The following is a 461,373-nucleotide window of genomic DNA, read 5'->3' on the forward strand; positions in this document are numbered from 1 at the left end:
GAAAGTTACCCGCCGCTTTAGTGGCGGAAGCTTTAGGCGTTTGATCTTGATCTTGATCCTAGAAAAGCGACCGCCAGCGCCCCCTAAAACTTCCACCCCACCACCAAACTAACCCTTCCATCCGCCAACTTCCCATCGTCGAGCGCCTCCGACAACTCCGCCCCATAACTGGAGGTATCGGTGTATTGCAACTCCGCCTGCACCGGCCCGAACTCCCGCGTCAGCGCCAGCAGGTAATCGTTGTAGCTGTCGCCTGCGGCGTCTTCGAGGTCGTAATGACCGATCTGAGCCTTGAGGCCGAAGCCGCTCTCGCCGAGCGGCCATTCGCCGCCCGCGTTCCAGTAGTAACCCTTGCCGCCCAGGCCGAAGATGTCCGGCGAATACGCCAGGCCGACGTGGTAATACTCGGCGAAACTCAGAGTGCCTTCGAGCTCGGTGTAGTCGTAGTCATAGCCCGAACGCGCGCCCGGGTAGGCGGCGCGGGTCAGGGCCAAGTCCAGTTCCAGGCCGGGCCGCAATTCACCGGCCCAGCCCAGGTAGCCGTCGAGTTCGTAGTCGATGCCGTCGTCCTCTTCGCCGGCGGCGGTGAAGTCGATGCTCGAAGCCCACAAGCCCGCATAAAAGCCGCTGCGATGTTCCAGCTCGATCTCGGCCTGCAATGCCGGGTCTTCCTGGGTCTGGGACACGCCGCGCCAGATGTAGTCGCTGAGCGCGCTCACGCCGCCATGCACGGCCCAGGCCGGCGGTTCGGCGGCCGTGGCGTCTTGTGCGGCGGCGGGCAGCGGCGACAGCACGGCCAGCCCCAAGGCCAACAGGATCGCGCTCGGTGCGCAGCGACAAAGGTGCGGGCGGTCGGACATGCGGCTCTCTCCAGGCGGGCTGCCGGGGACGATAGCGCAGTCGGGCGGCCCTCACCCGAACCCGCTGCGCCCTCCGCCCAACCCCACCCCGGCCAGAACGCATAGCGCCTTGGCGTTCGCGAGCGCGCGAACCCATGCCTCGCAAGCCTCGCTCGCTCCCCCAGAGGGGCTAAAGCCATCCGAGGCGGGCCGGCGATCGGGGCGTTCGCGTGAAGGCCGGCGCAAAGGGCTGTCTTACATTGACACCGCCCGAGCGCCCTCCGAACATCCCCGCCATCGCACCTGTTTTGGAGAACACCGTGATCCTGCGCCTTGCCCCGCTCGCCTGCGCCCTGATGCTCGTCGCCTGCGGCGGCAAACAACCCGATCAGGCCGCGTCCGCCGCGCCCGCCGGCGCCGAGGAGAAGGTGCTCAACGTCTACAACTGGTCCGACTACGTCGCCGACGACACCATCAAGAACTTCGAGACGGCGACCGGCATCAAGGTCAACTACGACGTCTACGATGCCAACGAAACGCTGGAGAGCAAGCTCACCGCGGGCGCGTCGGGCTACGACGTGGTGTTTCCGTCGGCGCGTCCGTTCGCCCAGCGCCAGGTCAAGAGCGGGCTGTATGCGGCGCTCGACAAGAGCAAGCTGAGCCACTGGAAGCACCTCGACCCGCAGTTGCTGCAGAACCTGGACGGCATCGACCCGGGCAACGCGCACCTGGTGCCGTACATGTGGGGCACGACCGGGCTCGGCGTCAACGTCGACAAGGTCCAGGCCGCGCTCGGCGCCGGCGCCGCACTCGATACGTGGTCGCTGTTGTTCGATCCGGCCAACGCCGCCAAGCTCGCCAAGTGCGGCATCACCGTGCTCGACGACGACCAGGAAGCCTTCGGCGCGGCGCTGATCTGGCGCGGGCGCGACCCGAATGCCGGCACCGCCGACGAGATCGAGGTGGTCAAGCAGGTCTACGGGGCGATCCGGCCCTACGTACGCACCTTCAACAACGCCGAGTACAAGGACGCCTTCGCCAACGGCGACGCCTGCCTGGTGATGGGCTATTCGGGCGACATCGCCCAGGCCAGCACCGACGCTTTCGATGCCGCCGCCAAGGCCGGCAAGCCGGCGCCGAACCTGCGCTTCGTGCTGCCCAAGGAAGGCGCGATCCGCTGGGTCGACGTGATCGCAGTACCGAAGGACAGCAAACACTCGGGCAACGCCCACGCCTTCATCGATTACCTGCTCGACCCGAAGGTCGCCGCGGCGATCAGCAACCACGTCGCCTATGCCAGCGCCAACAAGGACGCACTGCCCCTGGTCGACCCGGCCATCGCCCAGGACCCCGGCGTGTATCCGCCGGCCGAGGTGCGCGCCAAACTCATCGATCCCAAATCCTTGCCCGAAGACGTACAGCGCCAGCGCGTACGCGCCTGGACCCGCATCAAGAGCGGGCACTAAACGCATGAGCGTCCCCGCCCGCAGCGCCGCGCTCGAGCCCTGGCGCGACCCGTCCGCACAGCCGTTCGTGCGCATCGAGGGCGTGACCAAGACCTACGGCAAGGTCTACGCCTGCGACGACATCTCGCTGGACGTATACCGCGGCGAGTTCTTCGCCCTGCTCGGCGGCTCGGGTTCGGGCAAGAGCAGCCTGCTGCGCGTGCTCGCCGGCTTCGAGACGCCGGACCGCGGCCGCGTGCTGATCGACGGCGTCGACGTCACCGACCTGCCGCCGTACCAGCGGCCGGTCAATATGATGTTTCAGAGCTATGCACTGTTCCCACACATGAGCGTGGCCCAGAACATCGCCTTCGGCCTCAAGCAGAGCCTGCCCGGCGAGGCCCGCCTCGGCGCCGGCGAGATCCGCGACCGGGTGCAGGCGATGCTGGAACTGGTACGCATGCCGCAGCTCGGCAACCGCAAGCCCGACCAACTCTCCGGCGGCCAGCGCCAGCGCGTCGCCCTGGCCCGCGCGCTCGCCAAGCAACCCAAGCTGCTGCTGCTCGACGAACCGCTGGGCGCGCTCGACAAAAAGCTGCGCGAACACACTCAGTTCGAACTGGTCAGCATCCAGGAACGGGTCGGCACCACCTTCATCATGGTCACCCACGACCAGGAAGAGGCGATGACGATGTCGTCGCGGATCGCGGTCATGGACACCGGCCGCATCGTCCAGGTGTCGACGCCGGCGGTGTTGTACGAATACCCGGCGACCCGCTTCGTCGCCGAGTTCATCGGCGGCATCAATCTGCTCGACGGACGTGTGCTCGGCCACGACGACGGCGGCCTGCTACGCGTGCATTGCGACGGGGTCGGCGGCGAACTGCTCGTACGCCACCCCGATCCGCTACCCGAAGGCACCGCGGTCGGCATCGCCGTGCGCCCGGAGAAGATCGACGTCCACGAAACCCGCCCCGAAGGCCTGGACAACGCCGTGGTCGGCAAGGTCCGCGACATCGCCTACCTCGGCGACGTCTCGATCTATCACGTCCAGACCGAGGCCGGCGCGACCTTGCGCGTGCAGGAAACCCACGTCGCGCGCAGCTCCGAGCCGCATTACGACTGGGACGACAGCCTGTGGCTGTCGTGGGACGCGACCAGCGCGGTGGTGCTGACATCGTGAGCGCCGAAGTCATGAACGCCGAACTCGTGAGTTGCCCGCCCATGCGTACCGGAGCAGTCTGCGCTTCGGTGCCGGGGGCTGACTTGTGAGTGGGATGGAACAAAAGCGGGACTCGGGGGCCTGGGGTTTCTGGGCGGATGTCGTTCAGAACCTCTTCGGTTGGTTCCGCGCCGTCGGCGACGAGTTCCGCAGCCGCCGCGGCCGCCTGCTGGTAACCGCGGTGCCGATGCTGTGGATGGCGCTGTTCTTCCTGGTGCCGTTCCTGATCGTGCTCAAGATCAGTTTCGCCCAGGGCCTGTTCGGCCAGGTGCCGCCGTACACGCCGCTGATCGAGACCGGCGCCGACGGCGCCACCTCGCTGCGCCTGCACGCGTCCAACTACACCGCGTTGCTGTCGGACCCGCTGTATATCGCCGCCTATCTGAAGTCGCTGCTGTTCGCCTCGGTGTCGACCCTGTTCTGCCTGCTGTTGGGCTATCCGATCGCCTACGGCATCGCCCGCGCGCCGCGGGTGCTGCGCTTGTTGCTGTTGGTGTTGGTGATCCTGCCGTTCTGGACCAGCTCGCTGCTGCGCACCTATGCCCTGATCGGCTTGCTGCGCGCCAACGGCCTGATCAGCCAGGCGCTGGCCTGGACCGGCCTGATCGAGCCCGGCGAGGCAGTGCTGCACACCGACCTGGCGGTCTATATCGGCATCACCTACAACTACCTGCCCTTCATGATCCTGCCGCTCGCCGCAACCCTGGTCCGGCTCGACTTCACCCTGCTCGAAGCCGCCGCCGACCTCGGCGCGAAACCCTGGCAGGCCTTCGCGCGTGTGACCCTGCCGCTGTCGATCCCCGGCATCATCGCCGGCACCTTATTGGTATTCATCCCGGCGGTCGGCGAGTTCGTGATCCCCGACGTGCTCGGCGGCCCCGACGCGCTGACCATCGGCCGCGTGCTGTGGACCGAGTTCTTCACCAACCGCGACTGGCCGCTGTCGGCGGCGATCGCCATCGCCATGCTGTTGCTGATCGTGCTGCCGACCCTGCTGTTCGAGTACGTCGAGAATCGCCGAGTGGCGCGCGAGGCCCGCTCGTGAGGCGGCGCCCGTTCACCCTGTACACGATGATGGCGCTGGGCTACGCCTTCCTGTACCTGCCGATCGTCTCGGTGATCGTGTTCTCCTTCAGCGGCTCCGAGCGCGCCACCACCTGGGGCGGGTTCTCGCTGCAGTGGTACGGCGCGCTGATGCGCAACGAGCAGATCCTGGAAGCGGTGCAGCGCAGCCTGACCATCGCCGCGATTTCGGCCACCGCCGCGGTCGCGCTCGGCACCGCAAGCGGCCTGGCACTGTCGCGCTTCGGCCGTTTCCCGGGCCGCGGCATCCTCAGCCTGATGAACTCGGCGCCGATGGTGATGCCCGACGTCATGCTAGGCCTGTCTTCGCTGTTGTTGTTCGTCGGCGTGCAGCAGCTGTTCGGCTGGCCCGAACGCGGCATGACCACGATCACCCTCGCCCACATCACCCTGACCGCCTGCTACGTCACCGTGGTGGTGCGCTCGCGCATGACCTCGATGGACGCGAGCCTGGAAGAAGCGGCGATGGACCTGGGCGCGAAGCCGTGGCGAGTGTTCTTCGTCATCACCCTGCCCCTGATCGCGCCGGCCCTGCTCGCTGGCTGGCTGCTCGCCTTCACCCTGTCGCTGGACGACCTGGTCATCGCCAGCTTCACCTCCGGCCCGGGCTCGACCACCCTGCCGATGCTGGTCTATTCCAAGGTCAAGATCGGCGTGACTCCGGAGATCAACGCACTCACCACGATCATCGTGCTGTTGGTGGCGATCGGGGTCAGCGTGGCGGGTGTGTTGATGCACCGGCGCGAACGCAAGCTGGCGCGTTCGCGCGATTGAGGCGCTTGAGCGCCGCGCCGCCCTCGGCGAGGTCGTGTGCCGTTGCCGTTGCCGTTGCCGTTGCCGTTGCCGTTGCCGTTGCCGTTGCCGTTGCCGTGATTTTGATCTGCTGCCGCTTTACCGGTCAAATGGAGACCCGGAGGGCGCCGCACAGGACGTGCGGCGTTTTTCGATAGGACAAGGATGTCCTATCGAAAAATCCCGGCGTCGGCATCGCACTCGTGGCCTGTGCCCTTGCAAGGAAAGCCCTTTTCTTTGGTTAGCTTTCTTTTGGGCCAGCAAAAGAAAGTAACCCGGCCGCGTCAGCGGACGGAAGCTCTGCTCTTGCTTGAAGAACGAGACTCCGCGAATCCTTCCCTTGTAGGAGCGACGTAAGTCGCGACCACGACGCCTCAATCTCGAGTCACTGCGGGCTAGAGCCCAGGGTAGGAGCGGCGCAAGCCGCGACCGCACTGTGGCTGTCTTGCTGCGCCTCGCCCAAGCAGGATCAAGATCAAACGCCGAAAGCTTCCGCCACTAAAGCGGCGGGTTACTTTCTTTTGTCATAAGCAACAAAAGAAAGGTAACCAAAGAAAAATGCTTTTCTTTGAATCACAGGCCCGCACGAGCGATGCCGACGCAGGGATTTTTCATACGGGACATCCCTGTCCCGATGAAAAACGGCGCGCATCCCTGCGCGCCGCCCTACGGGTCTTCGATTGCCTTCGCCAGGGCGAAACGACGCACAGCCAGAGCGGAAACAGAGCAGACGCGCCAAGGACAAACAGCCCAACGAGGCCCCACGAACAGAATCTCATCCACTTGAGGCTCACGGTCGCCGCTCGCGCCGCGCCTACCCTTCTGCCTGCGGCCACGCAGGTTCACACGCATGCCATCGCGCGGACATGCGCGCCTGTTCTCATTTCCGTGGGGAAAGGAACGCCCGCGACACTTCAGCATTGCCTGCCGCCGCCGTCCGGCACGACGCGCGGCCTTGGCCGTCCATCTGCACTCGCTCTCTGGCCGTTCGGCTGCGCACGACGTCTCCTGCCTCCCCCGGATGCCGCACATCCGTGCCGGACTCATCTCATCATTCAATGGAGACACACAAATGGACTACGCAATGCGCGCCGGCGGCGCGAAACTTCTGCTGTTGGCGGCCGCGCTCGGCCTGGGCCTGATCGCCGCCCCGCAAGCCCGCGCCGAAGGCACCTGCAAGACGGTGACCTTCTTCCCGGGCGTGGTGCAGGTCTACGGTACCGTGCGCGCCAACGCCGGCACCGCCGATTCGCAGTTCTGCACGACCTCGTTCGCCTGCCCGCAGAGCACCCGCAAGGTCGAAGTGTTCGGCGGCGCGGTGGCCTCGTCCCCTGAGGCCGTGGTCGCAGTCGACAACACCGCCCTGCTCAGCTCCGGCGACGAAATCTCGGCCAACTGTCTCACCACGCCGGTCGGCAGCCACAACGGCGTCACCGCCGGCACCTGCAACAGCAAGGCCGAAACCACCGCGAACCAGGGCACGGCGGAGCGTTCGCAGTGCTCGGTGTTCATCGATGCGCCGGCCGGCGCTTCGGTCGGCGCCAACGCGACCTGCTTCTGCGGCACCTAAACCGCTCACTGCGAAAGCAAAAAGCTCCCCGGTTGCCCGGGGAGCTTTTTTAATGCCTGAAGATACGACGACGGTGGCGCGCGGCGAGGAGCCGGCGTTGCGCCCGGTACACCGGCTCTTACCGTTCCTTCGGTAGCGGCGACGGAATCCCTCCGTCGCCGCCCGCGTCCCTGCGGTGGCGCCCGCAGGCGCCTACCGTTCGTTGAATCAGTTGATGCAGGAGGTGATGGCCGAATTGATCTGGCTGCGGAACAGCGCGTTGCCGCTCAGGTAGGAATAACCGGTCGGCAGCGTCGGCGCGTTGGTGGTGTCGTAGAACAGCTTGAACAGGTTGCGCAGCGGGGTCACCTTGGCGGCGGCGTTGGCGCCGTAGTACGCGTTGAGGTAGGTGACGGCGACGATCGGATAGGCGCCGGAGATCGGAGCCGACGGGCTGACCAGCTTCAGGCAGTTCTTCTGCGCGGCGGTGGCCGAACCCGGAGCAGCGGCGGTAGTGGCGCCATTGAGCACCTGACCCTGCAGCAGGCTGGACGGCGCCAGGCTCAGCGAAGCCGGCATCGCACTCGGGCTGAAGGTGTTGACGGTCGCGTACATCACGCCCTGGGCGATGACTTCGGCGACGTCGCCGTAGCCGAAGGCGTCGACGGTGCTGTTGACCTTGGCCACCACGCCGCTGTTGCCGCTGGACGGAGCGAGCGCGGCATAGGCCGGCCACACGCCGCTCTGCTTGACCGCCGTTTCGAAGCTCTGGTTCGGCTTGAAGAAGTTGGTCGGGTCGTTCGGGTTGGTGGTGCTGCCCGGGACGCCGTAACGGCCGTTGCACTGCGCGGCCAGGTAGCTGGTGAAGGCGAACGAGGTGCCGCTGCCGTCCTGACGGTAGACGATGGTGATCGGGTGCGAACCGCTCAGGCCCAGGCCCAGCAGCGGATCGGTCCAGTCGGTGATCTGCGCCGAATAGATGCGGCAGACCTTCTCGGTGTTCAGGGCCAGCGCGGTGACGTTGGTGTCTTCGAACGGCAGCGCGATGGCGCCGGCGAGCGTCGGGATCTGCACGATCGCGGTGCGGGTCGCGGCGACGTTGGTGTTGAAGGTGGTGTAGTCGGCGGTGCTGATCGGCGAGTCGGTGCCGATGAAGTCCGGGCTCGGGCCGTTCGAAGCGAAGCCGGTCGGAGCCGGGGTCGACGCGTCGCCGCAAGCGCCGTTGGCGGCCAGGCCGTCGTTGTTGAGCACCTTCTTGCCGGTGCCGCTGCCGGTCTGGCAATAGGAGGCGGCATCGGCCGGATACAGCGCGCGGAACTTGGCGAACACCGGGGTCAGGGTCGCCGAAGGGCCCGGGTTGGTGTTGCCGAGAGCGGCCGACGTGACCGCCGGGGAAGCGATCGAGGCGTCGCGGGACAGACGGAACTTCGGCGAAGCGCTGTTGTACAGGTCGCCGACGTAGGCCGGTGCCGGGAAGGTGGCGCCGCCACCGTAGAGATCGGCGGCGTTGGCGGAACCGGCGGCGATCAACAGCACGGTGGCAGTGGCGAGACTGCTGTAAAGCTTGTTGCGATGCACGTGACTTCTCCTTGAAGGGTTTTCGGGCGAACGCCCGAGGGATCAATCCGATCGATGCGATGCGTCCATCACGAACTGCTTGACGCAGGCACAGACTGCGCGCGACGTATTCCATCGCCGCGACTGCGCGCATAAGAATTTGTGACATCGGAAAAAGCTTGCTGCGCATCGATCGCGGCGCGCCGAAGCGGAATTTCTTCGCAAGTGCTAAGTATTTGTGTCCGTGCCCGCGGCTTGCGTTACGCAGATGACAGCGCAGATGCGCACTGCGTCGAAGTACTCGCCTGGCTTACCGGCGCATGCGCAGCGGCGCCGCGGATTGACATGTCTTCAGCGCTTGAGATTCGCGTATCGCTCGATGCTGCGAAGGTGTCGACGGCGCGGTATCGGTTGCGACTGCGACGAGGTTTGTCGTCATGGCGCATTGCTGCGCGGCAACACGCGACGACTCTACGACGAAGGTCTTAGGGTGCGCGGGCGAACGCGATATCGCCGTCGATGACTGAGGCCGAGTTCCTTCGCATGGGCATGATCGGCGCGAGCCGCGACCGCGTCAGCTCGTAGTCGATTACGGAGATCACTGATTGATAGCCGCGCTGCTGCTGCTGTTGCTGTTGCTGTTGCTGTTGCTATTGCTATTGCCGTTGCCGTTGCCGTTGCCGTTGCCGTTGCTTTGCGCAGTTTCGCACTGGCGAAGGCAATGGAAGACCCGGAGGGCGGCGCGCAGGGATGCGCGCCGTTTTTCATCGGGACAGGGATGTCCCGTATGAAAAATCCCGGCGGAAGCACCGTTCGTGCGGGCCTGTGATTCAAAGCAAAGCATTTTTCTTTGGTTACCTTTCTTTTGTTGCTTATGACAAAAGAAAGTGACCCGCCGCTTTAGTGGCGGAAGCTTTTGGCGTTTGACCTAGATTTTGATCTTGCGGAGCGAAACGCCGCAAACCCGTTACAGCGCCGTCGCGGCTGGCGCCGCTCCTGCCACGCGACAGCTCGCCGCTTCGGCGAATGACTTCGGCGATCTTGCTTCTACGCGTCCCTTGGTCGCGGCTTGCGCCGCTCCTACCCCTCGCGAAAGCACGTCGCTTCGATAGGCGACATCGGCGCCGGTGCCTCTACGCGTCCCTTGGCCGCGACTTACGTCAGATAGGCCATCGACGACCTGCTTGCGCACGGCCCGCATCCGTGCGGGCCGCCCTCAACCGGCAAAGCGATCAAGGCGAGTTGACGCAGCGCGTATCGTCCGCGGCGCAGGATCCGAACCCGATCACCTGCACCGAGATCACCGCGGGAATGTCCCGCGTCGCCAGCGTCGGGCGTTGTTCGGCCATGCCTTCGGCCGCGGCGTCCACACCCGAGGCCGCCGACGAGGCGGCAGCCAAGGCACCGGTGTCGACACCGCGGGCGACCGGGATGCCGAGCGAATCGCCGTCGACCTGGATGTTGTCGGCGTTGGCGATGGTCTGCGCGGCGAGGATCAGGTTGCCGCTGATGCGGATGCCGGCATCGCCCGCATCGATGGTGCCGCGCGGCGCGACCAGGACCGCGTCGCCGGCCTTGGCGCCGGCCACCGTCTGCAAGGTGGCGATGCCGGCGCCGCTGACCAGGCCTTTGGCGTCGATCCGGCAGTTGTGGTCGATATCGCACGAGTAACGCACCGGCGGCTTGTCGGACGAGGTCTTGGCGCCCTTGCCGGCGTTGATGTCGCCGTTCGAGCTCCAGATCAGCATCTCGCCGCCGCGCTGGGTGAAGATGCGGCTTTGCGCGAGCAACACGCTGCCGTCGGTGAAGATGTCGATGTCGCCGATGTCGAGGGTCAGGATGCCCTGCTGGTTCGGCCCCACCCGCACCACGCCCTGCGCGTCGATCACGGTCGGCGGCGCGCTCGCGCTGCCGACGCGGATGTCGCCGCCGGGGCCCAGGATGCGGATGTCGCCGCCCTGTTGGGTCTGGATGGTCGAGCCGCGCATGTCGAGCTGACCGGTCGCGACCGGCGCCTGCGCACCGTTCTGCCCGCCTTCGAGCTGATTGGCGGTGTAGCCAAGCGAGGCCGGGAACAAGGTGTTGATCGCGCGATAGCCGGCGGCGTACTTGCCGAACTGGGCGCTCGCCGGGTCCTTGTTGTCCTTGCCGGCGCGCTTGAGCAGGTCGAGGAAGACCCGGTCGACCAGGCGTTGCTTCACCGCCGCGGCCTGCTGCTGGAACGCGAGCCAGGCCTGTTGTGCGTTCAAGGGCGCGGACGGCGCGTCGTCGCCGCTGCGCTGGCGTTGGTCGTCCTGGATCTGTTGCATGAAAGCGACCAACCAGTCCGTGTAGGCGCCGGCATCGGCGCTGGCCGGATCCAGGTAATGCCCCGCGAAGGCGATCGTGTCGATGCCCGGCGCGACGCCGAAGCGCACCACGACGTCGGCGCCCTCGAACGGCAGGCCGGCGTTGTTGCGGTTGCCGGTGCTGCGGATACCGCCGCCGTTGGCGTCGTAGCTGCCGTTATCGAAGGCCTCGTTGGCCGAGGTGATGCGGCCGAGATTGCGTCCGGCCTGCACTTCGAAGCTGCCCGGGCCGGCCAGTTCCAGCCACGAGGACGCGCTGCGATACGCGCCGGTGCGGTGGCGCGGATTCAAGGGACGGTTGAACAGGTCGCGGCCCGCGACGATACGGGTGGTGTCTGAGCCGCGGAAGTTCTGGCCACGGAAATCCAGGTCGACGATGTCGCGGCCGGCCTGGATCGCGGCCGGCTTGGGCAGCTCGATGCGCAGCGGATTGAGGCTGGCGCCGTCGCGCTGCAGGCCGCCGAGAATATCGCCGCCGGCGTACAGACGCACCGGCTCGGCATCGTCGCGATGCAGGTTGCCGAGCTGGGTGCGGTCGACGCCGAAGCTCAGGTTGCCGAAGCCGATCGGCCCGAGGCCTTCGCCGGCGATCTTGGTGATCTGGTTCAGCGGCGACGGCATCCAGGCCGGATCGAAGTCCAGCATGCGCAGCGTCATCGCACCGAGGAAAAGATCCGAGTACAGGCGCAGATCGCCGCCGGCGATCAGGTCGAGCTGGCCGCGCGCCGACGGGAACAGTTGCTCGCCGCTGTGCAGGACGACGTCGCCGGCTGCCGCGGTCAGGCTGACGCGCGCCGGCAACACGCGGGCGAAGAACGGCGTCTGCGATACGTCGTAGGGCGACTGCGGCCGGGCCTCGATGCGGTTGCCGCCGTAGGCGAACAAGGCATCGCCGAGCAACAGGCTGTCGAAGTCGAGCCGGCCGGCGATCGAGAACACTGCCAGCGAAGCGTCGCTGCCGAAGGACTGCGAATCGACGCCGCCGCTGACGCCGGGACGCAGGTAGGACGGATTGAGCACGCGGCCGATGTCGACGTCCTGCGCGCCGACCACGTTCCAGCTCGCGTCTTGCATCGCCAGGATCGGCGCCACCGGCGAGGACATCATCGTCGTGTCGGCGGTGACGCTGTCGATGTAGACCGGCATGCGCAGGTCGAAGGCCGAGCCGATGCGCCCGCCGGCGCTCATGCGGCCTTCGCCGCGGGCGACGAAGTAGTCGCCGCCGAGTACATCGCGGCCGGCGTCGACGCGCAAGTCGCCGCCGCCGAAGTTACGCGTGCCGCCGCTGCCGTCGGCGGCCCACGTGGTCGGCAGGGACACCGACAACTCGCGCACGTCGCGGCCGGCCGATACCGCGACATTGCCGCCGACGCTGAGCACGCCCTGGGCGAAGCCGCCGAAGTTGATCGACGAAGCCAAGGTGGTGCGGTTGTCCGGCGCCAGGGTGTTGCCGGCCTGCAGCCACGGCCACCAGTACTGGCCGAGGTAGTTGCCGGCGATGCCGCTGCGGCTGCCGCGTTCGTCGTCGAAGATCCGGCGGTTACCGACGATGTCGCGCCCGGCCTGCAGGACGATGTCGCCGGCGGCTTCGGGATTGACCTGACCGGTGACGATCAGGCCGGTCGCGGCGATGCTCGCGCCGCTGCCGGCGGCGTCGATGCGCCAGGTCGGCGCCGCACTGGTGCCCTCGCCCGGTCGGCCGGCTGCGTAGATGCTGGCCGGCGCGGCGCGGTCGGCGAAGCGGATGTCCTGCGCCGCGACCAGGTCGATGCGGCCGGTGCCGGTGCGCAGCACGTTCGGCACCGCCAATTCGCGCGCACTGCCCTGGCCATGCGTGGTATGCCCGTCGAAAACGATGCTGCCGCTCGCGGCGCTTGCGTTTAGCGCATTCGGCGCGGCGCTGGCGAAATCGGCGCCGGCGACGAAGCGGTAGGAACTGCTGTCGCCGCCGGCGAGCATGCGACGCGCGAACGGAATCGTATTGTCCTTGTCCGCTTGCAGATTGGGCGTGCGATCGCTCGGCGGCGCGCTCGGAATCATCGGCCCGACCTGCGGCAGCCAGGCCAGCTGGCTGGCGTCGATCGCCGGCAAGGAACTGCCGTTGATCACGATATCCGCGATGTAGTTGCGATAGGCCGCCAGGTAGTCGAGATAACCGACCGGCCCGCCTTGCGGCACCGGTGCCTCGGGTTGGTCGGTGCCGCCGAGGCTGCTGATGAAGAACAATGCATCGAGCAGGCTGGTGTTGGTGCCGAAGGCCTCGCTGAGTTGGGCGTCGTTGGCGGTCAGGAACTCCAGCATCTGGTCGTACTGGCCGTAGTACTGACCGATCTGGTCCGGATCGCCTTCGCTGGCGGGTTGCAGGGCGCGGGTGAAATCGCCCAAGTCGTAGATGAAGGAGGTTTCCTGCGGGTCGCGGCCGAGGATTTGCTCGCGCGCGCTCTGGTAACGCTGCAGGCTCTGGGCATGGCTGCCGGTCAACCCGGTCGAGCCGCTGTCGAGCTTGAAGAAACCGTCGGAGATGCTGCCATCGACCTCGACGTCGCCGAGCGCACGCAAGGTCAACACCGGCGCGGCGCCGTCGTGGCGAAAGTCGAAACGGCCGAGTTCGCCGGAGTTGAGGTTCCAGTTGGTCAGCACCTTGATCGCGCCGCCGTTGTGGGCGGCGTCGGGGTTGCGCAACTCGATGCCGGGCCGGGCGCGGAAGTTGGCGACGCCGGCGAAGCGGTCGCCGAAATCGAAACCGGGGCGCTGGACGAAGCCCATCAGGGTGCCGGCCTCGTGCGTCTGCGCATCGCCGTTGCGATAACCGTAGAAACTGCGGTGGGCGTCGTTGGCCGCGGCCGGAGTGAAGTAATGGCGGGCGAGGTACTCGGCGGTCTGTTCGGGCGTCTGTGGCGCGGCCAGCGGGTTGCCGGCCGCATCGGTCCAGGCGCCATCGAGCAGGCGCCCCTGCGCGTCGTACCAGCCGGCCGGGTCGATGATGCCGTCGAAATGCAGGCGTTCCTCGCTGCTGGCGTCGGCGGTGCTCCAGACCGCATAGGCTTCCAATGCCACTTCGCGCGCACCGCGGATGACGCCGCCGTCTTCGATGGCGACGTTGACGTCGCCGTCGCTCAGCAGGGGCGCGCGCAGATCGACGCGCCCGCCCGAGAGGCCGCCGGCGCTGCCGCCGGAGACATCGAGCACGGCACCGCGGCCGACGCGGATCGTGCCGGCCTCATCCGGGTTCACGTTCTGGTAGCCGAATTCGGCGTTGAGGCTGCCGTCGCCGCGGCCGCTGGTGCCGATGCGGATCTCGCCGCCGCGGCGCTTGGCGTCGCTGCCGGTCGCGATCAGTTGTCCGTCGACCTCGACGCCGTGGCGCCCCCACAGTTCGATGCGGCCGCCCAACTCGCCCGACGCGTCGATGCGGCCGTCGATGCGGACCCGGCCATGCTCGGCGTCGCGGCCCGCGCTGTGTTCGCCGCCATCGGCGATCAGGCTGACTTCGCGCGCCTTCAGGCTGTGGCCTTCGGACAGACTCAGCGCGCCGCTGCGCGTGCGCACCGCGATGCGCTGGTCGATGCCGCTGGCCGCCAGGCGCGCGGCCAGCGAGTCGAGATCGAGCGCCTGCCCGGCATCGAGTTCGAGGCTGCCGCCGCGCCCCTTCGGGGTGCCGCCGCGCAACACGCCCTGCAGATCGATCGCGCCTTCGCCGGCGCTGGCACGCAGGCGGCCGGCATCGCCGCCGGCCGGCGCCGAGAAATCCAGGGCGCTGCCGGGGGCCAGATGCACCGAGCCGTGCTGCGAATGCAGCTCGATCTGCCCGGCCGGCGGCAACAGCGTGCTGTCGTACAAGGTCTTGGCCTGCGCCGACACGTCGATGACCGCGCCCGCAGCGAGGCGCACGTCGCCGCCGTCGGCGCGCAGCGCGACGCGGCCGGAATTCGCCTGCACCAGGGCATCGCCGACGATGCTGCGACCGGCCAGTTCGATCGCCCCTCCCTGCGGGCGTTCGCCGGGCGCGATGCCTGCGCCGCGTTGCAGGCTCAGATCGCCGCCGGTGGCGATGCGCCCCTCGGCATTGGCCTCGGCGCGAATCACCGGCGCGCGCAGGCTCACCGCCGCCGCTCCGGCGTCCAGCGAACCCTTGCCGCGCACGCCGATCGCGCCGGCGGCATCGACCTGCACCTCGGCGAAACCGCCGAGGCTCTTGTCGCCGCCGCCGAACACCACGTCGCGGCCGGACAGGGACAAGCGGCCGCTGCCGCCGTTCTTGGCCGCCACCGGCGCGGCGAGATCATTCGCCAAAGTCAGGGTGTCGGCGCGCAAGCGCACGTCGCCGCCGTCGCCGACGAAGTGGGCCGCGCTCAGGACCAATTCGCGGCCGACGTCGATCGAAACGTCGCCGTGGAATTCCATGCGCCCATAGCTGCGCAGACCGATGCGTTCGGCGGCGTCGAACAGGGTCAGGGTGTTACGGCCGACCACGAAACCGTCGAGGCCGCTGGCATCGCCGTCGGCGAACGCGATCAGGCCGCTGTTGGCCTGCACATCGCGGCCACCGAGCAAGGCCGAGGGGTCGACCCGGGTATTGCCGGACGCGTCCAGGGTCAGCGAGGCGCCGCCGTCGACGCGCGCGCCGGCACCGACCGTCAGCAGGCCATGAGACCGTTCCAGTGCCGGCAGGTTACGGCGGCGCACATCGAGCGGCCCGGCATTGGAGACGCGCAGCAAGGCGCCATCGCCACTGACGCCGGGGCGGCCTTCGCCGGCGACCTCGCCGATCAGCAAGGGCTTGTCGCTATGCCCGGGCAACACGCCATCGGCTTGAATCGTCGCGCCGGCGCCGATGCGGACGCCGGTGCGGGCCGAATCGCTGCCGTCGCCGCCGCGCGCCACCAGCACGATCTCGGCGCCCTTCAGCGCCGAAGCGGCATCGTTGTCGAGCACGACGCTGTCGGCGCGCGCATCGATCAGCAGGCCCTCGTCGCGCTGGCTGCGGGTGCCGCCGATCAACAGGCTGCCGGCGCCGAGGCGGTTCAGGCCCTGGACGTCGAGTTGCACATAACCCTCGCGCGCGGCTTGGTCCTGGCCGCGGATCTGGATCGCCTGCGCAGCGATGTCGATCTGCGCCGCCGCGCCGCCCGGGGCTGCCGCGGCCTGCAGGCTGGCGCCGAGTTCGAGCGAGCGCGTGGCGCTGAGCACCAACTGGCCGCCGTCGTGCGGCAACTGCGGCGCGACCGCGCCGTTGCGTGCCGCGCGCTCGGAGAAGTACTTGTCGGCACGGGTGAGCGCGTACTGCGAATAGCCGCCCCAGGTCGCCGCCGACTGCACTTCGAAGCTGCTGCTGCGGGCGTCGCGCGCGCCGGTCAGGGTGTCGACGTAATGACCGGCGACGACGTGGGTGCCGTCGTTGGCGGTCAGGTTGCGGCTGCCCAGGCTGTCGAGCGCGCCACTGCGCTGGACCACGCGGAACGCGCCCGGCAAGGTCGCGTACTTGCCCGGCAGCAAGGTGTAGACGCCGTCGGCCAGGCCCGGCACGCCGGACAAATACACCGCGCGTCCGATCGCGCCGCTGCCGTCGCCGGCGCTGAAGCCGGGATCGGCGGCGGCGAGCGGCGATTGCACGCCCGGCACGATCGCGTAAACCTCGCGCGCATCCGAGTACAGCGGCACCTGCCGCGCACCACCGTCGGCATAACTGGTGCCGTAGCGCGACAACACGTCGCGGCTGCCGCCGGTGCCCGGCACCCACTCCACCGCCTGCAAGTCACCGCCGCCGGACAGGTCGACCGTGGCGCCCTCGCGCAAGGCCAGCGACGTCGCATCCAGCAACACCTGTTTCTGCGGCGGCGCGGACACATCGGTCGCCAGCGCGTCGGCCTTCCACTGCACGCCGTCGACCGTGCTGCCGTAAGGCACCACACGGCCTTCCAGCGACACCGAGGTCAGGCTGCCGGCGCTCAGTTCGACCTGCGCGGTCGGAGTCAGCTTGAGCCCTTTGAACAAGGCCTGGGTATCGGCGTCGTTCGGGTCGGCGGCGCCGAGCACGATGCGCCCGCCGGGGGCGCGCACGGTGCCGCCCTGTTCGATGCGGCTGGCGTCGAACAGCAGCTCGCCGCCGGCCGACAGCGGCGCGGTCGAAGCCGCGCCGTTGCCGGCGATCTTGATCTCGGTCTCGACGCGGCGGCCGCCGATCCGATCCAGCGCGCCCAGCGCGCGCACCACGAAGCGCTCGCCGGTCGAGGGGTACAACTGCGCGGCGCGGAAGAACAAGTCGCCGCCGCTGAGCAATTCGCCCGCCACCGTGCGCAATCCATCGGCGCCGTTGACGGTGCGGAAATCGTTCGGCGTGTGGAAGCGGATATCGCCGCGGCTGTCGAACTGCGCGCTGGCGAAATTGTCGATGCGCACGCGCCCGCCGAAATCGATGAAGCCGGCCTGCACCGACAGGACCGCGTCGCCCGGCGCGACCGGGTCGGGCAAGGCCGCTGCGAGCGCGGCGCCGTTCACCAGGCCGTTGAACGCGACATAGGCCGCACTGAGGTTCACCTGCGCGGCGCTGCCGGCTGCGGCCTTGGGGTCGGCGCGAAAACCATAGCCGCTGGCGTTCATCGCCAGGGCACGGTCGAGCTTGAGATCGACGTTGCCTTCGAATACCACCGGCACGTAGCTGCGCTGACCGGGTTGACCGATGCTCAGAGTGTCGATGCCGCTGCCGTCAAGGCGGTCGGCGGCGAACACCATCCGGCCCGAAGGCCTGGCGAGGCCGGCTTCGATCGCGGCGCCGGCACGCGCGCCCTCGGGCAACAGCGAACCGCTGCCGCGCAGGACGATCTCGCGGGTGGCGAGGCGGTCGGTGCCGCCGCCCGCGGCCAGGCGTTGGCCGTCCAGCGGTTGCAGTTCCAGTTGGCCGCCGCGCGCCTGCTCACCGCCGCCGTGGGCCTGGATGTCGCCGTCGAAATACAGGCCGAGCGCACCGATGCGCAAGCGGCCGGCGTCGCTCCACACCGGTGTGTCGACATACGGGTCGGCGCCCGGCACGGCGACATCGCCGCGCACATCGAAGCGCTCGGCGGCGCCGGACAGCTCGAGGCGTGCGCCCTGCTCGACCACGACATAGCCGCCGTTGTTGCTGAGGGTGATGCCGCCGCCGTCGAGCAGTCTGCCGGTGCGCGGCAGGCTGCCATCGGTACGCGGGGTTTGCGCGCCATCGATCAGCGCCGTGCCCGACACGTCGAGCACCGCCTCGGCGCCGAGCCAGACCGATTTGTCGGTGGCCCAGTAACCGCGACCGCTGTTCGCCAGCGACGGCGACAGACCCGAGGCGGTATCGCCCGACACCGCGATGCGACCGCCGTGGGCGACGACCTGACCGAACACGCTGACTTGGCCGCGCGAGCCCAAGCGCACGTCCGCGCCGGGGTCGAGCGACAACTGGGCGCCGCGCTCCAGGCGCATCTCGTCGGGCAATTGCGACAAGGGCAAGGCGTAGCTGGTATAGCCGACCGCGCCGCCGGCTTCGATCGAGAAATCGGTCGGCGCGCGGCGGTAGTCGTCGAGCCGGCCGAAGCGGCCGAATCCGCCCAAGCCACCGGCATAGAGATCGGCGCCGCTCGCCAGCGAGCGCAAAGCCCCGGCGTCGGGCAGGAACTGACGCTGCGAGACCCGCACCTGGGTGTCGGCGACGATCACCGCATCGAGTTCCGAGCGCAAGTCGTAGGCGCCGAATTCTCCATCGGCGAAGAAGTCCGCGGCCAAGTGCAGGCTGCGCGGGTCGGCCGGCGCATCGCCGCCGATGCGGATGTCGCGCGCGGCCAGGCGCAAGGTTCCGCCGCCGCCCAGGTTGTGCGCGACCAACGAGCCGGCCTCGAAGCTCAAGCGGCCGGCGCCGTCGGCGGCGGGTTGGAAGGCGGCCGGGAAGAAGGCGTTGAGGGTGTCGGAATCGCGTCGGCGATAGGTCTGCAGGCTGATGTCGCCGCCGCGTCCGAGGGCGACGCCGTCCTTCTCGGCAAGGCGGCCGTTGCCGAGAATGCGGCCGCCGCTGGAGACGTCGAGCACGGCGCCGCGATCGATCAGGATCGAACCGCTGGCATCGAAGCGGCCGCGTTCGTCGCCGCCGAGCAACTGCTCGGTGATCAGCGAGATCTTGCCGCCGTCGATGTAGGCGCCGCCGCGTTCGGGCTCGCCGCGGCGGCCGTGGTCGTTGACCCATTCGCCACGTGCCAGCAGGCGCGCATCGGCGCCGAGCACGATGTCGCCGCGCTGCGCCGGCGGATCGAAGGCCGAGCGGCCGCCGGCTTCCAGGGCGATTTCGCCGGATACGGTTTCGATCGTGCCGTCCACCTCCACCCGTCGCCCGGCCAGCGCGACGCGGCCGCCGGCCTGGGCCTGCAATTGCACGCCTTCGCCGACTTCGATCAGGGCTTGGCTGTCGTTGATGGCGATGTCGGCGAAGCCGGCGCGCTTGAACTGCTCGGCCGACAAGGCGGTGCTGCGCACGCCGCGCGCGTCGGGCGCCGCGACGGCCAGGCTGGCGAACGGCGTCGTCATGCCGAAGCCGTCGCCGACGTCGGCGACCGCGCCGTTCTGCCAGCGCCAGGCGGTGAATTCGCGGACGCCGTCGCTGCTGAGTTTGAAAGCGCCGCCGCGCGCGCTGTCGTCGCCGTCGAGTTGATAGCGGCCCGACTCGGCGCCGGCATGGACCTCGCCGGCCAGGATCAGAGCGGAATCGATCGGCTGGGTGGCGCTGTCGGCGCGCAGATGGATGCTCAGCTGGCCGGCGTCGCCGCCTTCGAGATAGTCGGATTCGTAACGGCGATCGCGCGCGAACAACGGCGACGAGAACACCTCCTTGACGCCCCAACGCTGGTGGTCGAGGGTGTGGCTGCCGGCGAAACCGACATAGGCCAGGTTCGGGTCGGCTTCGGCCAGGCGATAGGTGCGGCCGTCGGCACCGAGCAGACGCCGGGTCTCGATCATGCCGCCGAGGTAGTGCACGTAGCCGGCATCGAGATCCAGCGTCGAGCCCGAGCGCGCGATGAACTCGCGGCCGCTGATGTTGATGCTGCCGCCGTCGACCAGCATCTGCTCGACCGTGCGCGGACGCTGGTCGGCATAACCGGAAGCGTTGAGCAGAGGGCTGCCGACCCAGGCTCGGCCGTCGTCGGTGATGCCGCGTTCGCGCACGTCGATCTGCACTTCCTGCTTGAACAAACCGCCGCCGCGCAGCAGCGGCGAGTCGGCCAGTTCGTTTTCGCCGATGCGCTTGATCGTGACCAGATGGTCCGACATCGGCCGCTGTACGTCGGCCAGGCCGGCCACGCTGATGGTCGCTCCTCGCTCGATCAGGATGCGCGACGGCGCGCGCGGCGCTTGGATGGCGCCGCGGCGCAGGACGTCCAGGCCGACCACGTCGAGTTTCGCGCCCGGCATCAGCACCAACGAATTTTCCTGGAAGCGCATCTGCGCGCCGGCCAGGGTCGCGCTCGGCGGGCGGAAGGCCTGGTCGGCGCTGTGCGCGGAAGTGGTGGTCTCGCCGTCGCGTTCGGGCAGGATCGCGGTCACCGACTGCGAGCCGAACGTCAGCGAGCCGCCCGGGTTGTCGGCGAGTTGCGAGGTGCTGTCCATGGCCGAGGTCTGGCCGTGGTTGATCGCCAGGATCGACAGCGTGCCCGGACGGCTGATGCTGGTGGTGGTGGCGACGTAACCGTCCTGGCGGATGTCGTGCCCGGTCAGGGTGACGTCGCCGCGCGTGGAGGCGACGATGCCGCTGTTGTCGAGGCGGCCGTAGCCGCTGGCCTGCGGATCCAGGCTCACCGCGGCGCCGATCAGGCCGTAGTTCAGCGACAGGCGATTGTCGGCGCCGGCCGCGCCGGTCGGCGCACGCGCGCCGAGCACGGCAGCGAGTTGGGCCTGGCCGTCCTGGGCCAGCACGCTGCCGGCATTGGCGACGTTCGGCGCAGCGATCAGCGAATAACCGCCCGACGCGGTCTGGATGGTCGCGCCCGCCTCGATGCGGATGTCGCCCGGGCGCGCCGGCGGAGGGGCGCTGGAACCGGATTGGACGTCGGCCAAGCCCGAGGTCAACACCGTCGCGTCGAGCGTGCCGGCGTTGGCGCGGCGCACGCCCTCGGCGATGAACACGCGGTTGCTCTTGGCGACGTCGTTGTCGAACAGGTTCAACGACGAGGCGATCAACGAGCGCGTATTGACTTGGGCGCCGGCGCCGAACAACACGCCATTGCGATTGAGCAGATAGACGCTGCCTTCGGCGCGGATGCGGCCGAAGATCTGGCTCGGGCGACCGCTCGGGTCGTCGACGCGGTTGAGCGCGATCCAGTCGTTGCCGTTGGCCTGGTTGCCGGCGCGCTGGTCGAAATGCACCGTCGTGCGTTTGCCTACGTTGAAGCTTTCCCAGCTCAGGATCGCCTTCTTCTGGGTCTGTTCGATGGTGACGGTGACGTCGCCGGCGTCGTTGCGCTGGGTCGGCGCCTTGGCCCCGAGCCACAGCTTGGATTGGCCCAGGCGCGGATCGTTGGCGAGGATCGCCCCGGGTTCGATCTTGACGCCCGCGGCGATCTTGAGCCCGTCCTGGACCAGGCCGTTGGGCACCTCGTTACCGGTCTGCGCCGCCGCCCGCGCCGCGGCCTGGGCGGCATCGAGCACGCCGCGCACCTGCGAGGCGCGGGTGAACGCCGCCAGCGACTTCTGCGCGGTCTGTTGCGCACGCACCGATTGCAGCCCCTGCTGCTGCACCGAACGCGCCGCCTGCGCCGCCGGATCGATGCCGCGCCGCGCGAACGGATTCGGGTCGGCCTGCGCCGGCGCGCCGATCAAGGCCGCGGAGATCGCGGCGCTGAGCGCCAGCAGGCGCAAGGGACTGCGGACACAACGGCGGACGGCGGGCTTGCGGGTCATGACGGATTCCTTTTCGTTCGACGCGACGGTGTAACGGTGGGCGCGCCGGTCGAAGCGATGCGCTGGAGAGAGGAGGTTTGCCCGCTTTCCGAAAGGAAGCGGCGGCTGCGTAGCGGACGCGGGGGATTTGCTTTGGCGGCGGGAGCAAATCCCCCCCTGCCCCCCTTTTGCAAAGGGGGGAACAGCCGAGCTTGCGAGGTACCGAACAACGGAACCCGCGATGCACGAAGCGGCCGAGATCGCGACGTACGAAGCAGCTGAGTGGAAATCGCAAGAAGTCGCTTGCCCTCTTTGCAAAAGGGGGCGGCGGCCGCGTAGCGGACGCGGGGGATTTGCTTTGGCGGCGCGAGCAAATCCCCCCTACCCTCTTTTTCAAAGGGGGGAATGGCCGAGCTTGCGAGGTACCGAACAGCGGAACCCCCGATGCACGAAGCGGCCGAGATCGCGACGTACGAAGCAGCTGAGTGGAAATCGCGAGAAGCCGCTTGCCCCCTTTGCAAAAGGGGGCGGCGGCCGCGTAGCGGACGCGGGGGATTTGCTCTTGCTTCGACGCTGGTCGGGTCCGCACTCATGACGAGGTCAGCGCACCGGGCCGAGGCCGGGCGACGGGAATTGTTGCGGGGGACGCTGCGGGACGATCGATTTGCCGTATTGATTGCCGAGGCGTTGCCGGGTCGCGGCCGGCGTCGCCAGGCCCTTGCCGATCGGGGCCAAGGCGTCGCCGGGGTGATCGGTGTTGACGACCGGCGCGACCTTCGCCACTTCGGCCTGCATGGCCTGGTTGAGACAGGACCAGCGGCCGGCTTCGTCGTGGCCGATGCGCACCTGCACGCACGGCGGCGGCGGCGCCGACGCCGGCAGACGGCGCGGTTGCGCCACGGCGCTGGCCGCGGCGCCCAGCGCGAACACGACGACGAGGGCGCGCCGGCGCATCGCTCAGGAACCGGCCGTGCGCGTGCCGGCTTCGCCGTTGCGGCACCGCGCGGCTTGCTCGCCCTGTTCGGCGAGTTTGTCTTCGAGGGCGCGAACCCGGTTCTCGTGCTTGACCCGGTCGAGGCCGAGCGGTTCGAAGCCGCGGTCGCGGACGAAATCGATGAACTGCGGATCGCGGTACAAACCGGCGATTTCCTGCCCGGTCGCGTACAAGGCCTCGCTGTCTGCCGCGCAGCGCACGGCCTGCGCTTCGGCCGCTTCCAGCCTGGTCGCGAGCGCGGCGCGTTCGCCGTCCTTCTGCTGTGCGAGCTGGGCCGCCTGCTGCTGCGCGGCCTGCCATTTCTGTGCGTTCGCCCGCGCCTGTTCGGACGCGCTGCTGGCTTGACCGAGCTGGCGTTGCAGCGCCGCCACGCGGGCGCCGTCGTCGCGCACCGCGCTCTTGCCGGCCTGGGCCTTGAGGGCGTCGCGTTCGCGTTCGGCAGCGGCGGTCGCCGCCTGCTGCGCCGCCAAGGCGGCTTCGGCGCTGCGCAGGCGCGCGCCGGTCTCGCGCAGCGCTTCGCGCAGGCGGGTTTCGTTCGCGGTTTGCGCATGCGCTCCGGAGGCGGCGAACCACAAAGCCGCCAGCAAGGGGGCGCTGCGCAGGGCGCAGGCGGAGATTCGCAGGCTCATGCTCAAAACTCCGTGCCCAGATCGAGCTGGACCACATCGACCGAATACGGCGCGCCGGTGACTTCGTTGGCGCTGAGCCAACGCAGGCCGAGCCAGGTATTGCGCGCCAGTCCGAGGGCGCCGCCGACGATGAAACCGCGCGCGTTGGTGCCGCCGAGATGGAAGTCCGAGTCGGTGAACGCATCCGGCACGGCGTCGGACTCCAGGCGTTTGTAGCCGATGCTGGCGTTCCAGTCCCAGGCCTTGGCGATCTTCGGCTGGCCGACCAGCAGGTTGACGTAGTAGCCGCTGTCGCCGCCGTCGTGCTGCAGCGGCTCCAGGTTCGGCTTGAAGTTGTTGAGCGGGCCGAGCGCGCGGATGCGCTTGCCGTCGTACTTGAGGTTCTTGACCACGTCGGCCTCGATCACCACCTTGACCGGGTCGAAGCTGGCGATCTCCAGCGCCGCATGCAGGTTGGCCACGCCGAACTCGCTGGCATAGCCGAAGTACTGCAGCTGCGGGCCGTCCGGCGCACCCGAGGCCGGCACGATGTCGCGGATCGCGAACATGGTGTTGCCGAACTGCTGGAATTGCGGGCGCGACAGGTCGGTATCGCAGACGTCCTTGCTCGACGGCGCCAGGCAAGGCGTGGAGCGTTCGCCGTTGATCTTGTCGAACAGGAAATAGCCGAGGCCGAACTTCAGCGAGACGTCGTCGTTGAACTTCCAGTCGGCGCCGGCCTGCACGCCGTACAGCCATTTGTCGCGGCTGCTGGCCTTGTCGACGCGCTGGGTCGAACCGAAATCGAAATCGGTATTGAAGATCGGGAACGCGCCGACATTGACGTAGGGGCGGAAGTCCGGATCGAGGTCGAACTCGGTCCTGACCGCCACGCCGTCGAAACTCAGGTCGTGGTCGAACAGCAGGTCGCTGCTCCAGAACGGGTTCGGCGCGCGGCCGATGTCGGCGGTCAACCAGTCGCTCGGTTTCAGGCGCAGGTAGGCGCGGTCGAGCCACAGCGAATACTTGGACAGATTGCCGCCGGCGCCGAGGGTCTGGTTGGTCGAGACCGGGCTGCGGTCGCTGCCGGTCGCCAGACGCAGGTCGGCCTCGATCCAGTCGGCGATCTGGGCGTGCACGCCGAGGCGCGCGCGCAGGCGCATGCGACCGCGATTCTTGGTGGTGTTGACGGTCGGCACAGGATTGCTGAGCGGATCGGTGACGTCGTAGCCGGAGCCGGCGTTGAGCGCGGCGAAATTGGGGAACTCCTGATAGTTCTCGCCGTCGTTGAGCACATCCTCGGCGCGCGCGCGCAGATCGCCGTAGACGCTGATACGCTGCGTCCATTCCGGCAAAGCGTTCGGCGCCGCCCAACCTTCGGCCTTGGCCTGCTGCACGACTTCCGCGCGCAACTCGTCCTTGATCTGCTGGCGCACCAGCTCGGGCACGTAGGGCACCACGACCGCACCGGGCTGGGTCTGGTAGGCCGGCGCACGCGCCGTCGCCGCCGCGGACGCGCTGGTCTCGCGGATCAGGTCGTCGGCCTGGCCGCGGGTCAACACGCCCTTGGCGACCAACAGATCGATCAGTTTCAGCGTCATCTCGGGGCTGATCTTCGAGGCGTCCGGCGGCGGGTTCTGCGCCAGCGCCGGGCCGGCGCACGAGCAGGCCAGCGCCAGCGTCAGCGCGCCCAGGCGGAAGCGCTGCGGAGCGCGGGATCGTACGGTGGGTGCTGCGGTCATGGACGAATTCCTGTGGAGTCGAAAGCGTTCGCTCGGATCGGCGGCGGGCGCTGGCGCGGCGCTAGCCCGGCGCGACCGCACCGATGCGCAAGTTGATGGGTTGCGGCATCTCGGCCGGCGGCGGCTGCGGCAAGGCCCGGCCTTGCAGTGCCTGGACGATGGCGGCGTCGAGTTCGGGCTTGCCGGTGGAGCCGATCACCTGCGAGCGGCGGATGGTGCCGTCGGCATCGAGCCACATCGCCACCGTCGCCGAGTAGCGGCCTTTGCGGGTCTTGTCGTCGCGCTGCAGGTATTGCTGCACGCTGCGCTGTACCAGCGACGCATAACCCGCATAAGGGTTGCCGCCACCGCCCTTGCCGCCGATGCGGGTGCCGCCACCGTTGCCCGGCTGCAGGCCGAATTCGTTCGCTCCCGGCCCGGCTTCGGCGGTCAGCGGATCGCCGGGCGGTTCCGGCGAATCTTCCTTCGGCGTATCCAGCGCCTCGAACGGCGTGTTCTCGACCATCTCGGGTTCTTCCGGCACCTGTTCCTGCTGCGGCGGAGGGGGCGGCGGTGGCGGAGGCGGCAGGATCACCTGGGTCACCCGCGGCGGCATGCGCTTGTTGACCGGCGCGCCGTCCTGCATCAGCGACCAGGCCAGCCACGCGATCACCGCGACCACGCCGAGCGCGCCGACCAGGCCGAGCGCCCGCGACAGTCGCGAAGTTTGCGGATAGGAATTCGGCGCGCTCACGTCGATCGTCCCCGCGCGCTCAGCCGGCGGCCTGACGCTGCGACGCCAGCCCGATCGAGGAGATGCCGAGCTTGCTGCACAGGTCCAGCACCGCCATGACTTTTTCGTACTGCACGGCGCGGTCGCCGCGCAGGATCACCGGCAACTCGGCGTCGTTCGCCAGCGCGTTGCGCAATTGCTGTTCGAGCTCGCTCATGCTGACCGGCACCGCGTCGATGCTGACCTGGCCGGCGTTGTCGATGGCGATGACCTTGGTCTTGGGTTCCGACAACGGTTGGCTGGCGCTGGCCTTGGGCAGATCGACCTTGATGCCCTGCACCGCCGCGGTGGTCATGATGATGAAGATCACCAACAGCACGTAAGCCAGATCGAGCATCGGCGTGATGTTGATGTCGTCGTACGGTTTTTTGCCCTGCACCTTCACGGCAGCGACTCCGTCGACACGCTGCGCGACAGATGCGCCGGCAGCGGGGCGTCGCCTGCGTAGTCCTCGGCGATGCGCTTTTCGAGTTCGTCGACGAACACCTGCATGTCCGCGCCGATCGCCTCGGTGCGGCTCAGCAGATAGTTGTAGCCGAACAGCGCCGGGATCGCGACGGCCAGGCCGGCCACGGTCGCCAGCAGGGCCGCGGCGATGCCGGGCGCGATCGCGTTGATGTTGACGTCGCCGGCGGCGGCGACCGCGGCGAAGGTGATCATCACGCCGACCACGGTGCCGAGCAGGCCCAGGAACGGGCCGCCGGAGATGGCGATGGTCAACAACACCATCAGCTTGTTGAGGCGCTGGCCTTCGCGTACCGCGGCAGCGTCGAGCGCCGAGCGGATCGCGGCGATCGACTGCGGCCGCACCACCGAGCGCCCGCCGGCGGCGGCGACGCGGTTGCGCAGCTCGTCCAGGCCGATCGCCAGCAAGCGCGCGAGATTGGAATGACGGCCGTTGAGCGGGCCGTCGCCCTCGCCGGCCTGCAGCCAGGACGGATCGTGCAGCGGATACTCGCCGGCCTGCTTGCGGAAGGCCTGCAGGAAGCGTTCGTTCGCCTTGGACGTGGCGTTGACGAACAGGCCCTTGCCGATCATCACCCACCAGCTGATCGCGGCCATGAAGCCGAGGATCACGATGACGATCCAGGCATCGACGGTCAGCGCGCTGAACAGGATGCCGAAATAGTTATGGCCGCCGTCGCCGGAATGCTGTTCGACCGGCTGGAAAGTCAGCAAGCGCGCATCCAGGCCCTGGCTGCGGGCCGCCGCTTCGATCAGGCCGACCGGTCGCGCGACCTTGGACAATTCAAGTTCGTCGATCAGGCCGATGAAGCCGGGACGCGCCGAGGCACCCGCGGGTTCGCCGCCGATCAGCAGGCCACGGCTCACCGCCGGCACAGCCGCCGCGACTTCGCCGGCCGGCCTGCCGTTGACGTAGACCGCAAGCTTGCCCTCGCCGGCCCGCACCGCCACGTGCGCCCAGCCGTCGCCGTTCAATGCGGCGCCCGCCGAGGTACGCGCGCCATCGGCGGTTTCGGCGTAGACCACACCGGCATCCAGCAACAAAGTCAAGGCGCCGGGCAAGGAGGCGATGACGCCGTCGGCGTTGGCCGTCGCCGGTTTGATCCACATCGACAGGGTCAAGGGCTGGGCCGCGGCGAAGTTCAGGGACGACGACGCCGGCACTGTCACCGGCGCCTGTCCGTTCAACTGCAGGCCGGCGCCGATCAAGGCCGCTTCGGCCAGAGTCAGCGGCGCCTGGGCGTTGTTGGCGTAGGCGGTCTGGTCGCCGCCGGCCGCGCCCTGGTTGGCGAAGTGGTAGACCGCGATGCTGTCGGCGTCGTAGCTGCCATGCGCGTCGCTGCCCGGCGTGGCCTCGGTGTTGCCGAAATAGACGTACAGCGACGACACCGCATTGGCTTCGAGGTTCGGCAGATCGACCCAGGCCAACGCGACCTGGTCGACCAGGCCGTCGTACTTCTCGAAGTGATACTTGAGCGGCGTGCGGTCGTCGGCGGCGATGAAGCGCACGTCGCTGCCGTCTTCCTTGGCATCGGCAAAATTGAAATTGCCCGCATGCAGGCGCACCAGCACCTGGCTACGCCCGCCCGGCGCGGTCATCGCCGCACCGGCCGAGGTGGAATTGAGATCGACCTTGGCCCGATAGTTCCAATGACCGTCCCACCACGACGCCGCCATCGCCGGCAACGAAGACAGCAGCAACACGGCAGCAAGCAACACCCTCAATCGATTCACGACACACCCCCAGAAGTAGTAGTTCGGTCCGGCGCTTACAGCGGCCTGCCCATCGCGGGCCCGTTCGGTTGCCATCTCGCGTCCGCGGGCCCGGCGCCATCCCGGCCGGGCCCGCGCGCTTTCGTCTAGAATTCGCCCCACACCCGGAAACCCACTTCGACGCTGTCGCGGTCGTCCTTGCCGCCGCCCGGGTTCGACAAGGGCCGCGCCACGTCGATGGAGCCGTTGAGATGGCCGAACGCCTTCAGCGAAGCGCCGACGCCGGCGCTGATCAGGGTTTCGCTGCGGGTCTGTTCGGGCAGCGGATCGTTGATGCGCGCATAGCCGGCGTCGACGAAGGCGCGCAGGCGCAGTTCCTCGAAGCCCGAGCCGAGCGCATCGGCGAACGACGGCGTGCGCGCTTCCAACTGCGCGACCGCGCCGAGGTCGCCGAGCGACTCGGATTCGTAATAGCCGCGCACGCTGTCGAGGCCGCCGATGCTGAATTGCTCGTTGCTGATCAGCGGTTCGGCGGCGAACTGGCCCTGCAGGCGCAGCATCAGCTGGGCATCGCCGGCGAACTTCCAGGTGCGCGAACCGGAACCGCGCAGGTAAAAGAAATTCGGCTGCGCCTGATAGCGCTTGGCGTCGAAGGCGGCGCGGTCGTCGCCGACGCCGCGCAGGTTGAACACCGCCGAGAACGCCAGGTCGCTCAGCGAACGCTCTTTCACCCAATCGGCGTTGTAGTTGAGGCTGAGCGGGTAGTACTCGATCGGCACCGAACCGCGGTCGGCGCCCTGGACCAGATTTTCCTTGAAGTCCTTGTAGTCCAGGCCGAGGCTCAGCGAATGGAAGAAACCTTCGCCGGGCTCGAACGCGCGCATCAGGCGCAACCCGACCAGGGTGCCGTTGCCGATCACGTTGAGATCGCCGACCACGGCGATGTCGCTCTTGCTGCGCACCGCGTAGCCGAGCAAGGACCAGGGCGAGGGACCGAAGCGCGCCAGGTAGGAAGCCGAGACCACCTCGGCGTCTTCGCGGCGTTGCGGCGCGACCTGGCCCGACAGGCTGATGCTGTGGCCGCGTTGCCACAGATTGTCGTAACGCAGGCTCGCCGACAGGCGTTGTTCGGTCGTGCCCGAGCTGTTGCGGTTGTTGAGTTCGAGCGAGCCGTGCAGCGGCAAGGTGTCTTCGACGTTGAGATCGACGTCGACCGTGTTCGGCGTCGCGCCGGCCTTGACCTCGGGCGTGACGCGACGGTCCGGCCATTGGTTCAAGGCGACGATGTCGCGCTGCACGTCCTTGAAGTTGGGCACGGCGCCTTCGGCGAGCGACGGCGCCGCGCGCTCGATATCGTCGGGCGAGAAGTAGTCCGCGCCGTTGACGCGCAAGCGCCCGACCTTCTGTTCGTTGACCTGCAGGGTGACCAGGCCGGTCGAAGCGTCCTGCTCGGGAATGACGACGCTGACGGTCGGATAGCCGCTCTTGTCGTACAGCGCCTGCAAGGCGGCGCGCGCGGCTTCCACGTCCTGTTCGCTGCGCTGCGGGCCGAGATAGGGGTATACCGCTTTCTCGATGTCGAGATTGCGCAGGGTCGAGTTGCCGATCACCTGATAGGCCATGACGTCGAAGTGAGCGACGCCGGCATCGGCTTTGGTCTGAGCCTGAGTGTCATGCGCTTGAAAGTCCTGCGCATGAAGACTCGTCGACCCGAGCAGACTCAGACCGACGGTCGCGATAAGACGTAGATGCATCGACCCGCAACCATCCCTGTAGCGCCGTTCCGTAGGTCGGTCGGCAGACCGCGCAAAGGTAGGCGTGCTGTGTGACGGTGTTTGAACCGATGCATGACAAGGCACACGATCGTCGTCACGTCGCCATCGCACTTCGGTGCGTTCGATCACAAAGACGCCGCGATGACATCGGCGTGTCGCTGCGAGCCGGTCGTCATCTCATACGAAGATGAGTCGTCTCATACAGGTAAGAAAATACGCAGCTTCGAGTGGTGCCTGCCGCTCTGTCGACGGCGCGCGGTCTGCATCGCAACAGAGCCCTAGCTTTGAAGTCTCTCGATCCCCGCCTTCGCGGGACGACGGTCGATCGCGTCGCTCATCCGCCGATGCGCATCCACCGCTGCGAATTGCATTTCGACGCATTGCCGCACCAGTACCCGGCGAGGATTCGTTGCAAGGCCGCAACACGATCGCGCTCGTCGCAGCGATCGCAGATATGACAATCGAGTAGCGCCGCGTCCGCGCTTGCGCGCGCATTCGGTCGATGATCGGCGGCGGCAGCGACGATCGAGACCATCGTCATGGCGGTATTGCGCGAACCACCGAGCGGGTTCGCCGTCGCGGCATCGCAGGATCGATCCCGACGCGCCGCCTGCGCACTGCCGCGCAGACGGCGGTGTTTGCCTATCGAGGCGCGCGTATCAGGTCGACCCGATACGGAGCGCGCACCCGAGAGGCGACGGCGGGGCCGGGTCGGCGCCCGCCGGCATGGCGCGACTCAGTTCGTCGTCGCCGTCTTGCTCTGCGCTTCCTGCGCCAAGGCCGAAAGCCGGTCGAGGTTCTGCATCGAAGTCAGATGGGTATAGATGAGCCCTAGCGCGCCGGAACGCAGCAACTCCGGGATCAGCGCGTCGCCGAGCTTGAACAGACGCTCTTCCGACACGACGTAGACGCCGCCGAGTTCGCGCTGCGGCTCGCCTTCGCCGCCGAAACGAATCACCCGCTGCTCCAGCAGGTCGAGTTCCTTGAGCTTGGCGGTGAACGCCGCAGTGCGCCTGAACTCGTCGTGGTAACTCGACATGAAGCCCATCGCCCGGGCGAGGTTTTCGCTGTCCTCGCCGTTCTCCTGGAACAGCGGCTCGCCCTCTTCTTCCGACAGGCCGTCGTAGCCCATGTCGATGCAGACCGTCATCGTGTTGTTGGCGCGGTCTTCGGTGAGGATGAAGGGATACTGGCGCAGGAACGCCGGTACGTAGCCGCGCTTCCAGCGCGCGTCTTCGCCGACGTAGAGGTTCTCTTCGTTGCGCAGGCCGACCATGATCGCCGGCAGGAAATCGCCGCTTTCGAGCTTGGCGAACACGATGGCGTATTCGCAGGCGGCCTGCAGGAACTCGACCGTGGTCAATGGCACCGAGTTGAGACCCGAGGCGAAGCGGGCGTTGTGCGAGGACGAACGCAGACGCAGGCGGCGATGGGTGTGGCGGTTCAGCGGCACGACTTTGTCGTAGATCAGCATGGAAGTCCCGAATCTGTGGTGTGCCCGCCGACCCGGCGGGTGCGGCGACGATGCCGCATCGCCATGACAGTTACAACGGGGCCGGCCGCGCTCGGCGGCGCCTCCCGGCCACCGGCCGGCCCCTTCGCCCCAGGCCGCCCGGCGCCGGCCGAAAGCAACTTTCAGGTGCACCGATGCCTGTCAAAGCTGTCATCACGTCCGATCCCATATCGTGATTGCCGGCACATACAAGCCATACGTGCCGGGTGCAGAGAGGGGAAGCGCTTTGTTCAAGGTGTCATTGCGGGAACACGCTCTGTTGAGCGTTCTAGTGGGGTTGCAACGCGGGGTGCAACCGGAAACCAGTCACATGAAGCATGCATTGATCGAGGATGGGCTGGCCCTGAGCCACGACGGCCGCCTGATCCTGTCGAATGCCGGCATGACCTTGTTGCAGGCGCTGCAGCACATGGTCTGGGCCGAGGTCGAATCCCTGCAGCAGGTCCTGGCCAACAAGGTCGCCGCGCCGAGCGACGACGTGCTGCGCATGTCGCGTCGTCCGGTCCCGCCGCCCATCGAGTGATGGCGGGCGGCCGCTCTGCGGGCACGGCCCGGCTCGACCAGCGCCGCTCAGCCAGCACGACCCCAGGCCTGCACGCTGGCGATGCCGGCCGCGGTCATCGCGAACGAGCCCAGCATGTGCAACGCAGCCACGCCGAAGGCCCAGCCGAACTGCTGTCGCCCCAGCAAGTGCACGACTTCGGCCGAGAAGGTCGAAAACGTGGTCAGCCCGCCGAGTAGGCCGGTGATGACGAACAAGCGCCACTCCGGCGCGATCGCGGGGTGTTGCGAGAACCAGGCCACGGCCAGACCGATGCCGTAGCCGCCGATCAGGTTCGCCGCCAGGGTGCCCAAGGGCAGGCTGGCATGGCTCGGATTGAGCCACAGGCCCAGGCCCCAGCGCGCCCAGGCGCCGATCGCGGCGCCGAGGCCGATTGCGAAGAACGAAGCCAACACCGTTGCCATCTCCCGTTATGCGCCGGCGTGTAGCCGCCTGCCCGCCTGCCGTCTGAATCTGAGCGTCCGACCCGTCGCGGCCGGCCTGAGCGGCCGCCGTGTTCGGGTATGTCCTCGCCGGCCGCCCTCGCCTCAGCCGCCTTCGCCTTCGCCGTGCCCGTCGCCCTCGCCGCGCGCCTGCGCACGCAGCGCGCGCAGACGCGCGAGTTTCTCGCCCAGCTTGATCTCCAGGCCGCGCGCGACCGGCTCGTAATACACCCGTTCGCCCATCGCCTCGGGAAAGCCGGTCTGGTCGAGGGCGATGCCGCCGTCCGCGTCGTGGTCGTACTGATAGCCCTTGGCGTAACCCAGGCGTTCCATGAGCTTGGTCGGCGCATTGCGCAGGTGCATCGGCACGTCTTGCGTGCCGTACTGGCCGACATCGCTCTTGGCCGCGTTGAAGGCCGCATAGGCCGCATTCGATTTGGCCGTGCTCGCCAGGTAGATCACCACCTGGGCCAGGGCCAGGTCGCCTTCGGGGCTGCCGAGCCGGTCGTAAGTGTCCCAGGCGTCGACCGCCATCTGCTGGGCGCGCGGATCGGCCAGGCCGATGTCCTCGACCGCCATGCGCACGATCCGGCGCGCCAGGTAATGCGGGTCGCAGCCGCCGTCGAGCATGCGCGCGAACCAGTACAGCGCCGCATCCGGGTTGGAGCTGCGCACGGATTTGTGCAGCGCCGAGATCTGGTCATAGAACTGGTCGCCGCCCTTGTCGAAGCGGCGCGTGCGGTCGGCCAGCACCTGGGCCAGGGTGGCCTCGGTGATCAGGCCGTCTTCGTCCTGCGACAGTTCGGCGGCGATCTCCAGCAGGGTCAGGGCGCGGCGCACGTCGCCGTCGGCGGCGGTGGCGATCTGCAACAGCAGTTCGTCGCCGACCTGGATCGACTGCCCGCCCAGGCCGCGCTCCTCGTCCTCGAGCGCGCGGCGCAGGGTCTGGCGAATGTCCTCGGGCGAGACCGATTCCATCACGTGCACGCGGCAGCGCGACAGCAAGGCCGAGTTGAGCTCGAACGACGGGTTTTCGGTGGTGGCGCCGACGAACAGGATGGTGCCGCGCTCGATGTGCGGCAGGAACGCATCCTGCTGGTTCTTGTTGAAGCGATGCACCTCGTCGACGAACAGCACGGTGCGGCGGCCGTCGGCGAACCGGTGGGCGGCCTCGGCCAGCACCTGGCGCACTTCCGGCAGGCCCGACAGCACCGCCGAGATCGCCTTGAACTCGGCATCGGCGTAGCGCGCCAGCAGCAGCGCCAGGGTGGTCTTGCCGCAGCCCGGCGGCCCCCACAGGATCATCGAGTGCACCCGCCCGGACTCGACCGCGCGACGCAGCGCCGAACCCGGCGCGAGCAGGCGGCGCTGGCCGACCATCTCGTCGAGCGCGCGCGGACGCATGCGTTCGGCGAGCGGGCGCAGGCCGTCGCGATCCACGCTCAACAGGTCGCGATCGTTAGCGGAGGAAGAGGCGTTGCGGCGGGCCACGGGGCGAACGGGTTCCGGTGTAGGGCGGTCCGACACGATAGCAAGATCGTGGCGAAGGCGAGCCGGGCTGGCGTGCAAGCCCTTGATCCAGCGGGATTTCGCAAACCGCCCGGTAAGCCGGAACCGAAACCGGAAGCGAACGTAGCGGCAGCCGCGACGGCGAGTGAGTAGGATCCGCGACCGGGCCTGCGCTGGCAGCCGCTCACAGCCCTGCCCCGGCGACGTTCTTGTTCACGAACCCGGTACGCCGGAACTCCATCCACCTACACAGCGAGCATCGCGATGGCGGATTTCAACGCGTTTTTCCCGCAACTGCTGAAGTTCGAGGGCGGCTACGTCGACGACCCGGCCGATCCGGGCGGCGCGACCAACAAGGGCATCACCCTGGCGACCTTCCAGGCGCATGCACAGGCACTGCTCGGCATCGCGCCCACCCTCGACAACCTCAAGGCACTGAGCAACGGCCAGGCGGCGATCCTCTACAAGACCTTGTACTGGGACCCGCTCCAATGCGACGCGATCGGCCTGCAGTGCCTGGCCGAGGACTTGTTCGATTTCCAGGTCAACGCCGGCTTCCATGCGGTGCTGCTGTTGCAGACCCTGCTCGGCCCGCCGGTGACGGCCGACGGCCGGTTCGGCCCGGACACGGCCGCGGCGTTGCAGGCCGCCGATCAGGCGGCGCTGTACCCGCGCTATCGCCAGGGCCGCATCGACTACTACCGCAACCTCGCCGCCGCGCATCCGGTGTTGCAGCGCTTCCTGGCCGGTTGGCTGGCGCGCGCGGAGTGGTTCCCGGAGCAGGCGCCGGCATCGAGCTGAGGCCGCTCGAACCACTGCGCTAAGGACCGATCGCGCCATTCCTGTCGATGCATCGCGACAGCACAATGAGCGATCTATCGGCATCAAGCACCCGACGCTGCCAGGCAGCGTCGCCGCACATCAATGAGCAAAGCCCTGCTTCGGATCCGCCCGGCACGCTCGGACGACCGCGCCGCCGTACTCGCCCTTCTCGAGGAAACCTTCGTCGACACCTGGCGCCCGCAACTCACTGCGCAGGCGATCGCCGCTTATCGCAACGGCGGCGGTACCGAACGCTTCGTCGACACGCACCTGGGCCGCTTCGTGGTCGCCGAACTCGATGGACGCCTGGCCGGCTTCGCCCACCGCGCCGGCGGTTTCGTCGGGGCTCTGCACGTGACCGCCCCGGCACGCCGGCGTGGCCAGGCAGCTGATGGCCACGCTGGAGACGGCGATGCGCGCAGACGGCCTCGTGACCGCGAGCCTGGAAACCGACACCTTCAATACCGGCAGCCAGGCCTTGTACCTGGCCTTGGGCTATCGCGAGACGGCGCGTTATCCCGACGAGGAATGGAACAGCGGCCTGACCACGATCCGTTACGAAAAGACGCTGTAGCTGCGCTACGCCGTGCACGACACGGCAAGTTAGGCTCGACGCATTCGCTCTATTCGCAGCGGCAAAAAACGCGAGCCCCGCAGGGCTCGCGTTGGCGGCCGCCGACTGCGACCATCGGGACGACCCGCATCGAGATCGGATCAACCCGTCCGGGCGCTTACCACTGTGCCCACGACGAGGCCGGGACATGCTGCTCGGCGTGCGCGATCACCGCCGCCACCGAAGTCAGGTGCCCCACCGCCACCAGCCGACGCGCGGTATGCCACTCGGTGCCGACGATCTCGGTCGAGAAATCGTCGTCGCCGAGCATCGACATCAGCCCGAGTTCGTAGGGCGCGCCCTGGCGGCGGCTGGCGTAGACGAGCGTCGGCTCGTGCGAATAGAACGCCATGCAGGTGCCCTGGCTCGGCTGCTCGACCATGTCGGGGCGATCGCACAAGGCGATGGCGTGGCCGCTCTGGTAGTAATTCTCGTTCCAGGGCCATTGCTTGATGTCGTGGCTGAGGCCGGGCGTGGTCGACGGCTGGAAGCGCTGGAACTGCGAACCGTTGAGGCTGTAATAGGCGTAACGCAGGAAATTGACGTCGACGAACGCGACCGGCAGCTCCGACAAGGCCTTGACCGGGTTCTGCGCGCCCGAGAAATCCTTGCGGATCGACATGTCCAGCATCATGGCTTCGCGCGGCATGGCGAAGCCGTCGCCGAGGGTGACGCCGAACGCCATGTCGTAGGGCGCGACCTGCGCCGGACGGCCCCGACAGGTACCGGACAGCGTCGGCTCGTCGTAGAGCAAGGGGTCGATGCCGAGCAGGATGCCGTGGCTGGCCGGCGTGCCGAGCTGGGCGCCGCTCCAGTTCGGGATCGAACCGGTCAGCAGCGAGGTGCGGCCGGTGCAGTCGCCGCCCTGGGTGGGGTTGTACTCGTTGCCCTCCCTGCTGCGCGTGGTCATCTGGAAATCGGCGCCGACGTTGTCGTGCGGCACCGCCAGGCGACCGGCGATCCAAAGGCCGGTAATCATCGGCGAACGGGTCTGGAACGGCGCGACTTTTTCGTTGAGCCGGATGCGGATGATGCCGTTGTCTTTCTCGAAGGTCTGGTCTTGGGCGGCCGCCATCGTCGGCAGCAACAAGGCGATCAATAACGATAGACGCTTCATGCGGTCGTACTCCAGTCGGGTCGCTGGCGGAGGAAACACGCGCATGCGGCCAGCTTCGCTCCTGCGCCGGCCTCGCCTCGGTCCGGGCGAAGCGCGGCGAGCATGCCACCGCGATCGCGTCGGGGCATGCGGCGCCTTGGTTCGTGCTGTGACGCCTGGCAGCGTGCAACGCGGCGCGGCCGCAGATCGGTACGGCCCGGCCCGGCGAATAGCGCGACGTATCGCGACGATGCGCTGCGACGCGGCTCACAAACACAGCGCTGCAGTACGCCGGCATTTGATCGAGGTCGCGCTTTGCGATATCGGCGCTCGCAAAGGTACACACAAACGAAAAACGCGAGCCCCGTCGGGACTCGCGTTTCGGTGATTGCGCAGCGCATTGTTACCCGGCGCGGCCTCGCCGCGCGGTGTGGCTCAACCTTCGCCGATCACGTCCACGCCCTTGGCCGGCGCGTACTTGAACGTGGTCGCCGGGAAGCTCGGGTTGCGCTTCCAGCCGCTGAAGCTGATCTCGGTCTTCTGGCCCAGCGCGTCGACGATTTCCATTTTCGCCAGGCCGCTGGCGTTGAAGCCGAGCTTGGCGCTGCGGAAGCTGGCGTCGTTGTCGGTCTTGGGCTGCAGCGACAGCCAGTTGAGGCCGCCGTTGCTGCCGTTGTCCTTGACCACGAACATCGCATCCAGGCGGGTCGGGTCGATCAGCGCGGCCAGCGGGCTGTTCTGTTCCTCGGCGCCCTGCGGACGCACCGTGACCTGCTTGAGGTCGGGCTCAAAGACCCAGACCTTCTTGCCGTCGGCGACGATCAACTGCGGATACGGTTTGACGTATTCCCAACGGAACAGGCGCGGCGCCGACAGCGCCACCTGGCCCTGCGAGGTTTCCTTGAGCTTGCCGTTGGCGTCGTAGACCTGCTGGGCGAACTGGCCGTCGAGGCCCTTGAGGCCGCGGGTGAAGGCGCCCAGGTCGTCGCGCGCGCCGGCGAAGGCGCTGGCCGAGAACAGTACGGCGGCGATCGCGCCGGCCGCGGCGAATTTGATGGTACGAATCATCGGAATACTCCAGAACGCTTGCGCAGAGTCTGACAACAAAAAACTGAACGGGCGCGCGCCAAAGCCGGCCCGGCGCACAATCGGTTCAGTTTAAGGCTTGCGCTACTTCGGCGGCGGCGGCGCCAACACGCTGCGGTCGCCGTTGTGCTCGGGCGGGGTGACGATGCCGGCCGCTTCCATCGCCTCGATCAGGCGCGCGGCGCGGTTGTAGCCGATCTTGAGCCGGCGCTGCACGCCCGAGATCGAGGCGCGACGGGTCTCGGTGACGATGCGCACGGCCTCGTCGTAGAGCGGGTCGGATTCGTCGCCGCCGGCATTAGCGGTTTCCGGCAGGCCGGTCGCGCCGACCACGGTGCCGTCGCCCATCGTCTGCACTTCGTCGAGCACGCCTTCGATGTAGTCCGGGCGGCCGCCGACCTGCTTGAGGTGTTCGACCACGCGATGCACTTCCTCGTCGGAGACGAACGCGCCGTGGACGCGCTCGGGCATGGCGGTGCCGGGCGGCAGGTACAGCATGTCGCCGTGACCGAGCAGGGTCTCGGCGCCGGATTGATCCAGGATCGTGCGCGAGTCGATCTTGCTCGATACCTGGAAGGCGATGCGGGTCGGGATGTTGGCCTTGATCAGGCCGGTGATGACGTCGACCGAGGGACGCTGGGTGGCGAGAATCAGGTGGATGCCGGCGGCGCGCGCTTTCTGCGCCAGGCGGGCGATGAGCTCTTCGACCTTCTTGCCGACGATCATCATCATGTCGGCGAATTCGTCGATGAAGATGACGATGAACGGCAAGGTCTCGAGCTGGCGCGGCGCTTCGTCCAGCTCGGGGTTGGGCTTGAACAGCGGGTCCATCATCGGCTGGCCCGCTTCCTCGGCGTCGCGGACCTTCTTGTTGAAGCCGGCCAGGTTGCGCACGCCGACCATCGACATCAGCTTGTAGCGGCGCTCCATCTCGGCCACGCACCAGCGCAGGCCGTTGGCGGCTTCCTTCATGTCGGTGACGACCGGCGCCAGCAGGTGCGGAATGCCCTCGTAGACCGAGAGTTCGAGCATCTTCGGGTCGATCATCAGCATCCGCAGTTCCTTCGCGGAGGCTTTGTAGAGCAGGCTCAGCACCATCGCGTTGACCGCCACCGACTTGCCCGAACCGGTGGTGCCGGCGACGAGCAAGTGCGGCATGCGCGCCAGGTCGGCCACGGTCGGGCGACCGGCGATGTCCTTGCCCAGCGCCAGGGTCAGCGGGCTGCCGGACTTGTCGTATTCCTTCGAGCGCAGCAGCTCGGACAGGTAGATCATCTCGCGGCTGGTGTTCGGCGTTTCCAGGCCGATCACCGACTTGCCGGGGATCACGTCGACCACGCGCACCGACTTGACCGACAGGCCGCGGGCGATGTCCTTGTCGAGCGAGCTGATCTGGCTGACCTTGACGCCGGGCGCCGGCTGCACCTCGAAGCGGGTGATGACCGGCCCCGGGTAGGCGCCCATGACCTGGGCGTCGATGCGGAAATCCTTGAGCTTGAATTCGATCTGCCGCGACAGGGTTTCCAGGGTCTCTTCGCTGTAGCCCTTGGGCTGCGGCTTGGGATCGTCGAGCAGGGCCAGCGGCGGCAGGCCGCTGCCGTCGCCGGTGTTGAACAGCGGGATCTGGGTTTCACGCTTGGCGCGTTCGCTCTTCTCCACCACCGGTGCCGGCGGCGGCTCGATCCGCACCTTCTCGCGCTTGGAGCGCAGCTCGGTGTCGACCTTGCGCACTTCCTCGCGCTCTTCGCGCATGACCTGGGCCTGGCGCCACTCGGTCGCCTGCTGGCTGCCCCGGCGGAACAGCTTGCTCAGGGTCGGGCCCATGGCCATCGTCCACTGGCCCAGCTTGTCCATGACCGCGAACCAGGAGATGCCGGTGGCCAGGGTCACCGAAATCAGCAACAGCGCGAGCAGGAACAGATTGCCGCCGACCGGACCGAAGCCCGAATACAGCGAACGCCCGACCAACTGGCCGAGGATGCCGCCGCTGCCGGCGGAGAAATATTCGGCCGGGCCGAAACGCAGTTGCAGCAGGCCGGTCGCCGAGACCAGGAAACCGACGATGCCGATCAGGCGCAGCGCCGGACCGAGGTCGGCTTCGCCGTCGCCGTCGGTGTCCATGCCGAACAGCGCGATCCAGGCGATCGCGCCGAGCATGATCGGCAGCAGGAAGGCGACATAGCCGCACAGGTACAGCAGCACATCGGCGATCCAGGCGCCGACGCGGCCGCCGACGTTGTGCAGCGGCGCGGTGATCGAGCCCGAATGCGACCAACCCGGATCGGCCGGCGAAAACGTCACCAGGCTCGCCAGCAGATACAGCAGCAGCGGCGCGATCACGATCAGGACGATGTCGCGCATCAGCCGCTGACGTCGCGGCGACGGCGGGCGCTTTTCGGTCTCGGCCGCTTTGGCCTTCTTGCGACTGGCTGTGGGAGCTTGCGCCACCGTGATGTGCTGCCTTAGGTTGATACTGTTAGTTGTTGAATATACAGCCGAATCGAGCGAAGTGGAAAGAAAGCGGCTGGGCGCCCACCCAGGGCCGACCCGCGCTTTCCTGCCGACGCCCACCGCGGCATCGTCGTCCGGCCGGGAATCGCGCCCCGGCCAACGAAACCGCCGCAAGAAAAACGGGGCGGCGGCGAGACGCTGGCGCCGAGATCGGCCACCGCCCCACCTTACCGCCCCGCTCCGCCGGCGCAAACCGGTCCCGGGCGAGCGGCGGCGATGTCTCGCCTCCCCGCGCCCGGCCGGTCAGGCCGTCCCTCAGTCAGTCGCTTACAGCTTCATGCCCTGCAGGGCCGGATGGATCAGCTGGCCCGCTTCGACGTTGATGCCGCGCACCAGCGCCGGGTTGTTGCGCCATTCGGCGCCGGCGGCCAGCTTGTTGACCCAGGGCAGGATCGCCGCGCAGATCGCCTGCGAGGAGGTCTGCGGCACGGCGCCCGGCATGTTGGTCACGCAGAAGTGGGTCACGCCCTCTTCGACGTAGGTCGGTTCCTTCCAGGTGGTCGGACGCGAGGTCTCGAAGCAGCCGCCCTGGTCGATCGAGATGTCGACCACCACGCTGCCGTCTTCCATGCCCTTGAGCATGTCGCGGGTCAGCACGTGCGGCGCGCGCGCGCCGGTCACCAGCACCGCACCGATCACCAGGTCGGCCGAGGCCACTTCGCGCGCGACCACGTCGACATAGGGGAACAGCGCGGTGACGTTGTTGCCCAGGCGCATCATCTGGTCCATGCGGTCCTGGCGCATTTCGAACACGGTCACGTTGGAGCCGCCGGCCGCGGCCAGCGCCGCCGACGCGCCGCCGGCCTGGCCGGCACCGAACACGACGACCTTGCCGCGCTCGGTCGACGGCAGGCCGCCGAGCAGCTTGCCCTTGCCGCTCATGGGCTGGTGCAGCAGGTGGGTACCGACCTGGACGCCGATCTTGCCGGCGATGATCGACATCGGCGCCAGCAGCGGCAGGTCGCCGTTGGGCAGCTCGACGGTCTCGAAGGCGATGCCGGTCAGGCCGATGTCGAGCAACTGCTTGGTCAACACCGGCTCGGCGGCCAGGTGCAGGTAGCAGAACAACAGGTGATCCTTGCGCAGGTGCTGCAGGTCGCCGGCGATCGGCTCCTTGACCTTGACGATCAGCTCGCCCTTTTCGTACAGCGCCGCCGCGTCCGGGGCGATCTTCACGCCCAGACGGGTGTAATCGGAGTCCTTGAACCCGCTCTTGATGCCCGCGTCCTGTTCCAGCCAGACCTCGTGGCCGCGCTTGACCAGATCGCCCGCCGCGGCGGGAACGAGCGCGACGCGCCCTTCGAGGGTCTTGGTTTCCTTCGGTACGCCGATACGCATTGCTGTCTCCAGTGCGGCCCAGAAAAAACGCCGCATGCGCGGCGCCCCAAGCCTGATTGTCTAAGTTGTCGTGTGGTGTCGGAACGGTTGCGGTGAAAGGTGGTGCTGAGGCGAGTGTTGGTGAAACCAATTTCGTGAAGCGCCGATTCGGTGCCGCGGCCAAGGCGAAGCGGCTGCGCTGCGCGACTTGGCGCGCCTGCTAGCCGCGCCTGCATAGATACCCCGCAGGCGAGCGCCGCGTTAGCCGGCAACGGGCGGTTCGCGGGACGCAACGTTGCGTCCGCACGACACGCCTTGTTTTGCCGGGACGCCGCCTCCAAGCTATGCCCTGCTCCTGAAACTTCAACACGCCGGCGTATGGCCGGAATGTCGAGTTTCATTCTGCGCAGAGCGCGCTCCCAACTGCCGCGATTATATACATGACCCCTTCCAAGCACTCCCGTGTCGTCATTCTCGGTTCCGGCCCGGCCGGCTGGACTGCCGCCGTCTACGCCGCTCGCGCGAACCTGAAGCCGCTGGTGATCACGGGCCTGCAAATGGGCGGTCAGCTCATGACCACGACCGAAGTCGACAACTGGCCCGGCGACGCGCACGGCCTGATGGGCCCGGATCTGATGACGCGCATGCAGGCGCACGCTGAACGCTTCGATACCGAAGTCGTGTTCGATCACATCCACACCGCCGATCTGTCCAAGCGTCCGTTCCGCCTCAAGGGCGACAACGGCGACTACACCGCCGATGCGCTGATCATCGCCACCGGCGCGACCGCGAAGTACCTCGGCCTGCCGTCGGAAGACGCCTTCAAGGGCCGCGGCGTTTCGGCCTGCGCGACCTGCGACGGCTTCTTCTACAAGGACCAGGACGTGGCGGTGATCGGCGGCGGCAACACCGCGGTCGAGGAAGCGCTGTATCTGTCCAACATCGCGCGCAAGGTCTATCTGGTGCATCGCCGCGACACCCTGCGCGCCGAGAAGATCATGCAGGACAAGCTGCAGGCCAAGATCCAGGCCGGCAAGATCGAACCGGTGTGGCACCACACCGTCGACGAAGTGCTCGGCAACGACGTCGGCGTGACCGGCCTGCGGGTGAAGTCGGTGCAGGACGGCTCGACCCGCGACCTGACCATCCATGGCCTCTTCATCGCCATCGGCCACACCCCGAACACGACCCTGTTCGAAGGCCAGCTCGAGATGAAGAACGGCTATCTGACCATCCAGACCGGCCTCGACGGCAATGCCACCCAGACCTCGGTGCCGGGCGTGTTCGCCGCCGGCGACGTCGCCGACCAGGTCTATCGCCAGGCCATCACCTCGGCCGGTTTCGGCTGCATGGCCGCCCTCGACGCCGAGAAGTTCCTCGACAAGGACGCCTGATGCCGGGGCGTCGCGGATCGATGCGAATCGGCCGCGAACCCGGCGCCCGCCTGCGGGCGTCGCCCGACGACGCCCATGCAAGGCCCCCGCGCCCGCGGCTACGCTCGGAGCGCGGGCCCCTCGATAGCGACTCGCGCCGCCCGTGACCGCAAGCACCGACGCCCTGTCGATCCGACTGCTCGCCTCGCTGTCCGAGGTCGCGTCCGCGCAATGGGATGCGCTGCACGACGGCCGCAATCCCTTCGTCGCCCACGCCTTCCTGCTCGGCCTCGAACAGCAGGGCTGCCTGCGCGAAGAATGGGGCTGGGCCCCGCATCACCTGAGCGTGTGGGACGGCGAGGAACTGATCGCGGCGATGCCGGCTTACCTCAAGCAGAACTCGCACGGCGAGTTCGTGTTCGATCACGCCTGGGCTCACGCCTACGCCCAGCACGGCCGCGACTACTTCCCGAAATGGCTGGCCGCGGTGCCCTACTCACCGGTGACCGGGCCGCGCCTGCTCGCGCGCGAGGACGCACAGCGGCCGTTGTTGCTGTCGGCGATGGCGCAGTTGTGCGAGCGCCAGGGCCTGTCGTCGGCGCACGTGAACTTCCACGAGGCCGACGAAGACGCCGCGTTCGAGCAGGAAGCCTGCGGCGGCGACTGGCTGCAACGCATCGACGTGCAATACCACTGGCGTAACGACGCCGATGCGCAGGGCCGGCGCTGGCAGGATTTCGACCAGTTCCTGGCCGCGTTCGACCACAAGCACCGCAAGAACATCCGCCAGGAACGCGCCAAGGTCGCGCGCGCCGGGGTCAGCTTCCGCATCGTCGAAGGCCGCGACGCCAGCGACGCCGACCTGGCGACGATGCACCGCTTCTACCTGACCACCTTCGCCGAGTACGGCAACCACCCGGCGCTGACCCTGGACTTCCTGCGCCACCTGGCGCGGACCATGCCGCAGTCGCTGGTGATCTTCCTGGCCGAACGCGAGGGCGAGGCGATCGCCGGCGCGCTGTGCCTGCGCGGTGGCGACACCTTGTACGGCCGCTACTGGGGCGCCGAGGTCGGCCTGCCCGGGCTGCATTTCGAGACCTGTTACTACCAGGGCATCGACTACTGCCTGCGCGAGGGCCTGACCCGTTTCGAGCCCGGCGCCCAGGGCGAGCACAAGCTCGCGCGCGGCTTCCTGCCCAGCTTCGTGCGCAGCCGCCACTGGATCGCCGACCCCGGCTTCCGCGGCGCCCTGCGGCCCTGGTGCCGCGACGAGGCGGCTTCGGTGCGGCAGTACGCCCGCACCCTGGCCCTGCACACGCCGTTCAAGGCGCTCGAAGCGCAGACTCAGGCCACTGCCACGGAGCCGGGCCCATGAGCCAGCTGCCGATCCTGCTCTCGCCCGACCCCGATGCGCCGTTCCCGTCGCCCGAACACGCCCTGCGCCAACCCGACGGCCTGCTCGCGATGGGCGGCGACCTCAGCCCGGGCCGGCTGCTCAATGCCTACCGCCATGGCGTGTTCCCGTGGCCGTCGGAAGGCTATCCGCTGCTGTGGTGGTGCCCGGACCCGCGCACCGTGTTCCGCACCGACGGCGTGCGGTTGCCGTCGAAATTCCGCCGCAGCCTGCGCCACTGCGACTGGACGGTGCGCGCCGACACCGCCTTCGCCGAGGTCGTCGCTGCCTGCGCGCGGGCGCCGCGCCCGCACCAGGACGGCACCTGGATCACCGAGGACATGCTCGCCGCCTACCAGCGCCTGCACGAGCTCGGCCACGCCCATTCGGTCGAGGTCTACGACGGCGAACGCCTGGCCGGCGGCATCTACGGGGTCGCGATCGGACGCATGTTCTTCGGCGAAAGCATGTTCAGCGCCCGCTCCGGCGGCTCCAAGGTCGCGCTCGCGGCGCTGGCCCATCGCCTGCACGAATGGGGCTGGCCGCTGCTCGACGGCCAGGTCGAGAACCCGCACCTGCTCAGCCTCGGCGCCGGATCGATGCCGCGCGCGGCCTTCCTGGCCGAGGTCGCCGCGCTCACCGCCATCGCCGAACCGGCCGAGCCCTGGACCGAGCGCTTCGGCGACTGGCCGGCCTCGCGCCTGGCGGAGCGCTAGCGCGAGCGGTCTTGCTGCCGGCTCCAGTCCCAGCGGGCGGCGCGATTAACGGATTTTTGCTACCAGGCCGCTGGCGTGGCAGAATGTGCGGCTTCGCGGGCGCGCGACGCCCGCTTTTCGCGACTCCCTAGGAAACACATGGCAAAAGATGACGTGATCGAATTCGAGGGCACGGTGGCGGAAACTCTTCCGAACACCATGTTCCGCGTGCGTCTCGAAAACGGGCACGAGATCATTGCCCATATCTCGGGTCGCATGCGCAAGAACTACATTCGCATCCTGACCGGCGACAAGGTCAAGGTCGAAATGACGCCCTACGATCTCACCAAGGGTCGCATCACCTACCGCATGAAGTAATCGCGGTAAGTTATTGAAAAAAGGCGGCATTGGCCGCCTTTTTCATGCCTCGGGTTTGCCGGCGAGGCCTCGCTGAGACCCTGCTTGCTCGCGCGGCCTGGGCGGCCTGCGCCGCCCGCCTCCATGGCGAGCGCCCTGGCCCAGACCGGCAAGCCTGCGCTCGGGACCTAGAACGGCGGTGCCGGGCAGCCGTAGCGCGCCAGACATTGCGTGACCCTGTACTCGCAGTAGCCCGGGTCGCTGCCGACCTCGATGCACTTGTTGTAGGTGCGCCAGCAGCCATCGCAGGGATCGGCCGCGGTCGCGGTCAGCGATGCGGCGCTGGCGAACGCGAAGGCGGCCATCGCGGCCAGCGAAAAACGACGCAGTTGCATGAGTGAGCTCCTTTCCTTGGCGGGGTGGGACGACGGTGGTCTTGGGCGCCGGCTCGCAGCCTCGCGGGCCATAGCTATCGCTGCCGCTGCGACCGGCGTGAAACAGAACGGGTAGCGCAGCGACTACTCCAGCGGACAGCCGGCCTGGATCAGGCAACGGCTGAATTCGGCTTCGCACTCGGCATCGGGATCGAGTTGGCAAGCCTGATAAGCGTTGCGGCACACCTGGCACGGACCCGGCCAGATGCCCGCCACGGCCCAGGCCGAAAAACCGAAGGCGAAAGCGGCGACGGCCGCGAGAGAGAACTTGCGAAGCTTCATGCGGGTACTCCTTCCTTGAGTCGACGAAGATTCGTCGGCGCTCGCCGTCCATGGGCGCTTGCTGCGAATCACCAGCGAAACCCGCTAGCGAACTTCGATGGCGGACGACGATGCGACGAGGCGCGTGTGGTGCAACCTGCCGATGTTGCCTGGCGACGCTAGCATCGGGTCCACTGTGCGTTCGAGCTGCACTGCGGCAATTGTGCGATGCGGCCTCACAGATCGCGACACGAGCACTGAGAGGCAACGCAGCGCCTGCCGGCTGCGTCGGCCCATCGAAAAGGAATCACGAACACACCTGGATGCACGAAGCGGCGAAAACGTTTATGCCAAACGTCATGCCGTGACGAAGGTCACAGCGACTTCTTCCAGATTCGCGCGCGGCGCCACGCGACTAACTTTGCCTCAGCTCAATCCGAGCTCGCTCAATTAGGACGCCCCCATGTTGCCGCTATCAAGGACCGCTCTGGCCACCCTGCTCTGCCTTTCCGCGACCGTCGCGTTCGCGGATCCGATCGACGCCTGCGTCGATCTCGGCGCCGAGGCCCAGTTGTCGCGTGTCGGAGAGAAGGCCGTCCTGGTCAAGGATGCCGACAATTACTACCGTTTGAACGTACGCAAGGGTTGCTACGACCTGAGCTTCACGCCGAAGCTCGTGGTCAGCGCGGAGAAGACCAAGGGCCGCGTCTGCCCGAGCGGCACCCGAGTCAAGACCCAGCGCGATTTCTGCGACATCGAGTCGGTCGAGAAGATCGACGAGACCGCCTACCAGAGCTATCGCCGCGTGCGCTGAGCGGCGCCGACACGTAGAAACGAAAAGGCGGCCCGAAGGCCGCCTTTTTTATGCCCTCACCGCTTGCGCGATCAGACCGTGACCGGCAGCAGGCGCTCCGGCTCGGCATGGGCGTCGACGATCAGCTCGTCGTCGCGCACGTCGATGGTGACCCGGCCGCCGCCGACTAATTTGCCGAACAACAGCTCGTCGGCGAGCGGGCGCTTGATCTTGTCCTGGATCACGCGCGCCATCGGACGTGCGCCCATTTGCGGGTCGAAACCGTGCTGGGCCAGCCAGTCGCGTGCGGTCGGCGTCGCGGTCAAGGTCACGTTCTTCTCGTGCAACTGCGCTTCCAGCTCGATCAGGAACTTGTCGACCACGCGCAGGATGTGATCGAAGCCCAGCGCCTGGAACTGCACCACCGCATCGAGGCGGTTGCGGAATTCCGGGCTGAAGCCCTTGCGGATCACTTCCATCGCATCGGTCGAATGGTCCTGCTTGGTGAAGCCGATCGAGCGCCGCGAGGCCTGGGCCGCGCCGGCGTTGGTCGTCATCACCAGCACCACGTTCTTGAAGTTGGCCTCGCGACCGTTGGTGTCGGTCAGGGTGCCGCGGTCCATGACCTGCAACAGGATGTTGAAGATGTCCGGATGCGCCTTCTCGACTTCGTCGAGCAGCAGCACGCAGTGCGGGGTCTTGACGATCTTCTCGGTCAGCAGGCCGCCCTGGTCGAAACCGACGTAGCCCGGAGGCGCGCCGATCAGGCGGCTGACCGAATGCGGCTCCATGTACTCGGACATGTCGAAGCGGACCAGCTCGATGCCGAGCTGCAGGGCGAGCTGCTTGGTGACCTCGGTCTTGCCGACGCCGGTCGGGCCGGCGAACAGGAAGTTGCCGATCGGCTTGTCCGGGTTGCCGAGCCCCGAGCGCGCCAGCTTGATCGCCGAGGCCAGGGTCTCGATCGCCGCGTCCTGGCCGAAGATGACCATCTTGAGGTTGCGTTCGAGGTTGCGCAGCACGTCCTTGTCGCTGGCCGAGACCTGCTTGGTCGGGATGCGCGCCATCTTGGCCACGATCATCTCGATCTCTTCGATGTCGATCAGCTGCTTGCGCACGCTCTCCGGCAACAGACGCTGGCGCGCACCGGCCTCGTCGATGACGTCGATGGCCTTGTCCGGCAGCAGGCGGTCGCCGATGTGCTTGACCGACAGGTCGACCGCCGCCTGCAAGGCTTCGTCGGCGTAGGTCACGCCGTGATGAGATTCGTATTTGGGCTTGAGGCCCTGCAGGATCTCGTAGGTCTCGCCGACGGTCGGCTCGACGATATCGATCTTCTGGAAGCGCCGCGCCAGCGCGCGGTCTTTCTCGAAGATGCCGCGGTATTCCTGGAACGTGGTCGAACCGATGCAGCGCAGTTCGCCCGAGGACAGGGCCGGCTTGATCAGGTTGCTGGCGTCCATGGTGCCGCCGCTGGCCGAACCGGCGCCGATGATAGTGTGGATTTCATCGACGAACAGGATCGCCTCGGGCTGCTTCTTGAGCTGGGCCAGCACCGCCTTGAGGCGCTTCTCGAAATCGCCGCGGTACTTGGTGCCGGCGACCAGGGCGCCGAGGTCGAGGGCGAAGATGGTGGCGTTGCGCAGCACTTCGGGCACGTCGCCGTCGACGATGCGCTTGGCCAGGCCTTCGGCGATCGCGGTCTTGCCGACGCCGGCCTCGCCGACGTAGAGCGGGTTGTTCTTGCGCCGGCGGCACAGCACCTGGATGGTGCGCTCGACCTCGTCGCCGCGACCGACCAGCGGGTCGATCTTGCCCTCGCGGGCCAGTTGGTTGAGGTTGCTGGCGAACTCGGCCAGGGCGTCGGACTTGCCTTCGCTCTCGGGGCCTTCGGCCGGCTTGGATTCGCTTTCCTCGTGGTGGCCGTGGCTGTCTTCGGCGTTGTGCTTGACGATGCCGTGCGACAGGTAATTGACCACGTCGAGGCGGGCCACGTCCTGCTGATTGAGGAAGTAGACCGCATGCGAATCCTTCTCGCCGAAGATGGCGACCAGCACGTTGGCGCCGGTGACCTCCTTCTTGCCGGAGGACTGCACGTGATAGACAGCGCGCTGTAGCACACGCTGGAAACCCAAAGTGGGCTGGGTATCGCGGTCGACGTCGTCGGGCAGCACCTGGACCGAGGTCGCGATGGCCTGTTCGAGGTCGCTGCGCAGACGCGCGAAGTCGGCGTTGGTCGCCTTGAGGACGGCCTCGGCGGACGGGTTGTCGAGTAGTGCGAGCAGCAGGTGTTCGACCGTCATGTACTCGTGGCGCGCCTCGCGGGCGCGCTTGTAGCACTGGCCGATGCTGTATTCGAGATCCTTGCTGAACATGGGGCGGAGCCTCCAGAACGTATGCACGCTACGTGGGGGCGCTCGCCGGCTTTTCCATGCCCCGCCCCAACGGGTGCGACAACTACCTTTTAGGCCTTTTCCATCGTGCACAGCAAGGGGTGTTGGTGAAGTCTTGAAAATTCGTTCACCTGCGCAACCTTGGACTCGGCGACTTCGCGTGTGAAGACGCCGCATACGCCGCGGCCGCGGGTATGGACATGGAGCATGATCTGGGTGGCTTTTTCGACGTTCATCGGGAAAAAGCGCATCAGGACCTCGACCACGAAGTCCATCGGGGTGTAGTCGTCGTTTAGCAGGAGTACGGAATACAGCGGCGGCCGCGCGACTTCGGGCTTGCCGGTTTCCACCAATACGCCATGACTGTGTTCTTGTTCGGTCTGTTTTGCCATTGCGCGATTATAAACCCCTGCCCCGTCCCGCCGTGGATGCGGCCGCCGTGCGACATGGACGCATGCCCGGCCGCATTGCAAAATGCCGCAGCGCCGCCATCTTGGTCGGAGCCGCCGGTCAAGGTTGCGCCGGCGCCGCGAAATTCAAGGACCCTCATGCGTCTGCCCCGTTACCTGCCTGCCCTGCTGTTCTCGCTGCTGCCCGTCCTGGCGACGGCCGCGCCGACGACGAAGGCGGACGCCGCCTCGCTCAAGAGCGCCCCGGCCAAGGCCGAGCCGGCCGCAGCCAAGGCCGAAGCCGCCGCCAAGACCGCCGATCCGCGCATCGGCAAGCAGCTCGACGCCCTGGGCTACAAGTACGAGGTCGACAAGGACGGCGACTACACCCTGACTTTCGGCCTCGACGAGGACCGCAGCCAGATGGCCTACGTGATCTCGCACACCGAGCGCTACGGCAAGCTGCAGGTCCGCGAGGTCTGGTCGCCGGGCTATCGCACCTCGGACAAGGACTTCCCGGCCGAGGTCGCCAACCGCCTGCTCGAGGACAGCCAGCTCAGCAAGATGGGCGGCTGGGTCAAACAGGACTCGGTGGCCGTGTTCGTGGTCAAACTGGACGCCGACGCGAGCCAGGAAGACCTCGACGATGCGATCGACTATGTGGTCCGCGCGGCCGACGAGATGGAATCGCAACTCACCCCCGGCCAGGACGAATTCTGACGTGAGCTACCGCGAAGGCCGTTTCTGGCAACCCGATGTGACCGTCGCCACCGTCGTGGTCGACGGCGGCCGCCTGCTGATGGTCGAGGAATCGGTCGGCGGGCGCCTGGTGATCAACCAGCCGGCCGGGCACCTGGAGCCGGACGAGAGCCTGATCGACGCCGCCCTGCGCGAGACCCGCGAGGAGACCGGCTGGGACGTACGCCTCACCGCCTTCGTCGGCGCTTACCAGTGGAAGGCGCCGCTGCAGGAGGACGGCGCCGGCGGCCGCCACTACCTGCGCTTCGCCTTCGCCGCCGAACCGGTCCGCCACGACCCGGGCCGGCGCCTCGACGAAGGCATCGTCCAGGCCCTGTGGATGAGCCCGGCCGAGTTGCAGGCGCGCGCGCCCGAGCACCGCAGCCCGCTGGTCTGGCGGGTGGTCGCCGATTACCTCGGTGGACGCCGCCATTCGCTGGATCTGCTGCAGCAAATGGTCTCGCCCGACCCGGTCTGATCCTCATGGCCGTATCGGTACGCACCATCGTGGGTATGTCGGGCGGGGTCGATTCCTCGGTCGCCGCCCTGCGCCTGCGCGACGCCGGCGAGCCGATCGCCGGCCTCTTCATGCAGAACTGGGCCGACGACGGCAGCGGCGACTGCCGCGCCGAGGACGACCGCCGCGACGCGGTCGCGGTGTCCGGCCGGCTCGGCCTGCCGATCCATTTCCGCGATTTCTCCGGCGAGTACTGGGCCGGGGTGTTCGAGCACTTCCTCGCCGAATACGCCGCCGGCCGCACCCCGAACCCGGACGTGCTGTGCAACCGCGAAATCAAGTTCAAGCATTTCCTCGACGCCGCGCGCGAGCTCGGCGCGGAGTTCATCGCGACCGGCCATTACGCCCGCGTCGACAAGGCCGGGGCCGAATTCCGTCTGCTGCGGGCGCTCGACCGCAGCAAGGACCAGAGCTATTTCCTGCACCAGCTCGGCCAGGCGCAGTTGTCGGCCACGCGCTTCCCGCTCGGCGACCTGCTCAAGCGCGACGTGCGCGAGATGGCGCGCGCGGCGCAACTGCCGACCGCGGCCAAGAAGGACTCGACCGGCATCTGTTTCATCGGCGAACGCGATTTCCGCGAGTTCCTGTCGCGCTACCTGCCGGCGCGCGAAGGCGAGATCCGCACCCCGGCCGGCCAGGTCGTCGGCCGCCATCCGGGCGTGTTCTATTTCACCCTCGGCCAGCGCGAAGGCCTCAACATCGGCGGCGTGCGCGGCTTCGAGCCGGCGCCGTGGTACGTGGTCGGCAAGGACGTCGCGACCAACGTGCTGTACGTCGACCAGGGCAGCGACAGCCCCTGGCTGCATTCGCAGACCCTGTGGTCGGAAACCGCCCATTGGATCGCCGGCCAGCCGCCGGCCGCCCGCTTCGTCTGCAGCGCTCAGACCCGTTACCGCCAAGCCGACCAGGACTGCGAGGTCTCGGTGCGCGAGGACGGCAGCGTGGAAGTCCGTTTCGCCCAATCCCAGCGCGCGGTCACGCCCGGCCAATCGCTGGTGCTGTACGACGGCGAGGTCTGCCTGGGTGGCGCGGTGATCGCCGCCACCGATGCGCCCGATTGCGCCGCCCCCCTGCCCCCCAAGGAACCCACTACGTAATGGCCGACCTCTCCGAACGCGTACTCGCACTCGCCGGCCTGGCCCAGGCCTTGGGCCAGGTGCGGCGCATCGCCGACACCGGCCAGGCCAACGCCTCCGTGCTCGACACCGCCCTGGACTCGGTGTTCCGCATCGACGCCTCGACCCCGGCAGCCGTCTACGGCGGCCTGGCGAACCTGCGCCCGGGTCTGGTGCTGCTGCAGGACTATTTCGTCAACCGCGCCAACGACGAGCACCTGCCGCGCCTGGCCCTGGCCGTGCTGCAACTGGAGCGTCGCTTCGTCCGCGACGCCGCCATGACCGAGAAGGTCCTGCGCGGCATCCACGGCCAAGCCACCGCCGCCGGCCGCCTCGGCAGCAGCCATCCCGACGTGATCGCCGCCCTCGGCAGCCTGTACGCCGAGACCTTGAGCCACCTGCGCCCACGGGTGCTGGTCCAGGGCAACCCGCACTACCTCGGCCAGCCCGGCGTGGTCGCCGAAGTCCGCGCCGCCCTGCTGGCCGCGGTGCGCTCGGCGGTGCTGTGGCGCCAGCTCGGCGGCAGCTATTGGGATTTCCTGCTGCGCCGCCGCGCCATGGTCGACGCGATCGAGGCGCGTTTGGGCTGAAGGTCGCCAGGGGTCCTGGCGAAGCTGTCCCTGCAGGCGCGGCGCGAGCCGCGACCTCGTTCCGGTTGCCGCGTCGTACGGGTGGCTGGCGTCGCTGCGCCGGTCGCGGCTTGCGCCGCTCCTACCCCTGGCGATGCGGCTTGCTTGCGGTGAAACCCGCCCTTGTAGGAGCGGCGTAAGCCGCGACCTCGTTCCGGTTGCCGCGTCATGCGGGTGGCTGGCGTCGCTGCGCCTGTCGCGGCTCACGCCGCTCACACCCCTGGTGGCGCGGCTTGCTTGCGGTGAAACCTGCCCTTGTAGGAGCGGCGTAAGCCGCGACCTCGTTCCGATTGCCGCGTCGTGCGGGTGATGACGTCGCTCCGCTTGTCGCGGCTTGCGCCGCTCCTACCCCTGGCGGCGCGGCTTGCTTGCGGTGAAACCCGCCCTTGTAGGAGCGGCGCGAGCCGCGATCTCGTTCCGGTTGCCGCGTCGTACGGGTGGCTGGCGTCGCTGCGCCGGTCGCGGCTTGCGCCGCTCCTACCCCTGGCGATGCGGCTTGCTTGCGGTGAAACCCGCCCTTGTAGGAGCGGCGTAAGCCGCGACCTCGTTCCGGTTGCCGCGTCATGCGGGTGGCTGGCGTCGCTGCGCCTGTCGCGGCTCACGCCGCCCCTACCCCTGGCGGCGCGGCTTGCTTACGGTAAAACCTGCCCTTGTAGGAGCGGCGCGAGCCGCGACCTCGTTCCGGTTGCCGCGTCGTGCGGGTGGCTGGCGTCGCTGCGCCGGTCGCGGCTCACGCCGCTCCTACCCCTGGCGGCGCAGCTTGCTTGCGGTGAAACCCGCCCTTGTAGGAGCGGCGTAAGCCGCGACCTCATTCCGATTGCCGCGTCGTGCGGGTGCTTGCGTCGCTTCGCTTGTCGCGGCTTACGCCGCTCCTACAGGGGGCGGATGCGGCGCATGCGGTTCGAACCGCGCCGGCCGCGCCCAACAAAAAACCCCGGCTTGAGCCGGGGTTTTTCGTTTCTCGGTTTAGCGCCGGCCGATCAGGCCGCGGCCACCGTGTCGGCGACCGTCTTGTAGTCTTCGATCTGATCGAAGTTCATGTAGCGGTAGATCTTGTCGCCGTCGGCCTTGAGCACGCCGACGTCCGCCATGTACTCCTCGCGGGTCGGGATGCGGCCCAGGCGCGAGCAGATCGCCGCCAGTTCCGCCGAACCCAGGTAGACATTGGTGTTGCGGCCGAGACGGTTCGGGAAGTTGCGGGTGCTGGTCGAGAACACGGTCGCGCCTTCGCGGGCCTGCGCCTGGTTGCCCATGCACAGCGAGCAGCCCGGCATTTCCATGCGCGCGCCGGCGGTGCCGAAGGTGCCGTAATGGCCTTCCTTGGTCAGCTCGGACGCGTCCATCTTGGTCGGCGGCGCGACCCACAGGCGGGTCGGGATGTCGCGCTTGCCTTCGAGCAGCTTCGCCGCCGCCCGGAAATGACCAATATTCGTCATGCACGAACCGATGAAGACTTCGTCGATGACCGCACCGGCCACGTCCGACAACGTTTTGACGTCGTCGGGATCGTTCGGGCACGCCACGATCGGCTCGACGATCTGGTTCAGATCGATCTCGATCACCGCGGCGTAATCGGCATCGGCATCGCCTTCCAGCAGCTGCGGGTTGGCCAGCCAGCCTTCCATCGCCTTGATGCGGCGTGCAAGCGAACGCGGATCGGCGTAGCCCTCGGCGATCATCCACTTCAGCAAGGTGATGTTGCTGGTGAGGTATTCGATGATCGGTTCCTTGTCGAGCTTGACCGTGCAGCCGGCGGCCGAACGTTCGGCCGAGGCGTCGGACAGCTCGAACGCCTGCTCGACCTTGAGCTGCGGCAGGCCTTCGATTTCGAGGATGCGGCCGGAGAAGATGTTCTTCTTGCCCTGCTTGGCGACGGTCAGCAGGCCGGACTTGATCGCGGCCAGCGGAATCGCGTTGACCAGGTCGCGCAGGGTCACGCCGGGCTGCATTTCGCCCTTGAAGCGCACCAGCACCGATTCCGGCATGTCCAGCGGCATGACGCCGGTGGCCGCGGCGAACGCGACCAGGCCGGAGCCGGCCGGGAACGAGATGCCGACCGGGAAGCGGGTGTGCGAGTCGCCGCCGGTGCCGACGGTGTCGGGCATCAGCATGCGGTTGAGCCAGCTGTGGATCACGCCGTCGCCCGGGCGCAGCGAGATGCCGCCGCGGTTGGAGATGAACTCCGGCAGGGTGTGGTGGGTCTTGACGTCGACCGGCTTCGGATAGGCCGCGGTGTGGCAGAACGACTGCATCACCAGGTCGGCCGAGAAGCCGAGGCAGGCCAGGTCCTTGAGCTCGTCGCGGGTCATCGGGCCGGTGGTGTCCTGCGAACCCACCGAGGTCATCTTCGGCTCGCAATAGGTGCCCGGACGCACGCCCTCGCCTTCCGGCAGACCGCAGGCGCGGCCGACCATCTTCTGCGCCAGCGAATAGCCCTTGCCGGTGTCGGCCGGGTTCTGCGGCAGGCGGAACAGGGTCGAGGCCGGCAGGCCCAGCGCTTCGCGCGCCTTGGCGGTGAGGCCGCGGCCGACGATCAGGGGGATGCGGCCGCCGGCGCGCACTTCATCGAGCAGCACGTCGGACTTGAGCGCGAACTCGGCGATGACCTGGCCGTCCTTGATCGCCTTGCCGTCGTAGGGACGCAGCTCGACCACGTCGCCCATGTTCATCTGCGACACGTCGAGTTCGATCGGCAACGCGCCGGCGTCTTCCATGGTGTTGTAGAAGATCGGCGCGATCTTCGAACCCAGGCACACGCCGCCGAAGCGCTTGTTCGGGATGAAGGGGATGTCTTCGCCGGTGAACCACAGCACCGAGTTGGTCGCCGACTTGCGGCTCGAACCGGTACCGACCACATCGCCGACGTAGGCGACCAGATGGCCCTTGTCCTTCAACGATTCGATGAAGGCGATCGGGCCGCGCTTGCCGTCTTCTTCCGGCACGATGCCGTCGCGGGCGTTCTTCAGCATCGCCAGGGCGTGCATCGGGATGTCCGGGCGCGTGGTCGCGTCGGGCGCCGGCGACAGGTCGTCGGTATTGGTCTCGCCGGTCACCTTGAACACGGTGATGGTCAGGCTTTCCGGCACTTCCGGACGGCTGGTGAACCATTCCGCGTCGGCCCAGCTCTGCAGCACCGACTTGGCGTTGGCGTTGCCGGCCTCGGCCTTGTCCTGGACGTCGTGGAAGGCGTCGAACATCAGCAGGGTCTTCTTCAGCGCTTCGGCGGCGATGATGCCGACCTGGGCGTCGTCGAGCAGTTCGACCAGCGGATGGATGTTGTAGCCGCCGAGCATGGTGCCGAGCAGTTCGGTCGCGCGTTCGCGGCTGATCAGCGCGTTCTTCTCGGTGCCGAAGGCGACCGCGGCAAGGTACGAGGCCTTGACCTTGGCGGCGTCGTCGACGCCGGCCGGCACGCGTTGGGTGATCAGGTCGAGCAGGAACTCTCCCTCGCCCGCCGGCGGCGCTTTCAGCAGCTCGATGACCTCGGCGGTCTGCTGGGCGGTCAGGGGCAGCGGCGGAATGCCCAGCGCGGCGCGCTCGGCAACGTGTTGGCGATAGCTGGAGAGCATGGAGATTCCCGTCGGAGTGAAGCGGTAAAGACGTGGCACTGGCTGCGTGGGTCCGCCGCCGCGACCGGCGCGTTCGGACTTACGTGGCGAGTTGCTGTGGCGAGTTGCTGGGAGGCAAGGCCGCGGGCGCCCGCGAAGGACACGGCCTCGACCGCGTATTTTGCCTTCAAAGGGCTTTCGCGGCAACGCGGAGGGGGTGCCGGCCCCTCGCCGCGCAAGGCTTTGCGCGATCCGTCCATACGCTTGGGGTGGAACGCTGTAGCGCGCTTGCGACCATGGTCTGCACGCTTCCTGAACCCGATAAAGCGATAATCGGCGCCATCGCCAGCCACCGCGCCATCTCCCCAGGCGCGCCAGCCTCCGTGCCGCCCCGGCGGCACGCCAGCAGCATCAAAGGAGCTCCACCGACATGCCCGACTCCTATTCGACCCGCCGCAAGCTTTCCGTCAACGGCCGCGACTACACCTATTTCAGCCTGCCGGCCTTGGGCGAGCGCTACGACATCAGCCGCCTGCCCTACTCGATGAAGATCCTGCTCGAAAACCTGCTGCGCCACGAAGACGGCGGCGCTACGGTCGGCAAAGACCACATCGAGGCCGTCGCGCAATGGGACGCCACCCGCGAGCCCGACACCGAAATCGCCTTCATGCCGGCGCGCGTGGTCCTGCAGGATTTCACCGGCGTGCCCTGCGTGGTCGACCTGGCGGCGATGCGCGACGCGGTCGGCCGGCTCGGCGGCAACGCCCGCCAGATCAATCCGTTGATCCCCTCCGAGCTGGTCATCGACCACTCGGTCCAGGTCGACGTGTTCGGCAGCCCCGAGGCGCTGGACCTGAACGGAAAGATCGAGTTCCAGCGCAACATGGAGCGCTACAGCTTCCTGCGCTGGGGCCAGAAGTCGTTCGAGAACTTCAAGGTGGTGCCGCCGAATACCGGCATCGTCCACCAGGTCAACCTGGAGAACCTGGCCCGCGTGGTCATGGGCCGCGAGGTCCAGGGCCTGGACGGCGCCAGCGAGTTGCAGGCTTTCCCCGACACCGTGTTCGGCACCGACAGCCACACCACCATGATCAACGGCATCGGCGTGCTCGGTTGGGGCGTCGGCGGCATCGAAGCCGAGGCGGCGATGCTCGGCCAGCCCTCCTCGATGCTGATTCCGCAGGTGGTCGGCTTCAAGCTGACCGGCCAGTTGCCGGAAGGCGCGACCGCGACCGACCTGGTCCTGACCGTGACCCAGATGCTGCGCAAGCACGGCGTGGTCGGCAAATTCGTCGAGTTCTTCGGCGACGGCCTGCAACACCTGCCGCTGGCCGACCGCGCGACCATCGCCAACATGGCGCCCGAATACGGCGCGACCTGCGGCATCTTCCCGATCGACGCCGAAGCGGTGACCTACCTGCGCCTGTCCGGCCGCTCGGAAGAGCAGATCGCCCTGGTCGAAGCCTATGCCAAGGCCCAGGGCCTGTGGCACGAACCCGGCCAGCCGCACGCGACCTATTCGGCCACGCTCGAACTCGACCTCGGCGAGGTGCGTCCGTCGATGGCCGGCCCGAAGCGTCCGCAGGACCGCGTCTTGCTCGAGAACGTGCACACGAACTTCAGCGAGAACCTCGGGCCGCTGATCGCCAACCGTAAGCCCAAGGTCGGCTGCGCGGTCGACGAGCTCAAGAGCGAAGGCGGCGCCCAGCCGCAGGCCGATCACCTCGCCGCCAAGCCGGTGTCGAAGATCCGCATCCACGACCAGGACGCCGACCTGTGCGACGGCTCGGTGGTGATCGCCGCGATCACCTCCTGCACCAACACCTCCAATCCGGCGGTCATGCTCGGCGCCGGCCTGCTCGCGCGCAACGCCGCGCGCCTGGGCCTGAAGTCCAAGCCCTGGGTCAAGACCTCGCTCGGGCCGGGCTCGCTGGTGGTCACCGATTACCTGCGCAAGGCCGGCGTGCTCGCCGACCTGGAAAAGCTTGGCTTCTACGTGGTCGGCTACGGCTGCACGACCTGCATCGGCAACTCCGGCCCGCTGCCCGACGAAGTCTCCAAGGGCATCGCCGAGAACGAACTGGTGGTGGCCTCGGTGCTGTCGGGCAACCGCAACTTCGAAGGCCGCGTGCATCCGGAAGTGAAGGCCAACTACCTGGCCTCGCCGCCGCTGGTCGTGGCCTATGCGATCGCCGGCACGGTCAACATCGACCTGACCAAGGAGCCGATCGGCAAGGGCGCCGACGACCAGGACGTGTACCTGCGCGATATCTGGCCGAGCAACAAGGAAATCGGCGACATGATCGCCGCCACCGTCGGCCCGGAACTGTTCGCGCAGAACTACGCCGACGTGTTCAAGGGCGACACGCGCTGGAACCAGATCGCCTCGCCCGACGGCGAATCCTTCCAGTGGGACGAGAGCTCGACCTACATCAAGAACCCGCCCTATTTCGACGGCATGACCATGCAGGTCGGCGGCATCGACGATGTCCGCGGCGCGCGCGTGATGGGCCTGTTCGGCGACTCGATCACCACCGACCACATCTCGCCCGCCGGCAACATCAAGAAAGACTCGCCCGCCGGCCGCTTCCTGATCTCGCGCGGCGTGCAGCCGGCCGACTTCAACAGCTACGGCTCGCGTCGCGGCAACGACGACGTGATGGTGCGCGGCACCTTCGCCAACATCCGCATCAAGAACCTGATGTTCGGCGGCGAGGAAGGCGGCAACACCCTGTACTTCGGCAAGGACGGCGGTGACGGCCGGCCTTCACAGGGCGAGAAGCTGGCGATCTACGACGCGGCGATGAAGTACAAGGCCGACGGCGTGCCGCTGGTGGTGTTCGCCGGCAAGGAATACGGCACCGGCTCCTCGCGCGACTGGGCCGCCAAGGGCACCAACCTGCTCGGCGTAAAGGCGGTCGTCGCCGAGAGCTTCGAGCGCATCCACCGCTCCAACCTGGTCGGCATGGGCGTGCTGCCATTGCAGTTCAAGGACGGCGAGAACGCGCAGAGCCACGGCCTGGACGGTTCGGAAGTGATCGACGTGATCGGTCTCGACGACGGCGCGGCCAAGACCGCCACCCTGGTCGCCAAGAAGGCCGACGGCAGCCACAAGACGATCGAGGTCAAGGTGCTGCTGCTGACGCCGAAGGAAGTCGAGTACTTTCGCCACGGCGGCATCCTGCATTACGTGCTGCGCCAGTTGGCGGCACGCAAGGCGGCTTGACCGGCGCCGGTACGAACGAAGAACGCCCGGCCTTGCGGCCACCGGCACCTGCGAGAGCGGCTTCGGCCGCTCTCGTCGTATCCGGGATCTTGCTTGCGCTTGCCGGGGCATCGCCCCGGCGCCGCGGAACGCTCGCGGACTACAGCTTCGCGGTCCAGCGCGCCGAGGTCATGCGCCAATCGCCGTCTTCCTCGCGCCAGCCGGTCTCCACGTCGTACAGCCGCGCCGCCTCGGGCAGGGGCTGGCCGGAACCGCCGGTCAAGGCCGCGGTGAAACGTACGGTCGCGTGGTCGGGCTGCATGGCGATGTCGAGCGGGCCGACCGTCACGCCGAGTTGCCGATAACGCAGGAAGCTGCCGACTGCGAGCCGGCGCGCGCCTTCGCGGTCCAGCCCCTCGGGGCCGACGAAATCCGCCGCCAGCCACTCCTGCAGAGCCGGCGCGTCGCGTTGCTCGATCGCGGCCTGGAATTGCGTCACCGAGTCGCGCAGGCGCTGCTCGGGCGGGTCGCGGCCGCAGGCTGTCGATAACAGCGTCAGGACCGCCGCCAGCACGAACCGGCGCCATGGCGGCCCGAGGCTCGGTTTTCGCACGGCGATCCCATTCTCGCGGCTGTTCGCACTATTCACCGGAAGCCTCCCTTTACCGCAGCCGCCTTGCCGCAGTCCTTACGCCGGCGGCGGTGGCCGCTTCGTACGACCGTTCGCGCGCCCCCTCGGAGCGCCATCCTGACAGGTCGGCAAGGCCCCGGACAATGTCCGCACCGCCCTTCGCAGCATCGCCTTGCCAGTCAGTAGAGCCTATGCTCCAATCGAGAAAATACCGTACGGCAGCGCACACAGCGGGCCGGCGGCCAGAATCGACGAGCGATTAGAGAGGGGATCGCGATGAGTTTCGAACGACCATGGCTTGCTCAGTATCCTGAAGGCGTGCCGGCACAGATCGACGTGGACGAGTTCCCGTCCATCGTATCGGTGCTGGAAAACGCCATCGAAAATTATCGCGACCGTCCCGCCTTTTCCAATTTCGGCAAGGTACTGACCTACGGCGACATCGACCGCCTCAGCGCGCAGTTCGCCGCGTATCTGCTCGGCGAACTCAAGCTCAAGAAGGGCGATCGCGTCGCGATCATGATGCCCAACTGCCTGCAGTATCCGATCGCGACCTTCGGCGTGTTGCGCGCCGGCCTGACCGTGGTCAACACCAATCCGATGTACACCGCGCGCGAGCTCAAGCATCAGCTCGACGACTCCGGCGCGGCGGTGATCTTCGTGCTCGACAACTTCGGCAAGACCGTGCAGGAAGTGGTCGGCCAGACCCAGGTCAAGCAGGTCATCAGCACCGGCCTGGGCGACATGATCGGCGGGCTCAAGGGCCCGGTGATGAACTTCGTGCTGAAGTACGTCAAGAAGATGGTGCCGGACTACGACATCCCCGGCGCGGTGCGTTTCCGCGACACCCTCACTCTCGGGCAGATGCACAAGCTGCCGGAGATCGAGATCTCCCCCGACGACATCGCCTTCCTGCAGTACACCGGCGGCACCACCGGCGTGGCCAAGGGCGCGATGCTGACCCATCGCAACCTGGTAGCGAACATGCAGCAGGCCTCGGCCTGGGTCGGCGCCAACGCCAAGCCCGGTCACGAGATCATCATCACCGCGCTGCCGCTGTACCACATCTTCGCGTTGACGGCGAACGGACTGGTCTTCATGAAGTTCGGCGGCCTCAACCACATGATCACCAATCCGCGCGACATGCCGGCCTTCGTCAAGGAACTGAAGAAAACGCCGTTCACCGCGATCACCGGCGTCAACACCTTGTTCAACGGCCTGCTCAACACGCCGGGGTTCGACGAGGTCGATTTCTCGCATCTGCACCTGACCCTCGGCGGCGGCATGGCCGTGCAGCGCGCGGTCGCCGATCGCTGGAAGCAAGTCACCGGCATCACCCTGGTCGAAGCCTACGGCCTCACCGAGACCTCGCCGGCGGCCTGCATCAATCCGATGGACCTGGCCGAGTACAACGGCTCGATCGGCCTGCCGATCTCCTCGACGGACGCCTGCGTCAAGGACGAGAACAACAACAAACTCGGCATCGGCGAAGTCGGCGAGCTGTGCATCAAGGGCCCGCAGGTCATGAAGGGCTATTGGCAGCGCCCCGAGGAAACCGCCAACGTCATCGACGACGACGGCTGGCTGCACACCGGCGACATGGCGCGCATGGACGAGCAGGGCTTCTTCTACATCGTCGACCGCAAGAAGGACATGATCCTGGTGTCGGGCTTCAACGTGTATCCGAACGAGATCGAGGACGTGATCGCGATGATGCCGGGCGTGCTCGAAGTGGCCGCGGTCGGCGTGCCCGACGACAAGTCCGGCGAAGCGGTCAAGGTGGTGATCGTGAAGAAGGACCCAGCGCTGACCGCCGAGGACGTCAAGGCGCATGCCCGGATCAACCTGACCGGCTACAAGCACCCCAAGTTCGTCGAGTTCCGCACCGAACTGCCCAAGACCAACGTCGGCAAGATCCTGCGCCGCGAACTGCGCGACGCGCCCAAGTAAGCCCCGCGGCACGAACCGGCGCCCCCTGGCGCCGCCCCCGAAAGGCCCCTCCCCGAGGGGCCTTTTTCGTGTCCGCCCGCGGCCGGCCCGCGCCCGGATTCGCGTTTGGGTTCGTCCCCGGTTTTGTGCCGGAAATGAATGCGCCAGGACGAAGGCCGAACCTTGTCTGAACGATGCCTGGGCGAGGTGTAGCATCGAAACGCGGGTATCCCGACCCGCCACCCGTCCTTTAGGAGTCCGCCATGTCCATGTCCGCCCGTCTGCCAATCGCGAATGTCCCCGCCCTGTTCCGCCATGTCGCCGACCCGGCCAGCGGTACCGACTGGGGCTATATGCACGCCCAGCCCGCCAACCACGTCCATGGACAGGACGCGCCCTACTCGCCTTGCTTCTCCGAGCACCTGCTGCACGACATGAAGCGCGCGCAGGAACGCATTCGCCGCGAACTGGCTTCCGATTGCGATCCGCGCGCCGGCATCCGCCACTTCGTGCTCGCCTCCGACGCCGACGTGTTCAACCTGGGCGGCGACCTGGCGCTGTTCTCGCGCATGATCCGCAGCGGCAACCGCCAGCGTCTGCTCGAGTACGCATGCCTGTGCATCGAAGTCGCCTTCAATCTTTATCAGCTGCACGAAGACCGGGTCCACAGCATCGCGGTGATCCAGGGCGATGCGCTCGGCGGCGGCTTCGAGGCCGCGCTGTGCTGCCACACCATCATCGCCGAGGCCGGCACCGGCATGGGCTTCCCGGAGGTGCTGTTCGACCTGTTCCCTGGCATGGGCGCCTACACCTTCCTGACCCGCCGGGTCACCCCGGTCCAGGCCGAACGCATGATGCTCAACGCCCGCGTCTATCCGGTCGAAGAACTGCTGCGCATGGGCGTGGTCGACCAGGTCGTGCCGCGCGGTTACGGCTTGCAGGCGGCGTCCGAATTGATCAAACGCAACCAGCGCATGGGCAATGCCCTGCGGGCGATGAACACGGTTCGCCAGGCCTGCCGTCCGGTCAGTCTGGACGAGCTGCTGTCGGTGACCACCGAATGGGTCGATGCGGCGATGCGCCTCAACGATCGCGGGCTCAAGACCATGGAACGCCTGGTGCGTGCGCAGCAGCGCCGGGCCGGCGCGACCGCGCCGGCGCTGGCGCTGGCCTGATGTCTTGCAGGGGGGGGCCTGCCACGCGCCTCGCGTGGCAGGATGCTGTCAAGAAACGTCGGGGACGTCCTTGCCGCGGTTGCCGCGACTGAGGCGCGCCACTTCCTGACGGCTGACGTCGGCCACGGCCGACAATTGTGTCGCGAGGTCCACGACCAGTTTCGGACACTCGCGAACGAGTACGTCGTCGCTTGCGCGCATGACCTGCGAGCAGCGCTCCGCAATCGAGTGCGCGCCGAGATTTTCCGCCACGCCCTTGTAGGCGTGAGCGATCTCGCGGAACTCGTCCCAACGCGCCACCACCGCCGCCGCTTCCAGGTCGGTCTGGCAGGACTGCGCGTCTTTCAGACACTGTTCGACGAAGTCGCGCAGGAACTGATCGCCCAGACCCATTTCGGCCAGTTCGGCCAACACCGCCGGGTTGGTCAGCGGACGGCTGACGTCGCTGATCGCGCGCACCGCCGGCATGCGCTGCGAATCGACCACGTCGGCGATGGTTTCGAGCAAGCGCCCGACCACGATCGGCTTGGTCAGGAACGCCATCGCCCCGGCTTCGCTGGCCGCTTCGGAGGCCTGCAAGGTCGCATCGGCGCTGAGGATGATGGTCGGCGTGCGGCGGCCGTTGCCGGCCTGCATGAAACGCAGTTGCCGGATCACGTCCAGGCCGCTGAGGCCGGGCATGTGCATGTCGAGCACGGCCAGGTCGAACTGGCCGAGTTCGAGCTGGTCCAGGGCCTGTTCGCCGTCGTTGGCGGCCTGCACGCGGTGACCGGCGCGCTCCAGGATGCGGGTCAGCACCGTGCGGTTGGCCGACTGGTCGTCGGCGATCAGCACCCGCAGGCTGCGCACCCGGGTCTTGTGGCGCAGGAACGGGTCCTCGAACGAGATAACCTTGCCGCTGCCCTCCTGCTGCGCATCGGGCTGGGTCAGGGCCGCCTCTTCCAGGCGCAGCGGCAGTTCGACCCAGAAATGGCTGCCGCCGCCGGGATTGGCTTCCAGGCCGATCTCGCCGCCGAGCAACTGGGTCAGCGTCTTGGCGATCGTGGTGCCCAGGCCGGTACCGCCGAAGCGGCGGGTCGGGCCGTTGTCGACCTGCTCGAAGGCCTGGAAAATGCGGTCGACGTCCTCGCTCGGCACGCCGATGCCGGTGTCGCGTACCGAGAAGCGCAAGCGCACCTGACGCTCGACCCCGGGCGTACCGGGACCGGTGGCGCCGCCGACCAGGCGGGTGACCAGCGACACCCCGCCCTTCTCGGTGAACTTGATCGCGTTGTGCAGCAGGTTCAACAACACCTGGGTGAGCAGCGCGCTGTCGCCGTTGAGGCGCACCGGCACGTCGTGCTCGATGTCGACCTTGAGCGTCAGCCCCTTCGCCGCGGCCAGCGGTTGCAGCATCTTCTGCAGCCGCTTCATCACTTCCTGCAGGTTGAAATCGATGTCGCGGCGCTGCAGCTTGCCGGCCTCGATCGCCGAAATGTCGAGCACGTCGTTGACCAGCAACAGCAGCGACTGCGCCGAGGCGTGGATGACGTCGGCGTATTCGCGCTGGTCCGGCGCCAGGCGCGTGCCGTGCATGAGTTCGGCCATGCCGATGATGCCGTTGAGCGGCGTGCGCAGCTCGTGGCTCATGTTGGCCAGGAAGCGGCTCTTGGCCTCGTTGGCGCGGCGGGCGTCCTCGGTCGCCTTCTGCAGGCTGCGCAGCAACGAGGACAGGTAGGCCGGGATCGCCACCAGGCCCAGCCACAGGCCGGCCGACAGATAGGGCTGGCCGCGCCAGTAGTCGTTCTTGAGGATCACCGCCAGGAACGAGGCGCCGGCCAGGGACGCGGCGGTGTACAGGTAGGTGGTGCCGTAGCGCAGGCCGTTGCCGATGGTCACCCACAGCACGATCACGTACAGCGGCGCCAGCGAGGGCGCGTCCAGCGACATCAGCATCGCCAGGGTCGAATAGTCGGCGAGCATGCCGATCCAGCGGCGCAGGTGCGAGACCCCGGGCCAGCGCACGATCGCCGCCATCAGGCCCAGGCCGACCACCGATTCGGCCGACATCACCCACAGCATGGTCTGGGTGGCCACGCTGGCCTGGTCGAAGGCCTGCAGGCCCAGCAGGTAGGCGACGATCAGGCAGGCGATGACCAGCCGCACCAACGCCTGCCCATGCTCGCTGTCCGGGCGGTTCGAAAGGCGCTCCTTGACCACGCGCAGGGTGGAAGCCATCGGCTACTCCAAGCCGGGACGGGGGAAGCTGGCCGAATAACGATCGCAGATTTCGTCGAGCCGGGCCCGGCTGCGGATCAGGGCGTCCACGCAACGTGGATCGAACAAACGACCGCGCTGAGCGTACATATACCCCAATGCCTCCTCCACGTCCCAGGCTTTTTTGTAGGGACGCGGCGAAATCAGGGCGTCGAACACGTCTGCGACCGCCACGATCCGGGCTTCCAGGGGAATATCGTCCCCGACCAGCCCGTCCGGGTAGCCGCTGCCATCGTAGCGCTCGTGGTGGCGCAAGGCGATCAGGGCCCCGGCCTGGATGAACCGGTTCTGGCTGCCGCTGAGCAGTTCGTAGCCGATCTTGGGGTGGCGGCGCATGACCGCCGTCTCCTCCTCGGTCAGCGGGCCGGGCTTCATCAGCACCGCGTCGGGGATGGCGATCTTGCCGATGTCGTGCAGCGGCGCGGCCATCTCGATGACCCGGATCTCGTCCTCGAACATGCCCAACTGCTCGGCGATCAGGCCGGCGATGTGCGACATCCGCTCCAGGTAGGCGCTGGTGCCGGCATCGCGGTATTCGATGGCGCGGGCCAGTCGCGACAAGGTCTCGCGCTCGCGCTCCTCGACCTCGTGCATGCTCGACAGCAACCGCTGTTCGAGCGACAGGGCCCGCTGTTTGACGTTCTCGGACTGCTGGCGCAACTGCAGCAGGTTGCGGCAACGCGCACGCAGCTCGCGCGGGCGCACCGGCTTGACCAGGAAATCGATCACCCCGGCTTCGAGCGCGGCCTGACGCACCGGTTCGTCGCCGACCACCGTCACCAGGATGATCGGGATGTCCCGGTGCATCGGCAGGCGGCGGAAACGGCGCGCGAACTCCAGTCCGTCGATGCCCGGCATGCGATAGTCGAGCAGCAACAGATCGGGCTGGTGCGTTTCGCACCACGCCAACGCGGCCTCGGGCTCGCCGAAATCGTGCACCGACAACTCGGACGCGATGTCCTCGATGATGTGGCGCAACATGGTCCGCGCGGACGTTTGGTCATCGACGATAACGACGTTCACACCGGCTTCCGTAATGGGGTCACCCCCTGTGGTGACCGATCTGGGAGCATACCCCGCCAGGATGCCCGTGACAGCCGCCGAAGGTCCCTAGACGATCCGACTTCGCCCGGGCCAAGCTTGCGAATGAGCGCTGTACGTCACGGTTCAACGCGGGGCGACTGAAGAAACGGCCAACCCGCGTTGGCCGTCCATTGTGCTTACCTGCGTTTGGCTTCGACCGGCACTACCGGCCTGACGCGGGGTCGAGCGGGCCGCAGCGGCCGACGCAATCGCCCGGGAACCGGCTCAGAGGCCGGTTTCGGGACGCATGTAGGGGAACAACAGCACATCGCGGATCGACGAGGAGCCGGTCAGCATCATCACCAGGCGGTCGATGCCGATGCCCAGACCGCCGGTCGGCGGCAGGCCGACTTCGAGCGCGCGGATGTAGTCGGCGTCGTAGTGCATGGCCTCGTCGTCGCCGCCCTCCTTCTGGTCGACCTGGGCCTGGAAACGCGCGGCCTGGTCTTCCGGGTCGTTGAGCTCGGAGAAACCGTTCGCCAGTTCCTTGCCGCCGATGAACAACTCGAACCGGTCGGTGAGTTCCGGATCGAGGTCGTTGGCGCGCGCGAGCGGGCTCACTTCGACCGGGTGATCGGTGATGAAGGTCGGCTGGATCAACGTGTGCTCGACGGTCTTCTCGAAGATCTCCAGCAACAGCTTGCCCCAGCCGTAGCCCGGCTTGACCGCGACCTTGAGGCGCGCGCCGTGGGCGCGCATGGCGTCGAGGTCGCGCAGTTCTTCGCGCTTGATCTCGGGGTTGTGTTCGAGCACCGCATCGATCATCGACCAGCGGCGGAACTTCGGCCCCAGGTCGATCGGGTTGCCGTCCCATTCGACCTGGGTGGTGTTGAGCACGTCGGTCGCGGCGTGGCGGATCACCGCCTCGGTCAGGTCCATGATCTCGGTGTAGGTGGCGTAGGCCTCGTACAACTCGAGCATGGTGAACTCGGGGTTGTGCCGGGTCGACACGCCCTCGTTGCGGAAGTTGCGGTTGATCTCGTAGACGCGCTCCAGGCCGCCGACGACCAGGCGCTTGAGGTACAGCTCCGGCGCCACGCGCAGGTACAACTGCAGGTCGAGCGCGTTGTGATGGGTGGTGAACGGCTTGGCCGCGGCGCCGCCGGGGATGTAATGCATCATCGGCGTTTCCACTTCGAGGAAGCGCCGCGTATCCAGCCAGGCGCGCATCGAGCGGATGATCTTGGAGCGCTTGACGAACACCTCGCGCGCGTCCGGCGACACGATCAGGTCGACATAGCGCTGGCGGTAGCGCTGCTCGACGTCGGCCAGGCCGTGGAACTTGTCCGGCAACGGACGCAAGGCCTTGGTCAGCAGGCGCAGGGTCTCGGCCTTGACCGACAGCTCGCCGGTCTTGGTGCGGGTGATCGGACCTTCGGCGGCGACGATGTCGCCGACGTCCCAACCCTTGAACTTGTCGTAGGTTTCGCCGAGCGCGTTGGCCTGCAGGAACAGTTGGATGCGCCCGGACTCGTCCTGGATCTGGACGAAGCTGGCCTTGCCCATGACCCGCTTGAGCAGGATGCGACCGGCGACCGCGACCCGGCGCGCCTCGCTGTCCAGCGCTTCCTGGGTCCAATGCTCGGCGTCGATGTACTGCGCCTGCAGGTCGCCGACGAAATCGCCGCGGCGGAAATCGTTCGGGAACGCGATGCCCTCGCCGCGCATGGCCGTGAGTTTGGCGCGACGCTCCGCGATCAGATGGTTCTCGTCGATGGGCGGCAGGCTGGTGTCGTCGGTCATGGTCTGGGTTTCAGGTAGGGCTTGGGAAAGCTGGAGGGATGCAGATTACTGAAGTCGCGGCGCGGGCGCTTGAGTGGCGGTCGGCGGCAGGCGTGGAGACGGCGTGGCGGATGCGGACGGTCTTGGCGGGCGATCTTGGCGGGCGAGCAAGGCAATGGAGGGACGGCAGCAGTCGGCGTGTGTACGGCAACGCATTTCTGCTCCCTCCCCCTTCAGCCCGTCATCCCCGCGAAGGCGGGGATCCAGAGCTTCACCGATGCGCACTCTGAAGTCGTTGGATCCCCGCCTTCGCGGGGATGACGACCGGACAGACGCGACGGCTACAGGACCCGATTCCCGATTCCCGACCCTCAGACCGCGTCGATGCGTTTCGAACCCACTTCCAGGCCCGACTTGAGGCTGGCCTCGACGAATTCGTCGAGATCGCCGTCGAGCACTTTCTGGGTGTCGCTGCGTTCGATGCCGGTGCGCAGGTCCTTGATGCGGCTCTGGTCGAGCACGTAGTTGCGGATCTGGCTGCCCCAGCCGATGTCGGACTTGGTCGCCTCGACCGCGTCGCGCACGGCGTTGCGCTTCTGGATTTCCAGCTCGTACAACTTCGCCGCCAGCATCTTCATGGCGCGGTCGCGGTTGGCGTGCTGGCTGCGCTCGGTCTGGCAGGCCACCACGATCCCGCTCGGGACGTGGGTGATGCGCACCGCCGATTCCGTCTTGTTGACGTGCTGGCCGCCGGCGCCCGAGGAGCGGTAGACGTCGGTCTTGAGGTCGGCCGGGTTGATCTCGATGTCGATCTTGTCGTCGACTTCCGGCGACACGAACACCGAGGTGAAGCTGGTGTGGCGGCGGTTGTCGGAGTCGAACGGCGACTTGCGCACCAGGCGGTGCACGCCGGTCTCGGTCTTCAGCCAGCCGTAGGCGAAATCGCCTTCGACGCGGAAGGTCGCCGACTTGATGCCGGCCACGTCGCCGCCGCTGACTTCCATCAGCTCGGCCTTCCAGCCGCGCGATTCGGCCCAGCGCAGGTACATGCGCAACAGGATTTCGGCCCAGTCCTGGGCCTCGGTGCCGCCGGCGCCGGCCTGGATGTCGACGAAGGCCGAAGCCGCGTCCATCGGGCCGGAGAACATGCGCCGGAACTCGAGTTCCTCGACCTGCTTGGCGTAGCGCTCGACGTCCTCGACCACGGCCAGCGCGGTCGACTCGTCGTCTTCCATTTCGGCCAGTTCGAGCAGTTCGTCGGCGCCGACCAGGCCGTCGGTGAGGCGGCGGATGCCGTCGACCACCTTTTCCAGGCTGGCGCGCTCACGGCCCAGGCCCTGGGCCTGTTCGGCGTTGTTCCAGATATCGGGGCTTTCGAGCTCCCGGTTTACTTCTTCGAGACGTTCGACTTTGCTGTCGTAGTCAAAGATACCCCCTGAGCGAATCCAGCCGGCCCCGGAGGTCGGCGATGCGCTGGCGGACGGGATTGAGCTCGATCATGTCCGATGGTCTTGAATGCGGATGAGAACCGCCGATTCTAGCAGCCCGAGGGGCCGGGACGCCCGCCCGGCTCAGCGCCTCGGGGTAGGAGCGGCGCAAGCCGCGACCGCGCCCCACCCCGGCTCCGGCGAACCGGACCAGGCCGGCGCCCCGTTCGGACGCGCCGCCCTGCCCCGCGACCTCATCGGCCCGGCTTACTTCGGCCCGCCTTACTTCACCTCGAACTCGCCCACCATCACCACTTCGGCGCGATCCTTCAGGCGCAGAGTCACCTTCTGCTCGGTCGGCTGGGCGCCGCCGAAGCCGGTGCTGAGCCACAAGTGCAGGGTCGTCGCCCCGGTCACCAGTTGCTGGCGGTCGCCGTAGAAGTTGGCCTCGACCTTGTACTTGCCGGGCTTGGCGTCGCGCAGGATGAATTCCTCGGGGCCGTAGCCGCCGGTGAAGTCGTTGGAGATGCGCCCGCCCTGATAGGTCAGCTTGTGGCCGTAGTAGCACTTCTCGCCGTTCGGGTCGGTCACCCACAGGTCCATGTCGCTGTTGTCGCTGTCCCAGCTCAACACCACGCGCAGGTCCAGCGGCAGGTTGCGCAGCAGGCGCCGGTCGATGCGCGAGGTATCCAGCCCTTGCGGGTGGGCCGCGACGATGGCGTTGAGCTCGGCCATGGCGATTTCCTCCACGCCCGGGAAGCGCCCGTCCCAATCGCGCAGGGCGATCTCGTACAAGGCCTCCACCGCCTGCGGGTACTGGGCGTTGGCGGCATAGGCCAGGCCCAGGTCGCGGAAGCTCTGCGGCTCTTCCTCGGCCAGGCCGCGCACGCGCTCGAACACCGGCACCGCCAGCGCGGGCTGTTCGGCCTGCATCAGGCGATAGCCGAGCACCCGCAGGATGTGGCGGTTCTCCAGGTCCATCTCGGCCAGGTTGGAGAGCACGCGCAGGGCCAGGTCGCGCTGGCCTTTCTCGATCAGGACGTCGGCGACGTCGAGATAGAACGCCGTGCTGGTCGCGTGCGAATCGCGCTCGTCGAGGTAGATCGCGTACACGCGGTCGGCACCGGCCTGGCGCAGGCGTCGTGCGTACGGCGAGTCGGGCTGCCACGGCTGCAGGACGATGCGGGCGCCGGCGCCGGCTTCTGCGTCCTGCCCGGCTTTGTCCGAGGCGGCATCGACGCGCGAGCCGGTCACCGTGATCGTCTCGAGTCTCGCCTCTGCCTCCATCGGCATAGGCGCGACTGCGGCGACCGGGGCCGCAGGCGCCGGCGCATAAGCCAGCGAACGCTGCACGTTGCCATGCGCCCCCGCCTGGGCACGACGTAGCTTGGCCTCATCGGCCGCTTGCGGCGGCGCGCCCTTCGGCCAACTGTGCTGCCACCATTCGATGCGCTGCGCGTACAGCGCGGCGACCCGGTCCAGGCTCTGCCGGCGGGTACGCTCGCGCTCGCCGCTGCCTTCGGCCTTGAGCCGGCGAAATTCGTCGAGGCGGTCCGGCGGGGTGATGTCGTAACGCACGTAGTCGGCCAGATCGTCGAGCACGATCAGCGAGGTCTCGGCGGTGACGATGCCGAAGCGCTGGCCGAGGCGCGCGATCGCGGCGCGGTTGAGTTCGGGGTCGGCCTGCATCGCGCCGATCGAGTACTGCGCCCACAGCGAAGCCGGGAAGACGCTGGCCGGCGCATCGGCATCGATAGGCACGACGAGCTCGCGCACCCGGCCGCCGTCGCGCACCTTCAGGCTCAGCTTGGCCGGGCGATCGCGCAGCTTGCCGGCGATGCGCAACAGGCCGCCGTCGGCGAACGGCGAATCGGCGACCAGCTCGGCCGTACCGAGGCCGTCGACGCCGAGCAATTGCGGCCCTTCGTTGAGCAGGACATCGGCGGCGCGATCGAGTTCGCCGGCGCGCTGCCACGCCACCAGACGGCCGCCGTGCGCCTGCGCCAGGGCACGCAGGCCGTCCTGGTCGGAGGCCGCACCGGCCGAGTTCAAGGCATACAGGCGCTGGCCGGCGAGCAAGGCCGGGAAGCGACGCTGGCCGTAGTTGAACAAGCCGTCGCTGACCAACAGGTATTCCTCGATGCCGGCCTGCGGCTGCCAACCGCCCGGGTCGGTGGCGCCGTCGTAGACCGTGCTTTCGAGTTCGCGCTTGAGCGCCGACCAATCGCCGCTCTTGACCGCGAAAGCCTGCGCGGGCGCGGCGCGGTCGCGCAGCCGGACCAGGCTGACCCGGACCTCGCCGGCGGCGCGGAAATAACGATCCAGCAGTGCGAGTTCGCTGGCGCGCTCGCGCTTGCGGCCCGAGGCCGAGCTGTCCCACAGCAAGCCGATGGATTTCGGCAGCGCGCGCGGCTGGCGCGCACCGGCCAGCGGCACTTCGGCGAGGAAGAAACGTTCGCCGTCCAAGTCCTGGGTGTAGGCGCGCGGCGCGGTGGCGGCCTGCACCCGCAGGCTCAGGGCGTCGCCGAGCGGTCGGCTGCGCAGCGCCAACCGGTAGCGGCCGGCGCTCAAGGCGATCTCGGCCTGTTGGTTCAGACCGACCACGCGCGGCTTCTGCGCCGAGACCAGGTCGAGGCTGAAACTGCGCGCCTGCGCGGCGAACGCCAGCGGCAGCTCGTAACGCCAGTCGCCGCCCTCGCGAGCGAGCGACTCGACCAACTCCAGCCGCACCCGCCGCGTGCCCTGGGCCGGGATCGGGTAGACCCGCAATTTGAACTGGTTGCCGGCGGTCTTCTCCAACAGCGCCGGGTCGACGCCGCGGCGCTCGATCGCCTCGAACACCTGCCGGCCCTTGTCCTTCGGCACCGGCACCGCGGCGCGCAGCTTGCCGTCGATGTCGAGGGCGAAGCCGGCGACCTGCTGGCCGTCGCGCAAGGGAAACTGCAACTGCCCTTCGAGCACGCGCCGGTTCGGGTTGCGGAACACCAGCTCGACCGAGGTACGCGCCAGCCCGCCGACGATCTCGCCGTCGACGCGGGCCGATTCGAGCACGATGGGCGTTTCGGCGCCGCGTACTTCGAGCAAGGGCGGCGCGGTGACATCCCTGCGGATCTGCGCGCTGGCGACGGTGGCGAGGGCGAGCAACAGGCAACACACGGAACGAACGACTGCGAAGGACGGTTTCACCGGTCACCTCTTCCTTAAGAACGGGGTCTGCAACCTCTAACGCAGCGACTGCGCGAACGGGGTTGAAGGGCGTCGCTTCCATGCACGCGGCGCGGCGGTGGCGCGAGCGGCACAGCCTGCGGGGCGTTGGGGTGGGATGCAAGTTGGGCTTGTTGCGGGAGCCGAAGAGCAAATCCCCCCTGCCCCCCTTTTCCAAAGGGGGGAACAGCAAGCATCACCGGGGTTGGGTGCTCGTGCTCGTGCTCGTGCTCGTGCTCGTGCTCGTGCTCATGCTCATGCTCATGCTCATGCTCGTGCCGGTGCCGGTGCCGGTGCCGGTGCCGGTGCCGGTGCTGGTGCTGGTGCTGGTGCTGGTGTCGGTGTCGTTGCCGGTGCTGGTGTCGGTGCTCGCACACGCCAACCGTCGCCCCCTTTGGAAAAGGGGGCGAGCGCCCGGCGACGGCCGATGAAACCCGATCACTGCAGCGCGGGGGATTTGCTCTGCGCAACGAAAGCCGAAAACACCCCGAGCCCCCTCAAGGCCGATACAAGGACCGCAGGCTCAAGGCGCGCTGCAGGCTGTCCAGGCCAACCTTCGACTTCAACGCGATCTCCACGGTTTCGCCCGGCAGCAGAGTCAGGGCGTTGTCGGCCAACTCGACGTCGTGATCGCCGAAATCGATCCAGACCGCGCGCGCCAGCTTGCTCGCCTTCAATTGCAAACGGTATCCGTCGCCGTCGCGGCGCAGTTCGCCGTGCAGCTCGGGGTCCTGCCAGGCCAAGCGCCTGGATTCGCCGAAGTAGACGGCGCGACGCGACACCGTCTTGCCGTCGACGATCAGGTCGAACACCGCCGCGGTGCGCAAGGGATCGGCGTCGCCGAGCAGTTCGGCGTCGCTCCAGGCGCCGGCCGCGGTCGAGGCCAACGCCGCCAGGGTCGCGGGCTTGCGTTCGTCGCGATGGACGCGGCCGTCGAAGTCTATGACCCGCAAACGCCATTCGCCCTGCAGGGGCGTGGTGCGATCCGACAGCAGGCTCAGCTCGGTGCGTCCGCCGGTCGGGCGGCGCAAGGGCGCGATGGCGACGTCGGCGAAGAAGCGCTTGGCGTGGAAATGCAGCGGCTTCCAGCGCCCGTAGTAATCCAGGCTCGACCAGGACGCGCCCGGCCAGACGTCGTTCAACTGCCAGTACAGCGAACCCATCGTGCGCGGACGCGAGGCGCGGTGGTGCAAGGCGGCCAGCTCGATGCCTTCGGCCTGTACCTGCTGGCTCAGATAGACGAAATCGGCGAAGTCGCGCGGCTCGCCGTATTCGCGGCGGATGTACAGCAGCAAGCGCGAGTTGCCGTCGCCGGCCAGGAACTTCTGATGCGCGCGGATCACCGGCGCATTGATGCCCTGCTCTTCGGGGCGGGCGAAATTGGCGATGGTGCGCAGCGACGGCCAGCCCTGCAGGCCGTACTCGGACATGAAGCGCGGGGTCTCGTCGAGATAGGCCGTGGCCGGCAAGGCCGGGCCACCCCACACATCCCAGTAATGCTTGTCGCCGTTGTTGGAGTCGTTGGCCTTGTCGGCCAGGTCGTTGCTCGGCGAACTCGACCAGTACGGCACGCCCGCGCCCTCTTCGGCGACGACCCGACGCAGGTCCTTGCCGAACAAGGCCACATAGCCCTCCCACACCGTCTGCGCGAACTTCGGATCGGCCGCGGCCAGCTTGGTCCGATGGCCCCAGTCCTTCCAGGCGGTTTCTTCTTCGTTGTTGCCGCACCACAGCACGATGCTGGGGTGGTTGCGCAAGCGGCGCACGTTGTCGCGCGCCTCGGCCACGACGTTGGCGCGGAAAGCGGGATCATAGCCGGGCGGCATGCCGCCGCCGAACATGAAGTCCTGCCAGACCATCAGCCCGAGTTCGTCGGCCAGCTCGAAGAAGTCGTCGGACTCGTAATAACCGCCGCCCCAGTTGCGCAACATGTTCATGTTAGCGTCGCGCGCGGATTGCAGGTCGCGGCGCAGGCGCTCGCGGGTCACCCGCGCCGGGAACGCGTCGAACGGAATCGCGTTGGCGCCCTTGGCGAACACCGGGATGCCGTTGACGACGAAGGCGAAGCCCTGGCCGCCGGCATCGCGCTCGCGGCGCAGTTCGATGCTGCGCAAGCCGGTTCGACGCTGGGCCGCCGCCTGCACGCCATCGGCGTCGCGCACGCGGGCCTTGAAGGTATACAAGGCTTGCTCGCCGTAACCGACCGGGTACCACAGGCGCGGCTGCGGGATCGTCAGCGGCACCGACACGATGTTGCGGCCGCTGCGCAATTCGGTCTCGTGACGCAAGCTCTCGCCCTTGCTTTGCGGACCGGCGTAGTCGATCTCGACCGTGACCTGGCCGGCGCGGTCGCTGTCGATCTCCAGCTCGACCGTGGCCTCGGCCGCGTCCTGGGCGATGCGGCGCGGCTGCACGTGCAGGTCGGCCAGGCGCAGGCGGTCCCAGCTTTCCAGCCGCACCGCACGCCAGATGCCGGCGCTGACGTAGCGCGGGCCCCAGTCCCAGCCGTAGTGATAGCCGGGCTTGCGCACGAAGTTGGCGGTCATCGCATCGCGCGGCTCGTCGCCGTAGGGCGACGGGTAGTTACCGGCGATCTTGTGCGGCATCGCCTGCACCTGCGGCAGCATTCGCCGGATCGGCGAATCGAACACCACCCGCAGCTCATTGCCGCGTTCGCGCAGATGGCCCTGTGCCGGCACGCGCCAGGTGCGGAAACTGTTGTCGGCCTTGAGCAGTTCGACGCCGTTGAGCTGCACGGTCGCGAAGGTGTCCAGGCCCTCGAACACCAGCTCGGTGTGCGCGCGCTTCAAGGTCGCGCGATCGACGTCGAAGCTGGTTCGGTATTCCCACTGCGCCAGGCCGATCCATTGCAGGCTGCGCTCGCGCGCGCCGACGTAGGGGTCGGCGATCAGGCCGGCGGCGAACAGATCGGTATGCACATGCCCCGGCACCTGCGCCTTGCGCCAATCGGTGGCCGCGGCATGCGCGGCGGCTTCGGGGTCGCCCGGCACCAGCCGGAACTGCCAATCGCCGTGCAAGGGCTGGGAGCTCGCCTCGGCCGCCCGGGCCCAGTCCGCGCTCAGGGCCGCGGCCAGCATCAGGCCGATCGCGGCAGCCGTGCGCAGTGCCGAAACGAAGGTGTTCTTGGACCGGAGTGTCGCCATGCTTGCCCCAAGGGAGTCGCTTGCCGTGGTTGCGCGGCCGCAGCAGCGGCGGCCGGCCATGAAATTCGAAACCGGATCGTGCCCGAGGCCCGGGAGAAAAACGGGAGCGCCCATCCAGGCGCCCCCTGCCCGAGAATCGGGAAAAAACCCTGCGTCCCGCCTGGAGAGCGCGGAATCGCCGGGCCACCACCGCTTACTGGAGAGCGTTTGCCGCGGCCGGTCGCGAACGGCCGGCCGCGGGTATTGCATCGATGCGTGGATACCGACCGCATCGATCGGACCTGCATCGGTCAAGCCTGCATCAATCGAACTTGTAAACGAACTCGGCCGAGATTTCGCGGCCCACGCGCGAGAACACGCGTTCGTTGGCGTAGATGAAGAACATCTTGTAGGGGTCCTTGTACTCGGCTTCGTCGAACAGGTTGTCGATGTACAGGTTGACCCGGGCCTGTTCGGTCAGCTGGTAGCCGGCGGTCAGGTTGAAGTAGATCGGCGCCTTCAGCTTGCCGACCATCCGGCATTCCGTCGAGGTTTGCCCCGGCATGACCGGTGCGCAACGGTTGTAGTTGTCGCCGTTGGTGTGGCCGATGCGATTGGCGAACAGGGTGGCGTTCCACGGCCCGCGCGACCAGCTGGCGCTGGCGCGGGCGAAGGTGCGCACATCGTTGTCGCGGTTTTCCTGCATCGGCGCGCCCGGGTCGCGCTGCTCGTTGTTCTTCAACTGATTGGTGTAGTTGAGCGCGAAGCTGAAGTCGCCCCAGGCCGTCGCCGGCAGCTTGTAACGGGCCGACACGTCGACGCCCGCGACCTCGCGGTAAGCGATGTTGATCGGGCCGCTGCGCACCGAGGTCACCTGGCCCAAGGGATAGTTGGGGTCGGCGACGCCGAAGGCGTTGGTGCCCGGGCTGCTGCGGCTCACGCGCGAGAGGATGCTCGAACACGTCGACGAGCCCGGCGCGACCTGCATCCGGTCCGACGACCTGCGCGGAACGCCGTTGATGCACTGGCTTTCCAGGTCGAGGATGTCGGCGATGTCGAAATCGCGAACCTGGTTGTCGATGGTCATGCGCCAATAGTCGGCACTGAACGACAGATTGTCGGTCGCATCCCAGACCAGGCCCGCACTCCAGGACTTGCCGGTCTCGCTGTCCAGCTTGAGGTTGCCGGTGCGGCTGGTGGCGTGACGGTAATACACCGACGCCGAGCCGCAGTTCGGGCCCTGGTTGCGCTTGATGCACGAAGCGACGTCGGCGCTTTCCTGGGTGCCGGTGCCGCTGGTGGCGAACAGGTAATGCATGTCCGGCGCGCGGAAGGTGGTGTTGTAGGCGCCGCGCAGCAGCAGGCTTTCGATCGGGCGCCATTCCAGACCGGCGTTCCAGGTGAAGTTGCCCTCCTTGCGGCTGTCGTCGTCGTAGCGATCGAAACGGCCGGCGGTGGTCAGGTCCAGCGATTCCAACAGCGGCAACTTGAACTCGACGCCGATCGCATAACGCTTGCGGTCGCCGCCGCCCTGGTTGGTGCCGCCGGGCTGGTCGTACTGCTTGTTGGGGCCGAAGGTCAGCGGATCGGGACTCAGGCGGTAGCCTTGCGAGCCCGCTTCCAACACTGCGGCGAAACCGACCGGGCCGGCCGGCAGATCGAACAGATCGCCGTTGACCGCGAACTGGGCCTGGTTCATCCACGACTTGGCGCTGGAATGGCCGTGGGTGGTCAGCCTTTGGAAGGTCGCCATGTCCATCGGGTTCCAGAACCGGTTCTGGTTCAACTGATAGGCCGGCAAGCCGCCGTTCGTGCCCAGTTGCGGTCCGAGGAAATACTCGTCGACCGCGCTCTGCACCACCGAGGGGAAGCTGAAGTCGACCTCGTACTCGGTGCGGCCGACGGTGGCGTCCCAGTTGAGCTTTTCGCCGAAGCGGCCGCGCAGACCGCCGGCGAGGTCCCAGGAGCGTTCGTTGGTGTAGAACAGGAACGGATCTCGGCCGCCGGCCTCGGGCACGGTGAAGGCGCGACGCGCCTGGTAGCTGCGGCCGGTGCCCTGGTCGTAGAAGGCGCCGCCACGGTTTAACTCGAAGCGCAGCGCCTCGTCCTGGCGCGATTCGCCTTCGCTGTCCCACAGCGAGGCGCTGACCCAGGCCTGCATGCCGTTGTCGAAGTCGTAGCTGAAGTTGCCGAAGGCCGAGACGTTGTTGGACCCGTTGCGCAGGCTCCACAAGGCATTGCCCTTGCTCTGGGTGCAGCTGTAGCCGGGGAACTCGGGCGCGTTGCCCTCGTTGCCGATGAAGTTGTGCAGCGGCAGGTCCTGGAAACGGTCGCAGGCGCCGGTCGGCGGCGTCACGCGCCGCTTGCTGGCGCTGTCGATCAGTTCCACGCCCCAGACCCACGGCCAGGGGTCGTTGACCAGGGGCTTGACCGTGTTGGCCGGCTCGAGATCGGAGTCGACGAATTCGCGGTCGCCGGCGAACAAAGTCTCGCGGCCGCTCCACTGCACGCCGTAGGTCGCGCTCCACTTGTCGCCGGTGCGGCCGCCGGTCCACGACAGGTCGAAGGAATCGCCGCCGCCGCGGGTGGTGGTGCCGCCCTTGATGCGCACTTCGTCGCCATTGAAGTTCTTCTTCATGATGACGTTGATCACGCCCGCCATCGCGTCGGACCCGTAGATCGCCGAGCCGCCGCTGGCCAGCACTTCGATGCGCTCGACCGCGGCCATGGGGATATTGTTGAAATTGGCGAAGTTGCCGCGGCCCTCATAAGGCAGCGGGTAATCGGCGACGCGGCGCCCGTCGATCAGCAGCAGGGTGCGGCCCGGCCCGAGATTGCGCATATTGAGCGGGCTGGCGTTCGGCGTCGGGCCCTTGTTGACGTCGGCCTGCACCGAGCCGGTGACCTCGGTCAGGGTGCTCAGCGCCTCGTACACGGTCGAGAAGCCTTCGCGCTTGATCTGGTCGGCGCTGATCACCGTGACCGGCGCCGGGCCTTCGACTTCGGCGCGCTTGATGCGTGAACCGGTGACGGTGATCTTGTCCATCGACTTGACCTCGCCGGCCGCGGCCGCCGGGTCCTGCGCGGTCGCTTCCTGCGCTGCAGCGGCGAACGGCAGATACAAGGCGACGAGCATCGCCGCAGTCAAAACATTCCTGTGTGCGCGGTGGCGTTCCGTCGGCGTGCGGCTCGGATGCTGGCGCTCGTTGCGGTGCTGATTGTGGTTCACCTGCTACCCCTCCCAATCGCGGCCGAACCCTCGGCCAAGGTTACGTTCGTGCTCTGTGTCGAGCTGCTGTGGCGTTCTTGTAGCGTTCTCTATTTGGATCGATCTAAAAAAACGGCAAAAAAAATCCGACCGTACTTCGTCGAACTGCCGAGGCGAACGGCGCGGTACGCATCAATGCACCGCACCCTTCGCATCGAGATCCTGCAGCGCCTGCCCCGGCGCGGCCCAACGCAAGCGCAGGCTCTGCCCGCCTCCACGCTGGTACCAGGCCAGGCGCAGACGATGCCAGCCGCGGCGCAGCGGCAGCGAACCTTCCAGGGTCTGGTCGTAACTGTCGTTGCGGATCACCCGCTCTCCGTCGACGTACAAGGCCGAACGGTCGTCGCCCTGCAAGGCGAAGCGATACACGCCGTCGGCGGGCACTTCGATCAGGCCTTCGTACTGCAGACCGTAGCGGCTCTGCCGCGCATACGGCGCCAGGTCCAGCGAGGTCGCGACGCCCTGCTCGACCGGCGCGGCCGCGGCTTCGAACTCGTCGAGGGTCGAAAACTGGCCTTCGTACAAGCGATAGCTAAGCCCTACGCTCTTGCGCTTGGGCGGCGCCACCGCCGCGCGATAGCTGCGGTACTGCACCTGCGCGCTGTGCACGCCGCTGCGGCGGCCGTTGCCGAGCACGGTGACGGTGCGCAAGCTGCGCACCTGGTCGAGCGGCACGCGCAGTTCGATCGGGCCTGCGTACACGGGCGAGGCATCGCTCGGCTCGCTGCCGTCGACGGTGTAGTGGATGGTCGCGCCCGGCACCGATGCGGTCAGCTCGAACACCTGCACGAATTCGTCGGGCCCGCCCGGGCCCTGCACCTGCATCGCGTCGTTCAAGCCGGCCGGCGCCGAGATGCGGTAGCCGACCTGTTCGCGGTCCAGGCGCGGAAACTGCCCGCGCAAGCGCTGTTGGAAATCGGCGAAATCGCGGTCGCCCTGCGGCGTCCAGGCGACTTCGGCCAGGGCGAGCATGCGCGGGAACACCATGTACTCGACCATCGCCTCGGTCTTGAGGTACTCGCTCCAGACGTTGCCCTGCACGCCGAGCACGTGCCTGGCCTGCGCAGCATCGAGCTCCTTCGGCACCGGGTCGTAAGCGTAGACCTTGTCCAGGCTCAACTCGCCGCCGAGGTTCCACTGTTCGTGGCGCGCCGGCCCCTGGCCGTAGTCGAAATAGCAGCACTGGGTCGGGGTCATGATGACGTCGTGCCCCTGGCGCGCCGCGGCGATGCCGCCGGCTTCGCCGCGCCAGGACATCACCGTCGCGTCCGGCGCCAGGCCGCCTTCGAGGATCTCGTCCCAGCCGATGATGCGCTTGCCGCGCGAATGCAGGAATTTCTCCATGCGCTGGATGAAGTAGCTCTGCAACTCGTGCTCGTCCTTCAGGCCTTCGCGGCGGATCACCGCCTGCGCGACTTCGCTGCTCTGCCAACGCGTCTTCGGCGCTTCGTCGCCGCCGATATGCAGGTAGGGTGCCGGGAACAGCGCCACCACTTCGTCGAGCACGTTCTCGAGGAACTTGAAGGTCTCTTCCTTCGGGCAATAAATGTCGTCGTACACGCCCCAGTTGCTGCCGACCTCGAACGGCCCCGGCGTGCAGGCCAGTTCCGGGTATGCGGCCAGCGCAGCCAACGAGTGGCCCGGCATCTCGATTTCCGGGATCACCATGATGTGGCGGGCCTTGGCGTAGGCCACGACCTCGCGCACTTCGTCCTGGGTGTAGAAACCGCCGTAGGGCTTGCCGTCGCCGACGTAGGGATCGATATTGCGGCCGAGCACGGTTTCCTTGCGCTGCGCGCCGATCTTGGTCAGCTTCGGATAGCGCTTGATTTCTATGCGCCAGCCCTGGTCCTCGGTCAGGTGCCAGTGAAACGTATTGAGCTTGTACTGCGCCATCAGGTCGACATAGCGCTTGATGAAGGCGACCGGATACATATGCCGACCGACGTCGAGGTGCATGCCGCGATAAACGAAGCGCGGCTGGTCCTCGATACTCAACGCGGGCAAGCGCAATGCCTGCGCGCTGCGCGTTGCCGGCAACAACTGGCGCAGCGATTGATAGCCGTAGAACAGACCCGCCGGCGGGCCGGACAGACGGATGCCGCGCGCGGTGATTTCCAGGGTGTAACGCTCTTTCGAACGCGCATCGGCATGGGCGGCGACCGGCTCGGCGACCAACTGCACATAACGACTGGGGTCGGCCTCGCCCTTGTGCGTGCGCGGCGCGCCGCTGCGCAACGGCAGGGTCAGGCCCTGGGTCGCGATCAGTTCGTCGCGCAGCAATTGGGCAATGGCGCGCGCTTCGGCGTTGTTGGCATAGAGCGTGGTCGTAGCATCGAGAACGAACTCGCCCTCGCCGCGCAGCAGCTTCGCCGGCAGCGGCACCAGTTCCGGCGCGGCCAACGCCGTGCCGGCAGTGGCGGCGAGCTTGCTCGCGCCGGCCAGCGGAACCTCGTCGGCGTGCGCCAACGGCGCCAGGCCGATCGCCGCGCCGACCAGGCTCAGCATCGCCACGCGCAGTTTCGAACGCCCCATCTTCGCCAATGCGTCTTTCATCGAATCGGTTTCCTCGAACTGCTTCGAATCAACTGCCGCTTTGAGTTCCGTGACCCCGGCCGAGGCTGGGATCGCGAATCTGCACTGCCATGCCGCCCTGAATTTCGTCATCCCCGCGAAGGCGGGGATCCAGAGACTTCAGAGCTATAACGCGGTAAGGCCCTGGATCCCCGCCTTCGCTGGGACGACGGTCTGGAAACGGACGAACCCAGGCCGGACTTCAGCGCCTCGACTTCACCGTCATGGCCTCGCCGCCATGACTTCATTACCGAAACTTCAGCGCATCGACCGCATCACTTCGGCGACGCGCAGGCCGACTTCGGCAGCGCCTCCGCCTTGGTGCCCCAGCCGCTCACCGGCGGGGTTTTGTCGAGTGCGAAACGCAAAGTGCCGCCGTTGCGCAACTTCGCCCAGTCCAGCCAGACCTGGTCCTGCGGCTTGCCGTCGAAGCTGGCCGACTGCACGTACTGCAGGCCGCGGCCATCCGCGCCGGGCGCTTCGATGGTCAGGGTCTTGCCCTGCCCCAGGTCGAGCTCGACCTTTTCGAAACGCGGCGTGTGCAGTAGCAATTCGCCGGTGCCGGGCACCGCTGGGTACAGGCCGATCGCGCTGAACAGATACCAGGCCGACATCGTGCCGAGGTCGTCGTTGCCGGTCACGCCGTTCGGCGCGTTGGTGAACAAGGCCTGCGCCGAGCGCAACACCGCCGTGGTCTTCCACGGCTGGCCGATCAGCGTGTACATCCAGGGGCTGTGCAGATCCGGCTCGTTGTTCGGGTTGTAGCGGTATTGGTTGTAATAGCTGTACGGCCCGACCACCCATTGCTTGCGCGCCGCATTGAGCGGGTCGGCGACGAGTTGGTCGTAGGCGAAGAACGCATCCAGGCGCTTGCCGGTCTGCTCGTTGCCGCCCATCGCCGCGACCAGGCCGGGCATGTCCTGCTGCACCAGCCACTGGTACTGCCAGGCCGTGCCTTCGTGGAAGCCGTGGTGCGAACGCGGACTGTAGCCGCCGTCGGCCTCGACGTAGAACTGGCCGTCGTCCAGGCGCGGACGCGGGAAACCGCGGAAACCCAGCTCCGGATCGGCCGCCTCGGCGTCCCAGACCTTGCGCCAGTTGCGGCCGCGTTCGCGCAAGGTCGCCGCGTCGGCGCTCTGGCCGAGCGCGTCGGCCATCTGCGACAAGGAACAATCGGCCAGCGCGTATTCCAGGGTCGAGGAACCGCCGTGGTGCGGATCGACGTCCATGCTCTTGGCCGGAAAGGCGCGGTCGTACTGGACGAAACCACGCTCCAGATAGCTCGGATTGCCGGCGCGGCCGTTGCTGCGCACCAGCGCCGGCGGCGTGCCGTAGGCGTTCTCGCGCAAGGCCTTATAGGCCTGCTGCTCGCGGCCTTCGAGTGCGCCGAAACGCCACAGATCGACCATGAACGGCGTCGCCGGGTCGCCGGTCATGACGTTGCTGTCGTAGTTGGCGTAGCCCCAGCGCGGCAGCCATCCGTTCTGCTCGTGGATCTTGAGCATGGAATTGGCGATGTCGCGCGCCCGCTGCGGACGCAGCATGGCCAGCAGTTGGTTCTGCGAGCGATAGGTGTCCCACAGCGAGAAGTACTCGTAATAGGTCCAACCTTCGGCCTTGTGGATTTCGGTGTCGTAGCCGCGGTAGCGGCCGTCGCTGTCGCTGCCGGTCAACGGCTGCAGCAGCGAGTGGTAGAGAGCGGTATAGAACACGACGCGGTCGTCGGCGCTGCCGCCGCTGACCCGCACCGAGTCCAGTTCCTTGCGCCAGCCGTCCTGCGCCTGCTTGCGCATCGCATCGAAGCTCAGCAGCTTGCCGTTCTTCATGCCTTCGTCGCGCAGGTTGCGGCGCGCGCCCTCGGCATCGACGTGCGAGATCGCGCTGATCGCAGTGACCGCACGGCCGTTCTTGGTATCGAAGGTGAACCAGGCGCCGTGCGGGCGCGTGTCGCCCTGCATGCTGGCGCGGCCGCCGGCGTGGCCGCCGGTTTCGTCCCAGGTGCCGAAGCTGGCGAAGGGACGGTCGAACTCCATGCGGTACCAGGTCGTGTACTGCTGGCCGCCGCAGAAGCTCTTGGTGACGATCTTGCCTTCGACGACGCGGTCGCCGATCACCTGCACGCTGCTGCCGACGACGAGATGACGTTCGTTGGCCTGGCCGGTGTTGACCAGGATCGTGCCCTGACTGGCGCCGGCCGGAAAGGTGTAACGCTCGGCCGCGGCGCGCGTCAGCGCGGTCGCTTCGGCGTCGATGGGGCCGGCGGCTTCGCCGGTCAGGCGCACCTTGTAATAGCCGGCCTGGCCGACTTCGCCGTCGTGGGTATAACTGGATGCATAGGCCTTCTGATCGAAGGACTTGAACTGCTTGGTATCGAAACGCTTGCCCGGGCCGATCTCGCCGGTGGTCGGCAGCACCGACAGCTGACCGCCCTGCTCCCAGCAGCCCGCGCCGGAAATGAAGGAGTGGCCGAAGCCGCGGATCTTCGGGTCGTCGTAACGCCAACCGCTGTAGTGATCGCCGATCGGGCTGATCTGGATCAGGCCGAACGGCGCGCTCGCGCCCGGAAAGGTGTTGCCGTCGTCCTTGCTGCCGATGAAGGTGTTGACCTCGCTCGCCGGATCGCGGCTGGGCGTGGCGGCATTGGCATTCGACACGCCCGCCAGCGCCAGGGTCAGTGCCGCGGCGATCGGCCAGGCCTTGCCGTCGAAAACCGAAACCAAACCGCGCCTGCGCCGTACCGGATTGCGAGTCATCGTTGCCTTGCCCTGCCTGTGATGTGGGAGATTCCGTTGCGGCGGCGCGGTTGCGCCGCCGCAACGGGTTGGCCTGCCTTAGTTGAAGTCCAGCACGTACTCGATGGCGACCTCGCGGCCGACCGGGCTGAAGATGCGGTCGGCGATGAAGGCGAAGTCCTTCTTGTACGGGTCCTTGTCTTCGTTGACTTCGTCGAAGATGTTGCTGACGTAGAAGTTGACCTTGGCCTTCTCGGTGATCTGATAGCCGGCGCTGAGGTTCCAGGTGACCGCCGGCCCGACGCGGCCGTAGTACTTCTTGGTCGCCTGGCCGTAGGTCGGGCTGGCCGAGTCGTTGTCGACGCAGTTGTCCGAGTTGGGCACGTAGCCGTCGGAGAACGGCAGGCAGCCGTTGAAGCGCACGCTCGGCACGCTGCCGACGCGGTCGGCGTAGACGGTCGCGTTCCACTTCTCGCGCTGCCAGTTGACGCTGCCGCGGAACTTGCTGCGCGGCTCGTCGTTGCGCTTGTCCTGCATCTCTTCGCTGGCGTCGGTGCGGGTTTCGAGCTTGAGCAGGTTGGTGTAGTTCAGGCCCAGGCTGAAATCGCCCCAACGCTCGGTGGTGAAGCGGTACTTCAGCGACGCATCCACGCCTTCGACGTTGCGCGCGGCGCGGTTGACCGGGCCGGTGCGGATATCGGTGACCTGGCCCAGCAGCGGGCCGGCGCCGTCCGGATCGGCGGCGCGGGTGACGCGGCCGATCTGCAGCTTGCAGCGGTCGGCGCTCGGGGCGCTGACGCGCGGCTCGCCGGTCGGGGTCTTGCCGGTCAGGCAGTAGGCCTCGTCGAGCAGCACGTCGTTGGCGCCGACGTCGTCGATTTCGTCTTCCAGTTCGATGCGCCAGTAGTCGGTCGACACCGACAGGCCGTCGGTGATGTCCCAGACGAAGCCGGCGGTCCAGGAATTACCGGTTTCGTAATTCAGGTTCGGCGTGCCCTGACGCGCGATGTTCGCGTCCTCGACCTTGAAGCCGGCGTCCCAGGTGCAGTTGCCCTGCTGGCCCGCGCGCAGGCAATTGAGGTAATCGGTCTGGTCGGCCACCGAGGTGCTCGGCGTGGCGTAGACGAAGTGCATGTCCGGCGCACGGAAGCTGGTGGCATAGGTGCCGCGCACCAACAGATTGCTGAAGGGGCGCCATTCCAGGCCGGCGTTGTAGGTCGACGCGGCGTCGCCGGAGACGGCGTCGTACTTGTCGTAACGGCCGGCCAGCGATGCGGTCAGCGACTCCAGCAGCGGAATCTTGAACTCGACGCCGGCGGCGTAGTGATTGCGCGTGCCCGAACCCAGATCGAGATTGGCGGTCTGGTCGTACTTGCGGTTCTCGCCGATGGTGTTCGGATCCGGCGCAAGGCTATAGCCCTGCTTGGCCGCTTCGAGCTGTGCGGCGAAGCCGATCGGGCCGGCCCAACCTTCGAACAGGTCGCCGCTGACGATGAAGTTGGCCGAGGTCAGCCAGGATTCGGCGCGGTTCTTGCCGCGCGTGGTGATCGAGGCGTAGTCCTGCGGCGAGATCGGGTTCCACAACCGGTTCTGGTCGATGCGATCGCGATTGGCGCCGAGGAAGTAGCGGTCGGCCTCGGCCAGCAGCACGGTCGGGAATTTCTCGTCGACGGTGTATTCGGCGCGGCCGATGCTGAAGTCCCAGTCGAAACGATCGCCGAACTGGCCGCGCAGGCCGGCCGACAGATCCCAGGACAACTCGTCGGAACGGGTGTAGCCGCCCTTGGCGCCGCCGATTTCCTGCGGAGTGAAGCGCTTGACCAGGTCGAGATCGGCGTTGAGGCCGACGTCGCGGTAGGTGCCGCCCGAGCTCCATGCCGGCATGAAGGTCATGTTGGTGCCGCGCGAGCTCCACACGCCGGCGGTGACCCAAGCCTGCATGCCGTTGGCGAAGTCGTAGTTGCCGTACACGTAACCGGAGCGATCGTCGCTGCCGTTGCGCAGGGTCCAGTGCTGGTAGGCCGTGTTCTGGCCGCACTGCCAGCCGGTGTTGCTGATGGTGTTGCTGTTGCGGTTATAGGTACGGCGGTTCTGCAGGAAGAACTCGGAACCGTACTGATCGCAGGCGCCGGCCGGCGGCATCATGCGCTGGCCGGTACCGGCGTTGAACATGCGGATGCCGACCGACGGCAGCACGCCGACCTTGCGGTCCTGCGGATTGAGCGAGGTCGCCGGCGCATCGAATTCCGAATCCATGAACTCGCGCTCGCTTGCCGGCAGCGCTTCGCGATGGAACCACTGCAGCGCGTAGGTCACGTTCCAGTTGTCGCCGCTGCGGCCGCCGGCCCAGGACAGGTCCATCGAATCGCGGCCGCCTCGGGTCGAGGTGCCGCCGCGGATCTTGACCTGGTCGCCCTGGAATTCCTTCTTGAGGATCACGTTGATCACGCCCGCGACCGCATCGGAGCCGTAGATCGCCGAGGCGCCGCTGGCGAGCACTTCGATACGCTCGACGATCGCGGTCGGGATGTTGTTGAAGTTGGCGAAGTTGCTCTTGCCCTGGTACGGCAGCGGGTAATCGACGACGCGACGGCCGTTGATCAGCAGCAGGCTGCGGCCCGGGCCCATGTTGCGCAGGTTGAGCGGGCTGGCGTTGACCGTGTGCTGGCCCCAGGCGATGTCCGACTCGACCGTGCCCATGGCTTCGGTCAGCGTGGTCAGCGCGTCGTAGACGGTGTTGAAACCTTCCTTCTCGATCTGCGCGGCGGTGATGGTGAAGACCGGCGCCGGTCCTTCGATCTCGCTGCGCTTGATGCGCGAGCCGGTGACGGTGACCTTGTCGATTTCGGTTGGCTTGTTCGCCCGGCTGCTCTCGTCGGCGCCCGCGCTGGCCTGGCCGGCCGGCGTCTCGGCGGACTGCGCCTGCGCCATGGCAGGCGCGAACAGGATCGACAACAAAGCACCGGTCAGTGCGCTGCGTCGCAGGGTGGAATGGCTCATCTTCGCGGTGCTCCCCAAGAAAAAGTGGACTGCAATGGCGACCGCTCCCTGGTCTCAAACGGCTTTTCTCTCGATCTAAGTAAACTGCCCGGATGGCCCCGAAAGACCGCCCCGGCAGACCCAACCCCCAAATTGGATCGATCTAAATTAACCACAACCTGGGACTGCGTTGCATGACGCGGCGCAGCAATGAGGGTGTGCTAGGGAGACCGCGTACACAGTCGCCGCGACGAGTCGGTAGCCGATACGCCGGTAAGTGATTGTTTTGCCGAGTCTGGCGACAGCCGTGAAGGTGGCACGGCCTCGGCCCGCCCGAATCGAATTTTGCGTGGCGGCATGCCGATGGCATCGCCGCCTGCGCGCGATGCGCGAACCGGGTCGGCCTGCCGGGCCCAGGCCCCTGCCCCTTGTCGGCGATGTCTCGCTCTTGGGTAGGAGCGGCGTAAGCCGCGACCCGAGCTCCGGCTTGCGACGCTGCCCACGGTTCGCGGTCGCGGCTTGTGCCGCTCCTCCGAGGTCCACCGCGTTGCCGTTGCCGTTGCCGTTGCCGTTGCCGTGATGAGCTTGGCGTAGTACCGAACAGAAGCTCCTGCACTTGCTGCTGACTTTGTTGAAGCAAGATCAAACGCCAAGAGCTTCCGCCACTAAAGCGGCGGGTTACTTTCTTTTGTCATAAGCAACAAAAGAAAGTAACCAAAGAAAAATGCTTTTGTTTTGAATCACAGGCCCGCACGTTCGATGCCAACGCAGGGATTTTTCATACGGGACATCCCTGTCCCGATGAAAAACGGCACGCATCCCTGCGTGCCGCCCTCCGGGTCTTTGAATTGCCTTCGCGAGTGCGGGACGACGCACAGCCACAACAAAAGCGAAAGCGAGTCAGGGCCAGGGCCCAGGCTAAGCAGAGCGTAAGAAGGTGCCTGCCGTTGCCGTTGCCGTTGCCGTTGCCGTGAAAGCTTGGCGCAGTACCGAGCTCGCGATAACACCTGGAGACCCGGAGGGCGGCGCACAGGACGTGCGCCGTTTTTCGATAGGACAGGGATGTCCTATCGAAAAATCCCGGCGTCGGCATCGCACTCGTGGCCTGTGCCCTTGCAAGGAAAGCCCTTTTCTTTGGTTAGCTTTCTTTTGGGCCAGCAAAAGAAAGTAACCCGGCCGCGTGAGCGGACGGAAGCTCTAGATTTTGACCTTGACCTAGATCTTGATCTTGCTTCAACGCTTCGCGGCGGCAAGCGACGCAGGCGTGGGTAGCGTGTCGCGGCTTACGCCGCTCCTACACAAGGCTATGTCTAGTAGCGCCGAGAAATTGAGCGCGCGCGGTCGCGGCTTGTGACCGAAGGAAATCCAGAAGGACGCCGCTCCTACCCTGAGAGCGCCGCCACAGCATGCGCTCGCCGTCGCCCCCAAGCGATTACGCACGCAAAGCCTGCACCAGTGCACGCACCCGCTGCTCGTCGCTCTGCTCCCAATCCGCCGACAACCCCGCCAGCGCCTCGTTGCGATAGCGCATCGCCGAGCGTTTCGGCATCTTGGCCGAGGCGTGCAGCTCGCCGACCCCGGCGCGCTGCGCGAGCGCGACGATGTTCTGCACGGTGACGCCGGCACCGGCCATCAAGCTGATGCGCCCGGCTGCCTGCTCCACCAGCGCCGCGATACGGTCGGCGCCGTTCCAGGCGTCGGCAGCACCGCCCGAGGTCAGGATCCGCTCGCAACCCAGAGCGATCGCCGCTTCCAACGCCAGGCCCTGGTCGCGCGCCGCATCGAAGGCGCGATGGAAAGTCACGCCGAGCGATCCGGCCGCGGCGATCAGCTCGCGGCAGATCGCGGCATCGACCTCGCCGTCGGCGTCGAGTGCGCCGATCACTACCCCGTCGCAGCCGAGCCGTACGCAGGCCTCGACGTCGGCGCGCATCGCCGCAAGCTCGGGTTCGTCGTAGAGAAAGTCGCCGCCGCGCGGGCGGATCAACACGTACAAGGGAATGCGCAGGCGCTCGCGGGCAACCGCCAAGGTGCCGTAGGACGGCGTGGTGCCGCCCTCGCCCAGGTTCTCGCACAGCTCGACCCGGTCGGCGCCGCCGGCTTGCGCGGCGAGTGCCGAGCCCAGCGAGTTCGCCGAGATTTCCAGGATGCGCCGGCTCATCGCGCCGCTCACGTCTGTTCGGTCGTGTAGACCGAGCGCGAGTCGAGCAAGGCATCGCGTTTGCCGGCATCGCAAACCGCATAGACGAAACCGCGGTGCAGCGCGTGCGCGCCGACTTCGCCGTGCTTGTTGATCGCCAGGAAACAGACCTGCAAGGTCTTGCTCGCCTGCGGGCGCTTGCGCACCAAGCGGTCGATCGCTTCGCGGCAGGCCTCGTCCGGGCTGCGGCCCTGGCGCATCAACTCGACCACCAGGAAGCTCGCCGCATTACGCAGCATTTCCTCGCCGACGCCGGACGCGGTCGCGGCGCCGACTTCGTTGTCGACGTAGAGCCCCGCACCGACGATCGGGCTGTCGCCGACCCGGCCGTGCAGCTTCCAGGCCATGCCGCTGGTGGTGCAGGCGCCGGCGAGCTTGCCGCTGGCGTCGATGGCGAGGATGCCGAGGGTGTCGTGGTTGCTGCTGTCGCCGGGCTTGGCCGTGTCGAGACGCTCGGCGTTGATCTTCGGTTCGTACTTGGAGGTCTTGCGCCATTCCTGCCAGGCCGCGCGGGCCTTGTCGGTCAGCAGGGCTTGCTTCGGGAAGCCCTGCTCGAGCGCGAACTGCTGCGCGCCGGCGCCGACCAGCAACACGTGCGGCGTGCGCTCCATGACCCGGCGCGCCACGCTGACCGGATGGGCGATGTCTTCGAGTGCGGCGACCGCGCCGCAACGGCCGTCGCCGTCCATGATGCTGGCGTCCAGGGTCAGCACGCCATCGCGGTCGGGGTTGCCGCAGCGGCCGACGGTGCTGTTGCACAGATCCGCTTCGGCCCAGCGTGCGCCGGCCTCGACCGCATCGAGCGCCGAGCCGCCGGCAGCGAGCACCGGCCAGGCGGCCTGGTTGGCGCCGACGCCGAAGTCCCAGGTCGACACCACCCGGGCGCCTGCCACTGTCTTGGGCGCCGCACCGGTCTTGTCGGCGGCGGACGCTAGCGTGGCCAGCGACGGCAAGGCGACGCTGGAAGCGGCCAACAAGGAGCTTTGCAGGAAATTTCGGCGTGAGGTCATTTCGGTTTCGATGCGGGTGCGCGTGGCGCGGATCGCCGACACGCTAGCCGCCGTTGCCGGGCTGCGCAACCGTGTCGCCCCGCCCGGACGCATCTAAACCCGATTACGCATTGCGTAAATTTCGCGCAATGATCCAGCCGCGACGGTCGCCACGATGCTGTGCGGACCGAACCGCTGACGCGGCCGGCCCGCTCGCACGCGGCGCTTTCGGGCCCGACGCAGGCGCTCAGACGTTGCGCGTATGCGGCTGGCTCGGCGCCTGCTCGCCGCCGTGCGGCGTCTGTTGGCGATTCAACGCTTCGTGCTGGTTGATGTTCTGGATCAACTGTTGGCCCAGCAAGCCGCTCGGCAAGGCGCCCTCGACCTTGGCGTACTTCGCGGTGGGATCGCCGAGTTTGCCCTCGACCAGGAAATGGCCCTTGCCGCCGTCCGTCTCCGCCACGATGTGGTCGACCTTCGACAATCCGCCTTTCTGGGCGAGGCCGGCCAGATCGGCGACCTCGCGATGGTGCAGCGCTTCGCGCACCGTGCCGATGCCGTGCAGCTTGAGCAAATGCTTGCCCCCGTCCATGGCTTCGAACATGGAACGCGCCATGTCGAGGTCGGGATCGTCGCCGGGTGCGTAATTGCGCAGACCGCTGTGCTGCTGGGGCTTGAACTCGAACTTCGGCCCCTGCAGTTCCAGGTTCTGCTTCGGCGCCACCAACGACACCACGCCGGTGCTTTGCAGGCTCTGCAAAGGCTCGCCGTCGACCACCAGATTGGTCACCGAAGGGCCGCCCTTGCCGTTGTGGAAGTTCTCGGGGTTGAAGCCGTAGCTCTTGAGCGTGCCCGGGCTCGGCCAGGCCGGGTTCGCGGTGACGCAATCGACGCCGATGGCGTGCGAGACCAGCAAGGCCTGGCCGCCGCCCTTGGAGTGGCCGGTCACCCCGACCAGGCTTGGGCCGAGCGCGGCGCTGACTTCCTTGCCGAGCACCATCGACTGCTCGTGTTGCTCGCTCTTCATGCCGAGCGCCTGGCGGAAATTCGCCGACCAGTCGCCGAGTTTCGCAGTGCCGCGATAATCGAGCACATAGCCTTCCGATTCGGCCGCGGTGCCGGGCTTGCGATACAAAGTCGCGTGCATGCCGCTGGGGTTGTTGTGGAATTTCTCCGGATCCAGATTGAGCTTCTTCAGCGTTTCGTCGTCGACACGCTCCCATTCGCCGGTCTTGCCGGTGCTCTTGGGCTGGTAACCGTCCTGCATGATCGCCGCGGCGCTGGTCGGATCGAGTTTGGGCCGTTGCGGTATGGGTTCGGGCTGCAACGGCGGAGGCTGCGCATTGCGTTGGAAGCGGCTGAAGAAATTGCTGAGAAACCCGGGCGAGGAACCGGAGCCGGTCGGATCGGGAGTCGACATGGAAGGTCTCCTGGGAAGGGGCACGGTCGTCTGTTTGCGCATGCCGTGGGGCACGCCAGGCGCGATGCCCGGGCTTGCCGAGCACCTGCAGTGCTACGAAAAGTAACCGGCGCAGCGGTCATCCAGGCGGACCGAGGTCACACTCGCGGCCGAACGCAGCGCAACGGGCTCCAGACGCAAGCGACGATCTCGACGGCGGAAGCGAAGATGCGCGTGGGCGACGCGGTTCTTCAGGCCAGACCGACTCGGCCGGGGTTCGCCCTCGTCCCGGGCGCTTCGACGACGGCTTCGGCCAGCGCCGCACCGACCAGGATCACCCCGGGCCGGCCGAGGCCCATGCCGATGCGCTCGGCATCGCCAGCCAATCGCTCCAATGTCGTCAACAAGCGGGTTTCGCCGTCCTGGCTCGCGCCCTGCACGATCGCCGCCGGTGTCCGCGCGGGCAGATGCCGCAGCAAGCCGTTCGCGACGTTCGCAATCCGGCTCATGCCCATGTAGATCGCCAGGGTGGTGCCGGTGGCCGCGAGCGCGGCCCAGTCCGGTTCGCCGTGGTCGTGGGTATGCGCGGTGACGAAGGTGATGCCGTGGCAGTGATCGCGATGGGTCAGCGACACGCCCAGGCTCGCCGCGGCGGCGAAACCGGCGCTGATGCCGTTGACGATGCGCACCTCGATGCCGGCGCGTCGCAGGAAATCGATCTCTTCGCCGGCGCGGCCGAACAACAGCGCATCGCCGCCCTTGACCCGCACCACCCGCTGCCCTTGCAGTGCATAACGGCGCATCAAGCGGCAGATGAAAGCTTGCGGCGTCGAGCGGCAACCGCCGCGCTTGCCGACGCGGATCACCCGCGCCAGCGGCGCCAGTTCGACGATGCGCGGGTCGACCAATTCGTCGAGCAGCACCACCTCGGCGGCGGCGAGCGCTTTCGCCGCCTTGATCGTCAGCAGCTCCAGGTCGCCGGGGCCGGCCGACAGCAACACCACTTCGCTCGGCGCGCGCCGGAACGAGTCGGAAACGATGCGATCCATGATGACTCCGTAGTGATGGCCCGGGGATTCGTGATCACGCTTGCGCTGCGAGGCGGCACAGTTGGTTCAATTGCGGCCCGCAGGAGCCGCAGACGGTGCCGCAGCCCAGGCGCTGTTTGAGCTCGGCGACGCCGGCGCCGCGCGCGATCTCGGCCCGGATGCTCGACTCGCGGATCTGCAGGCAGTTGCACACCACCGCATCGCGCGCGCCGCCACCGCCGGACTGCGCGAACACCGCCAGGCGCGAGCCGCTCCAAGGCCGCCCGGACAGGGCCGAATCGAGCAAGTGCTCGCCGGCGCCGTGGCGCTGCGCATCGGTCAACAGCAGGCCGTCGATGCGGTTGTCGTCGCAATCGGCGCGCCACGACACCCGCTTCAACAGGCCGCGGCGCGCGTCGCGGTACTCCAAGGTGTCGCGGCCGGCATGCAACTGCAGCGCCTCTCCTAGAGCATCCAACCACTCGCTCGACGGAGCGCTCTCGCAGGCGGCGCGCAGCACCAGCCAGGCGGAATCGTCGACGCCCTCGCCATCGCGCCCGTCGACCCGGCCATCGGCGCTCAGGGTGATCGCAGCGAAACCGCAATCCTTGAGCAGCGGCTGCACCGCCGCCTGCAGGCTCAAGGCATCGCCGCGCCGCGCCGCGAGCAGATGCCAGGCGAATTCGGCTTTCTCTATCCGCACCGCTGCATGCTTGAGCTCCGGCTGCAGCGAACGCGCATCCACCGCCGGCTGACTGACCTCGTTGATGCCGCCGCTGGACAGGAACTGCCCGCTCCAGTGCATCGCCGCGAACACCGTGCCGGAGGCGACCTCGTCGGAGAGCTCCAGCGGCAACACCAGTTCGCCGCGCTTGCTGATCACTTTGACCAGATCGCCGTGCGCGAGCCCGCGCCGCGCCGCATCCTGCGGCTGCATGCGCAGGCCCGGTTCGGGGCTGTGCGCGAACGAGCCCGGCACTCTTCCGCTGCGCGACATGCCGTGCCATTGATCGCGCAGGCGGCCGGTCAATAGGCGCAGCGGAAAACGCGCCGAGGTCGCTTCGGCCACCGGCCGATACGGCGTGGGGTGAAAGCGTGCGCGGCCATCGGCGGTAGCGAACACGCCGTCGCCGTAGCGCCGCGCCTGCCCCTGTGCGGCGCCGGCCGGGAACGGCCATTGCTGCGGCCCCTGGCTGTCCAGGCGTGCGTAGTCGAGCCCGCCGATGTCGTGGTCGCGACCGACGGTGAGGCGGCGATGCTCGTCGAAGATCTGCGCAGGCCCATCGAACGCGAACAACGGTGCGACGCCGGGCGGCCCGAGGCGCGCTTCCAGGCGACGCGCCACTTCGTTGGCGATCCACCAGTCCGGCCTGGCCTGGCCGGGCGCCGGCACCGCCGCACGCACCCGCGAGATACGCCGTTCTGAGTTGGTCACCGAGCCGTCTTTTTCGCCCCAGCTCGTCGCCGGCAGCAGCACGTCGGCATAGGGCACGGTGTCGGTGTTGCGGAACGCTTCCTGCACGATCACGTACTCGGCCTGGTGCAGCGCTTCGCGCACCTGGCCGATGTCGGGCATGGAATGCACGGGATTGGTGCAGGCGATCCACACCGCCTTGACCCGGCCGCTGCGCAAGGCCTCGAACAAGGCCACCGCCGCCAGACCGGGCTTGGCCGACAGACTGTGCCCGGGCAGCCCCCACAGGTGTTCGAGTTCGGCGCGGTCGGCGGCGTTGCCGATCTCGCGATGCGCGGCGAGCATGGTCGCCATGCCGCCGACTTCGCGTCCGCCCATCGCATTGGGCTGGCCGGTCAGGGAGAACGGCCCCGCGCCGGGTTTGCCGATCTGGCCGGTGGCCAGATGCAGATGGATCAGGGCCAGATTCTTGTCGGTGCCGTGCGCGGACTGATTGAGGCCCATGCAGTACAGCGACAACGCCGCGGCGTCGCGGCCGAACCAGTCCGCGGCCTGGATCAGGTCGGCGACCGGGATGCCGCACAACTCCGCGGCCATGCGCGGAGTGTAGTCGCGCAGCAGTTGCTTGAGTTCGGCATAGCCGACGGTGTGTTCGGCGATGAACGCCGCATCGACCCGCCCTTCCCAGATCAAGTGGTGCAGCATGCCGTTGAACAGCGCCACATCGGTGCCGGGCTGGATCTGCAGATGCAGGTCGGCCATCGCCGCGGTGTCGGTGCGGCGCGGGTCGATCACGATCCAGCGCACCTCGGGATCGCGCTCGCGTGCGGCTTCCAGGCGCCGGAACAACACCGGGTGCGCATAGGCCATGTTGCTGCCGGCGAACAGCACGGTCTTGGCGAGTTCCAGGTCTTCGTAACAGGTCGGCGGGCCGTCGGCGCCGAGCGCCAGCTTGTAACCGGCGACCGCGCTCGACATGCACAGACGCGAGTTGGTGTCGATGTTGTTGGTGCCGAGCAGGCCCTTGGCGAGCTTGTTGAAGACGTAGTAATCCTCGGTCAACAACTGCCCGGAGATATAGAACGCCACCGCGTCCGGGCCGTGCTGCTGGACGATGCCGGCCAGGCGGTCGGCCACCGTATCCAGCGCCAGCGCCCAATCCACCGGGCGGCGCGGCTCCTGCCGCAGGTGGCGCAGCTCCGGCGCCAACAGCCGCCCGCTCAGGCTGCTCGCGGTCTGCGCCAGGCTGCGGCCCTTGGTGCACAGCCGGCCTTGGTTGGCCGGATGCTCGGGGTCGCCTTCGATGCCGACGATGCGGCTGCCGTCGGGGCCGTGTTCGGCATCGATCAACACCCCGCAGCCCACCCCGCAGTAACAGCAGATCGAACGCGTGCGCGTGCGCCGCGGCTCAGGCGCCGATGCCGGCGCCGTGTCGATCTCCTCGCGCAGCGCCAGATCTTCCATCAAGCCTCGCTCCGCGCGACGCCGTCGAGCGACAGCCACACCTCGTCGCCGTCGATGCGCACCGGAAACTTGCGCGCGCACCCCACGTCGGGCGCGCAGGCTTCGCCGCTGGCCAGGGCGATATTCCAACCGTGCAGCGGACAGGTGACGCTGTCGCCGGCGACGATGCCCTGCGACAGCGGCCCGCCCTTGTGCGGGCAGCGGTCGACCATCGCGAACACGCGGTCGCCGGCGGTGCGGAACAAGGCGATGTTGTCGGCTCCAGCCATTTCCAACACGCGCGCGCCCAATACCGGGATGTCGTCGAGCCGGCAGACCCGCAGCCAGGAGGCAGTCGATTGCATGGCTCAGGCCTCCGCGTCGACGAGTGTGGCGGGAATGCGCAGCGGCTGGAACTCGCGCGGGCGCGCCCCGGCGATGCGCGCGGCCCAGGGGTCCGGCAAGCCTTCCAGCGCGTACAGCAGGCGCTCGAACAAGGCCTTGCGGTTAGCGGCGTCCTCGACCACGCGCTGGACGATGTAGTCCATGCCGACGCGGGCGATGTAGTGCACGGTGCGGTCGAGGTAATAGGCCTCTTCGCGGTACAACTGCAGGAAGGCGCCGGTGTATTCGCGCACCTCTTCGCTGGTCTTGACCTTGACCAGGAAGCGCGCGACCTCGGTCTTGATGCCGCCGTTGCCGCCGATGTGGATTTCCCAGCCCGAGTCCACGGCGATAATGCCGACGTCCTTGATTCCGGATTCGGCGCAGTTGCGCGGGCAGCCCGACACCGCCAGCTTGACCTTGTGCGGGCTCCACATGTTGGCCAGCATGGTCTCCAGGTCGATGCCCATCTGCGTGCTGTTCTGGGTGCCGAAGCGGCAGAACTCGCTGCCGACGCAGGTCTTCACCGTGCGGATCGACTTGCCGTAGGCGTGGCCGGAGTTCATGCCGAGGTCTTTCCACACATCGACCAGGTCTTCTTTCTTGATGCCCAGCAGGTCGATGCGCTGGCCGCCGGTGACCTTCAACATCGGCACCGCGTATTTGTCGGCGACGTCGGCGATGCGGCGCAGTTCGCCGGCATTGGTCACCCCGCCCTTCATCTGCGGGATCACCGAGAAGGTGCCGTCCTTCTGGATATTGGCGTGGGCGCGTTCGTTGATGAAGCGCGACTGCGGGTCGTCGACCGCTTCGCGCGGCCAGGTCGACAGCAGGTAATAGTTGATCGCCGGCCGGCAGGTCGCACAGCCGTTCGGCGTGCGCCATTCCAGGAAGGCGTAGGCCGCGGCATGGGTGTACAGGCGATGCTCGCGAATCGCCTTGCGCACGTCGCCGTGGCTGTGGTCGGTGCAGGCGCACACCGCCTTGGTCTTCGGCGTTTCCTGGAAGTTCGAGCCCAGGCAGTTCATCAGGATCTGCTCGACCAGGCTCGTGCAGGAGCCGCAGGAACTCGCCGCCTTGGTCTGCTTCTTGACCTCGTCGACGGTGAACAAACCCTGCTCGTTGATCGCCTTGACGATGCTGCCCTTGCACACGCCGTTGCAGCCGCAGACTTCGTCGCGGTCGGTCATCGCGCCGGCGCGATTCTGCCCGGCGGTGCCGGAATCGCCGAGCGCTTTCTCGCCGAACATCAGCTGGTCGCGGCGGTCGTCGATGCGGCTGCCGTCCTTGAGCAGCTTGAAGTACCAACCGCCGTCGTTGGTATCGCCGTACAGACAGGCGCCGATCAAACGGTCGTCCTTGATCACCAGCTTCTTGTAGACCCCGCCGGCCGGGTCGGACAGGACGATCTCCTCGCTGCCGTCGCCGCCCATGAAATTACCGGCCGAGAACAGGTCGATGCCGGTGACCTTGAGCTTGGTCGAGGACACCGAGCCGCTGTAGATGCCGATGCCATAGTTGGCCAGGTGATTGGCGCAGACCTTGGCCTGCTCGAACAAGGGCGCGACCAGACCGTAAGCGATGCCGCGATGGCTGACGCATTCGCCCACGGCGTACACGCGCGGGTCGAAGGTCTGCAGCGAGTCGTTGACGACGATGCCGCGCGCACAGTGGATGCCCGAAGCCTGGGCCAGCTGGATGTTCGGGCGGATGCCGACCGCCATCACCACCAGGTCGGCGGGCTCTTCGCTGCCGTCGGAGAAGCGCACCGCGGTCACTTCGCCCTGCTCGTTGCCCACTAATTCGTGGGTCGAGGTGTTGAGGCGGAACTTCAGACCGCGCTCGGTCAGCGACTTCTCCAGCAATTGCCCGGCGACCGGGTCGAGCTGGCGCTCCAGCAGCCAGCCGGCCAGATGCACCACCGTCACCTCCATACCGCGCTGCTTGAGGCCGTTGGCGGCTTCCAGCCCGAGCAGACCGCCGCCGATGACCACCGCATGCCGCTTCACCTTGGCGGTATCGATCATCGCCTGGGTGTCGTGGATGTCGCGGTAACCGATCACGCCTTTGAGGTCCTTGCCCGGCACCGGCAGCACGATCGGCAGCGAGCCGGTGGCGATAAGCAGGCGGTCGTACTCGGCCTCGGTGCCGTCGGCGGCGATGACCCGACGCCGCACCCGATCGATGCGGCTGACTTCCTTGCCCAGATGCAGACGGATGCCGTGCTCGGCGTACCACGCCAGCGAATTCAGCACGATGTCGTCGAAGGCCTGCTCGCCGGCCAGCACCGGCGACAACAGGATGCGGTTGTAGTTCGGGTGCGGCTCGGCGCCGAACACGGTGATCTCGTACATGTCCGGGACCAGCTTCAACAGCTCTTCGAGCGTGCGTGCGCCCGCCATGCCGTTGCCGACCACCACCAATCTGGGTTTCTTCATGAGTTCGCTCCGGGGCTGGTTCAGACGCGTGCGGCGCTGAGCGCCGCCCAACGGTGGCGCCACTGATGGCGCAGGCTCGCCAACAAGCCCCAAGCCAGCGCCGCGCAAGCGGCGAACAGCCACAGACCCAGCGCATAACTGCCGGTGTGCTGCTTCAGCACGCCCATGCCGGCGGCGAGCAGGAAACCACCGATGCCGCCGGCCATGCCGATCAAGCCGGTCATCAGGCCGATGTCGGCGCCGAAGCGTTGCGGCACGAGTTGGAAGACCGCGCCGTTGCCGGCCCCGAGACACAGCAGGGTCAGCACGAACAAGGCCACGGTCGCGACCGGGCCGCCGATGCCGAGCGCGGCAACCGCGACGAGCGTCGCCACCGCGAGATACACCGCAAGCAAGGTGCGGGTACCGCCGATGCGGTCGGCGATCGCACCGCCAAGCGGCCGCATCACCGAGCCGGCGAGCACGCAGGCCGCGGTCGCCCAACCGGCGATCTTCGGCTCGAAGCCGAACTGGTCGTGGAAATAACCCGGCAGGGCGCTGGCGAAACCGGCGAAACCGCCGAAGGTGATCGCGTAGAACAGCATGAACCACCACGAGTCGCGGTTGCCGATCAGCACCCGGCCGTAATCGGCCCAGTGCTTGCTCGGCGTGTCGACCGGCGCGTCCTTGGCGCACACCGCGAACACCGCCAGCACCAGCACCAGCGGAATGCAGGCCAGGCCGAATACGTTCTGATAGCCGAACGCGGCCGCCAACGCCGGTGCGAACAAGGCCGCGAGCACCGTGCCCGAGTTGCCGGCGCCGGCGATGCCCATCGCCGTGCCCTGATGCTCGGGCGGGTACCAACGCGAGGCCAGCGGCAAGGCGACCGCGAACGAGGCCCCGGCGACGCCGAGCATCAAACCGAGCAACAAGGCCTGGGCGAAACTGTCGACGCCGAGCCACCACGCCGCCAACAGGGCCGCGATCACCACCGCCTGCGCCATCAAGCCGGCGCGCTTGGCGCCGACGCGGTCGGCGAACATCCCCAGGAACAAGCGCAGCACCGCACCGCACAGAATCGGCGCGGCCACCATCAAGGCCCGCTGTTGGGTGTCCAGATGCAGCGCCTGGGCGATCTGCACCTGCATCGGCCCGAGCAGGTACCAGACCATGAAGCTCAAATCGAAATACAGAAAAGCCGACAACAGCGTGGGCGTATGCCCGGCCCGCCAGAAGGATCGATCCATCCGCGCAATCTCCGAACGGGGCCGCGGCGGACGCCCGATCCAGGCGTCCCGCAGCGGCCGTGAGGGGGAGAAACGAAAACGGCGCCTTCCCGGTTCGCACCGGAAAGACGCCGTTGTCTTCGACAGGCCGGACCGCCGTTGGCCCGTCTGCCGGAATCAGGTTGTCGCGGATGCGCCGTTGCACCCGTCTACTAGGCTACGCAATAGCCGTGCCAACTATGCGCATCGAAGCGAACGAGCTGGGTTCGTCACGATTTCAATCACTTGGGTGAGCGACGCGGATGCGCGCTCGGTGCCTGGGGAGCGTCGCGCTCCAAAATCGAGCGGGCTTGCACCATGTTTGTGCAACGCAGCATCAGGATGTGCCGGCTCAGCTGCTCTGTGGCTGTAGCTCTGGCCGTAGTTCTGGCTGTGGTTCTAGCTGTAGCTCTGGCCGTAGGTCTCGCTGTGGCTCTGGCTGTGGCTCTCGCTTTACCCGTCAAGTGGAGACCCGGAGGGCGGCGCACAGGACGTGCGCCGTTTTTCGATAGGACAGGGATGTCCTATCGAAAAATCCCGGCGACAGCATCGCACTCGTGGCCTGTGCCCTTGCAAGGAAAGCCCTTTTCTTTGGTTAGCTTTCTTTTGGGCCAGCAAAAGAAAGTAACCCGGCCGCGTCAGCGGACGGAAGCTCTGCTCTTGCCTGTGGCTTCTTGATCAACAAGATCAAACACCTAAAGCTTCCGCCACTAAAGCGGCGGGTTACTTTCTTTTGTCATAAGCAACAAAAGAAAGGTAACCAAAGAAAAATGCTTTTCTTTGAATCAAGAGCCCGCACGAGCGGTGCATCCGCGGGGATTTTTCATACGGGACATCCCTGTCCCGATGAAAAACGGCCCGCATCCATGCGGGCCGCCCTCCGGGTCTCCGATTGCCTTCGCTAGTGCTCGGCGACGCACAGCAACAGCAACAGCACAGGCACAGGCACAGGCACAGGCACAGGCAACAGCAACGGCAACGGCAACGGCAAAGGCAAAGGCAAAGGCAATGCCAGCAGCAGCGGGACTCGGGGTAAAAGCACCCTCCTCCCGACTAGCGCGTCGACTACACAACAAGCGCCTCAAGCCGCTGCGACTTCCTCGCATACCGACCGCGCCGCACGCTCCAGCGCTTTCAGACAATTGTCGTGCAGCATGGAGACGTGTTGCTCGCTCATGGTTTCGCTGTGCACGATCAAGGTCACCTGAGTGCCTACGCCCAGCCCCGAGAAAACGGTGCTGTGTATGACCTTCGTGCTGGGCGCTTCCGCTTGCGGCCTTGCCTGTTCGATGCTCGGCGCTGCCGGAACGACCGTATTACGACCGACGATTTGGATACTCATGCGAACCTTCCGCTGACGGATCATCTGTAGCTCGATTGACTAGTCGCGATTCCGTTCGCAGGCCCTGGAGAAACCGTGTCGCCGATAGCAAGCCGAAGCCTGTGCAAGCGATACCTCCAATGGCTGGCACACTTCCTTATGCCCTTGCCCGACTTCGCAGGCTTCGTGGCCATGCTAGGTCTCAAACCCAGCTTGCAAAATAAAACGTGATGTAGTACGCAATTCGCTTATGAAAATATCAACTCTAGTAAAGTCGGCACACTCAAAGCAGTGCGTCCTTGTGAACTTCGGCACACATAGATATGCCAAGCAAACCATTTACTTGTGCTCGCTAAGGGAATGTAGCTGCGCTGCGGCATTGAGCCGAAGACTGCGCATCGGTCATGCGTGATCGCTCGACAGCGGCTCGCCTCCGCGCGTCTGTGTCGCGGTTGGAATCAACCGCAAGCAGCCGTCGAACAGACGACGAAGCCGCGCCGAATGCGATCGGCGCGGCTTCAGCGTGATCCAGCGAAAGTTCGATCACGACAGCCAGAACAGATCGTTTACTCAGCCGACGACACTGGCAGGAAACGAGAACGCGTCCCTCGCCTCACCCGGTCCGGGTATAGCGCATCACCCAGTTGGTCTCCCAGCTCGCACCGCCGTCGGGCGAAAACGCCTGCTCCCACTGCATACGGCTGTCGCTGAGGTGGGTGAACACACCGCGCACTCGTACCGGCTTGCCATCGTGGAGGTCCTCGGAGAAGAACGTACCGACACGGCCTTCGAATCGTCCGATGCCCGGCGTGTCGATCTTTACCGGGTTGCGGCCGTCCAGCCACCAATCGGCCCAGGTCTGGCTGTTGGCGTCGAACGCGCGCAGGCCCATGCCGCGATACACGCCGCCGGCGCGATAAGACACGCTGTCGTTGATATTGGCCACACCTCCGAGCAGGGACTGGCAACGGGTGCTGCCGTCGAATTCCTCCCAGTCGTTATTGCCCGCCAGCCGCTTCTTGAGGCGGCGATGTTTGACGTCCCAACTGCCGAGAAAGAAATCGAAGTCGCGCTCGGCACCGGCGCGGCCTGCATCCTCCTTCGTGGCTTTATCGGCGCCGACAGCGGTGCCGAGCAACATCAAGCCGGGAACCGCCGCGAGCGACCATTGCAGCAGCCGTCGGCGATCGATCGAGTCGGTCATAGGCGTTGTCATCGGGTTCGTGAAGAAACCTGGCTACGGGATCGCGCCGGCTCAGTCGGCGGCGGCAGTCTTGGCATCGACGCGAATGAAATCGGTGACCCAGTTGAGCTCCCAGGTCTTGCCGTCGTCGGTCGAGAACGCCTGCTCCCAACGCGGCGCGTCCGGGCTGGGTTGCGACCAGGTCACCCGCACCAGCACCGGTTTGCCTTGCATCGTGTCCTTGGCGAAGAAACGCCCGAGGCCCCGCTCGAAGCGCCCCTTGTTCGGTGGGCTCAGGTCGTCGCCGGGATTGCGCCCGTCGAGCCACCACACCGTCCATTGCCCGGTCTTCGCGTCGTAGGCGCGCAGGCTGACACCGCGATAGGCACCACCGGGCATATTGAAGACGTTGTCGCCGGTGTTGCCCCACCCGTCCATCAACGGGCGCTGGCTGAAACTGCCGTCGAACTCGATCCATTCGCTGCTGCCGACGAAGCGTTGCTTGAGCCGCCGGTGCTTGGTCTTCCAATGGCCGTTCAAGAAATCGAAATCGCGCAGGCCGGACAGATCGGCCGGCTTCGTCGTCTTGGGTGTGTCCTGCGTCGCCATCGCCACCGGGGCCATGACCATTGCCGCCGCCAATAGCGCGGCGCCGAGCGCGTAGCCGATCTGCTTCATCCGACCGTCCTCCTGTGCCTGCCGGAAAAGTAGCGGCGCCGCGAAGGACGAAACAGGGCCATTAAGGCGGGAGCTGCGAGGCCAGTCGGGGGCTCGCCCGCCATCCCGACGCGTGGCGAAGATGCGACCTCTGCGCCTGCGTAACGAAAGGCGGTAAGGGTCACCCTTTCAAACCGTGCGATGCTGGATCGTGCAAGCTTCAACCGATGTCATCCGGGGTGGGAGCAAGGCATGCAGACGAGTCCGGCGGCGCTCTTGGTCGGCGAATCCTTCTCGCCGTGGACGCAGAAGGCGCGCTGGGCGCTGGAGCACTGCGGCCTGCCTTTCGGCTATCGCGAGTACACCCCCACCCTCAGCGAACCTTGGCTGCGCTGGCGGATGCGGCAATGGTCCGGTGCGGTCTCGGTGCCGGTGCTGCTGACCGATGCGCAGGTCGTACGCGGGTCCTGGGACATCGCCCGCCATGCCGATGCCCAGGCCGGCGACGGCCGCCTCGGCGATTTCGCCGCGATCGCGGCCTGGAATGAACTCAGCGAGGCCGCGCTCGCCGAAATCCGCACCCGCGTCGTGCGCGGCGTGCTCGCCAGCCCTCCTGCCCTCGACGAAGCCCTGGCCGGCCTGCTGCCTGCGCCCTTGCGCCCGCCGCTGCGCTTCGTCGCCCGCGATGCCGCGCGCCGGCTCGACAGGAAATACCAGCACCTGCTCGTCCCCGGCGCCTTGCGTCGCGCACTCGAACGACTGCGCGAGGGCCTGGATCGCTCCGGCAGCGGTTATCTGTTCGAGCGCTTCGGCTACGCCGACATCGCGATGGCGGTCGTGCTCGAAGGCATCGCCCCCATCGCCCGTACCGAGCCGCCGCTCGGCCCGGCCCACCGCCGCTGCTGGAGCGACCCGCAACTCGCGCAGGAATTCAGCGATCTGCTGGATTGGCGGGCGTCTCTGGCGCGTTCGCGGACGACGTCCTACTCGCAGTTGTCCGCGGCTGCCGATTGACCGCGCCAGCGCCGAGCTGAACATCCAAATCCGGCCATCGTCCTGTCCGGGCCACGCCTGCGAACGCCGGATACGACGGGAGCCCCCCGTTCACCCCTTCGCGCCCAGGGATGCCAAAATGGCCCACCCACGACTTTCCAGCGGCTGCCCCGGCCTCGCGCCCGGCGGCGCCTGCAGCACGAAAGACCCCGAACCCGACTCGCGCTACGCCTGAGCCCGCAACAGGCGCGACGCCATGGAACACCGATGATCAACAACGACGTACTGCGCAGCATCCGCTACATGCTCGACCTCAGCGACCTCAAGGTCGTCGAGATCGCCAAGCTGGCCGACCCGAACCTGGCCCTGGAAAAGGCCGACGTCCTGGCGTTCCTCAAGAAGGAGGACGAGGAAGGCTATGCCGAGTGCAGCAACCTGGTGCTCGCGCATTTTCTCGACGGCCTGGTGTTCCACTACCGCGGCCGCGACGAAAGCCAGCCGCAGCGCCCGGTGGAAAAACGCGTCACCAACAACGTGGTGTTGAAGAAACTGCGGGTCGCCTTCGAACTGAAAGACGTCGACATGCACCAGGCCTTCCAGGATGCCGGCTTCCCGATTTCCAAGCCCGAGCTGACGGCCTTGTTCCGCCAGGCCGACCACAAGAATTTCCGCCTCTGCGGCGATCAGCTGCTGCGCAATTTCCTCAAGGGCCTGACCCTGCGCGTGCGCGGCGGCGGCTGAGGCCGAGCAGCGGCGCGGCCATCGGCCGCGCCTTTTGCGAGCAAGGCATGAGCAAAAACTGCACGGCCGTCGTCATTGTTCGAGGTTTCGAACTTTCGCAGGGTGAGGAGCGACGCGAGTCGCGACCGCGCGATTGGCGGCCGCGGCGTTTCTTGTCGCAGGACGATCAAGCAACTTCGATGGCAAACGCCGTCCGCTGACGCGGCCGAGTTATTTTCTGTCGCCGAAGCGGCGGAAGCTTTTGGCGATTGATCTGGATCTCGTCGCTTGGGCGAGACAGCGCGAGACCGAAACGACGCGGTCGCGGCTTGCGCCGCCCCTACCCTGCGAGAGCGCGCCGCTTCGACGGATCACCACGGCCTCGCCATCTCGGCGCATTCTGCGGTCGCGGCTCACCTCGCTCCTGCAGGGAGCCGATTCGCCGCGTTCGATCATTCCCAGACCGTTCCGTCGAACAGCAGGCTGCGGCGGCTGTCGGCGGCCGGCACCGCGACCTGCAATCGCTGCGCCGCCTCGCGATAAGTGTCGAGGCGGTGGATGTTGCCGAGCCGGGTCGCGTCTTCGTCCGGCTGCGCCGGCGCCAGCCAACCCCAGCGGCGGAATTGCTGCAGAAACCAGCTCCCGTCCGATAGCCAGGGAAAGTTGACCCGGCCGTCGTCGTGGAAACGCAGGCCGCTGTCGCTGGCGTCGATGGCGCCGCCCGGCAGCAGACAGGCTTCGATCGACGCGGCGGGCAAACCGATCACCTCCGGCTGCACCAGCCAGGACACCGCCTGCCGTCGGTGCTCGGCATCGTCCAGCCAACGGCAGGCGTCGAGCAAAGTGGCGGTCAACGCCAACGCGAGCTCCGGCTGCAAGGCGGCGAACTCGCGCCGGCAGGCCAGTACTTTCTCCGGGTGCCCCGGCCACAGTTGGCCGCTGCGGATCGCCAGCCGGCCGACGCCGAGCGCTTCGGCCTGGGTCGCCCAGGGCTCTCCGGCGCAATACCCATCGAGTTCGCCGTCGGCAAGCGCGGCCGGCATCTGCGGCGGCGGCAGGGTCAGGCTGCGGATGTCACGCAGCGGGTCTATGCCTTGTGCGGCAAGCCAGTAGTACAGCCACATTGCGTGGGTGCCGGTCGGAAAAGTCTGGGCGAACACCGGCCGCCTCGGCAGCTCGGCCAACAACTCGCGCAGCGGCCGGCCTGCAGCGAGGCCCTGCGCCAACCGCGGCGACAAAGTGATGGCCTGGCCGTTCTGGTTGAGGGTCAGCAGGATCGCCAGATCGGCCTGCGGCCCGGCGATGCCGGCATCGATGCCGTAGACCAGGCCGGCGAGCGTATGCGCGGCATCGAGTTCGCCGGACAGCAGTTTGTCGCGGATCGCCGCCCACGAGGCCTGCCGCTTCAGCACCAGGCGCAGGCCGTGGCGCCGGTCCAGCCCCAGCCGCACCGCCGCGATCAGCGGCGCGCAATCGATCAGGGGCATGTAGCCCAGGGTCAGCGTCGGCACATCGTCGTCGATAGTCATGCGGCCCTCATCCGATCAGGTCGGCCATGGCGATGATCCGGCGGGCCACGTCGACCAGCTTGGCGCCCTGCCGCATCGCCTGCTGGCGCAACGCGGCGTAGGCCTCGCTCTCGCTCATGCCGCGCTTCTCCATCAGCAGGCCCTTGGCGCGGTCGATCAGCTTGCGGTCGAGCAACTGCTGCTGGACGTCGTCGAGCCGGCGCCGGATATGCAGTTGCTGCTCGAAACGCGCCAACGCCACCTGGATGATCGAGGCCAGCCTTTCCGGGGCCAGCCCGTCGACCACGTAGGCGGTGACCCCGGCGCCGACCGCGGCGCGGATCAGCTGGTGGTCGCCGTCGGCGGAGAACATCACCACCGGCCGCGGTGCGTGCTGGTGCAGCATCGCCAGTTGCTCCAGCGAATCGCGCGAGGGCGAGTCGACGTCGACGATCACCACGTCCGGCTGCTGCGTCTCCACCGCCCGCAGCAAGGCGCCGGTGGCGGCCACTTCGTCCAGCACCTCGTGCCCGGCCGCCAGCAGCGCGTTGCGCAGCTGGCCGATCGGCTTGTCGGTGTCGGTGACCAAGAGGACGCGTAGCATTGCAGCCCTGGCTGGCGGAGTTCGACCCCATGTTGCCATGCAACATGAGCGGCCGCGAGCCATCCCAACCGCCCTCAGGAACCCGCATGGCGCTGTTTCCCCTGTTCGCCAACCTGTCCGGCCGCGAGGTCCTGGTGATCGGCGGCGGCGAGGTCGCCACCCGCAAGATCGACGCCCTGCTGCAGGCCGGGGCGCGGGTCGAGGTGCACGCCCATGCGCTCAACGAAACCCTCCAGCAATGGCTGGACGAGGGCCGGCTGAGGCGCCGCGAGGGGACCTTCGACCCGGACTGGATCGACCAGGCCTGGCTGCTGATCGCGGCCACCGACGACCACGCCTTCAATCAGCGCCTCGCCGACGAGGCCGGGCGCCGCAAGCGCCTGGCCAACATCGTCGACGACGCCACCCTGTCGAGCTTCCAGATCCCGGCCCTGGTCGACCGCGCGCCCTTGCAGGTCGCGATCTCCTCCGGCGGTGCCGCACCGATGCTGGCCCGGCGTCTGCGCGAGCGTCTGGAGTCGCAGCTCGATCCCTCGCTCGGCGAACTCGCCGCCCTGTTCGAACGCCACCGCGACACGATCCGGCAGGCGCTGCCGCAACTCGCGCAACGGCGGCGTTGGTTCGATCAGGTGCTCGACGGCCCGGTGCCGGGCCTGCTCGAACGCGGCGAGAGCGAACAGGCAGAACAGGCGTTCCGGAAGGCCCTGCAACATAGCGACGCGGTTTCGCGCAGCGGCATGGTGCTGCTGGTCGGCACCGGCGGCGGCGACGCCGGGCAACTGACCCTGCGCGCGCTGCGTGCGCTCAATCAGGCCGACGTGCTGTTGTACGGCCCCGACGTCGCCGCGCCGGTGTTGGTGCTGGCACGGCGCGACGCCCCGCGCCGGCCGCTGCCGGCCGATGCGGAGCAGCAATGGCAGTTATTGCTCCGCCACGTCGAAGCCGGCGATTGCGTGGTCTGCCTGCAACCCGGCGATGCCTACCGCACTGCGCCCGGCGATGCCCTGGCTAAGCGGCTCGCCGAACAGGGCGTCGCGCATGAAGTGATCGCGGGCCTGTCGTCGTAAGCACAAGCACCGGCATGGCACGCATCGAACGCATGACGCGGGGCTGAGCAAGCGCATCGGGCGACTGCACGCAGTCGCGGTGCTCGCGCGGATCAAGGCCCGCCTCGGGCAAGCGCTCGATCCGGGCCCGGTGCCGGTCAGGCCGCGAACTGCCGGCCATGAATGACCTACGCGCGTTCGCCGTGCTGCAGGGCCTGCTCGGTGATGCGGACGTGAGCATCGGTTACATGCACGCCGAAGGTCTGCATGTCCGCGAGGCACTCATCGACATCGACACCCGCCATGGACTCGCCCTGCCGCATCTCCACGCTCATGAAATGCGACCAAGGGGCAAACTGCGCAGGCAGGTTGGCGCCGGACACATCGCTGGTGAAGCCGAAGACGCGGCCGGGTCCTCGAAACAAATGTACTTGCATGGTGGTACCTACGATCTTGAAGGTTACTGTCCGCGAGAAGCGGGCGAAGCGGCCGGACTGGCGTTCAGACCGACTCTCGGTAGACCACATTGAGCTGGATCGCGTCCCCGCCCCGGTAGTCGTCCGGCTCGAGCTTGAATGCCGCCACGACGTACTTCGGCGGTGGCACTCCCTCCCAGCCGTTGAAATGGATGGCGTTCAAGGGCTCCGCCCTGCCTTCCATTCGCAGCACCAGCTTCAAGTGCTTTTCGCTCAGCACTCGATAGCTGACGACCTCGAAATTTCCGGAAAAAATCGGCTCGGGGAAACCTTGGCCCCAGGGGCCGCCATCGCGCAGCGATTCGGCGTGCACGCGATCGAATTCGCCTGTTTCGAGCTCGCCGTCGCTGAGCACGTCGGCCTGCAACAGTTCCGGGGTCAGGATGCGACGCGCGCAGGCCTCGAAGGCCTCGCGGAAGGCGTCGAACGCATCCAGGCGCAGCGACAAGCCGGCCGCCATCGCATGGCCGCCGAAGCGTTCGATCAAGTCGGGATGTTGCGCGGCGACGTCGGCCAGGGCGTCGCGGATATGGAAGCCGGGAATGGAGCGCGCCGAACCGCGCAACTGCTCGCTGCCCGGCTCGGCCGGCGCGAAGGCGATCACCGGCCGATGCAGGCGCTCCTTCATCTTAGAGGCGACCAGCCCGACCACGCCGGGGTGCCAATCGTCGTCGAACAGGCACAGCGCCATCGGCATCGCCGCGGCGTCGATGGCGACGCGGGCGAAGGCGAGCTCGGCCTCGTCGGTCATCTGCTGCTGCACGGCGCGGCGTTCGGCGTTGATCTCGTTGAGCGTGGAGGCGATGTCGCGCGCCTGCGCGGCGTTCTCGGTCAGCAGGCATTCGATGCCGAGCGCCATATCTTCGAGGCGGCCGGCGGCATTGAGGCGCGGCGCCAGGGCGTAGCCGATGTCGGACGCGGTGAGCCGCCGGTAATCGCGCTGCGCCACTTCGATCAACGCGCGCAGGCCGGCGCAGCCCTGCCCCGCGCGCAAACGGCGCAGGCCGGCGGCGACCAGGGCGCGGTTATTGGCGTCGAGCGGCACCAGGTCGGCGACCGTGCCGACCGCGACCAGATCGAGCAACACGCTCAGGTCGGGGCCGTTGCCGTCGCCGAAGGCGCCGGCGTCGCGCAGGCGGCGGCGCAGCGCCAGCAACACGTAGAACATCACCCCGACGCCGGCCAGCATCTTGCTGGGGAAGGCGTCGCCGGGTTGGTTCGGGTCGACGATCGCATCGGCGAGCGGCAGATGTTCGCCGGGCAGATGGTGATCGGTCACCAGCACCTGCCAGCCGCGCCCGCGCGCGGCGGCGATGCCGGCATGGCAGGCAATGCCGTGATCGACCGTGACCAACAGCTCGGGTTGCAGCGCGGCGAGTTCGTCGACCAGGGCCGGCGACAGGCCGTAGCCGTGCACGATGCGGTTCGGCACCGCGTGCGACACGCGTTTGGCGCCGAGCATGCGCAGGCCGCGCACGCCGACCGCGCAGGCGGTGGCGCCGTCGCAGTCGAAATCGCCGACCACGACGATGTGGCGATTGGCGGCGATGGCATCGGCGAGCAAGGCGGTCGCCGCATCCAGGCCGAGCATGCCGTCGGGCGGAAGCAACTGGGTCAGCCGCGGTTGCGCCTGTTCGACGCAAGTCGCGCCGCGCGCGGCGTAGACCCGGCGCAGCAAGGGCGGAATCGCATCCGGCCACGAGCCCGCTTCAGCCGGTTCGCGGCGGCGCAAGCGTGCGACGGGTTTCATCGTGCCGTTCAATCCTGCAGGGAACGCAGCGGCTTGCGCCAGAAGCGCCAGCGCTGCGAGCGCGCGAATTCGAAACGTTCGCCGTCGGCGAAGGCCAGGCTGACGCGGTCGAGTGCACCGGCATCCAGCGCGAGTCCGATCGGCTCGAACCAGTCGCGTTGCAAAGGGGTAACGTCGCGGGCGCCGCGCAGATCGAACAGCCGCGCGCCCTCGCCCGCGCTCCAGGCCGGCGGCAGCTCGCCGGCGACGATGCCGGCCTGGGCGCCGAACGCGGTCAGGGCCTCGTCGTCGCTGCGCACTTCGCCGTATTCGCTGCGGACGTGATCGGGCAGCACGCCGCCGCCCCAGAACCACAGCGAATTAATCGGCGCCAGCCCGGCGGCGATGCGCTGAGCGTTATGCGGATGGTTGTGCAGCACCACCTGCGCCTCGCTGAGCAAGGCGCGCCAACGGCGGCCCTCGGGGCCGTCGCCTTCGACACCCGGCAGGTGCTGGAACATGTCTTCGCCGAGCGCCTGCTCGGGCGAGGCGAAACGCGGCAGACGCGCTTCGCGCGACAGCGCCAGATACCAGCGCGTCGGCGTCGGCGCATCGATCGGAAAGCCGGCATCGCCGAACAACGGCTTCAAGGCCGGCAGCAGCGCGGCGCTGTCGCGTTCGCTCAGCGACAAGGCCTCGCCATAAGCCAACAAGCGCGCGCCGTTGATGTCCGGGCGTACATAGGCCGGATCGGCGCGCAGCCAGGCGCCGAGCATGGCGTCGCCGACGTCGCGCTGGCGCGTCACCGCCGCGACCGGCCAGCCGCGCGGCAGGATGTCGAACACGCGCGCAGCCTGGCCGCCGGCCTCGACGCTGCGATCGGCGCGCCCGAGCCGGCGCCCGAAGGCCTCGCTCAGGCGCTGGCCGCCGAAACGGGCCCGTTCGGGCAGCAGCAGGGTGACGCTGTTCATGCGCGGCGATTCATGCACGACGAGCGCGGATGCCGGTCACGGTCAGCCTTCGTAGCTGACGCCGACGATCTCGTACTCGTGGGTACCGCCCGGCGCTTCGATGACGACGCTGTCGCCTTCGTTCTTGCCGATCAGGGCGCGCGCGACCGGCGAGGAAATCGCGATCAGGCCGAGTTTGATGTCGGCTTCGAGGTCGCCGACGATCTGGTACTTGCGCTCTTCGTCGGTGTCGACGTTGGCCAGCTCGACGGTGGCGCCGAACACTACCTTGGAGCCGGCGTTGAGCTGGCTGATGTCGATGACCTGGGCATGCGACAGCTCGGCTTCGAGCTGCTTGATGCGGCCTTCGATGAAACCCTGCTGTTCGCGCGCGGCGTGGTACTCGGCGTTCTCCTTGAGATCGCCGTGGGCGCGCGCTTCCGAAATCGCGTTGATGACCGCCGGCCGCTTGACCGACTTCAGTTCTTCCAGCTCGGCGCGCAGACGCTGCGCACCCTTCACCGTCATTGGTGCTCTCATTCCAGCTTCCTCATACCGGGCTGTCCCGGCCGATCGAGTTGATTGTTGACCCATTGTGCCGGGAACGCGCGCGCTTGACACCCTTGTGACGGGGCGCCGGGTTCCGGAGCGGCAGCAAGCGGGAGAGGGCGTCCCCTGCCCCGCTCGAAGCGGGAAAGGGGCAAGCGGGCCCGGCCAGCGCCGGGCCCGCTCGTTCGGATGGTCCGTGGCCCCTCAGGCCGTGGCGGCGCCGATCTGCGCGTGCAGTTCCTGCAGCGACCAGACCGGACCGGTGCCGCGGTAGTCCAGCGAGTTCACCAGCGCGCGCGCCCCCGACACCGTGGTCGAGTAGGTCACGCGTTGCTGCAAAGCCTCGCGGCGGATCGAGAACGAGTCCGAGATCGCCTGGCGGCCTTCGGTGGTGTTGATGATGTAGACGATCTCGCCGTTCTTGATCAGGTCGACGATGTGCGGACGCCCCTCGGTGACCTTGTTGACCAGTTCGCAGGCGACCCCGTTCTCGCTGAGGAAGCTCTGGGTGCCGCTGGTCGCGACCAGCGTATAGCCGCGACGCACCAGTTCCTGCGCCACCGGCAGCACGCGCAGCTTGTCCGGGTCGCGCACCGAGATGAAGGCCTTGCCGACCGGCGGCGCCTTGATGCCGCCGGCTTCCTGCGCGCGCGCCATCGCCGCGCCGAAGTTCTTGCCGACGCCCATCACCTCGCCGGTCGAGCGCATCTCCGGTCCGAGGATCGGGTCGACGCCCTGGAACTTGGCGAACGGGAAGATCGCTTCCTTGACCGAGTAGTAGTCGGGGACAATTTCTTCGAGCGCGCCCTGCGAAGCCAGGGTCTGGCCGACCATGCAGCGCGCGGCGATCTTCGCCAGCGCCATGCCGGTGGCCTTGGACACGAACGGCACCGTGCGCGAAGCGCGCGGGTTGACCTCGATCAGGAAGATCGTGTCGTTGCCTTCGGCATCGGTCTGGATCGCGAACTGGGTGTTCATCAGGCCGACGACCTTGAGCGCCTTGGCCAGGGCCACGACCTGCTGGCGCAGGCGTTCCTGGGTGCCCGCCGACAGCGAATACGGCGGCAGCGAGCACGAGGAATCGCCCGAATGCACGCCGGCTTCCTCGATGTGCTCCATCACGCCGCCGATCAGCACGTGGCCTTCGCGGTCGGCGATGATGTCGACGTCCACCTCGACGGCATTGTCGAGGAAGCGGTCGAGCAACACCGGCGAATCGTTCGAAACCTTGACCGCGTCGCGGATGTAACGGGTCAGGTCGGCGTCGGAGTAGACGATTTCCATGGCCCGGCCGCCGAGCACGTAGCTCGGGCGCACCACCATCGGGTAACCGATCTGGCCGGCCAGCAGCAGCGCTTCGTCGGGGTTGCGCGCGGTGCGGTTGATCGGCTGGGCCAGGCCCAGCTCCTGCACCAGTTGCTGGAAGCGTTCACGGTCCTCGGCCAGGTCGATGCTGTCCGGGCTGGTGCCGATGATCGGCACGCCGTTGGCTTCGAGCGCGCGCGCGAGCTTGAGCGGGGTCTGGCCGCCGTACTGCACGATCACGCCCTTGGGCTTTTCGAGGTCGGCGATCTCGAGCACGTCTTCCAGGGTCAGCGGCTCGAAGTAGAGACGGTCGGAAGTGTCGTAGTCGGTCGAGACCGTCTCCGGGTTGCAGTTGACCATGATGGTTTCGTAGCCGTCCTCGCGCAGGGCGAGCGCGGCATGCACGCAGCAGTAGTCGAACTCGATGCCCTGGCCGATGCGGTTCGGGCCGCCTCCGAGCACGATGATCTTGTCGCGGTTGCTCGGCGCGGCTTCGCACTCGTCCTCGTAGGTCGAGTACATGTAGGCGGTGCTGGTGGCGAACTCGGCGGCGCAGGAGTCGACGCGCTTGTACACCGGGCGCACGCCGATGGCGCGGCGCAGGGTGCGCACCGCGGTCTCGTCGGTGCCGGTCAGCTGGGCGATGCGCGCATCCGAGAAGCCCATGCGCTTGATCGCGCGCATGCGGGTCTTGTCCAGCGCGCCCAGGCCGCCTTCGGCGATTTCGCGTTCGCTGGCGATCAGCTCTTCGATCTGGTCGAGGAACCACGGGTCGACGAACGACAGTGCGTGCACGTCCTCGACGCTCATGCCGGCGCGGAAGGCGTCGCCGATGTGGAACATGCGCTCCGGGCCCGGCTCCTTCAATTCGCGGCGCAGCTTGGTCAGGTCGGCTTCGCTGCTCAGGTCCAGGCCGGTCGGGTCGAGGCCGACCTTGCCGGTTTCCAGGCCGCGCAGCGCCTTGTGCAGCGACTCCTGGAAGGTGCGGCCCATCGCCATGACTTCGCCGACCGACTTCATCTGCGTGGTCAGGCGGGCATCGGCTTGCGGGAACTTCTCGAAGGCGAAGCGCGGGATCTTGGTGACGACGTAATCGATGCTCGGCTCGAACGAAGCCGGGGTGGCGCCGCCGGTGATCTCGTTGCGCAACTCGTCCAGGGTGTAGCCGATGGCGAGCTTGGCGGCGATCTTGGCGATCGGGAAACCGGTGGCCTTGGACGCCAGCGCCGAGGAGCGCGACACGCGCGGGTTCATTTCGATGACGACGACGCGGCCGTCGTGGGCGTTGATGCCGAACTGGACGTTGGAGCCGCCGGTGTCGACGCCGATCTTGCGCAGCACCGCGATCGAGGCATCGCGCAGGCGCTGATATTCCTTGTCGGTCAGGGTCTGCGCCGGCGCGACCGTGATCGAGTCGCCGGTGTGCACGCCCATCGCGTCGAAGTTTTCGATCGAGCAGACGATGATGCAGTTGTCCGCGGTGTCGCGGACCACTTCCATCTCGAATTCCTTCCAGCCCAGCACCGACTCTTCGACCAGGATTTCGTGCACCGGCGAGAGTTCCAGGCCGCGCTTGGCGATCTCCTCGAACTCTTCCTTGTTGTAGGCGATGCCGCCGCCGGTGCCGCCGAGGGTGAAGCTGGGGCGGATGATGGTCGGGTAGCCGACGCGGGTCTGGATGTCGACGGCCTGCTCGAAGGTGCGCGCGACTTCCGCCTTCGGGCATTCCAGGCCGATCTCGCTCATCGCGATGCGAAACAGCTCGCGGTCTTCGGCCATGCGGATGGCGTCGCGCTTGGCGCCGATCAGCTCGACGTTGTACTTCTCCAGCACGCCGTTGTCGGCCAGGTCGAGCGCGCAGTTCAGCGCGGTCTGGCCGCCCATGGTCGGCAGCAGCGCGTCGGGCTTTTCCTTGGCGATGATCTTCTCGACCGTCTGCCAGTTGATCGGCTCGATGTACACGGCGTCGGCCATGTTCGGGTCGGTCATGATCGTGGCCGGATTCGAGTTGACCAGCACGACGCGGTAGCCCTCGTCGCGCAGCGCCTTGCACGCCTGCGCGCCGGAGTAGTCGAATTCGCAGGCCTGTCCGATCACGATCGGGCCGGCGCCGATGATCAGGACGGTTTTGATGTCGGTACGCTTGGGCATGTCGTCCTCAGTAAAGTCGGTCCTGCCACGCGTCGGGCGCGCGCCAGGTGATCTGCTCGGGCGATCGTGCATCGATCGCCCCATGGTCGACCGCGGCGCGAACTTCGCGCTGCATCGCGGTCCAGGTCGGGGCGGCGGCGCCGAGGCGCGCGCCGATCCGGTTGTTGTGGGCATCCATCGCCCGGCTCGGGTTGCCTTGGCCGCCCCGCTCCATCACCGCGGTCACCCAGTCGACGCAGCGCGGCGATAAGGTGTAGGCGACGATCGCGCTGGCGAGGCTATGGCGGTACGCATCGGCCGGGCCGTTGCGTCCGCCGGGCAGCGCCGCGGCGAACCACTGCGCGTACACCGCGATCATCACGAAGGCGGGATACGCGGCGAGCGCGGCCAGCACCGCCAACGCGCGCAGACGCCAGCGGCGTCGGCGCGGCGGCTGGGCCGGCGCTGCGCTCATCAGGCCTTGGCCTGCTCGAGCATGGAGACGAAGCGGTCGAACAAGGGCGACACGTCGTGCGGACCCGGGCTGGCTTCCGGATGGCCCTGGAAGCTGAAGGCCGGCGCGTCGGTCAGGGCGATGCCCTGGTTGCTGCCGTCGAACAGCGAGCGGTGGGTCACGCGCACGTTGGCCGGCAGCGAGGCCTCGTCGACGGCGAAGCCGTGGTTCTGCGAGGTGATCATCACCCGGCCCGAATCGAGGTCCTGGACCGGATGGTTGGCGCCGTGGTGGCCGAACTTCATCTTCAGGGTCTTCGCGCCCGAAGCCAGGCCGAGCAGCTGGTGGCCCAGGCAGATGCCGAAGGTCGGGATCTTCCTGGCGACGAATTCCTTGATCGCGGCGATCGCGTAGTCGCAGGGCTCCGGGTCGCCGGGGCCGTTGGACAGGAACACGCCGTCCGGGTTCAGCGCCAGCACCTCGGCGGCCGGGGTCTGCGCCGGCACCACGGTGACGCGGCAGCCGCGCTCGGCGAGCATGCGCAGGATGTTGAGCTTGACGCCGAAGTCGTAAGCGACGACATGGAAGCGCGGCTCGACGTTGACGAAGGCGTTGCGGTCCAGGTCGAGCTGGCCGTCGGTCCACTCGTAGCGTTCGCGCGTGCAGACTTCCTTGGCCAGGTCCATGCCCTTCAGGCCGGGGAACTTGCGCGCGGCTTCGAGCGCCTTGGCCACATCGATCTCGCCCGCCATCAGCGCGCCGTTCTGGGCGCCGGTGTCGCGCAGCAAGCGGGTCAGCTTGCGCGTGTCGATGTCGGAAATGGCGACCACGCCGCGCTCGCTGAGCCACTGCGGCAGCGCGACCTGGCTGCGCCAGTTGCTGGGGCGACGCGGCACATCGCGGACGATCAGGCCCGAGGCCCAGACCTGGCGCGCTTCGTCGTCCTGGTCGGTGCAGCCGGTGTTGCCGACGTGCGGATAGGTCAAGGTGACCAACTGGCGGGCGTACGAGGGATCGGTGAGGATTTCCTGGTAGCCGGTGATCGCGGTATTGAATACGACTTCGCCGACGCTGAGGCCGGGCGCGCCTACGGAAACGCCCTCGAATACGGTACCGTCTTCGAGGGCGAGGATTGCGGGTTGAGTCACGGGGGTCGCCTTGGCTGCCGAAGGATCTGATCCCGTGCGCGACATCGGCAAAACCGACTTGCAGCAAAGCGCGGACGCGGTGCGGGACCGGTCCGGCGTTCGGGATTCAGGCGAGCCGGAATTCTAGCGGCGATGGGCTCCGGAAGCCAGCTAAAATTTGCCCGAATTGCAGCGGCCCGGGCCGTTCAGGCTACGCCGCCGCGAGACATTCGCCGCGGATTTATCGCGATTGCGGCGCTTCGAACCCTCTGCAACTGCCTGAACGAAGCCTGGGCGCCCCGCTCCGCGGGCCCCGGCGCGGCCATTCCGGGCCGGGCGCGACGGCCCCGAGCCCCGCGCCACGCCGGTTCAGGCCCGGGCGACAGCTCGAAAGCCGATCACAGATTCGGAAACATCAGCTCGGCCAGCCCGTAGCGCCCCGGCGCCTGGTGGGCGACGCGCAGCGCGGCTTCGAGCGCACCGCGGGCGAAGATGTCGCGATTGGTGGCGCGGTGGATCAGCTCCAGGCGCTCGCCGGCCGCGGCGAACTGGACCGTGTGCTCGCCGACGATGTCGCCGGCGCGCAGGCTGGCGTAATGCGGCTCTTCGCCGCGGCCGATCGCCGCGGCGGCCCCCAGGTGCAAGGCGGTGCCGGAAGGCGCATCGAGCTTGCGGGTGTGATGGGCCTCGACCACGTCGCAGTCCCAGCCTGGCAAGGCCGCGGCGGCGCGACGCACCAGCTCGGTCAGCACCGCCACGCCGAGGCTGTAGTTCGCCGCCCAGACCACGGCGATGCCGTTGGCGGCGTCGTTGATCGCCGCGTTCTGCACCGAGCTGAGCCCGGTGGTGCCCGAGACCAGGGCCTTGCCGCGCGCGGCGCACAAGGCCAGCACCGGGTCGAAGCCCTGCGGCAGGCTGAAATCGATGGCGACGTCGAACTCCGGCGCCCCCGACAACTCGCCGACGGCGAAATGCGGCACCCCGTCGATGACCCGCTGCGGCGGCTGCGAACGCGAGTACGCGGCGACCACGCTCAAGTCCGCGCGCTCGGCGGCCAGACGCAGCAGGGCCTGGCCCATGCGCCCGGAGGCGCCGTGGATCAGGAGACGGACCGGGGATTTGCTGTGTTCGCTCATGCGCGCAGGCTAGCGGCTGTGCGCCCCCGGCGACAAGCGAAACCGTTCGATCGAATCGCCTCGCGGAACTCGTCGCGGCATTCCTGCCGCGACGACTCCTTTGCCAGTACGGCCGCGTTCGGCCGGCGACCAGGGTTACTGGTAAACCACCTGGGCCTTGAGGTTCGGCAGCACCTTCTTCGCGAACGCCTGGTAGGCCTGGTTGTATTCGCTGCTGCACACCGGCCCCACCGTTGCGTCCTCGATCACCCGGCTCGCCTCGAGCACATTGCCCTTGAGCGTATAGGTCGCGACATAACGCGACCCGCCCGACTCCAGGCTGAGGTTCGCAGGCACCGCAATGACCTTCATCGTCGCCGGAAACTCGATCCGGTAGATCTCTTCCGAACGACCGCCGGTGCACGTCCCTTCGGCCTCGTCGCTGAGCTCTTCGGCGCCGCTGCCGACCAACGAGGCGACGGGCATCGGATTGAACAGGACCGGGCGGAGCGGGAACGCGCCGGGAACCGGCAGCGCTTGCTTGACCTCGAAGGTCGCACTGTAACGATGCGCGTTGCGCAGCGGCTTGGGGTCGTCCTGGGTGAACACCCCTTCGGCGCTGAGGCCGCCGCGTTCGAATACTTTCTTGATCAGTTCCTTGGCGTCCTCGGCGCTTAGATCCTTCAAGCCGGCCCGGGTCGCGATCGCCGGCTGGCCGACCAGTTCGACCTCCACCTTGCCTTTCATCGATCCGTCTTCGAGCACGCTGATCTGGGTGCTGACGCGCTGGCGATTGCCCAGGGCCTTGTAGCCGGGCGTCTTGGCCGCCAACTCGGGCCGGTCGATGCGCAACACCGGCTTGCCGGCGATCGAGGGCGGCAGTTCGCCGAACGGAATGCCCTTGGCCGTAGCGTCGACGTACAGGTCCAGGCCCGGCAGATAGTTCAGGACGTGGTTGACGCTGGACGCGACCGGCACGCTCGGCAGCTTGTAGACGTTGCCGGCGTTGATCAGCGCCTGGGTCGCCTCGATGCCCTTGGCCGCCAACAGCGCCTGCAGCAGGGTCGCATGGTCCTTGCAGTCGCCGATGCGGTTGTCGATCACGAACTCCTGATCGCGCGGCACCACCGCGCCCAGGCCGATGCAATTGCCGGCGTAGCTGATGTTGGTCGACACCCATTCGTACAAGGCCTGGGCGACGTCGCGCTGCGAACTCTTGCCGGCGGCGATCTCGTCGGCGAGCTTGCGCACCCGCGCCGTCGGCACCGCCTTGGGCAGCGCGCGTTCGCCGTAGGCCTTGGCGATGTCGCCGTAACTGCGGAAGGTCGAATAGGCGTAGCCGGTGGACTGCTCGATATCGTAGATCGTGCGGTTCTTGTCCTTGCTTTCGACGGGGTTGAGGTTCTGGAAAGACCATTCGACGATCTGGCGATCGCCGACGGTCTCGTCGCGCACCTGCTTGAGCGCACCGAAGCTGCGCTTCTGGGTCCACATGCCGGCGGGCGCGTCGATCTTGATGCGCATATCGCCCTGGTAGTTGTCGCTGTTGAAGCCGGTGATGTCGGAGAAATGGCCTTCGAACATCGGCTTCTTGCCGGTCAGTTTGTAGCTCAGCACGACCGTATCGCCGACCGCCAGGTCCGGATACACCAGGCTGGTGGTGGCGATGTCGGAGAACGCCGGGCCGCCGCCCTCGCGGCCGTCGTTGGTCTCGACCTGGAAGTTCGACTTCGGCACATCGATCCGGCGGCCATCGGCCTTGCGCGTGTAGGCCTCGAGGATGTCCAGCGTCTGGATGCTGGCGCTGTAGCTGACCGATTCGTGCTTGACGTATTCAAGCGCGCTCTCCTGCAGCACTTTGATCGCCGATTCGCGCTGTTCGATATAGGCGCCGTCCGGCTGGACCGTATAGGTCAGGTGCAGGCGCTCGTTGCGCAGGGGCTCGTCCTTGGCCGATTTGGCGCTGGCGGCCTTCGCGGCGGCGGCCGGCGCCTTGGCCTGCTCGGCGGACGGTGAGGTCTGCGCCGCGGCGATGCCGGCGCCCAGCACGAAACAGATCGCGGCCGACAGCCGCAGCGTAATCATTCGCATCCCTTCTACCCCTGATTCCGTATGAGAGGCGGTTGCCTGCGGCATCCCGCCGCGCCGATCAGCGCGGCAACGTTCTACCACATCGGTCGGCGTTTTGTTGCGCGACGCAGCGCAGCCGATTGCGGAGGAGCACGCGCTCGACCCGACCTGATCTTTCTCCGCTTGGATGTGCCGCGTTGGCTATGCGCGGGCAGATGCAAACGACGCTGCGACGGAAGCCCCGCGGTCGCGGCTCGTGCCCGAAGGAAATCCTTGCGGGACGCCGCTCCTGCCCCGAAAGCGACGAATGCAAAGGGTAGGAGCGGCGCGAGCCGCGACCGCGAACTGCAAGACGATCGGTAATCGCCACGGAGGCCGCCGAGAAAAGCCGCTTCCACATCGACCGCGCGAATAACCACTTCACGCCGCCCACGAAAAAGGGGCCGAAGCCCCTCTTTCCTATGCGTTCGAGACGGCGCCCGTCAGGACGTCATGCGGTCCCAGAACCCTTTGACCCCGTCGAGAAAGGTGGAGGACCGTGGCGAGTGCTTTCGCGCCCCCTCACCCACGAACGTAGCCTCGAACTTCTCCAGCAGCTCGCGCTGCTCGGGGGTCAGATTGACCGGCGTCTCGACCACGGCGCGACAGTACAGATCGCCCGGCTTGCGGCTGCGCACCGACTTGACGCCCTTGTCGCGCAGACGGAACAGCTTGCCGCTCTGGGTTTCGCCCGGAATGCGCAGCTCCACTTCGCCACCGAGCGTCGGCACCCGGATGGTGTCGCCTAGCGCCGCCTGCGAGATACGGATCGGCACCTCGCAATGCAGGTCGTCGCCGTCGCGCTGGAAGATCTCGTGCTCGCGCACGCGCACTTCCACGTACAGGTCGCCCGGCGGCGAACCGGTCGGGCCGGCCTCGCCTTCGCCGGTCAGGCGGATGCGGTCGCCGTTGTCGACGCCGGCCGGAATCTTCACCGACAGGGTCTTGGTGCGTTCGACCCGGCCTTGCCCGTGGCAGTCGCCGCAGGGGTTGGCGATGCTCTGGCCGCGGCCGTTGCAATGCGGGCAGGTCTGCTGCATCGAGAAGATGCCGCGCTGGAAACGCACCTGGCCGCGGCCGCCGCAGGTCGTGCAGCTCTCGACCTTGCCTTCGGCCGAACCGCTGCCTTCGCAGGTGTCGCAGGCGTCGAGGGTCGGGATTTCGATTTGTTTCTCGATGCCGCCGACCGCCTCTTCCAGCGACAGCTCCATCACGTAGCCGATGTCGGCGCCGCGACGCGGCGCGCGCGAACCGCCGCCTCCGCCGCCACCGAAGATGTTGCCGAAAATGTCGCCGAAGATATCGCCCATGTCGGCGTAGCCGGGGCCGCCGGCTCCGCCGCCCATGCCGTGTTCGAACGCGGCATGGCCGTGTTGGTCGTAGGCGCGGCGCTTGTTGGCGTCGGCCAGGACCTCGTAGGCCTCTTTGCACTCCTTGAACGCGGCCTCGGCGGCCGCGTCGCCCGGGTTACGGTCCGGATGGTGTTTCATCGCGCAGCGGCGATAGGCCTTCTTCAGGTCGTCGTCGCTGGCGTTGCGCGCAACGCCCAGCACTTCGTAATAGTCGCGTTTGCTCATAAGGCCGGGATTCGTGATTCGAGAGTCGGGATTCGTTACAGCGAGGACTTACCAGGTCGGAAAGGACATCGGGAACCGGCAGAGACTGGCTCTTCCGATTCCCGAATCCCGTATCCCGAATCCCGGGTTACTTCTTGTCTTCGTCCTTCACTTCGGTGAATTCCGCGTCGACCACGTCCTCGGCCTTGGCCGAACCGGTTTCGGCGGCGCCGCCGGCGTCCGGCTGCGCGGCCTGGGCCGCGGCGAACAGCGATTGCGCGGCTTCTTCCAGCGCCTTCGACTTGGCCTCGATCTGGCCCTTGTCGTCGCCCTTCATCGCCGTTTCGAGGTCGGCGATGGCCGCCTCGGCGCGGCCGATCTGGTCGCCCGGCAACTTCTCGCCGTGCTCCTTGATCGTGCTGCGGGCCATGTGGATCAGACCGTCGGCGTGGTTGCGCGCCTGCACCAGCTCGTGGAACTTCTGGTCTTCCTCGCGGTTGGCTTCGGCGTCGGCGACCATCTTGGCGATCTCTTCCTCGGACAGACCCGAGCCGGCCTTGATCTCGACCTTCTGCTCCTTGTTGGTCTTCTTGTCCTTGGCGCTGACGTGCAGGATGCCGTTGGCGTCGATGTCGAACGACACCTCGACCTGCGGCATGCCGCGCGGCGAGGGTTCGATGCCGGACAGGTCGAAGCGGGCCAGCGACTTGTTGAAGCGGGCCTGTTCGCGCTCGCCCTGCAGCACGTGCACGGTCACCGCGGACTGGTTGTCCTCGGCGGTCGAGAAGGTCTGCGAGGCCTTGGTCGGCACCGTGGTGTTCTTCTCGATGATCTTGGTGAACACGCCGCCCAGGGTCTCGATGCCGAGCGACAGCGGGGTCACGTCGAGCAGCAGCACGTCCTTGACGTCGCCGGCCAGCACGCCGCCCTGAATGGCCGCACCGACAGCAACCGCCTCATCCGGGTTGACGTCCTTGCGCGGTTCCTTGCCGAAGAACTCGGCCACCGCCTGGCTGACCTTGGGCATGCGGGTCTGACCGCCGACCAGGATCACTTCGCTGACGTCGCTGGCGCGCAGGCCGGCGTCGTTGAGGGCGATGCGGCAGGGTTCGATGGTCTTCTTGACCAGGTCCTCGACCAGCGACTCCAGCTTGGCGCGGGTCAGCTTGATGTTGAGGTGCTTCGGACCCGAGGCGTCGGCGGTCACGTACGGCAGGTTGACTTCGGTCTGCTGCGAGGACGACAGCTCGATCTTGGCGCGCTCGGCCGCATCCTTCAGGCGCTGCAGCGCCAGCGGATCCTTGCGCAGGTCGATGCCCTGGTCCTTCTGGAACTCTTCGACCAAGTAGTCGATGACGCGCTTGTCGAAGTCTTCGCCGCCGAGGAAGGTGTCGCCGTTGGTCGACAGCACTTCGACCTGCATCTCGCCGTCGACCGAGGCGATCTCGATGATCGACACGTCGAAGGTGCCGCCGCCGAGGTCGTAGACCGCGACCTTACGGTCGCCGCCCTTCTTGTCCATGCCGTAGGCCAACGCCGCCGCGGTCGGCTCGTTGATGATGCGCTTGACTTCCAGGCCGGCGATCTTGCCGGCGTCCTTGGTCGCCTGGCGCTGGCTGTCGTTGAAGTAGGCCGGCACGGTGATGACCGCTTCGGTGACCGGCTCGCCCAGGTAGGCTTCGGCGGTCTTCTTCATCTTGCCCAGCACTTCGGCCGAGATCTGCTGCGGCGCCATCTTCTTGCCGTCCTGGGTCGCGACCCAGGCGTCGCCGTTGTCGTGCGGGACGATCGCGTACGGCACCAGGCCGAGATCTTTCTGCACTTCGGCGTCGGTCATCTTGCGGCCGATCAGGCGCTTGACCGCGTAGAAGGTGTTCTTGGGATTGGTGACCGCCTGGCGCTTGGCCGAAGCGCCGACCAGGACTTCGCCGTCCTTGGTGAACGCGACGATCGACGGCGTGGTGCGGTCGCCCTCGGAATTTTCGATGACCTTGGCCTTGCCGCCTTCCATGATCGCGACGCAGGAATTGGTGGTGCCCAGGTCGATGCCGATGATCTTGCCCATACGTAGTGCTCCCTCTCGAATGCTTGAATAGTTGGGGCGGTCCGCGCTGTGCGCCGTGCCGCCGATGTCCGTTATCTGGGGCTAGGTGCCGGGCAGTTCAAGCGCCCGTGCCCCGCCCTCGTGACGTCCGTCCCGGCCCTTCCCGGTACGTCCGCTCGCGGCTCGCGCCGCCCCCCGCTTCGGTTTCGCAACCGCGGCAAGCCGCGGCCGGGACCGTCCCGGGATGGTTCAGGCGTCCTGGGCGACCACCACCAGCGCCGGACGCAGCAGGCGCTCGTTGAGCAGCCAGCCCTTCTGGTACACCTGGACCACGTGGTTCGGCGCCACGCCCGGCGCCGGCACCATGCTCATGGCCTGGTGATGCTCGGGATTGAATGGCTGACCGGCCGGGTCGACCGCGACCAGGCCGTTGTCGCCGGCGACCTTGAGCAGCTGGCGCAGGGTCAGTTCCATGCCCTGGCGCAAGGCGCTGGCGTCGTCGCCGGCCACGGCCAGGCCGGCCTCGAGGCTGTCGATCACCGGCAGCAAGTCGCCGAGCAGGCGTTCGTTGGCGAACTTGCGCGCCATCTCGACGTCGCGCGACACGCGCTTGCGCTGGTTGTCGAGTTCGGCGCGTTCGCGCAGCGTGTCCTCGCGCAGCTTGCTGAGCTCGGCGCGCAGCGCCTCGACTTCGGATGCCTCGGAGGCGCCCGGGACCTCGTCCTGGGCCGCCGGGTTGAGTTCGGAATAAGGGTCGTGTTGGTTCATGCTGGGTCCTGGCGGTTTTTCCGCGACAGGCCAGCTATGGGGCCGCGATGGTGCGGTTCAAGTGCCCGGATCTGCATCGATCGCCCGGCATCGGCGTCGAGCGGCGGGTTTCGGGAGGCGATTGCGCACCCCGGCGGCGCCGGCTTTTGGGTAGGAGCGGCGCAAGCCGCGATCAACCGAAGTGATCAACCCCGGCTCGGCCCGAAGCCGATGGTCTCCAAAAGATTGGCCCCACCGGAGAGATGGCGGTGGCGGCTCGCGCCGCTCCTACCCTGGGCTCCGGCTAACTGGAATGGGCGGGACGGTTGGACCGGCTTCGGAGGCGGGATCGCCCCTGGTTTCAGTCCACTTCGGTTGGTCGCGGCTCACGCCGCTCCTACCAAGGGCGAACATGAGCACAGCCCCCAAGGGACCGCGTTTGGGGCTGCCCCGTCAGTCCCCAAGGGACCGCGTTTGGGGCTGCCCCGTCAGTCCCCTTCGGTGACCGCAAACGCATCCCCCAGCGCATCCGCGGCCGCCTGCACCACCGGGATCACCCGGTCGTAGGCCATGCGGGTCGGGCCGATCACCCCCAGCACGCCGAGCACGCGGCCGCCGGCGGTGTACGGCGCGGTCACCAGCGACACGCCCTCCAACGGCGCCAGGCCGGTCTCCTCGCCGATGAAGATGCGCACCCCGGGGGCGCGCACGGTGCGTTCGAGCAGTTGCAGGATCTCGCGCTTGCGGGCGAAGGCCTCGAACAGCTCGCGCAGGCGGTCCAGGTCGGCCAGCTCCTGCACGCCCATCAGCCGGGTCTGCCCGGCCAGGACCATGTCGTCGTTGTCCGGGGTCAACACCTGCTCGGCCAGCTCGACCGACTGCGCGAGCAAGGTCTGCATCTCCGACTGGGCGTTGCGCAGATCCATCAGCAAGGTGGCGCGGATCTCGGCCACCGGCCGCCCGGCAAAGTGTGCGTTGAGGTAGTTGCCGACCCGTTCGAGCTCGCCGGCGTCGTAGGGGCGGCGGGTCTGAATGATGCGGTTCTGCACGTCCTGGTCGGCGAACACCAGGATCGCCAGCACCCGCTGGGCGTCCAGCGGCACGAAATCGATGCGCCGGAACGCGAACTGCTCGCGCTTGGGCACGCTGACCACACCGACGAAGTGGGTCATCGCCGACAACAGCTCCGAAGCGCTGCCCAGCAAGGCTTGGGTGCCCGAGCCCGACGGCAGCTCGCTGCGCAGGCGCGCGACCTCGCCTTCCGGCAACGGCCGCACCTGCAGCAGCGAGTCGACGAACAGGCGGTAGCCCTGCACGGTCGGGATGCGCCCGGCCGAGGCGTGCGGCGCGCTGAGCAGGCCGACGTCTTCCAGGTCGGCCAGGATGTTGCGGATCGTCGCCGCGCTGACGTCGAGGCCGGCATGCTTGGCCAGGGTCTGCGATCCGACCGGTTCGCCGCTGTGGATGTAGCGGCCGATCAGCGTGCGCAGCAGTTGCCGCGCGCGCGGGTCGAGGCTCGGATCGGGCGGTCGGCGATTCATGCTGTGGATATAGGCACAGACGCGGGCCGGCGCAAGCGCCATCGTCCGATTCGACGATGGCGGTCCGCATCGGTCGCCCCGCCCTGCGCGCTGCGTCCGCATCGGTAAGAATCCTCGTGCACACTGCCGGCGGCGTACGCGTCCGCTCGTCTCAGCCTGTTCGTCTCACCCTGTGATCCGCATCCGCCCTACCCTCCGGCCCGCTTGCCGCCCATTCCCAGTCTCTCGCCGCCAAGGCACAATCGCCGCCGCATGCTCGCTCACCTCTCGCTCAAGCAATTCGCCGTCGTCAGCGCCGCCGAACTCAGCTTCGGTCCCGGCCTCACCGTGATCTCCGGCGAAACCGGTGCCGGTAAGTCGCTGCTGGTCGACGCCCTCGGTCTGCTGTCCGGCCTGCGCGCCGACAGCGGCGTGGTCCGCCATGGCGCCGACCGCGCCGAACTGGTCGCCGACTTCACCCTCGACGATGCGCCGCTGGCCGCGGCCTGGCTGCGCGACAACGAACTCGACGAAACCGGCGACGGCGAGGCTGCGATCTGCCAGATCCGCCGGGTGATCCGCGCCGACGGCGGTTCGCGCGCCTGGATCAACGGCCGCCCGGTCACCCTGAGCCAGCTCGGCGAGCTCGCCGGGCGCCTGGTCGAGATCCACGGCCAGCACGAACACCAGGCGCTGATGTCGCGCGCCAGCCAGCTCGGCCTGCTCGATGCCTACGGCCGCCACGACGCGCCGTTGGCCGTGGTCGAAGCCGCCGCGCAACAGTGGAGCGCGCTGCTGCGCGAACGCGACACGCTGTCGGCGCAGGGCGACGTCTCCGACCGCATCGCCTGGCTGGAGCATCAGCACGCCGAGCTCGAACGCGAAGTCCTCGAAGCCGAGGCCTTGGCCAAGCTGCTCAGCGACCATCGCCGCCATGCCCATGCCGCCGGCCTCATCGCCGCCTGCGAATCGGCCTTCGCCCGCCTCGGCGGCGACGAAGGCCCGTCGCTGACCCGCCTGGTGCAACAGGTGCGCGGCGAGCTGCAGCGCGTCGCCGAGCACGAGCCGCGCTTGAACGATGTCGACGCCATGCTCGACAACGCCGCGATCCAGATCGACGAAGCGCTGACCCTGCTCGACCGGGTCCGCGACGACCTCGACCTCGACCCTTCGGCCTTCGAGCAGATCGAAAACAAGATCGGCCGCCTGCACGAGCTGGCGCGCAAGCACCGGGTCGCGCCCGAACAACTGCCGGCCACCCGCGACGGCATGGCCGGCGAACTCGACCAGTTGCGCAGCGCCGGCGACCGCCTGCAGGTGCTCGACGGCGAAATCCAGAGCGCACGCGCACAGTGGCGCCGCGCCGCCGACACCCTGGGCGAGGCGCGCCGCAAGGCCGCCAAGAGCCTGTCCGACACCACCAGCGTGCTGATCGGCGAACTCGGCATGGGCGGCGGGCGTTTCGACGTCGCCCTGGAGCCGCTCGACGAGGACCGCCCCGATCCGCAAGGCGGCGAGCGCGTGGAGTTCCTGGTCGCGGCCAACCCCGGCCAGCCGGCCCGGCCGCTGCGCAAGGTCGCCTCCGGCGGCGAACTCTCGCGCATCTCGCTGGCGATCGAAGTCGCGGCCTTCGGCCTCGATGCGGTCGCGACCATGGTCTTCGACGAAGTCGATTCCGGCATCGGCGGCGCCGTGGCCGAGATCGTCGGCCAGAAGCTGCGCGCGCTCGGCGCCAGCCGCCAGGTGCTGTGCGTGACCCACCTGGCCCAGGTCGCGGCCCAGGGCCACGCCCACTACCGCGTCAGCAAGGCCGCCAGCGAAGGCGTGACCCAGAGCGCGGTGCAGGTGCTCGGCGCCAAGCAGCGCGAGGAAGAACTCGCGCGCATGCTCGGCGGCATCGAACTCAATAAAGAAGTGCGCGCCGCGGCCAAGCGGCTGTTGGCCGACGTGGTCTGAGGTCGGGGATTCGGGATTCGGCTCAGAGCCGACATCGAGCTCAGCCTTGGAGCGGCTTCGGCCTGGGTCGATCAAGCAAGCCCGTTGGGCTTGCACCGATCGAGCAAGCTCGTTCGCCCTGGATCAATCGAGCAAGCACGATCGATCGCCGACTCGATCCTTCATCGATAGCCGCCTCAATCGAGATCGGGCAGCCCGGTGAAGAACGCCGCCCGGTGCGGGGTGATGCCCTGGCGCTGTTCGTCTTCGAGCGGATGCCCGCTATCGACCAGGCGGAAGGTCGGGCGGGTGTCGTCGTGCAACTGCACCCGCAGCTCCAGGCCGAGGGTGCTGAACTCGTAGACGCGCGGGATGTGGTTAGCCAGGGTGCCGGCGAATTCGGGCACGCGGTCGTTGCCGGGCTCGTCCCACATCATCCGCGCCAGGCGCCAATCGTGTTCGGCCAACTCGACCCAGGCGCCGATGCAGTAGTCGTCGCCGCCCTCGACCGGCAACGGAATCACCCCGCGCACGAACAGCTGGCCGCCGCCGATCGCGCAGAAGTTCGCGTCGCAGAAGGTGTCCGGCGCGCAGCGCGCGGCGTTGTCGAGGGCGTGGTAAGCGTCCGGGAAGGTGAAGGAGTACTCCATGTCCGACAGCGCGACGAGTTCGCCGCAGCACGAGCACGGCAGCATCGTCTCGCCGGACATGTCGGCCTTCACTTCTTCTTGCGCACGTACAGCACCAGCGAGTGCTCTTCGATCTCGTAGCCGTGCTTGGCCGCGATCTTGCGCTGCAGCTCTTCGATCTCCGAGCTTTCGAACTCGATGATCTTGCCGCTGTCGATGTCGACCATGTGGTCGTGGTGATGGCCGCGGTCGAGTTCGTACACCGACTGGCCGGCCTCGAAATTGTGCTTGAGCACCAGGCCCGCCGACTCGAACTGGGTCAGCACGCGGTAGACCGTGGCCAGGCCGATGTCCTCGCCCTTTTCCAGCAACATCCGGTAGATGTCCTCGGCGGTCATGTGGCGCGGCTTGGATTGCTCCAGCAGCTCCAGGATCCGCAGGCGCGGATGGGTGACCTTGAGTCCGACGTTGCGCAGGTCCTGCGATTCCATGAGTGTTCCCTTCAGATCGATTCGACCGGCGTTCGCCGTGCCTGGGTGTTGACCGGCTGGCCGTGGCCGCGGGCGGCTGCGCATGGAGCGGACGGGGCTGGCTGGGCCGGAATGGCGGATGAACGCGAGGGGTCTCCGCGCGCCGTGATCCGCCCTTGGTGGGTGCGGGCTTCAGTGTATCATCGGCCCCGTTGCCTTCGACTGCCGCAGAACCCTACCCGATGCGTAAGCTCCTGCTCGTCCTCTCGCTGTCCATGCTCACCGCCGGCTGCGGCATCATCTACAAGCAGCCGATCTATCAGGGCAATCTGCTCGAGAAGACCGCGATCGACCAGCTCCAGACCGGCATGACCAAGCAGCAGGTGCAGTTGCTGCTGGGCACCCCGTCGATCGAAGACCCGTTCCACCAGAACCGCTGGGACTACACCTCGACCCAGCGCGTCGACCGCCTCGGCCACACCGATCGCAAGAACCTGACCCTGTGGTTCGAGAACGACAGCCTGACCAAGTGGGAAGGCGACTACTTCGCCGAGCAGGACGAGCAGATCGCCCGCGCCTCGGTCAAGCAGTTCGGCCGCAACCTGGCCAAGGACAAGGATAAGGACAAGCGCCGCCGGCGCTGATCCCCGGCGCGCGGCCTCGCGGTCGCCCAGCCTCCCGCTGCAGCGTCACCCCTGCCGGTCCGGCCGCCTTGCGTCCGGGCCGTCGTTGGTTTTGCGCGCGCTTATTTCTTGAGCGGGCGCTCGGCGGCGCGGCGGCGGCGCGCTTCCTTGGGGTCGATCTGCAAAGGCCGCAGCAATTCGAGCCGGTCGCCATCGCGCAGCGGCGTGTCCGCCACCGCCTTGACCCCGAACACCGCATAGCCGCTGATTTCGGCGTCCGTGCCCCACCCGGCCGCGGCGAGTGCATCGGCGACGGTGGCGCCATCGGCCAGTTCCACGGTCAGCGCCTCGAAACGGCGCGGCCAGGCCCGGACCAGCTCGATCTTCACCGCGATGCCGCTCAGGCCGGGCTCGGGCCGGTCACCGACGGCAGCGCCGGCTCGGCGCCGCGATCGGCGACCCGAACGAAATCGTCGACCATGCGGTCGGCCAGGCTCTGGAAGCCCAGCGCCATCGCCGGCCCCAGCAGCTTCACCGCCGGCTCGAATTCCAGGGTCAGGGTGACCTTGCAGGCCGACTCGTCCAGCGCGTGGAATTCCCAGCGCCCGCCCAGCTTGCGGAACGGCCCGTCGACCAGCTTGAGCTCGATGTGGTGCGGCGGCGACAAGCTGTTGTGGGTGGTGAACCAGGTCCGCAGCGCGCCCAGGCCCAGGTCGAGCCGCGCCACCATGTGGGCCTCGTCGGCTTCGAGCACCAGCGCCTGCTCGCACCAGTCGAAACGGCGCGGGTACGCGGCGACATCGTTGACCAGGGCGAACATGCGCGCGGCGGAGTGTTCGACGAGGGCGGAACGGCGAATCGTAGGCATGTGCTTATCGCAATAAGGTCCGCAAAGCGGATTTCAAGCGGGGGCCTCGGAACGGCCGTTGCCGCAAGGTCGTCGAAAACGTGTCCGAAAGGCCGCGGTTTCGACGGCCCGCTTCGGCAGTAGCACATCCTATCCGGGCCAAAGCCGGTAAGGGCGTCTCGGCCGCCTGCGGATCGTGAAACTTGATTCCAAACCGGGGCGGCTCAGCCGCTCCAGATCGGAGCGCCCCGCCTAAAACGCACGGCGGCTAGTCAAACCGCCTCCGGATCGGAGATCTTCATCCAAAACCGGACACGGCTACTCAAACCGCCTCCGGATCGTGGACAATCACTCATGGCTAAAACTACGAACAACAAGGCCGGCAAGGATAAAGGAAAGGGCAGCGCGGGCGGCACCATCGCGCTGAACAAGCGTGCGCGTCACGATTACCACCTCGAAGAACGCTTCGAGGCCGGTCTGTCGCTGCAGGGCTGGGAGCTCAAATCCATCCGCGCCGGACGCGCAAACATCACCGAAAGCTACGCCGTCATCCTGCACGACGAGATGTTCCTGATCGGCGCGCAGATCAGCCCGCTGATCTCCGCCTCGACCCACGTCGTCGCCGAGGAACGCCGCACCCGCAAGCTGCTGCTCCACCGCAACGAGATCGACAACCTGATCGGCCGCGTCCAGCGCGACGGCTACACGGTCGTGCCGACCGCGATGTACTGGAAAGGCAACAAGGTCAAGCTGGAAATCTCGCTGGCCAAGGGCAAGCAGAGCCACGACAAGCGCGAGGCGAGCAAGGAACGCGACTGGGCGCGCGAAAAACAGCGCGTGATGCGCCGGCACAACCGCGACGCCTGATCCCAAGCCCGCCGACCGACGGGTTTCTCCAAACACCACCGCCCGCCTGTGCGCGGGCTGTTGGTTTACGCGGCCGCATGGATTTCGCGGTCGCGGCTTGCGCCGCTCCTACCCGGGCAGGTCGCCGCTTTGGGGTAGGAGCGGCGCAAGCCGCGACAGGCGACCGGCACCTCGCGACGAAAAACAGCGCGTGATGCGCCGGCACAACCGCGACGCCTGATCCCAAGCCCGCCGACCGACGGGTTTCTCCAAACACCACCGCCCGCCTGTGCGCGGGCTGTTGGTTTACGCGGCCGCATGGATTTCGCGGTCGCGGCTTGCGCCGCTCCTACCCGGGCAGGTCGCCGCTTTGGGGTAGGAGCGGCGCGAGCCGCGACAGGCGAGCGGCACCTCGCGACGAAAAACAGCGCGTGATGCGCCGGCACAACCGCGACGCCTGATCCCAAGCCCGCCGACCGACGGGTTTCTCCAAACACCACCGCCCGCCTGTGCGCGGGCTGTTGGTTTACGCGGCCGCATGGATTTCGCGGTCGCGGCTTGCGCCGCTCCTACCCGGGCAGGTCGCCGCTTTGGGGTAGGAGCGGCGCAAGCCGCGACAGGCAAGCGGCACCTCGCGACGAAAACCGAGGCATCGACCAGCGTTGACGGACCGCTTCCGCGGCCCCCGCCTCACTCCCCTCGCCCGGCCCCATCGTGCGGCAGGGTGAAATAGAAGGCCGCGCCCTCGCCTTCGCGGCCTTCGGCGCGGATCGTGCCGCCGTGGCGCTCGACGATGCGCTTGACCGAGGCCAGGCCGATGCCGTGGCCAGCGAAATCCTCGACGCTGTGCAGGCGCTGGAACGGCCGGAACAGCTTGTCGACATAAGCCTGCGGAAAACCGGTGCCGTTGTCGCGCAGGTAGAACTCACGCACGCCGCTCGCCGTCTCCTGGGTGCCGAACTCGATCCGCGCCGGGTCGCGGTCGCGGGTGAATTTCCAGGCGTTGCCGAGCAGGTTGCCGAGCAGATTGCGCAGCAAGGACGCATCGCCGATCACCTGCATGCCGGGTTCGATCGACGCCTCAACCTTGCGCTGCGCGTCGCCCATGCGCAGCTCCTCGATCAACTCGTTGGCGATGCGGCTCAGATCGACCGATTCGTGCTTGAGCTCGCTGCGCGCCAGGCGCGACATCTTCAGCAAGGCATCGATCAGGTCGCCCATGCGTGCGGCGGCCTTGCGCACCCGCGCCAGGTAATCGTTGCCGGCGGCGTCGAAACGGTCGGCGTATTTCTCGCCGAGGATGCGGCTGAAACCGTCGATCGCGCGCAAGGGCGCGCGCAGGTCGTGCGAGACGCTGTAGGCGAAGGCTTCCAGCTCCTGGTTGGCCTGGCTGAGCTCGCGCGTGCGCAAGGCCACGCGCGCCTCCAGGGTGCGGTTGAGCGCATGCACGCGCGCTTCCGCGCGCATGCGCTCGGTGACGTCCTCGACCTGGACCAGGCCGCTGATGTCCTGGCCGACGTTGCCCGGCACCGGCGAATACGTCAGCTGCACTTGGCGCGCGACACCGTGCTGGCGCCGCAAACGGCGCGTGGCCCGGTGCACGCCGTCCTCTTCGGTGTGGCTGGCGCCGCTCGGCGTGTCGGCGTCCTCGTCCTCGAGCAGGCTGTCGAAACGTTGGCCCAGCAACTGCGCCGGCCCCAGGCCGACGATAGTGGCCAGGGCCGGGTTGGAATCGACGATGCGCCCCTCGCTGTCGAGCAAGGCCTTGCCGATCGCCGAGTACTGCATCGCGCTGCGGAACCGGGTTTCGCTGCGGCGGAAGTCTTCGGTCATGCGCAGCGCGATGTGGCGCGCGCGCGACTCGGTGCGCGCCAGCATCAACGCGATGCTGTACAGCAGCAGCGCCGAGAACAGGCCCAGGGCGAACATGTTGCGCAGGCCTTCCAGGCGCGGCACCGCTTCTTCCACCGGCGGCGATTCGTATTCGATGCGCCAGGTGCGTCCATAGATGTCGAATGCGGCGCGGTGCACGAAAGCCGCGGTGGTATCGGTCTTCAGGTTCGGGCTGGCGTACAACAGCTCGTCGCGCCCGCCGGTTTCATCGAAGATGCGGAAGCGCATGTCGGCGTGGGTGTCGCCCAGCGCCACTTCGACGAAACGCCCCATGCGGAACGGCACGTACACCCAGCCCTGCATTTCCGCGCGCCGCAGCTCCAGGGTCTGCGGGCGCCCGCCGCCGAGGTAGACCGGCAAGGCCAGCAGCATGCCGGTGTTCTGCTTGTCCCCGTCCTGGATCAACTGGATCTTGCCCGACAGCCAGGCCTGGCCCGAGTCCAGCGCCGCTTCCAGGGCGGTGTGACGCACCTGTTCGGCGTACATGTCGTAACCGATCGCCGCGACGTTCGCCGGCGTCTTCGGCTCCAGGTACAAAATCGGCCCGTACACGTCGCGCCGGCCCTGCGGCCGTATCGACAGCAAGCCGTAGCCGGCGTCGCGCCATTCGTTCTGCAACTGCACCAGCAGCCGCTGCGGCACGTAGCCGCTGAAGCCCAGGCCCAGCGTCGCCGGAAACCGGCGCTGCATGTTCATGCCTTCGACATAGGCCTTCCACTGCGCCGCCGTCGGCCGTTGCACCGAGGCGAACAACGACACGCCGCCGCGCGCGACCAGTTCGTAATTGACCAGGCGTTGCTGGATCAGCTCGGTGACCTGCACGGTCTGGCTGATGAACTCGGCCTGCGCCGAGCGCAGTTCGCGGTCGCGCGCGATCCGCCACGCGGTGAACACCAGGATCAGCGCGCCGATCAGCACCGCGAGCGCGAGCAGATAACCGCGTCGCGGCACCAGGCCGGAAAGTTCGGAATCGACCCCGTCGTTCGGGGGGCTGGCGTGGGCGGCCGGATCGGTCGTCGTCATCGCCGCAAGCATACCCGCCGGATTGTAGTGACGGCATCACGGCCCCGGCCGCCGATCAACGGTCGTCGGGCGGCTTGCCCTCCTCGTGCCAGACCCCTTCCAGCAACAGGCAATTGATGCACTCCAGGTGCTCGGCCGCGACCTGGCGACACAATTGCGGCCAGTGCCGCTGCTGCCGTACCGACACGCCGGCCTCGTGCTGGCGGATCAGGAAACCCTCGATCTCGTCGGCCAGTTGCAGCAGCGCGCGCCCGTTGCGGTCGGCGCGCCAGGCCAGGCGCTCGTGCGGCGACAGGCGCCGCCGCCGTCGCCACCACCACCCGGCCAGCCCCGCCGCGGCGAGCAACAGGCACAGCCCGAAGACCAGCGCTGCCGGCTGCAGCACCAGCGCGCCCAGGCCCTGCCCCGCACCCAGCTCCGCACCCAGCCCTGATCCCAGCCGGGCCATCAGCCGTCCCCCTTCGGCAAGGCCATCAGCTCGACCGCCTCGATCCGGAACTCACAGGCCTGCGCCATCAGCAAGGCCCGTGCCCGGGTCGAGACATAGCCGCGCACCCGCATGCGCCGCAGCATGGCCGCCGACACCCCGGCCGCCGACGCCGCCTCGCGGGCGGTGGCGAAACAGGCGATATAGCGTTCGATGGGATTGGGCGACCCGCCCCGCTCGAGCCTGCGCGCGCCCCTGGAACGGGGCGCCGCCGCTGCCTTCGCAGCGTTGCCGGCACTCCGCCGGGCCTTCTTTTTAGCTCTGCCTTCCATAGCGTGACCTCTGAGTGGCATCCATGCCCAGCCAACTTACCACCGCAAATTGCTCTTTTCAACGACCAAAAAGAGTGATCAATTTCGGGAAGCGTACGCAACAATGAGTTGCGCTATCCTCGCCCGGCCGACAGCCAGGGTGGGCGGCGCCACGTTTCAGCCCTGCAGGATGCTCCGGCGAGACCTCATGACCAACGCGCCTCACCAAGAATTCGCCAATCGGCTGCACCAGGCCCTCGATTTTTCCGGATTCGCCAAAGGCCGGGCCCGCACAGGCGCGCTATCCGCTTACTACGACGTCAGCCGCGAAACCGCCCGCAAGTGGCTGGTCGGCCTGGCCCTGCCCGAGCTCGAACGCATGCTGCAGATCGCCGTGCAGCAGCACGTCAGCTTCGAATGGCTGGCGACCGGGCGCGGCACCATCGAAGGCAAATCGCTGTCGGTGCGCGAAAACGCCGCCAAATACAGCGACCCCGACGAACTGCGCCTGATGGGCCTGATGCGCAAGTTGTCGCGCAAGAAACGCCGCGCCCTGATCGAACTGCTCGACGGCAACTGAGCCGGACCAGGCCGCGCACCCGGCCGTTCGCGCCTCCACTCGATCGCATCGCGATGGCCGGCGCCTGCCTGTCGTTCGGCGGACGCGCGCCCGCATTCGAGCGCCGCGCCTGAATCGCCGGTGCGTCATCGCACGGTAACGCTTGAGAACCCGGCGCCAGCCCCTATACTGAACACGTCAGCGATGGTTGCTGTCCCCGGGGGTGCACTGGCTTCGACGGGGGTCGCGAAATCACTTGGCGCATGCCGAGGGGGTAGCTTTCCTCGTAAATCCAGCTGCAAACTTTTAGTTGCCAACGACGACAACTACGCTCTCGCCGCTTAAGGCGTAAGCCCCGAAATTGCTTGTGTCCGTGCTCGCAATGTAGGGTCATTATCACGGAATCGCCGGGAGTGGTTGCCTGTCAGCACCCGGTCAACTCAAAACAGGCTGGTTCCTGGATGCGCTTTGCGCGCCGTGCTGTTCGGGGGCGAGATCTAACGGAGCGCTAAGCATGTAGTGCCGGGGATGGAGTGCCTTCGGACGGCGGTTCGATTCCGCCCACCTCCACCAATTCGATCCTGGTGGGTCACAGACAAAGCTGGAAACCTCACGGTTTCCGGCTTTTTTTGTGTCCGCCGCAGCCCTGCCCCGTCCAACATAGGACGTGCAGCGACGGGGGTATATCTTGGGGTACATCCCCTCATGATCTACACAGACACCCCCACTGACGTGGCAATCCGCAAGCAAAGTCCGGCACCAAGCCAATCAAGCTCTCGGACGCCGGCGGGCTGTACCTGCTGGGCGATGGACAAACGACTAAGGGGTAAATCAAGGTGCGGGGACTAGACCGACAGGGATATCGAAATGCGCGATGAATTCAACGAATACCTGCAAAACGCTATCCAAACGAAGGAAACCGCCCCGCTCAACCTCTTCGTTCGCATGGTCGCGGAAGAAGTCTTTCGCATAACCGAATGGCTAACACTCGCTGCAGCTGTCGGTGTAGTCGGAGCCAAATTCAATCAGCCGGCCATTACAGGGGTCAGGTATGCGCTCGTCACCGTCATCTCAGCTTACCTGGGCGCCCGGACGGTCCAATGGATCAGCGCGATTGCGGGTCCTAACCACCAGATTCTCAAACTCGCGCTGATCGGGTTACCGTTTGCCATCACTACGAGCATCCTCATCGACGCTCTAATCAAAGGCTTGATCCGGGCGGCAATCGCCTGAAAGCCTAAAGCCTCGGCTTTGGGCCAGGGTTACAGGGACAACTCTTGACAGTGCCGAAATCGCGCCACTTCGTTACGTCATTCTCAAGCGTTACAGGAAAGCACAACGGGCTTCCGTGCCTTAGCATTGGCGCAACCAATCAACACATGGCACAAACTCGCCGAAGACCCGGTATCGCCGGATGGGAGATCTGCAGTGAGGACCACACTTAGCGACCTTGATGAGCTCGTCCTTCGCTGTCGTGACGACAGGGCCCGCCGACTCATTTCGGAAGCAACCGCCAGTTACAACGCCGGCGCCTTTCGCGCGGCGATCGTTTCAACATGGGTTGCAGTTTGTCTTGACCTCATAGACAAGTTCAGAGAACTCGCCCTGACAGGCGACAAGAATGCCGAGAAACTTGCTGAGAAAATTGAATTGATTCGCTCCACGAATAACCTTAGTGCAGCCTTGGCGTTTGAACGAGAAATACTAACTACCGCAAAATCATTTGAGCTTCTCTCACCCATGGAGCTGTTTGACTTGCAGCGGCTCCAGGATGACCGTAACCGTTGCGCCCATCCCTCATTGATCGCTGAAGAGACGGATTATCGTCCGCCGGCAGAACTAGCTCGATTACATATCGTCTCAGCTATTGATCACCTCCTCCAGCATCCACCAGTCCAAGGCAAGCAAGCATTGGCTCGCCTTGAGGAAGAGATATTCTCCGAATACTTTCCAAAATCGTCGAAGGAAGCTCTTAAGGTCCTTTCGAACGGCCCCCTCAATAAACCAAGAGAATCCCTGGTCCGGAGTATCATTTTAGAAATTATCAAGAGAATGGCCATGCCAGCTCACGCGCTTCGGCGCGGGGGCTTGATAGCAGCACTTGAAGCAATCTCCTTGATGCACGGGCAAGTCTACGAGGACACAATTCGCAAGAAACTTCCGCAGATTCTCCGGAACTACCGGGACAACGTTTTCTCTGCAATCAGCCTGGCAAAGGTAGTTCCACGATCTTGGCCGGTACTGGAGCCAGATTTGATTGCCAAATTCGAAATCTACGTGGACACCCTGTCCAGCGACGACTTCGACATTATTGAGAGCACGATTGACATTGCTCCCCTTAGAAGCAGAACACTTGCTCGAATCGCAAGGGCGTCCAGAGTTGACTTTGAGCAATCAACTTTCTTTTATCACCCACCAGAAGCCCTAGATCGCGTAATCGAACTCTATAAAAAGTCGCGTAATTATGACGAAGCAAATTCGTGGGCTAGATACGTGATCTACTGCGCACGCGAGTTCAGTGCAAAGCAAGTGATTGCGGTTATCGAAGCTGCAGGCGAAAATCCAGAGATCAGCAACAGCTTTGGCTTTAATGACGTTGCTACCGAGCTTAAAAAGAACAAATCGCTGTCAAACGAACAGCTCGACGCGGCCTTTAAGTCTGCCAACTTGGAAATGTTCGCGAGCGACTGGGTCGATGTCGACGATGTTCCCTTCTAAGCGTAGGCCAGTGTTTAATTTAAGTGAGCTTGCTTCGTCCTCGAACCCAATCGAGAGCGCGACCAAGCTCGTAACGATATTGCCGAGCGAAACTTGCGCGCGTAATGCTTAAACTGACCCGAAGCGTGCGCATCTGGTCGCGCGCGTGCCCCGGATACTAGTCGCCGTCGTGGTCCCAAGCGCCTTGGGCGACGACGTGTTCCTGGCTGAGCTGATGCTGGCCGTGGAGATCGCCGAGGTTCATGTGGTGTAAGTGCGTAGGTCCGCGTTAGTAAACAGCCTGAAGACCGCGGGCATGTCGAAACCTGCAGACCAAGCAACCGAGGGTGGGTGCCAACCGCGCTCCTTCATCAACGATGCCTGCGAGTGACCTCGCCCAGTTCCTGCGCCTTATTCTGGACCGGGCCGGTGTCGACCAACTTCACTTAAACTTATGTCCCGCACCCCGCCAACCGTGCTTCCGCATAGGCGATGGCGCGCCGGGCCTGGTCGTAAGCGGTGTCGGCGGCGCGCGGCAGCATGTGCTCGCGGCGGATCGGGTCGGCGCCGTGGCCGTAGGCGTATTCCGCGCGTTCGAGCTCGGCCAGGTGCTTGCGCGCAGGGGCCAACCAGCCTTCCACGGTTTGCCGCTCGCAGCCCGTGGGCAGCTTGAGCAACAGGTCGATGGCTTCGCGGATGCGCCGGCTGGCTTCGCCTTCGAGGCCGGGCACCGCTTCGTACGCGACGGCTGCGGCCTTGTAGGCATTGCCGGTCGCTTCGCTGCCGAGGTCGGAAGGTCGTTCGTGTAATTCCGGACGGAACCGCACCGACGGCGGCGGGCGCGCCTTCGCCGACTGGATGTCCTTGCCGAAGATCGCTTCGGCGACACGATTGACCGAGACTTGGCCGTCTTCGCGTGCGGCCTTTTTGCCCGCATCGCCGAACCAGTCGTGCAGCGGCGGGGGCTGATCCCCCAGCCGATTACGGCGCTCCAGCAGCTTTTTGGCGTAGTACTGACTGCGTTCGCTGGGGTCTCCAGGTGCGCGCGGTTTCGGGGCCAGCGCCGGGTCGGCCGGCGCATTGCGAGGGCGCATGCTGAAACGGTCCGGCAGCAGCCAGCGGTTCGGCGGCGCAGGCTCGACGGTCGGGTTCGGCTGCGCCGGTGGCGGCTCGGCGGCCGCCGGCTTCTGCGCAGAGAGCACTGTATTTTCGGGCTGAGGCATCGATTCGCGCTGCGGATCCGGCTGCTTGCCGACCGGCGATGCGGTACCGGGACGTTGCGTTATCGGCTGCGATACGTCAGCCGCCGGTTCGATACGCACGATGCGATCGATCAACACCACGTCCATCGCCGACGCCGTCGACGACAATGCGACGGGGCGGAACAGCAGCGCGCCGATCGACAAAGTCGTCGCCACCGCGATCGACGATGCGGCGATGCGGACGCTGCGTTCCTGGGAGAAATCGGTCGTGCTCATCCAACCTCGATCTGATGCCGTCGCGGCCGTCGTTACCGCCGAACAACGCGCAGCCGAAACGATTGCCCGAGCTGCACGGCAGCCGGCAATAAAGAATTCATGGGGGTACAGACAGCTCGGCGAAGAGCGGTGGCGTCTCGTCGCTTTCGATCTCGACACGGTCGTCGTGCGCCACAGCCGCCGCGTCCGTTGTCCGGGCGGGAAGGCTTGCGGCGCGATCGACCCGGATACTTCGCAGCGTTTTGAGCGCTGCATCACGAAGCTCGACCGCGAGCCGAACGATACAGAGAACACCGCCCCGGAGAGAATAAAAAAAGCGTTCGCTCGAACGCCGGAAGCGAATCCGTGCATCGGGCGTTCACGCTTCTCGAACGACCCGGCGCAAGCGACGGCCCGGACGCCGGCAACGCCGTCGCCCAGCGGCTGGTTGCCGCCCCTTCGGGAGCGTCTGCGTGAGTGACGACTGGCACAGGTATCGCCCTACCCGCTTAGTACGGGCGGGCTTAAAGGTCGCCGATATCGATCGCGGGCGCGATCACGCGCAGGTACCGCGGGCCGGCACCTGCCGCGCTACGGCTACGGCGGCTGCGGCGGCTGCGGCGACCACTCCCCGTCGTGTCGTGTGGAAAGCTCAGGGCGAGGCGCCTCGAGCGGCCTCGCCCGCAGGCACAAGCCAATCGACATCGATGCCGCGCATACCGGTGCGGGCGACCATGGCTTCGCGCTCGGCGGCGCTGCAATCGTTCTCGAAAGCACCCGGCTCCAAGATCCGGTGCACTTGCATCTCGATGATGACGTCGCCCAGTTGCCTGGCGCGCTGGTGCAAGTTACCCGCCATCGCGACCGCCGTGGCCCGGTCGCCGCGCTGGCGCGCATCGGCAACGGCCAGCAGATCCAATCGAGCGCTCAGGAACCAGGCATCGGCGGGAATCAGCTTGCGCACGTTGGTGGCGTGGATTCGGCTGCGCACCCAATCGCCTCGGGCCGCCGCGTTCTCCGCCAGCCCGGTAATGGCCTGGGCGACGAACAAGGTGTAGCCGCTGCGCTGCAGCGGCGGCAGCAACTGCGAATAGATGCGTTCTGATTTCTCCGTCTGGCCCAACACAGTCGCCAACCGAGCGACCTCCAAGCCTTGGTTCCAACTGTCCGGCGCGGCAGTCGGCAGGGATGCTTCGGCCTGCTCCAGCAAACCGGTGGCCTGGACGGAATCGCCCCCCAGCAACGCCACTTGGCTCCGGCCCAGCAAGACCAGGCTACGCAGGGTTTGCCGGTCGCCTTGCGAGCAACGGTCCAGTTCCTTGCGCACTTCGGCCAACCTGCCCAGGGCGAGCAAATAATCCGTGCGTGCGCAGCCCAACTGCGCATGCGCCTCCGACCCCTCCTGCCCCGCAGACAAGGCCGGCAACAGACGCTCGGTCTCGCGCGAGATTTCCAAAGCCTCCGCCGCATGCCCGCGCATCAAGGCCAGTCCCCCGGCGAGTTGGTTCGACAGCAGGCGCAACTTGCCCTGCAGTTGCAGTTCGCGCAGACGTGCGCTGCGGACGGCGGCGCTGTCGAGCCTGAGCGTCAACAGGCCGTCGTACAACAAGCGCACGTCCAGCAGTGCCATCGAAACCCAGTCTCCGGACGCGTTGGCGATGGCCGCCGCCTGCATCAACCGCGCGCGATAGCTGTCGGCATCGCCCGCCTTCAGGTACTGATCCGCGCTGGCGACCAGAACGTCGACCTCCAGGCGGTGATAGCCGCCTGCGTTGGCGCGCGCCAGCAATACGTCCAGGGCCGGATCCGCATCGCCCGTCAACGGCCCGGCGATGCGCGCCAATACCCGCGCGCGCAATGCGCCGGTCGAGTTCCCACCCTGCTCGTAGAGCTGGGCCGACTGTTCGTAGGCAGCCGGGACCGGGCGCTCGGGGAACTGATTGCTGTCGGCCCGGGCCTTCGACAACAGGGCATCGGCTGTTTCCAAAATCCATCCCGGACCGGCCTGGCGGGCCGAGCGCTCGGCGGCGCCCGCCTGCGTACGCATCCGGGCGGGATCGCCGAGTTTGGCGTAGGCCTCGGCGCGCAACAGATGCTGGGCGATTCTCACCGCGATCGCATGCCGATCGCCGGCGCCGTCGGCCAGTCGCGCCAGGGCCTCCTGCGGCTTGCCGGCCTCGATCGACAGGCGGGCATATTCCAATCGATACGCGACTTTGTCGGGATGGCGGTCGGCCAGGGTGGCGAACGCCTTCAGTGCGTCCTGGCTGCGGCGGGGATCGAGCCCGAGGGCTTGCGCATGCAGCAACGCAACCACCTCGGCCGGTGCGGCATGCAGCAGTTCGACCGCGAGCTCCATCTGCGCCGCGGCCGCGGCGCTTTGCGAGAGCCGCGCCTGCGCTTGCGCCAGTTGCAGGCGCATCAGGCCGAAGCGCGGCGCCGCCTCGACCACTTCGTTGCCGATCGAGACCGCGGACATCCAATCGCGGCGATCGAGCGCCAACGCTGCCTGCTCGTAACGCTGGGCGGCTTTCGCACTCAGCTCCAACGCCGGCCACGGCGCTTCGCGAGCGGGCAGCAAACGGGCCAGGACCTGGCGGGACGCAGAATCGACCAGGGCCGGCATATCGGAAGGATCGCCCTTGAACTCGAGACGCTCCTCCTTCCCGCCTTCCTCGTGGAAACGCACGTACAGCGTCATTCGCTTCGGATCGCCGGGCGACTGCACCGACGATAAAAATACGACTTTGGCGGCCGACGGCCCTTGCCCGGCGGCCAGATCGCTTTCGCTAAGCAGATCGACCTCGGGCAGGCTGCCCAGCTTCCAGCCCAACCACTCCTCGAGCAGCTTGGCCGGCCATCGCGAGGCGGTCTGTTGGTCCTCGATCGTCACCAGCGCCACCGCCAGTTTCGGCTCGCTCGCCCCGAACCCGCTCCAACGCTGGGCGAACAAGAGCATCGCCGCTGCGACCACGACCAGGCCGAGCGCCGCCAACGCCCACACCCGCTTGCCGCCTCGCCGGCCCCGCACCGCAGCCGGAACCGCAACCGGAACCGCAGCCGGTATAGGCAGCGGCCCGGAGTCGACGGCGGTCGACAGCGACACGGCATCGAACACCTGCCCCGCCACCGAACCCTTCGCGGCGGAAGGCTCGGCAAGCGCCACCTGCCGCGACTCGGCAAATGCGGCGTGCTCGGCGGCTCCGGCGAACGCTTTCGAATCCCCGGGCGCACTGGGTGCGCCATCCGCCTGCGCAGCCGGCGGCAGCTGCTTGAACCATTGCAAGGGCGCCGGCGGCTCGAACACGTAGCCGCTCTTGGCCACGGTGCGGATCCAACTCTTGCGCTCCTCGCCCAGGGCCTTGCGCAACAGCCAGACGTTCTGCGATAGGTTGGTGTCTTCGACGATCGTGCCGGCCCACAAGCGGTCGAACAACTCGGTGCGGGTATGCAGCCGGTTGGGTTCGCTCAGCAGCAGCAGCCACAGATCGAAGACCCGCTGCGGCAGTTCCACGCTTTGCCCGGAATGCATCAGCCGGCGAAAGCGCAGATCGATGGTCAGGTCGGCCAGTTGCAGATACCAGGCATCCGCGGGCCACGGCGTGCTCATCGTGTTCTCACCTTGGGGTCGCGGTCATGCGGCACTAGGTTGCCAGGATCCATCGTCGGGAAGTTTGGATGCAGGCACAGACTCGCTACCGCGAAGTCCCTCGGCCGGCAGGTCGCGAGAGGTTCAGCCAATCGACGTTGCTGCCGCGCATGCCGGTGCGGGCGACCAAGGCCTCGCGCTCGGCCGCGCTGCAATCGTCATCGAGAACGCCCGGTTCGAACATGCTGTGCACTTGCATCTCCAGGACCGCATCGCCAAGCCGATGCGCGCGCGCGTGCAATGCGCTCGCCTTGGCGATCGCCGTGCGCCGGTCGCCGTGCTGTAGCGCATCGGCAATGGCGAGCAGTTCCAAGCGTTTGATCAGGAACCACACATCCGCGGGAATCGTCCGGCGAACCTCGGCCGCAAGGGCGCGGCTGCGCGCCCAGTCGCCCATGGCCGCGGTACTTTCGGCCTGCCCGGTCAGGGTTTGGGCGACATAAGCGGTGTAACCGGTCGGCTGCAGCTGCGGCAGCAACTGCGCATGGATACGCTCGGATTTCTCCGGCTGCCCGAGCAGGGTCGCCTGCCTGGCCAGTTCCAGCAGTTGAATCCAGCGCTCGGGCGGTTTGTTCGGCAAGGATTGTTCGGCCTGGCTCAGCGAGGTCGCGGCCTGAATGCGGTCGCCCAGCAACAATTCGATATAGGTCTTGCTGAGCAAGCCCCGCGAGCGCGAGACCACCGCGTCGCTCTGCGAACAGCGATCTTGATTGCGACGCGCTTCAGGCACCCGCCCCAGCGCCACCAGGGGCACCACGCGCGTGCATGCCAATTGCGCATGGGCTTCCGACTCGGCATGGCCCGCAGGTACGGCCGGCAACAAGCGCTCGGCTTGATTGATGACCTCCAGACCTTCGATATAGTGCCCGCGCAGAAGCAGCAAGCTCGCAGCGAACTGTTCCGAAGCAGTCCCCAGGTTGCCCTGAACCTTCATGGCGCGCAGGCGTTCGATGCGAACCGCCGCGCTGTCGAACCGCAGCGTCAGCATGTCGTTTCGCAGCAATCTGAAATCCAGCTGAGCCATCGACAGCAGATCGCCGGAAGCGTCCGCGACCGCCGCCGCCTGCAACAGCCGCGCGCGATACGTGTCGGCATCGCCGGCCTTCATGTACTGGTCGGCGCTGGCGACCAGCACGTCCACTTCGAGACGGTGGTAGCCGCCGGCGTTGGCGCGCGCCAGCAGCGCATCCAAGGCCGCGTCCGCTTCCCCGGTCAGGGGGCCGGCCATACGCGCCAATACCCTGGCGTGCAGCGCGCCGGTCGAATTGCCGCCTTGCTCGTACAGCGTCGCCGCCTGTTCGTAGGCGGCAGGCACCGGACGCTCTGGAAACTGCAGGCTGTCGGCGCGAGCCGCCAGCAGCAAGGCGTCGGCGCGTTCCAAGGTCCAGCCGGCACCGGCGTCGCGCGCAAGGCGCTCGGCGGCGGCCGCCTGCGTACGCATCCGCGCCGGATCGCCGAGTGCCTGGTACGCGTCCGCCCGCAACAGATGCTTGGCGATGCGTACGCCGATGACGTCCTGGCCGCCGGCATCGGCCAGCCGCGCCAAGGCCCCTCGCGGCTCGCCGGCGTTGACCAGCAAGCGCGCGTATTGCAATTGATAGGCGGCCTTGTCGGGATGCCGGTCGGCCAGGGCCGAGAACGCCTTGAGTGCGTCCTGCCCGCGGCGCGGATCGAGCGCCAGTCGCTGCGCTTCCAGCAAGTCGGCCGCCTCGGGCGGCGCGGTCGCAAGCAACTTCACCGCGACCTCCATCTGCGCCGTCGCCGCGGCGCCTTGTGACAGCCGTGCGTGCGCCTGCGCCAACTGCAGCCGCATCAAGCCGAAGCGCGGCGCCGACTCGACGATCTCGCTGCCTATCGAAACCGCCGACATCCAGTCGCGTCGATCGAGCGCCAGCGCCGCCTGCTCATAGCGCTGGGCCGCGGCCGCGCTGAGTTCCAGTGCGGGCCATCGCGCCTCACGAGCGGGAAGCAAGCGGGCCACGAGCTGGCGCGACACCGAATCGACCAGGGCCGGCATCTCGGAGGGATCGCCCTTCACTTCCAGACGCTGTTCCTTGCCGTCCTCCTGGAAACGCACGTACAGCGCGATTTTCTCGGGGTCGTTGGGCACGCGCACCGACGACAGGAACACCACTTGCACCGTCGCCGAATCTTGATCGGCGACCAGATCGCTTTCGCTGAGCAGATTGACCTCGGGCAGGCTGCCCAGCTTCCAGCTCAGCCACTCTTCGAGCAACTTGGCCGGCCAGCGCGACGTGACCTGCAGATCCTCGATCGTCACCAGCGCCACGGCGAGCTTCGGCTCGCTCGCACCGAACCCGTTCCAGCGCTGGGCGAACAAGACCATCGCCCCGGCCAGCACGATCAGGCCGAGCACGGCGAACGCCCACACCCGCCTCCCGCCGCGCAGGCCCGCCGGTAGCGGAGCCGGCAGGGGCAGCGGCCAGGGTTCGACGGCCGTCGACAGCGGCACCGGATCGAACACCGCCATCGAACCGGCCGAGGCAGAAGGCTCTTCAAGAACGACCTGCTGCGACTCGGCGAACGCCAGGTACTCGCCAGTCTCGGCGAAGGCTTGCGAATCCGCCGGAGCGATAGCTTCGCCAGCCGCCTGCGGAGCCGGTGGCAACTGCTTGAACCACTGCAACGGCGCCGGCGGCTCGAACACGTAGCCGCTCTTGGCCACCGTGCGGATCCAACCCTTGCGTTCCTCGCCCAGGGCTTTGCGCAGCAGCCACACGTTCTGCGACAGGTTGGTGTCTTCGACGATGGTGCCGGCCCACAGCCGGTCGAACAGTTCGGTGCGCGTATGCAGCCGGTTGGGCTCGCTCAGCAACAGCAAGCACAGGTCGAAAACCCGCTGCGGCAGTTCCACGCTTTGGCCTGAATGAATCAGCCGGCGAAAACGCAGATCGATGGTCAGGTCGGCCAGTTGCAGGTACCAGGCATCCGCGGGCCACGGCGTCGTCATCGTGTTCTTACCTTGGTGTCGCCGTCGTGCGGCGCAAGATCGTCAGGAACGTTGGATGCGGGTACCGACGCAGGTCGAGCATTCGTCGCCGGCGGCCGTCCGAGGGTCGCCCACGATCTGAAGATGCTGAATAATCATGCGGCCGTTACCGGCGTTCGGCAAGCCCGCTCATACCCTGTTGGCGCGTGACGCCGAGGGTCGCGCGATGCGGTTTCGCACGGGTCGCGGACAGGCCTCGGCATGTCGGGATGACGGAACGATGGCTGCGGTAAGGGCTCAGGACACCAGCGTGACGATCTCGCGCGGCTCTCGCTGCAGGATGCATTCCAGCACGGGATTGGTGTCGTACAGGCGCTCCCGGCAAATCCAGGTCGCCCCGCTCACGCTGATCCGGACGCTCGCAAGGGCCTTCTTGCGTACCGCACGCAGGTATCTCTCGCCGACCAGGGTCGCCCGCGGGCACGCGAACTGCCTGGGCTGCACCGATGCCGCCCGCACCGAAAGGCCGTTCGAGGTCGAGCCGCAATCGACGAACTTGCTGTCGTCGGCGCGCGTGGCATGGCCCTCGCTCATGCACAGCACGATGACCGCCAGGGCCAGGCAAGAACGGTTGAAAACGGTGGCGTTCTTCATCAATAACTTTCCGGTTGGAATGTAGATCGATTCGAGTTCCCGTCCCCGCAGCGGACCGACCAACCCGTTGCGCGGAAAGCGTGCGCGGCGGTCGAGTGCGGGCGAAGCTGGGTCGCGGCAGGCAGGGCAAAAGCGCGTCGAACCGTCCGAAACACAGAGGCAGGGCCGGCCCGACGCAAAGCAGCCGATGCGGCCGCAAAGCGGCCCGCGGGCCGGAGGGGGGGCCGGCGGCGGTACCGCCGTAAACGCCGCAGGGGGTGCGGCGTGTCGAGATGGAAGCCTGGCTTCCTTAAGCTTGCGGACGCGACTCAGCCCGCTTTCAACACACCCCAGCGCCTGGCCATTTCGCTTTCCAGGTCGCTCTCCACCGCAGCGGGCTTGGGCGACAGCGCTTCGCCGCGCTTGCGGCGCCAGCGGTTGCTCGCGTGGTAGCGCTCGACGCGTTCGCGCAGTCCCTTGGCCAGCTCGCTGTCCATGCCAATGGCGCGTTCCACCGCGATCCAGTGTTCGTTTTCGGACCAACGCAGGAAGCGCACGTAGATCGCCCGCCACGAACCGAAGCCCTGCGGCACGCTGGTCCACGGCGCATTGTTGGCGACCACCCACAACACCGCCTCGATGAAAGTGCGGTAGTCGCCGGTGTTGTTGAGAATGCGCGCCTGGTACTGGCGCGGAAGATGCGACGCGACGATTCGCCACTGCTCGTCGGTGAACTTGAATTGCGGCGACTCGACCAGGGATAAGGTCATACGAAGAACTCCGATGAATATCGCTTGCACAACGGGGAGAGACAGACGTCTTCGCTGCGGGCGTTCGATGCAGGTCGGACGAGACACGGCGGCGGCCGAAACCGCCTGAGACAATCCCGGCGCCGATGCAGCCCGGCCGGCTTACCGCAAAAACCGGCCCGCCTTGCGTACTGCGTGCAAGGCGGGCCGGACTACGCCTTACTCAGTCGCCCAGCACACCGCTCACGCCGATGTACGCGCCGATGCCGTCGCTGTTGCTCGATGCACCGCCTTCCAGGCTCCAACGTCCGTTGTCGGCGGTATGCCGCAGGCTGACGCCGAACGCCGCTTCGCTCTTGTAGGCACCGAAGCCCGCGTAGTACGTCGTGCGACCGGCCACGTAGGGCGCCGGCTTGATCGCGATCGCCGTGGCGATGCCCGAGTGCATGTTGCGTTCCAGGCGGCGGACGTCGCCGCCGAGCTTCCACACGTCGTTGCGGACGGTGGCGACCTGGCTGTCGGTGTAGCTGTTGGCGGTGGTCACGGCTTGACCCAACTGGCTGACGTTGACCGCATCGGTCGGGGCCTTGCCGGCCGCGACATTACGCAGGGTGGTCTCGCCGCTGCCGTTCGGGTTGAAGGTCACGCTGTTGGTGTTGTTGCTGCCGTCGGCGTTCTTGTCGTACTGCAAGCCGCCGGTGGTGAAGCCCTTCAACTGCGAGACGTTGACCGCATCGGTGTCGGCCGTGCCGGCCGCGACGTTGCTCACCCGGCGTTCGTTGCCGGCCGAACCGACCGACACGGTGCCCTCCTGGTTCGCCACCGAACCGGCGCCCAGGGCGACGGCATTGTTCGCCGAGGCGATGGCGCCGTTGCCGAGGGCGGTGCTGCCGGTACCCGACGCCACCGCACCGGCACCGCCGGCCGAGGCATTGGCGCCGCTGACCGTCGGAGCCGCGGTGTTGTCCTGGCTCACCTGGAACAGACCCGCCGAGCCGTTCTTGACGTTGTTGACGTCGCCTTCGACCGCGCTGATGCGGTTGTCGTACTGGGCGACGTTGCCGGCGATCTGATCGACGCGCGTGTCGGTGTAGGCATTGGCCTGGGTCACCGCATTGGTAACGCCGGCTTGCAGCTGGGCGACGTTGACCGCGTCGTCCGCCGCCGAGCCCGCGGCCACGCCGCCGATGGTGCGGCCGCCGACCTGGACCTGGCCGGTCGAATTGCTGCTGCCGACATAGGCCGCGTTGTAGCCGCTCTGCGCGCCGACCGTGGTCGACGAACCGGCGCCGAGCGCGACCGAGTTGGCATGGCCGGCGACCGAATCGCGACCCACCGCCACGGCGTTCCCGGCCGAGGCGGTGGCGTTGTAGCCCACCGCGCTCGAACCCACCGCCTGTGCATGCGCATCCGCTTCGGCCAGGCCGGTGTCGTTGGTGCGCGCATAACGCGTACCGCGGCCGTTCTGACTGATGTAGGTCGCATCGTTCGGGCCGGCGACGTTGTAGAGCTGGGCGCCGTTGACCGCATCGGTCGACGTGGCCGACACCTCGCCCTGGGCCAGGTTGGTGATCTTGCTGCCGCCGGTCACACCGCCGTCGGTGCTGGTCGGGCCGGCCAAGGTCGCCTTGCTGTAGTCGACTTCGCCCGGATCGATCTGGCCGTCCGCATCGAGGTCGTTCCAGTCGTACTTCACCGAACGCTGCTCGGCTTGGGTGGCGCTGGTCGCCACCGCCTTGAGCTGGCCGACGTTCGCTGCATCGGTGTCTTCCGAACCCGCGGCGACCCCGGTGACGCGGCGGTTGCCGACGTTGACCTCACCGGTCGCGGTGCCGCCGACCAGGTAGGCCGCATTGCCGAGCGTGCTGCCGTTGGCGACCGAACCCGCACCGAGCGCGACGCTGCCGGCATGGCTGGCCTGGCTGTTGCGACCGATCGCGACCGCATCGGCAGCCGAGCTGGTGGCGTTGTAACCCACCGCGGTCGAACCCACGCCTTGGGCGTGCGCATCGTCCTCGGCCAGGCCGGTGTCGTTGGTGCGCGCATAACGCGTACCGCGGCCGTTCTGCTGCAGGTAGGCCGGATCGGTCGGGCCCATCTGGTTCTTGATGTTGGTGATGTCGCCTTCGTTGGTGGTGACGCGGTTGTCGAGGTTGGCGATGTCGCCTTCGTTGGTGGTCACGCGGCTGTCGAGCGCGGCCACGTCCTGGTTGGTCTGGAACAGCTGCGAGCCGTTGACCGCATCGGTGCTCGCCGCGCTCAGATCGGCCGGCGCCACGTTGACGATCTTGTTCGGGCCGGTGCCGAGATGGTTGGCGTTATACGCACCGGCACCGCCGTTCGCGGTCGGGTCCCACAGCAGCGAATCCTGGCCCAACGAGGTGATCTTGCTGTCCACCGCCTTGAGCTGGCTGATGTTGGCCGCGTCGGTATCGACCGCGCCCGCTGCGACGTTGGTCAGGCGACGTTCGCCGCCGACGGTGCCGATCGAGACTTCGCCGATCGGCGCCGTACCAGCCACCGCGTAGGTCGAGGCCGGCGGCACGTAAGCCGCGGTGCCGAGGGTGGCGCCGTTGGCGACCGCGTTGGCACCGAGCGCGACGCTGCCGGCGTGAGTAGCCTGACTATTGACGCCGAGGGCAACCGACGAATCCGCCGCGGCGTTTGCTTCGTTACCCACGGCCGTCGATTGGAAACCCGCGGCGGTGGCGAAGGTGCCAAACGCCGATCCGAGCGAGCCGCTGGCGTTGGCGCCGGTGCCAACCGCCACCGCCTGTCGGCCGGCTTCGGCTTGGTCGCCCATGGCCAGCGCGAAATCGGCGCTGGCCCGCGCGTTATCGCCGAAGGCAATGGCGTACTCCCCGGTCGCCTGCGCGCCGGAACCGATCGCCATGGCGCTGAGCTTGTTGGCGAGCGAATTTTCGCCGATCGCAAGCGTCTCTTCGGCCGAAGCCTGGGCGTTATAGCCTACGGCGGTGGAGTTGGCGCCGGTCGCGAAGGCATCCGACTCGGGAAGGCCGGTGTCGTTGGTGCGCACATAACGCACGCCGTGGCCGTTGGCGTCCTGGTAGGCCTGGTCGGTCGGGCCGACCACATTGTTGAGCGCGGCGATGTTGCCCTCGTTCGTGGTCACGCGATTGCCCAGCGCCACGGCGTCCTGGTTGGTCTGGAACAACTGCGAACCGTTGACCGCCTCGGTGCTCGCCGCGCTCAGATCGGCCGCGGTGACGCCGCTGATCTTGCCGGTGTCGCCGTCGTTGACGATGACGTTGCCGAACTTGGGCGAATCGGCCAACTGCACGTTGATCGCGCCGGTGGTCGGGTCGGTCACCGTCTTGATGTTGCCGCCGCTGTAGGTACCGGCAGCGGTCGCATCGCCGCGGATCGACAGGGTCTGGCCCAGGTCGCGATGGACATCGCCGGCGGTGGCGTCGTTGCCGGTGAAGTTCATACCCTGCGTCGTGGCGCCGCCAGCCACCGCATCGAGCTGGCTCTTGTTGACGCCGTCCGTGCCGGCAACGCCCGCCGCAACATTGGTGATCACCTGATTACCGGCGTTGATGCCGGCCGAGGTCACGCTCGGGCCGCCGGCGATGGTCAGGCCGGTGTTGTTGAGCGTGGTGGCACCGGCGGTGACGCTGTTGACGGTGATGTCGTCGGCCAGGTCGAAGGCGACGTTGTCGTCGGCCCCGGTCTTGCTGACCACGATGTTGCCGTCGCTGTTGTTGAAGTCGACGGTCTCGCCCGGGGCCACGTTGGTGCTGTTGGCGCCCTGCGCGGAGACGTTGAAGCCCGCATTGGCAGTCGCGCCGACCGCATCGAGCTGGCTCTTGTTGACCGCATCGGTCGCTGCCGTGCCGGCGGTAACGCCGCTGATGCGGCCGCTGCCGCCGTCGTTGATCACGACATTGCCGAACTTCGGCGAGTCGGCCAGTTGCACGTTGATCGCGCCGGTGGTCGGGTCGGTCACCGTCTTGATGTTGCCGCCGCTGTAGGTACCGGCAGCGGTCGCATCGCCGCGGATCGACAGGGTCTGGCCCAGGTCGCGATGGACATCGCCGGCGGTGGCGTCGTTGCCGGTGAAGTTCATACCCTGCGTCGTGGCGCCGCCAGCCACCGCATCGAGCTGGCTCTTGTTGACGCCGTCCGTGCCGGCAACGCCCGCCGCAACATTGGTGATCACCTGATTACCGGCGTTGATGCCGGCCGAGGTCACGCTCGGGCCGCCGGCGATGGTCAGGCCGGTGTTGTTGAGCGTGGTGGCACCGGCGGTGACGCTGTTGACGGTGATGTCGTCGGCCAGGTCGAAGGCGACGTTGTCGTCGGCGCCGGTCTTGCTGACCACGATGTTGCCGTCGCTGTTGTTGAAGTCGACGGTCTGGCCCGGGGCGACGTTGGTGCTATTGGCGCCCTGCGCGCTGACGTTGAAGCCCGCGTTCGCAGTCGCGCCGACCGCATCGAGCTGGCTCTTGTTGACGCCGTCGGTGCCGGCAACGCCTGCGGCGACATTGGTGATCACCTGATTACCGGCGTTGATGCCGGCCGAGGTCACGCTCGGGCCGCCGGCGATGGTCAGGCCGGTGTTGTTGAGCGTGGTGGCACCGGCGGTAACGCTGTTGACGGTGATGTCGTCGGCCAGGTCGAAGTTGACGTTGTCGTCGGCGCCGGTCTTGCTGACGAGGATGTTGCCGTCGGTGTTCTTCAGATCCACCGTTTGGCCCGGAGCGACGTTGGTGCTGTTGGCGCCCTGCGCGCTGACGTTGAAGCCCGCGTTCGCAGTCGCGCCAACCGCATCGAGCTGGCTCTTGTTGACGCCATCGGTCGCTGCAACACCCGCGGCAACGTTGGTGATCACCTGGTTGCCGGCGTTGATACCGGCGGAGGTCACGCTCGGGCCACCGGTGATGACCAGGCCGGTGTTGTCGAGCCGGCTGTTGCCGGCGGTGACGCTGTTGACTGTGATGTCGTCGGCCAGCTCGAAGTTGACGTTGTTGTCGCCCGCGACCTTGCTGACGGCGATGTTGCCATCGGTGTTGCGCAGGTCGATCGCCTCGCTGGGGTCGACGTTGGAGCCGTTGGCGCCCTGCGCGGTCAAGCCGAAGCCGGCGCCGGCCGCCTGCACCGCCTGGTTGGTGGCGAACAACTGGCTGCCGTTGACCGCATCGGTGCTGGTGCCGCTGAGGCGGCCCGCGGCGACGTTGGTGACGGTACGTTCGGCACCGGCCGTGCCCACGCTGACCGTGCTGGTCGGCGCGGTGCCGGCGAAGGTGTAGGTGGTGCCGCGGATCACGGTGCTGGCGGTGCCGACCGCAGCGGCGGTCGTCGAACCGCTGCCCAGCGCGACGCTGCGCGCGATGCCGGCCGAGGCGCCGTCGCCGATGGCTACCGCGCCGGCGGCGCCGGCCGAGCTGGAATTGCCGAGCGCCACCGAGCCCTGCCCGGTCGCGGTGTTGAGGTTGCCCAAGGCCACGGCGCCCTGGCCGTTGGCGTTGTTGTCCGCACCGACCGCCACCGCGCCGGTGCCGGTCGCGGTATTCGGATCGCCGATGGCGACCGCACCGTTGCCGTTGGCGGTCTGGGCGCGGCCGATGGCCACGGCGCCGCCGATGGCGCTGCTGCTGTTGGCGGTGGTACCGGTCGAACCGATGGCGACGTTGCGGCCGGTCGCGCCGGACACGACGCCATCGCCCTGGGCGATACCGAAGGCACCGTTGACGGTGGCGCCGCGGCCGAGGGCAATGCCCGAAGTGTTGGCTGCGCCGACCCCGGCCCCGCGGCCGATCGCGACGGAGTCGACGGCATTCGCGTGCGCCGCTGCAGTCGTGCTGGTGCCCGCGCCAAGGGCGACGGCACCGGCGGCAGTCGCTTGGGCGAACTCGCCGAGGGCGACCGATTCGATGCCCGTCGCATCGGATTCGGTGCCGACCGAAGTGGACCGCTGCCCCGATGCCGTTGCCAGGTAGCCTACTGCAGTGGCGCTGAGGGCCGAGGCGCTGGCCGAATCGCCGAAGGCAGAGGCATACTGGGCCGTTGCAGTCGCCGATTGACCCAGTGCGACGGTATCTAGCGCACTGGCCTTGGCCTTGTTGCCGATGGCGATGCTGCCAATGCTGCCCAGGCTGACATCGGCTTCGCGGCCGATCGCAATGGCATCATCGGCCAGGGCCTCGGCGGCCGAAGCCTCAGCGAAACTACCGCCCAGGGCGATAGCGCCCGCGCCGGTCGCCTGCGCGTTCTCGCCGAGGGCGACGGACTCCGTACCTTCCGCCTTCGACAAAGTGCCCACCGCAGTGGAATAGGTCCCAGATGCCTCGGCTTGCTTGCCGATTGCGGTCGCACTGGTGGCAATGGCCTGGGCGGACTGCCCAATGGCGGTGGAGTGATCGCCCGTCGCATCCGCATCATGACCGACAGCTGTGGAGTTCTCCTTCTCCGCAAAAGCGAGGGTGCCGATTGCCGTCGAAAAGACTCCCTTTGCATCTGAGTTATAGCCCACTGCGGTGCCACTGGTAGTAGCAGCCGAAGCAGACCTTCCTATGGCGGTGGAATGCTGACCTGCCGCAGATGCTTCGGCACCGAAGGCTGTCGCGTTAATCGCAGATGACACAGCCCTATAACCTACGGCCGTCCCCCAGCTCGTAACTCCATGAGGCACATCGGAAAACTCGCCGCAGCGGAACGAACCTGCCTGATTATCGCTCAAGCAGTTCCAATTCACCTCAGCAGATAACACAGGCGGCGCCGCACCGGCCAACACCAGCGCCACCGCCGACGCCACCGCCGACGAAGCCTTGCGCGCCTGCTTCTTGCCGCCCTTAGCCAACTCCGAAGCCACCACCCAGGTACCCAGGCTCTTGCTCCACACCTTGCAGTAAATAAAGTTCATCGGTCATTCCCCTTCGCCGTCCCGGCGAATCGATTTCAAAAAGTTGAATATCGATGTCGAACCGATATTCGCCCGCGGTTAACACGCCCGATTAAGAGCGAACCGTGTAATGGAGGGTTTTGAATGCCGATGTGTTGCCGTTCGATCGCTCGAACCGGACCGCCCGGGGCGTGGCCGATGGACGAGGCGCCATCGAATCCCGCCGGGCAGCCAGCCAATCGGCTGTGTCGCTGTCCCTGTGATGGCCACACTAGGCACACTGATCGAAGCGGGCATCTAAGGAGATATATTTTTTTTGTGATTTCTTCGCTGCCTGCAGGGGGCGCGCTCGACGACAAAGCTGAACGCCCTGAAGGCTCAGAGGCCGTTCGCCAAGCCCTTTGCCGGATATGCCGTGCCGCCGCTGCCCGCCCGGGGACGGCGGCAAAAAGCCATGAAAAAGAGCGATTTAGGTCACGCAAAAACGTGACCCGATACCGTTAGTGAGATCGCCGAGAAAAAAAATTGATCTTTCCCAACAAGCGCTGCGTCTCGAAATGAAACCTACTAGGCAACTGGCGTACCGGCCCGGCCGAATCGCCCCGTCCCGCCGCCGCCCTATCGGCAGGCCGGCCTCTCCGGCCAGCGTCGGCCCGGTCCGCGGTTCCCGACCGAATCTTCCGCCCCGTGCGGCCGTGCGCGCCTATTACGAGACCGTCATGACCGAAGCCGAGTTCGAGATATTCATGGATTCCCTTCGGGTGCCCGGCTCCGTCCATATATCCCCGAAGCGGGTCATCGCGGCGCTGGGGATCCGGGCCAAGGACCTGAACGCCATCTCCAACCCGCAAGAACGCATGGCCGCTAAAAACCAACACGGCTCGGCTGGACTTCAGATCGCCCTGCGCAATTTGGTGCGGATATTGTCGGCGGCGCGCGGCAACCACGAAAATGCCGAGCAAATGCTGTATTGGTTCATGAATTATCCGCTCGCCCAGTTTTATTACCGCACCCCGTTCGAAATGTATGCCGACGCGCGCATCGAGGAACTGCTGTCCTTGCTGTCGGTGAGCGCGCAACGCCATCCGGTCGATGAGGTCCCGCACCGGCGCAACCGCTGAACCGCTGCGGCGACCCGGCGCTGCCCGGGGCCTGCCTGCCGCAACGACTCGGCGTGTGCGGCGAAGAAGAAAACGCCGCGACGGGGTGGCCGTCGCGGCGTCGGGTGCCCCCTCGGCACGGATCGGAAGCGCCCAGCTCAGAAGCGCAGCGAGTAACGCGCGTTGATGCCGTGGTCGTGCGCTTCGTCGGCGAACTGGCCGCTGTAGTTCAATTCCAGCAGGCTGCTCGGGCTCAGGCGTGCCACCAGGCCGGCTTCGACCAGGGTGGCGTCTTCGCCCAAGGGCGCGCCGGCCACGCTGAAGCTATCGCCGCCGCGCCAAGCCACCTGGGTCTGCGGCGTCAGCTCGCCGCCGGCATGGCGACGCGCCAGGCCACCGCGCAGGCTCAACCAACTCTGATCCTGCTGCTCCCCCTTCAGGCCGACATCGAAGCGCAACCCGAGCGTCGACAGGTCGACGCGGCTTTCGGCAGCGCGACCGTTCAAGGCCGCGGCTCCGCCATTTTCCTGGAACGAATCGCTGTTCACCCGCACCTGGGCGAGCTGCGCATAGGGCTCGAAGTCCCAGGCGCCGGCCTGCAAGCGATACGCGCCTTCGACGAAGCCCTGCCGGGTGTCGGCGTCGTAAGACGCACGGGTGCGATCGGCGAAACCGTCGAAGCCGATGCGGCGATCGAGCTCGACGCTCTGGCGCGCGACGGCCACACCGGCGCTGAGGCCGAACCCGCCCCAGCGACGGCCGCCGTACAACCCAAACTGGGTGGCGCGGACGCGGCCCCGGTCGAGACGGCCGTTGTCGCTGTCGATGCGGCCGCGGCCGGCGAGCGCACCGAGGCGCCAGCCGCCGTCGAAGCGATAGTCGTAACCGAGCAGCGTGGTCGAACCGCGGTACTCGTTGCGCGCGGCATTGCCGTCGCCATCGAGGGTGCCGCCGGACTTCAACAGCTCGATCCACGCTCCTTGCCTCAACTCGTCACCCTCGCCGTCGCTCTCGCCCGCCCATCCGCCGCCGTTGCTCGTACGCACCAGCGCGGCTTCGCGCAGGTGGCGGCTGTCGTCGAGCAGGATCGAACGCAGGCTGGCGTAGCCTTCGCCGCTCAAGCCATCGAGCGCGGCCAGCGCCTGTTCCGGGAACAGTTGGGTCAGCGGTTGCGGCAGGCCCTGCCCGACCGCGAGGCGGTCGGCTGCGGCCGCCGCCGCGAGTTGATTGCGGGTGCGCGCCACCGAAGCGAACGAGGCGCCGCGTACCACGCTCAGATCGACCTGGCTGGCCGCATAGCTGAGGCCGAACTTCAGGAACGGCGACAGCCAGGCCTGTTCCAGCGCCGCGAACTGCCCGGCGACGCCGCCGGCTGCATTGATGACGTTGAAGCGCTGGCCGAGCAGGTATTGCCCCGGCGCATACGCCACCTGCAAGGCGCCGCCTTCGATGGTCGCCTTGCCGCTCACCTCGATGCGGTCGGCGCGGCCGTCGGACGCGAGTTCGACGAGATAACTGGAACCGGCGGCCTGCACGTAATCGCCCTGCACGCTCAAGGTGCCGATGGAATTGCCCGGCGACACGCGGCCCTGCATCAGCACATCGCCGACGATGCGGCCGCTGCCGGCGAGTTCGCCCTGGGCCCGCACCGGCAGCGATGCGCTCGTCAGGCTGCCGTTGACCAACAAGGTGCCGCCTTCGACCTGCGCGGGATAGCGGTTGTCGCCGGTGAGTTCCAGTACGCCCTGTTTGACCTTGAGGCCGCCGAAGGCGTTGTCGCCGCTCAGGCGCAACCAACCCGCGCCGGACTTGCTCAACACTCCGGGGCCGCCGATGTCGTTGCGCCAATCGTCCCAGGCGTCGCCTTCCCACACCTTGAGGCCGCCGGCGGCGCGGTCCATCGCCACGTCGCTGTCTTTCAGTATTTGAGCCGGCCCGTCGATCGCCTTCTTCAGGTCGATCAGGCCCCAGCCGTAGATCTGGTCCACCCCGGCCACGCCGAGGTCGGTCGCCGTGGTCAGCAACACGTCGCGCACCTGCGGGCCACTCAGATACGGAAAGCGCTCGAACAACAGCCCCATCGCGCCGATCGCGTGCGGCGCGGCCATCGAGGTGCCGCTGAGGTCGGCGTAGTTCAATACCGGCTTGGTCTGGCCGAGCCGGATCTGCAGGGCCTGCTCGCCGCTAAGCTCGCCTTCGATCTGCCCCTGCAGGGAGCCGCCGATGCTGGTGGAGTTGATCAAAGTGCCCGGCGCGGCCACGCACCAGTCCTTGGTGTAGGCGCAGATGCTGGAACTCGGCGAGATGACGTAACCGCCGGCGCCGGAGCGCTGCACGTTCGCCACGCTGAGCCAATACGGCTGCGCTTCGGGGCGGAACGCCGCCATGCCGGGATAGATGTTGGCGATGCGGCCGGAGTCGTTGCCCAAGGCGACGACGTTGACGATGCCGTGCCGGATCGCGCCGTCCATGTACGCGTCGTAAGAGGACTGATAGTCGCGATACGTTTGTTCGACCGCGGCCAGGGTGTTGGCCTGCGGCGAGTTGGCGATCGGCAACCAGATCTCCAGGTTCGCCGCACGCACACCGTGCGCACTCAGTTGCCGATAAAAATCCGTAACCACCTCGGCCTCGCCGCCGACGCCGCTGCTGGCGATGGCGGCGCGCTTCCAGGTGCCGTCGGCGCCCTGGTCCCAACGATAAATGGTGTCGCCGAAGAAACGCGCTGTCACCAGTCGCGAGCCCATCGCCACGCCGTGCATGCCGACGCCGTCGCGCTGAGCGACCATGGTGCCGGCCACGTGCGTGCCGTGGTTGCCGTAACCGGCGTATTGATACGGCGCGGTGCGGGCGGGATAGACGAAACTGAATTCGCGCGTGGGCGCATCGCCGCGCGTCGAGAAACAGCGGCCCGGCCCGCGAAAGACGATGACGCCTGGGTCGGAAATACAGCCCGATGCGCCCAGGCTGAGACTGACGTGCCCGCGCCCGGCGAATTCGGCATGGTCCAGGGCCACGCCGCTGTCGTACTGGCCCAAGGCGATGCCCGCGCCGGTCAGGCCGCGCGCGTAGGCATGATGGGCGTTGATCGCGCCCAGGCCCCAGTCCCTCTCGAACTCTTTGCTGCGCCAACTGTCGGCATCGCCGTAGCGGCCATCGTGCTCGCCGGGTGCGGCGACTTGCGCCGACGAAGGCGCGGATGCGAACAACAGGACACAAGCGATCGCGAGGGACAAAGGCTGAGCGCGTGCGCCGAGCGCTCGCGGAACCGCAACCGGGGCAATACGGGATGGCATGGAGCGTGGTTCCTCTTCGATAACGACGATGAAGGACGGCGACGAAGGCCGCCGACCGTGGATTCCGATCTGCCGATCGACAGCTGCAGATCAACAGCTGCCGATTTCCGACGGCCGCTTTCGCGGCTTGCCGGTTCGCCTCGGTCGGTTTGGGTCCTAGTGAGTGGGCGCCCGCTGCAATAACGTGATGACCGCCGTATCCCCCTACACCGACGCGCGCCATGCGTGACGGTTTTCTCGCTCGCCGTGATCGCGGGCACGCTGGCGACGGCTTGCACTCGAAGCCGAAGGCCGCAAACGTACGCGCGAATCGAAAGCAGGAGCCGACCGTACTCTTGCGAATACAGGCGGCATTGCTTCGCCGAGACGCCGCTACACCGACATCGAACGGCGTCCCGATCTTGTAACGCATGCAAGACAACGACACCCCAACGCTGTCACACCTGTAGTCGCGCGCATCGAAGGTCTTCGTTCAGGCGCTTGCACGGTCGCAGCCCGGCCTGAAACGAATCGCCGATGCCGATGCCGGCACGGTCCGTTTGCACAACGTCGCCGTCGATTACCGCGAAGGCACTGCGCGGCCTGTCCCAGTCGAATACCTGCACCGGCAAGGGCGACTCCGGCGGCGGCCAACCCGATGCAGCAGACCGATCGCATCACCGCACCGCGGCCTCGCCGACAACGGGTTTCACTGCATCGCCTTCGATACCGTGCTCGCCGGTCGGGGCCGCTCCGCCATCGCGCTTGGCCTCACCCTTGGCGCCATCGATATCGCCCGCCACGTAAAAGCTGAACTGTTCCGGCTTGAGGTATTTCCGGATCGCGGCATTCACCGATTCGGCGCTGAGCGCGGCCATTTTCCGATCGTACTCGGCCAGGAAATTCAGGCTGCGGCCGTAATACATGAGACCGCCGAGCAACGAGGCCAAGCCGGCATCCGTGCCGCGGGCCTGTTCCTGTTCGGCGCGCATCGCCGCCGCCACGGTGCGCACTTCATCGGCGCTCACGCCATCGCGCAGCAGGCGATCGAGTTCTTCGCGTACGCCGCGCTCGACTTGCGCGAGATTCTGCGGAGCGGAGGTCGCGTGAACCATCCAGCTGCCTGCATCGTCGCGGCCGTCGAGGCTGGGCTGGGCGTCGAGCATACTGGCGACGCTGTAACTCAGCCCGCCCCGGTCGCGAATCCGCTGTCCCAACCGCGAATCGATGGTATGGCCGCCGAGAATCCGGTTCGCCACCCTCAACGCGAACGCGTCGTCGGTGTATTCGATCAAGGGAATATTGCTGCGCGCCAACAGCACGCCACTGTCCTTGTCGGGCGTCGCGAAGCTGCGATGCTCGGCCGGGACCGCGACATGGCGCCTGGCAACCGGCGCATGGGCGCGCGGGGCCTTCCAATCGGCGAACAGCCGGCGCAGTTCCCGCTCGGTCTCGACCGGATCGAAATCGCCGACCACGCTGATCACCCCGTTCGCGGTCCCATAGAAGTCCCGATGAAACGCCCGCACTTGTTCGCTGGTCAGGGCGCGGATGTCGGCCAGGGATCGTTCGGCATCGGCCTGGCGCATCGGATGGCCGACCGGCCAGGGATCGAAATGACGCGTCATGGCATCGCCGACGATGCTGTTCGCATCCTCGCGAGCGGCTTGCAGGCCGAGCGTCGCGCGTTGTTTGTATTGCTCGACCTGGGCATCGCTGTAGCGCGGCGTGCGCAACAGGCGCTCGGCCAAGGACAAGGTCTTGCCCAACTGCTCGCGTTGCGTGTTCAACGACAAATGCGCCGATTGCAGGCCGCCCCCCAGATCGATCGTGGAATTGAGTCTGGCCAGTTCCACCGCCAGTTCCGCGGCGCTCATCTTGAAGTTTCCGTCGCCCAGGAGCTCGCCGGCGGCTTGTGCCGCCGTATCGCGGCCACGCAAGCTCTCGACATCGCCGAAACTGAAGAAGGCCTCGACCACGACTTTGTTGCCGCGGCTCTTCTTGGGCAACAAGGCCAGGCGCAATCCATCGCCGGAGCCGGTGTCGATGTGCACGAACCGGGTGCGTTGCCGGATATTGGAAAGCGATGCATCGAAGCGTTCGACCGTGTCGGCCTCGGCCTTGCCTGCGTAATCCGATAACAGGGATGCGGGCGAAGGTGCATCCGGGATGACCACTCGCTGCGGCGATGCGGTCGCCAGCAAGCGCCCCAGGGTACGGTTGGCCGGCCGCAAATAGGTACGCGCGACGCGGTTCACCTGCTCGGCGTCGACTGTCTCCAGGCTATCGCGATAACGGAAGTACAAACGCCAATCGCCGACACTGATCGCGGGGGTAAGCGCCATCGCCAGCCGGCCGGCGTCGGTGACTTCGCGAGCGAAATTCTGCCGCAGAAGCTGCTTGGCCGCGTCGACTTCCGCGGCAAGGATCGGCCGCTTGTCCAGCCCTTCGACTTGAGTCAACAGAAGATTCTGGGTGGCCGCGATGTCGGAGTCCTTCGCCAAAGTCGCGTAGGCCATCCACAGCCCCGGGGCTCGCAGCCACTGCGTGCTTGCGCCCGCGCTGACGGCATGCCGATTGCCTACCACCGTCGCGTACAGACGCTCGCCCACCGGCCCCTGCAAGATTTCGCCCAGGATCTGCAACGCCGGGGAATCGGCGTGCGTCGCCGCCGGCACGTGATATGCCGCCAACAACTGGCTGTAGCCACCGACACGCCGCACCGTGACCTCGCGCTCGCCGGCTTGCGCGGGCTCGGCGGTGTACACCGTCTGCATCGGCGTGCGGGACCGGGCGATCTTGCCGAAACGGCGCGCCACCGAGTTCAAGGCCTGCGCCGGGTCGAAACCGCCGGCGATCACCAAGGTAGCGTTGTCGGGCCGGTACCAGGCGCGATAGAACGCTTGCAAACGCTCGATGCGCACGTTTTCGACATCGCTGCGCGCACCGATGATCCGTTTCCCGTAGTGGTGCCACTGATAGGCGGTGGAGGCCACGCTTTCGTAGAGTACGCCGGACAGATCGTCGTCGCGATTCTCCATCTCGTTGCGGACTACGGTCATTTCCCGATCGAGATCCTCGCGCGCGACGCGCGAGTGCACCATGCGATCGGCCTCCATGCCGAGCAACCAATCCAGCTTGGCGGCGTCGGCGGCGAACGAAGAATGGTAGTTGGTGTAGTCGGTCGTCGTGGTGGCGTTGGCGTCGATGCTGCGCTTGCTCAGTTCGGCGAAGATATCGGCGTGAGTCGGCGTGCCCTTGAACAGCATGTGTTCGAGCAGATGCGCCATGCCGGCTTCGCCATAGTTTTCATGCGCCGAACCGACGCCGTAGACCAGGTTGACGATCAACTTCGATTCGCTGGCATCGGGAAGCAACAGCACGCGCATGCCGTTGCCGAGCCGATACTCGCAGACCCCTTCCATGCAGGCGCCCGCGCTCGCCCCCTTGGGCAGTTTGAAGGCGCCGGGTTGCGCGGCGAGCGCGGGAAACGACGAGGCGGCGAACAAACACGCGGCCAATAGCCAACGTTTATTTAATGCCATGGGCTTTCCTAAAATCTAACGAAACGCCCGATCATCGCGGGCGAGGTCCGCGATAGACGGAAAGCCATCGGCAATAGTTCCCGTACCCGGCCGCCACAAGTGTGACTGCGGAAGCCGAGCATTAATCAAACGCGCCCTATTCGCCTCCGCCGGAATCTGACTCGACGGCATTCGTTGATGGCGCAGAACTATCGATCCGCGAACCGGTCGGGGTCGATTGATCCTGATCAAGCGCGGGCATCGATGGCAGCACAGACTGCAGGGCAATGAATTCGCGCAGGCGGCGCCGGAAATCGACGGGTCGCGCGCCGTCAGCGCTGCCGGAATGGGACTACGCTGGACGCCGCAGCTGTCGCCGCGAGGCCTGGTCACGCTTCTGGTCAGCCTGCGGGATCAACGTGCTTATGTGTACCGCAACGGCGTACGCATCGGCATCTCGAAGGTGAGCGCCGGCAAGGCCCGGCATGAGACGCCGATTGGCCCTGCATGCCGATTCCGTTGCGGAGTATCCGGCCTCCAGTGCCGTATCCGTGCCTCAGCGATTGGCCCTGATCGATTATTCGCTGCCTTCGACCAGCGACGCCTATGGGTCTTCGATCTGCCGAAGGCCCGTTTGCCGTACACCGACGTCGCGCACGGTCGCGACAGCGGCGATAAGTTCGCGACCGCTTTTTCCAACCGCAACGGCAGGCATCATTCGAAGCCTCGGCCTGGTCCTGACGGCCGATACCTATATCGGCGGCAATGGCTATTCGCTGCGCATGGAAGGCCAGGTACCGGGCATCAACGACAAGGCGCGAGCACGGGCGCTCGTCATGCACGGCGCCCGCCACGTGGTTCCCGCTCTGGCTTCGGACTGTGCTGGCCCGTCGTCGACCGCTAGCGGGACAACGGCGCACCGACATGCCCAAGTGCCGGGCGATCGAGAGTCGCCAATCCGAGCTCGGCGGTCTTGGACATGAGATCTACGGTCGCGCCGAACTCCGGCACGCAGGCGCTCCACCCGAGCTCGTGCTCGATGCGAACGCGCAGCCGGTCGGCCGCGTTCGGTTCGCCGTGGGTCACGAACACCGCGCGCGGGCGGACCGGGCCCGAACGCAGCCAGGCGATGATCTCAGAAGCATCGGCGTGCGCGGACGCCGACGCCAGCTGCCTGAGCTCGGCATTGATTTCGACCTCCTCCCCATAGATGCGCACACGGCGCGCCCCGCCGGCCAAAAGCGCTCCGCGCGTGCCGCCTGCCTGGTAGCCGCACAGAATGATCGCGTTGAGCGGGTCTGGAGCGAACGCGATCAGGTGATGGAGCACGCGCCCGCCGGTCACCATGCCACTGGCCGATACGATCACCATCGGCCCCTTTCGGCGATTGAGCTCTTTGGACTCCTCCGGGCTGTTGATGATCCGCGTGTTGCGATACATCTTTTCCAAAGCCGTCTCGTCTAAGCGCAGCTGGCCGGAATACTGGCGGTACAGCGAGGTCACGTCGGTGGCCATCGGACTGTTGAGATAGATCGGCGCAGGCGGAAGCTCCTTGTCCTCCTGCAACTGCGCGATCACGTGCAGCAAGGATTGCGCCCGGCCGACCGCGAAGGCCGGGATCACGGCGACGCCGCCGCGTTGCAATACGGGCTTGAGCGCATCGCGCAGTTCCTGTTTCATGCCGCCCGGCGGATGCTCGCGGTCGCCGTAGGTCGATTCGGCGACGATCCAGTCGCTGGCCGCCGGTGCGCTCGGCGGCTGCATCACCGGGTCGCTGTAACGGCCGATATCGCCGCTGAAGGTTAGGCGCACGCCGCGGTATTCGAGGGTGACGGCGGCGGCGCCGAGGATATGTCCCTGGCTCCTGAAACGAGCGGTCACCCCGGGCACCGGTTCGAACGGCGTCTCGAACTCCCAGGCGCGCATCCGTCGCACGGCCGTATGCGCGGACGCCACCTCGTACAGCGGCTCGGCCGGGCGGTGTTTGGTCGTGCCGAGCCGGTTGGCGTGGCCTGCCTCCTCCTCCAACAGATGGGCGGAATCGGGCAGCAGAATTCCGCACAGTCTGCGCGTCGCCGGCGTGCACCAGACGACGCCTTCGAAGCCTTCGTCCACCAGCTTGGGCAGGTAGCCGCTATGGTCCAGGTGCGCATGCGTGAGCACGACCGCATCGATCGACGCCGGATCCACAGGGAACGGCGCCCAATTGCGCAAGCGAAGCGTTTTGTAGCCTTGAAACAACCCGCAATCCACGAGCAGCCGCTTGTCGCCGGCTTCGACCAGGTATCTGGAGCCGGTGACGGTGCCGGTCGCACCCAGGAAGGTCAAACGGAAGACGGAGGCTTCGGACGTGGCGATGCCCATGGCGCGTTACCTCTTTCGTGTTTGGGTCCGTGGAGCCGCGAACAGTCCCTAGGCGACGACGCCGTCGGTATCCGTCTCGCCGGAGCGGACCGAGCCGGCGCGCGGATTCATCGCCCGCTCTTGCCCTCGTCGTACCGAGGAAACGCGGCCGTGAACAGGGCCGATCGGGCTGTAGGGCCAGATTGCAGTCCGACTGGCGGCGCGGCATTGATCTGGGTCAGCCCCCGCACGAAAGGAGTTGACCTGGATCAATGCAGCCGGCAGCCGCCGGCCTAGCCTGAAACGACCCTCCGGGAGCACGCCATGACCACCCAATCCCTATCCGCCTCAGACGGCATCGGTCCCGATACGCCGCGCTGGTCGGACACCTTGCGCGACGGTCGCCAGGTGACGATGCGCCCCATCGCCGCGAGCGACGGCGCGGCCGAACGCGAATTCATCGAAGGACTGTCGGACCAGAGCCGGCGTTTTCGCTTCCTCGGACAGACCCGCCGCCCCAGCGACGCGTTCATCCGCCAGCTGACGGACATCGACTACACCCACGATGTCGCCTTCGCCGCGTTCGACAGCGCCGACGAAGGCAGGATCGTCGGAGTCAGCCGATACAGCACCGCGCAAGACGGCTCGCAATGCGAGTGCGCGGTTACCGTCGATGACGAATGGCAAAACAAGGGCCTGGGAGCGGTGCTGATGAAGCACCTGATTCAGGTCGCAAAGCTCCGCGGCATTCACAGGATGTATTCGGTCGACTCCGCCGAGAACCGGCAGATGCACGAGCTCGCCGCCTATCTGGGCTTCCGCACCGTGACCGACCCCGACGACGCCAGCCAGGTCATCCACGAACTGACCTTGTGAGGCCTGCCCATGGACCCGGCACTGTGGCCTGGCTTCCTGATGTGGTGCGCGATCTTCAACTACGGTCTGTTGCTGCTCGGATTCGTGGTCTTCGTGATGTTTCACGACGCCATGTATCGACTGCATCGCCGCTGGTTCCAGCTCTCGACGGCGCGCTTCGACGCGACGGCCTATCTCCTGTTCGGGCTGTACAAGATCGCGATCTGGATGTTCCTCATCGTTCCCTGCCTGGTGCTTTGCTTCATCCGCTACACACCGTATTTCTGAGGCCGGGCGGGTCCCGATGGACGGGGTTCCGGCCTTGCGCGAGCCGCTGCGGCGCAAGCTCCGGGCGCAGCGTCTCTATGCGCCGGGGTCGCGGCGCCATCGGTCGGCCTCGCGCATGAGCGCCGTCGAGCCAGCGAGGACGAACGATATGGAATCCAGCCAGGGGGTCCGCGCCCACCCGACCGGACTGTCGAGCGAAGAGGCCGCGCGCCGGCTGCAGGCCGCAGGGCCGAACCGGCTGCCGGAACCGGACCGTCGCAACTGGCTGCGCATCCTGGCCGGCGTGTTGCGCGAGCCGATGCTCCTGCTGCTGATCTTCGCCTCGGCCGTCTACCTGCTGTTGGGCGATGCCGAGGAAGCCGCGGCGCTGGCCGCCTCGGTCGCGCTGGTGATCGGCCTGACCGCGTACCAGGACTATCGCTCCGAGCGCGCGCTGCAGGCCCTGCGCGAGCTGAGCACGCCGCAGGCGCGGGCGATCCGCGACGGCCTGGTCCGGTCGCTGCCCTCCTCGCAGCTCGTGGTCGGCGACCTGATTCTGGTCGCCGAGGGCGACCGCGTTCCGGCGGATGCGCGGGTGCTGGACGACGGCGACCTGATGCTCGACGAGTCCATGCTCACCGGCGAATCGATGCCGGTGCAACGTGGCGCCGCGGCGGCGGCCGAGCCGGACAAGAACCTCATCCATGCCGGCACCCTGGTGGTGCGCGGGCATGCCGTCGCTCGCGTGACCGCCATCGGCATCGCCACGGCGGTGGGCCGGATAGGCGAAGCGCTGCACACCTTGCGCTCGCCACCGACGCCGATGCAGCGGGAAATCCGCTATGCGGTGCTGGTGTTCGCGGTACTCGGCCTGAGCGTCAGCGCGTTGGTCGCGCTGCTGTACGGCTGGACCCGCGGCGACTGGCTGCAAGGCCTGCTGGCCGGCATCACCCTGGCCATGGCCAATATCCCCGAGGAATTCCCGGTCGTGCTTACCGTGTTTCTCGCCTTGGGCAGTTGGCGCATGGCGCGCCGCAACGCCCTGATCCGGCGCGCGCCGGCGATCGAAGCCCTGGGTTCGGTGACCGTGTTGTGCACGGACAAGACCGGCACCCTGACCACCAACCAGATGACCCTGGTCGAGCTGGCGCGGGGCGACGAGCGCTCGAACCCGACGGCGCGGCTCTCCCCCAGGCTGGCGGCGCTGCTCGATTGCGCCGGCCGCGCCTGCTCGGAGCACTCGTTCGACCCGATGGACCTCGCCATCCGCGCCGCCGTGGCCGGTTCGGCCGCGACCGCGCCGAAGACGGAAACGCACCGCGTCCGCGAATACCCGCTTTCCAAAGACCTGCCTGCGGTGACCCACGTCTGGCAGCTCCCCGACGAACCCGGCCTAGCGGTCGCCGGCAAGGGCGCGCCGGAAACCGTCGCCGAGCTGTGCGCGCTGAGCCGCGAACAGCGATCGGCGGTGATGCAACTCGCCGCGGACATGGCGCGCCGCGGCTTGCGCGTCATCGCCGCGGCCTCGGCGGTCTGGCAGGACGGCCCTGCCTCGCTTCCGTCCACGCCTCACGGCTTTCGCTTCGAGTGGCGCGGCCTGCTCGGGTTCGAGGACCCGTTGCGAGCGGGCGTTCGCGACGCGGTCGCCGAGGCCCAGGCGGCCGGCATACGGGTCGTGATGCTGACCGGCGACCATCTCGATACCGCCCGCACGATCGCCGCGCAGGCCGGACTGCGGCGGGCCGACGCCGCCATGCTCGGAAGCGAGCTGGAAGCGCTCGACGAGAAGACCCTGACCCAGCGTGTGCGCGATACCGACGTGTTCGCGCGGGTGAAACCGGATCACAAACTGCGCCTGATCGATGCATTGAAGCGGAACCGCGAGGTGGTGGCGATGACCGGCGACGGCGTCAACGACGCGCCGGCGCTGATGGCCGCCCACGTCGGCATCGCGATGGGCAAGCGCGGCACCGATGTCGCCCGCGAGGCGGCGTCCATCGTCCTGCTCGACGACGACTTCGTCACCGTGGTCGAAGCGGTGCGCCAGGGGCGCCTGATCTACGACAATATCCTGCGCGCCATCCGCTACATCCTGGCCGTGCACGTGCCGATCACCGGCCTGGCGCTGCTGCCGCTGATCATCGGCGCGCCGATGATGCTGATGCCGCTGCACGTGGTGTTCCTGGAGCTGATCATCGACCCGGCCTCGGCGCTGGTGTTCGAGCGCGAGCCCGCATCGGCGCAGATCATGCAGCGCCCTCCCCGGCCGCCTTCGCGGCGTTTGCTCGACCTGCCGACCCTGTCGGGCAGTCTGGGCCGGGGCATGGTCGTGTTCGCGGCGGTGGCGGCCGTTTATTTCCTCGGGCGCGGCGGCGCCCTGCCGACGCCGCAATTGGCAGCGCTCTCCTTCATCGCATTGATCTCGGGAAACCTCGGGCTGATCGTCGTCAACCGCGGCTTCGGCTATGCGCGCTGGTTCGGCCCGACCGGCAAGGCATTCTGGATCCTGGTGGTGGCGGCGCTGAGCCTGCTGTTGTTGATCACGCGTTTCCAGGCGCCCGGCGCCTGGTTCCGCTTCGCGCCGCCTCCGCTCGGTCTGTCCTGCCTGGCCTTGCTCATGCCGCTGGCCGGATTGGCGATGGTCGAACTCGGCCGCAACGGGCTCGCCCGCATGCGCCTTAGCCGCCAGCGCAGCGGCTGAGGCTCAGGGCCAGGGCAAGGCGGTCGCCACCGCGCACACGGATGCGATCTCGGCTTCTTCGTCCACGTCCACGCGCCACACTTTCGTCCGGCTGTGCGGGCTTTCGAGCCGCGCATCGCCGCGGACATTGGCCGCCTCGGCCAGGCCGATGCCGAGCCACCCCAGGTAAGCCGCGATCGAACTGCGCACCAACGGCGCGTTGGCGCCGATGCCGCCGGAAAATATCAGATGGTCGATGCCGCCCAGCCGGGTCGCCATGGCGGCGATGCCTTGCGCGGTGCGCAAGGCGAAGATGTCCAGGGCCAGGGCGGCCTCGACGCTGTCGGCGGCGAGCAGATCGCGCGTGTCGCCGCTGAGCCCTGAGATTCCGCGCAGACCGCAGTCGCGGTACAGCGCACGTTCGACCGCGTCGGCAGTCAGGCCGCCGCTGCGCAGCAGATAGAGCAGCGCGCCGGGATCGAGCGTGCCGCTGCGCGTCGCCATCGGCAAGCCATCGAGCGGCGTGCTGGCCATCGTGGTGTCGATGCTTTGCCCATCGTGCACCGCGCAAAGGCTGCAGCCGCTGCCCAGGTGCGCCAGCACCGCGCGCTCGCGGCCGAGCGACGGATGCGCGGAGCGGACCTGGCGCATGGCCGAAGCGAAGGCCAGGCCGTGGAAACCGTAGCGGCGGATGCCGAGCGCATCCCAGGCCCGCGGCACGGCCAGCCGGCGGGTGTTTGCCGGAAGGTGGGCGTGCCACACGGTATCGAACGCCGCGTATTGCTCGACGCCGGGCCAATGATCGGCGACCGCGTCCACCAACGTCAGCGAGGCCGGCTGATGCAAGGGTGCCAGGCCGCACAGGCCGCGCAACCGCTCGCGTTCGGCGGCATCGAGCACACGCGCCCGTGCGGCATCGCCGCCATGGACGATGCGGTGCCCGACCAAGGCCGGAGCGGCGGCCAATTCCAGGGTGTCGATCGCCTCGGCGAACGCGGCGCCCAGGCCGGGATTGGGATTGGGATTGGGATTGGGATTGGGATTGGGATTGGGATTGGGATTGGGATTCGAACTCGGATCGGGATCGGAATCGGCCCATGCGATCTGGATCCGCCGCGACAGTCGTGCCGACCCGGCCGCCGACGAGCCGCTCATCTCGTAGCGCGCCGCCTTGAGCGTGGACGAGCCGAGGTTGACGACCAACAAGGTGCGATCGCCTGACTCAGTCATCGCTCTCGTCTCGCCACAAATGCTCCGGCGCGCCCCAGCCCAGGGCAGCATCGTATTCCTGCGCGTCGAGCCAGGCCGCGGCGCTGCGCTTGAGCAGGGTGCCCGCGGCCAGGAGCGCATGAGCCCAGGTGCAACGGTTGGCGAACATCAAGCCGTCGACGTCGAAGGTTCCGCCGCGATTGCGATAGCCCAGGGCGGCGGTGAGCGCCGGGCCGTCGTCGAGCCTGCGCAACGCGCCCAGGAACGGTTCCGGACGCGTGTGGGTGAGGAACACCCGGGGCCGACCGGGGACGAACCAGCGCCTGACGGTCTCGTCGTCGTGTATGTACTGCGCCTCTTCCTCGTCGCGCGGAGTCCTGAACCGTCCCGGCTCCGCGAGGTAGATCAGGTTCGTCGCCACGCCGCGCGAGCGCAGCCGGCGCCAGGCCTTGCCCGCGGCCGCCAACTGATAGGCCCCAGTGGCCACCAGGTCGATCTCCGCGTCGACCGATCGCTCCAGGAATGCGGCGCCGTCGTACTGCAAGGCCATCGCCTGCTCGGCATCCAGTGCGACCGGCACTTCGCGTTTCGGCACGACCAGGGCGAAGATCCTGCCGTGATCGGCATAGGCCGCCTGCAGCGCCGTGCATGCGCAGTTCGCGTCCGGCGGAAACACGATGCGTACGCAGTCCTGCATCTCCCCCAACAAGGCCTCGACCAGGGTCGGGTCTTGGTGCGACTGCTCGTTCTTGGCGTTCTCCCAGGTGTGCGAGGTCAGGACTAGCGGAACCGACAGCCACCCGGGGGCCCGACCGGCGCGGCGCAACTGGCGGGCGAACGTCAGCTCCTGCCGCAGCGCGCCGAGCATTTTCACCGCGAAGGCTTCGTAGGTGACCACCAGGTTGATGCCGCCCTTGTTGGCCAGCGCCGCGCACACCACCGCCTCTTCGTTAAGCGCGGTAATGACGCCGCCGGCATGAGATTCGGCCACGCCGGGCTCGGGCGACTGCACCCGATGCTTGAGCAGGTCCAGGCTGCGGTCCAGGCGATTGCTGCGCAGTTCATCGGGATTTCCGACGCGCACGCGCAGGTCCGGGTTGGCGGCGGCTATCGCGACGAACTGCTCGTCCAGCGCCGCCATCGGCGAATGGGTTTCTCCGCGCGCGCGCCAGCGCGGCGTCGGCGACGCCGGCGGACGCACCTGACGCGTGGCCAGGGCGTGGTCGCGCTCCAGCGGACGCCGCTGCTGGCCGTGGGTGGCCAGAACGCCGATCGCCTCGCGCAGTTCCGTTTCGGCCACGTGCAGTGTCGCGCAGGCGGCGTTGAACAGCTCGCGCGAGGCCTCGTCGCTGTGCGGATTTCCTGGCAACGGCAGGTTGTGCGCGCGGTTGCTGCCGGCGCCGGGGAAGCCGTAGCCCTTGGGCGCTTGCGCGATGCCGTAGCGCAACGGCGCGGCGGTATCGAACCCGGCGGTGGCAAACGCCTCGATGCGGGTCTGCTGGCGCAACTCGATCTCGTGGATGCCCCAGGCGATGCTGGCCGGGTCGCGCCCATCCAGTCCGACCGGCTGAAAGCCGTTGAGGCGCAGATGCGCATGCAGCCAGCGCTCGCCGCCTTCCTGTGCGATCTGGCTGCGCTGCTCGATCCGCCGCCCATTGAGCACCATGATCGGCGAGACCAGCCCGCTGTCCTGCGGACGCCACCAACGCGGCGCCCAATCGCTGCCGCGTTGCTCCTCGAACGCGCCGTCGCTGAGAAACGCCACCAGCCGTTCGCCCGGCAAGGGCGCATGCACGTAGTGCAGTTCCGCGAAGCCGAGATAGCCGCCTTCCTGCAGGCTGCCGCCGGTGTAGGCGTTGACGTGCGAGCCCAACGGCGAGCTGGGATAGCCGTCGGCGGTGACGCCGTAGGCATAGAAATCGCCGACGAAGTCCGACAGGCGGCGGTCGTCCAGCCCGTAGCGTCCGGCGTGCTCGGGCGTCATGTTCCCGCTCAGCAGGTTCAACGCGTCCACGGCGGCGACGCAGTGCCCCTGGCCCATCAGCCAGGCGCGGGTATCGCCGGTCAGGGCATTGATCGCCAGATAGCCCGCATAGGCCGGCACCATGTTCAACGAACCGCCGGTGTGCCCTTCGGGGTGGCGCTTGAAGTCGTCCGCGCCGAGCGGACTGCCGTCGAGGCGAACGCTGCGGGCATAGGTCATGTGAACGACCAGCCACATCGCGGCGCTGGCGATGCGGTCGGCGGCCGCCAGGCGACGATAGCCGGTGCGCGCATCGGGCAGGATGCGCTGGCCGACCAGGGTCTCGATCAACGCATGGACCCTTACCTGGGTCAGTGCGTCGTGGACGATCGCGCCGTAGCCTGCGGCCCAATGGGCGAAATCGCGATCGTTCGCGCGCCGCCCCGCCGCCTCGGCTTCGATTCGGCGCCGCAGCGGGGCGTCCAGCGCTTCGCTGGTGCCGCAGGCAAGGACGCATTCGTCCGGGGTCGCGTCGTAGATCATGGCTCGGTTCCTCTCTCGATCCTCGCCAGCTGTCCGGCGACGGCGCGCGCGATCGGCCGGGCCAGGCCGATGCCGTTGCTGGGATGGCGGATGCTGTCGGTGCTGACGATGCGCTCCACCCCGGCCCGCTTCAGCAGCTCATGCGCGTTGTCGCTGAAGAGCGGATGGATGACCACGCACACCGGCGGCGGCAGCCCGAGCCGCCGCAGATGTTCGGCGGCCGCGATCAGGGTCCGGCCGGTCGAGACGATATCGTCCACGAGCACCGGCGTCGCATCGCGCAAACGCTCCGGATCGGGGGCGCTGACCTCGACCTGACGGTCGCCGCGACGTTGCTTGTGCAGCACTTGGTACGGTATCCGCGCTGCGCCGGCGATGTCCGCCACCCATTGCGCGCTCTCTTCGTCGGGGCCGATCAGGACCGGATCGCGAACCTCGCGCCGTATCCATTCGGCCAACTCCGGCGCCGATTCCACGCATGCGACCGGAATCCGGTAGAGGTCCTCGAGCGCGGCGATGCGGTGCAGGTGAGGGTCGACCGTCACCAGCCAGTCGACGCTCTGCTCCAGGAACCGGGCGAATACCCGGGCGGCGATCGCTTCGCCGGGACGGAAGCGCGCGTCCTGGCGCATATAGGCCAGGTAAGGAGCCGCCAGCCCGACGCTGCGCGCGCCGAGTTCTCGCGCGGTGTCGGCGACGAAGCGCAACGGCAAGGCCTTGCGATCCGCGCCGTCGAGGCTGGCGAAGACCACCACGTCGGCGCCCGCGAGCGTCTCCTCGATCCTGAGCAGCGACTCGCCATCGGGGAAATGCCGCCACTCGAGCGACCCCAGCCTGGCCTGCAGTTCCCGGCTCACCGAACCGGCCAGCCCGGCATCGTCGGGAAAGGACAGCACTATCGGCTTCATGACGGCGGGCTCCGCACGCTCAAGGTGTCCGGGTGCGCCGCGGCGTAATCCAGCGCATAAGCCAGCTCGCCCCTGGAGCCGGCATGGACCAGGAACAACGGCATCCCGCGTCGGATCGTATCGCCCTGACGCAGCGTGCAGACGACGCCGGCGGTCGGGGTGCGCGGCGCTCCGGCGAGCTTCGCGATACGCGCCAGTTGCCGATTGTTGATGCATGCCAGCACTCCGTCGGAGCGCGCGATATAGGGCTCGACGAAGCGTGCCCGCTCGGGCTCGCGAAAGCCGCCCTGGGCGCTGCAGATCGCCAGGAACTTCCTCAGCGCCGAGCCCGAAGCGAGCGCGCCCGCCGCCTGGTTTCGTCCGCTGCCGGGGGCGATGCCGGGCAACAGTTCGAGCACCGCTCCGGCCACGTCGAGCGCGCGCTCGCGCAGGTCGCTCGGCGCCTGCGGCGAGTTGCGCAACACCTCCAGCACATCGTGCGCTTCGAGCGCCGGGCCGATGCCGCGCCCCACCGGCTGGCGGCCGTCGGAGATGTGCACGCCTATGCGCAAGCCGAGCGCTTCCCCGACGAAGGCCAGGCGCCGGGCGATCGCATCGGCGGCGGCCATCGTGCGCACCTTGGCGGTGTCGCCCACCGGGATGTCGATCAATACATGGGTAGAACCCGCCGCGGCCTTCTTCGACAGGATGCTCGCGACCATCTGGCCGTCGCCATCCAGATCCAGGGGGCGTTCTATCTGGATCAGGATGTCGTCGGCGGGACTCAAGCGCATTCGCCCGCCGGACGCCATGCAGCCGCCCTCGCGGTTCACCACGTCCCGCAGGGCCGCGATGTCGAGATCGACGACGGTCATGGTGGCCATGACGTCGGCCGTCCCGGCCGGCGAGGTAATCGCGCGCGAGGACGTTTTCGGTATGCGGTGGCCGAGCGCGGCGACGATCGATACCACGATCGGAGTCGTGCGGTTGCCGGGCAGGCCGCCGACGCAGTGCTTGTCGAGCACCGGCCCCGTGCCCCAATCGATGCGCTCGCCCATCGCGATCATCGCCCGGGTCAGCGCGACCGATTCGTCCAGATCCAAGCGGTCGCCGGCACAGGCCGTCACGAACGCGGCCAGCTCGATGTCGGACAAGCCGGCCGTCAGCGTATCGCGCAGCACCGCCTCGAACTGGGCCTGGTTCAAACGCGTCCCGAACACTTTCGCGCGCAACACGCTGGCCGAACCGGGAGGCTCGGCATGAGCCAGAGCGACGATCGCGCCAGGCTCCGGCGCGAGCATTTGCCAGGCGGCCTCCGACAATGCGGCTTCGTCGGTGCCCAACCATTCGCCGGTGACGATGTTGAGCAGGGCGACCACCTCGCGCTCGCCGCAGCGCACGCTCACCCGGGTCAACGCGGCGAAGCCCTCGGCGCGGGACACCAGGCAGTCCCGATGCAGGTACAGGACCGGTTGCCGATAGGTATCGATGCCCGCCCGCCGCACCGGCAGCCGGGCGCTCGGCGGCTCGAATTCGGGGCGCTCGTCGCGTTGGGTCGATCGCATGCCGGAGTTCCGAGAAAGCCCGGTCCCACCCTAGAGCAGTGGCTCGAACCGGCATTGATCTCGATCAATACCCGGCCGCGCGCGGGCAATGAACGCCGGTCGGCATGCGCCCTGCTCCATCCGCGTGGCCTGGTCAGTTCCGCGTATGCGGGCGCTGTTCGATCACGCTTTTCAGTATCAGGCGGACGAGCGAGGCATCGCCCGCCGCCCGATGTTCGGTGACCTGCAGGACATAATCGTTACCGGGCCGGAACGCGAAACCTTCCACCTGAGCGCACAACCGCACCCAACCATCGCGGCCTCGTTCGACCACTTGGTACGGCAGGACGGGCTCCCGCCGACCGCACACTTCGCTGGATACCGCATACACGCGCTTCTCGACCATAGTGTCCGCAATGTACTCCTCGCCGCGGGGGGGCGCCGTCGAGGAAGATCTGCGATACGCAGCCGGTCAGCAAAGCCGCCAACATGGGAAGCAATAGTCGGCTCATGATCGATACTCCCGGGTGGCCATGGTGGAGCGGGATCGGCCCTGCAATGGAACGACTTGCGAACCGTCGTCACAGGCTAGGTCCGCCGCCATCGGCGAGGGCTGACCCAGATCAAACCGGAGGCATGCGCAACCGATCCCGCGCTCGCCGGCAGGCTGCCGCGCCGCGCTTCGCTACCGACACGGTGGGCCGAACAGACGCTAGCGCCCGCCGCCGCTACGGAATATCGAAAGCAGGAGCCAAATGCCGGCGAGCGAAGCTCCGGCAAAACCGACCAATCCGAACAAAGGCAGACCGAACAGTGTGGGACCGCCCTCGACCGTCATCGCGATGGACGAACCGACGATCAGCGCGGCGATGACCATGCTGCCCGCCAGGCGATTGGCCGAATGCGCCATCTGGCTGCCGAAGTCGCGCAGCTCGTCCATCCCGATATGCAGCCGCGCCCCGCCCGTACGCATCGCACGCAGCGCGCGCCGAAGATCCTGAGGCAACGTCGCCAGCACCTCGACGGTATCCGCCAACGACTGCACGCCGCGCTGCGCGACCCGGCGAGGATGGAACCGTGCCGTCATGGCGCGGCGCAGGAAGGGCCGCGCCTGAAGCGCCATGTCGAATTGCGGATCGAGGCTGCGCCCCATTCCCTCCAGGGTAAGGCAGACCTTGATCAACAGAGCCAGGTCGGAAGGCAGGGCCAAACGATGCGATCGAAGCAAACTCACCACCTCGAGCAGCATCGCCGCCAGGTCGAGCTGGCCGAGCGGGACTCCGTGATAGCGGTCGATGAACGCATCGATGTCGATGGCCAGTTGCGCTTCGTCCACATCGGCCCGCCCGGTCCAGTCGAGCAATACCTCGGTGACGCGTTCGGGGGCGCGTTCGACCAATCCGAACAACAGGCTCACCACTTCCGCGCGGCGCGCTGGCGACAGTCGCCCCACCATGCCGAAATCTATCAGGGCGATGCGCCCGTCGCGCAACACGAACACGTTGCCCGGATGCGGATCGGCATGGAAGAAACCGTCGTCGAGCATCATTTTTAAAACGATCTGCGCGCCGGTGCGCGCCACCCGAGCGCGATCCAGTCGGGCGGCATCCAACGCGGCCAAGTCGGCTACGGCAATACCGTCGACGAAGTCCTGCACGTTCATCCGTTCGCTGGTACAGAGCCAATGCACCGCCGGAACGACCAGGCGTTCGTCGCCGGACAGATTGGCCGCGATACGCTCGGCATGCCGGCATTCGGCGGCGAGGTCGAGCTCCCCCTGCAACGATGCGTGGAACTGCCGCACCATGCCGACCGGATGGTAGCGGCGCATATCCGGGAATTTCGCTTCGATCTTGCTTGCCGCGTATTGCAACAGCCGCAAGTCGGCCTCGATGAGCGGTCGGATATCGGGACGCCGAACCTTGACGACGACCTCTCGTCCGTCGGGCAGGCGTGCCCGGTGTACCTGGGCGATCGACGCCGCCGCTAACGGCGAAGGATCGAGCCAGGCAAATGCCGCCTCGGGGACCTGCCCCAGCGCCGCCGACATCTCCGAGCGGATCGCCTCGAAAGGCACCGGCGGGACAGCATTTTGCAGACGGCTGAACTCGGCGATCCATTGCGGAGGAAAGAGATCCACTCGCGTCGCCAGGACTTGGCCGAGCTTGACGAACGTCGGCCCCATTTCCTCGAGTGCGCAGCGCACCCGCACATGCGGCGGCAGGGCCACCAACTCCTCGAGGTGCGCGAGCGGCAACACCTTGCCCGCACGCGCGAGCGTCTGCGCAAGCCCCAGCCGGCGCGCCAGATCGCCGAACCCGTATCGCACCAGGATGGCGACCAAGCTGTGCAAGCGGGCGAGGTCCTGGCTAGCGGTCAGCGTCTCCCACATGCGCGAGTACTCCTCGTGTCGCTGCAGCGCGAGCGTTGCCGCAGGGCGGTCAGCGCACGATGGTCAATGGCACCGAGCAACTGACCAGCACTTTGCTGGTCACCGAACCGAGAAACAGACTCTTCAGCGCTGAACGGCCGTGCGACCCCATGATCACCAGGTCGCATCGGTTGGCCTTGGCGAACTTGAGAATGGTGGCTGCCGGATCGCCGACCACCAGATGCTCTTCGCAAGCGGCCTTGGCCCGCTTGAGCATGGCCCTGGCTTTTTGGGTCGCCCCTTTGCCGTTGTCGGCGTGGTAGCGGGCGGCGCCCTGCAGCCCGAGGCTGAGCGCGACGCTGCGCATGAGCGGCTCATCGGCATACAGCAAGTGCATCTCGGGCGGTTCTTTGAGATCGCCCGCGAGTCTTATCGCATGGCGGACCGCGCGCAGCGCGGCGTCGCTGCCATCGACCGCGATCAGGATACGCATGACGGTTCTCCTCAAGGTTTGGATGCCGACAGGATCCGACCGACGCACGCCCAGCGTCTTGATCGAGATCAACGCAAGCGCTGGCCGTCGGCCCGGCCGCAGTCGGACAGGCCGGCCCGACCGCCAGCGGCTGGGCCGGGCCGCCGCGGTTCGCCTAGAAACTGCGCGCCCATATCACCGCCAGCCCCGCCATCGCTGGCCACAACAGCAGCGGGTGCAGCAACGCCCTCGCCCAAGGCCGCACGGGCCGGTAGCCCACGCCATGGACGAAGCCCGCACAGATCGACAGCATCAGCGGGCTCAGCCATCCGTGCGCCGCCGCCGTCATCTCCCCGCCGCGCATCGCCGGCAGGAATAACAAGCCCAAGGACAGGGCCGATGCCAGCAGCAGCGAGACGGCGCGCGCCATCAGTCGTCCTCCAGCACTTCGCGGCGATCGCGCTCTTCGTCGCTGCGCAGTTCGAACCACATGGCGTTGAGCACGCCGAAACAGCAGGCCAGGGCCAGGCCCAGGATCCAGGCGAAGTACCACATCAGTAGGCGCCTCCGGCGTCGTCTTGCGATTCCACATGGGCGCGCGTCACCGTGCCGCGCATGACCCGGAAGGCCCAGGCGCTGTAGGCGAGGATCAGCGGCAGGAAGATCGCCGCGGCGACCAGCATGATGCCGAGCGTGCGTTCGCTCGAGGAAGCGTCCCAGACGGTCAGACCGTGCCTAGGATCCGTCGAAGAAGGCATCAGGAACGGAAACATCGCCAGGCCTGCGGTCAGGATGATGCCGGCGACGGCGGTGCCGCTGGCCAGGAACGCCAGCCACCGTTTGGCGACCAGTACCACCGCGATCAGCGCCGCCACGGTCAGCACCGGCACCGCGGTCATCCACGGATTCAGGGCGTAGTTCGCGAACCAGCCGCCGTCGATCATCAGCACATGCTTGATCAACGGATCCGACGGCGCATCCACGCGCAGGCCGCCGACGATGGCCGGCGCCGGCAGGAAACGCAGCCACACGCCTGCCCCAATGAAGGCCGCCGCAGCTACGGCCGCCGCGATGCGCGCGATGCGCCTGGCGCGGGCGCCGACCGGGTCTTCGACCCGCATGGCGGCGAAACACGCGCCATGCATCACCAGCATGGCCAGGCTGATCAGGCCGGCCAACAGCGCGAAGGGCCGGAACAGGCCGATGAAGTCGCCGTCGTAGACCGGCAGCAGTTCCGGGGTGAAATGGAACGGCACGCCGAGCAGCAGATTGCCGAAGGCCACGCCGAACACCAGCGACGGCACCGCGCCGGCGATGGTCAGCGCCCAGTCCCAGGTCGCGCGCCAGCGTGCATGCGGCAGGCGATTGCGGAAGACGAATCCCACCGGCCGCAGGATCAACGCCACCAGCAACAGCAGCATGGCGAAGTAGAAGGACGAGAACGAAGCCGCGTACAGCAACGGCCAGGCCGCGAACACCGCGCCACCGCCGAGAATGAACCAGACCTGGTTACCCTCCCAGTTCGGCTCGATCGATTCCAGCGCCATGCGCCGCTCGACATCGTCGCGGCCGATCAGGCGCAAGATCGCCGCCAACCCCAGGTCGTAGCCGTCGGTCAGGGCGAAACCGATCAGCAGCACGCCGAGCAGAACCCACCAGATCTCGCGCAGCAGCGAGTAGTCGATCAGGTCGATCATGGCGAGGTCCTCATCGGCAGGGGCTCAGCGGACGCATCGCGCGAGGCCGGCCAGAATCTGAGCCGGTCCGGCCCGGAGCGGATCGCCCGCAACATCAACATGACGTCGACCACGGCCAGGCCGGTGTAGAGCACGACGAAGCCGATCAGGCTCGCCAGCACCTGGGCGGAGCTGGTCGAGGACACTCCGAGAAAGGTCGGCAGCACGCCGTCGATGGCCCAAGGCTGACGGCCGTATTCGGCGACGATCCAGCCCAACTCGGCCGCGACCCACGGCAAGGGCAAGCTCCACAACGCCACGCGCAGGAACAGCGGCCGCTGCAGCCGTCCGCGCGCAGACAGATAGAACGCCCACGCGAACAGGGCGATGAAGAACAGGCCCAGCGCGACCATGATCCGGAACGACCAGAACAACACCGGTACGTTCGGCACTGTGCTCCAGGCCGCGCGCTCGATGACGGCTTCGTCGGCGGTGGCAGGATCGGCGGTGTAGCGCAGGGTCAGCAAGCCGAAGCCCAGATCCTCGCGCAAGGCCATAAAGGCCGCGGCCTTGGCCGGGTCGTCGCGGTCGGCGCGCAGCTCGCGCAAGGCGATATAGGCGGCGATGCCGTTGCGGATGCGTTGGCGATTGTTTTCGACCAGTTCGTGGATGCCCGGCACCTCCTTGTCCAGCGACCGGGTCGCGATCAGGCCCAGCGCCCATGGAATACGCACCGCGTGCGCGGTCTCGCGGCGCTCCATATCGGGCAAGCCGAACACCGTGAATGCGGCCGGCGCCGGATGAGTCCTCCATTCGGCCTCGATCGCGGCGACTTTCATCTTCTGGTTCTCCGACGCCGTATACCCGCTTTCGTCGCCCAGCACCGCCACCGACAAGGCCGCGGCCAGGCCGAAACTGGCCGCCACCGCCATCGAGCGCCGCGCGATCTCGACGTTGCGACCGCGCAGCAGATACCAGGCGCTGATCGACAACACGAACATGGCGCCGGTGACGTAGCCCGCGCTGACGGTGTGCACGAACTTGGCCTGCGCGACCGGATTGAACACCACCGCGGCGAAGTCGGTGATTTCCATGCGCATGGTGCGGAAATTGAACTCGGCGCCGACCGGGTTCTGCATCCAGCCGTTGGCGATCAGGATCCACAGCGCCGACAGATTGGCGCCCAGGGCGGTCAACCAGGTCACGGTCAGATGCTGCAGCTTGCTCAGGCGCTCCCAGCCGAAGAAGAACAGGCCGACGAAGGTGCTTTCGAGGAAGAAGGCCATCAGGCCCTCGATCGCCAGCGGGGCGCCGAAGATGTCGCCGACATAATGCGAGTAATAAGCCCAGTTGGTGCCGAACTGGAACTCCATAGTGATGCCGGTGGCGACACCCATGGCGAAGTTGATGCCGAACAACACGCCCCAGAAGCGGGTCATCTGCTTCCAGATCGGGCGCGAGGTCATCACGTACACGCTTTCCATGATCGCCATGATCACGGCCAGGCCGATGGTCAGCGGCACGAACAGGAAGTGGTACAGCGCGGTCAGCGCGAACTGCAATCGGGACAAGTCGACGACGTGTAAGTCGGGCATGGCGGTTCACCTGGTGGGTAACAGATGCCGGTCGATCGCCGCATCGTCGATATGCGGGCGCTGCGACGGCGAGAAAAACAGCAGGTACAGCACGATCAACAAGGCCAGCTTGAGCGAGATCGTCACGGCGATGCGGCGCTTGAGCGCCTGGCCGAACCGCGTCGGCGCCTGCGGCCCGGGCGCCGATTCGAGCGGCGGGCCGGGCCCGGTCATCGCACCCGCACCCGGTTGTCGACGTCCTTGACCCCGGCGATCAGCCAGGCCGCGTCCTCGACGGTGTTCCGGGCCTGCCAGTCCTCGACCTTGCCCTTGAGAGTGACCTTGCCGTTCTCGTCGACGTCGACGCGGATGTTCGAGGCCTGCACGTCGGCGCGCCGATGCATGGCGTCCTTGATCGAGCGCTTGACGTCCTGCTTGCAGGAGATGCTGCGGATCGCGATCTTGTTGTCGATGTCGATCACCCCGGCCAGGCAGCGCAGGTCTTTCTCGATCTCGCTGCGCTGGAACTGCCAGTCGACGGTGCCGGTCAGGGTCAGGCACCCCTGGTCGACGCTGACCTTGACCGCGCCTCTCGGCAGGGTCGTGTCCCAATCGAGCACGTCGGTCGCCCGCTTGACCAGCATGTCGTCGGAGATGTGCGCGTCGGGGCAACGGACCTCGACGTCGAGGACGACGCCGCGCACCCCCTTTACCCGCTCGACGGCCTGAGCGACCGCGATCTTGTCGGCCAGGCTATGGACGTGGCCGGTCAACTTGACGATGCGCTCGTCCACGCTGACGCCGATGCCGGAAGCGTCGACCCGCGGGTCGAACGCCAATTCTTCCAGGACGTATTTGCGCAAGCGCTCGCTGTTCATGGCCCACTCCGGATAAAACCCGAGGCCATTACGCCCAAGCCGGCGACCGGCCGGCTTGATCCAGATCAAGTGCCTGCCGCATCGCGGCAGTCCCGCCTATACGGCCTATGCGGGTTATCCAGGTGTCGCGCCGCGCGCGTTCCGACGCCGAGCGTTGACCCAGATCAATACGCGCGCTCTGCGCCGGATTGGAATGAGGGTGACGCCGATCGCGGCTGCGGAGAATGCTCATGTACAAGGACCTGATGATCCCGATGACCGGCAGCGACGGCGACGCCGATGCGTTGGCCTTGGCCATTGCGCTGGCGAAATCGAGCGACGCCCACCTGACGGCGCTGGAAATGGTCGACCTGCCCATGCCGATGACCCATCCATGGGGGCTGACGCCCGACGCGGCGACCGCCGATCTCCACGCGGTCTTGCGAGAACGCGGCCAGCTCAACCTCGCGAAGCTCAAACTGCGGCTGGCGTCCGAATGCGCTTCGGCGGAAGCCCTGCTGGTGGAAGCCCTGTACTCCGAGGCGCCTCGCCTGGCCGCCAAGCAGGCCTACGACGCCGACCTCACGATCGTCGCCGGCGCCGTCGGCGATACGGTCGAGTCGATCGTGCCGCACGACTATTTCGTCGCCCTGCTGCTCGAATCCGGGCGGCCGGTACTGGTGGTTCCGCCGCGCTGCGTCCTAACCGTGCCGCCGCGCCGCGTGGTAATCGCCTGGCAGCCTACCCGCGAAACCGCGCGCGCCGTCCACGATGCGCTGCCGTTGTTGGCGGCCGCCGAAACCGTGGAGGTGCTGACGGTGGAAACCGACGATGGCCAGGATATCGAGCCTTCCGCACGCCGGATCGTCGAGCATCTGGTACGCCATGGAATCAATGCTTCGCGCCTCGCACGGCCGGCCCTCGGGCAGACCGTCGCCACCGCGCTGCTGTATTACTCGCGCGAAATGCGTGCGGATCTGCTGGTAGCGGGCGGTTACGGGCATTCGCGCTTGCGCGAGTGGGCGCTGGGCGGCGTCACGCGCGAGTTGCTGATCGCGTCCGACCTTCCCATTCTGTTCGGGCACTGACATGGCCGGCCTTGCGGGTGTCGACCGCTCGCCCTTCTCAGGCGTCCGCCATGCATCGCGTTGATCCGCCTTCTTCAGAATCCGCCGGTCTCGAGGCGGCGCTGCGGCGCCAGTTACGATGGATCGAAGACGATGTCGCGGCGACCCTGCTCGGCCCCGAAACCGCTCCGGCGGCGGCGCCGGCGCCGGTGGACGCAGTCGAGCAGCGCCCATCCGCCGCCGCGGCACCGGACGAACGCACTGTGCTTGCGCGCCTGCGCCATCGGTCGGCCGCATTGCTACGGAAATTGTGGCGAAGGTTCTGATGCCCGTCCCGCGGCATGTCCCGCAGCATCCGCGCGGAACCTTCGCTCAGCCGACAGCCAGGGCCGCCCCTCGGGCTCCTGTCGATACGCAGACCGGCGCATCGATCCACGGCTGGACGGCAGCGCGAATCGCACGTGCGGCCAGTTGCAGCCCCGATCCTTCGTGTTCCAATGCGGTCGTCTCCGGAGTCCGTGCCGGCTCCAATGCATCGCTCGCACCATTGGCCAGGCAAGCCAGTTCCGGGTGCGACTCGATCCGGGTCAGGGATTCATAGCGCCGGTTTCGCGCTGCCGCATCCGCCAGCGACGCCGGCAAGCCCCGATACATCCATAGCCCGGCAAGCCCGACGCCGCCGGCAGGGCTGCCGCGCTCCTCGGCCAATTGCAGCGCGCCGTGCAGGCAGCCGAACGCCAGACTCCGCGCGATCGCTTGCGCCACGGCGGGAGAGCGGCCCGAGGTATACGCCAGACCGAGACGGTCCAGTGCATCGCCGACCCCGATCATGCCGATGCAGAGCCGCAGCGGCTGATCGCCGCCAGGGCCATAGGCCATCGCCGCATCGTCGAGCATGCGCACCGCCAGGGCGGCCGCCGCGCCGAAGCGCTTGTGATCGAAACGGGCCTGGCGCGTGTGCGGATCGGAGACGAAGACCCCGGCGTTGACCACCGCCTGCGGTTCGTTCAACGGCGGCACCGGCGTGTCGGTGCCTGCGTAGCGCAGCAGCCGAGGGTCCGGCAGTATCTGCCAACTTCCGAACGCGAACGCGTAACGGCTGCACCAGTAGGCGCCGCCATTGCCTTCGATCGCGGCCAGCGCCTGAGCGACCCTTTGCCAGGTCGCATCGATGGTCCGGTCGCACAGCCGATCGCCGCTGCGCCAGCGGAAGCGGCTGTCCCAAAGGTCGACCGCATGCGGGTCGGTGAATCGCGTGAGAAGGGTCAAGGCGGTTCCTGACGGCTCGATGCCGGATGGTCTGCGCTGTCACTGTGCCCTTGCCGGGCAGCTCCGCCTTGACCGGGATCAAGCTTGCCGCTTCGCCGCGCTCGCGAATCGCCGGGACGGAAGGGGCTGTTACAAAACGTTACCGGCGGTTACCGGTTTGGAATCGTCCGGCACGCCGGCATGGCTAGCCTTGACTCAACCCCGTCGCGGAATGCCGCCATGTTGCTCGATACCCTCCAACGCTCAGAGCCGTCCAGCGAGACCTGCTTCGGCGCGTCCTCGAGCGGACGCGCCCACGAGACCCACAGCCTGGAGCGGTTGTTGCAGGCTTGGCCCTTGCAGCGCCGCCGGGTCTGCGCGAAACAGTACGTATTCCGCGCGGGACAAGCCCGGCACGCCCTGTATCTGGTGCATGCCGGCTTCTTCAAGACCGCCGTGGTCAGCGAAGACGGTCGCGAAAAGATCACCGGATTCCGCATGCGCGGCGACCTGCTCGGCCTGGACGCCTTGGACATGCCGACCTACGCTTGCGACGTCATGGCGCTGGACACCGGGGAACTGTGGGAGCTGCCGTATGTCCGGTTGCGCGATGAATTGCCGCAGTTCCAGGAACGCATCACCGCGCTGCTCGCCAGCGAGATCCGCCGCGACTGGAGCTGGATGCTGACCCTGGGCACGCTCGGCGCCGAGCAACGCGTCGTTACCTTCCTGTTCGATCTGGCCTCGCGCCTGGAACTATTGGGGTTCAGTCCGAACCGCCTGCAACTGCGCATGACGCGCGCCGAACTCGGTAATTTCCTGTCGCTGACCCTGGAAACCGTCACCCGCGTGCTTTCGCGGCTGCAGGCCCGGGGCCTGATCGGCGTCGCCGGGCGGGAAATTTGCATCAAGGACCGTAACGGCCTGCAGAGCGTACTGCGCAACGACACGGCCTATCACTGAGGCGCGGCACGCTCATCGGCCAGCGGATCCAACGCCCGCGCGACCGCCGCGGCCAATTGCTCGCGTCGGTAAGGCTTTCGCAGCAACTCGAACGCTTCCGCCGTCGTCGCTGGCTCGGCGGCAGTGTCGGTTTCGTAGCCCGAGGTCAACAATATGGGCAATCGCGGCCGCAGCCCCCGCGCGGCGATGGCCAGTTCCTTGCCGTTCATGCCTTCACCGAGCATGACATCGCTGAACAACAACGCGATCGATTCGTCGCCCGACAACCGCTGCAGCGCATCTTCGGCGCTCGCGACCGCCAGCACCCGATAGCCGGATGAGCGCAGGAACGCTACTGCGATATTGCGCACCGCCCCGTCGTCCTCGACGACCAGCACGGTCTCCCCCTTGCCTTGGGCGCGGGTCGCCGCGACCGTCGAGGCGGCCGCAGCGAGCGCCTTTGCGGCCGGAAGAAACAACGCCACGCGAGTGCCGTAGCCCAGCGTGCTGTCGATGCGCAGATGACCGCCGCTCTGCTTGGCGAAACCGTAGGCCATGCTGAGCCCTAGCCCGCTGCCGCGCCCGGCTTCCTTGGTGGTGAAGAACGGCTCCATCGCGCGGGCCAGGATTTCCGGCGCCATGCCGCGCCCGGTATCGGTCACGCTGATGCGCACATAGCGGCCGGCGGCGAGTTCTCCGCCGCCGGCATGATCCCCGACCTGATGCACTTCTGCCTCGACGGTGATTTCGCCGCCGCGCGGCATGGCGTCGCGAGCGTTCAGGGACAGGTTGACCAGCGCCGCGTCCAACTGGGTGGGATCGACGTAAGCCGGCGGCAGATTGTCCTCGCAGCGCACGTACAGGCGCACGCTGTCGCCCAGAGTGCGTTGCAACATCGTTTCGACGTCGCGCAGCAGCGCCGGCACAGCGACGGCTTGCGGCATCAATCGTTGCCGGCGCGCAAAGGCCAACAATTTCCCAGTGAGTTCCGCGCCCCGGCCTACCGAACGCAAGGCGCTGGCGATCAGCTCGCTGGCCTCCGGCTTCTGCTCGCACTCCATCTCCAGCAGTTGCAGGCTGCCGGACAAGACCGTCAACAGGTTGTTGAAATCGTGGGCGATGCCTCCGGTCAGCTGACCGATCGCGTCGAGCCGTTGCGAATGGGCCAATTGTTCTTCGGTACGCCGCCGTTGCACGAAAGCCGCGATCAGGTTGGCCACCGACTGCAGCAAGTGCAGCGCGTCGTGGTCGAAGTGGCGCGGCTGCGACGACACCACCAGCAGCGCGCCCATCGGACGCCCGCGGTCCGACAGCGGCAGCAATGCCGCGCTGCCCGAGCCCGCCGCGATCAGCGGAAAGCGGCGGCCGGTATCGTCGGCGAGGTCCTCCACGACCAGAGTTTCGCCCTCGGCAATGCGTGCGAGCAGTGCTTCGCGGTCGAAACCGATCGGCGAGCGCGAAGCCGCGGCGGCTTCATCGAGCCCGGTCGAGGCCCGTGTAACCACGCTCTGGCGATCGTCGGCGACGAACACGACCGCGACCACCGGGGTATCGAGCGCGGCCGCCAACAGCGCCGGGACGTGGTCGACCACTCCGGATTCGTCCTGAGCCTCGAGCGCAAGTTGGCCGATTCGCGCGGCCAGCGCATCGTAACGGGCCCGTACCAAGGCCTGGCGGGCCCGTTGCGTCTCGGAGATGTCGCGCACCGATGCCAAGTAGCGCGGCCCCTGGCCGCTGTCGATCGGACTGAGCGCGATCTCCACCGGAAACTGCGCACCGTCGAGCCGTTGGCCGATCAGGCTCTGACCGGTGACCCCCATCGGTCGTACGTGCGGTTGCCTCATGTAACGCGCACGGTGATCGCGATGGCGATCGCGCGCGGACGCAGGAATGAGCTGCTCGATGGCGACCTGTTCCAGGCCGCCTTGTGGATACCCGAACAGGCGCTCGGCCTGCGCGTTGGCCTGCACGATCCGTCCGTCGCCGTCGACGACGATGAGCGCGTCCGGAACGGCTTCGAATAAGCCCGGAAACAGCGTGCTTTCGCTCATGCGTTGCGAACCTCGGCCGCGAACAGATAGCCGGCCCCACGCACCGAGCGTATCAATCGCGGCTCGGCGGGATCGTGTTCGATCTTGCGCCGCAGCCGGCCGATGCTCACATCGATGCTGCGGTCGAACGGGCCGGCCTGCCGACCGTGCACTCGGGTCATGAGCTCGTCGCGGCTGAGCACCTGCCGGGGTTTTTCCAGCAATGCCTTGAGCAACTCGAATTCGCCGGTCGTCAAAACCACCTCGGCCCCGGCGGCGTCGGTCAGGCGTCTTGCCCCCAGATCCAGACGGAACCCTTCGAAAGCCAGACCGGCGGCTGTCGCCATCGCCGACGCCCGGGTGGTGGAGCGGCGCAACACCGACCTGGTTCGCGCGAGCAGCTCGCGCAGATCGAACGGCTTGGTCACATAGTCGTCGGCACCGAGTTCCAGCCCCACGACGCGTTCGACCGCCTCGCCGCGCCCGGTGATCACGATGACCGGCCCTCGCCACTCGGTCTGCAGGTGCCGTAGAAGCGACAGGCCGTCTTCGTCCGGAAGCCCGAGGTCCAGCAAGACCAGCTCGACCGTCTCCGAAACGATCAGCGCACGCGCCCGGGCCGCGCTCGAAGCACCGATCACCCGATAACCGTTCGCACCGAAGTATCGCGACAACAAGGCGACGATGTCGGCATCGTCGTCGACTATCAGCAGTCTGGGCAGGGGACCCGCCGAGGAGGTCGCGTCCTTCGCTTCCGATGGCATGGCGGTCGTTGGACTCGTAGGAAACGTGGAAAGAATGGGCCGATCCGGCGGCGCCCGCAAGCTCGGTCGGCGTCGATTGATCTATATCAAGGCATCCATGGCGCGCCTGGCCCAAAGTCGAGAACGACTCAGTCCGAGGGACGTTCGATGGACGGTACGATGCGAGCGGCGGTCGCGCACCGCCTGGGCGTTCCGCTGACGGTCGATCGCCTGCCCATTCCCACGCCCGGCCCCGGCGAGATTCTCGTCAGGATCCGCGCAAGCGGCGTCTGCCACACCGATCTGCACGCGGTGCAGGGCGATTGGCCGGTCAAGCCCGCGCTGCCTTTCATTCCCGGGCACGAAGGCGCGGGCACGGTCGCCGAGGTCGGGGCCGGAGTGAAGCACCTGCGCCCGGGCGATTCCGTCGGCATCGCCTGGCTGCACCACGCCTGCGGCCGCTGCGAGTACTGCATCACCGGCTGGGAAACGCTGTGCGAGCTGCAGCGCAACAGCGGCTATAGCATCAACGGCACCTTCAGCGAGTACGCGATCGCCGATGCGGCGTACGTCGCGGCCCTGCCCGACCGCTGCGACTTCGTCGGGCTGGCCCCCATTCTTTGCGCCGGCGTCACCAGCTACAAGGGCATTCGCGAGACCGAGGCGCGTCCAGGAGAGTGGATCGTCATTTCCGGCATCGGCGGTCTGGGCCATCTGGCGATCCAGTATGCCCAAGCGATGGGCCTGCACGTGGCCGCGATCGACGTGCGCGAAAGCAAACTCGAACTGGCGCGTTCGCTCGGCGCCGAGATCGTCGTCAACGCCAACGATCTCGGCGCGCTGGAAGACGTACGCCGAGGCACCGGCGGCGGAGCGCAAGGCGTGCTGGTCACCGCCGTCTCGCCCAGCGCCTTCGCCCAGGCGCTCGGCATGGTTCGGCGCAAGGGCACGATCAGCATGGTGGGGCTTCCGCCCGGAGAGTTCGCGACCCCGATCTTCGATGTGGTGCTCAAGCGCATCACCCTGCGCGGCTCGATCGTCGGCAACCGCCAGGACCTGGCCGAGGCGATCGCGATAGCGGCCAGCGGCAAGGTCGAGGCCATGGTCGAGCCCTATCCGCTGGATCAGGTCAACGCCGTACTCGACCGCCTGCGGGTCGGCGAAATCGAAGGGCGTGCCGTGTTGGATATGAGCCTGGTAGCCTGACGTGGCGCCTTGGCTTACAAGTCTGTCGCGATGAACCTTTTCTCGCCCGAGATCAATGGCTTGGTCGTCGCTCTGGGCATCGGCTTGCTGGTCGGCCTTGAGCGCGAGCGTGCCAAGGGCGGCGGTCCGCTGCGCGAGCCCGCCGGCATCCGCAGTTTTATCCTGTGCAGCTTGGCCGGGGCGGTCGCCTCGAGTCTCGGAGGCATGGCGTTGTTGGTCGCAGGCGCGTTCCTGGGCGCGCTGGTCACCGCCGCCTACCTGAGCACGCGCGATCACGACCCGGGGCTCACTACGGAAATCGCGCTGCTGGCCACCCTGCTGCTCGGCGCCCTCTCGATGCGGTCGCCGGCCACGGCCGCTGCGTTGGGCGTCATCGTCGCGGTCGTGCTGGCCAGCCGACAGCGCCTGCACCGCTTCAGCAAACACGTACTGACCCGGCAGGAATTGCACGATCTGCTGCTCCTGGCGGCGGCGGCCTTCGTGGTCCTGCCGCTGCTTCCGGATCGGAGCATCGATCCCTGGGGTTCGCTCAACCCGCGCAGGCTGTGGATTCTGGCAGTCGCCGTGATGGCCATCGGCTCGGCAGGCTATATCGCCTTGCGGTTGTTCGGGGCCAAACTGGGTTTATCGATCGCCGGGTTGGCCGGCGGCTTCGTCTCGAGCACAGCGACTATCGCCGTCATGGCCGATCGCGCTCGCGCGACGCCGGAACTAGCCCCCACCGCCGCCGGCGCGGCGCTGATGTCCAATGTCGCCACCGTCGTGCAGTTGGCGGTCGTGATCGGGGCCTTGTCGCCCGCGATGCTCCATTGGGCCACGCCGGCCCTGGCGGCGGCGGGCATCGTCGTGGCGGCGGCGGCGTGGCTATCGGCCGCATCGTCGCCGTCGACAGCGGCCCCGGTGCGCAAACCGATTTCCAAGCGGCCGTTCGAACCGCTGGCGGCGCTGCGCTTCGTCTTCTTGCTCGCCGCGATCATGCTGGGCGCCGCCATCGCCCAGGCGTATCTCGGCGCAGCCAGCCTGCCCTGGGTATTGACCGCCTCCGGATTGGCCGACGTGCACGCCGCCGCAGCGTCGGCCGCTCAGTCGATGACGCGGCTGCCTGGCGATGCCGCTTTGGCGCAAGCGGGGCTGATCGGCGCATTCGTCGCGAACTCGATGGTGAAATGCCTGGTCGCCGCGATCAAAGGCGGCCGACGCTTCGCATTGCGGCTGATCCCGGGCATCGTCGCGATGACGACTGCCTTTGCGTTGGCCGCTCACCTGGCCTGAAGCGCAGGCACCGGCTCGATCACCCCGTCACGGCTGGCGCGCTTGCCGGGCCAGCAGTTCGTAACGTTGCCGGTACAGATCCAGAGTGGCCTCGTCCAATTCCTCCAGGTCCATCAATCCGTTGCTGGCCGCTTCGGTGACGCGGATCAATTCGTCGAGCTTGATCTGAATCGCCTCGGTGTCGCGACTCTGGGTGTTCTGGATGAGAAAGACCATCAGGAAGGTGATCACGGTGGTGGCGGTGTTGATGACCAACTGCCAGGTATCGCTGAAATGAAACAAGGGGCCGGTCACCAACCACGCCAGGATGATCGCGACGGCTGCCGTGAATGCCAACGGCCGTCCGGCGAAGCGCGCCGACAGCTTTGAAAACCGGTCGAATGCAGGTACCCAGCCCATGACGTCCGCCTCGCACTCTTCACTTCTTGGAAAACGCCGCCCGACTCGATCCGGTCACAAAGACAGTTCATGGATCACTTGACTGGCATTGTCGGGATCGATTCGCACATGAAAACCGAGATAGGTCGCGAGATCGCGCATTTGGACGTTCTCGGCCAGATCGATCGAGTACATGCGGCGAATGCCGCGCTTCCGCGCAATCTCGATCAGGTGCTTCATCAACGCACTGCCCAACCCTTTGTTCTGCCAGTCGTCGAGCACCGTGACGGCGCATTCGCAACTGTTTCCGTCGGCCGAGGCACTGTAACGGCCGACGCCGACGATACGCTCCGCGCTGCCGTCCGGCACCACCGCGACGAACGCCACTTCGCTCGCCGGGTCGATATCGACGAGCCGATCGATGAGCTGCTCTCCCGGACACTTGATCTGACCGAGAAAACGGAAGCGCCTGGCTTCGGAAGAAAGTGCTTCCAGAAAGTTCCGTTCGGCGGTCCTATCCTGCGGCGCGATCGGCCGTATCAGCACTTGGCTGCGGTCGCGCAGCGTCTGCGACCAACGGCCGGACAGCGCCGGCGACGAAGCGGAGAAAGGGGTGGATGACGTGTTCACAGAGAGCTCCTGCGACGGGTTCGTAGCGCACCTTAGCTCTCGGACGGCCGGGGCCATTGACCTGGATCAAGCACGAAACGGCTATCGGCCACCAATTTGACCGACATCAACACCGCCAGGACCGTGGCGATCAGGATGAACACGGCGAAACGGAGACAACAGCATGTTCAAGGACATACTGGTTCCCTTATTGATGGGCGACATCCCCTGCCCGGCTCTGCGTGCAGCCTGCGCTTTGGCTTCTACGTGCGACGGCCAGGTAACCGCCTTGGTGGGCGTCAGCCAGATCGCTCCGGTCGCGCAGGCCTGGAAGCACTATCCGCCGGGGATCTATCGGAACATGGGCGAGTGCGCCATGGCCACCACCCAGGCCATGGCCGACGCTGCACGACGCTGGATGGTCTGCGCACAGGTGCATTTCGAAATAAGCCAGTCGCAAGAGTTCTGGTGCACGCCGGGCGAAATCTGCATCGGACCGGCGCGCCGGTCCGACCTCATCGTCCTTGGGACCATCGACGGCGACGAACGCGAAGCGCAGCAGCGCCTGCTGTCCGAGATATTGCTGGGATCCGGGCGGCCGGTGCTGATCATCCCGCCGTCCGCCCCGCCCCCGACCAGCTCCGGCAAGGCCAGCTCCGGCAAAGCGGTGGTCGCTTGGAAATCCTCGCGCGAATCCGCGCGGGCGCTGCACGACGCGCTGCCGTGGTTACGGCAGATGCGCGCGGTCGACCTGTTGATGGTCGACGAAGAACACGAGGCCTCGAATCGCCATTGCCTCGATGCTTTGATGGTCGGCCATCTCGAGAACAACGGTATCCAAGCGCGCCTGGTCAGGCGCCGGGCATCGGCCGGCCAAGTCGGCGCCGTCGTTGCGGCGCACGCCGTGGAAGCTCAGGCGGATTTGCTGGTGGCCGGAGGTTACAGCCGGTCTCGGTTACTTGAACAAGTGCTCGGAGGCACTACCCGCTACCTCACCGAATACGCGCCGGTGCCGACTCTGCTTTCTCATTGAGCGCGGCGCGGGTCGTTCCTGCGACCGGACCGCGCGCATGGGATCGGCAGCGAGTACCGAGGCGCCGGCTCAGAACACCTCTCGGATGTCGGTGATCTTGCCCTCGGTGATCGTGATCAACACGCTCTTGCCGGTCAGGTAATACTCGAAACGCTCGGCGATGGTCGCGCCGTATTTGTTCTGGATCGGGACGATGCGATCGGGCTTGCCGGCGACATGCTGGAGCGTGCCGACGGTGTCGCCGACGTTGATCAATTTGTTGCCGAACGATACCGACTGGGCCCAGGCCGGCATGGCCAGACTGGCGGCCAGGGTCAAAGCGATGACGAGACTGCGCATGGGAACTCCGTTTCACGTGGGGGAACCGCCGACCGCGGGTAGCTGTCGTCGGCCGGCGATGGTGGACTCGACGCTCGCTGCGGGCTGAGGCGACCGGGCCTGTGATCGCCGTTAACGTAATGCGGAACGGCAGCCCGGCGATGTGATGACGCTCTCGGTGTTACATGCCGCTACGTCTAATCGACACATACGGCCAACCGACACGCGATGCCAAGCCTGCGCCCGCTGCGAGCGCAGGGGCTCGTCGCCCAGTCCGGATGGCCCGAAGCGGTTCCGAATCCGGCTCCGGATCAGCGCTTGCGCCGCGCCAGACGCCGGTGGTTGGCCGACACCGTGCGCGCGACCGGCGCCAGCCCGGCCGAGAGGATGCGTTCGCCGCTCTGGGCGCCGCGGACCCACCAGTCGGCCGGCGACGGCATCGACCAGGGCGTCCATGCGCCGCTCATGACGTTGGACCAGGCGTCGTAGTAGGCCTCCCACAGCGCCCCGGACATCGCCCACGAGCCTTGCAGGGCGGCCGTCCATTTTTCCTCGAGCATGCGCTGCCACTCGCGTTGGTCCTGGGCCGAGGGATCGGCGCCGGCCGCGGCGAAACGCATCAGGCGCTCGGCGATGACGAAGGGCGCGGAATACGCGACGTTGGAGAGTTGCGTGGTCGAATGCGCGCGGCGTGTCATGGCTCATCCCATCGGATCGGAAAAATCCAGTCTGACAGGGCCATGCGTTGCCCACGTGACGAAGCATCGCATTGCAGCCGCCAAGCCACTGGCTGAACGATTAAGCCGACATCACGGCATTTCTGTCCCGCACAGGCAAAAAACAGGCCCGCCGTTGCCGGCGAGCCAAGAGGAGAGATGAGATGAGAGATGCGCAGGTGAAGGGCTGTGCAGATGAGGAAGGCGCGGATGCTTACGCGGCAGGCCACTCCGGCTCATCGGAGCCTTCGACGCGATTGAACAGATGGTCGACGCGCTGGAAGAAGTCGGAGATGTTCTCGAACACCTCGTGACGCAGCGCCAGGCCGCCGGCCTCGCGAACGAAGTACTTGAACACCCAGCCGTTGTCGGCGCGCTCGAATTCGCCGGTCTTTTCCGCAGGGGTCGGGGTCATGTCGATCTCCATGAAATGCCGGCATCCGTCCCTGCCGGCAGGGTGTAGGCGTTGCGCCCGATGCATTATCGCAAGCGGCGCTCGCACCGACTGAGATAGCCGAAAACGCGAAAACCCCGGCGCGGGCCGGGGTTTCGAGTCGCTGTAGCAGTGCTGGCGAAGAGTGGATGCGGAACTCCTCGCCGGGCGATGTTCAAGCTTGCGGCCGCGTCAACGCCCGATGCCGCATGCGGTTCGCATCGCCTGCCCCAGCTTCGGCCCAGGCCACGCAGCGCGCCGGATCAACGCACCAAACGACCGCGGAACGCCGGCACCAAGGCCCCTTCGGCCAACTTGCCGTTCGGCTTCCAGACCACCGTCTGGGACGGAAAGGATTTGTCTTTCGCATAGGCCGCGGCCTTGCCGGCGAGCAACTTGACCGCGCCGCGCGCGCCGGGATTCCAGGCGAACACGCCTTCGCGGCCGTACCAGACCACCGGCGTTTGCGAGTCCAGGCGGCGGTCCGGGCACAGGGTATAGTTGCGTTGCTCGATCACCCGCAAGGCGGCGACGGGAATGCTCCTGATGCCGGGCCCGGTGCGTTCGGGCGAATGGTCGGGACACACGCGCGAGGCGCGCGCGATGGCTTCGTCGTAGACCTGGCGGTCGCCCGGGGCCGCCTGCGCTACGGACGCCGCGGCCAAAGCCCATCCGAAGCAAGTGGCGAAGATCTGCGCTTGGCGGTTCATGGAAACTCCTTACGTTTAACGATTGCGTTGACGCGCTTCGAGCGACGGCCCAACCGGCCATGCAGAGCATAGCAACCGTAAATGGCTCTTCGATGCAGTACCAATGGCGGATGGACTCCATCGCAAACCAACGCGAAACGGGGGCGATGCAGGCCCTGCGAACGACTGGAAACGCCGTTCATCGACCGCCGCCGACGCTACCGGAAGCCTCTGGCCGGGCGTGTGAAATCCGCGCTTCTCGCACGCTGGCCGCGGCCTTACGAGCACTCGCTCAGTCGGGAAAACGGCTTGCGATCAATCTACGGCGAAGCCGTCTCAGGGCCTGCGCCCACGCCCGCGTTTACGCCCGGCGCGTAGATATCCGGTACGTACCGCTCCATCAAGGTCTGCGGATGACGCGGCGCGGTGAAGCCGTAGCGGGCATACAGCCGGTGCGCATCGCCGGTCGCCAGGGTGAAACGGCGCAGCCCCTGCAACTGCGGATGCGCCAGCACCGCCTCCATCATCCGCTTGCTGAAACCGCGGCCGCGGCATTCGGGCAACACGAACACGTCGACCAGGTTGGCGAAGGTGGCGTAGTCCGACACGACGCGTGCGAACGCGACCTGGCGGTCGCCGAGGAAGCCGCCGAAACACAGCGAGTGGGCGATGGATTTCTCGACCAGAGCCAGCGGGATGCCCTGGGCCCAGGTGCTGTGCTCGGACAAAAACCGATGCACGAAGCCGATGTCGATATGTGCGCGTTCAGAGGTGATGCGTAGTTCGTTCATTCCCCAGTCTCGATGGATGGCCGATCGCCGCGGCGAGCCGATCCATCCGCGACGAGGGATCGCTGCCCATGAACCGGTAATTTTGCCGCCGATTGCCGGCGCGCGCATCCGCCTGCCTTGGCGGCGGACCGGAGCGCCGGTCGGAGCGCTGCCCGGCCCCGGGGCGGGCCCGGGCGGCGCCGGCGCTACTTGTGATTGCCGTCCAGTTTTGTGCTAGAGTGAGTCCCGATCCAGACAGAGCCCCGCCATGAGCAAAGCCGCCAAGAAGCCCTCGCCGGCCAAGCCGCTCGCCAAGTCGGCGGGGCGCGCACAGTCCAGCGTGCACGAAAGCAAGCTCGGCCTGCAGGAATCGCAGGCCTACCCCGCATCCCAACGCCAGCGCGGCCTGTCGGTCAAGGAGCCGCCGCTGGACGTCCACGGCGCCCCCGCCACGCTCAAGGGCTATGTCAGTTATCTGCGCTCGGCCACGCCGCTGCAGCGCGTGGCGGCCGAACGCCAGGGCGTGCCGGCCCAGGTCGTCAAGCATATGGCCGCGAGCATGGAGCTGCCGGCGGTGCGCATGTTCAACATCCTCGGCATCGCCAAGGCCACCGCCGAAAGCAAGGCCGCGCAACAGGCGCGCATCGCCGGCGCCAGCGGCCAGGCCGCGCTCGGCATCATGCGCTTGCTCGGCATCACCGAGGCCATCGTCGACGCGAGCACGGCCGAAGGCGCGCGCGGTTTCGATTCGGCCAAGTGGCTGGGGCGCTGGATCGAGCAGCCGCAGCCCGCGCTCGGCGGCCGCAAGCCGGCCGACCTGCTCGACACCCCGACCGGCTTCGACGTCGTCGCGCGTTTGCTCGGCTCGCTCGAAAGCGGCTCTTACCAGTGACGTCCGGCGCAGCCGCAAGGACGAGGCCCGCCTCATGAAACTCTGGCGCATCGCCACCGAAACCCGCGCTTATCGCGCCGACGATCTCAGCGGCGCCGGCGCGGCCGCGCGTCCGGGGCGTTGGAACGACGACGGCCAGCGCGTGCTCTACACCGCCACTTCGCTGGCGCTGGCGGCGTTGGAAACCGCGGCCTATGTCGACGCGCACGGCCTGCCCTTGAATCGGCACGTGGTGTCGATCGAGGTGCCGGCGGCGGTATGGAAGGCGCGCCTGCAACTGTCGCCGCAAGAACTGCCCGGCGCCTGGGACGCGGTGCCCGCCGGCATGGCCAGCGTGCGCGTGGGTTCGCAATGGCTGGCCAGCCAGGCCTCGGCGATTTTGCTGGTGCCGTCGGTGATCGTGCCGGAGGAATACAACGCCCTGATCAATCCCGAACATCGCGACGCCAAGAAGCTGCGCGCGACCACGGGCCGGCGCTTCCAATACAACGTGTTGTTCCGGGTGGCCTGAGCCGCGCCGATGCAGTGTGGCGCCGCATCGCGCGCCGCCCTCGCCCGACCCGCGCCAGGCCGTCCATGGCCCCTGCGCCGTCCCTGTCGGCGCTTCCCTGCGCCCTTCCCGGCCTCTCCTTCGCCGGTCAGACCCGCGCCGCTTCCATGCGCTCGAAGGTTCCGTCCTGATGGAACAGCGGTCCGAACCACGGGTGCACGACATCGATCGTGACTTCGAAATGCGCTGCATCGAGGTCTCTATGCACAAGAACGAAGCGGCCCGGCCAGAACGGCCGCGGCAGCGGCAAACGCAGGCCGCGCCAGTGCAGGAAAAACCCCTGGTCGACGAACACCAGCCGGTTCGGCAGCACCTCCAGGCGCACGCGCATGCCCAGTCCGCCGCCGAAATGCTCGAGCAATTCGCCGTTTTCGCTCAGGAGCATGCGCGAGCGGAAACTGAACACCTCGTCGATGAAGTGATAGGTGCGGGTCTTGATCCAGCCCAGGCCGCTGCGCAAAGGCTGCACGTCGAAACGGAACGGCACTTCGTCGGCGTTCTGGTGCGGCAGCACGCGCGCATAGCGGATCGCACGCGCGAACAGGCCGCCCAGGCGCGTGCAGCGCACCTGGTGCATGTTGCCGACGTACTCGGCCTGGGCCTCGCCGTCGCCGAGGGTGAAGCGCGCCTGGATATGCGGATGCAGCAGCTTCCAGCGCGCTCCGAGCGCGGCCCGCAGCAAGGCGGCGAGGTCGCTCGATGCTTCGGGTAAACGCGTTTCGCCGCGCGAACCGGCAAGACCGCGGTCGCTCGTCGCAGCGGCGCTCGCCGAAGCTGCGTTGGCCTGCGGCTTCGAAGGCAGCGGGCCGGTACCGGCCGAATCGAGAACGGTTGGCTTAAAACAAGCCGGATTCAACAGTTCCATGTTGGTCCCCTGGGTGTTCGTCACCCGAATGAAGAGAACGGCAAGCGCGTTCGCGACCGGCGCTCAGTGCGCCGTCGAGATCGGGATGCAGGAAGCGGTAGCGCTGATCGAGCAGGCGGCGCGGTTCGACCTTCGGGCCGTCGAGCAGCATCGTCGACATCTCGCCGAGCGCATGGCGCAACGGCCAGGCCGGCATGCGCAGAAAGGCCGGCCGATGCAGGCTGTGCGCCAGCGCGCGGGCGAACTCGGCCTGGCTGCAGCCGCCTGGCGCGACCACGTTGTACGGGCCGCGCATGCCGACGTGCTCGACGGCTTGTTCGACGAAGCGCAGCACGTCGTCCAGATGCACCCAGGCGAACCACTGTTTGCCGTCGCCGAGCACCGCGCCGGCGCCGAGCGAGGCCGACAGCGACAGCATCGGCAACACGCCGCCGCTGCGATGCAGGACCAGGCCCAGGCGCATCGTGGTCAGGCGCACGCCCCACTCGCTGACCGGCGCGGCGGCGCCTTCCCAGTCGCAACACAGCTCGCTGGCGAAATCGCCGGCCTGCGCCGCGGGTTCACGCAATTCCGGGCCGCTGCGCGCATGCGCGCCGTACACGCCGATCGCGCTGGCCTGCAGCCACAGCGCCGGCTTGCGTTGCGAACGCTCGCACCAGGCGCGCAAGGCATGGGTGGTGTCGATGCGGCTCGCGCGCAACGCACGCTTGCGCGCCGGCGACCAGTGCGGGCCGACGACCGGTGCGCCGGCGAGATTCACCACCACGTCGATGGCCTCGTCGTCGCGCAATTCGGCGGTGTCGGCGATGCAGCGCACGCGGCCGCCGAAGCGCAAGGCGGCGCGACGCGGATCGCGGCTGAGCACGGTGACGCGATGGCCGCCGGCGATCAGGCCTTCGACGAGAGCGGTGCCGATGAAGCCGGTGCCGCCGCTGATCAAGAAACCGGTCTGCGGCTGCTGCGCGAGCAAGGCGCGCGGCGCCGGTTCGGCGGCATTGACGCGTGCGGCGAGCCCGTCGCGCAGCGCCGATACGCCGATGCCGAGCGCCGCCGCGGTCAGCGCCCATGAGGCCCAACCGTGCGAGACCGGCAGCAAGGCGCTCGGCGCGCTCCAATCCTGCGCGGTCGCCAGGGCGTACACGGCGAACATCGCGCCGCCGTTGACGGCGAGGATGGTGTGCAGCACGCGCTCGGTCGGCGGCAGCAGGCGGGTCGCGTCCTCGACGACGAAATCCCACAAGGTGATGGCGACCTCGACCAGCACCAGCGCCCACACCAGCGCCAGCCACAAGCCTTGCGGATGCAGCCAGGCGAACACCAGGAACAACGCGCCGTAGATGAAAGCGCGCGCCGAATGCAGTTTCAGTTCGAGCGCCGCGCTGCGGCGATTGGCGAGTTTCTCCATCAGCTCGTGATGGGCGACGGTGTCGATCGCGCCCAGCACGACCTGGATCAGCAACAAGGCGATGAAGACACGTTCCATGATCGCGCTCCGCTCAGAAGTGGGTCGGGCAATGCTCGTTGTCGCAGCGCGGCGCAGGCTCGTGCCCGGCTTCGCGATAGCCGAGCCAGCGCGATACGCGATGCCGGTTCGGTGCGATCCAGCGGTAGGCGCGCGCGGCCATGCGCCCCGCTCCCGGCACGCGCAGCGGCCAAGTCAGCCAGCCTAGGCCGACCGCGCGATAGGCCTCGGCGATGCCGGGCACGCCGATCCGCCATTCGCCGTTCGGCAGGCGCACGTGCAGGGCATTGCGCAGCGCTTCGAGTTCGAAGCCCCACTGCGCGGCGTCGAACTCCGGCGCGGCGATATCGACCAGGTGCAGGCGGCCGCGGCGGTCGTGGGCCTTGAGCCGGTGCATCTCGGTGCGGCACAGCGGACAAGCGTGGTCGTACAGGGCGATGACGGCGTGCGGGACGGGATCGTGCTTGCTCATGGCCTGCTCCTACAGTTATTTCGGTAATTAGAGAAATTACTGGGCAAAAAAACGCTCAGGACGGGTCGTCTCCGGCGCGCGTGCGGCCGGCTTCGGGTTGACGCGCTTCGGACTGGCCTGCGTCGAGATCTGCTTCGGAAGCGGCGCCCGCTTCGGGGTAAGGCTCGACCGGCGGAGCTTGGGGCGACGGCAGCGGCTTGACCGGGCCGCGCACGTACTGCTGGATGCGCGCGCCCATCTTGAGCAGCTTGATCAGGGTCTTGGGGTCGAGCCGGTTCATCTCGTCGATCCAACTCGTGCCGGTCTCCATGAAGTCCAGCACCTCGCGCATGCGCTCCAGGGTGCGCTGGTCGCGCGGATCGGCCGGGTGGCTGGCGCTGTCGAGCACCGAGCTGCGCAGCATGCTCAGGGTCGGCTCGATCTCGCGCCGGCGCCGCTCCTGGACGACGGCGCGGAAGATGTCCCAGACGTCCTTGTAGGTCTCGAAGTGGTCGCGGCGGTCGCCGAGCACGTGGGTGACCCGGGCCAGGTTCCAGCCCTGCAGTTCCTTGAGGCTGGTGCTGACGTTGGAGCGCGCCAGGCTGAGGGTTTCGCAGATCTCGTCGGCGGTGATCGCGCGCTCGGACAGGAACAGCAGCGCGTGGATCTGGGCGACGGTGCGGTTGACGCCCCAACGGCTGCCCATCTCACCCCAGTGGAGGATGAATTTCTCTTGGAGCGGGCTGAGCTGCATGGAGCTTTCTCTTATTTCTGTTTAGACAGAAATTAAAGAATGATCCGACGGGAGTCAATCTCCGTTCGTCGGGGCGTCGCCGCGTTCCCCTGTAGGAGCGGCGTAAGCCGCGACGCGCCGCCGCAGCAACGACGCTATTGCAATGCCGCGGTCGCGACTCACGTCGCTCCTACAAGGGATAGCTGCGCAGGCCCGGCCGCTTCACTTGCCTCTCGGCTTGTGCAGAAGCGACGGAAGTCGCGCTGGAAGCCCGAATACGCAAGCCCTTGGATCATTCCGAAGCCAAGCAGCTTTCGGCCGGCGCGATCTCCAGCCCCGAGGTCGCGGCTTGCGCCGCTGCTACCCCGAAGCCCAAAGCACGCAGCATCGGTCTCAGCCTGCGCGACCGCCCCGACGCAGGCTCGCGCTGCGAGCCGCACCATCCGTCGGCTGCTTCGATCAAGTCTTACCGGCTTGCCCATTTGTTACTAAGATTAGTACATGAGCCTGACCGACACCCGCCGCGCCCTCCTTGCCTACCTGCGCGAACGCATCGCCGCCGACGGCCTGCCGCCGTCGCAGCAGGAGATCGCCGCGCACTTCGGCTTCCGCCAGAACCGTTCGGCCGGCTATCACCTGCAGGCCTTGCAGGCCGAAGGCCTGATCGAGCTGCTGCCCGGCCGCGCCCGCGGCATCCGCCTGGTCCACGAGGCCGGTCTGGACGGCGAGTTCGACACGGGCGGCTACGGCGACAGCGACCGAGCCGCTGCGGCCGCCAACGACGATTCGCGCCTGTCCCTGCCGATCCTCGGCCGCGTCGCCGCCGGCGCGCCGATCGGCGCCGCCGCCGAGGCCGAGAGCCACGTCCTGATCGACCGCCTGCTGTTCTCGCCGCGGCCGGATTATCTGCTGCGGGTCAAAGGCGATTCGATGCGCGAAGACGGCATCCTCGACGGCGACCTGGTCGCCGTGCACCGCACCCGCGACGCCGCCAACGGCCAGACCGTGATCGCGCGCATCGGCGATGAAATCACCATCAAGCGCCTGAAGATCACCGCCGACGGCATCGAGTTGCTGCCGCGCAATCCCGACTACGCGCCGATCGTGATCGCCGCCGACGCCGACTTCGCGATCGAAGGCATCTACTGCGGCCTGGTACGCCGGGCCTGAGCGCGGCCATGAGCCACATCGTCGCGCTGGACCGCTTGATCGACACCCGCCAAATCTGGCGCGGGCAGTCGGCGAACCTGGCGCCGTCCTCGCAATCCACCGGTCACGCCGCGCTCGATGCCGCGCTGCCGACCGGCGGCTGGCCCGAGGCGGCCCTGAGCGAGTTGCTGCTGCCGGCCAACGGCGTCGGCGAGCTGGAACTGCTGTGGCCGGCGTTGGCGCGGCTGTCGCAGGACGACGCCCTGCACGGTGGGCGCATGATCGTCCTGGTCGATCCACCGTTCGTGCCGTATGCGCCGGCCTGGCGCGATGCCGGGGTGGCGCCGGCGCGCTTGCAATGGATCCGCGCCCAGCATCGCGACGCCTTGTGGGCGACCGAACAATGCCTGCGCTCGGGCGCTTGCGCGGCGGTGCTGTGTTGGCCGCAGCGCGCCGACGATCGCGCGCTGCGCCGGCTACAGGTCGCGGCCGAGACCGGGCAGTGCCTGGGCTTCGCCCTGCGCGACAGCCGCGCCGCGTTGAACCCTTCGCCGGCGGCGCTGCGCATCGCCATCGACACCGCGCCGCGGCAGCTACGCGTGCTCAAGTGCCGCGGCGGCAATGCGCCGGCCCGGCCGATCGCCTTCGCCCATGGCGCGCACAACGGCATCGCCGATGCAGCGGTGTCGACGCGTATCGAAACGATCCGCAACGAAAGCGAGCCGGGACGGAGCGCACTCGCCGCCATGCAACCGATCCACCTCGCCGCGCAGCCGAGCCGAGGTGGGCGTCTCGATCTTGCACGGCATGAACCGTCGCCCGCGCCGCATCCCGCGCCGGTCCTGACCCTGCGCCCGCGTTGAGCCGGCCGACATGCGCTGGGCCTGCCTGCTGTTGCCGCAATTGGCGTTGGACGTGGTCCTGCGCGGGCATGCACAGCCCGAGCGCGCGCTGGCCCTGGTCGACGGCCCGCAGGCGCGGCGGCGCCTGTATGCGGTCAACGCCGGCGCACGCGCACTCGGCCTGAAACCCGGCATGTCGCTGATCGCCGCGCAGGCGATCGCCGACGGTTTCCAGACCGTCGACCACGACCCGCAAGCCGCCGAACAGGCGCGCCAGTTGCTCGCCGCCTGGGCCTATCGCTACAGCTCGCAGGTCAGCACCGCCTTCGCGCATGCGATCGTGCTCGAAGTCGGGCGCAGCCGGCGTTTGTTCGGGCCCTGGCCGCAGTTGCGCGAACGCCTCGCGCAGGAATTGCACGAGCTGGGTTTCCGTCATCGCATCGCCGCCGCGCCGAACCCGCATGCCGCGCGCGTGCTGACCAACATCGAAGACGGGCTGTGCTGCGACGACGACCGGCTCGAAGCGATGCTGGCGAAGTTGCCGATCGAACGTTGCGGCTTCGACGCCGACACGGTCGAGGCGCTGCAGCGCATGGGCCTGCGCAGGCTCGGCGCGGTCTTCGCCCTGCCGCGCGCGCCACTGGCCCGGCGTTTCGGTCAGGACGTGCTGACTCGCCTGGACGCATTGCGCGGTGCGGCGACGCCGCCGCTGATCTATTTCCAACCGCCGGACGCCTTCGACGCGCGCATCGAACTCGGCCACGAAGTCGAATCCAGCCAGGCCCTGCTGTTTCCCCTGCGCCGGCTCACCGCCGACCTGTCGGCGTATCTGTCCGGCCGCGACGGCGGCGTCGAACGCTTCAAGCTGATCCTCGAACACGAGCGCCACGCCCACCATCTGAACCACCCGCCCAGCGAGGTCGTAGTCGGGCTGCTCGCGCCGGAACGCGATGCGACGATGCTGTTCGAACTCGCGCGCGGGCGTTTGCAGCAGGCGCAGCTGCCGGCGGCGGTGGTCGGTTTGCGCCTGCTCGCCGAGGCCTTGCCGCCGTTCGTGCCGGCGCGCCGCGACCTGTTCGACACCCGCCCGCAACAGGCACTGCCGTGGACGCAGTTGCGTGAACGCCTGCGCGCGCGGCTCGGCGACGACGGCGTGCAGGGTCTCGCGCCGCAGGCCGACCATCGCCCCGAGCGCGCCTGGCGCAGTCTGCCCGGCGACGTCGCCGCACGCACCGACAAGCACGCACGCAAGGTGCCTCGTCCGGGCTGGCTGCTGCGCGAACCTGAGCCGCTGCACGACAAAGTCGCCCAGGTCCTGGCCGGCCCGGAGCGCATCGAATCGGGCTGGTGGGACGAAGACGACGTGCGCCGCGACTACTACCTGGTCGAAACCGTCAAGGGGCAGCGCGCCTGGGTCTACCGCAGCGCCGGCGGCGACGGCCCGCTGATCCTGCACGGCTGGTTCGCATGAGCGCCCTGCCCGACCGCGGCCTGCCCGACTATGCCGAACTGCATTGCCTGTCGGCCTTCAGTTTCCAGCGCGGCGCCTCGATCGCCAGCGAGTTGTTCGAGCGCGCGCAAGCCTTGGGCTATCGCGCCCTGGCGATCACCGACGAATGCACTTTGGCCGGCATCGTGCGCGCCTGGCAGGCGGCGAAGCAGACCGGGCTGGCGCTGATCGTCGGCAGCGAGATCCGCATCGACGGCGGGCCCAAAGTCGTGCTGCTGGTCGCCGAGCCGGTCGGTTACGCCTCGCTGTGCGGGTTGATCACCACCGCGCGGCGGCGCGCGAAGAAAGGCGAATACCGCTCGCTGCGCGAAGATTTCGACGGCCGCTGCGAAGGCCTGCTGGCGCTGTGGCTGCCCGACGGCGATGCGCATGACGACGCTCACGCCGACTGGCTGCGCGAGCGTTTCGGCGCGCGCCTGTGGCTGGCGGTGGAGCTGCATCGCGGCCCCGACGACGACGCACGTCTGGCCGAACTGCAGGCGCTGGCCGCGCGCCATGGCCTGGCGACTGTGGCCGCCGGCGACGTGCACATGCACGAGCGCGCACGCCGTCCGCTGCAGGACGTGCTGACCGCGATCCGCCATCGCACCACCGTCGCTGAGGCCGGACACCGTCTGTTCCCGAACGGCGAACGCCACCTGCGCATCCGCAAGGCGCTCGCGGCGATCTATCCGCGCGCGATGCTCGAAGAAACCCTGCGGATCGCGGCGATGTGCCGCTTCGAGCTCAAGCGCGACCTCGAATACCAGTACCCGCACGAACTGATTCCGGCCGGCGAAACCCCGAAGACCTGGCTGCCGCGGCTGGTCGAGAAGGGCGCCGCGGCGCGTTGGCCCCGGGGCGTGCCTGCGGATGCGCAAAAACAGATCGAACACGAGCTGCGTGTCATCGCCCACCTCGACTACGAGTCGTATTTCCTCACCGTCCACGACATCGTCGATTTCGCCCGCTCGCAAGACATTCTCTGCCAGGGCCGCGGCTCGGCGGCGAATTCGGTGGTCTGCTACGCGCTGGGCATCACCGAGATCGACCCGATCCGCATGGGCATGCTGTTCGAGCGCTTCATGTCGATCGAACGCAACGAACCGCCGGACATCGACGTCGACTTCGAGCACGAACGGCGCGAGGAAGTGCTGCAGTACGTGTTCAATCGCTACGGCCGCGAACGCGCGGCGCTGACCGCGGTGGCGATCAGCTACCGCGGCCGCAGCGCAGTGCGCAACGTCGCCGCCGCCCTGGGCATGCCGCAGGACCAGATCGGCGAACTGGCGCGCACGCTCGACCGCTGGAGCGAGGACGTGCCCCTGCCCGAGCACCTGCGCGAACGCGGTTTCGACCCGGATTCGCCCTTGCTGCAACGCGTGGTCGCGCTATCCTCGCACCTGGTGCAACAGGGGTTCCCGCGCCACCTGTCGCAGCACCCGGGCGGCTTCGTGATCTCCGAGCGGCCGCTGCACACCCTGGTGCCGGTCGAGAACGCGGCGATGGACGACCGCACCGTGGTGCAGTGGGACAAGGACGATCTCGACGCCCTGGGTATCCTCAAGGTCGACTGCCTGGCCCTGGGCATGTTGACCGCGGTGCGCAAGACCTTCGCCTCGCTCGAACGCCAGGGCCACGGCCAGCTCGACATGGCCGGCATCCTCGCCCGCGGCGAGGACGGGGCGGTCTACGACATGATCTGCGAGGCCGACACCATCGGCGTGTTCCAGATCGAATCGCGCGCGCAGATGTCGATGCTGCCGCGGCTGCGCCCACGCACGTTCTACGACCTGGTGATCGAGATCGCGATCGTGCGGCCCGGGCCGATCCAGGGCGACATGGTCAATCCCTATCTGCTGCGGCGCAAGAATCCCGAATTGGTCGAATACCCGTCGGAAGCGCTGCGCACGGTGCTGGTGCGCACCCTCGGCGTGCCCCTGTTCCAGGAGCAGGTCATGCAGATCGCCATCGTCGCCGCCGGCTACACGCCCGGCGAGTCCGACGAGCTGCGCCGCTCGATGGCGGCCTGGAAACGTCACGGCGGGCTCGAACCGCACCGCGACAAACTGCGCAGCGGCATGTTGAGAAACGGCTACACGGAAGACTTCGCCCACCGTATCTTCGAGCAGATCAAGGGCTTCGGCAGCTACGGTTTTCCCGAGTCGCACGCCGCCAGCTTTGCCCTGATCACCTACGTCAGCTGCTGGCTCAAGCATCACCACCCGGCCGCGTTCGCCTGCGGCGTCATCAACTCGATGCCGATGGGCTTCTACACGCCCGGGCAGATCCTCCACGACGCGCGCCGCCACGGCGTCGCGGTGCTGCCGGTCGACGTGCGCTACAGCGAATGGGACTGCACCCTGGAACCGGTACACGGCCGGGTCGGCAAGCATCCGCACGCGATCCGCATGGGGCTGCGCCTGATCAACGGCTTCGACGAGGCCTCGGCCGAGCGCATCGCCGACGCGCGGGTGCGGGCGCCGTGGCGCGACGTCGAAGACCTGTGCACGCGCGCGGCCATCGACACCCGCGTGCGCGCCCTGCTCGCCGACTCGGGCGCGCTGCGCGCGCTCGCCGGCCATCGCCACCGCGCGCGCTGGGCGGTCGCCGGCGTCGACACCCAGTTACCGCTGTTCGCCGGGGTGGCCCGCGACGAGGCACCGGTGTCGCTGCCGTTGCCGACCGCCGGCGAAGACGTGCAGGCCGACTACGCCCTGCTCGGCACCACGCTCGGTCGCCATCCTTTATCGCTGTTGCGCAGCACCCTGCACGCGCGGCGCTGCCGGCGTTCTTCGCAACTGGCCAAGACCGAGTCCGGCACCCAGGTGCGTTTCGCCGGTCTGGTGACCGTGCGCCAGCATCCGGAAACCTCCGGCGGGGTGACCTTCCTCAGCCTGGAAGACGAGGACGGCACGGTCAATGCGATCGTCTGGCGCGATCTCGCCCAGCGCCAGCGCCGGGTCTTGGTCGAAGCGCGGCTGATGGCGATCGACGCGCGCCTGGAACGCGTCGACGGCGTGCAGAACCTGATCGTCTCGCGCATGGAGGACCTGACCGCCCTGCTCGGCAGCCTGAGCACGCATTCGCGCGACTTCCACTGAAGCGCCGCGGTGGCTTGCATGCGAGAAGCGGATCGCTAAGAGCCGAGAGCAAATCCCCCCTCCCCCCCCTTTTCCAAAGGGGGGAACAGCAACGGCCGGGGTGGGTGTCGAAGAGTGCTGCGTTCGTTGCCGTCGGCATTCCTTGGCGTTACTACCCGGTCAGATCAGCGGCCAATCCACCACGACCCCACCAGGCCTCTCCCCCCTTTGGAAAAGGGGGGCCAGGGGGGATTTGCTTCTGCCCGTCGAACACCGCCCCATCGAACGCTTACTTCGCTCGCGCCTGCAACCCATCGGCTGCCGTCTTGCAGACGGGATCGATCAGCTATGCGCGCCGCCTCCGACATAAGGCACAGCCACGCGCAAGGCCTTCGATCAGGGCTTGGGGATACGCAAGGTCTTGCTGATCATCAGCGAGCCCGACAGCGCGAACATCAGCACCAGCGGATGGAACTGCCAGGGCCCGAGCTTGAACATGCCCAGCCACAGATCGGCGCCGATGTCGCCCTGCACCGCCGCGATGGCGAGCACGATCACCAGCAGCAGGCTGGTCGGGATCGGCGTGCCCTCGAAGTATTTGACCTTGCCCTCGTCGCCGGCCAGGGCCTCGGCGGTGACGTTGTAGCGCGCCAGGCGGCTGACGCCGCAACCGACGAAATAGCTCAGCACCACCCAGTCCCAGCCGCCCTGCAGGCCGCAGGCATAGGCCAGCGCCGCCGGCGCGACGCCGAAGGAGATCACATCGGCCAGCGAATCCAGTTCGCGCCCGAGCGTGGACGAGGACTTGCGCCAGCGTGCGACGCGGCCGTCGAGGGCGTCGAAGATGAAGGCCAGCGGGATCAACGCCATGCCGATCATCAAATCGCGCACGCCGCCTTCCTGCAGGAAACGCATCGCGGCGAAGATCGCGCCGGTGCCGCAGAAGGCGTTGGCGAGGGTGAACCAGTCCGCGAGATGGAATTCGCGGAGCATCGAAAAATGACGCGCCATGCGGTGCTGCTCCGTGGCGAACGGCCGCGGGGCCGTCCAGGAAGGGCGTTCAGCCTGCCAAAGCCGATGCGCCTGCCGCAAGGGGCGGAGGTCGCAAAGGCATCGATCCTCGCCGGTACCGGCCCTCGGCACGCCCCTCGCAAGCGCTAGCGCCCCGGCCAGCGAACCACGCGGCGAACCGCGTCGGGCCTGCTTCGGGCCTGCATGACGGCGGTTGCTGCGCGGATGAACGCCCTGTTCGCGCTGGCTTGCGCGCCGATGAACGGCGCGCCGGCGCCTCAGCGCGGAATGGCCAGGTCGGCGGCCTTCAAGGCCTGCCCTTGCGCGCGCGGCGCGGTCTGGATCAGTGCATCGGCCGGCAAGGGCTGGTCCCGGTCGAGGTGCGCGTCGACGCGGTCGAGCGCCTCGTAAACATAGGGCAATAACGGTAGATAACGCGTGCTCAACGCCGGCAGGCCGAGGAAGGCGTCGAAGTGCTGGACGTTGCGCACCTGCCAGTAACGCACCTGCGCGCCGGCCTCGCGCGCCATCGCCACATAGGGCGCACTGCTGAAGGCCGGCGGGATCAGGCCGTCGTCGAGGCCGTGCACGACCATGATCGGCAGATCCTTGCGCGGCGCGGCGGCGCGGGTCGCCTCGATGCCTTTGCGCACGCGTTGTTGCGCGGCGGCGAGCGCTGCGCCGCGATCGGGCTGTGGCTCGCCGAGCGGTTCGCCGTTCCACAACTCGCGCAGGCCCGCCAGCGGCGCGAGGCGCTGCTCGGGCTGCGCCGCGTTCGGGCCGAACAGATACACACCCGCGCCCGGCGGAATGCCGCTGGCATCGGACCACCAGGCCGCGCGCTCGGCTTCGCTGGCGGCGCGTTCGCTGATCGGCGCGCCCGGAGCGACCTGGCCGGCGCTGTAGACATAGCGGACCCAGGGCTGGTCGGGATTGCGCGTGCGCGGCTGTTGCGCGGCGCTGAAGCGGCCGTAGGCCGAGGCATAGGTCGCCGCGACCGCGCGCCACAGATCGAAGTTGACCGACAAGGCGCCGGCGCGCAGCGCGTCGTCGCTCCAGCCGTTGCCGCGCATGCGCTCGTAGGCGGCCTGCGCACGCACCTCCGTGGTCGCCTGCTTCGCCGCCTCGCCGAGCAGGCCCAGGGCCGCGGCGTAGTGGCAGAACGATTCCGCGCTGTCGCCGCTGATCGGCGCCACCGGCATCGCACCCAGCGGCTTGTGCAACAAGGCGCAGGGCATCAGCAAGGCGGCTTCGGTGGTGTAGTCGTACAAGGGCCGCGCGCCTTCGACGTAGACGTTCGGCTCGCCGGCCACGACCGCGTCGAGCCAGCGGCCCTCGCGCCCGCCCTCATCGTCGAGTTCGGCCGCGCGCAACACCGCGCCGCCGCCGTTGGAAATGCCGACCGCGATCACCCGCGTATTGGCGAAGGTGAAAGGCGCCTGTTTCGGAAAGGCTTGGTCGAGCGAGCGCAAGCCGAACTGCGCGGCCTGACGCACGTGCCGGCCCCAATCGGCCTCCGGGTTGTCGCGCGAGTGCGCATGCTTGAAGGCGACGCCCTTCGAAGCTTCTCGTTCGCTCGCATTCGGAGTGAAGGCCAGCCCGCCTTCGGCGACCGGGCCGGTGGTGCCGTCGGCACGCACGCCGATGCCGGCGTCGAAATCGAAATAGTCGGTGCCCGCGCCCTTGTCGGTGTAGGCCACCGCGCAGCCCTTCGGCAGGCCCCAGGCGCCGGCGACCGCGATCGAGCCGTAGACGCCGCGCGAACCGGACGAGGCGCTGACCACCAGGCAACGCTTCTTGGCATCGAACTCGTCGGGCACCTGCACCAGTACGCGATGCGGTTGATGGGCGCCGGGCAAGCGCGCGAACGCGCTGAACTCGCGCCCGGGCACGCGCGCGAGGCTGCCGTACAGTTCACCGTAACCGCCGCCCGGCGCCAGGTCGGCGATGCCGCGCCAGTTCGCCCACAAGGCGCGCCGGCGCAACTCCGCAGCGGTGGGATGCGCGGCGTCGGCGAACGCCGGCGGCAGCATCGCGCGCAAGCCGTCAAGGCCGAGGCCGGCGCTGAGCAGGTCGTCGTGCTCGCCGCGATGCTCGGTCTGGCGTTCGGCGCTGAACATCGATGCGGCTTCCTGGCGGGCGTTCGGGGCGGCGGAGCGCTGCTTGGCGGCGACCGCCACCGGCGATGCCGCGCAAGCCAGCAAGACGAGGGCGGCGGTGGCCGCGGCGGTGCGAAGGGATTGGGCGCTCATCCTCTCAGGCTAGCAAGTCGCGCGCAGCGCCTCATCGTACTTTCGTACAGCCGTGCGCGGCGGCCGCGGCCGGTGCGCCGGGCCTGCTAGGCTAAAGACGATGCCGACCCTGCTGATCGCCGACGACCACCCGCTGTTCCGCGCCGCACTGCGCCAGGCCGCGGCCGATGCCGTGCCCGACACCATCATTCGCGAAGCCGGCACCCTCGACGACACCCTCGCCGCGCTCGAAGCCGAGCCCGGCATCGACCTGGTTCTGCTCGATCTGCACATGCCCGGCAACCACGGCCTGGCCGGGCTCGCGGCGATCCGCGCGCAGTACCCCGGCACCGCGGTCGCGGTGGTGTCGGCCAACGACGATCCGCGCGTGGTGCGGCGCGCGCTCGACCATGGCGCCGCCGGTTATCTGCCCAAGAGTTCCGGCCTGGACGAATTGCGCGATGCGATTCGCGCGGTGCTCGCTTGCGAGCAGTGGCTGCCGGCCTCGTTGCGCGCCGCGGTCTCGCGCACTCACAGCGAGCGCGGCGACGCCGACCTCGCCTCGCGCTTGGCCAGTCTGTCGCCGCAGCAGTTCCGGGTGCTGGCCCTGGTCGCGCAGGGCTTGCTCAACAAACAGATCGCCGATCGCCTCGACGTGCAGGAGCGCACGGTCAAGGCGCATCTGTCGGCGATCTTCGACCGTCTCGGCGTGCGCAACCGCACCCAGGCCGGCGTGGTCTTGCGCGAACTCGAATTGTCCGACCCGGCGCGGCGAATCGAAGACTGAGCGCGAGCGTCGGCTCGGACGTTCCGCGCCCGCCGCTCGACCCCGGATTCCTTGGTGGCGTCTAGCGTCGGACACTCGCGCCGTCAAGACTGCGCACGCCATCGCGGATCGTGATAGGCCTGCGACGAAGCACGGGGCACAGACCTTGGCACATTCAGGCTGTTTATCGTTTTCGCCGCCCGTGTTGTCCACACAGCCTGTGGACAAGCCTGCGGACAGTTCTCTCCGAACCACTCGCAACGCATTGCTACACAAGCATTGCAATAGGGTTGGCTAGAAAATGACCAGCAAATTTCCTTGACTTTGCTCACGTTTGGTCACCACCCGAAGATGGCCTCGACAGCGCTGTTCAGCGCGCGATTCCGCCGGCGGCGAGCAAACGGTCGAGCACCGATTTCAGGGCCAGCGGCTTGACCGGTTTGGCCAGCAGCGACCAGCCGGCGGCATGCACCGATTGCCGCACCGCAGCACCGGTGTCTGCGCTCAACAGCAGGCAGGGCCGCGCGCCGAACTCGTCGCTGAGCCGCTGCGCCAGGGCCACGCCGGTGTCGTCGTCGTCGAGGTGGTAGTCGAACAGCCACAGCGCCGCGGGCTGCTCACGCATCGCCCGGCGCGCGTCCTCGCCGGCGCCGGCGGTGACCACCGCGCAGCCCCAGCGCCGCAGCGTCTCGCTCAATGCGCCCAAGGCCTGCGGATCGTTGTCGACCGCGAGCACGCGCAGCCCGGCGATACCGCGCGCCGCGCCGGCGGGCGCGATCGGCTGCGATGCGATCGGCTGCGGCACGGGCAGGTTCGGCACGCGAACGCCGAACGCTGTGCCGTGGCCGACGCGGCTGTGCAGGCTCAGCGGCGCATCGAGCAGTTGCGCGATGCGGTCGGCGATCGACAGGCCCAGGCCGAGGCCCTGCCCCGGCGCGTCCTCGCCGCGGCGGAATTCCTCGAAAATCATCGAGCGCTGGTCGGCCGCGATGCCCGGGCCGCTGTCGTGCACTTCGATCGACAGGCCACCGCCGCGCCGGCGCACGCCGATCAACACCCGCCCCTGCGCGGTGTAGCGCACCGCATTGGCGAGGAAGTTCTGCAACACGCGGCGCAGCAACTGCGGGTCGCTGCGCGTCCACGCGCGCGAGGCGACATAACGGAAACGCAGGCCGCGCGCGGCGGCAATGGCGCCGAACTCCGAGGCCAACGGCTCCAGCACTTCGGCCAGCGGAAACTCGCGCGGCTGCGGCACCAGGCCGCCGGCCTGCAAACGCGACATGTCGAGCAAACCGGTCAACAGATCGCCGGTGGAATCGAGCGCGCCGCCGATCTGGGCCACGGTTTCGCGTTGCGCCGGCTCGGCGACCTGCTGCGCCAAGGCATCGGTGAACAATTGCGCGGCGTGCAAGGGCTGCATCAGGTCGTGGCCGACCGCGGCAAGGAAGCGGCTCTTGGCTTCGTTGGCGCGCTCGGCCTCGCGGGTCGCGACTTCCAGGTCGGCGGTGCGCTCGGCGACGCGCTGCTCCAGGGTTTCGTTGGCCTGAATCAGCCCGGCCTCGGCGCGCCGGAACGCGGTGACGTCGGTGAAGGTCGCGACGAAGCCGCCGCCGGGCATGGGGTTGCCGCGGATTTCGATGATGCTGCCGTCGGCAAGCACGCGCTCGGACAGATGCGCGGTGCCGGCGCGCATGAAGGCCAGCCGCCGTTCCAGCGAGTATTCGATATCGGCCTGCATCGGCAGGCGCTGCATCGCCCAGCGCGCGAGATCGGCGATCGGCCGGCCGACCTGCAGCAACTCGGCCGGGTACCCAAACAGCTCGGCATAGCGGCGGTTCCAGGCGACCAGGCGCAGTTGCGCGTCGACCACGCTGATGCCCTGGCTCATGTTCTGCAACGCCGCTTCGAGCAGACGCTGGTTGAACCGCAGATCGGCCGAGGCCTCGCCGACGATCGCCGCCACGGTGTCGAGGTCGCGCCCGGCTTCGCGCCGCGCCGCGTCCAGCAGCACCCGCGCCGAGGCCGAGCCCAGCACCGCGGCCAGTTCGCGCTCGACGCCGGCTTCGACCGTGGCATCGACCGCGCCGCCGGCCGGTACGCCGTCGAGCAGTTGCGCGACTCTTTCGCGCGACAGGAAACGCAGGCCGGCGTCGCGCAGGGTCTGCGCATCGAGCCCCCGGCGCGCATGACGCGGCGATTCGCGCCGCCACAGCGCCGCCAGCACGGTAGTCAAGGTGCCGATGAACAGGCTGACGCCGACCGCGCGACCGAGCCGGCTCCAGCCGGTCAGGCCGAACAAACGCTCCGGCGCCAGCCAATGCCAGCCGAGCGGCCCCTCGTGCAGCCACGACGGCGCCAGGCCGCGCGCCTCGTACAACATCGGCAACAGCAACACCCAGGCCCAGGCGGCGAAGCCGGCGACGATGCCGGCGAAGGCGGCGCGCGCCGGCGTCTGCGGCCGCCACACCGCGAACGCGAGCGCGGGCGCCAGGGTCGCCAGGGCCGAGAACGACACCGCGCCGACGTCGGCCAGCGCCTCGCTGCCCGCGATCAGGCGGCTATAGCCCCAGGCCAGCAGCATGATCGCGACGATGCCGGCACGCCGCAGCGCGAGCACGCGCCCGCGCAAGTCGTCGTTACGCGCCCAGGCGCCGCGCAACAGACCCGGCGCGAACCAGTGATTGCCGATCATCAGGCTCAGGGTCAGGGTGCTGACCACGACCATGCCGGTGGCGGCGCTGAGCCCACCGAGGAAAGCGAACAGCGCCAGCGATTCGTGCCCTTGCGCCAGCGGCAGGGCCAGCACGTATAGGTCCGACGGCACCTGGCTGCCGAGCAAGGACTGGCCGACCTTGGCCAGCGGCAGCACCGGCAACGCGATCAACAACAGATACAGCGGGAACTGCCAACGCGCGGTGCGCACGTCGGCTTCATCGCGGCATTCGACCACCGCGACGTGGAACTGGTGCGGCAGGATGAACATCGCCAGCCCACCGAGCAGCACCAGCGGCACGAAACCGCCGGCCGGCTGCGCCGGTGCGTCGACGGCGACCGCCGCGGCCTGCGGCAAATCGCCGAGGCCGAACCAGACGAAGGCGCCGAGCGCGAGCATCGCGGCGAGCTTGAACACCGACTCGAACGCCATCGCCAGGACCAGGCCGCGGTTGTGCTCGGCCGCGCTGGCGCGGCGGGTGCCGAATAACATCGCGAACAAGGCCATCGCCAAGGCCACGTACAGCGCACTGTCGCGCCAGGCCGGCAGCGCGCCGCCGTCGGTCGCGCGCGTGGTCAGCATCGCGAAGCTCATCGCCACGGCCTTGAGCTGCAGGGCGATGTAGGGGATCAGGCCGAGCGCGGCGATCAAGGTCACCAGCGCGGCGAGCCAGGCGTCCTTGCCCAGGCGCGTAGCGATCAGGTCGGCCAGCGAGGTCGCGTTGGTTTCGCGCGCCAGCTTGACCAGCTTGACCATGAAACCGAGCGCGAGCGCGTAGAACAGGATCGAGCCGAGGAAGGTCGGCGGCAACGGCCAACCGTAGCGCGCCGCCTGGGTGACCGTGCCGTAGAAGGTCCACGAGGTGCAGTGCACCGCGAGCGACAGCGCATAGATGTGGCGCCAATGCCGCGCCAGCACGTTCGGCCGCCGCTCGGCGAACAGCGCGGTGCCGAACATCAGCGCCAGCCAGGCCAGGCTGGCGAAGGCGACGACGGTAAGGCTCAGCATGAGGCGGCGACGGGAGGCATCGGCGCAGGATAGCGCAGCGGTTCGGTGCGGCGGATGGGCCTGCGGATGAAAAGGGGCCGCTTTGGCTGCGCGAAGCGAAGGCTGGGCAAAAGCAAAAGCAGAGCCAGGGGCAAATCCCCCCTCCCCCCCTTTTTCAAAGGGGGGGCCGGCTCGGCTTGGGGGCAACGCAGGCTTCTGGAATAACCTAAGGTTTCGAAAGCAACGCACTTCCCCGCGGGTACTTCCCCCTTTGAAAAAAGGGGATGGAGGGGGATTTGCTTTTCGGCTTTTCGAACTTCGCTCCGAGCTATCTGCTCTCGAGGTCACGCCTTCAGCATTCGACCTCAAGCCCCGATCCGCCAAAACGAATCCCCGCCATCCGTGGCAGAGGATTCACGCCGTCACGGCGACGTCGTCGGTCGCCGCGGCAACGATCAGAACGCGTACTTCACCGACAGCGTGTACTGACGCGGCGGGCCATAGAAGCCGGTGTAGACGCCCAAGGCGGAATTGAGGCTGTAACCGGTGGTGCGGTATTCCTTGTCGGCCAGGTTGGTGCCCTGCAGCGACAGCGTCCACGGGCCCGGGCTCTTCCAGGTCACGCCGGCGTTGACCAGGCCATAGCCGTCCTGGGTGATCGGCACCGCGCCGGTGCGGATGATCTCGGTGGTCGCCACTACGTCGCTCTGGTAGCTATAGCCCACGCGCGCCGACAGATTGCTGCCGTTGCTCAGGTCGGTGCGGTACTCGACGTTGAGCGCGCCGGAGAAGTCCGGGGCGTTGGTGAACTCCTGCTCGTCGGCGATGTTGACGCCGGCATAGATGAATTCGTCGTACTTGGCGTCGAGCCAGGCCAGGTTGCCCGAGATCAGCCAATGCTCGTTCGGCAGCCACTGGTATTCGACTTCCAGGCCCTGCACCGTGCCGGAGCCGGCGTTGGTGAAATCGCCGAAGAAAGCGTCGTTGGTGCCGTCGCCGTTGCTGTCGTAGGCGGTGAACACCGACAACTGAATGTCTTTGTAGTCGTTGTGGAAATAGGCCAGGTTCAAGAACAGGCGCTGATCGAAGAAGGCCATCTTGCTGCCGACTTCGAAGCTGTCGACGACCTCGTCGTCGAAGGGCTCGGCCGAACGCGGCACCGCCGCGGCCTGGGCGCGGATGTTGTAGCCGCCGGATTTGAAGCCGCGCGTGGCCAGGCCGTACAGCAGAATGTCGGGCGCGATCTGGTAGTCGAGCGAGATCTTCGGCGAGGTGTTCTTGAAGTTGATCTTGCGGTCGAAATTCGCCGCGACCAGGCCGTTGGGCACGCTGAAGCTGGCGTCGCGGTAGCCGCGGTTGAGCACCTTGGCGCGCTTGTCCTCGTCGGTGTAGCGCACGCCGACGTCGAGCTTGAGCTTGTCGGTGAGGTCGAAGGTCCAGTCGGCGTAGGCGGCGATGCTCTCGGTGAAGACCGTGCCCTGGGTGTCGCCGAAGCTGGCGTTGAAGAAGTTGTTGAGCACCTGGCCGCCGGCTTCGCCGTCGAAGGCGTATACGCCCATGACGCCGCGGGCGCGGCCGCCGCCGTCGTAGTTGGCCTGCAATTCGTGGGTGATCTGCTGGTCGCTGTAGAACGCCTTCACGTCGGCGATCTTGTTCTGCAGGGTGTCGAAGTCGATGTTGGTCTCGGTGTCCGACTCGCGCTTGGCCAGCACGTACTTGAAGCTCCAGTCCTCGCTGGCGCGCCAGTTCACCGTCGCCGACGCGCCCTTGATGGTGGTGTCGTTGATGTTGGGCATGCCGCTGCGGATGTCGTAGCGCGAATTCAGCGGCGCCTGGCCCGGGGCGAAACGGTTGGCGGCGAGCATCTTGGCGCCGCGCACGCCGGACTGGTCGTCCATCCAGTCGAAGGCGAACTGGATGTCGAGGGCGTCGCTGACGTAGGCGCCGAGGCTGCCGCGCAGGGCGAGAATCTCTTTATCGCTGACGTCCTGGCCGGTGACCACGTTCTCGCCGAAACCGTCGCGATTGAGGCTGGCCACCGAGAGGCGGCCGCGCAGGGTGGCATCGCCGCCCTGGGTGCTGCCGCCGATGGGGCCGGCGATCGCCGCCTTGACGTCGAGCTGGCCGTAGTTGCCGACCGTGACCGAAGCGAAGCCGTCCAGCGAAGTCGGCAGGCCACGCGAGATGTACTTGATCGCGCCGCCGATGGTGTTCTTGCCGTACAGCGTGCCCTGTGGGCCGCGCAGCACTTCGATGCGCTCGACGTCGAACACGTCGAGCAAGGCCCCCTGCGGACGGGCGATGTAGACATCGTCCATGTAGATGCCGACGCCCGGGTCGACGCCCCACAGCGGATCGGACTGGCCGACGCCGCGGATATAAGCGGTGATGGTGCTGCTGGAGCCGCGCGCGGCGTAGATGGTCAGGTTGGGCACTTGCGCGTCGAGGTCGCTGAGGTCCTCGACGTTGAGCCGGTCCAGCGCCTCGGGCGTGAACGCGGTGATCGCGACCGGCACTTCCTGCAAGGTCTCCTCGCGCTTGCGCGCGGTCACGGTGATCGAACCCAGCGTCTTGGCCTGCGCTTCGGCGGCCGGCGCGGCTTCCTGCGCCCAGGCGGCCGGCGCCAGCAACGCGCCGGCGATCGCCAGGCTCAACGTGCTGTGACCGATCTTGCTGCGTGTCTGCTTGCCTTGCTTCACGTGCGTCTCTCCCCTTGTAGCGGCCGCTTATAGCAGCCGTTCGTAGCGATCGCGGTGGGCCGGTGTCCGCACCGCCGCCATTCCGCCCCCACGCGAGAATGGCGGCGGCAGCTGGACGAAGGCCCCCGTCATGCCGCGCAGACTATGAGGACGCGGTCACGTCCGGCAGCTGTACCTTCGGACAATGCCCCGCCCGCCCGCGCTTGCCGACACTGCGCGCACCGACGGGCCTGGACGTTCGTCACGGGGAAACAAACCGATGGCGTTCGTGATCGTGCTGGCCGCGCTGTGCTTCCTGATGTATGTCGCCTACCGCGGCCACAGCGTGATCCTGTTCGCGCCGGTGGCGGCGCTCGGCGCAGTGCTGCTGACCGACCCGAGCCTGGTCGCGCCGATGTTCACCGGCCTGTTCATGGACAAGATGGTCGGCTTCCTCAAGCTGTATTTCCCGGTGTTCCTGCTCGGCGCAGTGTTCGGCAAGCTGATCGAGGTCTCGGGCTTCTCCAAGTCGATCGTCGCCGCGACCATCCGCCTGCTCGGGCGCGAACGCGCCATGCTGTCGATCGTCGCGGTCTGCGCCCTGCTCACCTACGGCGGCGTGTCGCTGTTCGTGGTGGTGTTCGCGGTGTATCCCTTCGCCGCCGAGCTGTTCCGCCAGAGCGACATTCCCAAGCGCCTGATCCCCGGCACCATCGCGCTCGGCGCGTTCACCTTCACCATGGACGCGTTGCCGGGCACGCCGCAGATCCAGAACATCATCCCGACCGCCTTCTTCGGCACCGACACCTGGGCCGCGCCCTGGCTGGGCCTGATCGGCGGCGTGTTCATCCTGATCGTCGGCCTGCTCTATCTGAACTGGCGTCGCCGCGTGGCGCTGCGCGCCGGCGAAGGCTACGGCGAGAATCTGATCAACGAACCGGCGCCGTTCGCCGGCGGCCGCCTCGCCCATCCGGCGGTCGCGATCCTGCCGCTGCTGCTGGTCGGCATCGCCAACAAAGCTTTCAGCGTGTGGCTGCCGCAGATCTACGGCGCTCGACACAGTTTCGACCCGGCGGTGATCGGCGACGCCGCACCGGTGGTGCAGGAGGTGTCGAAAATCGCCGCGATCTGGGCGGTCGAAGGCGCGCTGTTGATCGGCATCGCCGCGGTGGTCGTGTTTGCCTGGAAGCCGGTGACGGCGAGCTTCGCCGAAGGCAGCAAGGCGGCGATCGGCGGCGCCCTGCTCGCGGCGATGAACACCGCCAGCGAATACGGTTTCGGCGCGGTGATCGCCGCGCTGCCGGGCTTTCTGGTGGTCGCCAATGCCCTGGCCGCGATTCCGAACCCGCTGGTCAACGAAGCGGTCACGGTGACCGCCCTGGCCGGCATCACCGGCTCGGCCTCGGGCGGCATGAGCATCGCGCTGGCGGCCATGGCCGACAGCTTCATCGCCAACGCCAACGCCGCCGCCATCCCGATGGAAGTGCTGCATCGCGTCGCCGCGATGGCGTCCGGCGGCATGGACACCCTGCCGCACAACGGCGCGGTCATTACCCTGCTGGCGGTGACCGGCCTGACCCACCGCCAGGCCTACAAGGACGTGTTCGCGATCACCCTGATCAAGACCATGGCGGTGTTCGTGGTGATCGGGGTGTTCTATGCGACCGGGGTGGTGTGAGGCCGGCGTTACGGCGGCTCATCGATCGTTCGTTGCGTATCGATCTGCCCTTACCTCACCTCATCCGCCCTCACCCCCCCTCTCCCGCACGCGGGAGAGGGGCTTTAAGCGGGTAGGAAGGCTCAGGACGCGCAGTTGTAGCAGACCAGGGCGAAGTCCTGGTCGGTGTCGTCGCCGGCGTTCGGCAGTGCGTTGGAGTTGATGTCGGTCGCGCGCACTTCGACGTTGACGCTGCCGCCATGCTGCGCGGCCTGCAGGAACACGCCCTCGCCGTTATTCCTGGCATCGGCGCTGCCGCCGGTCACCGACCAGCCGCTGCTGGAGAAGACGTTGCCGAGGTAGGTGCTGGTACCGCTGCTCACGCGCAGGTCGAGGTTGTTGTTCCAGGCCGGGGTGGTGCCGCCGAGGCCGTGGCCGGGCGCATCGGTCCAGACCAGCATGATCCGGATCGGCTGGCTCGGGTCGGCCGCGGTGAACGTGCGCGTCCAGGTTTCGCCGCTGTTGTTGAACACGCGGCTCTGGTCGAGGTATTGCACGCTCTGCGCCGGCTGCAGCACCGGCTTGATCAGCATCCGTCCCCAGCCCTGCTTGCTGTCGGGCGCGGTGCCGAGGGTGCCGCCGTCGGCATCGAGGCGGCCGATCAGGTTCTGCGCGACCGCGGTGTAGGCGGCCTTGGTCAACGCCGGGCTCGGATCGACGCCGAAGCGCGCGCGGTAGTACTGCACGAACAAGGCGCTGGCGCCGGCGACCTGCGGCGAGGCCATGCTGGTGCCGCACATCAGGCCGTGGCCGCTGGCGCTGTTGGCCGAGTCGATCGAACACCCCGGCGCGACCATACTCGGTATGCGCCGGCCATCGAGCGCCGGCCCGTGCGCGGTGTTGCTGGACAAGTCGTTGATCGCGGTCAGCTGCACCGTGGCCGAGGTCTGTCCCTTGGTCGAGCCGATGGTGAAGGTGTTCTTGGCTTCGTCCGGCGTGCCCTGGCTCTGGGTGCCGCCGTTGCCGTTCATGAACGACAGCACGTAGTTCAGCGGCTGATCGCCGGGCGCATCGGGGTCGGCATCGCGCACGCCGACATCGACCTGGCGGGTGGCGTTGTCGTAACCGCGCGGCGAACCGGCCGGGCCCCAGCTGTTGCCGGAGATCACCGCGCGGTTGCGCACCGACTGGGTCATCAACAGCAACATGCCGCCGGCCTGGCTGTAGGTCGGCGAATAACGCTGCTCGACCAACTTGGCCCCCGGCGCCACGCCGAGACCGCGGCGGAAGCTGCCGTTCGGCGTGGTCGCGTTGACGTTCGATGCGCCGTCGCCGGCCATGATCGCCGCGGTGTGGGTGCCGTGGGCGCTGCTCGCCGCCGCGCCGCAGGTGCTGCCCACGCAGGCGGTCATGCGCGCGGCCAGGTCGGGATGGGTGTGGTAGATGCCGCTGTCGACGTTGGCCATGGTCACGCCGCTGCCGTCGACGCCGATGGACGTCAGATAAGTGCGATAACCGGGCAAGGCGAGATTGCTCGCGTTGACGTTGCCGGCGTTGATCTGGCTGCTGATCTCGCCGCGCAGGCCGCCGTCGGTCGGCACGCTCTGCACGCTGTAAACGCCGGGCGTCTGCGCCAGTGCCGAGAGGCGGTCAGCCGATATCCGCAGAGTCTGCGCCTGCAAGTGACGATCGATCGCGCGCGCCTCGGCGCCGACCTTGCTCGCACCGAGCACGTTCAATGCAGTGACGAAGCCGGAGTTGCCGCGGCGGCTGACGACATCGACCTCGACCGCCCCGGTCGCGGCCTTGCGCAGTTCGGCCTTGCGCAGTTCGGGCTGCACCCGATACGCCGGCAGGAAATCGCCGCTCCAGCGCACTTCAGGACGGCCGGAGAGCCGCGCCAAGGCATCGCGACGGCCCCAGGCGACATAGGTGTAGGGATGGACGTATTGCACCGGCTCCAGGCCGGCACGGCGCAGTTCGTCGAGCCAGGCCTGGCGCACCGGGCCGCCGAACTGGATCAGCCGTCAGTCTTCGCCATCGGCGCGCGCGCGGCCCCAGACGCTGCTGGGCTGCACCGGCGTGGATGCGAGCGGGTCGAAACGCAATCCGCCCAGGTCGAGTTCGAAACGCGGATCGGCGCCCGGCGAGGCGGCCGGCGCGGAAGAAGCGGTGGCGGAAAGGCCGATCGCTACGGCGATGGCGAGATGCAACAGACGACGGTCGGTCATGCGAGTTCTCCGATGGATCGATGGAACGCCGTCGGCGACGACGGCGGCTCGGGTTAGAGAAGTGCTGAAGAGCGACTGCGGGCGTCCCTGCTGCTGGCGTCGTGGGACGGCTACCGACACTGCGCCCGCGCCGGGGCGGCGTCCACGTGAATACGAACGGCGTTCCGCCGGCGACGTTGAGTGGCATCACAGAAAGCGATGCGCACCGGTCCGCGCCGGCGATGCGCTGCCACGGCCTGAGACGGCGGTCGCGGCTTGCGCCGTGGCAGGGTTCGGCCGAGGCCAGGCGGCCGGGCTTGCAGCGCGACCGTCCGGCCATCCAAAAAATTCCAAACGAATCGAAAAATATTCGCCCTGGACGACGTGTCGGCGAGCGCAGCAGTGAAATCATCGGGGACCCGATGCATTTCGACGATTCCGACAATGCCAAAACCGCCCGCTGCCGCTGCGAGGCCGCTGGGCGCAACGCGCGCGGCGTCCTATAGTCGGGCCACCATCGCTGCCCTACTCGTCCATGCGCCTGTCCTTATTGCGTTGCCTGTTGTCGATCGTCGCGCTGCTGTCGCCGCTGCTCGCCTCGGCGGCGGATGCGTCACAGGCATTGAATCCACGCGCGATCGCCTTCTACTACAACTGGTACGGCAGCCCGACGCTCGACGGCGCGCCGCTGCATTGGGCGCACGATGTGCTGCGCGAGAACGACCGCGACCGGACGACCAAGCGCCTGCCCGGCAACGGCGACATCTCGGCCAATTTTTATCCGCAACTCGGCGAATACAGCAGCGCCGACCCGGCGGTGATCGAGCGCCACATGGCGATGATCGCCTCGGCGCGGATCGGCGTGATCGCGGTGACCTGGCTCGGCGTCGACGACCCGAGCTACAAGAGCCTGCGCCCGCTGTTCGAAGCCGCGCAGCGTCACGGCCTGCGCATCTGTTTCCAGATCGAGCCGGCCGCGCGAAAGACTGCCACCGACGCGCGCGCCTCGATCCGCTATCTGGTCGAGACCTTCGGCGCGCACCCGGCCTTCTATCGCGATCCGGACAGCAAACGCCCGCTGTTCTTCGTCTACGACTCTTATGTCATCGACGCCAAGGACTGGGCGCAGGTGCTGGGCCGCGACGGCGCCGACAGCATCCGCGGCACCGCCTTCGACGCCGACGTGCTCGGGCTGTGGGTCGGCGCCGACGAGCACGCCTTCTTCGAGCACTCCGGCTTCGACGGCTTCTACACCTATTTCGCCAGCCGCGGCTTCAGCTACGGCGCCACGCCCGAGCATTGGCCGGAGTTGCAGCGTTGGGCCAAGCAACACGGCAAGCTGTTCGTTCCCTCGGTCGGCCCGGGTTATATCGACACCCGCGTGCGCCCCTGGAATGCCAAGAACACGAAGGAGCGCGACGGCGGCCGCTATTACGACGCGATGTTCGAGGCGGCGATCGACAGCGGCGCGCCGTTCATCGGCATCACCTCGTTCAACGAATGGCACGAAGGCACCCAGATCGAACCGGCCGTCGCGTTCAAGCACGCGGCCTTCGAGTATCTGGATTACGCGCCGCGCACGCCGGAGTATTACCTCGAACGCACCGCGTATTGGTTGCAGCGCTATAAGCCCGTCGCCACCCGGTAGCGCCTCACCGCTTCAAGGGTAGGAGCGGCGCGAGCCGCGACCGCGCCGCCGCAGAGCCGGCGTTGCATCATGCAAGAGGTCGTAGCCGAAGCTTCTTTGCGAAAGATTGCTGACGAAGCCGCCCGCATTGGCGCGGTCGCGGCTCGCGCCGCTCCTACCCTTTGCAGACGCCGCGTCTTGCGGATTCGTCGCGGCTAACGCTCGCGCACTGGCCGCTTGGCCAGGCGCCGCTGCAGGGTACGCCGGTCGACGCCGAGCACGCGCGCGGCGGCGGAGACGTTGCCGCCGCATTCGGCCAAGACGCGCTGCACGTGTTCCCAGCCCTGGCGCCTCAACGACGGCGGGTCGAGCGGCGGTTCGGGCGGCGGCGCTTCGGCCGCGGGCGACTCGAACGACTGCGCCAACGCTTCGATGTCGAACGGCTTGGGCAGGTAGTTCCAGGCACCGCGCCGCATCGCATCGACCGCGGTGGCGATGCTGGCGTAGCCGGTCGCGAGCACGATCCGCGCCTGCGGGCAGCGTTCGCGCAGCGCGCGGATCAACAGCAGGCCGTTGTCGGCGCCGAGCTTGAGGTCGAGCAGGATGCCTTCGGGCGCGAACTCGTCCAGCGCCGCCAACGCGCTCGCCGCATCGTGGCGCGCCTGCACTTCGACGCCGCGACGCTGCAGCAAGCGCGCCAGCACCTGGCAGAAGGCCAGGTCGTCGTCGATCAACAGCATGCGTGCGGGCAGGCTCATGCCGGCGCCCTGGTCAACGGCAGATCGACTTCGGTGACGCAGCCCCCGCCCTCGCGTTCGAATTGGCGCACGCGGCCGCGGCTGCGTTCGATGCTGGCCTTGGAAATCATCAGGCCGATGCCGAGCCCCGGCCCCTCGCTGTCGTGGCGCGGGCGCGCGGCGATGCCGGCGGGGCCGGCGCCTCGGTCGAGGATCGTCACCACCAACCAGCCCTCGCGCACCTGCGTGGCGACCTCGACCGGCTCGTCGCGGCCGCGCGCGGCATTGGCGTCGGCGGCGTTGTTGATCAGGTTGATCAGCGCCTGCGGCAAGGCCGCGTCGATGCGTACTTCGCGATCGGCCGCGCCGCCGCGGAACACCGCGGTCGCATTCGGCCGCAGCAAACGCCAGCGATCGACGCAGGCGTGGACGAAACGGTCGGCGTCTTCGACAGTGGCTTCGCCGGCGGCGCCACGGCGCGCCATCTCGGCCAGTGCGCGCACATGGTCGCGGCAATGCGCGAGTTGGCCGCGCAGCAGTTCGACGTCCTCGCGCGCCGGCGGCGCGTCGCTCGCGATCCAGTCGTCGACCAACAGGCTCATCGTCGCCAGCGGCGTATTGAGTTCGTGCGCGGTGCCGGCGGCGAGCGAACCCAGCGCCGACAACGACTCGTCGCGGATCGCGCGTTCGCGCGCTTCCGACAATCGGCGGCGCTGGTCGCGCACGATGCTCATGAAGCGGCTCAGGACCACGCCCATGATCACCGCCGAGAGCAGGAAATTGACCCACATGCCGGTCACGTGCAGCTCGAAATCGCCGCCGTGGACGTGCGGCAGCGGCACATGGTGTTGCAGCAGCCAGGTGTAGAGCGCCGCGGTCAGCACGGTCAGGCCGAGCATCGGCGCGATTTCCAGGCCGATCGCCGCCACCGCCACCGGCACCAGGTACAGCGACACGAAGGGGTTGGCCGGGCCGCCGGAGAAATACAGCAAGGCGGTCAAGGCCAGCAGATCGACCAGCAACTGCAGGATCAACGCGCGCGCGCCGGCGTTGCGATGGCGCAGCCACCACACATGACTGAGGACGTTGAAGGCCAGCAGGCCGGCCGAAATCGCCAACAAGGGGCGGGCCGGAATCGGCAGATTCAAGCGCTCGACGACATAGGCGACCGTGAGCATCTGCCCGGCCACCGCCATGTATCGCAGGTAGATCAGCAGGTGCAGCAAAGGCGGAGTCCACGGAGCGGGAGCGGCGATTATCGCATCCGCGCCAATGCGCCCGCGGGCCGCCCCGGAGCCTGCGTCATCCGGTCGCAGCCGCGGCCCGCGGCCGCGGCGGGGACTCGTGACGGCCCTGTCAGTTCCGACAGCCCGCGGCCCCGCCCGATATCCGCGCGTTATCCTCGGCCTGGCCAGAATCGTCTGGCCACTTCAGGAACGGACCTCATGAAATCAAAGGGATTGGCTCTCATGAACACCCTGTTCGGCAGCGCGCTCGTCGCCGCCGCGGTCGCCGCCTCCGCATTCGCGCCGGCAGCCGCGCAGCAGATCGCCCCCCAAGCCATCACCGGGCCGGTGCTGTATTGCTTCGTCAGCCCCAACGACCAACCGCCGGTGGGCAACTTCGGCCGCTGCACCTCGTTCTATCCGGCCAGCAGCTACACCGCCGCGTTCGAGATCCGCAATCTGCCGGCCGGCAGCTACAGTTATGTCTGGACCACCGAACTGGGCCTGGTGCTGCCCTGCACCACTTCGCGCTGCAGCCAGCAATACCGCGGCGGCATGGCGATCTCCGACATCATCAACGTGACCTACACCAACCTGGCCACCGGCGAGGCCAAGACGCTGAGCCGCTCGCTGGCGATCAACGGGCCGTTCTGAGCGCAGGCTCGGCCACGTCCGCCGATTAAGAGAAAGCGGGCCGAGGCCCGCTTTCTCTTTGTCGATACAGGCCTCGCGCCTGTGCCGCCTCCTCAGCGGAAACGGTAGTCGAGCTCCAACCAGAACTGACGGCCGTAGGGGTCGTAGTTGCCGACCGGATAGAACGGCCAGCCGCCGCCGCTGCGGTCCGCCGGCGGCTTGGAATCGCGCAGGTTGTTGACGATGAAGGCGATCGAACCGCGGTCGTTGAAGCGATACGAAACGCTGCCGTTGTAGCGCGTGTACGGCGCGATGCGGCCGCTGCCGTCGCTGTTGGGCAGGCTGCCGTAGCGCAGGGCGACGAGGTTCGAGCTCCAGGGGCCGATGTTCCAGGTCACACCGGCATTGATCTTGCTGCGCCAATCGGTCGCGTCGAGCGAATCGCGGCGATCGGTCTTCTCGTCGTCGGAGAACTGCTGGTAATCGTGCTTGAGCACCAGGGTGTAGCCCAGGCGGCTGCTGAAGTCGCCGTAGCGGCCGGCGTTCCAACGGAAGTTGGTCTTCAGGTCGATGCCGTCGGTGCGTTCGGAGGCGGCGTTGATCGCATTGATCAGCACCCGGCGAACCTGGTTCGGCTGCACCGCGGCATCGGCCGGGTTGCGCAGCACGCGGCTCAGCGCGTTCTGGCACAGCGGCGAGTTGATGTCGCGGCTCTCGCCGCCGACGGTCGCGCCGAGACGGCAATCGGCCTCCTCGCGCAGGATGCGGCTGCTGCTGAGGTTGGTGACTTCGTCCTCGAGACGGATGCTGTAGTAATCCAGTGAAACGTCGAAGCGTTCCGACGGCGACCAGACCAGGCCGAAGCCGTAGGACTTGCCGCTTTCCGGCTTCAGGTCGCGGTTGCCGGCGCTGGTGTAATCGATCGCCAGCCCCGAGTAATCGCAATTGTCGTAAGGCTGGCCGGCGGTGCGGCAACGCCAGTAGTCGGTCATGCCCGGGTTATAGCCGCGCGTTTCCGCAGCGAAGATATAGTTCATGTCCGGCGCGCGGAAACTGGTCGAGGCGCTGCCGCGCAGCAGCAGGCTGTCGAAGGGGCGGTACTCGAGGCCGATGTTCCAGGTGCCCTTGCCGGATTTGCGCCCGGCGAAGCGGAACTCGTCGTAGCGCGCCGCCGCCGATGCGGTCAGGGTGCTGAAGATCGGCACGTTGATCTCGGCGCCGATCGCATAACGGTCGCGCTCGCCTTCGGCACGCGTACCCGAGCTGGTGTTCCAGAACGTGCCGTCGCCCAGGCGCGCATCGGGGCGGTTGCTATAGCCCTGGTTGCCGGCTTCGAGCACGCCGGCGAAGCCGACCGTGCCGGCCGGCAGCTCGAACAGGTCGCCGTTGACGGTGAAGCTGAGGTTCTGGATCCAGGCGGCGTTTTCGCTTTCGTAGAAGCCGGTCAGGCGCTGGTAGTCGGCCGGAGTCAGCGGTTGGTACAGGCGCGAGGGATCGGGGTTGTATACGCCGATGCCATTGCGCGTGCCCAGGCGCGGGCCGAGGTAGAACTCGTTGATGCCTTTCAGGAACTGGCGGCGCTTGGTGCGGTTCTCGTAGCGGCCGCGGTTGTAGGCGACCTCAAAGTCCCAACCCGACTCGCCGAAGCTGCCGCGCAGGCCGGTGGTGAACGCCCAGGAGCGTTCGAGGAAGCGATTGTTGTTGGCGTGCGCCGAACCGATCTCTTCCGGGGCGATGCGGCGGTACCAGATTTCGTTGAGGCCGCTGGCCTGGTTGTAGAAATAATTGTTGTCCGAAGTCCAGCTCGGCGCGCGGGTGTTGTTCTCGATGCTGGAGATGCCCAGCTGCAGGTCGGCGAACACCTCGGTGCGGTCGCTCAGCCGCCAGGTCAGCGAGCCGTAGGCATCGGCGTTCTTCTTCTGGGTTTGCACGGTCCAGAACGCGGGCGAGGCCTCGTTGCTGCCGCAGTACCAGCCCTGGCGCGGATTGCGCGTGCGCTGCACCGAGCCGTGGTACAGCCCCGAGACCGCATCGCAGGCCGCGCCCGGATCGATGAAGCCATTGCTCTGGGCGTTGCGCCGGAACGCCACCTGGGTCGGCAACAATGCCGTGCCGGAGGGCTGGTCGAGCAAGGAATCCATGAAGTCGCGCTGATCGCCCCAGATCGCTTCGCGATGCAGCAGCTCGATGCCGAATACCGCGTCGAACTTGTCGCCCGACAGCCCGCTGACCACCTGCAGGCGCTGATTCTGGCCGCCGCCTTGCTCGGTGCCGCCGACGCGCACGTTGACTTCGGTGCCTTCGAACTTGTCCTTGAGGATGATGTTGACCACGCCGGCCACTGCGTCCGAGCCGTAGATCGCCGAGGCGCCGCCGGCCAGCACTTCGATGCGCTTGATCAACGCGGTCGGGATGTTGGCGAGGTTGACGACGTTGACCGAGCCTTCATAGGCCAGCGGGTAATCGACCAGGCGCCGGCCGTTGACCAGCACCAGGGTGTGGTTGGGACCGAAGCCGCGCAGGTTGATGGTGTTGGCCGCCGGCGTGAAGGTATTGCCGAAATCCTCGCCCTGTACCGAGCCGGTGTTCTGGGTCAGCGCGCTGATCGCATCGAAAGCGCTGCGATAGCCCTGCGCGTCGATTTCCTCCTTGCTGATGATCGTCACCGGCGACGGCCCTTCCAGGGTCGCACGCGGGATGCGCGAACCGGTCACCACGACTTGTTCGAGATTGGTCGCGGCCTGGTCGGCGGGCGGTGCGTCCGCGGCCTGGACAGCGGACGCGGCCATCATGGGCAACGCCAAAGCGAGAACGACGGAAAGCGGTCGGCGTTGCAGCCGCAGGACAGCGTGCATGGGGAATCCTTGGCAGAGGGGTGGGCCGAGCCGCCGGGTGTTGCGATCCCCGAACACTGGCGACTGGCGTTCGATTCATCTTTGTTGCTATGCAGCACACACAGAAATGAAGGCGCTGCATCTGCATATGGCGACCGGGAATTTGCTTTGCGACGCAGAGCCTGCCGAGCCCGTCGAAACGGCGATGTGCGCTTGCGCACGAAGCCGATGCGAGCCGCTCGTGAACATGGCGTCGGCAAATCGACAGAATCGGCAAAGCCGCACGCAATGCGATTCGATCGATGCTCGTTATCTGCGTGACCATTCGCACGTTGATGGGGATAACTGCGCCATCGTGGTGAATTCGCCGTGGACTGTGCGCATTCGAACAGTGACGCAGCGCATCCCACGACACATTGATCTGTGACGCAACCGGGACTTTGCGGCTTGCCGGCCGACATAAGCTCGCGCTCCCCGACACGACCGATGACAGGAGCGCGCCGATGACCCGCTCGATAACCGCCTCCGAACAGGCCGCGATCCGCACTCGACTGCAGGATCGTTACGGCACGCTCGGACGCAGCACGCCGTCGAAAGCCGCGCGCGCCAAACTCGACGCGACGCTGAGCGCCGCGCCCGACGTGCAGGCCTCGCCGATGCTGGTTTCGCCGCTCGACCTGCCGCGTCCTCCGTTCGTGGTGCGCGCGCTCGCCAGCCTCAGCTACGGCGCCACCGCGCAATCGATCAGCGAGTTCAACGCGCTCGGCACCACCGATACGCAGCGGCTGGCGAACTACGTCGACTGGCAGTTGGACTGGGCCAACATCGACGACAGCGCGGTCGAGACGCGTTTGCTCAACGCCGGCTACACCACCCTGGGCAAATCGCTGACCCAGTTATGGGCCGACCACGTCAAGCCGAACCCGGCCTACGAAGTGCGCATGCGCCCGGCCTGGGAGGCGCAGCGCGCAGCGCTGGTGCGCGCGGTGCATTCCAAGCGCCAGTTGCGCGAGGTCATGGTCAATTTCTGGCACGACCATTTCAACGTCACCGCCAGCGACTATGACGCCGGCCCGGTCTACGTGCACTACCAGCGCGACGTATTGCGCCCGCATGCCTTCGGCAATTTCCGCGCGATGCTCGAGGAAGTCGCCAAGAGCACCTCGATGCTCTACTACCTCGACAACGCCTCCAACACCCGCGCCGGCCCGAACGAAAACTTCGCCCGCGAGTTGCTGGAACTGCATACGCTCGGCGCCGAGCATTACCTGGGTTTCATGGACCCGTTCCAGGTTCCGCCCGATGCCGAAGACCCGACCTACCCGGCCGGCTACACCGACATCGACGTTTACGAGACCGCCTCGGCCTTCACCGGCTGGTCGATCAAGAACGGCCATTGGCAGTACCCGACCGAGAACGACGGCAGCTTCGTCTATCGCCAGGCCTGGCACGACGCCGGCCCGAAGTTCCTGCTCGGCCGCATGCTCTATCCCGAGCAGCCGGCGCTGAAGGACGGGCGCGACGTGCTCGACCGCCTCGCCAGCCACCCCGGCGTGGCCCGCTTCATCTGCAAGAAACTCATCCGCCGCTTCGTCAGCGACACGCCCAGCGCGGCTCTCGTGACCAGTGCGGCGGCGATCTTCCGCCAGAACTGGCGCAGCCCCGATCAGATCGCGCTGACGGTGCGCCACATCGTCTTGTCGAGCGCGTTCGCGCAGGCCTGGGGCCTGAAGTCGCGGCGCCCGTTCGAAGCCGTGGCCGCGGCGATGCGCACGCTCGGCAGCGATTGGACGATTGCAGTCGGCACGCCCAAGAGCGACGAGTTCGCCTGGCGCATGGGTTTCACCGGCCACGCGCCCTACGAATGGCCGGCGCCGAACGGCTATCCCGACACCCAGGCTGCGTGGTCGGGTTCGGGCAGTTATGCGATGACCTGGAAGATCCTCAACTGGATCACCGAAACCCAGGACGGCGGCGTGCCGATGGCGCCGATCCTCGCCACCACGCGCAGCAAGGTACCGTCGTGGACGCCGACCAAGCTGGTCGATTTCTGGTGCAAGCGCATCCTCGGCTATCTGCCGACCGCGGCGCGGCGCCAGACCTTGATCGCCTTCATGGCCCAGAACGGCGACCCGCTCACTTACGTGGTCACCGACACCAACACCTGGGCGGCGAGCGACCTCAAGCGCCACTACAACCAGGACCGATTGCGCAGCATGGTGTCGCTGATCCTGATGTCGCCCGAATTCCTCAGCCGCTAGCAGGCCGCCGACATGACGCTGACCCGACGCGAGTTTCTCAAAGGCACCGCCGCCGTCACCGCCGGTGCGGTGGGTGGCCCCGCCCTGCTGTTCGCCAACCCCGCCTTCGCCGCCGCCAATAGCCACGACACCGTCGTGCACCTGTTCCTGCGCGGCGGCCTGGACGGCCTCAACCTGGTCGTGCCGATCAGCGGCGACGACCGCAGTTTCTACGAGCAGGCGCGACCGAATCTGTCGATCGCCGCGACCGGCACCTACGGCGCCTTGCCGTTGACGCTCGGCACCGGCGCCGCCACCGGCTTCGGCTTGCATCCGTCCGCGAGCGGCCTGCGCGATCTGTGGAACGCCGGGCACCTGGCCATCGTGCACGGCTGCGGACTCGCCACCAGCGTGACCCGCAGCCACTTCGATGCGCAGCTCTACATCGACCTGGGCACGCCCGGGCAGCAAGGCATCGGCAGCGGTTGGCTGACCCGTGCGATGAACACCCAGCCGAACCTGAGCGGCGCGGAAAAACTGCCGGCGCTCGGCGTCGCTTCGCGGCAACCGGCTGGGCTGCTGGCTTCGGTGCAGGCGCTGACCATGGCCAGCCCGAACGATTTCGCCCTCAACGCCGGCGCCTGGTCGTGGCAGACCGCGCGGCCCGATTCGCCGGTCGGCTTCCGCGGCGTCAACGAAACCCTGGCCAGCCTGTGGGCCGGAACGACCGCGCTCGAACTCGGCGGCCAACGCGCCGACCGCGCCTTGCAGGTGATCGCGCGCCAGTCCTACAGCGCGCCGCCGGCGGGCTGGCCGAGCAGCGGCTTCGCCCAGCAACTGTGGACCATCGCCCAGTCGATCCAGTTCGACCTCGGCCTGCACTACGCCACGCTCGACCTCGGCGGTTGGGACACGCACGACGGCCAGGGCACGGCCGGCAGCGGCTATCACTACTACCAGAACAAGATCGCCGAACTCTCGCAGGCCTTGTCGGCGTTCTATGCCGCACTCGACGCGAGCGGACATGCCTCGCGCGTGACCGTGGTGGTGCAATCCGAGTTCGGTCGGCGCGTGCGCGCCAACGCCAACGGCGGCACCGACCACGGCTATGGCAATCCGGTGCTGGTGCTCGGCGGCCCGGTCAACGGCCGGCGTTTCTACGGCACCTGGTCCGGGCTCGATCCGGAAATCCTGTCGCCGCATTTCGGCGACGTGCCGGTGACCACCGACCATCGCCAGGTGCTGTCGGAAATCCTGGTGCGGCGGATGGGCAACACCGACCTTGCGACGGTATTTCCCGGCTATACCGGCTATGCGCCGCTCGGGATCATGCGCGAATTCGGAACGCTGGCGAAACCGCAGCCGGAGCTGCGCCGGCTGTACAAACCGGCGACGAAACCGGCGGCGGTGGACGATCCGGATTTGCTCGAGCGTTTGCTGCGGTATATGCGGCAGTTGGTGGATTGACGCCGGACCGTCCGCGCGCTGGCTGAGGGACGTTGCTTCTTCGCGTGGGGCGAGCAAGAGCAAATCCCCCGCGCTCTGCCTTCGCGGTCTTCACCGATGTCTGTCGGGCGCCGCCCCCTTCTGCAAAGGGGGCTAAGCACCAGCGCTCGCTGCGTAATCACCCCGCCCTAATCCGATCCCCATACCTCTTCCCCCCTTTGGAAAAGGGGGGCCAGGGGGGATTTGCTGTTGCTGTTGCAGCGCCCCCCCCACTACTCCGCCCCGAACTTCTCCGCGAACAGCACCGACACCCAGTCGACGAACACCCGCACCCGCGGCGACAGCTGCCGATGCTGCGGATACAACACCGACACCGGCACGCCCGGGCTGCGGTAGTCGCCCAACACTTCCACCAGGCGGCCATCGCGCAGATGCGGTTCGATGTGATGCCGCGGCAACTGGATCAATCCGCAGCCGCGCAAGGCCGCGGCGACATAGCATTCGGCTTCGTTGACCGAGATCCACGAATTCAGCGGCACCTCGCGCAATTCGCCGTCGACGATGAACTCGAACGGATAGCGCACATCGCGGTTGCTGGAAAAAAACCCCACCGACTGGTGCGCGGACAATTCGTCCGGATGCTTTGGGGTGCCGAAATACGCCAGATAGTCGGGGCTCGCGCAGGTCGCCTCCGGCATCACCGCCAAACGCTTGGCGATCAACGACGAGTCGCGCGGGTTGCCGGCGCGCACCACGCAGTCGATGCCCTCGCGCACCAGGTCGACCAGGCGGTCGCCGCTGCTGATCGCCAGGTCGATATGCGGATAACGCGCGCGGAACTCGTCGATGCGCGGCAGGATGATGCCGGTCGCGTGCGAGCCGTGCAGGTCCAGGCGCAAGGTGCCGCGCGGATTGCTCGCCACCGAGCGCAGCGCCGAATCGGCATCGTCGAGTTCGGCCAGGATGTGCACGCAGCGCTCGTAATAGGCCTGGCCGTCGAGGGTCGGCCGCACCTGGCGCGTAGTGCGTTCGAGCAGGCGCACGCCCAGGCTCGCCTCCAGCTCCTTGATCGCATGGGTCGCGGTGGCCTTGGGCAGGTCGAGCACGCCGGCGGCGCGGGTGAAGCTGCCCAGTTCGACGATGCGGGTGAACAAGCGCAGGGCCTCGAAGCGGTCCATGGCGGGCTCTCAGGGCGGCCGACGGCGGCCATTATTGGCAATTATTGAATTGTATTGCCAATCCAGCCTGGTTTATCCAACCCAAGACAATCAGCAGACTGCCTCCACCGCGGAACCCTGGCATCCCGCCACCGCCGCCCAACCTGGAGTCCAGCCATGTCGTCCACCCAGCCCGTCCAGACCCAGACCGCCCTCGTCACCGGCGCCTCGCGCGGCATCGGCCGCGCCATCGCCCTGCGCCTCGCCGCCGACGGCTACGCGATCGTCGTCAACTACGCCGGCAACGCCGCCGCGGCAGAGGCCGTGGTCGCGCAGATCCGCGACGCCGGCGGCCAGGCCATCGCCGCCCAGGGCGATGTCGCCGATCCCGTCGCGATGGAGCGCGTGTTCGCCCTCGCCTTGCAGACCTACGGCCGCCTCGACGCGGTGGTCAACAGCGCCGGCATCATGCCGTACGTGCCGATCCAAGGCGGCGACCTGGCCGAGTTCGACCGCGTCATCGCCACCAATCTGCGCGGCAGCTTCGTCGTGCTCGGCCTGGCCGCGCAGCACCTGCGCGACGGCGGCCGCATCGTCGCCCTGTCGACCAGCGTGATCGGCAAGGCCTTCCCGACCTACGGCCCCTACATCGCCTCCAAGGCCGGCGTCGAAGGCCTGGTGCACGTGCTCGCCAACGAACTGCGCGGCCGCCACATCACCGTCAATGCGGTCGCCCCGGGCCCGGTCGGCACCGAGCTGTTCCTGCACGGCAAGAGCGAAGAACAGATCGCCCACTTCCGCGGTCTGGCGCCGCTGGAACGCCTCGGTACGCCGGAGGAAATCGCCGCGGCCGTGTCCTTCCTCGCCGGCCTCGACGGCAGTTGGGTGAACTCGCAGGTGCTGCGCGTCAACGGCGGCTACGTTTTCTGATCGTCGGCGGCGCGGTCTTCGCCGCGCCGTCTCCCGCTACCCATCCCCTTCATCCCGGGCGTCGACGACGCCCGTCAGCGGAGCTTTGCCATGAACCAGCAGATCGTTCTCGTCACCGGCGCCTCCAGCGGTTTCGGCGCCCTCGCCGCGCGCGCGCTCGCCGACGCCGGCCATACCGTCTACGCCAGCATGCGCGACACCGCCGGCCGCAACGCCGTCCAGGTCGAGGCCGCCCGCGCCTATGCCCGCGAGCACCGAGTCGACCTGCGTGAACTCGAACTCGACATCGCCTCGCAGGCCTCCGCCGACGCCGCGATCGCGCACGTGGTCGCCGCGCATGGCCGCCTCGACGTGCTGATCCACAACGCCGGCCACATGGCCTTCGGCCCGGCCGAAGCGTTCATGCCCGAGCAGTACGCGCAGCTCTACGACACCAACGTGATCGGAAGCCAGCGCGTCAATCGCGCCGCCCTGCCGCAGTTGCGCGCACAAGGCCGCGGCTTGCTGCTGTGGGTGTCGAGCAGCAGCGTGCGCGGCGGCACCCCGCCTTATCTCGCCCCGTATTTCGCCGCGAAGGCGGCGATGGATTCGCTGGCGGTCAGCTATGCCGGCGAACTCGCGCGCTGGGGCATCGAAACTTCCATCGTGATGCCGGGTGCGTTCACCTCGGGCACCCATCACTTCCTGAATTCGGGCACGCCGGCCGACAGCGCGCGCAACGCCGACTACGAGGCCGGCATCGCCGCCGGTTTCGGCGAAGAGATCCTGGGCAAACTCGCCGGCACCGTGCCCGAGGATGCCGACGTCGCCAGCGTCGCCGAGGCCATCGTCGATATCGTCGCGAGCCCTTACGGCCGGCGTCCGTTCCGCGTGCACGTCGACCCGGCCGGCGACGGTTGCGACGTCGTCAGTGCGGTCGGCGACCGCATCCGCGCCGAGTTCCTGCGCCGCGTCGGCCTGGGCGACCTGCTCGGAGTGCGTCTGCCGTCGAATACCCAGCCGCAGCCCGACCGCGGCTGAGCGCGCGACGGCCGGCATGCGGTCGCCGCCGGCTCAGTTCTCGGGCTTGGAAGCGTCGAGCTCGAAACAGTGCTCGCCGGCCGGATGACGCCAACTGCGCGGATGCCATTCGTTCGTAGCTCGACGCTCGGCATCCTCGCGCCCGGTGTCGGTGGCGAAGCTCGCGCACAGGCGGAAGCGGCCGGCCTCGCCGGCGAGGTAGCGGTAAGGCGCGGCGGTAACCGGATCGACCGTGCTCAGGGCCACGCCCGGTTGGTTCGCCAGGCTCGGCAGATCCGCCGGCAGGCGCGCCTGCTGTTTCCAATAGTCGCGCACCTCGTCGTTGATCCGGTCCAGCTCCTGCGTGCGGCGCTGATCGAGCTTGGCCTCGCGCTGCGAGCCTGGGCCGCCCATGACCACGATCGCCGCCGTCACCGCCGCCGCGATCGCCACTGCGGCTGCGATCAGCAGCCAACGTCCGACCGGTGCGCTCATGCCTGGCTCTCCTCGCGACGCAGGTCCCACAGGTAGTAACCGAATACGCTGCCGGCGATCGTCGCGACCACCAACACCTTGAGCACGAAACGCAGGCTCAGCTCGCCGCCGAGCAGGTTGTAGACCAACGCGGTCATGTCGCCGATCAACACCGTCGCGGCGATGAACAAGGTCAGGTAAGTCAGCCAGCGACGCACCGGCGACAGGCGCTTGATCGGATGCCGCGCAACGTCCTGGGCGACCCGGTGGGCGACGAAGGCGAACACCGGGAAGGCTATCACCAGCGCCGACACCGACCAGCGCAGCGAGTCGTCGACGCTCTTGCGCCAGAACTCGTAACCGTTGTCGGCGGCGTCCGGCCAGGCGATGTTGATCAGATCGAACAACAGGCTGCCGAGGTGGTAGGCGACGAAGTACAGGGTGGTGAACATCACCAGATAGGCGAAGGCCTCGCGCGCCGACAACGAGGCGCGCGGCTTCGGCACCGGCAACACGAAGCCGACGTCGGCATAGGCGTCGAGCGCGCCGCGGGTCTGCTCGGCGCTCCAGCCCGCCGCCGCCAGCGCCTGTGCGGTCGCCTCCTTCGATTGCCCACGCAACAAGGCTTCGCGGACGAAACCCTCCAGTTCCAGACTTCCCGAGGCCATGGCCACCGCTCCATAAAGGGACGCCCGGAATGTAGCAGTGCCGGGGTTGGCCGGCGCAGGGATCGGCGAGGTAGCGGAAAACGCTACCCGCGGGGACCGGCGTCGCTACGCCGAGTCCTTGCCGCGCTGCCCCTGCCGACAAGCGTCCGCGCGGCGGCGGCCTGTACCGCCGTTCGTCGAGCGTGGCCGCCGCCATGCCCGAATGCGGCTATATTCCGCGAACGCGCGATGGATGACCCGGCGCAAGCACGCGAGCCGGAGCCGCCGCAGCCCAGGGGACATGCCCATCACAGCAGGCCCACCACACAGCATTCCCGCCACAGCAGGCCCACCAAAGGTCGAACCATGCGCCACACAGACGATGCAAGGCCGGCACGACTGTTGATGCTGGCATCGGCTTTTGTCCTGCTGCTGCCGTGGTGCAGCGCCGCAGCAAAAGACCAAGCCGCGCCCTCGCCCGCGCCGGAAGCGAGCAAGCTCGTAGCCACGGCCTCTCCGCAAGACTATGCCGCCGTGCGCACGGTTCTCGACCGCTATGTCGAGGCCGGCCGCCAGGGCAAGAGCGAGCTCATGCGCACGGCGTTCCTGCCGCAAGCGAGCATCCACGGCCTCGCGGCCGACGGCAGCATCAGCGGCGGCCCGATCCGCAGCCTGTTCGACTACATCGACAGCGCGCCCGCGGCCAAGCAACTGCAAGCGCAGATCGTCTCGATCGAGATCGTCGGCACCATCGCGCAGGCACGGGTCGAATCCGATCAGTGGAACGGCGCGCGCTACAGCGACCTGTTCCAACTGCTGAAGGTCGGCGGCGAGTGGAAGATCCTCAGCAAGATCTACCACACCCACTGACCTTCCTACTCTGGAGTAGGAAGCGGCAGGAGTAGGAGCGGCGCGAGCCGCGACCAAGCGGCTGCGGTCGGCGACGTACGATCCATCAGGAACCAAGCGCCCACGACCTCAGGCGCTGCCCGCCTCCGGGGTTTCGCGTTGCCGGACCGGCCGCGTCACCTGCTTCTCCACGCACGCCGGCAGCCCGTCGCCTGCCTGTGCCGCCTCGCGCCGATAGACGCTGGGCGGCACACCGACCAGTTCGGCGAAACGCGTACTGAAGGTGCCCAGTGATGAGCAGCCGACTTCGAAGCAGACCTCGGTGACGCTGAGGTCGCCGCGGCGCAGCAGGGCCATCGCGCGCTCGATGCGCCGGGTCATCAGATACGAATACGGCGACTCGCCGTAAGCGGCGCGGAACTGCCGGCTCAGATGCCCGGCCGACATGCTCACGCCCTGGGCGAGCGCCTCGACGTCGAGCGGCTGCGCGTACTCGCGGTCGATGCGGTCGCGCACGCGGCGCAGGCGCGCGAGGTCGCGCAGGTAAGTCGTGGCATCGGGGCTGTTGCTCATCGGCGCGATCCTGCCATGCCCGGCGCGAGCCGCCTAGCGCGATCGGCCTAGCGTGATCGGCCTGGTGCGATCGGCCTCGTCCAAGCGTTGGCGGCGCTGGTTGCACCCCACTCGATCGAAGCGCGATCCGAAACTGCGGACGGCTGCTCTTAAATCGCCCTCCGCACGGGCGCAGGCCCGGGTTGTGCGCTGCCGCGTTCTACTAATCTCGCAATTGGATCGATCTAAACCGTTCCGGTCGGTCCCCGTCGCGGCGGCGCCCCGCCGTTCCTGGCCAGTTCCAGTCGTCCCCTGTCGCAGCCCTACGCGGCAACGATCGTCGAGCCGGCCGCCCTCGCACCGACAAGGACATCCTCATGCCATCGAGACAGAGCGCTCCACCCCGGCCGGGCCTGCACGCAGGCCTGACGTTGACGAGCCTGCAGTTCACTAGCCTGAAGTTCACGAGTTTGCAGTTCGCAAGCCTGTTGCTGTGCCTGGGCTTCGCCGGCACCGCCTCGGCCGCCAACCTCGCCTTGAACAAACCCGCCACCGGTTCGACCGCCTGCAACGCCAACGAAGCGCCGGCGAAGGCTTTCAACGGCAGCACCGCCGGCGGCAACAGCGACAAGTTCTGCTCTGCGGCCAGCAGCCGTTGGTTGCAAGTCGATCTCGGCGCCAGCCGTTCGATATCGAGTTTCGTGATCAAGCATGCCGGCGCCGGCGGCGAACCGGCGTCGTTCAACAGCAAGAGCTTCAACATCCAGACCTCGGCCAACGGCAACGCCTGGAGCACCGCGGTCAGCGTGAGCAACAACACCGCCAACGTCAGCACGCACCCGATCGCGGCGACCAGCGCGCGTTACGTCCGCCTCAACATCGCCACGCCGACCCAGGGCAGCGACAGCGCCGCGCGCATCTACGAGTTCGAGGTCCACGACGCGCCGCCGGCCGCCGAGAAGCTGGTGCAGGTGCTCGACCAGGTGCCGCAGTTCGGCATCTATCGCAGCACCGAGCCGACCACCTACACGCCGCCTGCGGGCGTACTGATGTGGAAGCGCGGCACCGAGTACACGCGCAAGCTCAGCGACGCCGAGAAGGCCAAGATCGGCGACGACGTCGCCCTGCGCATCGTCTATCACGCCCAGTGCGACCTCTACGATCGCTTCGCCTCGGCCTTCTTCATCAGCACGCCGAAGGGCATTGCCCCCACCGTCGACACGCCGCGGGTGACCTTCACCGACTTCATTTCGCCGTTCAGCGACATGTGGCAGGGCGCGAAAGCGACCCGGGTGTATCCGGATGCGCCGATGAACCCGTATGCCGCGGCGCTGGCCAATCCCGACCGCGACATCTGGGTCGGCATCAGCGGCGGCGCCAATCCGCAATACGGCGGCGATGCCTGCGAACAGCACGGCGTGACCGACCCGGCGATCGCCGAAGTCGGCTTCAAGTACTCGCTGGCGTTGGTCTCGACCCAGGCGCTCACGCCGGCCAGCGACCCGGACGTGATCGGCCTGCTGTCGCGCTCGTCGGAAAAAGACGACAGCATCGCCACCGCCACGGTCTCGCACACCGCCAACCTGGGCATCGCCACCCTCGCGGTCAGCATCGCCGGCTACGGCGCTTCCAGCGGCGGCCAGGAATACACCAACACCAACATCGCGGTGAAGCTCAACGGCACGCAGATCGCGACCTTCAGCACCAAGATCGATTGCGCGAGCTACGAGCAGTTCAGCCCGCGCGGCAACCCGGGCATCTTCCGCAACAACAACACCACCAACCCGCGCAGTTGGTGCCCGGGCGCACTGGTGCCGATGCGTTATTTCGACCTCGGCAACATCGCCGGCAAGACCCTGCAGGTCGGCCTCGGCGTCGGTAATCCTTCGCCGTGGACCGCCGACTCGCAATACGTGACCAGCGTGAGCGTGCTCGAACACTGATGGCGCGCAGGACGCCGGCCGCTCGCAACGGCCGGCGTCCTCCTGGGTCGATGAAATCGCTCTAGGATGGGCCGCGGCATCGGCGCAGCGGACAGGCGCTTCCCGGCGCCGGAATGGACCGTTTGCGGCCGGTTACGGCGCCTCGACCTCAAAGCCCTTGGCCTGCAGCTTGGCGACGACGCCGTCGGCCTTGAGCAACTGCGATATCGGCAGGACGGTGAAGACCACCGGCTGTTCCTGCAGCGCGCCGTCGACGGCGCGATACCAGTGCTCGGCCATCTGCGCCTGGACATCGTCCATGCCGAGCTTCTGCGAGAAGCCCGCGCCGGTCAGTGCGTTCAGACAAGCCTCGTGCTGATCTTCGTAAGGCAAGGCACGCAGCGCGTCGATGTCGCCGGTGGCCCAGGCATTGGCGCGCGTGGTCATGATCGCCAGGTCGGTTTCGAGCCGGTCCAGCGTCTTGCGGAAGCAGGCCACGTCGTCGAGCGTGGTCGCATTGAAGGCCTTGAGGGTCTGTTTGGGATCCTCGACCTTGAGCGGCAGGCTGGTGGAGCGCGTTTCGATCCCGGCCGCCTCGACCGCCTTGCGGATCGCCGGCCCGACGATGCCGGTTTCGTCGAGACCGCTTTTCTTCAGCGCCGCACGATACAGCTCGCTCGCCGCGAACAGCGGCCGCCAGTTCTCGACGCTGTTGTCGCGGCCGATGTATTTGAGCTTCAACACCTGCCAACGCGCATACAAGTCCGCCGGCAGCACATCCTGCAGTTTCGCGCCGCCGGGGTTCTTACGCAGCTTCAGCATCGAAGGCAACAACGACAGGCGCCCGAACAGGCCGATATCGGCGCTGACCGACAGGCGCGGCGGCTGCAATGCGAGCTGCGACTGCGCGATCGCCGCGTCCATGTCGCGCGACAGCCAGGTGATGTCCTTGGGCAGCGGCGACAGCGTTCCCAGGATCCACAACACGCGGTCGCCCTTGTGGAATTTCCACAGGCCGGGCCCCGGCTGCACGCCGGAAACCACCACCACGTCCATGTCGACGATGGGCGGCGCCGTCACGGCCGCGACGGAGGACGGTGCACCGCCTTGCGTTGACGACGGCTGCGCCGTCGCGGGCGCGGCCAGCATCGCGATCGCCAGACCTAACAGCAGCTTCCTTCGCATCTCGGCGTTCTCCTTTGGTCGAACCGCAGTCGAGGCAGGGTTCGACCACGATGGAAGCCCATCCGCGAGCCCGGCGCAAGTCGATCCGCCGCGACGGGCCCCAGGCAATGCCTGCCGGTATGTCGCCGGCTGCTTCCACGGCAGGCGCGAAGCTAAACGGCGCACAAAAGAAAAGCGGGCCGAAGCCCGCTTTTCCCGAATCCGACGTTGCGCGTGCCGATTACTCGGCGACGACGCCCTCGCCTTCTTCGACGGCCTTCATCGACAGGCGGATACGGCCCTGCTTGTCGACTTCCAGCACCTTGACCTTGACCACGTCGCCTTCCTTGAGCTTGTCGCTGACCTTCTCGACGCGCTCGTTGGAGATCTGCGAGACGTGGACCAGACCGTCCTTGCCCGGCAGGATCGTCACGAAGGCGCCGAAGTCCATGATCTTGGCGACCTTGCCTTCGTAGATGCGGCCCGGCTCGACGTCGGACACGATCTGGTCGATGCGCGCCTTCGCGGCCTGCGCGGCGGCGGCGTTGACCGAAGCGATGACGATGGTGCCGTCGTCCTGGATGTCGATCTGGGTGCCGGTTTCCTTGGTGATCGCCTGGATGGTCGAGCCGCCCTTGCCGATCACTTCGCGGATCTTGTCCGGGTGGATCTTCATGGTCAGCAGACGCGGCGCGTACTCGGACAGCTCGGTGCGCGACTCGGTGAGAGCGTGAGCCATCTCGCCGAGGATGTGCAGACGGCCGGCCTTCGCCTGGCCCAGCGCGACCTTCATGATCTCTTCGGTGATGCCCTGGATCTTGATGTCCATCTGCAGCGCCGAGATGCCCTCGGAAGTGCCGGCCACCTTGAAGTCCATGTCGCCGAGGTGATCTTCATCGCCCAGGATGTCCGACAGGACGACGAAGTTGTCGCCTTCCTTGACCAGGCCCATCGCGATACCGGCGACCGGCGCCTTGATCGGCACGCCGGCGTCCATCAGCGCCAGCGAGCTGCCGCAGACCGAAGCCATCGAGGACGAACCGTTCGACTCGGTGATTTCCGAGACGATGCGGATGGTGTACGGGAATTCTTCCATGGTCGGCATCACGGCGAGCACGCCGCGCTTGGCGAGGCGGCCGTGGCCGATTTCGCGACGCTTCGGGCCCATCATGCGGCCGGCTTCGCCGACCGAGTAAGGCGGGAAGTTGTAATGGAACAGGAAGTGTTCCTTGTACTCGCCCGAGACGGCGTCGATGATCTGGCCGTCGCGCGCGGTGCCGAGGGTGGCGACCACGATGGCCTGGGTCTCGCCGCGGGTGAACAGCGAGGAGCCGTGGGTACGCGGCAGCACGCCGACGCGCGAAGCGATCGGACGCACGGTGTCGAGGGCGCGGCCGTCGATGCGGACCTTGGTGTCGAGCACCGAGTTACGCATGGTCTGGTACTCGAGTTCGCCGAATTCCTTCGACAGCTCCGAGGTGCTCCAGCCGTCGGCTTCGGCGCGGCCGGCGAGGCTCTGCAGCACGTCCTTCTTGATCGCGCCGATGGCGTCGCGGCGCTGCAGCTTGTCGCGCACTTGGAAAGCGGAGGCGAGCTGGCCGCCGACGGCTTCCTTCAGCGCGGCGATCAGCGCCTCGTTCTTGGCCGGAGCTTCCCACGTCGACGGCTTGGTGCCGGCTTCGACGACGAGCTCGTTGATGATGTTGATGACCTTCTGCATTTCGCGATGGCCGAACATCACCGCGCCGAGCATGACGTCCTCGGACAGCATCTTGGCTTCGGATTCGACCATCAACACCGCATTCGAGGTGCCGGCGACGACGAGCTCGAGCTCGGATTCGGCCAGCTCGGCGGCGGTCGGGTTGAGCAGGTACTGGCCGTTCTTGTAACCGACCTTGGCCGCGCCGATCGGGCCCTGGAACGGGGTGCCGGCCAGCGCGAGCGCGGCCGAGGCACCGATCAGGGCCGGGATGTCGCCGTCGATTTCCGGATTCATCGACATCACCGTGGCGATGATCTGGACTTCGTTACGGTAGTCCTCCGGGAACAGCGGACGGATCGGACGGTCGATCAGGCGCGAGATCAGCGTTTCCTTCTCGGTCGCACGGCCTTCGCGCTTGAAGAAGCCGCCCGGGATGCGACCGCCGGCGTAGAACTTCTCCTGGTAATCCACGGTGAGCGGGAAGAAGTCCTGGCCCTCGCGCGCGCTCTTGGCGGCGACGGCCGTCACCAGCAACACGGTGTCCTCCATCTTCACGATGACGGCGCCGCCGGCCTGACGGGCGATTTCGCCGGTCTCCAGGGTCACCTGATGGTTGCCGTATTGGAAGGTCTTGGTAATTTTTGCCACGGGTGGGTTCCTTCGGTATCTATGCGTTCCGGTCGGGGCCCTTGCCCCGCTCCGGTCGGTCGCCGGCGCCGGCGACCAATAGGTGGGTGTGCGTTGCGCCGGTCCGACCGGCCGCGTTGCACGTGACCCGGTTTCGCCAGGTCGAAGCCATGCGCTCATCAAGCGCAGGCGGCGTTGCGTCCTGCAGCGCCACGCGGGTTTTCAGGCCCGCCAAAACAAACCGCGGCGCATCGCTGCGCCGCGGTTGGGTGTCCGGTTAGCGGCGCAGACCGAGCTTTTCGATCAGAGCCTTGTAGCGATCGCCGTCTTTGCGCTTGAGGTAGTCAAGCAGGCTGCGACGACGGTTGACCATCATCAGCAGGCCGCGGCGGCTGTGGTGATCCTGTTTGTGCTGCTTGAAGTGGCCGGTGAGCAACTCGATGCGAGCGGTGAGCAGGGCGACCTGGACTTCCGGCGAACCGGTGTCGGCGGCGCCGCGCTTGTTGTCTTCAATGATCTTGCTGGTGTCGATCGACATGACTTATGTTCTCTGTAGATGCGGGGCCCGCAGAAGCGAATCGGTCGCGACAAAATCGCCCCGACGCACCGCCTGGCCCGCCGCTTGCTTTAGTGAGGATTGCCGCCCAAGCAGGTCCCGTTTGGAAGTGCTTGAAAAGCGGCGGGATTGTACCAGCCCGCGGCGGCGAATGCGACCCGTGGGTCACTGGGCGGTGCCCGCCCGGACAGCTGCGACACCCGTTCAGTTACTGGTCGCCGGCTCGGCCTCTCCCGCCGCCTACCCGGCCGCTTCCGGCGCCCAGGGACCGCCTGGCCGCGGCAGCCGCGCGCCTGCTCGGCGACCGTTTCCGGGCGGCTGCGATCGAGCCGCTGCAGCCATTCGGGCTCATCGGCGAATACCGGAGCAGCGATCGCCAGCAAACCGGCCAGCGCCGCACAAACGATGGATTTCATTGCGGCCCCTGCCCGTTGCGATTCGGATCCGTGGAAACTGCCGCCTCGCGGCAGCCGCTCAGCCGCCTTGCGCCGCCCAACGGAACAGGCGCTGCGGCTGCAATCGCCCTTCGGCTTGGCGTAAACCAAGGCCCAGGCAGCGCCCGGCTTCGCCGAACACTGCCACCAGGCCCGGCTCGCCGGGTTCGCAGCCGACCGCCTGGCCGTGACCGAGGCGCTCGGCGGCCGCGGCATCCAGGCTGACCCGGCCGAAGCCGGTCAACCCGGCCTCGATCGGCAGCAGGCAGGCGTCGAGGGCGGGGTCGCTGCCCTGCTCGGCCAGCTCGCGCAGCGCGTCCAGGGTGATCATCCGCGGCTGCATGAACGGTTCGACCCAGAGCCGGCGCAAGGTCGCCACGTGGGCGCCGCAACCTAGCGCCTCGCCGAGGTCGCGGACCAGGCTGCGCACGTAAGTGCCGGAGCCGCATTCGATGTGCAGCTCCAGGCGGGGGCCGTCGCGGCCGGTCACGCTCAGGGAATGAACGACGACGTCGCGCTCGGGCGCTTCGATGACTTCGCCGCGGCGGGCCTTCGCATACAGCGGTTCGCCGCCCTGCTTGAGCGCGGAATAGATCGGCGCGCGCTGGCGGATCGGGCCGCGCAAGGGCGCCAAGGCGGCTTCGATCGCCGCGTCGTCGAACTCGGGCACCGGACGTTCGAGCAGGGGCGCGCCGTCGGCGTCGTCGCTGTCGGTGGTCAGGCCGAGCACCGCGGTCGCGCTGTAGGCCTTGCGCGCGCCGAGCAGCAGCCCGGCGATCTTGGTCGCTTCGCCGAAGCACAGCGGCAGCAGGCCGGTCGCGAGCGGGTCGAGGCTGCCGGTGTGGCCGCCCTTCTCCGCACGGAACAGATGACGTGCCTGCTGCAGCGCCTGGTTGGAGCTGATGCCGGGGGGCTTGTCGAGCAGCAGCAAGCCGTCGACGTTGCGCCAATTGCGTTTACGCGTCGTGTTCAAGCAAGCCGTCCGCCCCTGCCTGCGCGATTTGCGCGTCCTGAACCGCCTGCATCCCGGACACGCCGATCGCACCGATCAACTCGCCGCCCACGATCAGGGGCAGCCCGCCATCCAACGGCAACAGACCATCGATTCCGAGCAGTCGCAGGCCCAACCCGCCGGCAGCGACCGCGTCTTCGAACGCCTTGGTCGGACGGCGGAACTTGACCGCCGTCTCGGCCTTGGCCTGGGCCACGGGAATGCTGCCATATTGCGCCTGATCGAGCTTGTGCAACATCACCAGATGGCCGCCGCTGTCGACGATGGCGATCACCATCGGCCATTGCAGGCGTTCGGCCTCGGCCTGCGCGGCGCGCATGACCCGGCCGGCGGTCGCTAACGAAATCGGCGCGCCGTAACGCGGCGGTGGCTGCGACATGCGATGGCTCCTGCTCGGGCAAGAAAGAAGGGGAAAACCGCCGCACGAAGGGCGGTCGGGGTGCTGCGAAACGCGCCGGGCGCATGGATCGGACAGAGCCACGACCGAGTCCAGGCGGGTCGCGAGCGACTGCGCCGGCTGGGCGGCCTCGCGCCGGTGCCGATCGACGGACCGGGCGCCAGCGCCGGCCTGCGCTTACTCCGGCTTGGCGTCGCCGTCGGTTTCGCTGGCGGCGGCTTGATCGCCGTCGGCTTCGGCTTCCAGCGGCGGCAGATCGCGCAGCAGGATGCCGATGCGCTCGCCGCGATCGACCGAATCGTCGTAATGGAAATGCAGTTCGGGCACGTGACGCAGCTTCATCGCCCGGCCGAGTTGATAACGCAGCTCGCGCGAGAGTTCCTTGAGTGCCTTGACGGCTTCCTTGGAGCGCTCGGCCTGCAGCGCGGTCACGAACACCTTGGCATGGGCCAGGTCGCGCGAGACCTCGACGTCGGAAACGCTTACCGACGGCAGGTTGTGCTCGCGCACAGCCTCATGCACCAGCGTCCCGAGCTCGCGGCGGAGCTGGGCGGAAACGCGGTCGGTGCGATGGAACGATTTGCTGCTGGGCATTGGAATCCGGGAAACGAGAATCGGGAATGGTGAATCGATTGAAGCGATGGGGAATCGTTCCCGGCGACCGCTTTCGCGATTGCCGAATCCCGATTCCCCATTCCCGGCTTACAGCGTCCGCTGCACTTCGATACGCTCGAAGCACTCGATCTGGTCGCCCGGCTTGACGTCGTTGTAGGCCTTCACGCCGATACCGCATTCGGTGCCGTTGCGCACTTCGTCGACGTTTTCCTTGAAGCGGCGCAGCGATTCCAGCTCGCCCTCGAAGACCACGGCGTTGTCGCGCAGGACGCGGATCGGCTTGCTGCGCTTGACCACGCCTTCGACCACCATGCAACCGGCGACCGCGCCGAACTTGGAGCTGCGGAACACGTCGCGCACTTCGGCGATGCCGATGATTTCTTCGCGGATCTCGACGCCGAGGATGCCCGAAGCCACCTGCTTCACCTGGTCGATCACGTCATAGATGATCGAGAAGTAACGCAGGTCGACGCCGTTGCCTTCGATGATGCGGCGCGCGGAGGCGTCGGCGCGGACGTTGAAGCCGATCACCGTGGCCTTCGCCGTGGCCGCCGCGTTCGCGTCGGACTCGGTGATGCCGCCGACGCCGGAGCTGATCACGTTGATGCGGATCTGGTCGTTCGACAGCGCCATCAAGGACTGGCGCAGCGCCTCGACCGAACCCTGCACGTCGGCCTTGATGACCAGGTTGAGGCTCAGCTGGCCCTCGCCCTTGCCCATCTGGGCCATGATGTCTTCCATGCGGTTGCCGGCAGCGGCGACCAGGCGCGACTCGCGGCGCTTGGCGTCGCGCTGCTGGGCGACGTCCTTGGCCAGACGCTCGTCCTCGACGACCACGAAGTCGTCGCCGGCATCGGGCACGCCCGACAAGCCGAGCACCTGCACCGGGATCGACGGACCCGCTTCCTGCACCTGCGAACCGGTTTCGTCGAACAGCGCACGCACGCGGCCGTACTGCACGCCGCAGACGAGGTAATCGCCCTTCTTGAGCTGGCCCTGCTGCACCAGCACGGTCGCGACCGGGCCGCGGCCCTTGTCGAGCGCGGATTCGATGACCGTACCGGTGGCGCGGCCGATCGGCACCGCACGCAGTTCCAGCACTTCGGCCTGCAGCGAGATCGCGTCGAGCAGATCGTCGACGCCGTCGCCGGTCTTGGCCGACAGCTCGACCATCTGGGTCTCGCCGCCGAAATCTTCGGCGACGATGCCCTCGGCGAGCAGTTCGTTCTTGACCCGCAGCGGATCGGCGCCGGATTTGTCGATCTTGTTGATCGCCACGATCAGCGGCACGCCGGCCGCCTTGGCGTGCTGCACGGCTTCCTTGGTCTGCGGCATGACGCCGTCGTCGGCGGCGACCACCAGCACGACGATGTCGGTCAGCTTGGCGCCGCGCGCGCGCATCGAGGTGAAGGCCGAGTGGCCCGGGGTGTCGAGGAAGCTGATCACGCCGCGCGCGGTTTCGACGTGGTACGCGCCGATGTGCTGGGTGATGCCGCCGGCTTCGCCCGAGGCGACCTTAGTACGGCGGATGTAGTCGAGCAGCGAGGTCTTGCCGTGGTCGACGTGACCCATGATGGTCACCACCGGCGGACGCGCGACCTTGTCGCCCTGCACTTCCTCGGCGTGCGCGATCAGCGCGTCCTCGGCGGCATTGGCGTTGGTGCGCACGACGGTGTGGCCGAGTTCTTCGGTCACCAGCGCGGCGGTGTCGTGGTCGATGCTCTGGTTGATGGTCGCCATGACGCCCATCTTGAACAGCGCCTTGACCACGTCGCCGCCCTTGAGGGCGAGCTTCTGGGCCAGGTCGGCGACCGTGATGGTCTCGCCGATCGCGACTTCGCGCACGATCGGTGCGGTCGGGCGCGAGAAGCCGTGCTGGCCGCCGCCGGAGCGCGCCTGCTCGGACTGGCGACGCGGCTGCGGCCGCGACTTGCCGCGCGAGCTGCTGGTGCGGCGGGCGCGGTCGGAGGCGCTCAGGTGCAGCTGGCCGGCGAAGCGGTTGGCCGCATCGTCGTCCTCGACGCCGGCGACCATCGCGTGCGAGCCGCGGGTCTTGTGGCGCGGCGCGTTGTGGTCGACCCGGGCCGGAGCCGGCGCGGCCGGCTTCGGATGGCCGTGACCGTGGGTCGTCGGCGGCTTGCGTACGGCCGTGGTCGTCTCTGCAGCCGCCTCGGCGGCCGCGACGACGACGCTGGCGTCGGCGAGCTTGGTCTTCTGCTCTTCCTCGGCCTGCTCGGCCTTGGCGCGCGCGGCTTCCTCGGCGGCGCGACGCACCGCATCGGCCGCATCGGCGCGACGCTGGTCGTCGGCGGCCAGGCGCTGCTGTTCGGCGAGGTTGCGCTGCTTGGACTCTTCGAGCTTGCGCAGGATCTCGGCGCGCTCGTCGTCCGGCGAGATGGATTGGCCGGATTCGTTCGGCTTCACCAGCGTCACCTTCTTGCGCACGACCACGTCGACGGTGGTGCGGTTCTTGCCGCCACCGACGGTGATTTCTTGCTTGCGGCTGCGGTTGAGCGTGATCTTCTTCGCCGCCTCGTCGGTCTCGGCCGGCTTGTCGACCTTGCCGTGAGCGCGCTTGAGGAAGCCGAGCAGCTTGACTTTCTCGATGCTGGTCACGACCTGGTCGGGGCCGCTGAACTTCATGCCGGCCTCGGCCAGCTGTTCCAGCAACTTCTCGACCGGCGTGTTCACCAGTTCGGCCAGCTTGCGGATGGTGGTTTGCTGCGACATTCGGTTTCCGTGTCCTCGTGGCGCGGGACGAGTCCCGCGCGTGATGGCGCCATTCTAGCTCCGCGCGCGCCGCACGACCGGCTCGCACAGACCTTTTTGGCCTGCCCGCGGACCGGGCCGATGCCCGATCCTGCGAATCCGAGGCCGGCCAGGCCGGTCTCGGTGTGCCGCAAGACGCTCTTTGAGCCTCTTGCGACGTGTGTCACCTCATTCGAACCAGTGCTTGCGCGCTTCCATGATCAGGGCGGCGGCACGTTCCTCGTCGACGCCTTCGATATCGGTCAACTCGTCGGTCGCCAGGTCGGCCAGGTCGTCGCGGGTGACCACCCCGCGCGAGGCGAGCGTGAAGGCCAGCGACTCGTCCATGCCCTCCAGCGACAGCAGATCGGCGGCCGGCTGGTGCTCGTCGAGCTCTTCCTCGGCGGCCAGGGCCTCGTTGAGCAGGGCGTCGCGGGCGCGGGCGCGCAGTTCCTCGACGATGTCCTCGTCGAAGCCCTCCACCGCCAGCAGCTCGCCGACCGGCACGTAGGCGATTTCCTCGACCGTGCTGAAGCCTTCCGAGACCAGGATGCCGGCGATTTCCTCGTCGACCTCGAGCTTGTCCTGGAACAGCTGGCGGGCCGAGGACTGTTCGGCCTCGGACTTCGCCGTGACCTGGTCCTGGGTCATGACGTTGAGCTGCCAGCCCGACAGGCGGCTGGCGAGACGCACGTTCTGGCCGCCCTTGCCGATCGCCTGGGCCAGGCGGTCTTCCGCCACGGCCAGGTCCATCGAATGCTTTTCTTCGTCGACGATGATCGACTGCACTTCCGCCGGCGCCATCGCATTGATCACGAACTGGGCCGGGTTGTCCGACCACAGCACGATGTCGACGCGCTCGCCGTTGAGCTCGTTGGACACCGCCTGCACACGCGAACCGCGCATGCCGATGCAGGCGCCGATCGGATCGGTGCGGTTGTCGTGGGCGAGCACGGCGATCTTGGCGCGGTCGCCCGGATCGCGTGCGCAGGCCTTGATCGAGACCAGGCCCTGACCGACTTCCGGCACTTCGAGCTTGAACAGTTCCATCATGAATTCGGGGGCGGCGCGGCTGATGAACAGCTGCGGGCCGCGCGGCTCGGTGCGCACGTCGAACAGGAAACCGCGCACGCGGTCGCCGGCGCGCAGCACGTCGCGCGGAATGCCCTTGTCCTTCGGGATGATCGCCTCGGCGTTGCCGCCCAGGTCGACGTAGATGTTGCCGCGCTCCACGCGCTTGACGATGCCGGTGACCAGCTCGCCGACGCGGTCCTTCCACTGGTCCACGACCTGGGCGCGCTCGGCCTCGCGCACGCGCTGGACGATGACCTGCTTGGCGGCCTGGGCGGCGATGCGGCCGAAATCCGGGTTTTCGATCTGTTCTTCGATGTAGTCGCCGACCTCGACGCCTTCGACTTCGTCGATCGCGTCCATCAGGCGGATCTGGCGGTCCGGGGACTCCATGACCACGTCGTCGGCGACCACTTCCATGCGGCGGAAGGTCTCGTAGCTGCCGTCCTTCTGGTCGATGCTGACGCGGACCAGCACGTCCTCATCGTGGTAGCGCTTCTTCGCGGCCGAAGCCAGCGCGGCCTCGATGGCCTCGAAGATCACTTCGCGCGGCACGCCCTTTTCGTTGGCTACCGCGTCCACTACCAGCAACAGTTCCTTGCTCATTTCGTCACTCCGCACGGGTCGGCTCGCAGCCGCCGGCTATTGGGATTGGTAATTGGCTGAATCTGAATCGTTGTGATCACTTCTTCTTCGAAGGCTTGGCCTTCGAGGACTTGTTCTTGGGTCGGCCCTTGGCCGGCGCGCCCTGCGGCTCGCCCTTGCTCGGGGCCAGGCCGAGCGCGGCCCAGTCGGGCACCAGACGGCCCTTGTCGATGTTCGAGAACGGCACGGTGAACGTCGCGGCCTCGACCGTGAACACGACCTGCTCGCCCTCGATGGCGACGATCCGGCCCTGCAGGCGACGGCGGCCTTCGTGCGGCAGCTTGAGCGCGACCTTGACCGTTTCGCCGACCAGACGGCGGTAATGCTCGAGCGTGAACAGCGGGCGGTCGATGCCCGGCGACGACACTTCAAGGGTGTAATTGCTGCTGATCGGGTCCTCGACGTCGAGCTGCGCCGACACTTCGCGGCTTACCGCCTCGCAGTCCTCGATCGACACCGAGCGCGGCTCGGCGCCATCGGCGCCGGCGGCCGCTTCATCGGCGGGCACATCGATATAAATACGCAGCACTGCATTGCCGGCGGCCGGCAGATATTCCACGCCGAGCAGTTCCACGCCCAACGACTCTACCGTCGGGGCGAGCAATGCAGCGATTTGCGTTGCCTTGTCCGTCACGCGCCTGACTCCTGACTCGGGGTTGCGACTGGTGCAACCAATCCTGGTGCAACCAATGTTCGATACGTCATGTTTCCGCTGCCATCCGTTTCGCGGTCCGCAAGCGCATGAACGCGGGACGCCGTTCGAAACGAAGCTTCCGGAAACCCAAAAACAACAAGGGGCCCATCGGGCCCCTTGTCCGTACAACTGGATTTCGGTGTGTTCGCGCGAGCAGAGCGCGATCACAAAGCCCGAGCTTCGCGGCCAAAAAAGAAAGCCTCTAGAGAGGCTTTCGATTCGCCAGCCGAAGCTGGTAGCGGGGGCAGGATTTGAACCTGCGACCTTCGGGTTATGAGCCCGACGAGCTGCCAGACTGCTCCACCCCGCATCAGGCCGACCATCATAACGGCCGGCGTTACTTTCTGCAAGCCTGCAATCAGATCTTCATGATTGCCGCTTACCGCTGCATCGAACCGGTGGATTCCCTTGGGAATTCGCGGCGTTGGTGCAGGCCGCAATCTTAATGCGCATTCAAATATTTTCAAGTCTTTTTTGCGATGAGCGTTGCAATCGGTCCGGACCGGCAGAAAAACCTGTCGCAGATTTCAACGCCAGGCCATGCTGGGCTTGGTTGTCCGATGGGTTCGGCGGCGTCGCAACGGGTGTCCAGTGGCGCCTGCGGCGAAGCCCACCGTGCTCTTCGAGTTCGCCCGGCCCGTCATTCCTTCGAAAGCGAGCTCCGCTTTATTCCGGCGTAGCCGAACATCCGGGGCTTTATCGCAACAAGACTCTGAAGTCTCTGCGGCCCGGCCAGAGCGCATAGCGCCCTGGCGTTCATGGATGCGCGAGCCTGTGGCTCGCGAGCGCATCCATTTACCCGCCTCCGCGGGGATGACAGCAGAAAAGGCGATACCTCGCGGCTTTGCCGCAAACGCAGGCTCAGGGGCCGAAAACCGAGCGAGCCCGGCACATCTGCTTTCGATGCCGTCCACAGCCCCCTCGCCTTCCCCGGCGGATCGCAGACACGAATCCCGCCCTCGCTACCCGCTTCGGCCGGCGCTGCGCTGAGACGGCCGCACAGCCGCGAGAATCGAGCGCCACAAACGCATCGGGCCGGCGAAAGCCGGCCCGATGCTGAAACTGTCGGCGAAACCGTGGAAGGTTTCGAATGCTGCCGTCGATCAGGACGGGAACGCGCGCATGCACCAGTCCATGATCGGGTTCCAGGCCAGGCCCAGCGCCAACAGCGCGAGCGCGTTGACCCCGAACACCACGCGCAGCGGGCGGTCGTCGCTCGGCGGCGGCATCTTGCCGTCGGGCTCGTCGAAGTACATCGCCTTGATCACGCGCAGGTAGTAGAACGCGCCGATCACCGCGAACACGATGCCGACGATCGCCAGCCACAGCATGTCGCCCTGCAGCGCGGCCTTGAGCACCGCCAGCTTGGCCCAGAAGCCGAGGAACGGCGGCAGGCCGGCCAGCGAGGCCATCACGCACAGGACCATGCCGGCCAGCCACGGGCTGCGCGCGTTGAGGCCCTTGTAGTCGTCGATCTTGTCGGCGTCGAAACCGCGGCCGGACATGACGATGATCGCGGCGAAGGCCGCGGCCGACATCAACGCATAGCTGATCGCATAGAACATCGCCGCGGCGAAGCCCTGGGCGCCGCCGCCGGCCATGCCGAGGAACAGGAAGCCGACGTGCGAGACCGTCGAATACGCCAGCAGGCGCTTGAGATTGGTCTGGACCAGCGCGCTGAGGTTGCCGATCGCCAGCGACAGCACGGCCAGGCCGGCCAGCAGCAGGCGCCAATGGTCCTCCTGCCCCGCCGCACCGACTTCGAGCAGGCGGTAGGTCATGCCGAACGCGGCCAGCTTCGGCGCCGAACCGATGAACAAAGTGATCGGGGTCGGCGCGCCCTGGTAGACGTCCGGCAGCCACATATGGAACGGCGCCGCACCGAACTTGAAGGCGATGCCGGCGACCACGAACACCACGCCGGTGATCATCATCAGCGAGGACGGGCCGACCTGGGCCGCGATCGCGATCTGGTCGAGCATCAGGCTGCCGGTGGCGCCGTAGATCAGCGACAAGCCGTACAGCAGCAGGCCCGAGGCCAGCGCACCGAGCACGAAGTACTTGATCGCCGCTTCCGAGGCCAGCGGGCTGTCGCGGTCCACCGCGACCAACGCGTAGGAACACAGGGCCAGCATTTCCAGGCCGAGGTAGACCATGACCAGGCTGCCGGCCGAAACCAGCAGCATCATGCCGGCGATGGCGAACAGCATCAGCACCGCGACTTCGCCCTTGTACAGGCCGCGCGAACGCAGGTAAGGCCAGGTGTAGATCATCGACAGGATGCCGACCACGCCGATGCCGAGCTTGAGGCCGTCGGCGGCGGTGTCGCGCACGAACATGCCGCTGAGCACCGTGCCCTGCCCGCCGACGTCGAAGGCGATCAGCGCCGTCGCCACCGCGACCACGACGATCGCGAACACGTGGGAAACGATGCGGTTGCGCTCCTCGATGAACAGATCGAGCATCAGCAGCGCGAACGCGCCGATGATCACCACCAGTTCGGGCAGCAGGGGCATCAGGTCGGCGATGGTCCGTACGGGCATGTTCATTAGTGAATCTCTTGGCGGATCCGGCTCGATTCCGAGCCTTGCTCTAGGAACGAGCGGAGAGGAGTGAGAGGTGAGCTGCGGCTACCCGCGCTTCCGACTCGTTCCTCGCTGCTCGCTTCTACTCACTTCTCGGAGCGCGGGCCTGGGCCCGCGTTCCGCTTACAGCTTGCTCGCGACGATCTGGCTGGCCAGGTTCGCGATGGCGGGTTCCATCAGGTCGGTCAGCGGCTTCGGCCACAGGCCGAGCACCAGCACGCCGGCCGCGAACACACCCAGCACCAGCGCTTCGCGCGGGTTGATGTCTTCCAACTCGGCGACATGGGCGTTGCCGACGTCGCCCCAGATCACCCGCTTGACCAGCCACAAGGTGTAGCCGGCGCCGACGATCAGGGTGGTGGCCGCGCCGAACGCGATCAGCGGGTGCTGCTGGAAGCTGGCCACGATCACCATGAACTCGCCGACGAAACCCGAGGTGCCCGGCAGGCCGGAGTTGGCCATAGCGAACAACACCACGAACGCGGCGAACCACGGCATCACGTTGGCGACGCCGCCGTAGTCTTTGATCATGCGGCTGTGCATGCGGTCGTAGAGCACGCCGACGCAAGTGAACATCGCGCCCGACACGAAGCCGTGGCTGATCATCTGCACCATCGCGCCCTGCAGGCCCAGGCGCGCGGCATCGGTACCGTGCGCATCGCCGTTGTGGACCAGGGCGAAGGCGATGAACGTGCCCAGGGTGACGAAGCCCATGTGCGAAACCGACGAGTACGCGATCAGCTTCTTCATGTCGTCCTGGACCAGGGCGACCATGCCGACGTAGATGATCGCGATCAGGCTCAGCGCGATCACCAGCCAGGCCCACTCGTGGCCGGCGTCCGGCACGATCGGCAGGACGAAACGCAGGAAACCGTAGCCGCCGATCTTCAGCATGATCGCGGCCAGGATCACCGAACCGGCGGTCGGCGCCTCGACGTGCGCGTCCGGCAACCAGGTGTGGACCGGGAACATCGGCACCTTGACCGCGAAGGCGATCAGGAAGCCGAAGAAGATCCACATCTGCTCGGCCGCGTTGAGCTGCAGCGCGTACATGTCCGACAACTGCCAGCTGCCGCCCTTCAGGTACAGGTAGATCAACCCGACCAGCATGAACACCGAGCCGAGGAAGGTGTACAGGAAGAACTTCACCGACGCGTAGACGCGGCGCGGGCCGCCCCAGACGCCGATGATGATGAACATCGGGATCAGCATGCCCTCGAAGAACACGTAGAACAGCATCGCGTCCAGGGCCGAGAACACGCCGACCATCAGGCCTTCGAGGATCAGGAAGGCGGCGTAATACTGGCTGACGCGCTTGTCGATCGAGGTCCAGGCGCTGATCAGCACCAGGGTCGAGGTCAAGGTGGTCAGCGCGATCAGCGCCGCCGAGATGCCGTCCGCGCCGAGGTGGTAGCGGATGTCGTAGGTCGGGATCCAGGCGTGGTCTTCGACCAACTGCATCGCCGCGCTGCCGAAATCGGCATGGGTGAACATCATCACGCTCAGGCCGAGGGTGACGATAGCCACCACCAGGGCGAACCAACGCGCGGCGTTGGCGCGCTCGTTGCCGAACGCGAGGGTGGCGAAACCGCCGAGGATCGGCAGCCAGATCAGAATGCTAAGCAAGGGCACGGGGCTCACGTCGGGTGTCCTTGTCGGATTAGTGCCAGAACCGGATGACGACGGCGAGCAATGCAATCAGGCCGAGGATCATCGCGAAGGCGTAGTGGTAGAGATAACCGGATTGGACGCGGCGGGTCAGGTTGGCGACGAAGCCGACCAGGCTCGCACCGCCGTTGACGACGGCGCCGTCGATCAGCTTGCTGTCGACCGCGCGCGAGGCCTTGCCGATGCCCACGCCGCCGGCGGCGAAGCCGTCGATCCACAGATTGTCCATGCCGTACTTGTTCTCCAGGATGCGCACCGGCAGCGCGAACAGCTTGCGCGCCTTGGCCGGCAGCTCCGGCTTCCACCAGTACATGACCGTGGCCAGGGCGAAGCCCGAGAACGCGAGCCAGAACGCCGGCGCCTGGAAGCCGTGCAGCGCGAACGCCACCGGGCCGTGCCAGGCCTCCTCGCCGACCATCGCGATGGTGTCGCGGGCGGCGTCGAGGTCGATCGCACCGAGGAAGAACGGCAGCTGCTTGACCTTGTAGTCCAGCCAATCGGTGCCGAACAGCATCGGGCCGGCGGTGAAGAAGCCGATCAGCACCGACGGGATCGCCAGCAGGATCAGCGGCACGGTGACCACCCACGGCGATTCGTGCGGCTCGTGCGGGCCATGATGACCGTGGTCGTCGTGCGCATCGTCGTGCTTGCCGTGGCCATGATCGTCATGGGCGTGCGCCGCATGGTCGTCGTGGTGCCCGTGCTCGGCATGTGCGTCGCGGAAACGCTCCTTGCCGTGGAAGGTCATGTACAGCAGGCGGAAGCTGTAGAACGCGGTCACGAAGGCGCCGAGCAGCACCGCCCAATAGGCGTACTGGGCGACCCAGTTGGCGTGCTCGCCGTGCGCGGCATGGTGCGCCGCTTCGATGATGGTGTCCTTCGAGTAGAAACCGGCGAAGAACGGCGTGCCGACCAGGGCCAGCGTGCCGAGCAGACTGGTCCAGTAGGTGATCGGCATGTACTTGCGCAGGCCGCCCATCTTGCGCATGTCCTGCTCGTGGTGCATGCCGATGATGACCGAGCCGGCGGCGAGGAACAGCAGCGCCTTGAAGAAGGCGTGGGTCATCAGGTGATAGACCGCCGCCGAGTACGCCGACACGCCGAGCGCGACGGTCATGTAGCCCAGCTGCGACAGGGTCGAGTACGCGACCACGCGCTTGATGTCGTTCTGGACGATGCCGATCAGGCCGGTCCAGAACGCGGTGGTGGCGCCGATGAAGAGGACGAAGTTCAGCGCCGTCTGCGACAGCTCGAACAGCGGCGACATGCGCGCGACCATGAAGATGCCGGCGGTGACCATCGTCGCGGCGTGGATCAGCGCCGAGATCGGGGTCGGGCCTTCCATCGAGTCGGGCAGCCACACGTGCAGCGGCACTTGCGCCGATTTGCCCATCGCGCCGATGAACAGACAGATGCAGATCACCGTCGGCAGCGACCAGACGATCGGGTGCTCGCCGCCCCACACCTGGATGGTGCGGTCGGCCAGGGTCGGCGCGTTGGCGAACACGGTGCCGTAGTCGAGCGAACCCAGCGCCCACATCACCGCGCAGATGCCGAGCAGGAAGCCGAAGTCGCCGACGCGGTTGACCAGGAACGCCTTCATGTTGGCGAACACTGCGGTCGGCTTCTTGAACCAGAAACCGATCAGCAGGTAGGACACCAGGCCCACCGCTTCCCAGCCGAAGAACAGCTGCAGGAAGTTGTTGCTCATGACCAGCATGAGCATCGAGAAGGTGAACAGCGAGATGTAACTGAAGAAGCGCTGGTAACCCGGGTCGTCGGCCATGTAGCCGATGGTGTAGACGTGGACCAGCAGCGAGACGAAGGTGACCACCACCATCATCATCGCGGTCAGCTTGTCGATCATGAAGCCGACGTGGGCCTCATAACCGCCGACCTGGAACCAGGTGTAGACGTTCTCGTTGAACGGCGAGGCGCCCTGCCCGGCCAGCTGCCAGAGCACATACACCGACATCGCGCAGCTCGCGGCGACGCCGAGGATGGTGATCGTGTGCGAGCCGGCGCGGCCGACCTTGCGTCCGAACAGGCCGGCGATGATCGAGCCGAGCAACGGCGCGAGCACGATCGCCAGCAGGATGGACTTGGAGATTGCGGGTTCCATGCCGGATCAGCCTTTCATCGTGTCGATTTCAGCGACGTTGATCGTGCGCCGGTTGCGGAACAGCGTGACCAGGATCGCCAGGCCGATGGCGGCCTCGGCGGCGGCGACGGTCAGGATGAAGAACACGAACACCTGACCGGCCGGATCGGCCAGCTGACGCGAGAATGCGACGAAGTTGATGTTGACCGCGAGCAGCATCAGCTCGATCGACATCAGCAACACGATCACGTTCTTGCGGTTGAGGAAGATGCCGGCGACGCTGATGCAGAACAGCACCGCGCCGAGGGCGAGATAGTGGCCCAGCGCGAGGCCCGACCCAAAGAATTCGCTCACGGCTTGGCCTCCTGCGCGGCGGGTTCGGCGGGCGCCGGCGCCACCGGTTTGACCGCATCCATCTTGATGAGGCGGACGCGGTCGCTGGCTCGGACGCGGGCCTGGGCGCTCGGGTTCTGGTGCTTGGCGCCCGGGCGGCGGCGCAGGGTCAGCATGACCGCGGCGATCACCGCCACCGTCAGGATCACCGCGGCGATCTCGAACGGCAGCAGGAAGTCGGTGAACAGCGCGTGCGCCAGCCACTTGGTGTTGGAGGCGCCGGCGGCGTCCGCGGTCAGCGGCGTGGCCAGGTTGGCCTTGACACCGATCAGGGTCAGCATCTCGACCAGCATCACCACCGCGACCAGCAGGCCGAACGGCAGATAGCGCACGTAGCCTTCGCGCAGCGGCGCCACGTCGATGTCGAGCATCATCACCACGAACAGGAACAGCACCATCACCGCGCCGACGTAGACCAGGATCAGGGCCACGCCGAGGAATTCGGCGCCGGCGATGATCCACACGCAGGCCACCGAGAAGAAGGTCAGCACCAGGCTGAGCGCGGCGTGGACCGGGTTTTTCAGGCTGATCACGGCCACCGCCGACAGCGTGGCCGCGGCGGCGAAGACGAAGAAAGCGATCTGGGCGAGATCCATATCGTGTGTACTCAGCGGAAGGCGGCGTCGGCAGCGCGGCGCTCGGCGATCTCGGTTTCGAGACGGTCGCCGATGGCCAGCAGCTGCTGCTTGTTGACGATGTTCTGTCCGCGTTGGTCGAAGTGATACTCGTGGATGTGGGTTTCCACGATCGAGTCGACCGGGCAGGACTCTTCGCAGAAGCCGCAGAAGATGCACTTGAACAGATCGATGTCGTAGCGCGTGGTGCGGCGGGTGCCGTCGGCGCGCTTTTCCGAGTCGATCGTGATCGCCAGCGCCGGGCACACCGCCTCGCACAGCTTGCAGGCGATGCAGCGCTCTTCGCCGTTGGGATAACGGCGCAGCGCGTGCACGCCGCGGAAGCGCGGCGATTGCGGGGTCTTCTCCATCGGGTACATCAGCGTGTACTTGGGCTTGAACAGGTACTTGAGCGTCAGCCCAAGGCCCTGTGCGAGCTCGATCAGGAGCAGGCTCTTGAAATAGGAAACGATGCGGTTCATTAGGATGCCTGTCTCACTGTCCCGGCTGGAAGACGCCGTAGTACGCCATCACCGCGACCACGCAGATCCAGGCGATGGTCAAGGGAATGAAGACCTTCCAGCCCAGACGCATGATCTGGTCGTAGCGATAGCGCGGGAACGAAGCGCGGAACCAGATGAAGCAGCTGGCGAAGAAGAACACCTTGACCAGCAGCCACCACCAGCCGTCGACCGACAGCAGCGGAATGCCCAGGCCCTGGAACGGGCTGAGCCAGCCGCCGAGGAAGAACAGCGAGGTCAGGAAGCTGATCAGGATCATGTTGGCGTATTCGGCCAGGAAGAACAGCGCGAAGGCCGACCCCGAATACTCCACCATGTGACCGGCGACGATTTCCGACTCGCCTTCGACCACGTCGAACGGCGCGCGGTTGGTCTCGGCCACGCCGGAGATGAAATAGACCACGAACAGCGGCAGCATCGGCAGCGCGAACCATTCCAGCGCGCCGGCGTTGCCGGACTGCGCCATCACGATGTCGGTGAGGTTCAGGCTGCCGGCGCCGACCATCACGCCGACCATGGCGAAGCCCATGGCGATTTCGTACGAGACCACCTGGGCCGCGGCGCGCATCGCGCCGAGGAAGGCGTACTTCGAGTTCGATGCCCAACCGGCCAGGATGATGCCGTACACGCCGAGCGAGGTCATCGCCAGCAAATACAACAGACCGGCATTGGCGTTGGACAACACCAGCTTGGTGTCGAACGGCACCACCGCCCAGGCCGCGAACGCCGGCGCCAGGGTCAGCAGCGGCGCGAGCTTGTACAGGAAGGACTCGGCCTTGGTCGGCTGGATCACTTCCTTGAACAGCAGCTTGAACACGTCGGCGAAGGCCTGGAGGATGCCCATGCCGACGTACATCGGACCGCGGCGCACGTGCATCCAGCCGATCAGCTTGCGTTCCCAGACCACGTAGAAGGCGACGGTGATGATCACCGGCATCGCGATCAGCAGGATCTTGAGCACGATCCAGGCGACCGTGCCGGCCATGCCGAACGACTCCAGCCATGCGTGGAAGGGATCGACCACTTGGGCGATTGCGGTGGCAGTGTTCATCGCACTCATGCCCTCACCACGTTGACGCGGGCGGCGCCGAGGGGCGCGGTGGCGCCATGCCCGCTTTCGATCCAGACCGTACCCGGCGCGACCTTGTCGCTGATCGCGACCGGCAGCGTGGCGGTACCGGCGCCGGCGCTGAACTTGCCCACCGTGCCGTCGGAGAAGCCGAGCGCGGCGGCATCGCTGGAATGCAGCACCGCACGCGGCTCGAGATTGAGCGGATGCGATTGCAGCGCGGGCGCGCGGCGCACGGTGGCGTCGCTGCGGTAGATCGCGGTGGAGACCGCGACCTCCATGCCCTCGCCCGCCGCCGTCGGCGCACGGCCGGCGGCCGGCTTGACGTCGCGGCCTTGCAGACCGGCGCGCAGGCCGTCGAGATCGGTGAACTCGAAGCCCTTGGCCGCCAGTTCTCCGCCGAGCGCGCGCAGCACGCGCCAGCCCGGACGCGCTTCGCCCGGCAGCTTGCCGCCGGAGACCGCGCGTTGCTCGATGCCGTCGAGATTGGTCAAAGTGGCGTCGACTTCAGGCAGCAGACCGATCGGCAGGATCACGTCGGCGACGGATTTGGTCGAACGGCAGGCGTAATGGCTGAAGGCCACGACCTGGGCCGCGCCGAGCGCGCGCAGCGCACTGGCGGTGTCGGCGAAATCCAGACCCGGCTCGATGCCGTAGAGAATGTAGGCGCCGCGCGCTTCGTCGAGCATGCCGCGCGCATCGCGGGCACTCGGCAACACGCCCTGGCGAGCCAGGCCGACCGCGTTCGCGCCCTGCGGAATACGGCACAGACGCGCGCCGGTGGCGTCGGCGCAAGCCTTCGCGGCGGCGCGGATGGCGGCGGCGTAGGGACCGTTCTCGGCCAGCGCGCCGACGATGACCGCCGCATGCGTGGCGTTCTTGGCGGCTTCGCGCAGCGCCTCGTCGCCGAGCGCGGCGGCGAGCTGCGACGGCGCGACGATGCGCTTGCCGGCGACGTCGAAGGTGAAATCGAAGTCGATCGGATTGACCACGTGCACCTTGGCGCCGCGGTTGAAGGCCTTGCGCACGCGCTGATGCACCAGCGGCAGTTCGTGGCGCAGGTTGCTGCCGACGATCACCACCAGGTCGGCCTTGTCGATCTCGGCGACCGGCATGGCGAAGGTTTCGGCCACGGCGGCGTCGGACAGGTCGTGCTGGGAGATGCGGTGATCGAGGTTGCCGGTGCCCAGGGCCTCGGCCAGGCGAGCCAGCAACGCGCCCTCTTCGTTCGAGGTCGCCGGGTGCGCGAGCACGCCGAGGTTGTCGCCGCCGTTGTCGCCCAGGATCTTCGCGGCGCGGGCCATGGCCTCGTCCCACGAGGCCTCGCGCCACTCGCCGCCGTCCTTGACCATCGGGCGCTGAGCGCGGTCTTCCGCGTACAGGCCCTGGTGCGAATAACGGTCGCGGTCCGACAGCCAGCACTCGTTGACCGCTTCGTTATCGCGCGGCACGGTGCGCAGCACGTCGCCGCGGCGCACGTGCAGGAACAGGTTGCTGCCGAGCGCGTCGTGGTAGCCGAGCGACTCGCGCGCGGTCAGTTCCCACGGGCGCGCCTTGAACTGGAACACCTTGTTGGTCAGCGCACCGACCGGGCACACGTCGATGACGTTGCCCGACAGCTCGGTGGTCAAGGGCTTGCCGTCGAACGTGCCGATCTGCAGGTTCTCGCCGCGGTACATGCCGCCGAGCTCGTAGGTACCGGCGATCTCGGCGGTGAAGCGGACGCAGCGCGTGCACTGGATGCAGCGCGTCATCTCGGTGGCGACCAGCGGGCCGATGTCCTCGTCGGGCACCACGCGCTTGCGCTCGGAGAAGCGGCTGACCGAACGGCCGTAGCCCATCGACAGGTCTTGCAGTTCGCACTCGCCGCCCTGATCGCAGATCGGGCAGTCGAGCGGATGATTGACGAGCAGGAACTCCATCACGTTGCGCTGCGACTTCAACGCCTTCTCGCTGCGCGTGACGACCTTCATGCCGTCCATGACCGGCGTGGCGCAGGCCGGCGCCGGCTTGGGCATCTTTTCGACTTCGACCAGGCACATGCGGCAGTTCGCCGCGATCGCCAGCTTGTCGTGGTAGCAGAAACGCGGGATCGCGATGCCGGCCTTGTCGGCGGCCTGGATGATCATCGAACCCTTCGGCGCGGCCATCTCGACGCCGTCGATGAAGACGGTGACGTGGTCCGGCGGCAGATTGGGATTTACCGGTTGAGCGCTCACAGCGAGCTCCCCATCAAAGCGACGAACGAGCCCCTTGAGTCAAGGGGCGCATTGTTCGGACGCATTGCGTTCGAACAATGGGGGTTGTGGTAGTGCGCCGCGCTCATGCCGCCATCTCCACGTTGCCGGCGGCCTGATCGTCGACCAGGAAACGCTTGTTGACGATCGCGTACTCGAACTCGCTCCAGAAGTGGTACAGGAAGCCCTGCACCGGCCACGCGGCGGCTTCGCCGAACGCGCAGATGGTGTGGCCTTCGATCTGGCCCGCGGCGGCGCGCAGCATCTGCAGATCGTCCAGGGTCGCCTGCTTCTCGACGATACGGGTCAGCATGCGGTACATCCAGCCGGTGCCTTCGCGGCACGGCGTGCACTGGCCGCAGCTTTCCTTGAAATAGAACCGGGCGATGCGCTGGCAGGCGCGAACCATGCAGGCGGTCTCGTCCATCACGATCACCGCGCCCGAGCCGAGGCCGGAACCGGCCTTCTGCAGCGAGTCGTAGTCCATCGTGCAGGCCATCATCGCCTCGGCCGGCAGCACCTTCATCGAGGAACCGCCCGGAATCACGGCCTTGAGCTTGCGGCCGTCGCGCACGCCGCCGGCGAGCTCGAGCAGGTCGGCGAACGAGGTGCCCAGGCGGATCTCGTAGTTGCCCGGCTTATTGACGTGGCCGGACACCGAGAAGATCTTCGGGCCGCCGTTGTTGGGCTTGCCGAGGTTGAGGAACCACTCGGCGCCATTGCGCAGGATCGCCGGCACCGAAGCGTAGGTCTCGGTGTTGTTGATCGTGGTCGGCTTGCCGTACAGGCCGAAATTGGCCGGGAACGGCGGCTTGTAGCGCGGCTGGCCCTTCTTGCCTTCCAGCGATTCCATCAGCGCGGTTTCTTCGCCGCAGATGTAGGCGCCGGCGCCGAGCGCGCCGTAGATGTCGATGTCCACGCCGCTGCCGAGCACGTTCTTGCCCAGCCAGCCGTGTTCGTAGGCTTCCTTCAGCGCCTGCTCGAAATGCTCGAACGGCTCGTGATGGAATTCGCCGCGCAGGTAGTTGTAGGCGACGGTCGAACCGGTCGCGTAGCAGGCGATCGCCATGCCCTCGACCACCGCATGCGGGTTGAAGCGCAGGATGTCGCGGTCTTTGGCGGTGCCCGGCTCGGATTCGTCCGAGTTGCACAGGATGTATTTCTGGGTGCCGCTGCCCTTGGGCATGAAGCTCCATTTCAGGCCGGTCGGAAAGCCCGCGCCGCCGCGGCCGCGCAGGCCCGAGGCCTTGACCATGTCGACGATCTGCGCCGGGTCGGTCTTCTCGCTGAGGATCTTGCGCAACGCGCTGTAACCGCCGGTCTTGAGATAGTTCTCGTACGACCAGGGGGTTTCGTAATGCAGCGTCGTGTAGACGACCTGGTGCTCCTGCGGAGCCGGGCCGACCGGGCCGTAGCCCTTGGAATAATCGTGGTGATCGTGATGCGCCATCGGGGCCGACCTCACTTCAAACCGTCGAGCAGCGCGTCGACCTGGGTCGCATCGAGCTTCTCGTGGTAATGACCATTGACGACGACCACCGGCGCGCCGCAGCACGCGGCCAGGCACTCTTCCTCGCGCTTGAGGAAGACGCGGCCGTCGGCGGTGGATTCGCCGAGCTTGCAGCCGAGCTTTTTCTCGGCGTGCCGGACCAGGTCCTCGGCGCCGTTGAGCCAGCAGCTGATGTTGGTGCAGAAGGCGACGTTGTTGCGACCGACTTTCTCGGTCTCGAACATCGAATAGAAGCTGGCGACCTCGTAGGCCCACACCGGCGGCAAGCTCAGGTACTTGGCGACCGCGGCGATCAGTTCGTCGGTCAACCAACCGCCGTTTTGCTCCTGCGCCGCATGCAGACCCTGCAGCACCGCCGAGCGCTTACGGTCCGGCGGAAACTTGCTCAGCCAGTGATCGATGTGCGCACGCGTCTTGTCCGATAGCGCGAGCATCGGATCGACGTGCTGGGTGGCTTCGAAATTGCCTGTCGCTTTCATAAGGGTAAAGCCGGGAATCGGGAATGGGGAATCGAGAGTCGGGAAAAGCGGAACAGCGAGAAAGCGGAGCGGGCGAATCGCAGAAGCTCGGCGCAAAACCGCGCGGCCTCAGCTTTGTCGACTCCCCATTCGCGATTCCCGATTCCCGCCTTCACCGATCGATCTCGCCGAACACGATGTCGTAGGTGCCGATCATCGCCACCACGTCGGCGAGCATGTGGCCCTTGACGACCTCGTCCATCGACGACAGGTGGGCGAAGCCCGGCGCGCGCAGCTTGACCCGGAACGGCTTGTTGGCGCCGTCGGAGACCAGGTAGCAGCCGAACTCGCCCTTGGGCGCCTCGACTGCGGCATAGGTCTCGCCGGCCGGCACGCAATAGCCTTCGGAGAACAGCTTGAAGTGATGGATCAGGGCTTCCATGTCGTCCTTCATCTCCTCGCGCTTGGGCGGGGCGACCTTGAAGTTGTCGACGATCACGGGGCCGGGATTGGCGCGCAGCCACTTCACGCACTGCTTGATGATGCGGGTGGACTCGCGCATTTCCGCGACGCGCACCAGGTAACGGTCGTAGCAGTCGCCGTTGACGCCGACCGGGATGTCGAAATCGACCTCGGCGTACTTGGCATAGGGCTGCTTCTTGCGCAGGTCCCAGGCGATACCGGAGCCGCGGATCATCGGACCGGTCATGCCCCAGGCCAGGGCCTGCTCCGGCGAGATCACGCCCACGCCGACGGTGCGCTGTTTCCAGATGCGGTTATCGGTCAGCAGCGTCTCGTACTCGTCGACGCGCTTGGGGAAATCGTCGGTGAACGCATCCAGGTAGTCGAGCATCGAGCCTTCGCGCCACTCGTTGAAGCGCTTGAGGCTGCTGCCCTTCTTCCACGGCGATTCCTTGTACTTCGGCATCCGCTCGGGCAGATCGCGATAGACGCCGCCGGGACGGTAGTAGGCGGCATGCATGCGCGCGCCGCTGACCGCCTCGTAGCAGTCCATGAGCTCTTCGCGCTCGCGGAAGGCGTACAGGAACACCGCCATCGCGCCCAGGTCGAGCGCGTTGGAACCGACCCACATCAGGTGGTTCAGGATGCGGGTGATTTCGTCGAACATGGTGCGGATGTACTGCGCGCGTTCCGGCGCCTCGATCCCCATCAGGGTTTCGATCGCGCGCACGTAGGCGTGCTCGTTGCACATCATCGACACGTAATCCAGGCGATCCATGTAGCCGATCGACTGGTTGAAAGGCTTGGACTCGGCCAGCTTCTCGGTGCCGCGGTGCAGCAGGCCGATATGCGGATCGGCGCGCTGCACGACTTCGCCGTCCATTTCCAGGATCAGGCGCAGCACGCCGTGCGCGGCCGGATGCTGGGGGCCGAAGTTGAGCGTGTAGTTGCGGATCTCGGCGTTGTTGAGGCCCGAGGTGCCGCTGTTGACGAACGGCATCGTGGTGGCGGGGTTGGACATCACTTCACCTCGCCGCGCTGGGCGGCTTCGCCGACGGCGGTCTGGTAGCGCGCGTCATCGCGGATCACGCGCGGCACGCCGACGCGCGGCTCGATCGAGACCGGCTCGTAGACCACGCGCTTCTTCTCGGCGTCGTAACGCACTTCGACGTTGCCGATCAGCGGGAAGTCCTTGCGGAACGGATGGCCGACGAAACCGTAGTCGGTCAGGATGCGGCGCAGGTCCGGATGGCCTTCGAAGATGATGCCGTACAGGTCGAAGGCTTCTCGTTCGAACCAATTAGTGCCGGGCCAAATGGCGCTCAGAGAAGCGACCACAGGTAAGTCGTCGTTCGCAGCGAAGGTCTTCAGCCGCAGACGCAGATTGTGCTGGCACGACAGCAGATGGGCGACCGCGGCGAAGCGGCGCTCCGGCGTCGAGGCGTCGCCGTTGGGCGACTCGCCCCAACGGAACCGGCCGGCGCTCTTGCCTTCGACGCCGCGCGAGAAACCTTCCGAGGACACGTCGGTGTCCCACTCGTCGCCGCCGTAGCTGAGGTAGTCGACGCCGCTGACGTCGACGCATTGCTCGAAACCGAACTCGTCGCGCAAGGCGCGCGCCGCGGCCAGCCAGGCGGCCGGGGAGACTTCGAGGGTCAGCTCGCCGCGCGGTTCGGCCACGACGACCAGAGCGTCGGCGAAGCGTTCGCGCAGACGCTCGGCAAGGTTCGCAGTGCTCATTCGCGGACGCCCTGCTTGTGATCGCCGAAGTTGGTGCCGCGGCGGATCTTGCGCTGCAACTGCAGGATGCCGTAGACCAGCGCTTCGGCGGTCGGCGGGCAGCCGGGCACGTAGACGTCGACCGGCACCACGCGGTCGCAACCGCGCACGACCGCATAGGAATAGTGGTAGTAGCCGCCGCCGTTGGCGCAGCTGCCCATCGAGATCACCCACTTCGGGTCGGGCATCTGGTCGTAGACCTTGCGCAACGCCGGGGCCATCTTGTTGACCAGGGTGCCGGCGACGATCATCACGTCGGACTGGCGCGGCGACGGGCGGAACACCACGCCGTAGCGGTCCAGGTCCAGGCGCGAGGCGCCGGCGTGCATCATCTCGACCGCACAGCAGGCCAGACCGAAGGTCATCGGCCACATCGAGCCGGTGCGCGCCCAGTTCCAGAGCGTGTCCAGATTGGTGGTGACGAAACCCTGCTGGAGCAGCGGGTTTTCGCCTTCCGGGCGCAGGATGTCGTCGAGGCGGCCTTCCGGGATCGGGTTGTGCATCAAGCCCGAAACCTTGTCGCCAACGGTTTGGATCACTCCCATTCGAGCGCTCCCTTCTTCCAGACGTAAACGAAGCCGAGCAGGAGCATGCTGGCGAAAATGCCCATCTCGATCAGGCCGATCGGTCCGAGGTCTCGGAACACCGTGGCCCAAGGCACGATGAAGATGATTTCCAGGTCGAAGATGATGAACTGGATGGCGATCAGGTAGTAGCGCACGTCGAATTGCATGCGCGCGTCTTCGAAGGCTTCGAAGCCGCATTCGTACGGAGACAGTTTCTCCGCAGTCGGGCGCTTGGGCCCGAGCGTATTGCCTACTACCAACAGGGCGACGCCAATGACGCTGGCGACGATCAGGAACAACAGAGTCGGCAGGTATTCGGCCAGCACGCGGTGTTCTCTCGGCTACTTGTTCGGCTACATGGGCGCGTTTCCGCGACCTTGGCTTGGCGCCCGGGCGCCCAGTCGTTGGGACGGCGGGTCGCGGCCCGCCGTGCGTGCCGCACCTGCGTACCGTGGTGCGAGTTGCGAATTGCTTGGAGCTAGGAGTGTGAAGCTAGGAATGGAATGGTGCCCAAAGGGGGACTCGAACCCCCACGACCTAAGTCGCTACCACCTCAAGGTAGTGCGTCTACCAATTCCGCCATCTGGGCACTGTATCCAACCAAGCCATCCTGGCTTCGACTTCACAAAGGTCTTGCGAAGTCGCCTGGTCATCGCTGACCTGCCCCGCCATCCGAGCGGGGCGCTGGAACTCTATTTTAACCTGTTTATCTCAGCCGCCAGTAGTCGGCTGCTTTGCCGGGGCTGCCTGCTCGGCCGGAACCTGCGCCGGAGCAGCGGCCGGTGCCGCCGGAACCTGGGTCGCGGGTGCCGGAGCCGTCGCCGGAGCGGACTGGCTTGCCGGAGCCTGCGGCACGCTGGTGGCCGGAGCCGCCGGGGTGCTGGCGGCCGGAGCAGCGGTCGCCGACGGGGCCGGAGCCGCCGCCTGCGGGACGTTGCCCATCAGACCGACACTGGGCTTGTCCGGGGTGACCGCGGTGCGACTCGCCTGCCAGGCCATGAAGAGGCTGATCACGAAAAACGCGATCGCCAGCCACTTGGTGGCCTTGGACAGGAAGTTCGACGAACCGCGGGCACCGAACACGGTCGCCGAGGCACCGCCGCCGAAGCCCGAGCCCGCCTGCGCACCCGCGCCGCGTTGCATCAGGATCAGCGCGATCATGGCGATCGCGATCAACACATAGATGACGTTGAGGAACAACAGCATCGTTAAGGATTCTTCGATTCGGACTGCTTGTTACGACCGTGCCGGGCCCGCGAGGTTCATCGGGCCCGCTCGATCAGGGTGCCGCCGCGAGTGCGATGGCGTTGAAGTCCGCTGCGACCAGGGAGGCGCCGCCGACCAGGCCGCCATCGACGTCCGGCTGGGAAAACAGCGCGGCGGCGTTGTCGGCTTTCACGCTTCCGCCGTAAAGGATCGGAAGCGAGCCAGCGATTGTAGCATCGTGTGAAGCGATTTCGCTACGAATGAATGCGTGGACTTCCTGGGCCTGCTCGGGTGTCGCGGTCTTGCCGGTGCCGATGGCCCAGACCGGTTCGTAGGCGAGGATCGCGCCTTCCAGCGCGGCCACGCCGAGCAGCTCGAAGATCGGGGCCAATTGCTCCTGCAGGCGCCACTGGGTCTGGCCGTCTTCGCGTTCGGCCAGGGTCTCGCCGATGCACAGGACCGGCACCAGGCCGGCGGCCTTGGCGGCGGCGAACTTGCGCGCAACCAGCTCGCTGCTTTCGGCGTGGTACTGGCGGCGCTCGGAGTGGCCGACCAGGCCGTAGCCGGCGCCGACGTCCTTGAGCATCGCGGCGGAGACTTCGCCGGTGTAGGCGCCCTTCTCGTTGCTGCTCACGTCCTGGGCGCCGAAGCTCAGGCCGCGCTCGCCGTAGTGCTCGATCAGCTCGCCCAGGTACGGCAGCGGCGGTAGGATCAGGCGTTCGACGCCGGACGGCGGCGTTTGCGCTGCGACTTCGTCGAGCAAGGCGAAAGCGAACTCGCGGCTGCCGTGCAGCTTCCAGTTTCCGGCGACGATTCTGCGGCGCATGGCGACTCCCTTGATGCTGAGGCGCGCAGTTTACATTCAACGACCAGGAGTGAGTGGAGAGCAATGAGGAGTGAGCCAAAGCGGCCCCACACTCTCGTTTCCGGCGCGCCCGCCCTTACTTAGCCAGGCACCACCCCACTCACTGCTCACTTTTCTTTACTCACTTTCCTTCCGCCCCGCATGAGCCCCACGCCCACGCCCTCGCCCACCCTGCACAGCTTCGCCCCGATCGAGGCACCGGACGCGAAGGTGCTGGTGCTCGGCAGCATGCCCGGCGTCGCCTCGCTGACCGCCGGGCGCTATTACGCCCATCCGCAGAACCGCTTCTGGCCGATCATGGGCGCGGCGGTCGGCGCCGGTCCCGAACTGGCGTACGAACAGCGGCTGCAGCGCCTGCGCACCGCAGGCATCGCGCTGTGGGACGTGCTTGCCGCATGCGAACGCGAGGGCAGCCTGGACTCGGCGATCCGCGACGAAACCGCGGTCGCCAACGATTTTCCCGGCTTCCTCGCCCGTCATCGACAGGTGCGCACCCTGCTGTTCAACGGCGCCAAGGCCGAGCATGCGTTCCGCCGCTTCGTCCTCAAGCCGCTGGCCCGCCCGGACCTGATCCTGCGCCGGCTGCCCTCGACCAGCCCCGCCAACGCCTCGCAGCGCAATGAGACGAAGTGGTCGGCTTGGCTCGAGGCCCTGCGCGAAGCCGGCGTCGCCGTAGCCGACTGATTCCCGGGCTCGTGCCTGGACTGATTCCCGGGCTGAACCCCTGGCCGATCGGCGCCCTCGCCGGCCGATCCGGCCGCGAAACCCGCCTGGCGGCCATCCGTGACCGCTCGGCGGCGCCCTCGGGATCGCGGTACGGTGATTCACGTCTGCAACATCCGCGGCCCCGGCCCGAACCGGGCCCGAGTCAGTGAAACCCGCGCCGCTACGGGCTTTCAGCCTGACGAAAGCGACCCCGTCCCTGCCCGTCCGAGCCCCCGGCCGGCGACTTTTTTCCGAGCGCCCCTGTCCTGCGCTCCAGGGCACCGCCGTTTGTTGGGGTTAACCGCCCAGCAGGGCCCACCACCATCACTCGATCGCTTGCGGCCCTCCGGGCGCCGCGAGAAGCGGAGCTTTTCGTCCGCACCCACAGGAAGTCGCTGCGCCGTCGTCGTGATCGACACCAGCAGCGCCGAAACGCCGTTCGCGCCGTCTGGGTCGGAGCGCGAGCGGTCACACAGGGACCGACCCGTTCATCCCTCAGGGAAGCGCTACCACAAGGAGCTCCACCATGAAGATCCATCGCCACCGCTCCACCCTGCAGCTCGCCGCGTTCAGCGCGCTCGTGCTGCTCTCGTCCACCGCCTCGGCCATCGCCGGCGAGACCGTGATCCGCACGCCGCAGGGCGACATCGCCGCGATCGACGCGCCGAAGTCGCAGCAACTCATTGCGAAGGCCACCCACGCCCATCCGTTCGCGACCGAACGCCAGCGTGCGGCAGCCAAACCCATGGTCTGGACCGACCGCGGCGACGACGCAGCGCCGCAGGCCGCGGCCCTGACCGACAAACTCGTGCGTGCCGCCGGCAGCGCCCCGGGCGGCAGCGCGCCGGCCTTCGGCAACTACCTGGCCCGCAGCCACTTCCGCGCCAACTGGGACAAGCTCGACGCGCTCGATGCGCGCCAGGGCGCCGCAGCGGACGCCTCGATCTCCTCGGAGAAAGACGGCGCCCACTACCCGTACACGCGCTTCCTCGGCAACTACTACACCAGCCAGTGGAAGGCCTCGCCGTGGAACAAGATCGGCAAGCTGTATTTCACCAAGCCCAATGGCAGCTCGTCGTATTGCACCGCCAACGTCGCCAGCGGCAACTCGGTGCTGGTGACGGCCGCGCATTGTGTGTATTCGTTCGGCCAGGGTTGGAACTCGAACTTCGTGTTCGTGCCGGCCGAGCGCTACGGCGTGGCGCCGTATGGTCAGTTCGGCTGGAGCACCGCGCGCGTGCCGACCAACTGGATCAGCTCGGGTACCCGCCGCTGGGACGTGGCCGTGATCAAGCTGACCGGTGAGCAGACCAGCGGCCTGCCGGTGACCAGCTACGTCGGTTGGCTCGGCCGCGCCTGGAACCAGCCCTATTCGCTGTACACCTACTCGCACGGCTACGCGAGCAACCTGAGCACGCAGTACACCAACATCTGCGCCGGCCAGACCTACGACTCGCCGACCGAAGGCACCAACGTCCTGGTCCAGGGTTGCGACATGACCTACGGCGCCAGCGGCGGCGGTTGGCTGATCAACTACACGCCGAACTCGAGCAGCGGCAACCACGTCAACAGCGTGGTCAGCGGCCCGCACATCGGCGCCTTCGGCACCGCCTGGGTCGGTGCGCGCTTCAACGACGACAACATCGTCCCGCTGTGCACGGCGATCGGTTGCTGAAGCCGGGATTCGGGAATGGGGATTCGGGATTCGTTCGCGACCCCGGAACCCTGGCCAGGGATTGGCCGAGGCTGTAAAGAAAAAGCCGGCGCGAGCCGGCTTTTTCCTTTGCGGGTAACACGCCTATCGCGCGCTTACTTCAGCTTGATCTCGCGCAGGCGCTCTTCGAGGTAGCCCTGGGCGGTGATCGGCTCGGGGTAGCGGCTCGGGTTGTCCGGGGTGATCGTCGAGGGCAGCACGTCGATCAGGAAATCCGGATTCGGATGCAGGAAGAACGGCGTCGAGTAACGCGGCTGGCGCGCCTTCTCGCCCGGCGGGTTGACCACGCGATGAGTGGTCGAGGGGTATACGTGGTTGGTCAGGCGCTGCAGCATGTCGCCGATGTTGACCACGATGGTGTCGGCGTCGGCGGTGAAGGGCACCCACTCGCCCTTGCGCGACTTCACTTCCAGGCCGGCCGAGCTCGCGCCGACCAGCAGGGTGATCAGGTTGATGTCCTCGTGGGCGCCGGCGCGCACGTTCGGGATGTCGTCGGTGGTGATCGGCGGGTAGTGGATCGGGCGCAGGATCGAGTTGCCCGAATCGGTCTTGTCGGCGAAATACTGCTCCGGCAGGCCGATGTGCAGGGCCAGCGCGCTGAGCACGCGCGAACCGAGGCGGTCGAGCGACTGGTACAGGCCATAGGCCTGTTCGCGGAAATCGGGGATCTCCTCCGGCCACAGGTTCGGCGGCATCTCGGCGGCGTACTTGGAGTCGCGCGGGATCTCGCGGCCGACGTGCCAGAACTCCTTGAGGTCGAAATGCTTGGAATCCTTGGCGGTCTCCACGCCGAACGGGGTGTAGCCGCGGGCGCCGCCGCCGCCGGCGACGTGATACTTGCGCTTGACCTCTTCGGGCAAGGCGAAAAAGCGCTTGAACACGTCGTAGGAGCGGTCGATCTGCTGGTCCGAGATGTCGTGACCGCGAATGCCGGCGAAGCCCCATTCGCGATAAGCCGCACCGAGCTCGGCGACGAAGGCGTCGCGATCAGTATCGAAGCGGCGGATGTCCAGGGTGGGAATCTGACTCACGTTGACGTTCCTGTTGATGTTTCTTCCGGGCAGACCGCTATCTTCGCTCAAAGCCGCGGGCTGCGCGCAAGGCCCGCACTGTGGGCCGCCCGTATGGAAAGCGAATCCGCACTGCGGGCCGCCATATGGCACAACCCCGCACCGCGGGCCGCCCGTATGGACGCCCCTTGCACCACGGGCCGCCCATATGGACAGCCGGACCCTACCCAGGATGAACGCCTTCATGCGCGGCGCCCGGCCCCTCCTTCCGGCGGTTCTCCACGGCTTTGTTACACGATAAAGTCGCGCCCCGACCCGGCGTTGCTGACCGGCAGCGCCACCGACCGCCCGAGACGCTCCTTAGATGGATGACCTAGCCGCCCGCCAAGCCTTCACGGTGCGTCGCGCCCTGGCCTGGCTGACCGGGTTCACCCTGACCAATGCAGCGGCGGCAATACTGATCGCCGGTTTCAACATCCCCTTCGGCCATCTGGCCGAGCATTGGAAGGCGGCGTTCTTCCTGACCGTGGCCCTGCCCGGACACTTCCTGTTCTTCGGCGCCCTGCTCGGCGTGGTCCCGCTGCTGCTGGGCTGGATCGGCCGGCGCATGCGCTGGACGATCATCGCCGCGGTGCTCCTGCAATCGGCCTGGATCTGCCTGCTGGTCGCCGACGCCAAGGTCTTCGCCCTGTACCGTTTCCATCTGAATGCGATGGTCGCGAACATGGTGTTCGGCGGCGCGATGCAGGATCAGGTGGTGTTTTCCGGCACGGTCTGGGGGCTGATCGCGCTCGCGATCGGCTCGGTGCTGATGCTGGAGATCCTCGCCGCCTGGCTGTGGTGGCGCGCAGTGGAGTACCGACCCGGCACGATCCGTATCGTCAAGGCCTGGTGGATCGCGGCGGCGGTGATGCTGTTCGGCCAGGGCATGGTCGCCTACTACGACGCCCGCGGCGATCGCACGGTGATGTCGCAACTGCCCTACATCCCGTGGGCGCAGCCGATCACCCTGAAGGACGCCCTGCACCGCTTCGGCGTCGGCAACGACGAGTCCGCGCGCCTGCCGAGCGAGGGCGAAGGCCTGCTGGCCTACCCGCGCCGGCCCCTGCAGTGCGAGGCCCAGCCCAAGCTCAACGTGGTGGTGATCCTGCTCGAATCGCTGCGCTACGACGTGCTCACCCCCGAAGTGATGCCGAACACCTGGCGCTATGCGCAGCAGTCGCTGTCGTTCGACGATCATTACAGCGCCGGCAACGCGACCCGCTTCGGCGTGTTCGGTCTGCTCTACGGCCTGCCCGGCGGCTACTGGCACAAGATGCTCGCCGAACAGCGCGGCTCGGCCTTGATCGGGCAGATGAAGCGCGACGGCTACGGCATGCACATCTACGGCAGCGCGCCGCTGTACAACCCGGAGTTCGACCGCACCGCGTTCTCGGAAGTGCGCGAGCACATCGTCAACGGCCCGCGCGAACGCAAGAGCGCCGAACGCGACCGGACCATCCTGGAGCGGTTGCAGGCCGACATCGTCGCGACCCCGGCCGATAAGCGCTTCTTCGGTTTCGTGTTCCTGGATTCGCCGCACCAGCCCTATTACATGCCCAAGGGCTATGTCTCGCCGTTCCAGCCGATGGCGAAAGAGATCAACGTGTTCGAATTCGGGCCGGACCACGACCCGACCCCGGAGTTCAACCGCTACCGCACCTCGGTGCGCTACAGCGACGAACTGATCGGCCGCTTCCTCGCCCGGCTTCAGGCCAGTCCCTTCGCCGACAACACGGTGGTGGTGATCACCGGCGACCACGGCGAGGAATTCAACGACCTCAAGCAGAACTACTGGGGCCACAACGGCAACTTCTCCGACTACCAGTTGCGCACGCCGTTCGTGCTGCACTGGCCGGGCAAGACGCCGCAGAAGATCGCCCACACCACCTCGCACGAAGACCTGGTCCCGACCCTGATGCGGCATGCGCTCGGCTGCCGCAACGACAGCGCCGATTACAGCACCGGCCGCGACCTGTTCGGCCCAGGGCAGCCGTCGCGCCCGCTGCTGGTCGAAAGCTGGTCGCAGCGCGGCATCCGCCAAGGCGACCGGATCTATCTGTTCGACAATTACGGCGCCGCCACGGTGGTCGACCGCCAATACCGCCCCCTGCCCGACGCCAAGGTCGACCCGGCCGCGGTCAGCCAGTCCTGGGAAATGCTGACGCGGTTTCAGCAGCGTTGAGGGATGCGCGGTGGAGCATGTTTCCCTTGTAGGAGCGGCGTGAGCCGCGACCGCCGGGCGGCCGATGGCTACGCAAAGCCGGATAGATCACGGTCGCGACTTGCGTCGCTCCTACTCCAATTGCGTCGCTCTTACCCCAAAGCCGCGTGCTCTTGGGTAGGAGCGGCGTGAGCCGCGACCGCGGGGTCGCCGATGGCCGCGCAAAGCCGGATAGATCACGGTCGCGACTTGCGTCGCTCCTACCCCAAAGCTGCGTGCTCTTGGGTAGGAGCGGCGCGAGCCGCGACCGCGGGGTTGCCGATGGCCGCGCAAAGCCGGATAGATCACGGTCGCGACTTGCGTCGCTCCTACCCCAAAGCCGCGTGCTCTTGGGTAGGAGCGACGCGAGCCGCGACCGCGGGGTCGCCGATGGCCGCACAAAGCCGGATAGATCACGGTCGCGACTTGCGTCGCTCCTACCCCAAAGCTACGTAGCTCCTGTAGGAGCGGCGTGAGCCGCGACCATGGGGTCGCCGATGACTGCGCAGGTTCGGACGAATGGCGGTCGCGACTTGCGTCGCTCCTACCCCAAAGCTGCGAAGCTCCTGTAGGAGCGGCGCGAGCCGCGACCGCGGGGCGGCCGATGGCTACGCAAAGCCGGATAGATCACGGTCGCGACTTGCGTCGCTCCTACACGAGCTCAGGCAGGACAAAAAAATCGCACCGGCGCCTGCGCGCCGGTGCGATCGTTGTCGCGCTCGCAACGTTAGACGGCCGCGCGTACGGCGTTGGCCAAGGTGTCGAGCGTGGTCTGCATCAGGGTCGCTTCGTCGGCTTCGACGGTCACGCGCACCACCGGCTCGGTGCCGGACGGGCGCAGGAAGGCGCGGCCGCGACCGGCCACGGCGGCTTCGGCCTGGGCCAGGGCCTGCTTCACCGAGGCCGCTTCGGTCGGCTTGTTGCTGCCTTCGTAACGGACGTTGATGGTCTTCTGCGGCACCCGGCTCAACCCTTCGAGCGCGGTGCGCAGGGTCAGGCCGCGACGGCCCAGCACTTCCAGCACCTGCAGCGCGCTGACGATGCCGTCGCCGGTGCTGGTGCGGTCCAGGCACAGCAGATGGCCGGAGGCTTCGCCGCCCAGCACGCCGCCATGGGCGATCAGTTGCTGGTGCACGTAGCGGTCGCCGACCTTGGCGCGCAGGAACGGGATGCCGCGCTGTTCGAAGGCGCGCTCCAGACCGTAGTTGGTCATCAGCGTACCGACCACAGGGCCCTGCAGGCGGCCGCTGTCCTGCCAGTCGGTGGCAAGCACGTACAGCAGGTCGTCGCCGTCGCAGATGCGGCCTTCGCCGTCGACGAACAGCACCCGGTCGCCGTCGCCGTCGAAGGCGATGCCGAGATCGGCGCCGGTCGAGCGCACGCGCTCGACCAGGGTCTGCGGATGGGTCGAGCCCACGCCGTCGTTGATGTTGAGGCCGTTCGGCTCGATCCCGATGGCGTCGACGCGGGCGCCGAGTTCGCTCAGCACCAGCGGGCCGCTCTGGTAGGTCGCGCCGTTGGCGCAATCCATGGCGATGCGCATGCCGCTGAGGTCGAAACCGCGCGGCACCGAGTTCTTGCAGGCTTCCAGGTAACGGCCGATGGCGTCGCGAGTGCGCACGGCCTTGCCGAGGCGTTCGGATTCGACGGTCTGGAACGGTTCTTCGAGCGCGGCTTCGATCGCCAGCTCGGTCTCGTCGTCGAGCTTCTCGCCTTCGGCCGAGAAGAACTTGATGCCGTTGTCGTAATGCGGGTTGTGCGAGGCCGAGATGACGATGCCGCCGTCGGCGCGCAGCGAACGGGTCAGGTGGGCGACCGCCGGTGTCGGCATGGGGCCCATCAACTGCACGTCCACGCCGGCGGCGACCAGGCCGGCTTCGAGGGCGGCCTCGAACATGTAGTTGGAGATGCGCGTGTCCTTGCCGATGATGACCATCGGGTTGCGCCAGCCGCGCCGGATCAACGCGTGGCCATAGGCGTTGCCCAGGCGCAGGACGAAATCGGCCGAGATCGGGCCTTCGCCGACCCGGCCGCGGATGCCATCGGTGCCGAAATACTTACGTGCCATACAGTTCAACCTCCAGGTAGCGCGACGCGTCGCACCTGGACGCGCGCGCTGGATGTGATCGGGAAAGGAACGAAGACATCGCCGACGATCGGCGCCCCCAGGCCATCCAGCCCGCCGTCGTGTGCAGAAATCGCTGGGACTGTCTCGACAGTCCCATAGTGACCGCGCGGATACGCCGCTACGATCAAGCCGCTGCCTCGGCGTCGTCTTCGGGTTGAGATTGTTTCATCATCATCGCCAAAAGATGGGCGAGACGATCACGCATTTCGCGACGGTCGCAAATCTGGTCGACCGCGCCGTGCTCGACGAGGAACTCGCTGCGCTGGAAACCTTCCGGCAGTTTTTCGCGCACGGTCTGTTCGATCACGCGCGGGCCGGCGAAGCCGATCAGCGCTTCGGGCTCGGCCATGTTGATGTCGCCGAGCATCGCGAACGAGGCCGACACGCCGCCGGTGGTCGGATGCGTCATCACCGAGATGTACGGCAGGCCGGCCGCGCGCAGGCGACCGAGCGCGGCCGAGGTCTTGGCCATCTGCATCAGCGAGAACAGGCTTTCCTGCATGCGCGCGCCGCCGCTGGCGGAGAAGCACACGAAGGGGCTGCCGATCTCCAGCGCGGTTTCGGCGCCGCGGGCGAAGCGCTCGCCGACCACCGAACCCATCGAACCGCCCATGAAAGCAAAGTCGAACGAACTGGCCACCAACGGCCGCTGCTTGAGCGTGCCGCGCAGGGTGATCAGGGCGTCGCGTTCGCCGGTGGCCTTCTGCGCCGCCTTGATGCGCTCGGAGTACTTTTTCTGGTCCTTGAACTTGAGCACGTCGGTCGGGCCGAGCTCGGCTCCGATCTCGACCGTGCTGCCGGCATCGAACAGCGCGTTCAGGCGCGCGCGCGCGCGGATCGGCATGTGGAAACTGCACTTCGGGCAGACCTCGAGGTTTTCCTCGAGCTCGGGGCGGTACAGCACCGCGCCGCAGCGCTCGCACTTCTCCCACAGCCCCTCGGGCACGCTGCGTCGTTTCGCCGCGCCGGATTCGGTGCGGATGCCGGACGGCATGAGTTTCTTGAGCCACGACATACGATGGAACCTTCTGTTCAGGCAGCTAAATGAAGGACCGGACCGGCGACGATGAGGCCATCGCCGCCGCCAGCCTAGCGGGTCAGTTTAACGCAGCGAACCATACGGTCCGCGGTTCAGCCGTCCAGGGCCTGTCGCAACGGGGTCAAGAAGCGCCGCGCGGTCTGCGCCGCGGCTTGCGCATCGGCGGCCTCGGCGAGCTCGGCCACCAAGGCGCTGCCGACCACCACGCCGTCGGCCTCGCGGGCCATGGTCGCGGCGCTGGCGGCGTCCTTGATGCCAAAACCGGCCACCACCGGCACCCGGCTGCGGGCGCGGATGGTGTGCAGGCGGTCGTTGGCGGCGCCGGTGTCGAGGCGGTCGGCACCGGTCACGCCGGCGAAGCTGACGTAGTACAGGTAACCCTGGGCGTCGTCGCAGAGCAGTGCCAGGCGCGCATCGGTGGTGGTCGGAGAGGCCAGCAGGATCAAGGCCAGGCCGGTGTCGTTGAAGGCCGCGCGCAGGTCCCCGGCTTCCTCCGGCGGCAGGTCGACCAGCAGCACGCCGTCGACGCCGGCCGCGACCGCGTCGCGGGCGAAACGCGCGTTGCCGCGGATCTCGATCGGGTTCAAATAGCCCATCAACACCACCGGCGTGTCGGCGTCGCGGCCGCGGAACTCGCGCACCGCTTCGAGCACCCAGCTCAGGCCGGCGCCGCGCGCGATCGCGCGCTCGGAGCTGCGCTGGATGGTCGGGCCGTCGGCCATGGGATCGGAGAACGGCACCCCGAGTTCGAGCACGTCGGCTCCGGCCTCGACCAGCGCGTGCATCACCGGCACGGTCGCCTCCAGCGAGGGATCGCCGGCGGTGACGAACGGGATCAGGGCCTTGCGGCCGGCGGCCTGCAACGATTGGAACTTGGCGTCGATACGGTTCATGGGCAAAGGCTTTTGCTTTGAGCCCCTCTCCCGCGCGCGGGAGAGGGGTTGGGGTGAGGGCCATCGAGTGCGGGAGCAGGCATCGGATCGAGGCATTCGTTGCCCTCATCCGCCCTTCGGGCACCTTCTCCCGCTAGCGGGAGAAGGGAAAACACGCTCTCCCGCTGGCGGGAGAAGGGAAAAACACGCTCTCCCGCTTAGGAAAGAAAGAGCCGCCTCAAAAGTGCAGCCCTTCGCGCCCGGCGATGGTATGCACGTCCTTGTCGCCGCGGCCGGACAGGTTGCACAGCACGACCTGGTCCTTCGGCATCGAGCGCGCCAGCTTGATCGCCTGGGCGATGGCATGGCTGGATTCCAGCGCGGCCAGGATGCCCTCGGTGCGCGCCAGGGTGCGGAAGGCGTCGAGCGCTTCGTCGTCGGTCACGCCGACGTATTCGGCGCGGCCGGCGTCCTTGAGGAAGGCATGCTCGGGGCCGACGCCGGGGTAGTCGAGACCCGCCGAGACCGAATGGGTCTCGATGATCTGGCCGTCGTCGTCGCACAAGACATAGGTGCGGTTGCCGTGCAGCACACCAGGACGGCCAGCCGCGAGCGAGGCGGCGTGGCGACCGGTGTCGATGCCGTCGCCGGCCGCTTCGGCGCCGACGATGCGCACCGCGCGGTCGTTGAGGAAGGCATGGAACAGGCCGATCGCATTGCTGCCGCCGCCGACGCAGGCGGTGATCGCATCGGGCAGGCGGCCGTATTCGGCCAGCATCTGCGCCCTCGCCTCGCGCCCGACCACGGCGTTGAAATCGCGGACCATGCGCGGATACGGATCCGGGCCGGCCACGGTGCCGATGATGTAGAAGGTGTCGCGCACGTTGGTGACCCAGTCGCGCATTGCTTCGTTGAGCGCGTCCTTGAGGGTCTGCGAGCCGCTGGTCACCGGCACCACTGTCGCGCCGAGCAGCTTCATGCGGTAGACGTTGATCTTCTGCCGCTCGATGTCGGTCGCGCCCATGTAGACCACGCACTCCAGGCCCAGGCGCGCGGCCACGGTGGCGCTGGCGACGCCATGCTGGCCGGCGCCGGTCTCGGCGATGATGCGGGTCTTGCCCATGCGGCTGGCCAACAGGGCCTGGCCGATGGTGTTGTTGATCTTGTGCGCGCCGGTGTGGTTGAGGTCTTCGCGCTTGAGCAGGATCTGCGCGCCGCCGACTTCGTCGCTGAGGCGCTGCGCGTGGTAGATCGGACTTGGCCGGCCGACGTAATGGGCCAGGTCGCGCTCGAATTCGGCGATGAAGGCCGGATCGACGCGGGCCGCGTCGTAGGCCGCGGCCAGCTCTTCGAGCGGCGCGATCAGGGTTTCGGCGACGAAGCGGCCGCCGAAGCGGCCGAAGTGACCGGAAGCGTCCGGATAGGCGTGGAAATCGATGGGGTCTGCGGACATCGGCTCGGGCGCGTTCTGCATCAGGGCGGACGTCGCCGTGGCGGCGACGGGAACGGGTGAGTTTAGGGCATCGAGGCGATCACCGTACGCACGAGGTGATCGCAGAATGGCGCCGCAGCCCCCGGACGCCCTGCGCCGCCGTGCGCAAGGCTTCAGTCGACGTGGCAGTCGGCGCGCCGCACTTCTTCGACGAAGTGGCGCATCTTGTCGCCGTCCTTGAGCCCCGGTGCGCTTTCGATGCCGCTGGACACGTCCACGCCCCAGGGCAAGGTCGCCAGGATCGCCTCGAACACGTTCTCCGGGGTGATGCCGCCGGCGAGCACGAAGGGTTTCTGCACGCCGACCGGAATCCGCGTCCAGTCGAAGGTCTTGCCGCTGCCGCCGCTGCTGCCCTTGGCGTGGCTGTCGAACAAAAAGCCGGCCGCGCCCGGATAACGCGTGTGCAGCGCCGAGGGATGCTGGTCGGCGAGTTCGCCGCCCATCGGGATGGCTTTCAGATACGGCACGCCGAAGGCGCGGCAGAAGGCGTCGTCTTCGTTGCCGTGGAACTGCAACAGGCTCGGCCGGACCTGGCGCACCACCTCGCGCACTTCGTCGACCGGGTTGTCCATGAACAAGGCCACCGCATCGACCAGCGGCGCCAAGGCCTGGCGCATGGCGCGCGCCTCCTCGGCGGCGACGCGGCGCGAGCTGCCGGCGGCGAACACGAAGCCGATGGCGTCGGCGCCGAGCTCGCAGGCCAGGCGCACATCGCCGGGACGGGTGAAACCGCAGAACTTGATGCGGGTACGGAACAGGGTGCGGGGACAGGGCTGGCTCAAAACGTAACCTCGGCAGGCAGCTGGCAATCGGCGGGATAGCGTGGGCCGACGAACACCAGACCCGAGGACGGCGCGGTCGGGCCGGCGACGGTACGGTCGCGTCCGGCCAACAATTCCCCGATCCATGCCTCGGGCTGTTCGCCCCGGCCCACCATCAGCAAGCTTCCGACAATGTTGCGCACCATATGGTGAAGAAAGGCGTTGGCCTGGACCTCCATCTCGACCACCTCGCCGTCGCGGCGCACGCCGATGTATTGCAGGTCGCGGCGCGCATGCGGGGCCTGGCAATGCACGGTGCGGAACGCCGAGAAGTCGTTTTCGCCGAGCAGGGCCTGGGCGGCGCGGTGCATGGCGTCGGCGTCGAGCGGCCGGCGCTCCCAGGTCAGGTACTGCCGTTGCAGGGCCGGCCGCACCGAGCGGTTGAGGATGCGGTAACGGTAGCGACGCGCGCGGGCCGAGAAGCGGGCGTGGAAATCGGCCGCGACCGGCACGCACCAACGCACGCATACCGAGGGCGGCAGGCGCGAAGTGGTGCCGAGCACCCAGCCGCGCAGGTCGCGCTGGGCACTGCTGTCGAAATGGACGACCTGGCAGGAGGCATGGACGCCGGCATCGGTACGACCGGCGCAGGTCACATCGACGCGGCCGCCGGCCACGAACGACAGTGCGTCCTCCAGGGTGCTCTGGACGGTGGCTTCGCCGCGCAGGTCCGGCTCGCCCGGGCGCACCAGGCGTTGCCAACCGGAAAACTCGCCGCCGTCGTACTCCACGCCCAGGGCGTAGCGGCGCAGCGGCGCCGCCACTGCGGAGGGAGCCGCCACTACGGAAGAAAGGGCGTCCGTCTCGAAAACTTCGGTCATGCCTGGTTCGGTCGCGTGCTGGCGCGGCTCAACTCGACGCTCAGGATTCGAGTTCGCGCAGCAGGCGCGCAGCCTGTTGGCGCGCCGCATGGTCGCCGTTGATCAGCACCTCGCCGAGCAACTGGCGGGCGCTGCTTTCGTCGCCGAGGTCGAGGTAGGCACGGGCCAGCTCGATGCGCTCCTGGCCCGGCGCGGTCGCCGCCTGGGCGTCGCCGCCGGCCGGTGCCGGGTCGAGCGCCGGCGCGGCGACGAATGCGGGGATCGGCGTCGCTGTCGGTTCGGCCCGCGGCGCGCCTGCGCCGGTGTCGGCCGGGCCGACCGGCGCACGGGCGCTACCGGCCTCGGCGGCGTGCCAGGTCGGCACTTTCGCGCCGGTGCGCGGTTCGGTCTTGGGCGCGGTCCAGAACGGCGCGGCGATCGGTTCGGCGGTCGCGGCGCGGTCGGCCTCGGGTTCGCCGATCAATTGCGCGACCGGGTCGACCAGGGCCGCGGCCGGGTCCGGGCGGCGGCGCAAGGAGTCGCCCGGATCGCTCGCAACGGCATCGGCCGCGGCACGGTCCGGGCCGCCGCGGCTCGGCGCATCCGCCGCCGAAGCCGGCGCACGGAAACTCGGCTTCTTGGGTTCGCGGCGGCTCAATACCCAACCGCCGATCAGCAAAGCGAGCACGCCGAGGCTGCCGAACACCCACGGCAAGGGCGAGCCGCCCTCGCTGCGAGCCTGGTTTTCGGCCAGACGCTGCTGGCTCGCGGCCAGCTCGCTGTCCTTCATCGCAATGAGCTTCTGCTGCTGCGTCTGCAACTGCTCCAGCTCGGCGACGCGGCTCTTGAGGTCGGCCAGTTCGGCATCGCGCGCGGCGATGACCTCGTTGGCCTGCTGAATCTCCTGTCGAACCATGCTGCCCTCGCCTCCGGCGCTGATGCCGGACTGTGCGCCCGCCTGGGTGGCTTGGCTGGCCCCCGGCGGGACGATTTCAAGACGCGCGTCGTTGCTGCGCGAGGCCGCGCCGCTCTGCGCGGCCGGTGCCACCGGCGTTTTCGCGACGGCGTCGGACTCCAGGCTGATCGGCTGCGGAACCGGCTGCCGCGCCTGGCGCCATTGTTGGACCTGCACCCGCACCAGCTCGCTGGCTTCGCGCGGATCGATCGCATCGAGTTGGTTGCCCGGCGGCAGGCGCAGCACCGCGCCCTGCCGGAGGCGGTTGATGTTGCCGCCGATGAAGGCCTCGGGATTGGCCCGCAACAGCGCGATCATGGTCTGGTTGAGGGTGTTCTCGCCGGCCACGCCGGCAGCGATCGCCGACAGGGTCTGGCCGCGCTCGACCGTGATCTCGCCGTCGGCGCCTACGCTCGGTGCGGCCGCCACCGGGCGCGGCTCGCGCGGCGCCTGCGGGATGCGACCGGCGTTCGGACGCTCGGCCTGCGCCGGCGGCACCGCTTCGGGCTGCGCCGGCTCGGGCTGCAGCGCGATGGGTTCCGGCGCCGGCGACGGGGCCGCGGTGATCGCACTGCCCGGGTCGTAACGGTCGAGCTGGTTCTCCACCGCCAGCGGGTCGGTCGCCTGCGGCTGCGCACCGAACGGCAGCGGCGCATCCAGCGGACGCTCGATGGTGTTGGCGGCGGCGCCGGTCGGGGCCTGGATCGGCGGCTGCATCGGTGCGGACACCGTGCGCGGCGCGTCGAGCAAGGCCGAGTATTCGCGGGTCAGGCGGCCCTGCCCCCAATCGACTTCGATCAGGAAGGTCAGCAGCGGCTGATTGACCGGCTGGGTGCTGGTGACCCGGATCACCGGCTTGCCGGCGTTGTCCAGGGCGAGCACGAAGCGCAGGTCGGTGACGATGCCTTGCGGCGGCTGCAGGCCGATGCGCTGGAAGGTCTCCGGCGAGGCCAGCCCGGCGCGCAACTGCGCCAACTCGTTGCTGTCGCTGGAAATGACCGGGATCTCGGCCAGCAACGGCTGGCCCGCGCGCGATTTGACCTCGATCTGCCCCAGACCGAGCGCACCGGCCGCCCCACTGGCCAGAGCCAACGCGAGAGCCAATGCTGTGCGTGCGAAACCTGATCTCACAGACGATCCCATTACCCTAGTCAGGCGGCGACTCTAGCGGTCGGCGGGCGGAATGCGCAACGCGGCGATGAAGGTCGGCCTTCGATTCGGCGTTCGATCGGCATCCGACCGCCTGAACCGACTCGGCCCGATGCCTGGCGCATCGCCGTCGACCCGTGTCTGCGCAGAGTGCACCACATCGGCCGGTCGACGCCAGCAGCCCGGCTCATTCCGCCGAAACCGGCCCATGGCCCGGTCTGGACATAAACGCATTGCGCAAAAAAATCGGGCCCCGCAGGGCCCGATCCGTACTTCACTCGGTGCGCTACGGGGCTCAGCCTTCGTTCCAGACCAGTTCCGCCAGTTGCACGGCATTGGTCGCCGCGCCCTTACGGATGTTGTCTGACACCACCCACAGCGACAAACCGCGCGGATGCGAGATGTCGTCGCGGATGCGGCCGACGAAAACCGGATCTTGTCCCGAAGCGTGCGTGACCGGCGTCGGATATCCGCCGCCGACCGGGTCGTCGACCACCACCAGGCCCGGCGCCTGCTCGAGCAGCGCGCGCGCGTCGACGGCGCTGATCTTGTCGCGGGTCTCGATGTGCACCGCCTCGGAGTGGCCGTAGAACACCGGCACCCGCACCACGGTCGCGTTCACCCCGATGCTGTCGTCGCCGAGGATCTTGCGCGTCTCCCAGACCAGCTTCATCTCTTCGGTGGTGTAGCCGTTGTCGGTGAAGTCGCCGCCGTGCGGGATCACGTTGAAGGCGATCTGCACCGGATAGACCTCGGCCTTGGCTTCCTGGAAGTTCAGCAGCGCCGCGGTCTGCTTGCCGAGCTCTTCCATCGCGCGCTTGCCGGTGCCGGACACCGACTGGTAGGTGGCGATGTTGATGCGTTCGAGCTTCGCCTTGCGGTGGATCGGCGCCAACGCGACCATCAACTGCATGGTCGAGCAGTTCGGATTGGCGATGATGCCGAGCGGGCGATGCTTGGCCGCTTCCGGATTGACTTCGCTGACCACCAGCGGCACGTCGTCCTGGTAACGGAACGCGGACGAGTTGTCGATCACCACCGCGCCGGCCGCGGCGAACTTCGGCGCGTATTCCTTGGACACCGAACCGCCGGCCGAGAACAGCGCGATATCGACGCCGCTCGGATCGAATTTCGCCAGATCCTGGACCACGATGGTTTTGCCGTCGAACTGGATTTTCTCGCCCGCCGAGCGTTCGCTCGCCAACACATGCAACTGACCGATCGGGAATTTGCGCTCGGCCAGCACCTTCAGCATGGTTTCACCGACTGCGCCGGTGGCACCGACGACAGCGACATTGCAGGACGTCTTGGCGTTCATCTGTTCCTATTTACCTGACTTGTGGGAGCCGCCGGACCCATTTCCGGCGGATGTTGCTCGGGTCGGCGCGCGAGGCGCCGGAAAAGCTCGGCCGCGGGCTGCGCCTTCATCGCGCGCCCAGTGCGCCCATTGTGCGGCCGCCGGCGCCGGCGCGCTCGGCAAGCTGCGCGGCGTTCAGCGGCGACGACGGACGGCCGGCGTCGGGCCCGTGGCCCAGCGCCGCGATCAGATTGTCCACCGCCAGCGCGACCATCGCGCGTCGGGTGGCGAGGCTGCCGCTGGCGATATGCGGGGTCAGCACGATGTTACGCAGCGCGAGCAGGCGCGGATTGAGCGCCGGCTCGCCCTCGAACACGTCGAGCCCGGCCGCGGCCAGGCGCCCGTGCTCGAGCGCATCGGCCAGCGCGTCTTCGTCGACGATGCCGCCGCGGGCGATGTTGGTCAGGGTCGCGTGCGGCTGCATCCGCGCCAGCGCGGCGGCGTCGATCAGATGATGCGACTGCGGCGAGTACGGCAGCACCAGGACCAGGTGATCGGCGCGTGTCAGCAGTTCCTCGAAACCGACGTAAGTCGCGGCCGACTCGCGTTCGACCGCTTCCGACAGACGGCTGCGGTTGTGGTAGAGCACGCGCATGCGGAAGCCGGCGGCGCGGCGCGCGATGGCCTGGCCGATGCGGCCCATGCCGAGGATGCCGAGGGTCGTGCCGTGCACGTCGCCGCCGAGCAGCGAATCGAAACTCCACTGCCGCCAGTGACCTTCGCGCAGCCAGTGCTCGGCCTCGCTGATCCGCCGAGCCGCGGCCATCATCAAGGCCCAGCCGAAGTCGGCGGTGGTCTCGGTCAACACGTCGGGCGTGTTGGTGACGAGGATGCCGGCCGCGCTCAGCGCCGGCAGGTCGAGGTTGTTGTAGCCCACCCCGACGTTGGCGATCGCGCGCAGGCGGGCGGCGCCGGCGACCTGGGCCGCACCGATCGGGTCGTTCAGCGTGACCAGGGCGCCGTCGGCCTCGCGTAGCGCCGCGGCGATCGCCTCGGGGCCGTGCTGGGTCACGCGCGCGGTCGCGACGACGTCGAAGTGCTCGCGCAGGCGCGCGACGACGTCGTCGAACAACGGTTGCGAAACCCAGACCCGCGGCCGCTCAGGCATCGGAATCGAGCTCCAACTGGGCCGGGATGCGCGGGCTGACCACGCCGACGTCGCCGCACTGGGCGCGGTGGCGCAGGGCCTGGTCGACCAGCACCAGCGCGACCATGGCCTCGCAGATCGGGGTGGCGCGGATGCCGACGCAGGGGTCGTGGCGGCCGGTGGTGATCACTTCGACTTCGTTGCCGTGGATGTCGACGCTGCGCACCGGCAGGCGCAGGCTCGAGGTCGGCTTGAATGCGGTCGAACAGCGCAACTGCTGGCCGGTGCTGATGCCGCCGAGGATGCCGCCGGCATGGTTGCTGGCGAAGCCGGAGCGCGACAGCTCGTCGCGATGCTCGCTGCCCTTGGACGCGACGACCGCGAAGCCGTCGCCGATCTCCACGCCCTTGACCGCGTTGATGCTCATCAGGGCGGCGGCGAGGTCGCCGTCGAGCTTGCCGTAGATCGGCTCGCCCCAGCCCGGCGGCAGGCCGTCGGCGATCACGTCGACGCGCGCGCCGACCGAGTCGCCGGACTTGCGCAGCGCGTCCATGTAGGTCTCCAGCTCGCCGACCTGGTCGGCGGCGGGCCAGAAGAACGGGTTCTCTTCCACCGCCGACAGGTCGTAGGCGTTCGGCACGATTTCGCCGATCTGCGACATGAAACCGCGCACGCTGACGCCGTAGCGCTCGGCCAGCCACTTCTTGGCGATCACGCCGGCGGCGACGCGCATGGTGGTCTCGCGCGCCGACGAACGCCCGCCGCCGCGCGGATCGCGCAGGCCGTACTTCTGCCAATAGGTGTAGTCGGCGTGGCCGGGGCGGAACTGCTCGGCGATCGAGCCGTAGTCCTTGCTGCGGGCGTCGGTGTTGCGGATGACCAGGGCGATCGGCGTGCCGGTGGTGCGGCCCTGGTAGACGCCGCTGAGGATTTCGATGTCGTCGGTTTCCTGGCGCTGCGAAGTGTGGCGGGTGCGCCCGGTGGCGCGGCGATCGAGGTCGCGGCGGAATTCCTCCGGCGCGATTTCCAGGCCCGGAGGGCAGCCGTCGATCACGCAACCGATCGCCGGACCGTGGCTCTCGCCGAAGGTCGTCACCGTGAAAAGCTTTCCAAAGCTGTTGCTGGCCACTGATCGAAGTCCTGATGCGTGCCGGTCTCGTCCGGCGTGGGGGGTGCGCGGAGTCGGTGCGAGCGTCGCTTGCGCGAAGCGCCCGTGCCGATGCGCGGCGGCAGGGGTGCGTCCTGCGCCGACGCCATCGCGATGCGCGCCGAACGCAGCCACCTGCCTACGCCGATGGTATGACGCAGCGGTGACGCGCGGCTTCACGACTCGCAGGGCGACGGCGATCGAGGACAGCGGATTCTATGCCGGCCGACCGCGCGGGCATGCGACGGCGACACGCATCGCCTGCGACTCGCGCCTCATCTCGAATTCCCGCGAATGTGAGGGAAAACCGACGATGTGGAGTGTGCCGTAGACACCGATCTCGCGCGAACTACCATCGCGACCTACCTCGTCCACCATAGCCGACGGCGCAGGTTTCCGCTGCAACGATGAGCGAAGCCCAATGCGGCGAGGTGGTCGGCGACCCTACGCCGGAGTATCCGCGCGCGTGCACGAACGCAGACGCCGCGGGGCGCTTGCGGATTCCGGTCGGTCTGGCGCCTGGCGCGTGCTGTATCAGCGTTCAGGCGCTGCGGGGACGCGTCGCGTCGCCCGCCACCGGCCGCCGACGCACGCTCAACCGCGCGCGTCGGCGAGTCGTTTGATTTCGTCGTGGTGTTCGACGAGGTCGTGGCGTTCGGCCACGAAGATGCCCATCTGGCCGACCTTGAACTCGACCCAGGCCAGCGGCAGTTGCGGCAGCAGTTCGACCAGGGCGCGTTCGGCCTCGCCGACTTCGCAGATCAGCAGGCCGTGCTCGCTCAGATGATCGGGCGCGTCGCGCAGGATCTTCAGCGCCAGGTCCAGGCCGTCGTCGCCGGCACGCAGGCCGAGCTCGGGCTCGTAGGAGTATTCCTTCGGCAGCGCGTCGGTCTCGTCGTTGGTGACGTAGGGCGGATTGGTCACGATCAGATCGAAGACCTCGCCCTGCAGCCCCTTGAACAGATCGGACTTGCGCAGCTCGAGGTTATCGGCGTGCAGGCGGGCCTTGTTCTCGGTGGCCAGCGATAGCGCGTCGTCGTTGATGTCGGCGCCGACCACCTGCCACTCCGGGTGGTAATGCGCGGTGGCGATGGCGATGCAGCCCGAACCGGTGCACAGGTCGAGCGCGCGCTCGACCTCGCGGCCGCCGAGCCAGGGTTCGAAGCCCGACTCGATCAATTCGGCGATCGGCGAACGCGGCACCAGGGCGCGGCGGTCGCTCTTGAAACTCAGGCCGGCGAACCAGGCCTCACCGGTCAGGTAGGCGGCGGGTATGCGCTCGTTGACGCGGCGCTCGAACAGTTCCAGCACCTTGGCCTTTTCTTCGCTGGTCACGCGCCCGGCGCCGTACACCGGGCTCAGGTCGTGCGGCAGGTGCAGCGCATGCAGGACCAGTTGGGTGGCCTCGTCGAGCGCGTTGTCGTAGCTGTGGCCGAAGGTCAGCCCGGCCGCGCCGAAGCGGCTGGCGCCGTAGCGGATCAGGTCGACGAGGGTCAGCTGTTCGAAGGAGGCGGAAGCGGGCACGGCGGGTCCAGGGCAAAACAAGGCGCGCAGTATAGCGGGTGAGGTGGATTCGGGCTTGGGGGACGGCAAGAGCAAATCCCCCCTGCCCCCCCCCCTCTTCAAAGGGGGGAAGCCCTTCGGGGCGGTTTCGGCCGGGCCTGTTGGAGGGGCCGAGCCTGGACGTGCTCCCAGTTTCCTTACGAATCCTCCAGACGAGTCCCCCCTTTGAAAAAGGGGGGCAGGGGGGATTTGCTTTTCGCTCCCGGCCCGCCCCTCGATCCGTCACACCAAACCAGCGCCCGCCTCCGCGCCCGGTATCATGCCCCGGCGCAACAAACGGAATCGCCATGTTCAATCGCACCACTGCCATCATTCTGGTCGCCGCGCTTGCCGCCGCGGCCGGCTTGTGGGCCTCGAAGCAGTACTTCGGCAGCGCCCGCCCTTCGCCCTGGCCGCAGACCAAGGCGGTGCGCCTGTTCGAGCCGCCGCGCACCCTGCCGGCGTTTTCGCTGCGCCAGTCCGACGGCACCCAGCTCATTCCCGGCGAACTCAAGGGCCACTGGACCCTGGTCTTCCTCGGCTTCACCCATTGCCCCGACGTCTGCCCGACCACCCTGGCCGAGCTGTCGGTGGCGCAGAAGCAGTGGGATTCGATTCCCGAATCCACCCGTCCGCGGGTGCTGTTCGTGTCGGTCGACCCCGAGCGCGACCCGCCCGACCGCATCGGCGAGTACGCGCACGGCTTCCACAAAGACACCCTGGCGGCGACCGCCGACATCCCGGCGCTGGAAACCTTCACCAAGTCGCTCGGCATGGTGTTCGGCAAGGTGCCGGCGCCCGACGGCGCGCCCGCCGACCAGTACTCGATGGACCACAGCGCCAGCATGGCCGTGCTCGATCCGCAGGGCCGCATGGCCGGCCTGATCCGACCGCCGCTGGACCCGAACGCCATCGCCGCCGACCTCGCCGCACTGACCGAAGCCAAGACCCCGTGAGTCTCGTCACCACCCTGACCTATGCCCTGCCGCACCGCGCGCTGTCCTCGATCGCGCGCTCGCTGGCCTATTCCTCCAACCCGCGCGTCAAGCAGTGGCTGATCGATACGGTTACGCGCAAGTTCGGCGTGAACCTCGGCGAAGCCGCCGAGCCCGATGCGCAGGTCTATCCGACCTTCAACGCCTTCTTCACCCGCGCGCTGAAGCCCGGCGCGCGCGTGCCCGAGGCCGATCCGCGCGTCCTGCTGATGCCGGCCGACGGCCGCATCAGCCAATGCGGGCCGATCCGCGCCGGCGAGATCTTCCAGGCCAAGGGCCAGTCGTTCACCGCGACCGAACTGCTCGGCGGCGACGAAGCCGCGGCCGCGCCGTTCCGCGATGGCGTGTTCGCCACGGTCTATCTGTCGCCGAAGGACTATCACCGCGTGCACATGCCGTGGGCCGGCACTCTGCGCGAAACCGTACACGTGCCGGGCCGCTTGTTCAGCGTCGGCCCGGACGCGGTGCGCAACGTGCCGCGTCTGTTCGCGCGCAACGAGCGCCTGGTCTGCCACTTCGACACCGACTTCGGGCCGATGGCGATGGTCATGGTCGGTGCGCTGTTGGTCTCGGGCGTGGAAACGGTCTGGAGCGGAGTCGAGATCCCCCGCTACGGCGATCGCGTCCAGCGCAAGGACTACCGCGGCAAGGGCATCGCGCTGGAACGTTTCGCCGAAATGGCCCGCTTCAACTACGGTTCGACCGTGATCGTGCTGTTGCCGCCGGGCGTGGCGAACCTGGCCGACGGCCTCGGCGCGGAAACCGCGGTGCGCCTGGGCGAAGCCCTGGCCCGACGCAACGACTGAGCCGCTGCGACTTCGCAAACCTCACCCAAGGAGGGGAATCATGTCATTTCATCAACGCCCGGCCCTGCGCCGGGCGGCCTGCCTGTTGTTGATCGCCGCCCTCGCCGCCTGCAGCAGCAAGAGCGAGAACGAGCAGTTGCTCGAACTGCGCGACGGCCTGGCCTACACCCAATATCGGCGCCTGTCCGAGAGCGGCTTGCCGGGCGCGATCGGCGCCTACCGAAAAGGCATGGAATGGAGCGGCAAGACGCCGCCGGTCGAGTTCGACGAGGCCGACTACTGCGCCATGCACGTGCTGCTTGCCTACGGCGCGTTGGTCGCCGACAAGAGCACGATCGCCTTGGCCGAAAGCGACATCGTCGAGGCGCGCAACTGCGGCAGCTTCGATCGCGTCGCCGCGAACTCGCTGCGTTCGGTGGTGTTCCAGCGTCTGGAATGGCCGCAACTGGCCCAGACCGAGAGCGACAAAGTCTGGACCGCGCCGCAGGCGCCCGGCGCGGATCAACCGCCGGTCGCGCACGTGATCACCTTGCATGCCGCCCTGACTTATCTGGCAGTGAGCGAGAAGCGCTGGGACCGCGCCCAGGTGCATATCGATGCGCTCGGGCAGCTGTTGAAGCAGCCGTGGATGAGCGAGCTGCCGCGCGCCGGCCTGGCGTTCCAGGAAGGCCGCACCCGCGACGGCCTGGTCACGCTCAAGCGCATGAGCCAGGACCCGAGCGCACCCGAGCCGGTGCGCAAGGAACTCGCGCGTTTCATCGCCAAGGTCGAAACCAAGGGCGGCGACGTCGATTCCTTCGTCTTCATGCCGCGCCTGATCGCGGTGCTGACTTGGGAAGCGGTCAAGCAAGAAGGGCCTGACGTGCTGCGCACCACCACGCGCTTCGCCGAAGAGCAGGCCTGGAAGCCCTTGAACGATTCGGTCAAGGACGGCGCCGGCAAGGCCCGCGAGGTCGCCGGCGGCTGGTGGGACAAAGCCCGCAACGCGGTCTCGTCCGACGCCAAGGCGGCGCCCGAGGCCGCGAAACCGCAGTAAGCGCACCGCCGTCGCATCAGGCGGCGGCGGAGCGACACGCAGCGGGGCTTACATGCCCCGCGCGTGCGGCGGCAGCGCCTGCTGCTGGGTCTGGTGTTGCTGCTCGTGTTGCGCCGCCTGCTGCGGGCCGAGCTGGCTCAGGCGCTGCTGCGAGTCCTGCACCGGCGTATTGGTGGCATCGGCGGTCGGCATGTGCGCGCGCAGGCTGGCCGGGTCGTTGGCCGCGCCCTGCACCACGAACACGTTCTGCCCGGCGCGCTGGGTCTCGGTCTGTTGGCTCAGGAACACGCCGTCGATGCGCTCGAAGCCGTTCTGGCGGGCCAGGCAGGCGACGCTGAAGATCATGCATTCGCTGGTTTGGTCCGGGGTGCGCCCGAGCCGCGCGTCGAGCTGATTGACCTGGGCCCGTGCTTGTTGCACCAAGGGGTCTTCCGGACCGGCACGTCCGCTCGCGTTCGCATGCGGCTGGGTCGCCTGCGGCGGAACCTCCGGCACCTGCACGCCCGGCGTCTGCGTGGCCGGCGTCTGCGGCTGCGTCGCCGGTTGCTGAGCGGCCGGCTGCAGCGCCGGATCCGGCGTGGTGCGCAGCACCGGCGCATGCGGATCGACGTGCAGCAGGCGCGTAGTGGCGCCGTTGTGGGTCTGGCTGAGGTCGGTGGTGCCGTCGCGATTGCGCACTCGCGACAGCTCGTTGCGATCCACGTCCGCCCACACGCCACCGATATTGGAATGGCCGCTGCCGTCGCGGTTCCAGACCACGAAGTCGTTGCCGGACGCGTACAGGCCGGCGGTCGGGCGCCCTGCCCGGCCCTGGCCTTCCTGCTGCGGACGGCCATAGGCATAGGCGCCGCCCTGGTCGAGCGCGTGGATCAAGGCCGGCGCCTCGACCTTCTGCAGGAACAGATTCTTGGCGGTGTCGTACTCGGCGGCGAGATGCGGACGCGCCGCGTCCTGTCCGGTCTGGCGCGGATTGACCAGGGGATTGGCCATCACGTCCTGCCAGGTCTGGTGCAGCGGGCTGCGCGAGTCGGCGTTGCGCAGCGCGATCATCACTTCCGCGCCCTGCAGCGCGGCGTCGCGGCCGGTCTCCATGTAGTCGCGGTCGCCGGTGGTCCTCGGCAACAAACGGTCGATCGCGCCGCTGACGTCGGCGACAGTGTTGTGAGTGCCGTTGTTCATGTCGCGCAGCAGCGCCGGGGTCCAGCGCGTGCCGCTCTGGTTCTCGACCTTGGCCACCATCGTGGTCAGGCGCACTTGGTCGTCAGGCGTGGAATTGCGATACAGCGCGGTCTGGCTGACCTGGGCCATGACGCCGCTGACCAGTTCGTTGGCCTGGGCGACGTCGCGGTTGTGGATGTAGGTGACGCCGGCGTCGGAGCGCAGGAATTCGTTGAGATTGCCTTCGATGCGCGCGTCCATCGCGCGCCCGCCCTGGGCGGTGATGGTGTTGCCGTTGCGGCCGAGGTCGGCGATGGTCTGGGTGCGTTCGGCGGCGCTGAGCACGCGGTCGGGATGATTCGCGCGGGCCCAGCCCTGATAGGCATCGACCAGCGACGGCACCACGTCGGGATGCTGGCCCAGGTCGGTCTGCAAGGTGCCGATCGAATAGCCGCTGTTGCCGACCGGCTGCATCACGCCGTTGACGGTGTTGCCGGCGAAGGACAGGTGATTGGAGACGTCGCGGCCGCCGACGCTGCCCTCGGAGCCCACGCCGATGGAGAAATAGGCGATCGCGCGCCGTTCGTCGTCGGTCATGACGCGCGGCGGCGGGGCCGCGGCCGGCGTCGCCGCGGCGTCGTTCTGTGCGGGTTGGTTCATGGTCTAGCCTCCTTGCTGCGACACGGGCCGGAGCGCCCGCGGCTTCGCTGTCTGTTCGGACCCTTCTGTGCGGACCCCATCGCCCGCGGCTCAGTTGTCTTTGGGTTCGTCGTCTTTGGCTTCGTCGTCGGCGCACTGGTCGTCGGTCGGCACCTTCTGCCCGGCCTTGGCCTCGTGCAAGGTCAGATACGGTTTGTAGTCGCTGCCGAACTTCCGGTACCAGACCACCGTCGCCTTATCGCGCACGAGATAGGCCGAAGCCTCGCCATAACTCGGGCAGGCTGGCGTGCCGGTGTCGCTGCAAAACTGCAGGAACAACTTGTCGTCGCGCAGCTCGCCCTTGAGCTTGCCGCTGTCGCCGCCGACGCGGGTGCCGTCGTCCCAGCTGCCGCTATAGGACTGGCCCAAACCGGCCAGATCCAGATTGGCGGTGTGGTTCCAGCCGCAGCTCTGCTGATAGCTCCACTGGCCGTCGAAACGCACCCCGGCCGAAGCGCAGGAACACAACAATAAGGTCAGCAACGCCGCGGCGGCGCGGTTACATCCTGTAAGCATGACGGACTCCAGACGGACCATGCGCAGCGATTTAGCATGCGCCCTGGTTTTAGTAAACCGATTCCCGGGCCCAGGTCCGGTTACCGGGCGGTAGAGCATCAAAGCGCGATCAGCCGCGGCGGACCGACAGCGCGATCAGGGTCTGGGCGATCCAGTAGGTCGCCAGCACCGCCGCCGAGGCGGCCGCGAACGGCGCGGCGAAGCGGTCGATGGCCAGGGTCGCGTCGGAGGCGACGAAGAACGCCCCGCCCAAGGCAGCCAAGGCGGTCGCCAGCGAGGCGCGGTGGCGCCATGCCGCGGCGGCCTGCGCCGCCATCGCCGCGAGCACGACCACGTAGACGATCACCGGGACCCGCAGCTCCCCCGGCAGATGCGGCCATAGCACCGACAGCACCGCCGCGGCGAGCGCGGCATACGCCGGAAACGGCCAGACTGCGGCAAACCAGGGCGCGCGCCGGCTCAGGCCGACCAGGTACGCGATATGGGCGCACAGAAAACTGCCGAGCCCGAACACGAACCAGTCGCCCGGCAACATCAGGAACACGTCGCCCAGGGTCGACAACAGCAGGCCGATCAGGATCGCGCGCCGGTAGCCGGTACCGGCGTCGACTTCGGGTTCCCCCTCGCCGCCGCGACGCAGCAGCATCGCCACGATCAACAGCGTGGTCAGCGGCTTGAATACATAGTGCAGCCATGGCGACAGATAACTGCCGGCGATCGCCAGTACGGCCGACAGTAAGATCGCTGCTAGCCAGCGATTATTCGACGAAGGAACCGGTTGCATCTGGTTATTCAAGCCGGCACCCGCATCGTGGTGGTGTGTTCGCTCGACGAACCGGTGGAGAGGCCATCGATCAAGGCTTCGATCTCGCCGCGAAGGCGCGCTTCGTAAGCCGGCAGCGACGACTCGATCGCACCTTCCGCGTAGCGCCGCGACACGGCCAACAGGAGACGGGCGCCGTCGCGATCGCCGCGCAGCGCAGCGGCCAAGGCGCGCAGGCGCGGTATCAGATGAGGGGCATACCAGAACGTCCGCGAACTCAGGTCGGCCGTTTCGATCAACGACGGGTCGCGCTCCGCCCAAGCATGCGTATACAGTTGTTCGGCCCAGCTCAGAACGAGCAGATCGGCGAGTTCGGCTTTCATCGAGGCATCGTAAGCGTCGAAGCAGGCGCGTATCCGTGCCGACAGTCGCATCGCCTCATCGAGATCGCGCCGTTGCAGCGCGCTCTGACACAGCAACCAGTCGTGGAGCAACGGCATCGGCTCAGGCTCCTCCGCCAAGCGCTGCAGAAGTTCGGCCGGAAAATCGGCGAACGATTCGCCGTGCACGATTTGTCCGTGCAATGCGGTGAACGTGGCGCCCGGCAACGTGTCGGACCTGTTGCGCCAGGCGCGCAGCCAGGTCAGACCATCGGTGGCGAAAACGCCGATCATCGACGGCATCAGATTGAGCAACCCGGCGGAGAGGTGCAGCAGCGCCCATAGCATCCAGAACGCCTGCGCATTGGAGCGTTCGAGCCAGATCGCGATCAGTCCGCAGATCGCCGCTGCCAGCAGATTCATCAAGGGACCGCCGAGCGCCAGCTGCATCATCGATCGGCGCAGGTCGCGTTTCGGGTCGGGATGGGCGATCACATAGCCGCCGATGCCGCGCGGCCGCTTGCGCCAGCGCAGGCGCGCGCCGCGGCGGCGCAATTGAAACTCCAGCCACCCGAGCCCGATCAATACGGTCTTCATGCCCGCCAAGCGCGCCGCCAGCCAGTGCCCGCCCTCGTGCAGGATCAGTACGCACAGCAATCCGGGCACCAGCATGCCTAGAATCACGAATGGGAAACCGAGCTCCCGTTGCGAGCCGAGCCCCAGGAACAACAGGAAGATCCCGAAGGTCATCAGCCCGCCGACGACGGCAGCCAGACCGCGGAAGAACCTCTGCCACCGCGGCGACAAATCCCAGGCGACGGGCGCCGCCCGGGTCGTTGCAAGCTCATCGTCGGCGGGCGCGTCCATGCGTTCGCTCCGGGTTCGGCGACCGGCTTACGGGCCGCAGCCGTTGAGTTTGAGCTTCTGTCCCGGCTTGACCATATAACGCGGTGCCTTGATGCCGTTGGCCTTGGCGAGCTGCTTGGTGTCGCACTGGAACTTCTGCGCGACGTCGGTCAGGGTTTCGCCGCGCTGGACGCGGTAGTCGCGCGGCGTCGCCGGCTTCTTCTTCGCCGGCGCTTGCGGCGAGGCCAGGCCGGCCAATTCGCCGGCAGCGATGGTGGTCGGCAGGGTGCCGTCGACGGCGCCGTCGGAAGACGGCAGCACCGTGAGCGGGCCGGTGCGGACGATGGCGTTGCTGGCGTCGCTCATGACCAGGGTGTGGGCGAGCTCGGCGCGCTTGCCCTGGGTGCACCAGCGGTTGTACAGGCCGACCATCTTGACCGTGGCGTTGAGGCTGGTGCCGGCGGCGAGATAGCTGCTGGGCTGGTAACGCGGGTTGAGGTTACGCAGTGCGCGCATATAGCCCTCGCGGGTGCCGCCGTTGCCGAGGCAAATGGTCAGCTCGTAGATCGAGGTGGCCTTGCTCAGGCGCAGCGGCGCCGGCTTGGCGTCGATGCGGGGGAAACGCAGGCCGTATTCGCGCGGATGCAAGTACAACCAGGCTGCCGCGATCACCATCGGCACGTAGTCGCGGGTCTCGGCCGGGAACTGGTTATAGACCGACTCGTCCCAGAAATTGCGCCCACCGCTGGCATTGTTGATGCGCAGCGCGCGGCCTTCGCCGCCGTTGTAGGCCGCCAGCGACATCTCGATGCTGTTGTTGAGCTGGCCCAGACGTTCGTTCAAGTACGAAGCCGCGGCTTCGGAGGACGCGCGCGGGTCGTAGCGGGTGTCGAAACCGCTGCCGTCGTCGCCGAGGCCGAAGCGCTTGCCGGTGGCGAACATGAACTGCAAGGGGCCGGCGGCGCCGGCGCGCGAGGTCACGTGGACCTTGCCGTTGGACTCCTTGGCCATGATCCCGAACAGCAGCGCTTCCGGCAGGCCGGCGCGCTCGAACTGCGGCCACATCATCTGGCGCATGTACTGATAGTTTTCGTGGGTCTGGATCAGCGAACCGCGCATGTCGGTGAGCCAGCGGCGGATGCCGGCCTGCACCGCCGGGTTGTACTGGACCATCTTGACGAAGCGCTGGCCGTCGTCGCTGAGCAAAGCGGCCGCGCGCGCGGCTTCCGGCACGTCGGCGCCGAGCCCTTCGCTGTCGAGCGTGCCGCCCTCGTCGAGTTCTTCGTCGCCGCCGGCAACGGAGGCATCGGCGTTGGCCTTGAGCAGGCGCTTGTAGCCGGCGAGCATCGTGGTCAGCTGGCAACCCTTCTGCTTCATGCAGGCCGCGATCACGTCCTCCATGTCCTCGAGCGCGGCATCGCTCTCGCGGCGCCCGGCCGGGTCGGCGTTGCGGATCTTGACCAGGGCCGACTGATAGCGGGCCTCGCCGGACTGCATGCGCTGGGTCAGGGCATCGACGGCGGCCTGGTCGCGCTTGGACAGCGCGGCGGCATCGGGCGAAAGACAGGACAGCGCGAGCGCGGCGGCGAACGGCGCGAGGGCGCCCGGGATGCGGAGGGAAGCAGGCATGTGGCGGGCGGCAGGTCCTTGTTGCGGGGGCCCAGGGTAACGGCGGGGTCCGGGCGCGGCAAGAAAACACGACGTTGCCGGCTTTTCCGTGTTTGCCGGGTTCATTCCAGCGACGTCTGCGGCGAATCGCGACCCCGGTCGCGCCGGCGCGCGAGCCGGCCCCTGTCACGGTTCACGAACCTCACCACGCTGCCGCTAGAATCGGCCCTTCGCTTTCTCTTCATGGATCACGGACGCGGATATGGCTTCGACCCCCGGCGCAACCCAGAACGACATCCTGATCGGCAAGGCCGTGACCACCCCCGACAGCGGCCAGGTGTTCCTGCACACCAAGCTCGGCAACCGCCACGGCCTGGTCGCCGGCGCCACCGGCACCGGCAAGACCGTCACCCTGATGACGCTGGCCGAAGGCTTCTCGCGCCAGGGCGTGCCGGTGTTCCTCGCCGACGTGAAGGGCGACGTCGCCGGCCTGGCCATGCCCGGCACCCTCAACGACAAGCTGCAGGCGCGCCTGGGCGAGATCGGCATCGCCGACTTCACCCCCGCCGGCAACCCGGCGGTGTTCTGGGACCTGTTCGGCAAGCTCGGCCATCCGGTGCGCACCACCGTCAGCGAAATGGGCCCGACCCTGCTCGCGCGCATCCTCGAACTCAACGACACCCAGTCCGGCGTGCTCGACATCGTGTTCAAGCTCGCCGACGACCGCGGCCTGCTGCTGCTCGACCTGGAAGACCTGCGCGCCCTGCTCGGCCTGGTCGCCGACGAGCGCAAGGACATCTCGACCAGCTACGGCCTGGTCAGCACCCAGTCGGTCGGCGCGATCCAGCGCTCGTTGCTGCGCCTGGAACAGGAAGGCGGCGCGCATTTCTTCGGCGAGCCGGCGCTGGAGCTGAACGACCTGATGCGCACCACCAGCGACGGCCGCGGCGTCATCAACATCCTGGCCGCCGATTCGCTGATCCTCAAGCCGCGCCTGTATTCGAGCTTCCTGCTGTGGCTGCTGTCGGAGCTGTTCGAGCAACTGCCCGAAGTCGGCGACCTCGACCGGCCCAAGCTGGTGTTCGTGTTCGACGAGGCCCACCTGCTGTTCGACGACGCGCCGCCGGCGCTGCAGCAACGCGTCGAACAGGTCGTGCGCATCATCCGTTCCAAGGGCGTCGGCGTGTATTTCTGCTCGCAATTTCCCGACGACATCCCCGACAACATCCTCGGCCAACTCGGCAACCGCGTGCAGCACGCGCTGCGCGCCTTCACCCCGCGCGACCAGAAGGCGGTCAAGACCGCGGCCGAAACCTTCGTGCCCAATCCGGCGCTCAAGGTCGCCGAGGTGATCTCCCAGCTCGGCACCGGCGAGGCGCTGGTCTCGACCCTGCAGGACAAGGGCGTGCCGATGCCGGTCGAGCGCACCCTGGTGGCGCCGCCGCGCTGCCGCATGGGCGCGATCACCGAGGCCGAACGCGCGCAATTGCGTGCGAGCAGCCCGATCGGGCCGAAGTACGACAACTCGATCGACCGCGAATCGGCCGCGGAAATGCTGGCCAAGCGGGCCGAAACCGCCGCCGTGCAGGCCGACGCCCCCGCCGCCAAGACCCGCGAGCAGGACGACCAGGAGGAAGGCGGCATCGGCCAGTCGATCAAGGACGCGGTGTTCGGCACCAAGCGCCGCCAGGGCATGGTCGAGACCATGGCCAAGCAGACCGCGCGCACGGTCGGCAACCAGATCGGCCGGCAGATCCTGCGCGGCCTGCTCGGCGGCATCTTCGGCGGCAAGCGCTAGTCGTCCGGCACGGCCCGACGCGACCGCATTGCGCGGCCGCCCGGGCAGGCCGCGCCCCGGTTTCCCTGCTCTTCGCAGCGCCGCTCTTCGCAGCACTCGCTATTCGCAGCACCCGCACTCGGTTTCATCGATCGTTTCCACCATCCCGACCAGGAGTCGCTCATGACCAAGCAATCGCTCGCTCTCGCCTGCCTCGCCGCGCTCGCCCTGAGCGCATGCAATAAACCCGCCGACGCGCCGACCGCTCCGGCCGATGCGCCCAAGGCCGCCGAAGCCGCACCGGCAGCCCCTGCGCCCGAACCGATTCCGGCCGAAGTGCCGAAGACCGGCTTCGACGTGGCCGCCTTCGCCGGCAGCTTCAGCGGCACCCTGCCCTGCGCCGATTGCGCCGGCATCGACACCAAGGTCGAGTTCAAGAGCGACGGCACCTACGCCATCGAAGAGACCTACCAGGGCAAGAAGGACGGCAACGCCAAGGGCGACGGCACCTGGACCGCCGAGGAAGAAGGCAAGCGCCTGCGCCTGGACCCGAACAGCAAGAGCGACCAGGACCGCCTGTTCGAAGTCGTTTCCAAGGAAGAGATCCGCCTGCTCGACCAGGAAGGCAAGGCGATCGACTCGCAGCTCAACTACAACCTCAAGCGCGTCGGCGCGGCGCAGTAAGCGAGCACCCATGGCCCGCTGGCGCCCTCCTGCCGAACACAGCACCGCGCTGATCACGCGCGAGGGCCACGCGCGCCTGAAGCACGAACTCGACGACCTGTGGCGCGTGCGCCGGCCGGAAGTCGTCAAAGCCCTGGCCGCCGCGGCGGCCGAGGGCGATCGCTCGGAAAACGCCGAATACATCTACCGCAAGAAGCAGCTCGGCGAGATCGACCGGCGCGTGCGCTATCTCAGCAAGCGCCTGCCGCTGCTACATGTCATCGAGACCACGCCGAGCGACCCGCGCTCGGTGTTCTTCGGCGCCTGGGTCGAGGTCGAAAACGTCGCCAACGGCGAACTGGCGCGCTACCGCATCGTCGGCCCGGACGAGACCGACGCCAAGCTCGGCCACATCAGCATCGACTCGCCGCTGGCGCGGGCCATGCTCAAGCGCCGCATCGACGACGAATTCGAGGCGATGCTGCCGGCCGGCCCGCAACGTTACGCGATCGTCGAGGTCGCCTATCGGCCGCCCACCGACGAGTGAGCGGCCGATGACGGACGAGGTCAGCCTGCGGATCGCCACGGCGGCGGACGCCGAAGCCATCAGCGCCCTGGTCCTGGCTTCGGCGCAGCACTGGATCTTTCCGCTTTGCGATGGCGACGGCCGCGCCCTCCTGGCCGCCTCGATGGGCGCCAAAGCCACCCGCGAACGCCTGCTCGCCGGGCATGCCTACCTCGTCGCCGAAGCCGAAGGCCGCATCGTCGGCGTGGCCGCGCTGCGCCTGCCGGCGCATCTCTATAACCTGTTCGTCGACGACCGCTTGCAACGCCGCGGCATCGCGCGTCGGCTCTGGTCCGGCCTGCGCGCGCATCCCTTATTGAAGGACGCCTGGCCCGCGCAGGTCACCGTCAACGCTTCGCGCCACTCCGTCGGCGTCTATCTGCGCCTGGGCTTCGAGGCTCAGGGCGAGGAGCAGGCGCGCGGCGGCATACCGTCGACGCCGATGCGGTGGCGGGCGCCGCAGGCCTGATCGGGTCGATGGCGCGACCGCCCTGATATTCGGCGCAGATCGGCAGGCGCGGCGACGCCATCCCTGGCCGTCTTACAAAGACTCCAGCAGCGAATCCGGATTCGGCGTGGTTTCCATGTACAGCGGCTTGCTCGGTCGCTTGTCGCGCTTGGCCGGCGCGTAATCGATGGCCTGATCGCCCTGGCCCGAGTCGTTGACTTCGCCGCGTTCGACGATGCGGTCGCCGGTCAACAGATTCCAACTCAACTTGACCGTGCCGTGGCTGTTGGTGCGGCTGTAGCGCTCGGCGTCGAGGCCGATCAGGCGCATGCGCTCGGCCTTGGGGTCGTAGCGATAACGATAGGTCGACTGGGTCGCGGTGGTACCGCCGGTCAGGTCTTCGATCACCAGCACGCCCTTGCGGATCGACAGGCCGGCATCGCCGAGCGGATAGGGATCGAGTTGCAGCGTGCCGACCGGTTGATGGCCGAAATCGACCTCGCTGCGATACGCCAGCCAGACCATCAGGCTGCGTTGGTCCTCGCCGCGGCCGACGAAGACCGTGTCGATGTCGCCGTCGCCGTTGAGGTCGCCGTCGATGCGCTTTTCCAGTCGGTTGCCGCCGTCGAGCATGCCGGCGACTTGTTCGGCGCTCATCGCCGGGATCGGACCGGGTTGCGCCGATAGCGGCGCAGCGATCAGCAACGCCACTGCCAACAGACACAGGATCGGTTTCATCGCATTCCCCCTTGGCATCGTCGGCGCAGGTTACGCCGGACGATTGATCTGACGTGCAATCTAACGCGTTCAGGCCACGGGGACGAAACGACAACGGCCCTCGCCGGGGCGAGAGCCGTCATGTGAGAGCCGTTATGCGGGCGCCGCGTGCGCAATCCAGCCGAAGGCAGCGCCCTGCCGCTCGCCTCAGCCACGCGACTGCCTGCGCAGGCCGAAGAACTGCAGCTCGGCGAAGATCGCCACGACCGCCGCCTGCGCCAGCACGTAGCCCATGCCCAGCGGGTTCGGCGCGATCGCGCCTTCGACCAGCACCAGGATCGAGGCCGCGACCCAGGCCAGATTGAGCCCGATCACCGTCCAGGCCAACGACGACGAAACCGGCTTGCGGGTCAGCACCCAGCCCAGGAAGGCGGTCCAGACCAGCAAAATGACGCCGCTGCGCTGCAGCCAGCCCGCCTCGATGGCCAGCATGCCGGACAACGGTCCGGTGGCGGCGAGTTGCAACGCGCCGGCCGCGCCGGAAATGACGGCGTCGGCGAGCAGCGCACGGCGCAGAAGAGAAGAAGGACGAGCTTGAGTGGCGATGGCCATGGTCGACTCCTGAAAGTTTCGCGGATGGACGGTTGGTGTGGAATTCGGGAGCCATCACACCCCTGCGAGCGCGGCCGGTCGATTACCTGCCAGGTAATGCCGTCGACCGGGTCGTCGGGCTATCGTGGCCGCATGAACGATCTCCGCCCCGTAGGCGAACTGCTGCGCAACTGGCGCCAGCGTCGCCGTCTGACCCAATTCGATCTCGCCGAAATGGCCGAGGTTTCGACCCGCCACGTCAGCTTCATCGAGACCGGGCGCTCGCTGCCGAGCCGCGCCTTGCTGCTGCGCCTGGCCGACCGCCTCGACGTGCCCCTGCGCGAGAGGAACCAACTGATGACCGCCGCCGGTCTCGCGCCGATGTACGCCGAGCGCTCCCTCGACGACCCGGCCCTGCGCGAGGCGCACGCCGCCATCGAGATGGTGCTGTACGGGCACGAGCCGCATCCCGCACTGGCGGTCGACCGGCACTGGAACCTGATCATGCACAACCGCGCGGTCGCGCCGCTGCTCGCCGGTATCCCCGATTTCCTGCTCGCCCGGCCGTCGAACGTATTGCGGGTCAGCCTGCACCCCGAAGGCCTGGCGCCGCGCATCATCAACCTGGGCGAATGGCGCGCGCACCTGTTGCACCGCCTGCGCCACCTGGCCGACACCACCCGCGATCCGGTGCTGTCGGCGCTGTACGACGAACTGGTCGCCTACCCCTGCGACGATCCTTACGACGAAACCGAGCTGACCGCCTCGGCGCACGTCGCAGTGCCGTTCCGCGTGCGCAGCGAGTTCGGCGACCTCGCCTTCATCAGCACCATCACCGTGTTCGGCACTCCGCTCGAAGTCACCTTGTCGGAGCTGGCGATCGAATCCTTCTTCCCTGCCGATGCCGCCACCGCCCAGGCGATGCGCGCCTTCGGCGCCAGCCTGGAGCCGGCGCAGTTCGCCGGGCATTGATCCTCGCCGCCAGCTGACCGCTCGTCGGCGCTCAGGCCAAAATTATACCAATCGGTTGACAATCGCCCCGGCGAGACGGATATTCAACCTCATGGTTGACTATCGCTCCGCGCGGCTCGACGCCGTATTCCATGCCCTCGCCGACCCGACCCGGCGGGCGATGCTGCATCGCCTGGCCGAACGCGAGCACAGCGTCGGCGAACTCGCCGAGCCCTATCGCATGACCCTGGCCGCGGCCTCCAAGCACATCAAGGCATTGGAACGCGCCGGCCTGGTCCAGCGCACCGTGCTCGGCCGCACCCACGTCTGCCGCCTCGAAGCCGGGCCGCTGCACGGCGGCTTCGAGTGGCTGCGTCATTACGAACGCTATTGGAACGACCGCCTCGACAGCCTCGAAGCCCTGTTGCGCGCCGAAGACCAAGCCGCGTCCGGCGCGTCGGCGCCGAAGGCCAAGCCGTCCGCGGCCAGGAAGAAAACCGCCGCCACCGCGCGACGCAAACCCCGCGCCTGAGCGCTACCCCCACCCTGGCCGCGCTTGCGGCCTCAGGAGACCGCCATGAGCTTGTCCACGACTCACGACGACTACGGCACCGTCACCGCCGCCGACACGGTGCGCATCGAACGCCTGCTGCCCGGCCCGATCGATCGGGTCTGGGCCTATCTGACCGAATCCGACAAACGCCGCCGCTGGCTTGCCGCCGGCGACATGGACCTGCGTCTGGGCGGTGCGGTCGAACTGGTCTTCAACAACGACCGACTGACCCGCGACGACGACCCGCCGCCGGCGAAGTACGCCCAGTACGGCGGCGAGCACCGCGAACAAGGCCAGATCACCGCGTTCGACCCGCCGCATCTGCTCAGCTACACCTGGAGCGACGTGCCGCCCTCGGAGGTGCGCTTCGAACTCGCCGAAGAAGGCGAGCGCGTGCGCCTGGTCGTGACCCATAGTCGCCTGGCCGACCGCGCCATGATGATCAGCGTCGCCGGCGGCTGGCATACCCACCTGGGCATCCTGATCGCGCTGCTGTCGGGCGAAGAACCGCAGGGCTTCTGGCGCACCCATACCCGGGTCGAGGCCGAGTACGAACGGCGCATACCTTCGCCGTGAGCCGGCTCGGCTGCACGGGGTTCGCCGACAGCGGCTAAGCTTGCCTTCCTGTCGGCGAAAACTCAGAGGTCGCGCGTGTCCATCGGTCGTTCCACATCCTCCTCGTCCGCGAACGTGGTTCCCTCGCGCCTGCACCGTTGGGCGCGCGCCCTGCCGCTGGCCTTGGCCCTGGTTTCGACCGTCGTCGCCGTGAGCGCCTGCCGCAAGCCGGCGTCGCAGGAAGAAGCGGCGGCGCCGAAGGTCTTCAGCGGCCGCATCGCCCAGTTCCAGACCATCGACGAACGCGTCGGCACCGGCGAAGTGGCCCAGTCCGGCCAGGACGTAATCGTCCATTACACCGGCTGGCTGTACGACGAGAAAGCCGCCGACAAACACGGCACTAAATTCGACAGCTCGCTCGACCGCGGCAAGCCCTTCGACTTCCTGCTCGGCGCCGGCCGCGTGATCCGCGGCTGGGACGACGGCGTCGCCGGCATGCGCGTGGGCGGTAAGCGCATCCTGATGGTGCCGCCGGAGATGGGCTACGGCCGCGAAGGCGCCGGCGGCGGAGTGATCCCGCCGGATGCGTCCTTGGTGTTCGAGGTGGAGTTGTTGCGGGTGCAGAAGCACTGAGGCGCGTAGCGCGGTTGCGGTTGCTGCCGTTGCTTTTGCCGTTGCCGTTGCCGTTGCCGTTGCCGTTGCCGAGATTTTGATCTGCTTTGCCGCTTTGCTGCTTTGCCGGTCAACAGTAGACCCGGAGGGCGCCGCACAGGACGTGCGGCGTTTTCCGATAAGACAGGGACGTCTTATCGGAAAATCCCGGCGCGGGCATCGCACTCGTGGCCTGTGCCCTTGCAAGGAGAGCCCTTTTCTTTGGTTACATTTCTTTTGGGCTTAGCAAAAGAAAGTAACCCGACCGCGTAGCGGACGGAAGCTCTGCTCTTTCTTGAAGGGTTGTGCCGGAGGCCGGCAGAGCGTGGTCGCAACTTACGTCGCTCCTACAGGGGTACTTCGCACTTGCCTGTGGCTTTAATGGAAGCAAGACCAAACGATAAAAGCTTCCGCCACTAAAGCGGCGGGTAACTTTCTTTTGTCTAAAGCAACAAAAGTCCGTCTGGATTCCCTTCGGTCAAAGGTAACCAAAGAAAAATGCTTTTCTTTGAATCACAGGCCCGCACGAGCGGTGCCGACGCAGGGATTTTTCATACGGGACATCCCTGTCCCGATGAAAAACGGCGCGCATCCCTGCGCGCCGCCCTCCGGGTCTTCCATTGCCTTCGCGAGTGCCGAGCGACGCACAGCTACAGCAAGCGCAAGAACAAGAACAAGAACAACGACGCTACCAGGGTAGGAGCGCGGCGCCTGCAAGGCGCGTGGTCGCGACTTGCATCGTTCCTACCCCGCGATAGTTAACAGCTCCGATCAATCTCGACGGCGGTCCAACGTCTGCGCATCCCGCGATCGCGACTTACGTCGCTCCTACAATCGATCTACATCGCACGACAAACCTCGGCCGCGATTTCGAACGAACGCAACCGCGCCGCGTGATCGTAGATATTCGCCGTCAGCATCAATTCGTCCGGCCGGTGCCGTTCGATGAAGGCGGCGATGCCCTCGCGCACTTCCGCGGCATCGCCGACCACGGCGCAGGCCAGGGCCTGGGCGACGCCGGCTTTTTCGATCGGGGTCCAGAAGGTTTCGATGTCGTCGATCGGCGGGGGGATCAAACCCGGGCGGCCGCGGCGCAGGTTGACGAAGGCTTGTTGCTGGGTGGTGAACAAACGCTTGGCCGCGGCACTGTCGTCGGCGGCGGCGACGTTCAAGGCCAGCATCGCGTGTGGACGCTGCAGCCGCGACGAGGGCTGGAAGTCGCGGCGGTACAGGCTCAGGGCTTCGTCCATCGCGTCGGGGGCGAAATGCGAGGCGAAGGCGAACGGCAGACCCAGGGCGGCCGACAGGCGCGCACTGAACAGGCTCGATCCCAGCAGCCACACCGGCACTTCGAGGCCGGCGCCGGGCACGGCGCGCACCGCCTGCCCGGGTTGCACCGGTTCGAAGTAATGCAGCAATTCGCTGACGTCCTGCGGAAAGCTGTCGGCGCCGTCGTAGTAGCGACGCAGGGCGCGCGCGGTCGCATGGTCGGTGCCTGGAGCGCGCCCGAGGCCGAGATCGATGCGGTCCGGGTACAGCGACGCCAGGGTGCCGAACTGTTCGGCGACCTGCAGCGGCGCGTGGTTCGGCAGCATGATGCCGCCGGCGCCGACCCGGATGGTCGAGGTGCCGCCGGCGATATGGCCGATCAGCACCGCGGTCGCGGCGCTGGCGATGCCCGGCATGTTGTGATGTTCGGCGAGCCAATAGCGGTTGTAGCCCAGGCGCTCGGCATGTCGGGCCAGGTCGAGGCTGTTGGCGAAGGCCTGGCGGGTGTCGCTGCCTTCGGTGACGGGTGCCAGGTCGAGTACGGAAAACGGCAGCATGCGATCGCGCTCGGAACGTAGTTGCTTTCGATCTGGGGGCGATGCGGGGCGAATTCAGTGCTGCCCCGCCCGGATCGGACGCGATGCTGTGTTGCGTAGACGACGCTGACGCGGCGGTGGCGACGTGTTGATGTCGGGCGCTGGGTTGCGGCCCTCGCTTCAACCCCACCCCGGCCCGGACACAGAACGTTCGGGACCGTGCGAGCTCATCGCTTACATGCTGCGCTCCCTCCCCACGTGCCGGAGAGGGGCCCGGAAAACCGACGCGGCGCTTGCGGCGATGGCGCTGCGCTTATCGCTGATGCTTTCAGAACAGATCGAAGCGCAGCCCCTCGCGCTCGTTGTCCCAGACCGTGCAGAACACCCACCAGCGCCCCTGTTCGTGGCAGAGCTGGATGCTGTTGGCGCCGCGCTTGAGCACGGTCGTCGAGTCCGGCGTCGGCCGCGCCTCGTACTTGCTCCAGATATGGGCGATCTGGCCGAAGCGCTCGATCCGCTGGTCGGTCTCGACTTCGTGAAAGTCGTTGCCGGCGAAGAAGGCCTCGACGTCGGCGATATAGCTGTCGACGTCGAACACCGCGGCGCGGGTCGTGCCGTCGGCCTCGACCACGGTGCGCAGGCTCAGCGCGCGCGGGTGCTGCAGATAACGGAACCGCGCCCAGTCGCGCGGCGTGCCGGCCGGGCCGGAAATGCATTCGTAAACGGCCCGGACCAGGCGGCCGGCGTCTTGGGTGTCTGCGTGCCAATGGGCGGGTACGGCGTCGGTGCGGTCGTTCATGGCGAGTCGGTTTCCTTGCGACGGGGACGAAGACGACGGCGCAGCGGCGCTCACCAGGGCACGGGCCAACCGGCGAGCGGTGCGATCAGGTAGTAGAGCCCTGCGAGGACCAGCAGCCACATCGCCGACTTCAGCAGGAAGCCGACCAGCTTGAAGGCCAGGTACAGCCCCAACGCCACCATCACGATCGCCACGATGTCCATGCCAGCTCCCACAGTGCAAAACGGCCCCGAGCTTAAGCGCTCGCGGACGAAGCAACCAAGTGCCGGGGGTACCGCCTGCGCGGGGTGGGTCCCTGGTCGCCGTCGCAAGCGGCGATACCCACGGCGTTAAAAAATCCTTAGGATTCCGACGAACGGCAGGAACGTTTTTCTAACATTCCGGTCTAGGCCATCGATCGATCACGCAGTGCCGCGCGCAAGCGCCCGGCGCGGTCGGGAAAGGGACGAACACGGGGACCGGCCAGGCAACGGATCGCACTGGCCCGGCACTAGCCACAGCACCACGGATTGGAACACCCGCAATGCAAAACACCGACTCGCCGTCGCAACCGGCTCCCACCGCGGAGGCCGGCGACGCCGGCCGCGCCACACCCTGGGCGCGGGCTTCGCGCTCCCTGTTCGGCCAGGTCGACTGGGTCCCGCCGGCCTGGCTCGCCGCCGTGTTCGCCCGGGTGCGGCAACGCCCCAGGCTGTACCTGCGCAGCGTGCTCGGCCTGATCCTGGTCGGCACGCTCGGCTATTGGCTCGCCACCCGGCCCAAGCCGATCGTTCCCGGCGCGCTGGACGTCGAAGTCCACACCCCGGCGCTGACCGACTACACGCGCGCGCCCGCCGAAGTCGACAGCCTGCGCCTGACCTTCTCCGACACGGCCGCACCCATCAAGCAAGTCGGCCTGGCGCCGGCCGGCGTGACCCTGAGCCCCGAACTCAAGGGCGCCTGGCGCTGGGAAGACGACAAGACCCTGGTGTTCAAGCCCTCGGCCGACTGGCCGGTCAAGACCCGCTACACCGTCGAACTCGATCCCAAGCTCAGCCTCGCCCCCAAGGTGCTGCTGCAGGAGTATCAGTTCGAGTTCGAGACCGCGCCGTTCACCGCGCAGATCGCCAGCAGCGAGTTCTACCAGGACCCGCAAGACCCCGCGCTCAAGAAAGGCGTGTACGAACTCAAGTTCTCGCACCCGGTCGATGCCGCCCAGCTCGAACGCCGCATCGCCCTCAAGCTCGCCGACGGCGCCGGCACCGCGTTGGCGGCGCCGAAGTACACGGTCAACTACGACGAAAAGGGCCGGCTTAAAGCCTGGATCCATTCGCAGCCGCTGACCCTGCCGGAGAACGGCGGCAGCCTCAAGCTCGAACTCGCCGCCGGCATCGTCAGCACCCTGGGCGGCAGCGGCAGCGCCGAGGCGCTCAACGCCACCGTCGCCCTGCCCTCGCTGTACAGCGTCAACGTCACCGACGTCGCCGCCGCCCTGGTCGACAACGAGCGCTTCGAGCCCGAACAGGTGCTGGTGCTGAGCTTCAACAACGCCATGCGCGACAGCGAAGTCGCCGGCGCCGTGCGCGCCTGGCTGCTGCCGGTCAAGGACCCGCGCCGACCCGCCGCGCAACAGAGCGGCGCCTACACCTGGAGCCGCGACGACGTCGACGAGGCGGTGCTCAAGCACGCCACGCCGCTGCCGCTGAGCGCGGTGCCGACCGAGCGCGAATACGTCGAGACCCACAGCTTCAAGTTCCAGGCCCCGCCCGGCCGCCGTATCTATGTGCGCGTCGATAAGGGCCTGAAGGCCTTCGGCGGTTTCATGCTCGGCGCGCCCCACACCACGGTCGCGACCGTGCCCGACTACCCGAAGCTGTTGCGCTTCGTCGGCGAAGGCGCGTTGCTGTCGCTGCGCGGCGAGCGCCGGATCAGCCTGGTCTCGCGCAACGTCGCCGGCGCGCGTCTGGAAATCGCTCGCGTGCTGCCTGAGCAAATCCAGCACCTGGTCTTCAACAACGAAGGCAGCTATGCCAAACCCAGCTTCTACAACCTGTCCGCCGACAGCCTGGTCGAGCGCGAGGAAAAACGCCTGACCCTGCCGGCCGAGAATCCGGCCAAGGCCCATTACGAAGGCGTCGACCTCGGCCAATACCTCAAGCCCGGCCGCCGCGGTGTGTTCTTGCTGAGCCTGCGCACCCTCGACGAAGACGACAAGAAACGCAGCGCCGAGGAAACCCTGGCCGACGATGCCGGCAGCGAAGAGGACAGCCGCCTGGTGGTGCTCACCGACCTGGGCATGGCGGTCAAGCAGGCGCTCGACGGCCGCCGCGACGTGTTCGTGCAATCGCTGTCGAACGGTGCGCCGGTCGCCGGCGCGCGCGTGCGCGCGGTCGCCCGCAACGGCGAAACCCTGGTCGAAGCCGAGACCGACGCCAGCGGCCGCGCCCAGTTGCCCTCGCTGAAAGGCTTCAAGCGCGAGAAGCAGCCGACCATGCTGACCGTGAGCCAGGGCGAGGATTATTCGTTCCTGCCGATCGGCGACCACGACCGCACCCTGGACTATTCGCGTTTCGACATCGGCGGCGAGCCCAACGACCTGGAGGCCGGCGCGCTCAACGCCTTCCTGTTCTCCGACCGCGGCCTGTACCGGCCCGGCGACACCGTCAACATCGGCATGATCGTGCGCGCCGCCGACTGGAAGCGCGCCCTGACCGGCCTGCCGCTGGAATGGGAGTTCACCGATCCGCGCGGCACCGTCGCCAAGCGCGAGCGACTCAAGCTCAGCGCCAGCGGTTTCGAGAGCGCCAGCTTCACGCCGAGCGACAGCGCGCCGAGCGGCACCTGGCAGGTGCAGTTGTTCCTGCTCGGCCGCGACGACAAGCGCACCACCATCGGCTCGACCTCGGTGCAGGTGCGCGAGTTCGCCCCCGACACCATGCGGGTCAAGGCGAAGCTGTCGGCGGAGAACTCCAACGGCTGGATCAAGCCCGAACAGCTCGCCGCCCAGGTCGATGCCGAGAACCTGTTCGGCACGCCCGCGCAGCAGCGCCGCGTGGAAGGCACGATGGTGCTGCGCCCGGCCTTCCCGAGCTTCCCGGCCTATCCGGGCTATCAGTTCTTCGACCCGCAACGCGCCAAGGAAGGCTACGACGAATCGCTCAGCGACCAGACCACCAACGCCGAAGGCCGGGCCGAGTTCAAGCTCGACCTGACCAAGTACGAGCGCGCGACCTATCAGCTGAGCTTCCTCGCCCGGGCCTTCGAACCCGGCAGCGGCCGCAACGTCGCCGCCCAGACCAGCGCCCTGGTGTCGAGCAACGATCACCTGGTCGGCATCAAGTCGCAGGACGACCTGAACTATATCCAGCGCGGCGCCAAGCGCGCCCTGCAATTGCTGGCCATCGGCCAGGACGGCAAGCCGAAGACGGTCGCCGGCCTGCGCGCGGTGGTGGTCGAGAAACGCTACGTATCGGTGCTGACCAAGCAGGATTCGGGCCTGTACCGCTACGTTTCGCACGAACGCCGCTTCGACCGCCGCGACCAGGCCTTGGCCCTGGCCGGCGGCCGCGAGAACGTGTCGCTGACCACCGACCAACCCGGCGATTTCGTGCTTGAGGTGCGCGCCGCCGACGGCAAGGTGCTCAACCAGATCGGCTACCAGATCGCCGGCGCCGCCAACCTGTCGCGTTCGCTCGAACGCAATGCCGAGCTGAGCCTCAATCTGTCCAAGCCCAGCTACAAGCCCGGCGAGACCATCGAGATCAGCGTGCGCGCGCCCTACGCCGGCAGCGGCCTGATCACGCTGGAGCGCGATCGCGTCTACGCCCACGCCTGGTTCCGCGCCGACAGCAACGCCAGCGTGCAGAAGATCGTCGTGCCCGCCGATTTCGAGGGCAACGGCTACGTCAACGTGCAGTTCCTGCGCGACCCGAACTCCGACGAGATCTACATGAGTCCGCTGTCCTACGGCGTGGCGCCGTTCGCGGTCGACCGCAGCGCGCGCACCCAGCCGATCAAGGTCGGCCTGCCGCGGGTAACTAAGCCGGGCACGCCGATGACCGCCGACGTGGTCACCCAGGGCAAGGCGCGGGTGGTCCTGTTCGCGGTCGACGAAGGCATCCTGCAGGTCGCGCGCTACCGCGTCGGCGACCCGCTCGACCATTTCTTCCGCAAGAAGATGCTGCAGGTCGACACCGCCCAGATCCTCGACCTGTTGCTGCCCGAGTTCAGCCGCATCGCCGGCCAGGCCGCGCCGGGCGGCGACGGCGAAGGCGGCATGGCCAAACACCTCAATCCGTTCAAGCGCAAATCCGAAAAACCGGCGGTGTGGTGGTCGGGCATCGTCGATGTCGACGGCCAACACCAGTTCAAGTTCACCCTGCCCGATCACTTCAACGGCCAGGTGCGGGTGGTCGCGGTGGCGGTGACGCCGGAGCGGGTCGGCGTGTACCAGACCGAAGCGCTGGTGCGCGGCGATTTCGTGTTGACGCCGACGGTGCCGACGCACGTCGCGCCCGGCGACGAGTTCGACCTGCCGGTCGGCGTGGCCAACACCATCGAAGGCGCCAAGGCGGCAGCCAAGGTCGCAGTGAATCTGCAACTGCCGCCGTCGCTGACCCTGGTCGGCGCGGCGCCGGCGCCGGTCTCGATCGCCCCGCGCGGCGAAACCACGGTGCGCTTCCGGGTTCGCGCCGGGCAGGCGCTGGGTGCGGTGCCGGTGGCGATTCAGGCGAGCTCGGGTGCGTTCAAGGCGCAGCGGCGCATCGAGCTGTCCTTGCGTCCGGCCGTGGTCGCACGCCAGGACCTGATCGCCGGGCGCGCCACCCAGCGTACCGTCATCCAACCCTTGCGCAGGATGTACGACCAGCGCGCGACCCGGCAGCTGTCGGCCTCGGTCTCGCCCTTGGTCGCGCTCGACGGGCTCACCGCCTATCTGAGCGATTACCCGCACCAGTGCACCGAGCAACTGCTGAGCGGCGCCTTCCCGGCGCTGGTGCTGCAATCGCACCCCGAGCTCGGCAAGGTCGTCGGCCCGGGCGCGGGCCAGCCGAAGCAGAACATCGTCGACGTGCTGCGTTCGCGCCAGAACAGCGACGGCGGCCTGGGCCTGTGGACGGCGACGCCGCAGGCCGATGCCTTCGTCACCGCCTATGCCGCCCTGTACCTGATCGAAGCACGCGAACGCGGCCAGCCGGTCCCGGACGACCTGCTCAAATCGCTCAACGGCTATCTGGAGTCCCTGGCCGCCGATCGCTCCGGCAACGACCTGGCGACGCTGCGCAGTCGCGCCTTCGCGGTGTATCTGCTGGTCCGCCAGGGCCGCACCGCCAGCAACCTGCTCAGCTCGGTGCACGAGCAGATCAAACGCGACCAGCCCAAGACCTGGGAGAACGACAGCGCCGGCCTGCTGATCGCGGCGAGTTACCAGTTGCTGCAACAGGACAAGGCGGCGCGGCCGCTGGCGATCAAGGCCTTCACCCGCGCCAACCGCAGCGCCGGCGCCGCGCCGGGCCCCTACGCGTATTACTACGACGGCGGCATCGACCAGGCCTGGACGGTCTACCTGCTCAACCGCCACTTCGCCGCGCTGGCCAAGGACCAGCTCAAGCCGGTGGCGTTGGAGCGCTTGCTCGATCCGCTGCGCAACAACAGCTACAACACGCTGTCCTCGGCGCTGACCGTGCTGGCGATGGACGCCTACGCCAGCGCGCAACCGGCGCAGGCGACACCGGTGCTGGAAGCGGCCGGCAAGGACGGCAAGTCGCGACGCATCGGCAGCAGCCAGGGCTTGATCGCCCGCGGCGCCTTCACCGGCGGCGACCTGCGCCTGTGGGTGGCGCCGGCCGGCCCGGTCCCGGCGTGGTACCTGGTCAACCAGAGCGGTTACGACCGCGCCGCGCCGAAGGCGGTGCAGGATCGCGGCCTGGAAGTGGTCCGCGATTATCTGGACGCCGCCGGCAAACCGGTCACCGCGCTCAAGCAGGGTCAGGAAATCACCGTGCGCCTGCGCGTGCGTGCGCTCGGTGCGCCGGCCCGCGGCAACATCGCCATCGTCGACTTGTTGCCGGGCGGTTTCGAACCGGTGATGCAGTACGCGGCCGCGTCGGTAACCTATGAAGCGGCGTCGGGCGACGAGGGCTCGGAAGGCTGCGAGGAGGAATGCGAAGACGGCGGCGAAGAAGACGGCCAGCCTTCGCGCGACGGCGGCGAGCAGAACGCGGCGCCGCAGCAGAGCCTCGCCCTGCCCGGCTCGAGCTTCCTGCCCGACCACGTCGAACAACGCGAAGACCGCATCGTGTTGTACGGGGACGTCGGCTCGGAGGTCGTCGAGTTCCGCTACAGCGTGCGCGCCAACAACACCGGCAAGTTCATCGTGCCGCCGGTATACGCCGAGTCGATGTACGAACGCTCGGTGTATGCGCAGGGCGGCCCCGCCGGTCAACTGCAGGTCGACGCGCCGAAGCCATGAGGGGTTCGTCGGGCGAGGCAGGGAAGATGCGCCAGTGGGGCGAGACGGGATATATGCGGCTACGAGGCGACACAGGAAGCATGCGACGGCAATGGTGGATTGCGCTGCTGAGCCTCATCACCGTCGTTACGGTGCTGGTCGCGGTGCGTTATTCGCCGCGTCCCTCGCTGTCGGAATCGGTGCCGCTGTCGACGGTGGTCCGCGATCGCGAGGGTCGGCTGCTGCGGCTGACCCTCGCCAGCGACCAGCGTTACCGGCTATGGGTGCCGTTGTCGGAGATCTCGCCGTCGCTGGTCGAGGCGGTGATGCTGCAGGAAGACGCCTGGTTCCGCCGGCATGCCGGCGTGAACCCGGTCAGCCTGGTGCGCGGGGCCTGGTCGACCTACGCCAGCGGCGAGGCGCGCATCGGCGGCTCGACCCTGACCATGCAGCTCGCGCGCCTGCGTTGGCGTCTGCAGACCCGCGACGTGCGCGGCAAGCTGGTGCAGATCGCGCGCGCCTTGCAGTTGGAGCTGTGTTACTCGAAAGACGAGATCCTCGAGGCCTATCTCAACCTCGCCCCGTACGGCGGCAACATCGAAGGCGTCGGCGCGGCGAGCCTGATCTATTACCGCAAGCCCTCCGATCGCCTGACCCTGCCCGAAGCGCTGGCCCTGGCGGTGTTGCCGCAGGCGCCGTCGCGGCGCGGCCGACTGACCGCCCGCGACGACGACGCCTTCTACATCGGCAGCGGCCTGGAAGCGGCGCGCGCGCGCCTGTACGCGCGTTGGCGCGAGCGCCATCCCGAGGACGCCGCCGAAGACGCGCTGCTGAAATTGCCGTTGCGCCTGCACAGTGCGCGCGAGCTGCCGTTCCGCGCCCCGCACCTGGTCGACCGCGTGCTCGCCGAACGCGCCTGGCACCCGCACGACGGCCCCGAGCTCAAGACCACGCTCGATGCCCGTCTGCAACGCCTGCTCGAAGAACGCGTGCGCAATCATCTGCAACGCGAACGCAGCCGCGGCCTACGCAACGCCAGTGCGATCCTGATCGACACCCGCGACATGGGCGTGCGCGCCCTGGTCGGTTCGGCGGATTACTTCGACGCCGGTATCCAGGGCCAGGTCAACGGCGCCGATGCCAAGCGCTCGCCCGGCTCCACCCTCAAACCCTTCATCTACGCGCTCGCCCTCGACCAGGGCGTGCTGCATCCGGCCAGCGTATTGCGCGACGTGCCGAGTGCGTTCGGCCCGTACACGCCGGAGAATTTCGACGGCCGTTTCATGGGGCCCGTCACCGCCACCGAGGCGCTGGTGCGCAGCCGCAATATTCCCGCGGTCGGCGTCGCCGCCCAGCTCAAGCAGCCGAGTTTCTACGACTTCCTGCGCCGCGCCGGCGTGCGCGATCTCGCCAGCCAGAACCACTACGGCCTCGCCCTGGTGCTCGGCGGCGGCGAGGTGACGATGGAAGAACTCGCGCGCATGTACGCGATGCTCGGCAACGACGGCCGCCTGCGCGCGCTGCGCTGGCGCGACAGCGATCCGCAGGAGGAAGGCGCGCGCCTGCTCAGCGCCGAGGCCGCCTTCGTCACCCGCGACATGCTGCGCCAGAATCCGCGCCCCGACGCCGGCTCGCAATCGGCCTCGCGCCCGCTGCCGGTGGCGTGGAAGACCGGCACCTCGTGGGCGTTCCGCGACGCCTGGAGCGCCGGCCTGGTCGGCCCCTACGTGCTGGTGGTCTGGCTCGGCAATTTCGACGGCTCCAGCAATCCGGCCCTGGTCGGTGTGGAAGCCGCGGCGCCGCTGTTCTTCGACATCGTCGACGGCCTGCAGGCGGCGCGGGTCGATCTGGGCGAGCCGGTGCGGCAATGGCCCTTGAACCTCAAGCGCGTGGAAATCTGCCGCGCCAGCGGCGACCTGCCGAACGCTTGGTGCCCGCAGCGCGGCATGACCTGGTTCATCCCCGGCAAATCGCCGATCCGGATCAGCACCGTGCACCGCGCGATCGCCATCGACATCGCCAGCGGACGCCCGGCCTGCGGGCCGTTCGATCCGCGCAGCATGCGCAACGAGGTGTTCGAGTTCTGGCCGTCCGATCTGGCGCGGGTGTTCGTGCAGGCCGGCATTCCGCGCCGGCGCCCGCCGCCGGGGCACGACTGCGCCGGTTCGCAGGAATGGCTGGGCTCGCCGCCGAGCATCACCTCGCCGTATCGCGCCACCCGCTACACGATGCGGCTGTCGCATCCCGAGCAGGTCGCCTTGAACCTGGCCGCGACCGTCGACGCCGACGTCACCCGACTGTACTGGTTCGTCGGCAACACCTTCCTCGGCAGCGCCGAACCCGGCACCGCCCTGGCCTGGACGCCGGACCGCACCGGGCACTTCCGCTTGTCGGTGGTCGACGATCACGGCCGCAGCGACGAACGCGAGGTCGAAGTCGCGGTGGTGCAGTGAGGCGGTCCTTGCGGCGACGCTGAACCCTGCCTCGCCCGGCCGCCGCGAAGGCTTTGGAAAAGCGCCGGCGGCGCTTATGGTGAGCGCGTCCATCGCGCAGGAAATCTCCATGCCGCGCCATCGCTTCCGTCCGCATTCGTTCGCCATCCCGTCGCGCCGGCTCGTCGCGCTCGCTGTCGCCGCGTTCGCTCTTAGCGCCGGCGGGCTCGTAGCCGCGAGCGCTCATGCATCGCCAGCGCCAGCCGAGTATCCCGACGACATCGACAAGGTCCGCGGCTGCTGGATCCAGCGCGTCGAACCCGATGGCCCCGCCACCTTGTTCCTGCGTCTGTTGCCCGAGCCCGAGCGCAAGGATTGGCTGGTCGGCGCATTACAGCGCGCCGACGGCGACGACCCCGACCGCCGCCTGCGCCTGCAGTTCGCGCGCAGCGGCCAGGGCGCGGTGCTCGGCCCGAATACGCCGAGCGGCGATGCGCCGGCGCCAACCGACACCCAACGGGCGCCACTCAAGACTCTCAAGGCCATCCGCCCAGCGCGATCCGGTCTGGTGCATCTGCCGAAGACGCAGATGGAGTACTGGCGCATGGCGGGCCTGTCTCCTCCTCCCACCGGCGCGCCCGAGCGGACCAGCGTCATCTTCTACCACCACGACAAGACATTCCTGCGCGTGGAGGTCTCGCCCGAGCATCTCAAGCTCAGCATCGGCGGCACGCATCCGCACACCAGCAAAATGCCCGAACAAGTGTTGTTCGACGGCCGCCGCGACGGTTGCGACTGAGGCTCGCAACCGCTCCGGCTGCGTATCACCTCGCCGCGGTGACGCGCCAGACGATGTTGCCCACGTCGTCGGTGACCAACAAGGCGCCGTGCTTGTCCAGGCGCACGTCGACCGGCCGGCCTTGCGCGTTCTCTGCCGCATCGAGGAAGCCGGTCAATACATCGACCGGTTGACCGTCCGGCTGGCCGTTCTTGAAAGCGACGTAGATCACCTTGTAGCCGCTCTTGGGCTTGCGGTTCCAGGAACCGTGCTGACCGACGAACAGACCGTTCGCGAACTGCGCCGGCAGACTCGTGCCCTGCGAGAAAGCGATGCCGAGCGAAGCCGTATGCGGCCCGAGCGCGTAGTCCGGCACCAACGCCTTGGCGACCAGTTCGGGTTTCTGCGGTTTCACCCTCACGTCGACGTGCTGGCCGTAATAGCTGTAAGGCCAGCCGTAGAAACCGCCGTCGCGCACCGAGGTGATGTAGTCCGGCACGAGGTCGCTGCCGATCTCGTCGCGTTCGTTGACTGCCGTCCATAACGCGCCCGTCGTGGGCTCCCAAGCCAGGCCGTTGGGATTGCGCAGGCCGGTCGCGAACAAACGCTTCTTGCCGCTGGCGCGGTCGAGTTCCCAGATCGCGGCGCGGCCCTCCTCCATGGCCATGCCGTTTTCGCCGACGTTGCTGTTGGAACCGACGGTGATGTAGAGCTTGCTGCCGTCGGCGCTGGCGATGAGGTTCTTGGTCCAGTGGTGGTTGATGCCGGCCGGCAGGTCGGTGATCTTGACCCCCGCCTGAGCGATCGAGGTCTCGCCTTCGCGATACGGGAAACGCAGCACCGCATCGGCATTAGCGACGTAGAAATCGTTGCCGACCAGGGCCATGCCGAACGGCGAATGCAGGCCTTGCAGGAACACGCTGCGGAATTCGGCGACGCCATCGCCGTCGGCGTCGCGCAACAGGCTGATGCGGTCGGCGCTGGGCACCGCCGCGCCGGCGCGCTTCATCATCCGGCCCGCGATCCAGGCCTTGATGCCCGAAGCCTTCTTGTCCGATGCCGGCGCATTGCTTTCAGCGACCAACACATCGCCGTTCGGCAACACATGCAGCCAGCGCGGGTGATCAAGACCATCGGCGAACGCCGTCACCGCCAGGCCCGCGGCCGGGACCGGGTTGCCGCCGGACGGCCAGCCCACCGCCGGCGCGATGTTGACGGTCGGCAGCAGGGTCTTGTTCGGCGCCGGCAACGTCGGCCGCTGGCCGGTGCCGTCGGCCACCTGCAGGGTCGCGGTCTCGCCGCAGGCGGTCAGGATCAATATCGACAGTATCGGCGCAACGACTTTCGATGCTGAGGCCATGTCGTTCTCCCGTAGTCGCCTGACATCGGCTGGAGCATGCCTCGACCGTGATCAAGGCAATGAGAACCCGATCACTCCGCGGCTGGCCGCCCTCACCCCGCCTCCTCTCCCACAAGCGGGAGAGCGGCTCCCGCTGTTTCAGGATTCGACTCTTTCCGCGACAGACGGTTGTTTCCTTCTCCCGCTTGCGGGAGAAGGTGCCCGAAGGGCGGATGAGTGCAGCTCCCGCTTGCGGGAGAGGGTGCCCGAAGGACGGATGAGGGCCGTTCCCGCAAGCGGGAGAAGGTGCCCCAAGGGCGGATGAGGGCCGTGCCGGAAGCCCAATGAAGAAGGTGACGCAACGGGCACGATCCTCGCGCCACAAGCTCGCGCCGTCACCTTGCGCAGGCGGGGATCCGGGGGATTTATCGCAGCACGACTCTGAAGTCTCTGGATCCCCGCCTGCGCGGGGATGACGAGCCAAGAATGGCCGCGGCTGCGCGGCAAGCCCGCACAGATGCACCGATGCACCGATGCGCCGATGCTCGTATGCATCGACGCGCCTGCGCATCCATCGCTAGCGCGGACACTGTCGTTCGCAAGGTTCTCCGTCGCCATCGCCGTCCATTTTCGTATCCGGACAATGGCGAAGAAAATACTCGGCCTCGGCGCACGAACTCATCTGCGAACAATGCTGACGGCCGTCGCAAACGAACCCCGGCGACGACTGCGTCGACGACCGTACCGGCGCCGGCCTGGATGAGGATGCCGAGTCCGGCGCAGGAGCCGCCACCGATTCCCGTAGCGATGCGGCCGTCGATGCCGATGCCGCCGGGCGTGCGGACTCGATCCCATCCGGGCGCGGCGGCGTCGAGCGGCTGTAGACGTATCCGCCGATCGCGACGATGGCCGCGATCGCCAGGGCCGCGATGCCGATCCCGCTTCGCGCAGGAGCGTCCGAATCGCGACGTCGCGCCGATGCCGTACGCCTGCCCTCGCCTGCCCGCATGACCCGGACGGCCTCTCGCTTGCCGTCGCTCTTGGTACGAACCTCGAAGGAAACCAATTCGTTGAGTGCGGGCCTGACGCCGCGGCGGTTGAACTCGGAGATATGCACGAACAGCTCGTCGCCGCCCTGGGCCGGGGCGATGAATCCGAACCCGCGCTCATCGTTCCATTTGATCAAGGTGCCGTGAGTTCGCATGCCGGTCCCCGGGGCGATTCCTGGGGGAAGCATCCTTCCACTGGCCACGCGAATCAAGCTCACGACAGCGCCTTGCCGGTCGCCGCGGCAGACCTGCAGGCATCGTCCGGGCGTCGGGTTCATGACCGCACCGGCCGCCATCGCAGCGACCTGCCGAGGGGCGGCACCGCCGCAGGCCCCAATGAAGAAGGCCCTGCATCGCGGGACACGGCGATGCAGGGCCTTAAGTGACGCAATGGGCACGGTCCCTATGCGCCACAAGCTGCCGCCGGCATCCTGGAGACATGCGGGCGGGGACGACCGGGTACCCAGTCCTAGCTAACAACGAGACAGGATCGCCGCCCCCCTACCTCGCCCGGCCAGGAAAACGCTGCCGACCGTCGGATCGCAACCCAGTCCCGATTCCGCGGGGCATGGCAAGGGCTTCGTACGCCATGACGGCTGCGTACGGCGTCCGTGGCTGCGATGACGAACGCCGTCATTAGATTTGCTCAACCCGCACGCTTGCCCGCGGCCGCCTTGACCGGGGCCTGCTTGACCGGCGCGCCCTTCGGCGCAGGCGCCGGTGGCGCCGTGTCCTTTTCCGCGGCGGCCACCGGCGCCAGGCGCAGGTCCTGGAAGTCGAAGCTGAAGTCGGTCAGCGGCGAGATCGCCTCCATCCGCACTTCGCGCACCTTGCCGTCCGGGGTCAGGGCGAAATTGACGAAGGCGTCGGCGTTGAGCCAGCGCTGGTTCCAGCGGACGATGAAGGTGTCGTGCTGCCAGTGGCTGAGTTCGCCGACCAGATCCTTGCTGCGGCCGAAGCGCAGCCGCCATTGGCCGTTGCCGGCCGCTTCGACGAAGACGTCGCCATACCACGGGTCGCGATAGGTGCCGGCATAAGCCTGCAACGGCAGCGACGGCTTCGAGTTCGCATCGCGCGCGGCGACGTGCTTGCTCCAGTCGTCGTCGGCCTTGCTGCGGCTCTTGGCCAGGGCCGCGGCATAGGCCGCGTTCCAGTCGGTCTTGGCCGCGCCCAGGTAGGCGTCGAGCGCGCGCATGGTCACCGCCTGGAAGGCGCCGCCTAGTTCGGCGTTGGTCAGCACCACCACGCCGAGTTTTTGCTCCGGCACCAGGGTCACGCGCGAGACCATGCCGGGCCAGCCGCCGGTATGCCAGACCAACTTGCGCCCGCGGTAATCGGTGAGCTGCCAGCCTTCGCCGTAACCGGCGAAATTCGGCTTCGCCGGCGCCAGTTCCGGCACCGGGGGTTCGGCGATCGGCATCGGCGTGACCACCGACCACATCGCCTGCTGGCGCTTGGCGCTGAACAAGCGCCGCTCCTGGTCGCCGTCGCGCCCGTAGACGCCGCCGTCGAGCTGCACGCGCATCCACTTGCTCATGTCGTGCACGCTCGAGTACAGGCCGCCGGCGCCGGCGACATTGGCCCAGGTCATGCGCGGCGCGATCTGCAGATCCTTGAAATCGGCCTTGGAATGGCCGCTCGCGACCGCGTCGCCGCTGCGCAGGGCGTCGCTGTTGTAGCGCGTCTCGTCCATGCCGAGCGGCGCGAAGATGCGCTGGGCGAGGAAGTCGCGATAGCTCTGGCCGCTGACTTTCTCGATCACCAACTGGGCGACGCCGTAGAGGATGTTGTCGTAGGCGTACTGACCGCGGAAGCCGCCGCTAAGAGGTACTTCGGCAAGACGGCGGGCGACCTCCTCGTTGCTGTAGTCGGTGCCCGGCCAATACAGCAGATCGCCGGCGCCGAGGCCCAGGCCGCTGCGATGGGCGAGCAGATCGCGCAGGCGCATCTCGCGGGTCACGTAGGGGTCGGCCATGCGGAACCAGGGCAGGCGGTCGATCACCCGGTCGTCGAGGCTGAGCTTGCCTTCGTCGGCGAGCATCGACAGCGAGGCGGCGGTGAAGGCCTTGGTATTGGAGGCGATGGCGAACAGAGTGTGGGCGTCGACCGGCTCGGGCTTGCCGATCTCGCGCAGGCCGTAGCCGCGTTCGAGCACGACCTGGCCGTCCTTGACGATCGCCACCGCGATGCCGGGCACCTCGAACTGCTTGCGCACCGCTTCGACGTAGGCGTCGAAATCCTGCAACTGCTCGGGCAGCACGGGCGCCGCGGCCGCGGCCACCGCTTCGGGCGCCTGCGCGGCCGCACCGGCGGCGCTCACGCACAACAGCAGACCGGCGCCGTGCGCCTTCCAGTCGTTGGCTCGCATCGTTGTCCTTCCCGGAAAAACGCCCACTCTCGGCGATCGTCGCGGCGCGCGCCAGAGGCCGGAAGTCGTGCGTGGGCGCGGCCCGCACGCCGGGGCGGCATAATGGCCGGCCGCTACCGCGCCGCCGTGCCTTCCCGCCCATGTCCGTCAACGCAAGCACCCTGCCCGGCCTGGTCGTGATCGGCGGCGGCCCCGCCGGCCTGATGGCCGCGCAGACCGCACGCGCGATGGGCGTCGAGGTGGACCTGTTCGACGCCATGGGCTCGGTCGGGCGCAAGTTCCTGATCGCCGGCAAGGGCGGGCTCAACCTCACCCACGGCGAACCGCGGCCGGCCTTCGATCGCCGCTACGGCGCGCGCAGCGAGGCGGTCGGCCGCTGGCTCGACCAATTCGACGGCGAGGCCTTGCGCGAATGGGCGCGCGGTTTCGGCGTGGACACCTATGTCGGCACCTCCGGGCGAGTGTTTCCGATGGACCGCAAGGCCGCGCCGCTGCTGCGCGGCTGGGTGCGCAGGTTGCGCGAGGACGGCGTTCGCTTTCACGTCCATCACCGCTGGACCGGCTGGAGCGAGGACGGCGCCCTGCGCTTCGCCACGCCCGAGGGCGAGTCGCAGGTGCGCGCCGCGGCGACGGTGCTGGCGCTCGGCGGCGGCAGTTGGCCCGAACTCGGTTCCGACGGCGCCTGGGCGCCGTGGCTGAGCGAACGCGGCATCGACGTCGCCTCACTGCAACCGTCGAACTGCGGCTTCGACATCGGCTGGAGCCCACATTTCGCCAGCCGCCATGCCGGCGCACCGCTCAAGCCGGTGATCGCGCACTGGCACGACGAGGCCGGCGAACACAGCTTGCAGGGCGAATGCGTGATCACCGCGACCGGCATCGAAGGCAGCCTGATCTATGCCTTGTCGGCGGGCCTGCGCGACCGCATCGCCGCGCACGGCGAAGCGGTGTTGCGGCTGGACCTGGCGCCGGGCCGCGAGCTCGATCGCCTGCAACGCGATTTCGCCCAGCCGCGCCGCGGCCGCAGCGTCGGCGAGCATCTGCGGCGCCAGACCGGCCTGGACGGGGTCAAGGCCGCGTTGGTGTTCGAGGTATTGGGCAAGGACGGCCTCAACGACCCGGCCGTCGTCGCGCAGACGATCAAACGCCTGCCGCTGCGTCTGTTGCGCGCGCGCCCGATCGCCGAAGTGATCAGCAGCGCCGGCGGCGTGCGCCTGGAAGCCTTGGATTCGCAGCTGCGCCTGCGTGCGCCGGCCGAGGGCGATTCCACCCTGGAAGCATCGAAGCCGGCGATCTTCTGCGCCGGCGAAATGCTCGATTGGGAAGCCCCGACCGGCGGCTATCTGCTGACCGCCTGCTTCGCGAGCGGTTTGATCGCGGGCCGCGCCGCGGCGCGATATCTGCTGGGTGCCGCCGACGAATGAGCCGCGAGGGGCGCCTTGCGCGCGTCGAGTGATCCGCTACGGCTTCGACGATGGCACGGCGGCCCGCGATCGAGAGACGCCGCAACCTGTCAGCCCTTCGATCTGACGATCATCCGGCTCGTCCAGCGCTCGTCGCGCCTCGAAGCGCCGTTGAATTCCGTACCCGGGCCTACGCTCTCGTGCCACGGCGAGTGCTTCGACAATCGGTACTCGCGACCTTCGATCAGCGCTGTTCCCGACAGCGGATAAGGCACCTTGGCCACCAAGTCCAGGTAACTCCTGGTGCCGCTCAGCCGATCCAGATAGAACTCGCTCTCTTCGATTTCGATCACCAGAATCGACGACTCCGGGGTCTGCGCACGCTCGAGCGAACGCAGGTTATCCGTGCAATCGGATAAATGAATTCTGTCCTGCGAGCTGTCCTGGATTTCGAGCCTGGCCTGGATGCGGCGTATTTCCGCTGCCAGGTGCTGCTTCAACCCGATTAACAGCGCCTGTTTGTCGGCCGAGTCCGGCATCGAGCACTCCCTTGTTGGCCTGGCGCGTCCTCAAGAACGCGACCAGCTCCTCGTGCAGAACTCGTCCGCCGCCTTGGCGAGCTTGTCCAAACCGGTCTTGCTGTCGGATACCTGCCGGCCCTTCAGGCGCAAGGTGTTCAACTCCGGAAATCCTTCCGCCTTGGCCGCCTCGTTGAGGGCGAACTTCCCCTCAGGCGTGACCATCGTATTCGCATACCCTCTGGGGCGGCAGGTCAGCGTCGCCCTCTCGTAGGGCAGCGGCCAGATACCTTTGAAGCTGGACTTGGTAACGACGAGGTCCTTCTCGGGCACGCTTTCGGTTGCCGACACAGGACTGGCCTGGAGCAAGCCGGCAACAAAGAGCGCTGCGACGAGCGCATGACAACGGTCCATCGTTATCTCCCAAGGCCGTCAGGCCTCTCCTGTCGGTGATGGCTCATCAGCGTGCGCAAACCACCGGCGCGGTCGCGCCGGTGCTCAGGCCGCCGGCTTCTCGCTCGCCTTGCCCATGTAGAACATCGAGGCGCACAGGCCCACGCCTTCCGCGGTCGCGGCCGGTACGTTGCTGCCCTGCAGGGCGATCAGCTTGACCACGTCGCCGGTGCTTTCGGTGACCTTCGCCAGGGCGATGAAACCGGTCGGGGTGGTGCCGCAGAACGCGTTGCCCGGGGTTTCCTTCGGCGGCACCTGCTCGATCACGCGGCGCAGCTCGATCGGCTGGCTGGCTTCGACCTGCATGATCGCGCCATAGGTTTCGCCGGCGGTGTATTGATCGCCGCCGCGCACCAGCGCGACGCGCTCGGTCTTGTACAGCGAGCCGTTCTCGCCCTTGAGTTCGAGATCGTCGATGGTGAGTTTGCCGGTGGTTGCCTGGGCGACCGGGTTGCCGGGCTCGAACGTGCCCAGGGCGACCGGCGGCAGCATCGGCGGGGCCGCGCGCGAGACCGGTTCGGCGTTCGGGTCGGGCACCGCCTGCGGCGCCTGCGGCAGGGCCGCGGTGGTTTCCTGCGGGGCGGCAGTGTTGACCGGCGCGCTTTGGTTGCACGCGGCGAGCGCCACGACGGCGAGCGCGAGCGTCGACAAAGCGGGGAACAGACGTCGGTTCATCAGGGGTCCTCTGTGCAAAATCCTGGTTCGGTTGCTGCAGGTCGCGGATGCGTCGGCAACGCCGCCGCAGGCCCGTGTCGCGTCGCTGGGGGAAGCCCGCACGAGGTGCCGGCGCGGCGCGAACGCGCAGCCTAACCGTTGGCCGTTAATAGTTCGTAAGGCCGCGCGGGCCGCGGGCTGCGCTCAGGCAGCCGCATCGTGCAGGGGCTGCAACGCCGGATCGAGCGCCACACGTTCATCGAACACGAAACAGCGGCCCTGATAATGACGGCCGCCGACCTGCTCGAAGTAACCGAGGATGCCGCCGTCGAGCTGGAGCAGATTGTCCATGCCGTCGGCGCGCAGCCACAAGGCGGCCTTTTCGCAGCGGATACCGCCGGTGCAGAAGCTGACCACGGTCGCATCGGCCAAGGCCTCGCGATGCGGCGCCAAGGCCTCGGGCAGTTCGGTGAAATTGTCGATCGGCAAGGTCAGCGCGTCGGCGAAGCTGCCGTAATCGACTTCTTCGCGATTGCGCGTGTCCAGCAATACGACCCGGCGGCCGCCGTCGTCGTGACCGCGATCGAGCCAACGCGCAAGCGTGTCCGGCGTCACGGTTGGTGCGCGCTCGTGCAAGGGCGAGGACTTATCGCGGCGGAAGGCGATGATTTCCTTCTTCAGCTTGACCTTGAGCCGGGCGAACGGCTGGCTGCGGCTGTGGCTGTACTTGACGACCAGACCGGCGAAGCGCGGGTCGGCGCGCAGGCCGTCGAGCAGCGCCTCGATCGGCGCGGCGGCGCCGGCCAGGAACAGGTTGATGCCCTCGCCCGCGACCAGCACGGTGCCGCGCAGCTCGCCGGCTTCGGCCTGTTCACGGACCCAGGCGGCCAACTGCGGCGGGTCGTCGATAACGGCGAAATGGTAGGCGGCGATATTGACGATCATGCCGCCATTCTAACGCGCGGCGCCTCCGCGAGCCTGACATGCGGCCCCTGGGCCGGACCTGAACCGAGCCGCGAACCTTCCGCGCAAACCGCGGTCCCAGCAATTGCGCGGCCCAGACAAGACGGCCAAGCAGGCCCGGACCGCGTGAAACGCCGCCGCAAGGGCGGCGGCGTTGCCCTCTCAACTGCTCCATCAGGAGGCGTTTGCATGAAGGTACAGCTCAACACCGACCACCATCTCCGCGGCGATCAGTCGCTTGCCCAGCACGTCGAAGGCGTGGTCGACCACAGCCTGTCGCGGTTCCGCGACCAGGTCACCCGGGTCGAAGTCCACCTGCGCGACGTCAACGGCGCCAAGGCCGGCGGCGGCGACAAACATTGCACCATGGAAGCGCGTCTGGAGGGTCGCCCGCCGGTGGCCGCGACCGAAGACGCCGACACCATGCGCGGAGCGATCAGCGGCGCGGCGCGCAAGCTGCAGCGCGTGCTCGACAGCTCGCTGGGCCGGTTGTCCAGCTGACATAAACGAAACCAACCCGTCCGGCGGCGAGGATCGCCGGCGCTCGAACACGAGGGCTGCCGCAGCGATGCGGCGGCCCTTGTTTTTCGACGAGAACCAGGCGTGTCAGTGCAGCGGCATCTCTGCCCTGCCCGCTCAACGCTTGGTGGTGATCGCCCGGCGCAGGTTGTTGCGGGCCGCCACGTCGTAACGGGCGTGGTAGTAATCGCTGAGGAAGATCCGCTCGCGCTTGAGCAAGCCCTTGAGAAAGCGGCGACGATTCAGCCGGAACAAGGGCCCGGGTACGTGGCCGCGGTATTCCGAAGCGATGCCGCGATCGTAGGCGTCGAACACCGCCGGTTCGGCGCCGAGAATGGCCATGTCGCCGTCGAGGAACAGACGCGTCTGCTCATCCACCTGGTCGTGGGCGATGGCGCCGTGGCGCGCGGTCAGATCGATCAGTTCGGCGACGCGGTCGGCGTCGATGCCGGCCTCCGCCCACCAACGCGCAATGTGTTCGCGTGCGAGCACGGCCGAACGCGCCTCGTTGTCGCGCCGCCCCGCCTCGTAGATCGCATCGTGATACAGCACCGCCAGCACCACTTCGCGCGGCTGCCGCCAGCCCGGGCCGGCGGCGACGTCGAGGTAATGGCGCAGCACTTCGGCGACATGGCCGATGTTGTGATAGGCGCGCGCCGGCGTCGCATACGCGGCTTCGAGCGCAGCGCGCTGCTCGGGCGGAAGCTGCAACGGCAGTGCCGCGAGCAGGGTCTCGGGCAGGCTGGGTCTGGATTCGGCGAACGACATCGGCATCGCGGCAAGGTTAGGCAGGGGCGATGGCGGCATCTTGGCATGTCGCCGTCACCGTGGTGCGGCGGCTGGGCCGCGGCGCGCAGCGGTGCCGCCGGCGTGAGGGGCTGCGTGACTTCGGTGTATCGCCGCGCAGGCTTCGGGGTCTGTCGGGATGAAGCCCTGAATCCCCGCCTGCGCGGGGATGACGGTTGGGTAGTCCCGTATTCGGTCTGCGCGGGGATGATGGGTGGGAGGTTTCGTACCCCCGCACTGGGACGGCGGGTGGAGATTCTGGATGCCGGTCTTCGCCGGCGGTTCGCTTGCAGAGCCCTCGAAAAGAAACACCCGGCAGAACCGGGTGTTTCGAGCCCTGCCCGTCTGGCGCGGCCGGGGCCGCGCCAGGGGTCGGTCAGTACTTCTTCTCGATGTTGATCATGAAGCTGTTGTCGTCGTCGTTGCCGCTGCCGAACAGGCCGCGATACTCGAAGCGCAGGACCAGGTCGCGCTCGGTCTGCAAGACCGCGCCGATGCCGAACACGAAGCGGTTGCGGTCCAGGCCTTCCAGACGGGCGCGGAAGAACGGACCACCGACCATGTCGGCATAGCTCATCGTCGCGAAGCTCTCGTCCTGGAAGTCGTGCTGGTACTCCAGCAGGACCATCGGCGAGAACGTGCCCAGGCGCACCGGATAACGATAGTCCAGACGCACGCCGAGGCTGGTCGTGGTGGTATCGACGTCCATGTCCTGATAGGTCAACGAGTACGACGCGTCGCCCTGTTCGGTGTAGCCGTCCAGGCGGGCGCGAGCGACGTCGAGGCGGGCGTACGGCGAGACGTGCAGGCGATCGCGCTGGTAGTCCATGCCGGCCGAGACCGAGGCGAACCACTGGGTGCCGTCGCGGTCGCCGCGGACCATGCCGCCGGTGTCGGTGACGTAGCGGCGGGTGTCGAACGACAGCCACTGGTAGCCGAGCAGGCCGTCGAGATAGAAACTCTCGCCCGGGTGGTAGCTGGCATACAACACCGCGCTGTAGCTCTTGGCCTTGCTGCGGCTGCCGCGCTGGCCGACGTCGGTGTCGTCGCGGCCGTAGCCGATGCCGCCGCCGAGGGCGAAATCGTCGCGCAGGCGGTAGTCGGCACCGGCGCTGATGCCGCTGGTCTCGAAGTCGAAGCCGGCCGAACCGCCGCCGCGTCCGTCGCGATTGCCGGTGTTGATCGAACCGCCGGTCCAGATGCCGTAGCGGGTACCGCTGCCTTCGACCGGCGGCTTGGGCTCGATCGCGGCCTGCTCGTCGCCGAGCAGGGGCTGGCGGCAATCGCTGCCCGGCGTGCGCCGCGCTTCGTCGCGGCAACGTTGGTCGATCGAGAAGCTCAGGCCGTTGTCGAAACGTGCGCCGTCGCTGCCGCCCTCGTGCATGCCCTGCATGCGCTGCTGGAAGTTGCCGATCTGCGAGTTGGCGAAACGGCGCGTGGCCGAAGCCTGGGCGTTGAGCACGCCGAGCACTTCGGCGTCCTTCGACGGATCGCTGCGCGGCGCGACTTCGATTTCGATGGTCGCCACCGCCGAGGTCGCATGGGCATTGTTGAGGGTGAAGCTCGCCACCGCGACGCCGGAGAAGCCGATCACCGGCGTATAGCGCAAGGTGTAGACACCGCCGGAACCGCTGATGGCGGCGCTGCCGGACGAGGCCGGAGTCAACGACACCAGGGTGGCCGCGGTGAACGGTCCGCCGGTGGCGCCCGCGGTGAGGTCGACCGTGACCGCGGCGCCCGCGATGGTGCGGACGCGACGCGATTGCGCGACCGGCACCGCGTTGACGGTGATCGTCGAGGTGATCGGCGCGGACGGGCCGAAGGCGTTGTTGAGCGTATACACCAGGGCGATCGGACCGACGGTGTTGGCCGCCGGGGTGTAGACGATCTGGGTGCCGCTGACCACGGCCGTGCCCGACGACGGCGGGCTCAGCAGGGTCACGCCGGTGAACGGGCTGCCGGTGGCGCCGGCGGCCGCATCGATGGTCGCGGTCTGGGTCGACAGGATCGTCGCCGTCTGCGGCTGGCCTTGCGGCACCGGCAACGCGTTGACGGTGATGGTCACCGTGGCCGGCGCCGAGGTGCCGCCCGGGCCGCTGGCGGTGTAGGTGAAGCTGTCGCTGCCGAAATAGTTGCCGCTCGGCGTGTAGACCACATCCAGGCCGCTGACCACCGCGGTGCCATGGCTCGGCGCCGAGGCGACGGCGATGCTGGCGATGATGCCGGTGTCGTTGGCCGTGACCGGGATCGTCACCGCCTGGTTCGACATCGTAGTGGCGCTGTCGTCGACCGCGACCGGCACCGCGTCGACGATCACGATCGTCAGCGGCACCGTGGTGTTGTAACCGGCGTCGTCGGTGGACCGGATGTTGGCGGTGTAGCTGCCGGCCGTGGTCGGGGTGCCGCTGTACACGCCGGCGGAGCTGAAGGACAGGCCGACCGGCAGGTTGCCCGAGACGATCGAGTAACTGTAAGGCGCGATGCCGCCGCTGCTGCTCAGGCTCTGGTTGTAGGGCACGCCGACTACGCCGCCCGGCAAGGTCGCCGGCGAGATCACCACGGTGGCCGGGTCGATGGTGAAGGTGTACACCCGCGAGCCGGTCTGACCGTTGTTGTCGGTGCCCTGCACGGTCACGCTGAAATTGCCGTCCGAACGCGGCACGCCGCTGAGCGCGCCGGCCGAGGAGAAGCTCATGCCGACCGGCAACGCGCCGCTGAGCAGCGAGAAGCTGTACGGCGCGACGCCGCCGGTGGCGGTGATGGTGGCGTTGTAAGCGGTGCCGGCGGTGCCGTTGGGCAAGGTCGGCGGATCGAGAACGATGCTCGGGGTGGCGACCACGATGGTGTAGTTCTGTTGCAGCGCGAACGGCGCACCGGCGCCGGTGCTGCTGTCCTGCACGCGGAAGGCCACGTTGTAGTTGCCGGGTACCGTCGGCGTGCCGCTGAGCACGCCGGCCGAACTGAAGCTCACGCCCACCGGCAGCGAGCCGGCGGCGATGCTGAAGCTGTACGGCGCCGAGCCGCCGCTCGCGGCGAAGTTGATGGTGGTGGCGACGCCGTAGTTCATCGGCAGGTTGCCCGCAGCCGGGGTCATCGCCAGGGACGGCGCGCCGACCGTCAGGGTGAACACCTGGCCCTGGGTAAACGGGCCGTTGCCGGTGCTGCTGTCGGTCGCGCTGGCGTTGAGGCTGAAGCTGCCCGCGGCAGTCGGCGTGCCGCTGACGGTGACGCTGTCGGCGGTGGTGCCGGTGATGCTCAGGCCGGCCGGCAAGCCGGCGACGTTATAGCCGCTGTACGGCGCAGTGCCGCCGGCCCAGGTGAAGGTCTGGCTGTAGGCGGCGCCGACCTGCGCGCTCAGCGGGCCGCCCGCGGTCACCGTGATCACCGGGTTGGTGACCGTGATGGTGACCATGGCCGGCGCCGACGTGCCGGCGGTATTACTTGCGGTGTAAGTGAAGCTGTCGCTGCCCGCATAGCCCGCGGCCGGCTGGTAGGTGATCGTGGTACCGCTGGCGATGGCCGTGCCATGCGCCGGTGCCGCCGCGATCGCGACCGAAGCCGGGATGCCGCCGGTGATGTTGAGGGTGATCGGATTAGCGCCGCTGCCGTAGGCCACCGTCGCCGAGACCGGATTGGCCACCGGCGCGATGTCGGCGACCGTCAGCGAATAGTTCTGCGGCGCCGAGGTATAGGGACCGGTGCCGGTGCTGCTATCGGTCGCGGTCGCGCTGAAGTTGAACGTGCCCGGTGCCGTCGGCGTGCCGCTGATCAGGCCGGCGCTGCTGAAGCTCATGCCGGGCGGCAGCGCGCCGGAAACCACGGCATAGCTGTAGGGCGAAGTGCCGCCGGTGGCCCCGTTGATGTTGGCGCTATAGGGCGATGCGACCGTCGGGCCGGCGAACGAGGTCGGCGGCAACACCACGGTCGAGGCGCCGATGCTCAAAGTGTAGGCGCGCGAGCCGGTGTACGGACCGCTGCCGCTGCTGCTGTCGGTCGCGGTCACGGTGAAGTTGAAACTGCCGCCCGCGGTCGGGGTGCCGCTGAGCGTGCCGTTGCTGGCCAGGCTCAGGCCGGCCGGCAAGGCGCCCGCGGTGATCGCGAAGCTGTAACCGGGCGTGCCGCCGGACGCGGTCAGGGTCTGGCTGTAGACCTGGGCCACACCGCCCGCCGGCAGCGTCGTCGGCGCAACGCTGATGGTGGCCGCCGCGACGGTCAGCGCGTAGGCGCGCGAACCGGTCTGGCCGTTGGCGTCGGTCGCGGTGGCCGTGAAGTTGAAAGTACCGCCCGCGGTCGGCGTGCCGGCGATCGTGCCGCTGGAACTCAGGCTGACGCCGGCCGGCAAGGCACCGGCGGTCACCGCAAAGGTATACGGACCGATGCCGCCGCTCGCACTCAACGCTTCGTTGTAGCCCACGCCGGTCTGTGCGCCCGGCAACGTCGCCGGCGCGATCACGATGGTCGGCGCAGCGACCTGCAACACGTAGTTCTGGGTGCGCGCGAACGGCGCACCGGAACCGGTGGAACTGTCGACGGCGCGGACCGAGAAGGTGAACAAACCGGTCACGGTCGGCGTTCCCGACAACACGCCGGTGCCGCCGTCCAGGCTCAAACCTGCGGGCAAGGCGCCCGCCGAAACGCTGTACGCGTAGGTCGGGGTGCCGCCGCTGGCGACGAAGGTCTGGCTATAGGCATTGCCGTAGGTCGCGCTCAGCGTGCCGGCGGCCGGGGTCATGCTCAGGGTCGGCGCACTCACCGACAGGGAGAAGGCCTGGCCGACGGTAAACGGACCGTCGCCGGTGCTGCTGTCGGTCGCGCTGGCGTTGAGCGGGAAGGTCCCGGCCGCGGTCGCCGTGCCGCTGACGGTCACGCTGTTGGCGGTGGTGCCGGTGATGCTCAGGCCGGCCGGCAGGCCGGTCACGTTGTAACCGCTGAACGGCTGAGTGCCGCCGGACCAGGTGAAGGTCTGACTGTAGGCGACGCCAACCTGCGCGGTGAACGGACCGGATGCGGCCACGGTGATCGTCGGCGGGCTCACCGTGATGGTGACCGTCGCCGGTGCCGAGGTACCGGCGCCGTTGCTCGCGGTATAGGTGAAGCTGTCCGGCCCGGCATAACCCGCGGTCGGCTGGTAGGTGATCGTGGTGCCGCTGGCGATCGCGGTGCCGTGCAGCGGCGCCGTGCCGATGGCCACCGAGGTCGGCACGCCACCGGTGATGCTCAAGGTGATCGGGTTGGCGCCGCTGTTGTAGGCGACGGTCGCCGAGACCGCATTGGCGACCGGCGGAATGTTGATGATCTGCAGCGAATAGCCACGCGGCGCCGAACTGTACGCGCCGGTGCCGGTGCTGCTGTCGGTCGCGGTAGCGGCGAAGTTGAAGGTGCCGGCCGCGGTGGGCGTACCCGACAACACGCCGGCGCTGCTCAGGCTGATGCCGGGCGGCAGCGCGCCGGCGGTCACCGCATAGGTGTACGGCGCGGTGCCGCCGCTGGCGGGATTAAGAGTGGCGTTGTAGGCCAGCGCGACCGTGCCGTTGGCCAAAGTCGTCGCCGGCAGGGCGATCGTCGGCGGTGCGATGACCAGGGTGTAGGCGCGCGAACCGGTATGCGGAGCGCCGGTGCCGGTGCTGCTGCCGGTCGCGGTGACGGTGAAGTTGAAACTGCCGCCCGCGGTCGGCGTGCCGCTCAGCGTGCCGTTGCTGGCCAGGCTCAGGCCGGCCGGCAAGGCGCCGGCGGTGATCGCATAGGTGTACGGCGCGATGCCGCCGCTGGCGGTGATGGACTGGCTGTAGGCCGCCGCGACGGTGCCGTTGGGCAGGGTCGTCGGTGCGATCGAGGTCGTCGGCGCGGCGACGGTCAGGGTGTAGGCACGAGTGCCGGTGAACGTGTTGGCATCGGTGGCGCGCACGGTGAAGTTGAAGGTGCCCGCCGCGGTCGGCGTGCCGGTCAGACCGCCGCCGCTCGCCAGCGTCAGGCCGGCCGGCAAGGCGCCCGCCGAGATCGCGAAGGTGTACTGCGAAGTGCCGCCGCTGGCGGTGAAGGTCTGGCTGTAGGCGGCACCGACGGTCGCGCCCGGAATCGTGGCCGGGTCGACCACGATGACCGGCGCCGCTGTAACGGTGACGGTATAGAGCCGGTTGCCCTTGTTGTCGGAAGCGTCCTGCGAAGTGCTGTTGTCCTCGGACACGATGCGGAAGGTGTAGGTGCCGATGGTGGTCGGGGTGCCGCTGATCACGCCGCCGCTGCTCAGGCTCAATCCGGGCGGCAACAGGTTCGGCGCGGCCTCCACCGTGTAGGTGTACGGCGCAACGCCGCCACTGCTGGTCAAGGTGGTGTTGTAGGGAATGCCGACCGCCATCGCCGGCAGCGTCGTCGGCGAGATCACCGGCGTCACGATGGGAATGACGATCGCATACGACTTCACCGTGGTCAGCGGCGTCGGCGTGCTCGAATCGGTCACGGTGATGTTGACCGCGAAGTTGCCGCGCTGGGTCGGGGTGCCGCCGAACGCGCCGCCCGAGAACGTCAGGCCGGTCGGCAAGGTGCCGCTGGTATGCACGAAGCTGTAGGGCGCGACGCCGCCGGTAGCGCTCAGCGCCTGGCTGAAGGGCACGCCCAGCACCGGCGAGATCGAGGCCGGGCTGACGGTGATCGGCGAGGTCGGCGCGCCGATGGTGACGTTGACGGTGACGTCGTTGTTGAGGCCGTCGTCGAATATGAAGGTGTCGCTGGTCGCCGTATTGCCGTTATGGACGTAAGTCACCGTCTGAGCGAGCTGATTGGCCGTCGCCGTGCCGTTCGTTGGGAGGGTCTCGACGAGGCCGATGCCGAAGTTGTCCGGGCCATCGCAGGCGCTGGCATCGATGGTGTGCGAGCCGCCATGAGCCACGGAGATGTTGAACGGCCCGCAATGCGGCGAGGGCGCGGCGACCGCCATCGTGGACCACAGCCCCGCCAGGCACAGCAGGAGCAGGCCCAGCCCCAGTTGCAGGAAGCTTCGCTGACGCCCTACATTCGAGATGCCCGCGCGACGTGCCCTGTGCAGATGCATGATTTCCGATCCCCTGACGCCGATGGGGCGCGGTTCCTCCGCTGCCGCCCTCGACGTTCCGCCTGTTCGACCTGGTCTGGTCCTACGCGCCGAACTGCCTCGGCGCACCCCTATCCTTGATCTAGTACGCAAATCGGCGCCGGAACCGGCCGCTTTCGCTACGGCATTGCGTTAAGGAAAGTCATGGCGCTCCGGCGCCATGCCGGATCCGCTCGGATCGGCCCCCTCCGCCGTGCGCGGGCGGGCCGTGCGAGCGGGGTCTCCGGTACGCAGTCCGGGCTCGCACGGGGTCCGGACGACATCCTCTGGGGGAAGAGATGACAGAAGTATTCCTGGGACAGATCATCACGGTGGGGTTCAATTTCGCCCCGAAGGGTTTCGCGTTCTGCGCCGGCCAAACATTGCCGATCGCACAGAACCAGGCCTTGTTCTCGCTACTGGGCACGACCTACGGCGGCAACGGCCAGACCACCTTCCAGTTGCCGGACCTGCGCAGCCGCACGCCGGTCGGGTTCGGCCAGTCCGTCGACGGCGGCTGGAACCCGACGGCCTATCAGTTGGGCGAAACCGGCGGCGTCGAGAACGTCACCCTGCTGACGACGCAGTTGCCGGCGCACAACCACGGCCTGGTCGGCACCAGCACCAATGGCGACACGCGTAACCCACGCGGTGGCTTGTACGGCAACTGCACGATCCCGCTGTACGCCGACGTCGGCGGCCCGCAGGTGGCCTTGTCGCCAGCCGTGCTCGGCCCGGCCGGCGGCACGCAACCGCACACCAATCTGCAGCCCTACCTGGCGATCAACTTCTGCATTGCTCTGAGCGGCATTTACCCATCGCGCAATTGACGCGGCCGGTCAAGCCGGCGCCTTTCGGCGCCTTTCATCGCATTCCGTCCCGGAGTACACATCATGAGCGAACCCTTCGTCGGAGAAATCCGTCTATTCGGCTTCGGCCGCACCCCTAACGGTTGGTTTGCCTGCGACGGCAGCCTGCAACCGATCTCCGAGTACGAGGTCTTGTTCACCCTGATCGGCACCACCTACGGCGGCGACGGCCAGAGCACCTTCGCGCTGCCCGACCTGCGCGGCCGCGCACCGGTCCACACCGGCACCGGCCCGGGCCTGAGCAACTACGTCATCGGCCAGGCCAGCGGCACCGAGAACGTCACCCTGATCGGCAACCAGATGCCCGCGCACACCCACACCATGTTCGCGACCACTTCGCTGGCCACTTCGAACAAGCCGGCCGTGAACGTGCAGCCCGGCGCCTTGTCCGGCGACACCATGTACCTGACCGACATCACCGGCCTGCCGCCGATCCCGCAGGCCGCCAGCGCGGTAACGCCGGCCGGCAACACCCAGCCGCACGCCAACCAGATGCCGACCTTGACGGTGCAGTACTGCATCGCCTGGGCCGGCATCTTCCCGCAGCAGCAGTGATCTCGCCGATCGCATTCCAGAGGACATCACCATGACCGAACCCTTCATCGGCCAGATCCAGATCTTCGGTTTCAACTTCGCGCCGCGCGGTTGGGCGTTCTGCAACGGCGCGACCCTGGCGATCCAGCAGAACACCGCGCTGTTCGCGCTGCTGGGCACCCAGTACGGGGGCAATGGAACCACCACCTTCCAACTGCCGAACTTCGTCAACCGCACCGGCTGCAACCAAGGCCAGGGGCCGGGGCTCACCCCGCACCAGATCGGCGAGAACTTCGGCTCCAACAGCGTCACCCTGACCACCCAGGAGATGCCTGCGCATACCCATGCGATGCAGGTCTATAGCCAGAACGACGTGAGCAAGCGACAGTCGGCACCGGTCAACGGTGTCGCGCTCGGCAGTCCGCTGGCTGCGGCCTTTACCACCGCGGGCACCGCCAATTCGCCGTTCCCGCCGACCATGATCGGCCCCACCGGCGGCAGCCAGCCGCACGAGAACCGGCAGCCCTACCTGGCGATGAACTTCTGCATCGCCCTGGAGGGTATCTTCCCGTCGTTCCCTTAATCGGTTAAACCCCAGCAAATCGCTTGAGCCTCGAGCACATCGCTTGAACGTCATGCACTCCGCCGCGCCGCTGTCGTTCCCGCAGGAACGCAGCGGCATTGGGACCCTACCCGCGTCGCTGTCCGGGCGCGGGATCGGCCTGCGTGCGGCACGTGGCGAGGACATCGACTGGCTGCGATCGCTGTATCGCGATCTGCGGGCGCCGGAGTTCGCCGAATTGGGTTGGCCGCAATCGGCCCTGCACGCCTTTCTCGACCAGCAGTTCATGCTCCAGCACGTGCACTACCTGCGCCACTACGGCGAAGCCGAGTTCCTGATCGTCGAACAGGCCGGCCGCCCGGTCGGACGCTTTTATTTGCTGCGCGAGGCGCGCGAGCACTTATTGGTCGACATCAGTCTGGCGCCGGCGACTTGCGGACAAGGCCTCGGCGGTGCGCTGATCGCGATGGCGCAACAGGAAGCCGCCGCGCTCGGGCGCGGCATGCGTCTGCACGTCGAGTCCGCCAATACCGCGGCGCAGCGGCTGTACGACCGCCTCGGCTTCCGCGTCGTCGAAGCCCTGCCGACCCACATCATGATGCGTTGGACGCCGGCCCAGGGCTGAAACGGTCCATCACAGGACCGCTAACCGGTGGCACGGCACGCGGCGCGCACTCGTCGAAAAACGGGAACGAACCGCGGCGCACGGCCCGGCCGAAACACGGCCCCGGTGCGATGGCCTCAGTTGAAGATCGCCTGGTACAAAAAGCCTTCGCGCTCGCGCGCGACCGGCACCAGGAAGATGCCGACTTCGCCGATGGAGTCGTGGCGCATCACATAGATCTGCTGCGGAAACAGGAAGGCCGAGCCGTTACGGAACAGCAGCGAGAACGGCGCACGTTCGCCTTGCTGCGGACGCGTGCTCAGTGCCCGCGCCTCGACCAGCACGAACGGCACTTCGTTGTCGTTGAGCTGCGCCGAGTAGGTCTCGTTCACATGCGCAGCGAAGTGTTCCAGCGTCAATAGTTCCATCGCAGGCCTCCCCAAGCCGAGGCCGCATCGTCGTCGTGTCCGGCGTCCGATGCAAGTCCTGTCGTCGGTTTTGCGACGGATTCGCGGCTGCATGCGAGCCGCAGTCACCTTCCGGCGTCTGCCGCGTCCGGCTCGCAGCCGAAGCGCGCCGGCAAACGCGCAGCCGAGAGATCGGCCGGCAAGGCGGCAAGCGGGACATCGTTCCCCCTGGCCGGCGAGGCCGGGCTGCGAGCAACCGATGATCACCGCCGCCGGCTCCGGACGCGCCGCCGCGATCCCAGTTCGCGGCGGACGACGGCCGGAGCCGCCGACAGCGCGGGCGATCCCTGCCCGTCCCTGCTTTCATCACTGACGGAGATGAAAGATTCCAAACATCGCGGTCCGTGCCGGCCGCGGCGCCCGCCTGGCTCGAAGCCGGCGGACGCCGCGGACCGGTCGACACCGGGGAAGACGCAGCCCCTGCCGTCACCACCACGACGCGGTGATCGGCGGACCCGCCGCGCTATCTGCGCGGACGTAGGCCTGGGGGCTGCGTTGTCGGCTTTAGCGCGTGGCGCGGGAAACCGTCCCCTACCCCCTTCTGAGGGGTACCTGCGCCGCCGCCGCGAGGTGGGTCGCGACACAGCGGCAAAACCCTGCAGCCGCGTTTACAAGGCCGCGGCGGCGCTCGGCGGCAGCGCCCGGCTGCGGATCGAAGTCACCGCCACCACCGCATCGACGCTGGTATCGCCGGCATGGACGCGATAGGTGTAGGTATCGACCCCTTCGAAATCCGGATCGGGCGTATAGGTCGCCCGACCGTCCCGCAAGCTCACCGCACCGTGCCGCGGCGATTCGACGATGCTGTAGCTCAACGAAGCGCCGCTGCCGATCGAACCGCGCAAGGCGACCGTCGAGGTCGCGCCGTCGACGCTGTTGGTGACCAGGTCGGCGGCGGCCAGCGGTTCGTAACGCTTGAAGCCGCGCACGCTGTTTTCGACCAGGACCACCGGATGACGGCCGTCGGCGTGACCGAAGCCGGCTTGGGTGAACATCGGCGTCGACGGACGCAGCTCATCGCTACGCTTGGACATGAAAGTTTCGCTGTGCGCGTCGCGCGCAAAGCCGTGGCTGGAACCCGAACTCGGGGCGCCGAACGCACCGGCACTGCTCGCGAGCAGCGTCAGGCACAGTACGACGGGCCCCTGGATACTCTTGCACAACATGCCTACTCCTTGGTCTGAATGGAAACGGATCTATCGTCTGTTCCGGACCGCGCCTGCCTGCGCTGGATCGATGTTCGATCGCTATGGCGACCGGGGATCCTTCTCCTGCATCGCCCTGTCCGGACCCGCTTGCGACCTCCTGTCGCCACCGGGAAAGCATGATCGCAGGCGGGCGTCGCAGAGGCCGAGACGGTGGAAGACGCGAGTGGAATTTCGTTGATCCGGAGGCGACGCACCCAGGCCGGAGAGCTTCGCTCCGGTTCGCGAACAACGGGGTTTTCGACGGCCGTGCAACGACCGGGAGAGCGCCGTGCGATACGGCCTGTCGGATAATCCACACCCTCGTCGCAGACGCTGCGATTTCGCGCTTGTCCGCCGAGACGTTCGCGCGTGCGACAACGCGGTCGCGGCTTACGCCGCTCCTACCCTATGAAGCCACCCCCAAGGCGATTGGATCGCAAACGACGAAGGCCCGCGGATGCGGGCCTTCGAAGGTCGAACTATGGACGGCGATGCTCAGCCGATGCATGACCGGCGCTATCGAGCGCTAGGCCATGCGGTTCGCCTCAATACTTTCCCATGAAATCGCGCTTGCCGATGTTGACGCCGTGGCCGCGCAGGATCGCGTAGGTGGTGGTGACGTGGAAGAAGAACTGCGGCAGGCCGTAGTGCACCAGATAGTCGTGTCCGCCGAAGCGGCGTTCCTTCGGCGTGCCCGGACGCAGCACCACTTCGCGGTCTTCGGCGCCTTCGAACAGGGCCGGCTCGAGGCCGTCGACGAAAGCGATGGTCTTGGCGATCAGCGCCTGCAATTCGGCGAAGCTGCGTTCCTTGTCGTCATAGACCGGCACTTCGACATCGGCCAGGCGCGCGCTGACGCCCTTGGCGAAGTCGCAGGCGATCTGGACCTGGCGCAACAAGGGGAACATGTCCGGGAACAGACGCGCCTGCAGGTAGGCGTCGTGGTCGATCTTGTGCTCGGTCGCGTGGGCTTCGGTACGGGCCAGGATCTCGGCCAGGCTGCCGAGCAACTGCTTGAGCACGGGGACGGACGCGGAATACATCGAAATGGGCATGGTGGCTGGATTCGTGCAGGGGAAAGCCGCCATGGTACGACGGCGGCGTGTCCGCTGCCCTGCCGCAGCGAGGCGGCAGGCGCAGGCATCAAGCCGGCGACTTGGCGCGGCGGCGCGGTTTGGCCTGCTGCAAGGCCGCCGCCCAACGCTGAGCGCCCGCGCCCTGGTCGCCCCAGGTATCGTCGGGGTTGGCCAGCCGGCAACGGTCGATCGACAGGCAGCCGCAGCCGATGCATTGGTCGAGGGTGTCGCGCATCAGGGTCAGGTTGGCGATGCGCTGCTCGAGTTCGTCCTTCCAGGTCGCCGACAAGCGCGACCAATCGCTGCGGGTCGGCACGCGCGAGTCCGGCAAGGTGTCCAGCGCCTCGCGGATGGTCGCCAGGGGCATGCCGACACGCTGGGCGACGCGGATGATCGCAATGCGGCGCAAGGTGTCGCGGCTGTAGCGGCGCTGATTGCCGGCCGTGCGCAGGCTGTGGATCAGGCCCTTCGACTCGTAGAAATGCAAGGCCGACACCGCCACGCCCGAGCGCTCTGCGACCTGGCCCACGGTCAGCTCCATCGTCATACTCATCGGCTATTGACCTCAACTTATATTGAGGTTCTATGCTGCACCCGGTCTCATTTCGACGTCAAGCCATGGCCCCCACCCACGCTTACGAACGCACCACGACGTCCCTGCCCGTCGCGCCGCAGGTCAAGGCGGTGGTATTCGACCGTTATGGCGCGCCCGAAGTCCTGCACGCCATCGAACTGCCGATGCCGCAGGCCGGCCCCGGCGAGGTGCGGATCCGCGTCCGCGCGGCCGGCGTGCGTCCCAGCGACATCGCCCTGCGCCGCGGCATCGGCGCCGCCGATGCCGGGCAGGCGTTTCCGCGCCGCCTCGGCAACGAGTTCGCCGGCATCGTCGATCAGGTCGGCGCCGGCGTACGCGACCTCGAAGTCGGCGACGAAGTGCTCGGCTGGGCCGTGGCGATGAGTTATGCCGAAGTGCTGACCGTGCCGGCCGAACAGGTCGTGCACAAGCCCGAGACGATGTCCTGGGCGGTCGCCGGCGCCCTGCCCTCGACCGGCCAGAGTGCGCTCGGCGCCTTGCGCGTGCTCGGCGTCGAACACGGCCACACCGTGCTGATCCATGGCGCCGCCAGCGCCATCGGCAGCGTCGCGGTGCAACTGGCCCGGGCCTGGGGCGCGCAGGTGATCGGCAGCGCTGCCGCCAACGATCACGATTATCTGCGCTCGCTCGGCGCGCAACCGGTACTCGACGACCGCGAAGGCATCGAACAGACCCGCGCGCTGGCGCCGCAGGGCGTCGATGCGATCTTCGACGCGCTCGGCAGTGAGGTTCACGAGGGCTGGCTGGCGCTCGGCGCCGCACCCTCGCGCATCGCAACCTTGTGCGACTCCGACCAGGCCCGGCGTCTCGGCCTGCGCACCTTGCGCAGCCAACGCAGCCGCGCGCATCTGCGCGAGCTGATGGCCATGCACGTGCGCCACGGCCTGCTGGTGCATGTGCGCGAAATGTTCCCGTTGACCCGCGCCGCCGAAGCGCATCGCGCGGTCGAACGCGGTCACGGCCGCGGCAAGGTCGTGTTGATGGTCTACGAAGCGATAGAGACGAAGCACAGCGCATGAACGACGCCAGCGCACTCGAACGCCCGCTCGCCGATGCCGGCCTGGCGCCGGCTCGCGACGAAGCGGCTGCGGTTCCGGAAAGTCTGTACGCGCCGCGTTACCGCAGCCTGACCATCGGCGCGGTCGCGCTGGTGGCCTTGGTCGCCTTCGAAGCCCTGGCGGTGACCACGGCGATGCCGACCGTCGCCCGCGCGCTCGACGGCCTGGCGCTGTATGCGCTCGCGTTCGGCGGCACCCTCGCGGCGAGCGTGGTCGGCATGGTCGCGGCCGGTCGTTGGGCCGATGCGCGCGGACCGGTCGCCCCGTTGCGCCAGGGCATCGTCTGGTTCGCTCTGGGTTTGATCGCAGCGGGACTGGCGCCGTCGATGGGTTGGCTGGTCGTCGGCCGCGTCATCCAGGGCTTCGGCGGCGGATTGATCTCGGTCGCCTTGTACGTGGTGGTCGGCCGGGTCTATCCGGCGCAACTGCGGGTCAGGATCTTCGCCGCATTCGCCGCGGCCTGGGTGGTGCCGGCGGTGGTCGGCCCGGCGATCAGCGGTGCGATCGTCGAACACGCCGGCTGGCGCTGGGTGTTCCTGTCGGTGCCGATCGTCGCGGTGTTGGCGGCGTGGCTGGTGCTGCCGTCGCTGCGCAAGCTCGGCCCGACCGCCGGCGGCGCCGATGCCGGCAACGATCAACGCACACGTCTGCTGTGGGCGCTGTTGACCACCGCCAGCCTGCTGGCCCTGCACTACGGCGGCCAGCAACGCGGCTGGCTGGCCTGGGCGGTCCTGGTCCCTGCGCTCGCTGCACTGGCATTGGCGGCATCGCGCTTGCTGCCGCGCGGCGCCCTGCGCGCCGCACGCGGCCTGCCGACGGTGGTCTCGCTGCGCGGCATCGGCGCGGGCGCGTTCTTCCTCACCGAGGCCTATATCCCACTCTTGCTGTCGCAGGAACGCGGGCTGTCGCCGACCTGGGCCGGGCTGGTGTTGACCCTGGGCGCGGTCGGCTGGTCGAGCGGCTCCTGGTATCGCGGACGCACCGCGGTCGCGGCGGCGCCGCAGCGCTTCCTGCAGGCCGGCATGGCGATGGTCGCGCTCGGCGTGATCGCGATCGCGGCGCTGGTGTGGACGCAGGCGCCGCTCGCGCTCGGTGTCGGCGGGTGGATCGTCGCCGGCCTCGGCATGGGCTTGATCTACCCGACCCTGTCGGTGCTGATGCTCGAACTGTCGCCGCCCGAACAACAGGGCGTGAACTCCTCGGCGCTGCATCTCGGCGATGCGATCTTCACCGCCACTGCGCTGGCGGTCGGCGGCTCGCTATTCGCGGCGTTGATGACGCGCTCGCATACCCTGGCCTATTTGTGCGGGTTCGGCATTGCGCTCGGTTTGGCCTTGTTGGGCTTGATGCTGGCGGCGCGGGTGCGGGTGGCCAGGGCGGCGCTGTGAATCGGGACGGGTCCATGGCGAATCCCCCCTGTAGGAGCGGCGTGAGCCGCGACGACGGGACGCGCGCTGAGCCAGCAAGGCAGACGTCGCCCATCGAAGCGGCGCACTTTCGCCCGGGTAGGAGCGGCGCAAGCCGCGACCACGTCGTGTCGGTCTCGCGGCGCTTCTCTCAAGGCAGATCAAAATCTGGATCAAACGCCAAAAGCTTCCGCCACTAAAGCGGCGGGTAACTTTCTTTTGTCTAAAGCAACAAAAGAAAGTCACCAAAGAAAAATGCTTTTGTTTTGAATCACAGGCCCGCACGTTCGATGCCGACGCAGGGCTTTTTCATACGGGACATCCCTGTCCCGATGAAAAACGGCCTGCATCCATGCAGGCCGCCCTCCGGGCCTTCGATGGCCTTCGCTAATGCGCGGCGGCGCACGGCAACAGCAACGACAACAGGAAATCTTTACTGCCACGGGATTTTCGACGGTAAAGACAGGAACTCTGTAGGAGCAACAGCCGCGACCGCGCGGCCTCGGCCTCGGTTCGCGCCGAGCCTAGCGCGGCAGCTCGGTCGCCGCGGTCGAGGTCGTGGTCATCAACGCCGGTTTAGCCTGGGCCAGGCGCTGATACAGGGCGACCACTTGCTCCATCAGGCCTTCAGTGCTCCAGGCGCGCGCATCGAGCGGGCCGGCCGCGGACAGTTCGGCGCGGCGCTGCGGCGAACGCAGCACATCGCCGAGGTGCCCGGCGAAGGCTTCGACGTTCTCCTCGCTGACCACGGCGCTGCGCGCGCCGCGCAGCACCGTCGCCGTGCCCATCACCGCGGTCGAGACGATCGGCACGCCGAGCGCCATTGCTTCGATCAACACCAGGCCCTGGGTTTCGGTCGGCGACGCGAACACGAACGCGTCGCCGGCGCGATAGGCATCGAGCAGGCTGGTGCGGCGGTCGAGGTTGCCGAAGAAACGCACGTTGCGTTCCAGGCCGTACTCCTTCGACAGGCGCTTGAGGCGCTCCGCGTCCGGCCCCTCGCCGGCGATGATGAACATCAGCTCGGGGAAATCGGCGACCAGGCGCCGCGCCACCTGCAGCAGGAAGGCGATGTTCTTCTCCACCGCGAGCCGGCTGACGGTGACGATCGTCGGCCGCCGCGCGTCGATCTCGTGCTCGGCGCGGAAACGCGCCCCGTCGCCGCGGGCGAATTCGGCCAGGTCGATGCCGGTCGGCAGCACTGTCGACGGCGTGGTCACGCCGTAGCGATCCAGCACCTCGACCATCTGCGCGGTCGGCACGATCAGGTGATCGACGCCGTGGCAGAGCGTGCGCGACACGCGCCGGGCGACGAAGCGCAGCAGGGGCGCCGGCGCCCACGGCAGGTAGTGGCCGATGTATTCCTCGAAATAGGTGTGGTAGGTCTCGACCGTCGGCCGGCCGCTGGCCTGCGCCAGTTGCACGCCGAGCCGGTGGGCGCGGAACGGCGTGTGGATGTGGATGACGTCCCAGTGCCGCTGCGCCAGTTGCGGCAGAATCCGGCGCAGCTCGGGTGCGCGGATCAGGCGGTCTTCGGGATCGAAGAAAATCACCCGCGCCTGCAGCCGGACGATTTCGAACTCGTCGCTGTCGTGCAGTTCCTGGCCGCTGCCGGGACCGTAGTCGGGCACGACCAGGGTCACCGCATGCCCGCTGCGCGCCAGCGACTGGGCGAACGTGCGGATCGAGGTCGACACGCCGTTGACCCGCGGGAAGTACACGTCCGACAGCATCAGGATGTTCATCCTGCCAGCCTAGGCCTCGCTCATGACGGATTTGTGGCGGGCGCGGCGCTCACGCCGGCGCATGCCGCTCGAACAGCAAGGGCGAGGCCAGGACGCACTGCGGGTGCATGCGATTGAGGGTATGGATGGCGCCGGCCACGCCGGTCATCAGCCCCGGGGTGAACGCGTCGCGGGCGCGGCTGCCGACCGCGCCGCGATGTTCCTCGATCGCCGAGACGATCTGAGCGCTGTGCTCGACCGGGTCGGTCTGGGCGCTGCCTTCCGGGTCCAGGCGTGCGGCACGGGTCAACAGCTCCCATAGCGCCAGATCGCCGTGACAGAGCGTATGCCCCAGCCCCCAGCCGTCGCGGCCGGCCGCGGCGGCGGCGCGACGCAGAGTGCGCAGATGCCGCGCCGCGCCGGTGCGGGCATAGAGATCGCTCGCGGCCAGGCCGATGCCGACGCTGCCGTGGCACCAGGCGTGCAGGAACTGGCGTTCGTCGGGCACGCGCGCATCGAGCCAACTGCCGGCCGCGTCGTCGTAGAGGCTGTCCTCGAAGGCGAAGGCGCGCTCGGCCAGCGCCAGCCAGCGCGCGCGTTCGTCGGCAGTGCCGGCCTCGCTGAGCCCGATCCGGGTCAAGGCCCAACCGATGCCGCTGGCGCCGTGGGCGAAACCGCCGACCGGCTCGGCGAAGATCGTCGACGGCCAACGCGCGCCGCGTTCGTCGACGATCGCCTGCGTTTCCAGATAGCGCGCCGCCTGCGCCGCCAACGCCGGCCAACGCGGGTCGGCATGCACTTCGGCGAGTTGCAACAAGGGCACGATGCTGCCGCTGGCGCCTTCGAGCAGGTCGAGGTATTGGTCGCCGTCGAAGCCGGCCTGGGCCATCGCTTCGGCGCGCTCGACCGCCCACGCCAGCATCTGCGGCCGCCGCAATAGATCGTGCAGCGCGACCCAGGTCCAGACCTGCGCACCGAAGCCGATCATGCCGCCGACCGTGCTCGGCCGGTCCTGCGCTTCGATCGCTCGCATCACCGCGATGGCACCGTCGAGCGCGGTCTCGGTGCCTTCGACCGGGTCGGCGCGCCCCTGCCCGACTTCGTGCAGATAACCGGCCAAGGCCAGGGCGACACCGCCCAGGCCGGTGTAGAGATCGGCCTGCAGCGGACGCGTCACCCAACCGGTGTCGCCGAGCACCGGGCTGATCCAGGTCACGGTGCCGTCGCGCCCGCGCACCGCCAGTTGCAGCAGTTGTTCGACCGCGCGCGCGGCCACCGCGCGGCGGCGCGCGTCGAGGCGTTCGGCGTGCGGATGACGCGCGACGATGTCGCTGCGTACGCGTTCGTTCTTGCCCAGGCGTTGATTGAGGTCGACCGTGACCAGGGCGCTGCGGATGGTCAGCTCTTCCAGCTCGACGCGCATGCCGCGCCAGTGAGTCAGTGCCTCCTCGATGCGCGCGGCATCGAGCGGGGCGACGAAGATCGGCACGTCGCCGCGGCGCATGTCGTCGATCTCGCCGTCGATCTCGGCCGGCGCCGACGGTGCGATCGGCAGCACCGCGGCGTTGCGCGCCAGGATGTCGCGGGCGCGCTCGATCGCCTTGGGCTCGTCGTGCAACGAGGCCGGATGCCAGAGCATGCGCATGATCTCGACGTAGGCCTGGGTCGGGCGGCGGATATCGCGCACTCGGCAGCCGAGGAACACCTGCAACAACGGGGCCAATGCAGCCTGCGCATCGAGCGCGCGCAGGCGCGCGGTCGCGGCCAGGAAGCCGTCGGCGATGCGGTCCCAATAACGCGACACGTCCGGATGCGGGCTGGGATGGTTCTGCGACTGGCCGAAGTCGGCGCTGACCACCGCCAGCCGCGCCTGCATCGTGCCCTCGTCGGCAATGGTCGGCACGCGGATCTGCGGCTGCTCGCCGGGCAAGGCGCCGGCCGCGGAAATGTCGACGCCGCCGAAGCCGAGCGCGGGCGCGCGGAACGGCACGATGCCGGTGCGCAGCACCGAGGTGCGGATCAGTTCCGAGGCGAGGTCGAAGGCATGCCCGCGTCCGGACGGCGGCGCTTCGATCTCGACCGCGAACAGGCTTTCGACGTCGATCGCCACCGGCACCGGCCCGGCCGCTATCAGGTTTTCCTGATGGATGTCGGTGCCGCCGAGCAATTGCATCACCGCCAGCCAATGGCCGAGGTTGCGATAGAAGCCGGCGAGTTCGTCGTCGCCGTCGCAGTAACGGTGCTCGACGAAACCGGCCCAACCGTAGGCGCCGCGGTCGAGCGCGTGCGGCACGCGGATGCGTTGCGCATCGTCGGCGAAGACCTGGCCGAGGAAGGCGTCCAGCGCCAGGTCGATCTTCAGCGAGCGCGGCTTGTACATCACGCGCCCGCCTTCCAGGGTCAGGCGGGCGACGGTCTGGCCGCCGTCGTGCAGATCGCCCTCGCCAGGCTGCAGGGCGAGCAGACGCCCGGCCGGGCGGCCGAGCAATGCCGACAAAGCCTCGCGATCGGCGGCAAAACGCGCCGCCAGCGATTCCAGCGCCAGGCGTTGCAGCTCCAGCGAGCGCTGCAGGCGCCCGTGCAGCGCCGGATAGCGGCGGCGCAGATGCGGCTCGAACTCCGCCTGCGTGGCCAAGGCGATGAACTGGGCGAACTGGCCGGCATCGTCCTCGGCGTCGAGTTGCCCGCCAAGCCTGGCCGCGTGCAGCTCCAGCAACAGGGTGCGGCTGATCTTGAGCCGTGCATTGTCGTTGAGGCCTTGTTCGCCGACCTGGCGCAGCAAGGCGATCTCGTCGCCGTGCAGGCGTGGCGCCAGCGCTTCCAGGCTCGCGCCGAGCGCGCGGCGCGCGTCGGCGGTGAACATCTCGATGATCGGTAAAAACGATTCGCCGCTACGGGTGTCGCTCATCGGTTCGACGCATCCTGCCTGGATCGATGGGAAGCAAACACGGGCCCGGCTGGCGCGGCACGCGTGCGGCGGCGACGCTCGATCGCTCGGCATGCAGGCGTTGCCCCGCGCGGCTATCGATGCGCGGCGGCGCGGTGGGGTCGGGCTCGTGGTGGCGATGGCGGCCGCGGACCTGATCGTCGCCGCCGGCCGCAAAAACTCGCTCCCGACTCGCATCGGGAGCGAGCCCTTCAGCTACGGCTTAGCAGCACTGGCCGCCGCCGGAAGCGCTACAGCTGCTGCAACGCGTCCACAGCGGCAGGCTGCTGTCGGTCAACGCGGCTTCGGTCGCGGACGTGCCTTCGATGTACAGCGGGCCGGCAGGATTTTCCATGCCGCCTTCCGCACCATTCAGCCAGCCCGAAACGATGTCGTCGATCTGTTGCATAAACTTCTCCTTGTTCACAACATAAGTGAAATCGGTCACAGTCCATCCCGGACATCCGTTCATCGATATCCGAGCCTGGGCCGGTCCCGATCGTTGACGTCGAACGTAAGCGAAGCCCTTTGCTCCGGAGCGATAACGTGCCGCCATCGAACCCCGTCGCCTCAACTCCGCGCCGACACGCTGCGCGCTCGGACCGGCCGATGTCAACTGTCAATTACGCCGCTGCAATGCACCATCGGATTGCGCATGACCTCGCCTTGACCGGCCATGCCGCACCCTGCAACGCGGTGTCGTCGCGGGGCTCGCGCCGCATCGATGCCGAGCGACAACGACGGCGCATGTCCAGTCCTATAACTTCGTCACGGAATGCACGGCGCCAGCCGACAGGAATACCTTGAACATCGAACTCGATCCGCCCGCCCCCCGCCGACGCCGCTGGCTGCGTTCGGCCTTCGCCGTATTCGCGCTGGCCTGGTTGGCGATGGGCGTCTATCACGTCTACAAACCCTTGCCGCCCGGCATCAGCCAGCACTGGCCCTTGCGTTCGGCCGACAACGTCGAGTTGTTGACCGACGTCACCTGGGTCGACGGCGCCAAACAAGGGCTCGCCGAGCAACACATATTCGACGAAACCCTGCGCCTGATCGGCCAGGCGCAGCGCGGTGTTGTCGCCGACCTGTTCCTGTTCAACGACTTCGGCGGCGATGCCGGCAGCCCGCGGCACCGTCGCCTGAGCAACGAACTCAGCGCGGCCTTGATCGCGCGCAAACGCGCCGTGCCGCAATTGCGCGCGGTGCTGATCACCGATCCGATCAACACCGTGTACGGCGGCCTGGAATCCACGCAATTGCAGGCCTTGCACGCGGCCGGCGTGGAAGTGGTGATCACCGACCTGCGTCGCCTGCGCACGCCGAACCCGGCCTGGTCGGGGCTGTGGCATCTGTGCTGCAGTTGGGCCGGCAACGACGCGCAGGGCGGCTGGCTGGCAAATCCGTTCGGCCCGGGCAAGGTCACCCTGCGCAGTTGGTTCGCTCTGTTCAATCTCAACGCCAACCATCGCAAGACCCTGGTCGTCGACGAGGGCGATGGCTGGACCGCCCTGGTGTCTTCGGCCAACCCGCACGACGGCAGCAGCCGCCACGGTAATATCGCCTTGCGCTTTCATGGCGCGGCGGCGCTCGACGTGCTGATGAGCGAACGCGCAGTGGTGGCGATGTCGCACGGGCGCTGGCCGCAAGGCCTGCCGGTCGCGGCGCCGCCGCCGACCATCGTCGACACCACCTCGGCGCCGCGCGTGCAATTGCTGACCGAAGCCAAGATCCGCGACGGTTTGCTCGCCGCCATCGACGGTGCGCGCGGCGGCGACCGCATCGACATCGCGGTGTTCTATTTCTCCCATCGCGACCTGGTCCACGCCGTGGTCGCCGCGCACAAACGCGGCGTCGCCCTGCGCGTGCTGCTCGATCCCAACGAAGACGCGTTCGGGCGCAAGAAGGACGGCGTGCCGAATCGCCAGGTCGCCAGCGAGCTGCATGCCGCCGGCGTGCCCCTGCGCTGGTGCGACACCCACGGCGAACAATGCCACGCCAAGCTGCTGCTGAAGACCGCCCGCGACGGTCGCATCGAACTGATCGCCGGCTCGGCCAACTACACCCGCCGCAACCTCGACGACTACAACCTGGAAAGCAGCGTGCGTGTCGTAGCCGAGTCCGACGCGCCGGTCGCGCGCCAGGCCGCGGGCTATTTCGAGCAGAGCTGGGGCAACGGCGACCACCGCGGCATCAGCGTCGACTATCCGGCCTACGCCGACGAATCCGGCTGGCGCAAACTCTGGTACCGCTTCGGCGAAGCCAGCGGGCTGTCGAGCTACTGACGGCGGCGACGAACGACGGCGCAAGAACGCCTCGCCCTGGTGCGGTCGCGACCGTCGGCAACCGCGCCGTGCAGCGAATTCAAGCGTCGCGGCCGCCCTGCCCGGCCAGGAATTCCTCCAGGCCGGGACAGCCGAGGCGATGCCAGGCCGGATAGTCCATGCGATAGAACGCCGTAGCGCTGCCGCTCATCGCCGCCAGCGCCGCGGCGCTGCCTTCGCGACGGTAGAGCTCGCGGATGCGTTGGTCCTCTTCCTGCAGACGCTGCTGTAGCGACGGTGCAGGTGCGCGACGCAACGGCACCGCCGGCCTCGGCAAGGCATCCAGCGCGGTACGGATGCGGCGCGTGTCGGCGAAGGTCTGCGCATCGCAAGGCCATTCGCCGCCGTTGCGACCGTCGCCGTCGAGCATGGCCAGGGCCAGATCGACCAAGTACTGCTGATGCGGCGCGCGGTCGCGCGCTTCGAGCAGGTGCCGGCGATACGACGGTTGCGGCGCCAAGGCCGCCAGCCAGGCGCCGCAGGCCAGCTCGCGGAAGGAATGCGCGAACAGCAGGTCGTGGAGCAGATCCTCGTCGAGAGCGCCGATACCGCGCAGGCTGAGGTAGTACGCCTCCAGATCTTCATGCCGGGCCTGCGGGTATTCGGCCAGCACCAGCGCATGTTCTTCGCCCGCGGCGAGCATGGCGGCGAGGAAATGCGGCTTGGCCAGGGCCAACGGCGGCAAGCCGTCGATCACCCAGGCCAGGTCTTGAGACAGGTAGTGCATGTGGACCGCTCCGGATCGGCATCTGCGGCCGCGCGATCGCGGCTGGCGGCAGTATCGCCCAGCCCGCGACGCAGCGGCGCGGCCCCGTGCTGCAGCGCAATGTGCCCCATCGGACGATGGCGCGCGCGGGCCCGCGGTGGCCCACTGCGGCCACGCCGGACTCGCTACCGGCGTGGGAGTCGATCGCATGTCCGCTTCGCACCGCCCCTTCGCGAGTCTGCGTCCGCATCGCCCGGCCGCACGCATCGCCGGCTGCGCCCTCGCCCTCGGCGCGCTGTGCGCGGCGACGCCGGCGCTGGCCTTGACCGAAGTCACCGGCTTCGGCAGCAACCCGGGCAATCTGCGCATGTACAAATACGTGCCGCCCGGATTGCCGGCCGATGCGCCCCTGGTCGTGGCCCTGCACGGCTGCGCCCAGAGCGCGGCCAGCTACGACGCCGAAACCGGCTGGGAGTTGCTCGCCCAGCGCTGGCATTTCGCCCTGCTGCTGCCGCAGCAGCAAAGCGCCAACAACGCCAATGCCTGCTTCAACTGGTTCGAGAGCGGCGACAGCACGCGCGGCCAGGGCGAGGCCTTGTCGATCCGGCAGATGATCGAGCGCATGCGCAGCGATCACGCCGGCGCCGCCGACCGCGTCTATATCACCGGCCTGTCCTCGGGCGGCGCCATGACCGCGGTGATGCTGGCGACCTACCCCGAAGTGTTCGCCGGCGGCGCCATCGTCGCCGGCATTCCCTACCGCTGCGCGTTGGGCTCCAGCGCGGCGTTTTCGTGCATGTCGCCCGGCACCGACCTGACCCCGGCGCAATGGGGCGACAAGGTGCGCGCCGCGAGCAGCCACGCCGGCCCCTGGCCGATCGTCTCGATTTGGCACGGCGACGCCGACTACGTCGTGCGTCCGGCCAATCAAGCCGAAAGTCTGCAGCAATGGACCAACGTACATGGCATCGACGCGGTCGCCGACGTCGAAGACAGCGTCGCCGGCTATCCGCATAAGGTCTATCGCGATGCCGCCGGGCAGCCGCGCGTGGAAACCTACTCGATCACCGGCATGGGCCACGGCACGCCGGTCGACCCCGGCAGCGGCGAAAGCCAGTGCGGCACGGCCGGCGCCTACGTGCTCGATGTCAACCTGTGTTCGAGCTACTACATCGGCCGCTTCTGGGGGCTGGACGATCTGGACCCGAATCCGCCGCAGGTCGCGCTGACCTCGCCGGCCAACGGCGCCTCGGTCAGCGGCGTGGTCGCCCTCGGCGCGAACGCCAGCGACGATGTCGGCGTGGAGCGCGTGGATTTCCTCATCGACGGCGCGCTGCTCGCCAGCGATGGCGAAGCGCCCTATGCGGCGAGCTGGAACAGCAGCACCGCCAGCAACGGTATCCACCATCTGCAGGCGCGCGCCGAGGACGTGACCGGCAACACCGCCGTCTCGCTCGCCGTCCAGGTCGAGGTCAGCGGCGGTACCAGCGGACCGCCGCTGGTGATGGAATTCGACAACGAAGACGCCAACGACGGCTACGTCAAGGCCAATGCCGACGCCAGCGCGGCCGCGGTCGGCACCCTCGAAGCGAGCTATGGCCTGGCGATCGGCCGCGGCAGCGACGGCAAATACAACCGCAGCCTGCTCTCGTTCGACACCTCGGCCCTGCCCGATGGCGCCGCAGTGGTCGCGGCCTCGCTCAGCGTCGCCTACCGCAGCGCCTACGGCGATCCCTGGAGCCAGCCTGCCGGCAATCGCCTGCGGGTCGACGTGCGCAGCGGTTGCTTCGGCGCCTGCACCATCGAAGCCGGCGACTATTCGACCGCGGCCGATGCAACGGCGGTGGCGGAACTCGCGCGCTTCAGCGGCGGCCGCCAGACCAGCACCGCATTCAGCGCGGCCGGCCTGAATGCGCTCAACCGCGGCGGCCGCACCCAGTTGCGCCTGCGTTTCGAGCAGGCGCCGGGCTCTACCCACTACCTGTGGATCGACCGCGGGGCGAGCGCAACATTGCGGGTCGAATACCGGCCCTGAGTCCCAATTCAGCGCCGGCGCGGCAACGACCAGACTGCCGTCTCGCGGCCCGGGACGGGTTTGCCGTATCGTTCGCGCATGGACGACCTTCGCTACCTGCGCGGCTACAACGAGCGCGTGCTGAACCAGGTGCGCGCGCTGATCGACAGCGGGCGCCTGGGCGAAGTGCTGCGCAACCGCTACAGCAGCCGCCACCAGGTGCGCGACGACAAGGCCTTGTTCGAGTACGTGGTCCAGATCAAGGACCGCTACATGCGCAAGAGCGACCCGCTCAACAAGGTGATCTACGACAACAAGCTGCATGTGGTCCGGCATGCGCTGGGCACGCACACGGCGATCTCGCGGGTCCAGGGCGGCCGGCTCAAGGCCGCGCGCGAAATCCGCATCGCCACCTTGTTCCGCGATGCGCCGGCCGAGTTCCTGGAGATGATCGCGGTGCACGAATTGGCCCATCTCAAGCACCGCGACCACGACAAGCCCTTCTATCAGCTGTGCGCGCACATGAACCCGGACTATCACCAGCACGAGTTCGACCTGCGCCTGTACCTGACCCAGCTCGAACTGGAAGCCGCGACCCGGCGCGAGCCCGGCGCCGCGACGTCCGACGGCGCCGACGCTCAGGCCGCGAGCGGCGTCCGGCCGTAGTTGCTCGCATAGGCGTTCTCGACGCCCGGCAATATCTCGACGATCGCGAAATAGCGGTCCCAGAACGGCGTTTCGCGCAGGGCCTCGACCACCAGTTCATAGGCATGGTGGCTGCGCGCCTGCCATTGCCAGATATCGGTGACACGGGCGTTGTAGAACTCGATGTCGTAGAAGCGCAGGCCGACCTCGTCGCGATGCTTGCGCAGGATCGGGGCGACGTGCTCGTCGAGCAGGCGGAAGCGGGTGTCGATGTCGAAGGCCAGCCATGCCGGCTGGGTCTTGACCAGCATGAACACGGTCAGGGGGAAGGCCTCTTGTTGCTCGCTCATGAGGTTCTCGTTGGCGTTGCGGGGAAAGTGAGAACACAATATGAGCGATTGCTCACATTCACTACTCGCATTCGCCATGCCCTCGCCGCGCCGCAAAACCAGCCTGAAACCGCGTAAAAAACCCAGCCAAAGCCGCGCCGCCGAAACCGTCGCGGCGATCCTGGAAGCGGCGGCTCGCATTCTCGAACGCGGCGGCCTGCCGGCGTACAACACCAACGCCGTCGCCGAGCGCGCCGGCGTCAGCGTCGGCTCGCTGTACCAATACTTCCCCAACAAGGACGCGTTGACCGCGGCGCTGATCGATCGCGAGACCGCCACCCTGCTCGCCGATCTGGCCGCGGTGCCGGGACAGGCGAGCTATGCCGACGGCGTCGTTGCCCTGGTGCGCGCGGCGATCGCCCATCAACTGCACCGGCCGGCCCTGGCGCGGCTGCTGGATTTCGAGGAACGGCGCCTGCCGCTGCGCGACCGCGACCTGCAGGTCGACCGCGCCGCGCAAACCTGCGTGCTCGCCCTGCTGCAGCGGCCGGATGCGCCCGTCGTCGTCGGCGATGGCGCCACCGCCGCGGAGATCCTCGCCCTGGACACCATCGCCATCGTGCGCAGCCTGGTCGATGCCGCCGGCGAACGCGGCGAAACCGAGGCCGCGCCGCTGCAACGGCGCGTGCTGCACGCGCTGTTCGGCTATCTGGGACCGCCGCGCGCCGCCGACACGATCGCGAAGACGCGCAAGCGCAAGGACCCGCCTGGCAGCGCCCGCTAGCGCCGCAGGGCGTCGATCACCGACCGCGAATCAAGTCGCGCTGCGATCCTCGCGCACCGCCAGCAAGGCGATCAGGGTCAACGCCGCCGCCGCGGCCAGGTAATAGCCGACATAGGCCAGGCCGTAGCGCCCGGCGAGCCAGGTCGCGATGTAGGGCGCCAGCGACGCGCCGAAGATGCCGGCCAGGTTGAAGGCCAGCGAAGCGCCGGTGTAGCGCACCGGGGTCGGGAACATCTCGGCGAGGATGGTGCCGAGCGGGCCGTAGGTCAGGCCCATGATGCCCAGGCCCAGGCCGAGGAACAGCAAGGTGCCCCAGGCGCTGCCGGTCGCGAACAAGGGCGCGAAGAAAATCCCGAACAACAGGATCGCCAGGGTCGACAGGATCATCGCCAGGCGCCGGCCGCGGCGGTCGGCGAACATCGCCGACAAGGGGATGGTCGCGGCGAAACACAACACGCCGCCGAGTTGCAGTTGCAGGAACTGCTCGCGCGAATAGCCCAGTTGCGAGGTGCCCCAGCTCAACGCGAACACCGTCATCAGATAGAACAGCACGAAGGTCGCGAGCGCGGCGAAGGTGCCGGCGACCAGGGCGCCGGGATGTTTGACCAGCACCTCGAGCATCGGCAGGCGCACGCGTTCGTGGTGATCGATCGCGCGCTGGAACGCCGGGGTTTCGCTGATCCGCAGCCGCACCCACAGGCCGACGAACACCAGCACCGCGCTGGCCAGGAACGGCACCCGCCAGCCCCAGGCGAAGAAAGCCTCGTCGCCCATGGTGTCGGTCAGCAGCAGGAAGATGCCGGTCGACAGGAAGAAGCCGATCGGCGCACCGAGCTGCGGGAACATGCCGTACCAGGCGCGTTTGCCGGGCGGCGCGTTCTCGGTCGCCAGCAGCACCGCACCGCCCCACTCGCCGCCGAGCCCCAGGCCCTGGCCGAAGCGGCACAGCGCCAACAGGATCGGCGCGGCGATACCGATGCTTTGATGGGTCGGCAACAGGCCGATCGCCACCGTCGACAAGCCCATGGTCAGCAGCGCCGCGACCAGGGTCGCCTTGCGCCCGACGCGGTCGCCGAAGTGGCCGAACACCGCCGAGCCGACCGGGCGGGCGAAGAACGCCAGGGCAAAGGTCGCCAGCGACTGCAAGGTCGCCGAGGCCGGATCGGCCGAAGGGAAGAACAGCTTCGGGAACACCAACACCGCCGCGGTGGCGTAGATGTAGAAGTCGAAGAACTCGATGGTGGTGCCGATCAGGCTGGCGAACAGCACGCGGGACGGGGAATTGGCGGACGCCGGTGCAGCTGCGCTCATTGCGTTTTCCAACCTGGGGACCGGTGAATTGTTACCCGATCCGGGCCCTCGCAGGCCAGCGCGGGTCGCGACGGTGGAATCGGGCCGTATCCGCGCGTCCCGCCGGCCTGCACTACCCGGTCAGGAGCGGCGCCCCACAGGGAATTCCTTGCGTCGAGCCGCGACCGTCCTGCGTCCGATCACGCCGATGATCGGCGGATAATTGGCCGCCGGCCTACTCCTCGCGAGCGGCCGCGCCGCTACGCCAAAGCTTGTGCACACCCGGCGCAACCCGACTGCCCCGAACCCCCAGTGGCCGCGCGCGCGCCGATCCGGCAAGGTGTCCGCATCCCCCGCACGAGTCCCGGCAATGAGCGCACCCTCCATCCGCGTCGCCCTGATCGGCTACGGCTTCGCCGGCCAGACCTTCCATGCGCCGCTGATCGCGGCGACGCCGGGCCTGCGCCTGAGCGTGGTCGGCTCGCGCGATGCCGGCAAGGTCCAGGCCGATCACCCCGAGGTCGCGGTGCTCGCCGATCCCTTTGCTGCGGCGACCGATGCGCGCGCCGATCTGGTGGTCATCGCCACGCCGAACGACAGCCACGCACCGCTCGCGCGCGCCGCGCTCGCCGCCGGCAAGCACGTGGTGGTCGACAAGCCCTTCACCCTCGACCTCGCCGAGGCGCGCGGGTTGGCCGCGTTGGCCGCCCAACACGGTCGTCTGCTGTCGGTGTTCCAGAACCGCCGTTGGGACAGCGACTACCTCGGCATCAGGCAGGTCATCGACGACGGACTGCTGGGCGAGGTCGCGCATTTCGAGTCGCATATCGACCGCTATCGGCCGCAGGTGCGCGAACGTTGGCGCGAACAGGCCGGCCCCGGCAGCGGGCTGTGGTGGGACCTGGGCCCGCACTTGGTCGACCAGGCCCTGCACCTGTTCGGCTTGCCCGAGCGGGTGATCGCCAGCCTCGCGACCCAGCGTCCCGGCGCGCAGGTCAGCGACTGGGCGCATGCGGTGCTCGAATACGGCACCCGCCGCGTGATCCTGCACGGCAGCATGCTCGCCGCCGGCGGCAGCCCGCGTTTCCTGGTGCACGGCACCCGCGGCAGCGTGGTCAAGGCTCTGGCCGACCGTCAGGAAACGCAGTTGTTGTCGGGCATGCGTCCGGGTGCGGCCGAGTGGGGGCGCGACGACGACGAACTGATCCTGCACGACGCCGACGGCGCCCGTCGTTTGCCTACACCGGCCGGCGACCAACGCCGTTACTACATGGCGGTGCGCGATGCACTGCTCGGTCACGGCGAGAATCCGGTGACGCCGGCGCAGGCGATCGCGGTGATGGCGGTGCTGGAAGCGGCGGTGGAATCGGCGGCCTCCGGCCGTGCCGTGGTGCCGGCCTTGAGCGACAGCGAACGCGCCGGTTTCGCCTGACGCATCGCCTTCGCCGGAGCCAGGCTGCGTGCTCGATGGCGGAAACTTCGCTGCCGCCACGACGCGACGACAAGGCATCGCGGACGATCGCCGTCTCCCGCCCCGGCCGGGGCGCTTCCCGCAAATCCGCAACCTGGATCAAGTCCGCCGGCCCAGACTGGCCCCGCACGACGCCACCGGAGCCCCGCTTGAACCGCAACAGCACCTTCGACCACTACAGCGCTCGCATCGAGAAGGTCGTGGCCTTCATGTCGAGCCGGCTCGACCAACCGCTGACGCTGGCCCAGCTCGCCGAAGCCGGGCATTTCTCGCCGTTCCATTTCCATCGGGTCTACCACGGCCTGATGGGCGAGACCATCGCCAGCACCCAGCGCCGGTTGCGCCTGCATCGCGCCGCCAACGATCTGCTGACCACCGAACACAGCATCGGCCAGATCGCCGGCCGCGCCGGTTACGGCAGCGTGGCCGCGTTCACCCGCGCATTCGGCGCCACCTACGCCTGTGCGCCGGCCGCGTTCCGCAAGCGTCGTGCCGCCCTGCCCGCGTTATCGCGCGCAGCCTTCGACCCGACCCTGGAGAGCCTGATGTACAGCGCCGAAATCACCACCCTCGCCCCGATCCGTACCGTCGCCCTGCCGCACACCGGCGATTACCAAGCCATCGGCAACACCTTCCACGCCTTGTACGCCTGGGCCGGCCCGCGCGGGCTGATGCGCCAGGACACGCGTTGCCTCGGCATCTACTACGACAGCCCAGCCGATACGCCGCAGGATCAACTGCGCTCGGACGCCTGCCTGACGGTGCCGGGCGGCACCGAGCTCGGCGAGGGCATGCGCTGGGTCGAAATCGCCGGCGGCCGTCATGCCGTGGTCGTGCACACCGGCCCCTACAACGAGCTGCACCGCGCCTACGACTGGTTGTTCTGCCAATGGTTGCCGGCGAGCTTCGAGGAAGCCGGCGACGCGCCGGTGTACGAGGAATACCTCAACGACCCCTCGAGCTTGCCGCCGGCCGAATGGAAGACCGCGATCTGCCTGCCCTTGAAGTAGGCCCTAGAACGGAGTCCCGAGCAGAGGCGGCCGCGCGCGCCGGCCGCCTCTCTTCAACTCGTGCTTACATCCGGGGCGTTACCTTGGGGCCATGACGACATCGACCCCGTCGCAGTCGCGGAACGATCCGCGATGAGCGCGCAGTGCGATTACAGTTTCGGCATCGAGGAAGAATTTTTCCTGGTCCGCCCGGAATCCCGGCTGCTGGCCTCGCAGGTACCGTCGCGTTTGTGGAAGCGGGCCCGCGCCGAGTTCGGCGATGCCATCGAGAGCGAACTGCTGCAGGCGCAGATCGAAATCGCCTCGCCGATCCTGTGCGACGTCGGCCAGGCCCGGCGCCAACTCGGCGACCTGCGCCGCGGCCTGTCCGCGCTCGCCCACGAGCACGGGCTGGCCCTGCTCGCCGCCGGCACCCATCCGCTGGGCCTGTGGCGCGAACAGAGCGAGACCGACAAGCCGCACTACCGGCGCCTGGTCGAGGATTTCCAGGTCGTCGCGCGGCGCAGCCTGGTCTGCGGCCTGCACGTGCACGTGCAACTGCCCGACGACGTCGACCGCGTCCAGGTCATGAACCGGGCGATGCCGTGGCTGCCGTTGCTGTTGGCGCTGTCGACCTCGTCGCCGTTCTGGGACCGCCTGCGCACCGGCCTGATGAGTTACCGCCAGGCCATGTACGACGAATGGCCGCGCACCGGCATCCCGGATTTCTTCGAGAGCGAAGCCGATTACGACGCCTTCGCCGCGGTGTTGGTGCGCGCCGGCGCGATCGCCGACGCCAGTTCGCTGTGGTGGGCGATCCGGCCCTCGCCGAATTTCCCGACCGTCGAGTTGCGCATCGCCGATGCCTGCACCCACCTGGACGACAGCCTGGCGATCGCGGCGCTGTACCGCTGCCTGATGCGCCATCTGGTCATGCATCCGGCCGAGGCGCCGCCATGCAACGCCGCCGTGCGCCGGATCATCGACGAAAATCGCTGGCGCGCCAAACGCTTCGGCCTGCAAGCCGAGTTCATCGACGAACGCGGCAACACCGAGCCGGCGCTGGACCAGTTGCAACGACTGCGCGCACTCTGCCGCGAGGATGCGCAAGCGCTGGACTGCGTCGAGGCCCTGGCCTCGATCGACGACATCCTGGCGCGCGGCACCAGCGCGCATGCGCAACTGGCCCTGTACCGCCAACAACGCGACGGCGGCGCGACCCGCGCGGCGGCGCTGAGGTCGGTGGTCGATTGGCTGCTGCACACCACCGTACCCGCTGCCTGAGGCCCGCGACCATGTCCGCGAACGACCGAGACCCCGCCCTGCCCGCGCCCGCCCGCAAACTGCTGATCGGTCTGTCGCCGCGCCTGATGCGCAACCTGCCGCCGGCGTACGGCTTCCGCAACAAGACCCTGCAATACCTCGAGCAATCGATGGCGCACTGGGTCATGTCGAGCGGCGCGCTGGTGGTGATGATCCCGACCGTCGACGCCCTGGGCGAAGTGCAGGCCACCGATTTGTCGGTGCGCGATTACGCGCGTTCGCTCGACGGCCTGATCCTGCAGGGCGGCGCCGACATCGACCCGCAGGCCTACGGCGAGCGCCCCAGCGAAATGCTGATGACCACCGACCCGGAGCGCGACCGCTTCGAGTTGAACCTGCTGCGCGCCTTCATCGAGGCCGGCAAACCGGTGCTCGGCATCTGCCGCGGCATGCAGCTGATCAACGTCGCCCACGGCGGCAATCTCTACCAGGACCTGGTCGACGGCGGCGCCACCCGCAATCAGCACTACATTCCGGCGCGCTACGACGAACACGCGCACCCGCTGCGGATCCGCGAGGGCGGCTGGTTCGCCGGGCTGTACCCGCAGGCGCAGGCGCAGGTCAATTCGATCCATCACCAGGGCATCAAGAACCTCGGCGAGGGCCTGGAAGTGGAAGCCTGGTCGGAGGACGGCATTCCCGAATGCATCCGCAGCGCCGGCGCCGGCTTCGTGGTCGGCGTGCAATGGCACCCGGAGTTCCACGACCAGCGCTTTCCCGAACTGTTGCCGGGGCGCCCCTTGCTGATGGCTTTCATGGAAGCGGCGCGCCAGCGCGAGCAGGCCGAAGCGGCCTGAATGGGCTCGAGTGAGTCCGCCGAAGCGACCGCACCGCACTGCGGCGACGGTCGCGGGAGAACGGCCGCTTACAGCGCTGCCGTCACCACGATCTCGACGCGGAATTTCGGATTGGCCAGCGGGGCCTGCACGGTCGCGCGCGGCGGCGTATGCCCGGCCGCGACCCAGCGATCCCACACTGCGTTCATGCCGGCGAAATCCTCCATGTCGGCCAGGAAGATCTGCGCCATCAGGATGCGGGTCTTGTCGGTGCCGGCGCGCGCGAGCAAGGCATCGATCGAGGCCAGGGTTTCGCGGGTCTGGCCGGCGATGTCGAGGTCCTCGCTGTCGGGCACCTGGCCGGCCAGGTAGGCCACGCCGTTATGGATCGCCATTTCCGACAAACGCGCGCCGACGTCGAATCGCTGGATCATGCATCACCTCCTGGATGTGGGGCGGCCATTGTCGGTCAAACCGACGCCGCGCACACGCACAATGCCTCACCGGACCGTCGTGACCGGCGGCCTCGTCCTCTGGCGCATTCTTTCGCAGATCCCGGATGGCGCTACAGCTCCGGCGTGCTGGCCTCGATGATGCGCTCGCTTTCCTCGCGCTCGCCGCTGCGGTCCGGGCCGCTCAGCGCGGCGTCGGCATTGGCGCGATGCTGGGCGCGCACGTCCGGCGGCAGCACGTCGATCTGGCGGTGCGCCTGTGCCACCGCGCGTTCGCCGGGCTTGAGCTGGCAGTTGCGGCTGAGGATCTCGAGCTCGTCGCCGGTCTGCGCCGCGCCGCTCTGCAGATTGATCACCACCCCGAGGGTGTCGCCCATCGGTTCGAGCCGGTTGCAGATCGCATCGATGGTGCCGTAGCTGCGCTGGCCGTTACGGTCGACGATGGCCAACAGGTTTTCGTCGTCCACCCATACCGCCGAACGCACGCCGGCCACGCTCTTGGCGGCGATGCGCGCATTCTCGCGATCGATCCGGCGGGCCGGGTCGACCAGGCGGATCGCGCGCCGCAGATCGCGGTCGAGCGCCTCGACGTTCTGGTGCAAGGCGACCTGGTCGCCGGCGATCGCCTGGCCGCGCATCTTCGCCAGGCGCTCGGCGGTTTCGTTGCGGTCGATCGGCACGCCGGCGCGCGCCGGTTTCTGCGCCGCCTCGCGCTCGGCCTGGCCGCTGCAGGCGCACAGCGCCACGGACAGCATCACGCCGCAAAGAACTGCGCCAACTGCATTTGCGCCACGTTTCATCGCATCACCTCGTGCAGTGAGGACGGCCCGTATCGATCGGCCGGGCCTTGGCCGCCCCGACCGCTTTATACCCCGCGACGGCCCGGAACGGTTGCCGCATCGCAACGCAAATGCGACCGCGGTCGCGCCTCGGCCGCTTCGAAGCGAGCGCGGGCCGGGCCCGGACGCGTTTCGCGACCGCGTCCCGGATTCGCCGGCGACCGCGCCGCTACAGTCGTTTGCAGGTCGTTCGCGACCGTCGCCACCCGCATGCGGCCTGGATGGACGCATGCCGATCCTGGGAACGACCGGCTATCGCACCGGTCGCAGCGGCGGTGCCTGACCGCAGGCAAGGCCCATAAGCATAAGCAAGCCGCATCCAACGCCTCGCATCCGGATCGACCGCATGCGTACCCCGGGGGGACCGAGCGTCCACAACCGAGGATACGTAATGAACGCACCCTACCAGACCGCCCCCTACGGCAAGCGCCGCCGCACCGCCTGGGCCGTTGCCGGCCTGCTCTGCGCCCACGGCGTTTTCGCCGCACCGCAGGCGCCGCGCGAAGACTTGTCCGCTGCACCGAACACGACGACGCAGGTCGGGCCCAGCGCGACCTGCAGCTACGTCGACTGGAGCCGCGGCATCAACTACACGCTCGGCACCATCGTCAAATACCTGCCCAACGGCCAGTACTACAAGCTGGTCAACGTCGGCAGCAACGGCAGCGACGGCACCGACCCGACCATCAGCACCTGGTACTGGCAGCCGACCAGTTGCGACAACACCACCCCGCCGGGCGGCGGCGGCTTCATCGTCACCCAGGCGCAGTTCAACCAGATGTTCCCGAACCGCAACCCCTTCTACACCTACGCTGGCCTGGTCGCGGCGATCAAGTCGTATCCGAACTTCGCCCACGAAGGCGGCGACACCATCGCCCGCCAGGAAGCGGCGGCCTTCCTCGCCAACGTCAACCAGGAAACCGGCGGGCTGGTGCATATCCGCGAGCTCAACCAGGCCAACTGGAACCATTACTGCGCACCGGCCGGCACCTGCGGCAACAAGCAGTACTACGGGCGCGGGCCGATCCAGCTCAGCTGGAACTACAACTACGCCGCCGCCGGCAACGCACTCGGCCTGGACCTGCTCAACAACCCCGACCTGGTCGCGACCAACGCCGCGATCGCCTGGCAGACCGCGCTGTGGTACTGGATGACCCAACGCGGCGGCGCCAGCAATACGCCGCATCAGGCGATGGTGAACCTGCGCGCGTTCGGCGAGACCATCCGCGCGATCAACGGCGGCATCGAATGCAACGCCAGCGGCCTGGGCCACCAGCAAATGCTCAACCGCGGCACCTACTACCGCAACTTCGCCGCGATCCTCGGCGTGCCGCCGGGCAACAACCTCACCTGTTGATCGGCACCGCGCCTCGATCGATGCCGCGTCCGGCCGCCGCATGCGCGCGGCCGGACGTTCTGCGGTGGCGGACGTGACGCGCGCGCCTCAGCCATCGAAGGCGGCGCAGCCGATCTCCTGCGTGCCCGCCTGCTCGCCGGCACGCACGAAGCGCAGATCCGGCATCGGCACGTCCTCGCTCGGCTTCGCGGTCGGCACACCGAGCTTGAAGTACTCGCGATAGGCCTCGGGCACCGGCTGCGCGCCGATCGCCGCGCGCGCTTGTTCCGCGCTCGCCTCGACGACCACGGCGAAGGTCGAACCGCTGCCGAAGTCGTAATCGACGCGGCGCACCCGGAAACCGTGCAGACGCGTGGGACGGCTCGGGGTCAGCGTGCCCCAGCCGGGGCCGACGTCGCCGAGATTGCTGTCCGGGTCGACCGCGACACCGGCCTGGCGCAAGGTCTGCGCGAACGCAGGTTCCTGCACGTCGGCGAAGTACTCGCCCTGGCAAGCCGCATTGGCGGCGACCCAGGCGGCGAAATCGAACGCTGCGGCCGCCGCGGGCACGGTCGCGGGCGGCGATGGCGGTGCGGCGGCGACCGGCGACTTCGCGTTCTCGTCGTCCGGGCCGACGCAGGCCGACAAGGCCAACGCCAGCAGCCATGCGCCTGCGCCTGCGATCCTACCTTCCATGCCCCTGTCTCCCTGGTCCGATGGCCACAGCCTACCCCGCAGGGCGACATCGGGACACAGAACGCCAGAGACGGACGGGCGTGAAGCCGGCGATCGTGGCGCGCGGCTTGCGCGGGTCGCGACCGCCGGCACGGGCCGAAAGGCCGGGCTCCGCCTATCCGATCATTCGGCGGTGAGGTAATAGGTGAAGGTCTTGTCGTGGCCGATCGTATTGGTGCCGTGCACGACCAACGTATGCGAACCCGGCGCGAGCGGCTTGAACATCATGAAGAAACCATCGACCACCGCCGGCTGCCAGGCGCCGGTGATGCAGCCGTCCATGCGCGGGCGCAGGCTCAGATCGCCCTTGATCGAGAACAGGTTGTCGGACGCGTAGCGATAACCGAACACATCGCGGATCGGACGCCCGTCCAGGCTCACTTCGAGCAGGTTCACCGTGTCCATCGCCGCGGCCGCATCCTGGCGCAGGAAGTCGTACAAGGATTGGCCCGGCGCCGGGTCGAAGTTGGGGTCGGGACAGGGATAGGTGTTCACCACAGCGCCGATGTAGAGCAGGATCGATTTACCGCGCGGGATCGTGCAATGACGCGTGCCGCTGAACACCGGCGGCCCGGCGATGCGGGCGATGTACCAGACCGGGCCGTGCTGGTCGACCGCGCAGTTGGCGCCGGTCGGGTCGTACAGCGGGCTGCGCTCCAAGGGTTGCGCATACACCCATTGCGAAGCGGTTTCGCCCCAGGTCGACATGCTCTTGCCGAACGGTCGCGAATCGCGTGGATACAGCACGCGCTGGTTGGCGTGGTGGCTGCCGTTGTCGACGGCGGGGCTGCCGGCCTGCGCCGAAGCGCTGCAGGCGAGCAAGACGGAAAGCAGGAAGGAGATACGGGTCTGGCGCATGGGACGATCCCTCGGCTGAGGTGGATACGGCGACGGTGTCTGCGCGAGCGGATGCGATGGAGTGCGGACGCGCGCGCAGGCCTCGGGCGATTGCCTTGGCGAAGGCGCAAGCGCTCCCGGCGGTCACCCGCGATAACGGGCCGCGTCGGGAGGGTTCGGCAACGGATCGCCATCCAGCAAGCACCCTCGGCGCGAAACTAGGCCGCGTGCCAGGCGTTTACTCGCTGGTTTCGGACAAGGTCGTCCGTGGGCGCGTTTTCGGTCTGTCTGTGCACAAGCCGATGCGCGCCGGGCGCATCGCCGTGGCTCTGTTTACCGCGGCGCGCGCTATTGAGGCACGATCAGGCAAGCGCCGCTGCCGTTCGGCGGCGGTTGCTGCGGAAAGGTCTTTTCCGGATACACATGCACCGGCGTGGTGGCGACGAAGCCGTCGGCGAAGGCGAATTCGACGAAAGCCGCCGACCAGCCCGACGCGGGCAGACTCAGTTCGGCCTCGACGCCGTTGCGGGTCAGCGGCAACGGCGATTCGCGATAACGGATGCCGCAGGCGTAGCGGAAATCGCGGCCGTTCGGATTGTCGGCGACCCACAGCTTGGCGCTGACCGGCCGCTCCGAGGCGCGCGCGCTCAGTCGCAGCTGGCTCCCGCGTTGGTTCAAGCGTGCGCGCACGCTCGGCAGGGATTGGTTGCGCCCCCAGCGTTGCAAAGCCGGGATCAGGGTCTCGCGCATATGCCGGCGCACCCCGCCGTGATCGGAGTTCGGCGCCGCGCGCAGACTGGTCGCTCCGGGCAGATCGTCGACATAAAGCCGCTGCGCATCGGGCGGGAAGAAATCGTCGCCGCTGGCGCTGACCAGGTACTTCGGAATGCGCAGACGCTGGCGGTGGCGCGTGCGCAGATAAGCGTAAGGGTCTTCGATCTTCATCAGGTCGTCGAACTCGGGCTGCCGGTAGCGCGTGGTGATGCCTTCCTGGTGATAGGGCTGCAAGGCGATCGGCCAACCGCCGCCGTAGCTGCGGTTGATGTGTTCGATCAACGCCTGGATGCGCATGTCGATGACGTAGGAGACGATGGCCTCCACGCGCGGGTCGCCGATCGCGGTCAGCCACGCGGTCCAGGCGCGCTTGGACGCGCCGGCGACGACGAACGAACGCACCCGCCAGCCGCGCAGTTCGCGCTCGGCCAGGTCCATCGCCTTGACCGCGCTTTCGGCCATCGGCACGTGCAGCGGCAAGGTCGTGTTCGCGGCAGGGTCGTCGAGGAAACGGCGCCAGGTCGCGGCGACCAGCACGTCCTCTTTCTTCGCGACCGTCTCTCCGGGCAGGGTCAGGTATTGGTTCGGCACGTCCGACACCGAGACCACGATGGTGTGGGTGCTGCGGGCGACTTCGAGCGCCAGGGTCTCGTCGAAATCGCTCGGCGGCCGCACCGGGTCGTTGCCGCTGGCGCGATTGCTGCCGTTGTTGATCACCAGCAAGGCCGACTTCGGCCGGGCCACATCGGGAATGTAGATGTCGACCCGATGCGTCCATTCGGGCGGGATGGCGCCGCCGCTCTCGGGCCAACGCTGCGAAGCCAGACGATAACTGCGTTTCTCCACGTCCTCCAGCGGCGTGCTGCCGAGGCTTTCGTAACGCAGCGGCACGCGCGCCTGGCGCTGGCGATAGTCGGGCCAGACCTGGCTGTAATCGATGCGATGGCCGGACGTATCCGGCGCGGCTGTCGAAGCCGCGGCCACGGCGGTCGCGCTCGACGCGAGCGCCATCGCCGCCAATCCCCAGCCCAGCAACCGCTGTTTCTTCGGTTGTCGAATGCTCGGAACCGTCCTCCGACTCGTCGTCCGATTCATCGTATTCAGCCCTCGCCCGCCGTATCGGCGTCCAGCCTAAACGCAAACCCGGGCCGGGCCTGTGCGGCAGCGCAGAGATCGGCCGACGGCGCGGCCTACAGGTTGCGCCAGGCGCCGATCAATCCGAACAGATGGACCAGCCCGATGGCGAAGCAGATCGCCGAGCTCCAATACCAGAACGGGGTCGCCGGCTGCGGCACCGAAGCCACCGCCATCGGCACCACCACGAGCCCGCGCAGCAGATACACCGCGGTGATCGCGCACAGCGCCGGCTTGGCCCAGGGCCACGGCGCGATCAGGCCCGAGCCCGACAAGGCATACCCGCCCCAGATCGCCAGCATCAGGGCGATGCAGGCGGTGAGCGCGGCCGGATACAGACGGCCGGCTTCGTCCATGCGCGCCATGCCTTCGCCGGCGCCGAAGAAGCGATACCAGGCGGCGCCGCCGAAGATCACTGCGACATGGGCCAACGCCGCCAGCCCATTGAGGATCGCGGCGAACAACAACCAGGGCTGCGAGAGCTGCGACATCATGCGGCCTCGGGCCCGGAAGCATGGACGAAGTAGAGAGCTTGGATCGGCATCGGGCGATCCTGCCCGGCGCGAAAACTGTGCGCGAGTGCCGAAAGCAACGGTCGCGCCGGCCGCGGACGTGGCGGTTGCCGAACCGCGTCGCGGGGACAGGCACAACGCGGCCGTACGACGAGCGGTCGTCGGCCCGCATCCGCGCCCGTCGATTCTGCGTGGCTTGTCGCAACCACGGACCCCACCCCGAAGTACAAGAGCCGCACGAAGGCCGCCGGCCTTCGCATGCGAGGGGCCGCGGCAGCCCGCATCCGGCTCATCCGATCCGCTCATGGCCAAGGAGATCACCATGTGCACCAATTTTCTGCTCGCCGTTCCGGCCGTCCCGGCCTCCAGCAACTCCGTGCAGTACCTCTCCGCGCGCTGCATGGAACTCACCGGCACGCTGGCGAGCAACCTTTACCGCGTGCCCGCGCAACAGAAGTTCCCCCTGTTCCCCAACCGCTCGCATTCTTGGACCGGCACCTATGGCTTCGTCGGCATCGCCGACCCGCAGGCGATGCCGGAATTCGCCTGCTTCATGGACGGCATCAACGAAGTCGGGCTGTCCTGCGCATCGTTGTGGTTGCCGGGTACGCAATACGCGACCGCCCACCGCGGCATGCACGACGCCCTGGAATTCTCCGACCTCGGCGCCTGGGCGATGAGCCAGTTCTCCAGCGTCGCCGACCTGCTGCAGGCCCTGCCCAACATCGAGATCGTCGGCCCGGCGAGCACCGCCAAGACCTATCTGCCGCTGCACTTCATCATCACCGACTCCAGCGGCGCCAGCGTGGTCATCGAATTCATCGGCGGCGCCACCAACGTCTACCCGCCCGACTACGACAACGGCGCCACCGGCGACGGCGTGCTGACCAATGCCCCGCCCTACGATTGGCAACGCACCAACCTGGCCAACTACGCCCACCTCAAGGTCGAAGGCACCGGCACTTCGACCTCGGCCAATGCCGGCCCGCCGGTCGGCAGCGGCCTGCTCGGCCTGCCCGGCGACATCATGTCGGCTTCGCGCTTCGTCAAGGCCGCGACCTTCCGCAAGGGCTATCACTTGCTGCCGTCCGACGGCGCCGGCTGGTTGCCGACCGCGCCCAAGGCCGGCGCTACCGACAGCAGCCAGACCATCGTCAACGTCGCCATGCAGATGGTGCAGATGATCCAGGCCACGCCTTACGGTTCGGCGCTGATCGAAGCGAAGCCGCCGTCGATCCATCCCACCCTCGGCGACTGGACCATGTGGCAAGTCGTGCGCGATCACAGCAACTTCGCCTATTACTTCAGCAGCGCCTTCAACAGCAGCCTGCAGCTGGTCGACCTGACCACCGTCGATTTCGGCGGCGGCAGCGTCAAGCCCAAGGAGTTCAAATCGATCCCGATCATGCCCGGCTCGAGCACCTGGTACACCGACGTCAGCAGCGGCTTCGCCTGAGTCCGGGCGTCGGCAAGCGCCCTGAGCCGAACCTGCGACGCATCGGTGCCCTATCGCATCCACGGAAGACACGGCCCCTTGCCGCTCGCCGCCCCGGCATCGTCCGCGGCGGCGACCTTCCCCGGAGACTCTCATGCGTACCGCTCAGCGTCTGGTCCATTGCCTGCTCGCCCCGTTGTTGCTGCTGTGCCTGCCCGGCACCGTCCACGCCGCCGCGCCGACGCCGCGCGACACCGTCGCCGATGTCGCCCGCAGCATCCAGGACCACTACTACGACGTCGAATGCGCCGCCGAGATCGCCGCGGGCTTGCGCAAGGCCGCAGCCGCAGGTGAGTTCGACCGCTACACCGACCCGCGCGACCTCGTCACCGCCTTGACCGAACGCATCAAGTCCCACGACGGCCATTTCCGGGTCAACTGGCTCCCGCCCGAACAGCGCGCTGCCGAGCCGCGCGGACGGCCCGGCCCGAACGTGGCCCAGCCCGTCGATTACGCGCGTCGCCGCAACTACGGCGTGCATCGGGTCGAGATCCTGCCCGGCAATCTCGGCTATCTGGATCTGAAAGAGTTCGCCGACTTCCGCTTCGGCGAGCCGCGCACGCCGGCGCGCGTCGCCCTCGAATCGGCGCTGCAACTGCTGGCCTCCACCGATGCGCTGATCATCGACCTGCGCGACAACGGCGGCGGCTCGCCGGTCTCGGTCGGCTATCTGGTCAGCGCGTTCACCCCGAAAGGCGCCGACATCTACAGCAGCTTCCGCTGGCGCGATGGCGACGCCCTCGGCAGCACCTCCGAGGCGCCTGTGGACTGGTACCCGAACCCACGCCTGGACGTGCCGCTGTATCTGCTGACCAGCCCGCGCACCGCCTCCGCCGCCGAGGCCCTGGTCTATACCCTCAAGAACGTCGGCCGCGCGGTGGTGATCGGCGAGACCAGCGCCGGTGCCGCCAATCCCGGCGCCGAGATCGACGCCGGCAACGGCTTCAGCGTTTTCGTCGCGACCGGCTCACCGACCAGCCCGATCACCCATCGCAACTGGGAGGGCAGCGGCATCGCCCCCGACGTCGCCGTGCCGCAACGCGAGGCTTTGCGCACGGCGCAAGCGCTTGCCCTGGACAGTCTGCTGAAGAAAGGCCTGAGCGGCGGCGATGCGATCGATGCGCGCTGGGCGCTCGACGCGGTGCGCGCCGAGTCCGCCTCCGTGCCGGCGCTGGCCCACGCCGAGTACACCGGCCAATACGATCGCATGCGCATCGAAGAGGTCGCCGGCCGTCTGTATCTGCGCAACGGCAAACGCCCGCAGCAGCCCCTGGCGGCGCTCGAACGCGACCTGTTCTACCTCGTCGACGACCCGAGCGTACGGGTGCGCTTCGAGCGCAACGGCGACGGCCGCGTGGCCGCACTGGAAACCCTGCGCCCGGACGGCAGCGCCAACCGCTACAGGCGCTGAAGCGGCGGGCGTTGAAGCGGCCGTATCAGCACGGCCTGCCGGCGACGCGCGGCGGCATCGCGCCGCGCGTCGTCCTTCACAGGCCCGGCTGGCCTGCGTTTGGTGTCTGTGCAGAGCGTCGCAGCCTGGGTCGGCGACCCCTATCATCCGCCTCCGGCCGGGCTGCCGACGCTCTGCACCCGATCACAGCTGACGCAGGAACGCGACCAGGTCTTCTTTCTCCTGCTGCTCCAAACGCGTCTGCAATACGACATTGAAGAACTCCACCGTGTCCTCCAGGGTCAACAGGCGGCCGTCGTGCAAGTACGGCGGCGAGTCCTTGATGCCGCGCAGCGGGAAGGTCTTGATCGGCCCATCGGCGCTGGCGTAGCGGCCGTTGATCGTGTGCGGCTTGAAGAAGCGCTCGACCCGCAAGTTATGCATGCTGTTGTCGGTGTAATACGGCGGCGTGTGACAGGCCGAGCATTGCGCCTTGCCGAAAAACAAAGCCTCGCCGCGCTTCTCGGCCTCGCCGGCATCGGCCTTGAGGCGGCCGAACACGTCGAGCTTCGGCGCCGGCGGGAAATCGAGCAGCGCCTGGAACTCGCCCATCGCGTGTACCTGATGGCCGCGATCGAGGATGTTGATGCCCTTCTTGGTCGCGATCACCGGGTCGCCGTCGAAATAGGCCGCGCGCTGCTCGAACTCGGTGAAATCCTCGACCGTCTTCAAGGCCCGCTGCGAACCGAACAGGCGCTGGATGTTGACGCCGCGCAAGGTCGGGGTGTCGATGCGATGACGGAACGGCTGTGGCCGAATGTCGCCGACCAAGTGCGTCGCCGCGACCGTATGCCCGTTGCTGTGGCAGTCCAGGCAGGCGACGCCGCGGCTCGGCAGGGCCGAACGCCGGTCCTCGGTCTGGTTGAACTGCTGCTGCGCGAACGGCGTCACCAGCAAGCGCAAGCCTTCCAACTGCTTGGGGTTCAACACACCGTTGAACAGCTCGAAGTAGTTGTTGATCGTGACCAGTTGGCCCTTCGACACATCGCCCAGGTCGGGCCGCGTGGTCAGATAGATCGGCGCGGGAAAGTCCGGAAGAAAATGATCGGGCAGGTCGAAATCCAGGTCGAAGCGGGTCAGGTCGCGTTGCTCGGCGCGCTTGAGCGCATCGATGTGGAACTGCGGAAACAGCATGCCGCCTTCGGGATGATTCGGATGCGGCAAGGGCAGGAACCCGACCGGAAACAGGCCGCGCTCGCGGATCTGTTCCGGACTCATCGCGCCAAGCTCTTCCCAACTCGTCCCCGACGGCAGCCGCGCGCGCACCCCGCCCTGCACCGGCTTGCCGCCCGACATGCTCACGCCGCGCACCGGTTTGTTGCCCAGGTCGTAGCGTTGTTCGAGCAGGCTGCGATGGCGTTGCATCACCGCCGGCTTGTCGCGCTCCATGCGCGACTTGATCGCGGCGAAGGTTTCCTTGATCACCACCGGCATGTAGCTGCTCGGAGGATCGGCGGCCAAGGCGATGCCGGACACGCCGAGTGCGCCTAGACATAACAGCCACAGTGGCCGAAGCCGTGGAGACTTCTGCTGCCTCATGGTCTTTCTCCCTGGATGGCGAAGACGTCGCTGTCGGGCACCGCGGACGCGGTGCGCTGCTCGAGGCTAGTCCTCGCGCAGGCACGGATGAAATCGTTTGATTCGATGGCAGCGATAGCCGATGGCTATACGCATGACGGCGCGGTTAAGCGCCGTGCGCCACGTCATGATGATGGCGCGATGCGGGTCACGAAACCTTCGCCGCGTCGGAAGGGTCGCGAGCACGAAACCGCGGATGCGATGCAAGCCGGACCTGCGGCGCCTCGATCCGGCCCCAACGGCTCTGCGCGATGAGCTGCGTACAACGAAACGGCTGTGCCCTGCCGGCTCAGGCCACTTCCTGCCAGCGGTAATACTTGCGGTGCGCCAGATCGAGCAGATCCAGGTCTTCGACGGTATCGCCGTAGGCATACACCGTCGCATAGTCGTCCAGATCGATCCGCTCGCGCACACGCCGCGGTTTTTCCGGTCCGCAGCAGTCGCGGTCGCGATAGCGTCCGGTCAGCACCCCGTCGCGCGACTCCAGATACGAACAGATGAACTCCAGGCCCTGGTCCTCGCACCAGGCGGCGACGAACAGATCCAGCGAAGCGGTCACCACGACCACGCGATCGCCGCGTTGGCGATGCCATCGGATGCGCTCCAGCGCTTCCGGCCGGATCTGCCGTGCGACCACCTCGCGCGCATGACGCGCGCCGGCTGCGCGCACCTCGTGCTCGGGGCGTCCGCGATAACCGAAAGCCACGATGCGCTTGCGCACCGTCAGCCCGGACACGAGGCCGAGCTTGTAGCCGACCACGTACGGCGCCAGCAGCAGTTGGCCCAGGGCCAAGGTACGCCGGTCGATCGTGGCGCGCACGAAGCCCGGAAAGGTTTCGTCGAAGGTGATGGTGCCGTCGAAATCGAAAAGCGCCAGATCCATGCCCGCCGGGCGGCCCTGTCATCGACAGCGGATGACTTGCATGGACGATCGCCGGCCCGGCGAAGTCTAGCCGGATTGAGTTGGGCTGCCGAAGTGCGAGGGTCGGCGGTGGTTGCTTCGTGTTTGCGGTGAAGAGCAAATCCCCCCTGCCCCCCTTTTTCAAAGGGGGGACTCTTCGGGTTGGGTTCGAATTATCGGTTCCGAACGAGCCTGCTGAATCAGGAGCGGCAATAGCACGGAAGTCCGGTGCCGAAGCCGCCGAACCTTTGCCCCCTTTGGCAAAGGGGGCCGGCGCCCGGCGTATCGGGCCGAAGACATAGACCCTGCAGCGCGGGGGATTTGCCTTTGCCCCGCTGCGCATCGCCCCCCGTCAATCCGTCATCGGCCCATACGGCATCAAGCCGTAACCGCGCTCGGATTCGACGATGGAACGCACCTGCCGCAGGGAAATCAGGATGCAGCCGCACAGGCAGAAGTCGCCGTGGCGCGCCGCCGGGCTGCCCTCGACCCGATGGGTCGGGTCGCCGGTCAGGACGATCGTCAGGCCGTGTTCGTGGCAATGCACCTCATCGCCGACACGCGCCCAACTGAAGCCGCCGGCGCGCTCCGGCGTCGAACCGGTCAGCACCGTGCCGCCGCTGCTGGTCGTATCGCCGACCATTATCCAATGCCGAACCATCGCCCACCTCCGCTCTCGACTTGGTCAGACCTCAGGCAAGAAAACGGCGCAACGATCGCAGCGTGAATCGCCGCGTGATCGTCGGTTCCGCATTTCCGGACGCGCGTCATGTCGAACGGTCTTCCCCGGGGTATTCGAGAGCAATCGAAAGTTGCGCATATCGTCAACGTCCCGGCTGCGCGGCCGACAAGGCGATCGCCGAACCGGTGAACGGCAGCACCAGGTCGTAGATCGGCGCGGCCGGCGGCGTCGCCGGAAACGCGATCGGCGTGGTCGCGGCGGTGCCGAACTGGGTCACGCCGTCGAGGATCGTGCTGAGGTCGTAGCGGCGGCCGCCGAACTCGAAGGGCCAGCTGTCGATCATGCGCGCACTGAACACGTTGTTGGCGAACACCGAGGTCGAGGTCGCGCCGATCTGCGCCGCCAGCGTGGTGCCGACCACCAGGCCGGTGCGGCGGAAGGTCGCGATGCGCTCGCCCTGCGCGAACGAATCGGGCCGGTCGAAATCGCCGGCGGGTTCGCGCTGCAGGTACACCGAGAACTCGCCGGCCGGGTCCAGCCCAAGCGTCAGCGCGCCGTTGTCGACGTCGGGCGCCACGAAGGGGCACGCGGCGAAGGTGAAATGCGCGGTGGTTTCACCGACCGCGCCGCAGAACAAGGCGCCCTCGATGCCGGACAAGTGCAGGAAATAGCCGTAATCGGCCAGCGAGCCGGCGGGCGTGCGATAGAAACGTCCGGTGACGTACCAGGCGAGTTCGGCGGACAACAAAGGCGACATGGGCGGGCTCGGCGAGGCGGGGCGATGCCGGCTCGGCAAGGCCCCGGAAACGGAAGGGAACGCCGCATCCGCGACGTTTCCTCCAGCTAACGCCGCCAGGCCGAATCAGGAGGACAAGCGACCGCCCGCCAATGTCCGGAACCGTGCGCGAGCGCTCATTCCGGCGCGGCATCTCCGGCCCGCTCGGCGATCGGGCGGGCATAGCGCACCAGCGAGACCAGGGTCTTGCCGGGCTCCTCGGTGAACATCACGTGCGCGGATCGCTCGAACCAGACCAATTGCTTGGACGGCGCGCGCAGGCGCCCGAACCACTCGGCCGCGAGTTCGGCGGAGACGTTGTAGTCGTCGCGGCCGTTGAACAGGATCACCGGGCAGTCCAGACGCTCGACCGAGCTGTAGTCGCGCTGCAGCGCCTCGACCAGCAAGCGCTTTTCCGAGAACTCGTTGCCCTCCCAGATGCGCGCGATCTCGGCATCGCTGTATTCCGGCGCCAGCGCCACCGCCGCCGAGACCGTGTCGTAGCCCTGCAGACTGCGCATGGCGCCGCCGTAGTGGCCCAGCCATTTGCGCTGCAGGTACAGGTCCTTGAGCGCGAGCGGCTTGCCCGGCTGCGCATAGCCCTCGATCGTGGCGAGTTCGCGCAGCGCTTCGGCATTGCCGTCGCGCTTGGCGCGTTCGAGCGCGAACTGCAGGCCGCGGCGTTCGCTTTCCGGCGAATTGGTGACCTGGCCCATGCCGATGTAGGCATGCAGCCATTGCGGGCGACGCTGGGCGAATTCGAGACCGAGCACGCTGCCCCAGGAATGACCGAGCAGGAAAATCTTGTCCTTGCCGAATTCCTTGCGCAGCCAGGCCACCATTTCCTCGGTGTCCTCGACCAGGCGCTCGCGCGTCATGGTCGGCTCGAGCTGGGCCGGATCGTTGAGCAGATAGGTCTTGCCGGCGCCGCGCTGGTCCCACTGCACGACGGTGAAGTAGTCCTCCCAACCGCGCTGGAAGTACCAGCTGTACGGCATTTCCACGAAACCCGGCCCACCGTGCAGCATCAACAGCACCGGATTGCGCTTGTCGACGCCGCGGATCGACACCCATTGCTCGATGCCGCCGATCTTCACCTTCTCGGCCCGCTCCACGCCTTCCGGAGTGACGATCCGGCGCAGATCGGCGATCAGCCGAGTGGCCTCGGCGCGGCTGGCCGGCTTCGCCGCCTGCTGCGCCGCGGCATTCGTGACCGCGCCCAGGCCCAGGGCCGCCGCGACGATCCAGCTCGTCGCCTTGTTCTGCCAATCGCTATGCATCTCGGTCGGTCTCCACTGTGGAGGCAATATAGATACGGGCCGCAGCGGAGCGGTTGCAGCGAACATTCCACGGCGATGCGGGCCATGGCAGCATGACGGCTCATTCCCTACAGGACGGCAGGATGCGCGGGTACCTCGACGACGAACGCATCACCCCCGAGGGCTGGGTGCGCGCGTTCTGGCCCGACGAGGCTATCGCCCTGCTCGAAACCGGCGAAGTCGCGCAGATCAGTCTCGATCATGACCTCGGCGACGACGAGCGCGGCACCGGCTACGAGGTGATCGTGTGGATAGAAGAAGCCGTCGTCACACGCGGATTCCGGTCGCCGGCGATCAGCGTGCACTCGGCGAATCCGTCCGCACGCCTGCGCATGGAGGCCGGTATACGGGCGATCGAGCGCGCCAGCGCGGCTTGAACCGCAACGGGCCGCCCGCCTCGCTGCACGACCGCTGTCGATTCCCGCCCTGCCCGTTCGTCGGATCATCAAGACAGCGCACACACGGCCGCTCGGGCCACGCTAGCGTGCTCTGTCCTCGACCGCCCATTCACGCTTCTTTCCAGGACCCCGCCATGCGCTCTTTGCTCTGCTCGATCCTGTTGCTCTGCCTGCCCAGCCTCGCGATCGCCGATCCGCGCAAGGACTGGGACGATTTCCGCGCGGCGATGACCCAACACGCCGGCGGCCCCACCGGCATGTATGCGATCCAGGACGTCGCCGTCGTCGATGCCGGCAAGACCGTGCATCTGGCACCGGCGCGCGCGCCCGCCGACATCCGCTGGGCCGAACAGGCCGGCGACAAGGGCCAGTTCAGCCTGTCCTACGAGAACGGCCGGGCTCTCCTCCGCGGCCCGGGGCTGGCCGAGGTCGATCTGTTGAAAGCCAAGGAACAGCAACAGGCGCTGCCGGACGGGCTCATCGTGCGCGGCACCGTCTACGAAAAGTCGATCAAGGCCTGGCTCTACAACCCGAAGCTGCCGGCCCAGCGCTTCAAGAGCCTGAGCTTCTTTCCCTACGACCCCAAGGGCGTGGTCACCGCGACCTTCAAGCGCAAGAACGCGCCGGTCGGCGTGAGCCACCTCGACTCGCGCAACCACACCGGCCTGATGTACTGGATCGGCGACATCGAACTGCCGGTGCACGGCAAGACCTACCGCCTGCGCGCCTTCAACAAGGAAAAGGACTGGACCAAGATCAACCACGTCCTGCTGTTCCTGACCGACAAGACCTCGAAGAAGACCACTTACGGCGGTGGCCGCGTGCTCGAAACGCACTTCCCCGCCGGCGAAGCGCCGAACACGATGACGCTCAACTTGAACACGCTCTATAGCTTCCTGTGCGCGCATTCGGACTACTACAACTGCCCGATCAACCTCACCAGCTTCGTCGACACCGAACTGAAGTACGGCGAAATCTATCCGCCGCAGACGAAGTAAGCGCGATCAAGGCTTGAGCAAAGGGCAGCGCAAGCGGCCAAGCCCGGGTATCGGGCTTGGTCCGGACGTATTGATCGTGCAGATTCGATCGGCGAACCACGCTCATGAACCCAAGCACAAGGCTTAGCCACCGGGCTTGTTAGATTTCGACAGCTCTTCCTTCCAACGGGTCGCCTCATCGATGACCCCACGCTTCTCCGGGTCGCTGATCAGGTAGGACTGCGTCAGGAAGCTATCGATGGCCTCGAGAGCGCCAGGATCCTTCGCCCCATACAGTGCCCGCGCGCGCAGGGCCAATCCCTCGCCAAATCTCGGAAACTCCGCCACCAGTTGCGCGCTGCATTGTTTGGCCTCGGCAGGCAAGGGATCTTCCATGACGAAACTCTCGCAATAACGCAACGAAGCGGTCTGCCGCATCTCGCCGTTCATCGCTTCCTTGTAGTAAGGCCGAGCAGCGCGCAGACCTTGCGAGCGATATACCGCTTCCGCCATCGCATTCAGGTGGTAGTCGTTACCGGGCGCCTCTTCGAGTGCGACACCGAGATCCCGGGCGGCCCAATCGTAGTAGCCCAGTTGCATCAGCCACCAACCGCGTTCGGCGCGAAACCGCGCATTACGAGGCCAGAATCGCGTTGCCTGGGAGGCATAGGCGAACGCGGACCAATAATCGCCGGACTGCGCGTAAGCATTGCTCGCATAGTTCATCAAGGTCCCGCTCGGCGCCATGCGCGAGACCTCGGTCAGTGCATCCTTCGGCAGACTGTCCGGATCGAGGCGAGTGAGAGGATATCCCGCCGCCTCGCCCAGAACGGCCCCGAGAATCGGGTTGCTCTTGGTCCTGGCAGCCGCATAGGCCACGGCGCTCGTCATTTCCTCCATCGAGCCGCCCCAGTTGGGCTGTGCGGAGCGTATGCGTTCGTATACGACGTAGTACGAGTCGGGATCTACGCTCAAGCAGCGCTCCGTCGCCATCTGCCTCAGCTCGCCCGACGATTGGCGTCCTATGCCGGCGAGCTCATAGCAGGCAACGCTAAGACGGGGCTCGATCTCGAGCGCCTTCAGGTACAGCGGAATCGCCTGAGCGAACAACTGCCCCATTTTCTCGAGCTGCCCCGGAGCCGTGTTGGATACCGAAGCGGTTCCACGCGCAGCCCAACCCGCATTTTTGTAGTGGTTCGCCAAGGCCGCATGCGCAAATGCGCTCTCCGGCGCCAGCTTTAACCAGCGCTCCGCCACTACCCCGGCCGAAGCGCTCTTGTCGAACGCTTCGAGCGAACGAAATATCTGCTCGCGCTGCGATTGATCGTCGTAGTGCGCTTTCAGCAAGGCGGCGAAACGACGCTCCAAGTCCGCAGAACCGCCGGAGCTCGACAATATCGCGTCGATCTGGGCCAAGGACCAGGCCGGCTTGCGCAGCAAAGTACAACGCCCTTGCGCCGCTCCATCGCTCCAGTGGTTTCCGGGCAGGTCCGGATAGGCCTTGCATCGCGCTTCTTCATCGACGATCCCATCGGCCTTCTTCGCCCGTGCCCAATAGTCGGCCCACTGCTCCGGCACTTGCAGCGGCGTAGCCTGAAAAGGCGGCTGGGCATTCGCGGACATGCTGAAAGCACATGCCAGAGCCGCCAGGGCCTTGGCGGCGGAACCGACTGACTTCACGGATCACCTCGGATAAAAGAGCGCATACGGATGCAAGCGCATTGCAAGTGGGCAACCGCCGCTGCGCGAAAGCCGCGCCGGCGCCGATAGCCCGAAATCAACGAAGCCGCCGTGTCGACATGCTTCGCGCCATTTCATCGCGGCATTGTTACCGGACACGGCGGTACTGCGCTACTTGTCTCATGCGTACGGCACGATCCTGCGATCACGCCGTCGGCAATGCGCTCGCATCGTACTGTTCGACGAACTCGCCGCTCGGCGCAATCGGCTTGATGATGTCGATCAGCACGCCGTTCGGGTCGCTGGTAATGAAATGGCGCTGGCCGAAGGCCTCGTCGCGCAGGCTCAACAGGATCGGCAAGCCGGCGCCCTGCAGTTGAGCGTGGACCGCGTCGACGTCCTCGACCTCGAAGTTCAACAGCAGGCCGCCGACGCGCCCACGGCCGGACTCGGGGATGGTGTGGTGGCGCCCGTCCAGCACGGCCAGGTTGATCGACGGGTCCTGCGCCGACTGCAGATGCACGTACCAGTCGCTGTTGAACAAGGCCACGAAGCCGAAATGGGCCTCGTAGAAAGATGCGGTGCCGGCGACGTCGTGGGTCATGATCACGGGGTAGTAGCTGGTGACTTTCATCTTGTCTGCTCTCTGGGATTTGACATACAGTCTGTATGCAAATCCAAATTAACATACAGGCTGTATGTATGCAACAACCTAGCCAGCCCCGCTCGCCCCGGTCCAACCGCGAACGTACCGAAACCACCCGCCACGCCCTGCTCGAAGCGGCGCGGGCCCTATTCGTCAGCAAGGGCTATGGCGACACCTCCACGCCCGAGGTATCGGTCGCGGCCGGCACCACGCGCGGGGCGCTCTATCACCACTTCGTCGATAAGCGCGACCTGTTCCGGCATGTGCTGCAACGCGAGGCCGAGGCCGTCCGCAACGACATCGTCGCCGCGGCGCCGGCCGGCTTGGGCGCGCACGAGGCCTTGATCGCCGGCAGCGAGGCCTATCTGCAGGCCATGGCCGTGCCCGGCCGCACCCGTTTGCTGTTGCTGGAAGGCCCGGCCGTGCTCGGCCTGGCCGAGACCGCGGCGATCGACGAGTCCAATGCGGCCGAGACGCTGCATGCGGGTCTCGCCGCGGCGGTCGGCGGCGACGACGATGTATCCATCGACGCCCTGTCCAAGCTGCTCTCGGCCGCGTTCGATCGTGCGGCCCTGGAAATCGACGCCGGCGGCGACCCCGAAGTGGTCAAGGCGGCGATGCTGTGGTTGTTGCAGCGGGCGCTCGGCAAAGGCGGCGACAAAACGGCGCGCAAGCGGAAATAGGTCTTGGTCCGCGACGACGAGTGGGATGCATGCCTGCATCCATCGAACCGGAGTACCTAGGCGCTATCGCCGGCTTGGCCGCCGCACTCGCGTTCCAGCCAGGCCGCGAACGCCGTCGCGCCGAAGCTCGCCGGCTTCAGTGCGAGCCGCGTCAGCCAATAGCCACCGGCGTCGAGCATCGGCTCGAACGGTTGCAGCAGGCGTCCTTCGGCGATCTCGCGCTCGAACATCGCCGGCGGCGCCAGGGCGATGCCGAGCCCCTGCAAGGCGCATTGCACCATCGTCACCGACGAATCGAAGATCGGTCCGTTGACCGGCCCGTTCGGCACGACCTGCGCCGCCTCGAACCACAAGCGCCAATCGTCGACGAAGTAGGACCTGAGCAGCGGGAAACGCGACAGCTCGGCCGCACCGCGCAGTTGCGCGGCGATGTTCGGTGTGCACAAGGGCGTCAGCGGCGCCGGCATCAGGAAGCGGCTTTCCATGCCCGGCCAATTGCCGCGACCGTAGCGGATCGCGTAATCCAGCCCTTCGCCGGCCGGGTCGACGCGATTGTTGTGGGTGCTGACGCGGACGTCGACCGCCGGATGACGACGCACGAAATCCGCCAACCGCGGCAGCAGCCAGCCGCTGGCGAAGGTGCCGACCGCACCGACATGCACGACTTCGCGTGCCAGGCCGTCGCCCACCCGGTCGAGCGCATCGCCGATGCGGTCGAAGGCTTCCTGCAGCACCGGCAACAGGCCCAGGCCCTCATCGGTAAGGGCGAGCCCGCGCGGCAAGCGCCGGAACAGCTCTACGCCCAATTGGGCTTCGAGCTGCCGGACCTGCTGGCTGACTGCGGCCTGGGTGACGTTGAGTTCTTCGGCGGCGCGGGTGAGGCTGAGCGCGCGCGCGGCGGCCTCGAACACCTTCAGCGAACCGAGATTGATCCGGGGATGGGCCATCGCGGCTCCGTATGAATAGAAACAGTGGGCGGCGCGCCTCGCGTATGCGTCGCAGGCGACGATTCGAGCGGGCGATTGCAGCCGTCGGTTGAGAGTGTAACAACCGACCCGATGGCTTCGGAACGCTAACCGCCCGCAGGCACGAACCACGCATCGGTTTTCGGCGGCGCCGCAGCTTCGGCCTGTTTGTCGCGCAAGTAGCCGTACCACTCTTGCTGCACCCGTTCGATCGGCCCGATCCTTCGTTCGAAGGCCTCGACCGAACCGCCCTCGCGAATCACTGCCCGATAGCCTTGCGCGTACTTGCCGTCGCGATAGTGGAACAGGAAGTGGCTCAGGCTCCAGTATTCGACGTAGTACAGATTGAGATAGCGGCCGATCTCCGGCCCGGTGTCGGCGAGCAGGTCGCGCAGCGGTATCCAGCGGCGCTGCTCGATGTCGCGAGCAAGATCGCCGCTCAGCGGAATCCGGGGCAGCCACCAGATCGGATAGGCCGTCGCATCGACGGTACCGGGAAGCAGCACGCCGTGCTCGATCCGGCTCGCGCCGAAGTACGTCGCCAGCCCTTCGTTCATCCAGCGCTTGTTCTTGAAGCCGGCGACTTCGTTGTTCAACTGATGGGTCGCTTCGTGGACCATCCAGTGATAAGGGTTCTGCCCGCCGCCCGAGTAATAGGCGTGGCAGATCGGCGCACGGTAATAGGCCTCGGCCCAGGGCATGCTGCGGTTATGGGCGACGAACTCGCCGCGGCTGCGATACAGGCGCAGTTGCAGCCTGCCCGGCTCGCCCTTCGCCTCGAGCGCCTTGGCGAAGAACCCGCTATAGGCCCGATGCAGGCTTTCGACCGCGGCGCCGATGGCCCGGGTTTGCTCCGGCGTCGCCGTGGTCGCTATCGCGTAATGCTCGGTCTCGAAAACCTCGACCGGGGCTTGGCCGGTCGTTCCAAGCTGCTGAGCGGCTGGTTTTTTGTCCGATCCCGCACCGTGAGCCGGCTCACTACCCGACCCACTGCAACCTGCGCAGGCCGCAAGCACCGCCGCCAGAACCAGGCGCTTCATGGCAAGTCGAATCACACCCATCGAGTTTCGCCTAGGCATTCGACAGAGGCTCACCGCAACCGCGCCGAACGCAGCTCGTGCTTGCGACATAGTTGCTCGGGCTCCAATTGGCGATAGCGCGGTCCGAACCACAACCACCCCGGCCTCAGTTCGCCGATCGAGAGGACACGTGCATCGTGCAGGCTGAAAAGCACGTTGACGTAGTCACCGGACATCTGTTCATGCTTGACGCCCGGCGCATAGAAATCGACCGAGATGTAGTAGGGAATGTTGCTTTGTTCGTGATACCAGGAGCCGCTCAGCTCGACATCCTCGACACGCCGCGCCTTGATCAGCTCGGCAATGCAGTTCGGCAGCCTGATGCCATGCGGACCGATCCTGAGCGTGACGAGCGGCGGCTGATTCTCGGGAAATCGGAGATCGAGAACGACCGGGCCGAACCGCTGCGGAACACCCACGACGCTGCCGTCGGAGCGCCGATGCAGAATGCGGTCGACATGCGCCTGCACCGTCATGGGCATCAGCACCAATGCAGCCAGCATCCAACCGATCCGGTTCATGGCGCTCCCGGGTAGGAGCGGCGCAAGCCGCGACCGTGATGATTCCGGTCGCAGGCCGCTCCGCCGCCGCGCGCATTGCCGCGGTCGCAGCTTGCGCAGCTCCTACTCTGGGCTTGCGGGCAAACCGGTGCGGGGTTCATAGAGATCATCGCGATTCTCCGCGATCCAGTATCGCAGGGGGTAAAGACCGCTCGTGGCGTGCATACCCCAGTGTATCCAGAAGTACTGCCACCAATGCGACGCGGCCGCGTCTTTGAGCCCGGCATCGAACAGAGACAGCCCGCCCTTGAGGTCTGCCCAAATATCGGCGAGGTCGTCGGCGAGATCGCCGACTTCGTGCCCCGCGTCTTCGAAGACGAAGGGATCGGTCTGCTGCACGTAATAATTGAACGGCAATGACCCGAAACGGCGGAACACCACGGTCCAGGCCTCGTGCGAAGGCGTTTGCGGATCTCCCGGGACGGCACCCTCCGGCAGCTGCAACGCGCGCTCGTGGAGTTCCGACAGCAACCGCAGCGCGATATTCGCTTCGGTCGCGGCCGCTTGCGGCTCACCTTCGGCCCAGGTACAGAAACGACGCGCGGTCTCGGCGAAACGTTCGATCGATGAATTCATTCGTTTCCTGCACAGCGGCCGTCAGGGCTGGGCTTTCACCAGTTTTCCGCCGGTCCAACGGTAGCTCCAACGATAGCGGCCGGGATCGGGGCAATGGATGGTCTCCTTCTGCTCACCGTTCCCGGTCGTATAAAGACGCTTGCAGATCGGTGAGTCCTCTTTGACCAGGAACGACACTTCGACCTGGCGATTCAGGACGCGTATGCCTTCGACTTCGCCCGGGACCTGTTCGTTATGGCCGAAGCGATAGCCGGTGCGCGCCGCCGCATCGCGCTGTTCCGTTTCGTCGGGACTCAAGGCGGAGACGACAGGCGCCGGCGGGCCCGCGACCAGCACGACGAGTTCGTTGGGGCAGTCGAAGTTCGCGCCAACGCAACGAGCGGTGGCCAGGAACAGGATTTCCTCCTTGCCATCGCCGTCCAGGTCGGCGGCTTGCGCGCGACTGGAGAAACGCTCCTGGACGATGTCGTCGCTGTAGAACATGGCCATCTGGGCTTTGACGGCCTGGTCCAAGCGCGCCTTCTCCAGCGCCCCACTCGCGGGCGACGCCATCAGCAAGACGACGGCCATACACAGCAGGCTTGTTGCGTTGGTACGTGACATCGGGCGCTCTCCTTGGTGGCCGGTCAGACGATCCTTCGCCGCTACGATAGCGCGCCGCCGCATCCGATCCAATCGGCCGGGCGTCCGTCCGTGGCCAGACGCAACCAAGCCCAGGACGCCACCCGCCGGATCGGCCAGGATCGCCTGGCCGTGTGCCCCCGAGTCCGGGCCCCCATGCCGGTGTCGACCGGCATGGGTGCCGCCGGGCTTACTCGCTCGGCGTCACGCACTTCTTGTCGCGGAACAGCGCCCACTCCTCGCAGACCTTGCCGTCGGGCAAGGTGCATACACCGAACTGCCCGCCGTCCTTGCCGGTGCGGATCTCGAGCGTGCCGCCCTGGTCCTTGCAATGCACCGAGGCCGGGTTCGGCATGCCGATCTTCGGGGTCAGGGTGGCCGAGCTATCGCTGCTATCGGCGGGCGTGGTGTCGGCCGGGGTGGCGCAGGCGGCCAAGGCCATCACGGCGGTCAGCAACAGGGCGAAACGGGGCAGGTTTTGCATGGCGAGAGCCTCGGGGAAACGAGGCCTCACTATACCGGGCGGTCCTGAAGACCCAGTCAAGGCCGTGGCCAGGCGCAGCGGGTCTCGCCCCCTTCGCCGATGCGGCGTTGACCGCGTCAGGCGGCCGCTTCCAGCGTGCGCTCGAAACGCATGTGCTCGCCGATTTTGTCGACCCAGCTGACGTCGCCGCCGGCCGGCGGCAGCTTGCTCAGCATCGTCCACTTGGGCTGGATGTAATCGGGGAACTGGCCGACCCACTGCTGCGGATTCGCCGGCAAGGCGTGGCTCAGCACCGTGGTCAGGTTCACCACCGAGTGTCGCGACAACTCGTGCGGGAACCACTCGCCCTTGACGTAAAAAGCGGTCTGGAACGCCGAACCCACCGCATGGAAACCCAAGTCGCTCGGCGGCAGCGTCGGAACGTAATCCCAATAGTTGTAAACGCGGATGCTGTTCGCCGCCGGGATGGTGGCGTTGTAGGCGGTCTGCCAGTCGAGGGTACCGACCATCGGGCTGGAGAAATTGATGTTGACGGTATTCATCGGCTGGCTGATCGCCAGGTCGAGCGAGAACAACTGGCTCAACGCGGCGCCCAGGCTGTGACCGGTGACGTAGAGCTCGCTCGGCGTGTACTTGGCCAACAAGGCGAACAGCTGCTGCCGCATCGACTGGGTCATCGAACCGCCCTTGTCGTCGTAGATGCTGTAGAAGCCGGAGGCGACATGCGGCGTCGGCGCGACCGTGCCGCTGCTCGGCACGAATTCGGTGGTAAGGAACCGTATGTCCTCGTAGATGTCCATGTCCGAGTCGGTGCCGCGAAAGGCGAAGATCAAGGTGCCGGGGTCGGCGATCGACTGGAACACCAGCCCGTACTTTTCTTCCGAGCCGCTGATCAAAAAGGCGTCCCATCCGGTCCACGCATCGATTTGCTGATAACCGTCGGGCGACTGGAACGGCAGACCTTGGTAGTAGTCGTAGGCGGCCTTCGAGGCGACTGCGAGGGCGATCGTCAGCGTCGCGTCGAGCGTCGCCTGGGTGGATGCGTTCGTGAGACCGGTGGTCATCGGGTTTTTCCTCTCGGTAGGCAGATGCGAGCGGCCGACCGCACCGCTCTCGCCACCACAGCACGCAATGGGGTCCGACGACCGGCCACGATGTCGCCCCTGCATCCACATCGGCGAGGGACCGGCCATCGAAATCGTGACCTATCTCATGGTTTCCGCAGTTCGATCTGCGATGCAGCGCGGCTTCCAGCAGCGCAAAGAAGTGCGATAGCGCGACCCGGCGCGGGAACCGCTGTTGCCGTCCACACGACGGGCTGTTTCGATCCAAGGCAATTCCTCCCCTGCCCCCTCTTCAAAGGGGGAGCGCTTCGGGGAGGAAATCGCGTTGGGGCGAGCCGCTCACAACTCGCAGCGCATTGAGAACACGCACCGAAGTTGGCCCGACACCTCGCCCCGCACTCCAGACGAAGAAGGCGTCAGACAGGGGAGCTCTTCGTCCCGCACTCGCCACGCTGCACAAGCCATCGCGCATTGAGCAACTTGGTCAGCTCCATTCGCGATCCGGGTACATCGTCGCGCGAACGCCTTCGATAACGTTCAGTCTCCAACCACTCCAGCAAGGACCGAACATGAAGAGTCGTACTTCGATGGCCGCTCTCGGCATGACGCTCGCGTTGTCCGGTTTGACTCCGTTCGCCGCGGCGGCGCAGGACCCGATGGCGGCGCAGCACCGGCACTGCGAACGCGAGTTCGAACGCACCTCCGAAGCGCTCGGCGATGCCTTCGCCCGGCGCGATCTCAATCGTTTCATGGCAGGTTTCGCCGAAGACGCGGTCCAGGTCAACAGCCTCGGTCAGGTGCTCAACGGCAAGCCGGCGATCACCGCCTTCTATCGCGCAGTGATGGCCAACGAATATGTGTTCAAGCGCACCCTGCTGGCGCAGACGATCAGCCAGTGCTCCAGCGCCGTGGTCGTCGACCGCATCGAATTCACTATTCCCTCGGCCGGCATCACCCTGCACGCAATCGATGTCGCTAATTGGGCGCGGGTGCGCGGCCAATGGCGGTTGAGCGCCGACACCACCACCCCGATCGCCAAGCCGTAAACCTGGCAGGCCATAAGCGGCAGGCTCCGGCGGGGCCTGCCGCAAGGGTGTGAAGCAAGAATGGCGGCGCACTGCTGTACGCTTCCGGTTCCGGGCCTGCGTCGCGCCCGGCGGTCCGAGGGCTCATCGTCGCAGGCATTGCGATGCAGGTGACGTATCCAGGCATTCGGGAATGCCATGGGATCGCAGAGGCCGCCATGTATGTGTACTACGTGAATCGCAACGCACAGCCGAACGGAAACCACGAGGTGCATCGCTCCGACTGCCCGTTCGTGCCGTTCAACAAACAGGACCTTGGGTATTACCTGCATTGCCAATCGGCAGTGGTCGCGGCCAAACGCTACTTCGCCCAGACCAACGGCTGCTATTGGTGCTCCAAGCCCTGCCATAGCGTTTGAACGCAAAGGCCCGCCGTATGGCGGGCCTTTCTTTATCGAAATGCGCCTACCCGCCGTATGGCGGGCCTTTCTTCATCGCATTGCGGTTGTTCGTGGCCCGGAATGCGCCACGAACGCGAGACCGGACCGATCAGCCGCCGGTTTCGCGCAAGGTGACGCCGTGCTGCTTGGCGTAGGCCTTCTGCGCCGCATTCCAGGCGATGGCCTTGCTATCCACGTCGCCGATCAGGCGCTCCATATCGGTGCCCAACGAACCGAACTGCTGATCGCTGTAACCGTCCGGCAGCTTGCCCATTTCTTCCAGCTTGGCGAACGCTGCGTCGACGCTCTTGAGGTAGTCGAGCATGCTCGCGTGCAGCGCAGCGGCATCCTCCGGCGGCGGAAACGCCTGGGTCACCGTGGTGTTGGCGGCCAGCTCGCGGCGCAGGCCGGCGAACTGGGGCTGATAGCGGCTCATGCCCTTGCGCGTCTGCAACACCTTGCTGAACTCCTCGGCGCGATCGCCGCCGAGCCAGCGGACCGCGGGCGTACTGGCGGAGTTCCACACCGAGATGTTCTGCTCCAGGTATTCCTCGGCGGTCATGGTGCTGCGTCCACCGCTGCTGCAGGCGGCAGCGAGGAAGGCCAACAAGCAGATCGAAACGAGGCGATTGAGTTTCTTCAAGACAATGTCCTTTTGCTGATGAGAGATGCGTCCGATGCGCAGCGGCGCCTGAGCGCCACCCGTGGGGAACCGGAGCGATGCATGCGCGGCCGGGTCGGGATCCCCGCACCGACACGACGCCGTGCCGCCGGGCTATCCGGCGGGACGGGACGGTGCGAGTGGACGATGCGCGAGCCCCTGGGGAGCCGCGGAAAGGAAACCTGCCAGCGGCCGCCGTGCATGGTAACTCGACGGGCGCTCGAGCGGCGCGGACGCATCCTCCGGTGCGGCAGCCGCCCAATTGGGCAAGCACGCTTGGGCAAGCACGCTCGAGTGACGCGGGGCCTAGACCCGCGTCACCACCAACCACAACAGCAACAGATACAGCGCAAACGAGAAGCCGGTGACGAAGGCCTGCGTCGCCGGCGCCATGCCGAGCAGGCAGATCGCCGCCGCGATGCCCTGCCAGAGAAAGTACGTCGCCGCGATCAACACCAGCCACACCAATGGCGGAAACAGACCCAGCGCCTTGACCAACACATTCTGCCGCCTCGGCACCGGCTGGATCTCGTCCATGTCCACGCGTCCGTCGACGACGAAGCCGGCGATCACGTTCCATACCGATTCCACGATCGCCGCGCCGTGCCCGCCCTTGACGTAGGTCACCTGACTGACGCCCGCATCCGGTTGCGACAGAAGGAAGCCGTCGTGTCCGGCGCTGCCGAGGTCCTGCAGCCTGAAGAACTGGAAGAATTTCGGGAAGAACGCCACCACCCAGTCGCCGGTGGCGACGAAGTTGAGCACGCCCCGGACCCTCGGCCGCTGGCCGTCGAGGAAGCGCCGCCAGTCGTAACTGCGGCGCACCACGCTGCCGGCGAACACGACGCGATCGAAACGGCAGCAGGGGTACAGCTCCAGCGCACGAGCCAGAAGATAGGTGCCGTTGCTGTGTCCGACGTAGGAAAAGCTCGCGTTCGGATAACGCGCCAAGGCTTCGGTGTACTGGTCCATCAGCCATTCCACTTTCTGTCGCCGATACCACGGGAACAGGAACGGCAGCATCGGGAAATAGCCGTAGCTGGAGGTCTCGGTGGCCCAGGTGGCCAGGCGGTCGCCGGCGCGTTGCTTGATGCGGCGCGCGATCTTGTGGGTCCAGTAGCCGACGTCGCGGATACCGTGCATGACGAAGACCACGCGCTCGATGCTCTCGTCGGGCGCGGCGAAACGCTCGTCGGACGGCACCACGGCTTCGCGCTGCAGTTGCGCACTGTCGGCTTGCAAGGCCAGCACGAAGGCGCGGGTGCGGCCGGCGCCGACGATCGGGTCAGCCATGTCGATGATGTCGGCATGCCCGGAATGAGGCACGTCGAGGTAAACGAAATCGCCTCCCGAGACCAGATCGACGTTGTCTTCGGGCGCGACCATGTCGTCGCGCGAACCCAGCAACTGGATCGTCAAGGCGCTGCCGGGCGCGGCCGGCGCACTCGCATCGCCCTGCATCGATGGACCGGTGCGGCTGGCGCGGCGGCGCATCAGCAACCACTGGATGCGCAATTGGGTGATGAATTCGGCGCCGCGGCGAAAGGTGAAGACCAAGGGCCAGCGGCGGCTGAAGGCATGGATGACATGACACAGCAAGCTGCCCAGGCTCCACACCGGCGCGTTGGCGAGGCTGAGGTGATGCGACACGCGCCAACCGCGGTTCATGCCGGCCAGCAGCACGATCCGCGATACGCAGCCGGCCCAGGGCCGCGCCGCGACGAGTGCCGCTTCGTCGGCGGATGCCGGCTTGAACACGGCCTCGAACGGAGCGCCTTCGACTTCGCCGCAGGCCACCACGTAAAGTTTTCGCGCCAGCAGCGCGCCGAGGCTGTGCCCGACCAACACGATGTTGCCGTAAGGCGTGGCCTGGGCCTGCGCCTGGGCGTATTTGCGATCGATCTGCGTCAACAAGCCTGCGACGATCTCGTTCGGATCCGCCATCGACATGCGCGATGCCGGCAACTGTGGGCAATAGATTTCCGCATCCGGCCAGGCGCCGCGCACCAGGGCTTGCACCGACTCCAGCCTGGCCGCGGTGTGCATATAGGCGTGCAGCAATACCACCAGCGTCCGCGAACGCTCCTCGACTTGCGTGTTCATCCCGCCCCCCTGGCTGAGTCACGACGCTGCACCGCGGCGAAGCCCGCGGAACCCTGCAATGAATGCCGCGCCCGACCCGGCCCGGCGGCCATCGCTCTCGTTCGCCGCGGACGCGAACGCTTGCCGCGCGGACGCAGGGATTGCCCGGGGCCGAAGCCTCGGGACCGCGTCGCTGCATTCGGCGCCGGACCGAACGGCACCGAGGAACACGCCCTCACCGGTCGAGCCCGCCGCTTCATTCAACGAGGAAGCAGGCTAACTCCGGTCAGACCGCGTTGTCGAAAGCACACAGACGGAACAACCGGAACACGATGAAAGTGCAGGCAATACGCTGCGAACGGCCATCCCTGCCGCGACCGACGCGAGTGCCGGCGCAACCCCGAAGGCACCGTTCGACCGCTCCCCGCTATGCCGAAAATTGGCTCCATCGGCCGCCAACCGATTGGGCCTGCATTGGAACCGCCGCCGCGCCTATGGTCGCCTTCGTCCCAACCACCGAGACAAGACGATGACCCACCGCACTCCCCGTTCCGCCCGCACGTCGGCGCTGATCGCCATGTCCATGCTCGCCCTGTCCACCGCCACCACCGCGTTCGCCGCCAGCCCTGCAAGCAATGCTTCGGCAAGCGGCGCGCCGCAAGCCGCCGCATCGGGCTGGGTCGGCGACGTCCTGACCCGCATCTGCGCACGCCAGTTCGATATCGCCCAGCGCATGGATATGGAGTCGTTCCGCGACTACGACGCCGAAACCTTCCGTGCCGTCCACGACGAACGCGCCATCACCGTGTTCGACAGCGGCGGCGTGCGCATCGGCCTCGACGCGATCATGACCGCGCTCGCCGGCCACTTCACCAACCGCGAAGCCAAATGGAGCTGGACCGAACGCCACCGCGTCGTCGACGGTTGCAATTCGGCCTACATCCTGTACGAAACCGTCTACGAGATCCCGCGTATCGGTTATCGGCAGAAAGCCCTGACCGGCGTCACCTATACCCACGACGGCCGCAAGTGGCTGGCGATCGCCGACCAGGGCACCAAGCTGCCGCCGTGACGGCATGCATGGCGGCGGGCATTCCGCCATAAGCATTGCGCAAAGGCGGCTACGGCCGCCTTTGCTTTATCCGGAATGCCGCCTTCGCAAGTGCGAGTGCGACGCGGCCGCCTCGACGAATGCCGGCACTCGGCGCGCGCGCGACCGGCCCGGTTTGGCCGCCCGCTTCGAGTCTTGGCGTTCGCTTCCGGTGAGGAGCCGCGCGCAGCGTCTCTTCGGCGGCCGCGGGGGACGGCCGGCCTTCTGGACTGCTCGGCTCGCCCTGTTTCAACGGCCGCAGAAACACGGACGTCCGCATGCGTCATCGCCAGCCAGCGCGCAGGTCTGCGGTCGCCATCAGGAGAGGTCCGATGAAATCCAGACACTGCACGCCCGCGCTGCATTGCGCGGCCGGTCCGACGCGCCCGCCGCAACATCCGCCCACCGCTTCGCCGACGCCGCGCTACAGCGGCTTCGTCATCCTGCGTTTGTCCGATCGCATTGCGCCGGGCTCCGACAAGGACCTGCGCAGCCTCGCACGCAAGCACAAGCTGGTGGCGCTGTCCAAGTTGCTGGAAGAAGCGGCGGTCGAATCGACCCGGCCGGTAATCCGCAGCGTCGACGCCAAGCGCCTGATCGAAATGGAGCGCCGCGCCGCGCAATCGCCGTTTCCGCCGTTGCGCAGCCTGACCGGTTACTGGCGCCTGGATCTGCGCCATCGTCCCGACGACGCCGAAGCCCTGGTCGCACGCTTGCGCCGGCTCGCCGAAATCGCCGACGCCTACCGCGAACTCGAAGTCACCGAACCGGTCAACGACGCCGACGATCCGTATTGCGCCGGCCAGGACTATCTGGATGCCGCTCCGACCGGCATCGACGCGCGCTGGGCCTGGACCCAGGCCAACGGCACCGGCGGCGGCATCGGCGTGGTCGACCTCGAACAAGGCTGGTTCCTCGGCCACGAAGACTTGGTCGGGCACGCGCCCAGCCTGATCTTCGGCGACAACCGCGATGGCGTGAGCACCTACAAGGGCAATCACGGCACCGCCGTGCTCGGCGAAATCGCCGGCATCGACAACACCCTCGGCGTGGTCGGCATCGCCCCCGACGTGGGCTCGGTGCGGGTCACCTCGCATTACGACGCCGGCACCGACACCAACCTGCACGTGGCCGATGCGATCGTCGCGGCATTGCCGACCATGGCGGTCGGCGACGTGCTGTTGCTGGAAGTGCAACGCGGCGGCGCGATCCTGACCGAAGTCGACAACGCCGACTTCGATGCGATCCGCCTGGCCAGCGCCCTGGGCGTGATCGTGGTCGAAGCCGCCGGCAACGGCAGTAACGACCTCGACGCCTACACCGACGGCGGCGGTTTCCAGGTGTTCAACCGCGCCAGCGCCGACTTCCGCGATTCCGGCGCGATCGTGGTCGGCGCGGCGTTGTCTGCGCTGCCGCACAACCGCGCCGGTTTCTCCAGCTTCGGCTCGCGCGTGGACTGCTATGCCTGGGGCGAGAACGTCACCACCTGCGCCTACGGCGACCTCGACAACGGCGGCGGCGACGACAACCGCACCTACACCGCCGGTTTCAACGGCACCAGTTCGGCCTCGCCGATCGTCACCGGCGCCGCCCTCGTCACCCAGGGCATGTACGCCGCGGCGACCGGCACGCGCCTGTCGCCGGGGCAGATGCGCAGCCTGTTGTCCGACCCGGCGATCAATACCCCGCAGGGCGGCGGCGTGGCCGGCGCCATCGGCGTGATGCCGGACCTGCGCGCGATCATCGAGGACACCCTGGGCCTGGTGCCCGATGTTTACCTGCGCGACGCCGTCGGCGACAGCGGCGCGGTGCCGTCCACCGGCGCGATCAGCTCCAGCCCCGACGTGATCCTGCGCCCGACCGCGGTAGCCAACCCCGATGCCGCCTTCGGCGAAGGCAGCGGCACCGAGAACAGCAACACCCTCGGCCACGAGGCCGAAACCGGGCAGGACAATTTCCTCTATGTGCGCATGCGCAATCGCGGCGCCGCCGATGCCGACGACGTCCGCGCGACGGTGTACTGGAGCCCGGTCGCGACCTTGCTGACCCCGGACCTGTGGAACCTGATCGGCACCTCGGCGCCGGTCGACGTGCCGATGGGCGACACCTTGGTGGTCGCCGATGCGATCACCTGGCCGCAAGCCGACATCCCCGCGCCCGGCCATTATTGCTTCGTCGCCAGCCTCGACCATCCGGGCGACGCCGCGCCGCCGCTGCCGCCCGGTCCGCCCAACTTCGACTGGGATGCCTTCCGCGACTACATCCGCGCCCACAACAACATCACCTGGCGCAACTTCAACGTGGTCGATCCGCCGCCGGACCCGCAGGCCACGCTGGCGCTGCCGTTCCTGATCACCGGCACGCCCGATCGTGCCCGCGCCTTCGATTTCGAGATCGTGCGGCGCTTGCCCAAGGGCGTCACGGTGCACCTGGAACTGCCGCGCGACCTCGCCCGCCGCATCGGCGCCCGGGTGCCCTGGAAGGTCGATGTGCCGCGTAAAGGCGATCGCGCCACCGTCGCCTTGCCGGGCCTGCCGCGCCTGCCGTTGTGCGGCCTGCCGCTGCCGCGCGGCGCGCGCCTGCCGGCGCGCTTCCTGGTGCGCGGCGCCAAACCCGAGCAGATGCAGGGCGCCAGCATCGCCATCCGCCAACTGTTCGAAGGCGAGGAAGTCGGTCGCATCACCTGGCAATGCCTCAACCGCGGCAACGCCGGCAAGGCCAAGCCGGCGATGGCGGTCAGACCGGCGGCGGCCAAAAAGCGCTGAAGCCCAGACGCGCTTCGTCGGGCACAGCGCCGCAAACGAATCCGCCCGAAGCCGCGACGGCTTCGGGCGGATGCGAAAATCCACCTGGCGGACTCGTTCGGGATCGCGACGAGCCCGCGGGATGCGCAGCTTCGCTCAGGGGTTGGTGAAATAACCCGAGCAATAACGCGAGCCGTTCTTGCTCAGATAGAAGCGGCTGCAGTTGGTGTCGTAGCTGCTGCCCAGCGCGGTGATCTGGAAGCCGGACAGATAGACGCCGTTGAGGTGGTAATGGCTGCCGTTGTACTTCAGCGACCAGTGCTCGTGCGGGCCGGTCGAGGCGCCGCCGTTGCACAGGGCCTGGGCCTGGGTGTTGGCCGGATTGCCGAGACGGCTGTTGGCGGCGACGTTCGCGCCGGTGCCGTACTGCAGGTTCATCATGTGGTAGTAGGTCGTCGACCAGCCGCCGCTGTGCACCACTTCGGCGAAGCACGAGGAATGGCGCTTGAACGAGCCGCCGGCCGAGGCCGACACCCAGTTCCCGCTCTGATTGCTGCCCCAGCCGCCGCCGCGCGACATGTCCAGCGACGACATCGGGTAATTGCCCGAGCCGGTGTTGGTATGCGCGCCGCCGACGTGCCAGGATGCGCCGCGCGGATACGGGAACTGCAGGAAGCCGTTGGCCGGCCCGGCCAGAGCGTTGACGTCGCTGGTGTCGGCGAAACGCGCCGACGCCGGCACCGCCTTGCGCGGCTCGTTGAACAAGCGGCCGTAGACCTGCTGGAACTCGCCGTCGCCGCGCAGCGCGGCACTGGCCTGGCTGTCGCCGGCCTGCAGGTACAAGGCCTGCAGAGGATTGACGCGCGCCAACGGCACACGGCCCTGCGGCGCCAGCGAGGCGTCTTCCTGCTCGTACAGGGCCTGGCGCAAGGCCGTGGCGACCTCGCGGGTCTGGCCATTGAAATCCTTCGCCGTCGACAGCTTGCCGAACGGGCGACGCATCGCATCGGCGCTGGCGCGCTGGCGCGAGACCACGCCGCTCTGTTGCTCCATCAGCGCGATCAACACCTTCGGGCTGATGCTGCTGTAACCGGCCCAGTGCGAAATCGACTCGCCATGACGCACCAGATGCGGCGCGTGCTTAGCCAGATAGGCCGCTGTGTCGAAGTCGAACATCTCGTCGTAGGAATACACCAGGTCCTGGCCGCTCAACCCGGCAGCGGCGTTCGCATCGCGCCCGCCGGCCGTCGCCGTGCCGCCGATGGCCGCTGCGATACAGCAGGCCAACAACCCCAATCGTGCTTTCGAAATCGCCTTCATCGCATCGCTCTCGTTTAATGAGGGGTGGCGTGCATGCCCTGTCCGCAACGACGGATCCGGCATCGAGTGCAATGTGCTTTCTCGTTCGCATCGGCCACCCTGAGTGATGCGATGTCCAGACTCTAGGGTTCGTCAACGGCGCTGTCGTGCGATCGCAGCGCAGTTGCTCACTTGCGGTGAGACTGCTCCTGCACTTCCTTCATTTCGAATCGTCATATGGCAGCGAATCGCTGCGGAGTTATTCGATGCCAGTCGCGTATCGAAGTTTCATCGCCGGAGAATCGGCGGCGCATGCGCTGCGCACAAAGCACATTAACCCGCATTCACGATGCGCGATTTGCGTTGCTTGAAACTTCATCGCGCCGCGTGCGCCGCATTGCATGAGCGCGCATTCATCGCAATGGCTCGTCCGGGTTTTCCGGAAGGGAAACCGGTTCGGCTTGAATGCGGCGATGACGCGATATCCGCGCCATCGCCGCAAGCCCCGCCGTGTGCGCTGCGGGCCGGGTTGTGCGCCTCAGAAGGTGATCTTCACCGACGGCGCGCTGCGCTCGGCTTCGCCGTGATACACCGCCTCGATGTTGTTGCCGTCCGGGTCGAGCACGAACGCGGCGTAATAGCCGGGGTGATAGTCGCGGCCTCCGGGCGAACCGTTGTCCTTGCCGCCGTTGGTCATCGCGGCACGGTGGAAGGCATCGACCATCGCCCAGTCCTGCGCCTGGAACGCGAGGTGATGGCGCCCGGTCAGGCTGCCCTGGGCAGCCGGGCTGTCGGCGGTCGACACGAACAGCTCGTCGGCCCAGAAATGATCGTCGCCGCTGCCGGCTATCGGCACCTTCAAGGCGGCGAAGACCGCGGTGTAGAACTTCCGGCTCGCCTCGATATCGCGCACCACCAACTGGATGTGATCGATCAAACGGCCGCGGTGCAGTTCCTGCGTTTGCATGTTCGCCTCTCCCGTCGTCGTGTAGTCGTGCCCGCCCCAGAACCGGCGGATCGGGCTTGAATCCTTGCGTGTTTTACGACCGGTATCAAGAAACCGCGGTGAAGACGGCGTTTCGATAGGGGCAACCCTAGCTGTGCCCGCGGCGAGGCGCGGCCTAAAGTGCCCGCATCGGCAGTGCCCTGTCGGCGAGAGGAACCTTCCCATGCATGTCTCCGGCAGCAGCGGCAGCGCCTGGATTCCCCAGACGTCGGTTCCCGCCCAAGAATCCGCCCGCCCCGCGTTGCCCGACGGCCCGGAGCTGATCCACCTCGGCGAGTTCATCCCGCAGGGCCAGGGCTACGATGCCCAGCGTGGGCAAGTCCTGACGAGCTACTACAACCAGGACGACGGCGTCCTGTTGTCGATCCAGAACAAGGACGGCGGCCCCGAGGTCAAGCACGTCAAGCTCGACGGCGGCAGCGCCGAGAACCTGTGCGCGATCGCGCCGGACAAAGGCGGCGGCGTGGCGACCGACGGCAAGTTCGTGTATCTGGCCGATACGGAATCGGTCTACGTGTATCGGCGCGAAGACGTCGACGCCGCCCGGAACGGCGGCTCGGTCGAGCCGGTGTGGATCAATCGCATGCCGGAAGGCAGCAACGCCAGCTACCTGACCGTCAAGGACGGCCAGGCCTATGTCGGCCAGTTCGCGGTCGACCCGAACGGCTTCGGCTCGGACCAGGCCAAACAGGATTTCGACGGCAAGCCCAGCCTGATGCGTTTCGATATCGGCGCCAAGGGCGAGTTCGTCAACCCCAGCGCCCCGGTCGAGACGCCCTACTACGCCCAGGGCGTGACCGTGACCGAGCGGGGCCTGCTCTTCAGCACCTCCTTCGGCGGCCAGGACGAATCGCCGCGCGAGTTGGTCTTTCAGCAGTTCACCGGTAACGGCGAGAACTTCCAACTCGAAGCGGCCAAGGATGCCCAGAGCGTCTACCGTCTCGACCACTACGCTGAAGGCATCAACGTCATCGACAACGAAGTCTGGGTGACCTACGAAAGCGCCGCCGACGACTACCGCGACAGCGGCGTCGAACCGCGCACGCACATCCAGCGCATCCCGCTCGGCGACCTCAAAGACTACTGATCGGCCGGCGGCGGACGCGCCATCGCGACCGCACCGCAGCTCCCCGGCGGATTCACGCACCGGTCCGGCCCGCGTTCCAACATGCAACGGACGAGGCGGCTGGCCGCCTTGCATCCGTCCGGGTGTCGCTGCATGGCGAAGGTGAACCTGACAGCGCGCACTGCCTTCCCACGATCGTCGATTGGAGCGTCCGATGTCCAGAAACAAGACTCTTTTTATCTACAACGGCACCAGAGCCGACCAGGAGTGGACCATCTATTCCGAAGACGTCATCAATCAAAGCTATACGCTGGGCCAGGACCGGAAGAGCTTCACGGTCACGCTCAGCAACAACGCCGTGATCAAGTTCGGCGTGGACGATGCCGTGTATCTCGACGCCATCTACGACTATCGCAGCGACAGCTGGACCAGCCGCACCGCCACCCCGAACGAGATGCAGTTCTCCGCCGCCCAAAGTGCGGTGAACGTCACGTGCAGTTATGTTCCCTAAGCCTATTCGAAGACTTCCGATTCGAAGACTTCCGAGTTGAGAGCCGGGTCGGAGACCGCTATCACCGCTAGAGTCTCCGACCCCGCTTCGCCATCGGCCTGCCCCTGGGACGCGACGATCCTTCCCGACCGGCCGAACTAGCCGACCTCCCTGCCGGCGTACGCGTATTGCGCCCGAACCGCGCTTCGATCCGCTCATGAGGCCTCGGGTCATCGGCCGACATCGGCCCGTGGTTAACACCGGCCACGTCTGAACGTTGCAGGCATCGCCCCTCGCGCGACGCCGCCGTCGATGCAACCGTTTCCGCCATCGCCGCATCACTTGCACCACGCAACGAAGCATCGGCCGGCCGACACGTCGTACCGCCACCGATCCGCTCGCTGCGCCGTCCTGTCGACCACCGATCCGGAAACTGCCTATGAAGACGATGCCCGCCCTGTTCGCCCTGCTGCTGTCCGTCCCCAGCCTCGCTCTGGCCGAGGAATGCAAGAACACCTCGGACTACGAGCGCGCCCGCGCGGTAATCCAGGACCTCAGCCGCATCGTCGCCCCGAACGGGGTCCAGGAAGCCTATGCCGTGCGCATCGGCGGCATCGACCAGTGGATCAACGTGCGCGGCCAGGACAAGGCCAACCCCATCCTGCTGTTCGCCCACGGCGGTCCGGCCTCGCCGCTGATCCCGACGATGTGGCAGTTTCAGCGTCCGATGGAGGAATTCTTCACCGTGGTCAACTGGGACCAGCGCGGCGCCGGCAAGACCTTCGCCTCGCACGATCCGCAGGCTTATGCCGACACCCTGCAGGTCGAACGCTATGCCGACGACGCCATCGAGATCGCCGAGTACGTGCGCAAGCGCTACGGCAAGCGCAAGGTGGTGCTGGCCGGGCACAGTTGGGGCACCATCGTCGCGATGACCGCGGCGCTGAAGCGGCCGGACCTGTTCCATGCCTACCTCGGCGTGGGCCAGGCCATCAACGTCCGCGAGAACGAGCGCATCAGCTTCGATTACGGCATGCAGCAGGCCAAGGCGCGCGGCAATACCGAGGCGATCAAGGAGATGGAGGCCATCGCACCCTACCCCGGCGACCAGCCGATCACCCGCGAACGCATCATCGCCGCACGCAAGTGGTCGCAGTACTACGGCGGTATGACCGCCTACCGCGACGAGTCGCTGTATTTCTACCGCGCCCCGCTGCTGTCGCCCGAGTACAACGACTGCGACCGCGCCGCGGTCAACCGCGGCAACGAGTTCAGCCTCGGCCGCGTGCTGCCGGAGTTCGTGACCGTCGACTTCAGCAAGGTCCGCGAATTCCCGATCCCGGTGGTGATGTTCATGGGCCGCCACGACTACACCACGCCGTCGCAACCGACCGCGGACTGGCTGGCCCAGGTCAAGGCGCCGTACAAGCAGGGCGTGTGGTTCGAGCACTCCTCGCACATGATCCAGTGGGAAGAACCCGGCAAAGTCCTGGCCAGCCTGTTGCAATACGTGCGCCCGCTGGCCAAGGACGACGAGGCCAGGCAGTAACCGCTGCGCACGCGGGCCGGCGCGCTGCCGATGCGGCCGCCGGCCCCGATCGCGGATCCATGGCCGACCTGCGCCCCGATCCACGTTGCCTACCCATAGCCACAGGGCTACAGGGAAGATCGCAATGTCGGCCGTGGACCGATCGAAAAACATCCTCATCTTCGCCGATGGCACCGGACAGGCCGGTGGGCTGCGGCCCGACCAGCGCCTGAGCAACGTCTACAAGCTGTACCGGGCCACCCGCAACGGCCCCGAGAGCCCGATCGACCCGGCCGAGCAAGTCGCCTTCTACGACGCCGGCCTGGGCACCGACGCCGATGCCGGCCACGTCCGCCTGCGTTTCCTGCGCACCATGCGCAAGTTTTTCAGCTCGGCGATGGGCACCGGCATCAGCACCAACATCGTCGAATGCTATGCGGCGATCCTGAAACACTACGAGCCCGGCGACCGCATCTATCTGTTCGGTTTCAGCCGCGGCGCCTACACCGCGCGCTGCGTCGGCGGCGTACTCAACCTGTGCGGCGTGCCCACCCACGGCGCGGACGGCAAGCCGATCCCGCGCTACGGCCGCGGCCTGATGCGGGTTGCGCGAGAGGCGGTACTGCAGGTCTACGAGCACGGCGCGGGCAAGGACCGCGGCAAGTACGAGCCTGAACGCAAGGAGAAAGCCCGGCGCTTCCGCCTCAAGTACGGCTGCGACATCGACGGCCAGTCGAACGTCGTGCCGTATTTCATCGGCGTGTTCGACACCGTCGCCGCGCTCGGGGCCAAGGGCCTGCTGCGCTGGATCATGGTGTCGCTGCTGGTCGCGCTGACCATCGTCCTGCCTTGCGCCATCCTGTACGGGTTCGATCTGGGGCGCTACATCGTCCCCTACCTCGGCGGATTGATCCTGGCCGGCGTCTACCAGTTGTTCAAGCAACACTACCGCTCCATCCGCGACTTTCCGAACCCGGGCGATTTTCGCTGGCACTTCGCCGGCTGGCGTTCGGGCTTCTACGACCGGCTGCTGGGCCGCCGCGTCCGTTACGCACGCCATGCGCTGTCCATCGACGAGCGCCGCGCCGATTTCGCCCGCGTCGAATGGGGCGTGAAAGGCCAGCACGTGGCGTACGAGCCCGGCGAGCCGGAGTGGCTGCGCCAGGTCTGGTTCGCCGGCTGCCATTCCGACATCGGCGGCAGCTACGACGAAGACGAATCGCGGCTGTCCGACATCGCCCTGTCGTGGATGCTGGAACAGACCGCCGAACTGCCGCACCCTCTGCGGGTCGACCGCAGCCGCCTGCACCTGTTCCCTTCCGCGGCCGGCATGCAGCATTGCGAGATCCAACGCATGCTCGATCGCTACCCGGACTGGGTCCCGCAGGGGTGGCGCATCGCCTGGAAAGCCAAGTCGCGGATCGAGGCGCGCGGCGCACCGCTCCATCGCAGCGTGTACGAACGCTTCGACCTGACCTCCGTGCGCCACTGCGGCGAGGTCCGTCCCTATCGGCCGGACTCGTTGGCCCTGGACGTGCGGCTGACCCGTTACTACGCGGTCGCCGAGACCGCCTCGTGCCCGGAGTCGCTGCCGCACGAAACTTGACAGCATCGACATTCTTATCGAGCCTACGCGCCCACATACGGAGGTGATCGATATGCATGTTCGACCGGCGGCCCTCGCGGCCATGGCCATCCTGGGCCTGTGCGCTCTTTCCGCCCATGCACAGACCACCGTGCTGAGCTACAACGAAATCGCCGCCGAATACGCCGCGAATCCCGAGGCCGCGGGGAAGAAGTACGACGGGCGCCGGTTGGCCTTCTCCGGTCAGCTGATGCGCATGGGCTCGGAGCCCGGCGGCACCTACTTCGGCGCGATCGCCGAGGACGGCGCGATGTTCGACACCGCCTTCGAAGTCGCCGAGCAGGAAGCGCTGAAGGCCAAGTTCGAGGGCAACGAGATCCAGCCGTTCCAGAAGTCCTCGACCCTGGTGTTCGAGTGCATGAACGAAGGCCAGGTCGGCACCGTCGTGCAGGGTCTCAAGCTGACCAAGTGCCGCGCCGCGGAGTAAACCGCCACGCACTGGAAGCGAACCAAGCCGGGCTCCTATGGGACCCGGCTTTTTCATGGTCTAAAGTCGGCAACTCCCCAGAGGTAGGAGCGGCGCGAGCCGCGACCGCGCCACCACAGCGACCGCGCCTCCATCAAGGAAGCGGCGAGGGAATCGGTCGCGAGCGCCTACCCTGCGGCTCATCCCCTGCGACACCCCTGCCTTACAGTGCACGAGGACATGCCCCGGACCGAAGCGCTTCGCTCGCCGGCCATGTCCTGTCGCCCCGGGGTCTCTCGATCGTGCCGAAACGAAGGTTCGCAGCCGCGCAGCGGCCTCGGGCGCGTCCGCTCGCGCAATCGGGGCACGGCGCGTCATCGCAGGTCTCTCGATCATCACACCAAGGAGCAGGTATGAAGCATACGCAACTGAAAAAAACCGCCCTCGCATCGCTGGCGCTGTCGCTGGCACTGCCCGCCGCCGCGCAGACCACCCTGCGGGTCCCGGCGGATTACCCGACCATCCAGGCCGCGATCAACGCCGCCGTCGCCGGCGACACCGTGCTGGTATCGCCGGGCAGCTATTCCGAACGCCTCAATTACGACGGCAAAGCCATCACCGTGATCAGCGAGGGCGGCCCGGCGGCGACCATCATCGACGGCGGCAACAGCGGCAACGTGTTGGTGTTCGACAGCGGCGAAGGCCCGGCCGCGCGCCTGGAAGGCTTCACCATCAAGAACGGCCGCGCCAGCTTCGGTGCGGGCATCGACATCCTGGCCGCTTCGCCGAGCATCGTCGGCAACATCTTCGACACCAACACCCAGACCGCGGGCGGCTACGGTGCGGCCATCGGCGGCAACGGCTCCTCTGCCTTGATCGAGCGCAATATCTTCCGCAACAACAGCTGCGACACCCAGCATTTGTCCGGCGTGATCACCTTCGTCAACGGCTCCTCGCCTGACATTGTCAACAACCTGATCGTCGACAACCCCTGCCGGGCCATCACCATGACCCTGCCGAGCGGCAACAGCCCGCAGGTGTCCAACAACACCATCGTCGGCAACCGTACCGGTATCAAGGTCAGCGCCCAGGTCAACTCGACCCTGCACCTGTACCAGAACAACATCCTGGCCAGCAACGCGGTCGGTTTCGAGATCACCAACGGCACCCCGGCGAACCATCCGTTGTTCAAGAACAACCTCGTCTTCAACAACACCAGCAACTACGTCGGCGTCGCCGACCAGACCGGCATCAACGGCAACCTTTCCGCGGACCCGTTATTCGTCGCCCCCACCACCGGCAACTACCACATCGCCGCCGGCTCGCCCGCCGTCGACGCCGGTGCCACCGCCGATTTCCTGCCCGAAACCGACATCGACGGCGAAAAGCGCGTCATCGACGGCAACGGCGACGGCGTGCGCACGGTCGACATCGGCGCCGACGAACTGAAGGTGCTGTACCCGCCGGTCGCCGACTTCAGCCTGGCCGCCGCCGAGCTCAAGGTCGCCTTCACCGATACCTCGACCGACCGCGACGGCGTCATCGCCTCGCATCTGTGGGACTTCGGCGACGGCAGCCAGTCGACCCAGGCCCATCCCGAACACACCTATCTCGAAAACGGCACCTACACCGTCACCCTGACGGTGACCGACAACGACGGCGCCAGCCACAGCGTCAGCAAGCAGGTCGCGGTCAGCGGCAAGACGTTCTTCGAGAACGCCGGCGACTACCCGATCCTCGACCTGCGCAGCGTGGAAAGCCCGATCGTCGTCAGCGGCGTCTCCGGCAATGCGCCGGCCACGCTGAAGGTGGCGGTCGACATCAAGCACACCTTCATCGGCGACCTGCGCGTCGACCTGGTGGCGCCGGACGGCACCCGCTACACCCTGCACAACCGCAGCGGCGGCAGCGCCGACAACATCATCAAGACCTATACCGTGAACGCTTCCAGCGAAGCGGCCAACGGCACCTGGAAGCTGCTGGTCAACGACAACGCCCGCGCCGACGTGGGCAAGATCGACCAGTGGAGCCTGCAGTTCTGATGAATGCCGCCGCTTCGGCGGCGTGATGAAGCGTCCCGAGCTTCGATGGCGGGCCGCATCGGGAGGGGCGCAGCGAATCGATATCGCTGCGCCCCTTTCACTTCTTCTCGAAAGGCGAACCTGACCTCGCTTCGCTGCCCGGCATCGCCCATAGGTGCAATACCCAAGCCCACCCCACAGGTCCAGCATCGGCCCGATCCGGCGTTCGTCGCCGTCGAGCCGACACCCTGGGGAGGGATGCACTCATGCTCCGCACTGCGCTGAAGTGGGTTTGCCTCGGTCCATCCGATTCCGTCTTCGACTCCACCCCTGCCTCGGGCCCGGCGCTGGCGGCGCTGCTGCCCATGCTCGGCGCGCTCGCCCTGCTGGCGCCCTCCTCCGCTCGGGCGCTGGATTGCGGCAGCAACAACGGCTACACCTGCCAAGGCACGGCTTCTCAGTACGCGGGAGGTTTCAGCCCCGGCGTGGGCAGCGGTGGCTTCGGGGGCGGCGATTGCATCGCCACGCGCACGCCGGTCGTGTTCGTCTCCGGCAACGGCGACACCGCGCTCAGCTTCGACATGCCGCCGGCGGCGGTCACCGGCTACGCCACGCCGGCCCATTCGATGTACGACGAGCTCAAGGCGCGCGGCTATAACGACTGCGAGCTGTTCGGCGTGACCTATCTGGATGCGGAAGAGCGCAGCTCGCCGCAGTACAACTATCACCAGCCGGCGAAGTACCAGATCCTCAAGACCTTCATCGACAAGGTCAAAACCTACACCGGCCGCAGCCAGGTCGACATCGTCACCCATTCGCTGGGCGCATCGATGTCCCTGGCGATGCTGCGCTACCACGGCTATCAGGCCAGCGTGCGCCGCTTCGTCAATATCGGCGGCGGGCTGCGCGGCCTGCAGACTTGCCTGAGCACCGGCTATCAATCGCCGTATGCGCCGACCTGCAACGCCGAGGCCTATGTCTTTCCGTACGACTACTACACCTTCGGCCTTTACCCGAGCAGCGGCGTCGCCTACTACGGTTATAACCGCTGGACCGGCAGCGGCAGCAACAGCCTACGCGCCATGCCGGCGATGTACAGCGGGATCGCCTTCTACACGATCACCGCCGGCCTGCACGACCAGGTGCAGTGCTTCACCACCAGCTACTCGGCCGGTTGCAGCAGCGGCGCGTTGTTCAATGCCGCCAGCAATGTCAAGGCGCAAGTCGACATCGGCGTGGGCAGCACCGCCTATGCCTACGATTGGGACTGGAGCGACGGCAGCCCCTACAACGCCGGCGGCGGCGATACCAGCAACGGCATCGGCCACTTCCGCTCCAAGACCAACGCCGGCCGCATCGTCTACAACATGCTGGCGACCACCTGCACGACCGGCTGCGCGAACGGCTATGCCGGGGTGAACGGGCCGGCGGTGAATCGCTAGAAGCGCCCAGACGGCGGAACCGTCATCGACCGCCGCGTCGAGCGCCCGATCAAGCCTGGGCCTTTACGACGACGGGTTACCGTTTCCGCCGCCGCGGCTGTAATGCAATAAGCGCCCGCGATGCGGAGGCAGGTCCGTATCGTTCATCGGGCAGCGCCGCTCTTCGACCGAGTAGCCCTGCGCCAGCATCAAGCGGGTGAAGCGCGCGCTGTTGCCGCGGCCGGGGTCGGTGATCAGCACCTGTGCATCGTCGAAGGCGTGCCGTGCGATGACGTCGCCGATCAACTCGGCCTGATCGCGCTCGTAGAGCACGTCGCTGGCGATGATCAGGTCGAAGCGGCCGAGCGTGGGCAGCGGCGTGTCCCAGCGCAATTGCCGGTAATGCACCGCCGGCAGTCGATTCAATGCGGCGTTGTAGGCCAGGAAGGGTTCGGTGAGCGGATGCACGTCGCTGGCGACGATGTTCGCCCCGCGCCGCTGCAACACCAGGCTGGCCAGGCCGATGCCGCAGCCGAGTTCGAGGATGCGCTCGCCATGGATGGCGAAACGGTGCATGGCCTGCGCCAGTAATTGCCCGGCCGGCCAGACCTGCCCGAACAGGCTCCACTGCGCGGTGGAAATGCCCAGGCGTTCGCCATGGCCATCGGGATCGCTGAACTGCTGCAGATCGCTCAACACTCGCAAGCCCCAGGCGTCGCCGCCTACGGTCAGGGAGAGATTGCGGGTGGTATAGCCGGGCAAAAGCCGCCCCCACGTAGGCGTCCCCCTGGATCAGGGCGGTGACGCGTGAAAGGGAGCGAAGCGAGCGATCAAGGATCGGTCGGGCGAGACGCGCGATTGGAACGGCTTACGAACTGCATCCTACACCTGTGCGGGCGGTCGCGAGGCGGAAAGCCTGAATCGAGCGTGGGCCTCGCCGCGCATGGCGATGCCGAGCCAGTACAGGCCGACCGGTGCCTCGTCACCCAGCAGCAGGCCGCGGTTGAGCGAAGGCCGCTTCGCGACGACCCGTGTCCGCCGCCTGCTCGAAACTGCGACCGCCGGCCCGACTTCGTCACCGGCCTGGCCGCCCCGCTCCCCTCGCTACGTCCATCCCGGAGAAGCGCTGCATCGACGGCCGTGAACGGCGATCTCAGCGCTCTGCATCGTTCAACGACCGAAAGATGGCCGCCAACTTCGAAGATGCCCGCCGCGCGAACGATGCTCGATGCCCATCGACATCCAAGCCGAGCCGCATCGACGCGATTCGAGGAGGCGGAACAAAGCGCTCGGCAAACCATGCAGCCGATTACGGATCGCCCACGAACCAGGAGGACTGCAGGATGCGCTATACACGTCGCGAATTTCTGACCACCACCGCCGCCGCGCTCGGCAGCTCGATGTTGCCGTTCGGCTCGGCCCTCGCCGCCGGCGCCGAAGGGCCGGACAAGGCAGCGCGCTGGCGTCGTTACGACGTCGCCACCCCGGAAGGCCAGAAGATGCTGGTCAGCTACGCGCGCGGCATCGAAGCCATGCTCAAGCTGCCTCCCGAAGATCCGCTCAACTGGTTCCGCAACGCCTTCACCCATTTCCTCGATTGCCCGCACGGCAATTGGTGGTTCTATGTCTGGCACCGCGGTTATGTGGGCTACTTCGAACGCGCCATCCGCAGGCTCAGCAACGATCCCAATTTCGCCATGCCGTTCTGGGACTGGACCCGCCATCCGGAAATCCCCGCGGGCATGTTCGACGGTGTTCTCACCCCCACCGACGGCGCCTATTCGCCGTATACCGGCAACCTGGCGAAGTTCACCTCCTTCATCAAGCCCTCGCTCGTCAAGTATTGGAATTCGCTGTCGGCCGCGCAGCGCACGCAGTTGCAGTCGCGCGGTTACTCGACCTTCGACGAGGTCTGGAACGATGTCACCGGTTACAGCGTGGCGCAGAAGACCGGCATCTCCGGCAACCAGGCCTTCGTGGTCACCTGCGCTGCGCGCTACTTGTCGCGATCCAATCCCAAGCTCGACGAGAAAACGACTTACGACGTCTCCCCGCACGTCATCGATTCCGGGCTGGCGCCGACCCTGTTCTACGATCCCAGCATCAGCAACAGCTTCGCCAGCTCGAAGACCGCCACCCATCTGGTGCAGCCCGACGGCTCGACCCATTTCTCGATCCTCGAAGGCTTCCCGCACAACAAGGTGCACAACTACATCGGCGGCGTCGGCCCGATCGACCCGGGCCCCTACGGCAACATGACCAACTTCCTGTCGCCGGTGGACCCGATCTTCTATCTGCACCACTCGAACATGGACCGCCTGTGGTATCTGTGGACGAAGAAACAGTTCTTGGCCGGCTTGCCGATCCTGCCGACCGGCAGCGATTCGAACACCTTCCTGAACGAGCCCTTCCTGTTCTACGTCGACGGCGACGGCGGCTTCGTCGGCCCCAGCAAGGCCGGCGACTACGTCAGCACGACCGCCTTCGACTACGACTACGGCCCGGGCTACGGCAGCGAACTGCCGACGCGGCCGAAGTTGCAGGCGTCGGCGGAACGGTTCGGTTCGATCAAGGGCGCGGTCGAAGCGAATGCGGCCTCGGTGACCTTGCCGGCGGCGCTGGTGAAACGCCATCTGGCCGGTGCCTTGCCGGCGCCGTTGATCGCCGAGGTCACTTTCGACCGCCCGGACGGATTGGCGCTCGCGCGCGAATTCGACGTGCTGGTCAACGCGCCGGCCGAGGTCGGCCAGGTCGACGCGAACAGCCCCTACTACGCAGGCACCATCGCCTTCTTCGGCTCGACCATGCCGAACATGGCGATGTCGCACTCGGCCACGTTCGCCGTGCCCTTGCGCAAGACCTTGCAGGCCTTCTCCACCGCCGAAGGCGCCAGCACCCGCTTGAACATCCGCCTGGTGCCCTCGGGCCCGCAACCGGCCGACCCGGTGCCGGTGAAAGCCGTTTCGATCACCTCGGGCGGCTGATCGGGCATGTCTCGCGGCCTCGTCGCCGTCGTCTTCGCACTCGCCCTGCTGATGGTGCAGGGCGGGTGCGCGGCGAGCCGCGATTACATGAGTTTGACGCTGCCGCATGCGCCCAAACCCGGCGAGCGCGCCTTCCTCGAAGTGGAGTTGGACGCGCTCCCCACCGGGCACGAGGTCGAAGTGAGCCTCGACACGGGACGCAGGCTGGGTGTGATCTCGCCCCATGGCATCCGTCCCGGCCGCGGCGCCGGCACCTATACCCTGCCGCTGCCCGCCGATGCGGTGCGCGACGCGCCGTTGCGTGTGCGGATCCGCATCACCCGCGCGGACGCCGCGCCGCGCGAGGCGTCCGCCGATGAAGTACGCGGCGTACGGGTGATTCTCAGCGGCGACCAGGGCCCCTGAGCGCACGCTCAGCATCTGCTCCGGCTGCAGCGACTCGGTCGCGGCGAATCAATCGACTTCAGTCAGTTGACTCGAATCGGCTCGCCGCCGCACTCGCCGTCGGGTTGCAACTGGCGCAATTCGCACTCGATGTCCCAGGCATCGCCGTGGACCGCCAGGAAACGGCGCGTATGCGCGATCGCTTCCTCCTTCGAACTCGCCTCCAGCAAGGCATAACCACCGATCACCTCCTTGCTTTCGGTGAACGGGCCGTCGGTCGCGGTGATCTTGCCGCCGCGCAGGCGCAGGCGCACGCCGTCGGAACTCGGCGTGAGACCGGCGGTGCCGATCAGCACCCCGGCGCGGGTCATCTCTTCCATCAACTTGCCCATGTCGGCCAGCAACTGCTCGGTAGGCGGTTGGCAGGTGGTTTCGTTGATCCGGATCATCGAAAGAAAGCGCATGCAGGTCTCCTGGTGGTCGCATCGATGGAGCGCGGCCGCCGGAAGCTCCGGCGCTTGAAACCCGCTCCTGTCAGGACGACGAACCAGCAGGGCGGAAATCGACACGCCCGCGGAAATCGGTGCAGGGCCGGGACAGGCCGGCCCAGAGCCGCTCGGGCCCTACCCACTTGAGGCCGCCGCGGAGGGCGGCCCTCGGAACTTGCGGCGCCGGCCGAGACCGGCGCCGCGGCGCTCAGGCCTGGTGGGCCAGAGCGAAATCGATGGCCGCGCGCACCGCCGCCGCCTGCGCGGCATTGCACTGCTCCGGCGTGGCGCGCGGGCTGTCGGGATAGACCTCGGTGGTGGTGCGATAGCGGGCATCGGTGATGCCGGCGCACAGGCCGAGCGACTTGACCGGGTAATTGATCACGCCGTGCGCGACCACGGTCGAGCCGATGATCTCGCCTTGGGCGTCGGCCGGGGCGATATGGGTGACTTTCTCGACTGCGGCGATTACCGCCTGCTGGAACTCGGGTTGCGGGTCTTCGCTGTCGCCGACCAGATAGAAGCCATCGGGGATTTCGCCGGGCTCGTAGGGCTTGCCGTCGCGCGCGGCCAAGGCCGGGCGGAACTCGGACTCGTCGCTGTCGGTGGTTTCGTGCAGGTCGATGTGCATCAGCACCTCGGCCCGCACCGGCGCGACCAGGCGCATCAGCGCCGCCGATTCCTCGGCCGGGCTGTTTTCGCGGAATGAGCGGTTCGGGTCGATCGCGTCGACGTTCCAGCGGTGGATGCGTTCGTAGGCCCAGGGACTGACGCAGGGCGCGACCAGCAGATTGATCCGGCCGGCATAGTCGGCGGCATGGCGCTCGACGAATTCCAGCGCGCCGTGCACGCCGCTGGTTTCGTAGCCGTGCACGCCGCCGGTGACGAGCATGCAGGGCAAACCGTCCTGCCAGTCGCGGCTCTTGACCGCAAACAGCGGATAAGCGTCGGGGGCATAGTCGAGACGGCCGTACTCGACCACATCGAAACGCGAGCGCAGACCCTCGATCACGCTGACCACGTCGGCCTGGTAGCTGCGATGGCGGACCTGGCTGGAACGCCATTGCGCGACTTCCGCCGCGCCCCAGGCTTGTCCGGGCGTGCCGATCGGGTAGAAAGCTGGTGCGGTCATCGCGTCGCTCGCTCTGGTGCGTGATGGAAAGGCCGGTATTTTAGCACCGGCCCGGGAAGCGGCCGGTCAAGCGGGCTTCGGCCTTTCTGCACGCAGCCAGGGCCAGGCGGTGAGCCGTCGAAAAAAATTCGCGCCGGAACCAAACACCGTGTCGATTCGTCGGCGCCTCGTTCGTCGAATTGGCACAAGGGCGAAAACCGACCGCCCCAGCCAACCACTCCAGGAGCCGTACCGATGTCCTTCCAGGCCTATCTCGACAATATCCAGACCAAGACCGGCAAGACCCCGGCCCAGTTTCGCTCCCTCGCCAAAAGCAAGGGTTTCGCCGACGCCAAGGGCCTGAAGCCGGGCATCAAGGCTGGCGACATCATCGCCTGGCTGAAGCAGGACTTCGAACTCGGGCAAGGCCACGCCATGGCCATCGTGGCCCTGCTCAAGGGCAGCAAGAAGGAAGGCGACAAGTAAGGCTCTGCCGTACGCAGGCACCGGCAAGACGAGGAGCGCACGAGGCCCGACCGGGCCTCAGGTCGAAGCCCTGCTCGGCAGGGCTCGACTCGGTAAAGCACTCGACTCAAGCGGCACGACGGAACCAACGACGGAGCCAGAGAGCTCGGCGAACCGCAGCCGGCTTCGCGCGATTTATGCGGCCTCGAAGAACATCAGATAGACCAGGCGGCCGTTCTGCAGGCTGTCGCCGAAGCCCGCCCCGGCGGTATGCCACAGCCACGGCCGCAGCAGGATCAGGCGATTGAAGCGCATCGGCACCGTCATCGTCGTCTCCCAGCAGCTGTCGTCGAGGCCGTCGCGCTCGATGATGTCCTGGTGGGCCTCGTCGATCGAGGCATACCCCAGCTCGGCGAGCTCGCGCTCGTTCATCGGGCGGCGATCAGTGTTGGTGCGGCGATGGCGGAAGAAATCGGTGCCCCCGCGGCAGTCCTCGGGACGACTGAGATAGAGCACGCCGGACCAATAACCGGGGTCGACATGAACCTTGCCGCGACCCTGGTCCGAGCCCAGGGTGATGCGGAATTTCGCATGCGACCCCAGCGGCGAGATCACCTTGAGGCGTTCGCCGACGATGCTGGACACGTACTGGGCCAGGCCGTCCAGCTCGATCCGTTCCAGCGAATTGCGCCCGGGGAACGCGCCCTCCTGATCCGGATACGTCAGACGCAAGGCCGCATCGCGCAGCCCGTTCGCGTGCTCGAAAAAGTCGTCGACAACGATCAGGGAAGTGGGCATGGCAGCGGCGGGACGATCAATGAGGGGACGAAGCCGGAAAGAATGAAGCAGCTCAGGGCGAAACGGGAGCGGTCGACAAAGTCAGCAGGCCGCCGGCGAACAGACGATGGCCGGCTTCGATGCGTTCCATCTCGTCCGAAGCCAGGTCGGCGCAACGCTGCCCCAGCAACTGCGTCGCCAGCGCGACCGTCTCCGGCCGCAGCGTGGTGCTCGCATAGTCGTTCAGGCTGCGGCCGCTCGGGTCCAGACTACGCACCAGCGGGCTCAGTTGCACCTGCAGCGTTTCGAAATCCGGCTCGGACGGCAAAGGATGCTCCAGCCGGTCCAGCGCCGCCAGCAAGCTACGCTCGAACGCCGCGACCGACCAGCGCTCCTTGATCAACGCGGCCCCGCGCCGGCATTGCCCGGCGATCGCCTCGCGCTGGCCGAGGTCGCCGAGGATGCGTTCGGCGACGCAGCGATACGCCGCCGGGTCTTGCCGGCCGTCCGCCTGCGCCGCCATCGCCGGCGTTTCCAGCACGGTGATGCCGTTGCCGGGCGGCAGCAGGAAACGGTTGTTGCCGACGCCGTTGGTATAGACCGGGCAACCGTTGTGGACCGACTCCAGCACGTAGAAACCGAACGGCTCGGGAAACCGGTTGTAGGCCAGGGCGAAGTGGCTGGCCCGCATCAGGCGGAACAAGGCGCGCTGGTTGAGGTTCGGCACCGGCACGAAGTAGTCGTCGCAGGAGCGGCCGCTCCCGGCCAGCATCGTGTCCATCGCCCGACGGGCGTCGAGGGTCAGCGACGACTCCGAGACCAGCAATTTGATGCCCTTCGCGCTTGGGCCGCCACGCAGTTCGTTGAGCCAATACATCACGCTCAAGGTGGCGAACCAATCCTGCTTGCCCGGCTGCAACGCATGCCCCCAGACCAGGTCGCCCTCGAGCCGGCGCAGGACCTGCGGCGGGATGTCGGCACCGTAGCCGAAACCCGGGTGGCCATCGGGGCTTTCGACGCAGGGCACCGGCAGTTGCAGGCTGGTCAGGGCGCGCATGCCGTGCGGATTGAGGCAGCTGCGGCGGCGCCAGTTGGGAAAGGCGAAAGTCGCGTGCAGGGTGCGTTCGAGATAAGGCGAGTTCGCGCAATGCAGATCGATGTCGCGCGAGGTCATCCACACGCCGGTGCCGTAGGCCAGGCCGTGATACAGCATCAGGTTGCGCCGCGCCCAACCGCGGCTGGGCGTGCGGATAGACGTGCCGGCGCCGTCGAACAGGGCCACGTCGGACGCCGACGATGCATCCAGCGCGGCCAGGCGCGCGCTCAGCGCGAACGGCAGCATGGCCTCTTCGCCCAGGTCGCTGCGCGGCGGCTCGAACGCACGCACCCGCCAGCGATGACGGGCGAGGATGCTGCCGATCGTATCGTTGACGTAGCCGACCGAGCCGTGAAACGGCGGACCGCCCGTCTTCGACAGCATCAACGCGATAGAGCCGGCCATGCGTACATCCCTGTGCTGATGAAGTTCGGCGACGAGTGCGGCGGCCCTCGTCCTGGCCGAACCTCCCGCGCGCGAAGCAGCGAGAACATTGGACAGAACAGGTGCGGCAGCGGCCGATCGAAGGCCGCGCGCGCCTCTTGGGCGGATTGTACAAGGCCCCTTTGAGCGAACCGAGACTGCCAAGTGGGCCTTGACAGTAGATGCGGACCGAAGGCGTTTGGTTGTATGGCAGAGATACCGCTCCTGCATGGCTGCGGATACGACCCGGCACCCCGTCGACGAACAGCGATCGCGCACCGAAGCAACATCGCGCCAACGCCCCGGGCCGCCGTCAACGCACTCAGGCGTAGCGCGCAGCGACGACCGCCAGCACTGCGTAGCGCGCGGTCTTGGCGATGCTCACCATCAGCAGGAACACTCGCAGTCGCTCCCGCATCACCCCGGCAGCAAGCGTCAGCGGGTCGCCGACGACGGGCAGCCAGCTCAACAGCAACGTCCACTTGCCGTAACGGCCGTACCACGCGCGGGCGCGCGCCAGCGCCGCCGGCTTGACCGGAAAAAAGCGGTGGTGGCTGAAACGCGCCGCTTCGCGCCCGAGCCACCAGTTGACGGTCGAGCCGAGCACGTTGCCGATGCTGGCCACCACCACCAACAACCAAGGCGTATAGCCGGCCACGATCATTCCCGCCAGCACGGTTTCCGATTGCGCAGGCAACAAGGTGGCGGCGACGAACGCGGTGAGGAACAGTCCCAGATAAGCCATCGCGCGCATTCTAGCGTCGCCGCCGCGCCCCTTCGCACGCCAAGCCAGTCGCGCGGCCCAGCATCGGCATCGCCGACAATGCAACGGGGCAGACATTCTTCGTCCTGGACGGACTCGAAAGCTGCCCCGCTGTCTCGCAAGTATCGGCCGTGCGGCGAAGCCCGCGGCCGCGGGCTACGCCTTGATGCTCAGCTCACCAGATCCGTACTCACCAGATCCGCACGCGCTTGTCCGGCGCGAGGTACATCGCGTCGCCCGGCTTCACCTCGAACGCGCGATACCACGGGTCGAAATTGCGCAACGGGCCGTTGGCGCGGTATTGCGAGGGCGAATGCGGGTTGGTCTTGATCTGGTTGAGCAGCGCTTCGTCGCGGTACTTGCCCTTCCAGATCTGGCCCCACGACAGGAAGAAACGCTGGTCGCCGCTCAAACCGTCGATCACCGGCGCCGGCTTGCCGCCGAGGCTGAGCTGATAGGCGGTGTAGGCCATCGAGATGCCGCCGACGTCGCCGATGTTCTCGCCCATGGTCAGCGCGCCGTTGACGCACTGGCCCGGCAACGGGCAAAACTCGTTGTACTGCGCGCCGAGGGCCTGGGTGCGCTGTTCGAAACCGGCGCGGTCGGCGTCGGTCCACCAGTTGCGCTGGATGCCGGCGTAATCCGACTTGCTGCCCTGGTCGTCGAAGCCGTGGCCCATCTCGTGGCCGATCACCGCGCCGATGCCGCCGTAGTTCACCGCCGGGTCGGCGTTGAGATCGAAGAACGGCGCCTGCAGGATGCCGGCCGGGAACACGATCTCGTTGAAGGTCGAGTTGTAATAGGCGTTGACCGTCTGCGGCGTCATGAACCACTCGTCGCGGTCCGGGCGGGTGCCGATGCGGCGGACCTGGTCGTTACGGCCGTAGCGGCGCAGTTGCATGACATTGGCCATCAGGTCGCCCGGGACGATGGCGACGCTGCCGTAGTCGCGCCACTTGTCCGGATAGCCAACCTTGGGACGGAAGCTGGCGAGCTTGCGGTAGGCCTCGGCCTTGGTGCCCTCGCCCATCCAGTCGATCTTCTCGATGTTGCTGCGCAGGGCCTTACGCAGGTTCTCCACCAAGGTCTGCATCGCGGCCTTGGCCTGCGGCGAGAAATGGCGCTCGACATAGAGCTTGCCCATCGCATCGCCGAGGCCGTCGCTGCCGGCGACCGTCGCCACCGCGCGTTTCCAATCGTCGCGCTGGGCCTTCTGACCGCTCAACACCGTGCCGGTGAAGGCGAACGAGGCATCGTCGATCTCGCGGCTCAGCAGTGGCGCATTGTTGCGCACGGCGTGGAAGCTCAGGTAATCGCGCCACACCGGCAAGGGCGTGGCGGCGATCGTCTCGAGCACCGGCTGCACCGCGCTCGGAGTGATCACGTTGACCCGGTCCAGCGCCGGCATGCCCTGCGCCTTGACCTGTGCGGCCCAGTCGTAGCCCGGGTATTGCTTGCTCAGCTCGGCGAAGCTCGCGACGTTATAGGTCTTGTCGCGGTCGCGCAGCTTGGCGCGCTCCCACTGCGGTTTGGCCAGCTCGGTTTCCAGCGCCAGCACCGCCTGTGCGCGCGCCTTCGCATCGCTCACCCCGGCAAAACCGAGCATGCGCTCGATGTGCGCCAGATACGCCGTACGGATACCGACGAAGCGTGCGTCCTGGTTGAGGTAATAGTCGCGGTCCGGCAGGCCGAGGCCGCCGACGCGCAGGCCGACCAGGTACTGATCCGGGTCCTTGCGGTCCAGGTCGACGCCGAAACGCAGCGGCGCGGTGGTGCCATCGAGGTCGGTGCTGCCGAAGGCGGCGACCAGCGCGTCCTTCGAGTCGATCGCGGCGATGCGGTCGAGCACCGGCTGCAGCGGGCGGATGCCGGCAGCGTCGCGGGCGGCGCGGTCCATGTAGCTGGCGTAGTAGTCGCGCAGCTTCGATGCATCGCTGCCCGGCGCCAGATCCTTGCGCTGCTGCAGCGATTCGATGATCGCGTGCACCTGCGCCTCGGACTGGTCGCGCAACATGTTGAACGAGCCGTACGAGGTCTCGTAGTCCTTCAGCTGATAGGTATCGAGCCAGTGGCCGCTGACATAGCGATTGAAATCGTCGCCGGGCTTGACCTTGGTGTCGCGCGCCGACATGTCGACGCCGAAGCTGCCGAGCCGGGGCTGCCCCTTGCCTGCGGCGCCGGCCGCGGAACTTGCCGTGGAATCGGCGGCGTGGACGGAAGGAATAGCCAGCGCGGCGGCAAGCGCCAGGCCCAGGCTCAAACGTGAAGGCTTCATATGCGGTCCCCGCTGGAAAGGCCGCAGCCTAGCGCAGCCCGGCCGGCCTGTCGTAGGCCGTTGGTTTGGGGGGCGCAGTCATCAGCCAGGATTGGCACAGATGGCCGTGATGGCCGCCGGCATAAGTCCTGGCGTCACGGGTTTCCAGCCTATCCGGCCTGATCGCGGCTTGGTGCGGTCCCCGCGACCGAACCCGAGGCCTGGCGGTTCTTTTGGCCGCGATCGGCCTGCCGCGCTATCGTTCCGTCCCACGCTCGGGCGCGCCCCGCTTCGTCGCCTGCGCGCCTGCCGATCATTGTCCCAAGGAAATACCTGCCGTGCCGCATTACTCCGGTCCCCTGCTTACCCGCCCCGACGCCGAAACACTGCTGGCCGCGCGCGCCGCCGGCACCGGCACCTGGACCGGCTCCCTGGATCTGGGGCGTTCGACCGGCGAGGCGCGACTGGAAGCGGAAGCCTGGATCTGGCGCGATCAGCGCTATCGGTATCCGTCCAAGCTCAAGGACCGCACGATCTACCACTGGGACGGCGACGACTTCGCGCCGGTGTCGCGTTTCTCCGGCTCGCTGATCAAGCTGGTGCCGACCGAATGGGGCGCGCCGACCTTCGAGATCGACGGCATCAAGATGCTGCCCACCTCGAAGGCCTCGCCGATCGACGATGCGCAGCGCAAGGTCGCCTTGGTCGAACCGCGCGGCAAGGTCGTGCTGGACACCTGCGGCGGCCTGGGTTATTTCGCCGCCTGCTGCCTCGAAGCCGGCGCCGCCCAGATCCATTCGTTCGAGAAGAACGAAGACGTGCTGTGGCTGCGCACTCTCAACCCCTGGTCGCCCGATCCGGACGCAGCCGCCAGCGGCGGCCGCCTGCAACTGACCCATGCCGACGTGTCCCAGGCCATCGCCCGGATCGCCGATGCCTCGGTAGATGCCCTGCTCCACGACCCGCCGCGATTCGGCATCGCCGGCGAGCTGTACTCGCAGACGTTCTACGATCATCTGGCGCGGGTGCTGCGCCGCGGTGGACGCCTGTTCCACTACACCGGCAGCCCGAACAAACTCACCAGCGGCCGCGATGTACCGCGCGAAGTGGCCAAGCGGCTCGACAAAGCCGGCTTCAAGGCCGAACTGGCGTTGGACGGCGTACTGGGCACCCGACGCTGAACCGCTCCCCGCGACCGAACCGATCGGACCTCAGTCGCGACCGTCGTCCGCACTTGGCGCACCGGACAAACCGCTGCCGCAAGCCATCCAAAGCGTCCTTCATCGGTCGCGCCGACTCGACGCACAGCGACGCCGTGTGCGTCGTCCGATCCTTTCGACCTCGCTAACGCTGACTAACCTTGGCTAACGGCCGATCAACTCGTTGTGCGGTCATCGACCCGACTCATCGCCCGCCGATCGACTGAGCGAGCGAATTTCATCGCGATTTCGCGGCCTGCAAACCTTCCCGTTTCCTGCCGAACCTCGGCAACTCGCGAATCCCGATTCGCGGACCAACTGCCGTTTCACAAGAAACGCGCAGCAAAACAGCAGGATACGAACCGGCAGGTTTCCGAAAGGCGGGCCGCGGCTTTCGCCGTCAACGTGATCGTCGACGCATCGCAATCCATTCAGCCTTTCGATCCGTCGCAGTTCGGACGGGCGTCGAGGACAAGGAGCAGCGATGCGAGGCCGCTCGGACGCGGTCACACCCCATACCCGCGAGGATTGCTCAATGGACTACTTCATCCTGCCCGACCCCGTCGCAGACAACGAGCTCGACTCGCCATCGGCCCTCGCGCTTGCCTTGTCCGGGAACGACGATGCCGCCGCTGCGGACCACGCAAAGCCGCTGCTGGACCGGGGACAGGTCGTTCTCGACAGCGAGCTGCTGCGTCGGCTACGGCAAAGCCGCCTGTTGAGCCAACAGGACCTCGCCGACGACTGTTGGCGGCGCAACATCCGTGTGTCCATCGCCACGATAAAACGGGCCGAATCCGGCCGCGCCGTGCGTTTCCGCATCGCTCACGAGCTGGCCCGCTGCTTCGACGTACCGGTCACGCGGATCGTTCGCGCCGCACCGAACGCGCTCGCAGGAAACGACGGCCCGTAAGGCGCCCTGCTTCCGCCGGAATGCGTTGGAACTGATACCTGCGTGAGCCTTTATTGAAACCGTTTCGACGAATGCCTTCACGAATACTGCGGTTGCAGCGTTGGTTCGCGCGGAGGTGACGATGCATGGCACCTCTCTCCGAATCGCACAGCGGGAACGCAATACCCGACGACCAACCGCCGCAGACAAGTGAACACCGTTTCATTCACTCCGCAGCATCACTCACACCGGAAAGGGAATATCCACATGGCAACCGCGATCAACGTAAGCGCCTGCGACAACGAACTCTACATCGTCGCATCGACCGGAGCCGGTACCTCCGAGATCCTCCACATCACCTCCGGCTACAACGACCCGGTGAGCTACGCCGTCAACCTGAACTCGATCCTGCCGCCGGGCAAGTACGACCTGACCATGGTCGGCATCAACTGGGGCGGCCCGGCGAAGTTCGCCGTCACCGTTGGCACCACACCGTATACCTACAACAACGCCAGCGCACCGGTCGGCGCGGTCTGGAATCAGACGGTATCGGTCACGGTCTAAAGCGCTGATCGGGTAATCCTGTGGACGCAATGGGGTCTGCCACGGATATCGGCAGGCCGCATTGCGTCCACACGGACGATTGACGCAAGAAGCGGCGCGCTCAGGACAAGCTCGCGACGACGACTTGCGAAGGATCGCGCAGCATGCGCCCTGCTCCGGCGTCAGCGGCAGCGATCGTGCGCAGCAAACATTCATCCGCCCATGCTCCGCAGCGGCCGTCCGTGCTCGCCTCGATGGCGGCCGTGCTCGCATCCTGCCTGCCATCGCACTGTAGGCACGGAGGTTGGGAATGAGGTTGAAGCCAAGCAAGAGCGCAACATGCACGTTCGTCCTGTGGTCGGCCCTGGTCCTGGGTATCGCGTCATCGGTGGCGACTGCAGCCGAATCGGTCGGGAACACCACCGAGATCGACCACGCCCTGCTGTGGGGGCGCGACATCGACCAGATCAGCGCGGTCATGGCGGTCAAGCTCGGCTTCCAGGTCAGGCCGGGGCGCAGTGCCGGAGGCGTGGCCAATCGCTATGTGCGGATGGCCGATCGCAGCTATCTGGAGGTGTTCGGCCTGCAACGGGCGGATGCCGAGTTGGACCCGGGCATGCAGGCCGACCAGGCCATGCTTCGCGGTGGCGCGGGCTCGCGGACCTTCGGCCTGCGCTCGTCGATCCTCGACCAGGCGCATAAGTTCCTGCAGCAACAGGCGTTCGTGCCGACGCCGATCTTCACCGCCTCGCTCACCGATCCCGATGGCGACGGCCCGGCCAGGCCGCCGCGCTGGCGACTGTTCGCGTTCGAGCCGCAGCCGCTTTCGAGCAATCTATTCTTCATCGATTACGCCGCGCTGGACCCCACCCCGGGGCGTGTCTCCGACGAGCGCATCGCTCCGCAGCACCCGAACGGTGCCCAGGCAGTGACCGGGTTATGGCTGCTCTCCTCGGACGCCGACGCCGATCGCAGACAGTTCGAGCGGATGGGCCTCGCCGGCGCTACGCCAGTGCGCATTCCGCAGATAGCGGCGCAAGGCTACTGCGTGCCAGTGGGCGAGAAGCGAGTGCTCGTCCTGCAACCCGACAGCCCCGGCGTGGCTGCGCAGGCGCTGCGCAGCGGCGGTCGCCAGATACTCGGCCTCAGCATCGCCGTGGCCGATATCGGGTTGGCGAAAAGGCGAGTCGAGCGCGGATACGAAACCGAACTCGCAAGCTACCGTGGGCTACTCGGCGAGGCCTTCCTGGCGCCGACCCAAAGCGACCTGGGGCTGCTGATCGAGTTTCATGCGTCGTCGCAGGCCGCTGCCTGCGCGAAGGCCCCCGGCTGAATACTCGGGTCGACGACAGGCGGGTTCACATCACCGATGGGCCACAGGTCTTCCGGTTGGTGGCTGCGGCGAGTGAACCTGCCCTTCCTCCCGGTCGATCACGGCCCCCCGATACGGACCGGGACGCACGCATTCGATACCGACGCAGAAGGTCCGCCTGTTGCTGGAACAACACTTGGCGGACCTGGCGCAGGCGTGGCGGCATGACGGCCGAGGTCGCCGTCCGTCGCCTGCCCGATCCCCAGGCCTCATTCATGGCCTCGTCCCTGACTCCGTCTTAATGCGCCCGCTGCTTTAATCTTCGGGTTCCGACCGGCCTGTCGCCGCGCCTGGGGTTGCGAAGCGCGCGACGGGCCATTGCCGTCCCCACCCAGGGGCCGCGACGCTGGCCGCCGTGCCCGCCCTGGCCGAAGTCCATCACGGCTGCCGCGCTGCCCGCGCGCATTCCGGGAGGCCCCATGTACCTGCCGCTGCCCGCGTTCCGCCCCCTCGTCCTGTCTTGCGCCGTCGCCTTGCTGGCGCTCGCTTTACTGACGGTCTCCTCCTGCCGCAACACCGGCCCGACCGCCGACAACCCGCCGGCCCCGGAGCCGGCGGTGTCGCCGCCGCAGTTGGCCATGGTCGGCGCGCATTTGCTCGACGGCCTGGGCGACTACCGCTTCCCGGTCACCAGCCGACACCCCGAGGTGCAGCGCTGGTTCGACCAGGGCCTGATGCTGACCTACGGCTTCAACCACGACGCCGCCGAACGCTCTTTCCTCAAGGCCACCGAACTCGACCCCGATTGCGCCATGTGCTGGTGGGGCGCGGCGTTGGTGCTCGGCCCGCACGTCAACGCAGCGATGGACCCGAAGGAAAACGGCGACGCCTGGACCCGGCTGCAACGCGCACAGGCGCTGGCGCCGAAGGCCAGCGAACGCGAACGCGCCTTCATCCAGGCACTGGCGGCGCGCTATGCGCAGAACCCGCCGGCCGATCGCAAACCGCTCGACCTGGCCTATGCCGAAGCCACCCGCAAGCTCGTGCAACAGCGCCCGGACGACCTCGACGCCGCGACCTTCCACGCCGAAGCGCTGATGGACCTGCAACCCTGGGACTACTACGACGAAAAGCAGCGGCCCAAGGGCGGCACCGCCGAAGTCGTGTCGACCCTGGAATCGGTGATGGCGCGCAACCCCGATCACGCCGGCGCCCTGCATCTGTACGTGCATGCCGTCGAGGCCTCGTCCGCGCCCGAGCGCGGCGCGGCCGCGGCCGACCGCCTGCGCGAACTGATCCCGGGCTCCGGCCATCTGGTGCACATGCCCGCGCACATCTATTCGCGGGTCGGGCGCTGGCACGACGCGGTGATCGCCAACCAACGCGCCATCGAAGCCGACGACGCCTATCTGGAGCTGTGTCGCGGCAACACCCAGGGCGTGTATCCGCTCGGCTACGTGCCGCATAACCACCACTTCCTGTGGTTCGCTGCCAGCATGGAAGGCAGCAGCGCGGTCGCGCATGCCGCGGCCAAGACCACCGCCGAGCGCACCAACCTGCAGGACCTGATGCGCAAGGACGGCTTCGCGGTGCTGCAGCACTACTGGATGACGCCCTGGTTCGAACGCGTGCGCTTCGGCCGCTGGGAGGAAATCGCCAAGGCGCCCAACCCGGCGCCGGACCTGCCCTACGTCACCGCGATCTGGCACTACACCCAGGCCATGGCCGCGGTGCGGCAGCGCCGCCTGGCCGATGCGCAACGCCATCTGGAAGCCCTGCGCCCGCTCGCCGCCGATCCGGCGATGGAAAAGCTGACCGTGTGGAATCGCTACCCGCTGTCGCACGCGGCGCGCATCGCCGAACGCGTCGTCACCGCAGAGATCTCCGCGGCGCGCGGCAAGCACGACGTCGCCGTGGCCGCCTTGCGCGAGGCAATGGCGATCGAGGACCGCATTCCCTACGACGAGCCCCCAGGCTGGCACGCGCCGGTACGGCAAACGCTCGGCGCGGTGCTGCTCGACGCTCGCCGCCCGGCCGAGGCCGAGCGCGTCTATCGCGAAGAGCTGCAGCGCAACCCCGGCAACGGCTGGTCCCTGTATGGCTTGGCCGAAAGCCTGCGTGCGCAGAACAAGAACGCCGAAGCCACCGACACCCAGCGCGAGTTCGCCCAGGCCTGGCGCAACGCCGACGTGCGGCTGACGGCGTCGAGGATGTAGACGACGCCGAGGTAGACGAGGCGGATGTAGACAAGGCCGTTGTAACCGAGGCCGATGTAAACCAGGCCGATACAGGCGACGAGACCCGCCCGAACCTGTCGCTGGCGGCTGCTCGCCCAAGTCCCGGCCCGCCTTTGCGGGCCGCTGGGGACAGTGCGCGCCGCCCGCTTTTTCGGCCGCGGCTGGGGCTATGCTCGCCCTGTCCTCTGGGAGTCGCCGATGGACCGGACTGAGTCGATTACCGCTCCGACCGCACCGCGCGTGATCGCGCGCGACGCGCATCCGCCGGTGTCGTGGCGCGACAGCCTGCGCACCAAGCTGATGCTGTGGTTCGGCGTGTTGGTCGGGGTGCTGCTGCTGATCGGCTTCGTCGTCGCCTTCCTGATCGCACGCCAGCAGATCATCGCCGGCGCCGAGGAGCGGACCCGCTACGAAGCCGCCCAGACCGCCGACCGCCTGCTCGCTTCGATGGAATCGGTGCGCATCACCGGCGCGGCCATAATCGGTCTGTTCAACAGCCTTGCGCTGGACCGCGAGGCGACGATCAAGGCGATGGAAGCCCTGTTGGACGCCGATGCCAGCGCCGTCGGCGGCTTGATCGCGCTCGAATCCGGTGTGCTGCCCGACGGCTTGCCGATGGCGTACTACGTCGGCGTCGACCGCCGCGGCGTGACCAATCGCGACCTCATCGCCATCGGCTACGACGCGCACCGACAGCCGTGGTACCGGCGCACGCTCGCCGCCGACACGCCCTGGTGGTCCGAGCCCTACTTCAACGAAACCGCCGGCGGCCACTGGATGAGCACCTTGAACCTGCCGCTGCGCGCGCCGGACGGCCGGCGCCTGGGCATGGTCAGCCTGGATGTGCCGATCGCGCGCTGGGCCGAACTGGTCGAACCGCTGCACCACATCCACGGCCAACGCCCGGCGCTGTTCGCGCCCGAGGGCGCCGTGACCCTGCATGCCGATCCGAACATCGCCTTGAAGACCACGCTCGAACGCTACATGGCCGCGGCCGGGCGCACCGACCTGACCGAGATGGCCGCGGCGCACGCGCGCGGACGCCGGTTCGAGTTCACCCATGTGCTGCCGGCCACCCGCGAAACGCGGTTTTCGGTGCTGGAACCCATCGGCGACACCGGTTGGGGCCTGCAAGTGTCGATGTCGCACAAGCCGCTGCTGGCCGCGCTCAAGCGCACCATCGTCCAACTGGCGGCGATCGTATCGATCGCTTTATTGCTGGTCACCTTGCTGGTGCGCCGGATGGCCGCGCGCATCACCACGCCGCTGAGCGACCTGACCGGTTCGGCCAGCCATTTCGCCGCCGGCGAATTCGACTATCCCCTGCACCAGACCGAGCGCCGCGACGAAGTCGGGGTGATGGCGCGCGCCTTCGACAACGCACGCGGCTCGATCAAGCGCCAGATCGTCGAAATCCAGGACATGAGCACGGCGCGGCAGAAGCTCGAAAGCGAGCTGGACATCGCCCGCGAGATCCAACTGGCGATGCTGCCCGGCGCGCGCGTGCTCGGCGCCGACGAGTGGCGCCTGCAGGCGAATGCGCGGCTGGAACCGGCCAAGGCGGTAGGCGGCGACTTCTACAGTTTCTTCGAGCGCGACACCCACACGCTGTGGTTCGCGATCGGCGACGTCTCCGACAAGGGCGTGCCGGCGGCCTTGTTCATGGCCCGCACCATGACCGTGCTGGAGATCGCCGCCGGCCGCGGCGGGTCGCCCGAAATCGCCCTGCAGGAAGCCGCGCAACGCCTGCTCGAAGGCAACGACACCTGCATGTTCGCCACCGTGCTGTGCGGCCTGATCGACGCGCGCAGCGGCGAGCTCGCCTTGGCCAGCGCAGGCCACGAACCCCCGGTGTTGTTGCGCGCCGACGGCAGCGCGGAATTCGTCGATCTGACGTCGGGCCCACCGCTCGGCGTGGTGGCGGACGAACACTATCCGATCTGGCGCGGCCGCCTGCGCAACGGCGAAGCCCTGGTGGCCTACACCGACGGCATCACCGAAGCCTTCGACGCCCATCAACAAGCCTTCGGCGCCGAACGCCTGTTGGCGGCCCTGCGCGGCGGCACCGACGCGAGCACCTTGTGCAGCGCCCTGGTCGCCGAGGTGCATCGCTTCGCCGCCGATGCGCCGCAGTCGGACGACATCACCGTGCTGTCCCTGCACTGGACCGGCAACGACGGCGCGCCATCGGACACGCCGGAAACACAGCGGTTCCGCGCACCGCAGGATCGCGCCCGGCTTGCGGAATTGTTCGCGGCCGTGGACGAAGCCTTGGTCCAGGCCCGCGTCGACAGCGCGCTGATCGGCGACGTGCGGCTAATCACCGAGGAGGTCATGTGCAATGCCATCGACTACGGCACCGAGCCCGGCGTCGAGCACGACGTCAGCCTCGAACTCGCGATCGAGCCCGGCCGCATCGAGTTGCGCTTCCGCGACGACGGCACGCCGTTCGACCCGCTGTCGCAAGCCGAACCCGACCTCGATGCCGACATCGACGACCGCCCGCTCGGCGGCCTCGGCCTGCATCTGATCCGCACCCTCGCCGACCAGGCCACCTACGTACGCGAGGACCGCTACAACGTGCTGCACATCGTGCTGCTACGACCCACTGCCGGCGACTGATGCCGACATCTCGAACCTGGAGCCACGCATGGACCTGACCATCCGGATCGACCCAACCACCGCCCACAGCCAGCGCGTCTACCTCGCCGGCCGCCTGGACACCTCCAGCTATGCCGAACTCGACCGCCAACTGGGGCCGGTGCTCGCCGCCAGCGTGCCCTCGCTCGTACTGGACCTCGCCGACCTGGAATACATCAGCTCCGCCGGCATCCGCTCGATCTTCCGTGCGCGCAAAGCCTTGGCGGCCCGCGGCGGCAAGGTGGTGGTGGTCAACCCGCAACCGCAGATCCAGAAAGTATTCGACCTGGTCAAGGCGGTACCGATGAACGAAATCTTCAGCAGCGTCGCCGAAGCCGATGCCTATCTCGACGCGATGCAGCGCAAGGTGCTGGCCAAGGGCGAGGACAGCGACGACGATTGAGTGGCGGAAACCGGAACGGAGGCGCCGCAGGGGCAAGGCCGGCGCCGGACTCGACAAGCTCTCCCCAGGACCTGGCCCTGGCCCGGCGAGCCGCCCAGGCCAGACCGCCCAGGCCGAAGGGAGGTCTGAAAGACCTACTCCGGGGCACTTGCATATCGTTTTTCGATATTATATATATCGTTTACCGATATGACAGAGGCAACCGTCCCATGACCCGCCCTCCGAACGCCCTCACCCTGGCCCGCTCGTTGATCCGCGGCCTCATCGTCCTCAACGCCCTCTACGCCTTCGCCATCGCCTCGCTGCTGATCGCGACCTGGGTCAACCCGAAGCTGTTGTTCGAGGCCCTCGGCGTGACCTACGAGCATTTGCACAACGCCCTGCGCGCCGTCGTGCTGATCGGCATCCTCGCCGCCTACCTCACCCATCGCGTGCTGCGCGCGTTGCTGGCGATCGTCGACAGCGTGCGCGACGGCGATCCCTTCATCGCCGACAACAGCCGCCGCCTGCAGGCCATCGCCTGGTGGGTGCTGGCCGGCGAAGGCCTGCGCCTGCTGATCGGCGCCATCGTCTACGGCGCCTCGAAAGCCGCGCCGTCGTTGAAGATGGACATCGACGTCGGCTTCTCGTTCGCGCCGTGGCTGGCGGTGTTGCTGCTGTTCGTGCTCGCCCGCGTATTCGAACAGGGCGCGCGCATGCGCAGCGACCTCGAAGGCACGGTGTAAGCCATGGCCATCGTGATCCGTCTCGACGAAAAACTGCACGAACGCCGCATGACCCTGACCGAACTGTCCGAGCGCGTCGACATCACCCTGGCCAACCTGTCGATCCTCAAGACCGGCAAGGCCAAGGCGATCCGCTTCTCCACCCTGGAAGCGATCTGCAGCGTACTCGACTGCCAACCCGGCGATTTGCTCGCTTTTGATCCGACGCAACCGATGCAGGAGTGAGGGCAGGCGCGGAACAACATCGCGCTGAAGTCTATAGATCCCCGCCTTCGCGACGCTCGGTCGAAGCCCCTGTAGGAGCGGCGTGAGCCGTGACCAAGGGACGCGCAGAGGGCGCACCGCTGACGTGATCGATCGAAGCCGCGAGCTATCGCGGGATAGGAGCGGCGTCCTACTGGATTTCCTTCGGTCGCAAGTCGCGACCGCGCAACTGGCGGTTGCTGCGTTTCTTACTGCAGAGCAATGAAGCAACATCTAAAGCTTCCGTCCGCTGACGCGGCCGGGTTACTTTCTTTTGCTAAGCCCAAAAGAAAGCTAACCAAAGAAAAGGGCTCTCCTTGCAAGGGCACAGGCCACGAGTGCGATGCCGGCGCCGGGATTTTTCGATAGGACATCCTTGTCCTATCGAAAAACGGCGCACGTCCTGTGCGCCGCCCTCTGGGTCTCCACTTGACCGGCAAAGCAGCAAAGCGGCAAAGCAGATCAAAAGCTCGGCAACGGCAACGTCGTTGCTGCTCTAGAGTAGGAGCGGCGCAAGCCGCGACCGCGAATCTACAGGTGCCGGCGCTGGCGATCGTCGCTGCGTGGTCGCGGCTTGTGACCGAAGGAAATCCAGTAGAACGCCGCTCCTACCCCTTGAGCCGGCGTAGCTGCAGGGTTGTTGTTGCTGCTGTTGCTGTGCGCAGCTTCATATTCGCGAAGGCCATAGAAGACCCGGAGGGCGGCCCGCAGGGATGCGGGCCGTTTTTCATCGGGACAGGGATGTCCCGTATGAAAAATCCCTGCGTCGGCATCGAGCGTGCGGGCCTGTGATTCAAAGAAAAGCATTTTTCTTTGGTTACCTTTCTTTTGTTGCTTATGACAAAAGAAAGTAACCCGCCGCTTTAGTGGCGGAAGCTTTTGGCGTTTGATCCTGATCCTATGGAATCGACACGGCGCGAGACCGCCACAGCGTGGTCGCGGCTCGCGCCGCTCCTACCCTGCCGGGCTGCGGCCGGCATCGGTGCAAGCCGCGACCGCGGATCTACGGCCGCCGGCGCGGGTGATCGTTGCGACGTGGTCGCGGCTTGTGACCGAAGGAAATCCAGTAGGACGCCGCTCCTACCCCGAAGCGGCGTTGCCGTAGCTGTGCGTCGCCTGGCACTAGCGAAGGCCATAGAAGACCCGGAGGGCGGCCCGCAGGGATGCGGGCCGTTTTTCATCGGGACAGGGATGTCCCGTATGAAAAATCCCTGCGGAGGCACCGCTCGTGCGGGCCTGTGATTCAAAGAAAAGCATTTTTCTTTGGTTACCTTTCTTTTGTTGCTTATGACAAAAGAAAGTAACCCGCCGCTTTAGTGGCGGAAGCTTTTAGCGTTTGATCTAGATCTAGATCTTACGTGAGCGATACGCCACGAGACCGAAACGACGCGGTCGCGGCTTGCGCCGCTCCTACCCCGCGCCAATACGCCGCTTCGATCAATGACAGCGGCGATGTGCTGCTGCGCGTCCCGCGGTCGCGGCTCACGCCGCTCCTACAGGGGAAGCCGCCCCCTCACCACACCTCGCACCGCTTCTCCTCCGCCCGCACCATCGCATCGCCCGCCTTGCACTCGAACACCTGCTGGAACGCCGGCAGGTTCGACAGCGGGCCGTTGACGCGGTACTTGGCGACGGGGTGCGGGTCGCCCTGGATCATGGTGCGCTGGGTTTCCAGGCGGGTTTCGTCGCCGCGGAACTGGCCCCAGGCGATGAAGAACTGTTTCTCGGGCGAGAAGCCGTCAAGGGTCGGCTCCGGGCCCTTGCCTTCGCGCGACTTCAGATAAGCGCGATACGCGATCTTGGCGCCGGCCAGGTCGCCGATGGATTCGCCCAGCACCAGTTTGCCGTTGTGATGCTGGCCGGGTTCGATGAAATAACCCTCGAACTGGTCGACCACGCACTGGCCCTTGGCCGCGAACTGCTTGCCGTCGGCGGGCGTCCACCAATTGGACAAACGGCCCTTGGCGTCGAACTGCGCGCCTTGGTCGTCGAAACCGTGGCTGATCTCGTGGCCGATCACCACGCCGATGGCGCCGTAATTGACCGCGTCGGTCGCGTTCACGTCGAACGCGGGCGACTGCAGGATGCCGGCCGGGAACACGATCTCGTTCTGCAGCGGGTTGTAGTAGGCGTTCGAGGTCGGCGGGGTCATGCCCCAGCGGCTGCGGTCGGTGGGCTTGCCGATCTGGCTGCGGTTGTCGGTCACGTTCCAGCGCGAGGCGGCGACGAGGTTGTCCCAGGCCGAGTCGCGGCTCACCGCGACGCCCTGGTAATCCTTGAACTTGTCCGGGTAGCCCAGCTTGGCGACGAAGGTCGAGCGTTTTTCCAGCGCCTTCTTCTTGGTCGCGTCGTCCATCCAGGCCAGCTCGCCGATGGTGTCGTCCATCGCCGCGAGGATGTTCTTGACCATGTCCTGCATGCGCGCCTTGGCTTCCGGCGGGAAGTACTTCTCCACATACTTCTGCCCCAGCGCTTCGCCGAGCTGGGTATCGGTGAGCTCGGCGCAACGCTTCCAGCGCGGCTTCATCTGGGTGGCGCCGGTCAGGAACTTGCCGTTGAAGGCGAAGTTCTCCTCGACGAAGGGCTGCGACAGCGAGTCGGCGGCGGTGTTGAGCAGATGCCACTGCAGATAGGTCTTCCACTGCGGCAAGGGCGTCGTCGCCAACTCCTTTTCGACCTGCTGCAGGAACTTCGGCTGGGTCACGTTGACCGCGTTGCGCGGCACGCCGGCCGCATCGAAGTAACGGCCCCAGTCGAAACTCGGCGCGAGCTTGGACAGGTCGGCGAACGCGGTCGGGTTGTCCTGCAGCTTCGGGTTGCGCAACTGCACGTTGTCCAGCGAGGCCTCGGCCAGGCGCTTCTCGAAGTCGAACACGGTCTGTGCGTCGCGTTGCGCCTGCTCGGCCGGGGCGCCGGCCAGTTCGAACATCTTGGCCACGTGCACCAGGTACTTGGCGCGCGCCTCGACGAAACGCGGCTCGGGCTTGAGGTAGTAGTCGCGATCCGGCAAGCCGAGGCCGCCGGCGTAGACATGGGCGATGGTCTGCGACGGCTCGCGCAGGTCCTCGCCGGCGAACAGCACGAACGGCACGCCGACCCCAGCGTCGTGCAGCTTGCCGATCATGCGCTGTACGCCGGCACCATCGCCGATGGCGCCGATCTCGCTCAACCACGGCTGCACCGGCTTGCTGCCGAGCGCATCGACCCGCGACTCGTCCATGCAGGCCGCATAGAAATCGCCGGCCAACTGGCCCGCACTGCCCTTCGGCCAATCCTTGCGCGCCGACAACTCGGTCAGGATGTCGCGTACTCGCTCCTTGTTGAGCTCACCCGATTGCCAGCGCCGGCTCCAACGGTCCATGTAGTCCGGAATCGGATTCTGTTTGCGCCAAGCGCCGTTGGCGTAGTCGTAGAAATCGGTGCAGGCATCGCCTTGGCGGTTGATATCGTCGGGTTGGATGCCGTGCAAGGCGCCGGCGGACGCGGTGGACATGGCCAACAAAGCGACGAGCGGGAGGCTGGACTTGGACACGGCACGATCCCTGCTGAATGGTGCCGCCACTATAGCGAGCGCCCTCGCCCGGACCCGTCCCAGAAGTCCTGTTCGCACCGGACCCCGCCCGCATTGCGTCGATCGGCCAGGCCGCGATGCAGCGCCTGAGACAAGAACGCCTCCATCCGATGCCGTCTCGATGCACTGCACAAGGTTCCACCCGCGTGCATCGCCTCAGGCCCAACCCAACCCGCCACCCTGACACGTCCGCAGCCTGCGCAACGGGCATAGGCCGCATTGCGACGCCTTCAAGCCGTGTGCGCGATCCCGGTTTACGCACAGGAAAAAACCGACTGCGTCGTATCACTGAAAGCGTGATCCGTCTCAAGTCGAGGCACATTGCGCCTGACTATCCTCGCCGCCGGATCGCCTAACGGTCCGCTCCGCACCGGCCGCGAAGCCCGGACAGCGTGTCGCTTCGCATGACGACTCCTCCCATCCACTCAGGATTCTTTCTCATGCGCTCCAAGTCCTCACCTGCACGCACGAAATCCGCTCCCTTGCTGCGTTTGCTGCTGCCGTGCCTGGCGATCGCGGCGATGCCCGCGGTCGCGCCTCTCGCCGCACCGCCGTCGCACGCGCCCGCATCCCTGTCGGTCATGCCCAAGCCGGCCAAGACCCAACTCGGCCGCTACGATTCGCGCGAGTACATCGAAGTCAAATTCGTGCGCGACAGCCAGGTGCGCCTGCAGGGCGGACGCCCGACCTCGGCGAAATACGGGCGCCTGGCGGCACTGGAAAGTCTCGCCAGCGGCGCCGGCCCGGTCGCGAACATGGAGCCCTTGTTCCGTGCCGACGAGGCCACGCTCACGGCCTTGTCGAAGAGCGCACAACCGCAGGCGCAGAACGAACAGCCCGATTTGAGCCAGTGGTTCCGCCTGAAAGTGCGGCCGGGCCAGGACATCCAGCGGGTGATCGACGAACTCAACGCCATGAGCATCGTCGAGATCGCCTACCCGGCGGCGCTGCCGATGCCGCTGCCGGCCTCGCCGGCTTATCACGACTACCAGTACTACAAACTGCCCGCGGCGCAGAACGGCATCGACAGCCAGTACGCCCGCACCGTCGCCGGCGGCGACGGCACCGGCGTGCGCGTGCTCGACATCGAATACAGTTGGAACACCAACCACGAAGACCTGTCCAAGCTGCGCCTCGCCGGCGCGCTGATCGCCAACGGCACCCCGAGCGACCCGTTCAACGACAACAACCACGGCACCGCGGTGATGGGCGAACTGGTCGCCGACAACAACGGCATCGGCGTCACCGGCTTGGTCAGCGGCGCCAGCGCGCATTACACCAATGCGATGAACACCCAGCGCGGTTACGACCTGGCCAACGCCATCCTGACTGCCGCCAATGCGCTGCGCGCCGGCGACGTGATGCTGCTCGAACAACAGGCGGCCGGGCCGAGCGGCTGCAGCAATTACGTGCCGGTGGAGTGGACGCCCTCGGTGTACGACGCCATCGTCGTCGCCACCAACAAAGGCGTGCACGTGGTGCAGGCTGGCGGCAATGGCAACATGAATCTCGACAACACCGCCTGCTTCGGCTCGCCGTTCCCACGCAGCCGCCCGGACTCGGGGTCGATCATCGTCGGCGCCGGCGGCCCGCGTTCGACCACCTGGTGCAGCGACACCGTCGCCGAACGCGCCAAGCAACCGTTCTCGACCTACGGTCGCCGCGTCAACGTCCAGGCTTGGGGCCGCTGCGTCACCAGCACCGGTTATGGCGGCCTGTACAACGGCGGCGTCAACGCGCGCTACACCAAGACCTTCTCCGGCACCTCCAGCGCCTCGCCGATCGTCGCCGCGGCGGTGGTATCGTTGTCCGGCATCGCCAAGCAACGCGGCATCACCCTCACCCCGCGGCAGATGCGCGACCTGCTCATGACCACCGGCACCCCGCAGACCGGCGGTGGCGGCCAGATCGGCCCGCTGCCGGACCTGCGCGCAGCGATCGCACGGCTCGTCACGATGCGTTGAGCCACAGCGAGCGAAGGGCCGCGCGCCCTTCGCTCGCGTTCTCCCAAGCGCGACGACCCCAAGGGTAGGAGCGGCGTAAGCCGCGACCACGAAACCGAAACTGCGACGGATCTTTCGCCTGTGCGGTCGCGACTCGCGTCGCTCCTACCCTTGTATCGTCGGCCTTTGTAGGAGCGGCGCGAGCCGCGACCACGACCATGCCACTGCGACGAACCCTGCCCCGCAGCGTGGGTCGCGACTCACGTCGCTCCTACAGGAAGCCCGGTTCTAAGGGGTAGGAGCGGCGCGAGCCGCGACCGTGAAACCGAAACTACGACGGATCTTTCGCCTGCGCGGTCGCGACTCGCGTCGCTCCTACCCCATGGATCGTCGGCCTTTGTAGGAGCGGCGTAAGCCGCGACCGCGACAATGCCACTGCGACGAAGCCTGCCTCGCAGCGTGGGTCGCGACTCACGTCGCTCCTACAGAAAGCCCGGTTCTAAGGGGTAGGAGCGGCGTAAGCCGCGACCGCGAAACCGAAATTACGACGGATCTTTCGCCTGCGAGGTCGCGACTCGCGTCGCTCCTACCCTTTGGATCGTCGGCCTTTGTAAGAGCGGCGTAAGCCGCGACCGCGACAATGCCACTGCGACGAAGCCTGCCTCGCAGCGTGGGTCGCGACTCACGTCGCTCCTACAGGCAGCCCCGCTCTAAGGGGTAGGAGCGGCGCGAGCCGCGACCACGACAATGCCACTGCGACGAACCCTGCCCGCAGCGTGGGTCGCGACTCACGTCGCTCCTACAGGAAGCCCGGCTCTAAGGGGTAGGAGCGACGCAAGCGGCGACCGCGCGGCTTCCGATCACAGCGGAAACATCCCCATGCGATCACCGCACCAGCGCCCCTGCCCCGACCCGCAACATCCGGTCCCCCACTGGCGCTCGGCACTTGCATAAGAAGGTCATCGCCCGCCCCTTCGTTCACGATTTTCATAATCGGAAACGGCCTTGACCACGCCGAAACCAAGCAGTTTGTCTCAGTTTCGAGGTAGGGGTGCCACGCCGGGGCCCCGTTCTATTCCATGCGGCCCGGCTGAGCGCTTCGTGCCTGCCACCCCCAGCGACCTGCCCCGGCCCCGCCGCCACTGTTGTCCGCATCCCTCTCTGCCTTAGGAGTTTTTGGATATGCGCAAGTTCAGTATGTCGGTTCTCGCTGCCACCGTAGCCATGACCGTATCCGGCGCGGCCCTCGCCGCCGACGACCTCGCCCCCGCGTTGAAGTCGGCCATGCAGCGCGACCTGGGATTGTCGGGCACGCAGCTCGCTCAGTACCTGAAGACCGAACGCCTCGCCGCACAACAAGAAAAGACTCTGGAAAAGCAGCTCGGCCGCCACTTCGCCGGCGCCTGGCTCGAGCGCAAGGCCGACGGCTCGTTCGGCGTGGTCGCCGCCAGCACCTCGATCAAGGCCGCCAAGGCCGCGGCCGGCGTGGAAACCCGCCAGGCGCGTCATAGCCTGGCCGCGCTCAACGCAGCGAAGGGACAACTCGACAGCCAGCTCGCGCGCAACGGCAAGGCACCGAAGGGCGTGTACAGCTGGGCGGTGGACCTGCCGAGCAACAGCGTGACCGTGGGCGTGGCCCCGGGCGCGGAAGAAGCCGGCGTCGACTTCGTCGCGCGCAGCGGCCTGGATGCGAGCACCGTGCGTTTCGAAACCCTGAGCGAAGCGCCGCAGCGCCGCATCGCCATCCAGGGCGGCCGCGGCTATCTGCGCGACCCGGGCGACGGCTACGTCTATGCCTGCTCGGTCGGTTTCCCGGTGACCAAGGGCACCACCCTGGGCTTCGCCACCGCCGGCCATTGCGGCGACACCGGCGAAGTCGTGTACCACGAAGTGTCGCAGTGGACCCCGGGCGTGCGCCTGGGTTCGTTCGCCGCCTCGTCGATGCCCGACGGCAACCAGACCGGCCCCGACCGCGGTTGGGTGCAGGTCGACAACACCCACACCCTGTCGGCCAGCGTCTACGGCTACGGTAGCGGCGACGTCAACGTGGCCGGTAGCACCGAAGCCGCGGTCGGCGCCGCGCTGTGCCGTTCCGGCCGCACCAGCGGCTGGCGTTGCGGCGCCATCCGCAGCAAGAACATGACCGTGTCCTATGTCGACGACGCCGGCAACCCGGACGGCACCGTGACCGGCCTGACCCAGACCACCGCCTGCGCCGAAGGCGGCGACTCCGGCGGTTCGTACATCACCGGCGCCGGCCAGGCGCAGGGCGTGCTGTCGGGCGGCAGCGGCAGCTGCAAGGGCCGCCAGGGCCGCACCGGCGGCGGCAACAGCTACTTCACCCCGATCAACTCGATCCTCAGCACCTATGCCTTGACCTTGAAGACCACGCCGTAATCCATCGCGGTTGCGACAGGTGTCCGAGCGCCCCGGGTTTCCGGGGCGCTTTTTTTTGCCCGGCGCAATCGGCGGCTGTCGCTTCGCCGGCGTGCGCCGCAACCGCGCCATTACTTCAACGACGACGTGCGATCGATACATCGATGGCGCGCGTCATCGCAACCGGTCGATGCGCGCATGTGTGACAACGGGTCAGCGACGACCACGAAAGCTCCGACCAACGTTTCCGCATCAAACGAAAGAAATCCACTGTCACAACAAAGCGTGCGCAAACCGCTATTTTCAAGATGTTTTCTGTATTTCCCGAAGAACATTTACAGAACCAACAAGGACGTCTCATTTCGCGCATAGGGCAAACAGATCGCGTCGCGTTCTAATCGATGCGGCCCGACGAAGCGCTGCATGCGATGCAACCTCACGCATGACAACGCCGCGCTTCAACGGCCGCGAATCTGATTGCCCCCACTCGTCCATGGAGTTTCTGGAATGCGTAAGTTCAACCTCTCGATCGTCGCTGCCGCCGCAGCCATGTTCGTATCCGGTGCGGCCGTCGCCGCCGACGATCTCGCTCCCGCGCTGAAGGCCGCCATGCAGCGCGACCTGCGTTTGTCCGGCCCGCAGTTGGTTCAGTACCTCAAGGCCGAACGCCTTGCCGCGCAGCAGGAAAAAACCCTCGCCAAGCAACTCGGCCGCAACTTCGCCGGCGCCTGGCTAGAGCGCAAGGCCGACGGTTCCTTCGGCGTGGTCGCCGCCAGCACCGCGATCAAGAGCGCGCCGGCCGCGGCCGGCGTCGAAACCCGTCGCGCCCGTCACAGCCTCGCCGCGCTCAATGCCGCCAAGGCGCAACTCGACGGCCTGCTCAACCGCAGCGCCAAGGCGCCGAAGGGCGTGTACAGCTGGTCGGTCGACCTGCCCAGCAACACCGTCACTGTGAGCGTCGCTCCGGGCGCCGAAGACACCGGCGTCGACTTCGTCGCCCGCAGCGGCCTCGATGCGGGCGTGGTGCGCTTCGAAACCCTGAAGGACGCGCCGCAGCGCCGCATCGCCATCCAGGGCGGCCGCGGCGTGCTGCGCGAAGTCGGCAACAACCGCATCTCGGCTTGCTCGATCGGCTTCTCGGTCACCAAGGGCAACAGCGCGGGCTACGCCACCGCCGGGCATTGCGGCAACGTCGGCGACATCGTGTATCACGAAGTCTCCCAGTGGGAGCCGGGCGTGCGTGTCGGCACCTTCGCCGCATCCGCCATGCCGGACGACAACGCGCGCGGCCCCGACCGCGGCTGGGTCCGGGTCGACAACACCCACGTCCTGTCGGCGAGCGTCTACGGCTATGGCAACGGCGACGTCGCCGTGCGCGGCAGCACCGAAGCCGCCGTCGGCACCGCCGTCTGCCGTTCCGGCCGCACCACCGGCTGGCATTGCGGCGCCATCCGCAGCAAGAACGTCACCGTGTCCTACACCGACGACTACGGCAACCCGGACGGCACCGTGACCGGCCTGACCCGCACCACCGCCTGCGCCGAAGGCGGCGATTCCGGCGGCTCGTTCATCACCGCCGAAGGCCAGGGCCAGGGCGTGCTGTCGGGCGGCAGCGGCGACTGCGTCGGCGCCGCGGGCGACAACGGGGGCGGTAACAGCTACTTCACCCCGCTCAATTCGATCCTGAAGGCCTACACGCTGACCCTGCGCACCAGCCCGTAATCCATCGCGGTTGCGACTATGGGTCGAACGCCCCGGAGGTTTCCGGGGCGTTTTTTTGTGGGCGTCCCGTCTAGCGGTTCCCCCTCCCCCTGTAGGAGCGACGTGAGTCGCGACCGCGCAGCACTAGCTTGCCGCGCCTCCTCTTACAACCCCAAGAGTAGGAGCGGCGTCCTACCCTGGGATGCTCGGTTGCAGGGAGATGCGACGCGAGCGGGTGGCTGCGCGGTCGCGACTTACGTCGCTCCTACAGGGAGATCCTAAAGGCCTAACGGAGACGCAAACGACGGCCGGACCGCCCGGCCGTCGTTCACTTAGCGCCGGTCAAGGCTCGATCGTGATCGTCGGCGGACTGCCGTCGCCGTGAGCCGCATTCGAACTGTTAGCCACGGTCGGGGCCGTGCAGGTGCTGGTGTGGTCGATCGCGTTGGTCGTCGCCCCATCCGCGCCGATCAGGGTCGTGCGCCAGGCGAAGGTGGCGGTCGGCATCGACCCGGTGGTCGTGCACTTGAAATTGAAGGTCAAGGGCGAGGCGGTATTGCTGGTGTAACTGCCGTTGTAGTCGTTGCAGGTCCAGCCGGAAGGACAGCTGATGATCTTGGTCCTGCGCTGCACTGTGAATTTCGGCACGCCCTTGTAGAACACCTGCGCCTGAAAGGCGACGTTGTGCGGCCCCGACACGTTCGGTATGCGGTCCAGGCTGAAGGCCTCCTTCAACACCGACACGCCGAGCGCGGAGAAATGATCCACCGGCACGAAGTACAGGTCGTTATGGGTCGGCGTGCCCGGGCCGCCGCGTCCGTGGACGATGCCGTAGGCGGTGTTGGTGCCGAACACCGGCCCGCCGCTGTCTCCGACGTCGTTCATCACCTGGTTGCTGGCGTTGTGCACGCGGATGAAAGTGCCGACCGCTCCGTTGTACATCGCCTGCGCGTTCTTGTCGGCGACCTGACCGCAGGTGTAGTTGGTGGTAATGCCGTTCTTGCATGCCGTCGCGCCCAACGGCAGGTTGGCCGAGGTCGTCACGCTGGTGATCTCCATCGTCGCCTGCGGCCCGCCGACCAGCTTGATCTGGTTGCTCTGCACCTGCGGCGTGCCGCCGGACTGCTTGTTCCACTGCAGGTCCAGCGAACCGCTGTTCTGCTCGCTCTTGAACGCCAGGGTCACGTTCGGGCTGCCGATGTAAGTCAGCGCATTCTCGCAATGCCCGGCCGTGATCACCCCGAGTTCGCGCGTCGCGTTGACCACGTTGAAGCCGGTCGTGCAGCGCAATGTCGCCCCGTCGACCCGACTGCCGCCGACGATCGCCGTGGGCGTCATCAGCGCCGGCACCTTGTGCAGCTTGATGTAGTCGGCCACTGCCATCAGCCCGGACAGGCGCTTGGAGGCGGTCGCGGTGTCGAGCACGAACAGATTGACCTGCGAGGTCTTGAGGTCCAGCCCCGACTCGAACGCGACACCCGACTGGCTCAACTGGGCCGCCAGTTCCTCCTGCGCCCCGCGCAGCAACTCCAGCGGGCGCGGCGCCAGTTGCGCCACGAACAGCGGGTCCTGGGTGTAGCGCGACAGCAGCGCCTTCGGCGTCTTGGTGAAGCGCACCACCACCCGGTATGTCGGCTGGTGCTCGATATACAACCCGGCGAACGTATCCGGCAACTCGCGCTGCAGCCGCTGCTCCAACAGCGCGATCTCCGGCACCTGCGCCGTGCGGCGCTTGGCTTCGGCCAGCGGCACCTTGAACTGCTGCGCATACGACACCGCGATGGGGTCGCCGCCGGTTGGCTGCGCATTGAGGCCCAGCGAGAACAGCAAGCCGACGGCCAGCGCGGCCGGGGCGAGACGTGCGGAATGACGGTATCCAAAATCCATGAGGAAACGCTCCTTTAGTTGTCGACAGGCAGGCGCCTGTCGCCCGACTTATAGCGTTAGCGGCACCGATGAGAAGCCGGTACTGTCAAAAGTGACGTCGATTGTTGGTTGGCGAGGGAGCGAAACGCGACGGACGTGCCGGTTTGATAAAGACCATGGGTAGGAGCGGCGTCCTACTGGATTTCCTTCGGTCACAAGCCGCGACCGCGCTGCGGCAATCTCGCGCCGAATCCCTCTGCAATCCGAGCTGGCGCGGAATGGCTGTGCCGTTCGGCGCGAGATTGTGACGGCGCGGTCGCGGCTCGCGCCGCTCCTACCCTTTGCAACCTCGGTTGCTTGAGGATTCGGCGCGAGACCACAACTTCGCAGTCGCGACTCACGTCGCTCCTACAGCGAAAACATCCATCGAAAGCGCACCCTTCCTTGTCGGCCTACGTCTCCTCCCCATCCTTGTAGGAGCGACGTAAGTCGCGACCATGCAATCCCACCTGGCTCCGTCCCCACCTGCAACCCAAAGGGTAGGAGCGGCGCGAGCCGCGACCGCGCCGTCGCGATCTCGCGCCGAACCTCACAGGCATGCTGCGTGGGCTCGGTTGCAGGGAGATTCAACGCGAGATGGATACTTCGCGGTCGCGGCTTGTGACCGAAGGAAATCCAGTAGGACGCCGCTCCTACCCTTTGCAACCTCGGTTGCTTGGGATTCGACGCGAGGCCACAACTTCGCGGTCGCGACTCACGTCGCTCCTACAGGGGAGGCATCGAGCGAGAAACGAAACTTTCCTAGACTGTGAACTCCACAAAAAACGCCGCCCGAAGGCGGCGTTTTTCGTTACGCAAACGGCTTTATTTGTTCTTCGGCACTTCGACCGTAGCCGAGTCGCCCACGTCGTTGCCCGAACCGTCCTGCGCGGTGTAGGTCGCGGTGTACACGCGGCCGTCGCCGTTTCCGGCCCGCTCGCTGCGCAGGTCGAACTGCAGGTCGGGGGTGCCGATGGCGGCGTTCTGGATGTCGTTGACGGTATCGCCGTCGGCATCGCCGTTGTCGGGCTCGTCGCTGGTCACGCTGGTCAGGACATAGCTCACACCGGGGCAGTTGTCGGTGGCGACCACGGTGGCCCAGATCGGCACCATCTTGTGGTTCGGCGGCCACAGCTGGTTGGGATCGAGGCTGACGTCGATCGTCGGCGGGCTGTCGTCGACGATCTGCGCCAGCGCGGTGTCGTTGGTCGACAGGCCACAACCGTCCTGCGCGGTCACGCTGACGGTGAGCTGCGCCGGCGAACCGGTCAGATCGGATACCACCACGCTGCCGCTGACGCCGACCTGCGTAGACGTGATCTGCTGGATGTTGATCGTCGGCGTACCCAGGGTGAAGTTGTTCGCGCCCTTGATCAGGTCCACATCGACATCGCCGGCCAGCACGCCGCAGGTGTCGGTGGCCTGGGCGGTGAACTGCACGGTGAACTGGCATTGGTCGTCCACCGCGCCACCGGCCGTGTTGACCGCGACGCTCGGCGCGGTGTTGCTGACGCCCAGGTCCTGGTCGTTGATGTCGAAGAAGATGTTGCCGACCGACTGCAGCTTGATGCGGTTGTCCGAACCCGATGCGCAGGGCACCACGAACGAGCTCGCACCGTCGTTGGCGGTGGAACCTATCAAGGTAGTGGCGAAGTTCTGCCCGCCGTCGCTGGAGAACAAGGCGCTGACCTGCGGTGCGATCGAGCCGCCGCCGACCTCCCAGGTCAACGGCACGGTGCAGCCGGCGCCCAGGGTGCCGCTGTTGGGCGAGGTGATGAAGAACGGATCGCCTACCACCTGGATGTGCATGCCGTCATAGGCCACGCCACCGCCGCCCATGCGGTTGTCGCGCGCGATCAGGCGGAAGTTCATTTCGCGATCGACCTGCGGCAGGATTTCGCCAGCGCGGGTCACGCCGTCGAGCAGGTCCTGCAGGTTCGGGATGATGCGCGAGCTGGACGCGCCCGGGGGCAGCGAGCGGACCAACGGGCCGTCGCCGGGGTCGGTGTTGATGGGCCGCTGGGTCACCGCGCGGTCGTACTGCTCCCAGTTGTAGGTCAAGGCATCGGCATCGGTCGCCGAGCCGCTGAGTTCGAACGGGGTCTGCCGCGGGATAGTGTAGTCCCCGCCGGCATTCACGTTGGGCGCCGAGTTGCCGGTGTTGACCAAGGTGCCGCAGGTGGAGCCGACGCCGACGAATACGTTGGTGACGATTTCGTCGAAACTGCGCGAGTGGAAGTACGAACCGGCACCGATCACCGAGGTGTCGACGTCGTCCGAATCGCAGTTGCCGTTGTACGACATGCGGGTGGTGCCGCTGCCCGGCTCGTAGCCGCTTTCGCTGTCGCCGGCGAGGAACTCGTTCAAGGTGCAGCTGCCGCCCGCGCCGGTGAAGGTGTGGCGTGCGCCGAGCTGATGGCCGACCTCGTGCGCGAGCAAGCCGCTGGCGCTGTTGGCGCCGTTGTTGCCCATCTGCCCCGCCCCGCGTCCCTTGTGCAGGGTGTCGTTGGTGGTTTGGCAGACCACGTACCAGGCGCAACCGCTGGCGCCGTTGCCCGCGCGCGTGGCGAACAGGAAGCCCAGGTCGTAGTCCGCATCGTCCAACACCACCTTGTTGTTGTCGCGATTGGCATCGCGCAAGGTGCAGGGGCTTTGGGTGTTGTCGAACGGGTCGGTGTCCGGATCGCTATAGATCACATCGTCGCTGGCATCGGCAATCACCAGGCGCACGCTGACCTCGGGTTCCAACACCGCATTGGCACCGGCCAGATCGGCGACGATCGACGACCACACATCGGCCAGGCCACCGCCCGCATCGCGGGCCTGGTAGAACTCGCCGGTGGTCGACGCCGCCAGCCGATAAATCCGCAACTGCGTGCCCGCCGAGACCTTGGCGTTCTCCTTGAGCTGCGACACCAGCGCGGCGGAGAAGCGCGGCACCGGTGGCTCGTGATGGTGATCGTCGTCGCCCAGGTGGAAATCGTTGGCGCCGTCGGTGCGGTCCTGATCGCGATAACTCAGGTAGACGCGGCCATTGGCGGTTTCGACCGGCTCGACGCGCAGGATGCCGTCGTCGGTCTGGCCCGAGATGAACACGCCGCGCGTGCCGACGGTGATATGGCCGGTGAAGCCTTCGCGCTCGTCCTCGAATACATAAGTCTTGATCTGCGGGAACTGCCCCGCCAGGTTCGGCCCCAGCAACTGGCTTTGCGCCAGGGCAATCTGCACGAAACCGCCGCTGGCGCGCGGCAGATAGATCTGCGTCTGCGGCGGAATCGGCCCGAAGGTTTCGCGCGGCGTGCCGCGCAGGCGCGCTTCGAGCATCATCGCGTCCAGCGTCAGCGGCACATAGCCGGTCGGCGCCGGAAAGCGCTCGGGCAATTGCACCGCCGGCAGGGTTTGCCACATGCCATCGGGCGAAGCGCCACCGTTTACCAACATGGCCGCCGCGGCCAGCGGATTCGGCGCGAAGGCCGCACCCGCTGCGCCTGGCGAGCCGCTCGCAGCGGCGTCCTGATGCGTGTCCACGAACGAAGGCGCCGAGATCCGGCTCGCGAACGCGAGCGCAGCCAAACCCAACGCGATCAGAGAAACCGCGGCCCACCGCTTGGGGCCGCGCCGGAACGTCGAATGGGTAGTCATGACACAGGTCCTGGTCATAGGGGAATGCCAGCGCGGCCTCGGGGGCAGTCCGAGCACGGCGCTGGCATGGGGGACAACGCGGGCGCCGCGCGGCGTCGGACAGAGATGAGACGCGGAGTGCTCATGCGACCCTATTCAGGTGACCAGCGGTCGGATTACCTACCTATTTCAGCTCCAGGGATGGTCCGGCCGTTCGTCTAGCGCCCCTCGCGAGTCCCGGCGTTTTGCAATGCAGCAGCGATCGTTAGCGCATGTACCGCACAGCTAACGACCGAGGGATGCCTAATTGCTCCAGCCTGACCTCGGACTTCTGCAAAACGCGGCAACGAAGCTGCGCTGCTCTTGTTCAACGACTGCGCACCCGTGACGTGCGGTTTCGCATCCAAGAACACACTTCAACCCGAAAATGCGCAACCGGGTGTTGCCGTTGAAACTTTGCCGCGTATCGACAAGGCTTAGCGCATCTACCGGGATACGACCATGCCTCGACACATCGCCGCGACGTTCAAGCCGTCGACTGCATGGCCTAGCGCGATCGTATGCATGCTCCTTGTTTCCTGCAGCCCGTCTACTGGCATATCGACCTCGCCGTCTTCTGCACCCTCCACCAAGGCACCGCCCGCTGCCGCACCGAATCCGGCCGCACGGAACGAGCATCCAGCTCCCATGGTCCCCAAGCAAGCCTCCCCTATCCCACCTGAGTTGCCGGCCGAGCAAGTGGAGTCGATCATCTTCAGCTTGATCGACGGGGTCCGCACCAAAGCAGACCTCACAGAGCCACACATCGAAGGGCTGACCGGATTGAGTCTGCATCGCCTGGACAACCGCGACGCGTCCTACGCCAAGGGGACGACTGTCGAGGGCTGGCGATTCGCCATCGGCATCGAGCGATTCGCGGTCGACGACGTCAGACTGGAGATTGCGGCCATCCCCAGAAAGCAAAGCGAGGGCAACAGCGCTTCTGACTGCACGCTGCCCTTCGACAAGTTGCGCAGCAAGCTGGACGCCGCCAATTTCCGCAGCGACAAATCGACCGGACTGCACGGAAAGACATCGAACTGGCGCTTCTCCAAGAACCGGCAAGTGGTGCACGTCGACCTCTACCCAACCGAACCGCTCGCTCGCGGCGGCATCGAGTGCATCGATCACATCTCGGTCGTGATTGACTGAGCCGTGAACTGATTCGATAGGCCCCAGCAAATACGCAACTCCCAGTTGCTCTTGCAACCCGATGCCAGTTCCATGACCCTAGCGGCATCTTTTCTGAACCGGTCCATGGCCCGACTCATCGCCCAGATCCATTTCGACACACGCACACTCGGTTGCGCGATCTTGTGCTTGGGCCTCGTCGCCTGCGGCTCCCCAGCGGAGGTCTCGGCCACCACACCGCAGCCCGATCGATCCGATCAACCGGCATCGCTTTCCAGCGCCAAGGCTCAGCCTGTGAAAGACACCCCCAATGCGTCGGCTTCAGTGCCAAAGCTGAGCAAGAAAGAGTTCGAAGAAAAATTGTTCGCCCTTATCCAGGGCATTCAAGCCCCAGACGATCTGAGCAAGGCCCGGGTCGAGGCTCTAACACAACTTCCATTGGGCCCATCCGAAGTCGAGGGCACCTGGTCGGCTCGGGGCGTCCTCGACTCCGGCTCGGGCTACTCTTTCGATGTCACCCGGTATGCCAACGGCAACAAGGAAGTGCAGCTTTATCTGCCAGACGAAAAACGCTACGACCCGCAGCGGCGCCATAACTGCGCGCTGCCCTTGGCCGGCCTGCACGACCAGCTGAAAGCCATGGGTTATCGGGACAACGAATTCCCGGGACCGGACGGTCTGCCGCAAGCCAGGCAGTACTGGAAAGGCCGGCAATCGCTGCTGATTGACTACACCTACCATGACACGCCCGCAGGCGATCAGACCGCATGCGTGCATGCCGTCACGATCGAGATGATCATTGAGGACTAAACACCGCCATGGATCGGCACGAATCGCTCTTCCACGAGTTCGGCAGAAACGGCGTTTCCAAACAACAGCTCGAGCTTATCGCCAAAACCATCGCTAGCTCGCCCAAGCTGAACCATGAGATCACCCGAGCCATCGATGCCGGCGACATAGGTCGGCTGGGCTACGTCGATCTTTACCCGACCGAGCCGCTCGATCTCGGTGGGATCGAGTGCATCGAGCACATTTCGGTCGTGATCGACAACGCCGAGAACCAACCCCACAAACCCGAGTCATTGCGCAACTCCCAGTTGCTCTTGCAACCCGGCACCAGTTCCATGACTCTATTTGCATCTCTTCGGAACCGGTCCATGGCCCGACTCATCGCCCAGCTCCCTTTCGACACACGCACACTCGGTTGCGCGATCTTGTGTTTGGGTCTGGTCGCCTGCGGCTCTCCAGCGGAGGTTTCCGCGTCCGCGCCGCAGACCAATGGGCCTGCATCGCTTTCCAGCCCCAAGGCTCAGTCCGTGAAAGACACACCCAATGCGCCGGCCTCAGCGCCAAAGCTGAGCAAGAAAGAGTTCGAAGAAAAATTGTTCGCCCTCATCCAGGGCATTCAAGCCCCAGACGATCTGAGCAAGGCGCGAGTCGAAGCTCTGACACAACTCCAGTTAGTTGCCACCGAAGTCGACGGCACCTGGGACGCACAGGGATATCTTGAGTCTGGCTCACCCTACTCCTTCGGCTTCAACCAGTACGCCCCCGACGACAAGCGAGTAGTGATCCGCCTACCGGATGAAAAGCAATACGATCCGCACCGGCGCCGCTCATGCATATTCGCCTTGACAGCCCTGCACGACAAACTGAAGGCGACAGGCTATCAGGACGGTGAGTTCCCAGGTCCTGACAACAAGCCGCAAGCATGGCAGTACTGGAAGGATCAACAATCGCTGCTAGTGGATTACACCTACCACGCGACATCCGAGGAATCTAGATGCATTCACTCCATCACGATTGAGATGATCATTAAGGATTGAAGACATCCATGGACCGGCACGACTCACCGTTCCACGAATTCGGCAGAAACGGCGCCTCGAAGCAGCAACTTGAGCTAATCGCAAAGGCGATCGCCGGCTCTCCCAAGTTGAACCGGGAGCTCACTCAAGTCATTGACTCGGGTGATGTAATGCGCCTGCGAAAGCTCGACGAAGGCGCTTCGGCAGATGGAAGCTACGACTCAACCCATCGGACACTGAATCTCAACCCCCGTGTGTTGGATCGCCAACCTACACGCGCGACCTTGGATCGCCTCACGGCCGTCATCGGCCACGAAGTTTCTCATGCGATGCAACGAGCAGATGCCTTCTCTGCCGGGGCCCGCTTCACCGAACGGGTCCAAGAACTGGCTCAAAGCAACACTGCAAAGCGCGACTACACCGCTATCGTCGCAAGCCATATCCAGAACGATCGCAAGCAAGAAGCCTTGGCCGAACTGAACGGCTTGAATACGTTAGCCGACCGGATGCGTAACGCGGGACAGCCGGTCACGCGCGAATCTTTTGCGGACCGCGCGCAAGACCTTGTCTCGTGCGTGACGAGGACACCCACGAGGTTGGATCCGCGCATACATTTCGATGCCAGCACCGGAACAATCCCAGTTGATGCTCAGAATATCGAAGCCGTGGCCAGCTGCTTCTACGATATCGTTCGCACAAAGGGCGAGTACCGGTACGACTCAGCGGCCTACGCAATCTCGATAATTGCACAGAAAGAGTTCGATGCACGCAGACTCGATCCGGACCGATCGCCGACCGGCGCGGAACTGGATCTGAAATCGCTGGGCATCGATCCGCAAAAGCTGCAAGCCCACACGTTCGACCTAGGGCCGATGCGCGATGGCCCCTTCTATCTGACCGACATCAGCGGTCCGCAAAAGCAGATCATCGAGATCCAGCATTCCGCGAAAAGGCAGGAAGAGTCGAAACACCTGCAAGGACCCACCACAGCGCAAGACCCGGCCCACCCGGATCACCAGCTGTACCAGCAAGCCATCGACGGTGTGGCGGCCTTGGACCGTGCCATAGGAAAAACTTCGGATGCGGGCAGCGAGCGGCTGGCCGCAAGCCTATTGGTGCTGGCCAAGGAAAATGGCCTGCAGCGCATCGACCATGTCGTCCTGAGCCAAGCTGCACCGGGTGTGCGTCCGGGCGAAAACGTCTTCGTCGTACAGGGCGAACTGAACGACCCCGCCCATCTGCGGGCGCATATGAAGACAGACCAAGCTACGGCGAAGCCCGTCGAGGCATCGTTCCAGCAACTGGAAACGGTGAATCAGCGCCAGAGCGAACAGCAATCCGAGGCTCAACAGCTCACAGCAGCTTTAGCCACGGAGCCGGCTCGCACCGGATTTTCACGTTGACCGCAACGAACTGACGACCGCGAAGTACCTAGCGCCGCATCGCACCGGACAGCAGGACCGTCCGGCCTTGGGCCGACGGCGCCGCGGACAGCAGAGCCGAGGCGACCGCCGACGCGTCGATGGGTTTGTAGTTCGCCGGGATCAGGAACCCCACCACCTTGCCGAGTGCGGAGCCCAGCACCTCGCCCTGCCGGGTCGGTTGCCCGAGCACCTCGCGGTCTCCGACCAGCAACGATGGGCGGGCGAAGACCACGCCCTCGAACGGCATCGATGCCAAGGCGTCCTCCAACTCGCCCTTCACCCGACTGTAGAAGACCTTCGACTTGGAGTCGGCGCCCATCGCGCTGACCAGCCCGACCCGCTTGGCGCCCGCGGCCAAGGCCGCCTTCGCCACCGCCAGGTTGGCTTCGTAGTCGACGGCACGAAACGCGGCCTGGCTGCCGGCGACCCTGATCGTCGTGCCCAACGCCAGATACACCTCGTCCGCACGCGGCAGATCAGGCAGTGCGGCGAAGTCGACGACGTGCGCCGTCAGTTTCGGATGCGGCTCTGGCGGCACTCTGCGGCCGAGGCTGTGCACCGCGGCGACGCTCGGGTCGGCTAGCAGCCCGGACAGAAGCTCCCTGCCCACCAGGCCGGTTGCGCCTGCGACGATGACGGTGCGGGTTGCCATGAGGAACTCCGATCGAGCGAGCTTGGATTCTGCTCAGGTCTCGGCTTGGCCGTCCAGGGCGACGGACTACCGCGCTCACCCAGGGCGGAACACGCTATAGCCCGGATGGGCTGACAGCCTCGGCTATCCGGTCCAAGTCGTCGGCCAGACGATCGAAGCAGTGAGCTAGCGCCTGTGCCGACAGATAGACCACATCTGGGTCGCCCTCTCCGTGCGGATCGGTGAGCTGGGCCAGCAAGCGCAGTTGGTCGCGAGTCTGAGTCAGGGCGTGTTGTGCCGTGGCGGGCATTAGGTAGCTATGAGGTGTGGTGATAGGGACGCGGCTTCCGTTTCGCATGAGCATCTCCCGAAGGTCATTGATCCATGACGGGAGCATTTTATTCTATTTTTGAATATTCTCAAAGAGGATACAGCATCTGTGCGGGCCTTCGGATACCGCACACATGTCAAGCAGCACGCTCTACACGAAAGAGAACGAAGTTCTCTCCCAACTCATCCGCGAAATGCGCAATGCAGCCGGCCTCACTCAAGCAGCCTGCGCCGAGGCGCTGGGCAAGCCGCAGTCTTATGTGAGCAAGATTGAGGGTGGAACTCAGCGCATCGATCTGATTCAGCTAAAAGAATACTGCGCCATTTGCGGTGTATCACTGACAAACTTTGTTAAGCGCTTCGAGTCAAAATTATGAAGTTGCACTCTCAAGGTACAGGTGCATCACCCAAGCGGATCCCTTCTTGGCAAACCGGCTTTGATCAAGATAAGTCTTTGATCAGTAGAAAGTTAGATTCCGACATAATTAACGCAAGAAAATTACCAGCTCTGTAGTTTTCTTCCTGCGGGCTGACTCCGAGGCCATGACACTGTGACGCTCAGCCACAATTTGATCACATCCGTTATAGAGCTCTCTTATGGACGGATGATCCGCATTGCTAACAACTGCCCTAGCCCCACGAGATACAGCGCGCATTAGTGCAGACGCTAAACGCTCCTGATCGGACCAAGAGAACAACCTTTCATTATATTTAACGAACCCATTATTATTGTGTTTAACTGTATAAGGTGGATCGACATATAAAAAATCTCCAACCCCGCACTCGTTAACCACCTTTTCAAAGTCCCCCGACACCAATCTCGCACACTTCAATCGAGAGGCGACGGATCTAAAGTCATCTGTATCCAAGACGACGGAAGACTTTGTGCCAACCGGGACATTGAAGCACCCTTGCTTATTGACACGATAAAGGCCATTGAAACACGTTCGATTCAAATAAATAAATCTAGCTGCGCGCCCAACAGCGGTTACCGGCCGCTTATTACGCATTTCGTAGTAAAAATCCACGTCATGTTTTCTATGATACTTCTGCAGCAAAGAATAGACGCTCTTCCAATCTTCTTTTATCGTGCGATATGCTCCAACCAAATCACGATTCGCATCATTCAGAAGAGCTTTTCCTGGATTAACTGAAAAAAATACTGCGCCACTTCCAAGAAACGGCTCGACATATCTCACAGCCCCGTGAAGGTCGATGACCTCCCCATAATTGTTCGCAAGCCATCTTTTTCCTCCTGCCCACTTTAGGAATGGCAGAACAATTTGAGAATTACTCATCCCGCCCTCCAACAGAATCATAGTCAAAGGAATTAACCCGCTCTTGAAGAGTGGTTGCTATCGAGTCAATGAAAGAAAAGTCTGTCGGCTTATAGTTCCTTTGCTCCGCTGCGTGCGCCGGTATGCGGCGCAACTCATTTATTCGAACCATCCAATCCAAGTTTTTTGCCTGCCCTTTAACTCCTGGCTCTGGAATATCCAGAACCGACTTAAACAGCAACCAATTCTCTTTCAATTCAGCAACACGCTTCAACTCGATAAAATCCAAGTAAGTCTCTAGTGGAAGGCGGCTGTCACTATCTTCCTCCAATGACTTTGTATAGGCCTTGGCTTTAACGTCCTTTATTGAAACACCCTTTTCCCAGTATGCATTACGATCTTCGCCGTACATTCTGCGAAACACGGTGAAAATATGTTTCTGCACCAAGATACTAATTTGCTGTATTTGCTCATCCGCAGTCCGACGAAGCTCCTGAGATTGAGATTTCTCCCAATCATCATATCCAGCTGGTTTAAATTTTGGTTCAGCCTCGCGAATTAGCTTAGCCAATCGATGAAATAGTTCTCTCGGACCGCCGCTACCAAACTGCACACTTAGCAGAGCATCTGCTTGGTCTCCCATGATGCCATCCAGTACCGGTCCAAAGAGTTCGCTGACCGCCTGCATCAACGATACTTCCCCCTCTGTTCGAAAGGAGGCCCCATCACGATGCTCAATATAATTAATAATTTCAGCGAGAAGTAAAGTAAGCGCCTGGATAGATTCATTCGTGCAAAGTTTTCCGGGTCGTCCCAGCTCCCACTTGGCAAGGGCAGTATCGGCCACCAATCTAAAATATGAGTTTAGTACCTTATGGGCTCGCACTAACGAAGCATTATCGGTACGTCCGCATAATACTCCGGGCTCATACTGGTTCTTTTGAATCACGCTCCCTAGGAGACCCGAGCGCCTAAGCCCGAGCTTTATCTGAGGTACAGTCAGACAAACCTTGGGAGTTCCTTTTATCCCTTCGGCAGAGAAGCGCCCATATAGAGGACTTGACAAGTCGCGATTCATTTTGTGAATCAATCTGGCTGCTAATGCACCAATTCGCTCAGCAGGATTATCAGACCCCCACTTGAGCTGTCCCTCCAGATCATCGAGTAAGTTTTTAGGAACCGATTTTTGCTCGTGATTAATACTCACAAACATCGCAGCCTCCTGCTCTTTCGAGATTCCCTCAAAAGCGACCACCACGAGTTTCTGATCGAGGAATTCGTCACCTAAGCCAGCATAGCCGTAAAGACGATGCTGCCCATCTATTATCCACGCTGATTTATAAGTATTGGGAAGATACAAGCTTCCAAAATGTACATCGGCGACAGTATCTTTTTGGAGGATATCAAACCTCGGGGACTTGGCAAAATTTATCAAAAGATTGTTAGGGAAAGTTCCGCCATCTTGAATATATTTACCTATGGCCTTCAGGCGATTTTTTTGTATCAAACGCTGATAAGTGGGATGCCCCTCAGGGTCATCCAGAGTTCTATGATTAACAAATGAAATCTTCAACAAGTGGCGCGGCGTGATAACAAACGAGTAAAAATACCTTCCACCCAATTTTCCACGCGTCGCAGGAACCTTCGTGTCGGAAAGTTCAGGAATGGCCTGATCTTTAAGGAATTCCGCCAAAAATTGAAATCTTGCAGCTTTGCCCAAGTGATCAGCCAACTGCGTGTAATACGGCAACTCGTTCTCTGTAACCCTTCTTATTTTGGCGACCTCAGCACGCGCCACATCTTCCTCTGACCAAACCACGTTCTCGGTAACAATGAACCACAGAATTTTTGGCTTATAGTCCTTTCCGTAAAATAACTTTATAGAATTTGCGATCTCCCCCTTTCTAGCTGAAAAGTCTTCGATTACATCGCGAAGACTCTTCTTTTTTAGCCTATCGAGCGCAATACACTCTGTGACAACGACCGTCTCGTCGTCAGAAGCAAACACGTCAACATTCTTCTCCGAAGGCTCCTTCCCCCGCCCCTTTAGTAGTATCCGAAACTGATGACCCGAATTCAGTTCCGAGTAGCCCATCTTATATAATAGAACCCACCAAAGATTCTTGAGCCGCTCAGAAACCGGCCTATCCTTTCGAATTACATAGGAGCCTTTAAGCTTACGATGGAAGAGCCAGCCCTGCTCCAGAAAGTCGTTAAGTTCATCCGCCTTTGCGCGCCGCTGTTCAAATTTTGAGTTTCGCTTTCTGTACTCGCGCCTGAGATCAGTTGCCTTGTCAAAAAGCGGCCAGAGAAGCGCCTCAGATGTTTGCTTTGACTTCGCCTTTCCCATTCCTTGCTCCATAGCGATTGGTTAGCGCAGCGAAAATCATTCCATGCATCCAAAAACTTGTTGTGTGCGATCGACCAACAAGGATTGCTGCGAAGAACTCTTGTTCAACATCTCTTAGGCCGTACCTCATCTGACATTGAACGCTCCTTGCCATAGCGTTGCATTCAGCTCCTGGCCCCAATTTTGCCAAGCATTACATATGAAGAATGGGCCAGATAGTGTGTAACGGCTACTGCGCTGCCTCACTGTAGATTGGCCGACTGCATGATCGTTTTCCGTTTTGGCCTATCGCAATTTGGCAGCCACTAGATTTAGAGAACTTGGCTCATGCCGGCCAATCCGATTTCATCACCCCATCATCCTGGGCCCACCCTGCCCCATGACACCCTGGCTCCGCGCCTGCTCCTGCTGCTCTCGCTGCGTCTGATCGCTCTGCGCCAACCGCCTCGTTTCCACTTGGCGGTAGCGGTCTTCCACCGGGGTCGACAGCGCGTCGGCGGTCTTCATGCTGGCGAGGTGCGCGGCGGGGTCGGGATTGGCGTGGCCGACACGGTAGAGGTGCACCATCTCGCCCGGGGCCAGGCTCGCGCTGAGTTGGTTGAAGACCAGGCGGATGTCGTCCTTGGGGTCGAACTTTTTCTCCACCGCCAGGGCCAGGGCGCTGGCGGTCATGCGCTCGCTTTGTTGATCCCAGGGCTTGCCGACGTGACGGTCGAGTTGCTCGACGGCGCCGCGGACTTTTTCGTACAGGGCGTGATCGGGGTGGTCTGCCGAGCGGCCCTCCCCCGCCTATTCCTCGAAGCGAGTCAGGCCTTCGCGATTGCGTTCGTAATGCCGCAGCAGCGGAAACGGCGGCAGCCAGGATTCGCGGCGCACGGTCCACAGCTCGTAGGTCGGCTGGAACTGATCGGGGGCGTCCAATGCGCCCAGGTTTACTTCGATTTCGTCGCCACTGCGGCCGAATACGGGCGAGCCGCAGTTCGGGCAGAAATGGCGGCCTCTGTAGTCGCGGGTTTCGCCTTCGACGGCGACCGCCTCTTCGGGAAAGATCGCCGAGGCATGGAACAGGGCGCCGTGGTGTTTGCGGCAATCGAGGCAGTGGCACAGGCCGACCCGGTAGGGGCGGCCCGTGGCCACGATGCGGACGTTGCCGCACCAGCAGCCGCCGGTATATCGATCCATGGGGCACCTCGTTCGAAGTCGACCGAGGCCCTGTTTACGACGAACACTGCGGCGCTGCAACCGCTGGCCGCGAGAAGCGCTTCAGCCGCGCCAGTTGGCGTGCGTGCTCCAGAACGCGACGCTGCGGCGGTAAGCCTCGCGGTCGAGCGATACGCCGGAACCGCCCTCTTCCACGCCCAGGGCGTTGCGCATCATGGTGATCGGGGCCATCGGGGTTTCGACGGGTTCGGCGGTGTACATGCAGCCGACCACGCCCCAGTCGGCATCGGTGACGGTGCCTTCCTTGGCCAGTTGTTCGCGGCTGTAGAGGATGACGATGAGGTACTCGGCGACCGGCGGGTCGAGGTCTTCGAACCAGCGCACCAGCACCGGCAGTTCGTCCTTGGTGCGGGCGTCGTAGTCCGAGCGCAGCAGGTGGCGGTTGGCTTCGGTGATCGGCACCGCCAGGCAGCGGGTGCTGGTCCAGTTGCGATGCACGTGCAGTTTGCAGAACGGGGCGTAGCCGTCGAGCACCTGCAGCGGCGGCGCCTGGTTGAGGTGGCGCTCGAACTGTTCGGGGGTGATGTCCTGGATGGTGTTGCGGCGCGGCTCGCGCGGGAACAGGCGGGCGCGGGCGAAGTCGGTGAGGATGATGGTCATGGCCGCATTATCGAGCAGCCGGGGCTTCGGGGCATGGCGATGGCGGGCCGCGTGGTGCGGCGTGCTGGCGCGGCGATCTGCTGCGCCCTCACCCCTGCCCCTCTCCCGCAAGCGGGAGAGGGGTTCTGAGCGTGGGCTTGGCGAGTTGGCGACTTCAGTCCCTGCGGAAGAAGTCCAGCGTCCAATGCAGCAAGGTGCCCGAGCCACCCGGCACGTCGTCGGTGACGCGCAGCTTCCACGTGCCGTTGGCGACTTTGTCGGTGAGGTCGAGGGTCTGTTCCAGGCTGGGGTTGATCGGGCCGTTGCTGTGGTCGCGCAGCAGATAGGCCTGGCCGTCAGGTGCGATCAGTTCGACTTTAAGGTCGGCCCGGTGCGGGTGGTTGAGTCGATAGACAATGCGCGCGATGCCGCCGTTGCCGTTCAAGCCGGCAATGGTCAAGGGGCTGTCGACCACGGCGTAGTCGTTGATGAGGTAATCGGCCGGGTTGGCGAACTGCGCGCGCGGGCGGCCGTCGTAGGCACCGCCGTAAGTGGCCATGACGCTGGCGCCGCTCATGTCGGTGCGGGCCTTCAAACGCAGGAAGTAAGTCACCGGGAAGTCGGCCTGCGGGGTGCGGTCGACCCGGCAGAAGGTGCTCCAGATGCCGCTGGTGCGGCAGTGGTAGTCGGTGTCGGTCGGCGGTGCGCCTTCGCGCACGTACAAGGTGCCGGCGCCCGTGCCGGGGCCGAACTGGGTGTTGAGGTAGAAATCGGGCGCGCTGCCTTCGGGCTTCATGATGTTGAACAACAGCGACTCGCCCGCTTTCAGGGTCAGGCCGACACGCGTAAGGTCGTTGGCCAGGCGGTTGCCGTCGATGTAGGGCAGCACCGTCAGCTGCACCGGCAAGCGATGGGTCGCCGATGCGGCGGTGGCGACCACGGCTGCCTCGTAAGTCCCGGCCGGTGCATCGGCGGAGGCGGTGAAGGCGATGCTGGTGGGGCCGTAGGGGTTGACGATCGCCGGGCTGAAACTGGCGTTGACGCCGGGCGGCAGGCCTTCCATCGAGAACGCGATGGGCTGGTTCCAGGCGTGCAGCGGCCGTGCGTTGATTTCCAACCAACCGCTGATGCCTGCTTGTTGGGTCACCGCGACGAGGGCGCGGCTGCGGCCGACCGTCCACAAGGTGAAATCGGGCTGCGGGTTGACGTAAAGATCCAGCGGCAGGCTGCGGGTGATGGCGCCCGAGGTGCCGGTGATGGTCAGCGGGTACTTGCCTTGCGCCGCTTGCGCGGAGGCCTTGAAGGTCAGGGTCGAGTTCACCGCCGCCTTGGCGCCCGGGTTGACCGGGTTGATGCCGAAGGTCGCGGTGACGCCGGCGGGCAAGCCGCTCACGCCCAGGGTCACCGGCTCGTTGAAGCCGTTGCCGGTGACCGTGACCGGCAATTGGCTGCTGCCGCCGATGTGGGTGATGTGTTGGGTGCCGGCGATGCTCACCTTGAAACCGGCATCGGCGGTGACCGTGAGGTTGGCGGTGGTGCTGCGTACGAGCTTGTCGTACCTGCCGCTGACGGTGATGGGATAGGTGCCGGTCGGCACCCCGGCTGCGACGGTCAGGGTGAGTTTGGAACGCGCATTGCCGCTGGGGGGCGGGCTGATCGCGGCCGGCGAGAAGCTGGCGGTGACGCCCGCGGGTAGGCCCGATGCGCTGAGCGTGGTGGGCCGGCTGAAGCGGTCGATGCTGGTCACCACGACGTAGGCGAAGACCGAGCTTTCGCGGCTGGTGGCCACGTTGCCGGGGTCGATGCCGAGGCTGAAATCGCCGAAGGTGCTGGTTGCCGATGAAGCTTTGGTTTGCGCATGAGCGCCGGTCGTCGTCGCCAACGCCAGCAAAGCAATGACGCAGGCATGCCGAGCGAACGCGCGCAGCCGCTGCAGGGGGATAGCCATGTGGCCACTCCTGAAAGATGAGGGTGAAAGATGACCGGGCCGCGATGGCGGCCGGCGACGTAACGCGCGGCGATACCTTGACGCGCGGCGATCTTGGCAGAACGCCTATCGGCCTAATGAGAAAGCCGGCATGGTTTTAGATGCGTGAACGGGCTTGCGGCACGGTCTGAGCGATGGTTTGCGGGCGGCGCTGCTTTTGGCTTTCGTGCGGGCCGCTGTTTGCCAGCCTGCGTTGTGGGGTTGGCGTGATATGCGTCGCGGATTGGGCTGACGCTGTATTGGGAGCGATGCGCGGCGTTTGGATGGGTGGAGAGTGCGGCGAGCGGGTGTTTTGTTTTTCTGCTGAAGCTAACTATTGCCTGGACGGGTAAAAGCGGCCGCTTGCAAAGGAAGAAACTGCGGCGGGTGGCTACGGCAGCGGCTTCGGCGGTGGCAACTGGAAGTTATTGCATGCTCTGGTAAAGGCAAATCCCCCCTACCCCCCTTTTTCAAAGGGGGGGAAAGCATGGGGCGACGGCAACTACGGGCAGAACTCGTCCCCTCTAAAAAGACCCGGGCAAACTCGCCCTCTTTTAAAGAACCCGGGCAAACTCATTCCTTTGAAAAGATCCGGGCAGAACCATCGCCCCCTTTGAAAAAGGGGGCAGGCGCCTGCGTGGCGTGTTTGAGGTGGATGCAGCTGCGCCGGGGGATTTGCTCTGGCTTCTATCGCAGCAGCCACTCCACGCAGCCCCTCGCAATCGAATCGAACAGGCCAAAAAAAACAGGCCCGCATCGGCGGGCCTGTTCGGGGTCGGCGATGCGCCGCGCTTACATGTTGCGACGGTATTCGCCGCCCACGTCGTACAGCGCGTGGCTGATCTGGCCGAGGCTGTGGGTCTTCACCGCTTCCATCAGGCTGGCGAACACGTTCTTGCGGTCGCGCGCGGCGGCCTGCAGGTTGCGCAGGCCTTCGCTGGCGTAGGCGTTGCGGCCCTGCTGGTACGACAACACGTTGTCGATCTGCTGGCCCTTCTCGCCTTCGGTCGAACGGATCAGTTCGATCTCGGTGACGATGTCGCCGCCGTGGTCCTTCGGCAGGAAGGTGTTGACGCCGACCAGCGGCAGGCTGCCGTCGTGCTTCTTGTGCTCGTAGTACAGGCTCTCTTCCTGGATCTTGCCGCGCTGGTACATGGTGTCCATGGCGCCGAGCACGCCGCCGCGTTCGCTGATGGCTTCGAACTCCTTGTACACGGCCTCTTCGACGATGTCGGTGAGGTAGTCGACGGCGAAGCTGCCCTGCCAGGGGTTCTCGTTGAAGTTGAGGCCCAGTTCCTTGTTGATGATCATCTGGATCGCGACCGCGCGGCGCACGCTTTCTTCGGTCGGGGTGGTGATGGCTTCGTCGTAGGCGTTGGTGTGCAGGCTGTTGCAGTTGTCGAACAGCGCGTACAGGGCCTGCAAGGTGGTGCGGATGTCGTTGAACTGGATCTCCTGCGCGTGCAGGGAGCGGCCGCTGGTCTGGATGTGGTACTTCATCATCTGGCTGCGCGGGTCGGCGCCATAGCGCTCGCGCATGGCGCGGGCCCAGATGCGGCGGGCGACGCGGCCGATGACGGTGTACTCCGGGTCCATGCCGTTGCTGAAGAAGAACGACAGGTTGGGCGCGAAGTCGTCGATCTTCATCCCGCGCGCGAGGTAGTACTCGACGATGGTGAAACCGTTGCTCAGGGTGAAGGCGAGCTGGCTGATCGGGTTCGCGCCGGCTTCGGCGATGTGGTAGCCGCTGATCGACACCGAATAGAAGTTGCGGACGTTCTTGTCGACGAAGTACTGCTGGATGTCGCCCATCATGCGCAGGGCGAACTCGGTGCTGAAGATGCAGGTGTTCTGGGCCTGGTCTTCCTTGAGGATGTCGGCCTGCACGGTGCCGCGCACGGTGGCGAGGGTGCGGGTCTTGATGGCTTCGTAGGTTTCGGCGTCGACGACCTGGTCGCCGGTGACGCCGAGCAGCCCCAGGCCGAGGCCGTCGTTGGTCTCGGGCAGCAGGCCGCTGTATTGCGGGCGCTTGCGACCGGCGAACATCGCTTCGATCTTGTCGTGGGCGGCGTCCCAGCGGGCGCCGTCCTCGCGCAGGTACTTCTCGACCTGCTGGTCGATGGCGGTGTTCATGAACATCGCCAGCAGCATCGGCGCCGGGCCGTTGATGGTCATCGACACCGAGGTGGTCGGCGCGCACAGGTCGAAGCCGGAGTACAGCTTCTTCATGTCGTCCAGGGAGGCGATGTTGACGCCGGAGTTGCCGATCTTGCCGAAGATGTCCGGACGCACCGCCGGGTCTTCGCCGTACAGGGTGACGCTGTCGAACGCGGTCGACAGGCGCGCGGCCGGCTGGCCGACGCTGAGGTAATGGAAGCGGCGGTTGGTGCGCTCGGGCGTGCCTTCGCCGGCGAACATGCGGATCGGGTCTTCGCCGGTGCGGCGGTACGGATAGACGCCGCCGGTGTAGGGGTAATAGCCCGGCAGGTTTTCCTTCTGCAGGAAGGTCAGCAGCTCGCCCCAGCTCTTGTAGGTCGGCGCGGCGATCTTCGGGATCTTCTGGTGGCTCAGCGAGTCGCGGTAGTTCTCGACCCGGATGACCTTGTCGCGGACCTTGTACTCGTTGACGTCGTCGGTGATCGACTTCAGGCGCGCGGGCCAGTCGCGCAGCAGCTTGAGGGCTTCGGAGCTCAGCGACTGGACGGCGTCGTTGTAGCGCTGGCGCAGGGTGATGAGGGTGCGGTCGACGGCGATCGGGCCGCCCTCACCCGCGCCTGCGGCGCGACCTCTCCCGCCAGCGGGAGAGGTGCTCTGCTCTGCCCCCTCTCCCGCCTGCGGGAGAGGGCCGGGGTGAGGGCCCGAAGCCAGCAAGGCTTCGGCTGCGTACAGGTCGAGCTGCTTCGGCAACTCGGGGTCGTCGAGGTCGTGCAGGGATTGCCAATACGATTGCGCGCGGTCGGCGACGTCGGCCTGGGTCTCGATCTGGCGGTTGATGCCGCGGCCCTGTTCGGCGATCTCGGCGAGATAACGCACGCGGCTGCCGGGGATCAACACGGTGGCGCGCGGCTCCTTGAGCGAGGTGTCGACGTCCGGCGTCCACTTCTCGGCCGGCAGCGACAGCTTCTCGCGCAGCAGACGGCACAGGTTGACGAACATCCAGCTGATGCCGGGGTCGTTGAACTGGCTGGCGATGGTCGGGTAGACCGGGACGTCCTCGTCCTTGGTCTGGAAGGCCACGCGGTTACGCTTCCATTGCTTGCGCACGTCGCGCAGCGCGTCTTCGGCGCCGCGCTTGTCGAACTTGTTCAGCACGACCAGTTCGGCGAAGTCGAGCATGTCGATCTTCTCGAGCTGGCTGGGCGCGCCGAAGTCGCTGGTCATGACATACATCGGGAAGTCGACCAGGTCGACGATCTCCGAGTCGGACTGGCCGATGCCGGCGGTTTCGACGATCACCAGGTCGTAGCCCAGGCCGCGCAGGAAGCCGATGCAGTCCTTGAGCACGGTGTTGGTGGCCGAGTGCTGGCGGCGGGTGGCCATCGAGCGCATGTACACGCGCGGGCTGCGCAGCGAGTTCATGCGGATGCGGTCGCCGAGCAACGCGCCACCGGTGCGGCGGCGGGTCGGGTCGACCGAGATCACCGCCATGCGCATGTCGGGGAAATTGGCCAGGAAGCGGTTGAGCAGTTCGTCGGTCACCGAGGACTTGCCGGCGCCGCCGGTGCCGGTGATGCCGACCACCGGGGTCTTGCCGCCGGCGAGCTGCCACTGCTTGCGCAGGTGGGCGAGCTGGGTTTCGTCGAGCAGGCCCTCTTCGATCGCCGAGAGCATCTTGCCGATGGTGATCTCGTCGTCGATGGCGGCCGGCTTGTCCGGCGTGGTGTCGGCAATGCGGCCTTCGCTGGCGCGGCGGATGACGTCTTCGATCATCGCCACCAGGCCCATGTGCATGCCGTCGTTGGGGTGGTAGATGCGCTCGACGCCGTAGGCCTGGAGTTCGCGGATTTCTTCCGGGGTGATGGTGCCGCCACCGCCGCCGAACACGCGGATGTGACCGGCGCCACGCTCTTTGAGCATGTCGACCATGTACTTGAAGTATTCGACGTGGCCGCCCTGGTAGCTGGACAGGGCGATGCCGTCGGCATCTTCCTGCAGCGCGGCGCGGACCACGTCCTCGACCGAGCGGTTGTGGCCGAGGTGGACGACTTCGGCGCCCTGCCCCTGGATCAGGCGACGCATGATGTTGATCGCGGCGTCGTGGCCGTCGAACAGGCTGGCAGCGGTGACGAAACGCAGCGGCGTGGCGTCGGGCTGTGCGGCAGGAATGTTGGCGGCGGTCGTGCTCATGGGCATCTCGGTACGCAGTACGGGCTGTGCGTATTGTAGCTCCGGGCGGCAGTTCCGGTCTGGCGGCCGGCCGTGCGGGGGCGAACGGTGGGCGCGCGAGCGGGTCCGGACGCGCGGCTTTGGGGTAGGAGCGGCGCAAGCCGCGACCGCGTACAGGCCCGATAACGACGCAAAGATGAAGGCTGGCACAGTCGTTGTGGCCGATGCGGAACGCCGTCCGGTTGCAGGTGGCGACGGCGCGATGATGCGGGGACGCGGTCGCGGCTTGCGCCGCTCCTACTCCGATCTGCCGGCCTTTGTAGGAGCGGCGTAAGCCGCGACCGCGTGGTTACAGATAGCGACGCGGGTGCGGGCGATGGCGCGGTCGCGGCTCACGCCGCTCCTACAAGGAAAGTCCTGCAGGAAGGCCGTAGCGACGCGATCGTGCAGGTACGCGGGCGCCGCTCGTGACCGAAGGAAATACAGTAGGACGCCGCTCCTACCCTTAAGCCGAAGCGTGTCTGAACGTCGGACGCGGCCAAGTCAACAGCCGCCGCGGCAGCGGCGTTGTCCTCGGTACCGGCGGGTGGCCGCCGGGTTCGAGGAGAACGGTATGACTATGCGTCCTTTGATGGTGGCGGCGGTGCTCGGGGTGGCATCGCTCGCAGGCGTGCATGCGCCGCAAGCGCAGGCGCGTGCGTATGTGGATGTGAACGTGCGGGTGGCGCCGCCTCCGCCGCGCTACGAGCGGGTGCGGGTGCGTCCGGGTTATGTGTGGGCGCCGGGGCATTGGCGCTGGGACGGCCGCGGTTATCGCTGGGTCGGCGGCCACTATGTCGTGGCGCGCCGCGGTTACGTGTACGTAGGGCCGCGCTGGCATCCCTATGGGCCGGCCTGGCGTTTCCGCGATGGCTACTGGGCCCACCGCTGATCTGCGCCGAGTGCTGCTCTCGCCGGCGCGACTTCCGCCGGGTGTGACGCGTCGCGATATTGGACGCGTCACACCTTCCGCTGTCGCCGCATTCCTTCGCAGCGCCTTCGATGTTTCAGGATTTGACCGCGCGCGCGATGGCGTTGCGGCGGTCGGCGTTGCCGGCATCGGACCGGTGCAGGTCGAAACTCGCGGTGGTGGTGGCATGGCCGAGCGCGCGCGCGAGCGTCGCGGCCAGGGTCGCGCGGTCGTCTTCGAAGCCGCCGTGCGAGGTCGTGGTCGAGGCATCGGGCGAACCCTGCGGCAGGCCCGCGGTCGGCGCCTGGACCCAGTCGATGCGGCCGCTGTCGATCAGCTCGCGCAGTTCGGCATTGCCCTGCTCGCCGCCTTTTTCCAGGAACCGCGCCATGCCGAGCAAGGGCGTGCCGTGGCGGTAGGCGCGGTTGATCCAACTGCGCGCCTGGGTTTCCAGCGCATGCGCGACCAAGTACAGCAAGGACTTGTGATAGATGTCGGCGCAGTCGTCGTCGTTCTCGGCCTTGTCGGTCAAGGTGAACAAGGACAGACGCTTGATCGCGCCGCTGCGCAAGGCCGGGGCATAGGTCTGCAGGAACAGCTCGACTGTGATCGCCGGCGCCCACAAGGCCACGCTTTCGATCTTCAGGCCGAGGCCGCGCATGCCGACCGCCGGGCCGTCCGGCACGATGCCGTCGCAGGTCAGCAACTGCACCAGCGGCGCGAACAACACCGAGCCGGCACTGTGTGCGGTCAGGTGCAACTCGACACTGGGATCGTGGTCGATCCATTCGCCGAGCAGGCGCGCGACCAAGGCCGCGCCGCCGGCTTCCTGGGCGCCGCCGTTGGCCAGCGCCACGCGTGCGGTGGTGGCGAGCAAGGCGTTTTCCTTCATCTCGTCCCACAGCAGCTTGCCCCCGGCGACGCGCGCCAGCGGTTCCAGGGTGTCGTCGAGGCGATCGAGCAGCAGGTCCTTGGCCTTGTCGACGATGCCCTCGCTGCGCGGCCGGGCGACGTCGCGCAGGATGTTGCCCAGGGTGCTCCAGACGTCGCTCTTCCAGACGAAGGCGAGCGGATAGACCTGCCGGTCGAGCAAGGTTTCGCGGTAATCGGCGACGCGCTGGATCGCGCTCTGCTCCGGCACCAGGCCGCCATGGGCATACAGCATGACGCGCTTTTTGTTCCAGCCCGCGGTGATGCGCGGCAGGTCGTCGCGGATCAGGTTGCGGACGTTGTCGAGGGTGGTGCCGAAACGGCCGCCGTCGCGCAAGGCGCCGTCGTTGCCGAGGCTGACGATGTGCGGGCGCAGATCGGCCTGCGAATAGCCGGTGGACTGGCGGGCGACACTGGAATGATTGATCGCGCTCGACTGCGCCTTGTGCAGGCGCACCGGCACCGCGAGCCGCGCGACCCACACGTCGGTGCCGCGCTCCAGCCATTCGTCGTAGCTGATATAGCCGTAGCCGCCGTGGCCCCAGTCCTTGCCCCAGGAGTTCTGGATCCAGAAGCCGCCTTCGTCGTAACCGACGATGGCGAAGGCGTGATAGCCGGCGAGTTCCTGCTGCGCCCAGACGATGCGGCCGCGCGCCGGGTCGTCCCAGCCTTCGTGCACCGCGCTCGATGCGTACAGCACGCCGACTTCGGCGAAGGCTGCGTGCATCGCCACCAAATCCTTGTGATTGACTCGGAAATACGCGCCGAGCGGGCGTTGCGCGGCGTCGCGGGCGCGCGCTTCGGTGTAGGTCTCCATCGCCGTGCCGGACCGGTAAGGCCAGACCTTGTCCGTGCACACGCCGTGGTGGTGCCAGCCCTTCATGGCGCCGCGGCAACTGGAGCCGGAATAGCTTTCGCCGCGCCATTCGTCGTAACGGCGCGCCATGTCGTAGAACATGCGGGTGCTGACCGCGGCCAGCTTGGCGCGCGGCGCGCGCTTGCGCAGCAGAGCGTGGGCGACGGCGGCCAGGCCGAACGCGGTGCAAGCGCCTTCATCGCCCTGGTCGAGCACCGGCAGACGCAGTTTCAGGTGCTCCGACAGCGGAATGCGCACCGGCACGTCGATCAGGGTCGGCTCGAACATGCGGTCGCGAAAATCGGCGGTGTCCGGACGCGCATCGAGCAAGCGGCGCCGCGCCGCACTGCGCGCGACCCGTCCGGCACCGGCCTTCGGCGTGACTTCGAGTTCGGACTCCTCGAAGGCCTCGTGGCGAAGCGTGGTGCCGGTGCGTGCGCGGCGCGCGGTTTTGCGGGCGATGGCCATGACGGGTCCTGATAAATATCGATTCGCAATGCAGAAAACGGCCTGGCCGCGCCGTGGCGGACAAAGGTCCGCAGCGAACGCGGCGGGCTCGGTGGCGCCCGACGCGGATCGGCGGCGAAACGACAACACCGGCAAAGCGCGCGCCGCGGGCTCGGTCGCGGCCCGGGCCGGCCGACGCGCAGCGATTGTGGCGGCGCGAGTCGGTCGCGCCGATGACAGCCGCAGCCGCGTCCGCCATGGCGATCGGCGCCTGCGCGACGCGCTGGCCGAACGCGCCGAAAGCGGCCGCAAACCCGCCTGCGCAAGCCCTCACACGGCCGTTTCCAGCCACGATTGCCCCGGCCCTGCAATACCTAGCCGTATTGCCCGATTGCTTTAGACTACGGCCCCTACGGCGGGCCCCTGCGGTTGCGGCGTACAGGCGAATCCATTTCCATTCAACGACTTACCACCACCAGGCGTCCTTAGCGCTTCGCGCAATGCCGCGCCGGTCCGGAGCACCCGATGATTTTCGAAACCCTCGACACCTTCGGCCACGAGCAGGTCGTGTTCTGCCATAACAAGGACGCCGGCCTGAAGGCCATCATCGCGATCCACAACACCGTGCTCGGCCCGGCGCTGGGTGGCCTGCGGATGTGGCCGTACAAGACCGAGCAGGACGCGCTCAACGATGTACTGCGTCTGAGCCGCGGCATGACCTACAAGAACGCGGTCGCCGGCCTCAACATCGGCGGCGGCAAGGCCGTGATCATCGGCGACCCGGCCGCCGACAAGTCCGAAGCGCTGTTCCGCGCCTTCGGCAAGTTCGTCGACTCGCTGGGCGGCCGCTACATCACCGCCGAAGACGTCGGCATCGACGTCAACGACATGGAATACGTGTATCGCGAGACCGAGTACGTCACCGGCGTGCACCAGGTCCACGGCGGTTCGGGCGATCCCTCGCCGTTCACCGCCTACGGCACCCTGCAGGGCCTGATGGCGGCGCTGAACAAGCGCTTCGGCGACGAGGAAGTCGGTAAGTACAGCTACGCCGTGCAGGGCCTCGGCCATGTCGGCATGGAATTCGTGAAGCTGCTCAAGGAGCGCGGCGCGAAGATCTTCGTCACCGACATCAACAAGGGCCTGGTCGACAAGGCCGTGTCCGAGTACGGCGCCGAAGCGGTGGGCCTGGACGAGATCTACGACGTGCCTGCCGACGTGTACTCGCCGTGCGCACTGGGCGGCACCGTCAACGAGCAGACCTTGCCGCGCCTGAAGGCCAAGATCATCTGCGGCGCGGCCAACAACCAGTTGGCCAACAACGCCATCGGCGACGAAGTGTCCAAGCGCGGCATCCTGTACGCGCCGGACTACGCGGTGAACGCCGGCGGCGTGATGAACGTGGCGCTGGAACTCGACGGCTACAACCGCGAGCGCGCCATGCGCATGATGCGCACGATCTATCACAACCTCGGCCGCATCTTCGAGATCGCCGAACGCGACAGCATCCCGACCTACACCGCCGCCGACCGCCTGGCCGAAGAGCGCATCAGCGCGATCGGCAAGCTCAAGCTGCCGATGGGCCGGTCGACGCCGAGCTTCCGCGGACGCATCCGCAGCGGCCACTGAGCCACACCACGACGGGGCCCATCGGCCCCGTCGTCGTATCTGAGGTAGGGGTTCGCCCCGCCGCTGCGTTTTGCTGAATGCGCGCCGGCGCGTCGCCAGGTCACAGCACTAAC

360 protein-coding genes, 2 tRNA genes, 1 other RNA gene and 4 pseudogenes are annotated in these 461,373 nt (G+C 67.1%); 133 read left to right on the forward strand and 234 right to left on the reverse strand.

What is annotated here, in order from left to right; genetic code table 11:
- Positions 1 to 83 precede the first annotated feature (83 nt).
- Positions 84 to 860 (reverse strand): TorF family putative porin, encoded by a 777-nt coding sequence (locus ACKN61_RS13195; RefSeq protein ID WP_408949932.1) that lies wholly within the window; start codon positions 858 to 860, stop codon positions 84 to 86.
- A 299-nt stretch (positions 861 to 1,159) separates the two neighbouring features.
- On the opposite strand from ACKN61_RS13195, the gene ACKN61_RS13200 reads away from it, so the two are divergent.
- From ACKN61_RS13200 to ACKN61_RS13220, 5 genes are all read left to right on the forward strand, one after another.
- Positions 1,160 to 2,305, forward strand: coding sequence for an extracellular solute-binding protein (locus tag ACKN61_RS13200; RefSeq protein ID WP_408949933.1), 1,146 nt, complete (start codon positions 1,160 to 1,162; stop codon positions 2,303 to 2,305).
- A gap of 4 nt (positions 2,306 to 2,309) precedes the next feature.
- Entirely contained in the window at positions 2,310 to 3,467 is a 1,158-nt protein-coding gene (locus ACKN61_RS13205) for an ABC transporter ATP-binding protein (RefSeq protein ID WP_408949934.1), read from the forward strand.
- 226 nt (positions 3,468 to 3,693) lie between these two features.
- Positions 3,694 to 4,551, forward strand: a complete 858-nt coding sequence (locus ACKN61_RS13210; protein ID WP_223620238.1) for an ABC transporter permease subunit — start codon at positions 3,694 to 3,696, stop codon at positions 4,549 to 4,551.
- A 26-nt stretch (positions 4,552 to 4,577) separates the two neighbouring features.
- Positions 4,578 to 5,363 carry an ABC transporter permease subunit gene (locus ACKN61_RS13215; RefSeq protein ID WP_408953820.1) on the forward strand — a complete coding sequence of 262 codons (786 nt, stop codon included), beginning with the start codon at positions 4,578 to 4,580 and terminating at the stop codon, positions 5,361 to 5,363.
- A gap of 1,090 nt (positions 5,364 to 6,453) precedes the next feature.
- Positions 6,454 to 6,951, forward strand: coding sequence for a hypothetical protein (locus tag ACKN61_RS13220; protein WP_408949935.1), 498 nt, complete (start codon positions 6,454 to 6,456; stop codon positions 6,949 to 6,951).
- Positions 6,952 to 7,158: 207 nt separating this feature from the next.
- Here the strand turns inward: ACKN61_RS13220 and ACKN61_RS13225 are convergent, their stop codons facing one another.
- The 12 genes from ACKN61_RS13225 to ACKN61_RS13280 form a co-directional block, all read right to left on the reverse strand.
- A complete protein-coding gene (locus ACKN61_RS13225; RefSeq protein ID WP_408949936.1) occupies positions 7,159 to 8,508 on the reverse strand; it encodes a substrate-binding domain-containing protein in 1,350 nt (449 codons plus the stop codon).
- A 577-nt stretch (positions 8,509 to 9,085) separates the two neighbouring features.
- The gene (locus ACKN61_RS13230; RefSeq protein ID WP_408949937.1) at positions 9,086 to 9,331 is read right to left on the reverse strand and encodes a hypothetical protein; all 246 of its coding nucleotides are present in this window, start codon (positions 9,329 to 9,331) and stop codon (positions 9,086 to 9,088) included.
- Between the two features lie 388 nt (positions 9,332 to 9,719).
- Positions 9,720 to 21,740 (reverse strand): filamentous haemagglutinin family protein, encoded by a 12,021-nt coding sequence (locus ACKN61_RS13235; protein ID WP_408949938.1) that lies wholly within the window; start codon positions 21,738 to 21,740, stop codon positions 9,720 to 9,722.
- A gap of 579 nt (positions 21,741 to 22,319) precedes the next feature.
- Positions 22,320 to 22,673, reverse strand: a complete 354-nt coding sequence (locus tag ACKN61_RS13240; protein ID WP_408949939.1) for a hypothetical protein — start codon at positions 22,671 to 22,673, stop codon at positions 22,320 to 22,322.
- Positions 22,674 to 22,676: 3 nt separating this feature from the next.
- Entirely contained in the window at positions 22,677 to 23,342 is a 666-nt protein-coding gene (locus ACKN61_RS13245; protein ID WP_408949940.1) for a hypothetical protein, read from the reverse strand.
- Between the two features lie 2 nt (positions 23,343 to 23,344).
- Complete coding sequence (locus ACKN61_RS13250) at positions 23,345 to 25,063, reverse strand: putative porin (RefSeq protein WP_408949941.1); 1,719 nt, start codon at positions 25,061 to 25,063, stop codon at positions 23,345 to 23,347.
- 61 nt (positions 25,064 to 25,124) lie between these two features.
- On the reverse strand, positions 25,125 to 25,796 hold the full coding sequence (locus tag ACKN61_RS13255) for a TonB family protein (RefSeq protein WP_408949942.1): 672 nt from the start codon (positions 25,794 to 25,796) through the stop codon (positions 25,125 to 25,127).
- 19 nt (positions 25,797 to 25,815) lie between these two features.
- Positions 25,816 to 26,220 carry an ExbD/TolR family protein gene (locus tag ACKN61_RS13260; protein WP_408949943.1) on the reverse strand — a complete coding sequence of 135 codons (405 nt, stop codon included), beginning with the start codon at positions 26,218 to 26,220 and terminating at the stop codon, positions 25,816 to 25,818.
- Positions 26,217 to 28,034 (reverse strand): DUF2341 domain-containing protein, encoded by a 1,818-nt coding sequence (locus tag ACKN61_RS13265; RefSeq protein WP_408949944.1) that lies wholly within the window; start codon positions 28,032 to 28,034, stop codon positions 26,217 to 26,219. Before ACKN61_RS13265 ends, ACKN61_RS13260 begins: the two co-directional genes overlap by 4 nt.
- Positions 28,035 to 28,159: 125 nt before the next feature.
- Entirely contained in the window at positions 28,160 to 29,767 is a 1,608-nt protein-coding gene (locus ACKN61_RS13270; protein WP_408949945.1) for a ShlB/FhaC/HecB family hemolysin secretion/activation protein, read from the reverse strand.
- A gap of 355 nt (positions 29,768 to 30,122) precedes the next feature.
- Entirely contained in the window at positions 30,123 to 30,329 is a 207-nt protein-coding gene (locus ACKN61_RS13275) for a hypothetical protein (protein WP_408949946.1), read from the reverse strand.
- Between the two features lie 195 nt (positions 30,330 to 30,524).
- Complete coding sequence (locus ACKN61_RS13280) at positions 30,525 to 31,262, reverse strand: SapC family protein (protein ID WP_408949947.1); 738 nt, start codon at positions 31,260 to 31,262, stop codon at positions 30,525 to 30,527.
- 349 nt (positions 31,263 to 31,611) lie between these two features.
- Here ACKN61_RS13280 and ACKN61_RS13285 point away from each other — a divergent pair, with 349 nt between their 5' ends.
- Positions 31,612 to 31,824: a hypothetical protein gene (locus ACKN61_RS13285; RefSeq protein WP_408949948.1), complete on the forward strand. Its 213-nt coding sequence runs from the start codon at positions 31,612 to 31,614 to the stop codon at positions 31,822 to 31,824.
- Between the two features lie 47 nt (positions 31,825 to 31,871).
- Here ACKN61_RS13285 and crcB read toward each other — a convergent pair whose 3' ends face one another.
- The gene (crcB, locus tag ACKN61_RS13290; RefSeq protein ID WP_408949949.1) at positions 31,872 to 32,267 is read right to left on the reverse strand and encodes a fluoride efflux transporter CrcB; all 396 of its coding nucleotides are present in this window, start codon (positions 32,265 to 32,267) and stop codon (positions 31,872 to 31,874) included.
- Between the two features lie 123 nt (positions 32,268 to 32,390).
- Entirely contained in the window at positions 32,391 to 33,689 is a 1,299-nt protein-coding gene (locus ACKN61_RS13295; RefSeq protein ID WP_408953821.1) for a replication-associated recombination protein A, read from the reverse strand.
- Between the two features lie 369 nt (positions 33,690 to 34,058).
- Here ACKN61_RS13295 and ACKN61_RS13300 point away from each other — a divergent pair, with 369 nt between their 5' ends.
- Positions 34,059 to 34,595: a glycoside hydrolase family 108 protein gene (locus tag ACKN61_RS13300; RefSeq protein ID WP_408949950.1), complete on the forward strand. Its 537-nt coding sequence runs from the start codon at positions 34,059 to 34,061 to the stop codon at positions 34,593 to 34,595.
- Between the two features lie 120 nt (positions 34,596 to 34,715).
- Here the strand turns inward: ACKN61_RS13300 and ACKN61_RS13305 are convergent, their stop codons facing one another.
- Positions 34,716 to 34,970, reverse strand: coding sequence for a hypothetical protein (locus ACKN61_RS13305; protein ID WP_408949951.1), 255 nt, complete (start codon positions 34,968 to 34,970; stop codon positions 34,716 to 34,718).
- 58 nt (positions 34,971 to 35,028) lie between these two features.
- Between ACKN61_RS13305 and ACKN61_RS13310 the strand changes: the two genes are divergently transcribed.
- On the forward strand, positions 35,029 to 35,190 hold the full coding sequence (locus ACKN61_RS13310) for a GNAT family N-acetyltransferase (protein WP_408949952.1): 162 nt from the start codon (positions 35,029 to 35,031) through the stop codon (positions 35,188 to 35,190).
- Positions 35,191 to 35,347: 157 nt separating this feature from the next.
- On the opposite strand, the gene ACKN61_RS13315 is transcribed toward ACKN61_RS13310, so the two are convergent.
- The 4 genes from ACKN61_RS13315 to ACKN61_RS13330 all read right to left on the reverse strand — a co-directional run bounded on the left by ACKN61_RS13315 (position 35,348) and on the right by ACKN61_RS13330 (position 41,260).
- Positions 35,348 to 36,346 (reverse strand): hypothetical protein, encoded by a 999-nt coding sequence (locus ACKN61_RS13315; RefSeq protein WP_408949953.1) that lies wholly within the window; start codon positions 36,344 to 36,346, stop codon positions 35,348 to 35,350.
- A gap of 414 nt (positions 36,347 to 36,760) precedes the next feature.
- Positions 36,761 to 37,393 carry an outer membrane lipoprotein chaperone LolA gene (gene lolA, locus ACKN61_RS13320; RefSeq protein ID WP_408949954.1) on the reverse strand — a complete coding sequence of 211 codons (633 nt, stop codon included), beginning with the start codon at positions 37,391 to 37,393 and terminating at the stop codon, positions 36,761 to 36,763.
- A 102-nt stretch (positions 37,394 to 37,495) separates the two neighbouring features.
- Positions 37,496 to 39,859 carry a DNA translocase FtsK gene (locus ACKN61_RS13325; RefSeq protein ID WP_408949955.1) on the reverse strand — a complete coding sequence of 788 codons (2,364 nt, stop codon included), beginning with the start codon at positions 39,857 to 39,859 and terminating at the stop codon, positions 37,496 to 37,498.
- Between the two features lie 330 nt (positions 39,860 to 40,189).
- The gene (locus ACKN61_RS13330; protein ID WP_408949956.1) at positions 40,190 to 41,260 is read right to left on the reverse strand and encodes an alanine dehydrogenase; all 1,071 of its coding nucleotides are present in this window, start codon (positions 41,258 to 41,260) and stop codon (positions 40,190 to 40,192) included.
- Positions 41,261 to 41,679: 419 nt separating this feature from the next.
- Between ACKN61_RS13330 and trxB the strand changes: the two genes are divergently transcribed.
- From trxB to infA, 4 genes are all read left to right on the forward strand, one after another.
- Complete coding sequence (gene trxB / locus ACKN61_RS13335; protein ID WP_057918101.1) at positions 41,680 to 42,633, forward strand: thioredoxin-disulfide reductase; 954 nt, start codon at positions 41,680 to 41,682, stop codon at positions 42,631 to 42,633.
- Between the two features lie 163 nt (positions 42,634 to 42,796).
- A complete protein-coding gene (locus tag ACKN61_RS13340; RefSeq protein WP_408953822.1) occupies positions 42,797 to 43,987 on the forward strand; it encodes a GNAT family N-acetyltransferase in 1,191 nt (396 codons plus the stop codon).
- A complete protein-coding gene (gene aat / locus ACKN61_RS13345) occupies positions 43,984 to 44,721 on the forward strand; it encodes a leucyl/phenylalanyl-tRNA--protein transferase (protein ID WP_408949957.1) in 738 nt (245 codons plus the stop codon). Before ACKN61_RS13340 ends, aat begins: the two co-directional genes overlap by 4 nt.
- A gap of 138 nt (positions 44,722 to 44,859) precedes the next feature.
- Positions 44,860 to 45,078, forward strand: coding sequence for a translation initiation factor IF-1 (gene infA / locus ACKN61_RS13350; protein WP_031372296.1), 219 nt, complete (start codon positions 44,860 to 44,862; stop codon positions 45,076 to 45,078).
- 167 nt (positions 45,079 to 45,245) lie between these two features.
- Here the strand turns inward: infA and ACKN61_RS13355 are convergent, their stop codons facing one another.
- Both ACKN61_RS13355 and ACKN61_RS13360 read right to left on the reverse strand, forming a co-directional pair.
- A complete protein-coding gene (locus ACKN61_RS13355) occupies positions 45,246 to 45,452 on the reverse strand; it encodes a hypothetical protein (RefSeq protein ID WP_031372295.1) in 207 nt (68 codons plus the stop codon).
- Positions 45,453 to 45,575: 123 nt separating this feature from the next.
- Complete coding sequence (locus ACKN61_RS13360; protein WP_031372294.1) at positions 45,576 to 45,773, reverse strand: hypothetical protein; 198 nt, start codon at positions 45,771 to 45,773, stop codon at positions 45,576 to 45,578.
- A 442-nt stretch (positions 45,774 to 46,215) separates the two neighbouring features.
- Here ACKN61_RS13360 and ACKN61_RS13365 point away from each other — a divergent pair, with 442 nt between their 5' ends.
- Positions 46,216 to 46,566 carry a DUF6491 family protein gene (locus tag ACKN61_RS13365; RefSeq protein ID WP_408949958.1) on the forward strand — a complete coding sequence of 117 codons (351 nt, stop codon included), beginning with the start codon at positions 46,216 to 46,218 and terminating at the stop codon, positions 46,564 to 46,566.
- 71 nt (positions 46,567 to 46,637) lie between these two features.
- Here the strand turns inward: ACKN61_RS13365 and clpA are convergent, their stop codons facing one another.
- Both clpA and clpS read right to left on the reverse strand, forming a co-directional pair.
- Positions 46,638 to 48,920 (reverse strand): ATP-dependent Clp protease ATP-binding subunit ClpA, encoded by a 2,283-nt coding sequence (gene clpA, locus ACKN61_RS13370; RefSeq protein WP_057918107.1) that lies wholly within the window; start codon positions 48,918 to 48,920, stop codon positions 46,638 to 46,640.
- 89 nt (positions 48,921 to 49,009) lie between these two features.
- Positions 49,010 to 49,330 (reverse strand): ATP-dependent Clp protease adapter ClpS, encoded by a 321-nt coding sequence (gene clpS, locus ACKN61_RS13375; RefSeq protein WP_031372291.1) that lies wholly within the window; start codon positions 49,328 to 49,330, stop codon positions 49,010 to 49,012.
- Positions 49,331 to 49,486: 156 nt separating this feature from the next.
- Between clpS and ACKN61_RS13380 the strand changes: the two genes are divergently transcribed.
- Genes ACKN61_RS13380 through hflD form a run of 4 tightly spaced genes read left to right on the forward strand, consistent with a single transcriptional unit; the run spans position 49,487 to position 52,287 of the window.
- Entirely contained in the window at positions 49,487 to 50,047 is a 561-nt protein-coding gene (locus ACKN61_RS13380; protein WP_223620186.1) for a YbjN domain-containing protein, read from the forward strand.
- 1 nt (position 50,048) lies between these two features.
- Positions 50,049 to 50,543, forward strand: a complete 495-nt coding sequence (locus ACKN61_RS13385) for an NUDIX hydrolase (protein WP_408949959.1) — start codon at positions 50,049 to 50,051, stop codon at positions 50,541 to 50,543.
- A gap of 5 nt (positions 50,544 to 50,548) precedes the next feature.
- A complete protein-coding gene (gene mnmA / locus ACKN61_RS13390) occupies positions 50,549 to 51,679 on the forward strand; it encodes a tRNA 2-thiouridine(34) synthase MnmA (protein WP_408949960.1) in 1,131 nt (376 codons plus the stop codon).
- The gene (gene hflD, locus ACKN61_RS13395) at positions 51,679 to 52,287 is read left to right on the forward strand and encodes a high frequency lysogenization protein HflD (RefSeq protein WP_031372287.1); all 609 of its coding nucleotides are present in this window, start codon (positions 51,679 to 51,681) and stop codon (positions 52,285 to 52,287) included. The genes mnmA and hflD overlap by 1 nt, the downstream gene beginning before the upstream one ends.
- Before the next feature lie 1,019 nt (positions 52,288 to 53,306).
- On the opposite strand, the gene acnB is transcribed toward hflD, so the two are convergent.
- Positions 53,307 to 55,895: a bifunctional aconitate hydratase 2/2-methylisocitrate dehydratase gene (gene acnB / locus ACKN61_RS13400; RefSeq protein ID WP_408949961.1), complete on the reverse strand. Its 2,589-nt coding sequence runs from the start codon at positions 55,893 to 55,895 to the stop codon at positions 53,307 to 53,309.
- Between the two features lie 409 nt (positions 55,896 to 56,304).
- Between acnB and acnA the strand changes: the two genes are divergently transcribed.
- A complete protein-coding gene (acnA, locus tag ACKN61_RS13405; protein WP_408949962.1) occupies positions 56,305 to 59,100 on the forward strand; it encodes an aconitate hydratase AcnA in 2,796 nt (931 codons plus the stop codon).
- 139 nt (positions 59,101 to 59,239) lie between these two features.
- On the opposite strand, the gene ACKN61_RS13410 is transcribed toward acnA, so the two are convergent.
- Positions 59,240 to 59,692, reverse strand: a complete 453-nt coding sequence (locus tag ACKN61_RS13410; protein WP_408949963.1) for a nuclear transport factor 2 family protein — start codon at positions 59,690 to 59,692, stop codon at positions 59,240 to 59,242.
- A 294-nt stretch (positions 59,693 to 59,986) separates the two neighbouring features.
- Here ACKN61_RS13410 and ACKN61_RS13415 point away from each other — a divergent pair, with 294 nt between their 5' ends.
- Both ACKN61_RS13415 and ACKN61_RS13420 read left to right on the forward strand, forming a co-directional pair.
- Positions 59,987 to 61,660, forward strand: a complete 1,674-nt coding sequence (locus tag ACKN61_RS13415) for a long-chain fatty acid--CoA ligase (RefSeq protein ID WP_408949964.1) — start codon at positions 59,987 to 59,989, stop codon at positions 61,658 to 61,660.
- Between the two features lie 242 nt (positions 61,661 to 61,902).
- On the forward strand, positions 61,903 to 62,814 hold the full coding sequence (locus tag ACKN61_RS13420) for a crotonase/enoyl-CoA hydratase family protein (protein ID WP_408949965.1): 912 nt from the start codon (positions 61,903 to 61,905) through the stop codon (positions 62,812 to 62,814).
- Between the two features lie 48 nt (positions 62,815 to 62,862).
- On the opposite strand, the gene ACKN61_RS13425 is transcribed toward ACKN61_RS13420, so the two are convergent.
- From ACKN61_RS13425 to ACKN61_RS13445, 5 genes are all read right to left on the reverse strand, one after another.
- The gene (locus ACKN61_RS13425; protein ID WP_408949966.1) at positions 62,863 to 65,031 is read right to left on the reverse strand and encodes a response regulator; all 2,169 of its coding nucleotides are present in this window, start codon (positions 65,029 to 65,031) and stop codon (positions 62,863 to 62,865) included.
- 3 nt (positions 65,032 to 65,034) lie between these two features.
- Positions 65,035 to 66,051, reverse strand: coding sequence for a two-component system response regulator (locus ACKN61_RS13430; RefSeq protein WP_235186255.1), 1,017 nt, complete (start codon positions 66,049 to 66,051; stop codon positions 65,035 to 65,037).
- Positions 66,052 to 66,378: 327 nt separating this feature from the next.
- Positions 66,379 to 67,896 carry a lysine--tRNA ligase gene (gene lysS / locus ACKN61_RS13435; RefSeq protein WP_408949967.1) on the reverse strand — a complete coding sequence of 506 codons (1,518 nt, stop codon included), beginning with the start codon at positions 67,894 to 67,896 and terminating at the stop codon, positions 66,379 to 66,381.
- Between the two features lie 350 nt (positions 67,897 to 68,246).
- Positions 68,247 to 69,375, reverse strand: a protein-coding gene (gene prfB / locus ACKN61_RS13440) for a peptide chain release factor 2 (protein ID WP_144436410.1) whose coding sequence is annotated in 2 segments (ribosomal slippage) — positions 68,247 to 69,299 and positions 69,301 to 69,375 — 1,128 coding nt in all. Because the reading frame shifts where the segments join, the coding sequence is not laid out codon by codon here.
- A 209-nt stretch (positions 69,376 to 69,584) separates the two neighbouring features.
- The gene (locus tag ACKN61_RS13445; RefSeq protein ID WP_408949968.1) at positions 69,585 to 72,488 is read right to left on the reverse strand and encodes a VIT domain-containing protein; all 2,904 of its coding nucleotides are present in this window, start codon (positions 72,486 to 72,488) and stop codon (positions 69,585 to 69,587) included.
- Between the two features lie 227 nt (positions 72,489 to 72,715).
- Between ACKN61_RS13445 and ACKN61_RS13450 the strand changes: the two genes are divergently transcribed.
- Positions 72,716 to 72,937, forward strand: coding sequence for a hypothetical protein (locus tag ACKN61_RS13450; RefSeq protein WP_408949969.1), 222 nt, complete (start codon positions 72,716 to 72,718; stop codon positions 72,935 to 72,937).
- A 66-nt stretch (positions 72,938 to 73,003) separates the two neighbouring features.
- Here ACKN61_RS13450 and ACKN61_RS13455 read toward each other — a convergent pair whose 3' ends face one another.
- The 16 genes from ACKN61_RS13455 to ACKN61_RS13530 all read right to left on the reverse strand — a co-directional run bounded on the left by ACKN61_RS13455 (position 73,004) and on the right by ACKN61_RS13530 (position 102,926).
- Positions 73,004 to 75,604 (reverse strand): glycosyl hydrolase 2 galactose-binding domain-containing protein, encoded by a 2,601-nt coding sequence (locus ACKN61_RS13455; protein WP_408953823.1) that lies wholly within the window; start codon positions 75,602 to 75,604, stop codon positions 73,004 to 73,006.
- Between the two features lie 367 nt (positions 75,605 to 75,971).
- Positions 75,972 to 78,785 carry a TonB-dependent receptor plug domain-containing protein gene (locus ACKN61_RS13460; protein WP_408949970.1) on the reverse strand — a complete coding sequence of 938 codons (2,814 nt, stop codon included), beginning with the start codon at positions 78,783 to 78,785 and terminating at the stop codon, positions 75,972 to 75,974.
- Between the two features lie 264 nt (positions 78,786 to 79,049).
- Entirely contained in the window at positions 79,050 to 81,473 is a 2,424-nt protein-coding gene (locus ACKN61_RS13465; protein WP_408949971.1) for a family 20 glycosylhydrolase, read from the reverse strand.
- A gap of 293 nt (positions 81,474 to 81,766) precedes the next feature.
- A complete protein-coding gene (locus ACKN61_RS13470; protein WP_408949972.1) occupies positions 81,767 to 84,211 on the reverse strand; it encodes a GH92 family glycosyl hydrolase in 2,445 nt (814 codons plus the stop codon).
- Positions 84,212 to 84,322: 111 nt separating this feature from the next.
- A complete protein-coding gene (locus tag ACKN61_RS13475; protein WP_408949973.1) occupies positions 84,323 to 87,223 on the reverse strand; it encodes a TonB-dependent receptor plug domain-containing protein in 2,901 nt (966 codons plus the stop codon).
- Positions 87,224 to 88,634: 1,411 nt separating this feature from the next.
- Positions 88,635 to 89,363: a copper homeostasis protein CutC gene (locus ACKN61_RS13480; RefSeq protein WP_408949974.1), complete on the reverse strand. Its 729-nt coding sequence runs from the start codon at positions 89,361 to 89,363 to the stop codon at positions 88,635 to 88,637.
- Positions 89,364 to 89,371: 8 nt separating this feature from the next.
- A complete protein-coding gene (locus ACKN61_RS13485; RefSeq protein ID WP_408949975.1) occupies positions 89,372 to 90,412 on the reverse strand; it encodes a N(4)-(beta-N-acetylglucosaminyl)-L-asparaginase in 1,041 nt (346 codons plus the stop codon).
- A gap of 226 nt (positions 90,413 to 90,638) precedes the next feature.
- Positions 90,639 to 91,811, reverse strand: coding sequence for an XVIPCD domain-containing protein (locus ACKN61_RS13490; protein ID WP_408949976.1), 1,173 nt, complete (start codon positions 91,809 to 91,811; stop codon positions 90,639 to 90,641).
- A gap of 230 nt (positions 91,812 to 92,041) precedes the next feature.
- Positions 92,042 to 92,794 (reverse strand): uroporphyrinogen-III C-methyltransferase, encoded by a 753-nt coding sequence (cobA, locus tag ACKN61_RS13495; protein ID WP_408953824.1) that lies wholly within the window; start codon positions 92,792 to 92,794, stop codon positions 92,042 to 92,044.
- Positions 92,795 to 92,873: 79 nt separating this feature from the next.
- Positions 92,874 to 95,696 (reverse strand): molybdopterin-dependent oxidoreductase, encoded by a 2,823-nt coding sequence (locus ACKN61_RS13500; protein ID WP_408949977.1) that lies wholly within the window; start codon positions 95,694 to 95,696, stop codon positions 92,874 to 92,876.
- Positions 95,696 to 96,040 carry a nitrite reductase small subunit NirD gene (gene nirD, locus ACKN61_RS13505; RefSeq protein WP_408949978.1) on the reverse strand — a complete coding sequence of 115 codons (345 nt, stop codon included), beginning with the start codon at positions 96,038 to 96,040 and terminating at the stop codon, positions 95,696 to 95,698. Before nirD ends, ACKN61_RS13500 begins: the two co-directional genes overlap by 1 nt.
- A 3-nt stretch (positions 96,041 to 96,043) precedes the next feature.
- On the reverse strand, positions 96,044 to 98,461 hold the full coding sequence (nirB, locus tag ACKN61_RS13510) for a nitrite reductase large subunit NirB (protein WP_408953825.1): 2,418 nt from the start codon (positions 98,459 to 98,461) through the stop codon (positions 96,044 to 96,046).
- Between the two features lie 56 nt (positions 98,462 to 98,517).
- Entirely contained in the window at positions 98,518 to 99,687 is a 1,170-nt protein-coding gene (locus ACKN61_RS13515) for a nitrate/nitrite transporter (protein ID WP_408953826.1), read from the reverse strand.
- Positions 99,688 to 100,825: 1,138 nt separating this feature from the next.
- Complete coding sequence (locus ACKN61_RS13520) at positions 100,826 to 101,086, reverse strand: hypothetical protein (RefSeq protein WP_408949979.1); 261 nt, start codon at positions 101,084 to 101,086, stop codon at positions 100,826 to 100,828.
- A gap of 592 nt (positions 101,087 to 101,678) precedes the next feature.
- Entirely contained in the window at positions 101,679 to 102,269 is a 591-nt protein-coding gene (locus ACKN61_RS13525; RefSeq protein ID WP_408949980.1) for a hypothetical protein, read from the reverse strand.
- A 51-nt stretch (positions 102,270 to 102,320) separates the two neighbouring features.
- Positions 102,321 to 102,926, reverse strand: coding sequence for a hypothetical protein (locus ACKN61_RS13530; protein WP_408949981.1), 606 nt, complete (start codon positions 102,924 to 102,926; stop codon positions 102,321 to 102,323).
- 231 nt (positions 102,927 to 103,157) lie between these two features.
- Between ACKN61_RS13530 and ACKN61_RS13535 the strand changes: the two genes are divergently transcribed.
- A complete protein-coding gene (locus ACKN61_RS13535; RefSeq protein ID WP_408949982.1) occupies positions 103,158 to 103,919 on the forward strand; it encodes a glutathione S-transferase N-terminal domain-containing protein in 762 nt (253 codons plus the stop codon).
- Positions 103,920 to 104,165: 246 nt separating this feature from the next.
- Positions 104,166 to 104,639 (forward strand): DUF1456 family protein, encoded by a 474-nt coding sequence (locus ACKN61_RS13540; RefSeq protein WP_408949983.1) that lies wholly within the window; start codon positions 104,166 to 104,168, stop codon positions 104,637 to 104,639.
- A gap of 431 nt (positions 104,640 to 105,070) precedes the next feature.
- On the opposite strand, the gene ACKN61_RS13545 is transcribed toward ACKN61_RS13540, so the two are convergent.
- Together ACKN61_RS13545 and ACKN61_RS13550 are read right to left on the reverse strand one after the other, a co-directional pair.
- The gene (locus tag ACKN61_RS13545) at positions 105,071 to 106,147 is read right to left on the reverse strand and encodes a CmpA/NrtA family ABC transporter substrate-binding protein (RefSeq protein ID WP_408949984.1); all 1,077 of its coding nucleotides are present in this window, start codon (positions 106,145 to 106,147) and stop codon (positions 105,071 to 105,073) included.
- 7 nt (positions 106,148 to 106,154) lie between these two features.
- On the reverse strand, positions 106,155 to 106,730 hold the full coding sequence (locus ACKN61_RS13550) for an ANTAR domain-containing response regulator (protein WP_031372736.1): 576 nt from the start codon (positions 106,728 to 106,730) through the stop codon (positions 106,155 to 106,157).
- Between the two features lie 86 nt (positions 106,731 to 106,816).
- Here ACKN61_RS13550 and ACKN61_RS13555 point away from each other — a divergent pair, with 86 nt between their 5' ends.
- Positions 106,817 to 107,797: an NAD(P)-dependent oxidoreductase gene (locus tag ACKN61_RS13555; protein WP_408949985.1), complete on the forward strand. Its 981-nt coding sequence runs from the start codon at positions 106,817 to 106,819 to the stop codon at positions 107,795 to 107,797.
- A gap of 167 nt (positions 107,798 to 107,964) precedes the next feature.
- Here ACKN61_RS13555 and ACKN61_RS13560 read toward each other — a convergent pair whose 3' ends face one another.
- The 13 genes from ACKN61_RS13560 to hrcA all read right to left on the reverse strand — a co-directional run bounded on the left by ACKN61_RS13560 (position 107,965) and on the right by hrcA (position 125,608).
- Positions 107,965 to 108,213 (reverse strand): hypothetical protein, encoded by a 249-nt coding sequence (locus tag ACKN61_RS13560; RefSeq protein ID WP_408949986.1) that lies wholly within the window; start codon positions 108,211 to 108,213, stop codon positions 107,965 to 107,967.
- Positions 108,214 to 108,277: 64 nt separating this feature from the next.
- A complete protein-coding gene (recJ, locus tag ACKN61_RS13565) occupies positions 108,278 to 110,002 on the reverse strand; it encodes a single-stranded-DNA-specific exonuclease RecJ (RefSeq protein ID WP_408949987.1) in 1,725 nt (574 codons plus the stop codon).
- An 8-nt stretch (positions 110,003 to 110,010) separates the two neighbouring features.
- Complete coding sequence (locus ACKN61_RS13570; protein WP_408949988.1) at positions 110,011 to 110,952, reverse strand: phosphoglycerate mutase; 942 nt, start codon at positions 110,950 to 110,952, stop codon at positions 110,011 to 110,013.
- 42 nt (positions 110,953 to 110,994) lie between these two features.
- Complete coding sequence (gene greA, locus ACKN61_RS13575; RefSeq protein WP_036149007.1) at positions 110,995 to 111,471, reverse strand: transcription elongation factor GreA; 477 nt, start codon at positions 111,469 to 111,471, stop codon at positions 110,995 to 110,997.
- 213 nt (positions 111,472 to 111,684) lie between these two features.
- Positions 111,685 to 114,936, reverse strand: coding sequence for a carbamoyl-phosphate synthase large subunit (gene carB, locus ACKN61_RS13580; RefSeq protein WP_408949989.1), 3,252 nt, complete (start codon positions 114,934 to 114,936; stop codon positions 111,685 to 111,687).
- 7 nt (positions 114,937 to 114,943) lie between these two features.
- Positions 114,944 to 115,390, reverse strand: coding sequence for a DUF6973 domain-containing protein (locus tag ACKN61_RS13585; protein ID WP_031372728.1), 447 nt, complete (start codon positions 115,388 to 115,390; stop codon positions 114,944 to 114,946).
- The gene (gene carA / locus ACKN61_RS13590; RefSeq protein ID WP_408949990.1) at positions 115,390 to 116,517 is read right to left on the reverse strand and encodes a glutamine-hydrolyzing carbamoyl-phosphate synthase small subunit; all 1,128 of its coding nucleotides are present in this window, start codon (positions 116,515 to 116,517) and stop codon (positions 115,390 to 115,392) included. The genes ACKN61_RS13585 and carA overlap by 1 nt, the downstream gene beginning before the upstream one ends.
- Before the next feature lie 377 nt (positions 116,518 to 116,894).
- The gene (dapB, locus tag ACKN61_RS13595) at positions 116,895 to 117,632 is read right to left on the reverse strand and encodes a 4-hydroxy-tetrahydrodipicolinate reductase (protein WP_408949991.1); all 738 of its coding nucleotides are present in this window, start codon (positions 117,630 to 117,632) and stop codon (positions 116,895 to 116,897) included.
- Between the two features lie 135 nt (positions 117,633 to 117,767).
- Positions 117,768 to 119,702 carry a DUF3857 domain-containing transglutaminase family protein gene (locus ACKN61_RS13600; protein ID WP_408949992.1) on the reverse strand — a complete coding sequence of 645 codons (1,935 nt, stop codon included), beginning with the start codon at positions 119,700 to 119,702 and terminating at the stop codon, positions 117,768 to 117,770.
- A gap of 461 nt (positions 119,703 to 120,163) precedes the next feature.
- A complete protein-coding gene (dnaJ, locus tag ACKN61_RS13605; protein ID WP_408949993.1) occupies positions 120,164 to 121,297 on the reverse strand; it encodes a molecular chaperone DnaJ in 1,134 nt (377 codons plus the stop codon).
- A gap of 127 nt (positions 121,298 to 121,424) precedes the next feature.
- Positions 121,425 to 123,341: a molecular chaperone DnaK gene (gene dnaK / locus ACKN61_RS13610; protein ID WP_408949994.1), complete on the reverse strand. Its 1,917-nt coding sequence runs from the start codon at positions 123,339 to 123,341 to the stop codon at positions 121,425 to 121,427.
- 228 nt (positions 123,342 to 123,569) lie between these two features.
- On the reverse strand, positions 123,570 to 124,088 hold the full coding sequence (grpE, locus tag ACKN61_RS13615; RefSeq protein ID WP_408949995.1) for a nucleotide exchange factor GrpE: 519 nt from the start codon (positions 124,086 to 124,088) through the stop codon (positions 123,570 to 123,572).
- Between the two features lie 467 nt (positions 124,089 to 124,555).
- On the reverse strand, positions 124,556 to 125,608 hold the full coding sequence (gene hrcA / locus ACKN61_RS13620; RefSeq protein ID WP_408949996.1) for a heat-inducible transcriptional repressor HrcA: 1,053 nt from the start codon (positions 125,606 to 125,608) through the stop codon (positions 124,556 to 124,558).
- A 252-nt stretch (positions 125,609 to 125,860) separates the two neighbouring features.
- On the opposite strand from hrcA, the gene recN reads away from it, so the two are divergent.
- Positions 125,861 to 127,543, forward strand: a complete 1,683-nt coding sequence (recN, locus tag ACKN61_RS13625; RefSeq protein WP_223620147.1) for a DNA repair protein RecN — start codon at positions 125,861 to 125,863, stop codon at positions 127,541 to 127,543.
- 176 nt (positions 127,544 to 127,719) lie between these two features.
- On the opposite strand, the gene ACKN61_RS13630 is transcribed toward recN, so the two are convergent.
- Complete coding sequence (locus ACKN61_RS13630) at positions 127,720 to 128,232, reverse strand: DUF2199 domain-containing protein (protein ID WP_152566281.1); 513 nt, start codon at positions 128,230 to 128,232, stop codon at positions 127,720 to 127,722.
- A gap of 8 nt (positions 128,233 to 128,240) precedes the next feature.
- Positions 128,241 to 128,642 carry a ferric iron uptake transcriptional regulator gene (gene fur, locus ACKN61_RS13635; RefSeq protein ID WP_031372717.1) on the reverse strand — a complete coding sequence of 134 codons (402 nt, stop codon included), beginning with the start codon at positions 128,640 to 128,642 and terminating at the stop codon, positions 128,241 to 128,243.
- Positions 128,643 to 128,863: 221 nt separating this feature from the next.
- On the opposite strand from fur, the gene ACKN61_RS13640 reads away from it, so the two are divergent.
- The gene (locus tag ACKN61_RS13640) at positions 128,864 to 129,265 is read left to right on the forward strand and encodes an outer membrane protein assembly factor BamE (RefSeq protein ID WP_031372716.1); all 402 of its coding nucleotides are present in this window, start codon (positions 128,864 to 128,866) and stop codon (positions 129,263 to 129,265) included.
- A gap of 101 nt (positions 129,266 to 129,366) precedes the next feature.
- On the opposite strand, the gene ACKN61_RS13645 is transcribed toward ACKN61_RS13640, so the two are convergent.
- Positions 129,367 to 129,633, reverse strand: a complete 267-nt coding sequence (locus ACKN61_RS13645) for an RnfH family protein (RefSeq protein ID WP_408949997.1) — start codon at positions 129,631 to 129,633, stop codon at positions 129,367 to 129,369.
- 11 nt (positions 129,634 to 129,644) lie between these two features.
- The gene (locus tag ACKN61_RS13650) at positions 129,645 to 130,112 is read right to left on the reverse strand and encodes a type II toxin-antitoxin system RatA family toxin (protein WP_031372714.1); all 468 of its coding nucleotides are present in this window, start codon (positions 130,110 to 130,112) and stop codon (positions 129,645 to 129,647) included.
- Between the two features lie 333 nt (positions 130,113 to 130,445).
- On the opposite strand from ACKN61_RS13650, the gene smpB reads away from it, so the two are divergent.
- Positions 130,446 to 130,958 carry an SsrA-binding protein SmpB gene (smpB, locus tag ACKN61_RS13655; protein WP_408949998.1) on the forward strand — a complete coding sequence of 171 codons (513 nt, stop codon included), beginning with the start codon at positions 130,446 to 130,448 and terminating at the stop codon, positions 130,956 to 130,958.
- Positions 130,959 to 131,627: 669 nt separating this feature from the next.
- On the opposite strand, the gene ACKN61_RS13660 is transcribed toward smpB, so the two are convergent.
- Genes ACKN61_RS13660 through ACKN61_RS13670 form a run of 3 tightly spaced genes read right to left on the reverse strand, consistent with a single transcriptional unit; the run spans position 131,628 to position 134,612 of the window.
- Positions 131,628 to 133,853 (reverse strand): CHASE domain-containing protein, encoded by a 2,226-nt coding sequence (locus ACKN61_RS13660; protein ID WP_408949999.1) that lies wholly within the window; start codon positions 133,851 to 133,853, stop codon positions 131,628 to 131,630.
- A gap of 55 nt (positions 133,854 to 133,908) precedes the next feature.
- Entirely contained in the window at positions 133,909 to 134,301 is a 393-nt protein-coding gene (locus ACKN61_RS13665) for a hypothetical protein (protein WP_408950000.1), read from the reverse strand.
- Positions 134,301 to 134,612 (reverse strand): hypothetical protein, encoded by a 312-nt coding sequence (locus ACKN61_RS13670; protein ID WP_408950001.1) that lies wholly within the window; start codon positions 134,610 to 134,612, stop codon positions 134,301 to 134,303. The genes ACKN61_RS13665 and ACKN61_RS13670 overlap by 1 nt, the downstream gene beginning before the upstream one ends.
- Positions 134,613 to 134,799: 187 nt before the next feature.
- On the opposite strand from ACKN61_RS13670, the gene ACKN61_RS13675 reads away from it, so the two are divergent.
- The 4 genes from ACKN61_RS13675 (at position 134,800) to ACKN61_RS13690 (ending at position 137,868) form a co-directional block, all read left to right on the forward strand.
- Positions 134,800 to 135,171 (forward strand): helix-turn-helix domain-containing protein, encoded by a 372-nt coding sequence (locus tag ACKN61_RS13675; RefSeq protein WP_031373591.1) that lies wholly within the window; start codon positions 134,800 to 134,802, stop codon positions 135,169 to 135,171.
- A gap of 198 nt (positions 135,172 to 135,369) precedes the next feature.
- Positions 135,370 to 135,723, forward strand: a transfer-messenger RNA (tmRNA) gene (gene ssrA, locus ACKN61_RS13680).
- Between the two features lie 294 nt (positions 135,724 to 136,017).
- On the forward strand, positions 136,018 to 136,383 hold the full coding sequence (locus ACKN61_RS13685; RefSeq protein ID WP_408950002.1) for a hypothetical protein: 366 nt from the start codon (positions 136,018 to 136,020) through the stop codon (positions 136,381 to 136,383).
- 195 nt (positions 136,384 to 136,578) lie between these two features.
- Positions 136,579 to 137,868, forward strand: coding sequence for a hypothetical protein (locus ACKN61_RS13690; protein WP_408950003.1), 1,290 nt, complete (start codon positions 136,579 to 136,581; stop codon positions 137,866 to 137,868).
- Positions 137,869 to 138,299: 431 nt separating this feature from the next.
- Here ACKN61_RS13690 and ACKN61_RS13695 read toward each other — a convergent pair whose 3' ends face one another.
- The 7 genes and pseudogenes from ACKN61_RS13695 to ACKN61_RS13725 all read right to left on the reverse strand — a co-directional run.
- The gene (locus ACKN61_RS13695; RefSeq protein WP_408950004.1) at positions 138,300 to 139,676 is read right to left on the reverse strand and encodes a hypothetical protein; all 1,377 of its coding nucleotides are present in this window, start codon (positions 139,674 to 139,676) and stop codon (positions 138,300 to 138,302) included.
- 280 nt (positions 139,677 to 139,956) lie between these two features.
- Positions 139,957 to 142,914 carry a winged helix-turn-helix domain-containing protein gene (locus ACKN61_RS13700; protein ID WP_408950005.1) on the reverse strand — a complete coding sequence of 986 codons (2,958 nt, stop codon included), beginning with the start codon at positions 142,912 to 142,914 and terminating at the stop codon, positions 139,957 to 139,959.
- Between the two features lie 85 nt (positions 142,915 to 142,999).
- Positions 143,000 to 145,924: a winged helix-turn-helix domain-containing protein gene (locus ACKN61_RS13705; RefSeq protein ID WP_408950006.1), complete on the reverse strand. Its 2,925-nt coding sequence runs from the start codon at positions 145,922 to 145,924 to the stop codon at positions 143,000 to 143,002.
- A 276-nt stretch (positions 145,925 to 146,200) separates the two neighbouring features.
- On the reverse strand, positions 146,201 to 146,557 hold the full coding sequence (locus tag ACKN61_RS13710; protein ID WP_408950007.1) for a hypothetical protein: 357 nt from the start codon (positions 146,555 to 146,557) through the stop codon (positions 146,201 to 146,203).
- 308 nt (positions 146,558 to 146,865) lie between these two features.
- Complete coding sequence (locus ACKN61_RS13715; RefSeq protein ID WP_408950008.1) at positions 146,866 to 147,306, reverse strand: transposase; 441 nt, start codon at positions 147,304 to 147,306, stop codon at positions 146,866 to 146,868.
- A 202-nt stretch (positions 147,307 to 147,508) separates the two neighbouring features.
- Positions 147,509 to 153,571 (reverse strand): hypothetical protein, encoded by a 6,063-nt coding sequence (locus ACKN61_RS13720; RefSeq protein WP_408953827.1) that lies wholly within the window; start codon positions 153,569 to 153,571, stop codon positions 147,509 to 147,511.
- Between the two features lie 24 nt (positions 153,572 to 153,595).
- Positions 153,596 to 154,171, reverse strand: a pseudogene (locus tag ACKN61_RS13725) (ESPR-type extended signal peptide-containing protein); the annotation flags it as partial.
- Positions 154,172 to 154,869: 698 nt separating this feature from the next.
- On the opposite strand from ACKN61_RS13725, the gene ACKN61_RS13730 reads away from it, so the two are divergent.
- Entirely contained in the window at positions 154,870 to 155,271 is a 402-nt protein-coding gene (locus ACKN61_RS13730; protein ID WP_408950009.1) for a hypothetical protein, read from the forward strand.
- A gap of 137 nt (positions 155,272 to 155,408) precedes the next feature.
- Here ACKN61_RS13730 and ACKN61_RS13735 read toward each other — a convergent pair whose 3' ends face one another.
- The 3 genes from ACKN61_RS13735 to ACKN61_RS13745 form a co-directional block, all read right to left on the reverse strand.
- A complete protein-coding gene (locus ACKN61_RS13735) occupies positions 155,409 to 158,459 on the reverse strand; it encodes an autotransporter domain-containing protein (RefSeq protein WP_408950010.1) in 3,051 nt (1,016 codons plus the stop codon).
- Between the two features lie 524 nt (positions 158,460 to 158,983).
- Positions 158,984 to 159,157: a hypothetical protein gene (locus tag ACKN61_RS13740; protein ID WP_408950011.1), complete on the reverse strand. Its 174-nt coding sequence runs from the start codon at positions 159,155 to 159,157 to the stop codon at positions 158,984 to 158,986.
- A 45-nt stretch (positions 159,158 to 159,202) separates the two neighbouring features.
- Entirely contained in the window at positions 159,203 to 162,070 is a 2,868-nt protein-coding gene (locus ACKN61_RS13745) for a M16 family metallopeptidase (RefSeq protein WP_408950012.1), read from the reverse strand.
- A gap of 325 nt (positions 162,071 to 162,395) precedes the next feature.
- Between ACKN61_RS13745 and ACKN61_RS13750 the strand changes: the two are divergent.
- Positions 162,396 to 162,710, forward strand: a pseudogene (locus tag ACKN61_RS13750) (hypothetical protein); the annotation flags it as partial.
- Positions 162,601 to 163,032 carry a murein L,D-transpeptidase catalytic domain-containing protein gene (locus ACKN61_RS13755; protein WP_408953828.1) on the forward strand — a complete coding sequence of 144 codons (432 nt, stop codon included), beginning with the start codon at positions 162,601 to 162,603 and terminating at the stop codon, positions 163,030 to 163,032. The pseudogene ACKN61_RS13750 and the gene ACKN61_RS13755, both read left to right, overlap by 110 nt.
- On the opposite strand, the gene ACKN61_RS13760 is transcribed toward ACKN61_RS13755, so the two are convergent.
- A complete protein-coding gene (locus ACKN61_RS13760) occupies positions 162,950 to 164,413 on the reverse strand; it encodes an MBL fold metallo-hydrolase (RefSeq protein ID WP_408950013.1) in 1,464 nt (487 codons plus the stop codon). The genes ACKN61_RS13755 and ACKN61_RS13760 overlap by 83 nt on opposite strands.
- 393 nt (positions 164,414 to 164,806) lie before the next feature.
- Here ACKN61_RS13760 and ACKN61_RS13765 point away from each other — a divergent pair, with 393 nt between their 5' ends.
- The 3 genes from ACKN61_RS13765 (at position 164,807) to ACKN61_RS13775 (ending at position 168,215) form a co-directional block, all read left to right on the forward strand.
- A complete protein-coding gene (locus ACKN61_RS13765; protein WP_408950014.1) occupies positions 164,807 to 165,268 on the forward strand; it encodes an N-acetyltransferase family protein in 462 nt (153 codons plus the stop codon).
- Positions 165,269 to 165,277: 9 nt separating this feature from the next.
- Positions 165,278 to 165,535, forward strand: coding sequence for a DUF6868 family protein (locus ACKN61_RS13770; protein ID WP_408950015.1), 258 nt, complete (start codon positions 165,278 to 165,280; stop codon positions 165,533 to 165,535).
- Positions 165,536 to 165,683: 148 nt separating this feature from the next.
- Positions 165,684 to 168,215, forward strand: a complete 2,532-nt coding sequence (locus ACKN61_RS13775) for a cation-translocating P-type ATPase (RefSeq protein ID WP_408950016.1) — start codon at positions 165,684 to 165,686, stop codon at positions 168,213 to 168,215.
- A gap of 3 nt (positions 168,216 to 168,218) precedes the next feature.
- On the opposite strand, the gene ACKN61_RS13780 is transcribed toward ACKN61_RS13775, so the two are convergent.
- The 13 genes from ACKN61_RS13780 to ACKN61_RS13840 all read right to left on the reverse strand — a co-directional run bounded on the left by ACKN61_RS13780 (position 168,219) and on the right by ACKN61_RS13840 (position 181,311).
- A complete protein-coding gene (locus tag ACKN61_RS13780) occupies positions 168,219 to 169,424 on the reverse strand; it encodes an acetate/propionate family kinase (protein WP_408950017.1) in 1,206 nt (401 codons plus the stop codon).
- The gene (locus ACKN61_RS13785; RefSeq protein WP_408950018.1) at positions 169,417 to 171,909 is read right to left on the reverse strand and encodes a xylulose 5-phosphate 3-epimerase; all 2,493 of its coding nucleotides are present in this window, start codon (positions 171,907 to 171,909) and stop codon (positions 169,417 to 169,419) included. The genes ACKN61_RS13780 and ACKN61_RS13785 overlap by 8 nt, the downstream gene beginning before the upstream one ends.
- Positions 171,906 to 172,817: a ribose-phosphate pyrophosphokinase gene (locus ACKN61_RS13790; RefSeq protein WP_408950019.1), complete on the reverse strand. Its 912-nt coding sequence runs from the start codon at positions 172,815 to 172,817 to the stop codon at positions 171,906 to 171,908. Before ACKN61_RS13790 ends, ACKN61_RS13785 begins: the two co-directional genes overlap by 4 nt.
- Positions 172,814 to 174,361, reverse strand: coding sequence for a thymidine phosphorylase family protein (locus ACKN61_RS13795; protein ID WP_408950020.1), 1,548 nt, complete (start codon positions 174,359 to 174,361; stop codon positions 172,814 to 172,816). The genes ACKN61_RS13790 and ACKN61_RS13795 overlap by 4 nt, the downstream gene beginning before the upstream one ends.
- 133 nt (positions 174,362 to 174,494) lie before the next feature.
- Positions 174,495 to 174,746: a DUF4377 domain-containing protein gene (locus ACKN61_RS13800; protein ID WP_408950021.1), complete on the reverse strand. Its 252-nt coding sequence runs from the start codon at positions 174,744 to 174,746 to the stop codon at positions 174,495 to 174,497.
- Positions 174,747 to 175,052: 306 nt separating this feature from the next.
- On the reverse strand, positions 175,053 to 176,732 hold the full coding sequence (locus ACKN61_RS13805; protein ID WP_408950022.1) for an ABC1 kinase family protein: 1,680 nt from the start codon (positions 176,730 to 176,732) through the stop codon (positions 175,053 to 175,055).
- A gap of 49 nt (positions 176,733 to 176,781) precedes the next feature.
- On the reverse strand, positions 176,782 to 177,204 hold the full coding sequence (locus ACKN61_RS13810) for a universal stress protein (RefSeq protein ID WP_408950023.1): 423 nt from the start codon (positions 177,202 to 177,204) through the stop codon (positions 176,782 to 176,784).
- Between the two features lie 154 nt (positions 177,205 to 177,358).
- On the reverse strand, positions 177,359 to 177,613 hold the full coding sequence (locus ACKN61_RS13815) for a cyd operon YbgE family protein (protein ID WP_408950024.1): 255 nt from the start codon (positions 177,611 to 177,613) through the stop codon (positions 177,359 to 177,361).
- Entirely contained in the window at positions 177,613 to 177,738 is a 126-nt protein-coding gene (cydX, locus tag ACKN61_RS13820; RefSeq protein WP_408950025.1) for a cytochrome bd-I oxidase subunit CydX, read from the reverse strand. The genes ACKN61_RS13815 and cydX overlap by 1 nt, the downstream gene beginning before the upstream one ends.
- Positions 177,738 to 178,880 (reverse strand): cytochrome d ubiquinol oxidase subunit II, encoded by a 1,143-nt coding sequence (gene cydB / locus ACKN61_RS13825; protein WP_408950026.1) that lies wholly within the window; start codon positions 178,878 to 178,880, stop codon positions 177,738 to 177,740. Before cydB ends, cydX begins: the two co-directional genes overlap by 1 nt.
- Positions 178,877 to 180,454 carry a cytochrome ubiquinol oxidase subunit I gene (locus ACKN61_RS13830; protein ID WP_408950027.1) on the reverse strand — a complete coding sequence of 526 codons (1,578 nt, stop codon included), beginning with the start codon at positions 180,452 to 180,454 and terminating at the stop codon, positions 178,877 to 178,879. The genes cydB and ACKN61_RS13830 overlap by 4 nt, the downstream gene beginning before the upstream one ends.
- A gap of 6 nt (positions 180,455 to 180,460) precedes the next feature.
- On the reverse strand, positions 180,461 to 180,667 hold the full coding sequence (cydP, locus tag ACKN61_RS13835) for a cytochrome oxidase putative small subunit CydP (RefSeq protein ID WP_408950028.1): 207 nt from the start codon (positions 180,665 to 180,667) through the stop codon (positions 180,461 to 180,463).
- Positions 180,664 to 181,311: a BON domain-containing protein gene (locus tag ACKN61_RS13840; RefSeq protein ID WP_408950029.1), complete on the reverse strand. Its 648-nt coding sequence runs from the start codon at positions 181,309 to 181,311 to the stop codon at positions 180,664 to 180,666. Before ACKN61_RS13840 ends, cydP begins: the two co-directional genes overlap by 4 nt.
- A 230-nt stretch (positions 181,312 to 181,541) precedes the next feature.
- Here ACKN61_RS13840 and ACKN61_RS13845 point away from each other — a divergent pair, with 230 nt between their 5' ends.
- Complete coding sequence (locus ACKN61_RS13845) at positions 181,542 to 182,378, forward strand: universal stress protein (RefSeq protein WP_408950030.1); 837 nt, start codon at positions 181,542 to 181,544, stop codon at positions 182,376 to 182,378.
- Positions 182,379 to 182,428: 50 nt separating this feature from the next.
- Complete coding sequence (locus ACKN61_RS13850; RefSeq protein ID WP_408950031.1) at positions 182,429 to 182,683, forward strand: hypothetical protein; 255 nt, start codon at positions 182,429 to 182,431, stop codon at positions 182,681 to 182,683.
- 46 nt (positions 182,684 to 182,729) lie between these two features.
- Here ACKN61_RS13850 and ACKN61_RS13855 read toward each other — a convergent pair whose 3' ends face one another.
- The gene (locus ACKN61_RS13855) at positions 182,730 to 183,626 is read right to left on the reverse strand and encodes a hypothetical protein (protein WP_408950032.1); all 897 of its coding nucleotides are present in this window, start codon (positions 183,624 to 183,626) and stop codon (positions 182,730 to 182,732) included.
- 219 nt (positions 183,627 to 183,845) lie between these two features.
- Between ACKN61_RS13855 and ACKN61_RS13860 the strand changes: the two genes are divergently transcribed.
- Positions 183,846 to 184,568: a helix-turn-helix domain-containing protein gene (locus ACKN61_RS13860; protein ID WP_408950033.1), complete on the forward strand. Its 723-nt coding sequence runs from the start codon at positions 183,846 to 183,848 to the stop codon at positions 184,566 to 184,568.
- Here the strand turns inward: ACKN61_RS13860 and ACKN61_RS13865 are convergent.
- A complete protein-coding gene (locus ACKN61_RS13865; protein ID WP_408950034.1) occupies positions 184,562 to 186,598 on the reverse strand; it encodes a PAS domain S-box protein in 2,037 nt (678 codons plus the stop codon). The two genes, ACKN61_RS13860 and ACKN61_RS13865, sit on opposite strands and share 7 nt — an antisense overlap.
- Complete coding sequence (locus ACKN61_RS13870; protein ID WP_408950035.1) at positions 186,595 to 187,341, reverse strand: response regulator; 747 nt, start codon at positions 187,339 to 187,341, stop codon at positions 186,595 to 186,597. Before ACKN61_RS13870 ends, ACKN61_RS13865 begins: the two co-directional genes overlap by 4 nt.
- A 147-nt stretch (positions 187,342 to 187,488) precedes the next feature.
- Between ACKN61_RS13870 and ACKN61_RS13875 the strand changes: the two genes are divergently transcribed.
- The gene (locus ACKN61_RS13875; protein ID WP_408950036.1) at positions 187,489 to 188,526 is read left to right on the forward strand and encodes a zinc-dependent alcohol dehydrogenase; all 1,038 of its coding nucleotides are present in this window, start codon (positions 187,489 to 187,491) and stop codon (positions 188,524 to 188,526) included.
- Positions 188,527 to 188,556: 30 nt separating this feature from the next.
- Entirely contained in the window at positions 188,557 to 189,798 is a 1,242-nt protein-coding gene (locus ACKN61_RS13880) for an MgtC/SapB family protein (RefSeq protein ID WP_408950037.1), read from the forward strand.
- Positions 189,799 to 189,825: 27 nt separating this feature from the next.
- On the opposite strand, the gene ACKN61_RS13885 is transcribed toward ACKN61_RS13880, so the two are convergent.
- Together ACKN61_RS13885 and ACKN61_RS13890 are read right to left on the reverse strand one after the other, a co-directional pair.
- Complete coding sequence (locus tag ACKN61_RS13885; protein ID WP_408950038.1) at positions 189,826 to 190,134, reverse strand: low affinity iron permease family protein; 309 nt, start codon at positions 190,132 to 190,134, stop codon at positions 189,826 to 189,828.
- A 117-nt stretch (positions 190,135 to 190,251) separates the two neighbouring features.
- Positions 190,252 to 190,806 (reverse strand): N-acetyltransferase family protein, encoded by a 555-nt coding sequence (locus ACKN61_RS13890; RefSeq protein WP_408950039.1) that lies wholly within the window; start codon positions 190,804 to 190,806, stop codon positions 190,252 to 190,254.
- Between the two features lie 163 nt (positions 190,807 to 190,969).
- On the opposite strand from ACKN61_RS13890, the gene ACKN61_RS13895 reads away from it, so the two are divergent.
- Positions 190,970 to 191,818, forward strand: coding sequence for a universal stress protein (locus tag ACKN61_RS13895; RefSeq protein ID WP_408950040.1), 849 nt, complete (start codon positions 190,970 to 190,972; stop codon positions 191,816 to 191,818).
- A gap of 69 nt (positions 191,819 to 191,887) precedes the next feature.
- Here the strand turns inward: ACKN61_RS13895 and ACKN61_RS13900 are convergent, their stop codons facing one another.
- The 5 genes from ACKN61_RS13900 to ACKN61_RS13920 all read right to left on the reverse strand — a co-directional run bounded on the left by ACKN61_RS13900 (position 191,888) and on the right by ACKN61_RS13920 (position 194,765).
- A complete protein-coding gene (locus ACKN61_RS13900; RefSeq protein ID WP_408950041.1) occupies positions 191,888 to 192,157 on the reverse strand; it encodes a hypothetical protein in 270 nt (89 codons plus the stop codon).
- Between the two features lie 290 nt (positions 192,158 to 192,447).
- Positions 192,448 to 192,834, reverse strand: coding sequence for a hypothetical protein (locus tag ACKN61_RS13905; RefSeq protein WP_408950042.1), 387 nt, complete (start codon positions 192,832 to 192,834; stop codon positions 192,448 to 192,450).
- 232 nt (positions 192,835 to 193,066) lie between these two features.
- Positions 193,067 to 193,267 carry a hypothetical protein gene (locus ACKN61_RS13910; protein WP_408950043.1) on the reverse strand — a complete coding sequence of 67 codons (201 nt, stop codon included), beginning with the start codon at positions 193,265 to 193,267 and terminating at the stop codon, positions 193,067 to 193,069.
- 281 nt (positions 193,268 to 193,548) lie between these two features.
- On the reverse strand, positions 193,549 to 193,995 hold the full coding sequence (locus ACKN61_RS13915; protein ID WP_408950044.1) for a hypothetical protein: 447 nt from the start codon (positions 193,993 to 193,995) through the stop codon (positions 193,549 to 193,551).
- A 299-nt stretch (positions 193,996 to 194,294) separates the two neighbouring features.
- Positions 194,295 to 194,765: a GNAT family N-acetyltransferase gene (locus ACKN61_RS13920; protein WP_408950045.1), complete on the reverse strand. Its 471-nt coding sequence runs from the start codon at positions 194,763 to 194,765 to the stop codon at positions 194,295 to 194,297.
- 247 nt (positions 194,766 to 195,012) lie between these two features.
- Between ACKN61_RS13920 and ACKN61_RS13925 the strand changes: the two genes are divergently transcribed.
- The gene (locus ACKN61_RS13925; RefSeq protein WP_081930626.1) at positions 195,013 to 195,636 is read left to right on the forward strand and encodes an antitoxin Xre/MbcA/ParS toxin-binding domain-containing protein; all 624 of its coding nucleotides are present in this window, start codon (positions 195,013 to 195,015) and stop codon (positions 195,634 to 195,636) included.
- Positions 195,637 to 195,670: 34 nt separating this feature from the next.
- Positions 195,671 to 196,147, forward strand: a complete 477-nt coding sequence (locus ACKN61_RS13930; protein WP_408950046.1) for an RES family NAD+ phosphorylase — start codon at positions 195,671 to 195,673, stop codon at positions 196,145 to 196,147.
- A 127-nt stretch (positions 196,148 to 196,274) separates the two neighbouring features.
- On the opposite strand, the gene ACKN61_RS13935 is transcribed toward ACKN61_RS13930, so the two are convergent.
- From ACKN61_RS13935 to ACKN61_RS13950, 4 genes are read right to left on the reverse strand one after another with little or no spacing between them, the layout of a single operon-like run.
- Complete coding sequence (locus ACKN61_RS13935; protein WP_408950047.1) at positions 196,275 to 197,051, reverse strand: DUF4166 domain-containing protein; 777 nt, start codon at positions 197,049 to 197,051, stop codon at positions 196,275 to 196,277.
- Complete coding sequence (locus tag ACKN61_RS13940; RefSeq protein ID WP_408950048.1) at positions 197,023 to 198,534, reverse strand: TIGR01777 family oxidoreductase; 1,512 nt, start codon at positions 198,532 to 198,534, stop codon at positions 197,023 to 197,025. Before ACKN61_RS13940 ends, ACKN61_RS13935 begins: the two co-directional genes overlap by 29 nt.
- Positions 198,535 to 198,547: 13 nt before the next feature.
- Entirely contained in the window at positions 198,548 to 198,985 is a 438-nt protein-coding gene (locus ACKN61_RS13945; protein WP_408950049.1) for a thiol-disulfide oxidoreductase DCC family protein, read from the reverse strand.
- 55 nt (positions 198,986 to 199,040) lie between these two features.
- Positions 199,041 to 199,718, reverse strand: a complete 678-nt coding sequence (locus tag ACKN61_RS13950; RefSeq protein WP_408950050.1) for a GbsR/MarR family transcriptional regulator — start codon at positions 199,716 to 199,718, stop codon at positions 199,041 to 199,043.
- 480 nt (positions 199,719 to 200,198) lie between these two features.
- Here ACKN61_RS13950 and lexA point away from each other — a divergent pair, with 480 nt between their 5' ends.
- From lexA to ACKN61_RS13970, 4 genes and pseudogenes are all read left to right on the forward strand, one after another.
- Entirely contained in the window at positions 200,199 to 200,867 is a 669-nt protein-coding gene (gene lexA / locus ACKN61_RS13955) for a transcriptional repressor LexA (protein WP_408950051.1), read from the forward strand.
- Between the two features lie 8 nt (positions 200,868 to 200,875).
- Positions 200,876 to 201,499: pseudogene (gene imuA, locus ACKN61_RS13960) on the forward strand (translesion DNA synthesis-associated protein ImuA); the annotation flags it as partial.
- Positions 201,500 to 201,719: 220 nt separating this feature from the next.
- Complete coding sequence (locus tag ACKN61_RS13965) at positions 201,720 to 203,159, forward strand: Y-family DNA polymerase (protein ID WP_408950052.1); 1,440 nt, start codon at positions 201,720 to 201,722, stop codon at positions 203,157 to 203,159.
- Complete coding sequence (locus ACKN61_RS13970; RefSeq protein WP_408950053.1) at positions 203,156 to 206,281, forward strand: error-prone DNA polymerase; 3,126 nt, start codon at positions 203,156 to 203,158, stop codon at positions 206,279 to 206,281. The genes ACKN61_RS13965 and ACKN61_RS13970 overlap by 4 nt, the downstream gene beginning before the upstream one ends.
- Positions 206,282 to 206,656: 375 nt before the next feature.
- Here the strand turns inward: ACKN61_RS13970 and pssA are convergent, their stop codons facing one another.
- Both pssA and ACKN61_RS13980 read right to left on the reverse strand, forming a co-directional pair.
- Positions 206,657 to 207,271, reverse strand: coding sequence for a CDP-diacylglycerol--serine O-phosphatidyltransferase (gene pssA / locus ACKN61_RS13975; protein WP_031370836.1), 615 nt, complete (start codon positions 207,269 to 207,271; stop codon positions 206,657 to 206,659).
- A gap of 278 nt (positions 207,272 to 207,549) precedes the next feature.
- Positions 207,550 to 209,523 carry a 3-hydroxybutyrate oligomer hydrolase family protein gene (locus ACKN61_RS13980; RefSeq protein ID WP_408950054.1) on the reverse strand — a complete coding sequence of 658 codons (1,974 nt, stop codon included), beginning with the start codon at positions 209,521 to 209,523 and terminating at the stop codon, positions 207,550 to 207,552.
- Positions 209,524 to 209,623: 100 nt separating this feature from the next.
- Between ACKN61_RS13980 and ACKN61_RS13985 the strand changes: the two genes are divergently transcribed.
- The gene (locus ACKN61_RS13985; RefSeq protein WP_408950055.1) at positions 209,624 to 210,289 is read left to right on the forward strand and encodes a response regulator; all 666 of its coding nucleotides are present in this window, start codon (positions 209,624 to 209,626) and stop codon (positions 210,287 to 210,289) included.
- Positions 210,290 to 210,638: 349 nt separating this feature from the next.
- Here ACKN61_RS13985 and ACKN61_RS13990 read toward each other — a convergent pair whose 3' ends face one another.
- A complete protein-coding gene (locus ACKN61_RS13990) occupies positions 210,639 to 213,989 on the reverse strand; it encodes a PAS-domain containing protein (protein ID WP_408950056.1) in 3,351 nt (1,116 codons plus the stop codon).
- 434 nt (positions 213,990 to 214,423) lie between these two features.
- The gene (locus tag ACKN61_RS13995; RefSeq protein ID WP_408953829.1) at positions 214,424 to 216,610 is read right to left on the reverse strand and encodes a TonB-dependent receptor; all 2,187 of its coding nucleotides are present in this window, start codon (positions 216,608 to 216,610) and stop codon (positions 214,424 to 214,426) included.
- 316 nt (positions 216,611 to 216,926) lie between these two features.
- On the opposite strand from ACKN61_RS13995, the gene ACKN61_RS14000 reads away from it, so the two are divergent.
- Positions 216,927 to 218,324 carry a GntP family permease gene (locus ACKN61_RS14000; protein ID WP_408950057.1) on the forward strand — a complete coding sequence of 466 codons (1,398 nt, stop codon included), beginning with the start codon at positions 216,927 to 216,929 and terminating at the stop codon, positions 218,322 to 218,324.
- Positions 218,325 to 218,446: 122 nt separating this feature from the next.
- On the opposite strand, the gene ACKN61_RS14005 is transcribed toward ACKN61_RS14000, so the two are convergent.
- On the reverse strand, positions 218,447 to 220,306 hold the full coding sequence (locus tag ACKN61_RS14005) for a S8 family serine peptidase (RefSeq protein WP_408950058.1): 1,860 nt from the start codon (positions 220,304 to 220,306) through the stop codon (positions 218,447 to 218,449).
- Positions 220,307 to 220,330: 24 nt separating this feature from the next.
- Positions 220,331 to 220,534, reverse strand: coding sequence for a hypothetical protein (locus ACKN61_RS14010; RefSeq protein ID WP_408950059.1), 204 nt, complete (start codon positions 220,532 to 220,534; stop codon positions 220,331 to 220,333).
- Between the two features lie 146 nt (positions 220,535 to 220,680).
- Here ACKN61_RS14010 and ACKN61_RS14015 point away from each other — a divergent pair, with 146 nt between their 5' ends.
- Both ACKN61_RS14015 and ACKN61_RS14020 read left to right on the forward strand, forming a co-directional pair.
- A complete protein-coding gene (locus ACKN61_RS14015) occupies positions 220,681 to 221,019 on the forward strand; it encodes a hypothetical protein (RefSeq protein WP_408950060.1) in 339 nt (112 codons plus the stop codon).
- Between the two features lie 29 nt (positions 221,020 to 221,048).
- Positions 221,049 to 222,161 carry a glycoside hydrolase family 99 protein gene (locus ACKN61_RS14020; RefSeq protein WP_408950061.1) on the forward strand — a complete coding sequence of 371 codons (1,113 nt, stop codon included), beginning with the start codon at positions 221,049 to 221,051 and terminating at the stop codon, positions 222,159 to 222,161.
- Positions 222,162 to 222,355: 194 nt separating this feature from the next.
- Here ACKN61_RS14020 and ACKN61_RS14025 read toward each other — a convergent pair whose 3' ends face one another.
- Together ACKN61_RS14025 and ACKN61_RS14030 are read right to left on the reverse strand one after the other, a co-directional pair.
- Positions 222,356 to 222,898, reverse strand: a complete 543-nt coding sequence (locus ACKN61_RS14025) for a response regulator transcription factor (protein ID WP_408950062.1) — start codon at positions 222,896 to 222,898, stop codon at positions 222,356 to 222,358.
- Complete coding sequence (locus ACKN61_RS14030) at positions 222,895 to 224,103, reverse strand: ATP-binding protein (protein ID WP_408950063.1); 1,209 nt, start codon at positions 224,101 to 224,103, stop codon at positions 222,895 to 222,897. Before ACKN61_RS14030 ends, ACKN61_RS14025 begins: the two co-directional genes overlap by 4 nt.
- A 243-nt stretch (positions 224,104 to 224,346) precedes the next feature.
- Between ACKN61_RS14030 and ACKN61_RS14035 the strand changes: the two genes are divergently transcribed.
- Positions 224,347 to 224,757 (forward strand): hypothetical protein, encoded by a 411-nt coding sequence (locus ACKN61_RS14035; protein WP_408950064.1) that lies wholly within the window; start codon positions 224,347 to 224,349, stop codon positions 224,755 to 224,757.
- A 92-nt stretch (positions 224,758 to 224,849) separates the two neighbouring features.
- On the opposite strand, the gene ACKN61_RS14040 is transcribed toward ACKN61_RS14035, so the two are convergent.
- Positions 224,850 to 227,528, reverse strand: a complete 2,679-nt coding sequence (locus ACKN61_RS14040; protein ID WP_408950065.1) for a TonB-dependent receptor plug domain-containing protein — start codon at positions 227,526 to 227,528, stop codon at positions 224,850 to 224,852.
- 169 nt (positions 227,529 to 227,697) lie between these two features.
- On the opposite strand from ACKN61_RS14040, the gene ACKN61_RS14045 reads away from it, so the two are divergent.
- From ACKN61_RS14045 to ACKN61_RS14055, 3 genes are all read left to right on the forward strand, one after another.
- On the forward strand, positions 227,698 to 227,997 hold the full coding sequence (locus ACKN61_RS14045; RefSeq protein ID WP_408950066.1) for a hypothetical protein: 300 nt from the start codon (positions 227,698 to 227,700) through the stop codon (positions 227,995 to 227,997).
- 76 nt (positions 227,998 to 228,073) lie between these two features.
- Positions 228,074 to 229,831, forward strand: a complete 1,758-nt coding sequence (locus ACKN61_RS14050; RefSeq protein ID WP_408950067.1) for a DUF1800 domain-containing protein — start codon at positions 228,074 to 228,076, stop codon at positions 229,829 to 229,831.
- Positions 229,832 to 229,843: 12 nt separating this feature from the next.
- On the forward strand, positions 229,844 to 231,277 hold the full coding sequence (locus ACKN61_RS14055) for a DUF1501 domain-containing protein (RefSeq protein ID WP_408950068.1): 1,434 nt from the start codon (positions 229,844 to 229,846) through the stop codon (positions 231,275 to 231,277).
- Positions 231,278 to 231,528: 251 nt separating this feature from the next.
- Here ACKN61_RS14055 and ACKN61_RS14060 read toward each other — a convergent pair whose 3' ends face one another.
- Complete coding sequence (locus ACKN61_RS14060) at positions 231,529 to 232,434, reverse strand: LysR family transcriptional regulator (RefSeq protein ID WP_408950069.1); 906 nt, start codon at positions 232,432 to 232,434, stop codon at positions 231,529 to 231,531.
- A gap of 156 nt (positions 232,435 to 232,590) precedes the next feature.
- Here ACKN61_RS14060 and ACKN61_RS14065 point away from each other — a divergent pair, with 156 nt between their 5' ends.
- Complete coding sequence (locus ACKN61_RS14065) at positions 232,591 to 233,343, forward strand: SDR family oxidoreductase (RefSeq protein WP_408950070.1); 753 nt, start codon at positions 232,591 to 232,593, stop codon at positions 233,341 to 233,343.
- A 90-nt stretch (positions 233,344 to 233,433) separates the two neighbouring features.
- Positions 233,434 to 234,363 carry an SDR family NAD(P)-dependent oxidoreductase gene (locus ACKN61_RS14070; protein ID WP_408950071.1) on the forward strand — a complete coding sequence of 310 codons (930 nt, stop codon included), beginning with the start codon at positions 233,434 to 233,436 and terminating at the stop codon, positions 234,361 to 234,363.
- 33 nt (positions 234,364 to 234,396) lie between these two features.
- Here ACKN61_RS14070 and ACKN61_RS14075 read toward each other — a convergent pair whose 3' ends face one another.
- The 3 genes from ACKN61_RS14075 to ACKN61_RS14085 form a co-directional block, all read right to left on the reverse strand.
- Positions 234,397 to 234,837 carry a hypothetical protein gene (locus tag ACKN61_RS14075; protein ID WP_408950072.1) on the reverse strand — a complete coding sequence of 147 codons (441 nt, stop codon included), beginning with the start codon at positions 234,835 to 234,837 and terminating at the stop codon, positions 234,397 to 234,399.
- Complete coding sequence (locus ACKN61_RS14080) at positions 234,834 to 235,484, reverse strand: DUF5671 domain-containing protein (protein WP_031370854.1); 651 nt, start codon at positions 235,482 to 235,484, stop codon at positions 234,834 to 234,836. The genes ACKN61_RS14075 and ACKN61_RS14080 overlap by 4 nt, the downstream gene beginning before the upstream one ends.
- 287 nt (positions 235,485 to 235,771) lie before the next feature.
- Positions 235,772 to 235,972, reverse strand: coding sequence for a hypothetical protein (locus ACKN61_RS14085; protein ID WP_408950073.1), 201 nt, complete (start codon positions 235,970 to 235,972; stop codon positions 235,772 to 235,774).
- A 25-nt stretch (positions 235,973 to 235,997) separates the two neighbouring features.
- Between ACKN61_RS14085 and ACKN61_RS14090 the strand changes: the two genes are divergently transcribed.
- Complete coding sequence (locus tag ACKN61_RS14090) at positions 235,998 to 236,333, forward strand: nuclear transport factor 2 family protein (RefSeq protein WP_408950074.1); 336 nt, start codon at positions 235,998 to 236,000, stop codon at positions 236,331 to 236,333.
- 108 nt (positions 236,334 to 236,441) lie between these two features.
- Here the strand turns inward: ACKN61_RS14090 and ACKN61_RS14095 are convergent, their stop codons facing one another.
- On the reverse strand, positions 236,442 to 236,885 hold the full coding sequence (locus ACKN61_RS14095; protein WP_408950075.1) for a helix-turn-helix transcriptional regulator: 444 nt from the start codon (positions 236,883 to 236,885) through the stop codon (positions 236,442 to 236,444).
- Positions 236,886 to 237,241: 356 nt separating this feature from the next.
- On the opposite strand from ACKN61_RS14095, the gene ACKN61_RS14100 reads away from it, so the two are divergent.
- A complete protein-coding gene (locus tag ACKN61_RS14100) occupies positions 237,242 to 238,807 on the forward strand; it encodes a discoidin domain-containing protein (RefSeq protein WP_408950076.1) in 1,566 nt (521 codons plus the stop codon).
- A 132-nt stretch (positions 238,808 to 238,939) separates the two neighbouring features.
- Here ACKN61_RS14100 and ACKN61_RS14105 read toward each other — a convergent pair whose 3' ends face one another.
- The 27 genes from ACKN61_RS14105 to tpiA all read right to left on the reverse strand — a co-directional run bounded on the left by ACKN61_RS14105 (position 238,940) and on the right by tpiA (position 268,446).
- Positions 238,940 to 239,971 (reverse strand): TraB/GumN family protein, encoded by a 1,032-nt coding sequence (locus ACKN61_RS14105; RefSeq protein WP_408950077.1) that lies wholly within the window; start codon positions 239,969 to 239,971, stop codon positions 238,940 to 238,942.
- Positions 239,972 to 240,191: 220 nt separating this feature from the next.
- Positions 240,192 to 242,300 (reverse strand): polyribonucleotide nucleotidyltransferase, encoded by a 2,109-nt coding sequence (pnp, locus tag ACKN61_RS14110; protein WP_223620091.1) that lies wholly within the window; start codon positions 242,298 to 242,300, stop codon positions 240,192 to 240,194.
- A gap of 256 nt (positions 242,301 to 242,556) precedes the next feature.
- Complete coding sequence (gene rpsO / locus ACKN61_RS14115) at positions 242,557 to 242,817, reverse strand: 30S ribosomal protein S15 (RefSeq protein ID WP_031370860.1); 261 nt, start codon at positions 242,815 to 242,817, stop codon at positions 242,557 to 242,559.
- A 492-nt stretch (positions 242,818 to 243,309) separates the two neighbouring features.
- Positions 243,310 to 244,242 (reverse strand): tRNA pseudouridine(55) synthase TruB, encoded by a 933-nt coding sequence (gene truB, locus ACKN61_RS14120; RefSeq protein WP_408950078.1) that lies wholly within the window; start codon positions 244,240 to 244,242, stop codon positions 243,310 to 243,312.
- The gene (locus ACKN61_RS14125; protein ID WP_200875798.1) at positions 244,226 to 244,600 is read right to left on the reverse strand and encodes a heme-binding protein; all 375 of its coding nucleotides are present in this window, start codon (positions 244,598 to 244,600) and stop codon (positions 244,226 to 244,228) included. Before ACKN61_RS14125 ends, truB begins: the two co-directional genes overlap by 17 nt.
- A 255-nt stretch (positions 244,601 to 244,855) precedes the next feature.
- Positions 244,856 to 245,272: a 30S ribosome-binding factor RbfA gene (rbfA, locus tag ACKN61_RS14130; RefSeq protein WP_408950079.1), complete on the reverse strand. Its 417-nt coding sequence runs from the start codon at positions 245,270 to 245,272 to the stop codon at positions 244,856 to 244,858.
- A 108-nt stretch (positions 245,273 to 245,380) separates the two neighbouring features.
- On the reverse strand, positions 245,381 to 248,023 hold the full coding sequence (infB, locus tag ACKN61_RS14135) for a translation initiation factor IF-2 (RefSeq protein ID WP_408950080.1): 2,643 nt from the start codon (positions 248,021 to 248,023) through the stop codon (positions 245,381 to 245,383).
- A gap of 207 nt (positions 248,024 to 248,230) precedes the next feature.
- The gene (nusA, locus tag ACKN61_RS14140) at positions 248,231 to 249,718 is read right to left on the reverse strand and encodes a transcription termination factor NusA (protein WP_031370866.1); all 1,488 of its coding nucleotides are present in this window, start codon (positions 249,716 to 249,718) and stop codon (positions 248,231 to 248,233) included.
- A 76-nt stretch (positions 249,719 to 249,794) separates the two neighbouring features.
- Positions 249,795 to 250,391 carry a ribosome maturation factor RimP gene (gene rimP, locus ACKN61_RS14145; RefSeq protein WP_031370867.1) on the reverse strand — a complete coding sequence of 199 codons (597 nt, stop codon included), beginning with the start codon at positions 250,389 to 250,391 and terminating at the stop codon, positions 249,795 to 249,797.
- A gap of 293 nt (positions 250,392 to 250,684) precedes the next feature.
- Positions 250,685 to 250,761: transfer RNA gene (locus tag ACKN61_RS14150), tRNA-Met, on the reverse strand.
- 793 nt (positions 250,762 to 251,554) lie between these two features.
- Positions 251,555 to 253,000 (reverse strand): NADH-quinone oxidoreductase subunit NuoN, encoded by a 1,446-nt coding sequence (nuoN, locus tag ACKN61_RS14155; RefSeq protein WP_031370868.1) that lies wholly within the window; start codon positions 252,998 to 253,000, stop codon positions 251,555 to 251,557.
- A 159-nt stretch (positions 253,001 to 253,159) separates the two neighbouring features.
- A complete protein-coding gene (locus tag ACKN61_RS14160; protein WP_408950081.1) occupies positions 253,160 to 254,677 on the reverse strand; it encodes an NADH-quinone oxidoreductase subunit M in 1,518 nt (505 codons plus the stop codon).
- Positions 254,678 to 254,696: 19 nt separating this feature from the next.
- On the reverse strand, positions 254,697 to 256,826 hold the full coding sequence (gene nuoL / locus ACKN61_RS14165; protein ID WP_408950082.1) for an NADH-quinone oxidoreductase subunit L: 2,130 nt from the start codon (positions 256,824 to 256,826) through the stop codon (positions 254,697 to 254,699).
- A gap of 6 nt (positions 256,827 to 256,832) precedes the next feature.
- A complete protein-coding gene (gene nuoK / locus ACKN61_RS14170) occupies positions 256,833 to 257,159 on the reverse strand; it encodes an NADH-quinone oxidoreductase subunit NuoK (RefSeq protein WP_031370871.1) in 327 nt (108 codons plus the stop codon).
- Positions 257,156 to 257,794, reverse strand: coding sequence for an NADH-quinone oxidoreductase subunit J (locus ACKN61_RS14175; protein WP_408950083.1), 639 nt, complete (start codon positions 257,792 to 257,794; stop codon positions 257,156 to 257,158). Before ACKN61_RS14175 ends, nuoK begins: the two co-directional genes overlap by 4 nt.
- An 11-nt stretch (positions 257,795 to 257,805) precedes the next feature.
- The gene (gene nuoI, locus ACKN61_RS14180) at positions 257,806 to 258,294 is read right to left on the reverse strand and encodes an NADH-quinone oxidoreductase subunit NuoI (protein WP_031370873.1); all 489 of its coding nucleotides are present in this window, start codon (positions 258,292 to 258,294) and stop codon (positions 257,806 to 257,808) included.
- A gap of 13 nt (positions 258,295 to 258,307) precedes the next feature.
- Positions 258,308 to 259,384 (reverse strand): NADH-quinone oxidoreductase subunit NuoH, encoded by a 1,077-nt coding sequence (gene nuoH, locus ACKN61_RS14185; protein ID WP_031370874.1) that lies wholly within the window; start codon positions 259,382 to 259,384, stop codon positions 258,308 to 258,310.
- Positions 259,385 to 259,389: 5 nt separating this feature from the next.
- Entirely contained in the window at positions 259,390 to 261,621 is a 2,232-nt protein-coding gene (nuoG, locus tag ACKN61_RS14190; RefSeq protein WP_408950084.1) for an NADH-quinone oxidoreductase subunit NuoG, read from the reverse strand.
- Between the two features lie 103 nt (positions 261,622 to 261,724).
- Entirely contained in the window at positions 261,725 to 263,089 is a 1,365-nt protein-coding gene (gene nuoF / locus ACKN61_RS14195; RefSeq protein ID WP_408950085.1) for an NADH-quinone oxidoreductase subunit NuoF, read from the reverse strand.
- A gap of 11 nt (positions 263,090 to 263,100) precedes the next feature.
- Positions 263,101 to 263,628 (reverse strand): NADH-quinone oxidoreductase subunit NuoE, encoded by a 528-nt coding sequence (nuoE, locus tag ACKN61_RS14200; RefSeq protein WP_223620085.1) that lies wholly within the window; start codon positions 263,626 to 263,628, stop codon positions 263,101 to 263,103.
- Between the two features lie 151 nt (positions 263,629 to 263,779).
- A complete protein-coding gene (locus ACKN61_RS14205; protein ID WP_031370878.1) occupies positions 263,780 to 265,069 on the reverse strand; it encodes an NADH-quinone oxidoreductase subunit D in 1,290 nt (429 codons plus the stop codon).
- Positions 265,070 to 265,089: 20 nt separating this feature from the next.
- Positions 265,090 to 265,809 (reverse strand): NADH-quinone oxidoreductase subunit C, encoded by a 720-nt coding sequence (locus ACKN61_RS14210; RefSeq protein WP_223620084.1) that lies wholly within the window; start codon positions 265,807 to 265,809, stop codon positions 265,090 to 265,092.
- The gene (locus ACKN61_RS14215) at positions 265,806 to 266,393 is read right to left on the reverse strand and encodes an NADH-quinone oxidoreductase subunit B family protein (protein WP_031370880.1); all 588 of its coding nucleotides are present in this window, start codon (positions 266,391 to 266,393) and stop codon (positions 265,806 to 265,808) included. The genes ACKN61_RS14210 and ACKN61_RS14215 overlap by 4 nt, the downstream gene beginning before the upstream one ends.
- Complete coding sequence (locus ACKN61_RS14220) at positions 266,384 to 266,740, reverse strand: NADH-quinone oxidoreductase subunit A (protein WP_031370881.1); 357 nt, start codon at positions 266,738 to 266,740, stop codon at positions 266,384 to 266,386. Before ACKN61_RS14220 ends, ACKN61_RS14215 begins: the two co-directional genes overlap by 10 nt.
- 178 nt (positions 266,741 to 266,918) lie before the next feature.
- Positions 266,919 to 267,003: transfer RNA gene (locus tag ACKN61_RS14225), tRNA-Leu, on the reverse strand.
- Positions 267,004 to 267,125: 122 nt separating this feature from the next.
- Entirely contained in the window at positions 267,126 to 267,620 is a 495-nt protein-coding gene (gene secG / locus ACKN61_RS14230; protein WP_408950086.1) for a preprotein translocase subunit SecG, read from the reverse strand.
- Between the two features lie 73 nt (positions 267,621 to 267,693).
- Positions 267,694 to 268,446 carry a triose-phosphate isomerase gene (gene tpiA / locus ACKN61_RS14235; RefSeq protein WP_223620082.1) on the reverse strand — a complete coding sequence of 251 codons (753 nt, stop codon included), beginning with the start codon at positions 268,444 to 268,446 and terminating at the stop codon, positions 267,694 to 267,696.
- Positions 268,447 to 268,626: 180 nt separating this feature from the next.
- Between tpiA and ACKN61_RS14240 the strand changes: the two genes are divergently transcribed.
- Positions 268,627 to 269,169: a DNA-deoxyinosine glycosylase gene (locus ACKN61_RS14240; RefSeq protein WP_408950087.1), complete on the forward strand. Its 543-nt coding sequence runs from the start codon at positions 268,627 to 268,629 to the stop codon at positions 269,167 to 269,169.
- A gap of 547 nt (positions 269,170 to 269,716) precedes the next feature.
- Positions 269,717 to 270,865 carry a trypsin-like serine peptidase gene (locus ACKN61_RS14245; protein WP_408950088.1) on the forward strand — a complete coding sequence of 383 codons (1,149 nt, stop codon included), beginning with the start codon at positions 269,717 to 269,719 and terminating at the stop codon, positions 270,863 to 270,865.
- Between the two features lie 134 nt (positions 270,866 to 270,999).
- Here ACKN61_RS14245 and ACKN61_RS14250 read toward each other — a convergent pair whose 3' ends face one another.
- The gene (locus ACKN61_RS14250; protein ID WP_031370886.1) at positions 271,000 to 271,935 is read right to left on the reverse strand and encodes an isopenicillin N synthase family oxygenase; all 936 of its coding nucleotides are present in this window, start codon (positions 271,933 to 271,935) and stop codon (positions 271,000 to 271,002) included.
- A 343-nt stretch (positions 271,936 to 272,278) separates the two neighbouring features.
- Between ACKN61_RS14250 and ACKN61_RS14255 the strand changes: the two genes are divergently transcribed.
- Positions 272,279 to 274,138 carry a DUF3413 domain-containing protein gene (locus ACKN61_RS14255; protein WP_408950089.1) on the forward strand — a complete coding sequence of 620 codons (1,860 nt, stop codon included), beginning with the start codon at positions 272,279 to 272,281 and terminating at the stop codon, positions 274,136 to 274,138.
- 745 nt (positions 274,139 to 274,883) lie between these two features.
- Here ACKN61_RS14255 and glmM read toward each other — a convergent pair.
- The 11 genes from glmM to prmB all read right to left on the reverse strand — a co-directional run bounded on the left by glmM (position 274,884) and on the right by prmB (position 288,527).
- Positions 274,884 to 276,224 (reverse strand): phosphoglucosamine mutase, encoded by a 1,341-nt coding sequence (glmM, locus tag ACKN61_RS14260; RefSeq protein WP_408950090.1) that lies wholly within the window; start codon positions 276,222 to 276,224, stop codon positions 274,884 to 274,886.
- Positions 276,225 to 276,408: 184 nt separating this feature from the next.
- Entirely contained in the window at positions 276,409 to 277,299 is an 891-nt protein-coding gene (accD, locus tag ACKN61_RS14265) for an acetyl-CoA carboxylase, carboxyltransferase subunit beta (protein WP_031370889.1), read from the reverse strand.
- 116 nt (positions 277,300 to 277,415) lie between these two features.
- Positions 277,416 to 278,216 carry a tryptophan synthase subunit alpha gene (gene trpA, locus ACKN61_RS14270; RefSeq protein WP_408950091.1) on the reverse strand — a complete coding sequence of 267 codons (801 nt, stop codon included), beginning with the start codon at positions 278,214 to 278,216 and terminating at the stop codon, positions 277,416 to 277,418.
- Between the two features lie 217 nt (positions 278,217 to 278,433).
- Complete coding sequence (gene trpB / locus ACKN61_RS14275; protein WP_031370891.1) at positions 278,434 to 279,648, reverse strand: tryptophan synthase subunit beta; 1,215 nt, start codon at positions 279,646 to 279,648, stop codon at positions 278,434 to 278,436.
- Between the two features lie 152 nt (positions 279,649 to 279,800).
- Positions 279,801 to 280,469 carry a phosphoribosylanthranilate isomerase gene (locus tag ACKN61_RS14280; RefSeq protein ID WP_031370892.1) on the reverse strand — a complete coding sequence of 223 codons (669 nt, stop codon included), beginning with the start codon at positions 280,467 to 280,469 and terminating at the stop codon, positions 279,801 to 279,803.
- The gene (gene truA / locus ACKN61_RS14285; RefSeq protein WP_031370893.1) at positions 280,466 to 281,260 is read right to left on the reverse strand and encodes a tRNA pseudouridine(38-40) synthase TruA; all 795 of its coding nucleotides are present in this window, start codon (positions 281,258 to 281,260) and stop codon (positions 280,466 to 280,468) included. Before truA ends, ACKN61_RS14280 begins: the two co-directional genes overlap by 4 nt.
- Positions 281,261 to 281,369: 109 nt before the next feature.
- Entirely contained in the window at positions 281,370 to 283,367 is a 1,998-nt protein-coding gene (locus ACKN61_RS14290; protein WP_408950092.1) for a FimV/HubP family polar landmark protein, read from the reverse strand.
- Positions 283,368 to 283,707: 340 nt separating this feature from the next.
- The gene (locus ACKN61_RS14295) at positions 283,708 to 284,730 is read right to left on the reverse strand and encodes an aspartate-semialdehyde dehydrogenase (protein WP_031370895.1); all 1,023 of its coding nucleotides are present in this window, start codon (positions 284,728 to 284,730) and stop codon (positions 283,708 to 283,710) included.
- Between the two features lie 106 nt (positions 284,731 to 284,836).
- Complete coding sequence (locus ACKN61_RS14300) at positions 284,837 to 285,877, reverse strand: 2-hydroxyacid dehydrogenase (RefSeq protein WP_408950093.1); 1,041 nt, start codon at positions 285,875 to 285,877, stop codon at positions 284,837 to 284,839.
- Positions 285,870 to 286,985, reverse strand: coding sequence for a chorismate synthase (gene aroC, locus ACKN61_RS14305; RefSeq protein ID WP_408950094.1), 1,116 nt, complete (start codon positions 286,983 to 286,985; stop codon positions 285,870 to 285,872). Before aroC ends, ACKN61_RS14300 begins: the two co-directional genes overlap by 8 nt.
- Before the next feature lie 612 nt (positions 286,986 to 287,597).
- Positions 287,598 to 288,527: a 50S ribosomal protein L3 N(5)-glutamine methyltransferase gene (prmB, locus tag ACKN61_RS14310; RefSeq protein WP_408950095.1), complete on the reverse strand. Its 930-nt coding sequence runs from the start codon at positions 288,525 to 288,527 to the stop codon at positions 287,598 to 287,600.
- A gap of 326 nt (positions 288,528 to 288,853) precedes the next feature.
- Between prmB and ACKN61_RS14315 the strand changes: the two genes are divergently transcribed.
- Genes ACKN61_RS14315 through ACKN61_RS14325 form a run of 3 tightly spaced genes read left to right on the forward strand, consistent with a single transcriptional unit; the run spans position 288,854 to position 291,382 of the window.
- Positions 288,854 to 289,501, forward strand: a complete 648-nt coding sequence (locus ACKN61_RS14315) for an SCO family protein (RefSeq protein ID WP_408950096.1) — start codon at positions 288,854 to 288,856, stop codon at positions 289,499 to 289,501.
- Complete coding sequence (gene asd, locus ACKN61_RS14320; protein WP_408950097.1) at positions 289,498 to 290,346, forward strand: archaetidylserine decarboxylase; 849 nt, start codon at positions 289,498 to 289,500, stop codon at positions 290,344 to 290,346. Before ACKN61_RS14315 ends, asd begins: the two co-directional genes overlap by 4 nt.
- Before the next feature lie 40 nt (positions 290,347 to 290,386).
- Positions 290,387 to 291,382, forward strand: a complete 996-nt coding sequence (locus tag ACKN61_RS14325; RefSeq protein WP_408950098.1) for a hypothetical protein — start codon at positions 290,387 to 290,389, stop codon at positions 291,380 to 291,382.
- 48 nt (positions 291,383 to 291,430) lie between these two features.
- On the opposite strand, the gene ACKN61_RS14330 is transcribed toward ACKN61_RS14325, so the two are convergent.
- The 5 genes from ACKN61_RS14330 to ACKN61_RS14350 form a co-directional block, all read right to left on the reverse strand.
- Entirely contained in the window at positions 291,431 to 293,200 is a 1,770-nt protein-coding gene (locus tag ACKN61_RS14330) for an XVIPCD domain-containing protein (RefSeq protein ID WP_408950099.1), read from the reverse strand.
- Between the two features lie 90 nt (positions 293,201 to 293,290).
- The gene (locus ACKN61_RS14335) at positions 293,291 to 293,755 is read right to left on the reverse strand and encodes a hypothetical protein (protein WP_408950100.1); all 465 of its coding nucleotides are present in this window, start codon (positions 293,753 to 293,755) and stop codon (positions 293,291 to 293,293) included.
- A gap of 109 nt (positions 293,756 to 293,864) precedes the next feature.
- Entirely contained in the window at positions 293,865 to 294,539 is a 675-nt protein-coding gene (locus ACKN61_RS14340) for a lysoplasmalogenase (RefSeq protein WP_408950101.1), read from the reverse strand.
- An 8-nt stretch (positions 294,540 to 294,547) separates the two neighbouring features.
- Positions 294,548 to 295,765, reverse strand: a complete 1,218-nt coding sequence (locus ACKN61_RS14345) for a M50 family metallopeptidase (RefSeq protein ID WP_408950102.1) — start codon at positions 295,763 to 295,765, stop codon at positions 294,548 to 294,550.
- 27 nt (positions 295,766 to 295,792) lie between these two features.
- On the reverse strand, positions 295,793 to 297,373 hold the full coding sequence (locus ACKN61_RS14350; protein ID WP_031370906.1) for a transglycosylase SLT domain-containing protein: 1,581 nt from the start codon (positions 297,371 to 297,373) through the stop codon (positions 295,793 to 295,795).
- A gap of 241 nt (positions 297,374 to 297,614) precedes the next feature.
- On the opposite strand from ACKN61_RS14350, the gene ACKN61_RS14355 reads away from it, so the two are divergent.
- The 4 genes from ACKN61_RS14355 (at position 297,615) to ACKN61_RS14370 (ending at position 300,826) form a co-directional block, all read left to right on the forward strand.
- The gene (locus ACKN61_RS14355) at positions 297,615 to 299,150 is read left to right on the forward strand and encodes a helicase HerA-like domain-containing protein (protein ID WP_408950103.1); all 1,536 of its coding nucleotides are present in this window, start codon (positions 297,615 to 297,617) and stop codon (positions 299,148 to 299,150) included.
- Between the two features lie 162 nt (positions 299,151 to 299,312).
- Complete coding sequence (locus ACKN61_RS14360) at positions 299,313 to 299,813, forward strand: copper resistance protein NlpE (protein ID WP_408950104.1); 501 nt, start codon at positions 299,313 to 299,315, stop codon at positions 299,811 to 299,813.
- Positions 299,814 to 299,823: 10 nt separating this feature from the next.
- Entirely contained in the window at positions 299,824 to 300,339 is a 516-nt protein-coding gene (gene greB, locus ACKN61_RS14365) for a transcription elongation factor GreB (RefSeq protein WP_408950105.1), read from the forward strand.
- A gap of 7 nt (positions 300,340 to 300,346) precedes the next feature.
- Positions 300,347 to 300,826, forward strand: coding sequence for a GNAT family N-acetyltransferase (locus tag ACKN61_RS14370; RefSeq protein WP_408950106.1), 480 nt, complete (start codon positions 300,347 to 300,349; stop codon positions 300,824 to 300,826).
- A gap of 72 nt (positions 300,827 to 300,898) precedes the next feature.
- Here the strand turns inward: ACKN61_RS14370 and ACKN61_RS14375 are convergent, their stop codons facing one another.
- Positions 300,899 to 301,543, reverse strand: coding sequence for a hypothetical protein (locus tag ACKN61_RS14375; protein ID WP_408950107.1), 645 nt, complete (start codon positions 301,541 to 301,543; stop codon positions 300,899 to 300,901).
- A 186-nt stretch (positions 301,544 to 301,729) separates the two neighbouring features.
- Positions 301,730 to 302,134 (reverse strand): hypothetical protein, encoded by a 405-nt coding sequence (locus tag ACKN61_RS14380; RefSeq protein ID WP_408950108.1) that lies wholly within the window; start codon positions 302,132 to 302,134, stop codon positions 301,730 to 301,732.
- A gap of 132 nt (positions 302,135 to 302,266) precedes the next feature.
- Here ACKN61_RS14380 and ACKN61_RS14385 point away from each other — a divergent pair, with 132 nt between their 5' ends.
- The 4 genes from ACKN61_RS14385 to ACKN61_RS14400 all read left to right on the forward strand — a co-directional run bounded on the left by ACKN61_RS14385 (position 302,267) and on the right by ACKN61_RS14400 (position 304,805).
- A complete protein-coding gene (locus tag ACKN61_RS14385) occupies positions 302,267 to 303,085 on the forward strand; it encodes a helix-turn-helix domain-containing protein (RefSeq protein WP_408950109.1) in 819 nt (272 codons plus the stop codon).
- A gap of 91 nt (positions 303,086 to 303,176) precedes the next feature.
- On the forward strand, positions 303,177 to 303,596 hold the full coding sequence (locus ACKN61_RS14390; RefSeq protein ID WP_408950110.1) for an ArsR/SmtB family transcription factor: 420 nt from the start codon (positions 303,177 to 303,179) through the stop codon (positions 303,594 to 303,596).
- Between the two features lie 45 nt (positions 303,597 to 303,641).
- The gene (locus tag ACKN61_RS14395; protein ID WP_408950111.1) at positions 303,642 to 304,193 is read left to right on the forward strand and encodes an SRPBCC family protein; all 552 of its coding nucleotides are present in this window, start codon (positions 303,642 to 303,644) and stop codon (positions 304,191 to 304,193) included.
- A 189-nt stretch (positions 304,194 to 304,382) separates the two neighbouring features.
- Positions 304,383 to 304,805, forward strand: a complete 423-nt coding sequence (locus ACKN61_RS14400) for an FKBP-type peptidyl-prolyl cis-trans isomerase (RefSeq protein WP_408953830.1) — start codon at positions 304,383 to 304,385, stop codon at positions 304,803 to 304,805.
- Between the two features lie 857 nt (positions 304,806 to 305,662).
- Here the strand turns inward: ACKN61_RS14400 and ACKN61_RS14405 are convergent.
- From ACKN61_RS14405 to ACKN61_RS14415, 3 genes are all read right to left on the reverse strand, one after another.
- Complete coding sequence (locus ACKN61_RS14405; protein ID WP_408950112.1) at positions 305,663 to 306,649, reverse strand: LLM class flavin-dependent oxidoreductase; 987 nt, start codon at positions 306,647 to 306,649, stop codon at positions 305,663 to 305,665.
- Positions 306,650 to 306,956: 307 nt separating this feature from the next.
- Positions 306,957 to 307,427, reverse strand: coding sequence for a hypothetical protein (locus ACKN61_RS14410; RefSeq protein WP_051885236.1), 471 nt, complete (start codon positions 307,425 to 307,427; stop codon positions 306,957 to 306,959).
- A gap of 50 nt (positions 307,428 to 307,477) precedes the next feature.
- A complete protein-coding gene (locus ACKN61_RS14415; protein WP_161786141.1) occupies positions 307,478 to 307,630 on the reverse strand; it encodes a hypothetical protein in 153 nt (50 codons plus the stop codon).
- 320 nt (positions 307,631 to 307,950) lie between these two features.
- Between ACKN61_RS14415 and ACKN61_RS14420 the strand changes: the two genes are divergently transcribed.
- From ACKN61_RS14420 to ACKN61_RS14430, 3 genes are all read left to right on the forward strand, one after another.
- Positions 307,951 to 313,875: an MG2 domain-containing protein gene (locus ACKN61_RS14420; RefSeq protein WP_408950113.1), complete on the forward strand. Its 5,925-nt coding sequence runs from the start codon at positions 307,951 to 307,953 to the stop codon at positions 313,873 to 313,875.
- A gap of 80 nt (positions 313,876 to 313,955) precedes the next feature.
- On the forward strand, positions 313,956 to 316,307 hold the full coding sequence (gene pbpC, locus ACKN61_RS14425) for a penicillin-binding protein 1C (RefSeq protein WP_408950114.1): 2,352 nt from the start codon (positions 313,956 to 313,958) through the stop codon (positions 316,305 to 316,307).
- Positions 316,308 to 316,416: 109 nt separating this feature from the next.
- Positions 316,417 to 317,085, forward strand: a complete 669-nt coding sequence (locus tag ACKN61_RS14430) for a hypothetical protein (protein WP_408950115.1) — start codon at positions 316,417 to 316,419, stop codon at positions 317,083 to 317,085.
- Positions 317,086 to 317,110: 25 nt separating this feature from the next.
- Here ACKN61_RS14430 and ACKN61_RS14435 read toward each other — a convergent pair whose 3' ends face one another.
- From ACKN61_RS14435 to ACKN61_RS14445, 3 genes and pseudogenes are all read right to left on the reverse strand, one after another.
- Positions 317,111 to 318,424 (reverse strand): PQQ-dependent sugar dehydrogenase, encoded by a 1,314-nt coding sequence (locus ACKN61_RS14435; RefSeq protein ID WP_408950116.1) that lies wholly within the window; start codon positions 318,422 to 318,424, stop codon positions 317,111 to 317,113.
- Between the two features lie 556 nt (positions 318,425 to 318,980).
- On the reverse strand, positions 318,981 to 319,589 hold the full coding sequence (locus tag ACKN61_RS14440) for a cold shock domain-containing protein (RefSeq protein WP_408950117.1): 609 nt from the start codon (positions 319,587 to 319,589) through the stop codon (positions 318,981 to 318,983).
- Between the two features lie 605 nt (positions 319,590 to 320,194).
- Positions 320,195 to 321,820: pseudogene (locus ACKN61_RS14445) on the reverse strand (serine hydrolase); the annotation flags it as partial.
- 140 nt (positions 321,821 to 321,960) lie between these two features.
- On the opposite strand from ACKN61_RS14445, the gene ACKN61_RS14450 reads away from it, so the two are divergent.
- Positions 321,961 to 323,244: a TIGR03862 family flavoprotein gene (locus ACKN61_RS14450; protein WP_408950118.1), complete on the forward strand. Its 1,284-nt coding sequence runs from the start codon at positions 321,961 to 321,963 to the stop codon at positions 323,242 to 323,244.
- An 89-nt stretch (positions 323,245 to 323,333) separates the two neighbouring features.
- Here ACKN61_RS14450 and ACKN61_RS14455 read toward each other — a convergent pair whose 3' ends face one another.
- From ACKN61_RS14455 to ACKN61_RS14470, 4 genes are all read right to left on the reverse strand, one after another.
- Positions 323,334 to 323,762 (reverse strand): hypothetical protein, encoded by a 429-nt coding sequence (locus ACKN61_RS14455; RefSeq protein WP_408950119.1) that lies wholly within the window; start codon positions 323,760 to 323,762, stop codon positions 323,334 to 323,336.
- A 30-nt stretch (positions 323,763 to 323,792) separates the two neighbouring features.
- Positions 323,793 to 324,155, reverse strand: a complete 363-nt coding sequence (locus ACKN61_RS14460) for a hypothetical protein (RefSeq protein WP_408950120.1) — start codon at positions 324,153 to 324,155, stop codon at positions 323,793 to 323,795.
- Positions 324,156 to 324,239: 84 nt separating this feature from the next.
- Positions 324,240 to 324,869 (reverse strand): hypothetical protein, encoded by a 630-nt coding sequence (locus tag ACKN61_RS14465; protein ID WP_223620056.1) that lies wholly within the window; start codon positions 324,867 to 324,869, stop codon positions 324,240 to 324,242.
- A gap of 183 nt (positions 324,870 to 325,052) precedes the next feature.
- Positions 325,053 to 325,793, reverse strand: a complete 741-nt coding sequence (locus tag ACKN61_RS14470) for a sulfurtransferase (protein WP_408950121.1) — start codon at positions 325,791 to 325,793, stop codon at positions 325,053 to 325,055.
- 207 nt (positions 325,794 to 326,000) lie between these two features.
- On the opposite strand from ACKN61_RS14470, the gene ACKN61_RS14475 reads away from it, so the two are divergent.
- Positions 326,001 to 326,312, forward strand: a complete 312-nt coding sequence (locus tag ACKN61_RS14475) for an HPF/RaiA family ribosome-associated protein (protein WP_031373189.1) — start codon at positions 326,001 to 326,003, stop codon at positions 326,310 to 326,312.
- Positions 326,313 to 326,447: 135 nt separating this feature from the next.
- Here the strand turns inward: ACKN61_RS14475 and ACKN61_RS14480 are convergent, their stop codons facing one another.
- Positions 326,448 to 327,098, reverse strand: a complete 651-nt coding sequence (locus ACKN61_RS14480; RefSeq protein ID WP_408953831.1) for a hypothetical protein — start codon at positions 327,096 to 327,098, stop codon at positions 326,448 to 326,450.
- Between the two features lie 394 nt (positions 327,099 to 327,492).
- Positions 327,493 to 334,164: a putative Ig domain-containing protein gene (locus tag ACKN61_RS14485; protein WP_408950122.1), complete on the reverse strand. Its 6,672-nt coding sequence runs from the start codon at positions 334,162 to 334,164 to the stop codon at positions 327,493 to 327,495.
- A gap of 317 nt (positions 334,165 to 334,481) precedes the next feature.
- On the opposite strand from ACKN61_RS14485, the gene ACKN61_RS14490 reads away from it, so the two are divergent.
- The 4 genes from ACKN61_RS14490 (at position 334,482) to ACKN61_RS14505 (ending at position 336,772) form a co-directional block, all read left to right on the forward strand.
- The gene (locus ACKN61_RS14490) at positions 334,482 to 335,012 is read left to right on the forward strand and encodes a phage tail protein (RefSeq protein WP_408950123.1); all 531 of its coding nucleotides are present in this window, start codon (positions 334,482 to 334,484) and stop codon (positions 335,010 to 335,012) included.
- Positions 335,013 to 335,075: 63 nt separating this feature from the next.
- Entirely contained in the window at positions 335,076 to 335,606 is a 531-nt protein-coding gene (locus ACKN61_RS14495; protein ID WP_408950124.1) for a phage tail protein, read from the forward strand.
- Positions 335,607 to 335,637: 31 nt separating this feature from the next.
- Positions 335,638 to 336,168: a phage tail protein gene (locus tag ACKN61_RS14500; protein WP_408950125.1), complete on the forward strand. Its 531-nt coding sequence runs from the start codon at positions 335,638 to 335,640 to the stop codon at positions 336,166 to 336,168.
- Between the two features lie 52 nt (positions 336,169 to 336,220).
- Positions 336,221 to 336,772: an N-acetyltransferase family protein gene (locus ACKN61_RS14505; RefSeq protein ID WP_408953832.1), complete on the forward strand. Its 552-nt coding sequence runs from the start codon at positions 336,221 to 336,223 to the stop codon at positions 336,770 to 336,772.
- Between the two features lie 116 nt (positions 336,773 to 336,888).
- On the opposite strand, the gene ACKN61_RS14510 is transcribed toward ACKN61_RS14505, so the two are convergent.
- From ACKN61_RS14510 to soxR, 4 genes are all read right to left on the reverse strand, one after another.
- Positions 336,889 to 337,179, reverse strand: coding sequence for a DUF6916 family protein (locus ACKN61_RS14510; protein ID WP_031373181.1), 291 nt, complete (start codon positions 337,177 to 337,179; stop codon positions 336,889 to 336,891).
- Between the two features lie 647 nt (positions 337,180 to 337,826).
- The gene (locus ACKN61_RS14515; RefSeq protein WP_408950126.1) at positions 337,827 to 338,252 is read right to left on the reverse strand and encodes an Ig-like domain-containing protein; all 426 of its coding nucleotides are present in this window, start codon (positions 338,250 to 338,252) and stop codon (positions 337,827 to 337,829) included.
- 698 nt (positions 338,253 to 338,950) lie between these two features.
- Complete coding sequence (locus tag ACKN61_RS14520) at positions 338,951 to 339,460, reverse strand: DUF1993 family protein (protein WP_408950127.1); 510 nt, start codon at positions 339,458 to 339,460, stop codon at positions 338,951 to 338,953.
- Between the two features lie 88 nt (positions 339,461 to 339,548).
- Positions 339,549 to 340,028, reverse strand: a complete 480-nt coding sequence (gene soxR, locus ACKN61_RS14525) for a redox-sensitive transcriptional activator SoxR (protein ID WP_057918301.1) — start codon at positions 340,026 to 340,028, stop codon at positions 339,549 to 339,551.
- A 71-nt stretch (positions 340,029 to 340,099) separates the two neighbouring features.
- Between soxR and ACKN61_RS14530 the strand changes: the two genes are divergently transcribed.
- Positions 340,100 to 341,095, forward strand: a complete 996-nt coding sequence (locus ACKN61_RS14530) for an NADP-dependent oxidoreductase (RefSeq protein WP_408950128.1) — start codon at positions 340,100 to 340,102, stop codon at positions 341,093 to 341,095.
- Entirely contained in the window at positions 341,092 to 342,522 is a 1,431-nt protein-coding gene (locus ACKN61_RS14535; RefSeq protein ID WP_408950129.1) for an MFS transporter, read from the forward strand. The genes ACKN61_RS14530 and ACKN61_RS14535 overlap by 4 nt, the downstream gene beginning before the upstream one ends.
- Before the next feature lie 542 nt (positions 342,523 to 343,064).
- Here the strand turns inward: ACKN61_RS14535 and ACKN61_RS14540 are convergent.
- The 3 genes from ACKN61_RS14540 to ACKN61_RS14550 form a co-directional block, all read right to left on the reverse strand.
- Positions 343,065 to 344,285, reverse strand: coding sequence for a glycosyltransferase (locus ACKN61_RS14540; RefSeq protein ID WP_408950130.1), 1,221 nt, complete (start codon positions 344,283 to 344,285; stop codon positions 343,065 to 343,067).
- Positions 344,286 to 344,334: 49 nt separating this feature from the next.
- The gene (locus ACKN61_RS14545; RefSeq protein ID WP_408950131.1) at positions 344,335 to 347,172 is read right to left on the reverse strand and encodes a type 2 lanthipeptide synthetase LanM family protein; all 2,838 of its coding nucleotides are present in this window, start codon (positions 347,170 to 347,172) and stop codon (positions 344,335 to 344,337) included.
- A 241-nt stretch (positions 347,173 to 347,413) separates the two neighbouring features.
- The gene (locus tag ACKN61_RS14550) at positions 347,414 to 347,638 is read right to left on the reverse strand and encodes a DUF6229 family protein (RefSeq protein ID WP_200875773.1); all 225 of its coding nucleotides are present in this window, start codon (positions 347,636 to 347,638) and stop codon (positions 347,414 to 347,416) included.
- 355 nt (positions 347,639 to 347,993) lie between these two features.
- Between ACKN61_RS14550 and ACKN61_RS14555 the strand changes: the two genes are divergently transcribed.
- Positions 347,994 to 349,472, forward strand: coding sequence for a phospholipase D-like domain-containing protein (locus ACKN61_RS14555; protein WP_408950132.1), 1,479 nt, complete (start codon positions 347,994 to 347,996; stop codon positions 349,470 to 349,472).
- A 79-nt stretch (positions 349,473 to 349,551) separates the two neighbouring features.
- Here the strand turns inward: ACKN61_RS14555 and ACKN61_RS14560 are convergent, their stop codons facing one another.
- A complete protein-coding gene (locus ACKN61_RS14560) occupies positions 349,552 to 350,238 on the reverse strand; it encodes a hypothetical protein (protein ID WP_408950133.1) in 687 nt (228 codons plus the stop codon).
- 187 nt (positions 350,239 to 350,425) lie between these two features.
- On the opposite strand from ACKN61_RS14560, the gene ACKN61_RS14565 reads away from it, so the two are divergent.
- Both ACKN61_RS14565 and ACKN61_RS14570 read left to right on the forward strand, forming a co-directional pair.
- A complete protein-coding gene (locus ACKN61_RS14565) occupies positions 350,426 to 352,252 on the forward strand; it encodes a PHB depolymerase family esterase (protein WP_408950134.1) in 1,827 nt (608 codons plus the stop codon).
- Positions 352,253 to 352,330: 78 nt separating this feature from the next.
- Entirely contained in the window at positions 352,331 to 352,897 is a 567-nt protein-coding gene (locus tag ACKN61_RS14570; RefSeq protein ID WP_408950135.1) for a YgjP-like metallopeptidase domain-containing protein, read from the forward strand.
- Here the strand turns inward: ACKN61_RS14570 and ACKN61_RS14575 are convergent.
- Positions 352,870 to 353,226: a darcynin family protein gene (locus ACKN61_RS14575; RefSeq protein WP_408950136.1), complete on the reverse strand. Its 357-nt coding sequence runs from the start codon at positions 353,224 to 353,226 to the stop codon at positions 352,870 to 352,872. The two genes, ACKN61_RS14570 and ACKN61_RS14575, sit on opposite strands and share 28 nt — an antisense overlap.
- A gap of 76 nt (positions 353,227 to 353,302) precedes the next feature.
- Here ACKN61_RS14575 and ACKN61_RS14580 point away from each other — a divergent pair, with 76 nt between their 5' ends.
- Positions 353,303 to 353,989 (forward strand): TetR/AcrR family transcriptional regulator, encoded by a 687-nt coding sequence (locus ACKN61_RS14580; RefSeq protein ID WP_408950137.1) that lies wholly within the window; start codon positions 353,303 to 353,305, stop codon positions 353,987 to 353,989.
- Positions 353,990 to 354,019: 30 nt separating this feature from the next.
- Here ACKN61_RS14580 and ACKN61_RS14585 read toward each other — a convergent pair whose 3' ends face one another.
- Positions 354,020 to 355,300, reverse strand: coding sequence for an MFS transporter (locus tag ACKN61_RS14585; RefSeq protein WP_408950138.1), 1,281 nt, complete (start codon positions 355,298 to 355,300; stop codon positions 354,020 to 354,022).
- A 349-nt stretch (positions 355,301 to 355,649) separates the two neighbouring features.
- Here ACKN61_RS14585 and ACKN61_RS14590 point away from each other — a divergent pair, with 349 nt between their 5' ends.
- The 4 genes from ACKN61_RS14590 to ACKN61_RS14605 all read left to right on the forward strand — a co-directional run bounded on the left by ACKN61_RS14590 (position 355,650) and on the right by ACKN61_RS14605 (position 359,859).
- Positions 355,650 to 356,711, forward strand: coding sequence for an oxidoreductase (locus tag ACKN61_RS14590; RefSeq protein WP_408950139.1), 1,062 nt, complete (start codon positions 355,650 to 355,652; stop codon positions 356,709 to 356,711).
- Between the two features lie 188 nt (positions 356,712 to 356,899).
- Positions 356,900 to 357,760, forward strand: a complete 861-nt coding sequence (locus tag ACKN61_RS14595; protein ID WP_408950140.1) for a GyrI-like domain-containing protein — start codon at positions 356,900 to 356,902, stop codon at positions 357,758 to 357,760.
- A gap of 132 nt (positions 357,761 to 357,892) precedes the next feature.
- Positions 357,893 to 359,023: a carboxylate-amine ligase gene (locus tag ACKN61_RS14600; protein WP_408950141.1), complete on the forward strand. Its 1,131-nt coding sequence runs from the start codon at positions 357,893 to 357,895 to the stop codon at positions 359,021 to 359,023.
- Between the two features lie 11 nt (positions 359,024 to 359,034).
- Positions 359,035 to 359,859 carry a gamma-glutamyl-gamma-aminobutyrate hydrolase family protein gene (locus tag ACKN61_RS14605; RefSeq protein ID WP_408950142.1) on the forward strand — a complete coding sequence of 275 codons (825 nt, stop codon included), beginning with the start codon at positions 359,035 to 359,037 and terminating at the stop codon, positions 359,857 to 359,859.
- 68 nt (positions 359,860 to 359,927) lie between these two features.
- Here the strand turns inward: ACKN61_RS14605 and ACKN61_RS14610 are convergent, their stop codons facing one another.
- Both ACKN61_RS14610 and ACKN61_RS14615 read right to left on the reverse strand, forming a co-directional pair.
- The gene (locus ACKN61_RS14610; protein WP_057918314.1) at positions 359,928 to 360,272 is read right to left on the reverse strand and encodes a RidA family protein; all 345 of its coding nucleotides are present in this window, start codon (positions 360,270 to 360,272) and stop codon (positions 359,928 to 359,930) included.
- A gap of 131 nt (positions 360,273 to 360,403) precedes the next feature.
- Positions 360,404 to 361,090: a hypothetical protein gene (locus tag ACKN61_RS14615; protein WP_408950143.1), complete on the reverse strand. Its 687-nt coding sequence runs from the start codon at positions 361,088 to 361,090 to the stop codon at positions 360,404 to 360,406.
- Positions 361,091 to 361,520: 430 nt separating this feature from the next.
- Here ACKN61_RS14615 and ACKN61_RS14620 point away from each other — a divergent pair, with 430 nt between their 5' ends.
- Positions 361,521 to 362,486, forward strand: coding sequence for a chitinase (locus ACKN61_RS14620; RefSeq protein ID WP_408950144.1), 966 nt, complete (start codon positions 361,521 to 361,523; stop codon positions 362,484 to 362,486).
- 87 nt (positions 362,487 to 362,573) lie between these two features.
- Here ACKN61_RS14620 and ACKN61_RS14625 read toward each other — a convergent pair whose 3' ends face one another.
- From ACKN61_RS14625 to ACKN61_RS14640, 4 genes are all read right to left on the reverse strand, one after another.
- Positions 362,574 to 363,161 (reverse strand): hypothetical protein, encoded by a 588-nt coding sequence (locus ACKN61_RS14625; RefSeq protein WP_408950145.1) that lies wholly within the window; start codon positions 363,159 to 363,161, stop codon positions 362,574 to 362,576.
- A gap of 162 nt (positions 363,162 to 363,323) precedes the next feature.
- On the reverse strand, positions 363,324 to 364,058 hold the full coding sequence (locus tag ACKN61_RS14630; protein WP_408950146.1) for a hypothetical protein: 735 nt from the start codon (positions 364,056 to 364,058) through the stop codon (positions 363,324 to 363,326).
- A gap of 327 nt (positions 364,059 to 364,385) precedes the next feature.
- Positions 364,386 to 365,822, reverse strand: coding sequence for a PhoPQ-activated pathogenicity-related family protein (locus ACKN61_RS14635; protein WP_408950147.1), 1,437 nt, complete (start codon positions 365,820 to 365,822; stop codon positions 364,386 to 364,388).
- Between the two features lie 179 nt (positions 365,823 to 366,001).
- Positions 366,002 to 366,439 (reverse strand): hypothetical protein, encoded by a 438-nt coding sequence (locus tag ACKN61_RS14640; protein WP_408950148.1) that lies wholly within the window; start codon positions 366,437 to 366,439, stop codon positions 366,002 to 366,004.
- Positions 366,440 to 366,761: 322 nt separating this feature from the next.
- On the opposite strand from ACKN61_RS14640, the gene ACKN61_RS14645 reads away from it, so the two are divergent.
- Together ACKN61_RS14645 and ACKN61_RS14650 are read left to right on the forward strand one after the other, a co-directional pair.
- Positions 366,762 to 367,913 (forward strand): linear amide C-N hydrolase, encoded by a 1,152-nt coding sequence (locus ACKN61_RS14645; RefSeq protein WP_408950149.1) that lies wholly within the window; start codon positions 366,762 to 366,764, stop codon positions 367,911 to 367,913.
- Between the two features lie 133 nt (positions 367,914 to 368,046).
- The gene (locus tag ACKN61_RS14650; RefSeq protein WP_408950150.1) at positions 368,047 to 369,363 is read left to right on the forward strand and encodes a S41 family peptidase; all 1,317 of its coding nucleotides are present in this window, start codon (positions 368,047 to 368,049) and stop codon (positions 369,361 to 369,363) included.
- Between the two features lie 183 nt (positions 369,364 to 369,546).
- Here ACKN61_RS14650 and ACKN61_RS14655 read toward each other — a convergent pair whose 3' ends face one another.
- From ACKN61_RS14655 to ACKN61_RS14675, 5 genes are all read right to left on the reverse strand, one after another.
- Positions 369,547 to 370,941: a hypothetical protein gene (locus ACKN61_RS14655; protein WP_408950151.1), complete on the reverse strand. Its 1,395-nt coding sequence runs from the start codon at positions 370,939 to 370,941 to the stop codon at positions 369,547 to 369,549.
- A 328-nt stretch (positions 370,942 to 371,269) separates the two neighbouring features.
- Complete coding sequence (locus ACKN61_RS14660; RefSeq protein ID WP_408950152.1) at positions 371,270 to 371,863, reverse strand: HAD family hydrolase; 594 nt, start codon at positions 371,861 to 371,863, stop codon at positions 371,270 to 371,272.
- Between the two features lie 370 nt (positions 371,864 to 372,233).
- On the reverse strand, positions 372,234 to 372,542 hold the full coding sequence (locus ACKN61_RS14665; RefSeq protein ID WP_082638168.1) for a PAAR domain-containing protein: 309 nt from the start codon (positions 372,540 to 372,542) through the stop codon (positions 372,234 to 372,236).
- 163 nt (positions 372,543 to 372,705) lie between these two features.
- Positions 372,706 to 373,320, reverse strand: a complete 615-nt coding sequence (locus tag ACKN61_RS14670) for a hypothetical protein (RefSeq protein ID WP_408950153.1) — start codon at positions 373,318 to 373,320, stop codon at positions 372,706 to 372,708.
- A gap of 155 nt (positions 373,321 to 373,475) precedes the next feature.
- Positions 373,476 to 374,618: an alpha/beta fold hydrolase gene (locus ACKN61_RS14675; protein ID WP_408950154.1), complete on the reverse strand. Its 1,143-nt coding sequence runs from the start codon at positions 374,616 to 374,618 to the stop codon at positions 373,476 to 373,478.
- Positions 374,619 to 374,740: 122 nt separating this feature from the next.
- On the opposite strand from ACKN61_RS14675, the gene ACKN61_RS14680 reads away from it, so the two are divergent.
- Positions 374,741 to 375,034 (forward strand): cyclic-phosphate processing receiver domain-containing protein, encoded by a 294-nt coding sequence (locus ACKN61_RS14680; RefSeq protein ID WP_408950155.1) that lies wholly within the window; start codon positions 374,741 to 374,743, stop codon positions 375,032 to 375,034.
- A gap of 155 nt (positions 375,035 to 375,189) precedes the next feature.
- Entirely contained in the window at positions 375,190 to 376,053 is an 864-nt protein-coding gene (locus tag ACKN61_RS14685) for a DUF1684 domain-containing protein (protein WP_408950156.1), read from the forward strand.
- Positions 376,054 to 376,176: 123 nt separating this feature from the next.
- On the opposite strand, the gene ACKN61_RS14690 is transcribed toward ACKN61_RS14685, so the two are convergent.
- Positions 376,177 to 377,655 (reverse strand): hypothetical protein, encoded by a 1,479-nt coding sequence (locus tag ACKN61_RS14690; RefSeq protein WP_408950157.1) that lies wholly within the window; start codon positions 377,653 to 377,655, stop codon positions 376,177 to 376,179.
- A 262-nt stretch (positions 377,656 to 377,917) separates the two neighbouring features.
- Positions 377,918 to 378,346: a VOC family protein gene (locus ACKN61_RS14695; protein WP_408950158.1), complete on the reverse strand. Its 429-nt coding sequence runs from the start codon at positions 378,344 to 378,346 to the stop codon at positions 377,918 to 377,920.
- A gap of 68 nt (positions 378,347 to 378,414) precedes the next feature.
- On the opposite strand from ACKN61_RS14695, the gene ACKN61_RS14700 reads away from it, so the two are divergent.
- Complete coding sequence (locus ACKN61_RS14700; RefSeq protein ID WP_408950159.1) at positions 378,415 to 379,041, forward strand: TetR/AcrR family transcriptional regulator; 627 nt, start codon at positions 378,415 to 378,417, stop codon at positions 379,039 to 379,041.
- A gap of 56 nt (positions 379,042 to 379,097) precedes the next feature.
- Here the strand turns inward: ACKN61_RS14700 and ACKN61_RS14705 are convergent, their stop codons facing one another.
- The 7 genes from ACKN61_RS14705 to ACKN61_RS14735 all read right to left on the reverse strand — a co-directional run bounded on the left by ACKN61_RS14705 (position 379,098) and on the right by ACKN61_RS14735 (position 384,390).
- On the reverse strand, positions 379,098 to 379,988 hold the full coding sequence (locus tag ACKN61_RS14705) for a LysR family transcriptional regulator (protein WP_408950160.1): 891 nt from the start codon (positions 379,986 to 379,988) through the stop codon (positions 379,098 to 379,100).
- 125 nt (positions 379,989 to 380,113) lie between these two features.
- Positions 380,114 to 381,046 carry a hypothetical protein gene (locus ACKN61_RS14710; protein WP_408950161.1) on the reverse strand — a complete coding sequence of 311 codons (933 nt, stop codon included), beginning with the start codon at positions 381,044 to 381,046 and terminating at the stop codon, positions 380,114 to 380,116.
- A 50-nt stretch (positions 381,047 to 381,096) separates the two neighbouring features.
- Positions 381,097 to 381,606, reverse strand: a complete 510-nt coding sequence (locus tag ACKN61_RS14715; RefSeq protein ID WP_408950162.1) for a hypothetical protein — start codon at positions 381,604 to 381,606, stop codon at positions 381,097 to 381,099.
- A 102-nt stretch (positions 381,607 to 381,708) separates the two neighbouring features.
- Positions 381,709 to 382,221: a DUF5063 domain-containing protein gene (locus ACKN61_RS14720; RefSeq protein WP_408950163.1), complete on the reverse strand. Its 513-nt coding sequence runs from the start codon at positions 382,219 to 382,221 to the stop codon at positions 381,709 to 381,711.
- Between the two features lie 21 nt (positions 382,222 to 382,242).
- Positions 382,243 to 382,824 carry a hypothetical protein gene (locus ACKN61_RS14725; protein WP_408950164.1) on the reverse strand — a complete coding sequence of 194 codons (582 nt, stop codon included), beginning with the start codon at positions 382,822 to 382,824 and terminating at the stop codon, positions 382,243 to 382,245.
- Between the two features lie 208 nt (positions 382,825 to 383,032).
- The gene (locus tag ACKN61_RS14730; protein ID WP_408950165.1) at positions 383,033 to 383,326 is read right to left on the reverse strand and encodes a DUF333 domain-containing protein; all 294 of its coding nucleotides are present in this window, start codon (positions 383,324 to 383,326) and stop codon (positions 383,033 to 383,035) included.
- Between the two features lie 116 nt (positions 383,327 to 383,442).
- Positions 383,443 to 384,390 (reverse strand): lipase family protein, encoded by a 948-nt coding sequence (locus ACKN61_RS14735; RefSeq protein ID WP_408950166.1) that lies wholly within the window; start codon positions 384,388 to 384,390, stop codon positions 383,443 to 383,445.
- A 569-nt stretch (positions 384,391 to 384,959) separates the two neighbouring features.
- Between ACKN61_RS14735 and ACKN61_RS14740 the strand changes: the two genes are divergently transcribed.
- Together ACKN61_RS14740 and ACKN61_RS14745 are read left to right on the forward strand one after the other, a co-directional pair.
- Complete coding sequence (locus tag ACKN61_RS14740) at positions 384,960 to 385,436, forward strand: SgcJ/EcaC family oxidoreductase (protein ID WP_161786048.1); 477 nt, start codon at positions 384,960 to 384,962, stop codon at positions 385,434 to 385,436.
- Positions 385,437 to 385,648: 212 nt separating this feature from the next.
- Positions 385,649 to 385,834, forward strand: coding sequence for a hypothetical protein (locus ACKN61_RS14745; RefSeq protein WP_408950167.1), 186 nt, complete (start codon positions 385,649 to 385,651; stop codon positions 385,832 to 385,834).
- Between the two features lie 130 nt (positions 385,835 to 385,964).
- Here ACKN61_RS14745 and ACKN61_RS14750 read toward each other — a convergent pair whose 3' ends face one another.
- Positions 385,965 to 386,498 (reverse strand): hypothetical protein, encoded by a 534-nt coding sequence (locus ACKN61_RS14750; RefSeq protein WP_408950168.1) that lies wholly within the window; start codon positions 386,496 to 386,498, stop codon positions 385,965 to 385,967.
- 324 nt (positions 386,499 to 386,822) lie between these two features.
- Positions 386,823 to 388,619, reverse strand: a complete 1,797-nt coding sequence (locus ACKN61_RS14755; protein ID WP_408950169.1) for an esterase/lipase family protein — start codon at positions 388,617 to 388,619, stop codon at positions 386,823 to 386,825.
- Positions 388,620 to 389,127: 508 nt separating this feature from the next.
- On the opposite strand from ACKN61_RS14755, the gene ACKN61_RS14760 reads away from it, so the two are divergent.
- Positions 389,128 to 389,670 (forward strand): hypothetical protein, encoded by a 543-nt coding sequence (locus tag ACKN61_RS14760; RefSeq protein WP_408950170.1) that lies wholly within the window; start codon positions 389,128 to 389,130, stop codon positions 389,668 to 389,670.
- Between the two features lie 350 nt (positions 389,671 to 390,020).
- Complete coding sequence (locus ACKN61_RS14765) at positions 390,021 to 392,453, forward strand: S8 family peptidase (protein ID WP_408950171.1); 2,433 nt, start codon at positions 390,021 to 390,023, stop codon at positions 392,451 to 392,453.
- 135 nt (positions 392,454 to 392,588) lie between these two features.
- Here the strand turns inward: ACKN61_RS14765 and ACKN61_RS14770 are convergent, their stop codons facing one another.
- Entirely contained in the window at positions 392,589 to 393,752 is a 1,164-nt protein-coding gene (locus ACKN61_RS14770) for a M23 family metallopeptidase (RefSeq protein ID WP_408950172.1), read from the reverse strand.
- 517 nt (positions 393,753 to 394,269) lie between these two features.
- A complete protein-coding gene (locus ACKN61_RS14775; protein WP_408950173.1) occupies positions 394,270 to 394,698 on the reverse strand; it encodes a VOC family protein in 429 nt (142 codons plus the stop codon).
- Positions 394,699 to 394,900: 202 nt separating this feature from the next.
- Here ACKN61_RS14775 and ACKN61_RS14780 point away from each other — a divergent pair, with 202 nt between their 5' ends.
- The 7 genes from ACKN61_RS14780 to ACKN61_RS14810 all read left to right on the forward strand — a co-directional run bounded on the left by ACKN61_RS14780 (position 394,901) and on the right by ACKN61_RS14810 (position 403,335).
- Positions 394,901 to 395,824: a hypothetical protein gene (locus ACKN61_RS14780; RefSeq protein ID WP_408950174.1), complete on the forward strand. Its 924-nt coding sequence runs from the start codon at positions 394,901 to 394,903 to the stop codon at positions 395,822 to 395,824.
- A 193-nt stretch (positions 395,825 to 396,017) separates the two neighbouring features.
- Positions 396,018 to 396,314: a hypothetical protein gene (locus ACKN61_RS14785; RefSeq protein WP_408950175.1), complete on the forward strand. Its 297-nt coding sequence runs from the start codon at positions 396,018 to 396,020 to the stop codon at positions 396,312 to 396,314.
- A gap of 418 nt (positions 396,315 to 396,732) precedes the next feature.
- Complete coding sequence (locus ACKN61_RS14790; RefSeq protein ID WP_408950176.1) at positions 396,733 to 397,842, forward strand: alpha/beta fold hydrolase; 1,110 nt, start codon at positions 396,733 to 396,735, stop codon at positions 397,840 to 397,842.
- 133 nt (positions 397,843 to 397,975) lie between these two features.
- Complete coding sequence (locus ACKN61_RS14795; RefSeq protein ID WP_408950177.1) at positions 397,976 to 399,427, forward strand: DUF2235 domain-containing protein; 1,452 nt, start codon at positions 397,976 to 397,978, stop codon at positions 399,425 to 399,427.
- A gap of 52 nt (positions 399,428 to 399,479) precedes the next feature.
- On the forward strand, positions 399,480 to 399,893 hold the full coding sequence (locus ACKN61_RS14800; protein ID WP_223620018.1) for a hypothetical protein: 414 nt from the start codon (positions 399,480 to 399,482) through the stop codon (positions 399,891 to 399,893).
- Positions 399,894 to 400,285: 392 nt separating this feature from the next.
- Positions 400,286 to 401,914: a proprotein convertase P-domain-containing protein gene (locus ACKN61_RS14805; RefSeq protein ID WP_408950178.1), complete on the forward strand. Its 1,629-nt coding sequence runs from the start codon at positions 400,286 to 400,288 to the stop codon at positions 401,912 to 401,914.
- Positions 401,915 to 402,159: 245 nt separating this feature from the next.
- Positions 402,160 to 403,335, forward strand: coding sequence for an esterase/lipase family protein (locus ACKN61_RS14810; protein WP_408950179.1), 1,176 nt, complete (start codon positions 402,160 to 402,162; stop codon positions 403,333 to 403,335).
- A gap of 63 nt (positions 403,336 to 403,398) precedes the next feature.
- On the opposite strand, the gene ACKN61_RS14815 is transcribed toward ACKN61_RS14810, so the two are convergent.
- On the reverse strand, positions 403,399 to 404,076 hold the full coding sequence (locus ACKN61_RS14815; protein WP_408950180.1) for a class I SAM-dependent methyltransferase: 678 nt from the start codon (positions 404,074 to 404,076) through the stop codon (positions 403,399 to 403,401).
- Between the two features lie 581 nt (positions 404,077 to 404,657).
- On the opposite strand from ACKN61_RS14815, the gene ACKN61_RS14820 reads away from it, so the two are divergent.
- Entirely contained in the window at positions 404,658 to 406,298 is a 1,641-nt protein-coding gene (locus tag ACKN61_RS14820; RefSeq protein WP_408950181.1) for a tyrosinase family protein, read from the forward strand.
- Between the two features lie 6 nt (positions 406,299 to 406,304).
- Positions 406,305 to 406,703: a hypothetical protein gene (locus tag ACKN61_RS14825; protein ID WP_408950182.1), complete on the forward strand. Its 399-nt coding sequence runs from the start codon at positions 406,305 to 406,307 to the stop codon at positions 406,701 to 406,703.
- A gap of 62 nt (positions 406,704 to 406,765) precedes the next feature.
- Here the strand turns inward: ACKN61_RS14825 and ACKN61_RS14830 are convergent, their stop codons facing one another.
- Both ACKN61_RS14830 and ACKN61_RS14835 read right to left on the reverse strand, forming a co-directional pair.
- Positions 406,766 to 407,146 carry a YciI family protein gene (locus tag ACKN61_RS14830; protein ID WP_408950183.1) on the reverse strand — a complete coding sequence of 127 codons (381 nt, stop codon included), beginning with the start codon at positions 407,144 to 407,146 and terminating at the stop codon, positions 406,766 to 406,768.
- Between the two features lie 232 nt (positions 407,147 to 407,378).
- Positions 407,379 to 408,302 (reverse strand): M14 family metallocarboxypeptidase, encoded by a 924-nt coding sequence (locus tag ACKN61_RS14835; RefSeq protein ID WP_408950184.1) that lies wholly within the window; start codon positions 408,300 to 408,302, stop codon positions 407,379 to 407,381.
- A 234-nt stretch (positions 408,303 to 408,536) separates the two neighbouring features.
- On the opposite strand from ACKN61_RS14835, the gene ACKN61_RS14840 reads away from it, so the two are divergent.
- Positions 408,537 to 408,767 (forward strand): DUF4287 domain-containing protein, encoded by a 231-nt coding sequence (locus tag ACKN61_RS14840; RefSeq protein ID WP_031370034.1) that lies wholly within the window; start codon positions 408,537 to 408,539, stop codon positions 408,765 to 408,767.
- A gap of 174 nt (positions 408,768 to 408,941) precedes the next feature.
- On the opposite strand, the gene ACKN61_RS14845 is transcribed toward ACKN61_RS14840, so the two are convergent.
- The 4 genes from ACKN61_RS14845 to ACKN61_RS14860 form a co-directional block, all read right to left on the reverse strand.
- On the reverse strand, positions 408,942 to 409,544 hold the full coding sequence (locus tag ACKN61_RS14845) for a DUF6445 family protein (RefSeq protein ID WP_031370035.1): 603 nt from the start codon (positions 409,542 to 409,544) through the stop codon (positions 408,942 to 408,944).
- A 52-nt stretch (positions 409,545 to 409,596) separates the two neighbouring features.
- On the reverse strand, positions 409,597 to 411,024 hold the full coding sequence (locus ACKN61_RS14850) for a glycosyltransferase (protein ID WP_408950185.1): 1,428 nt from the start codon (positions 411,022 to 411,024) through the stop codon (positions 409,597 to 409,599).
- A gap of 340 nt (positions 411,025 to 411,364) precedes the next feature.
- The gene (locus ACKN61_RS14855; protein ID WP_408950186.1) at positions 411,365 to 411,787 is read right to left on the reverse strand and encodes a YqaA family protein; all 423 of its coding nucleotides are present in this window, start codon (positions 411,785 to 411,787) and stop codon (positions 411,365 to 411,367) included.
- A 208-nt stretch (positions 411,788 to 411,995) separates the two neighbouring features.
- Positions 411,996 to 414,080: a M13 family metallopeptidase gene (locus ACKN61_RS14860; protein WP_408950187.1), complete on the reverse strand. Its 2,085-nt coding sequence runs from the start codon at positions 414,078 to 414,080 to the stop codon at positions 411,996 to 411,998.
- 317 nt (positions 414,081 to 414,397) lie between these two features.
- On the opposite strand from ACKN61_RS14860, the gene ACKN61_RS14865 reads away from it, so the two are divergent.
- From ACKN61_RS14865 to ACKN61_RS14905, 9 genes are all read left to right on the forward strand, one after another.
- Positions 414,398 to 415,240, forward strand: a complete 843-nt coding sequence (locus ACKN61_RS14865; RefSeq protein WP_408950188.1) for a class I SAM-dependent methyltransferase — start codon at positions 414,398 to 414,400, stop codon at positions 415,238 to 415,240.
- 553 nt (positions 415,241 to 415,793) lie between these two features.
- Positions 415,794 to 416,171: a helix-turn-helix domain-containing protein gene (locus tag ACKN61_RS14870; protein WP_408950189.1), complete on the forward strand. Its 378-nt coding sequence runs from the start codon at positions 415,794 to 415,796 to the stop codon at positions 416,169 to 416,171.
- A 246-nt stretch (positions 416,172 to 416,417) separates the two neighbouring features.
- Positions 416,418 to 416,714: a hypothetical protein gene (locus ACKN61_RS14875; RefSeq protein ID WP_408950190.1), complete on the forward strand. Its 297-nt coding sequence runs from the start codon at positions 416,418 to 416,420 to the stop codon at positions 416,712 to 416,714.
- Between the two features lie 295 nt (positions 416,715 to 417,009).
- On the forward strand, positions 417,010 to 418,026 hold the full coding sequence (locus ACKN61_RS14880; protein ID WP_408950191.1) for a VOC family protein: 1,017 nt from the start codon (positions 417,010 to 417,012) through the stop codon (positions 418,024 to 418,026).
- Between the two features lie 458 nt (positions 418,027 to 418,484).
- On the forward strand, positions 418,485 to 420,221 hold the full coding sequence (locus ACKN61_RS14885; RefSeq protein WP_408950192.1) for a hypothetical protein: 1,737 nt from the start codon (positions 418,485 to 418,487) through the stop codon (positions 420,219 to 420,221).
- A 219-nt stretch (positions 420,222 to 420,440) separates the two neighbouring features.
- A complete protein-coding gene (locus ACKN61_RS14890; RefSeq protein ID WP_408950193.1) occupies positions 420,441 to 422,864 on the forward strand; it encodes a SpoIIE family protein phosphatase in 2,424 nt (807 codons plus the stop codon).
- 28 nt (positions 422,865 to 422,892) lie between these two features.
- Positions 422,893 to 423,285: an STAS domain-containing protein gene (locus ACKN61_RS14895; RefSeq protein WP_408950194.1), complete on the forward strand. Its 393-nt coding sequence runs from the start codon at positions 422,893 to 422,895 to the stop codon at positions 423,283 to 423,285.
- A gap of 209 nt (positions 423,286 to 423,494) precedes the next feature.
- Positions 423,495 to 424,010, forward strand: a complete 516-nt coding sequence (locus tag ACKN61_RS14900; protein ID WP_408950195.1) for a DUF2975 domain-containing protein — start codon at positions 423,495 to 423,497, stop codon at positions 424,008 to 424,010.
- 3 nt (positions 424,011 to 424,013) lie between these two features.
- The gene (locus tag ACKN61_RS14905; RefSeq protein WP_031370053.1) at positions 424,014 to 424,235 is read left to right on the forward strand and encodes a helix-turn-helix transcriptional regulator; all 222 of its coding nucleotides are present in this window, start codon (positions 424,014 to 424,016) and stop codon (positions 424,233 to 424,235) included.
- 549 nt (positions 424,236 to 424,784) lie between these two features.
- Here the strand turns inward: ACKN61_RS14905 and ACKN61_RS14910 are convergent.
- Positions 424,785 to 425,060 carry a hypothetical protein gene (locus tag ACKN61_RS14910; RefSeq protein WP_408950196.1) on the reverse strand — a complete coding sequence of 92 codons (276 nt, stop codon included), beginning with the start codon at positions 425,058 to 425,060 and terminating at the stop codon, positions 424,785 to 424,787.
- 706 nt (positions 425,061 to 425,766) lie between these two features.
- Positions 425,767 to 427,746 carry a M13 family metallopeptidase gene (locus tag ACKN61_RS14915; RefSeq protein WP_408950197.1) on the reverse strand — a complete coding sequence of 660 codons (1,980 nt, stop codon included), beginning with the start codon at positions 427,744 to 427,746 and terminating at the stop codon, positions 425,767 to 425,769.
- Between the two features lie 518 nt (positions 427,747 to 428,264).
- On the opposite strand from ACKN61_RS14915, the gene ACKN61_RS14920 reads away from it, so the two are divergent.
- From ACKN61_RS14920 to ACKN61_RS14930, 3 genes are all read left to right on the forward strand, one after another.
- Complete coding sequence (locus ACKN61_RS14920) at positions 428,265 to 429,788, forward strand: S8 family peptidase (protein WP_408950198.1); 1,524 nt, start codon at positions 428,265 to 428,267, stop codon at positions 429,786 to 429,788.
- A 1,161-nt stretch (positions 429,789 to 430,949) separates the two neighbouring features.
- The gene (locus ACKN61_RS14925) at positions 430,950 to 432,164 is read left to right on the forward strand and encodes a S1 family peptidase (protein WP_408950199.1); all 1,215 of its coding nucleotides are present in this window, start codon (positions 430,950 to 430,952) and stop codon (positions 432,162 to 432,164) included.
- Between the two features lie 486 nt (positions 432,165 to 432,650).
- Entirely contained in the window at positions 432,651 to 433,865 is a 1,215-nt protein-coding gene (locus ACKN61_RS14930; RefSeq protein ID WP_408950200.1) for a S1 family peptidase, read from the forward strand.
- Between the two features lie 321 nt (positions 433,866 to 434,186).
- Here ACKN61_RS14930 and ACKN61_RS14935 read toward each other — a convergent pair whose 3' ends face one another.
- On the reverse strand, positions 434,187 to 435,731 hold the full coding sequence (locus tag ACKN61_RS14935; RefSeq protein ID WP_408950201.1) for a S1 family peptidase: 1,545 nt from the start codon (positions 435,729 to 435,731) through the stop codon (positions 434,187 to 434,189).
- 843 nt (positions 435,732 to 436,574) lie between these two features.
- Positions 436,575 to 439,391, reverse strand: coding sequence for a reprolysin-like metallopeptidase (locus tag ACKN61_RS14940; RefSeq protein WP_408950202.1), 2,817 nt, complete (start codon positions 439,389 to 439,391; stop codon positions 436,575 to 436,577).
- A gap of 666 nt (positions 439,392 to 440,057) precedes the next feature.
- Here ACKN61_RS14940 and ACKN61_RS14945 point away from each other — a divergent pair.
- The 4 genes from ACKN61_RS14945 to ACKN61_RS14960 all read left to right on the forward strand — a co-directional run bounded on the left by ACKN61_RS14945 (position 440,058) and on the right by ACKN61_RS14960 (position 443,748).
- The gene (locus ACKN61_RS14945; protein WP_408950203.1) at positions 440,058 to 440,561 is read left to right on the forward strand and encodes a hypothetical protein; all 504 of its coding nucleotides are present in this window, start codon (positions 440,058 to 440,060) and stop codon (positions 440,559 to 440,561) included.
- 105 nt (positions 440,562 to 440,666) lie between these two features.
- A complete protein-coding gene (locus ACKN61_RS14950) occupies positions 440,667 to 441,350 on the forward strand; it encodes a hypothetical protein (RefSeq protein ID WP_408950204.1) in 684 nt (227 codons plus the stop codon).
- 8 nt (positions 441,351 to 441,358) lie between these two features.
- Positions 441,359 to 442,366 carry a hypothetical protein gene (locus ACKN61_RS14955; RefSeq protein WP_408950205.1) on the forward strand — a complete coding sequence of 336 codons (1,008 nt, stop codon included), beginning with the start codon at positions 441,359 to 441,361 and terminating at the stop codon, positions 442,364 to 442,366.
- A gap of 8 nt (positions 442,367 to 442,374) precedes the next feature.
- A complete protein-coding gene (locus ACKN61_RS14960) occupies positions 442,375 to 443,748 on the forward strand; it encodes an XVIPCD domain-containing protein (RefSeq protein WP_408950206.1) in 1,374 nt (457 codons plus the stop codon).
- 28 nt (positions 443,749 to 443,776) lie between these two features.
- Here ACKN61_RS14960 and ACKN61_RS14965 read toward each other — a convergent pair whose 3' ends face one another.
- Complete coding sequence (locus ACKN61_RS14965) at positions 443,777 to 444,421, reverse strand: NAD(P)H-binding protein (RefSeq protein WP_408950207.1); 645 nt, start codon at positions 444,419 to 444,421, stop codon at positions 443,777 to 443,779.
- Positions 444,422 to 444,515: 94 nt separating this feature from the next.
- Entirely contained in the window at positions 444,516 to 444,797 is a 282-nt protein-coding gene (locus ACKN61_RS14970; RefSeq protein ID WP_408950208.1) for an XAC0095 family protein, read from the reverse strand.
- 67 nt (positions 444,798 to 444,864) lie between these two features.
- Between ACKN61_RS14970 and ACKN61_RS14975 the strand changes: the two genes are divergently transcribed.
- Positions 444,865 to 445,107 carry a helix-turn-helix domain-containing protein gene (locus tag ACKN61_RS14975; RefSeq protein ID WP_408950209.1) on the forward strand — a complete coding sequence of 81 codons (243 nt, stop codon included), beginning with the start codon at positions 444,865 to 444,867 and terminating at the stop codon, positions 445,105 to 445,107.
- Between the two features lie 108 nt (positions 445,108 to 445,215).
- Here ACKN61_RS14975 and ACKN61_RS14980 read toward each other — a convergent pair whose 3' ends face one another.
- The 7 genes from ACKN61_RS14980 to ACKN61_RS15010 form a co-directional block, all read right to left on the reverse strand.
- The gene (locus ACKN61_RS14980) at positions 445,216 to 446,028 is read right to left on the reverse strand and encodes a DNA adenine methylase (protein ID WP_408950210.1); all 813 of its coding nucleotides are present in this window, start codon (positions 446,026 to 446,028) and stop codon (positions 445,216 to 445,218) included.
- Complete coding sequence (locus tag ACKN61_RS14985) at positions 446,021 to 448,357, reverse strand: DGQHR domain-containing protein (RefSeq protein WP_408950211.1); 2,337 nt, start codon at positions 448,355 to 448,357, stop codon at positions 446,021 to 446,023. Before ACKN61_RS14985 ends, ACKN61_RS14980 begins: the two co-directional genes overlap by 8 nt.
- A gap of 348 nt (positions 448,358 to 448,705) precedes the next feature.
- Entirely contained in the window at positions 448,706 to 449,107 is a 402-nt protein-coding gene (locus tag ACKN61_RS14990) for an XVIPCD domain-containing protein (protein WP_408953833.1), read from the reverse strand.
- Positions 449,108 to 449,146: 39 nt separating this feature from the next.
- Positions 449,147 to 449,539, reverse strand: a complete 393-nt coding sequence (locus tag ACKN61_RS14995; protein ID WP_408950212.1) for a GFA family protein — start codon at positions 449,537 to 449,539, stop codon at positions 449,147 to 449,149.
- A gap of 81 nt (positions 449,540 to 449,620) precedes the next feature.
- On the reverse strand, positions 449,621 to 450,178 hold the full coding sequence (locus ACKN61_RS15000; protein ID WP_408950213.1) for a DUF3228 family protein: 558 nt from the start codon (positions 450,176 to 450,178) through the stop codon (positions 449,621 to 449,623).
- 154 nt (positions 450,179 to 450,332) lie between these two features.
- A complete protein-coding gene (locus tag ACKN61_RS15005; protein WP_408950214.1) occupies positions 450,333 to 452,105 on the reverse strand; it encodes a proprotein convertase P-domain-containing protein in 1,773 nt (590 codons plus the stop codon).
- An 810-nt stretch (positions 452,106 to 452,915) separates the two neighbouring features.
- Positions 452,916 to 456,470, reverse strand: coding sequence for a methylmalonyl-CoA mutase family protein (locus ACKN61_RS15010; RefSeq protein WP_408950215.1), 3,555 nt, complete (start codon positions 456,468 to 456,470; stop codon positions 452,916 to 452,918).
- 592 nt (positions 456,471 to 457,062) lie between these two features.
- On the opposite strand from ACKN61_RS15010, the gene ACKN61_RS15015 reads away from it, so the two are divergent.
- Positions 457,063 to 457,380: a YXWGXW repeat-containing protein gene (locus ACKN61_RS15015; protein ID WP_408950216.1), complete on the forward strand. Its 318-nt coding sequence runs from the start codon at positions 457,063 to 457,065 to the stop codon at positions 457,378 to 457,380.
- Between the two features lie 115 nt (positions 457,381 to 457,495).
- Here ACKN61_RS15015 and ACKN61_RS15020 read toward each other — a convergent pair whose 3' ends face one another.
- Entirely contained in the window at positions 457,496 to 459,652 is a 2,157-nt protein-coding gene (locus tag ACKN61_RS15020; protein WP_408950217.1) for a C1 family peptidase, read from the reverse strand.
- Between the two features lie 504 nt (positions 459,653 to 460,156).
- On the opposite strand from ACKN61_RS15020, the gene ACKN61_RS15025 reads away from it, so the two are divergent.
- Positions 460,157 to 461,260, forward strand: a complete 1,104-nt coding sequence (locus ACKN61_RS15025; protein ID WP_031373366.1) for a Glu/Leu/Phe/Val dehydrogenase dimerization domain-containing protein — start codon at positions 460,157 to 460,159, stop codon at positions 461,258 to 461,260.
- Positions 461,261 to 461,373: the final 113 nt, after the last annotated feature.

This window comes from Lysobacter sp. Hz25 (assembly GCF_046097045.1).
GTDB classification, from domain to species: domain Bacteria; phylum Pseudomonadota; class Gammaproteobacteria; order Xanthomonadales; family Xanthomonadaceae; genus Lysobacter; species Lysobacter antibioticus_B.

Excerpts from the sequence above, each read along its gene's own strand:
- ACKN61_RS13195 (WP_408949932.1), bottom strand. The coding sequence starts at position 860 with ATGTCCGACCGCCCGCACCTTTGTCGCTGCGCACCGAGCGCGATCCTG.
- ACKN61_RS13205 (WP_408949934.1), top strand. The coding sequence starts at position 2,310 with ATGAGCGTCCCCGCCCGCAGCGCCGCGCTCGAGCCCTGGCGCGACCCG.
- ACKN61_RS13210 (WP_223620238.1), top strand. The coding sequence starts at position 3,694 with ATGCTGTGGATGGCGCTGTTCTTCCTGGTGCCGTTCCTGATCGTGCTC.
- ACKN61_RS13215 (WP_408953820.1), top strand. The coding sequence starts at position 4,578 with ATGATGGCGCTGGGCTACGCCTTCCTGTACCTGCCGATCGTCTCGGTG.
- ACKN61_RS13220 (WP_408949935.1), top strand. The coding sequence starts at position 6,454 with ATGGACTACGCAATGCGCGCCGGCGGCGCGAAACTTCTGCTGTTGGCG.
- ACKN61_RS13230 (WP_408949937.1), bottom strand. The coding sequence starts at position 9,331 with ATGCTTTGCTTTGAATCACAGGCCCGCACGAACGGTGCTTCCGCCGGG.
- ACKN61_RS13235 (WP_408949938.1), bottom strand. The coding sequence starts at position 21,740 with ATGACCCGCAAGCCCGCCGTCCGCCGTTGTGTCCGCAGTCCCTTGCGC.
- ACKN61_RS13240 (WP_408949939.1), bottom strand. The coding sequence starts at position 22,673 with ATGCGCCGGCGCGCCCTCGTCGTCGTGTTCGCGCTGGGCGCCGCGGCC.
- ACKN61_RS13245 (WP_408949940.1), bottom strand. The coding sequence starts at position 23,342 with ATGAGCCTGCGAATCTCCGCCTGCGCCCTGCGCAGCGCCCCCTTGCTG.
- ACKN61_RS13250 (WP_408949941.1), bottom strand. The coding sequence starts at position 25,063 with ATGACCGCAGCACCCACCGTACGATCCCGCGCTCCGCAGCGCTTCCGC.
- ACKN61_RS13270 (WP_408949945.1), bottom strand. The coding sequence starts at position 29,767 with ATGCATCTACGTCTTATCGCGACCGTCGGTCTGAGTCTGCTCGGGTCG.
- ACKN61_RS13275 (WP_408949946.1), bottom strand. The coding sequence starts at position 30,329 with ATGACGATGGTCTCGATCGTCGCTGCCGCCGCCGATCATCGACCGAAT.
- ACKN61_RS13280 (WP_408949947.1), bottom strand. The coding sequence starts at position 31,262 with ATGCTGATCTACGACAAAGTCGTGCCGCTGAACCGCCACACCCATCGC.
- ACKN61_RS13285 (WP_408949948.1), top strand. The coding sequence starts at position 31,612 with ATGAAGCATGCATTGATCGAGGATGGGCTGGCCCTGAGCCACGACGGC.
- crcB (WP_408949949.1), bottom strand. The coding sequence starts at position 32,267 with ATGGCAACGGTGTTGGCTTCGTTCTTCGCAATCGGCCTCGGCGCCGCG.
- ACKN61_RS13295 (WP_408953821.1), bottom strand. The coding sequence starts at position 33,689 with ATGCGTCCGCGCGCGCTCGACGAGATGGTCGGCCAGCGCCGCCTGCTC.
- ACKN61_RS13300 (WP_408949950.1), top strand. The coding sequence starts at position 34,059 with ATGGCGGATTTCAACGCGTTTTTCCCGCAACTGCTGAAGTTCGAGGGC.
- ACKN61_RS13310 (WP_408949952.1), top strand. The coding sequence starts at position 35,029 with ATGCGCGCAGACGGCCTCGTGACCGCGAGCCTGGAAACCGACACCTTC.
- ACKN61_RS13315 (WP_408949953.1), bottom strand. The coding sequence starts at position 36,346 with ATGAAGCGTCTATCGTTATTGATCGCCTTGTTGCTGCCGACGATGGCG.
- lolA (WP_408949954.1), bottom strand. The coding sequence starts at position 37,393 with ATGATTCGTACCATCAAATTCGCCGCGGCCGGCGCGATCGCCGCCGTA.
- ACKN61_RS13330 (WP_408949956.1), bottom strand. The coding sequence starts at position 41,260 with ATGCGTATCGGCGTACCGAAGGAAACCAAGACCCTCGAAGGGCGCGTC.
- trxB (WP_057918101.1), top strand. The coding sequence starts at position 41,680 with ATGACCCCTTCCAAGCACTCCCGTGTCGTCATTCTCGGTTCCGGCCCG.
- aat (WP_408949957.1), top strand. The coding sequence starts at position 43,984 with ATGAGCCAGCTGCCGATCCTGCTCTCGCCCGACCCCGATGCGCCGTTC.
- infA (WP_031372296.1), top strand. The coding sequence starts at position 44,860 with ATGGCAAAAGATGACGTGATCGAATTCGAGGGCACGGTGGCGGAAACT.
- ACKN61_RS13355 (WP_031372295.1), bottom strand. The coding sequence starts at position 45,452 with ATGCAACTGCGTCGTTTTTCGCTGGCCGCGATGGCCGCCTTCGCGTTC.
- ACKN61_RS13360 (WP_031372294.1), bottom strand. The coding sequence starts at position 45,773 with ATGAAGCTTCGCAAGTTCTCTCTCGCGGCCGTCGCCGCTTTCGCCTTC.
- ACKN61_RS13365 (WP_408949958.1), top strand. The coding sequence starts at position 46,216 with ATGTTGCCGCTATCAAGGACCGCTCTGGCCACCCTGCTCTGCCTTTCC.
- clpA (WP_057918107.1), bottom strand. The coding sequence starts at position 48,920 with ATGTTCAGCAAGGATCTCGAATACAGCATCGGCCAGTGCTACAAGCGC.
- clpS (WP_031372291.1), bottom strand. The coding sequence starts at position 49,330 with ATGGCAAAACAGACCGAACAAGAACACAGTCATGGCGTATTGGTGGAA.
- ACKN61_RS13380 (WP_223620186.1), top strand. The coding sequence starts at position 49,487 with ATGCGTCTGCCCCGTTACCTGCCTGCCCTGCTGTTCTCGCTGCTGCCC.
- mnmA (WP_408949960.1), top strand. The coding sequence starts at position 50,549 with ATGGCCGTATCGGTACGCACCATCGTGGGTATGTCGGGCGGGGTCGAT.
- hflD (WP_031372287.1), top strand. The coding sequence starts at position 51,679 with ATGGCCGACCTCTCCGAACGCGTACTCGCACTCGCCGGCCTGGCCCAG.
- acnB (WP_408949961.1), bottom strand. The coding sequence starts at position 55,895 with ATGCTCTCCAGCTATCGCCAACACGTTGCCGAGCGCGCCGCGCTGGGC.
- acnA (WP_408949962.1), top strand. The coding sequence starts at position 56,305 with ATGCCCGACTCCTATTCGACCCGCCGCAAGCTTTCCGTCAACGGCCGC.
- ACKN61_RS13415 (WP_408949964.1), top strand. The coding sequence starts at position 59,987 with ATGAGTTTCGAACGACCATGGCTTGCTCAGTATCCTGAAGGCGTGCCG.
- ACKN61_RS13420 (WP_408949965.1), top strand. The coding sequence starts at position 61,903 with ATGTCCATGTCCGCCCGTCTGCCAATCGCGAATGTCCCCGCCCTGTTC.
- ACKN61_RS13425 (WP_408949966.1), bottom strand. The coding sequence starts at position 65,031 with ATGGCTTCCACCCTGCGCGTGGTCAAGGAGCGCCTTTCGAACCGCCCG.
- ACKN61_RS13430 (WP_235186255.1), bottom strand. The coding sequence starts at position 66,051 with ATGTTGCGCCACATCATCGAGGACATCGCGTCCGAGTTGTCGGTGCAC.
- lysS (WP_408949967.1), bottom strand. The coding sequence starts at position 67,896 with ATGACCGACGACACCAGCCTGCCGCCCATCGACGAGAACCATCTGATC.
- ACKN61_RS13455 (WP_408953823.1), bottom strand. The coding sequence starts at position 75,604 with ATGCTGGCCGCGGCCCTGAGCGCGGACTGGGCCCGGGCGGCCGAGGCG.
- ACKN61_RS13460 (WP_408949970.1), bottom strand. The coding sequence starts at position 78,785 with ATGCTCGTCGCCTTGTATCTGCCGTTCGCCGCTGCAGCGCAGGAAGCG.
- ACKN61_RS13465 (WP_408949971.1), bottom strand. The coding sequence starts at position 81,473 with ATGAAAGACGCATTGGCGAAGATGGGGCGTTCGAAACTGCGCGTGGCG.
- ACKN61_RS13475 (WP_408949973.1), bottom strand. The coding sequence starts at position 87,223 with ATGAGCCATTCCACCCTGCGACGCAGCGCACTGACCGGTGCTTTGTTG.
- ACKN61_RS13480 (WP_408949974.1), bottom strand. The coding sequence starts at position 89,363 with ATGAGCCGGCGCATCCTGGAAATCTCGGCGAACTCGCTGGGCTCGGCA.
- ACKN61_RS13485 (WP_408949975.1), bottom strand. The coding sequence starts at position 90,412 with ATGACCTCACGCCGAAATTTCCTGCAAAGCTCCTTGTTGGCCGCTTCC.
- ACKN61_RS13490 (WP_408949976.1), bottom strand. The coding sequence starts at position 91,811 with ATGTCGACTCCCGATCCGACCGGCTCCGGTTCCTCGCCCGGGTTTCTC.
- ACKN61_RS13500 (WP_408949977.1), bottom strand. The coding sequence starts at position 95,696 with ATGGAAGATCTGGCGCTGCGCGAGGAGATCGACACGGCGCCGGCATCG.
- nirD (WP_408949978.1), bottom strand. The coding sequence starts at position 96,040 with ATGCAATCGACTGCCTCCTGGCTGCGGGTCTGCCGGCTCGACGACATC.
- nirB (WP_408953825.1), bottom strand. The coding sequence starts at position 98,461 with ATGGCGGGCGCACGCACGCTCGAAGAGCTGTTGAAGCTGGTCCCGGAC.
- ACKN61_RS13520 (WP_408949979.1), bottom strand. The coding sequence starts at position 101,086 with ATGAGTATCCAAATCGTCGGTCGTAATACGGTCGTTCCGGCAGCGCCG.
- ACKN61_RS13525 (WP_408949980.1), bottom strand. The coding sequence starts at position 102,269 with ATGACCGACTCGATCGATCGCCGACGGCTGCTGCAATGGTCGCTCGCG.
- ACKN61_RS13530 (WP_408949981.1), bottom strand. The coding sequence starts at position 102,926 with ATGAAGCAGATCGGCTACGCGCTCGGCGCCGCGCTATTGGCGGCGGCA.
- ACKN61_RS13535 (WP_408949982.1), top strand. The coding sequence starts at position 103,158 with ATGCAGACGAGTCCGGCGGCGCTCTTGGTCGGCGAATCCTTCTCGCCG.
- ACKN61_RS13540 (WP_408949983.1), top strand. The coding sequence starts at position 104,166 with ATGATCAACAACGACGTACTGCGCAGCATCCGCTACATGCTCGACCTC.
- ACKN61_RS13545 (WP_408949984.1), bottom strand. The coding sequence starts at position 106,147 with ATGACTATCGACGACGATGTGCCGACGCTGACCCTGGGCTACATGCCC.
- ACKN61_RS13550 (WP_031372736.1), bottom strand. The coding sequence starts at position 106,730 with ATGCTACGCGTCCTCTTGGTCACCGACACCGACAAGCCGATCGGCCAG.
- ACKN61_RS13555 (WP_408949985.1), top strand. The coding sequence starts at position 106,817 with ATGGCGCTGTTTCCCCTGTTCGCCAACCTGTCCGGCCGCGAGGTCCTG.
- ACKN61_RS13560 (WP_408949986.1), bottom strand. The coding sequence starts at position 108,213 with ATGCAAGTACATTTGTTTCGAGGACCCGGCCGCGTCTTCGGCTTCACC.
- recJ (WP_408949987.1), bottom strand. The coding sequence starts at position 110,002 with ATGAAACCCGTCGCACGCTTGCGCCGCCGCGAACCGGCTGAAGCGGGC.
- ACKN61_RS13570 (WP_408949988.1), bottom strand. The coding sequence starts at position 110,952 with ATGAACAGCGTCACCCTGCTGCTGCCCGAACGGGCCCGTTTCGGCGGC.
- greA (WP_036149007.1), bottom strand. The coding sequence starts at position 111,471 with ATGAGAGCACCAATGACGGTGAAGGGTGCGCAGCGTCTGCGCGCCGAG.
- carB (WP_408949989.1), bottom strand. The coding sequence starts at position 114,936 with ATGCCCAAGCGTACCGACATCAAAACCGTCCTGATCATCGGCGCCGGC.
- ACKN61_RS13585 (WP_031372728.1), bottom strand. The coding sequence starts at position 115,390 with ATGAGCGCAGCGCCGGCCCAGCCGCCGCGCCGACGCCGCTGGCGTCTG.
- dapB (WP_408949991.1), bottom strand. The coding sequence starts at position 117,632 with ATGAGCGAACACAGCAAATCCCCGGTCCGTCTCCTGATCCACGGCGCC.
- ACKN61_RS13600 (WP_408949992.1), bottom strand. The coding sequence starts at position 119,702 with ATGCGAATGATTACGCTGCGGCTGTCGGCCGCGATCTGTTTCGTGCTG.
- dnaJ (WP_408949993.1), bottom strand. The coding sequence starts at position 121,297 with ATGAGCAAACGCGACTATTACGAAGTGCTGGGCGTTGCGCGCAACGCC.
- dnaK (WP_408949994.1), bottom strand. The coding sequence starts at position 123,341 with ATGGGCAAGATCATCGGCATCGACCTGGGCACCACCAATTCCTGCGTC.
- grpE (WP_408949995.1), bottom strand. The coding sequence starts at position 124,088 with ATGAACCAACACGACCCTTATTCCGAACTCAACCCGGCGGCCCAGGAC.
- hrcA (WP_408949996.1), bottom strand. The coding sequence starts at position 125,608 with ATGAATCGCCGACCGCCCGATCCGAGCCTCGACCCGCGCGCGCGGCAA.
- recN (WP_223620147.1), top strand. The coding sequence starts at position 125,861 with ATGCTCGCTCACCTCTCGCTCAAGCAATTCGCCGTCGTCAGCGCCGCC.
- ACKN61_RS13630 (WP_152566281.1), bottom strand. The coding sequence starts at position 128,232 with ATGTCCGGCGAGACGATGCTGCCGTGCTCGTGCTGCGGCGAACTCGTC.
- fur (WP_031372717.1), bottom strand. The coding sequence starts at position 128,642 with ATGGAATCGCAGGACCTGCGCAACGTCGGACTCAAGGTCACCCATCCG.
- ACKN61_RS13640 (WP_031372716.1), top strand. The coding sequence starts at position 128,864 with ATGCGTAAGCTCCTGCTCGTCCTCTCGCTGTCCATGCTCACCGCCGGC.
- ACKN61_RS13650 (WP_031372714.1), bottom strand. The coding sequence starts at position 130,112 with ATGCCTACGATTCGCCGTTCCGCCCTCGTCGAACACTCCGCCGCGCGC.
- smpB (WP_408949998.1), top strand. The coding sequence starts at position 130,446 with ATGGCTAAAACTACGAACAACAAGGCCGGCAAGGATAAAGGAAAGGGC.
- ACKN61_RS13660 (WP_408949999.1), bottom strand. The coding sequence starts at position 133,853 with ATGACGACGACCGATCCGGCCGCCCACGCCAGCCCCCCGAACGACGGG.
- ACKN61_RS13665 (WP_408950000.1), bottom strand. The coding sequence starts at position 134,301 with ATGGCCCGGCTGGGATCAGGGCTGGGTGCGGAGCTGGGTGCGGGGCAG.
- ACKN61_RS13670 (WP_408950001.1), bottom strand. The coding sequence starts at position 134,612 with ATGGAAGGCAGAGCTAAAAAGAAGGCCCGGCGGAGTGCCGGCAACGCT.
- ACKN61_RS13675 (WP_031373591.1), top strand. The coding sequence starts at position 134,800 with ATGACCAACGCGCCTCACCAAGAATTCGCCAATCGGCTGCACCAGGCC.
- ACKN61_RS13685 (WP_408950002.1), top strand. The coding sequence starts at position 136,018 with ATGCGCGATGAATTCAACGAATACCTGCAAAACGCTATCCAAACGAAG.
- ACKN61_RS13695 (WP_408950004.1), bottom strand. The coding sequence starts at position 139,676 with ATGCACGGATTCGCTTCCGGCGTTCGAGCGAACGCTTTTTTTATTCTC.
- ACKN61_RS13700 (WP_408950005.1), bottom strand. The coding sequence starts at position 142,914 with ATGAGCACGCCGTGGCCCGCGGATGCCTGGTATCTGCAACTGGCCGAC.
- ACKN61_RS13705 (WP_408950006.1), bottom strand. The coding sequence starts at position 145,924 with ATGACGACGCCGTGGCCCGCGGATGCCTGGTACCTGCAACTGGCCGAC.
- ACKN61_RS13710 (WP_408950007.1), bottom strand. The coding sequence starts at position 146,557 with ATGAAGAACGCCACCGTTTTCAACCGTTCTTGCCTGGCCCTGGCGGTC.
- ACKN61_RS13715 (WP_408950008.1), bottom strand. The coding sequence starts at position 147,306 with ATGACCTTATCCCTGGTCGAGTCGCCGCAATTCAAGTTCACCGACGAG.
- ACKN61_RS13730 (WP_408950009.1), top strand. The coding sequence starts at position 154,870 with ATGACCGAAGCCGAGTTCGAGATATTCATGGATTCCCTTCGGGTGCCC.
- ACKN61_RS13745 (WP_408950012.1), bottom strand. The coding sequence starts at position 162,070 with ATGGCATTAAATAAACGTTGGCTATTGGCCGCGTGTTTGTTCGCCGCC.
- ACKN61_RS13760 (WP_408950013.1), bottom strand. The coding sequence starts at position 164,413 with ATGGGCATCGCCACGTCCGAAGCCTCCGTCTTCCGTTTGACCTTCCTG.
- ACKN61_RS13765 (WP_408950014.1), top strand. The coding sequence starts at position 164,807 with ATGCGCCCCATCGCCGCGAGCGACGGCGCGGCCGAACGCGAATTCATC.
- ACKN61_RS13770 (WP_408950015.1), top strand. The coding sequence starts at position 165,278 with ATGGACCCGGCACTGTGGCCTGGCTTCCTGATGTGGTGCGCGATCTTC.
- ACKN61_RS13775 (WP_408950016.1), top strand. The coding sequence starts at position 165,684 with ATGGAATCCAGCCAGGGGGTCCGCGCCCACCCGACCGGACTGTCGAGC.
- ACKN61_RS13780 (WP_408950017.1), bottom strand. The coding sequence starts at position 169,424 with ATGACTGAGTCAGGCGATCGCACCTTGTTGGTCGTCAACCTCGGCTCG.
- ACKN61_RS13785 (WP_408950018.1), bottom strand. The coding sequence starts at position 171,909 with ATGATCTACGACGCGACCCCGGACGAATGCGTCCTTGCCTGCGGCACC.
- ACKN61_RS13790 (WP_408950019.1), bottom strand. The coding sequence starts at position 172,817 with ATGAAGCCGATAGTGCTGTCCTTTCCCGACGATGCCGGGCTGGCCGGT.
- ACKN61_RS13795 (WP_408950020.1), bottom strand. The coding sequence starts at position 174,361 with ATGCGATCGACCCAACGCGACGAGCGCCCCGAATTCGAGCCGCCGAGC.
- ACKN61_RS13800 (WP_408950021.1), bottom strand. The coding sequence starts at position 174,746 with ATGGTCGAGAAGCGCGTGTATGCGGTATCCAGCGAAGTGTGCGGTCGG.
- ACKN61_RS13805 (WP_408950022.1), bottom strand. The coding sequence starts at position 176,732 with ATGTGGGAGACGCTGACCGCTAGCCAGGACCTCGCCCGCTTGCACAGC.
- ACKN61_RS13810 (WP_408950023.1), bottom strand. The coding sequence starts at position 177,204 with ATGCGTATCCTGATCGCGGTCGATGGCAGCGACGCCGCGCTGCGCGCG.
- ACKN61_RS13815 (WP_408950024.1), bottom strand. The coding sequence starts at position 177,613 with ATGGCGCGCGCCGTCTCGCTGCTGCTGGCATCGGCCCTGTCCTTGGGC.
- cydX (WP_408950025.1), bottom strand. The coding sequence starts at position 177,738 with ATGTGGTACTTCGCCTGGATCCTGGGCCTGGCCCTGGCCTGCTGTTTC.
- cydB (WP_408950026.1), bottom strand. The coding sequence starts at position 178,880 with ATGATCGACCTGATCGACTACTCGCTGCTGCGCGAGATCTGGTGGGTT.
- ACKN61_RS13830 (WP_408950027.1), bottom strand. The coding sequence starts at position 180,454 with ATGCCCGACTTACACGTCGTCGACTTGTCCCGATTGCAGTTCGCGCTG.
- cydP (WP_408950028.1), bottom strand. The coding sequence starts at position 180,667 with ATGACCGGGCCCGGCCCGCCGCTCGAATCGGCGCCCGGGCCGCAGGCG.
- ACKN61_RS13840 (WP_408950029.1), bottom strand. The coding sequence starts at position 181,311 with ATGAACAGCGAGCGCTTGCGCAAATACGTCCTGGAAGAATTGGCGTTC.
- ACKN61_RS13845 (WP_408950030.1), top strand. The coding sequence starts at position 181,542 with ATGTACAAGGACCTGATGATCCCGATGACCGGCAGCGACGGCGACGCC.
- ACKN61_RS13850 (WP_408950031.1), top strand. The coding sequence starts at position 182,429 with ATGCATCGCGTTGATCCGCCTTCTTCAGAATCCGCCGGTCTCGAGGCG.
- ACKN61_RS13860 (WP_408950033.1), top strand. The coding sequence starts at position 183,846 with ATGTTGCTCGATACCCTCCAACGCTCAGAGCCGTCCAGCGAGACCTGC.
- ACKN61_RS13865 (WP_408950034.1), bottom strand. The coding sequence starts at position 186,598 with ATGAGCGAAAGCACGCTGTTTCCGGGCTTATTCGAAGCCGTTCCGGAC.
- ACKN61_RS13870 (WP_408950035.1), bottom strand. The coding sequence starts at position 187,341 with ATGCCATCGGAAGCGAAGGACGCGACCTCCTCGGCGGGTCCCCTGCCC.
- ACKN61_RS13875 (WP_408950036.1), top strand. The coding sequence starts at position 187,489 with ATGGACGGTACGATGCGAGCGGCGGTCGCGCACCGCCTGGGCGTTCCG.
- ACKN61_RS13880 (WP_408950037.1), top strand. The coding sequence starts at position 188,557 with ATGAACCTTTTCTCGCCCGAGATCAATGGCTTGGTCGTCGCTCTGGGC.
- ACKN61_RS13895 (WP_408950040.1), top strand. The coding sequence starts at position 190,970 with ATGTTCAAGGACATACTGGTTCCCTTATTGATGGGCGACATCCCCTGC.
- ACKN61_RS13900 (WP_408950041.1), bottom strand. The coding sequence starts at position 192,157 with ATGCGCAGTCTCGTCATCGCTTTGACCCTGGCCGCCAGTCTGGCCATG.
- ACKN61_RS13905 (WP_408950042.1), bottom strand. The coding sequence starts at position 192,834 with ATGACACGCCGCGCGCATTCGACCACGCAACTCTCCAACGTCGCGTAT.
- ACKN61_RS13910 (WP_408950043.1), bottom strand. The coding sequence starts at position 193,267 with ATGACCCCGACCCCTGCGGAAAAGACCGGCGAATTCGAGCGCGCCGAC.
- ACKN61_RS13915 (WP_408950044.1), bottom strand. The coding sequence starts at position 193,995 with ATGAACCGCCAAGCGCAGATCTTCGCCACTTGCTTCGGATGGGCTTTG.
- ACKN61_RS13920 (WP_408950045.1), bottom strand. The coding sequence starts at position 194,765 with ATGAACGAACTACGCATCACCTCTGAACGCGCACATATCGACATCGGC.
- ACKN61_RS13925 (WP_081930626.1), top strand. The coding sequence starts at position 195,013 with ATGAGCAAAGCCGCCAAGAAGCCCTCGCCGGCCAAGCCGCTCGCCAAG.
- ACKN61_RS13930 (WP_408950046.1), top strand. The coding sequence starts at position 195,671 with ATGAAACTCTGGCGCATCGCCACCGAAACCCGCGCTTATCGCGCCGAC.
- ACKN61_RS13935 (WP_408950047.1), bottom strand. The coding sequence starts at position 197,051 with ATGGAACTGTTGAATCCGGCTTGTTTTAAGCCAACCGTTCTCGATTCG.
- ACKN61_RS13940 (WP_408950048.1), bottom strand. The coding sequence starts at position 198,534 with ATGGAACGTGTCTTCATCGCCTTGTTGCTGATCCAGGTCGTGCTGGGC.
- ACKN61_RS13945 (WP_408950049.1), bottom strand. The coding sequence starts at position 198,985 with ATGAGCAAGCACGATCCCGTCCCGCACGCCGTCATCGCCCTGTACGAC.
- ACKN61_RS13950 (WP_408950050.1), bottom strand. The coding sequence starts at position 199,718 with ATGCAGCTCAGCCCGCTCCAAGAGAAATTCATCCTCCACTGGGGTGAG.
- lexA (WP_408950051.1), top strand. The coding sequence starts at position 200,199 with ATGAGCCTGACCGACACCCGCCGCGCCCTCCTTGCCTACCTGCGCGAA.
- ACKN61_RS13965 (WP_408950052.1), top strand. The coding sequence starts at position 201,720 with ATGCGCTGGGCCTGCCTGCTGTTGCCGCAATTGGCGTTGGACGTGGTC.
- ACKN61_RS13970 (WP_408950053.1), top strand. The coding sequence starts at position 203,156 with ATGAGCGCCCTGCCCGACCGCGGCCTGCCCGACTATGCCGAACTGCAT.
- pssA (WP_031370836.1), bottom strand. The coding sequence starts at position 207,271 with ATGGCGCGTCATTTTTCGATGCTCCGCGAATTCCATCTCGCGGACTGG.
- ACKN61_RS13980 (WP_408950054.1), bottom strand. The coding sequence starts at position 209,523 with ATGAGCGCCCAATCCCTTCGCACCGCCGCGGCCACCGCCGCCCTCGTC.
- ACKN61_RS13985 (WP_408950055.1), top strand. The coding sequence starts at position 209,624 with ATGCCGACCCTGCTGATCGCCGACGACCACCCGCTGTTCCGCGCCGCA.
- ACKN61_RS13990 (WP_408950056.1), bottom strand. The coding sequence starts at position 213,989 with ATGCTGAGCCTTACCGTCGTCGCCTTCGCCAGCCTGGCCTGGCTGGCG.
- ACKN61_RS14000 (WP_408950057.1), top strand. The coding sequence starts at position 216,927 with ATGGCGTTCGTGATCGTGCTGGCCGCGCTGTGCTTCCTGATGTATGTC.
- ACKN61_RS14010 (WP_408950059.1), bottom strand. The coding sequence starts at position 220,534 with ATGACCGACCGTCGTCTGTTGCATCTCGCCATCGCCGTAGCGATCGGC.
- ACKN61_RS14020 (WP_408950061.1), top strand. The coding sequence starts at position 221,049 with ATGCGCCTGTCCTTATTGCGTTGCCTGTTGTCGATCGTCGCGCTGCTG.
- ACKN61_RS14025 (WP_408950062.1), bottom strand. The coding sequence starts at position 222,898 with ATGAGCCTGCCCGCACGCATGCTGTTGATCGACGACGACCTGGCCTTC.
- ACKN61_RS14035 (WP_408950064.1), top strand. The coding sequence starts at position 224,347 with ATGAACACCCTGTTCGGCAGCGCGCTCGTCGCCGCCGCGGTCGCCGCC.
- ACKN61_RS14040 (WP_408950065.1), bottom strand. The coding sequence starts at position 227,528 with ATGATGGCCGCGTCCGCTGTCCAGGCCGCGGACGCACCGCCCGCCGAC.
- ACKN61_RS14045 (WP_408950066.1), top strand. The coding sequence starts at position 227,698 with ATGAAGGCGCTGCATCTGCATATGGCGACCGGGAATTTGCTTTGCGAC.
- ACKN61_RS14050 (WP_408950067.1), top strand. The coding sequence starts at position 228,074 with ATGACCCGCTCGATAACCGCCTCCGAACAGGCCGCGATCCGCACTCGA.
- ACKN61_RS14055 (WP_408950068.1), top strand. The coding sequence starts at position 229,844 with ATGACGCTGACCCGACGCGAGTTTCTCAAAGGCACCGCCGCCGTCACC.
- ACKN61_RS14060 (WP_408950069.1), bottom strand. The coding sequence starts at position 232,434 with ATGGACCGCTTCGAGGCCCTGCGCTTGTTCACCCGCATCGTCGAACTG.
- ACKN61_RS14065 (WP_408950070.1), top strand. The coding sequence starts at position 232,591 with ATGTCGTCCACCCAGCCCGTCCAGACCCAGACCGCCCTCGTCACCGGC.
- ACKN61_RS14070 (WP_408950071.1), top strand. The coding sequence starts at position 233,434 with ATGAACCAGCAGATCGTTCTCGTCACCGGCGCCTCCAGCGGTTTCGGC.
- ACKN61_RS14075 (WP_408950072.1), bottom strand. The coding sequence starts at position 234,837 with ATGAGCGCACCGGTCGGACGTTGGCTGCTGATCGCAGCCGCAGTGGCG.
- ACKN61_RS14080 (WP_031370854.1), bottom strand. The coding sequence starts at position 235,484 with ATGGCCTCGGGAAGTCTGGAACTGGAGGGTTTCGTCCGCGAAGCCTTG.
- ACKN61_RS14095 (WP_408950075.1), bottom strand. The coding sequence starts at position 236,885 with ATGAGCAACAGCCCCGATGCCACGACTTACCTGCGCGACCTCGCGCGC.
- ACKN61_RS14100 (WP_408950076.1), top strand. The coding sequence starts at position 237,242 with ATGCCATCGAGACAGAGCGCTCCACCCCGGCCGGGCCTGCACGCAGGC.
- ACKN61_RS14105 (WP_408950077.1), bottom strand. The coding sequence starts at position 239,971 with ATGCGAAGGAAGCTGCTGTTAGGTCTGGCGATCGCGATGCTGGCCGCG.
- rpsO (WP_031370860.1), bottom strand. The coding sequence starts at position 242,817 with ATGTCGATCGACACCAGCAAGATCATTGAAGACAACAAGCGCGGCGCC.
- ACKN61_RS14125 (WP_200875798.1), bottom strand. The coding sequence starts at position 244,600 with ATGCGCGCCGCGCAGGCCGAGGCCGAACGCCTGCAATGGCCGATGGTG.
- rbfA (WP_408950079.1), bottom strand. The coding sequence starts at position 245,272 with ATGCCCAGCAGCAAATCGTTCCATCGCACCGACCGCGTTTCCGCCCAG.
- infB (WP_408950080.1), bottom strand. The coding sequence starts at position 248,023 with ATGTCGCAGCAAACCACCATCCGCAAGCTGGCCGAACTGGTGAACACG.
- nusA (WP_031370866.1), bottom strand. The coding sequence starts at position 249,718 with ATGAGCAAGGAACTGTTGCTGGTAGTGGACGCGGTAGCCAACGAAAAG.
- nuoN (WP_031370868.1), bottom strand. The coding sequence starts at position 253,000 with ATGAACATGCCCGTACGGACCATCGCCGACCTGATGCCCCTGCTGCCC.
- nuoL (WP_408950082.1), bottom strand. The coding sequence starts at position 256,826 with ATGGAACCCGCAATCTCCAAGTCCATCCTGCTGGCGATCGTGCTCGCG.
- ACKN61_RS14175 (WP_408950083.1), bottom strand. The coding sequence starts at position 257,794 with ATGGATCTCGCCCAGATCGCTTTCTTCGTCTTCGCCGCCGCGGCCACG.
- nuoI (WP_031370873.1), bottom strand. The coding sequence starts at position 258,294 with ATGAACCGCATCGTTTCCTATTTCAAGAGCCTGCTCCTGATCGAGCTC.
- nuoH (WP_031370874.1), bottom strand. The coding sequence starts at position 259,384 with ATGAACACTGCCACCGCAATCGCCCAAGTGGTCGATCCCTTCCACGCA.
- nuoF (WP_408950085.1), bottom strand. The coding sequence starts at position 263,089 with ATGGCGCATCACGATCACCACGATTATTCCAAGGGCTACGGCCCGGTC.
- nuoE (WP_223620085.1), bottom strand. The coding sequence starts at position 263,628 with ATGAAAGCGACAGGCAATTTCGAAGCCACCCAGCACGTCGATCCGATG.
- ACKN61_RS14205 (WP_031370878.1), bottom strand. The coding sequence starts at position 265,069 with ATGCCGTTCGTCAACAGCGGCACCTCGGGCCTCAACAACGCCGAGATC.
- ACKN61_RS14210 (WP_223620084.1), bottom strand. The coding sequence starts at position 265,809 with ATGAGCACTGCGAACCTTGCCGAGCGTCTGCGCGAACGCTTCGCCGAC.
- ACKN61_RS14215 (WP_031370880.1), bottom strand. The coding sequence starts at position 266,393 with ATGGGAGTGATCCAAACCGTTGGCGACAAGGTTTCGGGCTTGATGCAC.
- secG (WP_408950086.1), bottom strand. The coding sequence starts at position 267,620 with ATGCTGTTGTTCCTCAACGTCATCTATGTGTTGATCGCGATCGCCATG.
- tpiA (WP_223620082.1), bottom strand. The coding sequence starts at position 268,446 with ATGCGCCGCAGAATCGTCGCCGGAAACTGGAAGCTGCACGGCAGCCGC.
- ACKN61_RS14240 (WP_408950087.1), top strand. The coding sequence starts at position 268,627 with ATGAGCCCCACGCCCACGCCCTCGCCCACCCTGCACAGCTTCGCCCCG.
- ACKN61_RS14245 (WP_408950088.1), top strand. The coding sequence starts at position 269,717 with ATGAAGATCCATCGCCACCGCTCCACCCTGCAGCTCGCCGCGTTCAGC.
- ACKN61_RS14255 (WP_408950089.1), top strand. The coding sequence starts at position 272,279 with ATGGATGACCTAGCCGCCCGCCAAGCCTTCACGGTGCGTCGCGCCCTG.
- glmM (WP_408950090.1), bottom strand. The coding sequence starts at position 276,224 with ATGGCACGTAAGTATTTCGGCACCGATGGCATCCGCGGCCGGGTCGGC.
- accD (WP_031370889.1), bottom strand. The coding sequence starts at position 277,299 with ATGTCGTGGCTCAAGAAACTCATGCCGTCCGGCATCCGCACCGAATCC.
- trpA (WP_408950091.1), bottom strand. The coding sequence starts at position 278,216 with ATGAACCGTATCGACGCCAAGTTCCAATCGTTGCAGGCCGCCGGCCGC.
- trpB (WP_031370891.1), bottom strand. The coding sequence starts at position 279,648 with ATGTCCGCAGACCCCATCGATTTCCACGCCTATCCGGACGCTTCCGGT.
- ACKN61_RS14295 (WP_031370895.1), bottom strand. The coding sequence starts at position 284,730 with ATGAACGCCAAGACGTCCTGCAATGTCGCTGTCGTCGGTGCCACCGGC.
- ACKN61_RS14300 (WP_408950093.1), bottom strand. The coding sequence starts at position 285,877 with ATGCCTGAGCGGCCGCGGGTCTGGGTTTCGCAACCGTTGTTCGACGAC.
- ACKN61_RS14315 (WP_408950096.1), top strand. The coding sequence starts at position 288,854 with ATGTTCAATCGCACCACTGCCATCATTCTGGTCGCCGCGCTTGCCGCC.
- ACKN61_RS14325 (WP_408950098.1), top strand. The coding sequence starts at position 290,387 with ATGTCATTTCATCAACGCCCGGCCCTGCGCCGGGCGGCCTGCCTGTTG.
- ACKN61_RS14330 (WP_408950099.1), bottom strand. The coding sequence starts at position 293,200 with ATGAACCAACCCGCACAGAACGACGCCGCGGCGACGCCGGCCGCGGCC.
- ACKN61_RS14335 (WP_408950100.1), bottom strand. The coding sequence starts at position 293,755 with ATGCTTACAGGATGTAACCGCGCCGCCGCGGCGTTGCTGACCTTATTG.
- ACKN61_RS14340 (WP_408950101.1), bottom strand. The coding sequence starts at position 294,539 with ATGCAACCGGTTCCTTCGTCGAATAATCGCTGGCTAGCAGCGATCTTA.
- ACKN61_RS14345 (WP_408950102.1), bottom strand. The coding sequence starts at position 295,765 with ATGGACGCGCCCGCCGACGATGAGCTTGCAACGACCCGGGCGGCGCCC.
- ACKN61_RS14350 (WP_031370906.1), bottom strand. The coding sequence starts at position 297,373 with ATGCCTGCTTCCCTCCGCATCCCGGGCGCCCTCGCGCCGTTCGCCGCC.
- ACKN61_RS14355 (WP_408950103.1), top strand. The coding sequence starts at position 297,615 with ATGGCTTCGACCCCCGGCGCAACCCAGAACGACATCCTGATCGGCAAG.
- ACKN61_RS14360 (WP_408950104.1), top strand. The coding sequence starts at position 299,313 with ATGACCAAGCAATCGCTCGCTCTCGCCTGCCTCGCCGCGCTCGCCCTG.
- greB (WP_408950105.1), top strand. The coding sequence starts at position 299,824 with ATGGCCCGCTGGCGCCCTCCTGCCGAACACAGCACCGCGCTGATCACG.
- ACKN61_RS14370 (WP_408950106.1), top strand. The coding sequence starts at position 300,347 with ATGACGGACGAGGTCAGCCTGCGGATCGCCACGGCGGCGGACGCCGAA.
- ACKN61_RS14375 (WP_408950107.1), bottom strand. The coding sequence starts at position 301,543 with ATGAAACCGATCCTGTGTCTGTTGGCAGTGGCGTTGCTGATCGCTGCG.
- ACKN61_RS14380 (WP_408950108.1), bottom strand. The coding sequence starts at position 302,134 with ATGGCCATCGCCACTCAAGCTCGTCCTTCTTCTCTTCTGCGCCGTGCG.
- ACKN61_RS14385 (WP_408950109.1), top strand. The coding sequence starts at position 302,267 with ATGAACGATCTCCGCCCCGTAGGCGAACTGCTGCGCAACTGGCGCCAG.
- ACKN61_RS14390 (WP_408950110.1), top strand. The coding sequence starts at position 303,177 with ATGGTTGACTATCGCTCCGCGCGGCTCGACGCCGTATTCCATGCCCTC.
- ACKN61_RS14395 (WP_408950111.1), top strand. The coding sequence starts at position 303,642 with ATGAGCTTGTCCACGACTCACGACGACTACGGCACCGTCACCGCCGCC.
- ACKN61_RS14405 (WP_408950112.1), bottom strand. The coding sequence starts at position 306,649 with ATGCTGCCGTTTTCCGTACTCGACCTGGCACCCGTCACCGAAGGCAGC.
- ACKN61_RS14410 (WP_051885236.1), bottom strand. The coding sequence starts at position 307,427 with ATGAACGACCGCACCGACGCCGTACCCGCCCATTGGCACGCAGACACC.
- ACKN61_RS14415 (WP_161786141.1), bottom strand. The coding sequence starts at position 307,630 with ATGGACATCGTGGCGATCGTGATGGTGGCGTTGGGGCTGTACCTGGCC.
- ACKN61_RS14420 (WP_408950113.1), top strand. The coding sequence starts at position 307,951 with ATGCAAAACACCGACTCGCCGTCGCAACCGGCTCCCACCGCGGAGGCC.
- pbpC (WP_408950114.1), top strand. The coding sequence starts at position 313,956 with ATGCGACGGCAATGGTGGATTGCGCTGCTGAGCCTCATCACCGTCGTT.
- ACKN61_RS14430 (WP_408950115.1), top strand. The coding sequence starts at position 316,417 with ATGCCGCGCCATCGCTTCCGTCCGCATTCGTTCGCCATCCCGTCGCGC.
- ACKN61_RS14435 (WP_408950116.1), bottom strand. The coding sequence starts at position 318,424 with ATGGCCTCAGCATCGAAAGTCGTTGCGCCGATACTGTCGATATTGATC.
- ACKN61_RS14450 (WP_408950118.1), top strand. The coding sequence starts at position 321,961 with ATGTCCGTCAACGCAAGCACCCTGCCCGGCCTGGTCGTGATCGGCGGC.
- ACKN61_RS14455 (WP_408950119.1), bottom strand. The coding sequence starts at position 323,762 with ATGCCGGACTCGGCCGACAAACAGGCGCTGTTAATCGGGTTGAAGCAG.
- ACKN61_RS14460 (WP_408950120.1), bottom strand. The coding sequence starts at position 324,155 with ATGGACCGTTGTCATGCGCTCGTCGCAGCGCTCTTTGTTGCCGGCTTG.
- ACKN61_RS14465 (WP_223620056.1), bottom strand. The coding sequence starts at position 324,869 with ATGAACCGACGTCTGTTCCCCGCTTTGTCGACGCTCGCGCTCGCCGTC.
- ACKN61_RS14470 (WP_408950121.1), bottom strand. The coding sequence starts at position 325,793 with ATGATCGTCAATATCGCCGCCTACCATTTCGCCGTTATCGACGACCCG.
- ACKN61_RS14475 (WP_031373189.1), top strand. The coding sequence starts at position 326,001 with ATGAAGGTACAGCTCAACACCGACCACCATCTCCGCGGCGATCAGTCG.
- ACKN61_RS14480 (WP_408953831.1), bottom strand. The coding sequence starts at position 327,098 with ATGTCGTTCGCCGAATCCAGACCCAGCCTGCCCGAGACCCTGCTCGCG.
- ACKN61_RS14485 (WP_408950122.1), bottom strand. The coding sequence starts at position 334,164 with ATGCATCTGCACAGGGCACGTCGCGCGGGCATCTCGAATGTAGGGCGT.
- ACKN61_RS14490 (WP_408950123.1), top strand. The coding sequence starts at position 334,482 with ATGACAGAAGTATTCCTGGGACAGATCATCACGGTGGGGTTCAATTTC.
- ACKN61_RS14495 (WP_408950124.1), top strand. The coding sequence starts at position 335,076 with ATGAGCGAACCCTTCGTCGGAGAAATCCGTCTATTCGGCTTCGGCCGC.
- ACKN61_RS14500 (WP_408950125.1), top strand. The coding sequence starts at position 335,638 with ATGACCGAACCCTTCATCGGCCAGATCCAGATCTTCGGTTTCAACTTC.
- ACKN61_RS14505 (WP_408953832.1), top strand. The coding sequence starts at position 336,221 with ATGCACTCCGCCGCGCCGCTGTCGTTCCCGCAGGAACGCAGCGGCATT.
- ACKN61_RS14510 (WP_031373181.1), bottom strand. The coding sequence starts at position 337,179 with ATGGAACTATTGACGCTGGAACACTTCGCTGCGCATGTGAACGAGACC.
- ACKN61_RS14515 (WP_408950126.1), bottom strand. The coding sequence starts at position 338,252 with ATGTCCAAGCGTAGCGATGAGCTGCGTCCGTCGACGCCGATGTTCACC.
- ACKN61_RS14520 (WP_408950127.1), bottom strand. The coding sequence starts at position 339,460 with ATGCCCATTTCGATGTATTCCGCGTCCGTCCCCGTGCTCAAGCAGTTG.
- soxR (WP_057918301.1), bottom strand. The coding sequence starts at position 340,028 with ATGACGATGGAGCTGACCGTGGGCCAGGTCGCAGAGCGCTCGGGCGTG.
- ACKN61_RS14530 (WP_408950128.1), top strand. The coding sequence starts at position 340,100 with ATGGCCCCCACCCACGCTTACGAACGCACCACGACGTCCCTGCCCGTC.
- ACKN61_RS14535 (WP_408950129.1), top strand. The coding sequence starts at position 341,092 with ATGAACGACGCCAGCGCACTCGAACGCCCGCTCGCCGATGCCGGCCTG.
- ACKN61_RS14540 (WP_408950130.1), bottom strand. The coding sequence starts at position 344,285 with ATGAACATCCTGATGCTGTCGGACGTGTACTTCCCGCGGGTCAACGGC.
- ACKN61_RS14545 (WP_408950131.1), bottom strand. The coding sequence starts at position 347,172 with ATGAGCGACACCCGTAGCGGCGAATCGTTTTTACCGATCATCGAGATG.
- ACKN61_RS14560 (WP_408950133.1), bottom strand. The coding sequence starts at position 350,238 with ATGCACTACCTGTCTCAAGACCTGGCCTGGGTGATCGACGGCTTGCCG.
- ACKN61_RS14565 (WP_408950134.1), top strand. The coding sequence starts at position 350,426 with ATGTCCGCTTCGCACCGCCCCTTCGCGAGTCTGCGTCCGCATCGCCCG.
- ACKN61_RS14570 (WP_408950135.1), top strand. The coding sequence starts at position 352,331 with ATGGACGACCTTCGCTACCTGCGCGGCTACAACGAGCGCGTGCTGAAC.
- ACKN61_RS14575 (WP_408950136.1), bottom strand. The coding sequence starts at position 353,226 with ATGAGCGAGCAACAAGAGGCCTTCCCCCTGACCGTGTTCATGCTGGTC.
- ACKN61_RS14580 (WP_408950137.1), top strand. The coding sequence starts at position 353,303 with ATGCCCTCGCCGCGCCGCAAAACCAGCCTGAAACCGCGTAAAAAACCC.
- ACKN61_RS14585 (WP_408950138.1), bottom strand. The coding sequence starts at position 355,300 with ATGAGCGCAGCTGCACCGGCGTCCGCCAATTCCCCGTCCCGCGTGCTG.
- ACKN61_RS14590 (WP_408950139.1), top strand. The coding sequence starts at position 355,650 with ATGAGCGCACCCTCCATCCGCGTCGCCCTGATCGGCTACGGCTTCGCC.
- ACKN61_RS14600 (WP_408950141.1), top strand. The coding sequence starts at position 357,893 with ATGAGCGCGCAGTGCGATTACAGTTTCGGCATCGAGGAAGAATTTTTC.
- ACKN61_RS14605 (WP_408950142.1), top strand. The coding sequence starts at position 359,035 with ATGTCCGCGAACGACCGAGACCCCGCCCTGCCCGCGCCCGCCCGCAAA.
- ACKN61_RS14610 (WP_057918314.1), bottom strand. The coding sequence starts at position 360,272 with ATGATCCAGCGATTCGACGTCGGCGCGCGTTTGTCGGAAATGGCGATC.
- ACKN61_RS14615 (WP_408950143.1), bottom strand. The coding sequence starts at position 361,090 with ATGAAACGTGGCGCAAATGCAGTTGGCGCAGTTCTTTGCGGCGTGATG.
- ACKN61_RS14620 (WP_408950144.1), top strand. The coding sequence starts at position 361,521 with ATGAACGCACCCTACCAGACCGCCCCCTACGGCAAGCGCCGCCGCACC.
- ACKN61_RS14625 (WP_408950145.1), bottom strand. The coding sequence starts at position 363,161 with ATGGAAGGTAGGATCGCAGGCGCAGGCGCATGGCTGCTGGCGTTGGCC.
- ACKN61_RS14630 (WP_408950146.1), bottom strand. The coding sequence starts at position 364,058 with ATGCGCCAGACCCGTATCTCCTTCCTGCTTTCCGTCTTGCTCGCCTGC.
- ACKN61_RS14635 (WP_408950147.1), bottom strand. The coding sequence starts at position 365,822 with ATGGCGCTCGCGTCGAGCGCGACCGCCGTGGCCGCGGCTTCGACAGCC.
- ACKN61_RS14640 (WP_408950148.1), bottom strand. The coding sequence starts at position 366,439 with ATGATGTCGCAGCTCTCGCAGCCCTGGTTGTTGTTCGCCGCGATCCTC.
- ACKN61_RS14645 (WP_408950149.1), top strand. The coding sequence starts at position 366,762 with ATGGCCAAGGAGATCACCATGTGCACCAATTTTCTGCTCGCCGTTCCG.
- ACKN61_RS14650 (WP_408950150.1), top strand. The coding sequence starts at position 368,047 with ATGCGTACCGCTCAGCGTCTGGTCCATTGCCTGCTCGCCCCGTTGTTG.
- ACKN61_RS14655 (WP_408950151.1), bottom strand. The coding sequence starts at position 370,941 with ATGAGGCAGCAGAAGTCTCCACGGCTTCGGCCACTGTGGCTGTTATGT.
- ACKN61_RS14660 (WP_408950152.1), bottom strand. The coding sequence starts at position 371,863 with ATGGATCTGGCGCTTTTCGATTTCGACGGCACCATCACCTTCGACGAA.
- ACKN61_RS14665 (WP_082638168.1), bottom strand. The coding sequence starts at position 372,542 with ATGGTTCGGCATTGGATAATGGTCGGCGATACGACCAGCAGCGGCGGC.
- ACKN61_RS14670 (WP_408950153.1), bottom strand. The coding sequence starts at position 373,320 with ATGTCGCCTTTGTTGTCCGCCGAACTCGCCTGGTACGTCACCGGACGT.
- ACKN61_RS14675 (WP_408950154.1), bottom strand. The coding sequence starts at position 374,618 with ATGCATAGCGATTGGCAGAACAAGGCGACGAGCTGGATCGTCGCGGCG.
- ACKN61_RS14680 (WP_408950155.1), top strand. The coding sequence starts at position 374,741 with ATGCGCGGGTACCTCGACGACGAACGCATCACCCCCGAGGGCTGGGTG.
- ACKN61_RS14685 (WP_408950156.1), top strand. The coding sequence starts at position 375,190 with ATGCGCTCTTTGCTCTGCTCGATCCTGTTGCTCTGCCTGCCCAGCCTC.
- ACKN61_RS14690 (WP_408950157.1), bottom strand. The coding sequence starts at position 377,655 with ATGTCCGCGAATGCCCAGCCGCCTTTTCAGGCTACGCCGCTGCAAGTG.
- ACKN61_RS14695 (WP_408950158.1), bottom strand. The coding sequence starts at position 378,346 with ATGAAAGTCACCAGCTACTACCCCGTGATCATGACCCACGACGTCGCC.
- ACKN61_RS14700 (WP_408950159.1), top strand. The coding sequence starts at position 378,415 with ATGCAACAACCTAGCCAGCCCCGCTCGCCCCGGTCCAACCGCGAACGT.
- ACKN61_RS14705 (WP_408950160.1), bottom strand. The coding sequence starts at position 379,988 with ATGGCCCATCCCCGGATCAATCTCGGTTCGCTGAAGGTGTTCGAGGCC.
- ACKN61_RS14710 (WP_408950161.1), bottom strand. The coding sequence starts at position 381,046 with ATGAAGCGCCTGGTTCTGGCGGCGGTGCTTGCGGCCTGCGCAGGTTGC.
- ACKN61_RS14715 (WP_408950162.1), bottom strand. The coding sequence starts at position 381,606 with ATGAACCGGATCGGTTGGATGCTGGCTGCATTGGTGCTGATGCCCATG.
- ACKN61_RS14720 (WP_408950163.1), bottom strand. The coding sequence starts at position 382,221 with ATGAATTCATCGATCGAACGTTTCGCCGAGACCGCGCGTCGTTTCTGT.
- ACKN61_RS14725 (WP_408950164.1), bottom strand. The coding sequence starts at position 382,824 with ATGTCACGTACCAACGCAACAAGCCTGCTGTGTATGGCCGTCGTCTTG.
- ACKN61_RS14730 (WP_408950165.1), bottom strand. The coding sequence starts at position 383,326 with ATGCAAAACCTGCCCCGTTTCGCCCTGTTGCTGACCGCCGTGATGGCC.
- ACKN61_RS14735 (WP_408950166.1), bottom strand. The coding sequence starts at position 384,390 with ATGACCACCGGTCTCACGAACGCATCCACCCAGGCGACGCTCGACGCG.
- ACKN61_RS14740 (WP_161786048.1), top strand. The coding sequence starts at position 384,960 with ATGAAGAGTCGTACTTCGATGGCCGCTCTCGGCATGACGCTCGCGTTG.
- ACKN61_RS14755 (WP_408950169.1), bottom strand. The coding sequence starts at position 388,619 with ATGAACACGCAAGTCGAGGAGCGTTCGCGGACGCTGGTGGTATTGCTG.
- ACKN61_RS14760 (WP_408950170.1), top strand. The coding sequence starts at position 389,128 with ATGACCCACCGCACTCCCCGTTCCGCCCGCACGTCGGCGCTGATCGCC.
- ACKN61_RS14765 (WP_408950171.1), top strand. The coding sequence starts at position 390,021 with ATGAAATCCAGACACTGCACGCCCGCGCTGCATTGCGCGGCCGGTCCG.
- ACKN61_RS14770 (WP_408950172.1), bottom strand. The coding sequence starts at position 393,752 with ATGAAGGCGATTTCGAAAGCACGATTGGGGTTGTTGGCCTGCTGTATC.
- ACKN61_RS14775 (WP_408950173.1), bottom strand. The coding sequence starts at position 394,698 with ATGCAAACGCAGGAACTGCACCGCGGCCGTTTGATCGATCACATCCAG.
- ACKN61_RS14780 (WP_408950174.1), top strand. The coding sequence starts at position 394,901 with ATGCATGTCTCCGGCAGCAGCGGCAGCGCCTGGATTCCCCAGACGTCG.
- ACKN61_RS14785 (WP_408950175.1), top strand. The coding sequence starts at position 396,018 with ATGTCCAGAAACAAGACTCTTTTTATCTACAACGGCACCAGAGCCGAC.
- ACKN61_RS14790 (WP_408950176.1), top strand. The coding sequence starts at position 396,733 with ATGAAGACGATGCCCGCCCTGTTCGCCCTGCTGCTGTCCGTCCCCAGC.
- ACKN61_RS14800 (WP_223620018.1), top strand. The coding sequence starts at position 399,480 with ATGCATGTTCGACCGGCGGCCCTCGCGGCCATGGCCATCCTGGGCCTG.
- ACKN61_RS14805 (WP_408950178.1), top strand. The coding sequence starts at position 400,286 with ATGAAGCATACGCAACTGAAAAAAACCGCCCTCGCATCGCTGGCGCTG.
- ACKN61_RS14810 (WP_408950179.1), top strand. The coding sequence starts at position 402,160 with ATGCTCCGCACTGCGCTGAAGTGGGTTTGCCTCGGTCCATCCGATTCC.
- ACKN61_RS14820 (WP_408950181.1), top strand. The coding sequence starts at position 404,658 with ATGCGCTATACACGTCGCGAATTTCTGACCACCACCGCCGCCGCGCTC.
- ACKN61_RS14825 (WP_408950182.1), top strand. The coding sequence starts at position 406,305 with ATGTCTCGCGGCCTCGTCGCCGTCGTCTTCGCACTCGCCCTGCTGATG.
- ACKN61_RS14830 (WP_408950183.1), bottom strand. The coding sequence starts at position 407,146 with ATGCGCTTTCTTTCGATGATCCGGATCAACGAAACCACCTGCCAACCG.
- ACKN61_RS14835 (WP_408950184.1), bottom strand. The coding sequence starts at position 408,302 with ATGACCGCACCAGCTTTCTACCCGATCGGCACGCCCGGACAAGCCTGG.
- ACKN61_RS14840 (WP_031370034.1), top strand. The coding sequence starts at position 408,537 with ATGTCCTTCCAGGCCTATCTCGACAATATCCAGACCAAGACCGGCAAG.
- ACKN61_RS14845 (WP_031370035.1), bottom strand. The coding sequence starts at position 409,544 with ATGCCCACTTCCCTGATCGTTGTCGACGACTTTTTCGAGCACGCGAAC.
- ACKN61_RS14850 (WP_408950185.1), bottom strand. The coding sequence starts at position 411,024 with ATGGCCGGCTCTATCGCGTTGATGCTGTCGAAGACGGGCGGTCCGCCG.
- ACKN61_RS14855 (WP_408950186.1), bottom strand. The coding sequence starts at position 411,787 with ATGGCTTATCTGGGACTGTTCCTCACCGCGTTCGTCGCCGCCACCTTG.
- ACKN61_RS14860 (WP_408950187.1), bottom strand. The coding sequence starts at position 414,080 with ATGAAGCCTTCACGTTTGAGCCTGGGCCTGGCGCTTGCCGCCGCGCTG.
- ACKN61_RS14870 (WP_408950189.1), top strand. The coding sequence starts at position 415,794 with ATGGACTACTTCATCCTGCCCGACCCCGTCGCAGACAACGAGCTCGAC.
- ACKN61_RS14875 (WP_408950190.1), top strand. The coding sequence starts at position 416,418 with ATGGCAACCGCGATCAACGTAAGCGCCTGCGACAACGAACTCTACATC.
- ACKN61_RS14885 (WP_408950192.1), top strand. The coding sequence starts at position 418,485 with ATGTACCTGCCGCTGCCCGCGTTCCGCCCCCTCGTCCTGTCTTGCGCC.
- ACKN61_RS14890 (WP_408950193.1), top strand. The coding sequence starts at position 420,441 with ATGGACCGGACTGAGTCGATTACCGCTCCGACCGCACCGCGCGTGATC.
- ACKN61_RS14895 (WP_408950194.1), top strand. The coding sequence starts at position 422,893 with ATGGACCTGACCATCCGGATCGACCCAACCACCGCCCACAGCCAGCGC.
- ACKN61_RS14900 (WP_408950195.1), top strand. The coding sequence starts at position 423,495 with ATGACCCGCCCTCCGAACGCCCTCACCCTGGCCCGCTCGTTGATCCGC.
- ACKN61_RS14905 (WP_031370053.1), top strand. The coding sequence starts at position 424,014 with ATGGCCATCGTGATCCGTCTCGACGAAAAACTGCACGAACGCCGCATG.
- ACKN61_RS14910 (WP_408950196.1), bottom strand. The coding sequence starts at position 425,060 with ATGCTTTTCTTTGAATCACAGGCCCGCACGCTCGATGCCGACGCAGGG.
- ACKN61_RS14915 (WP_408950197.1), bottom strand. The coding sequence starts at position 427,746 with ATGTCCACCGCGTCCGCCGGCGCCTTGCACGGCATCCAACCCGACGAT.
- ACKN61_RS14920 (WP_408950198.1), top strand. The coding sequence starts at position 428,265 with ATGCGCTCCAAGTCCTCACCTGCACGCACGAAATCCGCTCCCTTGCTG.
- ACKN61_RS14925 (WP_408950199.1), top strand. The coding sequence starts at position 430,950 with ATGCGCAAGTTCAGTATGTCGGTTCTCGCTGCCACCGTAGCCATGACC.
- ACKN61_RS14930 (WP_408950200.1), top strand. The coding sequence starts at position 432,651 with ATGCGTAAGTTCAACCTCTCGATCGTCGCTGCCGCCGCAGCCATGTTC.
- ACKN61_RS14935 (WP_408950201.1), bottom strand. The coding sequence starts at position 435,731 with ATGGATTTTGGATACCGTCATTCCGCACGTCTCGCCCCGGCCGCGCTG.
- ACKN61_RS14940 (WP_408950202.1), bottom strand. The coding sequence starts at position 439,391 with ATGACTACCCATTCGACGTTCCGGCGCGGCCCCAAGCGGTGGGCCGCG.
- ACKN61_RS14945 (WP_408950203.1), top strand. The coding sequence starts at position 440,058 with ATGGTCCCCAAGCAAGCCTCCCCTATCCCACCTGAGTTGCCGGCCGAG.
- ACKN61_RS14950 (WP_408950204.1), top strand. The coding sequence starts at position 440,667 with ATGGCCCGACTCATCGCCCAGATCCATTTCGACACACGCACACTCGGT.
- ACKN61_RS14955 (WP_408950205.1), top strand. The coding sequence starts at position 441,359 with ATGGATCGGCACGAATCGCTCTTCCACGAGTTCGGCAGAAACGGCGTT.
- ACKN61_RS14960 (WP_408950206.1), top strand. The coding sequence starts at position 442,375 with ATGGACCGGCACGACTCACCGTTCCACGAATTCGGCAGAAACGGCGCC.
- ACKN61_RS14965 (WP_408950207.1), bottom strand. The coding sequence starts at position 444,421 with ATGGCAACCCGCACCGTCATCGTCGCAGGCGCAACCGGCCTGGTGGGC.
- ACKN61_RS14970 (WP_408950208.1), bottom strand. The coding sequence starts at position 444,797 with ATGCTCCCGTCATGGATCAATGACCTTCGGGAGATGCTCATGCGAAAC.
- ACKN61_RS14975 (WP_408950209.1), top strand. The coding sequence starts at position 444,865 with ATGTCAAGCAGCACGCTCTACACGAAAGAGAACGAAGTTCTCTCCCAA.
- ACKN61_RS14980 (WP_408950210.1), bottom strand. The coding sequence starts at position 446,028 with ATGAGTAATTCTCAAATTGTTCTGCCATTCCTAAAGTGGGCAGGAGGA.
- ACKN61_RS14985 (WP_408950211.1), bottom strand. The coding sequence starts at position 448,357 with ATGGGAAAGGCGAAGTCAAAGCAAACATCTGAGGCGCTTCTCTGGCCG.
- ACKN61_RS14995 (WP_408950212.1), bottom strand. The coding sequence starts at position 449,539 with ATGGATCGATATACCGGCGGCTGCTGGTGCGGCAACGTCCGCATCGTG.
- ACKN61_RS15000 (WP_408950213.1), bottom strand. The coding sequence starts at position 450,178 with ATGACCATCATCCTCACCGACTTCGCCCGCGCCCGCCTGTTCCCGCGC.
- ACKN61_RS15005 (WP_408950214.1), bottom strand. The coding sequence starts at position 452,105 with ATGGCTATCCCCCTGCAGCGGCTGCGCGCGTTCGCTCGGCATGCCTGC.
- ACKN61_RS15010 (WP_408950215.1), bottom strand. The coding sequence starts at position 456,470 with ATGAGCACGACCGCCGCCAACATTCCTGCCGCACAGCCCGACGCCACG.
- ACKN61_RS15015 (WP_408950216.1), top strand. The coding sequence starts at position 457,063 with ATGACTATGCGTCCTTTGATGGTGGCGGCGGTGCTCGGGGTGGCATCG.
- ACKN61_RS15020 (WP_408950217.1), bottom strand. The coding sequence starts at position 459,652 with ATGGCCATCGCCCGCAAAACCGCGCGCCGCGCACGCACCGGCACCACG.
- ACKN61_RS15025 (WP_031373366.1), top strand. The coding sequence starts at position 460,157 with ATGATTTTCGAAACCCTCGACACCTTCGGCCACGAGCAGGTCGTGTTC.